Genomic DNA, 458284 nt, shown 5'->3' with positions numbered 1-458284 from the left:
CAGCCGGGAACGCCCACAACTGCTACCTAGTTGGGTTTTCAGGTCGTGGAGTTCGCGGCACGGGGTTCGGCGGCAGTGCTGAACACGGCACTAGGCTGGGCAGCATGAATCCCTCAGGCAGCCTGAACCCGAGCCCGCGGACCCTTGAGGTGGACAGCATCGCAAGGTTCGACCGGCTGGTGAGCGCGGGGGCCAAGGCCATGCACGGCTGGCACGCCCAGTCGCTGGACCTGCGCGGACGGGGCACCGCCCTGGCAGCCCTGGACGCCGAGGGTGCGGTTTTCCTGGGCTGCACCTTCGACCCTGGCGTGGAGGCTTCACTCCGCAGCCGGGGCGCACTGATCTTCCCGCGGCTCACCGGCCTCCCGTTCAATCCGTACCGTGCCGGGCTGTACACCCCGCAGGAGCTGTACGCCGGCATCGTCGATGAGCCGTACGAGAAAACCCCCGACGCCCTGGTCTACCAATGGAGCATGCGGCCGGGCCAGCGGAACCGCCTCGACTCCACGCTCGCGGCAGCCCTGCATGACCATGCCGTCGGCGACGCGCTGGAGGAATTCGTCCGCACGCTCAACAGCGGAGGGCGTTCCATCGTCGGCGTCATGGGAGGCCATGCCCTGCAGCGGGGGACCGGCGGCTTCACCGCGGCCGCCACGCTCGGCAGGCTCCTGGCCCGCCGCGGCCACCTGGTGGCCACCGGCGGCGGCCCCGGGGCCATGGAGGCTGCGAACTTTGGTGCCTACCTCAGCACGGCCGACGACGACGATTTCCACGGCGTGCTTCGGGAGCTTGCTGCCGTTCCCGGCTTCCGTCCCTCGGTGTCCGCGTGGGCACGTGCCGCGGCAGCCGCCGTCGGACGCTTTCCGGACGGGACCGCGTCCCTCGGCATTCCCACCTGGTTTTACGGCCACGAACCGCCCAACTACTTCGCCACCCACATCGCCAAGTACTTTGCCAATGCCGTCCGCGAGGCCATCCTCCTGGAGGTCTGCAACGGCGGGATCGTATTCCTGCCGGGAGCCGCGGGCACGGTGCAGGAGATCTTCCAGGATGCCTGCGAGAACTACTACGGTGCCCCGGAGGCCATGACCCCGATGGTGCTGGTGGGCAGGGAGCACTGGGAACAGCGGTTCCCCGCCTGGCCCATGCTGCAAAGCCTCGCGGCGGGCCGGGCCATGGAGGAGCGGATCTTCCTGGTGGACAGCGTGGACGAGGCGCTCGCGGTCCTCGGCGGGTGAGCTAGAGATCCTTGCGGCAGGGTGTCTTGCCCAGCTGGTACAGCCCGTTCAGGTCGCCGGCCGCGAGGCCGTCGGGCGCGCCGATCTCCGGATACATGAGCTGCACGGGGTCGTTGACATGCTCCAGCCCCATCACGTGTCCCAGTTCATGGAGGATGACGGCTGTGGCGTAGGCAGTGCCGTCGGGGCGCTCAAGCTCAATAGCCATCTGTGGGGCATCCAGTTCCAGGCTGCCGGTGACATAGCTCTTGGGACCGTTCCCGTAGCTGTAGTGGGTACTGCCGCCGGTGCCGACAACCTTGCCACCCAGCTTGGGAGCCGCATCCGGGGTGGTCCAGCTGATCAGCAGGGGTGCCCAGCGGTCGCCGTAGGCCCCGGGCTGGTAGGGGGCGCGCTGGTCCGAGGGCTGCTCGTCAGTGGCGCCGTCGTCGACAAACTGGATGCCGGTGGCGCGGGAAATTTCCCGGATCGCCAAGGGAACCAGGCCTGCCGCCCCCTCCGGTGCCAGGCTGGCATTCACCACATAGTGCAGCGGACGGCAAGGCGAGTAGCCCACGGGGGAGCCGTCGCTGTTGACGGCGAGGAACTTGTAGGAATCGCTGGGCTCGGGAGGCGGTGCCGGCGTGCCCAGCGGAGCGGCCGCCTCCTCGAGGCCCGGCGGTGGTGCGCCCGTTGAACTTCCCGGGCCTCCGGGCTCGCCCGCTTCGGCCCCGCCAGACTGCGAGCTGTGTCCGGGCTGCCCGGCTTGCCCGGCGGGATCGTGCCCGGCGGGACCGGCCCCGGCCGGATCTTGCCCGCCGGGATCCTGCCCAGCCCCCTCCTGCCGGGACGAGGACTGGTCCCCGGAGCCGATGCGGAAGTTCAGCACACCGGCGAAGCGGGGGTCACCGTAAGCCATTCCGGCGGCCAGGAACGCTGCACAACCGAGGGCAGCGAGCACGATCAGGCGGCGGATAAACCTCGCGGCCGCGGTGGCCGGACCCGAGTGGCGAGGCCGGTGCCGGTGCCGGCGCTGACTGGACTCCGGCTCCTGACCCTCCACTGCACCCCTTTCACGGCGTTCCTCTGCCGCGGCGCCCCCACAAGGGAAAACAGGCATCAGGCAAACAGACACACTTTACAGTTCCGCGAACCAGCGCAGGAAACTGGCCCAGCCGGCCAGCCAGGGCTCAGGCGATCACGGCGCCAAATGCCATGCCCAGGAGGTATGTCACGCCGGCCGCGCCGAGCCCGATGGCGAGCTGCCGCAGCCCGCGGGTCAGAGGCGACGTGCCGGACAGCAGGCCGACGGTGCCCCCGGTTGCCAGCAGCGCGATGCCCACCAGGACTGCGGCCACAATGAGGGCGCCGATCCCGGTCATGCCGAACAGGAACGGAATGATGGGCACGATCGCGCCCGAGGCGAAGAAACAGAAGCTGGAGAGCGCGGCGCCCCAGGCTGTGCCCACGGCTTCGTGCTCGTCCTCGGTCTCGGGGAGCTCGGGATGGAGCGAAAGGCTTGGATCGCAGTCGCACGTGAAGAGGCCCATGCGCTCGGCCACGCGGTGTTCGGCGGCCTCACGGGACATGCCGCGGGCCAGGTAGACCAGCAGGAGTTCGTTGTGTTCGATGTCCAGCTGGGGTGCCGCCACCAGCGTGACCTGGGTGGGACGGGTTGCGTCCAGCAGTTCGCGCTGGGAACGGACCGAAACGAATTCGCCGGCGCCCATGGAGAACGCACCAGCCAGGAGTCCGGAGATGCCGCTGAGCAGGACCACACCGCTGCCAACGCCCGTGGCGGCCATGCCCATAACCAGCGAGAGATTGCTGACTAGGCCGTCGTTGGCGCCGAAGACGGCGGCGCGGAACGTGCCGGCCAGCCGGTTGCGGCCGCGTGTTGCCAGGCCGCGGACCACTTCCTCGTGGATCTGCTCGTCGGCTGCCATTGCCGGGGTGGCGGACGGTTCCCTTGTGTAGGGGGAGCGGCCCTCGGCCCGCTGCGCCAGCGCCAGCACGAACACGGATCCAAAGTGCCGGGCGAGGAAGCCCAGAAAACGGCTGCGCAAGGAAGCGTGCCGGGCCTTGCCCGCGTGCTCGCCCAGCAACTTCAGCCAGTGCGCCTCGTGGCGGCCTTCGGCTTCGGCGAGGGCCAGAAGGATGGCGCGCTCTTCACCGGTGCGGTTCTGCGCGAGGTCGCGGTAGACGGCTGCCTCGGCACGCTCGTCGGCGAGGTATTGGCGCCAGCGCTTGATGTCCGCGGCGCTGGGTTCCGGCCGGGAGGCCGCGGGGTTGGAAGCCGCGGCGCCGTCAGCGGGCCCGTTGGTTGAGGCGGAAGAGGCGGACGCAGTGCCGCTGGCCTGGGGGTCAGATTTTGCGTGCTGAGACACGGGAACTCCTGGGTAGATGGGACGTGCTGCGGCCCCATTGCATCGCCCACTTTACCCCGTATTTCCGCGGGTTTTCGGCCGGTCACCCGTAGTCAAAAGTTTAGGGAAACCTCAATAACGCGGCCGCCGCAGCCAAAGCAGCCTGTCAGTGCAGATGCCCTTGACCGCCCGCACCCACGGTGATCTGATGAAAATGTGCCCCGCCGACGGCGGGTACGGAAGTCCAACCACACGGAGGTCTGCCTGATGAACACCAACGGATCGCGCCCCGAGCCGGACACCCGCAACACCATCGAATCCGATCCCGCCTACGACTTTGCCGAGGACGCGCCCGTGGACGAAGACTGGGATACGGAAGACGAATTCCTTGATTCTGAAGAGCGGGTTGTTCCCGCCAACTCCGAGGCAGTGGACGACGACGAACGCGTAGTTCCGCTGGACGGGGACGACGAGTTCCGTGCGGACGAAAGCTACGAAGCCTAGGGCGTGAACCGTTCCCTCCCGCTTTAGCCCAACTCTTTAAACCGCGACGGCGGTGCCTCCCTGCGCTGGGAGGCACCGCCGTCGTCGTACTTAAAGCCGCCGCATCAGCGGACGGGACATCAGAGTGCGGGTTACAGGACAGTTGCCGAAACCGGCACTTCCTCGGTGTCCTTGCCGGCCACCCGGCGGTACCAGCGGCTCATGACCGCGGGGTCCGTGGGCTTGGTCAGCAGCGACACTGCCACATACACCACTGCGGAGGCGAGCAGGCCGTAGTAGATCGGTTCGTTCGCGAAGACGCCTTCCAGCGGTTCCTTGGCGTTGATCTCGAGGATGATCATGGTGCCGAGTGTCACGACGGAACCGACTCCCATGGACGCCGCGGCCGCGATGCCGGTGCCGCGCTTCCAGACGAGACCGCCGAGGATGGCCACGAGGAGACCGCCCACCAGGATGTCGTACGCGATGGTGAGGGCCGCGACGACGTCCTTGGTGATGATGGCAATCAGGATGGCCACGATGCCCAGCCCGAGCACCCACATGCGGTTGGCCTTGACGTCGTGCTCGGGGTTGTCGGAATCGTCCGTGTTGATGGTCTTGCCGAACCAGCCGGCGACGAATGGCAGCACGTCCGCCCTCGCCACGGTGGCGGCGGCGATCAGGGCGCCGGACGCGGTGGACATCATGGCCGCGACGGCGGCGGCGAGCACCAGGCCGCCGATGCCGATGGGCAGCAGGTTCTGGGCCACCTCGGCGTACACAACGTCCTTGCCTTGGGTGGCGACGTCGATGTTGGGCAGTGCCACCCTCGCGCCGAGGCCGATCAGCGCGCCGGCCGCGCCGTAGAGGATGCAGTAGATGCCGGCCGTGGCGCCTCCCCAGCGGGCAACCCTTGGCGTCTTGGCGGTAAACACGCGCTGCCAGATGTCCTGGCCGATCAGCAGGCCCAGGGTGTAGACGACGAAGTAGGTGATGATCGTCTGAACGCCGATGCCGTCAATCTGGAAGAAGCTTGCCTCGACGCGGCTGCGGATGCCGTCCAGGCCCCCTGCTGCGTTGAGCGTGAAGGGCAGCATAAGGAAGAAGATTCCCACGGTCTTGATGACGAACTGCACCTGGTCGGCCAGGGTGATGGACCACATGCCGCCGATGGTGGAGTACACCAGCACGATGGCGCCGCCGATGGCGATGGCCAGAGCCCGGTCCCAGCCGAACAGCACGACGAAGATGGTGGCGTAGGCGCCGGTGGAGGTGGCGCAGAGCATCAGGGTGTAGGCGAGCATGACGATGCCGGAGGTCCGGGTGGCCTGGCTGCCGTAGCGCAGGGACAGCATCTGGGAGACGGTGTAGATCTTCAGCTTCTGGATGGTGCCCGCGAACAGCAGGCTCAGCAGCAGGACACCGGCGCCGATCGCCACCACGAGCCACATGCCCGAGATGCCGAACTTATAGCCGAGGCCGACGCCGCCGACGGTGGAGGCGCCGCCCAGCACGACGGCGGCCATGGTGCCGGTGTAGAGGAACGGGCCCAGGCGGCGGCCGGCCACGAGGAAGTCGCTGTTGTTCTTGGTGCGGGACTTGCCCCACCAGCCGAAGGCAAGCATGGCGGCCAGGTAGACCACCACGATGGCGATATTGACGAAACTTGCGTCCATGATTTGGGGATCCTTGGAGCTTTGGCAGTTTGCGGGCCGAGCCGGGAAACGGGCTGACCGGACAGCGCTGCACTGAATGGAAATCTGGGGGAACGCTGGGTTCCTTGCTGGGCGTCTCCTCGTGGGAGTTGTTTCACAAGCAACACTTGTTGCATCAAAGCGTAGGCTGTGATTCTAGTAACAGTCAAGACGCAAAGCTCCGCGGCGCGGTTTGCCCCGCGTCACAGAAGGGCCGGGCCGATAATATGACTCCAATAATGGGGCCGGGCGGCCGGCCGTGAAAGGTTCGTAAATGAAGGCACTACCAGTTGAGCCGAGCAATGTTCCGGTTGCCATCGGTTCAAGAATCCGTGCCGCGCGCCAGTCACAGCGGCTCACCATCGAACAGGTGGCCGATGCCACCGGATTGACCAAGGGCTTCCTGAGTCGCGTTGAGCGGGATCTCACCTCGCCGTCCGTGGCCTCCCTGGTCACCCTGTGCCAGGTTTTGTCGATCTCCATTGGCGACCTGTTCGCGGCGCCTGAAACCCATCTGACCAAGCGTGATTCCGGCCCCCGCATCTCCCTCGGCGGGGAGGGGATCGTGGAGCGGTTGCTGACTGCGCGGTCCGAGCGGCGCGTGCAGATCATCCAGGCCGTCATCGACCCGCGGGGCCGCGGCGAGTCGGAGCTCTATGCCGTTGACTGCGACGTCGACGTGCTGCACGTGATCAAGGGGACCATCAAGCTCATCCTCACGAACGAGGAGTATGAACTGACCACCGGCGATACTGTCACCTTCCCCGGCCGGGAACCCCACACCTGGGTCAACCCGACCGACGATCCCGTCGAAGTTCTGTGGGTGCTGGTGCCGGCTGCGAGCCGGTAGGGTCATCGCTTCAAGCGCCAGAAATGTACTGGAAACCTGAAATTAACAGCAGGGCATTTTTCGTTACCTGCTGGAAACATGAATCGGCGATAGGCGAAACATCCCCTCCTTAAGCTGAGTGCGCTGCAATCTCGATAGGTCTCGCTGACTGGCAACAGTCGTCCAAGTGACGCCCCGTGCCGCCTTGGCGGCGCCATCGAGGAAGGCTCCGGCCATGGATAATCTTCTCCTTTCAGTACCAGCGACGGCTGTGGATCCCTTGGCCCTAGATCCAGGCGCGACGGCCTGGATGCTGGCAGCCTCGGCCCTGGTCCTGCTCATGACCCCCGGCTTGGCCTTCTTCTACGGCGGCCTGGTCCGCATGAAGTCAGTGCTGAACATCATGATGATGAGCTTCGGGGCCATGGGCGTCGTCGTGGTCGTGTGGGCCTTGTGGGGCTACGGGCTCGCTTTTGGGCCGGACACGCTTGGCGGTTGGGTCGGCGACCCCTTCGCGAACTTCGGACTCGCTGGCCTGACGAACACCGTTGGAGGAAAAGCGCCGGGGTTGCCGGACATGGTGTTCATTGGTTTCCAAGCAACGTTCGCCATTATCACTGTGGCGCTGATCAGCGGCGCGGTGGCTGAACGTGTGCGGTTCGGGCCGTGGCTGATCTTCTCGGCCTTATGGGTGACCCTGGTCTATGCGCCGGTCGCCCACTGGGTATGGGGTGGCGGCATCTTCGGCCCGACTGGCTTCATCGGCAGCAAGGTTTCCGCCCTGGACTTTGCTGGCGGCACCGTAGTCCACATGAACGCCGGCATGGCGGGCCTGATGCTTGCGCTCCTCCTGGGCAAGCGGTTGGGGTTCATGAAGGATCCGAACATTCGCCCGCACAACATGCCGTTCGTCATGTTGGGGACGGGCCTGCTCTGGTTTGGCTGGTTCGGCTTCAACGCCGGTTCTGAGCTTGCCGCCGATGCGACGGCCGGGCTTGCCTGGACCAACACGCTGCTGGCAGCCAGTGCAGCGCTTCTGGGCTGGCTGCTGGTGGAGCGGCTGCGGGACGGCCACGCGACCTCGCTGGGGGCGGCCTCGGGAGCGGTGGCCGGGCTTGTCGCCGTGACGCCGGCTTGCGGCTTCGTTGATCCAGTGTGCGCCATCGCCATCGGCGCCATTGCCGGTTCCATCTGTGCCCTGGCAGTCTCCTTGAAGTTCCGCCTCGGCCTGGACGACTCGTTGGATGTGGTGGCGGTGCATTTCCTTGGCGGGCTGTGGGGCACGCTGTCCCTCGGGTTTTTCGCGGTTCCCTCTGCAAAGACGGCCGGTGGCCTTTTCTATGGCGGGGGCCTGGCGCAGTTCTGGCCCCAACTGCTGACTGCCGTGATCGTGACCGTCTGGACTGCCGTCATGACCACCATAATCGGCCTGCTCATCCATCGGACGATTGGCATGCGCGTAACGGAATCCGGCGAACGGGCGGGAATCGACCTCACGGAACATGCGGAGACCGCGTACGAGCTGGTCATGGTCGGCGGAGCCTTCCACCCCAACGGCCACCGGCACGTATCCGTGGTGGTATCGGAGGAGGCCATTGAAGCGGATGAGATATCCGAGAGGCTGTCTCTGCCTAGCTCCTAGGCCCCGCGCCAAGGGCCCGGCGCTTGGCGATCGCGTAAACATATGATGCACATAGGGCAACTTCGAGTGTATGATGGCTGTCACAATCCACCTTGACAATTCATCCTCGAAGGAGAGGCGTTCCTTTGGAAGAGCTGCGCATCGAAGCCAATGGCAACCTTGGCCCCATCGATTCATCCCGTATTCCCCGCTACGCCGGGGCCGCAACCTATGCCCGCCTGCCGCGCCTGGACCAGGTGGCCAAGTCTGACATCACCGTGGTGGGCGTGCCCTTTGATTCGGGCGTCTCCTACCGCCCCGGCGCCCGCTTCGGCGCCAACCACGTCCGCGAGGCCAGCCGGCTGCTCCGCCCGTACAACCCGGCGTGGGACGTCAGCCCGTTCGAGAACTGCCAGGTTGCCGACGCCGGCGACATGGCCGTGAACCCGTTCAACATTAACGAGGCGATCGAGACCATCCAGCAGAACGCCCTCGACCTGACGGCTGGAGGCAGCAAGCTGCTCACCCTGGGCGGCGACCACACCATCGCGCTGCCGCTCCTGCGCGCCGCCGCCGAGCGCGCCGGCGGCCCCATCGCCATGCTGCACTTCGACGCCCACCTGGACACCTGGGACACCTACTTCGGCGCCGAGTACACCCACGGCACGCCGTTCCGCCGTGCCGTGGAGGAGGGCATCCTGGACACGGAGGCCATCAGCCACATCGGCACCCGCGGCCCGCTGTATGGGAAGAAGGATCTCGATGACGACCACCGCTTCGGGTTCGGCATCGTCACCTCCGCTGACGTTTACTACCAGGGCGTCCTCGAGACTGTTGCCAAGGTCCGGGACCGGATCGGTGACCGTCCGCTGTACATTTCGGTGGACATCGATGTCCTGGATCCCGCCCACGCTCCCGGCACCGGCACACCGGAAGCCGGCGGCATCACCAGCCGTGAGCTGCTGGAGATCATCCGCGGCTTCCGCGGCATGAACCTCGTCGGCGCCGACGTCGTCGAAGTTGCCCCGGCCTACGACCATGCCGAGATCACCGGCGTTGCCGCCAGCCACGTGGCCTACGAGCTCGTCACCCTCATGGCGGACAACACGGTCGCCGGGGACCGCTTCGGTGCCGAGACCGGCTACGCCGCCCAGGCGCTGGGCCGGGAAGCCCGCCGTCCGGCAGGGTTCGCGGCAGCCTCGCCCGCACCGGCCGACAATGGCGCTGTCCGTGCCGCCGTGGGGGAGTACTCCCAGTGACAGCCGTCGAGTCCGGCGCGGCATCGGCTCCCGCTGGGGCGTCTGCTCCTGTTGGGGCAGACGCCGGGGCCGGTGTCCGCAACGGCGGGGATCTCGTCGTCGAAACCCTCGAAGCGCTCGGCGCCAAAACCGTGTTCGGCATCCCCGGCCAGCATGCGCTGGGCCTCTTCGACGCGATGGGCCGGGGCAACCTGAAGTTCGTGTCCTCCCGCGTGGAGAACAACAGCGCCTTCGCGGCGGACGGGTATTCGCGGGCCACGGGGGAGGTGGGCGTGCTGTTCCTGTCCACCGGACCGGGCGCGCTGACATCGCTCGCCGGACTGCAGGAAGCGTACGCCACCGGCGTGCCCATGGTGGTGGTGGCCAGCCAGATCCCGCTCGAGGGCCTGGGGGCCCGCCGGAAAGGCATGCTGCACCAGCTGGATGACCAGAAGGCATCGGCCGCGAATGTCACCAAGAGCCAGCGCCTGATCCAGCACGCCTCCGGCATTCCGTCCGCCATCCAGGACGCCTGGACCGAGGCAATCTCCTCGCCCCAGGGTCCCGTGTGGCTGGAAGTCCCGCAGAATGTGCTGCTGGACCCCATCATGGTGCCGCCCGTCGAGGATGCTCTGGCCGAAGCGGCGGACAACCCGCCGCGCGTCGAGCTTGTCCGCGAAGCCGTGAAATGGCTGTCGAGGGCGGAGCGTCCCGCCATCATTGCCGGCGGCGGTACCCGCCGGGGCCGGGCGGAAAAGTCGCTGCTCTCGATCGCGGAAAAACTGCGGGCACCGGTCATCTGCACGCCCGGCGGCAACGGGGCCTTCCCGTGGAACCACGAGCTGTCGCTGCAGTCGTGGATCGAGGACCGGCACATGACTGACGTCCTGGAGGACGCCGACGTCCTGGTGGTCATCGGCTCCTCGCTCGGCGAGGTCACGTCCAACTACTTCACGTTCGAGCCGCGCGGCCGGATCATCCAGATCGACGCCGAACCCCGGGTTTTGGAGTCCAACCGGCCCGGCCTGGGGATCCGCGCCGACGCCGGCCAGGCGCTCGCTGCCCTCGACGCTTCGCTGGTGGTCCCCGCTGATGTCCGTCCCGACTGGCACGGAACCTCGCCGGAGGACCTTGTCCGGGAGTCGCTGCGGAAGGTCAAGGAGCGGCTGGAATCGCAAGACCTCGCCAAGGAACTGAAGTTCATGGCTGATATCCGCGAGGCCGTTCCGGCGGACATGCAGACGTTCTGGGACATGACCATCTCGGCGTACTGGGGCTGGAGCTGCTGGGACGCCCGCGAGGGCCAGTTCCATTCCGCCCAAGGCGCCGGCGGCCTGGGCTACGGCTTCCCGGCGGCAATCGGCGGAGCCGTGGGCCTGGAGACCGTGGGCAAGTCCGCGGCGTCGGCCCGGGTGCTCGCTGTGTCCGGCGACGGCTCGGCCATGTACTCCATCGCCGAACTCGCCACGGCCAAGCAGCACAACGTGCCCGTCACCTGGCTGATCGTGGACGACGGCGGCTACGGCATCCTGCGCGAATACATGGTGGGCGCGTTCGGCAAGGCTACCGCCACCGAACTCGCCCGGCCGGACTTCGTCAAGCTGGCCGAATCCTTCGGTGTGCCGGCCACCCGGGTCGCACCCGAAAACGTGGGGGACGCACTCAAGGCGGGCTTCGCCGCGGACGGCCCGAACGTCGTCGTGGTGGAAACGCTGCTGAAGATGTTCGCCCCCACCCACCTGGACAACTAAGCGCGAACGCACACTTAAGCCCCATCCTTCCAGCGCGAACTGGCAGGAGATGACTTCAAATTTCGATTTTGAGGGCATCTGCTGCCAGTTCGCGCTGGACGTTTAACCCCGATGTCACTTTGCTTAGTTTCCTAAAGCAACCATTTCTTGCTATAGTTGCCTTAGGCAAGCAATAAGGGGCAACCATCATGGCAGTTGAGCCAAACACCGCGGCCGAGCTCGTGCGGCAGATCTTCGACCTCCAGCGCGCCGTCCGGTGCGTCGCCATCTCGAACTCGCGCGGCCTGGAAGCGGGGATCGCGCTGCAGGGTGTCCTCCGGTTTGTGGGGGAGAGGGAATCCCGCGCCACCCACCTCGCCGCGAGGCTGGGCGTCAGCGCTCCCGTCCTGAGCCGGCACATCGCGGAGCTTGAGGAGCTCGGGCTGGTCCACCGCCGGCCCGACCCCGACGACGGCAGGGCGCAGCTGGTGGCCCTCACCGACGCGGGCCGCGCCAAGCTCGTCGAGATTGAGGAGCACCGCGTGGCCACGCTGCAGGAATTTTTGCAGGACTGGAGCCAGCAGGACGCCGAGGAGACGGCGAAAGTACTCTCCAAACTCGCGGAATCCCTCCGGGAATCCGCCCGGGCAACGACGGCCGGCCCAATCGCAACCACCACCAAACGCAAGGAGCAGTTCATTGGCTAGCCACGCTGCCGTCTCCGGGACGGCCACGTCACGCCCTTCGGCCCACCAACCCCAAGCGCCGATGACGCACCGGCAGATCATGGAGGCCCTGACCGGGCTGCTCGCGGCCTTCTTCACCGCGATCCTCAGCAGCACCATCGTGGCCAACGCGCTGCCCACCATCATGTCCGAGCTCAAGGGCACGCAGACGGACTTCGCGTGGGTCATCACCGCGGCACTGCTCGCCAACGCGGCCACTACTCCGATCTGGGGCAAGCTCGCTGACCTGTTCGACAAGAAGGTCCTGGTCCAGCTCAGCATTGTGATCTTCGTGGCGGGCTCGGTGATGGCCGGCCTGTCCCAGACCATCCCCCTGCTGCTGACGGCCCGCGTTGTCCAGGGCATCGCCATGGGCGGCCTGACGGCGCTGGCCCAGGCGATCATCGGCTCCATGATCCCGCCCCGCGACCGCGGAAAGTACTCCGGCTACATGGGCGCCGTCATGGCCGTCGGCACGGCCGGCGGGCCGCTGCTTGGCGGTTTCATCGTTGACAGCCCGCTCGGCTGGCGCTGGACGTTCTTCGTCTGCGTGCCGCTCGCCGTCGTGGCCCTGATCCTGCTGCAGATCACCCTCAAGATCCAGCACGTCAAGCGGCCTGCCAAGATCGACTGGCTCGGCTCCATCCTCCTCACCACGGGTGTCAGCCTGCTCCTCATCTGGGTGTCATTCGCCGGCAACCCCGACTACTACGACTGGTGGTCCTGGCAGTCGGCACTGATGGTGGGCGGCGGCGTCGTTCTTTTGGCGCTGCTCGTGGTGGTGGAATCCAAGGTTGAACAGCCCATCATCCCGCTGAAGATCATCTCTGAGCGCACCACCGCCCTGGCCATCTGGGCCTCGGTCGCTGTGGGCGTGGCGATGTTCGGCTCCTCGACCTTCCTCGGCCAGTACTTCCAGGTGGCACGCGGCGCAACACCCACCGAGGCGGGACTCCTGACCCTGCCCATGATCGCCGGCAACCTGATCGGCTCTGTGCTTTCCGGCCAGCTCATCAGCCGCACCGGCAAGTGGAAGCGCTACCTGGTTGCCGGCTCGGTCCTGCTGATCGGCGGGCTGGGTCTCGCCGGCACCATGGACCACACCACCGAACTGTGGCAGTCCGGCGTCTTCACGGCGATCCTGGGCCTCGGGCTCGGCATGCTCATGCAGAACCTCGTCCTTGCTGTACAGAACACCGTCAGCGCCAGGGACATCGGCACGGCCAGCGCTTCCGTGGCATTCTTCCGCTCCGTGGGCGGCGCGATCGGCGTATCCGTACTGGGCGCGATCATGAGCAACCGGGTCAAGGAACTTGCCGTCCAAGGCCTCGCCGACGCCGGCATCAAGGCAGGTTCCGGCTCGGCCGGCGCGAGCCTCGACCTGGCCGACATGCCAGCCCCGATCCGCGACATCATGCGGGCCGCTTACGGTGATGCCACCGCAGAGATCTTCCTGATCGCCGGCGCCATCGCGGTTGTTGCCCTCATTGCGGTGCTCCTGATCAAGGAACAGCCGCTGCGCAGGACCGTTGACATCCGGCCCGACGCCGCTGCCGCAGCCGGCGCCGAGTCCGCACCAGGTTCCGGCCAGGCCGGCACGGACTATTCCGACGACGACTTCGAGCGTGAGTTCGCCGAAGTGCTGACCCGCCAGCTGGCCGACGACGCCAAGGCGCCGGCCTACCCCGGCCGGCAGCGGACGGCGGAACCGGTCATGCCGATGAACGAACCGCCGGCGCGGGCCCGGACCATGCTGGCTGAGATGCACAATAACAAGCCGGCCGACCTGGTGCCGCTCATCCAGGAAACCCAGGGGCTTCTCGCGGAGCAACAGCTTCAGCTGGCCGCGGCACTGACCGCCGTCGCCCGGCAGGCTGAGCAGCAGCGGATCCTCGCTGAGGAGCAGGCCCGGGTCAGCGCCGAACTGAAGGCACTGAGCCGGAGGCTGGCCAAGGAGCGCAAACTCCAGAGCGCCGCCGCGCACTACATCGCCTCCCACGGCAAGCACCGCGGCGAGTAGCCCTCGCTCCTTCGAGTTTTGTCCAGATAGTGGCCGCTAAATCCCTTCCGGAGGCCATTGTCTGGACAAAGCTTCAGTTAAGGAGCGGGGAGTACGACGGCGGAGGCCGGCTTGGGGGCATAACAGTACGTTCGCGCTTTGGGCGCGGGGCTTAACTGTACGTTTGCGCTTTGGGTGCGGGGGCCGGCGTCGTCCGTTGGGATGATCTTCGTCCGCGACGTTTCGCACGGGCAACAGATTTCGTAGAGTTGGAAGGCTTCGGCTGTCATACCCGTCTGCTACTACTTCTCTTAACCAATTGGCGCTCTCCCGAAGGATCCGTGAGTATGCTCGTCACCCTCATACGGCGTTATTCCAAACCGTATTTGCCGTACATCCTGGCTGTCATCGCATTCCAGCTGGCATCCACCATTGCGGCGCTCTATCTGCCCAGCCTCAACGCCCAGATCATTGACGAAGGCGTTTCCCGCGGCGACACCGATTTCATCTGGCGCACCGGCGCCGTCATGCTCCTCGTGGCCTTCCTCCAGGTGGGCACCGCCATCGCCGGCGTCTACTTCGGATCGAAGACCGCCATGGCCGTTGGCCGAGACCTCCGCCGCGGCGTTTTCCGCAAGGTGACCAGCTTCTCGGCCAAGGATGTCAACGCATTCGGTGCGCCCACTCTGATCACCCGCGGCACGAACGACGTCCAGCAGGTCCAGATGCTGGTGCTGATGGGCCTGAACTTCATGGTGTCCACGCCGATCATGTGCATCGGCGGCATCATCATGGCCCTGCGCGAGGACATCAACCTGTCCTGGCTGGTCTGGGTCGCGGTCCCCATCCTCATTGTGGTGGTGGGCTACATCGTGGTGCGCCTCATGCCGCTGTTCCGCTCCATGCAGAAGAAGATCGACCGCATCAACGAGGTCCTGCGCGAGCAGATCATCGGCATCCGCGTGGTCCGCGCCTTTGTGCGGGAACCGTACGAAACGGACCGCTTCGGCCAGGCCAACAAGGAACTGACGGACGTATCGCTCAGGATCGGCGCGCTTTTCGTCCTGATGTTCCCCGCCATCGGCATGATTCTGCACCTGTCCACCGCCGCCGTGCTCTGGTTCGGCGGCCAGCGCGTGGACTCCGGCGACATGCAGGTCGGCTCCCTGACAGCATTCCTGCAGTACCTGCTCCAGATCCTCATGGCGGTGATGATGGGCACGTTCATGGCCATGATGATCCCGCGCGCGTCCGTCTGCGCGGACCGCATTGGCGAGGTGCTCGACGTCGAACCGTCCATCCACGACCCCCAGCAGCCGGTCACGCCGGGGCAGCTGGAAGGCGTGGTGGAGTACCGCAACGTCACCTTCGCCTATCCCGGAGCCGAGGCCCCGGTCCTAAGCAACATCAGCTTCACCGCCCTGCCGGGGGAAACCGTGGCCATCATCGGCTCCACCGGTGCCGGCAAGACCTCCCTGCTGTCACTGCTGCCGCGGCTCTACGACGTGGCCAACGGCGAGGTCCTGCTGGACGGCGTCCCCGTCGGCCAGCTCGACCGGGAGGAAATCACCAAACGCGTTGCCCTGGTTCCGCAGCGGCCCTACCTGTTCTCCGGAACCATTGAGCACAACCTCCGCTTTGGAAAGCCGGAGGCTTCCGACGACGAGCTTTGGGATGCGCTGCATGTGGCCCAGGGCGACGGTTTCGTGAAGGAAAAGAAAAACGGGCTCGCGTCGCGCATCGCCCAGGGCGGCACCAACGTGTCCGGCGGCCAGCGCCAGCGCCTGTGCATCGCGCGGGCCCTGGTCACCAGGCCCAAGGTCTACCTGTTCGACGACTCCTTCTCCGCGTTGGACGTCGCCACCGACGCACGGCTGCGTGCCGCGCTCAAGCGCACCACCGCCGACGCCACTGTCATCATCGTCGCGCAGCGCATCTCCACCATCACGGAGGCGGACCAGATCCTGGTGCTGGACAACGGCAGGATCGTGGACCGCGGCACGCACGAGGAGCTCCTCGAAACATCGCCCACCTACCAGGAAATTGTTGAGTCCCAGCTGAGCGTGGAGGAAGTGGCATGAGCGCCGACAAAAAGGGCACCGGCCAGGACACCGGGACGCGCCAGGACGCCGGGAAGCTTCAGAGCCAGACCGCCGCAGAAGCTCCGGTTCTTGAGGACGACGACTTCGTCGAGGAAGAGTACAAGCCGGGCGAGGCCGACGGCGGCATGTTCGGCGCGATGCCGGCCAAGAAGGCCCAGAACTTCTGGCCCTCCGCCAAGCGACTCATGGGCCTGCTGAAACCTGAAGCCGCCGGCATCTACGTCGTGGTGGGGATGGTCATCGTGTCCGTGATCCTCAACGTCATTGCGCCCAAGGTGCTGGGCCAGGCCATGGACGTCATCTTCGGCGGCGTGGTGGGCAAGCAGCTGCCCGCCGGCGTCAGCAAGGACCAGTTCGTCGAGGGGCTCCGGGAACAGGGCCAGAACAACTTCGCGGACATGGTCTCCCGGATGGAGCTCGTGCCCGGAATCGGCATCGACTTCCAGAAGCTGACAGTCCTGATTTCCGCTGTGCTGCTGATGTACTTCGTGGCCAACATCTTCCTGTGGCTACAGGGCTACGTCCTCAACAGGATCGTCATGAAGGTGATCCGGCAGCTGCGCGACGATACGGAAAAGAAGCTCAACCGGCTGCCGCTGAACTACTTCGACACCCGGCAGCGCGGCGACGTGCTCTCCCGGGTGACGAACGACGTCGACAATGTCCAACAAGCCCTGCAGCAGGCGTTCGCCCAGCTCATCAGCTCGGTGCTGACCGTGGTCGGCATCGTCATCATGATGTTCATCGTCTCGTGGCAGCTGGCATTGATCGCCCTCATCGCGCTGCCTCTGTCCGGTGCTGCCGCCGGCGTGATCGGCGCGCGCAGCCAGAAGCTGTTCGCAGCGCAGTGGAAGAACACCGGCGACCTGAACGGCCAAATCGAGGAGTCCTTCTCCGGGCATGACCTGGTGCGGGTGTTCGGCCGCGAGGCCGACATGCTGGAACGCTTCGAGGAGCGCAACGAGGCACTTTACAAGGCCAGCTTCGGTGCGCAGTTCGTGTCCGGCATCATCTTCCCCGTGATGCAGTTCGTCTCCTACCTCAGCTACGTCGGCATCGCGGTGGTGGGCGGCCTGCGCGTCGCCTCGGGCAGCATGAGCCTGGGGGACGCCACGGCCTTCATCCAGTACTCGCGCGAGTTCACCCAGCCGCTGGGGCAGATGGGCGGGCATGGCCAACATGCTGCAGTCCGGTGTGGCATCCGCCGAGCGGGTCTTCGAGTTCCTGGACGCGGATGAGCAGGACGCCGAGACCGCCACGAAACACCTGCCGGCCAAGACCGACGGCCATGTGGAGTTCCAGGACGTCACGTTCAGCTACACGCCGGACAAGCCGCTGATCGAGAACCTGTCCTTCACTGCGGAGCCCGGGCACACGGTCGCCATCGTCGGACCGACCGGCGCGGGCAAGACCACCCTGGTGAACCTGGTCATGCGCTTCTATGAGCTCAATTCCGGCTCCATCACGCTCGACGGCGTGGACGTCACCCAGCTGAGCCGGGCCGAGCTGCGCTCCAAGGTGGGCATGGTGCTGCAGGACGCCTGGCTGTTCGGCGGCTCCATCTACGACAACATCAGGTACGGCAAGCTGGACGCCACCGAGGACCAGGTCATGGCGGCCGCCAAGGCCACGTTCGTGGACCGCTTCGTGCGGGCCCTGCCCGACGGGTACAGCACCGTCATCGATGAAGAGGGCAACAACGTCAGCGCCGGTGAAAAGCAGCTCATCACCATCGCCCGTGCCTTCGTGGCCAACCCGTCGCTGCTCATCCTGGACGAGGCAACCAGCTCGGTGGACACCCGCACGGAACTGCTGGTGCAGAAGGCCATGGCTGCGCTGCGGACGGACCGGACCAGCTTCGTTATCGCGCACCGCCTGTCGACGATCCGCGACGCCGACACCATCCTGGTCATGGAAAACGGCAAGATCGTGGAGCAGGGCAACCACCAGACCCTCCTCGCCGCCGAAGGCGCCTACTACCGGCTGTACATGTCCCAGTTCGCCGGCGCGGATGCCGAGGAAACTCCGGTGGATGATTCGACGGCGGTGCACAGCTGACCGCCGCGAACCCGGGAGGCCACCCCGACCCCCGGCGCATTGAGGTGCTCGTGCCCATGCGCTGGGGGGACATGGACGCCTACGGGCACATCAACAACGTCGAGATCGTCCGCATGCTGGAGGAGGCGCGCATCGCGGCCTTCGGCCCGCCCGCTGGTGCCGGGCTGCCCGGGATCGATCCCCACGTGTCGCTGTTCAACGACGTTCCCAAGGGCACCATGGCGCTCGTGGTGGACCACCGGATCCGGTACGTGAAGACCCTCGAATACCGCAACGTCCCCGCGGCGGTCCAGGTGTGGGTGGGCGCCGTCAAGGGCGCGAGCTTCGACATTCACTACCTTGTGCAGGACCCCGTTACTGGCGACGATTGTGTGAAGGCCTCAAGCCATTTGGCCTTCGTCGATGAAGCCACCGGAAGGGTGCTGAGGCTGACTCCGAAGCAGAAGCAGCTGCTGGAGCCCTTCAAAGAGCGCAAGGAGCATTGACCGTGGGAACGAAGCGCAGTGAAACGAGGAACCTGGGATCGAAACGAGCGGGCTGGAAGAAGAACAGGTCCTGGAAGGAACTTCCGCCCGCTGCGCGCATCGGCACCATAATGATCGGGGCTGCGCAGCTCGCCTTCCTCACCGCGGCCCAGCGCGACCTTTCGCGCCGTCCGGCAGAGCAGATCCGAGGCTCCAAGATGTTCTGGCGGGTGGCCACGCTCATCAATTTCATCGGCCCGGGCTGCTATTTCGCCTTCGGCCGGAAGCGGCTGCCGGGCGTTACCCGGAAGTAGTTGCCGCGCCGGGCATGGTGCTGGCGCTCAGGTTTACCCTGTAAATTTGAACGCATGACCCCCGCCCCAAAGCCTGCCATGCACCGCGCCCTCGGAGTCTCCAAAGAGATCGAGGACGCCGCATGGTTCGTGCTCGGCGCGGGGCTGCAGGGCAGACCGTCGGCGCTGGACGGCCGCACACAGACGTGGACGGCAGAGGCTGCGGCGGAACTGCTGGAACGGCTGGAGCGGGGAGTCGCGGATGCCAAGGCGCCCATGATGACCAACCTGCGGCACAACCTGGCGGACGCGTCTCCTTCGGCGAAGCAGTTGGCCGTGGAGCTCCTTTTCCTGCAGTCCTTGCCGCTGGCGCACGAGGTCAAGTCGCTCAAGGTCAAGCGTGCCCGCGTCGCCGAGGCGGCGTCCTGGCTGGAGCCGCCGCTGGAGCTCCCGGAGGAGCTCTACAAGGGCATGACCGACCACGGCGTCATCCGCGACCGGACTGCCGAGTTCAACTGGACCATCTGGGACCACTTGAAATGGCTGTGCCGGTTCGTCCAGAACGTCGACCGGCAGTCCACGGCCGAAATCGGCAAGGCCCTGAAGGATCCGCTGGCTTTCCACCTGCTCGCGGCGCGAACCCCCGACGACCAGCCGGCCATCCGCCGCAGCATTGAATACCTCGCGTGGCCCAGCTACTTCGAGCCGGTGGTGGCGGACATCGAACGCCAGGAGATCCGGGACGCCTTCGCGTCCCTGGTTGGCGGGGCGAAGGGGGACAGCGAGGAGGAAATCACCGCTGACATCCGGCGCATCCGCCTGCACCTGGATGAACAGGCCGGCCAGCGCATCGACTGGTACGCCCGGCAGCTGGTGAGCCAGTGGCGGAAGGTCGGGGACCCGGGCCGCCGCGCCTGGCTGCTGCGCACCCACCACGACAACGCCGAACTCCTGTCTGCCTGGCAGGCAGAGGAGAAGGTGACGCTCGACGTCGAACATCTCCGCCTGCTCGACGCCGGCGTTACCGCCGGGCTGGTCCAGCACGCCGTCGATGAGGACTACAAGCACCTCGGCTACGTGGAGCGGGAGGACACCAAGACCGCCGTGTTCGCCTTCCTCACCGTCATGAAGCCCGGGGACCTCGCGCTGTACCAGAACGCCGGAGCCGTTCGGATCGGCGTCGTGCTTGGGGAGCCCGACCACAACGGGGACAACCGGCGGATGCGCCGCAAGGTGCGCTGGTTCGACGAAGCCCACCCCGTGACCGACCTGCCGCGGCACATCCAGCGCCAGCTGGCCACCCCGGGCATCGTCGTCGACGTCACCCGGGTGGTGCAGGCCCTGCAGGCGCTGCTGCCCGCCGAGGCGGAAACCGAGCCCGACGCCGATACGTCACCGGCCACCGTCGCCCTCCCCGTGCTGGGCGGCTTCCGCCCGGTGACGCGGGAGTTCGCGGACTCCCTCCACATGGAGGTGGAGCCGCTGCAGGAGATCGCCGACTTGCTCGAGGAGAACCGGCAGCTGGTGCTGTACGGCCCGCCGGGAACCGGCAAGACCTACCTCGCCAAGCACCTCGCGGCTGAGCTGGCGCAGGACAGCACCGACGAGCGGGTGAAGCTCGTCCAATTCCACCCGTCCTATGCCTACGAGGATTTCTTCGAGGGATACCGGCCGGACAAGACAGACGAGGGCCAGGTCTCCTTCAAGCTCGTGGCCGGGCCGCTGCGCCGTCTCGCGGAGGAGGCGGCGAAGCCGGGCAACGAGTCGAAGCCGTACTTCCTGATCATCGACGAGATGAACCGCGCCAACCTGGCCAAGGTGTTCGGCGAGCTGTACTTCCTGCTGGAATACCGCGATGACCGGATCTACCTGCAGTACAGCCCCAACGAGCCGTTCACGCTCCCGGACAACCTGTACATCATCGGCACCATGAACACCGCGGACCGGTCCATCGCCATGATGGACGCGGCCATCCGCCGCCGCTTCGCCTTCATCGAACTGCACCCGCAGACGGAGCCGGTGAAGGGCTCGCTGCTGAGGTTCCTGGAGGCCCGGCAGCTGGACACCACGCCGGCGCTGCTGCTGGACGCGCTCAACCAGGCCATCGACGAATGGGACCGCGACCTCATGATCGGGCCGTCCTACTTCATGAAGAAGGCGGCGCAGACTCCCGCCGGCCTGCGCCGGATCTGGAAGTACGAGCTCATGCCGTTGCTTGAGGAGCACTACCACGGGCAGCTGAACCGGGCCCAGCTGGAAGAACGCTTCGGGCTGGACCAGCTGCTGGGACGCCTTGCGGCTCGCTAGCCCTGCGGCCCGGGCCGCCTTTTCGGCGACAACGGCTTCATTTGCGACGGCGGCCTCCGGCGCCGCTGGCACCGGAACCGGCGCCGCTGCCCGCGGCAGCCGCGGCCCCGCGCCGGGACTGCGGCACATCGTTCTGGACGAGCTGTCAGGCGGGACCGTGGAAAAGCTCGACGCCGAAAGCGCCGCCTTCCTGAACTCCAGCGGCCTGGCCAAGGCGACGCCCATGGGAATGGGGCTCTTCCGGATCGAACCCGTCGGCATGGTGGGATCCGTCCGCACCCCGCTGGTGCAGCTCGACGTGCGGCCCAAAGACCGGCTCGGGCTGAGTCGCCTGCTCTTCCTGCTGAGCTACGCCGGGGACCAGGGCTTCCGCGACGATATTGTGGCCGCCGACGAAGATGCCGAGCTGTGGAGCGCCCTCGCGGCGTCACTGGTGCAGCTCTCCGAACGCGCCCTGCAGCGCGGCGTATTGCAGGGCTACGTGACGGTTGACGACTCGCTCCGGACGGTCAAGGGCCGCATCCGCATTTCCGACCAGATCTCGCGCCGCCCCGGGATGCTCGTGCCGCTGGAGGTCTCCTACGACGAGTTCACCGAGGACATCCCGGAAAACCGCATCCTGCGCGCCGCCCTCGACCGCATGTCCCGCGTCCCGGGCGTCCGCCCGGAGGTGCTGGGCCGCCTGCGGCAGCTGAAGGGAAAGCTCGACGGCGTCACCCGCCTCCACGCCGGCGCTCCGCTTCCCCCGTGGCAGGCAAACCGGATGAACCTCCGCTACCACGCGGCGCTCCGGCTCGCCGAAGTGGTCCTGCGCAATGCCTCCGCCGAGGCGGGGGAGGGCAAACAGCGGACGGCTTCCTTCGTCGTCGACATGGGCAAGGTCTTCGAAGACTTCGTGGGCGCAGCCTTGCGCCGGGCCATGGGGGCCTATCCCGGCGAGATGCGGCTGCAGTACAACGCGCTGCTGAACGAAGCAGTCCGGGACTCGGACCGGCTAACCGTGCGCCCGGACGCCGTGCACCTGCTGGGCGGCCGGCCGGTGGTGGTGTACGACGCCCAGTACCGCGCCGGCACGGACCAGGGTGCGTCACTCTCGGCCGACCATTTCCAGATGCTGGCCTACTGCACAGCGTTGCGCGTGCCCACGGCCTGGCTGGTCTACGCCGGCGCGGGTGAGGTGAAGCTGAGGCGGATCCTCAACACCGACATCGACATCGTGGAGTTTCCGCTGGATCTGTCCCGCCCGCCGTCGGAAATCCTGGCAGCGGTGGCAGACCTGGCCGAGCAGTCCTGGGGAGAAGTGGTGCGCCAGGCAAGCCTCGGCCGTTAACCCTGCGTGTCCCGGTCCCGGGGGTTGAACTCTCTCAAGACAGACAGGTCTGTCTTGCATTGAGGGATAGACTGTTCCTAATGGCAGAGGTACCCAGCTCCGAGCCGTGGAGCGCCGGGAGAGAGCTTTCCGGAGGGCTTCAGACTGGACCGCAGCCGGCCGCCACCCCGGGTGTCCCGCTAGCAGCGGGAGGCCGGACGTATGGCGAGGAGATTGCAGCGTCCGGTGCTTCCAGAATGCGTGAACGGATCGTCAGTGCGGCCTACGACCTCTTTGCCCGCCGTGGCATCCGGGACGTTGGCATCAACGAACTTATCAGCAGCTCCGGCGTCGCGAAGGCCACGTTCTACCGCCACTTCGCCTCCAAGGACGAGGTCGTGCTGGCCTTCCTGGAGAAGCGCGACCAGGTGTGGACGGTCAGCGCCATCATGGGGGAGGCGCGGCGTCGGGCGGACACTCCCGAGCAGCAGCTGCTGGCCATCTTCGATGTCTTCTCCGACTGGTTCCACCGCACCGACTTTGAGGCCTGTTCCTTCATCAACGTGCTGCTGGAGATGGGCGCTTCGCATCCGCTGGGGCGGGCCAGCATCGATTACCTCGCCAGGATCCGCAGCCACGTGAAGCAACTCGCGGACGAGGCCGGTCTGCAGCGGACCGACGACTTCTCCCGCTCCTGGCACATCCTGATGAAGGGCTCCATCATCTCCGCAGCCGAGGGCGACCTGGACGCGGCCGGGCGGGCCCGGCGACTGGCCGGGTGGCTGATCGAGGACCACCGGGCGTAGTCGCAGCTCAGTTCTGCACCGGGACGGCAAACGTAAACGTGGTGCCCTTTCCCACTTCGCTGCGGAGAGAGACGCGGCCCCCGTGCGCTTCCACAATGGCCTTGCTGATGGACAGCCCCAGTCCGACGCCGGGAATGGTTGAGTTGCGGACCGCTGCCGACCGGAAGAACTTAGCGAAGACCTCCTCCTGGTCCTTCTGGCTCATTCCCATGCCCGTATCGCTCACGCTGCACACCATATGGCCGTCCTCAGAGCGCAGCGCCACCACCACGTCGCCGCCGTCGGGCGAGTATTTGATGGCGTTCGATACGAGGTTGTCCAGGACCTGGGAGATGCGCGCAGCGTCGATGTGCGCCTCCAGCCGCTCCGGGGCGTCGGCGCGCAGGTGGATGCCGGACTCTGCGGCGCGCGGCAGGGCGGCGGTGACGCTGGTGCGCACGAGCTCGGCGACGTTCACAGCTTCCGGGGTCACGAGCAGTTGGCCATTGCGGCTGGACAGCAGGTCCGAGACCAACGTGAGCAGACGTTCGGCGTTCCGCCGGATGATCTCCAGGGGGCCACGTTGGGAGTCGGTGAGGTCGTCGTCGTCCAACAAAAGCTCGACGTAACCAAGAATGGAGGTGAGCGGCGTACGGAACTCGTGCGAGACGTTCGAGACGAAGTCGTCCTTGGCGGCCAAAGCGTTCACGAGCTCGGTGACGTCGCTGAACACAATGACGGAGCCTGCGAAATTCCCGTCCTGGTCTTTCATGGGCCTGGCACTGGTGGATATGGCGCGCTGTTCGGCGCCAGCTCCGAGCCACACCAGATAATCGGTGAATTCCTCGCCGAGTACGGCGCGCCGGACGGGCCGCTCGTCGACGGGGACCAGGGTGGTCCGGTCGGCGGCGAACACCAGCAGCTGCGATTCATTGGGATCATCGATGGTTGGCGGCGTCGCCAGCCGGTGATGCTTGCGCTGCTTGCGGTTCATTAGGATGTCATGGCCCTGAGCATCGACGGCGAGGACGCCCAGGTGCACCGTTTCCAGGACCGTGTTCAGCAGCCGTTCCTGGCGCTTGCTTCCGGTCAGCACGCCACGGAGCTGGGAGTCCTTTTCTTCCAGGTCGTGCTGCTGCTCCTCGAGGTCCCGCTGCTGCCGGACCATGCTGAGCGTCATGACGGACACGGTAACGCCGATGCCCAGCATCATCACGGGCAGCAGGAAGGAGCGTGCCAGGTCCTGGCCGGAGACGGCGCCCCGGAGAAACAGCGGCACCCAGATGATCGCCAAGGGAGCGAAGAAGGACAGTGCCACCGCGGCTTTGGGGAACAGCCCGGAGGCACAGAGCCAGATGACCGGAAAAACGGCCATGAGGCTGAGCCCTGTCAGGCTGTCCTGGCCGCCTTCCCTGCCCAGGCTGATGGACACCAAATCCAGGAGGGGTATCACCAGGAAAGAGGGATACGGCAGCCGATGCCAGGGCACGGCATAGCAAAGGATCAGTATGACTGCCTGCGACAGCAGAAAGCTGATGAAAAGGGGGTTAAGCAGCGTCTCAGGGAAAAACGCCAGAATGAGGAATGCCGTGATTCCCGCCGTCACGGAAAGCGGCATCTGGCTCAGCATCACCCTGCCCCGCAGGGAATACTCATGGAAGGGCCGCCGGAAGAGCAGGATCCCGCCGGAGGAGTCTTTCCAGGCGATAGTGCTCATGGGCAAGGGGCCATCTGGGCGGGGCGTGAGAAACGCATAGGAGCAGGATATCCGCCGCGGGCTATACTGCAGACGGGATGTAGCGGGCTGAGGGGGCTGCGATGGGTGATACACGCGTGGGATTGGTCATCGAGGATGATCACGACATTCGCGAATTGGTACGCGTTGTTCTGACGCAGGCCGGTTTTGAGGTGCGCGCCGCAAGCAGCGGCGCCGAGGGCGTCCTTGCCGCCAAGGAACTGGATCCGGCGGTCATCACACTGGACCTCGGACTGCCGGACATCGACGGCTTCGAAGTGGCACGGCAGATCCGCCAGTTCTCCGACGCCTACATCGTCATGCTCACCGCCCGTGCGGAAGAGCTGGATACCCTGATCGGCCTTGAGTCGGGCGCCGACGACTACCTCACCAAACCGTTCCGTCCGCGAGAACTGCGAGCCCGCGTCGCGGCCATGATGCGCCGTCCGCGTTCGACGCCGGAACTCGGCGAAGAGGCCGGCTCACCTGCCGCCGCCGCGAACGAGGGGCGGAAGTTCACCCACAACGGGCTGGACCTGAGCTATGAGTCCCGCACCGTGGCCGTGGACGGCCAGGAGCTGAGCCTGACCCGCACCGAGTTCGACCTGCTGCACGCCCTGCTCGAGGCCGGCCGCATGGTCCGTACCAAAGCGGATCTGGTGCGCCGGCTGCGGGACGAACCCTACGACGTCGGCAGTTACATCAGCGAGGCGGGACGAGCGGTCCGTTGAGGTGCACATGGGCAACCTGCGCAAGAAACTGGGCGATTCGGCGCAGAACCCGCGCTGGCTGCAGACCGTCCGCGGCGTGGGCTACCGGCTGGCTCCGGCCGAGAACTGAGCCTCGCCCCGTTTTTGGTCAGCCCGTGAGGAACAGCTCCAGCTGTTCCTCGACGGCGGACAGGTCCCTGAGCTGGCACTCCCAGACCGTCAGTACTTCCCATCCGTCGTTTTCCAGCTGACGCCGCTGGCTGGCGTCGCGGTCCCGCGTTCGGGTGCGTTTCGTTTCCCAGAATTCGGCGTTGGCCTTAGGGGAGTGCTGGCCCACCCGGCAGTCGTGGAAGTGCCAGAAACAGCCGTTGACGAAGATGACCTTGCGCCGGCCGGCGAAGACGAGATCGGGGTTTCCGGGCAGCTTGATGCCGCGCGAGGCGCCATGCAGGCGGTAGCGGTAGCCCTTGGAGTGCAGGAGGCGGCGCACCAGCAGTTCGGGCTTGGTGTTCTTGCCCCGGATGCGGGACATGTTCCAGCTGCGCTGCTCAGGGGTCAGCCGGTCCGCCATATTTCCAGTCTAGGCCGGCGTCGGAGTTAGATCTCGCGCTCCGGCTGCTCGCCAAACTGGAAGTGCCGGCCGCTGACGGAACCGGGATCAATCTCCACGTAGAAGTCTTTCAACGTGGGGACCCAGGACGCGAGCCCGAGCTCTTCGGCTTCGGCGATCTCGGCTGACTTGCTCAGGACGCGGGCGGTGCCGCGGAGCACCACCGACCACGCTTGGTCCGACATGATGCCGTCCGTTTCGAACAGGACCCTGTCATTGATGGTCACCTGGGCGAGCTTGTTGCCCGGCGCGGTGCGGAAGTACAGCTTCCTCCGGCTGGTCACGTAGTTCACCGGGAAAATGTCCGGCTCGCCCGCCACGGTCACCACGAGGCGGCCGTGCGTCGTGCCCTCCAGAAGCTGCCAGCACTGCTCTTCGTCGAGGACCAGGATGGGATCGCCGTCGGCGTGGTTGAACATCATGGCTCCATTCTTCTACAGGCTGTAGAAAAACGATAGGGGTATGGACAGATTTTCCCAGCATGTGCGGCGCCGCGCCACAGGGCGGAGCGACAGTTTGACGGGTGCGTAGGACACTTTACACGGCTGTAATAGCGCCGGAACCGGGCTGTCGCACGGCGTGGCTAGCGTCGGCGAGGAAGACAAACCGGTGACGAAAGCGGATGCCTCATGACGAATGACCTGCAAGACAGCGAACTGTTGGACAGCCCGGGCGGGGGCACCGCCGTCGAGCGTACCGCCGTCGGCCATGCCGCCGGCACCCGTGCGGCCGGCACCCGTGCGGCCGGCAACGCGAACGCCTTGAGCGCCACGAAGGAGAGCCTGGAGGATTACACGCTCAGGTTCGCGCCGCGTTCCTACCGCAAGTGGAGCGCGGGCGTCGTTGCGACGAGTGCGCTCGGCGGGATTGCCTATCTGGCTGACTTCTCGATCGGCGCGAATATCGGAATTGCGTATGGAACGGCGAATGCGATCCTCGGAATTGTCGTGGCAGCCGTCATTATCTTCGCCACGGGTTTTCCGCTTGCCTATTATGCGGCCCGGTACAACATTGATTTGGACCTCATTACCCGTGGTTCCGGGTTCGGCTATTACGGTTCCGTGGTGACGAACGTGATCTTTGCGACCTTCACGTTCATCTTCTTCGCGCTGGAAGGGTCCATCATGGCGCAGGGCCTCGAACTGGGCCTCGGGATTCCGCAATGGCTGGGTTATGCGGCGTCCACGATCATCATCATTCCGCTCGTCATTTACGGGATGAACACGCTGGCCAAACTGCAGGTCTGGACAACGCCGCTGTGGCTGCTTCTCATGGTGGTTCCCGTCGGCTACCTGCTGGTGTCCCACCCCGGCAGCATCGATGACTTCTTCGCCTACACCGGGAATTCAGGGGCTGCGGGAACCAATCTGGCGTCGGTCATGCTGGCCGCCGGCGTCTGCCTGTCCCTGATGGCGCAGATCGCGGAGCAAATCGACTACTTGCGGTTCATGCCGCCCAAGACCGCCGACAACAAGGGTGCGTGGTGGCGGGCCGTGATCCTTGCCGGGCCTGGCTGGGTTATGTTCGGTGCGGTCAAGCAGATCGTGGGGATGTTCATCGCCGTCTACCTGATCGCCAAGTTGGATCCGGCGGCCTCGGCGACGGCGAATGAGCCGGTGCACCAGTTCCTCGGCGTCTACGAGGAGATGATGCCGGCGTGGCTGGCGATGAGCCTGGCCGTGGTGCTGGTGGTGATTTCGCAGATCAAGATCAATGTCACCAACGCCTACTCGGGTTCCTTGGCATGGACTAACAGCTTCACGCGGGTGACGAAGACCTACCCCGGGCGGATGGTGTTCGTGGCGGTGAATCTGCTGATTGCCCTGGTCCTCATGGAAGCCAACATGTTCGACTTCCTCAACACGATTCTGGGCTTCTATGCCAACTGCGCCATGGCCTGGGTAGTGACTGTGGCGTCGGACATCGCCATCAACAAGTACCTGCTGAAGATCTCGCCCAGGACCCCCGAGTTCCGACGCGGCATGCTGCACGCCGTCAACCCGGTGGGGTTTGTGTCCATGCTGGTTTCTGCCGGGGTGTCCATCGCGGTGTTCTTCGGCGCCTTCGGTTCCGGCATCCAGCCGTATTCACCGATTTTCGCGGTAGGGCTTGCACTTGTGCTGCCGCCGGTTCTGGCGGTCCTGACCAAGGGCAGGTACTACCTGCGGCGCACCGATGACGGCATCGATTTGCCGATGTTCGACGCCGACGGGAACCCCAGCGACGCAAAACTGCTCTGCCATGTGACCGGGATTGAGTTCGAACGCCCGGACATGGTGCGTTCCGCCCAGGACGGGCCCGACGGCGAACCCCAGTATGTTTCGTCGCTCGCCTTGTCGACGGACAAGGCAGGCGATTTGGTTCTCCCGGCGCAGTCCAAGGGGTAGGGCTTTGTAGTTCTTGAGTTGTGCCGTGATCCTGACGGCGTTGGCAGCTTCGTGAATGTGGCCGCGGGATCGGGATCAAAGCGGGCCCGGTGAGATTCTCTCACCGGGCCCGCTTTGTATTGCGCGTTGGCGCGTTTTTTGCCTGTTCCCCGGACCCTAAAGGGGCTGTGGATAACTTTGAGCCGACAGGTGTGATCTCAGTTACCCTTTAACCACTGTTCGGACACAGATGTCTTGAAACCTATCCGGGGGGATTAGCGCATGACTTCTCGTACCTGCATTTCTGAACGCCTCCGTCTTCCTGTCATTTCCGCCGTCGTTGTGTCTGTTATTTTGCTCAGCGGCTGCAGCGGCGGCGGTGATCCCCAAGCTGGTCCCACTGGCACCGCTGCAGCATCGCCGGGTCAGTCCGCTTCCGGTTCGGCATCTGCAACGCCGAGCGCCACTCCTACGCCCAAACCGACCCCGGTATACAAGCCTGCCGACGCCAAGGGAAGGGCTCAGAACGTTCCCGTGCCGGTGAAGCCAGCCCTGGCTGATAAGAATACGAAGGAGGGGCTGGAGGCGTTCACGAAGTACTGGTATGCCTTGCTGAATTACGGCTTCGAGACGGGTGACTTGTCATCTTGGGCAAAGCTAACTTCGACTTCTTGTGATTTTTGCAACCTGCTCAAAAATAGTGTCGCAGTCGGCTATAAGGAAGGACGTTGGCAGGCTGGCGGCCGCCTTTCCGCTCCGTCCGTCGAGGCGAGGTTCAAGCCGGGGACGGCAAGTCAGCAGGTCGTAGTGCAAGTAGTTCAGGAGAAAACGCACTTTTACAAGGCAGATACAAGCGTCGGAAGAAGTCCTGCTCCTGGCTCGAATACTGCTTCTGTGGTGGTAGCGAAATATGCCGATGGCCATTGGGGTGTTTCCGACCTCCACCTTATTCAGTAGCCGGTGACGAAATGAGCCTTAGGGCGACTATTTCCGTGACTCTTGCCGCAGCTCTAGCGTTTAGCCTGCAGCAGCAAGCTCATGCATTTGACGACGATTACGGCGGTTCCGTCGACTATGGTGAAGCAGGCATCATTGTAGGTGGTTGGGTACGTGACGAGGCGACAGATGAATTCCTTCCTGCCCCGCCTGGTTATGTCAGCACCGACCCGAACCAATACAACGCTTTTCCACAATGCCAGGTGGACGACGGAAACTTGGCAATTGATTGCTTGGCAAAGCAGCGCGATTGTCCTCCCAGGGCCGATGGGAAACCCGGCATTCCCGTGATCTGGAAGGTGGCCCCAAGGGAAATAGCCAATCCAACTTGGACGGACTGGCAAGGCAACGGCGGCGGCCCCACGTGCCTGTACGACAGGAACCCCGAAGATCTTCTGCCGAGAATCGCCGCTCTCATCCAGAGGGCATTCGATAGGCTTCCGGTCATCCCAGGAACCTTGACCGCACAACCTAGTCCGCACACTCTCCGTGGTGCCGAGACCAACTTCTACGCCAAAGCCACAGAGCAGCCATTCGATATCACCATCCTGGCCCAGAAAATTCACATCATCGCCAAGCCCGTCCAATACCGCTGGGACTACGGCGACGGTGCATCGCTGGGTCCCACGACCACCATGGGCGGCCCGCTCCGGCAGGACCGTTGGGGTGAGAAGACACGGACCAGCCATGCCTATGCAGCGACCGGTGACTTCAACGTCGTCCTCACTACATACTTCCAGGGAACATATTCCGTGAACGGCGGCCCGAACCTGCCCATACCCAACCAGGGGCAGTTCAGCTCCCCGCCCCAGACGGTGAGCGTGTGGCGTTCCGTCACGCGAAATTACGCCGACGATTGCAACACAAACCCGCGCGGTGACGGTTGTCCAGGCGCTGCGCCGGGGAACCGCTAGAAGAGTGCCGCCAAACCTACGCCCGCAGCTCTCGATCCATGCGTGTCATCTTGGCCCGCACCAGCTGGAAGCGGGGATCATCCGTCCCGGCCAATCGCTCAACCACTGCAGCAGCGGCGGAATCGGCCGCCCCCATGTCGGTCGCGCACCACTGCAGGACCAGATCGGCTTCACCGCTGGCGCGGACAGAGGCACCCACTGCCTCGTTGAGTTCATCACGCATAAGTTCGATGGCGAAGTTGGCCGAACGGGTCAGAAGCTTCGCTGGATACTCGGCAAGTGCGTCGCTCACCCGCCCCGCCCGCAGATGGGCCGCCACAGTCGACGCGTCAGTCTCAACTTTCACCCCGGCACTGAACCGATACGGATTGGGCTCCACAACATTCGCAAGAACTGCCTGGTGCGGCATCTGCGGAACCGACCTCCACGAATACCTCGAAGGCCCCATCTTCATCCCGCCGCCGGGCCACGGACACCCCCTCACCGGGGAAGAGGCGCCGGTGACCATGGGCCACGAATTTTCCGGGACCGTCGAGCAGCTTGGTGAAGGGGTCACCGGGCTCTCGGTGGGGGAGGGTGTGGTGGTCGAGCCGTACTTCGTCTGTGACGACTGCGAGCCCTGCCGGGCCGGCAACTATAACCTGTGCACCCGGATGGGCTTCATTGGCCTGGCAGGAGGCGGAGGAGGACTCAGCGAAAAGATCGTGGTCGATTCCCGCTGGGTTCACCCCGTCGGCTCCATCCCGTTGGACGAGGCTGCACTGATCGAGCCTTTGGCCGTGGCCTACCACGCGGTTGGCCGGAGCGGCCTGGCAGCCGGGGACGTAGCCGTCGTAGGCGGCGCCGGGCCAATCGGCCTGCTCACCGCTGCTGTTCTGAAGGGCCTCGGAATCACGACGGTCGTCACCGAGCTGTCCGCGGCCCGCAAGGAGAAGGCGGTCTCGTCCGGCGTCGCCGACCACGTCCTCGATCCCACCGAGCAGGACGTCAAGGCGGGCGTGCTGGAACTGACCAACCACCGCGGAGCAGAGGCCGCGTTCGAGTGCGCCGGCGTCAATGCGGTGCTGGACACGATGCTGGACGTTGTGAAGCCGGCGGGCGTGGTGGTGAACGTTTCCATCTGGGGCCGCCCGGCCACGGTGGACATGCAGAAGGTGGTGCTGAAGGAAATCGACCTTCGCGGCACCATCGCCTACAAGGGGAACCACGCCGCGGCCATCCAACTGGTCCAGGACGGAAAGGTGGACCTGAAACCCTTCATTACCGGACGCATCGCCCTGGAAGACCTTATCGACAAGGGGTTCGACACCCTGATCAACCACAACGACACAGCAGTCAAGATCATCGTGCACCCCTAGTGGCAGGCTGGAAGGCCACGACTGAATGTACGACGGCGGCACCCCACCCGGGTGCCGCCGTCGGCCATGCCCGGGGTGCTTTGCGAGGTGAACTGCGCCACAAGCGGAATAGTTGCACACGCTAGGCAGTTGCAGCGGGTGAACCTAATGCATTCTGAAAGGAACTCCGCATGCTGTTTTCCCCGCTGACACTCGGCGAGCACGAACTTTCCAACCGGCTCGTCATGGCGCCCCTTACCCGTCTCCGCACCGGCAAGGAGGGCGTTCCCGGCCCGCTCGTCGTGGAGCACTACCGCCAGCGCGCGTCGCTCGGCCTGATCGTCAGCGAGGGGACGTACCCCAGCCCGGCCGGCCGCTCCTATCCCGGACAGCCCGGACTGGTGACACCCGAGCAGATTGCCGGCTGGAAGAAGGTCACCGACGCTGTCCACGCCGAGGGCGGCCGTATCTTCGCTCAGGTCATGCACGGCGGCCGCGTCTCGCACGAGGACATCAACGGCGGCCACCGCGTTGTGGCTCCCAGCGCCATCGCCGTCGAAGCTGAAACGCGGACCTACAACGGCAAGCAGCCGCACCCCGTCCCGCACGAGCTCTCCATCGACCAGCTGCCTATTGTCCGCGAGGAAATCGTCACCGCGTCGCGCAACGCGATCGAGGCAGGGTTCGACGGCGTTGAGCTGCACTCCGCCAACGGTTACCTTCTCCACGAGTTCCTGGCGCCAAACACCAACGTCCGCACCGACAGCTACGGCGGCTCGCCCGAGAACCGCGCCCGCTTCGTCATCGAGACGGTGAACGCCGTCGTCGAGGCGCTGGGTGCCAAACGCGTGGGCATCCGGATTTCGCCCGAGCACAACGTCCAGGGCATCGAAGAGACCGATGCCGCCGATGTCCGGGCCACCTACGAGGTGCTGGTCGACTCCATCGCCCCGCTGAACCTTGCCTACCTGAGCATCCTGCACGCCGACCCCACGGGCGGGCTGGTGCAGGACTTGCGGTCACGCTTCAACGGCACCTTCCTGGTGAACACCGGCTTCGGCGTCATCACCACGCGCGAGGAAGCCCTGGCGCTCGTTGCCGACCGCCACGCCGACGCCGTCGTGGTGGGCCGGCCCGCCATCGCAAATCCCGACCTCGCACGCCGCTGGCGTGAAGGCCTGCCGCTGAACGAACCGGACCAGTCCACGTTCTACGGCGAAGGCGCGGAGGGCTACACGGACTACCCGGTGTACCAGCCGGCCTAGGCGTCGCGCCTTCCGTTTTGGGCCCGTAATGACTAAGGAGCCGCCCGCTCGCCCCGGGCGGTTCCTTGGCCTAACGTTGCGGGCTTTCCCGGCGCGTCCCTATAGGATCTGATCATGCAAAAAGCGTCCAACGGCACCCGCGCAGTCAGCCGACCCGAGGGGCAGACCGGGGGCAAGGGAGGCCGGACGGTCAGCCGCCAGGTTTTGGCCGACCACGTATACGAGGAGCTGCTGGCCTCGCTCATGGACGGCAGGCTGGAACCAGGGGCCGCCGTCAGCATCGACGGAACTGCCCGTGAGCTGGACGTTTCCCCGACCCCCGTCCGCGAAGCATTGGCCCGCCTGGAGCACACCGGCATGGTCCGCAGGGTGGCACTCAAGGGGTATCGCGTTGCGCCGGTCTTCACCCGGGAGGACTTTGCGGATCTGATGGAGGCCCGCCTCGCGATCGAGCCCGTCAACGCCCGGCTTGCCTGCGCCCGCCTGAATCCGCACCGCCTCGCCGAGCTCAAGCAAACAGTCTCCGACCTGAAGTCAGCGCCGCGTGGCCCGTCCTTTGCCGAGTACAAGGACTACCTCGAGGCCGACGAGCGCTTCCATCAGCTCATCGCCCAGCAGACGGACAACCAGTTCCTGGTCGGCGCCTATGCCGCACTCGGCGGACAGGTACAGCGCTTCCGGCTTTTCGGGGGAGTGGGAATCACCGACGCCGAGAATGCCATCGCCGAGCACCAGTCCGTTCTGGACGCTCTGTCCAGCGGCGATCCCGGCAAGGCCGAGGCCGCCATGGCGGCCCACATTCAGAAGGTCCGCGAACGTGCCATGGCGGACGCACCAGTGGAGTGAGCGGGTCCCAAAGTAAGTAGCAGCAGAGGGCGTTCCCAGACGTGGGAACGCCCTCTGCTGCTACTTAGTTGGGTGGCGGTGCAGCGCGGAAGATCACCGACTTGATACCTCGGGCGAGAGGCTCTTCACGCGCAAGCAGGATTCCTATAGGATCTTCGATGCGTACCGGCAGCTCTGCGGTAGGGGGATGTGACCTTGACAACTTCTACCGGATAGTAAATCCTATAGGAAACAGGATTCCATGAGGGAGTGAACACCATGGCTTACACCGCCGACAACTGGCCCATCACCGCGGCGCTGCTGCAGTTCCCGGGCGTCGACGCCCAGGGCACACACATCAACGACGCCGACGCCTCCGCCTGGGCGGAGGTCTTCACGGAGGTGAAGGAAGCAGGCTTCGCCAACGCCGACCTCACCGACAGCTGGGTCCGTCCCGGCGACCTCAGCAAGGAGCGCCTCGGCGAGTTCAAGCAGACCGCCGACACCGTGGGCATCGGCATCCCGGTCATCTCCGCCATCCGCCAGAGCGTGATCGAGGAGGGCAAATGGGAGGACAACCTGGCCTACAGCCACCGCACGATCGACGCCGCCGCTGAACTTGGCTGCGAGGTTGTCTCCTTCGGCCTGCACCAGGCCATCACCCCGGAGCAGCAGAAACAGCTCTGGTTCTGGACCGTCGAAGGCTACAAGGACCCCGTGGGGGACAAGGAAGCCTGGAATGACGCCGTCGCCCGTTTCCAGGAACTGGGCCGGCACGCCGCAGAGGTGGGCGTCCTGCTCTCGCTTGAGATGTACGAGGACACCTATATCGGCACCGCTGACTCGTCCGTGCAGTTCGTCCAGGACATCGGCCTGTCCAACGTCGGCCTCAACCCGGACCTCGGCAACCTGATTCGCCTGCACCGGCCAATCGAGGACTGGCGGGAAATGGTTGCCAAGACCCTGCCGTACTCCAACTATTGGCACATGAAGAACTACATCCGTGACGAGGATGTAGCCCGCGACATGTACGTTGCCATGCCTTCCACCATGGAAAGCGGCCTCATCAACTACCGCGAGGCGTTCAAGGTTGCCCTCTCCGTCGGCTTCCAGGGCATCCTGTGCACCGAGCACTACGGCGGCGACGGCCTCTCCGTGACTGCCAGCAACCAGGACTATTTGCGCCGCCACGTGCTGCCGAAGAAGGAAGGCTACGCCCTCGGCCAGAGCCAGGTGGCGCAGGGCCGTCAGCGGCCGGTGGCCGTAGCGCGCTAGAGGCGCCGCTGCACCAAAAATCCAGCAGAAACCGATTAACCAACCCCGGATTCAATGAGGAACCATGACCCAGATCTTCGATAATCCAGCTGATTTCGCAGACGAGGCGCTGGACGGCTTCGTGGCCGCCAACCGCGGGTACGTCGCCCGCGTGGATGGCGGTGTGGTCCGCTCCACCGAGATCCCCGCCGGCCAGGTGGCCCTCGTGGTGGGAGGCGGCTCCGGCCACTACCCTGCCTTCGCCGGCCTGGTCGGGCCGGGCCTGGCCGCCGGCTCCGCGTGCGGCAACATGTTCGCCTCCCCGGCCGCCGGGCAGGTCTACCGCGTGGCGAAGGCCGCCAACGCCGGCGGCGGCGTGCTGCTGAGCTACGGCAACTACGCCGGTGACGTGCTGCACTTCGGCCAGGCGCAGCTTCGGCTAAACGCCGAAGGCATCGAAACGCGCACCGTGCTGGTCACCGATGACATTGCCAGCGCCCCGCTGGACCAGATCGAGAAGCGCCGCGGCATCGCCGGAGACCTGACGGTCTTCAAGATCGCCGGCGCCGCGGCCGAAGCAGGATTGAGCCTGGACGAGGTGGAGCGACTCGCCATCAAGACCAACCGCCGCACGCGTTCGCTGGGCGTCGCCTTCGGGGGCTGCACCCTTCCCGGCGCCTCCGAGCCGCTGTTCCACGTTCCGGCCGGCCAGATGTCGCTGGGCCTGGGCATCCACGGCGAACCGGGCATCTCCGAGCACCCCATGCCCACGGCCTCGGAACTCGCCGAACTGCTGGTCTCCCGGCTTCTCGAGGACAAGCCCGACGACGCCGGCAGCCGCGTGGTTGCCATCGTCAACGGCCTGGGCACGGTCAAGTACGACGAGCTGTTCCTCCTCTTCGGCAAGGTCGAAAAGCTCCTCAGCGCCGCCAACCTGACGGTCGTCGAGCCGGAGTGCGGCGAACTCGTCACCAGCCTGGACATGTCCGGGTTGTCGCTCACCCTGCTGTGGCTCGACGACGAACTCGAGCAATTCTGGGCCGCGCCGGCCGACACCCCTGCCTTCCGCAAGGGCAACACCGCGCCGCGTGCCCGCCGTGAACTCTTTAGCGCCGAAGAGGCAGCCGACGAGGACACTGACAAAGCAACCGCCGCGTCCGCCAACTTGGGCAAAGTGGCAGCCGCCGTCCTCGCCCAGGTGCGGGACGTCGTCGTCGAATACGAAGCGGAACTTGGCGACCTGGACGCGATTGCCGGCGACGGCGACCACGGCATCGGCATGCGCCGCGGCGTTGATGCGGCTGCCGCGGCCGGTGAGCAGAAGGCCGAAGCAGGAGCCTCCGTCGAACGTGTGCTCACCGCGGCAGGCGAGGCGTGGAGCGAGCGCGCCGGCGGAACTTCGGGTGCGCTGTGGGGCACGGCCGTGATGGCCGCGGGCCTCGCGCTGGGCAACCGCGATTCGTACGCTCCCGGGGACGCGGCCGCCGCCGTCTCCGCCTTCACTAACGCCATCACCGAACTCGGCAAGGCGGAGCCCGGGGACAAGACCATGGTTGACGCCCTCCTGCCGTTCCGGGACGCCTTCAAAGAAGCGTTCGACGGCGGGACCACCCTGGGCGACGCACTCACCGCCGCCGCTGCCGCGGCGAACGCAGCAGCCCGCCGGACCGCGGACCTGCGCCCGCTCAAGGGCCGTGCCCGCCCCCTGGCGGAAAAGAGCCTCGGCCACCCGGACCCCGGCGCAGTCTCGTTCGGACTGATTGCCGAGCGCGTGGCCACCTACCTCTCATCTGATGCGGCCGACTCCACACCGGCCGCATCCCACATGGCCTCAACGGCCGGAAACGGAGCAACGGAATGAGCACCACAGAAGGCTGGCGCATTGTCATCGGCAACGATGAGGCCGGTGTTGAATACAAGGAAGCACTGAAGGCCCTGCTGGAGGCGGACCCCCGCGTTGCCTCCGTCGAGGACATCGGCGTCGCTGCGAACGACTCCACCGCGTACCCACACCTGGCCGTGGCGGCGGCCCGCAAGGTGGCCGACGGCGAAGCGGACCGCGCACTCCTGATCTGCGGCACCGGCCTTGGCGTGGCCATCGCCGCCAACAAGGTCCCCGGCATCCGCGCCGTCACCGCGCACGACAGCTACTCCGTGGAACGCTCCGTCCTCAGCAACAACGCCCAGGTCCTCACCATGGGCCAGCGCGTCATCGGGCTGGAACTCGCCAAGAAGCTCGTGGGCGAATGGCTGGGGCACCGCTTCGATGAAAACTCCTCCTCCGCCGCCAAGGTGGACGCCATCTGCTCGTACGAACCCGACTACACGAAGGCCGACTGAACATGACCGAAACACCCACCAGCTCACGCAAGTTCGCCCTCGTCGGATCCGGCTACATGGGCGGCGGCATCGCCCAGGTCCTCGCCCTCGGCGGTGCCCGCGTTGCCCTCGCCGACGTCTCCGCCGAGGTGGCGCAGAAGAACTACGAACGCCTGCTCACCGAATCCGACCAGTTCGTGGCCGACGGGCTGTTCCCGGAAGGATCCACAGAAATCCTGAAGCAGAACCTCTGGGCCGCGAAGGACATCGAGGAAGCCGTGGCAGACGCCGACTTCATTGAGGAAGCCGTGCCCGAGGTCATCGCCATCAAGCACGAGACCCTGGCCCGCATCAGCGCCGCGGCCCGTCCGGACGCCATCATCGGCTCCAACACCTCCACCATCTCGATCGCCGAGCTCTCCCAGCCGGTCGCCAACCCGGAGCGCTTCCTCGGCGTGCACTTCTCCAACCCGTCGCCGTTCATCCCCGGCGTCGAGATCATCCCGCACGAGGGCACGTCCACCGAGACAGTTGCCGCCGTCCGCGACCTGGTGCACTCCGCCAACAAGGAAACGGCCGTGGTCAAGGACGTCACCGGGTTCGTGCTGAACCGCCTGCAGTACGCCCTCTTCCACGAAGCCGCCCAGCTGGTGGAGCAGGGCATCGCGACGGCGGAGGACGTGGACACGCTGGTCCGCACCACGTTCGGCTTCCGGCTGCCGTTCTTCGGCCCCTTCGCCATCGCCGACATGGCCGGCCTGGACGTCTACAACTTCTGCTACAAATCGCTGCAGACCGACTTCCCGGAGCGCTTCGCCACGCCGAAGATCCTCACGGACCTTGTGGAGGCAGGCAAGCTCGGCACCAAGACCGGCGCGGGCTTCCTGAACGTTCCGGCCGAGCGCACCCCCGAGCTGATCGACTACCGCAACAAGGCCTATGTCGCCATGCAGAAGCTCATCGAGGAACTCGGCCCGGCACCGATTAACTAAGCACCGACCACTTAAGCACCGCAGCAGTTGGGCGCCGCCTCCGGGCAGCTGCCCTCCTGTTGTGCTGCCCATTTCACAAACGACTTAGGAGCACCTCCATGAGCACTTTTCCGTCCGAGCGCACGGCCATCGTCACCGGCGCTGTCTCGGAGCGCGGCATCGGCCGGGCGACCGCCAACTACCTCGCGGAGCAGGGCTGGAACATCGGAATCATCGACCTTGACGATGCCCTCTGCCAGGCCACGGCCAAGGAGATCGCCAACGAGTACGGCGTGAAGGCCCACGGCGTCGGCGCGAATGTTGCCGACGAGGCGTCGGTCCGCGCGGCCATCGACTCCATCGAGGCGGAGCTGCCCCAACTCGTGGCCCTCGCCAACGTGGCCGGCGTCAGCTCGCCCGTCCCGTACCTCGAACTCGACGCCGCCGAGTGGGACCGCGTGCTCAACATCAACCTCAACGGCGTCCACTACGCCACCCGCCGCGTGGCCGAATCCATGGTGAAGAACCGCGTGGGCCGCATCGTCAACATCTCCTCCGTCTCCGCGCAGCGAGGCGGCGGCACATTCTCCAAAACCCCGTACTCCGTGGCGAAGGCCGGTGTGATCGGCCTGACCCGCGCCACGGCCCGTGAACTGGGGGAGTACGACATCACCGTCAACGCCATCTCACCCGGCCCTATTGACACCGACATCATGGGCGGCACCCTGAGCCAGGAACGCAAGGACGAACTGGTGAAGGACCTCGTGGTCAACCGGGTCGGTTCCACCCGCGACATCGCCGCCGCCATCGCCTTCCTCATCAGCGAGGATGCCGGATACATCTCCGGCCAGACGCTGAATGTGGATGGCGGCCTCTACATGCACTAAGAAAGGACCGTTCATGCGTAGCTCCTGGACAAGGGAACGCAAGATCTACCTGGCCGTCGGCGTCCTCGCCAGCCTGGCGGGCGTGCTGCTCATCGCATTTTCGCTCTAAGTCTTTTTCACGCCCTGCCCTGATTTGCTCACTTTTACTCAAAGAGGAGTTTGAATGACTGTCGCCAACCCATCCACCACAAAGGAGCTGCTGGACTCGCCGATACTCAAATCGGCGATCTCCAAGGCGTCCTTCCGGCTCATGCCGATGCTCGTCATCCTGTACGTCGTGGCATTCCTGGACCGCACCAACGTGGGCTTTGCCGAGGCCGCACTCGAAGCGGACAAAGGCATCAGCGCCGGCGCCTACGCACTCGGCGCCGGCATCTTCTTCATCGGCTATGCCCTGTTCGAAATCCCCAGCAACCTGCTCCTGACCAGGTTCGGCGCCAAGATTTGGCTTGCACGCATCGCCGTCACATGGGGCATCGTCTCCGCCTGCTTCGCCTTCGTGCAGGACGAGACCTCCTTCGTGATCCTGCGCTTCCTGCTGGGCGTGACCGAGGCCGGGCTCTTCCCCGGCGTCATCATGTTCCTCGCCGCCTGGTTCCCCAACAAGGTCCGTGTCAAGATGTTCGCCATCTTCTACCTGGCCCAGCCGTTCTCCCAGATGATGGGCGCACCGCTGTCCGGCTGGCTGATCAACATCGGCGACCAGGTTCCCGGCGTCCAGGGCTGGCAGGTGATGTTCTTCGTCGAGGGCATGCTCGCCGTCCTCGCAGGTATCGCGTCCTTCTTCTTCCTGATCAACAGTCCGCAGGACGCCAAGTTCCTGAACAAGGACGAGAAGAAAGCCCTGCAGGACGTCATGGCCCTTGAGGACACTGTCAAGGAAGAATCCGGCCCGCGCGGCGTCCTGGCAGCGATGAGGAACGGCCGCGTCTGGTACTTCACCATCATCTACTTTTGCCTGCAGATCGCCGTGTACGGTGTGACCTTCTACCTGCCCCAGCAGGTGTCCCAGCTGACCGGACAGAAGGTGGGTCTCGCCGTCGGACTTCTGGCGGCCATCCCGTGGTTCTTCGGCATCTTCGCCTGCTACTTCATCGGCAAGGCCGCCAACACCGTGATCCGCCGCCGCGTCTGGGGAACGGGTCTGTTCATCTCCACCGGCCTGTGCATCTTCGGCTCCGCGTGGGCCGGCGCCAACCACCTCCCGGCGCTGGGCATCGTGTTCATCAGCCTCGCGGTGTGCAGCTTCCTCTCCATCGGCCCGATCGCCTGGTCATATCCGACGGCGTTCCTCACCGGAACTGCCGCCGCGGCGGGCATCGGGCTCATCAACTCGCTGGGCAACCTGGGCGGCTTCGTGGCCCCGATCCTGCGGACCACCGTCAACCAGGTGACCGCCTCGGACACCGGCACCATGGGCGTCTACGCACTCGGCGTGCTGCCGTTCCTCGCCGCGGCCATGATGATCGGCACGCGGAAGTTCAAGAACAAGGCCGACGACCTGCTCGAGACCAGTGCCGCCGCGAAGGCAGGCACTGCCGAGGACCAGGCACTGCTGGAAAAGTAGTCAGCAGCAAACCCAGCAGTTCAGCAACACCACCAAAGGCAGGAAATCCCGTGACCCAGCTCAGCCAGGCCATCAAAGACCCCGGCACGATTCTGGTCGGCGTCAGCACCAAGATGTACCTCGGCTACCGGGATACCCTGCGCTGGCTGGATGAACTGCGCCAGCAGGTGGATGCCCGCCCGGCCCTCGCGGCCGGGCGGGTGGTCCCGTTCGTGATTCCGTCTTTCCCGATGCTTCCGGCCGCAGGGGAGATCCTTGCCGGATCGCCGCTGGTCCTGGGCGCCCAGAACTGCGGCTGGGCCGACGGGCCGTGGACGGGCGAACTCTCACCGTCTCTGCTTGCCGAGCTGGGCGTCGGACTCGTGGAAATCGGGCACGCCGAACGGCGGCGGCACTTCGGCGAGGACGACGCCATGATCGCGCTTAAAGTCAGGGCGGCCGACGGCGCCGGCGTCACCCCACTGCTGTGCGTGGGGGAGGAGTCGCGCGGCACGCGGAACACCTCAACTGACGGAACGGCCGACGCCGGCAGTACGGTGGGTGCGGAAGGCGCCGCCCGCTTCGTCTCCGGTCAGATCGGGGCCGCCGTCGATGGCGACTGGGACCTGGCCTCCCGGCTGGTCATCGCGTATGAACCCGTCTGGGCCATCGGCGCAGCCGAGCCCGCCAGCGCGGAGTATGTGTCCGCCGTCGTCCGTTATTTGCGGGAGCAGCTCAGTGACCAGGGGCTACAGGATCTGCCTGTCATTTATGGCGGCTCCGCGAAACCCGGCCTGCTGCCCGCCCTGGACGGTGTGTCGGGGCTGTTCCTCGGCCGGTTCGCGCACGACGCCGCGAACCTCGGAAAAGTGCTGGACGAAGCACTGTCACTGCCGGGCTTGGCCAGCTCCTAGCCACCCGGCACCATAAAACGGCACTACAAAAAGGCCTCGCGGCCCGTCCCCTCGCTGAGCACGAGCTCGCCGTCCTCAATGGACACAAGGAGGCTGCGTGGCCGGCCATGGAGCTTCATTTCCGCGCTGAGGTTGCGGCTGGTGACTTCGACCCCCACGGTGGCGCCTTTTGCCGGCAGTTCCACGGAGACTTCCTCGGCCATGCCCAACAGTTCCCGGGTGGTGACATCGCGGTCGTACCGGGCCTCCTTGCCGTTGACCGTGATGGTGACTTCATCGTCGTTGAAGCCGTCCTGAAGAATGATGAGCAATTCCTGCATGATGCGCCGCCTAAGTCGATGACCCCCGCTGCATAAAGTCACTACACCACTTAAGGACCGATGTGGGTAGTGCGGTTTGCTCCGTTCCCTGGTCCCCTGACCGCCGCGGATCCGGGTGCGTAGGGCAAAATGTTCTGGTGACCCAACAGCCGCAGCACCCCGCCACGCCCACGCCCAGCCCTGCCTCCGCCGCCGGCACAAAGCCGAAGGACATCCCCGCTCCCACGCCGGCCGGCGGCCAAGGCACTGACGATGTTGCCGCCCGCATAGCGGAACAGATCGCCGCCGAGCTCGGCGTGAAGGCCTGGCAGGTGAAGGCGGCGGTGGACCTGCTCGACGGCGGGTCAACGGTTCCGTTCATCGCCCGCTACCGCAAGGAAGCCACCGGGACGCTCGACGACGGCCAGCTCCGCGAACTCGACGAGCGCCTGCGCTACCTCCGCGAACTGGAGGACCGCCGTCGGACTGTCCTGGAGGCGATTGCCGCGCAAGGCAAGCTGACCCCGGAACTGCAGGCCGCCGTCGTGGCCGCCGACACGAAGTCCCGGCTTGAGGACATCTACCTGCCCTTCAAGACGAAGCGGCGCACCAAGGCTCAGATCGCACGTGAGGCCGGGCTGGAACCGCTCGCCGATGCCCTGCTCCAGCGCCCCGACCTCGATCCCGAGCGCGAGGCTGCCAAGTACCTGAACGCGGAGCACGCCGTCGACGACGCTGCTGCGGCGCTCGCCGGCGCCCGGGCCATCCTCGTGGAGCGCGTGGCGCAGGACCCGGACCTTGCCGAGAACCTGCGCGAGCGGCTGTGGACGCAGGGCCGGATGGTGTCCAGGGTGAAGAAGGGCAAAGAAACCGAGGGGCAGAAGTTCGCGGACTACTTCGAGTTTTCGCAGGCGCCGTCCGGGATGCCGTCGCACCGGGTGCTGGCGCTGCTGCGCGGTGAGAAGGACGGCGTGCTCGAGCTGGACCTCACCGAAGCGGACCCGGCCGACGATGACGCCCTCGCCGCCGCGCGCACCCGTTACGAGTCCGCCGTGGCCCGGTTCCTCGGGGTTGCCGACCGCGGCCGGCCCGCCGATTCGTGGCTGCTCCAAACGGCGCAGGTGGCATGGCGCTCCCGGGTGCTGGCTCGGCTGACGGCCGACCTGCGGGGACGGATGTTCGCCGCCGCGGAGGACGAGGCCGTGCGCGTTTTCGCGGCCAACCTCCGCGACGTGCTGCTGGCTGCACCCGCCGGAAACCGCGCCACACTTGGCTTGGACCCGGGGCTGCGGACGGGCGTGAAGGTGGCCGTGGTCGACAAGACCGGCAAGGTGGTGGCCACGGACACCGTCTACCCGCACGCACCGGCGCGCAAATGGGACGAAGCCCTGGCGACGCTGACCCGTCTGGCGCGGCAGCACGCCGTCGAACTCGTGGCCATCGGCAACGGAACGGCGTCGCGCGAAACGGACAAGCTTGCAGCCGAACTGATCAAGCAGCTCCCTCTCCGCAGCCGCCGGATCCGGGACTGGTGCCGGCACTGGCGCGGCGCCGCAGAAGCTGGTGGTGTCCGAGGCCGGTGCGTCGGTGTACTCGGCCTCCGCCCTCGCCGCCGCCGAACTCCCCGGCATGGACGTGTCCCTGCGCGGCGCGGTGTCCATCGCCCGCCGCCTGCAGGATCCGCTGGCAGAGTTGGTGAAGATCGATCCGAAGTCGATCGGCGTGGGGCAGTACCAGCACGATGTCACCGCGGCGAAACTGGACCGCAGCCTGGATGCCGTGGTGGAGGATTGCGTGAACGCCGTGGGCGTCGACGTGAACACGGCGTCGCCGGCGCTGCTGAGCCGGGTGGCCGGCGTCGGGCCGCTGCTGAGCGAGAACATTGTGGCGTACCGGAACGAGCACGGGCCGTTCGCTAAGCGCAGCGAGCTGAAGAAGGTGCCGCGGCTGGGAGCGAAGGCGTTCGAACAGTGTGCCGGGTTCCTGCGGATCACCGGGGGAGCAGAGCCGCTTGATGCCTCCAGCGTGCACCCCGAGGCGTACTCGGTGGCCCGGAAAATCCTGACTGCGGCTGGCGCCACTCGCGGGTCCGGTGCATCCGGAGCTTCTGCAGGCACTGCTGGTCTTGCTCCGTTAGCTGATGCCGGACGGCTAAACCCGGCAGACTTCGTGGACGGCACCTTCGGCTTGCCGACCGTGCGCGACATCATCGCCGAGCTCGAGAAGCCGGGACGCGATCCCCGTCCGGCGTTCAAGGCGGCAGCGTTCTCCGAAGGCATCGAGAAGATCTCCGACCTCAAGCCCGGCATGGTCCTGGAGGGTACCGTCACCAACGTGGCCGCGTTCGGCGCCTTCGTTGATGTGGGCGTTCATCAGGACGGGCTGGTCCACGTGTCCGCACTGGCGAACCGGTTCGTCGCCGATCCGCGAGAGGTCGTGAAATCCGGGCAGGTGGTCCGGGTGAAGGTGCTTGAGGCTGATCCGGAGCGGAAGCGGATCTCGCTGACGCTAGGGCTCGACGACGAACCGGCCGCTGCCGGCGACCGCCCGGCTGGTGGACGTTCGGGTGGGGAACGCGGCGGCGACCGAAATCGGGAAGGCGGCCGCGGCGTCGAACGTTCGGCGGGCGGTAACAGGGATGGCGGCAACCGCGACGGCGGCCGGGAAGGCGCCCGCGGGGCCGGTGGCGGCAACCGCGACGGCGGCCGGAACCGGTCGGCCATGCCTGGCCAAGCTGGCGGAAAGCCCGGGGCGCGCCAGGGGAGCGATTCAGGTCAGCCGGCCGCAGAGCGCAACAACGCAAGGCGGCAGCCGAAGCAGTCTGGCCAGCGTCCAGCTCCAGCGGATACTGCCATGGCCGAGGCTCTGCGGCGGGCCGGTCTGGGGAAATAGGCTAAGCGAGGCAAGCAGGCTCCCGCCATAGGCGGAGCGTGTCGCGGGCGCCGTATCCCGGAACGGCCGGAAACCGGTGACTACAGTAGCCCGTATGAGTTTTACGAGGCCGGAGACTTTCACCACCCGTCCTACGCTGCAGGGCACGTTCGGCATGTCCGCTACGACCCATTGGCTCGCTACCGGCACCGCGCAGGCGGTGCTGGAGCGGGGCGGCAACGCCTTCGACGCGGCAACGGCGGCCGCGTTCGTGCTGCATGTGGTGGAACCGCACCTCAACGGGCCCGGCGGCGACATGACCGGCGTCTTCAGCACGGCGGAGGAGCCTGGGAAACCTGTGGTCCTGATGGGCCAAGGCCCGGCCCCGGCGGGCGCGACGGGTCAGCACTTCCGCGCCGAGGGCCTGGAACTGGTGCCCGGATCAGGGGCGCTCGCCGCGGCGGTTCCCGGCGCCGTCGACGCCTGGCTGTTGCTGCTGCGGGATCACGGAACATGGGAACTGGCGGAAGTCCTGGATTTCGCCATCCGGTATGCGCGCGACGGCCATCCGGTGCTGGCACGTGTCGGCAGCACGATCTCGGCGGTGGCGGGGCTGTTCCGCGAGCATTGGCCCACTTCGGCCGAACTGTGGATGCCGGAGGGACGCATCCCGAAGGAGGGCGAGCTGGTCCGGAATCCGGCGCTTGCCCGCACGCTGCAGAAACTGGTGCAGGCCGGTGCCGGCCTCGGCGAGGCATTCGCGGCGCAGCCGGCGCACACGCGCGAGGAGCGCATCGACGCCGCCCGCAGGGAGTGGAGCGAAGGCTTCGTGGCCCGTGCGGTGGCCGAAAGCGTCCGGACACCGCACCGGCACTCGTCCGGTACCGACCACCGTGGCGTGATGACGATGGCCGACATGGCGGGGTTCCGCGCGTCGTATGAGGACGCAGCCACCTTCGAGTTCCGCGGGCACACCATCGCCAAGACCGGCCCGTGGGGGCAGGGGCCGGCACTGCTTCAGACGCTTGCGATCCTGGCCGGCTTTGATGACGACCACCTCGACCCGTCCACCGAGCTGGGGGCGCACACCATTTTGGAGGCCCAGAAGCTCGCTCTGGCGGACCGGGAGGCGTACTACGGCGATGCGGACGTCCCCCTCGGCTACCTGTTGTCCGAAGAGTACGCGGCGTCGCGGCGGGATCTGATCACGGATGAGGCATCGCACGAGTTCCGTCCGGGTTCGGTTCCGGGGCGTGAGCCGTACGTCCCTGCGCTGCGGACGGAGTATGTCCCGCCTGCGCTGCCGAACGACGGCGGGTCACGCGCCTTGGGGGGTGGTGCCGCTTCCGGCGGCGCACATTCCGCGGCTGCCGTGGGTGTGGGCGAGCCTACGATCGGTGAACCCGCACCAGGCGGGCCCGCAGCTGGTGAACCCGCACGAGGCGAGCCCACTGTGGCGTCCAACGGGGAGACCCGCGGCGACACCTGCCACATTGATGTTGTGGACCGCTGGGGCAACATGGTTTCGGCCACGCCGTCCGGTGGCTGGCTGCAGTCGTCGCCGGCGATTCCTGAGCTTGGCTTCTGCCTGGGCACCCGGCTGCAAATGACGTGGCTGGAGCCCGGAACGCCGTCCACGCTGACGCCGGGCAAACGGCCCCGGACCACCCTGACGCCGACGCTGGTGCTGCGCGATGGCGTTGCTGTTTCCGCGCTCGGCTCGCCCGGCGGCGACCATCAGGACCAGTGGCAGTTGCTGTACCTGCTGCGGACGATCGTCGGCGGGTACTCGCCCCAACAGGCCATCGATGCGCCGGCGTTTCATACGACGTCGATGCCCGGGTCTTTCTGGCCGCGCACATGGCAGCCTGGCGGTGCCGTCGTCGAGGATCGGTTGGGCGATGACGTTATCGCCGGGCTCGAAGGGCGGGGACACCGGATCACCCGGGCAGGCGACTGGACGCTGGGGCGGCTGTCCGCCGTCGTACGCGATCCCAGGACCGGCGTGCTGCAGGCTGCCGCGAATCCGCGGGGAGCGCAGGGATACGCAGCAGGACGGTAGGAAGGACCGCTCTTGCGCTCGCGTTCCGGTTGAGCGGGCGGTGAGCTTTTGTGCCCGCGGGCGGCGAGCGGGGTTTCTGGCATGGCGGTTATCTGCAAGGCTGGGGGCATGAACTACTTCCTGGAGTACACGATTCCCGCTGCCCCCGACGACGCCGAATTCGAGTTCCCGCACGACGAGATTCGACCGGGAACCACCATCCCGCTCTCGGAGACCAATGCCGACGTAGTGCACACTCCCGAGCTTCCTGCCCGCACGGGCATCATCGGTGCCACCGTGCCGGAGGCGAAACTCGAAGCCGAGCAGCTCATCACCCACAGCCGTGCGACGGAGGCGTCCCTGTACGAGGACCCCTCGAACTCGCTGCAGGCCGGCGTGGGCACCCTGGTTGCCACGTTCACGCAAGGCAGCGGCTGGCAGGACGCATAGCAGCCTCTGGTTTTTGTTTCACCGAACCGCCTGGTCCCGAATTGGGGCTGGGCGGTTCTATTTTGAGGCCGAAGCCAGGAATCCTCGGCGCCGGCAGACCATGGCACGGCTGGATCTACCAACATCCTGGCAACTTCCGGCTGTCGGTCCGAGCCCGCGGGTCGGCTGCACGGACCGTGTTGGCTCGTCGACGCCGGGCGTGGCTTTCCCGCGCTGACGCTCCTCTTGTGTCCCGCCGACGCTGGCGTTCCTCGTGCGGCCGGCCCCGGCCCGCTTGCGGTCTCGGGTTCATGTTTTGTGGTGGTGGTTTTGTCGGGGTTGTTGGCGGGGGTCGATGTGGGGTGGGGGTATGAACCAGGGGATGCCGTTTTTGAGGTGGATTTTCCACTGTTCCTTGTGGATCAGGTGGTGGTGGTGGGTGCAGAGGAGGACGCCGTTGTCGGTGCTGGTGGGTCCGCCTCGGGACCAGTAGGTGATGTGGTGGGCTTCGCACCAGGGTGCGGGGATGGTGCAGTTGGGGAAGGCGCAGCCTTGGTCGCGGGTGTTGAGGGCTTTGCGGATGTGGGGCGGGAAGATCCGGGTGGTGCGGCCGATGTCGAGGATGCGTCCTTGGCTGCCGAGGAGGACGGGGATGATGTCGGCGTCGCAGGCGATTTTGCGGATGGTGGAGGCGGTGACGGGGCCGGTGTAGGTGAAGGTTCCGCTGCCGGTGGCCGTGCCGGCCGGCCCGCCGGGCAGGGGTGTGGTGAAGGGGTCGGTGCCGGACCGGTTGATGCCGGGCGGGTTGGTGCCGGGCGGGTTGATACTGGCGGCGTTGGTGCTGGTGATGTTGGTGCTGGGCAGGTTGCCTGTCTGGGTGTCGGGTTCGCTTGTCTGCGGGGCGTCTGTGCTGGTGTCCGGTTCGGGGCGCGGTTGGGTGGTCTGCCAGGTGCCTGGCAGGAGCTCGGGGCCGCTGGGTTGCCATCCGTTTGTGTCTGTTGGTTGGGGGCTGTCTGTTGGCTGGTTGGTGGTGTGGTTTCCTTTGGAGGCGTAGCGGGGGCCGCGGTTGGCGGTGGTTTGGATGCTGTTGAGGAGGTCCCGGTAGCCGACGGTGACCATGACTTGGGGGCGGAGTCCTCCGGTGGTGGGCAGGGTGCCGGCGGCGAGGGCTGCCTTGGATGCGCCGATGAGGCCGTCGAGGCGTTGCTGGGCGAGGGTGCGGCGGTCCAGGTCCGGTTCCGGGGTGGGGGCGTTGAAGGCCGCGTCGGGGTCGACAGCGGCGGCGATGGTACCGTCGGCGCTGCTGGTACCGCCGTCACCGCTGCTGCCGTTGCCCTGTTGGCTGGTGTCCTGTTGGCTGGTGCCGGCGGCCGTGCCGTCACCGTCGCCGCTGTCGTTGTTGTTGCCGTTGTCGGTTTTCGCGCTGGTGGTGGTGTTGGGTGTGGTGGTGCGGGGGTTGGTGGCGGTGTTCATGACGGTGGCGAGGACTTCGTATTGGTCGGCGGTGGCGCGGATTTCGAGGTGGTGCAGGCCGCCGCGTTTGTGGTGGAGGAAGACGCCTTGGCGGTGGCGGAGGTTTTCTTCGGAGGGTTCGGTGCCGTCCTGGTCGAGGGCGTCGATCCAGCGGTGGGCGATGCGGGTGAGGAAGTCGTGGTCGTTGTCGATCGCGGTTTGGGTGAGGTTGTGTTCCATTTCGGCGATCAGGGCGGGGTTGGGGATGTGGCGGACTTTGTCCAGGGCGGTGGTGATGGTGGTTCCGGCGCGGGAGGAGATGATTCCGGTGGTGAGGGCGGCTGCGGTTTCTTCGCGTTCGGGTGGCATGGGCCGGCCGGCGAGTCCGGTGCGGGGGAGGGTGGCGTTGGCCAGGGCGAGGCGGCGGCGTGCTTCGGGGGTGCTGATCCGGAGCCGGGTGCGGAGGAACTCGGCGGTGTTTCGGGCTCCGTCATCGGCCGGGGACCAGGCCACCGCAGAGGCAGGGGCAGAGGCAACCGCGGAGGCGGCCGGAGTTGGGCCAGGGGCGGCAGCAACGGCAAAGGAGGAACCGTCGGCTCCAGCCGTGGTGGCGGCAGCCTCGGAGTGCTGAGCGCCAGGATCCGGGCCTGGATCCGGGGCAGGATCCGGGACAGGCTCGGGTCCGGGTTCGGGGCCCCAGCCTGTGGTCCAGCCTGTGGTCCAGCCGGCGGCGCGGCTGGCGGTCGCGGCGGCGTTGATCGCCTCGGTCCGTGTCCGGTCCACCGCCGCGGCGGCGAGTACTTGCAGGTGTTCGACGCGGCGGGAGAGCTTCTCGGTCAGTTCAGCGAAATCGGCCGCCTGAAGGAAGTTGGCCGCCGCCAGCTCCTCCGGAGCCGAGCTGGTGGCGGAGTCCAGCAGCGCCAGGGACGCCTTCAGATCAGTCGTTGCCGGCGCTGGGGACGCCAGCTCAGTAGTTGCCGCGGCGACCGGTTCCGGGCCGTTCGTTTCCAAACGCCGAGTTGCAGGGCCAGCGCCAGCTGCAAAGCCGGCGGCAGCACCGCCGTCGGACACGTCCTTGACCGGTGCGTCAGCAAGGAGAGCCGCAGGAACGCTACGCAGCCGGCGGCCGCGCAGCAGGACAGCGGCACCCAGGCCAGAGACATTCGTCCCCGCCGAGCTGTCCGCTCCGTGCTCCCCAATCGCTTCCATACGAAAACTCTCTCAGCGGGGTCTGACATTTTCAGGCGTGAGGAGCGTCACTTCGGACTGAATGTGAAAAAACTTTTGAAAATTTTTTTGGCCCGGTCATTTGGGCCCTATCTCCACCTGGGCGGCGCGTCTACTCAAAGGTGGCGCACTCCGACGCCGGCTAAAACGTCGCGGTAACCCTCGCGGAAGGATGGGTACTTGCAGGAGAACCCTGTTCCCCGAAGCAGCGCGTTGCTGCACCGTTTGTTGCCGCCACGTGCGTCGCCCAGGGAACCCGTCGGCGGGACGTCCAACCCCAATTCAGCCGCCAAGAAACGCAGGACGTCGCCCAACTCGGCCGGCTCGTTGTCGACGCCGAGATAGAGGAGTGACGGCGCGTCAGGCATGTTGAGCAAATGCACGATGGCGCCGGCGGCGTCGTCGCGGTGGATGCGATTGGTGAAGCGCGGCTGGTCAGGAATGACGGCGGCGCCGGTCCGAACCTGGTCGATGAGCCGCGTCCGGCCCGGTCCGTAGATTCCGCCAAGCCTGAGCACGACAGGCGAGGTCCCCGTCCCGTCGAACCGCTTCAGCAGCAGCTCCTCTGCTTCAAGCATGACGCGGCCCGAGAATCCGGTGGGTTCCGGCGTCGTGTTTTCATCGATCCATCCTCCTCCGGCGTCGCCATACACTGCCGTGGACGAGACGAAGAGGACGCGTTCGGGTGCAACGTGGTCGCGCTCGAGGGCGTCGAGGACATTCGCAACCCCGTTCACGTACGCGGTCCGGTATGCCTCTTCTGTAGAAGCATCCGCAGCCACGGCGATGACGACGGCGTTAGTGTCCGCCGGGACACGCGGCAGTTCGGCGGTGCTTAAGTCCGTGGCGACGCCCTCGATCTCAGCCGGCAGTTTGTCCGGGGAACGGCGCCAACCCACCACCCGGTGCCCCGCTGCGGCGAAACGCAGACCCGTCTCGGTGCCGAGGTCGCCGCAACCGGCGAGAAGGATAGTCATAGCCGCCAGTCTGCCATCTCCGTGACCCGACCTTGGAATGCCTCTATTTCATCTGGATGGGACAGGCTGGGCGAGCGATGGCGAGGGGCGAGGAACGACAGGGGGCTGCCTTTGTGTGTGGGGCCATGCATTGAGCAGGAGGCCCACGACAAAAACAGCCAAGGCAAAGTAGAAAAGTGCCCCGAAGCAGCCTGAGGGCTTGGTCCGCTTTCGCCTGTTCCTGCCAGGAGTAGTGCGTCCCATGCGCTGCCGGGACCGCCGGCTCTCCAAAGCTACGGCCGGGCCTGAAGCAAGCCCGAGATCTGCAGGTCCTGCATTCCAGTCTTTCGTGGTCAGCAGGGGCGGGCTCGTCTCTCCGGAGAGAAGGCCCAGCAGGTAGCTGTGAATAACCTGCACAGCAGCCGGGTCGAGTACAGCGGGCAGTTCTTGTATGGAGCGCCTGAGTGTCGCTAGGCCCTGAATCCTGACACCAGTACCCGACCTTGCGTTCATATCCGGCTGGTCAACCAAGCACAACCACGCCTGAACAAGCCGCCGGTGCTGTGGTTCGAGGAGTGCAGCTACCGCGGCGCCTTGATCGGCCACGGAGGAAACCTCTCGGTCTCTGGAGTATCCGTTTTGACGGAGAACCCCGTTCCGCGTCTGGACGTCACCAGACCAGCTCTTTGCATCAATGACGATGACACCGCCGGGCCCAACGAGGATATGGTCCAGGTTCGCCTTAGGACGCCCGGGCCAGTGGACATCGTGCAGGGCGAGCCATCCCTGCGAGGCCAGCCCGTCCAGCACCAGCCCGACGCGTACCTCCCCCGCGGCGCCTTTGGTCCAAGCTTTCTCTGCCCGCTCGGCCTGTTCCAGTTGTTGCCTGAGCTTTGCTACCCGCTCGGCTGCCAGCCGTGCCTGCTCGGCCGCTCCTTCGCCTGCCAATTCTGAATCCCCCAATTCGCACTGTTCCCCGGTCCCGCGGGACTCAAAGCAACTGTATGCGACAGAAACCGGCCCTCATACCACGGCTGACTATAGGATCCCCGAGCAGCAAACTGAGCAGCTGCGGCCGACGCGAGGGGCGGCAATCCCTCCGGACTCAGAGCGCCGGGACGGGGAAGAAGACGCGGGGGTCCTGCAGCAGCGCCGGATAGTCGAACTCTGACCGGTCGATGATGTCGGTGAGCTGGAAGTTGCGGCCAAAGCGCCCGTCGTCGAGCGTGATGGGCCGGCCCACGACCATTCCGACGGCGAACCTGCTGCCGCCGTCGAACGGCACGGCGACCGGCGACTTGCCGGGAAGCGTTGAGAAGGCGGCCTCCTGGCGCTGCCGCTTCCGCGACGGCTTCTTGACCAGCGGCTTGGCCGGTGCCTTCTTGGCCACTTTGGCTGGGCGGCGTGAAGTTTCCTCCGCGTAGACGAACTGGTACTCGTCGTCGCCGGATTCCCCGGCAGCTGACCCGGAATCAGCGGCACCTCCGGCCGCCCGGCCCACCGGAGGCAGCCCGACCTTGTCCAGCTTCTCGGGGTCGCCGTGGCCGACGTGCTCGCGAAGAATCCAGAGCACCTCACCCTCGGGGTCTTCAGGCAGGAACTCGTGCCTGGGCTCCGGCCAGACGTACTCCAGCCCGTGCTCGGTGCCGGGGAAGACCTCTTCGTAAAAGTGCGGGTCCTTGCGGATCAGGTTGGACCGGTGGCTCAGGTGGAACTGGGGGTCGCCGAGCCACGGCGGAAGCAGGATCTTGGCTGCATAATCAGGATGCGCGGCCTGCGGAGCGAACTCACGGATGTTGTCGCGCGTGTTGTCGTCGAAGCCGCGCTTGACCCATTCGTCAACCATGGCCAGGCCGTACAGGGTGAGCGCCGGAACGTGCCCCATCCACATGCGGATGGCGGGGTGTGACTGCCACCCGTATTCCGGGATGACCAGCGCACGGAGTGTCTGCAACGCTTCGACGCGCTGCTTGCCGAGCCGGGGCGTGTCCAGCGCGGCCGCGCTTTGCCGGAAATCGGGATAAGGGAGGAAGGTTTGCATCCCTTCAGTCTGCCGTCCCCGGCGCGATGTGCCAATTGAAGTGCCGGACCCCACAGCCAAGCGCCAAAATGGACGGTCGGATGTTCACATAGTGGACCTATACATACGCAGGCTTGATTAATCCACTAAGATGTCGGAAACCTCAACAGCGTCTGGAAGCCTACTCATGACTCTTACCTCTCCCGCGCCCCTGTCATCCGCCCCCGCGGAGGCGAATTCACACGCGTCACAGGAGCCTCAACTGTTTGTTCCCAAGTACGGCCAAATGCTGGGTGCCGACGCGAACGGGATCCTCGTTCTCGACGAGTTTACTCTGGACCCGGCCGCCGCACGCAAGGACCAGCACCGTTTCCGCACTGCGCTTGCGGCCGTTGCGCTGACCCTGCGCAGGCTCGTTGCGCTTCGCGTTTTCATTGCCGTGGTGGCCGTCGCCAACCTGCCGCTCTTCCTGATGTCAACCGGCTGGTGGATCTACGCCGTTTCGCTGGCCCTGGTCATCGGCGTCCACGCCGCCGTGAACTGGCTGAACAAACATGAGCCGCGCGTCAAGCAGCGCCACGAACTTGAGCTGCACCTGCACCGCGAACGCAGCGACAACTACCGCAAGGTGCGCGATGCCGTGAAGTTCGTCGTCGACAGCCCTGCCCGCGTCAACGAGCACCTCTACCTCGAGCTGCTGCACGCCAAGCGCGTTGCCCTGCACCTCGCCTCCGGCACCGTCGCCCTCCTGGACACCAGCGACGACGCCGCCTGGAAGGTGCGCATCGTGCGGGAGCTACCCGCTGCGGCCTAAGGCCGAAATATTGACGGTTCCAGCCGTCACGCTGTAGGGAATTAAGAACGACGCCGGGCGTCCCCACTCAGGGGGCGCCCGGCGTCGTAGTTTCTGGAGACAGACACTAAAACGGCAAGACACAGCGACGCCGGGCGGCCCTGGAAAGGGACCGCCCGGCGTCGAGCTTCAAGGCAGTGCCGCTAAGCGGCCCGACCAAGCAGCCTAGGCAGGAAGCTGCAGAACCTGGCCCACGAACACGAGGTTCGGGTTGCTGATGGTGCCAGCGTTGGCGTCGGCGAGGTGCTGCCAGCCGCCCTGGATGCCGAGCTTGTCGGCGATCTTGCTGAGGGTGTCGCCGTCCTGGACGGTGTAGGTCTCGCCGCTCACCGCGATGGCGGCAGCGTGACGCGCCTGGACAGGAGCCTGGGCCACCGGAGCCTGGGCAACGGGGGCGGTCTGGACAGGAGCCTGGACGGGTGCGGCCTGGACCGGCGCGCTCTGCGGCAGGATCTGCGGTGCAGGAGCGCCACCGCCACCATTCAGGCCGAGCTTCGCGGAGCAGGCAGGCCATGCGCCCCAGCCCTGGCTGGCCTGGACCTTTTCGGCGACGGCGATCTGCTGGGCGCGGGAAGCGTTCTGCGGCGAGCCCGCTCCGCCGTAGGCGGCCCAGGTCTGTGGGGTGAACTGCAGGCCGCCGGAGAAGCCGTTACCGGTGTTGGTGGACCAGTTGCCGCCGCTCTCGCACTGGGCGAGGGCGTCCCAGGTGGAGGCGCTTGTTGCGGTGGGAGTTGCAGCGTTGGCGGCAGTGGCGGAGAGCGCCAGGGTTGCGGCGGAAACCGCGGCCAGGGTGACTCCACGGCGCGCGGCAGTGCTGAGAGTGGATTTCTTCATTTTGGGATGCTCCTGAGGCCACCCGCGCTCGGTCCGTCCCCGGACGTTGTCGCGCTACTGCCCGCCCCTGACGAACTAGAGGTCATTTCGGTGTCCGCCGGCCGGGCAGTAACTGGTGGAGGCGGCACCGGGCATTCATGGGCCCGCGTTGCGCGGGCATGTGCCCCAGCCTAGAGGTGTCGGCCGCCGTTATCAAATCGAGATAATCATTGACAGTCAAGCGGCTTTAGGCAGTCATCCGGGCAGGGGGACCGGGGTCCTGCTATTCGGAACTCCGGCCGAGCGCAGAAGAGCCGAGCGCGGAAGCCAGGTACGGCGCCGTCCGGCTGTCCGGTGAACCGGCGACGGCGTCGGGCGTGCCGGCAGCGACGATTTTTCCGCCGGCATCCCCGCCGGCCGGGCCGAGGTCGATCACCCAGTCCGCTTCCGCCACCACATCCATTTCGTGCTCCACCACGACCACTGTGTTTCCCGCGTCCACGAGGCGCTGCAGCTGGGCCATGAGGAGGCGGACGTCGGCCGGATGCAGGCCGGTGGTCGGCTCATCCAGCAGATACAGGGTGTGCCCGCGGCGTGCCCGCTGCAGCTCGGTGGCGAGCTTGATGCGCTGGGCTTCGCCGCCGGACAGTTCGGTGGCGGGCTGCCCCAGCCGCAGGTAGCCCAGCCCGACTTCCCGCAGTGTCTGCAGGCTCCGGGCCGCCGAGGGAACCTCCGCGAGGAATTCAGCGGCGGCATCCACGGTCAGGCCCAGGATCCCGGCCACGTTCTTGCCGCGGTAGGTGACTTCCAGGGTTTCCGGGTTATAGCGCGAACCGTCGCATTCCGGGCAGGGGCCGTAGCTGCCGGGCAGGAACAGCAGTTCGACGGCGACGAATCCCTCGCCCTGGCAGGTCTCGCAGCGCCCGCCGGCCACGTTGAAGGAGAAGCGCCCGGCACCGTATCCGCGGGCCCGGGCTTCGTCTGTGGCGGCGAATTCCTTGCGCACGGCGTCGAAGAGCCCTGTGTAGGTGGCCAGGTTGGACCGGGGCGTGCGGCCGATCGGCTTCTGGTCCACGGTCACCAGCCGGTCCACGTGGTGCAGGCCGGTCACGGTTCCGACGCTCAGCGGCGTGCCGGGATCTCCGGCGTCCAGGAGTTGGTCCCCGTTGGTTCCCGCAGACTCTGGGCGGCCCGCACCCGCATCACCGGCACCAATTCCCCCCGAGCCCGCGTCGCCGTGCAGGTCGGACCCGACCACCTCCGCCAAAACGTGGCTGACCAGCGTCGACTTGCCCGAGCCGGAGACACCGGTGACGGCGGCCAGGACCCGCAAGGGGAAGGACGCGTCGAGGCCGCGGAGGTTGTGGCGTGAGATGTCGTTCAGTTCCAGCCAGGCACCGGGCTCCCGACGGCGGCCGGTACGGACGCCGCTGCCCGGCTCGCTGCCCGGCTCGCTCACTTCGGGCGCCCTGCCGTTAGACGCACCGGTGCGGGAAGCGCCGGCAGTGCTGCCGCCGTCGTCGGTTTTGGCGCTGCCAAGACGTCCCTGGGGGCCGTCCTGCACGAGGAACGGGCGCGTGACGGAGGCCTCGACGTCGGCCAGGCCGGCCACGGGTCCGCTGTAGAGCACCTCACCGCCGCCCTCTCCAGCCCTCGGACCCACGTCCACGAGCCAGTCGGCGCGGCGCACGATGTCCATGTTGTGCTCCACCACGAACACCGAGTTGCCCGACGATTTCAGCTGTTCCAGGACAGCGAGCAGTGGCTCGGCATCGGCGGGGTGCAGCCCGGCGGAGGGCTCGTCCAGCACGTAGACCACGCCGAACAGACCCGAGCGGAGCTGCGTGGCGATCCGGAGCCGCTGCATTTCACCGGGGGAGAGGGTGGGCGTCGATCGGCCCAGTGCCAGGTAGCCGAGCCCCAGATCCAGCAGGACCGTGATCCGCTGCAGTAGGTCGCGCGTGATGGCCACGGCCACCTCGTTGCCTTCGCCGGAGGACAGCTTGCGGGAGGCGGTTCCGGCGTCCTTCAGTTCGGTTGTGGGGCGGATGATGTCGGCCAGTTCGGCCGTCGGCACGGCGTTGAGGTCGGCGATGGTCCTGCCTGCGAACGTGACGGCCAGGGCGTCCGGGGTGAGTCCGCTGCCGCTGCACCGCCAGCAGGGGCCGGTTTCCATGAAGCGGAGCACGCGTTCGCGCATCGTGTTGCTCTTGGAATCCGCCAGGGTGTGCAGCACGTGACTCTTGGCACTCCAGAACGTGCCCTTGTACGGCTTGGCCACCCGGTCACGCTGCGGGATGATCTCCACGACCGGCTGCTCCTCGGTGAACAGGATCCAGTCACGGTCCTCCCGGGGCAGCTCCCGCCAGGGGATGTCGACGTCGTAACCCAGATGGGTGAGGATGTCCCGCAGGTTCTTGCCCTGCCACGCGGTCGGCCACGCGGCGATAGCCCCGTCCCGGATGCTCAGCGACGGGTCCGGGACCAGCGAGGCTTCACTCACGGTGTGTGCGACGCCGAGGCCGTGGCACTCCGGGCATGCCCCGGCTGCCGTGTTGGGCGAGAAGGCGTCCGAGTCCAGCGGGCTCGCCCCGGCCGGGTAGCTGCCGGCGCGGGAGAACAGCATGCGGAGAGAGTTGGACAGCGTGGTCACCGTTCCCACGGTGGAACGGCTGCTCGGTGTGCCGCGGCGCTGCTGAAGCGCGACGGCGGGCGGCAGCCCGGTGATCATCTCCACCTTGGGATTGTGGCCCTGTTGGATGAGGCGCCGGGCGTACGGCGCGACGGATTCGAAGTACCGGCGCTGGGCTTCGGCGTAAATCGTGCCGAACGCCAGCGAGGACTTGCCAGATCCCGAGACACCGGTGAAGGCCACGATGGCGTCGCGCGGGACAGCCACGTCCACATTGCGAAGGTTGTTCTCACGGGCACCGCGCACCCGGACAAAACCGTCGGCAGAATGGTGGGCGCCGGTTTCCGGGCTCCAGTCCAGATCGGCCAAGGGATCAGCATACTCTTCAGTCCGCATCTGTTCGACTCTAGCGGTCATGGCCGGTCCGGGGACTATTCTGTCGGGGTGAACACTTACGACGCCGCCGCTGAACCGATCGGTCCCGCTGCTCTTTCAGATCAAACCGGGCCAACAGATCAGACTTTGCCTTCAGCTGAAGAGGAGCTGGTGGCGCCTCCGTCGCCGTCGCCCTTGGCGGAGCTCCACCTTCACATTGAGGGGACGCTGGAGCCGGAACTGATCTTTGCGCTCGCTGAACGGAACGGCATCGAGCTGCCGTACGCAAACCTGGACGAGCTACGGGGCCGGTACGAGTTTACGGACCTGCAGTCGTTTCTCGACCTGTACTACGCCAACATGGCCGTCCTCCGGACCGAGCAGGACTTCGCCGACATGACCCGGGCCTACCTGACGCGGGCTGCGGCGGCCGGGGTGCGGCACGCCGAAATCATGATGGATCCGCAGGCACACCTCTCGCGGGGAGTCGCCTTGGAGACCTGCGTGAACGGGGTCGCCTCTGTCCTCGCCACCTCTGAGGAGGAGTTCGGCATTTCCACGCTGCTGATCGCCGCTTTCCTCCGCGACCTGTCCGAGGACTCGGCGCTCGAGGTCCTGGAGGGGCTTCTGGCGATGGACGCCCCGATCGCCGGCATCGGCCTGGACTCGGCAGAGGTGGGCAACCCGCCGTCGAAATTCACTCGGCTGTTCGCCCGGGCCAGCGAAGCAGGCCTGCGGAAGATTGCGCACGCCGGGGAGGAGGGCCCGCCGTCGTACATTGTGGAGGCTCTGGACGTGCTGGGCGTGGAGCGGATCGACCACGGTATCCGGTGCATGGAGGACCCCGAGCTCGTGGAGCGGCTGGTCGATGACCATGTGCCGCTGACGGTCTGTCCGCTGTCGAACGTCCGGCTCCGGGCCGTGGACATGCTGGCAGCGCACCCGCTGCCGGCGATGCTGGCCGCCGGTCTCAACGTCAGCGTGAACTCGGACGACCCGGCGTACTTCGGCGGCTATTTGGATACCAACTTCGCCCAGCTGGAGTCGGTGCTGGGGCTGTCCGAGTTCGACCGGGTAAGGCTCGCTGCGAACTCCATCAGGTCCTCGTTCGCCAGCGAGGAGCGGAAGCACGAGTTGCTGGCCGAGCTGTCGGGCTGAAGCTGTGTAGTGGCCTTAAAATGCCTGTGAATACCGATAGTAGGATGGCTTCTCTACCCGGGCAACGGTAGCGTTCAGGGTACTCATTCCGCGTGGTAGAGGCAGACACTGATGCGCAGGACCTTCGCTCTAGTTGCAGCTCTCGTGGCCCTTGTTCTTGCCTCGTCGGCTTGCGAAGCGCTGGTCCCGGACTCGGCCACGGCCCCGGGAACCGCGGCACCTACGGCAGAACCTCCGGCGGCCCCGAGCACAGCCAACCCCGTGACGCCCTCGATCCCGGCCACGACTGCGACTCGGCCCTCGAAGCCGAAGCCGACGACCTCCGGCACGGCGGCCCCGACGACCTCCGGCACGGCGGCCCCGACGACCTCCGGCGAAAAAGTGGTTTCTGGCACCTACATCACCGCCTACACGTGGTTTGATAACACTCCTCCTGGTTCTCCGGACATCAGCAACCCCGCGCTGCACAGGCAGGCCGGGGGAGTCGGAACGTACGACGACCCCGTGACGGTTGCGGTGGGACACTCTTGGGAGACAGGCAAAGATGTACTCGATGTCCCTGCCGGAACACGGATCTATCTGCCCGACGTTCGCCGCTACTTCATCGTCGAGGACACCTGTGGAGACGGGCCGACGCCCGAGGACGGCCCATGCCATGCCGGTGCCAGCGAGCATGAGGGCGCCTCCATCTGGATCGATATGTGGATCGGCGGCGAGGGTGAGGAGGCATCCTTTACCCGGCGTTGCACACGTCGGCTCACCGGTGTTCACACTGCCGTTTTCAACCCGGCCAATAACTTCGTTGTGGCCTCCGGAGATGGCGTTATCCACGATGGTCAGTGCGACGGCGAATACGGCAGTGAGCTTGCACGGCGGTAGCCATGAAGGCGCCGGAATTATGCCGTACGGGGTGTCTGTCGGTTTGTGCGACGCGCCGTAAAGTTGGCGAGTTCCTAGCCCTCTGTGTAACGTTTAGGTCACTGGTCGGCTCACACGCTCCCTTGGGTGGCATAACCCCATCTTCGTGTGATAAATCCCCAGGCTGCCGCATGCGCTGCAGCAGACCAGAATCGATTCCGGGCAGGACTGGCCTTGCTTCAGCCTGCCTGATACCGCATCACAAAAGAGGCTAATACTCCAATGCGCAGGAAAAATCTGCTCGCCGCCGGCATGCTCTCCGTAGTGCTTGCCACAACGGCATGTGCCGCAGGAACCGGCACCAGTTCCACCATCCAGTCTGCGGGCTTCGCTAACTCCGGTGTAGAAGTGACAACCGACTCTACATCCACCCTGGGCTCCAGCGAGGTCGGCACGTCGCAGCAGGTCGCTGCGGCCAAGGCCCGCGCTGCGGCCAAGGCCCGCTCTGCTGCCAAGGCAAAAGCTGCTGCAGCTAAAGTCAAGGCTGAGGGAGCGCGAGCCGCCGCAGTGAAGGAAAAGACGGCCAAGGCAAATGCTGCGGCCAAGGCAGCAGCCCGCGAGGCCGCCTTGGCCAAAACCGTTGCCGACCGAGCAGCGGCAGCAAAGGAAGCAGCTGCGAAGGCGGCAGCCGCCGTCGCTGTCCCGAGCATCGCGGCGGAGACGCCCAAGCCCGTGAAACCCAAACCTGCCCCGGTACTGCCGGCGTCGTCGGAGAAGGTGGTCCATACCACGTACACCACTGCTTACACCTGGTATGACAACACTCCGGCTGGCTCAGCAACGATCAGCCACCCTGTGCTGCACAAGACTGCCGGTGGAACGGGAACCTACGCCGATCCGATCACTATCGCAGTGGGGCATTCCTTGGCATCAGGCCAGGACGTGCTGGACTTCCCCGCCGGCACGCGCATTTACCTCCCGGATGTTCGGCGCTACTTCGTCGTGGAAGACACCTGTGGGGACGGCGATGATCCGGAGAATAATGGTTGCCACCAGGGCTTGAACGCCCAGGGAACCAATTCCACCATATGGATCGATATGTGGATTGGGGGCCAAAGCATGGACGCCGACGGCGCTAATAACTGCGCCGGACAGGTGACAAGCGTGCGAACGGCGATCTTCAACCCTGCCAGCAACTACGTTGTGGCACCGGGCGCCGGCGTGATTCACGATGGCAAGTGCGACGCCGGATACGGCAACGCCCTGGTCAGAAGGTAACTGAAACTATCGCTGCAGCTTCGGCTCTGGCCAAGCACAGCGGAGGGGACTGGCAGATGATGCCAGTCCCCTTTTCACTTATCAGTCCGGATGATCCACCAGCCCAGCGCCGCCATGACCAGCCCGATCGGGATCCCGTACGGCGGCAGCCCGGCGTTGTAGCCGAGGAAACCCGCAACGACGAACGCCACGCAGGTCCACGCGGGGAACATCCCTGAGCGCCAGCCGGCGATGCCAAAAAACATCCAGCCCACGCTGAAGAGCACGTAGCTGGACAGGCCCCCGACTGCCAGCATTCCGGACCCGCCCGCGAGGATCGCGCCGGGGGCGGCCTCGGCGATCCAGGGGCCGGCGAAGCCGTCGAACCACATGTTGCCGGCCATGTCCAAGGTGCCCACAAGCGCGATGCAGAACCCGGCGGCGCCGAGTCTGCCCGCCCGGCCGCCGAGCCGGAAGTAAACGGACACCAGTGCGAGGGTGAGCCCGACGAAGACCACCCAGTAGAGGGCGTTCGTGACCTGGAAGGGCGTCTGCCGCATCATCTCGATGCGGTCGAGGCTCCGATCGGCAGCCAGCAGGCGGGCCAGGTCCACGGCAGCGAACAGTATGCCCGACACCACGGCGATGGGGCCGGCGGCTTTGACTAGCGGCGAGGACATTTGCTACCTCCTGACTGGGATGCAATTGTCGGGTCCTGAACGGAAGCGTCGGGTCCTGAACGGAAGCACCGGTGCTACGCGCCCGGCGCCGATCAACCGCCGTCGTTCACGTGCCCCGCATTCGGAGCGCGAAACGCCCGACGGCGGTGGCCGAGCGGGGTGCCTTGCGCCAGGCCCGGCGGTCCAGGACCACGGTGGCAAGCACCGCCAGGACGACGGCGAGGAAGTAGATCAGCTCCGCGCGGCCGGCGTCGGCGGCGGCGAAGCCGAAGGCCCCGACGGTGACGGTGCCCTGGCTGTTGTGGAACAGAAGCGTCAGCAGAACGCTGCCGCCGCTGCGGTTGAACAGCCAGACGTAGAGGAACGTGATGGCGAAAGTCGTCGGCAGGCCGATCACGCTCAGCCCGAGAAAGAAGACCAGCGGCAGGTGCCACGAAGAACGGCCAGGAGGCCCAGGAAATTGCGTAGGACACGACGAAGAAAGCCAGAAGCCTGTGGTGTTTCAGCCAGCCCCTAGAACGGCGCATTGCGGCTCCAAACGGTCTGCAGGTGCTCCCATTGTCCGCCCCTGCTGCACCGGTGCGCCAGCAGGCGTTGCGCCGCTGCATCCGCTGCGTGCCGGTTGCACCTGGCCTCCGGCGGACCTCTAACGGGGCCGAATGCTTGCAGGCACCTTGCATTACTGCTAGTCCTGTGAGGGAGGCAAAACTGCGGCGATGGTGCCGCGAACAGCAGTGCCCGGACGATGGCCGAGTCAAGGAGTGTGCAGCATGCCGCGCAAGAACCCAGACGTTGAAGAGGCGAACGAGAAGGACCTGGAGGTAGGCAAGCCCAAGGAATGGGCCGCCGGCATCCCGGGTGTCGTGCATTCGATGCAGCCGGCCATCAAACACATGGGCCTGGGCAGGGCAGAGAAGACGCTGTTGGCCCTGAACCAGAAGCACGGCTTCGACTGCATGAGCTGCGCCTGGCCAGACCCGGACCACCGGAAGGCGTTCGAGTTCTGCGAAAACGGGGCCAAGGCCGTCACTTGGGAAGCCACGCCCGTGGTCATCGAATCGGACTTCTGGGCGGAGCATTCCGTCAGTGGGCTGCGCCAGCGGACGGAGTACTGGCTCGGTATGCAGGGCCGCGTCACGGAGCCGGTCTACAAGCCGGCAGGGGAGGACCATTACCGGCCCGTGAGCTGGGATGAGGCTTTCGGGATCCTGGGGCGGAAGCTCAACGGACTGGCCAGCCCGGACGAGGCCGCCTTCTACACGAGCGGCCGGACATCGAACGAGGCCGCCTTCATCTATCAGCTGTTCGTGCGGGCCTTCGGCACCAACAACCTGCCGGACTGCTCCAACATGTGCCACGAATCCTCCGGCTGGGCGATGGGCCAGACCATCGGCATCGGCAAGGCCACCATCACCTACGACGACTTCGCCAAGGCGCAGCTGATCATCATCATGGGGCAGAACCCGGGCACCAACCACCCGCGCATGCTTACCGCGCTCGAGGAGGCCAAGGAGGCGGGCGCCGAGATTGTGGCCGTCAACCCGCTGCCGGAGGCGGGGCTGCTGCGCTACAAGAACCCGCAAAAGGTCAAGGGCGTCATCGGCCACGGCACCGATCTCGCGGACCAGTTCCTGCAGATCCGGGTGGGCGGCGACATGGCGCTGCTGCAGGCCATTTCGAAGCGGGTGCTCGACGCCGAGGCGAAGAATCCCGGGACGGTGCTGGACCACGAGTTCCTGGCGGAGCACTGCGAGGGCCTGGAGGAACTCAAAGCGCACCTTGACGGGCTTGACGACGAGACCGTGCTGGAAGCCACAGGGCTCCGCGCCGACGAAATCGACGAGCTGGCCGCCCGGTATCTGAAGGCGGACCGCGTCATCATCACGTGGGCCATGGGGATCACACAGCACAAGAAGGGTGTGGCCACCATCAAGGAGATCATCAACCTGCTCCTGCTGCGCGGTAACATCGGCAAGCCGGGTGCCGGCGCCTCGCCGATCCGCGGGCACAGCAACGTGCAGGGTGACCGGACCATGGGCATCTGGGAGCAGATGCCGCCGGCGTTCCTCGACGCACTCGGCAAGGAGTTCAGCTTCGACCCGCCGCGCGAGCACGGCGCTGACGCCGTGGAAACCATCCGCAGAATGCGCGACGGCGGGATCAAAGTTTTCGTGGCATTGGGCGGAAACCTGGTGGCCGCCATCTCGGACACGCACGCCGCCGAGGCGGCCATGGAGAATACCGACCTCACCGTTCAGATCTCCACCAAGCTGAACCGCTCGCACACGGTGACGGGCAAGGAAGCCCTCATCCTGCCCACCATGGGGCGCACGGAAATCGACCTCCAGGAATCCGGACCGCAGTTCGTCTCCGTCGAGGACACTGTTTGCGCCGTGCATCCCTCGGCGGGTCGGGTGGAGCCTGTTGCACCGAACCTGCTGTCAGAGGTGGCGATTGTCTGCCGGATGGCGCGGGAGACGGTGGCGGGGAAGTCCAGCGCGGACTGGGCGGGCTTCGAGAAGAACTACGACCTTATCCGCGAGCACATTTCCCATGTGGTGGCCGGCTGTGAGGACTACAATAGCAAGATCCGGCAGGAAGGCGGCTTCGTCCTGCCCAACGGACCGAGGGATTCGCGGACCTTCCCCACGCCCACCGGCAAGGCCATGCTGACGGTCAACCACCTGGAGAGCGTCGAGCGGCCGGCCGGCACGCTGATCCTGCAGTCCGTCCGCTCGCACGATCAGTTCAACACCACCATCTACGGGCACAACGACCGGTACCGCGGCATCAAGAAGGGCCGGGACGTGGTGTTCGTCAGCCCCGAGGACATCGCCGAGCTCGGCCTGAGTGATGGCCAGTTCGTGGATGTCCATGGCGTGTACGAGGACAACGTGGAGCGGGTGATGCGGAAGCTGCGCGTCGTTTCGTATCCCACGGCCAGCGGCTGCGCGGCCGCGTACTACCCGGAGGCCAACGTCCTGGTGCCCCTGGAGAGCGTCGCGGAGGGAAGCAACACGCCGGCGTCCAAGGCCGTGATTGTGCGCCTGGAGCCCAGCGCGGAGACGGTGTAGCGCGCGGCTCTTCCCTGGCCGCCGCGCCTTGCGCCGCCGTCCTCCCTAACGCCCTGTCCCCGCCCGGCATGGGCGGGGCAGAACGGGGCTGCCGGGCGGCTATTGGGCGGTACTGGACCAGCCCTTACTGTCCGGGCCGCCCTCGGTTCCGTGCTCGCAGAGCCGCAACGCGACGTCGGCCGCCGACTGCACTGCCTCCTGTGGCGAGGCGCTGCTGCCGTGCGCACGGAGCCCGGCCGCGTAGCCGACCAGCAGCGCGGTGACCGGACCGGCCTGTCCGTTCACGGCGCGCGAAGACTCCTCAGTGAGTCGGGCCACCAGCTGCTGGTCCACCTTGAGGTCCAGGATCTGCAGCGCCTGCGTGAGCCGCTGGCTCCAGTGGGCGAGGTTTGTGTCTGTGCCTTCGGTGGCGGCCCCAGCGGGGGCGGAGGTGCCGCCGTCGTCCTCGGTAATGCCCGTCATGGGAGTCCCTTTCTGTTGCTCATCTCTGCTGCTGGTTCGTGTCTGCTGCTGGCCCGGGCCGACGCTTCCGGCGGACGCGCCGGGGCGGGATTCTAGGTATCTATCGAGGTCATGTGCGGGTAGCGGGCCCCTGCGGCAGCGCCCGCCGGGGCCAGTTCGTCAAGGCGGGCAAGGTCCGCGGCAGAAAGCTCGACGTCGGCTGCGCCCAGGTTCTCGGCCAGGCGTTCGCGCTTCTTGGTACCGGGAATGGGGACGATGTGCTCGCCCTGCGCGAGCAGCCAAGCCAGGGCGAGCTGCGCCGGGCTGCACTGTTTCTCGTCTGCGAGTTCCCTGACCCGGTCCACCAGCTGCAGGTTGCGGGTGAAGTTTTCGCCCTGGAATCGGGGAGAGTGCCGCCGGAAATCGTCTTCAGCAAAGTCGTCGGGGCTGCGCAGCTGGCCGGTGAGGAAGCCCCGGCCGAGGGGGCTGTAGGGCACGAACCCGATTCCCAGTTCCGCCAGGACCGGGAAGACCTTCGTCTCCGGCTCCCGCTCCCAGAGTGAATACTCGGTCTGCAGCGCGGTGATCGGATGGACGGCGTGCGCCCGGCGGATGGTGTCGGCGCTGGCCTCCGACAGGCCCAGATAACGGACTTTGCCGGCCTCGACGAGCTCCGCCATGGCCCCGACGGTGTCCTCGATGGGGACGGTCTTGTCCACCCGGTGCTGGTAGTAGAGGTCGATGTGGTCCACGCCGAGGCGCTGCAGGCTTGCGTCGCAGGCGGAGCGGACGTATTCGGGGCGGCCGTTGATGCCCACCCAGGATCCGTCGTCGCGCCGTTCGTTGCCGAACTTCGTGGCCAGGACCACGTCGGAACGCCGCCCGGCGATGGCCCTGCCCACCAGCTGCTCGTTGGTGAACGGGCCGTACATGTCTGCGGTGTCCAGCAGGGTTCCGCCGGCGTCCAGGAAGGCGTGGATGGTGGCGATGGACTCGCTGTCGTCGACGGTTCCGTAGAACTCGCTCATGCCCATACAGCCGAGGCCGAGGCTGGAGACTGAAAGTGTGCCTAGCGTGCGGGATTCCATGGGGCTCTCCTCAGGGTGGATTGCGGGAGTGGCTCAGGGAGGTGCGTGTAGTCGCCACTATAAGTCGGTTCGCGGCATTTTTGCTCCACTTCCGTGGTGCGGAAACGCCGCCGGCCCCGGGTGCCCCGCGTGCTGGCGCGGTTTTCCCGGTGGCTGGCGGCGCTGCTGCTTCCTGAAGCGGTGCAGAAATGCGCGGGCTCCGGCCCCGACGGCCGACAGCAGCTACGGCGTGGGGCTGCCACCGTTGACATTCAGGGTCTCGCCAACCACGAAGCTCGATTCCGCCGAGGCCAGGAACACGTAGGCCGGGGCGAGCTCCGCGGGCTGCCCGGCGCGGCCCAGGGGCGTGTCCTTGCCGAACTCGGGGAGGGCTTCCTTGGGCTGGCCGCTGCTGACCTGCAGTGGCGTCCAGATCGGCCCGGGAGCCACGGCGTTCACCCGGATGCCCTTCGGTGCCAGCTGCTGGGCCAGCCCCTTGGTGAAGTTGTTGATGCTGGCCTTCGTGGTGGCGTAGTCAACGAGGGTCGGCGACGGGTTGTACGCCTGGATCGACGTGGTGTTGATGATCGTGGAACCGGCAGGAAGGTGCGGCACGGCGGCCCGGGTGAGCCAGAACATGGCGTACACGTTGGTCTTCTGCGTGTGGTCGAACTGCTCATCGGTGATGTCCCCGATGTCCTCCTGCGCCACCTGCTTGCCGGCGTTGTTCACGAGGAGGTCCAGGCCGCCCAGTTCCTGCAGTGCGGTGTCCACCAGTTTCTGGCAGGTTGCGGCGTCCTTGAGGTCGCCGGGAACCTTCACGGCCTTGCGGCCGGCCTTCTCGATCAGGTTCGCGATCTTCGCGGCGTCTTCCTCCTCCTCGGGAAGGTAGGAAAGCACGACGTCGGCCCCTTCCCGGGCGAAGGCAATCGCCGTCGCAGCGCCGATGCCTGAGTCGGCGCCCGTGACGATGGCCTTCCTGCCGTCGAGGCGGCCGGTGCCGCGGTAGCTGTCCTCGCCCAGATCGGCTTTGGGTTCAAGCTTGGCGTCCAGGCCGGGCTCGGGCTGGTGCTGCTTGGGCGGGGAGATGTGCCCGTAAGCAGTGACGGGATTCTTGAACGTGTACTGGTCGGTCATGGTTCTCCTCCGTGGTGGTGTTGGATGCGGACAGGGGTCATCTTGCTCCGGGCAGTGCTGGCATTGCGGTAATGCTAAGCATGCTTACCGTCTACCCTAACGAGACGACGGCGGGCCCGCCAGTGCCGCCGTCGTCAGGCCTTGCGAAGGGATGGGATCCGGGCTGCAAGCGGCGGGGAACTGCCCCTTTCCCGGGCTGCATTACGTGATTAGGCTGGCAGTCCAGCCCCCGCCGCGAATGGTTGTGGGTGGTGGTCCCAACAGTGAATCCGGCACGCGGTAACCAAGGAGTGAAGGCGATGGACAACCAGGACATTCTGCAGCGCATCCAGGCGCTGGTTGACGAAGAGCATCAGCTCCGCGAGCCGGCGGGTTCGGGGCAGGCCGGCGGTGCCGGCGGGGACAGCTCCGACGAGGACGACGACGGCCGGAGCGACCGCCGCGCCCGGCTGCGGCAGGTGGAAGAGGCGTTGGACCAATGCTGGGACTTGCTGCGCCAGCGCCGGGCGAAGGCCAAAGCAGGCGAAGATCCCAACGAGGCGGATGCCCGCCCCGTCAATGAGGTGGAAGGGTACGTCCAGTAGGGGGCGGATCAGTAGGAAGTCCAGCGCTGGCGCTAGCGCTGGGAAATGGGAGGGGCGGCCGCCGCCGGCAGCCGCCCCTCCGGGGTTGATTGGTTACCGCCGGCAGTTACTGTTCCTGGCCGCTGTGCAGTCCGTCGTCGCTGCTATCCGCGGCGGCCGCGTCACCGACGTCGTCGGAGAGATCCATGTTGCCGCGGGCTTCCTCCATTGTGGGGCCGCCAGAAGGAACGCTGTAGTGCTCCGGGCGGATGCCGTGCGACTGCTCCTCGATGAGGGCCTGCTCCTCACTGAAGCGGATGGCGTTGGCATCGTCACCCACGTCGCCGGGAACGTCGTCGCGGAGCTTCGAAGGGTCCGGAACGATAAAACCGTCTGCCTTGCTGCTGTGTTCACTCACTGAAATCATCCCTTCCGTTTGGGGCCTCGCTCTATACGGTAAGCCTACTTTCTACCTTCCCCGCCGGGAATTGGGCCGCGGAGGTGAGCAAGAACATGAAGTGCGGCCAAGGGGCAGCGCGGGCCGAAAAACCCGGATTTCCGGCTCAGTTCAGGTGTAATCCCCGTCATAGTCGGTCACGACACACAATGTTTACCCGGCAAAGTCGCCAGATTCGCCCAGAACTTGGCAAACTACTGGGGGAACAATCGCTCTGTAAGGGGAACCATGCGCAAGACTGCCGCCGAAAACACCAACATCCGCCTTAAGGCCGTGCTGGACGTTCTGGCAGAGGGGGTGTTGTCGGGTGAATCGCAGAACGCCGGTGCCGTGCTTGCTGAAGCGCTCGTCCGGGTTCCGCTGAACGCCTACGAAGCTGAACTCCTCAGCGGTGGCATTCCCCGCGGCCACAAATCGCTGACCACCGCTACGGCCAAGCTGGTCAAGGCCGGCTGGCTGGTCAAGGGACGCTCCGGCTGGACCATCACCGAGGACGGACAGCGCGCAACGGTCGCTTTCCCGGACGCGGCCAGCTTCTCGGCAGCGCTCGACGCCGGTACTCCGGTCCCGGCCGACACGCCCCTTCCGGAGGCCGCACCTGCCAAGCCGGCGGCCAAGAAGGCAGCCGCAGCAAAGGCCGAGAAGGCTCCGTCCAAGACAGCCAAGGTTGTCGACAAGGCGGCCAAGCTGATCGAGGACGCTGTTGCTCCCGTGGCCAAGGCTGTTCTGAAGAAGGCAGAAGCCGACGCCGAAGCGCAGGCTCCCGCAGAAACCGTCGACCAGCCGGCCGCCGTGGCCGTGGCCGGCGACTTCAACACCCTACTGGGAGCCCCGGAAAACTGGGCGCCGCAGTACGACGAAGCGCAGATGCAGCTGGACGAGCTGGACCAGCTGTGGAAGCTGTCGGCTGAGATCCCGGCCGGTTACTACACCTTCAAGATCGCTCTCAACCGTTCCTGGGAAGAGAACTACGGCGCGTTCGGCGCGTTCGATGGAGCCAACCACGAACTGCACCACTCCGGCGGCCAGCTCACCATCCGCTACGACCACCGGACCCGGGACATCACCGTCAACTGATCCGTCCGGCCGAAGCCCCGCTGCAGCACCCGTTGCAGCGGGGCTTCGCCGTTCCTGGCGTCAGTTGACCCGGCCTGTGCCCGGCTCCGGCCTGTGCCCGGCTCGGCCTGCGCCCGCTGGCCGGAGCCTGTCGAGACCAAGGCCGCCGGCGCTACATTGGTTCCATGACTGACTCGAAGGCAGCAGACCCGGACAGCGTCCGCCTCACCGCACGCGTCACGGGAATGGTCCAAGGCGTCGGATTCCGCTACTGGACCGCGCGCAAGGCCGACGAGCTGGGCCTGACAGGTTCGGTCAGGAACGACGACGACGGTTCGGTGGCCGTTGTCGCGGAGGGGCCGCAGCCGGACATTGTCGAATTCAGGCGCTGGCTCGGATCATCCCAGGCACCGGGCAGGGTGTCGCACGTCGACGAGAAAGTTTCCCCGGCTGAAGGCGGATTCAGGAGCTTCCAGGTCGTCGGCTGACTCAGTCCCGGGTGAATTCCCCCGGGCTGAGTCCCAGGAAGGCCCCGAGTTCCTCGAGCGCGAAGGGCCGCGCCGGCATGTAGTTGGTGAGTTCAGGGGAGCGGACGATGACGGCCCGCCATTGGCCCCGCGATACGGCTACGTTGATTCGATTACGGTTGAGCAGGAACTCGGCCCCGCGCGGTGCTTCCGCAATGGCTGAGCACGCCATCGACACCAGTACAACGGGAGCCTCCTGGCCCTGGAACTTATCCACTGTTCCCACCCGCACGTCGAAAAGCCCCTCCTGGTCCAGAGCGTGCCGGATTGTCTGCACCTGGGCGTTGTACGCAGCCACCACCAGGATGTCCTTGGCTTCCAGCCGCCGGATCGGCCCGTCCTTGCCCGGCGTCCATTTGAGCCCGATGTGCTGGCGCGCCAGTCCGACGACCGCGGCAGCCTCCTCCGCCGAACTTGTGGTGTTGCCGGCATGCGGCACCAGAACGGTGTCCACACCTGGCGGCACGCCGTCAAGGTGGCGCAGGGAAGCCGCCGGCGCAGATTCCAGCCTGCCCTCGTAGCTGAGCACCGACACCTTCCGGCACAGCTCGGGATGCATCCGCCAGGAATCGGCGAGGAAGTACCCGAGCTCGGCAGGCATCGTGGCGCGCCCGGCCGACAGCCAGCCCAGCGCCGACTCATCGACCGGTTCCGGATGGGAGCCCTGCGTGACCTGGGGAAGCTGCTGAGGGTCGCCGAGCAGCAGGAGACGCTTCGCGGAGCGTGCCACGGCCAGCGTGTTGGCCAGCGAATACTGGCCGGCCTCGTCGATGACCAGCAGATCCAGCGAACCGGCAGGCACGTGTCTGCCGGTCATGGTCCAGGCAGTTCCGCCAACCAGGCAACCGTCCGGCCCGTCGAGGAGCCGCGCAACGTCCTCGTCGGCGACGCAGGTCCACGGTACGTCGTGTGGTTGAGACAGTTTCTTCGCCACCACGGCGCGGTCCACCCCGGCTTTCTCGATCGCCGTGCAGAGCATGTTTTCGACGACGGCGTGGGACTGGGCGACCACGCCCACCTTCCACCCGGCCTCCACGAGCCGGGCGATGACGTGGGAGCCCACGAACGTCTTGCCGGTCCCCGGAGGCCCCTGCACCGCGAGGTAGGACCGGTCCAGGTGTTTCAGCGCGTGGGCAATGGCAGAGACGTAGTCGGCGTTTCCGTTGGAGTCGCTGCCAACTGCGGGCAGGCTCGGAAGGCCTGCCAGCCGGGGTGGTGTCCGGCGCAGGATGTCCACCCCGGCATGTTTGGGAAGTTCTGGCAGGGAGGAACCAACGCGCTGCGCGAGTTCTGCCAGCGCGGCCTCAATGCTGTCGGTGGCAATGGGACGGTCGTCCGTCAGCGCCATGGGCAGCTGGAAGTACGGCGGCACCTTCCCCGTGGACTTCTCCGTGATGGTGATGACCGTCCGGCCGGGCTGTTCGGGATGGTCTTCAACAGCCTCCACGAGCGTGCCGAAGATGCCGTCGCGGGAGGGCGGCATGGTGGCCTCGTGGGGTCCCGCAACCGTGCCCTCCATTGAGCCGGCTGTATCTGATGGCTCGGTTGCTGCCGCGCGCCTCGGGGTCCGCCCGCCGTCGACCTCCCCTAGACCATCGGGCAGGGGGTCCTCGAACATTCGGAACCATTTGGAACCCGGCTTGAATTCCGAGCCCTCGCTCATGATCCCGGTGAGCCGCAGGGTGCGGGACTCGGTCCTGGCTCTGGAAGTGGGCGGTGCCCAGTCCGAGAGCACCTCGGCCGCTTCCACGATGAACACGTTGCGCTGGTCCCGCCACCTGTCGACCTCGGACTCGAGCCGGTCGAAGTGCTCCCACCAGAACTGCTTGCGCTCCCGGCGGTGGTAGCCGGTGGCCGCCGCGACCATGGCGACGGCCTGCTCGTCCGCCGTCAGCTCGCCGTGTTCCGCAATGGCGTCCAGGAAGGATCGCAGGCCTGCCTCCTCCGGCGAAGGTTCCCCGTCCACAACGGCGTCCGGCGGCGTTTGGGGACCGGCCGCTGTCCCTGCGCCGGCAGTCGTGGTCCCCACACCGGCCGCCATCACGCCAGCCCCACCGGAACCACCGGGCGCGCCACCGCCGCGCAACTGCAGCAGCCAGTCGCGGAGGCGCAGCGTGGACAGGCAGTCGTACTGGTTGTAGTCGGAAATGGAGGCGAGGATGGCGGCCGCCTCCGCGTGGGTCTCGGGCCCGGCGTCGCGCGCCTCGCAGTAGGCTGCGTAGGCCACCACCGAAGCACCGGCGTCCTTGACGTCACCGGACCTCAGGTTGTCTCCCATGTACAGGGGCTCGAGCTTCTTGATGGAGTACGAGGCCTCGGAGATGCGCAGTGAGTGCCGGACCGTGGCGTAGAGGTCAATGAGGAGCCCGTCCCGCAGCCATGAATCCACCACATCCTCGCCGGCCACATGGTTCAGCGAGAGGTTGCGCAGGGCAGTCTTCTCGTAGGGGGCGTAGTGGTAGACGTGCATGTCCGGATACTGCGCGCGCCGTTCCTCCACGTAGGCGAGGAAGTCAAGGAACGCCTGCCGCTCACCCACACGCGAGTGGGCCCAGAACGGCCGGAAGACCGGGTCCTGGCCCGGCGGGTCAGTGGGCAGCGGGGCCTCAATCACGCCGAAGAGGTACTCCAGGCCCCATTTGCCTGCGGGATCCTGCCAGAGGGGGTCGCCTTCGAAGTCAAAGAAGATGTCGCCGTCGCTCGGGGCAGGAATGCCAGCCAACGCGTTGTCCGCCAGCACCTTGTAGGTGACGGTGTGCGGCTGGCCCTCCTTCACGAAGGTGCGTGAGCCGTCGGCTGCCTCCAGTCCGGTTTGCATCCTGGCCTGGTCCCGCAGGCGCTGCCGCGAACCCGTGGCCAGGTGCAGGGGGAGCTCGGCGAGGGCGTCGATGGTGGTGACGCCGTCCGCGACGAGCTTCTTCCGCTGGACGGAGGTCATGCCCGCCACCATGAGCAGGTCTCGGTGCCCGGCCACTTGCTCGGCGCAGTAGTCGCACCTGCCGCAGTAATTGACGCCGGGCTGTTGCCAGGCCACAGGAGCCTCACCGGCACGGTGCCCGGCGGTGAGCTCACGGAAGCGCGCCCGGCGCTCGCGGTACACCGGCAGCAGATCCGCCAGCGAGTGGGTGCTGCGCTCAAGGTTGCCCAACACCAGCAGGACCCGCGGGGCCGGCTCCAACCCGAGCTTGATCAGCTGGTCGCCGTAAGCGGCAAGCTGCAGCAGGGCTCCTACCTTGGCGTGCCGCGCCAGCTTGGTGTCCCAGACCTCATACCGGTCCGGAGCGGAACCCCTGGACAGTGGAGGTCCTGCCGCTGTAATGCCCACAGCCTCTTCGCTAGCCCCGGCCGCCTCCTCCCGCACCAGGAAGTCTGCATAGCCGAGGAATTCGCCGTCGAAGAACGTGGCCTGGAAGACGACGTCGGCGCCGCTGCGGAGGGCGGCGGCGGTCTCGCGGGCCTTGTCCGCCAAGCTGGCCCGGTCCGGGGTTCCGCGGTCGATGCAGTAGACCCCGGTGCCGCGCGAGGCGTCCCACGGGCCGTGGCGGTCGATGAGGGAGGCCAGCACCTTGTGCTCGTGGACGTCGCCGAGCTTGCCTGCCCGTGCCTGCATCTCGTCGGCGGCGAAATCGGCTTTGGCGGACCGGCCAAGTTTCTCGTCCAGGATCCGGAGCGTCCGGTATTCGCATTCGCTGGCGGCCACGAGGTCGGTGGCTGAGAACACCAGATCAGCCGGTTGGCCCGGTGTTGTTGGGTCGAGCAGGAACATGGGGCCTCCCCATTGGCAGCCTCGCTCCGGAATGGTTCCCGGTGCGCTGATTCGAATCTAGCAAGAGGCTGTGACAATCAAGCCGCACCGGCCGGGAGCCGGGTCAATGGGGGACCTATCCGCCTGCGCTGGTCAGTCGATGGGGAGTGGATCCCGGGTTAGTGGGTGGCCTGTCGTCCATTGTGGGAGTAGGTGAGGCAGTCGGCGTTGTCCGGGCCGGGGCCAACGTGGACTTCGGACGCCTTGCACATCAGGTGGTCGTTGTGGATGCATTCCGACCGCTGGCATGCCCCGACGCCGGCGAGGACCTTCGGCAGGCCGCCGTGCACACCCGTGTCGATGAACGTGGCGCAGGAGGCGTGGTCTGTGGTGCCGCCGACCGTGATGGCCTCGGCGTTACATTCGGAGTGGTCGTTGAAGGAGCAATTGGTGACGCTGCAATCGGCTACGTGCGTGCTCATGGATTCCTCCAAATTTCCGGACGCCCCGGCTGGGCGGCCCGCTGTTCCCAACGTAGGCCGGATGGGCGCGATCAAAAAGACCCAATTGTGTTGCGTAATTGACGTAATTGCAGGAGCGGTCCCGCAGACTTCCAGGCACCATGGACCCTTTGGGGGCACCGTTCTAGACTGGCAGGACCCTCCACCTTTAAGGCCCGACGGTGTCGTCCGGCCTTTCAGGGGAATGCCCTGGAGGGCGCATCACATCACTCATGAATTCACCGCCGACCCTTCCCGGGGAAGGGTCCGTGACGCCAGGAGGAAAGAGATGGAAGGGAACAAAGCCGTTGCCTACAAGGGACCCGGCAAGGTGGAAGTCATTGATATCGACTACCCCACTTTTGAACTTAAGGACGGGCCGGGCGTAAACCCGGCCAACGTGGGGCGCCAGGTTCCCCACGGTGCGATTCTCAAGACGGTGGCCACCAACATCTGCGGCTCTGACCAGCACATGGTCCGCGGCCGGACCACGGCGCCGCCGGACCTGGTACTGGGCCACGAAATCACCGGTGAAGTGGTGGAGGTGGGGCCGGGCGTCGAATTCATCAAGGTCGGGGACATCTGCTCGGTGCCGTTCAATATTTCGTGCGGCCGGTGCCGGAACTGCAAGGAGCGCAAGACCGGGATTTGCCTCAACGTGAACCCGGACCGGCCGGGCAGCGCGTACGGCTACGTGGACATGGGCGGCTGGGTGGGCGGCCAGGCGAATTATGTCCTGGTGCCGTACGCGGACTGGAACCTGCTCAAGTTCCCGGACAAGGACAAGGCCATGGAGAAGATCCTGGACCTCGCCATGCTCTCGGACATCTTCCCCACGGGCTTTCACGGCGCCGTGACGGCGGGGGTTGGGGTCGGCTCCACCGTATACGTCGCGGGTGCCGGTCCTGTTGGACTGGCAGCGGCGACCAGCGCGCATCTGCTGGGTGCCGCCGTCGTAATTGTTGGCGACATGAACAGTGACCGGCTGGCGCAGGCCCGCAGCTTCGGCTGCGAGACGGTGGACCTCACCAAGGGCGGGCCGGCGGAGCAGATCGAACAGATCCTGGGTGTGCCTGAGGTGGATTGCGCCGTGGATGCCGTGGGCTTTGAGGCGAAGGGCCATGGCCACGATGCGAAGGAGGCGCCGGCGACGGTGCTGAATTCGCTGATGGACATCACCGCAGCCGGTGGCGCGCTGGGCATTCCTGGGCTGTACGTGACGGGTGATCCGGGCGGCATCGACGAGGCCGCCAAGAAGGGGGCGCTGAGCCTGAGCCTGGGCACGGGCTGGGCGAAGTCGCTGAGCTTCACCACGGGCCAGTGTCCGGTGATGAAGTACAACCGGCAGCTGATGATGGCCATCCTCAGCGACCGCGTGCACATCGCCAAGAACGTCAACGCGAAGCCGATTCCGCTGGATGAAGCACCGAAGGGTTACGCCGAGTTCGACGCCGGCGCCGCCACGAAGTACGTGCTGAACCCGAACGGATACCTCAGCTGACGCAGAGACGGAGCTGACGCAGGGAATTGGTGGACACAGGGCAGCGGTGCGGGGCCGCATGCTGTTCCGGCCCACGGGCTGGGCAGCGTGCGGCCCCATTGCCGTTGTCGTGGAGTAGGGCCAGACTCATGGAAGGACGGACCCAGCCGCAGGAGGAGATCCATGAACAGCCAGCCTGACGAAACACCGCTCGAGGTCCCGGAGGTCGACGCGTTCGAACAGCGCCAGCCTGCGGGCGGGGAGCCCGGGGACGAGGAACAGCAGCCGTTGCCTGAGGACGTTCCCGAGGCGGATGCCTTGGAGCAGCGGACCCCGCTGCGCTCCAGCGGCCCAGCCGCCGCGCCGGACCTTTCCGCCGAGGAAGCGGCCGAGGCCGATGCCATCGAGCAGGCGGCCGGAACGCCCGGCAACGATGATGACGACTACCCGTTCGCAGGTGAGCTGCCGGAGGAGGGCTGAGCGTCCCGTCTGACGGCTACTTACCTCCGGCCACCGTGCCGCCGCACTGGGCCAGGACAGAGGCCATCGCGGTGCGTTCGGCCTGGGTCACCCACAGCTTGTACTTCGCCTTGACCGAAATCTGCCGCGCGACGTACGGGCAGCGGTAGGCGCGGCTGGCAGGCAGCCAGGTGGCGGCGTCGCCGTCGGACTTCTGCTGGTTGGCCGGGCCGGAAGCGGCGAGCAGGTTGAGGGGATCGTTGGCGAGGGCGGTCCGCTGAGCCTTGCTGAGGCGCTGGGCGCCCTTCTGCCATGCGTCGCTGAGTGCTACGACGTGGTCGATCTGGACTGCGCTGCTGGTTTTGCTGCCCCGGGTGAAGGCGATGGTGGTGGCCGTGTACGGATCGGCGAGGGTGCCGGTCAGGACGATGCAGTCCTTTGTTCCGGGCTTGAACGTTGCGGATTTGAGGTCCCGGGCGAGGATGTCGTTGCGGGTGTCGCAGCCGTTGTGGTCGGTGTCGGACCAGGCCGGGCCGAATTCTTCCCGGTCGTAGCCGGTTTTCGGTGCGCGGCCCTTGACGGGCAGGGTGGCGAGTAGGTCGGCTGCCTTGACCGCGTAGCCGGGCGCGGTGCCGGCTGATCCGCCGGGGACGGCGTCCGACGACGGCTGCCGGGTTGCGCTGATGACCCCGCCGCAGGCGGTGGTGGCCAGGATAACGGCGGCAAGGGCGCCGGCTGCAAACCAGTTCCTTTTGCGGGGTGGTGCTTGGTGCAAGGCGGTGTACTCCCGTGGCGCTGGCTGTCGATTCAACGATCGATCGTACTGGCCGGCGGGACGGAACTGGCGGTGCCACGCGGATGACGTCCTGAAACGCAGAGAGCCCCGCACTGCCTGACGGCTTAGCGGGGCTTCTCCTAGCGGCAGGACCACCCCGGATGGGGGATACGCGGTGGGCCTGTTTCAAGGCTAGAGAAGTTTCCTGAAAATTGGCTAGGAATGTGCGGGTTTTCCGATGGACGCCCTGGGGCACCTTTGAGCGTCTGCGCGGCAGCCGGAGAAGCTTCTCGTCCTTGACTTCACAGGCCGGCTAAACCAGTGTTGAAATCGCACTGACCAGCAGGTTTTTCCTTCAAAGGAGATGCGTCATGACTCTTCCCGCAGGCCTGACCCCCGGTATTTGGACACTCGACATGTCCCACAGTGAGATCGGCTTCAGCGTACGCCACGCCGGGATCAGCAAGGTCCGCGGGCGGTTCCGGGAAGCAACCGGCGAGGCCCATGTGCGCGACTCCCTGGCCGACTCGTCGCTGCATGCCACGGTGAGCACGGCCAGCTTCGATTCCGGTGACGCCAACCGCGACGCGCACGTGAAAGGGGAGGACTTCTTCGACGTCGCGCAGTTCCCGGAGATGACCTTCAAGGGCACGCACATCGACGGTGACGGCGAGGACTACACACTCACCGGCGACCTCACCATCAAGGGCATCACCAAACCCGTCGAACTGGAGGTCGAGTTCACCGGCGTGGCCGTCGACCCCTTCGGCGCCACCCGCGCGGGGTTCTCGGCGGAAGCCGAGATCAGCCGGAAGGAGTTCGGCCTGACCTGGAACGCCGCACTCGAAGCCGGCGGCCTCCTGGTCAGCGACAAGGTAAAGATCAACCTTGAGGCTGCGCTGGTCAAGCAGCAGTAGATCTTCGATCCGTCGGCGCTGATATCCTCCGCGTGCTCGGTCGCGTGGACGCCAGCTGAGCGGACATGACGCTCCCGGATCGGCCCACGCCGTCAGGGTTCCCTGGCCGAGCTTGCGCGGTTAGGGAGACGGGGGGATTAAGAGAGCCGGGCGATGCTGCGGCGGACCGGGCGTGATGCCGTCCCGTCCGAGAAGAGTTCGGGTGAGGACGCCTGAATGCGCTTGACGTCCTCGAAGACGCCGCGCAGGTGGACCCGCAGGGAGCTGTCGGCTTCGGAGCGGTTGTTGGCTTCGAGCGCGTCCACCACGGCGGTGTGCTGTTCGATCAGCGTGGACACAGGCCGGGTGTCGATGAGGCTGAGCCGGCGGGCGCGGTCGAGGTGGGCCTTGGCCGAGTTGACCGCGGTCCAGGCGGACTCGTGCCCAGCCAGGCGGAGGAGCTCGCGGTGGAAGTCCTCGTCGAGCCGGAAGAACTCCTCGACATCGCCGGCGGATTCCGCGTCCCGCTGCGCAGCCAGGATCTCGCGCAGCCCGGCCAGTCCCGAGGCGTCAACCACGGCATCCTTCAGGGAAGCGCACTCGATGGCCTCCCGGACGAACTGGGCCTCGGCCACACGGCCCAGATCCACGAGCGAGACGAACGAGCCGATCTGCGGGAAGACCTGCACCAGGCCTTCCTCGCGGAGCAGGATGAGGCTCTCCCGCACGGGCGTCCGGCTGACACCGAGTTCCTGGGCGAGTTCGTTCTCGGACAAGGGCTCGCCGGGAGGGAGCTGCAGGGAGATGATGCGACGCCGGAGCGTATCCAGTGTCTGGTCCCGCACGGAGAGCCGCGGAGACTGCCCTTTTTCGGGTTTGCCGGTTGCCATGCATCCAGTGTAGCCATCGTTGACAAACTAGAATGGTAGTGCTTGTATGGTAGTCAGCAAACGGCCGCAGGATGGCTTTCCTGTCCCCCAACCGGCCGCTAATCCAGGCAGAATCTCTCCAACTCCCCCTTCTTCATCGCCTGCAAAGGAGCAACTGATGACCGAGAGCATCGCACCGCCCACCGCCACGACCGAAACGAGGACTACCAGGGACCTCGCGAAGGTCGCAGTCTCCGGCTGGCTGGGTACGGCCATGGAATTCATGGATTTCCAGCTCTATTCGCTGGCCGCGGCCATCGTCTTCAACAAGATCTTCTTCCCCGACGTCAGCCCGGTGATCGGCCTCATCGCAGCAATGGCAACCTACGGCGTCGGCTACGTGGCCCGTCTGGTCGGCGCGGTGTACTTCGGCCGCATGGGCGACAGGATCGGCCGCAAGAAGGTCCTCTTCATCACCATCGCGCTGATGGGTGCCTCCACCACGCTCATCGGTGTCCTGCCCACCTACGCCATGGTCGGCATCTGGGCGCCCATCCTGCTCGTGGCGCTGCGCCTGATCCAGGGCTTCGGTGCTGGTGCTGAAATCGCCGGCGCCACCGTGATGCTGGCGGAGTACGCCCCGGCCCGCCGCCGCGGCCTGATCTCCTCGCTCGTCTGCCTCGGCACCAACTCCGGCACCCTCGCAGCCTCCGCGCTCTGGGCCATCCTGGTGGCGGTACTCTCCGAGGACCAGCTGCTGACCTGGGGCTGGCGCCTGCCGTTCCTGGCAAGCTTCCTGCTGATGATCTTCGCCGTCTGGGTCCGCCGCTCCCTCAAGGAAAGCCCGGTCTTCGAACAGCGTGAGGACGTCGTAGACGGCGTCGCACTCGCGAAGAGCGACCTCGCCGCCGAGGCAAACTCTGCAAACGAAGCAGACCAGCCCAAGCACAAGCCCCAGTCCACCAGCACGATCGAAGCCGCGCTGCACCAGCGCAAGGGAAAGTCCTTCCTGATTGCCCTCGGCCTCCGCTTCGGACAGGCCGGCAACTCGGGCCTCATCCAGACGTTCCTCATCGGCTACCTGGCCACGGTCCTGCTCATGGATAAGTCCGTCGGCACCACGGCGATCATGATCGGCTCGATCATCGGCTTCGCCACCATCCCGCTGATCGGCGTCCTGGGCGACCGCTTCGGCCGCCGGCCCCTGTACATCATCCTGAGCTCCGCCACCGCAGTCTTCGCGATTCCCATGATGCTGATGGTCACCAGCGGCAACCCGACCCTCGTCACCATCGCCGTCGTCGCCGGCCTGAACCTGGGCGTGCTGAGCCTCTTCTCGATGGAGAGCGTCACCATGGCCGAGTTCTTCGGAGCCCGCACCCGCTTCACCCAGCTCGCCCTGGCCAAGGAAATAGGCGGCATCCTCGCCACCGCCATCGGCCCGATCCTCGCCGCCACGCTGACCGCCGTCACCGGGCACTGGTGGCCGCTGGCCGCCATGCTCATCGGCTACTCACTGATCACGCTGATCTCCGCAGCTGTCGGCCCCGAGGTCCGCGGCCGCGACCTGGTCCGTCTGGAAGACGCCGCATGAAAGCCGTCGTCGTCCACGGCGCCAATGACCTCCGCATCGACGAACGCCCCGAGCCCGTTGCCGGGCCGGGGGAGGTTGTCCTCGACGTCGAATGGGGCGGAATCTGCGGCTCCGACCTTTCCTACTGGCGCCACGGGGCCTCCGGAACCGCGCAGCTGAAGTCCCCGCTCGTCCTCGGCCACGAGGTGGCCGGCCGGATCGCCCAGCTGGGCGACGGCGTCGAAAACCTCGACGTCGGCCAGCCGGTCACGGTGCACCCGGCGGAACTCGTGGGGGACGGGATCATGCCGGAGCGGCTCAGCGGCCGGACCAACCTGTACCCGCAGATCCGCTACTTCGGATCCGCGGCCTTCGATCCCCACACCGACGGCGGCTTCAGCGAACGGAAGCTGGTCCGCGCGTCGCAGATCCGTCCGCTTCCCGACGGCGTGGACACCCTCCGCGGGGCACTTGCTGAACCGCTCGCCGTCGCCCTTCACTCGGTGGGGCGGGCGGGTTCGCTTGCCGGCCGGGACGTGCTGGTAAATGGTGCCGGGCCGATCGGATCCCTGGTGATCGCGGCCGCCAAGTACGCCGGAGCACGGACCGTCATCGCTGCGGACATCAATGACGCCTCGCTCCGGATCGCGGAGGCCATGGGCGCGGACGAGGTCCGCAACCTCTCCGGCGCGGCAACGCTGCCGGAGGACGTGGAGCTCGTGTTCGAGGCGACCGGCATCCCCGCCGTGCTGGCCGGCGTCCTCCGGGCCACGGCCCGCGGCGGCACCATCGTCCAGGTGGGCAACCTGCCCGGCGCCCCCGCCCCGGCCGCCCTCGGGGACCTCGTGACCCGGGAAATCTCGTGGATCGGCTCCTACCGGTTCGCGGACGAGATCACCGACGCCCTCAAGGCGATGTCCGAAGGACTGGACGTCTCACCCGTCATCACCCACAAGTTCGGCATCGACCAGGCAGCGGACGCCATGCGGGTGTCCGCGGACCCGGCCGCCGGCAGCAGCAAGGTCATGCTCCGCCTCTCCTGACCCAACTGACCTGCAGTAGTTGTCGTTTTGACGGCTCAAAACGACAACTACTGCGATCTACTTGCAAAACTCGACACCCAAAAGGACCCCCCAGTGAAGATCACCGACGCACGAGTAGTGGTTTCGTCGCCAGGACGGAATTACGTCACGCTCGTTATCGAAACCGAGGACGGGATTACCGGCATCGGCGACGCCACCCTCAACGGACGTGAGCTTGCCGTGGCGTCCTACCTCTCCGAGCACCTCTGCCCGCTGCTGATCGGCCGCGATGCGCGCCGCATCGAGGACGCGTGGCAGTACTTCTACAAGGGTGCCTACTGGCGCCGCGGGCCGGTGACCATGACCGCGATCGCCGCGATCGACGTCGCACTTTGGGACATCAAGGGTAAGGCCGCCGGCATGCCGGTGTATGAGCTGCTGGGCGGCGCCGCCCGTGAGGGCGTCATGGTCTACGGCCACGCCAGCGGCTCCTCGCTGGATGACCTCAGCGCGGACTTCCAACACCACCTGGACCTCGGCTACAAGGCCATCCGCGCGCAGGCTGCCGTGCCGGGGCTGGAGAAGACCTACGGGATCGGGCCGGTGGACGGCAAGACCTACGAGCCCGCCAGCGGCAACATCCCGCAGGAGGATCTGTGGGAGACGACGGCGTACCTGGACTTCGCGCCGAAGATGATGGCCCATGTGCGGGAACAGTTCGGCTACGGCGTGCACGTCCTGCACGACGTGCACCACCGGCTGACCCCGATCGAGGCCGGCCGGCTGGGCGCCTCGCTGGAGCCGTTCCGGCCGTTCTGGATCGAGGACCCGACGCCGGCCGAGGACCAGTCCGCGTTCCGCCTGATCCGCCAGCACACCACCACGCCGATCGCCGTCGGCGAGGTCTTCAACTCGATCTGGGACTGCCAGCAGCTGATCACCGAACGGCTCATTGACTACATCCGCACCTCGGTTTCGCATGCCGGCGGCATCACGCACCTGCGCCGCATTTTCTCGCTGGCGGACCTGTACGGCGTCCGCTCCGGCTCGCACGGCGCGGGCGACCTCTCGCCGGTGTCCTTCGCCGCGGCGCTGCACGTGGACATGAGCATCCCCAACTTCGGCGTCCAGGAGTACATGGGCCACCGGGACCCCGCCAACGAGGTGTTCAAGACCTCCTACACCTTCACGGACGGCTACATGCACCCCGGCGACGCCCCGGGCATCGGCGTCGAGTTCGACGAGGAGGCTGCCGCCAGGTTCACGTTCGACCCCAAGTACCTGCCCATCAACCGCCGCCTCGACGGGTCGGTGCATGACTGGTGAGCAATTCGACTGAAGCACAGCCGTTCGACGTCGTCGCCATGGGGGAGATCCTCCTCGAGGTGGCCACCGACGTTCCGTTCGGGCACGGTGTGCCGGCGCAGCTCGGCATCTCCGGCGACGCGCTGAACGTCGCGGCGGCTGCCGCTGCGGCCGGCGCCCGTACCGCCCTGCTGGCAGTACTGCCCGACGACGACCTCGGCCGGGCGGTCGCCGCCCGTATCGCCGAACTCGGCATTTCCACCGAACTCCTCAAGTTCCGGCCCGGCCAGCAGGGCGTGTACCTGGTGCATTGCGACCCCGACGGGCAGCGCGAGTTCTCGTACGCCCGCAGCGGCAGCGTCGGCTCCACGCTGGGGCCCGACGACGTCGACCCGGACGTGTTTGCCGCAGCCGGCGCCGTGATCGCGGGCGGCATCGCCTGCGCCATCTCGGCCAGCTCGCGTGCCGCCGTATACCGGGCAGCCGAGGTTGCCAGCCGTTTCGTCTTCGATCCCAACTACCGGCCGCGGCTCACCTCCGTGGAGAATGCGACGGCCGCCGTGATTGAGCTGGCGCCTAGGGCATTCCTGGTCACGCCGTCTTTCCCGGGGGAGACCTCCGCCCTGCTGGGCGCTTCCTCACCTGCCGAGGCGGCCGGGAAGCTGCGCTCGCTGGGCACGGCCAATGTCGCGGTGACCTGCGGGGCAGAGGGAATCCAGCTGGAAAGCGACACCGAATCCGCGTGGATCGAAGCCATTCCTGCACCTGCCGTGGTGGACCAGACCGGGGCAGGCGACGCCTTCGTGGGCACGCTGACCGCACGGCTGGTCCTCGGGGACAGCTTTCCCGAGGCTGCCCGGTATGGCGCGGCCGCAGCATCGCTCGTGGTGGGCGGCAAGGGCGGCACCGGCTTCATTCCGGGCTTTGAGCAGACCCGCGCCCACTCGCTGGGTCTGCAGCCGCTGGGGACGCGGGGCCTGGAGACACCCGAAGGAGAGCTGTCATCGCACGCCTGAGCAGTGCCACCTTGAGCGGCAACTTGAGCGACGCAGCCGCGTTCCCGGGCGCAGCGCTCCGCGCCAACGGCCTGAAGCCCGGCATCGTGCACCTGGGCCTGGGTGCGTTCGCCCGCGCCCACACCGCCGTCTTCACGGAGAACGCCATGCTGGCCAGCGGAGAAACCGGCTGGGGGATCACGGGTGTCACGCAGCGCTCAGACACAGTGGCACGGCAGCTCGCGCCGCAGGACGGGCTGTTCACCGTGGCCGAAAGGGGTGATGGCGCGGCGCCGCTCCGCGTGGTCTCCAGCATCGTCGACGCCATCTCCGGGCGGGACAACCCGGCCACAGTGGTGGACCTGATAGCAGCGCCGGAGACCCTGGTGGTCACGCTGACCATCACCGAGAAGGGCTACCGGATCGATCCGCACACCGGATCGCTCAACCTCGCGGACGCGGATGTTCAGGCGGACCTCGAGGGGCGTGCGCCGCTCACGGCCATCGGCCAGATCGCCCGCGGGCTGCAGCAGCGTTCGCAGACCGGCGCAGGCCCGCTCACCGTGGTCTCGTGCGACAACCTTCCCGGCAACGGCGAACTCACCGGCACGCTGGTCCGTGCCTTCGCGGCAGCACTGCCGGCCGCCGAAGCCGGACCGCTCACGGCCTGGCTGGACGCGAACGTCACGTTCCCCAGCACCATGGTGGACCGGATGGTGCCGGCCACGACGGCGGGTGACCTGGACGCCGTCGAACGTGAACTTGGACTGCGGGACGAGGCCGCCGTGGTGGCCGAGCCGTTCATGCAGTGGGTCATTGAGGACAACTTCGCCGCGGGCCGGCCGCGGTGGGAGGCCGCGGGCGCGCTGTTCAGCCGCGACGTCGCGGCCTGGGAGGCGGCGAAGCTGCGGCTCCTGAATGCGAGCCACTCGCTGCTGGCGTACCTCGGCCTCGCCGCCGGCAAGGAGACCATCAGCGACGCCGTGGCCGAGGACGCGTTCTTTAGCGCCGCCCGCCGCATGATGGCCGAGGACGTCCTGCCCACCATCACGCTTCCGGAGGGACTGGACGCGGACGAGTACTGCGCCCAGGTACTGACGCGCTTCGCCAACCCCGCCCTCGGCCACACCACGGCCAAGGTCGGCAGCGACGGGTCACAGAAGATCGGACTGCGCCTGCTCAGCACCGTGCGCGGAAATCTCGACGCCGGCCGCGAACCCCGGTGGGCGGCGCTCGCCGTCGCTGCCTGGATGCGGCACGTGGCCACCACTCCTGTGGACCAGCTGAACGATCCGCTGGCCGCCGAACTGCACGCGGCGCTGCCTGCATCGCGGTCCGCCGGAGAGGTCGTCCCAGCACTGCTTGGCTGCCGCAGCGTTTTCGATTCCGGACTCGCGGAGCATGCCGGGTTCGCCGGGCTCCTCATCCACTGGTACAGCATCATCGACACCCACGGGCTCGACGGCCTGAGAAAAGAGATCAACCATGGCTGACGCCACCAGCGTTCTGAACGTATCCCCGGTCATCCCCGTGGTGACCATCGAGGACCCGCAGCACGCGGTTCCCGTTGCCCGGGCCCTGGCCGACGGCGGCGTCCGGGTCATCGAGCTCACCCTGCGGACCGACACGGCGCTCACATCGCTGAAGGCTATCGCCAACGAGGTGCCTGACATCCTGGTGGGCGCCGGGACCATCCTCACTCCTGGCCAGGCTGACGCCGCCGTGGCTGCGGGTGCACAGTTCCTGGTCAGCCCCGGAGTGACCCCGTCACTGCTGGACCACATGCTCTCCCTGGAGGTGCCGGTCCTTCCGGGCGTGGCCACGGTGGGCGAGGTGATGGCCGTGCTGGAGCGCGGGCTGGACACCATGAAGTTCTTCCCGGCCGGTCCTGCCGGTGGCCCGTCCTACCTGGCGGCCATCGGGGCACCAATCCCGCAGGTGACGTTCTGCCCCACCGGCGGCATCAGCCTGGCCACGGCACCCGACTACCTCAAGCTGCCCAACGTCAGCTGCGTCGGGGGAAGCTGGCTGACGCCACGCGCCGCCGTCGAAAGCGGGGACTGGCAGCAGATCACCGAACTGGCGCGGGAGGTAGCAGCCCTGGGCTGATGAAAAGGTGCCCGGATCTACTTGACCGTAGATCTGTCTTCGGGACGCGCGTAGAGTCGGGAAAGACCGGTCCTAAACCCGGTCGCAGCCTGAACAGACGCACAACCTAAGGAGTTCATCATGAACTTGGGCAACATGATCAGGAATGCCGCAGGACGTATCTCCGGACGGACCACGCACGGGACAACCGGTGGATACACGAGGGGATACACGCGGGGCACCAGGCCCTACACCGCGGGACGGACCTCTTCCATGGGTCGCGGCCGCACCGCCGGCGGACTCGGCGACAAGATCCGCCACATGCTTCACAGGCACTAATCCATTAGGCACCCACAGCAACGCGGGGTCACTTGGCGCCCAATCCGGAGGGTTTATTGGGCGCCAAGTGACCCCGCGTTGCTGTTTCGCTGACTACTTGCCGCCGGCACGCTCCAGTGCCTGGTCGTGCTCGGCGTGGGCCTGGCGGATGAGGTTCATGAACTCGGTCTCGTTCCGGATGAGCCGCTTGTACTTCTCCGGCAGCTTCTTCAGTTCCTGCTCCTCGTGGACCAGCTTGTCGAAGATCCGCTCGCGCTCGGCAATGTCCGTCTCGTAGTTCAGGTCCACATACGTGGTGGCGTGCCGCCTTGCACCTGAGACCATGGCCTTGGCCTTCCCCTTGGGGCTGAGGAGGGAGCCGACAATGGTGACGGCGAGGACGCCGAGGATCACGCTGAGCGACTGGCCGGTGCTGATTTCGAGGACGTTGACATGTTCGCCGTCGTTGATGATCGGCAGGTTGTTCTCGTGCAGGGCGTGCAGGATCAGCTTCACGCCGATGAAGCCGAGGATGGCGGCGAGGCCGTAGGAGAGGTAAATGAGCCGGTCGAGGAGCTCATCGATCAGGAAAAACAGCTGCCGCAGGCCCATGAGCGAGAACGCGGTGGCCGTGAAGACGATGAACACGTTCTGCGTGAGTCCGAAGATGGCCGGGATGGAGTCCAGCGCAAAGAGGATGTCCGTGGCGCCGATGGCCACCATCACCAGGAGCATCGGGGTGAGGACCCTCTTGCCGTCCACCTCGGTGAAGAGCCTGTCGCCGTCGAAATGCTCGGAGGCGGGCAGGAACTTCTTGGCGAGCCGGACCACGAGTGTTTCGCTGTCGTCGTCGTGGCTGTCCGGCTTGAGCAGGTTGCCGGCGGTGATGAGCAGGATCAGCCCGAAGATGTAGAACACCCAGGCGAAGCTGTTGATCAGGGCCGCGCCGAGGAAAATGAAACCTGTCCGGGCGATGAGCGAGAAGACGATGCCGAACAGGAGCACCTTCTGCTGGTCGGCGCGGGGCACCTTGAAGCTGGACATGATGATGAGGAAGACGAAGAGGTTGTCCACGGACAGTGCCTTCTCGGTCACGTAGCCGGCGAAGTACTCGGTGCCCATCTTGGAGCCGCCGAACCCCCAGACGCCGAGGCCGAACACCAGTGCCATGCCCACGTAGATGGCGGACCACGTGGCGGATTCCTTCAGGGACGGGGTGTGGGCCTTGCGGACGTGGAAGAAGAAGTCGAAGGCCAGGAGCGCGACGATTCCGGCGATCGTGAGGATCCAGACGATAGGGGGAACTTCCATGCTGCCTCTTTCCTGAGCGCTGCGTGCGGGCGGTGCGGGGCGGGGCTTGGAATCAACCCTACCCACTGCGCTCCTTCCCCTATACCCAAGTGACTCGCAGTAGTTGTCGTTTTCAGCCCTCAAAACGACAACTACTGCGAGTCACTTTGGTCCCGCGAACCTGCGCTCAGCCGTACATCAGGGAGCCCGGCGTGGTGAGCTTTTCCCCGGTCTCGAGCCACGTCTTCAGGCCGGAGAGGATCATGGGCCAGCCGCCGTAAAGCTGTTCGTTGGCGCCTTCGCGGAGCTGGTCGTGGGTGACGGTGAGGTGGCAGGAGTCGTCGCCGACCGGCTCGATTTCCCAGGTGACGCGGGACGTTCCCTCGGCTTTGACGTCCTCGCCCCACAGCGCGCGCATGGTCTGCACCAGCCGGCGCGGGGGATCGACCTCCAGGTTCTCGCCCTCGCCCAGCAGCGCCCCGGCCTTCGGGTTGCCCATCTCGAAGCGCGAACCCGGCGTCCAGTCCGACTTCAGCGTGTTCCCGAACTGGTACTTGCTGCGGATGTCGCTGTCCGTGATGGCTTCCCAGAGCCGCTCCGGTGTGGTCTTGATGTAGATTTCGAAGATCTTTTCCATGGGACTTTCCAATCGGGTCTTGAGGTCGCTAAGGGCAGCGGCCCATGGTTCTGCATATTTGCTCACCCACCGGTCGTGGACGAGCCTGATGGGCACCGGATTGAGGAAGTGCAGTTTCTCGCGGCCGCGGCGCCGGGTCACCACGAGGCCCGCCTCTTCCAGAATCTTCAGGTGCTTCATGACGCCGAAACGGGTGATCTCGAACCGCGCCTCCAAGGCGCTCAGGGTCTGGCCGTCCTCGAGGAAGAGTGCGTCCAGCAGGTCCCTGCGGATGGGGTCGGCGAGGGCCTTGAATACGGCGTCCACACCGTCAGGATAGGTGACCATTTGGTCACATGTCAAGGGTCTGCGGGGCCGGTCCCGGACCGGCCGCGGTGCTACATGCCTGACTGCGCTGCGTAGGCGAGTTTCTCGAAACTCTCTGTCCAGCCGTCCCGGTGCAGGGCAAGGCGTTCCTCCGTCGCAAACTCGCCCTGCGAGAGCGTGAGCTGCGTTGCGTCGCCCACGGTCTTAAGAGTCAGCGTGACAACGGTTTCGCGGTCGTCCGGAGTGGGTTCTTCCCAGCGGAAGGTGTAAACGAGCCGGTGCGGCGGATCGATCTCGAAGAACTCCCCGGCGAGGTGGAACAGGTCGCCGTCGGGCGGCTGCATCGACAGGCGGTAGGCGCCGCCCTCGCTGAGATTGAGTTCGGCTTCGGGGGTGGTGAAACCCCGAGGGCCCCACCATGTGACGAGTTCCGCCGGGTCGGTGAGCAGTCTGAAGACGCGCTCGGGCGGCGCTTCGATAGTGCATTCCAGATTCAGAACCAGTCCGCCTGGCTGTTCAGTCATGTTCCGACTCTGGCACCGGACGCACCTTGGCGGAAGCTTTCCCCGGTAACTCGCAGTTGTTGTCGTTTTGAGCCACCAAAACGACAACAACTGCGAGTCAGTTGGGCACGACGGCGTCAGTTTGCCAGCGTCAGCAGCTTTCCGTCGGTCACGGCCTGGCGGGAGAGGGTCTTGTAGCCTTCCTGCTCGAAGAGCACGGTGATCACGTCCTCCTCGTGCCGCATGACGATGCCCGCGCCCCATTCCTTGTGCACCACGGCGGCCTGGAGCGGGAAAGGTTCCCCGCCCGCGGCGGCCGCGGCGCCGTCGTCGTAATCCTCTTCGTACGCGGAACCGTCGGCGCAGTTGTCGCAGTTGCCGCACGGCTCGGGCAGGTCTTCGCCGAAGTAGCCCAGCAGGAACTGGCGCCGGCAGGCGTCCGTCTCCGCGTAGCCGCGCGCCATCTCGATCCGGGAGCGGTCGACGCGCTGGCGTGCTTCGGCGAGTTCGACGGCGAGTTCCACCACCTTGGGCAGTTTGGCGCCGGGTTCCAGCAGGACGCCGCGCTTGAGGGCCTTCACGGAACGGGTTTCGAGCAGTTCGTTCAGCAGCCCGGTGAGCCGGCGGCCGGGGATGCCGGTCTGCTCGGCCAGCGCCTTCTGGGTAACCGGGCCGTCGGCCGCGCGGAGGGCGGTGAGGACGGCGAGCAGGGCGTCCTCGTCCGGCTTGTGGGTGCCGAAGAACTTGCGGAGTCCGAGGTCCTCGGGGCGGTAGTGCAGGACGGCGGAGGCGGGCTGGCCGTCACGGCCGGAGCGCCCGATCTCCTGGTAGTAGGCGTCGAGGGACTCGGGGATGTCGGCGTGGATCACGAAGCGGACGTTGGGTTTGTCGATCCCCATCCCGAAGGCAGTGGTCGCCACCACGACGTCCAGCCCGTCGTCGAGGAACTGCTCGTGGACCTGGTCCCGCTCGCTCTGCTTCCGGCCGGCGTGGTACGCCGCGGCGCGCAGCCCGTGTTCAGCGAGTTCGGCGGCGTACGTTTCGGTGTCCTTGCGGGTGGCGGCGTAGAGCAGGCCGGGTCCCTTGAGCTCGGCCACCTGCTGCACGACGGCGCGCTCCTTGTCCCGGTCGCCGAGGTGGCGGACGACGTCGAGCCGGATGTTGGGGCGGTCGAAGCCGTGGACCAGCACCAGCGGATCCTTCATGCGCAGGCGCTGCTGGATCTCATCGCGCACCGGGGGAGAGGCGGTGGCAGTCAGGGCGGCGACCGGCGGGTTGCCCAGTTGCCCGCGCACCTCGCCCAGCCGCAGGTAGTCGGGGCGGAAGTCGTGTCCCCAGGATGAGACGCAGTGGGCCTCGTCCACCACGAACAGCGCCACGTCCATGGCCGCGAGCCGTTCCACCGTCTCAGTCTTGGCCAGCTGCTCGGGCGCGAGGAAGAGGAACGCTGCGTCGCCACGCTCGGCCGCCTCCCACGCGTCCTCCACCTCGGAATCCTTCCGGCCGGAGTTGATGGCGACGGCGGATTCCCCGCCCAGGTCCTCCAGCAGGCCGTCCAGCTGGTCCTCCTGCAGCGCAATCAACGGGGAAACGACGACGGCGGGACCGCGCCTTGCGCTGTCGGCCCCAGCTGCACCGGGGTGCCCCGCGCCTTCGTGGCCGCCATTGATGAGGCCGCCGTGGATGAACAGGGCAGCCACCTGGTAGATGGCCGACTTGCCGTAGCCGGTGGGCATCACCGCGAGCACATCCCGGCCGGACGCGAGGGCGTCCATCCCGGCGAGCTGGCCGTCGCGGAGATGGGGCAGGCCGAGTCTGTCGGCGGCGATGCGGCGGAGGGCGGCTTCGGCTGTACCGGTGCTTCCGGTTGCACTACTTCCGGTTGCAGTACTTTCGGCGTTGCGGCTTTCGGCACTGGGGGCGATGGCTTCGGTCATGGTGGCGGCTCCCTAGGGGCGTTCCAAGGCCGGGTGTCTTCAGCCGTGGAACCCACCCTAGTGCGAGGCCCGGCCCCAGGGCGAGCCCGGGCCCTAGTGCGAGGCCCGGCCCCAGGGCGAGCCCGGGCCCTAGTGCGAGGCCCGCCCGCCGTCATGTCCCATGTCCCGCCAGTCAGCCGGCAGGTCGGACTGTCAGCGGGAGTGGACCCCTCTGGCCGTATTGGTCTGGAACCGGGTGTGGGAGTGGATCCGCGTGGTCGCGTGGGCGACCCTGGACTTGGGGATGATGATCTCCCCGTGGCCGCCCCGGCTCATGTCGCGGATGAGGCCGGTCCCGGCCACCTCCCTGGTCCAGGAAATTCCGGCGACGGCGGCTTCCTTGGTGGGGTATTTCACCGAGACTGCCACCAGGCTTCCCGTCCCGTCCAGGAGCCTGACGCGGAATCCGCCATCCGGGGCATCGGTAATTTCAAAGTATCCGGCCATGACAAACCTCTTTGTTGCTGGTTCTTCCTTGGCGTGTCCCCTAAGCCTATTTTGGACCTTCCCGGCCCGGAAGGACCGTCCGGGTGGCTGCCGAATTCGGGAAGCAACTGACCATTGAAGGCGCAAATCGGCAGGAGGACAATGCAACTGCCATATACAGCCCAATCTCAAAGGAGACGGAGATGGCTGGCGGAAACGGACTGATCAAGCGTTTTTACGACGAGGTGCTGACGGGCGGAAACCTGGCGATCATCGACGAGATGGTGGCGGACGACGTCGTCGACCATGAGGAGGGATTCCCCGGCCAGCCCCCGGGCAAGGAGGGAGTAAAGTTCTACGTCAATGCGGTCCGGACCGCTTTTCCGGACCTCGCGGTGAAGACCAGCGAGCCGGCGCTTGCCGACGGGGACCTCGAGGCAGTGCACGTGATTCTGACCGGAACACACCAGGGCGACTTTGCGGGAGTCCCGGCCACCGGCAAGTCGGTGGAATTTTCGGGTATCGACATCATCCGTGTGCAGGACGGGAAGGTGGCCGAGCACTGGGGATCGACGGACACACTGAGCCTCATGCAGCAGATCGGGGCGGTGCCAAAATAGGCCGGCTTAGCTGACTGCACACGAAACAAAAGGACGACGACGGCGGGCGGCGGCCGCCGTCGTCGTACGTCTTTGCGGCGCGTCGTCCGGGACGCGCCGTGGCGTCCCCGGATGCCATCCGGAAGCCCTGTATCATCCCTTCAGGGGGCGGTGACGCCAAAGCGTCAAACTGGGGGACAGCAGCATATGTGCAAGCCATAAAGCCTTAAGCAAACGGGCTTTCTGAAGCCATGTGCCACCCCCTTTCCGCACCACCCCCTTTCCGCACCACCCCCTTTCCGCACTGCCCACCTCTTTCTTCCTCCGCCACCTCGGCGACCCCTGCCGTCGCCTGCCCTGAAAGGACTGCAATGAGCCACCCCGGCCCAACCCCGCCGCCGCCCTCCGACTACACCACCTACGGCGCGCCGCAGTATGCAAACGGGCAGTTGTTGGACGGGCAGAACGCTGGGCAGGCGTATCCGGGGCAGTACGGGGCCTTCCCGGGGCAGTATGGGGCGGAACCGCAGAAATCCTTCGTGGCCACCTGGCTGTTCTCGCTGCTCCTGGGCACCTTGGGCGTGGACCGCTTCTACCTCGGCAAAGTCGGCACGGGCATCGCCAAGCTGCTGACGCTGGGTGGCCTGGGCTGGTGGTCGCTCGTGGACCTGATCATCACGCTGGCAGGGAAACAGACGGACAAGAACCGCCGGCCGCTGGCAGGGTATGCGCAGCACAGGAAGGTGGCCGTTGTGGTCACGGTGGCTTATTTGGTGGTCAGCCTAGTGATCGGCGTCTTCGTTGGAATTGCCACTGCCGCTCTTGTCCGGCAGGCCGCCACCCCGCCGATCATCTCCGCGGCGCCCGTCACGCAGGAGGGCGCCGCTGGTTCCTCGGCGCCGGAAAGCACCGAGGAAGCAGCCGCCGGGGAGGACCGGCCGCACCTCGAGGCCAAGACGCTCACGGGCACGGGCGACGCCGTCAAGACGGTTGACCTCAAGGGTCTTCCGGCCGTGGTCACGTTCACGTGCAAGGCCTGCACGGGCAATACCGCCCTGGAAACCAACGGCGCCGAGATCCTGCTGGTCAACACCACCGGCGCCTACGCCGGTTCGCACCTGGTCGACACCAGCGCCGGCACCCCCACCACCGAATTCAACATCAGCGCCGACTCCGCCTGGACGCTCAAGATCGAGGACATCGACAGCGTGCCCTCGTCCACGGACAAGGTCAGCGGCCACGGCGACAAGGTCCTGTACTGGGACGTGGCCAGCAACAAGGCAGCCATCACCAACAAGGGCGAGAGCAACTTCGTGGTGCAGGGCTTCGCCAGCGAGGTTCCCCAGCTCGCCGTCAACAAGATCGGCGACTACAGCGGCACCGTGGCGCTCAACCCCGGCTTCGTCCAGGTGAACTCCGACGGCGACTGGACCATCGCGCCGAAGTAGCGTTCTCCTACGAAGTGAAGGCCCCGCGGGACCGGCACAACGTCCGGTCCGCGGGGCTTTTTGCATCTCGCCCACACCCAACTGACTCGCAGTTGTTGTCGTTATGGGCCCTCAAAACGACAACAACTGCGAGTCAGTTGGGGGACCCCGCCCACTGCTCTTCCGCAAACCACGTGTGTCTCCAGTCGATAAGAATTTCAGCTCAAATGAGAAATTATTCTTGTTTTAAGCGTGACAGGCACCTACGCTGGGAAGGAACCAATTGCGCCGCTGCGGAGACGCGCGGCGCATCATCATGCAGGGATGAAGGAAGCGCAGATGAACACCCCCACACCCTTTGATCTAACGGGGCGTCGTGCCTTGGTCACCGGCTCCTCGCGGGGCATCGGCCTGGCCTTGGCGGACGGTCTGGCCTCCGCCGGCGCAAGCGTGGTGCTGCACGGTTACGACCCGCACCGTTTGGAGCTGACCCGCAAGGTGTTCGCCGAACGATTCGGGGAGGACCGGGTGGAGGCCGTGGCTTTCGACGTGACGGACGAGGAATCCGTGGCGCAGGGTATCGCGCACATTGAGGAGAATCTGGGCGAGCTGGATATCCTGGTCAACAACGCCGGGATCCAGCACCGCGTCCCGCTGCTGGAGCTCGCCGTCGAAGACTGGAACCGGGTGATCTCGACCGACCTGACGAGCGCCTTCCTTGTGGGCCGGGAAGCCGCGCGGAGGATGCTGCCGCGTGCCCGGGGCAAGATCGTCAACATCGGCTCCGTGCAGTCCGACCTCGCTCGTCCCACCATCGGCGCATACACGGCGGCCAAGGGCGGCCTGCGAAATCTGACCCGCGCCATGACGGCCGAATGGGCTGCCGCCGGCCTCCAGATCAACGCCGTGGCACCCGGCTACATCCATACCGAGATGACCCAGGCCCTGGTGGACGACCCGGAGTTCAACTCCTGGATCTGCAAGCGCACGCCCGCCGGCCGGTGGGGGACAGTGCAGGACCTGATGGGGCCCGTGCAGTGGCTCGCCTCGGATGCTTCCGCATACGTCAACGGCCAGACCATCTTCATCGATGGCGGAATGACGGCGGTGGTCTGACGTGACTGAACTCAGCATTACGATGCCCGGCGGAGCCCGAGAAGCAGGCGCAGCCCCGGAGCAACACAGCGCAGCGCTGGTGGTTCACGGCGTGGAGGACCTGCGCCTGGATCCAATCAAGCCCGCGGAGCCGCGAAGCGAGGAGGCCGTGATCCGGATCGCCTACGGCGGCATTTGTGGTTCCGACCTTCACTACTGGCTCCACGGCGCCGCCGGCGAATCCGTCCTTCGCGAACCGCTCGTCCTCGGACATGAGGTCGTGGGCACCGTAACGCAGGCGGCGGCGGACGGCTCCGGCCCGGCCGTGGGTACCCGGGTGGCGGTCCACCCTGCGACACCGGGCGGCACCGGTGCCCGCTATCCGCAGGACCGACCCAACCTGTCCCCGGGATGCACCTATCTCGGCAGCGCGGCCCGGTATCCGCACACGCAGGGTGCCTTCAGCCAGTATGCCGCCCTGCCCACGCGGATGTTCCGGCCCCTGCCCGAAGGGCTCACGCTGCGTGCGGCCGCGTTGGCAGAGCCGGCCAGCGTCGCCTGGCACGCCGTGGCCCGTGCCGGGGACGTCCGCGGCAAACGCGCACTGGTGATCGGCAGCGGTCCGATCGGATGCCTGGCCGTCGCCGTACTCAAGCGTGCGGGCGCGTCGGAGATTATCGCCGTCGACGTCCATGAGGAACCGCTACAGCGCGCGCGCCTGGTGGGTGCCACCGGCACCATCCTGGCATCCGACGCCGATGCTATCGCCGCCGTTGAGGCCGATGTCACCGTGGAGTCGTCCGGGAACCACCGCGGGCTGGATTCGGCCATCCGGGGAACGATGCGCGGCGGCAAGGTGGTGATGGTGGGACTGCTTCCCAGCGGCGCGCAGCCGGTGGCCATCTCGCTCGCCATCACCCGCGAACTGGACCTCCTCGGCTCCTTCCGCTTCAACGCCGAAATGGATGAGGTCCTCGGTGCACTCGCCGACGGAAGCCTGTTCGTGGATCCGGTGATCACCCACGAGTACCCGTTCGGCGAGGCGCTCGAGGCCTTCAACACCGCCAAGGACGCACGCCGCTCCGGCAAGGTCCTGATCTCCTTCACCCCCGGCACCCCCACCTCTGGCCCGTCCACACCCGACACAGCCACAGGAGCAATCTGATGCTGCGCACCATCGGTCAGGTAATCAGCACGCACGTCCGCACCGTCACCGCCACGACGGGAACCCACTGCCCGGTCAGCGGCGAGTGGGCGCCCGTCGGTGCGCACGACACTGTCTGCCGTTTCCTCGAGGGAAGCATGATGCCGGCCTTCCGGAACCGGGCAGCGGAATGGGAACTGATTGGGGGCCTGCAGCGCCGTGACGTACATTCCTGATGCCCGGCCGCGGCGTCGCGTCGCTCAGCCACGCATCAACGCCTCACAGGTCCGGGCTGACTCAGCCCGGGCCGCGTCATCTGGTGACGACCGGGACCTGGAGCGCAGGCTGAGCCAGGAAAAGGCCGCCCGGGCACACCGCCAAAGTCTGATCCGCGCGCTGCTGAGCCGGCGGAACGAGGCTGTGGCGGCAGCCGTGGCCGGCGGAGTGCCCGCGGCCGCCGTTGCCGCCGCAACCGGCCTGAAGATCACCGAGGTAAAGAAGACGGGCAGGGCCTTCTCCGAGTCCTACATTCCCGGCCTCTCACGCGAGCAGCACGTTGCCGGTCTCGTCGCTCTCGCGGAGCAGCTGCAAAGGGTGATCGAGGAGAAGGAAAGTGCTGAGCGGCAGTTGCGTGCCGACGTCGTACAGGTCCTTCGCAGCGGGGAGATGGACATCTTCCGGATCGCCGCGCTGACGGCCGTCACCGCCGATCGGCTGCGTGAACTTACGCGCGGAACGGGCCTGCGGGCACAGGCGTTCCGGCTGGGATCCTAACTGGCGGCCTGGCCCGGATCGGCGGCAGGCGCGGCCTCCGCACCGGCAAGAGCCGCCGAGCCTTCCCCGCGCGACCGGTCCTCGTTCCACCCGGCCATGGCGCCCTTGAGCGCGGCGATGAGCCGGACGGTGGCCTGGTCCTTGGTCAGACCCACAGTCTGGATCAGGTCAAGTATTTCGCGGGGGTCGAAGAGGATGTTCCACAGGAACATGGCCTCGTCGCCGAGCGGTTCGAGGCCGAGCTCGTCGCATGCCTCCCGCAACGGCCGCTCCAGTGCGTCGGCCTGGACGGTGAGGTAGTAGGCGCCTTTGCGCAGGCGGGCCAGGTATCCCTCGCCTGAACGGGTGTAGAGCATTGCGCCGCCATGACGGGTGACGAGGTCCACCCACTTGCGGCTGACAGCTTCGAGAAGTTCGAGCCCGGTCGATTCCTGCTTGAGGCTGAAGTCGCGGAGCTTTTCGCCAACGCCAAAGCGGTACTCGGCCAAAACTTCCTCAACCGAGGCAAAGTGCCGGTATGCGGTCGCCGTGGAGATTTCGGCGTGCTTGGCGATGTCCGACATGTTGATCGGACCGCGCCGGGCTGCGAACAGCTGGCCGGCAGCCTTAACGAGCTGTCGGCGGTTGCGCTGTGTGTCACTACGCATGGATCGGCACCCTTTCGTTACTACCCACCTAGCTTAGGTCCTGGGCCGGCATCCATCCGCGCAGTGCGGCGGTGAAGGTCCGCACCAGGCGGCCGGAGGCCTGTTCGGGGGTCAGGTCCATGCTGTGGATGAGGTCGAAGATTTCGCGGGGGTCGAAGAAGACGTTCCACAGGAACAGGGCAGTCTCGTCCTGCTGGGGGGTGCCCAGCTCCCGGGTGACCTCGTCGAGGGGACGCCGCAGCGCCTCCGACTGCACCGTCAGGTAGTAGGCACCCTGGCGCACGCGTGCAAGATAGCCCTCGGCCGAGCGCGTGTGGATCATCGAGCCGCCGTGCTGGACCACCAGCTCGATCCATTTTCGGCAGACCGACTCCAGCAGCTCCTGGCCGCGCGTCTCCTGCGCCAGGCTGAACTCCAGCAGCTCGCGGCCCACCTCAAAGCGGTAGGCCGCGAGCACCTCGTCAACCGAGGCAAAGTGCCGGTAGGCGGTGGCGGTGGAAATGCCCGCGCAGGCAGCAACGTCGGCCATCGACGCCGCTGTCCCCGCCCCGAACAGTGTCCCCGCGGCGCTGATCAGGAGGGACCTGCTGCGCTGGGTGTCCGTGCGGAGGCCTGATGCCGGGTCTGTCAGCTGCATGGAATTGGAATCTACCGCAGTGCTGCCAGGCCGGCGGCCAGGCGTTCGACGCCGGCGGTGATGGCTTCGGCGCTGGCCGCATAGGAGAGGCGGAGGTGGAACTCACCGTTCCGGCCGAATTCGCTGCCGGGCCGGACCGCCACGCCGAAGTCGCGCAGGTGCGCCACCATCTGAGCCGCCGGCAGGTCGACGTCGTACTTGGGGAAGAGGTAAAAGGCGCCTTCGGGGGAGCTGACGGTGAGCCCGGGAATGCTGCCCAGGCCCGTGGCCATGAGCTCTCGGCGCAGGGCGTAGGAGGCGTGCATGCGCTCGATGTCCGGTCCGCAGGTCTTCAGAGCGGTCAGCGCGGCCAGCTGGACGGCGGTGTTCATGGAGCCGTTGAAGGTGTTGTGGACCCGGGCCGCGGAGGCGATGACCGACGGCGGACCCCACAGGTATCCGACGCGCCAGCCGGTCATGGCGTAGCTCTTGGAGAAGGTCTGGCAGTAGATGGTCCGGCCGCGGAGGCCTTCGATTTCCAAAGCGGAGACGAAGGGCTCGGGGGTGTAGACGAGGTCGCTGTAGGCCTCATCGGACAGCACCAGGGTGTCGGTTCCGGCCACCATGTCCGCCAGGGCCTCGAGCTCACGGCGGGTGTGGACGATGCCCGTGGGGTTGGAAGGGTTGCAGAAGACGAACAGCTTGGCGCCTTCCATCGCCGTGGCCAGTGCCTCGAGGTCCCAGTGCAGATCCTCCGCCAGCGGTACCGGCGCCACCGTGCCTCCGGCCATGCTCACGAGGTCCGCGTACAGCGAGTAGGTGGGGTCCGGGATGACCACCTTGTCTCCCGGATTGACGATTCCGAGGATCGCGGCCGAGAGGCCGGCGGTGCCGCCCTGGGTAATCAGCACGTCGCCCGAGCTGGCCACTTCGCCGAGGAGCCGGCCGATACGGGCAGCCAGCTCCTCGCGAAGCACCGGCTCGCCAAGCAACGGCGAGTAGTGGGTGTGGCCCTCCTCCAGGGCCTTGGCCGCCGCGGCGCGGACCTGGGCGGGGGTGTCGAAGTCGGGCTCGCCCATGGCCAGGGACACGAGGTCACCCTTGGACTGGGGCTGCTGGACCCTAAGGGAGGTGCGCTGCACGCGCAGCACGGCCTCCGAGGGCTGAAAGCTGTTGGCGAGGGTGGTGGCTGGTTCTAGGGTCATTGTGGTCCTGTTTCGGATCGGGGGATGGCTGGCTGGGGCGAGGCCGACGGCGGCCGGTGCCGCCGCCGGTACGGCACCGGCGGCGGTAGCTGCGTACGTGCGGCGGCGTTTCATGGCTGGGGGACTTCCTCTGCCGGGGCGCCGGTCCACCGGCTGATTTCGATGTCCCCGGAGGTGTCACGCTGCACGGTGGGCGCGATCACGAGCTCCTGGACCACAGTCCGCTGCGGCAGCGTGGCCACCAGGTGGATGGCCCGGGCCACGTCGTCTGGCTGGACCATGGTTTCGCGTTCCTCCTGCCGGGGCGGGCGTGCCCTGTTGTCCAGGATGGGGGTTGCGGTTTCGCCGGGCAGGATGGTGACGGCGCGCAGGCCTTCGTTCCGGAAGGTGTTGTGAAGGTAGGTCATGAAGTTCCGGACCGCGGCCTTCGCCGCACCGTAGGCGGCGCCGCCGAGCAGGTTCGGATTGACGGCAGCCAGGGAGGAGACAGTGATGATGGTGCCGGTCTTGCGGGCCAGCATGCCCGGCAGCACCGCCTGGGTGAGGAGGTAGACGGCGTTGAGGTTGACGTCCAGGACGTCGTTCCATTCCTCCTGGCTGATCCAGCGGACATTGAGCACCTTGCTGGCGCTGCCGGCGTTGTTCACCAGGATGTCCACCGGTCCCAGGGTCTCGCCGACCCACTCGACCAGGGCGTCGACGTCGTTCTTTGAACAGATGTCCGCGGCCCGGGTGACCGCTTTGCCCCCTTCGGCGGTAATGGCTGCGGCTACTTCATCCAGCACCTCGCCGCGGCGGCCCACCAGCACGACGCTGGCGCCTTCGGCGGCGAGTTGGGCAGCGGTGGAACGCCCCATACCGGTGCCTGCACCGGTGATGATGGCAACTTTGCCTTCAAGAAGTCCCAATGTACCGCTCCTAATCGCAGTGAGATTTGCATTGCATATGAGAAAAGTTTCTCATCTTTGTTCCGGCCGGGTCAAGCACCGGTCCGGAAAGTTCAGGCCGCCGCCGGATTGGGAGCCAGTGCGGAGGCGTGCGGCAGCCGGACCGCGGTGAACAGGCTGGCGACGCGTTCCTCGAGCACGGCGAGCAGCCGCTGCTCCTCGCGGTATTGGTCCACTGCCTGGCTGCTGCTGACCCAGTTGAAAGTCATCTTCTGGCCGGGGCGGGCCTGGCCGAGCAGGGGCAGGGATGCCTTGGTGGCGAAGGCGACGATGGGGTAGCCGGCGGTCAGGGTCCGGTAGCGGCCGAGGATGATGAGTTCGTCACCGTGCGGGATCTCGAAGGCGCCGATCGGAACGCCGTGGGACACGATTTCGCCGAGGCCCTCGGGGTGGACCACCGGGCCGTCAAGGCGCAGGCCCACGTGGTTGGACTTCGCGGTCACGGTGTAGGCGCGCGAGGACAGCAGCTCACGGATGCCGGGTGCGGCGTCGGTTTCCGGGCCCTCGACGATGTCGATGTGCCAGGTGCCCGGGCTGAAGGCCGTGACTGGCACCGGCAGCCGGAAGAGGGGCTGGGAGAGGTAGGGGTGTTCGAATCCGGCGTAGCTGGTGTGCAGCTGAAGGTCCTGTCCGACGCCGATCTGCTGCGGGAAGCCCATGCGCGCCTCCGGTGCGGCGCTGCCCATGAACAGGCTGGTCTCGAGGGCGCCGCTGAACGCGAGGTAGTTGCGCATACCGCCCCGCGCGTTGGCGATGACCACGCGTACGCCTGCCGGGATGCAGACCGGCTCCCACATGGCGGCGGCCTCGCCGTTGACCGTCACATCCGCGGGGGCTCCAGTGACGGCGATCAGCACCGGAGAATCAGGAATGAAGCTGAACCGGCCGCCCATGATCTCGATGCTCGTGGCCGTGCGGAGGTTGCCCACCAGGATGTTGGCGACCGAGGCAGAATGCTGGTCGGCTGCGCCGCCGCACGGAACGCCCATGTACTCTGAGCGCTCCCGTCCGAGGTCCTGGAAGGTGGAAAGCCAGCCGGCTTCACGGATCTTCAGTCCTACAGTCAGTTCAGCGGTCCGCATCGGTGGTCCCTCCGGAAGTTGAGGTTGCCGGCGCGGCCGACGCGGAAGACGCGGTGGCCGGCCGGAGGAACTGGCCTTCCAACGACTCCCATTCGCTCTCTGGGATGACCCGGAAACGCACCCGGTCGCCCGGGGTGTAGGACGTGGCGGGGTCCTCCCGGATGTCGCACACGGTCAGCGGCGTGCGGCCAATGACCTTCCAGCCGCTGGGGCCGGGAAAGGGCTGGATGATGGCGCTGGCGCCGGCCACCATCACCGAGCCGGGGTCCACATTGGTGCGGGGTTCCCGGCAGCGGCTGACCTGGCCGGGGAACGGGAGGGTGCCCATCATGGGTGCCATCGCGGACGCCAGCAGGTTGATGCTCAATTCGCAGGTCTCCAGGATGTCCAGCACAGCCTTGGGGCTGATGCCGAGCTCCGCCGCGACGTCGGGAAGGTCGGGGGAGAAGGCCTCGCTGACCACCACCGGGATCACGAACAGCTCGGCCGCGCGCCCGGCACCGGCAGCAGCGGGACCACCAGCCGGCCCGGAACCCGCCGCGGCCAGCCGGATGGTCTGGGCGAGTTGGGCGTGGCTGACGGCAAGGCAGTCGAACTCCACCAGCACCGAGTCCACGCCGGCCACCACATCGAGGAGCCCGTGCGGCTGGAGGCCGAACACCAGTTCGCGGAGCCGGCGGCTTCCGGCCTGGCGCTCCTCTGCGGTGGCAGCCAGCGCCTTCAGCATCAGGGCCGAGTCACCGAAGGGCGTCGCTTCGATCTCGAAGGGCTGGTGCGTCGGCGGTCCTGGCGCTGGCTGGATGCTCATGGTTCCTAGGTTCTAAAGGCGTGGTGGTCGGGCACCGAAAGGTCAGGCGGCAGTCCGGCGGGCCTTCTCGGCCAGGACGTCCTGCAGGCCGGTGGCCCTGATGCCGGCCTTGTCCAGGGCGGCACGGAGTGCGGTGCCGTTCTCCAGGACCTGCGGGTGGTCGCCGTGGAGAAGGACCACGTCTGCGTCGTGCCCGAGCGGGACCACCTTGCCGGTGACGGCGCGGACGGTGCCTTCGGTGACCACCTGGACCACGCGGCGGCCGATCTCCTCGGGGTCATGCAGGAGCGCGCCCTCGGTGTTGCGGGAGACGGGCATGCCGTCCTCGCCGTAACCGCGGTCTGCGAGGAAGACGTAGCCCACCTCGAGTCCGCGCTTGCGGGATTCGTCGGCCAGCAGCCCGTTCTGGCAGATCACGATACAGGAGGGGTCATACGCCTTGATGGCGTCAGTGATGGCGCGCGCGTGCTTGGCGTCCGTCTGGGCGATGCTGCCCATCCGGCCATGCGGGGCCACGTGGCTGATCTTGCCGCCATGGATGCGGGCGAAGGCGTCCAGCGCGCCGATCTGGTAGAGAACGTCCGTGCGGATTTCCTCTTCGCTGGCCTCAATCAGGCGGCGGCCGAAGCCCACCAGGTCCGGATAGCCGGGGTGTGCGCCCAGTTCGATGCCGCGCTCGACACAGGACTTCACCGTGGCGTCCATGACTCGCGGGTCGCCGGCATGGAAGCCGCACGCGATGTTCGAGGCGGTGACCAGGCCCAGGAGGGCGTCGTCGTCGCCGATGGTGTAGTTGCCGTAGCTTTCGCCGAGGTCTGCAACGACGGCGACTGAATTGATGCTCAAGGTGACTCTCCCAGTGGTTCTGTTGTGGTGCCTAATGGTCCAACGACGGCGGGTGGGGGGGCAATGGCGGCCGCCGCCCGCCGTCGTCGGGGTTTGGTTAGTGGGTCTGCAGCGGCTGGCCCTTGGTTTCCTTCAGGAAGAACACGGATACCAGGGTGATGATCGCGGTGCCGACGGAGGCATAGGCGGGGACCATGCTGTTGCCGGTGGCCTTGATGACCTCGGTCATGACCAGCGGGGCGCTGCCGCCGAAGATGATGGTGCTGATGCTGAACCCGATGCTGTAGGCGCTGTAGCGGACGGTGGTGGGGAACATCTCGGTCAGGACGGTGTGGACGACGGCGGCGTGGCCGGAGAAGGCGATGGCCATGACCACGGTGGCGATGCAGGCCAGGACCATGTTGCCGGTGGTAATCATCGCGAACATCGGGTAGGACACCACGGCCATCAGGACTGCGGAGACTGCGAGCACGGGCTTGCGGCCGATGCGGTCGGAGAGGCGGGCCATGAGCGGGATGGAGATGATGATGGCCACCAGGCTGAAGGCGGTGACGGTCAGGGCCTGGACCATGGAGAAGTTGTTGCCGGTGCCCAGCTGCGTCTTGAGGTAGGTGGGCATGTAGGCGAAGAGCAGGTAGTAGCCGGGGCCGTTGACGGCCGGGAGGAAGATGGTCAGCGCGATGGCCTTCAGGTGGCGCTTGGATGTCAGCGCTGCCCGCAGCGGGTTGCGCTCAACCTCGTTGCGCTTGCGGAGGGCGTCGAAGTGCGGGGTGTCCTCCATCTTGGAACGGATGTAATAGCCGATGTAGCCGAGGGGCAGGGCGACCAGGAACGGCACGCGCCAGGCCCAGGCCCCCATGGTGGCTTCGCCGAGGGTGGTGATGAGGGCGGCGGACAGGGCGCTCCCGAACAGGAGGGCGCAGAAGGATCCGACGGCGATGAAGCTCATACTGTAGTTCCGGTGCCGGTTGTGCGCGTACTCCCCAACAAAGGCCATGGCGCCGGCCACTTCACCGCCGGCCGAGAAGCCCTGCAGGATGCGGAACAGGATCAGCAGCGCCGGCGCGGCCCATCCGATGACGGACGACGACGGGATGAGGCCGATCGCCGCCGTGGCGCCCGAGATGAGGAGCAGGAGCACCGCGAGCAGGTTCTTGCGCCCCAGCTTGTCCCCGAGGTAGCCGCAGATCACGCTGCCGAACGGGCGGGCCAGGAAGCTCACCAGGAAGCCGACGTTGGTCAGCAGCAGGGAGCCCACGTCCTTCGAGCCCATGATGTTGACCGCCAGGTAGGTGGTCAGGAGGCCGTAAATGCCGTAGTCGTACCACTCCACGAAGGAGCCCATGGTGCCGGCGAAGGTTGCCTTCCGCACCATCTTGCCGTCGGCCGTGACGACCTGTACTTGAGCGGTGTTGAGGTCCACTGAATCCGTCGATGAATTAGTCATTGGAGTTCTCTCAGTCTAGGAGGGTCCCTGTTGCGGGAGAAGCTTGGATTAGCTGTATTCGCGCGTGATCTCGGCCGTCATTTCGGCCTCGTGCGCGGCGACTTCGATAACGCGTTCCAGGATTTCCGCCGCGCGGGCCTGGGGGATGATGACGACTCCGTCGTCGTCGGCGGCGACGATGTCACCGGGGGAGCAGACGATGCCGCCGATGGCGACCGGTTCGCCGATCACACCGGGGCCGTTCTTGAACGGGCCTGCAGGGGTGGTGCCGCGGGCGAAGACCGGGAACCTGATCTCCGTGATGGTGGCGCGATCGCGGATGTAGCCGTCGATGACGGCGCCGGTGGCTCCGGCGGCCTCGAAACGCTGGGACAGCTGTTCGCCCACCAGTGCGCGGTGCTCGTGCCCGAAGCCGTTGATGACGACGACGTCGCCCGGCTCGATGTAGTTCAGTGCCTCGATGACAGCCGCGTTGTCCCCGGCTGCGCCGAGGACCGTGAGTGCCGAGCCGACGCAGTGCGCGCCGGCCCAGATGGGGTTGATGTTGCCGTCAACCAGGCCCAGCCGCTCCATTGCGTCGCCGATGTTGGCCACCGGGAACTTCTCGAATGCCTTGACGAGGTCCCGGGACGGGCGGGTCCACTGTGCGGTGCGGACAGTGAGTTCGAGCGTTGTTGCCATGGTGTTTCACCTTCAGTTGGGAGGGTTGGATGCGGCGGCCGATCCTGAGACCACAATCACATATGAGAAAAGTTTCGCGTTTCTTTTTGGATCCGTCAACCCTTTTTCATTTCCGGGATGTAAAAGCTTGGGACCGGGCGAAGTGCCCGCGGTGCCGATCTTGCCAGGCATCGATGCCGATGCGATGATGATCGCATATGAGAAAACTTTCGCAGTTAAGCCGGGCTGGTTGGGCTTGTCGAAAGCCCATGTCTGCCCCTCTCACGAAAAGGATCCCCATGCCGCCAATCCGTACCGTCAGCTTTCCCGACCGGGATCTCCTCGGACGCCTGGAGCCGCTTCCGGGCGAGCTTCGGGGCGCCGTCTGGGATCTGCGCTCGAATCCGGAGGGCGTCGCCCTGGATGAAATCGACGCGGTGATCCTGCCGTACATTGACGCCTCTGCAGTCCTGGGTTCACTCGCCAAAGCGGGCAACCTTCAGCTGGTCCAGACGCAGTCCACAGGGTACGACGGCGTGCCGGAGGCGGCAGGTGCGTCGGCCGCCGTCGCCACTGCGGCGGGTGTGCACGCTGCCGCGACGGCGGAGCTCGCCGTCGGACTTATCCTCGCCAAGCTCCGCGGCATCGACGCGGCGGTCCGTGACCAGCAGGCGGGCAGCTGGCGTCCCCAGCGCCGGCCGTCACTGGCGGACCGGCGGGTGCTGTTGGTCGGCGTCGGCGGGATCGGGCGCGAGATCGCCAAGCGCCTGGAGCCATTCGAGGTGGAGCTGAACCGGGTGGGCAGCAGTGCCCGCACGGACGAGCAAGGCCAGGTCCATGCGGCCGCCGACCTCGTTTCGCTGGCAGCCACGCATGACGTCCTGGTGGCGGTAACCCCGTTGAACGAGGCTACGCACAAGCTGGTCAATGCCGAGGTCCTGGCCGCGTTGCCGGACGGCGCACTGGTGGTGAACGTCGGTCGGGGCCAGGTTGTGGACACTGAGGCGCTGACCGCGGAAGTGCTCGCGGGCCGGCTGCACTGCGCCCTCGACGTTGTCGACCCCGAGCCGCTGCCGAGCGACCACCCGCTGTGGGCGTCCGAGAACGCGCTGATTACGCCCCACATTGGCGGCAATGCATCGGCATTCGAACCGCGGATCGTAAAGCTCCTGGCCAAGCAGCTCGAGGCGCTGGCTTCCGGAAACCGGCCGGCCAACCTTGTGCAGGACGGCCCCTTCGCCGCCGGTTGAACCTGACCCCATCCCAACTGACTCGCAGTTGTTGTCGTTATGGGCCCTCAAAACGACAACAACTGCGAGTCAGTTGGAGGACCCGCCGGTTGAGTGAACGTATTGCTGCGGCGTGAGGGATCGAGGGACAGCGTCAGGGCCCAGCCGGCGCCGAGGAAACAAGTTCACGAAGGACGGCGCCAGGTACCGGCCGAGCTACAAGCTGTCCTGAGTCGCCCGGTGCGTTCAGTCGGCGGCGTTGGCCAGGGCGGCGGCGAGGTCCGGCAGTGAAGCGACCGTGTAGTCCGGTTTCGTGAAGTACGCCGGGTAGGTCGCGCCCGAGCGGTTGATCCACGCGGTCCCCAGCCCGGCCCGCGCGGCGCCGTGAATGTCCCAGGGGTGGACCGCAACCAGGAGCAGGTGCTCCGGATCCGCGCCGCAGGCCGTGGCGGCATGGTCGTAAGCTGCGCGGGCGGGCTTCCACGCCGGGGCGTCCTCCACTGACAGCAGGCGGTCGAAGCTGTCCCGGATTCCGGCGGCGGTGAAAAGCTTCTCCGCGACGCCGGTGGAGCCGTTGGTCAGCGTCACCAGCCGGTACCCTGCAGCCTTCAGGGCCGAGACTCCTTCCGGCACGTCCGGGTGGAGTCCCAGGCCGGCCATGCCCTGCATGATGTGGTCGACGGCGGCGTCGGTCTCCATGGTCAGGTCCAGACCGGCGAGCAGCCCACGCAGCACTTCGGCGCCGATTTCGGCGAAGGCCACATTGTCACCGGCCGCCGTGAGGGCGAAGCCGTCACGCAGCAGGGTGGCAAACCACAGCTTGGCGAGCGACGCCGGGGCGCCGGTTTCCGTGAACCGGTCTGCCATTGGGGACATGTCGGAGAGCGTTTCGTTGACGTCGAAGACGACGGCGGAGGGTTGGGTCGGCACGGAGCGGCTCCTTCTGCGGCGGCTGGATAACGCCCAGTCTTGCGCGCGGGAAGTCCGGGGGATAGGCCCTCACGGACCTGGATTTGGACTGCAAACAGCGATCTGCCCTGGAAGGGGACACCCCGCCATGCTGCTGCGGACCCGGTCACACCAGAGGCAGCCGCCGCAGCAGCGGTCCCCGGCCCGCTCCTGGACGGCCCGGCGGTGCGGGTCGAGTGCAAAAGGGTACCGTCCGGCCCCGGATTTTCCGTCTCTGCCGGGGCTTCTGTACCCCGGTATTTCCTTATTGACGCGGTCCAGACCCCGGAGCACACTGACAGCGTGGGGGCATGGGAAAGGAGCCCCAAAGATGGCATGGCAAATCGAAGGCACGTACTTCGAAAACTGCAACTGTGACATGGTCTGCCCGTGTTCCACCTCCGGTCTTACACTGCCTGGGGATCAGGACCGCTGCAAGGTTGCGCTGGCATTCCACGTCCAGAAGGGTGACGTCAACGGCGTCGACGTCGGCGGCCTGAACGTCTGCGTGGTGGCCGATGCGCCTGCCCTGATGAGCGAGGGCGGCTGGAAGGTAGGCGTCCTGATGGACGCGGCGGCCTCACCCGAGCAGGCCGAGGCGCTCGGGGCTGTGTTTGGCGGCCAGCTGGGCGGCCCGATGGAAGGCGTGGGCCCCCTGATCGGGGAAATGCTGGGCATGGAGTCCCGCGATTTCACCTATGCGGATGACGGGAGGGAGCACCGGGTCCGGATCGGCACGGCGGTCGACATGGCGGTGGAGGACTTCGTCTCGCCCATGGACCCGACCGGCGCCGGCGTCAAGGTCAGCGGCGTCGGTTTCCCTGCCGACACGTTGTCCGCCGGACGTGCCACCACGTCCACGGTGGATGTCTTCGGAATGTCGTGGGACAACGCCGGAAAGAACTCCTTCTCCGCGCCGTTCGCCTGGTCAGCCTGACTTGTCGGGCCAGGCATATGTGACGGTCCGCAACCACGCGGCACTGCTGGTGTTGCTTGGGTGCGCGGCTGTGGCTTGGTACTTCACTGTCCTGGGCTTCCGGGAGATGGCTCCTGGGCCCGGGACGATGGGGCTGGGGCTTGCCGGCTTCCTGGCGGTGTGGACACTGATGATGGCGGCGATGATGCTCCCGGCGTTGTCGCCCCTCACCACGGCCTACCTGCGGTTCATCCGGTCGACCCGGAGTGCCCCTGTCCGGGCCGCCCGAACCGCCGCACTCGTCGTCGGGTACCTGGCGGCGTGGGCAGTCTTCGGCGCCGTCGCCTTCGCGGCCGCGCTGCTTACGGCCCAGTTGGCAGCGTCAGCGCCGGACGTCGCACCGTGGGTGGGAACCGGGATGCTGGTGGCCGCGGGCCTTTATCAACTCACGCCGCTCAAGGACTTCTGCCTCCGTCATTGCCGCTCACCGGTGGCGTTCCTGCTCCATGTCGCAGGCTACAAGGGCCGGCTCCGTGACCTGCGGGTCGGGGTTTACCACGGCCTGTACTGCATCGGATGCTGCTGGGGCCTGATGGTGGTCCTTATCGCCGTGGGCGTGATGAATCTTGCCTGGATGCCCGTCGTCGCCGTGACCGTGCTGTTGGAGAAGTCGTGGAGCCATGGGCGGGCGCTGAGCAGGATTGTTGGAGTGGCGCTGATCGTCTTCGCCTTCTTCGCACTGGGCAATCCTGCCTTGCTGCCCGGCCTGTACATGTCATCGGGGATGTAGGCTACCCAGCCGCCGCGTAAGCCTTTGGCAGCTTCAATCCGCGCTCGTCCATGAGGGTGCGCAGGCGCGTGGGGTAGTCCGTGATGATGCCGTCCACGCCGAGGTCCATCAGGCTCGACATGTCGGCGGTGGTGTTCACGGTCCACGGGATGACGGGCAGGCCGTAGTCGTGTGCTTCGGCGATCATCTTCGGCGTGACCGACGCGAAGGCGGGGGAGATGACGTCGTAGCCGAGGGCCTTGGCGGCCTTGGCGAGGGAGCCGTCGTAGTCGTCGATGTCGATGCCGCCGAGCTCGGGCGCAGCGCCGGGCTTGCCCACCTGCAGCCAGGCGTCGCCGCTGGACAGCGCCACGACGGGCAGCTGCGGGGCGATCTTCCGGGTGTAGTTCAGTGTGGACCAGTCGAACGACTGCAGGGTGGTGCGCCCGGACATGCCGGCCTTATGGATCTCGATGACCACGGCCTTGGTGAGCGCCACGGAGGATTCGCCGCCGGCCTGGCCGTCCTCCACCTTGGTCTCCACATTGAAGCGGACCTTCCTGGCGCCGTACTCGTCGGCCAAGGCGAAGACGTCCTTGAGTTCGGCGATGCGGTTGCCCTCGATCACCTGCTGCTCCGGGTAGCCGGCAAGCTGCTGGTAGCCGCAGTTGAGGGTCTTGATCTGGGCCAGCGACAGGTCCGCCACCCGGTCGCCCGCGTAGGGGAACTCGGGGTCGTTCGGCGTCACCGGAGCGGTGTCCACGCACTTGTTGGCCTGCATCGTGTCGTCGTGCCAGACGATGACCTTCCCGTCCTCGGTCAGGTGGGTGTCCAGCTCGAGCGTGCCCACGCCCAGCTTCAGCGAGTTCGCGAACGCGGCCAGGGATTCCTCGGTCCACTCGCCGCGGCCGCCGCGGTGCGACTGCAGGTCGAAGGAGCCGTTGCGCTCGTTCGTCTTGATGGCGGAAGAGGCGGTGGAGTTCGACGACGGCGTGCCGGGGTCCGCTGCCGGCGCAGCAACGGCGGGTCCCGCCGTCGCTGTAATGGCTGCGGTGAAAAGTGCGACGGCGGCCGATGCGGTCAGGGCTTTGCGCATGGTTTTGGTTCCTCCCGGATGACGGTGGCCGGCGCTGAGCCGCCGACCCGTCCACCCTAGGGAGGGCAGGTGGCCTGCCGTCTGCGGGGAGGTGGAGCTGAGGTTAACGGCATGGTGGGAACTCTTGCACGTTGCAGCCGGGCCGGGTTCCATCAGAAGTGAGGAAGAAAAGCAGGAGGTCGCCGTGACTGTTCTTGTTGCCTATGCAAGTGCACTGGGTTCCACCCGGGAGATAGCTCAACGGGTAGCTGCCCGCATGGCGGCTGTGCTGGGCGAGGTCGAGTGCCGGTCCGTGGAGCAGACCGAGTCGGTCTCCGGTTACGAGGCTGTGGTTGTGGGCAGTGCCATCCACAACCAGACGTGGCTGGCCCCCGCATCAGATTTCCTCGCTCAGCATGCACCTGAGTTGGCCGAGCGACCCGTCTGGGCCTTCAGCGTGGGGATGTCCGACGGCCTGCCCAAGCTGTTCCGCGGGAGCGGTGCGGAACTGCAGAAGCAACGCCTGGAACAAACGCAGCTTAAGGATGTTCCGCTTCGCGGCCACACGGTATTTTCCGGTGTCTATGAGTCCAGCCAGTTGTCGGCTCCGCTCCGGGCACTGTTCCGCCTCACCGGCGGCCGGTTCGGAGACCTGCGCGACTGGGCGGCCATCGACGCCTGGGCGGATCAGATCACTGCTGAACTGGCTGAGCCTGCTCCGCCCCAGTCCTGAGCGGCCCAGTCCTGAGGGCGTGCCCTGTTGCCCGACCCAGGCCTACTCCAGCCAGGCGGTCACGAAGCCGCCCCGGGACTGGTCACTTGGCTGCTGCTCAGGCGCCGTCGCCTCCGGTCCCGCTTCAGTCGGGGCGGCCAACGACAGCACCCGGCCGTACGTCGAACACAGCTCCTCGACGGTGTGGCTGCTGCAGCGCCAGCCGGCCGGCTCGAGCAGCTCCACCGGGTTCGGCGGATCGGCCCGCGCCAGCACCTCGCTCATGGGAAGGCCCGTCTGCTCGCTGAACTCGCGCAGCTTGGCCTCGATGTCGTCCGTCTCGGGCAGCGCCACGGCACGTTCAATCACCGCACGGGACCCCGGCGCCGACAATGCCGCAACTTCGTTCAGCACGGCAGCCTGGGAGGCGGCATCGAGGTACGGCAGCAGGCCTTCGAGGACCCAGGTGGTGGGCTGCGCCGGGTCGAAGCCTGCGCCGAGGAGCGGCTCGCGCCAGGGCAGGGAAAGGTCCGCGGGCAGGGAAATCAGCTCGCAGCCGGGCTCGGCCGAGAGCCGGCTCAGCACGTGTGCCTTGAACTCCAGGACGTTGGCACTGTCGATCTCAATCACCCGGGCACCGTCCGGCCAGGTCAGCCGGAACGCCCGGGTGTCCAGTCCCGCGCCCAGAATCACCGTCTGCGTTGTCGATGGGCCGGACTGCAGGAAGTCGTCAATAAACCGCGTCCGCATGCCGATATAGATGGAGGCCAGCAGGAGCGGCTGCTGCAGCGGAGGGGCCTCGGCAGGTTCGGCAGGCCACACCGTCGGCAGGTCCAGGTGGGAGCGGGCCGCCACCACCAGAGCGGAGGCGAAGCGGTCCGCCACTAGCGGGTCGGCCCGTGAGGTTTCGACGGCGCGCCCCGCCGCCACGGCAAGTGCGGTGAGCGGCAGCCCCCTGGTCCTCAAGTTCGGTACTGCCTGTCGGTTCAGTCATGCCTGGCCCTCCCGTCGTCGTGGATCCCTGTTGGTGAGCCTACCCCCGGCGGCCACCGATCCACAGGCCCGTCACACCTGCGCGGCGCTGTCCCACCAGCCTTCCCAGGGGGCGGAGGTGAGGTGGCCCCGGGGAAAATCACTGTTCGGCCCCGTCTCCCCAAATGCTGAGTGCCCATCATTGCGCGCGGAGCTGAAAAACAGGTTCAAGGTATTCCAAAGCATGGCTAGTTCCTTTCAATTGACCTGTGGATTTCAGGTAGGAATCAGCGTAGCCACGCCATGTTTCAGGGCGTCGACCATGCGTTTCGTTCTTGTATCCATCTGCTCACACGGCAGGCCAGAACTGTTTCGCTAACTAACCCGGCGCTGCGTCCTGCTGCCTCAGCAGGCCGGCACCCCCGAGTCCACGGGTCCGTCGCTCGGCCGGATCCAGAGGTTGTTGATCACCTTGTACCAGACGTTGCCGGTGGTCCCGGTGGGCTTGCCGGTCGCTCCGTCATAGATGGTGTACGAGGCGCCGGTGGTCACGCACTGGACCTGGACCCGGGTGCCCTGCGCCACGAACGTTCCGCCGCCCGCGGCGCAGTTTGCCGCCGTGTCCGGCGCGGAAGTGCCGTTTGTGGGCCATTCGCAGGTACCGGGACTCGCCGAGCCGTTGTCCACCACAAGGTACTTCGCCGGTGCCGTCCGCCCTGCTGCCGAGACGGAGGTGCGCTGGCCGAGGTCATCCACGGTGGTGACGGTGATGGAGATGGATTGGTCGTAGCCGTTGCCGGTGGTGACCGATCCGCCGCCGGCGCCCAGCGTGCCCGACTTCCCGTCTGATGACTGGTACTCCAGGGACACTACGCGGCGCCCGTTGTTGACCACCGCTCCGACGTCGAACCTCACCGTGGTGGTGACAGTCACGGGGTTAATGCTCGCGGCATGCGGCTTGCCGTACGGCGCCACAGGGCGGGAGTTGGTGACCGGCCCCTCATAGGTGGCACCATCCATGCTGTTCACGGCGCGCACCCCAATCGTGTAGTTGCCGTTGTTAGGCACACCGGTCCGGATGACCCTGTCCGGCGGAACGGCCAGGAAGCTGCTTCCGTTGACCTGGTACTGGTAGCCCGGGGTCGCGCCGTTGCCCGCGGCCTCACCAAAGGACAGCTGTACCGCGTTGTCGAGCGGATCGGCGCGGACTCCGGGGACCGCCCCGGGCGTGCCGAAGGCCCGGCGAGGGTCCGAAGGCAGGCTGGCCGCCGAAGTACCTGCCTTGTTCTTGGCTATGACGGTAAAGGTGTAGTCGGTGGCGGAGTTGCCGACGGTGACGGGCATGCTCAGCTGGCTGCCGGACACGGTGTTGGTCGCTACTACGGATCCTCCCCGGACAGCATTGACGGTGTAGGTGTCGATGGAGGCGCCGTTCTCTGCAGCAGGAGCCCACGCCACCATCATGATCGTTTCCGACCCGCCGGAGGTGGAACGGGTGGTGGTTGGTTTGCCGGGGGCACCGGGCACGCCGGCCGGGATGCCGCTCGCTGAGTAGGCGCTCCATTCCGAGGGGTCGGGTGCCTTGTTGGAGGCCTGGACCCTGACCTGGTACGGCGTCCCGTTCTGCAGGCCCGTCCAGCGGTAGGACGTTCCGGTGACGCTGCTTGCCCGGACGTTTCCTGCCGGCGGCGCAGGGGAGATCTCCAGGTTGTAGCTCTGCACCGGCGAGCCGGGGCTCCGTGGAGGTACCCAGTTCACTGTGAGCGACTTGTCGCCGGAAACCACGGTGGGTGCCGCCGGGGGATCAGGTTTCGCATCCGGCCGGGCGGGTGCGGAAGCAGCTGACGGGGCCGAGTCTCCCACCTCGTTCGTGGCCACCACGGTGAAGGTGTATTCCACATCGTTGGTCAGGCCGGTGAGCGTGCATGTGGTGGAGGGGCACTGCTGCGAGAACCCTCCGCTGCCGCTGACCTTGTAGCCGGTGATGGCTGCTCCGTTGTTGGCGGGAGGCGCCCAGTTGAGGACAACGGTGCGGTCTCGCACCTCCCCGACCGTCGGGGTGGACGGTGCATCCGGCTTGTCCTTGACGGTGAGCCGGATGCGGCCGTCAATTTCGCGTTCCGCGTCCCGCGTCCTGTCCTGGACCCGGTAGCGGACCACCATGGTGCCCACGAACTTTTCGGCGGGCGTCACCACCACAGTGGCGCCTTCCACCGTTGCCGTGCCGGTTCCGGTTTCGACGGCGGCGCTCAGGATTTTCAGCGGTGTCTCCGGGAACGGGTTGATGTCATTGTCCAGCGCCTGGACCCGCTGGGACTGCCCGGCGCGGGCGTTGGCGATGACGTCATCGTTCGCTGCGGCGAGCGGACGCTTTGACGCGACCACGCGGACGTCCACGGCACCCTTAACAGGTGCGCTGCGCCCGTCCGAGACGGTCACTGGCACGGTCAGCCGGCTGCCCCTGGCCGCGCCGTCAACAGTGGCTTTGAAGACGCTGCCGTCAAGGGTGGCCTTGACCCCGGCCGGCGGTGCCCCTTGCAGCGCGAACGTGAGCTTGTCCTTGTCTGCCTCGTCGACGTCGGAAGCCACCTGGCGCAGGTCAAGCGTGGATTCCTCGCCCGCCGCGGCTTCTACGGTGCTCGACGGGAAAACCGGAGGATGGTTGCGGGCGGGGTCGGGCAGGACGGTGATGCCGATGGTCAGTACCGCCTTGCGCCCTTCGGCGTCGTCCACGGTCACGCCGTCGGTGACCTCGAGGGTGACGGCCGCCGGGCCCGTGTAGTCGTCGGCGGACGTGAACACGACGGTGGTCGCGTCCTTCACCAGCGGCGCTCCGTTGGACGCCACCGCCTGCACCTTGGAGTCCTGGGTGATGCGGGGGCTCTTGCCGGGACGGACCACCACCAGGTCGGGCAGGTTCAAGGTCAGTTGCTGGCCGCTGACAACTTCCAGCGGCGCGGTGCTCCGCAGCGCGGGCGCCTGCCCTTCGAGGCCGGGCACCAGGATGAAGGCCGTTGAGCTGAGCCTATCGATGTCCGTGACGGTGTAGGCAATGATCTGCGGCCGGCTTTCCAGCCGCACGGAGATCTTCCCGGGAGCGGAAATGCTGGCCGTCGGTGCGGCCTCCGGGAAGGTGATCTTCAGTTCGGCGGCCACTCCGTCGGGGTCGTCGTCGTTCTTGAGAACAGGAACTTCGACGACGGTCTTGCCCAGTGTCTCGGCAAACGTGACACGGTCGTCCCGTGCGATGGGGGCCAGGGTGGCGGCGTCGCTGCGCACCTGGACTTTGAGGGTTCCGACGGCGGTGCCGCCGCGGCCGTCGCTGACCCGGTACCGGACGACAGCCGTAGCGGATCCCGCGGAAGCCGGCGGGGCGATGAGCTGCACTCGCCCGTCAGTGACCCCTGCCTTCAGTTCCGGCGCAGCTTCCAGCCCGTTGGCTGCGAGGGTGACATTGTCGCCGTCGGGGTCGGAGTCATTGGCAAGCACGTCCACTGCCACGTGGCGGCCCGGGAGAACGGTGATGCTGTCCTCAACGGCCACGGGACTCTGGTTGGATCCGGGGGCGGGTGCGATGCCTACGGCCACCCGCGCGGTGGACCGCGCCCCGAACCTGTCCTCCACCACGTAGGAGAAAGTGTCCTGTCCCGAGGCGTTCGCCGGCGCCCTGTACTCCACATAGCTGGCACCCACCACGGCTGTTCCCTTGCGGGGTGCCTGCTCCAGACCCACCAGGGTGACGGAGTCGCCGTCGGGATCGATGCCCTCCAGGGGAATGGGGATCCTCGTGGTGTTCCCGGCAACCACCCGGCCGGTCACGTGCTGGGGGAGCGGCCGGGAGTTGGTGCCCGCTCCGCGGATGTGGATGGTTACCTGCGCCGAGTCTTCCTGCCCATCGGGGCCGGTGACGGCGTAGATTGCGTGCACCGTTCCTCCTGCTGCGCCTGCCTTGAAGCGCAGCACGTCCCCGGATACGGCAAGGAGGCCCTGTGCGGGATCGGTTCCCTGCACGAGGACCGGCTTGAGCTTCAGCTTTGCGCCATTGGGATGGGAGTCGTTGGCGAGGACAGCGATGGTGGCGACGTCGTTGGCCCTGACGGTGATTTCGTCCGGGGCCGCGACAGGCGGGAGCAGTTTTGCCGGCGCCGGAATGGGCAGGATGGTCACCTCGCCGGTTGCACTGGCCACGCCGTTGGACACGGTGTACGTCAGGGAAGTGGGCGCAGCGAGGCCACGCACATCGGTGATGCGGAGGATCTGATGGTTCACGACGGCGACGGCCACCGCTGAATTCCGGGGAAGGCCAAGGGATTGGATGACCAGGACGCCCCCGGCTGGATCCGAGTCGTTGGCGAGCGCATCCAGCAGCACTTCCCCGCCCACCGGAAGCAGCGCCAGATCAGCGACGGCGACCGGGTCGCCCCGTTCGGCGCCGGCGGCTTTGACGTCGATCCGTACGAGCCCCTCGGAGCTGTCCGGTCCGTTGGTCACCAGGTAGGTGGCGTAATACGTGCCGGGCCTGGCCGCGCGGAAGGTGAAGGTCCCCGTCTGGTAATCCGGGGTGGTTTCCTGCTCCGGAGGGCCTACCACGCGTGTCAGCCGGAGGCCTTCGCCGGTGGGGTCGCTGTCATTCTTCAAGGGCGAAACCAGGATGTCCTGGCCGGCGATTCCGGACACGTGGTCTGCGTTGGCTTTCGGTGGAAGGCCGCCCTTGGCGCGGACGTCCACCACCACGGTGCCCTCCACCTGGTCCCGTCCGTCCGAGACGGTGATGGCAACCTCCTTTTTGCCCAGGGTGGATCCCAGGTCCTGGAACGTCAAAAGGCCGTCTGCCCGGGTCCGCACCTGGTCGCCTTCGCGGGTGGGGCGGGCTCCCAGCAGCAGCAGGTTGTCGCCGTCAGGATCTGTCCAGTCGGTGAGGATGTTCTGGGAGATGCTTTTGCCCTGCTCCAGGATGATCGTGGGCACCCGTTTTTGCTTCGGCGGCTCGTTGCTGGCGGGGTCCTTCACGGTCAGGGTGGCGGCGGCCGTGGCGGTGCCGCCGCGGCCGTCACTGGCCTGGTACTGGAACCGTGACGTTCCGGTCGCATCGGCCGGCACCCTCACCTGCAGGCCAGTGCCGTCGTAGACGGCCTGCACGCTGCCGGCGGCGGGGCTGTCGCCCTGGAGCTGGACGGTGAGGACGTCCCCGTCGGGGTCCGAGTCGTTGTCCAGGACCGGCAGGAGGGTGGTCCGGCCGGGGCGCACGCCGAATTGGTCATCTTTGGCTGACGGCGGGCGGTTTTCCTTGGTACGGTCCGGGAGGGTGTCCACGGGGGTGTCATCTGCGGCGGGGTCGTCCTGGTCCTCAACCTTGTCCGGCGGGGGAATGATCTCGTCCCAGTTGGCTACGAGCCTCATGTTCTCGGTCACCAGCCAGACGTTGCCGGACGTGACGTCGTTAAGGACCACGATGTCCCGGTTCACCCGGAACACCAGATTGGACCGGGCGCTCGCGCCGGGAATGTCAGCGCTGCTGTTGTCTGCGGCGTTCGTGCATTCGCGGAGGTATTTTCCGGCCCCGGCCCAGGCGGCGTAGACACAGCCATTGAGAAAAACGGGAGTGGCAGGGGTTCCGGACGTTCCAAGGTCCACCACCGTCGCGGCCGAACCGTCCAGGGGCTGCTTGATCAGGGCCTTCTTGGTGGTCACGGCCACAAAGTCCGCGGCGGGCCCGCTTTGCTGCAGTTTGGCGTCCGCCGCGTCCGGCACCTGCGCCACCCGGCCGCCGGGAAGAAGAAGTATTCCGCCGTCGGCGTCGAACAGCACCGGTTTGTCCCCGACGGCGGCAAGCTGGACGTTGTCCTTGTTGCGGATCTGCCCGTATTGCACGGTGGTGCGGGAATCCACCCCGCCGGTCGCGTTGACGCGAAGTGAGGTCACCTCGCCGCGTGCCGGATCCGCGGCGTGAACGACGTCGTCAACTCCTACCGTCGCGACGATTCCTCGGGCGCCGCTCAGCACGGGTTCCTGTGCATCGAAGTCGAGGGAGCCCAGCATGCTGCCCTGCGTCACCCAGAGGCGCCCCGAGTTCGGATCGGCCAGGGCCACGGCTTTTTCCCCGAACGCCGGGACCGCGGTTCCGGGGAGCTGCTGGGGCGGTTCAAGAGTGACGGCCGAAACCTTGACCCGGCCCAGCGAGGCGTTGCCGCGGTCCGACACGAGCACACTGCTGCTGTGTTGGAGGATATCGAAGTCGGAACTGGCCGCCATGAGGCCGCCGTCGAGCGTTTTCGACTGGAAGTTCAGGTGACCCACCAGGTTCATGCCGGTATTGGTCACCCACACACCGCCGTCGTTGAGGTCCACGTGCGTCGTTTTGAACCCCGGGTGCACCACTGCCGCTACAAGAAGCAGCCCGACTGCCGAAAACGTTGTTGCCGAAGCCAGCACCCGTTGTTTTGCGCGCGCCCATGAACGAAGCCGCATGTGTCCCCCAGTTTCATCTTTAGCCCCAAGCTAATATACGCGGGGTGGGCGCAGCGTCCGCTTCCGTTTCAGGGTTTCAGGAACTAATCAGTGTCCGTCCCACGGGACCGGCGGTGCCTGTGGTGCGTGGAATAGTGCTCGAACACCTCGGACGACGTTGTCCCGGCATGCCCGAATCTGCCACGGAGAACCCCAGCGAGATCCTCCAAGGCCGCCTCCAGCATCCGCCCGGCAAACTGGAGATCGGGGTGATCGCTGGCCTTGGCTTCGGACGCGAGTTCCTGTGCGTATTTGACTGTAGCCGGCAGGGAGCCCCGCTGCTCGACTTCCTGGAAATAGTACGTTTCGTGGAAGGCCAGCAAATCTATGCTGACGGAGGCCACGCTGCCGGCCAGCGATTCGAGCAGACCGGCGGCATGGCTGGGACCCATTGAGAACGGGTCACCGGGACTTGCCGCCTCCCTGAACAGGTTCAGTTGATGGGCAAGGGCGCGACGGCGGTTCAGGGCTGGGTACATCTGAAGGATCCAGGAGACCGTGGCCGTCAGCAAACCGAAACCTGTGAGCGCCTGGGAGGCAGAGACCAACCTCAGCAGAGGGTGGCCTGCGACCACTTCCCCGAACCCTACGGTGGAAAGAGTGACCATGGAGATGTAGACCGCTTCGAGGAAATCTGCCTCCCGTGGGACCCTGTCACCGTAGATGAAACTTTCCGGCAGGTGCGGCAGGTAGAGCAGCGCCCAGCCCAGGATGGCCATGGCGGCCCAGGCGCCGATGACAGCGGCCATGGCCACGGGAGCCGCGATCGAAGAGGCCCCTCGCCTGGACAGCCTGGAGAGACGCCAGCATCCGTGCATTATTGTCCTGCACACCGGGCCGGAACCGTGCGGGTAAAGCAGTGTGTGGAAGACGTCGATGAGCATCAGCAGAATCAGCCCGGCCCCCAGCACAGTCCACAACACGTCCCAGAAGTCCATGCCTCATCTTAGGATCCGGCCACCTCCGCCGTCGTCGATCCGGAGGTGACTTCCAAGGCACGTCACGTTCGCGGGAGGTGGCCTGGCCGGACCGTCGTAGAAGCGTCAGCTCCGCGTCATTTCCTCCAGCAGCTCCAGCACGTGCCGGTAGTCCTTGCCGGTGGCCCGGGTCATGCCCAGTTCGCAGGTGCGGTTGCAGGAGGCGTGCGCTGAGGCACCCATCTCGGCCACCTCCCTGCCCTGCTTTTGGGTAGCGGAGGCAGTGAGCTCGGGATGGAGCATGCCGCGGTCCCCGGCGAAAGCGCAGCAGCCCCAGTTCTCCGGTACCTCTACCTTCTCGGCCACGGCCTGGGCAACGGCAGTCAGCGAACTGTTGATGCCCATGCGGGTGGAGGAGCAGGTGGGGTGCAGCGCCAGGGAATCCAGCTTCTCGTGATCGGGCAGCTTGGGCAGGATGTGCTCGGCGGCGAAGTCCACGGCATCCACGATCCGCAGCTCGCGCTGCCCGGGCAGCGGAGTGTCGGATTCCACCGCCTGACGCAACCCTTCGGTGCATGAGGACGCGTCGCAGATGATGGGGAGTTCCCCGTCGCGGGTGGCCTGCCGCAGCGCCGCCAGCGTTTTCTCCCGCATGGTGGCCTGGCCGGCGGCCATGCCCTTGGAGGACCAGGGCGTGCCGCAGCATAGCCCGTCGATGCCGTCCGGCACCAGCAGCGTCACCCCGGCCCGCTCGCAGAGCTGCTCAAAGCTGTACTGAACGCCCCGGCCCGCGGCCCCGCCGTCGGAACCTGCGGCACCAGAACCGGCGCCGCCGGCATCCGGGGAACCAGACCCGGCCGGCCCGAACATCGTCCCCACGCACGCCGGGAAGTAGACAGCGTCCGGCGCGCCATCCGGCGCCGGCCGTTGGCGGGCAAAACCGCCGCCTGGGAGTTCCGGCGAGTACAGCGGCACGGTGTCCGTCCCCAGGACTGCACGGGCTGCCTTGTTGGGCGGCACCACTGCCGCGGCCGGAAGCTTGTTTACCACGGTGAGCGCGAGCGAGGCCCCGCGCGTCACACCGCCCCAGTGCTTGGCCGCGGTGTTCCATAAACCGTTTTCCACCGGCCCCGCCTCGGCCCGGCGGATCCGTTTCACCAGCAGGCCGGTGTTGATTTCCACGGGACAGGCCGTCTGGCACATGCCGTCCACCGCGCATGTCTGCACCGATTCGTAGTCGTAGTCCTTCTCAAGCTGCCTGGCCAGCGGCTCATCTCCGTCCAGCCGTGCCTGCTCGATGGCACGCAGCGTGACAATGCGCTGCCGGGGCGTCAGGGTCAGGTCCTTGCTGGGGCACACCGGCTCGCAGTAGCCGCACGAGACGCAGCGGTCCACCTCCTCGGCCACAGGCGGCGCGGTCTTGATGTGCCGGAGGTGCGCCTGCGGGTCGTCGTCCATCAGCACGCCGGGATTGAGCATCCCCGACGGGTCGAACAGCTGCTTGATCCGGCGCATCACCCCATACAGTTCATCGCCGTACTGCCGCCGCACATACGGAGCCATGACCCGGCCGGTGCCGTGTTCGGCCTTGAGCGAGCCGCCTTCAGCCAGGACCAGATCCACCATGTCCTCGGTGAACGCGCTGTAGCGGTCCAGCTCCGGCGGCGTGGTGAAGCCGTCCGTGAGCATGAAGTGGACGTTGCCGTCCTTCGCATGGCCGAAGATGACGCTGTTCGCGTAGCTGTACTTCTCGAACAGCCCCACCAGTTCGCGGCAGGTGCGGCCCAGCACGGGGACCGGAACCACGATGTCCTCCAGCAGGGCGGTGGTGCCCTGCGGGCGGGCTCCGGCCACGGAGGCATAGAGGCCCTTGCGCAGGTGCCACAGCTGGGCGCGGGCGGAGGCGTCGCCGGTGAACTGGGCTGGGGCGGCCAGGCCCAGGCCAGTGAGCATGCGCTCGCCGCGCTGCTGCAGCGCAGCCAGCTCCTCGCCCTGTTCGGCCGAGTATTCCACCAGCAGAGCCGCGTGGTCCCGGACCGCCAGGTCCTGTACGACGGCGGGAGTCCCCTTGAGCGTCTGGCCCACCTTGAGTGACAGGGCGTCCATGAGCTCCACCGTGGCGGCTCCGGATTCCACCAACGCGGGCAGGGCTTCGTTGGCTGTCTGCAGGTCGGGGAACACCAGCAGCCCGGTGGCCGCATGGGTCAGGCGCGGGATGGTCCGGAAGACCGCCTCGGCCACGAAGCCCAGCGTGCCCTCGCTGCCGACAATCAGGTGGGCCATCATCTCCGCGGGGGAGTCGTAGTCCAGCAGGGAGTTCAGGCCGTAGCCCATGGTGTTCTTCATCGAGAACTGCTGCCGGATCCTCCTGACCGAATCGCTGTTGCCGCGCACCCGCCGGGCAAGGTCCGCCAGGCCCTCGTGCAGCTCCGGTTCCAGGGTGCGGAGTTTCTGGTCCGCGTCCGGCGCGCCGGTATCGATCACGGTGCCGGAGGGCAGCACCACGGTGAGGGACTCGAGCGTGCGGTAGGCATTGTCCACTGTGCCGCAGTTCATGCCGGACGAGTTGTTGGCCACCACGCCGCCCACTGTGCAGGCCGATTCACTGGCGGGATCAGGTCCGAACTTCCGGCCATAGGGTGCCAGCCGGGCGTTAAGCGCGCGCACCGTGACTCCGGGCTGGACGCGGACCCGGGCGCCGCCGTCGAGCACCTCAACATCCCGGAAGTTGCGGCGCACGTCCACCAGGACGCCGTCGGACACGGCCTGCCCGCTGAGGCTGGTGCCGCCGGAGCGGAAGGTCAGCGGAACGCCCTGGGCGGCGCTGGCTTGGAGCAGGCGGCCCACCTCGTCCGCGTTGCCCGCCGTCACCACAGCCTGCGGAATGAGCAGGAAATGGGAGGCGTCGTGGGCATTGGCGTGGAGGTCGATCGGCCGGGTTTTCACCTGGGCGGGATCGGCCACGGCTTCGCGGAGTCCGGCAAGTTGCAGTGTTGTCATCAGGGAACCATCCAGCCGAGTACGGGGGTGGACTGCAGGAGGATCAGGACGGTGATGAGGGCCAGCAGACCGACGCTCCATCCGATCAGTTTACGGAACAGTGTCCCTTCGGCGCCGTCCAGTCCGACGGCGGCGGCGGCCACCGCGAGGTTCTGCAGCGAGAGCATCTTGCCCATCACGCCGGCGGAGGAGTTGGAGGCCGCCATCAGGACAGGGGAGAGGCCGGCCTGCTGGGCCGCGGTGGCCTGCATCTGGCCGAACAGGGAGTTGGAGGAAGTGTCGGAACCTGTCAGCGCCACGCCGATCCAGCCGATCAGCGGGGAGAGCACGGCAAAGAAGCCGCCAGCGGATGCCAGTGCGAATCCCAGCGTGGTGGTCTGCCCGGACAGGTTCATCACGAAGGACAGGGCAAGCACGGACGTGACGGTGACGATGGTCCAGCGGAGCTGCACCAGCGTCTCGCGGTAGATCCGCCAGCCCTGGCCGGCCGTGATCCGGTAAAGCGCCATGGTGATCAGGCCGGAGAACAGCAGCAGCGTGCCGGTGGCCTTGAGATGGTCGAGCTTGAACTTGGTGGCGGCCACGGGCTTGCCGGTGGAATCGGTGATGTCGAGGCCCGGCCAGTGGAACGTCACGGTCCCCACCTGGTTCAGCCAGGACTTGACCGCCGGGATCTGGGCGATGGAGAACACCGTGATGATGATCAGGTACGGGGCAATGGCCATCCAGATGTGGCGCGGTTCGGGCCGGGTGTTGTCGGTTGGCGCGGTGCTGCCGTCACTCGCGTTGCCGACGGCGGCGGGAGCGGAAGCGGCGGCACCGGAAGTGCGGGAGACCGCCGTCGTGCTTGTCCGGACGGCTACGGCGCCTTGGCGAACATTCGCTGGAACTGCATCCTCAGCACCGGACTCCACGTCCCCGGCCATGCCGATGGTTTCCTTGGGCTTCCAGAACCGCAGCATCATCAGGACCGCGGCCACGGTGACGACCGCGGCCACCACATCCGTCAGCTCGACGGCGAGGTAGTTGGAGGTGACGAACTGGGACACGGCGAAGGCGGTGCCGGCCACCAGAGCCACGGGCCACGCCTGCTTCACGCCGCGGCGTCCGTCCACGATGAACACGAGGAGGAGCGGAACGATCAGCGCGACGAAGGGCGTCTGCCGCCCGGCCATGGAGGAGAGGTGGTGCAGCGGAAGGCCGGTGACGCCGTTGAGCGCGATGATGGGGGCGGCCATGGCGCCGAAGGCGACCGGCGCGGTGTTGGCCAGCAGCGACACCACCGCTGATTTCAGCGGTTTCATGCCGGCGGCCATCAACATGGCCGCGGAAATTGCCACCGGAGCGCCAAAGCCCGCCAGGGATTCCAGTAGGGCCCCAAAGCAGAAGGCGATCAGGATCGAGAGGATCCGCAGGTCGTCGGAGATGGAGCGGATCGTGCGGCCCAGGGCCTCGAACCACGGGGTGGCAACGGTCAGTTTGTAGATCCACAGGGCGTTGGCCAGGATCCAGAGGATCGGGAAGAGTCCGTAGAAAATTCCGGCCGCGGTGGCGCTCAGCGCCTGTCCGAGAGGCATCTGCCAGCCGATCACCGCCAGGAGGAGTGACACCAGCAGGCTGGCGACGGCCGCCTTGGTTGCTTTGACCCGGAAGACGCCCAGGAGAACAAAGAGCAGGACGAGCGGAAGCGCGGCGCAAAGGGCTGAGAGCAAGAGCGACCCGCCAATGGGGTCGAGGATCTGCTGAAACATGGGATCTCCAGAATGTGTGAGGCGTCACAGCTTCGTGGCGCCCTTCGATTGTCTAACAAGTACACAAGTCGGTCAAGATCAATTGTTGACTTGTCTGGCAAAATAGACACAGCCATCACAAGTGCGGCGTGTAGAAGCGGAGTGCCGTGAGTCGTGTTTCAGCTGTATCGATCGTGGAAGCGATCGCCTCGGACATCCGCGCGCGCGTGTTTTCGGGCGAGCTCCCGGCCCTGCACGCGCTGACCGAGACTGAGGTCGCCTCCTCGTATGAGGTTGCGCGGCCCACGGCGAAGGCCGCCATCGAGAAGCTCGTGGCCGAGGGGCTGCTGGTCCGGGGCGTGCACAAGACCGCCCGCGTGGCCGACCTGGGCCCCGAATCGGTGCGGGACATCTACCTGGCACGGGCCTACCTCGAGAGCGAAGTGCTCCGGCGGCTGGCGTCCGGAAAGATCGTGCCCGAGGAAGCGGTGCGGGCCAATAATGACATTGCTGCCCTGAAAACAGGCGCGCCCCTGGATGTGGTTGAGCCGGACATGCGGTTCCACACCAGCCTCGTGGACGCCCTGGGCAACCAGCGGATCAGCAAGATGTATCTGTCGCTGGTGGGGGAGGTGCGCCTGTGCATGTCCCGGGTCCAGTCGCTGCACCTGCTGGACACAAACCTCATCCAGGCGGAGCACCAGAGGCTCCTCCAACTGGTCGAGGAAGGGAGGGGCGATGACGCCGCGCAGCTCCTGGATGAACACCTGGGGCGGGCGAGGGAACGGCTGGTGGCAGCCATGGGCGGGGAAGCGGGTCCGGAGGCGGAGCTGACATCCAAACTCATGGACTAAGCTGACGGACTGCGTAGCGCCCGCCGCCGCGATGTCAGGCCGCCGGGATGTCTCTCCGTCAGGATCTTTCGACGGCGGGACCGCCGGCGTCCGGCACCGACCGCCCCGGCCCCCACGAGCTGAGCAGGGCAAGGCCGGCGGCCACCGCTGCGCTGAGCACCACCGCCCCGAGCCACAGCGAGACCGGCCAGCGGATCGCGTCCGTCACGGCCAACGCCACGAGTTGCCCGGTCCACAGCAGCGCCGCGATGCCGGCCGTCACCGCCGGCAGCCGCCGGCCCAGCCAGGCGTCCGGCACCCGGGCCAGGAGAAGGTCGACGACGACGGCGGCCACCGTCGCGCCCGCGGCACCGGCGATCGAGTAGGGGCGCAGCCCGATCATCACCACCGGCAGCCAGGCCGCCGCCACCACGAGCAGGGTGACGATCCCGCGGGCCGGACGCCGGGCGGCGGAGAGCGTGAAGAGGAACGGCGCGATGATCAGCGCGGTGGTCAGCAGATAGCTTGCCAGGGTGATGACCACCGGCAGCTCAGACTGGATGCGGCCGGGCGTGCCCACCGGCGCCGGGACGAAGACCGCCGTCGGCCCCGGCCGGACGAAGGCGGAGCAGTAGACCAGGAAGAACGCACCCAGCCCGGTCATGAGCACGACGGCGAACAGCGCCGCCGGGGTCCACGCCAAGTTCCCGCCGTGGCCGGCTAAACGGTGGTTCGCTAAGCCGTGACTGGCAGCAGGGCGGTGGTCAGCCGCGTGCCCGGCCGAAACGTGCCCGGCCGCGCGGGCGCTCCGCACCCCGGTCCCAAGGATGAGGAAGAGGCTGAAGCCGAGCAGTAGATGGGTGGGGCTCACCAGCGCATCCAGCGAGACCTCGATGCCCAGGATCTCGTGCCACAGCAGATCCAGCCCGCCGGCGACGGCGAACAGGACCACGCCCACCGCGGTTCCGCGGTAGCCGGGCGGGGCCGCCTGCAGCAGCGGCTGCCCGGGGGTCCGGTTCCGCAAGATCACGACGGCGGTCCACGCCGCCGTCGCCAGCATGCCGGAGTAGAGGGCTGCATGCCATGGCGTGAAGAAGGTCTCCAGGCTGGGCAGGTTGATGTGCGCCCAGCCGTCCAGGAACACGGCCAGCACCAGCCACAGGCCCAGGAGTTCGGTGATTAGGTCGCGGCGGCCATCGGTGATGGTGTTGCGCGCAGTCTCGAGCATCGTTGCCCACCTCCACGGAGCCTTCCCTGATGAGGAGCCATCAGGTGAGGGGATGGTACTGCCGCGTCCGGGCGGTCACAAGGGACTACGCGGTCACAAGGGACTGGGCGGCCACAAGGGACCGGGCGGTCACAAGGGACTGGGCGGTCACAAGGGACTGGGCGGTGACAAGGGAGCAGCCGTCAGGGCGACGGTAGCGCTACGGGGCGGTGACGGCGTCGAACGCGTTGACCCGGCCATGTGCCCAGTAAGTGCCGGTGCCAAGAACCTCGTCGTCGGCGCTGGATTCCACGATTGCGCGGATGGACGTGTTCGTGGCCCCCGGGTGCGAGCCAATGGCGAGGGCGGCCGTTGCCGCGACGATCGGCGAGGACATGGAGGTGCCGTTGCCGACGTCGTACCCGAAGGCGCGTTTGTTTTGCGTCCCGAGAACGAAGGTGTGGTTCGGAAACGTTGAGTAGACGTTGACTCCGGGTGCCGCGATGTCCACCCAGCTGGCCCCGTAGGTTGAGAAGTCTGCCTTCTTGTCATTGTTGTCGGTTGCGGCCACGGCGATCACGTTGGGGTACGCCGCCGGGTAGATCTTGGACTGGTTGCCGCCGTTGCCTGCTGCGGCAACCAGCACCACGCCCTTGGTCCAGGCGTTGTTGACGGCGGTCTCGAGGGTGCGCGACGCCCGTACTCCGATGCTCATGTTGATCACCCTGGCACCGTTGCTGACGGCCCAGTTGATGCCGTTCGCGAGGCTGGAGCTGGAACCAACCCCGCTGTCGTTGAGGACCTTGCCGGCCAGGATGGTGCAGCCCGGACAAACCCCGGCCACACCGGAGGTGTTGTGGGTGGCGGCAACGATGCCGGCCACATGGGTCCCGTGGCCGTAGTTGTCCTCATTGGTTGCCGTACCGCTGAAGTTGGCCCGCAGGACAACTTTCGGGTTGATGTCGGGGTTGTCGGTGGCGACACCCGAATCGAGCACGGCAACTTTGATGCCGCTGCCGGTGGTGACGTTCCAGGCTTCGACGGCGTCCACATCAGCGTCCGCTGTGCCCTTGGCCACCGTTATGGTGCCGTCGGTGTTGGTGAACGACTGGCCGGTGTTCTGCAGGGCGTACTGGCGGGGGAAGTACGGGTCGGCCGTCGTGGCGGTGACCTGCTCGTCCGGCTCAGCGTATTCGACTGCCGGGTTGTGGCCCAGCGCCTCAATGAGCCGGGCCTCCTCACCCGCCGGAACCTTGAGGAGACGGGCGCCCGTGCCCGCGATGTCAGTACCGTCGCTGAGGCCCTGCTGGCGCAGCACGCCGGCTGCCGCGCCATGGTCGCGGAATTTGACGATGATTTGGCCGGTGGTTGGCCCTGTGATTTGCCCCGTGACCTGCGGGGAAGCGGGGGCCGCCGCATTGCCCGTGGCCGCCACGTTGATTGCACCAAACCCCAGAATTGCCGCGGTGACACCGGCGATCATCACTTTTTTCATGGGGTTATCTTGCTGCAACCCGGCAGCGGCTGGATAGACCGGACTGCCAAATGACGCGGGTTTCGGCTTAGTGACGGCTCCCCGGCGGCTCTCTCCGGTGAGCCGCTGCACTGAGCGTTCCAGGACCCCCGGCCGCGGTCATCGCCTTACAGAACCGCCTTGCGTTCGCGGCTCCTGGTTCGCAGCGGCCCGGTTGCGTGGCAGCAGGAAACCGGCCCCGACCAGCCAGAGGAGCCCGCCGAAGCGGCCGGCCGGCAGGAGGAACTGGAGCGGCTCGACCGCCATTGACAGGAAGCTCAGTTCAGACAGGGCGGCGAGGACGAGGCCGGTCCAGGCCAGCCACCGCGGCATGAACCGCAGGATCAGCGACGGGACGGCCATTCCCGCCACGAGCAAACCGAGTCCGACGACGAAGCCGACGCCTCCCGTGATGAACGCGAGGAAGGACAGTGCGTGCGTGAGCGTGGTGTCAGTGGTGATCTCGGGCCGGCTCAGCAGCCAGGTCACGGAACCCGAGAACATGAGGAAGACGGCCGCGCTGATGCCGCCGAAGAAGCCGATCGCCGGCCCGGGAACGCGCACCCCGAGCCGAAGCTGCCTGGCGTAGACGGTGGCCGCGTAAATGCCCAACGGCACGGCGGAGCCGAATTGGAGCATGCCGCCCACCCTCGCCGCGGCAATGTTCTGCTGGAAGAACGCGGCCACCTGATCGGCGGGCGCGAACGGGGAAACGAACGTTTGGCCACCCGTGAGGACCGCGGAGGTGATGAGGCTGGCAAGGAAGATGGCAAGGCTGACAATCGCAAGAACCCCTGGGTGCGGGCCGCCCGAACCGGCCTGGTGCCGCTCGTTGGGAATTGAACGGTTGCTCATTGCTGCACCCTTCTGCTCTGGATCGTCTGCTCCGGTTCGGCCCTCCCGCACGGGCCGGATTGCATCATCACTAAAATGGTTCACCTACAGAATTATTCTGTCAAGGATGTATTCTGGATCCATGAACTCAGCCACGCCCGGCCGGTCGAAACGGACAGCATTCCTCCTGTCGCAGCTGGGCGCCGTGGCGTCGTCCCGTTTTGCCGAGCGCACGCGCGAGATCGGCCTCACGCCCAGTGACGCCGGTGTCATCCGACTGCTTGGCCGCGTGCCCGGACTGAGCCAGCGCTCGCTCGCGGACAGGCTGGGTGCCGTCCCCAGCCGCGTGGTGTCCCTCATCGACTCCCTCCAGGAACGCGGTCTGGTGGAACGGGTTCGCAGCAGCGCCGACCGGCGGAACTACGAACTCCACCTCACCGATGCTGGCCAGCGGGTGCTGCGTCAGCTGCGGGGGATCGCCGAACAGCATGAAGCGGAGCTTCTGGCGCCGCTTTCCGGTGAACAGGTAGCGCAGCTTGACCTTCTGCTCGCGCAGCTCGCCGACGGCCACGGGCTGGACCGCGACCTCCACCGCGACTCAGCGCGCGACGGCGGACGCGACGTCAGGCGCAAGGCCTGACCGTGCGCTCGGCGCCGGCCCGCTGTCGTGCTTCTAAGCTGTGTTCCTAGGCTGACGACGGCGGCAGCCGGCCTGGGCCGCCGCTTTCTGGCAAGCCAAAAGGCAGGGCGGCTGAGCCGCCCTGCCTTTTGGTGCGTACGGGGTCATTCCTGCGCCCGGCTTTCGGGCTACCTGTTGCGATGGAGTGCAGGGCCGTCCCGTCCGCTTGCCGGATGTGAATCCGGCAGTCCTGCCTGCCGGCGGTCACCGGCAGGCAGCAACCCTTGGGTGTTCCAACCGGGGTGGATCACATGATGCCGGTGGGTACCAGCAGGGCCCATGCCAGGGCCGGAGCCGCCAGGACCACGCCGCCGGCGTACATCATGAGCTGCTTGTACACGCGCTGGCGGTCGTTGTCGCGGGCGTTGGCGACGACCAGCGCGCCGTCGGTGGAGAAGGGGGAGACGTCCACCACGGTGGCCGCGATGGCGAGTGCCGCGACGGTTCCGGAGGCGCTCAGCGAACTGGTGGCCAGCAGCGGACCGGCCATCGGGATGAATGCGGTGAGCAGTGCGGTGGAGGAGGCGAAGGCGGACCCAACGCCGATGACGTAGCAGAGGACAAGGGCGATCAGGAGCGGGGCGCCCAGTGCGAGGGCCTGCTCGGCGAGGGTGTCGATGACGCCGACGTGCTGGAGCAGGGAGACGTAGGTGATCATGCCTGCCACCAGCAGGACGGTGGACCAGGAGATGCCGCTGATGAAGGTTTTGTGTTCCTTGATGTTCACGAAGGCCAGGAGCAGGCCGGCGGAGAGCGCGACGAACCCGATGGGCATGTGGAAGCCCAGGGTGCACACGAGGATCACGGCGATCAGTGCCAGCGTGAAGATCTGCTGGCCGTGAGGACGTCCGGTGCGGGGGGTGTCGAGGCCAGCGTATTCGTTGGCGTGCTTGTCGCGCAGCTTGCCGAGGAGGGCGAACAGCACGATGGTCAGGGCCGAAAGGATGAGGTTGAGGGCAAAGCTGGCGGTGAACAGCGCGCCCTGGGAGATGGGGAAGCCGTTTTTCAGTGAGATGTCGTGCACCAGCACGCCGGCGACGGACAGCGGGGAGAAACCGCCGGCATGGGCTCCGTTGATGACGAAGGCGCCCATGAGGACCGGGTGGATGCGTGACTCGTAGGCGAGTCCGAGGGCTGCCGGTGCCAGCAGTGCGACGGCGGCGGGGGAGAAGGTGCCCAGTGCCGTCAGTGCGGCGGCCAGGAGGAAGAACACCCACGGCAGGAGCATTGTCTTGCCCCTGACCAGGCGGACGCAGGTCTGGACGATGATGTCGATGGACCCGTTCCGCTGGGCCATGCTGAAGAAGTAGGTGACACCGATGATTGTCAGGACGATGCTGGCCGGGAACTCCTCAAGGATCTCCTTGTCGCTCATGCCGAGTATGAAATACCCGACGCCGAAGGAGGCAACCAGCCCCATCACCCCGATGTTCAGCGGCCATTTGGTGGCGACCACGAACATCACGACGAGGATGACGAGCGGGATGATCTGGGTGGCTGTCATGGTCGGCTCCGATTCCGAGGCGGCCGCGGGGTTGAACATGACACCCCCGAACAGGAGGGCGGCCAGACCCAGAATAGCGGTGGCGACTACCGTCATCAGCAGGATACGGCGGCGGCGGTTGGGACGCGGGGAGCGGTCCTCGCGGGTGTCGGTGTCCAGGAGTGCTGGTTGTTCTTCAGTCTTAGTCATGATGCTCTCTCCTCGTTGAGGGCGCTGGTCAGTTGGTGGCGCTGGCGAAGGAGGCGTCGACGGCGCTGCCGAGGGCCTCGGGGAGGTGGATGGTGGTGGTCGCGATGGTGCGGGCGGTCCGGTCGACGCCGACGAGCAGGGATCCGTCCCGTTCCTCACTCCAGGTTTCGATCACGCCGGCCGGTGTCCGCAGCCGCAGGGTGGGGCGGACGGTGCTGCCGGTGATGTCGTTAAGCACGGTGCCCGGGGTGCGGGCGGCGAGGGTCAGCGCGATGCTGCCGGTGATGGCGAGCGCCGGGTGGGGCTTGCCCATCGAGAGCATCATGACGCTGACGTCGCTTTCCGAGTCTGCGTGGGCCGGTGAAGCTGCGATGGCCACCTTGGGGACGGCACGGGCTGCCTCGGCGGTGGTGGCTGCGAGCCCCATCCGCACTGCGGCCTGGCGGCGGATGTGCTCCAGCGTCTCCAGCTGCAGCTCTACCCCGGCGAACCAGCTGTCGTAGCGCTCCGGGTCAAGGCCCAGGTCCCCGGCCCGGAGAATGACTACCGGTGCTCCGGCGTCGACCATGGAGACGGTCCAGCGGGTTCCGCCGGCGGTGATGGTGTCTGAGGCGGAACCTGTGGGAAGCAGCTGGCCGGTGGTTTTGCCGGCAGGGTCCTGGAAGCCGAGGCCCACCCGGTACCCGGGGAACGGGACGCCGGGCATCTGGGCCTGCGGCACGATCGGAAGGGCGCCGGACGGCGTGGACACCCGCTGGATGATGATCTGGCCGGTGTTGGTGTTGCGGGTCACGATCCGGGTGATGTCGCCGGTGGGCACCACCCAGCCTTTTTCGATGGCGTAGAGGCCGACCACTGCCGAGCAGTTGCCGCAGTTGCTGCCCCAGTCCACAGCGGCCTCTTCGATGCCTACCTGGGCGAAAGTGAATTCGACATCAACGTCATCGTCGCTGACCGGGCGGTGAAGGATCATCGCTTTGCTGGTGGTGGAGGTCGCCCCGCCCACGCCGTCGATCTGCCGGTGGTCCGGGCTGCCGAACAGCCGGGGAAGCAGGACATCCGGGCTGGTTCCTGTCTCGCCCAGGTGTCCGGTTTCGAAGACCCAGCACTTGCTGGTGCCTCCACGCATCCACTCCGCTTCGATCTTCATGATCCCGTTCCTCGCTTCTCTACCGCCCCGAGGTTCGGAGCCTTACTTCGAGATTGAGCCAGATCACAAATGAAGACAATGTTGGATTTCTGTTGGTCTATGTAGACTTCCTTCATTCACTGAGTTTCAGGGGCTGGAGAACCAATGAAAATGCCCTTTGGCGCACCGACTGGGCCGCGAGTTCCAGCGAGTCACATGCCGGCTGCATAGAATGAACCATTGGAGGAGAAGGGTGAAGAAGTGGTTAACGATGAAGCCCAAGATTTATTCGACATCCGGCGGCTGGCCCTGCTGGTGGAGGTCGTCGAGCAGGGATCGATCACTGCTGCGGCCGAACTGATGCTGTACACGCCCTCAGCGGTCTCCCAACAGCTGCGGAAGCTCGAGCAGGAAGTCGGGCAGCCTCTCCTCAACCGCCGTTCCCGCGGGGTGGTCCCCACGGAGGCCGGCCAGGTGCTCGCCGGCCACGCCCGCAAGATCGTCGGGCAGATGCGGGCCGCCCAGTCCGACCTGGACCAGATCGCGGGACTTAAACGCGGTTCCCTGACCGTAGGCACGTTTCCGACGCTCGCCGGCTCATTCATGCCGGTTGTCATCCGGGCCTTCAAGAAGAGGTACCCGGCGATTGGCCTCTCACTTCGGAGTGCGCGCTTCGAGGAGCTTGTTGAAGACCTCCAGTCGGGAGTCACCGGGCTGTGCCTGCTTTGGGACTACCCCTGGAACCGCTTTCATGACGATTCCATCCGGATCACCGAAGTCTTCCAGGAAAGCACCGTCCTTCTGGTGTCCCGCGGGCACCCGCTTGCGGACCGCGACGAGATCCGCATGGAAGAGCTCCGGAAGGAATCGTGGATCGTGCGGGCCGAGGCCCACCCTGTGGTGGAGGTGCTGCAGCGCTCAGCCCATGCCGCGGGGTTTGAGCCAACCATTGGCTTCCTGGCCAACGACTACCAGGAGGCCCAGGCGATGGTGAGCGTCGGGATGGGCGTGGCCATGGTGCCCAAGACTGCTGTGGCCCTGCAGCACCCGGACGTCCGGGTCATTAGCCTCGGTTCCGCCGCGCCTTTGCGGCGGGTATTGCTGGCCCAGCGCCAGGACAAGGTCTACGCCCCGGCGGAGGTGGCTTTCCACTCCACCCTGCTGGAAATCGCCCGCGAGCATGCCGGGGATTATCTGTAGCAAACGCGACGACGGCCGCCCCGAAAAGGGGACGGCCGCCGTCGTTGGTTAATTCAGGACCGTGGGTCCGCGCTATGGCGTGGCGGTTCCCCTCGTCCGGTCCATGGCATCCCTGCCGAGCCAGAGGCCCAAACCGACCATGGCGAGGCCGAGGATCAGGTGCAGCCAGTTGTCGGCAGAGTTGAACGGGACGAAGTTGGCGCCCGTGTTCATGTCGATGACCAGGCCGTACAGCCACAGAACGATGTACACGATGCCGCCGCCCAGCAAGAACCAGCGGGCCGCTGAGCCAGTCCTGGCCATTGCGATGCCGGCCGCGCCGAACAGCAGATGCACGATGTTGTGCAGTACGGACACCTGGAAGACGCCAAGCAGCATGGCCCCGGAGTCATGTCCGGCAAAGCTCATGGCGCCGTAGTTGGTGGTGATTCCCGGGATGAACCCGAGGACGCCCACCAGCAGGAAAACGACACCAAGACCCAAGGCGGTGTTGTGAAGGGACAGCCCCATAGCGTGGTGGTGTGCGGGGTGTGAAGCGGTTGTCATTAGTCTCCCTTTCACGGTGACTGCCGGCTCTTCGAATGGAGAACCGGCTCGCGGCAAGGAGTCGCAGGAATCCTGCCGACGTCCACAGCCTACTCCTGAAAACCGCGCGTGTGCAGGGAGTATGGCGGTTACCAGGGCATTCCGTTCAGCAGCGGATCAGGGTGTTTCGGCGGTGTCCTTCGCCAGGCCCATGAACATGGTCCGGTGCAGGATGTCCACGTGCTTGCGGGAGATTTCGACGGCGGTGCCCCCGTCCCCGGCGCGCAGCGCCGCCACCAGCTCAATGTGGTCGCCGTTGGATTTGTGCAGCAGCTCGATCGGGTAGGGGATGAAGTAGGCGTAGAGCTCGGCCAGCGTCTCGTGGTAAACCCCGACGGCGGTCCCCAGACAAGAGGCTGTGCCCACCAGTTGGTGGAACTGCTCGTCGGCCTGGTGGTACGCGGACCAGTCGGTGGACTCGGCCATGTCCCGGGTGAGCCGCTCGAGCTCGTCGAGCTGCTCGGCCGTGGCGTTGACCGCCGCATAGTGCGTCACCGCGCATTCGAAGAGCAGCCGCCGGTCCACCAGCCGGTTCACGGCCTGCGACTCCGCCGGCGATGCGGTGAGTTCGGCCAGCACCTGACGTGGCGGCTCGTCCGCCACGAAGGTCCCGCCGGCCCGGCCGCGCCGCCGGACCACCACGCCCTGGTCCGCCAGGCTCGCCAGTGCACGGCGGGCGGTGATCGGGCTGACGGACAGGCCGAGCGCCACATCCTCCTGGTCGGGCAGGCGCTCGCCGGGCTTCAGCAGCCCCAGCGAAATCGCCATGCCGATGCGCAGCCGCACGGCGTCGATGGCGCTTCTGCGGTCGATGCCGGCCAAGGCGCCGGAACCGATGGGGGAGGCGGTGTCCTCCAACTGACGGGTCATATCCGCTACTTTACGGCCCATCTCAGCCCCTTCCCATAATTGGATCATTCTGATCTAATATAGTGCAGATCACACCCCAACGCGGAGACAAACCCATGCAACGCATCCTTCCCCTCATTGCTGCCCAAGCCCGGCCCCGGCTGATCGGCGAACCCGTTACGGCCTTCGCAGACGAGGTCAAAGCTGCCCTCGAAACCAAGCCGGACAGCAACCTCGTGGTCTTTCCGGAGCTCCATCTCTTCGGCGACGGGAACCCGGACCGGCAGCGCACCGAAGCGCTGCAGGACTCGGCAGAACCGCTGGACGGACCGAGAGTCAAGGAACTGAAAGAGCTCGCCGCGGACCTCGGCATCTGGCTGGTGCCGGGCAGCGTGTGCGAGCGCGGCCCGGAAGGCCAGCTGTTCAATACCCAGCTGGTGCTGTCGCCGGAGGGGGAGCTGGCCGGCTACTACCGGAAGATCTTCCCGTGGCGTCCGTTCGAGCCATACGACCCGGGCGACCGGTTCACCACCGTGGAGCTCACCGGCATCGGCAGGGTGGGTCTGAACATCTGCTACGACGCCTGGTATCCGGAGGTGTCCCGCCAGCTGGCCTGGATGGGCGCCGAGGTGATCCTCAACGTCGTCAAGACCACCACCCCGGACCGGCGGCAGGAGCTGGTGCTGGCCAAGGCGAACGCCATCGTGAACCAGGTGTTCGTGGTCAGCGTCAACTGCGCCGGCCCTACCGGCCAGGGCAAGAGCATCATCGTCGACCCCGAGGGCAACACCATCGCCGAAGCCGGGGACGACGCCGCGGTGCTGCTCGCAGCGGACCTGGACCTGGCCGCCGTCGAGCACGTCAGAACGCACGGGACGGAGAACCTCAACCGTCCCTGGTCCCAGTTCCGGGACGGCGAGGCCGCCGTCGAACTTCCCGTCTACCAGGGCCGGATCAATCCGCTGACCTGGACGCCCCCCACTTTCAATGCCTAAGGAAAACCACGTGACCACTCCAACCCTGACCCGCACGCTGAAGCTGCCGTCGCTGGTGCTGTTCGGCCTGGCGTACCTGACCCCGCTGATCGTCCTGGCCATCTTCGGCCTCATCGCCGAGACCACGGGCGGGGCGGCGCCGTCGGCCTACCTCGTGGCGATGGTGGCCATGCTGTTCACGGCCCACAGCTACGGCCGGATGGCGGTCGCCTACCCGGTGGCCGGCTCCGCGTACACGTACGTGCGCCGGTCCATCGATCCCCGGGTGGGCTTCCTGGTGGGCTGGGCGATCCTGCTGGACTACCTCTTCCCTGCCCATGGTGATCTGGCTGATCGGCTCCTCGTATCTGAGCGCGCAGTTCCCGGGCGTGCCCATGTGGCTGTGGATTGTGGGCTTTATCCTCATCACCACGGTGCTGAATATCCTGGGCATCAAGGTGGCGGACAAGGCGAACTATGTGCTGATGGCGTTCCAGCTGCTGGTGATCGTGTTCTTCGTGGTGCTGGCCATCGGCAACGTGGTGTCCGCCTCCGGCGCCGGCGGACTGGCCAGCACGGAGCCGTTCTTCAACGGCACGTCCAGCTTCGCCACCATCTCCGCCGGTGCGGCCATCGCGGCGTACTCGTTCCTGGGGTTCGATGCCGTCACCACCCTCACCGAGGAAACCGTGGACCCGCGCCGGAACGTGCCCCGCGCCATCATGCTCATCGCGCTGATCGGCGGCGGCATCTTCGTGGCCGTCTCCTACGTCACCCAGCTGGTGCACCCGGGCGGCGTGTTCGAGGACTCGGCGTCCGCGGCCAGCGCCATCGCGCTGCAGATCGGCGGGCAGGTCTTCGGTGCGGTGTTCCTCGCCGGGCTGGTGGTGGCGCAGTTCGCCTCCGGCCTGGCCGCGCAGGCCAGCGCGTCCCGCCTGATCTACGCGATGGGCCGTGACTCGGTCCTGCCCAAGGCCATCTTCGGCCGGCTCAGCGCGAAGTACCACACGCCCGTGGTGAACCTGGTGGTCACCGGCATCGTGGGCCTGATCGCGATCTTCCTGGACGTGGCGACGTCGACGTCGTTCATCAACTTCGGCGCCTTCACCGCCTTCACGCTGGTCAACGTCTCCGCGGTGTTCCACTACGTGCGCCGGCGCCGCGCGGGGGAGCAGCTGAACGCCGTCTCGTACGTTGTGGTCCCGGCGGTCGGTGCGATCGTCTGTGCCTACCTGCTCTCCCAGCTGGACAGCAACGCCATTACGCTGGGACTGAGCTGGCTTGCCTTGGGGATTGTGGTGCTGGCGCTGATCACGCGCGGCTTCCGGGCGGCGCCGCCGGAAATGACGACGACGGAGAAGGCCACCGTGGAGGCCGCCGCCTAAGTTTTCTGTACTGGATGCTGACGAGACTGGAGGAACCGGCGTGAAGATAGCGCTCGGGCAGCTGGAGTCCGGCACGGACATCCAGGCGAACCTGGCCGCCATCGACCGGTTCGCCGCGTCCGCCGCCGGCGACGGCGCCACCCTGGTGGCCTTCCCGGAGTACGCCACGTACGAGAAGAAGATCGTGGACGCCTCGTTCCCGGCAGTGGCCGAGCCGCTGGACGGCCCGGTCTGCCGGGAACTCGCCGCCACCGCGGCCCGCAACGGCATCACGCTGGTGGCGGGCGTGGTGGAGGCGTCTGAGGAACCCGGCAAGGCGTACAACACGCTGGTGGCGTTCGGTCCTTCCGGTGCACGGTTGGCCGCATACCGGAAGATCCACCTGTTCGACGCGCAGGGCTTCGGGGAGTCGACGTTCATCAAGCCCGGGCCGTCCACCGAGCCCGTGGTGTTTGAGGCCGGCGGAGCGTGGTTCGGTCTGATGACCTGCTACGACCTGCGGTTCCCGGAGCTGGCCAGGTCCCTGGCCGACGCCGGCGCCCAGGTGCTGCTTGTCTGCTCGTCCTGGGTGCCGGGCACCCACAAGACGGAGCAATGGCTGGCGCTGAACGCGGCCCGGGCGATCGAAAACAGCGTCTATGTGGCAGGCGTGTGCCAGGCGCCGCCGGTCTCCGTTGGCCGCAGTATCCTGGTGGATCCGATGGGGTACGTCGAGGCGGACCTCGGACTGGAGCCTGGGGTGCGGGCGGTGGATTTGTCTCTGTCTACGGTGGCGCGGGTGAAGGAGCAGTTCCCCATGTTCCGGCAGCGGCGGCTGGGGTAGGGGCCGACGGCAGTTATGCCGCTTTCACGGGTGTCTTGCCGCCGGATGATGCCGCGGCCAGGTTTTCGCGGGCCAGGAACGCCGAGAGTTCGCCGATGGTGCTCATCAGAGGTGCGGGGAAGACGACTGTGGTGTTCTTGTCGACGCCGATTTCCACCAGGGACTGCAGGTTCCTCAACTGCAGGGCCAGCGGGTGGGCCATCATGGTGTCGGAGGCGTCGCCGAGGGCCGCTGCGGCGATGGCTTCACCTTCGGCGGCGATGATCTTCGCCCTCTTTTCGCGTTCGGCTTCAGCCTGGCGGGCCATGGCACGTTTCATGCTTTCGGGCAGCTGGATGTCCTTGAGCTCCACCAAGGTGACCTCGACGCCCCATTCGACGGTGAGCACGTCGAGGATTTCACGGATATCGACGTTGATCCGCTCGGTCTCGGACAGGGTCTGGTCAAGGGTGTGCCGGCCAACGACTTTCCGCAGGGTCGTCTGGGCGATCTGGTCGATGGCCGCGGCCACGTTTTCGATCGCGACGACGGACTTCACCGCGTCGACCACCCGGTAGTACGCGACCGCTGAGACATCGACGCTCACGTTGTCCTGGGTGATGATGCCCTGGGACTGGATGGGCATGGTCACGATCCGCAGGCTCACCAGCGGCAGCCGGTCGATGACAGGGATGATCAGCCGCAGGCCGGGATCCCTGACTCCGATGACCCTGCCGAGCCGGAAGAGCACGCCCTTCTCATACTGGCGCACGATCCGGATCGACATTTTCGCAACGATGAGCAGCAGTACGACGAGGACGACAATGACGATAGTGGTGGTGGGGTCCATCAGGATCCCCTCCTGGTCTTTCTGAGGGGGACGTGCCGGCGCCGGGTCCGGCGCCGTGACAGGTGTCCTTGCTCTATTTTCCCATCAAATGGTGAAAAAGAGCCTTTAGGTATATCTGCTGGACGATCGCGGGCTCTTAAGGCGGGCGGCCAGGAGGGCTGACGCCACTGCTGGTCGCGTGGTGCTTTCACAGCCTCTTCAAAGGGCCTTCTGTCGCTGCCTTTTTGTTCCTGCGAAACGATCAGTCAATGGGGCTTTGGAGCAGGGCACAGATGGCAAACGCCAAAATTCGCAGTCCGACATCTGTCACTGTGTCCCAGGTCGTGGCCGATGGTCAAACCTCGCTGCACCACTTGGTCCTGCGCGGTCTTGCCAAGGGAGCGCTTCCCGGTGGCTATCCCTACGATGAACCCCGAGACGAAAGGTCCGAGGACTATCAGGAGACCCTGCACCAGCACCGATCGTCGGTGCGCCCTGCGGAGTAGGAAATTTCCGGTTGAAGCAGGCTTCTCCGCCGCTCACATCCTCACTAACGCAAACTCACTAATGCAGAATGGCGCTGATCTCTGCCCTGACCAGGCGCTCGGCCAGTTGGCCAAGGTCCAGGTTCAGGACAGCGTTGAGGGCGCGTGCCATGTTGGGCGCTGCGGCAAGGAATTCGGCCAGGCCCGGATCGGATTCCAACTCCCGACCGAGGTTGTCCCTAACCTCATCAGCAGTCCAATGGCTGCCGGTGTGCTGACTGCTGAGTACCGTCTTAGCATTCATGGCCCTGTCCTTCCCCGCGCCCTGAGCCGTTTGGCTTTCATATAGGCGACTATGCCGGGAAGCGCTCAAGAACCGGTCAAGCATTCAGCTAAATTTGTGCAGGATTTGTTCAGGTTTTCGTGCGTGTGCCACGCCGTGCAGTGGAGCGGGTGCCGGAGCAATTTCCTGTGTTCCGGCAGCGGTGGCTGGGGTAGGGCGTTCTGAACCTCGACGAAAACATGTCCTGTGCAATCGCGCTGGTTAGTCGAGAATCAAGAAAAGCGCAAGAAAACAGCAGGTTTGGCCGAAGTAGGAAGCAGCGATATACGGCCCCGATTAGACTTTTTGATATTGGCGATGTTCTTCGCGATCCATGAGAAAGAGTCCCGAGAGTTGGAAGAGTTGTATCCGAACGGCAGTTGGGCGCCACCCCTATATCGTGCCCCCCGCCGCTGGCCCTTCATTGTTTCGATCGTCATCCTGGCGCTGGTTGCTGCAGGCTTGGGTGCTGCTTTCGCCTATTCCACGTACTCCGCCCAGCAATGGCGGAGCACCGCTAATAAGACATCCGATGATCTTGCAAAAAAGTCCGATGATCTTGCAGCGATGACGAAGCAACGGGATAGCTTCAAGAGCGACGCGCAGGACCTGCAAAGCCGCCTCGACGACGTGAACAGCCAACTGGCGGAGACGCAGAGCAAGCTCACCGGCGTTACAACAGACTACAACACAGCAACAGAGCGGGTCCGCTCCCTGGCTGACGAAAAGGCCCAGGCGGGGGATGACGCCGCTTACATGGCGACGTTAGTTGCGATGTCGCAGGGGGTGACTGAGGAAATGGACACTTGCATTAGTGACCTGCAAAAACTCCAAACCTATTTGGTGGATTTCTCGTCATATGATCCCGACGCTCTCATCACATACGCAAGGCAGATCAACGACGGCTGCAATAAGGCCCGGGCCGACAGCGACGCCCTCTCCAAGAAGTTGGCGGGTTGAGAACTCGCTCTCGTCCGGCTGTGAAGGTGCCCCTGCTAGTACTGCTCTTGTCTTCGGGACTGGTGGGCTGCGGGCTTGTTCCTACACCCCCGCCTGCCGCAACTTCCAGCTCTGCTCCCGCTGAGCCGGTGAGCGAGACGTCACCGGCACACAGCGCGCCGGTGACGCACACTGTGCCTCCGACCCACTCGGTCGATCAGGTGGAAGCGCACGGCTTTACGGATTACGAACGGGCTGCCCTGCGCGTGCGCAATGTCGGGTGCGGAGGTGTTGCGAGGGGCTCCGGCTTTGCAATTTCCGACCACGTATTCGTTACTAATCGCCACGTCATAGGTGGCGCCGCTGTCATCCAAGTCAGTACCTATGACGGGCATGACATTGAGGTCGCCACAGCCGGCGCCGCGGTCGTAGCCGACCTAGCCTTGGTCTGGACGAAGGAAGCGTTGCCCGCGACGATTGCTCTGGCCACCGCGAACCCTGATGAGGGGACGAACGTTACCGCAGTTGGCTATCCCCTGGGTGGCCCGCTGACCACGACTCACGGACGGGTTTTGGGGTATGCTCCCGACCCTGTCGGGTGGTCGTCTATTCCCATGCTCGTGAATGATGCCCCGATCGAGCATGGCAGTTCGGGAAGCCCACTCATCAACGATGCTGGGCAACTGGTTGGTGTCGTCTATGCGTCCGATGGCGACCGATATGCGGTGCCTGTAGAAACTCTGATACAAGTCCTGAACAACCCAGACAACTACGCCAGTTCCGCAAATTGCGATGGCGTTCTTGGGCAGTGAAGCGGAATTCGTTTCTCTGACGGGCTGCTGCTAACGAAAAACGGGCCCGCTGCATATAGCAGCGGGCCCTCTTCTCGGCCGATTCCGTCGAAGTCAGGTCGAATGGGCCGATTAGGCAACGAGTTTTGCGAAGACGACATAGTTGTCGTCGAACAGTCCTGTCGCTGGGTCGTAACCGTCACAGGTAATCAGCCGAAGTTCCGGCCCTTCGGTGTTCCCGTAGACGGTCTGTGTCGGGAAAGCGTCCTTGGAGTACGCCTCAGCGTGATCAAAAGTGAAAACGCTCGTCGTGCCGTCCTGTCGGGCAACCATGATCAGGTCACCCACTTTGAGCTGGCGGAGGTTTGCGAAGACGCCCGGCCCACCGTCGGTGGCATTGACGTGACCCAGAAGGACGGCGGGCCCAAGCTCGCCGGGCGTCGGAGAACCGTTGTACCACCCAGCCGGGGCGCCTGGACCATCCGGCGGCACTTCCACGGAACCGTCAGCCTTGAGCCCGAGGCTTAGCAGTTCGGACTCGATGCCGACGGACGGAACGCTGATGGAAACCGGGTCCGAAGCTGGCAGAACCTTCTGCGGCGTTGAGGTAGGCGATGCTGACGGCACCGCAGTGTGGGTGGAAGCCGCAGTCTGGACTGGAGATGCGGGAGTTGCAGTGGCTGCTGCAGGGGCAGCCACCGATTGCACCGAGGCGCTCGTTGCGCAGCCGGTTAGGAGTAGCAACGCGACCGCCGCAGATGCCAGGCGGCATCTGCGGCGGGCGCTGGTCGAGCTAGTCATACGACGCTTTGATTCCGGTCCGGGACTGTTATGCCCGGACGGACGCGCGGCGACGCACGATCATCGACCCGGCCAGAGCAGCTACGGCAAGACCGCCGATGGCAAGGAACTCCGTGCCGTTGTTCACCGGCTGAGCAACTCCGGTCTCAGCGCCGCCTACGGGCATCTGTACAACCTGGGCCGGAACCTGGTTGCCGACAGCCGGAGCCGGAGCGACCTGCGTGGTTCCGCTGCCAGCGGCGGCACGCTCACAGGCGATCCCGTCGTTGTCCCGGTCGAGCCGCGGCGCATACCCCGGTGCGCCCGCCGGGATGTTGACGAAGCCGGCCGCCGCTGCTGCGTCGCAGTTCGGGAAGGAAACGGTCGTGGCGTTGGCCGGTGCTGCTGTCATCGCTGACAGTCCGAGAACTGCTGCCACTGCCAAGAGAGATACGCTCTTTTTCATTCTTTGTCCCCATTCTTCTGGTGCGCGCCATACAGGGCGAGTGCAGACGATCAGTGAAGGGGGAAGTCCGCAGCACGCCCTGCTGGCGAGTGATATTGGCATTTACCTTGCAAGTTATATCAAGCGAAATGGTTGAAGTGTCAATGTGACGCGAACCGCAAAATCGTGCCGCCGTGCGGGTGTTACGCTGAGCGTTTCCCTGGCAAAGTTGGGGACTTAAGCTGGTGATGCGGAAGACTGTTGCCGTGAGCAACTCTCCCCGCACCGGCAACCAAACCCGCCAGCGCACCGGCCTCGCGGTGGCAGGCCTCAGCCTGGGCACGTCGCTGAACCCACTGAACTCGTCGATGATCGCCGTCGCACTGGTGGTGCTGCGCGAGGACTTCCGGCTCGACGTCGCCACGGTCACCTGGGTGATCACGGCCTTCTACATCACCTCGGCCGCGGGGCAGCCGCTGATGGGCAGGCTCGCGGACAGGTTCGGACCGCGGAAACTCTTCATGCTCGGCATGGCGCTGGTGGCGGTGTCCTGCGCGCTGGCGCCCTTCTCGCCCAACTTTGTGTTCGTCTGCGTCGCCCGCGCGCTCATGGCATTGGGGACGGCGACGGCGTACCCGAGCGCCGTCGTCATGGTCGGCACCCTGGCCAGGATGGCCGACACGACGTCAACCAGACCCCTCGGGCGGATCCAGATGGCCAACACCTCCGGGGCGGCGGTGGGACCGGTGGTCGGCGGGTTGCTGGTGAGTCTGGTCGGCTGGCAGGCGCTGTTCCTGATCAACGTGCCGCTGGCGCTGGCCGCGCTGCTGATCGTGCGGAAGGCGGCACCACCGGACGAGCGCAGGGAACAGGGAAAAATCGCCACCCTGCTGCGCGATTCCGACATCCCCGGCATCCTGGCGTTCACGGGCGGCATGGTGCTGTTGCTCATGGGCCTGCTGAATGCACTGCCCGGTTTCCGCTGGTGGCTGCTGGGCGGAGCCATGCTTCTGGCGGTGCTGTTCGCCTGGCGCGAGCTGCGCTTCGACCGTCCGTTCCTGGACCTGCGGCTGCTCGGCAGGAACCGGCCGCTGCTGCTGGTGTACTTGGGCTTCACGGTGTTCAGCGGCGTCTACTACTTCGCGTTCTTCGGGCTGCCCCAGCTGCTGCAGGAAGCCGCAGGCTACAACCCCGGCGTGGTGGGAGTGCTGATGCTGCCGCTGGCGGCGATGTCCGTCGTTGTTACGCCGCTCGCCGTCCGCGCGATCGACAGGTTTGGCGTGCGGCGGGTGCTGATTGCCGGCGTCGTGCTCCTGACCGTCGCGGCAGCGGCGCTCTGGCTCCTGACGGCGTCGTTCGCCATCCTGCTGGTGCTGGTGCTGACCGCCCTGATGGGTGTGCCGTACGGGTCGGTCAGCATCGCGTCCAACCAGGGGCTGTACCTCTCCGCAGCGCCGGAGGACAGGGGAGTGGCCGCCGGGATCTTCCAGACCTGCCGGTACGTCGGCGCCATCAGCGCCACGGTGATGATCGGCATCTTCTACGGCACCGGCGTCACCCAGGAGAACTGGGGCCGCATGGTGCTGGTGATGCTAGTCCTCTGCGTGGTGACGTTCGTGGTGTCGCTGCTGTGGCGGGAACGGAAAGCGGCGTAGGGCGGACGACGGCGGCAAGCGCCGTGAGTGCGGAGGTGGACCGAGGCGTTGGGGCCAATATTGGACCGGGATGTCCGCGCTTCCGGCCCAAGCGTTAAGCACTGAATTCCCATTGCGACGAGCAATCTCAAGATTGGCTCAAGACTGAATCAACGTTGGCCCAAGATCGCCGCAGTTTGCGTTCTCACGGCATGGCGAGAAATAGGCTTCTCATTAGCAAGATTTCGGCTTAGAAAAAGGCCCGGCGATTCGCCGGGCCTTTATACATGGGGACAACAATGTCGAGCTATGAGAGTCTTTTCGCGTCAGGGCCATCTGGTGCAGTGCCGAGCCCGAGACCGCCCAAAAAGCCGCGGGTTTCCACCCTGATTGTCGGGGCCATCACGGCCCTATTCATGATCATTGGGGCGTTCAGTGGCGGTCTCGGGGGAGCACTGGTCTTCCTCGCCCTGACGGCTGGCCTTACCGGTCTCTACGTCCTAGCGACCGGCCGCCGCTCGTGGGCGTGGCTCCCGGCAAAGCGGAAGGCGGGGGCCATCACCCTCGCTATCTCCTTTGCCCTGTTTATCGGCGGCGCGGCCACATTGCCCCAAACCTCCACGGCGAACCCTCAGGCCGCCTCATCGGAAAGGGTGGCCTCGCCAGCGTTATCTGAAGCGAGCGCAACTGACAAAGCGACACCGACGCCGTCCGCCGCCCCAACCGTGCAGGCGACGGGCGCTCCGCTGGATCCTGACAGCCCTAACCTTGTGGCGCAGGGCGCCAGAGTTGCGGCGCCGAAGTCGCAGCCTGCCTACGCCACCAAGGCGATCGAGCTGATGGCGACCCTTCCCGTCAAGGGCCGCGCTCCCAAGACGGGCTATAACCGGGCAATGTTCGGGCAGGCGTGGGCCGACGTTGACCGCAACGGCTGCGACACGCGCAATGACATCCTCAGGCGCGACCTCACGGGCATCAGCTACACCAACAGCGTGCCCTGCAAGGTGCAGTCGGGAACACTGGCGGACCCGTACACCGGCACCGCCATCAACTTTCTGCGGGGCAGTGCCACCAGCAGCGCCGTGCAGATCGACCATGTCGTTGCCCTCAGCGACGCCTGGCAGAAGGGCGCACAGCAGTTGACCACGGAACAGCGCACAGCCTTTGCCAACGACCCGCTGAACCTCCAGGCGACGGACGGTCCCACCAACATGAGGAAGGGCGACGGCGATGCAGCCACCTGGCTGCCGCCGAATAGGGCCTTCCGGTGCGACTACGTTGCACGGCAGATTTCGGTGAAGGCAACGTACACTCTCTGGGTTACCCAGGCGGAGCACGACGCGATGGCCAGGATCCTCGCCGATTGCCCGGGACAGCTCGCGCCAACTAACGAGAAAGCACCAGCCGTCACGGCGCCTTCTCCGGCGCCGGCCCCTAAACCCGCACCAGTTGTGGCACCTGCCCCGGCCCCGGTTGTGGCGCCCGCCCCCGCTGATGTGCCCCCCGCGCCGGCTGCGCCTGCCCCGGCACCTGTGGTGCCGGCACCGGTTCCCGTTGCTCCGGCACCGGCTGCCGCCTACTACGCCAACTGCACGGCCGCGAGGGCCGCCGGAGCCGCGCCGCTGTATGCAGGGTCCGCAGGCTACCGGCCGGCGCTGGACCGCGACTCCGACGGCATTGCGTGCGAAAGCTAGACCACTTCCATCACTCCACAGTTCAAACCTTCCAAGGGGGAAATATGAAAAAGACGCTGACATTGATTGTGCTAACCGGACTCATGCTGACCGGGTGCGGTGGCCAGCAGGCGGAGAAGCAGGCGGCACCGCAGCCAACAGAGACTGCATCGGCTGCTCCAGAGACGGTCACGGTTCCAGGCGTGATGAGCCTGACCCTGGATAAGGCCACGGATCAATTGGAAGGTCTCGGGTTCGAGGTTGAGTCCGTGGACATCCTGGACGGAAAGTCGATCATCCTGAAGAAGAACTGGCAGGTGATGTCTCAAGACGCCGCGGGAGGTGCACAAGTGGCAAAGGGGTCCACCGTCCACCTCGGCGTCAAGTCCCTGGAAAAACTGGCGGCGGAAAAGGCGGCCGCCGACAAGGCAGCGGCTGACAAAGCAGCGGCGGCGAAGGCCGCGGCGGCCAAGGTAGCAGCAGACAAGAAAGCTGCTGCGGACAAGGCAGCTGCAGACAAGAAGGCTGCGGCGGACAAGGCAGCGGCTGACAAAGCTGCGGCAGACAAGGCAGCAGCAGATGCGGCTGCTGCCAAACTGGCCGAACAGGCAGCTGCGGTGCCGGCGCCTGTACAGAATGTGCCTGCCGCTCCTGTTGCACCGGCCGCGCCGCCGGCGGCTGCTTACTACGCCAATTGCGCTGCCGCCCGGGCTGCAGGTGCCGCACCGCTGTATTCGGGCCAGGCAGGCTACAGGGCCGGCCTTGATCGCGATCACGATGGCGTGGCCTGCGAGTAGTAGTCGCTGGCTTGAAGCCGTGGATACCTCGTTTGCGGAGGTATCCACGGTTTTCACGTTTGTCCGGCAAGCCCACCAGCCGGGAGCGGACCTTGGTCGCGCGGCAGGCGGTCGAAACCTGCATAAAGGTCACGGAGGAACTCATCCATGTCAGGCCGGCCCTTCGTGTCCGGCTGCGATGACCTTTAGTTCCCTAGGCGCCGGATACGGGCCAGCCGGACCAGCCGGCGGAACGCAAGAATGAAGACCACCTCGATCAGCACCATCAGCCCGAGCATCAGCCAGTGCCCCTGGGTGATGAACACGATGGCGCCGGTGAGGACAAGCACGCTTCCCAGGATCAGGGCGTATACCGCGAATCCGAGGGCCACCTTTGCACTGCGCACGCCGGTGCGGAAGCCAAAGCCCTGCGGCAGTCCGCCAGGCAGTCCCTGCACGCGGTCGGACCCTGCGGGCGGGAGCCGGTCAAACTCCTGCCACAGATCCTCGTCGTGATCCCGATCGGTCATGCTTCCATTATCCCGCGCGCCGGGGCGCTTGGTCCCGCCCATGCCCGTATCGGCGACCATCCCGCAGCTGTCCTTCCTCAGGATTGCTCCGATGTGTTCTCGTAACCAACGGCGGATACAGCGCGTCGTCGCGGTCGTCCAGTCGAGTCGTCTCAGACCAAAAAGGGGTGAAGTGCACTCAGAGTGCACTATGATGCACTCATGGATAAGAGTACATCTGCCCTCGCGGTAGCGATTGGCGGCCGGGTGCGGCAGGAGCGGCAGTCGCGGGGGTGGACGCTTGATCAGTTGGCGGAGGCCGCAGGTGTGAGCCGCCGCATGGTGGTCAACGTCGAGCAGGGCGCAACGAATCCCAGCGTGGGGACGCTCCTGAGAATCAGTGACGCTCTGGGGATTGGACTGCCCGCGTTGGTTGAACTCCCGCGCCGCAGGCCAGTGACGGTCACCCGCCGCGGTGAGGGTGCAGCATTGTGGAGTTCGGACGCCGGTGGCCGCGGCGTGCTGGTGGCCGGGACAGAGACGCCCGATGTGGTTGAACTTTGGGACTGGACGATGGTCCCTGGGGATACGCACGGGAGCGAAGCGCATTCACCGGGGACCAAGGAGCTGCTGCAGGTCCAGGAGGGATCCATCTCCGTTGTGGTTGCCGGTGAGGTGTTCGTCCTCGAGGCCGGAGACGCTGTGTCCTTTCCCGGCGACGTGGAGCATTCGTACGGCGCAGTGGGCAAGGCACCGGCCCGTTTCTCCCTGGCGGTCTTTGAACCGGGCGTGGGATCCGGACACCGGCCGGAGGCGACCGATGCGTGATCTGGAAACGCTTCAGGAGTTTCTGAACGGCGCTGGGGTCGACGCCGAAGCGTTCTCGCTGCGGCCGGACTACCGCGCTGTCCTGCTGGCCGTCGACGGGATTGTCCCGGGGCCAAGCGATCGGGTAAGTGACACGCCGCTCCAAGCCGCAGAGGCGCCAACCCGCGGAGCACGGGGCGCCCGGCCTGTGGAGGATCTGCCGCACGTGGCTGCGTGGCGCGAGGCTCCGGACGTCAGGACAGCCCGCCGTTGGATAGCCGCGGCCCCTTCATTCCATGAAGGGAACTGAAATGCGCCTGCGTAGCGCTTTGAACGTCCCGGTCCCGCCGTGGGGACTGGCCGTAACGGCGATCCTGTCAGTTCAGTTGGGGTCTGCCCTGTCGGTGGATCTGATTGAGACCGTGGGCCCGGCCGGAACAGCCTGGCTCAGGCTCAGCATGGGAGCCGTCATCCTGGTGTTGATTGCCCGCCCGCCGCTGCGCTCCGTCCGCCGCGGCGACGTGCTCCCGCTGCTCGGTCTGGGCATCACCACGGGGCTGGTGACGATCGGGTTCCTCGCCGCAATCGAGCACATACCGCTCGGCACCGCCGTCGCGATCGAGTTCCTGGGACCCCTGACGGTGGCCGCGGTGCGCAGCCACAACAGGAAGGCCCTCATCTGGCCGGCTGTGGCACTGCTCGGCGTCGTTCTGCTCACCGAACCGTGGCAGGGCGACTTCAACCTGACCGGCGTCACCTTCGCCGCGCTGGCAGCAATCGGCTGGGCCGCCTACATCCTGCTCACCCAGCGAATCGGGGACCGTTTCACCGGAATCGGGGCGCTCTCAATGACTGTGCCGATCGCTGCGGCCACGGCGGCCGTCGTCGGCATTCCGCAAGCCGCCGGCCACCTCACCTTCGGGATCCTGGCCGCCGCGGCCGGGCTCGCTATCCTGTTGCCCGTGCTGCCGTTCGCGCTGGAAATGCTCGCCCTGCGCAGGATGACGCCCACAGCGTTCGGCACCCTGATGGCCCTCGAGCCAGCCCTCGGGGTCCTCCTCGGACTGCTCATCCTGCACCAGCAGCCTTCTCTCATCCAGGCCCTGGGAATCCTGCTCGTCGTCCTCGCCGGCGCCGCGGCGCAGAGGGGCGGACACCGCCGACCGGCACACCCGGAGCAGAACCCCAGCCCTGCGGATCTCGACTTCGTCGGCTAACTGCCCGCAGCTGAACGTGACTCACGTGAACCATCACAAATTCTCGACAATCCAGCCTCCCTCTTTCCCCAACTCGAGCGAACGGACTAAGAAGCAATGCCCCTGCCCACGACGGACACGACTGTCACGTACCCGGACGGTGCGACCACCTCGACCGGAACCGTGCTGCACGTTGAGCCTCTCTCCGATGGACGATCCGCGGTCCTCCTCGACACAACGGCATTCCATCCGGTCGACACGGCATGGCCTGACCAGCCCGCCGACCGAGGCACGATCACCACCACAGCAGGCACACAACCGGTCGTCGATGGCCTCACCGGTGGCATCCGGGACGGCGAACTCCACCTTGGCGCGGACTTGCCCGTGCGAACAGGAACCGAAGGATGGACCTTCGTGGTCGCCCACATCATCGCAGGCCCACCACCTGCGGTCGGCGAGTCCGCACAGATAGACGTCGACCAGAACTACCGCGCGGCCCTCTCCGCGGCACACACCGCCTGCCACCTCGCCGCGCTTGCCCTCGACTCCGCACTGTCAACAGCATGGAGCAAGCCCGCACCCACAGACGCCCTGGGAAACCCCGCCTTCGACGCACTGGCCATCCAGCGTTCGCGCATCGACGCCCACCGATCCACGGATATCTACCGCATCGGAAAATCTCTCCGCCGCAAGGGATTCGCTCCCACCTCACTCGATAACCTCTCCGCCGTCGCTGAACGCGTCAACGCCCAGCTCACGCAGTGGATCAAGGCCGGCGGAGCCGTGCGGATCGAACGAGACGATCCTGCTCTTTCTGCCCGCCGCACCTGGGTCTGCGAACTCGCCAACGGACGCACCAACATCCCCTGCGGCGGCACCCACATCCACGACCTGGCCGAACTCTCCGACATCAACACATCGCTTATCACAGCCGAAATCGACGGCGGACTCGAACTGACCATGGAAACGGTTTCCGCCACGTCCTGATAGATCCGTTGGAAACATTATTCTGGGGCTCTGGGAGTGACCTACGGAGACTTCCGATATGAATCAACAGGACAAGCAGCGACGCAGGGCGGTACGGCGCATCTTCGTTGTCATCCAGGGTCACGGCTTCATGTTGGTGGCCGGGGGATCGGTCCGCCTTGCACCGGAGGGATACCCAACCCACTCACCCCGCCCGTTCGGGAAGATGCTCGCGGCCCGGTCGATGCATTCGTACGCATCCCGCCGCGCATCTTGGTTCGGGCCGAGAAGCTCAGCCAGCAGCTCAAGTGTGGTGAACCGCCGATCATCCCCGAGCAGCTCATAAGTCGACTTGCGTCCCATGCCGAAGAGGCCGGACCGCTTCTGCTCGACGACCCTGAACCACTTCTCCTGATACCCCATGCTGGCCACAATAGCGGTGGCGACCGCCAACAGGACGGTCCCGCAGTTATCGGCAGCGTCACGAAGAAGGGCGCAGATAGCTATCCGGGGGAACGGACGACGGCGGCAGCCCGGGCAGTGTGCGCAGGCTGCGGTTTTCGTTGTTGTACCAGTTGGCCAGTGGGAAGATGATCGGAGAGTTGGGCCTCCACCGAACGGGGATGCCGACGAACCGGCGGCACGTGCCCACCTGAAACAGGCGGTGACCGAGCCATGACAGAGCGCAATCTGCAGCAGCGGCGGCTGCGTTTGTCCGACATCAACGTCGTCGACCACCGAACGCTGCGGAAAGCGCTGGGCGGCACCATCGTGGGCAACACCATGGAGTGGTACGACGTCGGCGTGTTCGGCTACCTGATCACCACCATGGGCCCGGTGTTCCTGCCCGAGGCGGACAGGGCAGTGCAGAACCTCTTCCTGCTGGGAACGTTCGGCGCCACGTTCATCGCCCGCCCTTTGGGGGGCATCTTCTTCGGCTGGCTCGGCGACAAGATCGGCCGCCAGAAGGTCCTGGCCATGACCCTGCTGCTGATGGCCGGGGCCACATTCGTCGTCGGCCTGCTACCCGGATACGCCGTGCTGGGCATCTGGGCCGCGGTACTGCTGGTGGTCACCAAGCTGATCCAGGGCTTCTCCACCGGCGGCGAGTACTCCGGCGCCACCACGTTCGTGTGCGAGCACGCGCCGGACCACCGGCGCGGCTTCTTTGTCAGTTTCCTGGACATGGGCAGCTACCTCGGCTTCGCGCTGGGGGCCGGGATGGTGTCCGCCCTCCAGCTGATCCTGGGCCAGGACCAGATGGAGGCCTGGGGCTGGCGCATTCCCTTCCTCGTCGCAGGTCCGCTCGGCGCCGTCGCCATCTACTTCCGGATGAAGATCGAGGAGTCGCCCGCCTTCAAGGCCACCCAGGAGGCGGAGGCCGTGGCCGTGAAACACCACGAGACCGGGGACGAGCTCCGACCCGTGGGCCCGGTGGGGATCTTCAAAGACCACTGGCGCCACATCGTGCTGGCCATGATCCTCGTGGCCGCCGGCAACACCGTCGGCTACGCGCTCACCTCCTACATGCCCACCTACCTGACCACCAACAAGGGATACGACGAGATCCACGGGACACTGCTAACCGTTCCGGTGCTGGTCGTCATGTCCCTATGCATCCCCTTGACCGGGCGCCTCTCGGACAGGATCGGCCGCCGCCCCGTGCTCTGGATCGGGGCCCTCAGCACGGTGGTGCTGGCACTTCCCGCGTTCCTGCTGATCTCGGTTGGCACCGTTCCCGCCACGCTCGCCGGCCTGGCCATGGTCGCGTTTCCGGTGGCGTTCTTCGTCGCCATTCTCGCGTCGGCGCTCCCGGCGCTGTTCCCCACGGCCCACCGCTACTCCGCCATGGGCATCGCCTACAACTTCGCCGTGGCGATCTTCGGCGGCACCGCCCCATTCATCATCGCCGCGCTCATCCAGGCAACAGGCAACGACCTGATGCCGGCGTTCTACCTCATGGCGACGTCGGCCATCGCCGCGGTTGCCATCTACTTCCTGCCCGAATCTGCAAAGCGGCACCTGCCGGGCTCCATGCCCAGCGTGGACTCGGACGAAGCCGCCCAGGAACTGGTTGCGACGCAGGACCGGAACCCGCTGCTGGAGATGGATACGCTCCCGTTCGACAGCAGCTACGAGGCCGCGCAGGCGGCGCATGGGGACCGTCCCAACAAGCCGACGGTGATGTGACGAGGCGCGTCGCAACGACGTCGGACACAGCTCCCGGGCGGTGCCTCCGGCTGTGGTGGACTCCCGTCCGCGGAGTTAGCAGAGAGCCGTTGTTAGCGCGGGGAAGTAGGCCTACGCTGTGCGCACGGCCCCACTCCGGGGACCGCTCCAGGACCCACCGCCACGGGTGTCAGGCACGCCCTCGGGTGCCCCCGTCCTGGACCACAACGGAACAGGAAAGACCATGACCAAGTATCTGTTTGAAGCCAATTATGTCGGTGAAGGAATCAAGGGGCTGATGCGGGAAGGCGGCTCCAAGCGGCGTGACACGGTGGTGGACGCCCTCAAATCCATTGGAGGATCGCTGGAGAGCTTCTACTTCGCTTTCGGGGACACCGACGTCCTGGGCGTCTTTGATATCCCGGATCAGGCCAACGCCGCGGCACTTTCGCTGACGATCAATTCGACGGGCGCCGTGAATCTGCGCCTGAAGCCGCTCATGACGCCGGAAGACATCGACGAGGCGGCCAAGAAGACACCGTCCTACCGCGCCCCCGGCCAGTAGGGCGCGGGAGAGAGCCATTCACCAGGTAACAAAAGCACAGGAGGAAATCATCATGCTCACCGATTCAGACATCATGGGTGTTCTTCCCGCGAAGGACATCAACCGGGCGAAGGACTTCTACCGGGACAAGCTGGGGCTGGAACCTGCCGAGTCCCCGGAGGACGGCAGCCTGGTGTACCGCGGCGGCCACGGAACGGGCTTCCTCATCTACCAGACAGAGAATGCGGGGACCGCGAAGAACACCCAGATGGGGTGGGTCACGGACAACCTGGAACGCGAGGTGGAGGAGCTGCGGGGCCGCGGCGTCGTCTTTGAAGAGTACGACCAGCCCGGGTTGAAGACGGAGAACGGCATTGCCACCAGCGACTGGGGGAAGGCCGCCTGGTTCCTGGACAGCGAAGGGAACATTCTCAACCTCTCCCAGCGCGCGTAACAGCTAACTCCCCAGCCGGGCAACGCGCCCGCTTTGGACCTCCGATTCGGGCTGCGGAACCCGCGTGGCCGCCAGCCGCTTCGCCAGGTACTTGGCGTCCCGGCACACGCCGGGGAGGGTTTCCGATGCTGCCGCGAAGAGGAGGTCCTGGCCCAGCAGGTACAGGCCCGGCAGCGCATCCACGATCCCGCGGTGCTGCTGCTCGCGCCAGCCTGCGGGCAGCGCAGGGATCTCCATCCAGGGGTAGGCCTCGGTAAAGCCGGTGCACCAGATGACGTTTGCCACCGGAAGGCTCCGGCCGTCGTCGAGCATCACCTCGCCGTGCCGGACCCCGGCGACCCGCGGCACCAGCTGGACGCCGGCGGCACGGAGGTCCGCAGTCTTGGTGCGGATCAGCGGCCTGCCCATGCCGGCCAGCTTGGGCAGCACCTTGCGCCCCACCGGCGTGCCGGTGTTCAGCACGTGCATCCCGGCAAAGCGGACCATCGGGATGAGGAACCGGGCCGCATTCCGGCCGTGCCGGAACGGGATCTCGCCGGTAGTCCTGCCGGCCAGCCAGGTTTCATGCGTGCGGCTGGTTTCCAGCGCGATCTCAGCCCCGGAGTTGCCCGCCCCCACCAGCAGGACCGGACCCGGCTTGAGCTGGGCCGGGTTCCTGTAAGGGCCCATCCGACTGCAGCAGTTACAAAAATTGCTTAGCCGCTAAGAGTTTTTTTTGTAACTGCCGTAGTTGTCGCTACCCGCGGATACATTGCATGCATGGCCAACGATGTGAAGTCCGCAAAGAAACGTGAAAGTGTCCGCAGATGCCCCGTTTGCGGCCATGAAGCCTGGCGGATCGCCTACGGCATGGTGATGCCAGAGGTCATGGCCGAGCACCCGAGAACTGAGTTTGCCGGCTGCTGCCTGACCGAGGAAGTACGGATCTATCCCGCCACGGGCAAGGTTGAATCCGGGGTACCGAAGTGGGCATGCCAGAACTCGGAGTGCCGGCACCGTTGGTGGTGACCGCTGGCGGAGCGTTTCCCATCATGCCGCCGGGGCTATCCAGAATCCGGCGACGCCAGTGAGGCCCGGCTCGGTGGTCGTACGGCGCTGTGCGATGAGGACGAGCGCGCACGACGCCAGCACTCCGGCGAGGGCGAAAACGAGCATGCCCGTGAATGAGCCCCCGCCTGACTGGATCAATGCTCCGCTGACAATCGGACCGATGGAGAAGCCCGTGCCGATCATCAGGTTTGTTGTGTTCATCAGGTGGGCGCCGCTGGAAAGAGAGGACAACGTGGACAGCAGGTACGGCAGGATGAAGGTCCAGGCGAACTTGAAGATCACCGCGGCGACGGCAAACTGGATCAGGGCCGGTGAGCCGAAGAGCAACGCGATGCTGGCCGCCATTCCTGCGTAACCTACCGCCAGGTACAGCTTTCGATGCGGCGTCTCACCAAGGGCGGTTGCAACGAGGGCCGACAGTATCCCGGCGACAGTGGCCAGGGAAAGCACAAGGCTGCTGGCGGACAGGTCGATTCCGGAGCCGGCCGCGATCTGGGCTATGAATGACCAGATACCGCTGAGCGCAATGTAGAAGAGCAGCACCGCGGCCATCCCCGCGGCTGCCTTGAGAACGGGGACCCGCTGTGCTGCCTCGGCAGCAACGGGGACAGCGGTCCGCAGCACTTCGCCGTCGATGCGGTTGACTACGAAAAGGCACAGTACCGCGAGCCCGGCAAGTGTCCAGTAAATCGCTGACACTCCCGCTCCCGCGAACAATGACGGGAAGACCGCCAGAATGAGTGCTCCCATGGCCAGTTGGAAAACGACGAATATTCCGAAGGCTCGGCTGGGGTTGGCAGTTTTACCGCTAAGGGTCAGGATGATCACCGTGATGGAGCCGGCCGCAAGGCTGGTCACCACCCTGGCGATCATCAACAGGCCAAAGTCGTCCACAAATCCCGAGACGACGTTGCCTGCAATGACGACGGAGGTGAAGATGTAGCTGGCCGTCCTCAGGTTCATCCGGCGGAGCCACAAGTACGCCGGCACCGTGGCAAGACTGAAGGCTCCAAGCTCCAACGAGAAGAGCGTCCCTACCTGGACCGGGGACAGCCCGAACTGCTCGATCAGTTTGCCTGCGATGACAGGGGCAATCAGCAGGACGGTGTATAGGACGGCACTGAAAACAGCGATATAGGTGTACGTCCCCTTGTCCGAGGAGACGGCTGCCGGAGCAGCTTGTGCGGTGGCGGTCATGGTCATTGCCTTTCGGGCAGGACGAAGCGGCGGGGGGCCGCCGTCGGCGTGAAATGGTGTGATGATCCCTGCGGATGTAAGCAGCAGGGGTGCTGCGGAACCGTCAGGCTCGCTGTGTTGCGCGTCCTTCGGCCGGGGTGGCAGCGGGTTCCGTCGACTCGGCATCGAAGACCTTGCGGCCTGCGAACCAGGTCTGCCGGGTTTTGATGTGCGGAATCTGTTCGATGTCGATCCCGTGCGGATTGTCAGTCAGGACGATGAAGTCTGCTGACTTTCCCGGGGCCAGGGAGCCGGTGACATCATCAATGCCCATCGCCTCCGCGGAGTTCGTGGTGTAGACCCTGATGGCTTCCGGAAGTGAAATGGCCTGTTCGGGCCAGAGCGTGCCCGGGAATTGTCCCGTTGGGTCCTGCCGGGTGACCAGGCCGTAAATCCCTTCCCAGGCGTTGGGCGACACGCTGACCGGCCAGTCCGAGCCGCCGGCGACCCGGGCGCCGGCGTCCATAAGGGCACGGTTGGGCTGCATCTTCGACGCCCTTTCCGCGGGGAGTACCGTAGCGATGGCCTCGGAGATGACGCCCGGGAACCACAACGAGGGGGAGATGTCCGCGGTGACATCGAGCTCGGCAAACCGGGGGATGTCCTGTTCCTGGACAAACTGGCCGTGGGCGATGTGGTACCTCGGTTTTGTGTATCCGGCTGAACGGACTTTGGCGACAGTGTCCAGCACCAGGCGGACCGACGCATCCCCCGTGCAGTGGATCTTTGCGGAAATACCTCTTTCGGCTGTGCCCATAAGCCAGCGCTCAAGTTCCGCTGCAGGCATGGTGGTGCCTCCGCAGTGGCACTCCGGAAAGCCGACGTCGGACAGATACGGTTCAATGAACGCCGCCGTACCAGCCGGGGGAACCCCGTCAAGGAAGATCTTGATGAAGTCGGGCCGGTGGTGTTCGGACCGTGTGTCCTCGCGGTGGGCGATGATGCCCTCTCCGAGTGGAGTGGTGCCGAAAATAAAGTCATTCGCCTGCATGGAGGTCACCACCCATGCAGAGAGTCCACCGGAGTCGTCGAGCTCTTTCAATGCCTGCAGCAGCTGGAGTGACGAGGCCGCGTCCTGGAACCCCGTGATCCCGTAGGAATGCAGAATTTCGATACCGCGTGCTGCGGCCCGGGCCAGGTCCTGCCTGGACCGGGGCTGCAGCCGCGCCACCGTCTGTTCGACCAGGACGCCTCCGGCCTCGATGAGGACACCAGTGGCACGCCCCGAAGCGTCCCGCATAATCTGGCCGCCCTCGGGATCCGGCGTGCACTCGTCGATTCCTGCCAGTGCCAGTCCTTTGGTATTCACCCACCTGTTGTGCTTGCTGTCGTCTTTCAGGATGGCGGGCCGTCCGCCGGTCGCGGCATCAAAGCGAGCCAGCGTTTCCACGGAGTTGAGTTCGGCAAGGAGACCGGAACCCCAGCTTCCGCCGATCAGCCACTCGTCCGGGCCAAGACTTTTTGCGTAATTCGCAACGGCGGTGAGGAGATCATCAAGCGATTTGTTGGGCACCTCGTTGAGCTCGAACAAATCCATTTGCCCCGCAAGCATGTGGTGGTTGTGGACGTCCAGCAGTCCGGGCATTACATAGGCGCCCTTGAGGTCGATGATGTCCGTGCCCGGTCCGGCTGCATCCTCGGCAGACGAACCGAGTGCGAGGACCTTCCCGGCCTTGACGGCGAGTGCCGTGACTCGAGGGTGTTCATCGTCCAGGGTGTCGATGAGACCGTTGATCAGAAGAAGGTCAGCTGTGTTGTTCATAACCTCAGTCCCTAAAGGTGTGTTGTGTCACAACGCTAAATTGCAGGGCTCTTGGTTACTTGACTCTCCGTGCACGGCTCTTGGAAATCCGGGCAGGCATGCGGTTCAGGACCGGAACGACTGCATCAACGAGAGGTGCCCGGCCCGGCGGCGTATTGACCGGGCCGGGGCACAAGGCACTCACGCGGATGCCCTCGCGGGCGAAGTGCACACCCAGCTCACGGCTCATCGACAGGACGCCGCCCTTTGAGGCGCTGTACGAGATCTGGGACGTGGCGGCGCCCATCAGTGCCAAGGTCGGACGCGCGCAGGGTCCAGTAGCTTTGCGGGCTCGGACCACACCTTTGCGTAATCCTGTGCAGAACCTTGCGTTCAGCATGGCCAAACCCACGCAGAGCTTGAGCCTGTCGCAAAAGAATGAATGCGGAATACATGGCTTGGGGGAAGCCGGCTTTCGATGGGAATTCCAGATGCCCTCAAGACGAGACGAATCGCACGACACCATCGAAGGGAACAGCATGCCCCAGTCCTATCCGGAACAGCCACCGACAGCTCGGGCGGCTTCCGCCCCCGGTCAGCCTGAGTGGCAGCCGGCCATGGCGCAGCAGCCGACGGCTTCGTACCCTGGACAGTCCGCCCAACCGCCGTACCCGGGGCACGTCCTGAACCAGCAGCCGTACCCTCAAATGCCTCAGCAGCCGCCGATGCGGGGAGCCGCGTACGGGTACCCGCACAAAGGACAGGCCCAGCAGGGCAATAAGTCTTTCCTCGTCACGTGGTTACTCTCCCTCCTCCTCGGCGTTTTAGGCGTGGATCGGTTCTATCTGGGCAAAGTCGGAACCGGCCTCCTCAAGCTGGTTACTTTCGGTGGCCTGGGTATATGGGCCCTGATTGACCTCATCCTCATACTTGTGAACAAGACCCGCGACAAGCAGGGGCTTCCGCTGGAGGGTTACGACAGGCATAAGAAAGTTGCCTTGATCGTCACGGGCGCTTTCATCCTGCTCGGCATCATCCTGAACGCGACCCGCAGCGAAGCTGCACCAACGTCCGCGCCGGCCGTTTCCACTGCCAATGACTCCTCGGTTGCTCCCCCTTCTGCTGCTCCGGTAGAGACCGCAACGCAGGATCCGGTAGTCGCCAAGGCTGAGGCTGACGCAAAGGCTAAGGCTGATGCGGAAGCTAAGGCCGCGGCTGATGCTGCTGCCAAGGAGGCGAAGGCTAAGGCTGACGCGGAGGCTAAGGCTAAAGCGGACGCTGCTGCCAAAGAGGCCAAGGCCGGCAAGGCGGACGCGGAGGCTAAGGCTAAAGCGGACGCTGCTGCCAAGGAGGCGAAGGCTAAGGCTGACGCAGAGGCTAAGGCCAAGGCGGACGCTGCCGCTGCTGCAAAGGCCGCAGCTGAAGCTGGGACGCTCAGTCAGCAGAACGCTCTGAGGGCGGCTGAAGATTACCTCGATTACACAGCTTTCTCGCGGCCGGGTCTGATCAAGCAGTTGGTCTTCGAAAAGTATTCGACGCCGGATGCGACGTGGGCTGTGGACCGGGTGACCGTCAACTGGAACGAGCAGGCAGCCAAAGCCGCCAAAGATTACTTGGAATACACGTCCTTTTCCCGCTCCGGGCTGATCGATCAACTGCTCTTTGAGGGATACACACCGGCGCAGGCCGAGTACGGTGTGAGCAAGACCGGTCTCTAGTGACTATGACGAACATGTGGCCCTGATTGGAGCGCTCAGCTTCAAGGCGCAAGGGATGCCCCGGCCGTTTGCGGCCGGGGCATCCCTCTTCGAAGTATTCCTTTGACTGCACTAGCAAAAGTGCGCGCTATAGAACTTCTCCGCTTTGAAGCGCAACCCGGTGGTGTGGCCACGACCCGGGTGTGGCGTCAGGACTGCAGCGACTGCATCACGGAGAGGTGGCCGGCGCGAGCATGGAGCCGGGCTGCAACAGGTTGTTGCGGATGGCTTCGGCGATCCGTGAGTAATCAGCCACCCGAACTGGTGCCCTCATCCCGCCTTCCGAGGCCTGATGACCAGCCCGACGACGGCTGCCAGCGCGAGGGCGGAGAGGATGGTCGCCGACCAGAACCCGGCCCGCCCGCCGGTCAGGAAGTCGCCAGGGGTGGCGAAGGCCGCGTAGGTCGAAGCCACGATGGCGAGTCCAACGGCCCCGCCAAGTTGCTGCATTGTCTGGAAAAGCCCTGAGGCGGACCCTGCGTGCTCGGGTTCGACGTTGCGAAGCGCGAGCGTCGTGAGCGGCATGAACGTCATGCCGGCTGAGATTCCCGTAAGCAGCAGGGCAACCATCACGATCGCGAAGGGCGTGTTGGCACTCAGCTGCGTCAGCGGCAGGAAGGCGACGACGCGAAGGGCGGCGCCAAGGATGACGAGGCGGACGGCCCCGAAGCGCTCGACCAGGCGCGGGACGATCCGCGACATCGCGAAGATGCTCAGGGGCATCGGCAGGAACACCAGCCCCGTCAACAGTGGCGTGAGGTGCAGATCGTTTTCGAGGTACTGGACCATGAGGAAGAACATCGCCAGCATCCCGCCATAGGTGGCCGCCATCGCCGCCAGCGCCGCCACCCGGCTCGGGCTGCGGAGCAACTGCGGGTGGAGCAGAGGGTGGGCCACTCTCCGCTCGGTGAAGGCGAGCACGGTGATCAGCGCTGCGCCGACCACGAACCCGCCGATCGTGCGGGGACTGGACCAGCCGTCGTCGCCCGCCTGGATGAGAGCCCACACAATGGCGACGGCGCCGCCCGTTGCGGTCACTGCTCCCAGAATGTCGAAGCGCCCGGGTCTGCGAGGAGTTTCGGCGACGAGGCGCGGCACGGCAATGAGGACCACGACGCCGATCGGCACGTTGATGAAGAGGGTCCACCGCCAGTTGGCCGTGTCGGTGAGCAGGCCGCCAAGAATGAGCCCGAGCGCGCCGCCCATCGAGGCGACAGCGGAGAACAGTGCAAGCGCACGGTTCCGTGCGCCGTCGTCCCGTGCGCTCGTAGTGATGAGCGCGAGCACGCTCGGGGCGGCGAACGCGGCACCGAGGCCTTGGAGTGCGCGTGCGATGACGAGGAGAAGGGGTGAGGTGGCCAGGCCGCCGAGCAGCGAGAAGACCGTGAAGACTGCGACGCCCACCAGGAACGTGCGGCGACGGCCGAAGACGTCTCCGATCCGTCCGCCGAGCAGCAGGAGGCCGCCGAAGGCTACGGCGTAGCCGTTCAAAACCCAGCTGAGCTGGGCGCGGGTGAAATGGAGGTCGGTGGCAATGTGGGGGAGCGCGACGTTGACGACGGTTGCGTCGAGGACAAGCATGAGTTGGGCAAGCATGACCAGCCAGAGGCCAATGCTGCCTACGCGGCGGCCGGATGGCGCGGTCCCGGCGGGCGCCCGTGTGGCAATTGTGGATGTCATGTGGTGGTGTCCTGTTCTAGCCGAAGGGCTGACGTACACTAAGAGGAGAGATGCTCCGCTTAGAACTGTACGGAGACACTCTCCGTTTTGGCAACACGTTTTGAAAGGTGTTTCTGTGCGCGCTGATGCTCAACGCAACCGCGACCGGATCGTGGAGGTTGCGCGTGCGTTCTTCCGCGCCAAAGGCTTCGACGCCGTCTCGATGGACGAGGTCGCCAAAGGGGCCGGGGTGGGCACCGGCACGCTGTATCGGCACTTTCCTACCAAAGAGTCCCTGTATGACGCGGTCCTTGAGGCCTGGGCAGAGAAGGTCAACGAGGCGGTCGACAGGGCGCTTTCGATCAACGCGCCGGCGCGGGAGCAGTTGTTGACTTGGCTGAGCGACTACGCAGCGATGCTGACCGAACACAAAGGTGCCGCCGCCCGGATCACTGCTGCGCTGGGCGACCCTGAGTCGCCATTCGCGGCGAAATGCACGACTTACATCAATGCGAATCAGCGCGTGATTGACGCGTTGGACTCGGCCCTGCGCCCCGGGGTGGAGGCAATGCAAATCAGCCGGCTTGTTGGCGGGGCGGCCGCGGTGGCAGACAACAGCGAGCTTCCTGCCGACGCAGTGGCATCGATGCTTGCGATCGTCGCTGACGGACTGCTCGCTCGCTGACAAAGCCGTCCGGTAGCTGGAGTCCTAGTGAAAGACTGCGCAGGCTCAGATAGCTGCCCCTGCTTTATTGGCGGCCGCAGGACTAGGACTGGAGCGACTGCATCACCGAGAGGTGGCCGGCGCGGTCGGCGATGAGGCACTTGGCCAGGTAGAAGGGCCGGTTTGCGTGCCGCACGTACTGTGTCAGCACGAGAACCGGGTCCGAGGCGCGCAGGTCCAGGAGCTTGGCGCGGCTTGGGCCTACCTGGCTCAGGCCGATCTGGCACTCACCCGGACCCAGTCCCCGGCCCGCCGCTTTGTTGAGGGCCGTGAGCAAGGTGGTGCCGCCGTCGTCCTTTATGTCCAGTGGTGCGGCGGCGCCGCCGGCAAAACTGACAGGCTGGGCGGAAATGTTTTCCTGCAGATGCGCGATGGGTTCGCCGTCGCGGATCAGGACGGACTCCCAGAGCCAGACCTCGCTGCCGGGGTCCACGCCGACGCCGGGAGCGACGAATTCGGAAGCCGGCTGCTTTTCAACTTGGATGCGCTTGATCTCGACCTGGTGTCCGGGGCCGCCGAGGACTTCCTCAAAGGGGCGGATGCGTTCGATGCCGATGCGGGGGAGGGTGTCGGAGACGAACCGGCCGACGCCGCGGCGGGCGCGGATGAGGCCGTCCTCCTCGAGCAGCATCAGGGCCTCACGGACGACGGTGCGGCTGACCTTCATATCGGTGCCGAGCTCGGTCTCGGTGGGGAGCATGGAGCCGGGCTGCAGCAGGTTGTTGCGGATGGCTTCGGCGATCCGTGAGTAGACGGCAACCCGGAGCGGCGCGCCGGGCTGGGCCTCCACCGGCTGGGACAGGAACCGGACGGCGTCCTCGTGCACGTTTGCCTCACTTGATGTTGTTTGGGGATGTCCAGCCTACTGCACTGTGTGACGCGCTTGTTGGACAAGGGGGACGTTGGAGCCAGCGGTGCAGATCTGGATGGGTGTGTTCACCGGAAGTCCCTCATCGTAGACGTGAGGCGTCGCGCTTATGCTGGCCTCTGTACAATGCCCGCAGAGGACGAGAGCCGTGCGACAACGCAACCTACAGAAAGCATGAATTGGTACTTTCCAAGGACAAGACCGTAGTCCTTCACTTGCATGATGAAGATTGGCGGCAACTCTCTTGGAGAGCTGATGAGTACGACGAATATGCCTTCACCGTTAACCTGCGGGACCCAGATTTCACAACACACGTCCAACGCATCGCCGTCATCGTTGTTGACGGAATCATTGTTGCGCTTGGCCTCGGACGCAGCCGGGGGAGGTCGGGTGACCTCGACACTCAGGTCAAATTCACCAATGTTTTTGCCTTAGAGCCAGCCACACTCGCCGCCGTCATCGAGAAAATGAGTCTCCACCCAGACAGTTATATTGTCCATTTCCTGGAAAGCGGAGGTATCCTTCCGCCGGCAACGGGGCAGAAGTTCTTTGCTGCACTTTCGGGGCTGAGTTCTGGATCGGCGAAAAAATTGGAGCGCCTTAGAGCACTCCAGCACCAACGCCGCGGTGGAACGACAAATCAGGCTCGGCTGTTGGCGGAGCAACGTGACGCGGTCGCCCTTAGCCTCGAGGTTGCTGGCATCGACAGTCAACGGGCCCTGCAAGGCTGGGAGGTTCCGTCGGACGGGGCACCATTCTTGTCCGGTCTAAAACTCGGCGGAACTTCGGAGGCTTCGCTCATACGCCATGACGCGACTCAATTCGAAGATTGGCTCCGCGTTGAAGGCCAAATTCATGACGTGGTTGAGTTTATCGACCCGCAGGACTCAAACCGCAAGATGACCATCGCCTATGCGGACAAGGAACCTTTGGAACGCATTACTGGCACGGACCTTGTCTACTTCCGACACGAAAACCCGGGCTACGTGTTGGTGCAGTACAAGCGAATGAAGCGACGGTCCGGAGATGGCGGGCCCTTGGAATGGATGTACAGGCCAGACCGTCAGCTTGCCGAGGAGATCAGGCGAATGCGCCAGATCTCGGTGAACGGCTCCGGACAGGGCGTCGATCAATGGCGACTGTCTCAGGAGCCGTTTTACCTGAAGTTGTGTGAGGATGACATGAAGCGGCCAGAGGGTGGAAAGCTGACGAAGGGCATGTACTTTCCTTTGGGGTTATTCGAAGAAATACTCGAATCACCAAGGATCCTTGGCCCGAAGGGCGGCAAAGGGATTGGCTGGCACAACGCTCAGCGCTGGCTTAGCAATACTAGCTTCATCGAGCTATTGCGAGAGGGCTGGATCGGTTCGGTTGGTGACGTCACCCAACAAGTCACTGCCCTTGTGCAGGCTGCGCTCGAGGGGGACCGAGGCGTAATCCTGGCACGTGACGATTCTCGAGCCCCGAATCCAAAGCGCCGTAGATTCAAACGGATGTAAGTGCCTCCGGCACATCTGAACAGGTGAGCTATCCCAAGTCCGGACTCACCGCCCGGACACCGTCGTCTCTGTCTGCCGGCCGCCGAGGGCCACTTTGAAGGGGCGACTGCCTTCGGATGTCGATGTCCGGGAGGGAGCGCGAAACGACTTATCTGCGCTCGAAGCGCGGCGTGCGTGCACGAGGACGTCCTCCTCGAGCAGCTCGAACCACGGCTGGGTGCCTATGGAACCCAGCCGTGGTCTAGAACTAGGCGTGTCGCCGTTCACTCGCGCTTGACGGCAATGTGGTCTCGTCTAGTCGACCTGAGTTAGAGCTCGGCGCGTATCAGTTCGCCTGTTGTTTCTGCTCCAAACGGCCTTTGCACTTTTGCCAGGTCAAAGACCTCATGTCCCGCCGCGCGATTCACGACCGACGCCAGGAATCGGGAAGGGAAGCCTTCCGCAGACAAGGTGGCGCTCCGGTAAGCATCGTGATTTTTCTTCAATGAAATACCTGCTTCGGCCTCGACGGCCTTGCAGGCCACTTCCCATTCTGGCCAATGCAGGCTGAGGTGCGCTTCGAGATGATCATCCAGAACAGCAACGAGCTCATGTTCCTGAGTGGCAGGGAAATCCTCGGGGGGTAGATTGAAATAGCTCATGACGGCCCTGTTGGCTGCCACATGTGCTTCCCGCTCCTTCGCTATAGCCTCGTCGGTCTTGCCATTCTTTCGAGCGCGGTCTTCGAAACCTCCATCGGCGTCGAAGATGGCATATACGGGAATGCCGAGTAGATCGAGGATCGCATGAGTGAGCGGTATGTTGCTTTTGCCTCCGGCGTCGACCACTGCAACACCAGTTGTCTCTAGGATCCCCTTCTGCTCACGATCACCCAGTCCATGAAAGACAGCCACCTCCGTGGTTCCCTCCGCGAGGAGTACGCGGTTGGCGAACAAAGCCACCGGAAGGCGGCTAGAAATTGTTCCGTTCAGTTGGCGGTCGACGGTAACGGCCTTTACCGATCCGTGAACCTTCGCCTTTACTTCATCCAGAGTGGAGCTGTGGATGCGAACGCCGCTTGCGAGATCCTCGCTGCGAGTGAGGCGGCGAATCTGGTGGAACTTGTTCGATTCAACGAAGTATGGGCTGTGGGTTGCGTAAGTAACCTGCAAGTTCTGCTTTGCATCTTCTGCCAATGACCTCAGGACTCCGGCAAATGCCTGTGCCTGAATGGGATGTTGAAAGAGCTCAGGCTCTTCTATGGCGAGACATATGACGCCTTTGGAGGCTGACGCGCCCGACTTCGCCAGAAGTTGAAGAGCGGCAATGAGTAGAGTTCGTTGAAAACCATGTCCCTGACGTTCAACAGCTGTTGCTGTTTCCCCGTCGACGATAGAGACGGCAAATGTCGTCTTGGGCGGTTTGAGTTCAACGGGTGATGGATTAACTCTTACTATCCGGCCGGGACTATAGGAAGCGACAACGTCGTTCAAGTTTGTTGAGATAAGCTCAAGCTGTTTTGCAAACTTCTCCTTGTACACATCATTTTGTTTCTGCAGGCTTTCTTTGACGATTCTGTCGATGTCCTCATCGGCAGCAGACCGGTCTATCCCGCGCTCGAGAATGCGCCCAATAATACTACCTCGGCCGTCTATCGATTCCTCACTAGCGCGAAGATCCGCGGTAACAAGGACAAAGTCAAAGATGCCACTCATGACTCCTTCGCCATTAAAGCCGAAGAAATTTGTCTGAAGGTTCTCTGGGTTGTCTTCGAGCATTTTGCTGTTCGCTGATTCCCATGTCTGAAGGGCTTGGTCTACCGCGGTTGCGGAAGTCGCTGGGGGAAGTTCGAGCTCAGAGTTCTCTGTTCTTAGTTCGTTGTACAGCTTCTTCTTATCGGTAGCGTTCCCTGCTGCCCTGATGTCGGCGAATGGCGGAAATCCTTTTGCGTTTGCCGACAGAAGCTCTGAGCCATCGGGCCGACGGATCTTCCATGCAGTGAACGTTTCGGCGCCTTCTGGCGCATATTTTCCCAGGGCATCGCGGTCGTTCTGTTCCAAGGCTGAGAAGGTGACCGCGACCTCGATGTCATCGGTGGTGCTTCCGAAGGAGCAGTCGTGGTCGGTCAATGCTGAGGTCTTACCGCCATTGAAGAACCAATCCAAGGCCCGCAGCACGCTCGATTTACCGGCTCCATTAGGGCCAATGAAAGTTGTGACGTCGTCAAAGTTGATCGACACATCAACAAGCGAGCGGAAATTCCTAATTCTTACGTGACTGATCCGCATCTAAACTACTGTTCCCCTTCAGTTTTTTATCTCATTCAGCAAAGTGCTCCGTTGCGGAAGAGGCGGTATCAAAAATACTCCACGACGCGATCGCCAATCCGGCCCACGGAAAGGCCGAATGCATCGTACGATGCAGCTTCCCAGCTTTTCGTTACCGACACCCCAGAAATTCCTTCCGATGAGGTAACGACAGCGGCACGAAGGATCCTCTATCCCTGTTTAGGGATTCCGTGTGAGATTTCTGTGGGCACCGCTGCGCTGTTCGCGACCCGAGATATGCATGCTCGGTCGACAGGCTCAGCCCGCGGCTCTCGATAGGCTCGATCACCGGAGACGGTCCAGCGCCCAGTCCCAGTTGATGAGTTCCTGTTCGAGGCGGATGGCTGAACCGTAGGTGTCATTGCCGAGCGCCACGTACATGCCGGTTTCCTCGGCCCTCAGTCTTGTCAGCGCAGCCCTCGACGGTGACGGCTCCGTTCCCCAGACATCACGGTGCGCGAGCAGGGTTTCCTCGTCCATCAGCACGCTCACCACATGAGGGTGCACCGCGCGTAGCTGGTCCAGAATGCGGAAGCCGTGAGTGTCGATGTCACCCCAGTACAGAACTTCGCAGTCGCGGAGCCAAGCCGCGTCGCGGAGGGACGAAAAGCCGTAGCCGGCCCCGTACAGGGCCAGAGTTCCCTGGCGCTCTGGCAGGGCAAGGAAATTGACTTGGTTTTCAGTCGCGATCACGGTGTGCACGGGCAGCCGAAGCGTGCTGAAGGCTTCAGCCGTGACGGTGATGTCACGGGCGCCGCCAAGGGCAGGGATTTCTGGGTCGAGGATGCGGAACCGGACGAGCTCGGGTGGATGCAGGAATCCATGGCGCCGGGCAAAGCGTGCCGCCGGCGTACGACCGGCGGCGTCGTCCAGGACCACATCCCTCCCAGCCATTTCCGGGAGAGTCTCCGCCGGAGCTTCGGCGTCGCCTTCTGCCTCCCCAACCTCGAAGCCGGGCGCAACGGCAACGAGCAGCTGATCGATGACCGGGCGGTGCCGTTCGATGAACTTCGTGTGCACACCGGGCAGCCCCAGCTGCCTGACGTAGATTCCCGGTTCAGGATTGTCCCGAAGCCACAGCGCCACTCGCGCTGCCGCCAAGGCGTCAGGTCCAAGCTCCAAAAGCTTCAACGGGCGACGCGCGGCCCAACCCGACAGCAAGGGATCCAGCTCACCCAGCTGAGATGCCAGCTCCCGGAATCGCGCCGCCTCCCGGGACTTCCCGACAAACCCGATCTCGTCCTCCACGGTCGCAAACACCGCCGCCGCCGGTATCCGGTTGGAGCCGACCGTGCGGCGGCCTACCTCCACCGTCTCCAAGACGTACGGGCCGGCCCCGGCGAACAGCTCAGCAGCCCACCGCTGGGCCGCAGCGTAATCGCTCAACAGGGCCGCCGCCGTCGGACGTTTCAGCGAACGGCGGCGCGGATACGCGCCTGACGGTTCCAGCAGCTCCCGCAGCAGGGCCCCGCTGTTCCACGCCTTCAGCGACAGCGCCCGCAGCCCCGAAACTGTGGTCCAGGAATCAGCCGGCACGCCGGTCCCGTTCGTCGCGGTACTCCTGGATGGTCATGTTGCGCAGCTGCGAGTCATCGCCGTTGGTGTTCGCCACGAATCCAACGTGCGAAACGAACGGCTCGATCACATGGATCTTCTGCAGCGGCGTGACGATCAGCAGCTGCAGCTTCATCCGCTGGAACAGCTGCAGTCCGTACCGTGCGGACTCGTCGGATCCTCGCCCGAACGCCTCGTCGATCACCACGAACCGGAAACTCCGGCCGGACTTCTTTCCGGCCGCAGCCGAAGTACCGGCCCCGGACCCCAGGCCGAATTGGAACGCCAGCGCCGCCGCGAGGATCGTGTACGCCAGCTTCTCCTTCTGGCCGCCGGACTTGCCGCCGGAATCCGTGAAGTGCTCGAACTCCTCGCCGGTCTCGGTCCACTTTTCGGACGCGGAGAAGGTGAACCAGTTCCGCACGTCCGTGACCTTCGCAGTCCACCGCTCATCCAGCGTGGTCAGACCCTCGCGGCCGCGGAAGCGCTCGATCAGCCGCTCCACCTGCAGGTACTTCTGCTCCGAGTACTGGTCCTCGTCCCCGATGGTCCCCTCCGAGCACGCCCGCAGATCCACGCCGAACTCCCGCACGTCCTGGTCCGACGTGTTCTGGTGCTCCAGCTGGATGTGCCGGCCCGGGTTGTACTCAATCCCCGCCAGCGACTGGTTGATCTCACCGATCCGGTTCACGATGTCCTGCCGCCGGCTGTCCAGGAACGCGTTGAACGCCACCACCTCGTGGATGGTGTTCTGGTTCAGCGACTCCTTGAAGTGCGCCTCGAACCGGGGAAGATCGTTGCTGACCAGCTGCTCCAGCAGCCGGTTGTAGTCCGGCGCGGCCTCGAGGGCGGCGTCGATGTCCGTGGTCTCGTTGGGGTACCTGTTGCGGAAATCGGCCATCAGCCGGACGGTGCCTTCCGCCGCCCGCGCGATCCGCTTGGACAGCGCGTCGATGGTGTCCGTCAGCCCGGCGCGGACCGAACTCTCCGCCGTGCCGGTGTTCTTGTACGTCAGCGTTTTGTCCCCAAGCGCCACGTTGGTGAGATGTTCGACGGCGGCCAGCACTCCGCCGTCGTCCGTCAGGGGAGTCTCCGCGAGAATACCGCGGCATTCCTCAATCGCTTCCGCGATGTCCCTGGCGTCCTTTTCGTTGGAACCGATCCGCTCGCGCAGCTTGCCGGCCTTTTCCTCCAGGCGCTCCAGCTCCTTCGTGACCGCCGACTCCTTGGCTGTCAGCTGCTTCAGCACGTCGCTGGCGGTCTCCAGCTCGAGCTTCTCCGCCTTCAGCTCCTCGATCCGCCGGGCCGTGAGCTGCCAACTGATCTCGCCGAAGTCAGCCACCGAGCGCACGGTGCCCAGCTGCTGATTCCGCCTGCCCAGGTCTCCGAGCGAGGCGTCGACCTTCTTCAGATGGGCCTGCGTGACGCCGAGCTGGCCCTTGACCTCGTCCTGCTCGGCGAGGAAGCGGCTGATCTTGTCGTGGTTGTCCCAGCCGAGCACATAGTTGCGCCGGTCCGTGAGCTCCCGCCGGTCGTCCTTTTCGTGCCTGCCGCGGCCGCCCTTGAGCTGCCCGTTGACGGTCAGCGCCTTGGGGTAGCGGCGGAAGTCCTCGAGGGTGTCGCAGCAGACATGGTCGAACCGGGTGGCGAGCTCATCCAGCAGGAAATTGCGGAACGGTGTGTGCGGCTTGATGGCGATCTTGGCGGCCAGCGTTCCCGGTTCCGCTGCCCTGGCCGCGGGGGATTCCCCGATCCTCAGGTAGACCAGCCGGCCGCGCAGGTTGTTGGCGTCCACCCAGCTGCTCACGGCTGGATAGTGTTCGGCCGGCACCAGCAGGGACAGCGCGAAGCCGTGCAGCGTGCGCTCAGCCGCGCCCTCCCACGCACCCTCGCCGTCGCGGACCCGCAGCAGTTCGCCGGCGTACGGGAGCGCCGCTTCGGCGATGCCCGTTCCGTCACACAGCCGACGGCGGAGCTCCAGCTGGGGGATTGGGATCAGGTTGGGGCGGGACTGCAGGCTGCGCAGTTCGGCGCCGATCTCCGTCAGCCGCGCGTTGAGTTCGGTGCGGGCGATGGTCAGCTCTGTCCGGCGCTCCTGCAGCTCATTGGACTCGTTGCCGAGCTGTTGCTCCACCTCGCCGAGCCTGGCCCGGTTGCCGTCGAAGAGCACCTTGTCCTCGGGCGGGCGAAGTCCCAGGTCCTTCGCGGCCTCCGCGTAGGCGTCGAAGCGCTGCCGCTGGGTCCGTGACTCGACGGCGAGCCGTGCGATGTCCGCGTCGATGGCAGCGAGCCGCCCGCCGCCGTTGGTTCTGATGTCCTCCTTGACTGCGGACAGCTCGTGCCGTTTCCCGCTGATCTCCGTGCGCAGCTTGGTACTGTCCTCCTGCAGCCGCTCGCCGGTGCGTTCCAGCTCCGTCTGGTGCTCCAGGCTCAGCTGCAGCTTCCGGTCCGTGAACCAGGGGTGCAGCTGGTCCCGCTGCTGGCGTGCCAGTTCGTCCTCGCGGCTTAGCTTGGCGTGCTGTGCGGCGCCCTCCTTGATCGGCATGAGCAGGGCGATCTGGTCCTTCGCCCGCAGCACGGCGTCGTGGGCCTTCTTCAGGTCGTCGAAGTGGTGGATGAGGTTGCCGATCCGCTCGCCGACATTGTCCTCCTCCAGCATGTTGGTCCGCACGAAGGAGGTGATGTTCTCCACCTGCTTCATGGACACCGTGCGATGGAACAGCTCCATGGCCTGGTTGCCGCTGATGCCGAACTGCCGCTTGAACGCCGCGGCGTAGGGCTCGAAGGAGTCGTGGACGGCAGCACCGGCCGCGCGGAGTTTCTTCTTCAGCTTCGCGGGGTCCTGGCCGAAGTTCGAGAAGTCCGCCGCGATGGACTGGTCCGCCTCGGCGATCGAGTAGAAGCGGCTGGGCTGGCCGGCCTCCTGCATGGCCCACAGCGTGATGGCCAGGGTGACCGACTTGCCCAGCACGGCATTGTGGAAGACGGCGAGCACCACGGTCAGCGCGCCGGTGCTGCGCAGCGCCACCGGCTTGGAGTACTCGCCGCCGGTGCTGCGCGTGCTCTTGTGGAAGCCGCGCACGTACGACATCAGTGAGCGTTCCTTCTTCTGCGCGCCGGCCGCCTTGTTGTATTCGATCCGGTTGGCGGGCAGGAGCAGGGTGGTGATCGCATCGACCACCGTCGACTTTCCCGACCCGATGTCGCCGGTGAGCAGGCTGTTCGCGCCGTCCAGCCGGAACGTCCGCACGCCCTGGTGGAACGTGCCCCAGTTGAGCAGCTCCAGACGGTGCAGGCGGAAGCCCGGGGGAGTCCCGCCGTCGTCCGTCTTTTCCTCCAGGCTGAACAGCGTGTCCTGCAGATCGGCAGTCACTTGCCATCCCCCTCTGCCGCATTGGTGGGGCCGGCTCCGGGGAGCCCAGAACTGGTGAGGGTCGCGCGGTAGTCCGCCAGCCGCGCGTCGAACTCCTCCAGCCACTGGGCGTCCACGAACGCCTTGAGGATGCGGGCCACCTCGTATGTGCCGGGCTGGCCGCGGAGTTTGCGCAGGAAGCCGAGGTCCACCACCTTCCTGATGTCCGTGGCGAGCCGGTCCATGACCCGAGCCTCGTTGCTGGATTCGGGCAGGAAGACGGCCACCATGTCCGCGATGTCCTGCTCGGTCATGATAAGCCGGAGCTCGCTGCTGTTGGTGTCGAACTCCAGCATGCGGCCGCGCAGGAGAGCCAGCAGCAGGCTGACATGGAAGGTCAGCTGCCGGCGCGGGATCAGCCGGGGGAGCGTGCCGTCCGGATCCTCGCGCGACTTCAGGAACGCATAGCCCTCCGACTCGTCCAGGATCAGGTCCAGCCCCAGCACGGACACGTAGTCGCGGACCTGGGAGGACAGGCCCAGCAGCGACTGCCACAGCTTCTCGTCCCCCTCGGCGTACAGCACCCCTTTGAAGAGCCGGGTTACGACGCCGGGAAGTTCCTCGGGCGTCCGGGTTTCCGTCTCCGCTGTGGCTGGGGAATTTACTACCGGGCTCATGCGGGCCTTCCGAAGATGATCTGTTCCAGGGTGGCTTCGCGGATGCTGCCGTCTTCCGCTTGCCACGCTATCCGTTGCTCGGCGTCCGGGTTGATGGTGGCCCAGTCCGACTCCGTGGCCAGCTGGTAGTAGGCCACGATCTCCGCCAGGCCCTGTTCGACGGGGTGTTCTTCTGTGATCTCCGCAAGGGTTGCCTGTTCGGCCCCTTTTGCCAGCACGGCGTCGATGTTGGCCTTGAGGCGCTCCTTGTCCACGTGGAACTGGCTGAACAAGGCGCCGGCGTCCACGTCGGCGTCGTCGGCGGTTTCGATTTGGTCCTCGACCATGACCCGCCGGCTCGGCTCGTACAGCGGGCGTTCGAACGGGAGGGTGATGTCAACGTGCGGGGCGCTTATTTCGATGAAGTCCCCTGGAGGCGGCTGCTCCCTGGTGGCGAGGGCGCCGGACTCGACGCTGCGGATGAGCTGCATGATGCGCTTGTTTTCCAGGAACACCTTGTCATCGAGCAGCCGGCGCATCTGCTGGGACAGCTGGCGGACGGTGCCCTGGGTCTGCTCGACGGCGGGCAGCCAGTCCTGGTGCAGGTTGGTGACTGCGTGCAGGTTGTCCATCTTGGCGAGGGCCTCGATCTGGGTGGCGCGTTGGAGGAGTTCCTGCAGTTTCCGTCTTGACTCCGGCGACATGAGGTAGTCCCAGAAGCCCTGGAAGGTCCGGCCCTGCAGGGAGCTGCTGATGTCCTGCTGGTTGGCGAAGATCGACTCCAGCAGCTCGCCCTGCGTGCCGTCCCAGGTGGCGATCTGCTCGCGGACCTGGCGGTCCAGCTTCCGGAAGTTCTGCTCGACTTCGCGGAAGTCCGAGAGGAGGTCCTTGGCCAGGGCGGTCAGCTGCTGGAAATGGTCGAGGGCCTCCGGGGCCGTCATGACGCGGATGTTGCCGTCGCGGATGCGCTGCATCTCGGCGTCGATGGCGTCCCGCTGGTTTTGCAGTTCTTCAAGGCGTTTTTCGGGGTCTGTCTCGGACTGCTGGACCAGCCGCTCGAGCACGGCGAATATGCTCGTGAGCCGGGACTGGGTGGCGACGAAGTCCCGGCCGCGCAGGCTCTCCACCCAGCGGACCACGTCCTCGGCGGCGGCGGTGAGGTCGTAACGCGGCTCGTCCTGGCCCTGGATGTAGTACTTCCGCAGCCATGCCCTTTCGGGCGCGGCCCAGTCATCGAGGTATTCAGATGCCTGGCGGGGGAACTTGTCCTCGCCGTAGGCATCGCGGAGGCCGAAGAGCACGTCATCGAGGCTGTCGATGAGCTGCTGCCGGCCGAGGTTGCGCTGGTTCGGCCCGGTGAACGCCGCAATGAAAAACGAGACTGCGAGCGGGGCGTTCTGGGCACGGAGCAGGGACCAGCCTGCATGGTTCTCACGCAGCGCGTTGATTGCGTAGTAGTCCATCCGGTCCTCGGTATGTCTGCGGTCCACTTGCCGTCAGTTCACTCTAAGGGGCACCCCCGACATCCGAAGAAGCAACGCGGGGTCACTTACCGCCCAATTAAGGCCCCTCATTGGGCGCCAAGTGACCCCGCGTTGCAGTCGTGGTGAGCCATTCCCGGCCGGGCCACAACTGCAGCCAACAAGACCTTTGCGGATCTTGCCTGAAACTTTCGGTGACCTTGCTCGAACTGCGTCACCATCAATCCGTAGTCTGAAAGGAGCGGACATCATGAACGACTTTGTTCCCCGTCCTCATGAACCGTATGACGCGCATTGGGCGATCAAACACGACCTGGTGAACATCATCGCCAAGTACACCGACAGAGGCGATTACGAAACGGCCGCCGTCTACATCGAGGCACTTGCCCGCTACAGCGACGACTGAACCAGCTTCGACCGGCCTAACCAGTGGTCCTAGGCGACGATGCTCCTGGCCGACCCCGGCGACTACCGCAACGAGGCGAACCGCATCACCGGCTACATCAACCAGGTGATGCGCGGCGAGCGGCAACTCCTGGTCGGGGCCAGCCCCCGACCGGAGCAGGGGCCCGCTGACGAGCCGCCAGGGGGCCTTGAAAGTTCCTGACCAGCACGACGGCGGCGGGCGCCTGGCCGGCGAGGCGTGTCGTGGCCGAAGGTCAAAACCAATAGTTGCACACGCTACCGTATCGAATGAGCGGATGGCTGGTAACGTTTCTCTATGGCCGCCGACGTTCCGCACCAGACCACCGCCTCGCGCGCGACCGACCGCCCGGGGGATACCTCGCCTTTCGCTCTCGGCTTGCTGCTGCGCCGGGCGCACTGGCAAGCGGCCGCGGTGATGGCGGAGGCGCTCGGGCCGCTCGGCATCGAGTTGCGGCATTTCGCCGTGCTGATCGTGCTGGTCAACCAAGGGGCCACGGTGCAGCGGGACCTGGCGACGGCGACGGGGTCGGACAAAGCGGGAATCATGCGGGTCGTGGACGACCTGGAGCGCATGGGGCTGGCCCTACGGAAGGCCGTTCCGGGGGACCGGCGGGTGCGGGCTGTGGAGATCACGCCTCGGGGTGTCGAGCTTTTCGATGCGGCACATGTGGCGGCGGAGCCGCTGGCTGAGCGACTGGTTGCACAGCTGCGGCCAGGCGAACCCGAGCAGCTGACGGATCTGCTGACCCGGTTCACCCAGCCTGCAGACAACGAGACATAGGCGCGCCGACAGCCGCGCCACCTATCTGATAGGCGCTGTGCGCTTCACGCCCGCCCCACATTTCCCGTCGTCTCGATGCGTGCCCCGCCGAAAGGCCGAACGCACGGCCGGCCAGTGCCGGCCGTCTGCCCCAGATACAGAGCGGTCGGCACCGTCGGGGAGAGCGCAGGCACCGAAGAAGCCGTGACATGCCGGAAGGCGGGGGTCCCGGCGTATGCCGTCACGGGGTTACGCGGCGAGGCGCTCCGCTAGTTCCGTGGCTTTGGTGATCGCGTCCTCGAAGGCGTTCCTGCGGGACGCTTCATAGAGCGGGACCAGTTCTGACATGGCCGGGTTGCGGGGTGCCATGGTCAGTTCCGGGACGATGAAATGGAGATCCAGGCCGAGAGTGCCGGTGAGGACGGCCTCCAGATAGTTCTGTACGAACTCGTAGCCCTCGCGCGGGGTGCCCGGAGCGTAGGAGCCGCCACGGCTGGCGACGACGACAGCCGGGACGCCCTGGGCGGAGGGCGTCGCGCCCGCGGTGCGTCCGAGCAGCAGCACGCTGTCCAGCCACGCCTTGAGCGTCGACGGGATCGAGAAGTTGTACATGGGGGCGCCGATCAGGACGGCGTCCGCCTTCTCCAACTCCTCGATTAGCTTTACGCGCGCGGCGAACGCGGCGGTCTGCTCCGGGGTGTGTTCATTGGGGGCGGCGTTACCGGCGGACCAGGCGTCGGCGGTGATGTGCGGGACAGGGTTGGCGGCGAGGTCGTGGTAGATCACCGTCCCTTCCGGGTGCCGCTCCTCCCAGGTCTTGCGGAAGGCGGCCGTGACCGATCGGGACGAGGACGCCTCGCCGTAGAACACGGACGAGTCGATGTGCAGCAGCGTAGCCAATGGACTTTCTCCTTTAGGTTCACTGCCCGAGGCAGGAGCCAGGGGCGCAGATTTAATGATTACATATGATACTGTATTGAATGATACTGTCTTGAATGTAACGAACCAAGACCGAGTTGAGCAGATGGAGGTGGGCGACAATGGACGTCTATGAGGCGGCCAGAAGCCGGCGGGCTGTGCGGGGGTTCACCGACCGGCCCGTCCCGAGAGAGACTCTGGAACGCGTGCTCTCCGCAGCGGCCTGGGCGCCGTCCGGATCAAACATCCAGCCGTGGCACGCCTACGTGCTGACCGGTGGGCCGCTGGCGGAGCTCAAGGAGCGCGCCGGCGAGCGGGTTGCCACGGGTGACGCCTGGGATGAGCCAGAGTACGAGATGTACCCGCCCGAACTGAAGTCCCGCTACCGGGAGCGCCGGTCCGCCTTCGGCGAGCAGCGTTACGGAGCACTCGGCATTCCGCGCGAGGACATAGAGGCGCGCCAGAGGGCCGCAGCGGCGAACTGGGACTGCTTCGGCGCACCCGCTGCCTTGTTCTGCTACCTCCACCGCGACATGGGTGGGCCTCAGTGGTCCGACGTCGGCATGTATCTGCAGACCGTCATGCTCGTGCTCCGCGCCGAAGGGCTGCATAGCTGCACACAGATGGCATGGGCGAAGTACCACAAGACCGTCGCGGAGGTCCTCTCGCCCCCGGACGAGCTCATCCTCTTCGCGGGCATGGCGATCGGGTTCGAAGACGTCGCCGTGGCTGATGCCCGCATAGGCCGGGCGCCGCTCGACGAGACGGTCACGTTCGTCGATGATGGTCTTTAACCTGGCCGTTCCCCCGCCGATCAAGGCCGCCGTTTCCCGCCGCACCCCAATAGCGGCTCATACGTCATATCCCCACGTAATCCCAACGAAAGGCATGTCATGAAGATCGCAGTCATCGGCGGTACCGGGCTGATCGGGTCCCAGGTCGTCAACAACTTGAACGCCGCCGGGCACCAGGCGGTACCGCACTCGCAGTCCACGGGCGTTGATGTCCTCAACGGCCAGGGACTGGACGAGGCGGTGGCGGAAGCCGACGTCGTCGTCAACCTGACAAACTCACCGACCTTCGACGAAGCCTCTCCAGCCTTCTTCCAGACCTCGATGGACAACCTTCTGGCCGCCGCCGGGAAGGGCGGCGTCGGCCACTTCGTCATCCTCTCTATCGTCGGCACGGACCAGGTGCCGGAACTGGACTACTACCGGGCCAAGGCACTGCAGGAGAACATCCTCGCGGCCGGGCCGATTCCTTACTCCATCGTCCGGGCGACGCAGTTCATGGAGTTCATCGACGCCGTCCTGTCCTGGACCGCCGACGGCGACACTGTCCGGTTGCCCGCCACACCGATCCAGCCGATCGCCTCCAAGGATGTGGCCAGTGCGGTGGCGGAGGTCGCCGCGGGCGCTCCACTCAATGGCATTCGCAACATTGCGGGCCCCGAGATCTTCACCTTGGATGAGCTGGGCCGGATCACCCTGTCCCACAAGGGCGATAATCGGACCATCGTCACCGACCCCACCGCCGGCATGTTCGCCGTCGTCAAGGGTGACGTCCTCACCGACAAGGACGCTCATCTCGCCGCCACCCGCTACAGCGACTGGCTTTCCTGACCCGCTGGTTCTCAGCCCGTCGGAGCCCGCCGGGCAACCGTCCGATTTAAGGAACACGCATTGCAGCTCAACAAGCAAACGCTAAAAGACGACGGGTTCAGTGGATTCAGATCATTTAATCAGCTGGATATTAACCGGGTTCCACGGGCCCCCGGAATCTATGTAGTGCTCAAACCCGAGGGCTTCGAACGGGTGTTCCTTGCGAAGAGCTCGGGCGCCCGCTTTAAGAAGCGGGATCCATCCTTGCCCCAACCCGCCTTGGAGGCGGAGTGGATCGAGAACGCGGATGTCCTGTACATCGGAAAAGCCGGCCCGGGAAGCACCGGCAACCGCGGACTGCGAAAGCAAATTCAAGAGTTCACTGACTTCGGCCGCGGGAAGCCTGTCGGCCATTGGGACGGGCGGCTCATTTGGCAACTCGCCGACTCCCAATCGCTGGTTATCGGGTGGAAGGAATTGGCGCCAGGGGAGGTGAATCAGGCCGAAGCCGCTTACCATGCGGAGTTTGTCAGGATTTACGGAAGGGTGCCCTTCGCCAACTTGGTCCAGGCCAGGACAAAGGAAGTGTAAGCCTTGGAGGTGATCGCCCGATCCCCAAGCCGCAGTGGTGCCGGGCACCTACAAACGAGGCACCTGCAAGCGAGGAGGCGCTATCCGGGACCGCGGGGCGCATACTGGGCTCAGCGCCAGAAGGCGTGGTCGTTTAGGAGTGGCCGTTTAGGCGTGGTGAGGGTGATGGTTGATTCAAACTTTGATGGCGTGGTCGAGCGTCTGGGTGCCGCGCTTGGCGAGATCGTGAAGGGTGATCCTGCGCCCTTTCAGGCGCTGTTCGCCAAGAATGACGAGGTGACTTTGGCCAATCCCTTTGGCGGCGTTTCCCGAGGGTGGGACAACGTCACGACCACTGTCGCCAAGGCAGCGGCGATTTACCGCGATGGAGAGGTCGTAGCCCTGGAAGACCAGGCCACCGCCGTCGTCGGGGACCTTGCCTACGTGGTGCTCATCGAGCGGTTCAGGGTTCGGGTTGCCGGACGGGCAAATCTGGACGACGTGGCCCTCCGCACAACGAACATCTATCGGCGGGAGGACGGCGAATGGCTCCTTGTCCATCGCCAAGCCGACCCCCGGGTTGGCGAACAGACGCCGGAGTCGGTAGTCCAGTAAGAGGCCCCGCGCGCGTTTTATTTTGTGGGTTCTGCTTCGGGTCAGACTGCTCTACCTTTTTGCTATGGCCATGGGCAGTGTTGCCCTGACCTTTATAGGAATTTCTACTCAGTGAGGAGTGGGAAAAGGTCATGCCTCTACGGACCAAAATCTTTCTGGGTGTCCTGGTCTTGTTGCTGGTTGTCGGCGGGGGAGTGTTTTTATACAACGACAACGTAAAAAGGAGCCGGGCCGGGGAGTACAACCCCGATATCAGTCCGGCAGATTTCACCACCAACATAACCAATAAATACTTCGCACTGCCCGTCGGCAAGAAAATGACCTATGAGACGGCCGACCAGGGAGGAGTCACCGAACGGATCGAGATTGAGATCCTGCCGGAGAAGAAGCAGATAGGCGGCTTTGAGACCGTCGTTTATCTGGACAAGGAATACAAAAACGGGCAGCTGGTGGAGGAAACCAGGGACTACCTTGCGCAACACAAGAACGGTGACGTGTGGTACTTCGGGGAAGATGTGAATAACTACTGGAACGGATTCCTGCTGCACCATGGGGGCAGCTTCCTCCATGGAAAAGACGGCGCAAAAGCCGGGATTTGGATGAAGGCCGACCAGCGCGTTGGCGATTCCTACCGGCAGGAATTCTATATCGGCAGCGCGGAGGACATGAGGGACACCGTCGCCACCGGCCAGACCGTCTCTACGAAAGCCGGCAAATACACCGACTGCGTCAAGGTCTTGGATTGGTCGCCGCTTGAGAACGCGCGGGAGCACAAATATTACTGCCCCGAGGTCAAGTCACTGGTCCTGACCGAGGATCTCCAGTCGGGCAGCCGGTCGGAGCTCGTGAACGTCGTCCAGCCGTAGGCTCAACCAGCGCGGGCTGGGTTTCGACTAGCTCAACCAGCGGCGGTGCGAAGGTGCTTGAGGACGCAGTCCCAGTTGATGAGCTAGCTAAGGGCAGAAATCCACTGCTCAGGGCCGTTTGCTGGGGGCCACCTTGTAGGAGCTGCTGATGGCGACGCGGTTAAAAGTGTTGATCGACATGGTCACCCAGGTGAGGGCGGACAGCTGTCCTGGAGTCAGGTGCTGCGCGGCGGACTCATACTCGCCCACGTTGGAGTGAGAGTCATTGATCCTGGTGACGTACTCGGCCAAGGCCAAGGCCGACCGCTCCTGCTCATTAAAGTATCCCGTCTCCCTCCAGGCCGGTAACACACTGAGCCGTTCCGGACGCTCTCCTTTGGCAATGGCGTCAGCTGTGTGCATCCGAAGGCAGTAGGCACACCCATTGATCTGGGACACCCGTATCTTTACCAGTTCAATGAGAAGAGGATGGAGGTTCTCGGCGAGTGCCGCCTGGTCTGACATCCCAGCCAGCCTGATGAGTGTTCCGTACAGCTCCTGATGCCTGCTGCCGATATTGGTGCGCACCGCCGTTGTTGTGCTGGTCATGGCCTGCGGTCCTTTCCTGTCGTTGGAGATTTTGCATTCCGCTGGTTCTTGGGCCAGTGCCCAAGAACCAGCGGAACGGGGGAGATTCAATGTCATTTCCGTGGTGCTCCTGATCTTGATGAAGCGCCGATCCTGCGACCGTCAGGCGGGGATGTTCTTCGGCGGCCGGTAGCAGGCTGCAAGGAGTCCCACTCCGGCAACACCGCCAACTCCCACGGAGACGAAAAGCCCAGGCAGTCCTTCGAGCAGGGGCGAACCGAATATCAGCCAGTCCAAACTCAAATGTCCTGGCCCCGTGACTGCTATGGAAATCGCCGCGACGGCCAGGACAAAGGTGTACTCCCACCCTCCGGAGGTTATGAGGAAGCCCTTTTTGCGATGGACGGTCCACGCTGCCACCAGCATGAGTGCCACAAATGCAGCTGAGGCGAGAGAGGTTAGGAGGCCGGCGGCAAGGGCAAGACCTGCCGCAATTTCAGTGCCCGCGGCCAACCACGCATGGAAGGCAGCTGGGCGCATGCCAAGGCTTGTGAACCATTTGCTTGTGCCGGATATCCTCCCGCCCAGGAAGAGTTTGGCGTATCCGTGAACCGCCATGGTGATGCCGATGCCGAGCCTGAGCACCAGGAGAGCTACGTCGAAACTGGTCATGGGTTCCTCAATGGGTTGTCGTGGACAAGGTCGCAACTCACATTGGTTAAGTTACGAGTATTGACTGTAACTTAACTCTGGCCTAGTTTGGTGTTGTCCGTATCACATGCGCTCGTCGTTGGCGCAGCGATGTACCCGCCGGATCTGCGGTGCGGATCCTACAGGGCGGACCCCGACTAGAAACCAAAGAAAGGCGTGCGATATCCGTGAATGTCCCGCCCCTGCATCCTCAGCTCCAGAACGAAGAAGTTCGCCTGACGGACGTAATCGACAACGGGCCCCTCGGCCGCTTCCACTACCTCATTCTCTTCTTGTCCGGTGCCGTCATGTTCCTGGACGGTTTTGATACCCAGTCGATCAGTTTTGCCGCTCCGGTAATCGCAAAAGAGTGGGGCCTGCCGGTCGCTGCACTGGGACCCATTCTTTCGGCCGCGATCGTCGGACTCATGATTGGGTATCTTGTGCTCTCGCCTTTGGCGAACAGGGTTGGCAACCGACGGGTTGTCATCGTGTGCACTGCCATGTTCGGCTCGCTGACGTTAGCGTCGGCCCTGGCAATGGAGCCGAACCATCTCATTGCCTTAAGGTTCCTGACCGGTGCCGGCCTTGGGGCGGTGATTCCGAGTGTTGTGTCCCTGACCAGCGAGTTCGCCCCTAAGCGGCGGCGTTCGAGCTTCGTGATGTTCATCTACTGCTGGCTTGCTTTGGGATTTGTGGCTGCCGGCATCTCGTCAGGCTTCATCATTCCGCTGCTGGGGTGGCGCATGATGTTCGTTATCGGGGGCCTTGTGCCACTTGTTCTGCTTGGATTCCTCATCCGGTACCTTCCGGAGTCGCCGCGGTTCCTCTTGAGGGAAGTGGACGGGCAGGCGAGGGTTCGCGCGATCCTGCAGCGGCTTCAGCCAGATCTTCCGGCGGCAGCGAACGTCGTCAACGATGGGGAAAGCCATGCGGTCCAAAAGGGCCAAAACGCAGGTTGCCGAGCTCTTCCGCCGCAAGTGGCTAATCAGCACAATCCTGTTGTGGCTGGCCTTCGTAGCAAATCTTGCCGCATTCTATTCAATTCAAAGCTGGCTGCCCACCATCGTCGGCTCCCTCGGCCGGGCTCCGGAAATCGTCATCGCCGCGACGGTGCTGACAACGATAGGGGGAATCGTCGCAGCCGCGGCCATCGGCCCCGCAATGGACCGCATCAGCCCCTTCGGCACACTCGGAACCGTGTACCTTCTCGGTGCCGTGTTTGTTGTAGCGCTAGGTGCCGTTCTGGGCGCGGGAACGGAAATGCTGCTCGTGACGGCGTTCCTCACAGGAGCCTGCGTCACGGGTGGACAAATGAGCGTGATAGCGCTCGCTACTGTTCTCTACCCGCCCCACATGCGATCGGCAGGAGTCGGATGGGCCTTGGGTGTGGGACGCCTCGGCGGAATTGCCGGCCCCCTGCTGGTGGGTGTTGCCCTCGGAGGTGGAATCGCCCCTCAGCAGGTCTTCCTGGTGATGGCGGGGGCCCTGATGATCGCAGCAGTCAGTGTCCTGATTCTGGGGCGCATGCACCGCTAAGCGCTGGCATGGGAGGGGCCGGTTCTCTGAGATAGGGAACCGGCCCAACTCATGTGTCGGCGGCGAGAAGGGGCGTTCGAGTGCTTTTGGTGCTGGCCATTCGGTTCTGTGTCAGCGCTAATGGCCCCTAGCCGGGGTTGGCAGCGATGGCTGGCCAAATGACCTGCACGACCTTCTCGGCCAGGCCGGCCTTATCCGTATCTGCGCGCAGAAACGCGGCAAAATAGCTGCCGAAGCACATTGAGGCAATGGTGCTCTTATCAATTCCCTGCTTGACCGCTCCCCGATCCTGAAGGCTGGCCAGCGTGCGCTCCAGGAGGTTCACCCGCGGCTCAACGGCGTGCTCGGTGAGAATTGACATCAGTCCGGGGGTGCGGTTGGTCTCGCCCATGAAGTTTCCCATGAGGATCATGGCATCGGGATTGAAATAGGCGGGATCCAGCCGGCGAACGGCCTCAGTCAAGGCCTCCAGGGGCGGAAGTTCATCCAGATTCAGGTTCGGGTAAGTGTTCCGTTGCTCGCGAAAGCCGTAGTCCAAGGCATCGACGACCAGCTCGAACTTCCCAGGCCACCGCCTGTACAGGGTAGGGCGGGTAACGCCGGCATCTGCCGCAACGTCGCCAAGGGTCATCTTGGTATATCCGTCCAGAATAAGGCGACGGCGGGTCGCCTTGATGATGACCTCATCAACGGCAGGATCTCTGGGCCTGCCGCCCTTAGAAACCTCAGTCTCGGCACTTTCGTCCGAGGTCCGGTCCGCCGGCTTCGTGGCCACCTACAACCTCCAAAACTAGGTTACGTTACGAACTCTCAACGTAACAGAAGACACTGCTGTCTGATAGTGACGACCAGAGATCAGGCAAGAGTGCGCAGGTTAAGTTACAGCTATTGACTGTAACTTAACTGCGGGTTAGCGTTATTGCATCGCAGCACAAAGCTCGCGATTACCAACCAGGAGACGAATCATGAACGCACTTCAGAAGCTCATCGATCGAAGCATCCCTTTCCTTGACGAAGTCAAGAACCGCACCGCCGGTGGTGAACTCGAAACCTGGCTGAACCAAAACTACGGTCCCGGCACCCCCTTATTTGAGGATCTCTCCCGGATGATCACTGAGGGCGTCCGCGACGGTTGGGCGGCCAACATCGAAGTTGATGGTCCTAACTACAGGCGGAGCCGCCTCGCTGATCCCAGCGACGTGCTCAACTACTTCAGCATCACGGCGGTGTACATGAACAGCGTCGAGCCCTACCGGGGCGATTACCACCAGCACCCTTACGGGGAACTGAACCTCGTGGTCCCCCTCGATCCCCAAGCCAAGCTGGCCGGACCCAACGGCTGGTCAGGACCGGGATGGACAGCTCCGGGGCCCGGCAGCCACCACTATCCGGAAGTTAAGGGCGGAGCATTGATCGCACTCTTCTTCCTGCCCGCCGGCCGCATCTCCTACGACATCACGCCCAGCTACTAGGCGGGGGGAACAATGTCCCAATCCAAGTGCGGGGGCGTGTGCAGCGCGGTGACCCGCCCCGCCCTACAGCGGATGAGTGTCGAGGAAGCCCTGCTTAGCAGGCGCAGCGTGCGTGCTTTCTTGCCGAGGCCGGTTTCTAGAAGCACTGTTGAGGGGATCTTGGAGCTTGCCTCTCGCTCAGCCAGCAATTCGAATGGGCAACCGTGGCAGGTCCACGTTCTTTCCGGTACCGCAAAGGATCGCCTAACAGCGGCTCTTCTGCAGGCCCACGACGCCGGAGAACGCGTCCAGAGGTGCGAGTTCGACTATCAGCCACGCCCGGACGAATGGGTGGAACCCTTCCAGTCTCGGCGGAGCGATTTCGGCCAGGGCCTCTACGGCGAAACGCTGGGAATAGACTTCACGGACCTTGCTGGCAGGGACGCCCACCACCGACGCAACTATGAGTTTTTTGGAGCTCCCATCGGCATCTTCCTCACGGTCAGCCGTCACCAGCTGGACAGTGCGCTCATCGACGCCGGTCTGTTCCTGCAGGCTACGATGCTTGCTGCTCGTGCGTCAGGACTCGACACATGCCCCCAAGCCTCGTTCCTGGATTACTACCCGGTCATAAGAAGCCACCTGGAAATCCCAGACGATCACAGGATCATCTGCGGACTGTCCCTGGGATATGCGGACACATCACACCGGTTGCACAGTTTCACCACCCCACGGCAACGCGTGACGGACTTTGCAACCTTTTACGAGGACAGGACTGAGGGCGCAATGACAACGGGCGGCCTCGACTCCGGCACAGCGTCATCATCGCAATGGCAGATGCACGAGTTCCGTGCTGGCGGCCAAACCCTCATTGCTCACGCGGCTTGGGCCGGCTGGATCCAGGATTCGCCGGTGCAACCCGTTGGAGAACCAGGCAGCTCAGTCTGACCGGCTGGGCATTTCACACCTACACCGAACGCATTCCCGAGGACAGCCATGCGGCAAATCAGGCAAGGGTACTTTGAGGGAAACTTCAGGCACTTTCTGGCCGACGAAGGCTTGGGCACGCTCCTCCTTGGAGAAGTCATCGAGGACTGGGCCGAAATCCCAGCCAACGTGACAGTCGTCCTGATCAGCCCGTTCCTACCTCCCAAAGTGGGGAGGACCGACGGCGTCATGGAGGACGGAGCGGCCATCTGGCTGATTAGTGACTGGACCAGACGGCTGATCCTCAGAGACGACGGATACAACATCCGTCCGGTCACCGCGCGTAGCGGCGGCGGAACGGCGCCGCTGTAACTCAATGATGACGCGGGAGAGACCGAGGACTGCCGGTCTCTCCCGCCATAAGAGTAGGAAATCAACTGTTCTGGAAGGCCCTCGTGGAAAACCAAATTGATTCACCAGTCCGAAAGTCTTTTGGCGGGGCTTTACGCAGTCCCTGCAATGCCCCGTTGTTGGCGCTCGGGCTCGCCGTCGGACCGGTCATTGCACTTGGATTTATGCGGTTCGCCTATGCGTTGTTACTTCCCGCCATGAAGTCTGATCTGGACTGGTCGTATGCGACTGCAGGAGGAATCAACACCGCCAACGCCGCAGGATACATTCTAGGGTCGGCAAGCGGTGCCTGGTGGGCCCGCAAGTTCGGCAGCCGGCGGACCTATATGTGGGGGATTGCCATCAGTGCGCTGACTCTTGTCGCATCAGCGATGAGTGGAGAATTCACTTACCTTGCCGTCGTTAGGTTTGTCGGAGGCGTGGCTACCGCCGTCCTCTTCGTCGTCGGAGCGGCCCTCGCGTCGCGAATTCCTACGTCTTCGCCAGGACAGTCCGTAAAGATGGTAGGAATCTTCATGTCGGGGGTAGGGATCGGCATCGTACTCTCCGGAATCCTGGTTCCGGTTGTGCTGACCTGGCTAGGGAGCCCGGGTTGGCGCGTAGGCTGGCTCGTCATGGGCGCATCAGCCGCATTGGCTCTGGTTCCAGCCGGCATCGCGTCGGGCCGAATTCAGCCGACCGGACAGCGAACGGGGCGGACGGTGTCTCTCGCTTTTCTAGTGCCGGCGTTCATGTGGAATCTGCTCTATGGTGCAGGCTACGTCTCCTACATGACCTTCATCATCGCGCTCCTTAATGCTCAGGGCCTTTCAGGGTGGCCGGTAACCATATTTTTCATCACCCTTGGCCTCGCCTCCGCCGCGTCCACTTTGTTCCTGTGGGCCAAAATCATCGACCGCCTTTCGTCTGCGCGGGCGCTGGCGCTGGTCTCGCTCGTTGTTCTTCTCGGAGTGCTGCCAGTCCTCGTCGGGTCGGGACTGACGGCAGCGCTGATCTCAGGGGTGATCTTCGGAGGCGCGTTCATGGCTGGCCCGACCGCTGCTGCCGTTCTCGCTAAACGGAGTTTGCCGCCAGAAGCACGTACATCCGGAATTGCTGCCCAGACCGTCGCGTTTAGCGTGGGCCAGGGCATTGGCCCCGTGATCTCGGGAGCCCTGTCCGATGGTTCATGGGGGATAGCAGGCGGCCTGTGGTTGTCGGTCGTCCTGATCCTCGGGGCGGGAACCGCTGCGCTGTTCCAAAGGCAATCACATGGTTAGGCAGGATGCCCATCACCTGCGTGGTTTGCCTTTTCCGCCAGGTCGGACGCCCAGGGGCGGATTCCATAGTGGAAGAGCATGCCTTTGGGCAGTCCCTGAACGTTCGCGACGGAACCGGAAATGTCGATGGTGATCCGGCCGCCGGCCATGGGGGCGTTGGTGATGTGCAGGTCGCCGTAGGATTCCGGGAGTACGGGATCCATCCAGAGGCCGCCCCGGGCAACATCGGCGTAGTAGCCCATCAGGCTCTTCACGAGCTGGATCGGCGTGGTGGCGGCCCAGGCCTGGGGCGAGCATGCCGTGGGGTAGGGGACGGGTTCGTCGAAGTGCTCCCGGCTGAAGCCGCAGAAAAGTTCCGGCAACCGACCTTCGGAGTATTCGGCCGCTTCAAAGAGGGCTGTGGAGATCCGCTGTGCCGGCTCGACGAGGCCGTAGCGCAGGAGGCCGGCCGCGATGATCGCGTTGTCGTGGGGCCAGACGGATCCGTTGTGGTAGCTGGCGGGGTTGTAGGCGCCCATGTTGGTGGCCAGGGTCCGCACGCCCCAGCCGCTGAACATCTCCGGGGACATGAGCCGTTCGGCCACCAGCGGGGCCTTGTCCGCATCGACGATGCCGAACAGCAGGCATTGCCCCATGTTGGACGCGCAGGCATCCACCGGCCGCTTGTGGCCGTCCAGGGCGATGGCATAGTAGCCGCGGTCGGGCAGCCAGAACTGCTCGTTGAACTGCTTCTTTAGCTGCGCCCCGCGCTCCCTGTACTCGGCCGACAAAGCCACGTCTCCGGCGTCGTAAGCTATCCAGGACCGGGCCATGTAGGCGCTGTAAACGTAGGCCTGCACCTCGCAGAGTGCGATCGGGGGCTGGGCCAGGGTCCCGTCGGCAAAGTTGATGCCGTCCCACGAATCCTTCCAGCCCTGGTTGATCAGACCGGTGTCGTTGAGCCGTTCGTACTCGACGAAGCCGTCGCCGTCCTTGTCCCCGTAGTCGCGGATCCAGTCCAGCGCGCGGTCCACGTGCGGCAGCAGGGCGGAGATGGTTTCTGCGGCGAATCCCCAGCGGCTGACTTCCCCGAACAGGGCCACGAACAGCGGTGTGGCGTCGACGCTGCCGTAGTAGGCGGACTTGCCGCCCAGGGCCAGGCCGCTGGAGACATCGAGCCGGACCTCGTGCAGGATCTTCCCCGGTTCCTCCTCGCTCATCACATCCACAACTGTGCCCTGGCGCTCGGCGAGGGTCTGGATGGTGCCGAAGGCCAGGGACGGATCCACCGGTAGCGCCATCAGGGATGCCCACAGCGAATCCCGGCCGAACAGTGCCATGAACCAGGGTGCGCCGGCGGCCACCACAATCCGGTCCGGGTGGTCGGGGTCCTCGATCCGAAGTGCCCCCAGATCGTCATAGCTGCGGCGAAGCGTCCGCTCGATGGAGCGGTTGCCCATGCGCAGGACCGGAATCCTTGACACCCACTCCTGCCGGCGGAGGTCGCGCGGAGACAGTTCGCCGTCGTCTGAACGAACAAAGGGCGCCGCGGAACCGGACATGTCTGCGGTGGGCACCGCGCTGACGGTGGCGCTCCATTCTCCATGCGGCGGGACAACGGCGTGGAACGTCAGGGCCTCCGGTGTGGCGTGGGCGCCCCTGGCTGACACAACCACGCCTTTCCGGATGTTCTGCCAGGCCGCCCGGATGGTCAGCGCGTCACCGTCCGCTTGGCGGGACTCGTCCCAGCGCCGCTGGATGCGGGCCTCCTTCACCTCGAAGAGGTCAGCGAAGTCCGCGTCTACTTTGAGGGAGACCACGCACTCGGCGGGGACCGCCGCGTAGTTCCTGACGGTGATCTGCTCCAGGATTCCGGTGCCCACCTCCCGGAGGCGTTCGACAATCAGCGGGCTGTCCGCGTGCCCGCCCGGGCGCGGGACGCGGCCGGCAAACAGGCCCCGGTACGGTTCCTTGGTCTTGGCCGCGAGGGGCTCCACTGGGGCCCCGTTTACGGTCAGATGCCAGGTGGACAGGATGCGGGTGTCCTCAAAGAAGACCCCATGCGGATAGTCCGGACTGATGTCGCCGTTCGCCCCGGAGATGCAGAACGATGAGCCCTCCACCAATGTGACCGCGCCCGGCCCCGCCGAACCTGCAGCAGTGTCAGCATTCCATCCAGCCATCCCGGCTCCTTCAAAGGACCGACTTCAATCCGACGCTACGCCTGCGCGCCGGTCGATGCCAGTGGCGGCCCGGGCCTCAGCCGGCGACCTTCTCCTTCTCAGCCTCTTTTGCCTGCATCCATTCGGTCAGCCACGGGGCGCGGACGCTCGAGGTGATGCGGCAGTCGGCCACGAAGGTGCCCTTGGCGCCAGCCTCGATCCAGTCCGTGAGCGCGGAGAGGTCCGACAGCTTGCGGATGATCGCGGATTCCGCCCCGATCGCGCGGGCAATCCCGCTGAAGTCCACCTCGGGGATCAGCATGGGCTTTTCGGTCAGGCCCTGGGAGCCGTACTGATGGATCTCGGCCCCGTAGGCGGCGTCGTTGTAAATCACGACGACGGCGCTGGCCGCCGCGCCCACGAGCGACTCCAGGTCGGACAGGCCCATCAGGAATCCGCCGTCGCCCGCGGCCAGCACCAGGGTGTTGCCCGCGTCCACGGCCCGGGAAACCCCCACTGCGCTGGCCAGGCCGAGCCCGATCGACTGGTACGCGGTGCCCACCATTACCAGGTCCTGGGGCCGCGGGATGCGCCAGTACATGGGTGCCCAGCCCAGGAAGTGCCCGCCGTCCTGGACCACGGTGCGGCGTTCCGGCAGGACGGCATCCAGTGCCGTGGCCAGCGCCCGCGGGTCAAGGCGGCCGTCCGGGGTCTCCGCGCTGCCGGGGTGGTGGCCGGGTCCCTCGGCCAGGCGCTTGAGTGCTTCCGCGCGCCAGGCTTTCGATGCATTGGCCCGGGCCGACTGAGACGGAGCGGCATGGTCCATCAGCCGGAGGAGCCGGCCCGCGGCAGCCTTCGCGTCCGCACTGACGAACATGTCCACCCGCGGGTTGGTCGGTTGCAGGGCGGCATCGATCTGGATCACGGTGGCGTCCGGGCTGATCAGGTGGCCGAAGCGCATGGTGAAGGGGCTCAGGCTTGCTCCCGCCACGAGCACCACGTCCGCCTCGCCCATGAGCCCGGCGGCAGTCTCCGTGCCGAAGCCGCCCGCGACGCCGAGGTAGCCCTCGCCCTGCAGCAGGTTCAGCGCCAATGCCGTCCCGGCCGTGAGCGCGCCGAGGCGGTCGGCGAGTTCCCGGAGTTCGGGGCCGGCGCCGGCGAGGTGCGCCCCGCGGCCGGCAAGGATGAGCGGCCGCTTCGCGCCGGCGAGCAGTTCGGCCGCCCGGCCGAGTCCGCCGTCGGCGTCGGCCCTCACGGCAGCCGCCGCCGGCGGCGCGGGAAGCTCTTCGTCCGCCGCCTCAACGGCGGCCAGGTCGTACGGAACGGCAATGACGACGGCGGTCCGCCGGGCAAGTGCGTACTCCACCGCTTCCTGCGTGATGGAGCCGGCGGCCTCACGGGTGACCGTGAAGGTTGCCGCGCCCAGACCGGCGGCGATCGCCGCCTGGTCCACGTCCCAGGGGCGGGCGCCGCTGCTCGGGGCGTCCCCGGTGACGAGCACCACGGGGATCTGCGCCTGCACCGCTTCCGCCAGGGCCGTCAGGGCGTTCGTGTAACCGGGGCCGTAGGTGGTGGTCCCCGCCGCGAGCCGCCCGGATGCCCGGTAGTAGGCGTCCGCCGCCGCGATGGCGGCACCTTCGTGGCGTACGGCGGTGAAGCGGAGGCCCTCCTTCTCGGCGGCGTCCAGGAAGTAGACGTTTCCGTTGCCCATCACACCGAACACATCACTGACATAGCTGCTGAGAACCTGCGCCACCCGGCCGGACACTGTAAGAGAAGTCATGCAGGAATCGTCGGATCTGGATCCGCTATTGGCAAGAGACCGGATATGAGTTGGTATTTTTGGCAGTTCGTTACTGGAGATACTGCAAATATGCCCAAGCGTGGTGCAGATCACCCATGCCCTAGCCGGGCTGGCGGTTCTCCTGCTGTGACAGCCGGGCCAGCAGGCCGTCATAGCGGGGCGGCATGAGCTCCACGACGGAGATGGCGGTGCTGGTCCGCTGGATCCCGTCGATTTCCAGGATCTGGTTGGTGATGCGGTAGAGATCGGCCGTATCCCGGGCCACCACCTTGGCCATGAGGTCCGCGTCTCCCGTGGTGGCATGCACCTCGATGACCTCCGGAATCGCTTCGAGTCCGCTTTCCACTGATTTGGCGCGGGCCTGGCTGATGGCCAGGGAGAGGAAGGCCAGCAGGCCGTAGCCCAGAGCCGCCGGGTCCAGCCTGCGGCTGAAGGACCTGAGGGCGCCGCCGCTCTCCAGCTTAGCCAGGCGCGCGTGCACGGTGTTCCGCGCGACGCCGAGCGTCCGGGAAAGAGCCAGGGCACTGGCTTCCGGGTCCTTGTCTAGGGCGAGGATGATCCTGGCGTCCAGGGAATCGAAGGTGCGGGGAGTGGGGATGGTCATATTTTCACCACAGACGATAGAAGTTGAGCAAAAGTCCCAAGGCATCCAGAGTATCTTGCAATGTGGCCCGGGTCACTTCCATGATCTAGACCCATGACCAGTGATCAGATACTGATGGCCACGGAGACCGCGCACCCCACCCTGCGTGCAGCGGTCTCCGGCCTCCCGTCCTATGTACCGGGCCGGCGCAGTGCCGGCGAGGACATCGCGGCCCTCGCCAGCAACGAAAGCCATTACGAACCCCTGCCCGCGGCAGCCGCCGCGGTGGCCGAAGCGGCCGGCAGGATGAACCGCTACCCGGACATGGCCGCCGTCGAACTCCGGGAACGGATCGCCGGCCACCTTGGTGTCACCGCCGAAGAGATCGCAGTGGGACCCGGCAGCGTCGGCGTTCTGCAGCAGATCATCACCGGCCTTTGCGACGCCGGGGATGAAGTGATCTTCGCGTGGCGGAGCTTCGAGGCCTACCCCATCCTGGTTGAACTGGCCGGCGCCCGGCCCGTCCGCATCCCGCTGGACGCCGCCGAGGGCCACGACCTCGACGCCATGGCCGCAGCCGTCACCGAACGGACCAGGATTGTCCTGCTCTGCACCCCCAACAACCCGACGGGCGTCCCGATCAGCCATGAACGCGTTGAGGCGTTCCTCCGCTCCGTCCGCTCCGACATCCTCGTGGTGATCGACGAGGCCTACGTGGAATACGCCGAGGCGGGCAGCGGGCCTGACTCGCTGGCGCTCTACCCTGAGTTCCCCAACGTGTGCATCCTCCGCACCTTCTCGAAGGCCTACGGACTCGCCGGCCTGCGCGTGGGCTACGCCGTGGCCGCGCCGGCGATCGCCGAGGGACTGCGCCGGACCGCCATCCCGTTCGCCGTGACGGCCCTGGCCCAGAAGGCTGCCATCGCCTCGCTGGACGCGACGGACGAGATGCAGGCAAGGGTCGCCGTCGTCAAGCAAGAGCGCTCGCGGTTGGCCGCACAGCTGGAGGCCCAGGGCTGGAAGCTGCAGCCGAGCCAGGGCAACTTCCTGTGGGTCCGGGCCGACGATGACCTCCGGGCGAGGCTCGTGGCCGCATTCGACCAGGCGGACATCATGGTGCGCGCCTACCAGGGCGACGGCGTCCGGATCACCGTTGCCGACCCCGCCTCCAACGACCGCGTGCTCCAAGTCATGACAGCCGTCCTGGCAGCCCAGGCGGCCTGAACCCCCTATCCGTTCCACCCTTACCCGTCCCACTCTTACCGTTCGATCTCTACCTGTTCGACAGACAACCCAGAGGACTCTTCATGGAACAACGGACAATGACGTCTGCCCCGGCGCTTGGCGCCGCCCTCAAACCCCGCCAGCTCACAATGATGGGACTCGGGAGCGCCATCGGCGCGGGACTCTTTATCGGTTCGGGCGCCGGCATCCAGGCCGCCGGCCCGGCCGTGCTGATCTCCTACCTGGTGGCCGGCACCCTCATCATCCTGGTGATGTGGGCCCTTGGTGAGATGGCCGCCGCCAACCCGGACAGCGGCGCCTTCTCCGTCTATACCGCCCGGGCCTTCGGGCCCGTGGCCGGTGCCACGGTGGGCTGGCTCTGGTGGCTGCAGCTGGTGGTGGTCATCGCGGCTGAAGCGCTCGGTGCGGCGGGCCTGCTTGCCACGATTTTCCCTGCCCTGCCGGTATGGCTGATGGCCTTCATATTCATCGCGGTGCTCACCGCCGTGAACCTCACCCAGGTGAAGAACTTCGGCGAATTCGAGTTCTGGTTCGCGCTGCTCAAGGTGGCCGCAATCATCGGCTTCCTGCTCATCGGCGCCGCCCTCCTCTTCGGCTGGCTGCCGGGCGTCGCGTCGCCGGGCCTGGCCACCTTCACCGGTGGCGACTTCGCTCCGCACGGTTTCGCCGGGATCGCCACGGCGCTCTTCGTGGTGGCTTTCGCCTTCGGCGGCACAGAGATTGTCTCCGTGGCCGCAGCCGAGACCAAGGATCCTGCCCGCAGCGTCGGCAAGGCCGTCCGCACCGTCCTGTGGCGCATCCTCATCTTCTACATCGGTGCGATCTTCATCATCGCGGCCGTGGTTCCCGTGGGATCGGCCGGCCTGAAGAGCCCCTTCGCTGCCGTCCTGGATGCCGCAGGCATGCCCGGCGCAGCCACCGCCATCACCTTCGTTGCCGTCGCGGCACTGCTCTCCGCCCTCAACGCCAACCTCTACGGGGCGTCCCGGATGGCGTTCTCCCTCGCAGAACGCGGTGAAGCGCCGCGCGTCCTCGCCTCCCTGTCCAAGGCCCGCGTCCCGGTGGTCGCCGTACTTGCCAGCGTCTCCTTCGGCGTCGTCACGGCCGTGCTTGAGGTGGCCTTTCCGGAGAAGGTGCTTCCCCTCCTGCTGAACATCGTGGGTTCGACGTCCCTGCTGGTGTGGACCTCCGCCCTGCTCGCCCAGCTGGCACTGCGCCTCCGCGCGGACCGGGACGGCATTGCCCTTCCGCTGCGGATGGCTGGCTTCCCCTGGCTGACGGGCCTTGGCCTGCTCATCCTCGCGGCCATTTTCACGGTGGGCTTCATTGGCGAGGACTCCCGTCCCCAGCTCCTGAGCACGTTCGGCCTCGTCGCCCTCCTGGCGGTGGCCAACTGGCTGCACCACCGTTCCGCCGGGGCTCCGGTGGGCGTCGTGTCCGCGGACCGCGCTCAGTCTCCGGAACGCGCCGAGCCACCGGTGCTCATCGACTGAGCTCTCCTTTTCCGTCCGCCCCCACATCAACACGGGGTCACTTAGCGCCCAATGAAGGCCCCACATTGGGCTCTAAGTGACCCCGCGTTGCGCGGGGGCGGGCCCTAGTCGAGGTGTTGCGGCCTACGGGGCGGCCGAATTGAAGCCGGGGTCCGTGGTCGCGGTGTCGAGGAGCCGGTCGAAGCTGCGGATGCCGTAGTCCGGTGGGGTGGCCGCGATGACGATCCGCGTCGTGGTGACCACGTCCGCCTTCGGCTTGCCGTTCTGCTTCGGCTTGGGGGCGGGCTGCCGGACCGCCTTCAGGTGCAGGCCGGACACCCCGTTCACCAGCAGCGGGAGGCCGCCGCCGTCCACGAGGAGTGAGCGGAGGCCATCAGGCGAGAGCTGGTTCGTCCGGTCCGCCGTCAGTTCAAGAATCACCTCATTGACAGCGCCGGTCAGCCGCTGCAGGTACGTCCGCTCGCTCGAGCTCCTGCCGATGATGGCCAGGACCGTGAACGCCGTGGCGAAGCCCGCAACGAACAGCATCGTGGCGCCGACATCCCTCAGGGCAGGTGTGAAGGTCATCAGCAGCAGACACATGACGAAGCCGATGACGGAAAACCCGCCGAACGTGGCGCCCGCGCCCTCGGCGGGCCTGCCGCTCCATTGCTTGGAGGTGAAGCTGCAGACTTCCCGGGATTGGATCCTTGGCATGATCAGTTCCCTTTCACTTCGAGCAGGGCTTCGGCCAGAATGATTGCCTGGCGCGCTTCCCGAAGGCTTTCCCGAAGGTCCGGATCGGGGAAACCGAGGCCGGTGCCCTCCGGAGAGAGGGACAGATCATCGGCCACCTTGCGGAGGTTTTCCCTCTCCAGCGCGAGCATCCGGGACGACGTCAGCTTGACCCTGCTTTTCTCCAGTTCGAACAGCGACGTGTTGATTTGGTCCCGGCGTTCCCTGATCGAATGGCAGACATCCTGGATTCGCTGTGTGCGGCTGGTGAACATCCGCTCCATCTTGGCTGCAACGTCATGGAGTTCCCGGAGGGTGCCGTATCTCCGCGCCTCATGTGCTCCGCTGTGCCGGGCCAGGAGCTGGCTGATGAGCGAGAGGCGCTGGCCCCACAGCTCGAGCCCGGTCTGGTTCTGGGCGAGGAGAAGTTCCGCAGCCCCGAGGGCAGTGGCCAGGGCATCCCGCCGCGGAGTGAGCCTGCCGGCCGCGGCGTCCAGCCGCGCGATGAACCCGGCATAGTTGTCGAGCGCCGGCGCGGGACTTTCCTCCCTGCTGGCCACCGCCATGGTGGGCGGGGCAGGCGGCCCGTTGGCCGCCGTCGTACTTTCCCTGCCTGACCCGACGCGTGGGGGACTGGACGGCTTACGCGGCGGGACGGCGTGGGGTTCCGGTCCGGAGTCAGGTGCGCCGTCGCTCATGATCAGTCATCCCCATTCATGATCCGTCCAGGCCGGGGTTGCACCGTCCACGAACGAAGCAGGAGCGCCCGCGCACCTGCCTGTGGATGCCCATTGTAAGGCGCGGGGGTGACGTTGTCTGCGGCTTTGTCCCAGCGCCACGGAGCCAGGTCACGTCCCCGGCGGGAACAGCGGCCGGTAGACCGGCGGGAAGGCGTTCGCCGGCAGGGTGTCGCGCTTGGGCGGGTCGGCGGTGATGGGGTCGTTGGTCCGCAGATTGGCCAGCGCGTACTGAACCATCATGTCGTGGTCCTCGTGCACCAGGTTGTGGCAGTGGATCATGTACCGCCCTCCCTCCTGCGCCGTCGCATCGAACTGCATCAGTGTGGTGATCGACTCGTTCTCCCCGGCGTAGAAGACGTCCTTGGGCCCGAGCTCCCACGCGAACGGTTTGCCGCCGTTGGTGTTGCGGGCGATGATTTTGGCGTCGATCAGGTGGATGTGCACCGGGTGGAACCATCCTCCGGACTGGTTGATGATGGTCCACTGCTCGATGGCGAAGGGCTGCGGATTGCCGAACAGCTTGGTGAACCCGGACCTCTCAATGTCGTCCCAGATGACCCCGTTGATGGTCCACTGGCCGTTCTGGCGCTCGAACCTGAGCTGCCTCTTCACCGTGGCCATCTGCGGGGTCAGGCTCATCGTGTCGAGCCCACCCCGGGACGCGGTGGGCGATCCCCCGTTGTCCAGCCTCGACGGTATGGCGGAGATGGACCCTGCCCCGGAGCCCGAATCGGCGACCACCTGGAAGCGCATGATCTTGTTCGTGTTGGCAAAGTCGATGTTGTTCTTGTTGCTGAGGTTCCGCAGGTCGACGGTCTGCCCGGGCTTGTACTTGCGGAAGTCGATCAGGATCTCGGTGCGCTCCGCGGTGCCCATCCGCCATGACGACACGGCCTGGACCACCGGCGTCAGCCCGGCGTCGGTGGCCACGATGTAGACGGGTTCACCGTTGGAGAGGGTGGGCCGGTAGGAGCGTGAGATCGAGGCGTCGAGCACGCGGAAGCGGTAGATACGCGGCTTGACCTTCATGGTGGGCCACGGCACCCCGTTGACCAGGATGATGTCGCCCCAGAGCCCCTTTTGGCCGTTGTCGTTGTAGCCGAGTGAGCCGTCCGACTGGAACAGCGCGTCGGAAAGCATCAGTGGGACGTCGAACTCGCCCTGTGGCAGCTGCGCCTTCTCAAACCGGTCGGACATCGGGTAGAACGCCGCCAGTCCCGAATACACATTCTGGGCGGTGATGTGGTGCTTGTGGTCGTGGTACCAAAGCGTCCGCGCCGTCTGCCTGTTGGGGTAGTGGTAATTCTTGAAGAAACCGGAAACGGTAATGTCATTGGCATATCCGTCGTATTGGGGCAGCGACGCCGAGCCGTGCAGGTGGGTGGACGTGCTGAACGGCCCGGGCTGGACCAGGCCCTGCTGCGGGAACGCGTTGCGGATCCGGACCTCGATCCTGGTGCCCTGCTTGGCCCGGATGGTGGGGCCCGGGAAGATGCCGTTGAATCCGGCCAGAGTGGTGGTGAGGCCCGGCAGGAAGTGGGCCTGTCCGAGTTTCTGGGTGAGGGCGTAGCGCTCGAAAGGCCGTTTCGGGTCACCGCCGTCGAAGCCCTTCTGAAAGGGCACGAGCTCCGGGGGCCGCCGGAAGACACCCCTGAATGGGACCGGGGTGTTCTGCGGTGCCAGCTGGCTCTGGCTTATGGGCTCTGTGGACGCCGCCTCGGCGCTTCCGGCCAACGCTCCCGTCATGGCAGCTCCGACCACACCCAGTTTCAGTACTTCCCTGCGAGACGCCATTGTCTCCTCCAGTCGTTGATATGGGTTGACATGCAACGCCACCCGCGACAAAGCGCCGCGAGTTCGTTCTCCCCCGTGGAGTTGCAGAGACCTGAGGTGTAACGGGCCCCAGTGTGGGCTGGAGTCACTGGAAAAACCTTGCAGGCTCTGCCCGGACCGGCTGCGTCTCACCCCAAATGGGGCGTTGACCCGCGCGGGGTGGCTGGTTTCAGAATGCTTTGGCTGGCTTTCGGAATGAATGTTCTGGCTCCCAGGTGGAGATTGGCCGGAAACGGCGTTCCACGCCTGAAAGCCGTGGATAGGGTGGCAGGCATGGAACCAGTAATGAAGTTTGCACGGCATTGGGGCGCCCCGGTGGCGGCCGTCATTTTCTTCTCCCTGTGGTGCGTGGCCGAAGCCGGCCGGATGGCACCGGCCGTGGGCTTCGGATCAGGCGGATTGGTCACGTGGCCTGGGACTCTGCCGCTCGTGCTGGTCACGCTGGCGATTGCGGTGGCCGCCTGGCGGCCGGCGGCGTCCCTGGCGCTCGTTGCCCTGCTGCTTGCCGGCCAGCTGGCATACCTGATCCCGCCGATGTACGACAACGACTGGGCGATTTACATCGGCTCCTTTGTGGCCCTGGTCTTCATCGCCTGGCTGCACCAGGGACGGGCGCGGCTGGTCGCGGCCGGGGCCAATGTGCTCTTCGCAGCTGCCATGTCGTTCCTCCTGCTTTCGTGGCGGTACGGCGCCGGCGTGGGGTGGTACTTCCACTTCGGCGGCGACTGGGCGATGCTTCGCCAGAACGGATGGCAGCTCTTTTCGCTCTTCGTTCTGATCGCAGCTGCATGCTTCGCCGTGGGACTCCTGCTGGCTCTCTACCAGGAGCGGGGATCCCTGTTCCGTGCGCGGGACCTTGCCCAGAGCACGCTTGAGGCGGCCGAGGTGGACCTGATCGTGGAACAGGAGAGGACACGCATCGCCCGGGACCTCCACGACGTCCTCGCCCACTCCCTCGCCGTCATAGCGGCGCAGGCCGACGGAACCCGGTACCTGAGCAAGGACCAGCCGAAAACTGTCCTCAGCGCACTGGAAAACATTGCGGGGTCGGCCCGGACAGCGCTGGTGGACGCCCAGCGCGTCATCGAAGGGGTGCGCGACGACGGCATGGCCGTCCCGCAGCCACGGCTCAGTGACATTGAGGTGCTGATCGAGGGTATGCGGCGGGGCAGCCTGAAAATCGAATCCAGTGAATCGGGCACACGCGTTGAACTGTCCGGCGGACAGCAGGTGGCGGTCTACCGCATCGTCCAGGAATGCCTGACCAACGCCCTTAAACACGGCGGGAGGGGAACGGCAGTCCGTCTGCACTTCGATTGGAGCGGTCCGGGCCTGACCTTGCACGCCGCATCGGCAACAGTGGCCGCCAGGGGACACTCTGTGGAGTCGGCGCCGCACCGGTCTGGCCGTGGCCTTCCCGGAATGCGCGAACGCGCCCACATGGCGGGCGGCTGGCTGACGGCCGGACCGGACGGCGAGCAATTCCGGGTGACGGTGTTCATTCCGTATACGGGAGGAAGTCCGAATACGACGGATGGAGGGGCAGGCGACCGGTCCAGCGAGCAGGCCGCTCTTGTTGCGGTGTCCGCCACGGCGGCAGCTGACAACCATGGGTGAGGCCGCAGCACGCATCAAGGTCGCGTTGGTCGATGACCAGCCACTGTTCCGGGCGGGCATCCGCATGCTCATCGAAAGCCAGGTGGACATGGAAGTCGCCGGGGAGGCCTCCGACGGGGAACAGGCCGTGGCCTTGGCGGCCGAGCGCCGGCCGGACGTGATGCTGATCGACCTGCGCATGCCGGTCCTGGACGGGGTCACAGCCACCGGCCGGATCATCAGCCAGGCCGACGCCGGGAACACAGACAAGCCAAAGATTATCGCGCTGACCACCTTCAACCGGGATCATGCTGTGGTGGAAGCCGTACAGGCCGGGGCCAGCGGGTACCTGCTCAAGAGCGCCGAGCCGGAGTTCCTGCTCGCCGCCATACGGACTGTCCACTCCGGATATTCCGTCATAGCTCCGGGGTCGGTGCACTCCCTGTTCGAACACGCGGCGAGACGGGCTCCCGTTGCGGGGCCGGATCTGTCCGTCCTGGATGTCCTCTCGGCCCGGGAGCGGGATGTGTTCCTCCTCGCCGCGAAGGGACTCACGAACGGGGAGATGGCCGAGGGCCTGTTCGTCTCCGAGGCCACCGTCAAGACACACCTGCGCAGCGTGCTGGACAAGCTTCAGCTCCGAACGCGACTGCAGCTGATCGCGTTTGCCCACGAACGCCGGCTCCTCGGCAACTGAAGCGCCCCGCCGTTGACGCCATACATGGGAAGTGCCACGCTGGCGGCAAAGCCCCGACGGGCACGGCGCGGCGCCTAGGCCGGCGAAGGAGACAGACATGAGCGAGCTCGACGATTTCCTGACCGCCATGCTGGACCGGCAGATAGCAGCGGAAACGGCGATCCACAGCGGCGAGGTGGAGCCCAGAATGGCCCTGTGGTCCCGCTCCGATCCGGTCACCTTGTTGGGTGCGATGGGCATGTCCAACGCGGGATGGGACAGCGTCAGTCAGACGTTCCGCTGGGTGGCCTCACGGTTCTCGAACTGCACCGCGTACAGCTTCGAGCTGCTGGCAGCCGGGGCCAGCGGGGACCTTGCCTACACCGTCGGGTTTGAGCGCGCTGACCTGTCGGTCGACGGCGGTCCGCCGCAGTCCACCAAGATCCGCGTCACCCACGTCTACCGCCGCGAAGGCGGAGAGTGGAAGATCGTCCACCGGCACGGCGACTACGTTCCTGTCGATGATGTCCCGCCCGGCAGGACGTGAACAACGACGGGCAACCCGGCTGCCGTCCCGTGCAGGCGTGGGGAAGCGCTGCCGTTCCTTAAAGCTGGCCGGCTCGCATCGCTGCGATGACCCCGCCGTCCATGAGGAGGTCGGAGCCGGTGATGAAGGCCCCTTCCGGGCCGAGGAGGAACGCTGCCGTGGCGGCGACTTCCGCCGGGGTGCCCATGCGACCGGCGGCCGAGGTTCGGATCATGGTGCGATAGCCTTCGGCGAACGGTCCGGACATCTCGTCCTGGGCGAGCGGGGTCGAGATGATGCCCGGGCTCAGGGAGTTGATGCGTGCCCCGCGCCCTCCCCAGGTGACGGCTGCCGCCTGAACGCGCAGGGCGTTGCCGCGCTTCGCGAGGGTGTAGGCGGCGCCGGAGTCACCCACCGTATCGGCGGCAAGGAAGGGCAGGTCCAGCAGTTCTCCCGTTGCGGTGTAGGCCAGTGCGTGTTCGACGTCGCGCGGGTAGCCTTCGCCCATGTGGCCAGCCATGCTGGAGATGACGATGCCGGAGCCGCCCGGCGCGATGACCCGCCCGAATTCCTCGAGGACGTAGGCGGTGCCGAGAAGGTCAACGTGCAGTACCCGTTCGGTGGTTGCCTGGACCGGGGAGACCCCGGCGGCGAGAACGACGCGGGTGACATCCCCCAAGGATGTGGCGGTGTCGGCCAGGGCGGCGACGGCGTCATGGTCGGAAATGTCGATCGCGTGGGTGGTGACCTCGTAGCCTTCGCCGCGGAGCTGCACTGCGGCGGCGTTCATGGTCTCCTCGCTGTAGTCAGCGAGCACGACCTTCCTGCCAACGCCGGCGGTGCGGCCGATCGCTACACCGATGCTGCCCGAGCCGATGATGACTGCTACTTCTGCTGCCATGGAGGTTCCTCATTACTATCGTTTGGTTTGCATTGGGATGGCGGTTTGCCGTCCCGCCGGCATCAAGTCAACCGCCGTCCCCGAACCCGAGGTAGTGGCTGGTGTTCCATGTAATAGCAGTACCTCCCACCGGCCAGATGTTCGCGCGTACCGTGGAAAGGGTGACGAACAACAGCGAAGTACGCGAGTTCCTGAAATCGCGTCGTGCCCGGATCACCCCTGAGATGGCCGGCCTTCCGGTCTACGGTGGGCTGCGCCGCGTGCCCGGTCTCCGCCGCGAGGAAGTCGCCGCTGTGTCCGGGATGAGCATCGATTACTACAACAGGCTCGAGCGCGGAAACCTCACCGGCGTCTCCGACAGCATCCTCGAGTCCCTTGCCCGTGCCCTCAAACTCGACGACGCCGAACGCACCTACCTCTTCGACCTCGCCCGCGCGGCAAACCAGAAACGGCCCCGGCAACGACGGCGCGGCCCGCAGACGCTCAACCCGGCCGTCCAGCATCTTCTCGACGGCATGACCGGCATCCCGGCCTTCGTTCAAAACGGCAGACTCGATGTCCTTGGCATGAACGACCTGGCCCGTGCGCTGTACCACCCCAACGGCGACGAGCCGCAGCAGCCCCGAAACTTCGCCCGCTTCGTCTTCCTGGACGCCGGCTCCCGGGAGCAGGTGCCCGGTTGGGAATCAACGGCCCAGGACGTCGTCGCGATCCTCCGGCAGGAAGCGGCCCGTGACCCGCACAACCGTGATCTCACCGACCTCATCGGAGAGCTCTCCACCAGAAGCGAGGACTTCCGGACCATGTGGGCCGCGCAAAACGTCCGGCTCCACCGCACCGGTGTGAAGCCCTTCCACCACCCCGTCGTCGGCGACTTCGAACTCACGTTCCAGGCAATGCAGCTTCCCGGTGACGACGGCCTGACCCTGATCGCCTACAGTGCCGAACCCGGCACCCGGGGGCACGATGCACTGAATCTGCTGGCCACCTGGGCAGCTACGGCCCGCAGCGAAGCGGGCCTCAAGACGCCCGACCCGGGCGCCCGCCGTCGCGCCTGAAAACGCTGGGCGGATCGCAAGAGGACCGCTCAGCGGTTGACGTATCCCAGGTGCTGGTCGTTGTAGCGGGCGCCCTGCACGCCAATCCGCTGAGCGAGTGCATCGAGGTCCGCGACCTCGTCCGCGGACAGGGCCACGGACGTGGCGCCGGTGTTCTCCTCGATCCTGGAGGTGCTCCGCGTGCCGGGAATGGGCACGATCCACGGCTGCTGGGTGAGCAGCCACGCCAACGCGATCTGCGCGGGGCTGGCGCCCTTGCTGCGGGCGAGGCCGGCGACGTGCTCGACGAGTGCGGCGTTTGCGGAGCGGTTCTCCTGGCTGAACCGGGGGATCGTGGCGCGGACGTCTCCCGCGGAGAAGGCGGTATCCGTGTTGACGGTGCCGGTGAGGAAGCCCTTGCCGAGAGGACTGAACGGCACAAACCCGATGCCCAGCTCAGCGAGCGTCGGAAGCACCTCCGCCTCGGGATCGCGGGTCCACAGGGAGTACTCGCTCTGGACCGCCGCCACCGGCTGGACCCCGTGCGCGCGACGGATGGTCCCTGCAGATGCTTCCGACAGACCGAAGTGCCGGACCTTGCCTTCCGCGATCAGCTCACCGACGGTGCCGGCGACGTCCTCGATGGGAACGCCGGGGTCGACGCGGTGCTGGTAGAACAGGTCGATCACGTCGGTCCGAAGACGCTTCAGTGAGGCGTCGGCGACGCGCCGGATCTGCTCGGGCCGGCTGTCCAGGCCGACGCTCTTTCCGTCCTCGATGCGCCACCCGAACTTGGTGGCCACCTGTACCTGGTGACGGATCGGCTCCAAGGCTTCGCCGACCAGTTCCTCGTTCACGTACGGCCCGTACACCTCGGCAGTGTCGAAGAAAGTCACCCCGAGGTCGTAGGCGGAGCGGATTACGGCGATCATGTCCTCACGGCTGCCGGGGTTGGGTCCGTAGCTTTGCGAAATGCCCATGCAGCCCAGCCCGACCGCCGAGACGTTCAGGCCCTGTCCGAGAGTACGTGTGTGCATTGTTCGGTCTCCGTTGTTTGTCGGTGCTCTGATCGTGATGCTTGCCGCGTCGGCCGATCCCGGGCGGCGGTATCAGGACCGGGTGCCGTTGTACTCGTCGTCGGTGATGTGCTCGCCCCAGATGGTGGTCTTGGCCGGGTCGTCACCGTTCTCCAGCATGGCGATGTGCTCCATGAAGCAGCCGGGTGCGGCAGCGTGCCAGTGCTCTTCGCCGGGTGGGGTGTACAGGGTCTGGCCGGGGTGGACCTCGATGATGATGCCGTCGCGCCCGCCGAACCGGGCGACGCCCTGGGTGACGCGGAGGTACTGGCCGCGGGCGTGGGAGTGCCAGGCGGTGCGGGCGCCGGGGGCGAACCGCACGGTCGCGACCACCATTCGCTGGTCGCCTTCGTGGGGAAGCGCGATGGGGTCCAGCCACACGTCACCGACGAACTGCTCGGGCGGGTTCTTGCCGGTGGGGTTGGTGGGTTCGATGTTCATGCGTTCTCCTTGCTGGTTGTGGAAGTTGATTCTGTCGCCGCCCAGCTGGCGAGCAGCCGGAGGCCGTCCTCCGACGGGGTGCCGGGGTCGGCGCTGTAGGCGGTGAGGGTGAGCCCGGGAGCGTTCGGGAGCATCAGGGCGTCGAACGCCAGGTGGAGATCTCCGACGGCGGGGTGGCGGAAGTCCTTGTAGCCTCCCCGGTGAAGGCGCACGTCATGCCGTGCCCAGCGGGTGCGGAAGTCCTCCGAGCAGGTGGACAGCTCCCCGATCAGTTCGGTCAGGGACTTGTTGAACGGGTCACGGCCCGCCTCGGTGTGCAGGATCGCGACCGAGGTGTCAGCCGCCTTCTCCCAGTCGGGGTACAGGACGTGTGAGCGGTGGTCGAGGAAGGCGAAACGTGCGAGGTTCACGGTTCCGGTGGTCTGGTTGTACGCCTCGGAGTACAACGCACGCCCGAGGCCGTTGATCGCCAGGATGTCCAGCCGGCCGTTGCGGACGAACGCGGGCACGCCGACCATGGAGTCCAGCAGCCTCTGGACGCTGGGCGTCACAGCCCCGCTGGGCTTGCGCCGCGGCCGCGCCGAAGGTGACGCGGCCCGGGCCAGATTGTAGAGGTGCTCGCGTTCGGCTTCGTTAAGCTGGAGCGCCCTGGCGAGCGACTCGAGCACGCTTTCGGAGACCCCGGCAAGCCGCGTTCGAGTTTGGTGTAGTACTCCACCGAGACGCCGGCCAGCAGCGCGACCTCTTCACGACGCAGCCCCGGGACGCGCCGCGTGCCACCGAACGAGGGCAGGCCAGCCTGCTCCGGGGTGAGCTTCGCGCGCCGGGTGCCGAGGAACTCACGGATCTCGCTGCGGTTGTCCATGCCGACCACGCTACGTCCACCGTCCGGTTCCGCGGGAGGCCCTGTCAGTACCATGCTTCGGCGGACCCCGTACCGGCCGGGGCTCCCGCGCTGTCCCAGGCGCGGGTTGACTGGGTCTCATGACCGGTCGACCCCCGGTGCCCGCTGAAAGGAAGAACCACCATGCCCGAAAACCCCCTCGCCGACTTCGCCCCCGCGCTTGTCGGCTACACAAACGACGTCCTGTTCGGCCAGGTGTGGGAACGCCCCGGGCTCTCCCCGCGTGACCGCAGCCTCATCACGGTCGCGGCGCTGGTGGCCGGCGGCAACACCGAGCAGCTGACCTTCCACCTCGACTACGCCAAGAAGAACGGCCTCACTGAGCAGGAGATGATCGAGGCCATCACGCACCTCGCCTTCTACGCCGGCTGGCCCAAGGCCATGTCGGCCATGACGGCCGCGAAGGACGTCTTCGCCGCCGGTCCGGGGCAGGGGAACTGACCTTTCCTGGTTTCGACAGGCTCAACCAGCGGCGCTCGGCGTGCCAGGCACGGCATCGATTTCACAGCCGGGCCTGATCATCAGGCATAGGCCTGCGGGGCTTCGCCTGGTCCGGGCCAGATCCGGTCGAGCCGTTCCATCCCCCTGCATCCAGCTGCACCGAGACTGCACCGAGGGCTCCGCGGAGCTCCTCGACTGTGCGTGGTCCGACGAGCGTGGCGGAGACTGCCGGGTTCCGGAGCAGCCAGGCCAGCGCCACCTCCGCCGGTCCCGCGCCCAGCTCCCGGCACAACTTTTCGTACCCGGCGAGCTGATTGCGGTGCCTTTCCAGCTGTGGATGGACCGGTTCGCGGCGGCCGGATTCTGCGGCGTCGAGGGCCTCGCGAGCAGCCCCGCGCTGAGGGGGCTGTAGCGGAGAAGCGCGATTCCGGTGTGGCGCAGTGCCGGGACCAGTTCCATCTCCACGGCCCGGTTGGTGAGGTTGCACAGGCTCTGCTCCGAGGGCAGTGGCCAGGGGATCCCCCCGCGGAGTGAGCCTGCCGGGCCCCGGCGTCCAGCCGTGCGATGAACCCGGCATAGTTGTCGAGCGCCGGTGCTGGACTTTCCTCCCTGCTGGCCGTCGCCATGGTGAGCGGGGCAGGCGGCTCGTTGGCCGCCGTCGTACTGCCCCTGCCTGACCGGACGCGTGGCGGATTGGGCGGCTTACGCGCCCTGACTCCGGACCGGGAACCCCACGCCGTCCCGCCGGGGACGTATTCCGGCGTCTTCCGGCTGACGGCGCTCTGGTTTGCGCCACCCGCCTGGCCTCGGAAGTGCCGATGACACGAGGCACAAGAACAGGAATGCGCCTGCGGGGCGAACTTTTGACGGCGGGTGTACCGAATCCTGGACATAGGGAACGGGCCGACGACGGTCTGGGGGAGTGCCTAATGTCGAAGGCACTCCGTCGCCGGCCCGTCCCGGAGGAGCATCGACACATCATGGGGTAATGCGTCGAGGCCGCCCCTCCTGCCCGAAGCCAAGCCCGCAGCTTCGTCTTCGGAGTTCACCCACCTTGGCAAGTGGGACGCGGGGATAGAACTGGTGTTGCTGTCATGAAGGTTGCCACAGCCTCACTGGACCACCACATGGGATTGCGGCGTGGGTTCTGTTTCTTGTGGGGTCGTGTTTGTGGCGGCTGGGGCGGTGACGGTGTTGGTTCGTTCTGGTTTGTACCAGCCCACGGCGTGTCCGCGGAGGGCCTGGACGAGGGAGCCGACGAGTACGTAGGCGCGGAGGGGTTCGTAGATGAGTCGGTAGATGGGGACGATGAGGAGGTGGCGCGGGTCTTCGTGGACCATGATGACGGCGACGAGGGAGATGATCATGTGGGTTGCGGCGACGAAGATTGCGAAGACGGCGATGGCTTGCCATTCGCCCTTGGACAGGCTGACCGCGGCGACGATGAGGGTCATGGGCATGAAGACCAGTGGTACCAGGACCGAGAGGAGGGCGTAGGGCATGGTGAGCAGGCCCAGGGCGCCGTAGCGGGGGTTCAGGAGCATGCCGCGGTGTTTGTAGAGGGTCTGGATGTTGCCGTAGGTCCAGCGGAGGCGTTGTTTGAAGAGGCCTTTGACGGTCATGGGTGCTTCGGTCCAGGCGACGGCTTCGTTTTCCTGGACGATGCTGTAGCCGAGGCGCTGCAGGGAGAGGGTGAGGTCGGCGTCTTCGGCGAGGGTGTCGTGGGAGTAACCTCCGGCCTGGACGAGCGCCTCCCGGCGCCAGGCGGCGCAGGCGCCGGGGCAGATGGAGATGGCGCCCATGAGGCCTTCGGCCATGCGGGTGACGCAGATGCCGGAGAGGTATTCCAGGCTTTGCCAGGCGGTAAGGATGTTGCGGCGGTTGCCGACTTTGACGTGGCCGGCAACAGCGCCGACTTCCTTGCCGTGGGCGGGTGCGAGGAAGTGCCGGGCGAAGGCTTTGATGGTCTGGGGTTCGAACAGGGTGTCCCCGTCAAGGGTGACGACGACGTCGCCGCGGGAGTTGTCGATGCCGTTGTTGCTGGCCACGGATTTGCCTCCGTTGACCTGGTGGATGACCCGCAGTTGTGGCCATTCTTTTGCGTACTCGTTCAGGACGGCGGCGGTGCCGTCGGTGGAGCCGTCGTTGACGGCGACGACTTCGAAGTTGGTGTAGTCGCTGGCTCTGAGGGCGTCCAGGGTCTTGGCGACCACGGGTTCTTCGTTGTAGACGGGCAGGACCACACTGACGAAGGGCCAGTCGGTGTCCGGGACAGTGTTCCAGGAGCGTTTTTTCATGCGGCGGTTGCTGATTAGGGCGAGGACCACGTACAGGAAGGTGAGCAGGGTCAGGGATCCGACGCCGAACCAGAACAGCCAGCCGATCAGGACGTTGGGCGTGACCAGGGTTGAGGTGTAGGTGGCCAGGGTCAGGTGATCATCGACGGTGGCGCCGACGCTGTGTTCAGGAACGTATTCCTTGGGCAGCAGCGGCTGGACGGTGGTGAATTTGTAGCCCAGTGCCTTGGCCTTGGGAATGAAGGCCTTCAGCATCTGAATGGTGGCCGAGCGGTTCCCGCCGCCGTCATGTACCAGGACGATGTGGCCCTTGCCGTCCAGGCTGGGAGGTGCGATCGCCTCGCCCGGAGCGTGGTCCCAGTCCCTGGTGTCCAGGTCCATGTTGATGTGGAGGTAGCCCAGTTGCTGGGCCTGCAGCAGGGCCAGGGCATTGTTCTCCGGGTCGCCGGTGGGAATGCGGAACAGCCTCGAACCGTACCCGTCCGTTGCGCGCATGACCCGGTCCGTGCCGATGATCTGTTCGCGGTTGAAGGAATTGTCATGGTCCCAGAAATTGATGTGCGACATGGTGTGGTTGCCCACCATGTGCCCCTCCCGGATGATCCGCTTAAAGACATCGGGGTTCTTGACGATGTTATCGCCAAGTGTGAAGAACGTGGCTGGGACGTGTTCGCGTGAGAGCAGGTCCAAAACTTCCGGTGTGTACGTGGGGTCAGGGCCGTCGTCGAAGGTCAGCATTAGCGTGTGGTCCGCAGGTTCCCCGTAGGAGTCCAGGACGTAGGGGCGGTTCCCGATCAGGTCCAGTTCATCCGGGTCGGTCACCTGCCTGAACACTGTGGTGCTGAACGGGTCCTTCAGGAAAACCTTGCCCCCCTTGCGTTCGACCACCGCCATCCGGTCAAAGGCGAAACCAGTGTCCTGCCCGAGCCAGGGGATGTCCTCGTCGTCGCCGGAAGCCAGAAGCTGGCGCGGATAATCCGCTGACTGGTTTATCTCGGCCTTCCACAGCGGAGCCGTGGCGCCGGGCAGAATCCACACCATGGAAAGGGTAGCCACGAGCACCAGGGTCAGGGAACTGTTCAAAATGCGGCGCCAGCGCCGGCCGCTCGGGTCGTAAAACACTGGTCCGGCGGATGATGGCAGCCTCGGTGTCCGGTGCTTCATTGGTCTCCTCGTGTTGAAAATACCGGCACATGCCGGTGCTGCAATGGCGGCGCGCCACCGGCGGGACGGTGGCCGACTGTCCGAAACGCCGAGACCAGTGCGTTCCGGGCCGAATGTGCTCGCGGAAAGGAGTTGGGCGGGCCGTACCACTGAGCACGGCCAGCCAGCTACCTGTCCCGCGAACGTCGGTGTCAGATCAACTTGCGGACAGACACAACTCTCCGCTCGAACCTTGGGAAAAGTATGGGAAACCCTCGAAGCGGGCCCGCAGTCGGCCACCAAAATAGGGGGACTGGTCCACCCCGGCAGGCAAAGCCCAGTTTTTTTACCACCCGATTGTAGGTTCTGTCCGGTATGCCTAGCCTCGAGTGGAGGTGCGCCGCCAGCGGGGCGGAAACCAAACGTGCGTCAGGAAGAACGCCATCACTAACCACCCGGCAAACAGCATTGGGTAATCGGGAATCCATGCCGAATAGTGTCTTCCTTCGGCCGTGCCTTCCTGCTGGTGGCCACGGACGTATGCAGCAGCTATGGCCAGGCATCCCATGATGATTCCCGCCACGGATATTTCCCCGTTGGCGATCCACCACCGCCGCAGCTTCGGCACCAGCCTCAGCGGCAATCCAAGGAGCACCATGACGGCCATGGAGGCCAGCGGTGCGACGACGACGATCGTTATCCCCAGCGTGATGGCCCGGTCAGGGTCAGGGCTAATCACCATGGTGGACGTGATGCGGGCGCACGTCATGGCCAGCACCACGTAGGCGACCGCCATTTGGGTCCGGAACGGGTAGCGTCTGCCGGTGTGAAGCGGATGGCCGCCCTCGAATGTGCCGGCCGGACGGCCGCGCCGCGGTTCCGGAGATTTGCCATCCAAGGGCGCAGCCGCGCCGTCAACGGGCTGACTGTCGGACGCGGGCTCACTGGGCACAACAGCCATGATGCCCTATGGAGTCCGGGCCGGAAAGTAACAATGCTGGGACTTCCCGAAACAAACAGTTGCCCCCACTGGAAGGCCGGCGGGGGCAACGTTGGTGATGATGCTCTGCAGCTGGTGCGGCGTGTCCGGGAACGGATCAGAGAATGTTCTTCATCGCATTCCAGCCCCAGCCGATCTTCTTCTTAGCCGACACATAGCCGTCGCCCTTGCCCGCGTAGAGCCACAAGTTGCCGGCCTTGTCGCGGGCCATCAGGTCGTTTTTGCGGTCTCCGCTGAAATCGCCAGGCCCGATCAGCAGGGACATGCCGCTCCAGCCCGAGCCGATCTTCGTCTTAGCCGACACAAAGCCGTTGCCCTTGCCGGCGTAGAGCCACAGGGTACCGGCCTGGTCACGGGCGACCAGATCAGACTTGCCGTCGCTGGTGATATCGCCGACGCCCACAATTGTCATGCCGTTCCAGCCCGAGCCGATCGTCTTCTTAGGGGCGTACTTGCCGCGGCCGTCACCGGCGTAGAGCCAGAGGGCTCCGGCCTTGTCGCGGGCCACCAGGTCGGGCTTGCGGTCACCATTGAAGTCACCGGGCGCAACGACGCTGGTCATGATGTTCCAGCCCCCGCTGATCGGCTTTTTCGCTTCGAACCGGCCGCTGCCTGTGCCGGGGTAGAGCCACAGCTTGCCGGCCGCATCGCGGGCCACCAGATCAGACTTGCCGTCACCGTTGGTGTCGCCGGGGCTGACCACGCTGGTCATGCTGTTCCAGCCCGCGCCGGCCTGCTTCTTGGGAGCAAAGCCGCCGTTTCCGTTGCCGGGGTACAGCCACAGCTTGCCGGACGTATCCGTCGAGACGAGGTCCGCCCTGGAGTCGCCATTGAAATCATGGCCCGCGGAGTCCTTCGTCACGGGTGCCTCGGTCGGCGGATCTACAGGTACGTCAGTGGGCGGATCAACTGGGGTTTCCCCACCCGTTCCAGCAGCCGCCGTCCAGCTGCCGATGCTGCTGGCATTTCCGGCCGCATCGACCGCAAGGGCCCGCAGGGTCTGGCCCCCGGTGAGCGTTACCGGCGCCGAGTACCGGGTGCTGTCCTTTGTGGGCTCGCTGCCGTCCAGGGTGAAGAAGATGGACGCGTCCTCATTGGCTGACAGTGTCACGGGAGTGCCTGCCGGGACCTGGCTCCCCTCGACATTGGCGCTGAGGGCCGGTGCTGTCTTGTCCACGGTGAACGTTTCCGTCACCACTGCAGAGGTGATTCCGAAGGCCACGGCGATGAACTTCAGCGTCGTGGTGCCCTCGGTGCTGATGGGAATCGGTTCCGTGTACGGCGTGCTGGCCGTCGTCGGGTCCGTCCCATCGGTAGTGAAGAAGATCTGTGCATTCTCCGGAGTGGCCTGCAGCGTGACGAGCTGGTCGGTGGCGAAGACGCCGCCTGCGGTGGTTGCCGTGGGTGTGGGCTCCGGTGCGGTCGCACCCGTCATGCGGCCCTGGACCACGAACTGGTCCGTCTCGCCAAGGACCTCCGCGTCCGCCAGTTCCTCGCCGTCGGCCGCCGTGATCTTCTCAACTTTGAAGACATTCGTGCCATACGGGCTACCGGTTACGGCGTGCGGGGTGGAGCCGTCGCCGAGGTAGCCTTCGGGTGCCCCCTCGGTCCAGCGCAGGAACGGCCCGATCCTCGCCTCCAGCAGCGCGGAGAAGTCGCCGGTGGCGTTCAGTGCGCCCAGGTCTTCGGTGTAGTTGATGTTGCCGTCGGCATTAGCGGTCAGATCCAGGACTCCGTAGGGGTGCGTGAACCGGTAGGTGGCGCCCGGCTCGAAAACGGCGTCGCCGCGGACCCGGACCCGGCCGAAAGCGACCTGGGCGTTGTCCTGGACGGCATCCGCCCCGAACGCTGCCTCCGAGCCCAGCGTCAGCCGGATGTCCTCGCCGCCGACAGTGATTGATGCGTCTGAGGCGAACCAGAAAGCCTCTCCCGGAAAGTTGTCCGGGAAGGAGGCCGGCTGCGCCGGGTCGGGCAGGACATCGACCACCGGGCAGAGCGGGTCATCCAGGCACAGGTCCAGCTGGACGGGCTCCTGTCCCTCCCAGCCGTTGTCCTTCAGCCACAGCGGGAAACCGTGCTCGCCCGCCGGACCGACTTCGGAGAGATTACGGACCTTGAACGGGAAGGAGCGGACCTCCCCGGCGGTGCCGGTGGCCGGGTCGACGGCGACAGCCCGGATGGTGGTGGACAGGCCGAGAAGGACCGGCCCTGTGTACTCACGGGTGGAGCCGGCCGGTTCCCCTTCCTCGGTCAGGCCCGGGGCCGAACCGTCGGTGGTGTAGTAGATGTCCGGTGCGACGGAGGGGTCGTTCGTGGTCCCCGTGAAGGTCACGGCCTGCGGCCCCGCCAGGGGACCTGCTGCCGTGTCCGGACTGGCCTCGAGCCAGGGCCGCGTGGCGTCGAGTTCGTATTCTTCGGTGTAGACGGCGGTGGTCTTCCCGTTGTCCTCCAGGTCGACAGCCATGTACTTCAGGGTTGTCACGCCGGGAGTGGCCATCTCCACGGTTGCGGCTGCAGACATGTCATCCGCCTCTGGAACGAACACCGTGCCGTTGACGGAGCCGTCTTCATTGAAGCCCGGATCGGTGCCGTCCGTGGTGTAAATGATCTTCGCCTTGTCCGGCAGGGAGGCCTGGATCCTGACGGTCTGGCGGGAATTGTAAAGGCCACCGGGCTTGTCCACCCCCGCTTTCAGCGTGGCGATCTTGCCCTGCACGGCGAATAGGTCCGTCCGGGCACTCTCGGGGGTGCCGGCCCCGCCCGCCGGGCCAGCGACCTCGAAGTAGTCCGTGTTGTGCGGGCTGCCGACCACCTTGTGCTGCACGTTGGGATCACCAATGAAGCCTTCCGGCGCTGCCGGGGCCACGGCCGGGTCCCAGCGCAGGAAGGGCCCCAAGCGTCCCTTCGATGGCTCGTCCCAGCTGCACGGCTGCTGCATGCAGCCGATGTCTTCGGTGTAGCGGACCCTGCCTCGGTCATCTGCGGTCAGGACGTCCACCCCGTAGGGGTGGGTGAAGGTGTAGCGCTGGCCGGGCACGCCGTCGTCGAGCCGGATCCGCAACCGGGCAAACCCGTTCTGCTGTCCTTGCACAACGTCCCCGAGTCCGGAAAAAGCCGCTTCCTGCGCCATGATCAGCCGCGCATCGGCCCCGCCGGGCAGGGTCAGCGATGTTTCTCCCGACCACCAGAAGGATTCCTCAGGAAAGTTTCCGGGGATGGACAGCGGCTGCGACGGATCGTAGTTGACGCCGACAACGGGGCAGCCCTGCGCATCAAGGCACAGTTCCAGCCGGACGGGTTCCAGGCCTTTTTCTGCATCTCCTCCGTCCGCGTACCAGTACGGGTAGCCGTTGGCCGGGTCAATCGGGCCCACGCCTCCGGAACCGGCAGGCAGGGCCGCGGGCACCATGCCTGCGACTGCGGACTGCGCCAGTCCGGGGCCTCCTGCCGGCAGCGATGCCACGGCTGGCGGGAGGGCGATCAGGCCTGACGCCAGCACCGCGCCCAGGCCGAGTATCGCCACAGTCCGACGGCGCCGTGCCAGCCGGACTTTCGATCGCGTTTTTTGGTCCTGTCTCTTTGCACTCATGTTGTCCCCCTGTTGGCAAAATGTCCTGTTTGGGGGCGCATGGTGCAACTGTGTAATTGTGCCCCCACCAGAAGCCTGCTGCGCGGAGGTTGGGATTTTCCTAGGAATTGAGAGGGCGCTACCCCAGCAGGGTCCCCCATCCCGGGCTTTGCCGGGTAACCGGGCAGGCGGCACCGCCACGTACAGCTACCGGCGAGTCAGGCTTCCTTCACGCGCCTGTTCTTCGGCACAGCTGTCACGTCCCGCGCAGCATCCCGAAGAGCCAAAGCTGCCTGGACCAGTGCTGCGTGCGTCATGGCCTGTGGGTAGTTTCCGAGCAGGGCGCCGGTGGCGGAATCGATCTCCTCGCTGAACAGACCAAGCGGGCCGGCGATTCCAAGGAGCGCCTCGAACATTTCCGTGGCCTCTGCTGCCCGTCCCGTGAAGGCGAGGGCCTGGGCCAGCCAGAAGGAGCACGGCAGGAAGGCCCCCTCGTCTCCGGGCAGCCCGTCCTGCCCCGGAGGATAGCGGTACAGGAACGGGTAGCCGGCCGACAGTTCCTGCCACACAGCATCCACCGTGCCGCGCAGCCGCTCCGAGCCATCCTCGAAACCGGTCACCGGCAGTATCAGCAGCGCCGAATCGAGATCGCCGGACCCGTACGAGCGGGTGTACGTGTTCCGGGCGGTATCGAACCCCTTGGAGCCGATGTCGGCCGCGAGCTCGCTTCGCGCCGTCTCCCACCGGCGTCGGCGCCGGGCGCTGATCCGGTGGCTCTCGGCGATGCGCAAGGCCCGGTCCAACGCGAGCCAGGCCATGATCTTGGAATGTACATGGTGTGCGGCGTCAGCACGGATTTCCCAGATGCCGGCGTCCGGCTCCGCCCAACGCCGGGCCACGAGATCCGTGAACCCGCGCATCGCCCGCCACGTCTCCGAATTGAGCCGGTGCCCCTGCCGGACTAGGTTCCATGCGGCGTCCAGGACCCAGCCGTAGCCGTCGAGCTGATGCTGGTGCGCGGCGCCGTTGCCCGTTCGCACGGGAGCGCTGCCCGCGTAGCCTGGCCAGCCCTCCAGGGTGCGCTCACGGGGGACATGGCCGCCGGTCAGGGTCAGCAGGGCCGGCAGCGTGGGCCGCTGCAGCCTGCTCGCGTGCAGGAGCCAGTTCAGGAAGTTCAGCGCCTCGCCGTCTTTGCCGAGGGCAAGGAACGCGGCGATGCCGATGCTGGCGTCCCGCGGCCACGCGTACCTGTAGTCCCAGTTGCGGATGCCGCCCGGATCCTCCGGCAGGGACGTGGTGGGGGCCGCGACGGGCGCACCCGAGGGGGAGTAGGTCAGCAGCTTCAGTGTCAGCAGGCTCCGCAGCACAGCTTCCCGGTACGGGACGTCCTCGCTGATGCCCAGCGACCACTCCCGCCAGCGGGCTTCGTCGTCCGCCACCAGGTCCCACGCGGTTTCGGGATCGACCCAGACCAGCGGCTCCGTGGATGCCAGGGCGAGCACCATCACAACGGGACGTCCGGGCTGAACGGTGATGGCCGTCGTCGTACCCGGCTCCACCCGCAGCCCGCCGGTGCAGCCGAGCGACATGGCCAGCGCGCCCCATTCGCAGACCAGGTGACGGTCCTGCCGGACGCGGGGGCGGAGGTGGCGCTCGCCGAAGCGCGGGTCAAAAACGACGGCGGCTTCCGCCGGTGCGCCGTCGGCCTCCAGCCGCCGGACGAGGAGAGTGGTGGGCAGCAGGCGGCCGGACACCTCCGCCACCATCGCTTCGGTGAGTTTAAGCGTGCCGCCGGCGGTGGCCCAGACCGTTTCGAGCGAGGCTGTGTGCGGCCGGTACCGGCGGGCCAGGCGTTCGGCAGGCCACGCGGGGCCCACGCGGAACGTACCCGCGTCCGGGCCGCCGAGCAGGGCGCCGAAGACGGGTTCGCCGTCGAAGGTGGGTGCGCAGAGCCAGTCGATGCCGCCGTCGGCCGAAACCAGCGCGGCCGTGCGCGTGTCACCCAGCAGCCCGTAATCCGCGAGGGCGGGCGAGTTTATGTTGGCCATGGTGCTCCACCTTTTCCTGGAGGGTCAGCCGGCCGTGAGGAGCAGCCCCAGTAGCGAGCCGTAGACCAGATGGGCCGCGACGGCCACCGCCGGGGTCTGGATTCCGTAGTTCAGGCCCAGCAGGCCGGGAGGTTCAAGTGCCGCGCGGCTTGCTGGACCTGCCCGGGTGCTGGCCATCCGGGGATGGATGCCGGGAAGCAAGGGAAGAATGACGGTCAGCGCCACGGCGACGTGCAGGAGTCCCAGCAGGGCGCCGATCCACCAGGTGGCCCGGCCCAGCAGCGCAAAGACCGCCGCGTAGCCGAGGGCGAAGACCTGCCCGGCGGCGAGATGGATGAAGAAGCCGGCAATCCGCGCCCTGTCCGGATCCGGGGTGACCAGGCTGCCCAGGACAAGCGGCAGGTCGAGCCGGGTCCAGCCGGCCATCTGGCAGGCGATCATGACGGCGGTCAGTGCTGTGGTGGCGAGCAGCCCGAACAGTGCCCAGCCCTGCCAGTCCATCTCAACCACCCGCACACTCTAAAAATAGGTTCTCTAATTTTAGAGCGCCCGATGAGCGGTGCACAAGAGAAACGCGGGGTCACTTCCCGCCCAATAAAGGCCCGAAATTGGGCGATAAGTGACCCCGCGTTGCAGTTCAGCGTCCCGCGAGATGGCCCGCCACGTACTCCGCATCCATCCCCACCGCAGCCACGGTCGACGACGCGTGCTTCGTAAGCCACGGCAGCCCCACCGCATACAGCCCTGGAACCTCGGTGACGCCGCGTGAATGGCGCGGGTAGTTCCACTCGTTCAGGACAGGGATGTCCAGGAACCCGAAGTCCAGCCCGTAGCCGGTGCTCCAGATGACGGACGTGATGCCCTCATCGTCGAGGTCCAGGCGCGCCCCGGACGAGGAAGGCTGCCAGTCGACCGCCGGCACAGGTTCAGCATCTGGTGCCTGGACCCCCGCCGCCAAAATGTACGCGTCCAGCATCACCTGCATCCGCTGCCCGAACGCCGATTCCGTGAGTGCGATGCGGGCGGCGAGGTCGTCGCTGAAGGTGATGGCGCCGTCGTCCGTTTCCTCATAATGGCCGTGCAGCCGGACGCCGCGGCGGCCGAGGTCCCGCAGACGGATGCCGTGCCCGCCGTCGTTGCCGGAGATCAGCGGATTGCACATGAACCGCGCGGCGGGCGACGGAAGCTGCGCCGCCTGGAGGCCGTTGATGCCGTAATCGGGCCCGTGCAGGTTGACCTCGAGGAGCCAGTAGAACGTGTCCTGCCCGCGGTAGCGCCGCGGCGCCTCGGGGCAGGCCGACACAGACAAGTGCACCTCCCGGCCGGCGGCGAGCAGGTCCTCGGTGATCTGCCCGCCCGACTGCCCGGTCCCCACCACCAGCACCGCGCCGTCAGGCAGCTGCGTCGGGTTGCGGTAGTCATGGCTGTGCAGCTGGGTAATGTGCCGGGGGAGTTTGGCGGCCGACGCCGGAACGCGCGGCACCTGATAGGCCCCGTTCGCGAGGACAACGTTCCGCACCAGCCAGCGCCCCCGGTTCGTATCGACGGCGAACCCGCCGTCCGCCGTTGCAACCCGGGTCACCCCGGTCCCCAGCTGCACCGGTGCCGCAATCCGCCGGGCGTACTCGCGGAAGAGCCCGATCACCTCGTCGCGGGGCAGGAACGCGTCCGGCTCCGGCCCGTCGTACGTCATCCCCGGCAGCAGGAACGCGAAGTTGGGCGTATTCAAATAGAACGAGTCCCAGCGGTCCTGCCAGGCGCCGCCCAGCTGGGGGCGCTGTTCCAGCAGCAGGTGTTCGACGCCGGCCCGGCTCAGCCAGTAGCTCGTGGCCAGGCCCGCCTGCCCGGCCCCGATGACCAGGGTGTCGATTTCATGCGCGGTGCCGGCAGGGGAGGGCATGGCTACTTCTTGGCGGCCTTGGGCTTGGGTTCCTTCGCGGCCTTCGGCGGCAGGCTGGCGACGTACGCGAACGCCTTCTCCGTCCAGGCCCGGGCCCGCGCGTCATCGCCGTCGCCCTCTTCGTTCCAGATCTCCGGCAGCCCGGTGTATCCGCCCATCGGACGTTCCGGCGGCCCAAAGGGGACAGTCCGCTCCGAGGATTCCAGCACCTCCCGGTCCTGGTCGGAGAGCTTGATGCCGATGGTCGGCCCGAACAGCCCGGCGAACATGTTGCCGTTGACGAACGCTCCCAGGTTCCCGAACATCGGCTTGATAACCACCCCGGGATGGTCAGGCACCACCGCCCGGAAGTGTTCCTTGTCAGCCTCGGTCGGTTTGGGCATTTCCATCAGTGCACCTCCGGGTTGCAGTGCTCAGGCAGGATGTCGTGGGCGCGACTATATGCCGCTCCATGCCCGGATCATACGCCCGCCGGCCGCCGCCGGCCACCGTTTCCGTGAGCCGGCAACTTGCCCCTTGCGGCGCTCTGCTGTTTACCGGTGCGCAGTGCTATACATAGCTCAAGGCAACTAATTGCAGCGGCGTTTCGGACCAACCGGGCCTGCCCGGAGGCTGGAGGGAAGGTGCAGACCAGGCCAGCCGGAGCCCGGACGGGCCGCCGGACACTCGCCGCCGTTGCCTGTCTCGGAGCCGTCCTCACCTCCTGCTCAGCCGGCAGCGCCGTCAGGGACACCGTGTCCACCGCCGCCCAGAACAGCTCCTCCGCCATCGCCACCGCCAAGCTCGCCGTCGGCCTCGACTCCGGCGGCAGGCTCACCAAGGCCGCCACCTCCACCGCGCTCGAGGACGCCCTCAAGGAAGTGCAGACCAGCCGCGACACCGTCCTGCGCCTCTCGCCCACCTCGCCCGGGGACCGGCAGGTGCGGGAGGAGGCGCTGAAGGTCCTGGACAGTTCGGCCGCAAGCCTCACCACCGCACGGAACGCCGTATCATCCGACGACGGCGGCCCGTCCCTTTCGGACGGAGACAAGGCGCTCGCCTCGGCTGAGGACGCGCTGGAGCAGCTCACGTCGAAGGTGGGCAAGAAATGAAACGCCTGCTCGGCGTCGCCCTCGGCATCCTGACCGCCATTGGCGGCTTCGTGGACATCGGCGACCTGGTGACCAACGCCGTCGTCGGGTCCCGGTTCGGGATGTCCCTGGTCTGGGTGGTGGCCGTCGGCGTCGTGGGCATCTGCGTGTTCGCCAACATGTCCGGGCGGGTGGCGGCCGCCTCCGGCCGGGCCACGTTCGAGGTGATCCGCGAACGCCTGGGGCCGCGCGCCGGGCTGGCGAACCTGTCCGCGTCCTTCCTCATCAACCTGATGACCGTGACCGCGGAGATCGGCGGCGTCGCACTGGCCCTGCAGCTGGCCAGCAGCGTCAACTACCTGCTCTGGATTCCGCTGGCGGCCGTGGCCGTGTGGCTGGTCATCTGGCGGGTCAAGTTCTCCATCATGGAAAACGTCACCGGGCTCCTCGGCCTGACGCTGATCGTCTTTGCGGTGGCGCTGTTCCTGCTCAAGCCGGACTGGGGCAACCTGGCCAGCCAGGCCATCCCCGCCGTCCCGGCCGAGGAAACCGGCGCCACCTACTGGTACTTCGCCATCGCGCTGTTCGGTGCCGCGATGACGCCGTACGAGGTGTTCTTCTTTTCCTCCGGCGCTGTGGAGGAGGGGTGGAAGATCAAGGACCTGATCCAGTCGCGGATCAACGTTCTGGTGGGGTTCCCGCTCGGCGGGCTACTGTCCGTCGCGATCGCCGGGTGCGCCGCCGTCGTGCTTCTTCCGGCCGGCATCGCCGTCACGTCCCTCTCCCAGGTGATCCTCCCGGTGGCGGCGGGCGCCGGGAAACTGGGGCTCGCCGTCGTCCTTCTTGGCATTATGGCCGCGACGTTCGGTGCCGCGCTGGAAACGACGCTCTCCAGCGGCTACACGCTGGCGCAGTTCTTCGGCTGGTCCTGGGGCAAGTTCCGGAAGCCTGCCGAGGCGGCCCGGTTCCATGTGTCGATGATCATCTGCCTGCTGGTGGGGCTGGCCGTGCTGGCCACGGGCGTGGATCCGGTGCTGGTGACCGAATACTCGGTGGTGTTCTCCGCCGTGGCGCTGCCGCTGACGTACCTGCCCATCCTGATCGTGGCCAACGACCCCCAATACATGGGCAAGCACGTCAACGGCCGCGGCGTGAATGTGGTGGCCATGATCTACCTCGTGGTGATCCTCGTGGCTTCGCTGGCGGCCATTCCGCTGATGATCGTGACAGGAGCCGGCGCATGAAAACACCCCGCCCGCTGCCCTCCGTTCCTCCCGTCGCCGGGCAGACCCTGGATGCGCAGCTGCACCTGCTGGACCGCCAGGTTCTGGACAGCGACGGCGTCCCGGTCACCACCGTGGACGACCTCGAGTTCGGCGTCCCCGAGGGCGCACCCGAGCTTCCCCTGGGCACGATGATTCCCGAGGGAACGCCGGCGCCGGTGCTCACCGCGCTGCTGACCGGCCCCGTCCTGGGGACGCGCATCTTCGGCGGTAGGCCGCCGTCGTCCCGGCTCATCCGGATCCCGTGGACGGACGTGGCCGACGTCGGCGTGGTGGTCCGGCTCGGCGTCTGCGGCCAGGGTCTGGACGCAGACTGGGTGGAGCGCTGGATCCGCGACAAGATCATCGCCCGGATCCCGGGGTCGGGAGCCCGCCGTGATCCTCGGTGATCTCTTGGGCACCCCGGTGCATGACGACGACGGCATACGGCTCGGGCGGGTGGCCGATGCCCGGTTTGTGGTGGACGGCGCCCCGCGCCGGCTGATGGCCGACGCCCGGCTGCTGGGGCTGGTGGTCAGCCCGCACAGCTGGTCGTCGTTCCTGGGCTACGAGCGGAACGAGCTGACGCAGCCGTGGCCGCTGCCCAAGCTGCTGCGGTGGCGGCACCGCGGATCGTTCTTCGTGATGTGGGAGGACATTGCTGTGCTGGGGGAGGGGGCCGTGCGGCTGCGGCCCGGATACACCGCGTACAGCCCGGCGCTGGACGGGAACGGGCAGGAGTAGGTTCCTCTTCAGCTTTGTGCCCCGAATGGTTGTGCCTGCAAGTTTGGTGTTTTTGCTGGTGGAAGTGCTGTAGAGTTGACCACGTTGTTGTGTTTGCATTGTGTAGTTCAGGCAGTACGCGCGGTCGAAAGTCCGCGTTCTTCTGAAGTAGCGGTTTTGAACACCCCACACCGGAGGACCCGAAAGTCGGGACTTTTCCTCCACCTTCACGAAGGACAAAAATAATGGCTACTGGCACCGTCAAATGGTTTAACGCTGAAAAGGGCTTCGGCTTCATCTCCCCGGACGACTCCTCGCAGGACGTTTTCGCGCACTACTCCGCGATCAACTCCTCCGGCTTCCGCTCCCTCGAAGAGAACCAGAAGGTTTCCTTCGAAACCGAGCAGGGCCCCAAGGGTCCCCAGGCCGTGAACATCCAGGCTATCTAATTTCCTTAGATAACCGGGACCGTTAGGTTTCGAGCAGGGCCCGCCAATTCGGCGGGCCCTGCTTGTGTTTAACCGCCGGTGCTGGAAAAGCCGGGTTAGCGGCCAAAATGTGTGTACAGGAGGGGCGTGTCACCTGCGTTGTCCGCCCATCCTTGTTGGATTCCGTTTCCGTCCTCGTGCTGAACGCTGGGTCGTAGCGGGCTGGGCCGATGGGGTCTTGGACCCGGGTGTGGTTCTTTCTTCGGGGGTTGTCAGTGGCGGCGTTGCACGAGCTGCCAGGGCCAGCAGTTCCTTGTCGGCTTCCAGTTTCGGGCGCAGCGTCAGATGCGTGCGATGTTCTGACAGATATGAAACAGGCACCGTGGGTGGATTCGATGGAACCGTCACTCCACATGCTTTCAAAGCATGTGCAAGCCCCTACAACCCGTGTGAACAGTGACAACCAAGCACGCCGCGTACACACATTTTGGCCGCTAGCCCGAAAAGCCTCCGGACGCGCAGCAGACCGCCGCAGTCAGAAGGTACGTGCCGTCTGCCGGCCCGCCGCGCTTGCTGTGGGCTGTCGGGACGATATCCGGTGCCCGTCGCTGCTGAAGCGGCGGCCGAGCGGGCCCAGAGACGCCTCGATGACGATGTTTTGGGTCACGCTCATGGCGAATCTTCGTGAGTTCAACGGCACCTTCGGGTCGAACATGCCTTTCAACCAGTCCACGGAGGCCATATTCAGGACCCCCGAACCCGAAGCGGTCGTGTAAAAAGTCGAGTCGGCCCAGCCGTGTGCGTCATGCTTGCCTGCCGCCGGCGAATGGGCAAATACGTGTAAATCCGGAGGATACACGAATGCCTGCCCTTTTCGCCGGGTGTACACACGGTCCGTTTCTCCGCCCGTCAGGCCTGGGAAGGTGGCTCCGAGAGGAGCGCCGATGCCCTCAAAGGCGAAAAAATGAGGGTCGCTGACAGTAAACGTCCCCTTGACCCGCAAATCGCCGTAAAGGGCGCCGGTGAATGATGATTCCGGGCTGGCGCGTGGTCCGTCGCGCCACCTTGTGGTCGCAGCGTCCGGATGCGCCCTGCGGACAGGATCCAGTGTCGCCTTACGGTAGCAAACCAGAATGCGGTCTGGACCCATCTTGGACGGTTCTGTCCGAGTGCGCCAGTACACGTTGTTGGCCCCGCAGAAGATGACGTTGGTGCCACGATTTCGAGCGGTTTCGATCGTGCGCCGCAGTGCCGGCGACCAGTACTCAGAGTGACCCGAAAAGATGACCGCTGTGGCTCCGCTTACCAGCGCCGGATGACCCGTGATGCGTGCCTCCGTCGTGTACGCGAGGTTCAGCCGGCTGTCCGCGATTGCCTCTGCCGCCCGGATGAGCGGTGCATTACTGTGCTCGAATTCCTGGTGGTTCTCGTAGGGCCTGTCGAAGCTGACCTTGTAGGAACGCCGGGCGCGGCTGTTTTTGGGCCCCGTGTAGAGGGAATACCTGCCCCACTTGTTGTAGGCCTGCATGGTGCAGTCGTTGAAGACCAGGACGCTCTTGCCCTTCATTGAGGCGGATTCGACCACCAGCGGGATGAGGTGGTCATGTCCGCCCCCTGCGGTGAGGATGAGGTAGTAGAAGCCCTCGGGCCACTCCGACGTGTCGATTGACGTGGTCACCTTCCAAGGACACGTGACCATCCGTGTTCCGTGTTGCACCGTGAAACGGGGTTGTGGACTGACTTTGACCGGATTGGACTTCCAGACCAGGCGTTGGCCGGCGCCACCGTAGTCACCGAGTCGGTACGCCAGGATGCGTATGGAGTGCAGGCTGGAGTTGACGTAGAGCGTGATGACTCGCCTGCCGGCAGTGGAGGCATGCTGGCCAAGATAGGCCTCCAACTTGGGAGTCGCAGACCAGTGCGTGGGAACGGAGGCCCGCGGTGTTCCCGGCTTGAGATTTTCCGTTGCCGCATTAAAACCCGCAACGGGCGCAGCCGCCAAGATGCTGCTTCTGCCGGACGTGCTCAGCTGCCTGGCCGGTGTTGCTACCCGGGGAGCTGTTGCTATTGCTGCGGGGTGATCATCTCCGGCGACAGCCAACGACAGCGCCGTTACGGCCGCGGCGAGGATACCCCTTCGGCTGGCCGTGGCTGCCAGTGGGCTTCCCGGCATAGGAAGCTGCCGTGATGACCCGGATCTGATACCCATTTGGCCCCCCATAACAGTTGGACAGAGCATGCGTCCGAAAGCTTGGAAAAACCTTGGGCCGATGAGGGTGCTGGCCACCAGCCACCACGTCCAGGCGGGGTTATGCCCATCTGCGCAACCGGGTAGCCGCATCGCGTCAGAATCGGGTAGCGGCTACTCGTGTGTGATCAGGGCATTCCGGATTGACTGGTCACTGGGCCGGCGGCGATGAGAGCCTCTGAGACCGGGCATCTCACCCCCAGCCGCCGCCGGTCCGCACAACGTTCGAGACCCCACCGCCGTTCAAGACCCCCACCGCCAGATGAGGGCGTTCCGACCGGTGGGAAAAGGAGCCTGACAGTCATGATCCAATACCGCTTGCCAGCGGCGTCTGACCCGCGGCGTTTCCTGCAGGGACCGCTCTGATGTTGGAGTGGTTGCGGGAACGCCTCGGCCAGCACGACGCGCGTGAGCTCGCCAGGGACGCGCGTGAGCTCGCCAGGGACGGCCCGGACATTTCGCATCCGGCCTACAAAGAGATGGCGCTCCAGTTCACTTCCACGGCGGAAAACTCCACCCAGGACTGGACCGAGTCCTTCGGCTACATCGAAGACATCGACGACGGCCGCGGCTACACCGGCGGGCTCGTGGGATGGTGCAGCGGCACCGGCGACATGCTGGACCTGGTGCAGTGCTATGCCAATGCCGCCCCAGATAATTTACTGCAGAAGTATCTCCCCTTGTTGCAGCCCATCATGGAGGCCCCCTACAAAAAGCGGCCCGCACTGAGCCACAAGCTGCTGGGCCCGGGCTTCGTCGCGGACTGGAAGGCAGCGGCCGGCGACCCGGCTTTCCAACGGGCCCAACAGGATGAACGGGACCGCGTTTACTGGGAACCGGCACTCGCCGAGGCGATCAAGGACGGCGTGGGGCCGCTTGGCCTGGCTATCTATTACGACGTGTCCGTCAACCACGGGCCGGGGGAGGACAGCGAGTCATTCGGGGGCATTTTGCGCGCGGCGCGGCGGGCGCACCGGCCCCCTGCGCAGGGGGGAAACGAAGCCGAGTACCTCACCGGGGTGGTGGACGCCAGAGTGTCGGTCCTCAAATCCTGGGGCGACTACCAGCATGATGGCCGGCAGGAGATCTACTATGGACTCCTCAAGGCAGGAAACCTGGAACTTGTCCCGCCGCTGACCTGGTCGGTTTACGGCGATCAATTCACAATCCGCGCTTACCCGGAGCCGGCCCCGGGGTAAGCGACCCAAGGCGCACGCCCACCGGCGGCGCCGGCAACCGGGGGCCCAGCCACCAGCGGCGCGTGGCACAATCGCCTGCACAGTTCCGGTACTTCACCCACCCTGGCGGCGCGCCAGGAACGCCGTAAGGGCGGGGCTGTTGATCTCATTCGCCAGCCACGACACCGTTTGAGCCGCGGTCTTGTCACCGAGCGCCGCCCGGTGGGACTTTGCCCGCACCACGAACTCGCGCATCCCGCTGCGGCCAGCCAGGCGGTCGAGTTTGCCGACCAGCTCCGAAGCACGCGGTGAGCCGGTTTCCAGGGCAACTTCAACGGCCACATCCAGCAGGCGTGCCGAGTACCAGAGGTACCAGGGCTTGGGCTCCAGTCCGCGCTGTACCCAGTGCTCTGCTGCCACCAGATCGCCGTGTGTCAGGAAAAGGCGGGCTTCGGCGCCGGCCGCCAGTGCCATGTAGCAATGGTCACCGGCGAGATCTGCCAGCACCCACGAGCGGTCAATCATTTCGGCAGCGTCCTCCAGTTGGCCGGCGGCCAGAAAGGTTTCGCCGCGAAGCCCGGCCACGAACGGCTCGAACGCCGTCCAGTGTTCGGCTGCCACCCAGTCCAGTGCGCGGTCCAGCGACAGCGCCGCCGCACCCACGTCCCCTTGGAGCAGCTGCACCCGTCCCAGCAGGGCCCGGCTGAAGGCCTGCTGCCGGCGGTTCTTGATGGCCTTCGCCAGTCTTCCGGATTCCTTCAGGGCAGTCACCGCGTCCTCATAGTAGGCGGTGTCCGAAGCGAGCATGCCCTGGATGCCGAAGATCCGCGCCTGTTCGTCGGGGAATCCCTCGGCCGCGAGCATAGCGCGGCCAAGCCAGCCGGCCGCCCGGTCAGGCACACCGCGCTGCACGGAAAGGTAGCCCAGCTCGCGGTACGCCGCGGCGACAGTCCGGGAGGCGCCGTCGGGCCCTTCTGCCGATAGCGCGCGGTGTAGGAAGTCCGCCACCTCGGCGCCGCGGCCACCCGCCTGGTGGATTAGCGCCCCGGACAGCATCACAAGGGACTCGGCGATCAGGTGCCGGTCAGTGCTGCGCTGGGCCATTACGACGGCGAGCCGCAACTGGTCGAGCCCCCTGTCGACGGCGCCGGCCAGGAGGGACGCGTTGCCGGCGTCGATGTACGACTGGACCGTGGCGGAGGTGGCCGGCATGCCCGGGTCGGCGGGAGCCGCGGTTGACAGCGCCCGCCGGACTTCCGCCGGCAACGGCAGGCCGAGCTCCTGGCGGTAGAGCTCCGAGCATTTGGCCACGTGTTCCTTGGCCCGCTGATGGTCGCCCAGTGCCACAAGGGCCTTAACCAGCACGGTGTTGCAGTCCGCGTGGAACGGGTCCCGGTGCAGCGCCAGCTGCGCGAGCTCCGCCGCTTCGTCCGGCGCCTCGGCAGAGAGCGCGGCCAATGCGGCGTCATAGAGCAGTGCCTGGACGCAGTTGTCCAGTCGGTAGCGCTGGTCCGCCAGCCAGGAATCGAACACGGGGCAATCGGCGAAGGACAGCCCTTCCAGCAGTTGGCCGTCGAGCCGGCGGGGATCGAGGCCGGGACCGCCGGGCGACCCGACCGCCTCGACGGCGTCGCAGCGCCATGCTGGCTGCATCTCCAGCTTTAGCGGATCGCCCGCCATCGTCACGCCAACAAGGGTCCGCCGCAGCTCGGACAGGTTCCACCGCAGCGCACCGAGTGGATCCGCGGCATCGGGAAAAAGCAGCGAGGCAGTTCTCGACCGTCCGGTGCCCACTGCTTGCAGCGCAAGGTAGGTCAGCACCGCCCAGGCCTTGCGGCCGCGGGGCTGCACAGGATTTGCGCCAGGGGACTCGATCCGCGGGGGACCGAGGAGCCGGATCCACGCCTCGGCCATAGGGCTCATGGTACCGCTGCGGCTTTTCGGTGTCTGCGGTTCTCACACGCTTGCTCACACGCCCGCCGAACACACTGAAATCACCCCCATCAATCACCATCACTCATCTGAGGAAACACCATGGAACTGTTCATCATCATTGGCCTTGCGGGACTCTGGGTTGCAGGCGCCACCGTTCGTGCCGTCCTGCATGACGGCCGGGGCCACACCCCGAGCGAGGGCTCCACCGAGGCGTGGCAGGCAGGTCGCCTGCCCAGCGTGCCGTTCTCCGAGGCGCGGCTATAGGGATTCCGCAACTACCGGGCAGTAGAAAAAGTGGTCACACGGAAGTGCGGCGGACGTGTCCGAAGCCCTGGAGCCACCGGGCAGACAACCTCCCAAACCGCACATCCCTCGGTAGTACCCCCTGTTCAACGCATCCTCTTTGAGGAAGCCGCGCCTCTTCGCTTGCACGCTGGCCCGATAGCCGCGCTCGGGCTGGGCATGGTCGCCGCACCGTTCGCCTTGTCGCCCCGGAACGTCCTACTTCAGCCGCCATCTGAACCAGCGCAGCGGCTCGGTGATGCCCCCGCGGGGCCCTGACCCGGCTGCCGAAACAACCCAAGGCCCGAACCCCTACGGGCCTTGGGTTGTTTAACGCGGGATGCGGGCGGCACGGTTCCGCTGCCGCCACGGAACCGTGCCGCCGGATTACCCGGCCTAGGGTGTGTTGCTAAAGCTCGCTTTTAGCCAGGCAAGTGATGCGGCGAGCTGAATGGCAGCCATATAGTTCCGTGCAGTCTTGTCGGATCTCATTGCCAGGCCCCGCCAGTTTTTGAGCTGGCTAAAACCCCGCTCAACGACGTTTCGGCCCTTGTACGCCTCGGCGTCAAACGCTGGCGGCCGCCCGCCGGAGGAGCCCTTCTTCTTCCGGTTGGCTGCCTGGTCAGACTTCTCCGGAATGGTGGCCTTGATGCCGCGTTCGGCCAACCAGATGCGGTTTGCCCTGGAGGTGTATCCCTTGTCGGCCAGGACCCGGTCCGGGCGCGTGCGCGGTCTCCCCTTACCGCTGCGTGGAACTCGGATCCCTTCCAAGGTGGCTGCCATCATGGTCGTGTCGTTGATGTTCCCGGCCGTTAGGACGCCTGAAAGCATCCTCCCTCTGCCGTCCGTGACCATGTGGAGCTTGGTAGTGAGCCCGCCGCGGGAGCGCCCGATCGCGTGATCTGCCGGTTCAGGCCCGAGTTTCATGTAATTCGACGGGGCCCCCCGCGGGGCGCGGAAGTGTCGCCCCGTGCTGGTGGACGCGCACGATCGTGGAATCAATGGACGCGATCCAGTCGAGGTCGCCAAGCGTTTCGGCGCGGGTCTGGACGCGCTCCAGCACCTTCGTCCAAGTACCATCCTTGGCCCAGCGGTCGAAGTTCTTGAAGACCGTGTTCCAGTTCCCAAAATGCTCAGGAAGGTCCCGCCAAGGCGCACCGGTCCGGAACTTCCATGCCGTCCCTTCCACAACGAGCCGGCGGTCCGCAACAGGACGCCCGTTGCCCTTCCACGTCGGAAACAACGGCCCGATCACGGACCACACTTCGTCAGAAACCAGAAAGCGATCGCCCATCACACCAGCCAACCGCATTTCATCCCCTACGGGGTTTAGCAACACACCCTAGTGCAGCCCCATCGCCTCACGCACTTCGTCCAGGATGTGGTGCATGGCGGTCTCCGCTGCCGTGGCGTCCCCGGCAGCCACCGCGGCGGCCGCTTCCTCATGCGCGTCCAGGGCCTCGGGCCGTGGCTTGAACGGCATGAGTCCCTGGTGCGTGCGGCTGGTAAGCACCTCGGCCACCATTCCTTCAAGGGACGAGAACATCTCGTTGCCGCAGCTCTTCAGCAGCAGCCGGTGGTACGCGATGTCGGCTGTAAGAAATCCCTCAAGCTCTCCCGCTTCGCCGAGCCGCCGCAGGTCCGCGGCCAAGGCCACCAGCTGGCTGCGTTCCGCTGCGCTGGCCCGGCGGGCGGCACCCGCCGCGGCAATGGGTTCGACGGCGATGCGCAGCTCCGTGAGGCTGGCGTACTGTTCGGCTCGGCGGTCAGACGCCAGACGCCACCGCACCAGTTTGGGGTCATAAACGTTCCAGAGGTCCGGGCTCTGCACCACGATGCCCACGCGCCGGCGTGAGTAGACCAGGTTCATCGATTCGAGGACCTTCATGGTGTCCCGCGCCACCGTCCGCGATATGCCGTACTCCTGCTGGAGGCCCTCGAGGGTCAGGCGGCTTCCCGGCGCCAGGGCGCCGGATGCGATGGCCACGCCCACAGCGTCAAGGACGCGTTGGTGCATGGCGGGTGACAACCCGCCGTCGTTCGCGTTATCCGCGCGGTCTTCTGTCGCCGTCGACATGGTCCTGCCTTTCCTCTGCGCTGAGGCGCTCCTCCAGCGTACCGGAAGAAGACGGCAAAGGTATGACCTGTGACACGCAAAGATAGTATCTTTGCGACGAATTGGTGATATCTTATCTCCAGCGCAGTTCGAGTCGGACTGCCGATTGAGCTTCTTCCACAAGCCAAAGACGTCTTCTTCGGAGGTAAACATGCAGTATCCAGCCACGCATCTGGTGGTGATGGGGGTTGCCGGTTCAGGCAAGTCCACGATCGCCGCGGCCCTGTCCAAGCACCTCGGCTGGGCAAGCGCGGAGGCGGACGAATTCCACCCGCAGTCCAACATCGACAAGATGAGCCAGGGCATTCCGCTGCAGGACCAGGACCGGTGGCCCTGGCTGCAGGAGATCCAGGACTGGATGACCGGCCAGGCCCGCGGCGGCCACAGCACCGTGCTCACCTGCTCGGCGCTCAAGCAGAGTTACCGCAAGCTTCTGTCCGAAGCCGAAGGCCGCGTAATCTTCATCCACCTGCACGGTGACGCCGAGCTGCTCAGCCAGCGCATGCAGGGGCGCGAGGGCCACTTCATGCCGCCCACGCTGCTGCCCAGCCAGCTTGCCACCCTGGAGCCGCTGACCGCTGGAGAACTCGAAAGCGGAAGCCTCCGCCTGGACATCACCCGTTCCCCGAAGGAACTCATCGCCGCCATCCTGGCCGCCCTGCAGCTCCCCGCCAATGAGCTCACGGCCAGCCCGCTCGCCCCGAACCCGGCGCCAAGCACCCACTAACTGCATCACCCGGGTGCCGCGCGTCCCAAGCGGCACCCACCCCCCCAGAAATCTGCTTCAAAGGAGAATCATGACCATCGAAGGATGGACTCAAACGCTGGGCGCAGGACCACTGCTGCTCATCGCGGCCGCAGCGATCGGCGTCCTGCTGTTCCTGATCATCAGGCTGCGCGTGCACGCGCTGCTTGCCCTGATCCTGGTCAGCCTCGCCACGGCCTTTGCCACCGGAATCCCCGCCAACCAGGTGGTCCCGGTGTTGATCAACGGCTTCGGGACGACCCTCGGAACCGTGGCGCTGCTCGTCGGCCTGGGCGCCATGCTGGGCCGGATCGTGGAAACCAGCGGCGGCGCGAAGGTGCTGGCCGACTACCTGATCGGCATCTTCGGAGAGAAGCGCGCCCCGTTCGCGCTTGGCCTCGCCTCGCTGATCTTCGGCTTTCCCATCTTCTTCGACGCCGGCCTCGTGGTCATGCTCCCCGTGGTCTTCGCCGTCGCCCACCGCCTGGGCGGGGGAGTGCTGCGCTACGGCCTCCCGGCCGCCGGCGCGTTCTCCGTGATGCACATCTTCATGCCGCCGCACCCGGGCCCCGTCTCGGCGTCGGCTTTCTTCGAGGCGAACATCGGCCTGGTGACCATCGCCGGCCTCCTCACTGCTGTCCCCACCTGGTACGTTACGGCGTACCTGTACGGCCTGTGGACCGGCAAGAAGCTGGAGCTCCCGGTTCCGGAACTTTTGGGTCACGCTACCGCCGAAGCGGAATCCCATCCGCCGCGCTTCCGCACCATCATAGGCCTGCTGCTCCTGCCGCTCGCGCTGATCTTCATTAACACGGGCCTGAACACCCTGGCCGCCTCCGGTGCGCTGCCGGGAACCGTAAAGAACGAACAGTGGTTCCAGGTGCTGCGCACGCTGGGTGAAACCCCCGTGGCCCTGCTCATCTCCGTCATCGTGGCGATGTTCGTCCTCGGTGCCCGTCGCGGCGTCCACAATGGGGCACTGGAGAAGCTGCTCGAATCCTCGCTGGGCCCGGTCTGCTCGGTCATCCTCATCACCGGCGCCGGCGGCATGTTCGGCGGCGTGCTGCGTACCTCCGGAATCGGTGGCGCCCTGGCCGATGTGCTGGGCAACATGGGCATCCCGCTGATCCTGGCCGGCTTCCTGATCGCCGCCATCCTGCGCATCGCCCAGGGCTCGGCCACCGTGGCCCTGACCACCACCGCGGGCCTGATCGCTCCCGGCGTGGCCACCGCCGGGCTGAACGGCATGCAGATCGCAGCCCTGGTGATCGCCGTGGCCGCGGGATCCGTCGTGGTCTCGCACGTGAATGACTCCGGCTTCTGGCTGGTGGGCCGCTTCTTCGGCATGGACGTCAAGACCACGCTGAAGACCTGGACGGTCATGGAAACCCTGATCGGCGTGATGGGGTTCGCCATTGCCGCAGCCATCTTCGCCGTGGCCGGGCTCGCGGCCTAGGTCCCTTTCTTGAATACTCTTAAGTACGATGCGGGAGGCCGGCAGATCTGCCGACCTCCCGCCGTCGTACTACTGTCCGACTTTGGCGGAAAGTACGGCAGACTGGAACTCCTCGACCAGAAGGCGGACCACATTGATCAATCTGCAGCAGGATGCTGAAGGCTTCATCCGAATGAACCGGCATTTCCCGGAGAGCATCCTCGTCTCCGTGACCTTTTCCGACGGCTCGGTGGAGGAGGTCTCCGGCAAGCGGCTCAACCAGGCGTACGACGAGGCCCTCGCGGAGTTCCGCGCACAGAACCACCTGGACGCGAAAGGCTTCTCGCGTTACCAGAAGAGCCGGACCAACCCCGGGAACAAGGTCGACTTCGTTCGCATCCAGCCCGGCATCGGTGACTGATTCCCTGCCGTTTAATGCAACGCGGGGTCAGATAACGCCCAATCCGCTGCCGGGATGGGGCGGGATCTGACCCCGCGTTGCTGTTTCAGCCGGCTGGTCCCTACTCCGCGAGGGCCTTGATGACCTCCTTGGCCACGTCCTCGCTGGACTGAGGGTTCTGGCCGCTGATCAGGTTGCCCTCGCGCACCACGTGGCTGGCCCAGTCCGGGCCGGTCTCCACGTTGGCGCCCTTCTCCCGCAGCGCCGTCTCCACAAACCACGGCGTGTTCTCCCCGGTGCCGCCGCCCAGCTCCTCCGAGTTGGCGAACACCGTGACTTTGCGGCCCGCGAAGGCGAACTCGCCGTCGTCAGCCGCGGCGCTGAGCAGGCCCGCGGGGCCGTGGCAGAAGGGCGCAATGATTTTGCCGGCGCCGTCAGCCTCCACCAGGATCCGGCCGAGGTCCTTGTCCTGGAAAAGGTCCGCCATGGGCCCGTGGCCGCCCGGCAGGACGACGGCGTCGTACCCGGACATGTCGACGTCGGCCAGCACCAGCGGGGCGAAAAGGTCGACGTCGATCATGTCCAGATACGTGCGAAAGTCCTCCGCCCGCTCCTCGCTGCCCACCGTCCCGGGCTCCAGGCTGAGCTTATCCACCGTGGGTTTGACGCCGCCGGGGGTGGCAAAGTCAACGTTGTGTCCGGCCTGCTGGAGGGTCCGGTGAGCCACCACCAGTTCCTCGGCCCAGAAGCCGGTGGGGTGCTGGTTGCCATCCTTCATGGTCAGCGAATCGGCGGCCGAAACGACCATCAGAATGTTAGCCATTGTCCTTGCTCCTTATGTGGTTTTTCCTGGTTTCGACGTGGTCAACCGGCGGGGCCCGCTGACCGGGCTTGTCGGGATCTCGCAGCGACGCAGCTGACGCGGCTCCGCCGCGTTCAGCCCGCCCAGGTCCTCATCCGCAACGGCGGCTCCTCGCCGCCGGCCTTCTGCAGCAGCACCTGGTTCACGCCGGTCAATCCATCCTCGAAGCCGAGGGCGCTGGCTGCCATGTACAGGCGCCAGACGCGGGCGCGCCCCTCGGAGGTAAGCCGCACTGCTTCGTCCCACTGTTCCTCGAGATTCTTGACCCAGGCGCGCAGCGTCAGCGCATAGTGCCGGCGGAGGGCCTCGACGTCGAGCACCTCGAAGCCGCCGCCCTCCAGCGCCACGATCATGTCGCCCAGGCCGAGCATCTCGCCGTCGGGGAAGACGTAGCGGGGGATGAAGGAATCGGGATCGTCCGCGGTGGGCCCGGCGTTCCACGAGATGGCGTGGTTGAGCAGCCGGCCGCCAGGCCGCAGCAGGCCATGAAGCTGCGACACATAGCGGCCCAGCTGTTCGCGGCCGACGTGCTCGGACATGCCGATGGAGCTGATCGCGTCGTAGGGGCCGTCGTTCACATCGCGATAGTCCTGGACGCGGATGTCCACGAGTTCCGTCAGCCCGGCCTCGGCCACCCGCTTGCGGGCCAGCTCCGCCTGCTCGGTGGAGAGAGTGATGCCGACGACGCTCACCCCGTACCGCCCGGCCGCATGCAGCGCGAAGCTTCCCCAGCCGCAGCCCACGTCCAGCACCCGCATGCCCGGGGCCAGGCCGAGCTTCCGGCAGACCAGGTCGAGCTTCTCCTCCTGTGCGGCCTCCAGGCCCGTGTCCTCGTCGGACCAGACAGCGCAGGAGTAGACCAGCGACGGGCCGAGGACCAGCCGGTAAAAGTCGTTGCCGACGTCGTAATGGTGGGAGATCGCGGCGGCGTCCCGTTTCTTGGAGTGCCGCCTGCCGTGCTTCTCCACCTTCGCTTCCTCCGGCGGGGGAGCGGGATTGGGGCCGAGTGCGCCGAGCCGGACGCCGGTCTTCACTAGAGTCCATACCTCCCCGGGCGTCGGCTTGCTGAACGGGCCGGGTTGGGCGAACTTGCCGGCGGAGCTGAGCGCAGCGAAGGCTGCGAAGATCTCGCCGTGTGCGGTGATCTCGCCCGCTACATACGCCCGGCTCAGCCCCAGTTGCCCGGGCGACCAGAGGATCCGCCGCAGCGCCCGGCGGGATGTGAACTCGATCAGCGGGGTATCTTCAGGGCCCGCTTCAGAGCCGTCCCAGGCCCGTATGCGGATGGGTATCTGTTCCGTGCCCGAGTCTCCCGTGCCCGGTTCCCCGGTGCCGAGGACGATGGCCAATGCCTTGGCCAGTTTGGGTGCTGCTCCGGTCTTCTTTGCCGTCCTCGTTCTTGCCAACCTCGTTGCCTCTCGTCCGCTGCCCAGCTCGCCCGACTGCGCCCTCGCAGTCCCGTGGGATTAACGTACACAAGCCTGCCTGCGCCTGACAGGGAGACAACCCTGTCTCGCTCGGATTCTCCCTGCTCTGACTGGGCTTCGCCCCAACCGCTCCTCGAATTCGCCGGAGACCATCCCAATCGCCGGAACGCTCCGGCGTCCCCGAAGCGTTCCCGCGAGTTCGGGAACGATCACGGGAACCGTGGGGGCTCCGACCACTCCACTCTGGACCGGATATGGGGGCGGTGGGATGCTGATCGCAAATACCGTCGGAGAGGGAGGCTGATACGCCATGGATGACTCGCCGGAGACGCGCCAGAGGCTGTCCGACCGCATCGAAGAAAAGCAGTCAGCACTCCGCTCCTACCTGGAACGGCTACGGCCGCGACGGCACAAGCTCACCGAATTCAGTGTGGTGGGCAGTGTGCTGGCCGCCCTGTTCACTGCTGGTCCGGCGTTCGGAGGCACCGGCTTCACGGCATCAATCCAGAGCATGTTCTCCCTGGACGATGCTTCGATGGTGTGGCGGGTCCTTTGCCTTGGGGCAGTAATTCTGTCCGTCGGAGCCGGGCTCGCCACCAACTTCGCGAATTCCCAGGCTTTGGCCGAGAAGGTCACCGCAGCAGAAACGGCCTCGCGCAGCTGGAAGGACTGCAATTGTCCCTGGGCTTCGGCCACATAGCGACTGATGAAGCAGCGATGCTTTACAAGCAATTTGTTTCCCACGTGGCGTTCGTGAATGAGGTGCCTACGCGCTGACGGGAACGGCTGCAGTCGTGCCGCAGGCGCCGTCGTGGATGAAACGCGACTTCACCTGCTCCGCTCCCTGCGGTGGCTGAGGCCCTGCCGTGGCTGCGGCGGACTCTGGCTGGAGCCTTGCTGTTCAGCGCCCGAGGGCGGCCCCTGAGCAGCCCAGTCTGGACCGGGAATCCGGGCGGTGGGATCCTGATCCAAACGTCGACCGGGGGGAGAAAGGCTGCACCTAACCATGGAAGAATCCGCCGATACGCGGCAACGGCTATCCGAGCGCATTGACCAAAAGCAGCAGGCCATCCGCTCCTACTTGGGACGGGAGCGCCCACGCCGGAACAGGCTATCCAACATCAGCATCGTGGGCAGTGCACTGGCGGCCGCGCTCACGGCCGGACCGGCAGTGGGCGGAACCGGATTCACGGAGGCGGTACGCGGGATCTTCTCACTGGACGACGACTCCATCGTGTGGCGGTTCCTTTGTCTGGCCGCCGTGATTTTCTCCGTGGCGGCCGCATTGGCCACCAACTTCGCCAACTCCCGCGCGCTGGGCGAAAAGGTCAGCGCGGCCGAGAGCGCCAACGCCCAACTGGAGGGCCTGCAGCTGTCACTGGACTTCGGCAACCTCGCCGTGCCCGATGCCCTCAAGCTCTACCAGCAAGCCGTGGCGCCGGTGGCCTTCGTGGACGAGGTGCCTTTGCGCTGAGCTGCTTTTCAGGAAAACGTACGACGGCGGGTGGCTGGCGGTGATGCCAGCCACCCGTTCTGACTCGTCAGATTGTTCTTTAGGCGAGCAGTGCGCAGATATCCGTCACCTGCCCGGTGCCTTCGAAGGGGCTGATTTGTCTCCCTCTTCCGTCAAGAACGTACGTGACGGAACCAACTGTTAGGTAGACACCCTTTCTGTCCCCCTCCGGAATTGTCAGTACGTTCCTGCCAGTCGCCGTTATTTCCACGCGGTTAGCGGACACTGTGTTGACGTGGCTCGCGCCTGTGATGCCGAAAGTGACGCTTTCGCCGGTCTTGACGTTAGTAAGCGTCACTTCCTGTCCTGGAGCGGTGAAGATTGTGGCTCCGTTTGCAAGTTCATTCACACCCGCCTTCCCCGTCACGACGGCTTCAATTCTGTATCCACACTCTCGAAGAGTCAGGGTCACTGTCCCGATGGGTTCCGGCGCCGCGGTAGCAACGGCTCCCGTGCCCGCCACGAGGCCGGTGAGCATTCCTGTCAGTAGTAGAAGCTTCTTCATGGCAAACTCCGTCCAAAGATTTCGTCGGGGAAATGTGCAGGCCAAACACGATGACGCATAATTGGCCCAAGGGCAGTAGATATTTCAATGATGAATATTTCTGTAAAAGCGGTTCCCTCATTAGGAGCCGCAGATGAGTTGCCGCGAGGAAAGGTGCAACGCACCAAATTCCCACCCATTTACCCTTGCTCAAAAGTAAGGGTCAGCTCTCGGCATATCTTCTTTGATTAATGCCTAGGTGCAGGATATTAGACCCTGCCTCTCTCTCATGGGAAGCCAATTTCATTTTTTGTCAAGGAATTCGATCTGGTTGTCACCCGGGTTCTTATTGCGGTTCATCTCGCCGTCGCCGCCCCTTAACCCGGCCGGTCAACGATGGCCCCATGACTGCTCTCTCCCGCCGTAACGTCCTCAAGGGTGCCATCGCCGCTGCCGGTGCTGCCGCCGTCGCGCCTTCCCTGGTTGTCCCCGCCCACGCAGCCCGGCCGTCCGCTGTTCCTCTGGTCCGCAACCGCCTGACCCTCCCGTCCGGCATCTCCACCGGAGATGTCACCACCAACTCGGGCGTCCTGTGGTCCCGCGCGTCGGGCGCGGGCCGGCTGGTTGCCAACCTGGTGGCGGTCGACGAGGACGGGTATGCGCTCCGCGGCAGCCGCGCCTTCAGCCGGGTCCTCCGCGGCACCACCGCCAGCGACGCCACCGACTTCACCTCGAAGATCGCCGCCCGCGACCTCCCGGCCGGAACCCGCTTCGCGCTCACCATGCACTTCGAGGACCCGGACGGCAACGCGGGGGAGACCGCCCGCGGCTCATTCAGCACCGCGCCCGGCTCGAGGGCCAACAGCCCCTGGTCCCGCAGCGCCGGCAGCAAACGCGGCCAGAGCTTCGTCTGGACCGGCGACACCGCCGGCCAGGGGTGGGGCATCAACGAGGAAATCGGCGGCATGCGCGGATACGCGGCCATGCTTGCCACTAAGCCGGACTTCTTCATCCACGCTGGGGACACCATCTACGCCGACGGCCCCATTTCCGCCCAAGTCACCGAGCCCGACGGCCAGATCTGGCGCAACCTCGTCACCGAGGAGGTTTCCAAGGTGGCGGAAACCCTCGAGGAATTTCGCGGCCGCCACCGCTACAACATGATGGACAAGAACATCCGCGCCCTTTACGCAGAGGTCCCGGTCATCGCCCAGTGGGACGACCACGAGACCCACAACAACTGGTACCCCGGGCAGATCCTCACGGACGCCCGCTACACCGAGCGCCGCGTGGACGTACTCGCCGCCCGCGGCCGCCAGGCGTGGCAGGAATACCAGCCCATTGCCCAGCTCAGCGACGGGAGCACCGGCTTCGAGCCGGCCCGGATCTACCGCAAGATCACCCGCGGCCCGCAGCTGGACGTCTTCTGCCTGGACATGCGCACCTTCAAGGACCCCAACACCGACGGCAAGGAAACGACGCTCACTCACATTCTTGGGCAGGAACAGGCCGACTGGCTCATCCGCGAGGTCAGCAAGTCCAAGGCCACGTGGAAGGTGATCTCCGCGGACCTGCCACTTGGCATCATCGTCCCCGACGGCCCCACCGCGCAGGAATCACTGTCCAACCGCGACGCCGGAGCCCCCTTGGGCAAGGAACTCGAGATCGCGCGCGTGCTGTCCGCGTTCAAGCGCAACCGGGTTAAAAACGTCGTCTGGCTCACCGCGGACGTGCACTACTGCGCCGCCCACCACTACTCGCCCGAGCGCGCCGCCTTCCAGGACTTCGACCCCTTCTGGGAATTCGTCGGCGGACCCATCAACGCCGGCAGCTTCGGGCCCAACCAGATGGACGGCACCTTCGGCCCGGAAGTGGTGTTCTCCAGGGCCGGCGCCTACGCCGGTGAGTCCCCGCGCAGCGGCGAAAGCCAGTACTTCGGCCACGTCGATCTCGGCGAGGACGACGTCTTCTCCGTCACCCTCCGCAACGCCAACGGCACCGTGATCTTCCGCAAGGACCTGAACCCGGAGCGTTGAGCGGTTGATCGGGCCTGCCGGGATCCCGAGGTTCCGGGGTTCGGCAGGCTCAACCGGCGACTCGAATTCGGCAGGCTCAGTCGACGGTGACCTCGGGCTGCTGTGCGGCGCCCGGCGGTTGGTACCTGATCCGCGCGGCCTGACGCATGGCTTCCATCGATTCCTCGACGCTCAGAAGCACCGTCGTTTCGAATGCGCTCAGCGCACCGCCCCCGCTGATGGCCAGTGCCACTGCGGCCATGGAGACGTTGTCGGGGGCTTCCCAGAGGTTGTAGCCATCGTGGGTGCCGAAGGCGTACCAGAATCCGTGGAGCTTCCCGCCCACCGATTCGATGTAGGCCTGCGCGGCCTTTCGTCGGTCCTCAGGGTTGTTGATCAGCCGGGCCCACGTTTCCGGTGTGTAGCTGAATTTGGATAGGTAGAGCGGCATCGTCTCGTCCTTTCGCTGTCGGAAGCGGGATGAACCCAGAATGGCAGGCTGCTGTGCGGCCAGCAACGGCTGGATTTCCCGGCCTGGCCCGCTCGCGGTTAGGGGAGGTAGCCACCCGTGCCGTCCGGTGGGACGATTCCAATATGAGCGAGAACTTTCCGGATCATGGACCGCGCCTGCACGCGCATGCGGCCCCCACCACCCAGCAGATGCGCACTGTCGGCCAGCGAAGGCGGGACGCGGAAGAGAAGCTGGAACAGCATCTGCAGGAAGCCCGTCATAAGGACGATCCGGCCCACGGTGAGCCCATAACACTGTCGGGGACTCCGACGGAGGACGGCCCGGACCTTGCCGAAAGCCAGTATGACCTCGGACTGCCCGATGGCGAGGGTGTGGATCCGAACCCGGGGCGGTGATCCCCACCGGCTCAATCACCGGAACGCTGGGTTTCGACAAGCTCAACCACCAGAGCGGTTGTATCCACGACGGCGGGTGGCCGGCAAACATTGCCGGCACCCGCCGTCGGGCTTTCCTGATTACTTCGGGAACCGGAACTACTCGAAGAACTCGATCCGCGGTTCGCCCTGGACACCGGCGCGCTGGACGGCTTCCTTCAGTTCTGTGCTGGCGAAGAATGCCTTGGCGGCGTCCACTGTGTCGAATTTATGGATGACCAGGACATTGTCCGGATCATCGGCCATCCGGTGGACCGACTGCTCAGTGACGCCGCCGTCCTTCTGCGCGTCGGCGAAGGCATCGTAGACCTTGCGCCATGCGTCGTAGTCGGCAACACGGTGGAGGACGAGTGAAAGGGCCATGGTACTTCTCCTTTGAAGCGAGGCTGCGGCTTACACCTTAGGGCCAGGTGGTCGGGGTCTCGTAGGCGGACGGCCCGGGATTGGACCGCCCAAGGCCGTGGTACTCCGGGCCTGGCCGGGTGTCAACGCCCTATTCATTGCTGAATGGCGCACGTCACATATTCAGCAGAGGCTGCAATCCGGCATTTCGTCTGCAAGAATTGCGAAGTCATGTGCGGGAGGTCACGAGCAACGGCGCTTGCGACCTCCCGTGCTATGCCCTGGGGGGAGGCAAGGATGTCAGGAATCAGTTTTACGGCCATCGATTTCGAAACGGCCAACAGCCATCGCGGCTCGGCGTGCGCCGTCGGCCTGGTCAAGGTCCGGGACGGACACATCGTGGACACGGCGTCGTGGCTCATCAAGCCACCGCCCGGCATCGACGACTTTGACCCCATCAACGTGGAGCTCCACCGGATCACCGAACAGGACGTCCGGAACGCCGCCGACTGGGAAATGTCCCTCGAAGGCATCCTGCAGTTCGTCTGCGAGGACCCGCTCGTGGCGTTCGACGCCGCCTACGACGCCTCCGTGATGCGCAAAGCCACCGAGCACCATCACCTGGACCTGCCCGCCACGGACTTCTACTGCGCTCTGCGCCTCGCCCAGAATCACCTGCCCCTGCCGCAGCACCGCCTCAGCGACGTGCTCGCCGCCTTGGACCTTCCGCCGGTTGAGCAGCACGAGCCGCGGGCGCACGCGCTTGCCTGCACCAGGATTGTGCTCGCCATCGCTGCCCAGCGCGGGTTGGCCACTCTGTCCGAGGTCTGGGAACAGCCAACGACGGCGGTCGGCAAGCGCCGCCGTGGCCGGCGGGTCCGCAACGACGCCGACCCGGAGGCCGAAACACCCGGCGCCGCCGGAGCCGGGGAATCCGGGGAATCCGGGGACGCATCCGAGCGGAGCGGTGAGCCCGGGGAATTTGGTGAGCCGGATGCCAACCTCAAGGTGGTGATGCCCGCTGAAACCCGCGGCACCGCGAGGCGCGCCTTCAGCGCCGCAGCGGCACTGGTCCTGTTCACGCTGGGTGTGGCGGCCGCCGTCGGACTCGCGTATCTCACGGGACTCACGCTCCGCTTCCTCGCCGCCGGGCAGACAATCAGCGCAGCGCTGACCGTCGCCGCAGCCGCGGCAGCCATAGGCGGGATCTGGATATGCATCACAACCGGCTGGCACCGGCTCCGGCGGGGTATCTGACCGCCGGGTATCTGACCGCCAGGTCGCCGGCGGCCTGAAGCTGACCTGCGCGCTTCCGGCCAGCCGCCCCGGATTCATCCTTGCTGTCTGCGAGAATGCTTATGGACCGGGGGAGGGCACAACTAACAGAGCCGTCCCCCAGCTCAGCAAAGCTCAACAAGGCCTCGCGGCCGGGGAAGGCGGATACCCATGCCCATGTGGGCCCAAGCGCTCTTTTGGGGAACTCTTGCCGGCGGAGCGCTGGTCCTCGGCTCGGGGCTGTCGTGGAAATGGAACATCCCCGCCAAGCTGGTCTCCTCGATCATGGCTTTCGGCGCCGGCGTCCTCATCTCCGCGCTGGCGTTCGAGCTCGTTGACGAGGCCGTGCAGGGCGGCGGACTCTGGCCGACGGTCCTCGGCTTCCTCGCCGGCGCGGTGGTTTACGTCGGCGCCAACGCACTCCTGGCCCGCTCAGGAGCCAAACACCGGAAGCGCTCAAGGGACCAGCAGCCCAGCGAAAAGGACGATCCGGGCAGCGGCACGGCCATCGCCGTCGGGGCACTCCTGGACGGCATTCCGGAGTCGGTGGTCCTCGGCCTGGGCCTGATCACGGGAGGCACTGTGAGCCCGGCGATGCTCGCCGCCGTCTTCATCTCGAACGTCCCGGAAGGCCTGTCCAGCACGGCGGGCATGAAGAAGGCCGGCCGCAGCGCCGGCTACGTTTTCGGCGTGTGGGGCGGCATCGCGCTGCTGAGCGGGATCGCGTCCCTGGTGGGCTACACCGCGCTTGAGACCGCGCCAGACGAGATGGTCGCGTTCATCACCGCCGTCGCCGCCGGAGGTATCCTCGCCATGCTCGCGGACACGATGATCCCCGAGGCCTTCGAGGAGCACCACAACCTCACTGGCCTGGTGGCTGCTGTCGGCTTCCTTTCCGCCTTCACCATCCACCACGTCGGCGGGTAGCGCTTTTAGGCGCAGGGTCCCTGGCCTGTGTCCCAGATTGACCCCGACGACGGGTGGGCGGCGACGCTGTCGCCCTCCCGCCGTCGAGCTCTCCGAGCGTTCCCTTGGGGGGCGCTCAAGCCGCGGTGACCGTTACGGCCCTCAGGCTTAGCGCCACTGCCGCCATCGCGACGAACGCGTCGTTGATGTGGATGTCCAAGACTGCCATTGCCGACCCCCTGTGTATTGGAGACCGGTAAATGCTGAGCACAGGTCCATGTCGCCCCCAATTGCGCTTACAGACAGCACCATGGTGGTCGCAGCAACCTAGGAAAAGCTTGCGGTCCCTCCGCGTGAGGGGCATGTCCTGACATACGCCGTTCAGGCGTCGGTGTTGGCTATGTTGAGGGCGGCTTCTGGCGCCCTAACTGACGACGGCGGAACCCTGGGCCGTGCCGGGCAGCCCGGCGGCTGCCTCGAGCCGCAGCTCGAGGTCGGTCATGACCATCGCGGCCAAATCGCGAAGGTTGGCATTGTCCTCCGGCGTCATGGTGCGCGGCTCAAAGTCCAGGATGCACAGGGTTCCGAGGTTGTAGCCGTCCCGGGTCTTAAGGGGGGCGCCGGCGTAGAACTTCAGTCCGAACTCGCCCGCGACCAGCGGATTGAGCAGGGTCCTCGGGTCCTCCGGGGCGTTCTCCACCACCCATAGGCCGTCCTGCAGGATGGCCGACGCGCACAGCCCCGGGTCCCTGCTGATCTGCTCCACGTCCACGCCGTGGTGGGACTTGAACCAGATCCGGTCATGGTCCACGATCGACACGATGGCCACCGGCACCGAGAAGAGCCTGGCGGCCAGCGCGGTGATCCTGTCGAAGGCACCGTCCGGGGGAGTGTCGAGGATGCCGTACCTGCGGACGGCCTCCATCCGGGCTTCCTCGTCCGCGGGAATGACAGTGGCGTCCACCCTGTGCTTTCCGCGGCTGCTGAGGGACAGCTCATAGAGAGCCTGGCTCACCTCGGTGGTCGACGGCCTGTCTTCCGGATTGCGTGCAGTCATGGCGGCCAGAAGCAGGCGCCACTCCGGCTCTACGTCATCCGGAATATGGGGGTCGTCCATCAGGCGCGCGAGGGCGCTCTGCAGCGGGTCACCCGGAAAGGCCTGCTGCCCGGTGAGACTCTCAAGCAGCACCAGGCCAAGGGAGTACACATCGCTGGGGGGCCCGATGGGCTCGGCCTTCGCCTGCTCCGGACTGAGGTAGCCCGCGGTGCCAAGGAATCCGCCGTCGTGCAGGTCCGGCGCATCAGCCATGAGAGCGATGCCGAAATCCGTCAGCTTGGCGTGCATGCGGGCGGTGTCGTGCTGGTAATCGAAGACCAGGATGTTGCCGGGCTTCACGTCCCGGTGAACCACGCCGCTTTCGTGGATGTAGGCCAGAGCGTCAGCCACGTCGTAGCCGACCTCGGCCGTGTGCCGGGAGGAGAGCGGGCCTCCTTCGGCAAGGCGGCGCTTGAGATCCGGCCCTTCCACGAGTTCCATCACCAGATAAATGCGGGTGCGGCCGGGCTCTTCCCGGTCGACGCCGGCGTCCAGGAGTGTGACGAGGCTGTGGTGGTTCAGGGCCGCCAGCACTTTGACTTCGGCATCGTCGTCACGCGCCGGCTGTGGAGCGGTGTCGCTTCTGTTGATGACCTTGAGCGCCACTTCGCGCTCGAGGGACTCGTCGACGGCGCGGTACACGTTGGCCATGGCACCGGAACCGATCTGTTCCACCACCCGGTACCTTCCGCCGATGACTGTGCCTTCTGCAATGCCGGGTTGTGCGGCCATTAGGTACCTTGAATTTCCCGCCCTGCCCTCGGGGGCCGGCGATATAAGTGCGTTGAAGCGTTGTGACAGCAGTGTGTGTCAAATGCCGGGTGCTGGGTACACAGAAAGAGCCGATTTTCATCGGCTCTTTCTGTGGTCCGGCTAGATGAGGCTCGGGGCGCTCGCCAGGATGTAGTCGGCGGCCGCCGGCCCGGTCATGGCCAGTTCGCAGTTGTGCGGATCGATGCCGCGTCCTTTAAGCGCTGTGAACAAGGAATCCGGGGCGGCCGGCTGCAACTTATGAATCAGGCACCAGCTGGTGTAGAGGCCGTAGAGCTCGTCGGGGCCGAGAACCGTGTCGGTCTCCCGTTCCGTGGTCAGTGCTTCGGCGATAAATTGTTCGAACTTGGTGGCGTCCATTTTGGGCTCCTCTAAGGACATGTACATTGATCCGCCGTTTCTGCTTCAGCGATAACGGATCTCCGCCCATAGGGGCCGTCGATCTACCTGAAATTTATGCGAGACAGACTGTTCTGTCTAGTTGAGCCGGTCACACGCAGACCTACGGCCGGGGTAACCGCTGCCGATAAGTATGTGTGGTGTACTGCTGGCTGCATCCGGTGGCCATTGAGCGCGGGCGAGGACCCGGCATTCTGGTGCTTGTGGGGTTGTGGAGTGGTCCGTCCGGGGTCGATTTGCGGTTGGGTCCGGGGCCGTGTAAAGTCATTCGAGTCGCCGCCGCTGAAGCGGAAAGATAGCGACCGACCCCCTTTCTAACGGCCCGAAAAACGGTGCACTTAGCGGTGTGCCGGACATGGGTGGGGGCCTTCCTGCAAGTGGAAATTCGCGGAAACGCTGATTTGCCAAGCTTCGCGGGGTCGGGTAACTTTGAAAAGTTGCTCCGGAGCGATCCTGAACGTTGGTTTGGGTGGTGCCGGGTGTGTCTGTTGTTTGAGAACTCAATAGTGTGCCAAGTTTGTTGATACCGATTTTTTATGAATTGGTTGATTGTGCCGGGCTGCCCACCCCCGTGGTGTGGCCTGGTGTTTTTGGCTGGTTTCAAATTTTGTGCAGCCGTTGTCCCTGTTATTTCCGGGGGTGGTGGTTGTGTCTGTTTTTCTTCAACGGAGAGTTTGATCCTGGCTCAGGATGAACGCTGGCGGCGTGCTTAACACATGCAAGTCGAACGATGATCCGGTGCTTGCACCGGGGATTAGTGGCGAACGGGTGAGTAACACGTGAGTAACCTGCCCTTGACTCTGGGATAAGCCTGGGAAACTGGGTCTAATACCGGATATGACTCCTCATCGCATGGTGGGGGGTGGAAAGCTTTTTTGTGGTTTTGGATGGACTCGCGGCCTATCAGCTTGTTGGTGAGGTAATGGCTCACCAAGGCGACGACGGGTAGCCGGCCTGAGAGGGTGACCGGCCACACTGGGACTGAGACACGGCCCAGACTCCTACGGGAGGCAGCAGTGGGGAATATTGCACAATGGGCGAAAGCCTGATGCAGCGACGCCGCGTGAGGGATGACGGCCTTCGGGTTGTAAACCTCTTTCAGTAGGGAAGAAGCGAAAGTGACGGTACCTGCAGAAGAAGCGCCGGCTAACTACGTGCCAGCAGCCGCGGTAATACGTAGGGCGCAAGCGTTATCCGGAATTATTGGGCGTAAAGAGCTCGTAGGCGGTTTGTCGCGTCTGCCGTGAAAGTCCGGGGCTCAACTCCGGATCTGCGGTGGGTACGGGCAGACTAGAGTGATGTAGGGGAGACTGGAATTCCTGGTGTAGCGGTGAAATGCGCAGATATCAGGAGGAACACCGATGGCGAAGGCAGGTCTCTGGGCATTAACTGACGCTGAGGAGCGAAAGCATGGGGAGCGAACAGGATTAGATACCCTGGTAGTCCATGCCGTAAACGTTGGGCACTAGGTGTGGGGGACATTCCACGTTTTCCGCGCCGTAGCTAACGCATTAAGTGCCCCGCCTGGGGAGTACGGCCGCAAGGCTAAAACTCAAAGGAATTGACGGGGGCCCGCACAAGCGGCGGAGCATGCGGATTAATTCGATGCAACGCGAAGAACCTTACCAAGGCTTGACATGGACCGGACCGCCGCAGAAATGTGGTTTCTCCTTTTGGGGCCGGTTCACAGGTGGTGCATGGTTGTCGTCAGCTCGTGTCGTGAGATGTTGGGTTAAGTCCCGCAACGAGCGCAACCCTCGTTCCATGTTGCCAGCACGTAGTGGTGGGGACTCATGGGAGACTGCCGGGGTCAACTCGGAGGAAGGTGGGGACGACGTCAAATCATCATGCCCCTTATGTCTTGGGCTTCACGCATGCTACAATGGCCGGTACAAAGGGTTGCGATACTGTGAGGTGGAGCTAATCCCAAAAAGCCGGTCTCAGTTCGGATTGGGGTCTGCAACTCGACCCCATGAAGTCGGAGTCGCTAGTAATCGCAGATCAGCAACGCTGCGGTGAATACGTTCCCGGGCCTTGTACACACCGCCCGTCAAGTCACGAAAGTTGGTAACACCCGAAGCCGGTGGCCTAACCCCTTGTGGGAGGGAGCCGTCGAAGGTGGGACTGGCGATTGGGACTAAGTCGTAACAAGGTAGCCGTACCGGAAGGTGCGGCTGGATCACCTCCTTTCTAAGGAGCACCTACAGTCTTTCCGGCCCGTGTATGCGGGTGTGGTGGGGTTGTCAGGAGTAAAGGCCCGTTGCGCAGACGGTTGTTCTGCGGCGGGTGCTCATGGGTGGAATATCAGCAAATAGGTGCCTGGTGGCACGGACCGGTGGTTAGTACGGATCCTTCGTTTTTTCTTCGGAAAGGGCGTGGTGGTCCTGGAACGCGGCCGGCACGGGTTGCCGGGTAGTGTTTGGCACACTGTTGGGTCCTGAGGCAACAGGGCCGGGGGAGGGGGTTTTTTCTTCTTGTTCCGGGGTTTGTTTGTTTCTGGTTTCCTGGCTGCACCGATCGCGCGTGGTTGGCTCCTTTGGGGGTTGTGTGTGGGGTGTGTGGTACGGGGTTGTTGTTTGAGAACTACATAGTGGACGCGAGCATCTTTTATAAGAAGCAATTTCCAAGAATATGAACCTGGATCTGGCTGCGCGTGATGATGGCTGACTTCTTTGTTGGGGTTGGTGGTTGTTGGGTGTGGTTGGTTTCGTGGTTCTCTCGAAAATTACTGATTGATCTTTGTGGTCAAGTTTTTAAGAGCACACGGTGGATGCCTTGGCATTAGGAGCCGAAGAAGGACGTAGGAATCTGCGATAAGCCTGGGGGAGTCGATAACCGGACTGTGATCCCAGGGTGTCCGAATGGGGAAACCCCGCCAGACGCGCGAGTTATCTGGTGACCCGCATCTGAACACATAGGGTGCGTGGAGGGAACGCGGGGAAGTGAAACATCTCAGTACCCGCAGGAAGAGAAAACAACAGTGATTCCGTTAGTAGTGGCGAGCGAACGCGGATCAGGCTAAACCGACTCATGTGTGATAGCCGGCGGGCGTTGCATGGGCGGGGTTGTGGGACTTGTTGTCCTGGTTCTGCCGGACCGGGGAGGTGTGAGTGCTGGTATAGGTGAACGGTCTTGAAAGGCCGGCCGTAGAGGGTGTGAGCCCCGTAACCGTAATGCTGTGCACCGCCTTTGATGAGTATCCCAAGTAGCACGGGGCCCGAGAAATCCCGTGTGAATCTGTCAGGACCACCTGATAAGCCTAAATACTCCCTAATGACCGATAGCGGACCAGTACCGTGAGGGAAAGGTGAAAAGTACCCCGGGAGGGGAGTGAAACAGTACCTGAAACCGTGTGCTTACAATCCGTCGGAGCAGCCTTGTAGTTGTGACGGCGTGCCTTTTGAAGAATGAGCCTGCGAGTTAGTGTTACGTCGCGAGGTTAACCCGTGTGGGGAAGCCGTAGCGAAAGCGAGTCTGAACAGGGCGTTGCAGTGGCGTGATCTAGACCCGAAGCGAAGTGATCTACCCATGGCCAGGTTGAAGCGACGGTAAGACGTCGTGGAGGACCGAACCCACTTCAGTTGAAAATGGAGGGGATGAGCTGTGGGTAGGGGTGAAAGGCCAATCAAACTTCGTGATAGCTGGTTCTCCCCGAAATGCATTTAGGTGCAGCGTTGCGTGTTTCTTACCGGAGGTAGAGCTACTGGATGGCTAATGGGCCCTACAAGGTTACTGACGTCAGCCAAACTCCGAATGCCGGTAAGTGAGAGCGCAGCAGTGAGACTGTGGGGGATAAGCTTCATAGTCGAGAGGGAAACAGCCCAGACCACCAACTAAGGCCCCTAAGCGTGTGCTAAGTGGGAAAGGATGTGGAGTTGCGAAGACAACCAGGAGGTTGGCTTAGAAGCAGCCATCCTTAAAAGAGTGCGTAATAGCTCACTGGTCAAGTGATTCCGCGCCGACAATGTAGCGGGGCTCAAGTACACCGCCGAAGTTGTGGCATTCACATATTTTCCAAGCCTTTGTGGTTCAGGAGTGTGGATGGGTAGGGGAGCGTCGTGTGGGCGGTGAAGTCGCGGTGTAAACCAGCGGTGGAGCCTACACGAGTGAGAATGCAGGCATGAGTAGCGAAAGACGGGTGAGAAACCCGTCCGCCGGATGATCAAGGGTTCCAGGGTCAAGCTAATCTGCCCTGGGTAAGTCGGGACCTAAGGCGAGGCCGACAGGCGTAGTCGATGGACAACGGGTTGATATTCCCGTACCGGCGAAAAACCGCCCATGTTGAACAGGGGATACTAACCGCCCGAGACCTGCCCGACACCCCTTGTGGGTGAAGGGTTTTGGTGGAGCGCGGGACCTGATCCTGGGAGGCAAGCGTATTAACAGGTGTGACGCAAGAAGGTAGCCGAGCCGGGCGATGGTTGTCCCGGTCCAAGGATGTAGGGCGAACGGTAGGCAAATCCGCTGTTCATGTGCCTGAGATCTGACGGGACTCCCGTAAAGGGGGGATTCGGTGATCCTATGCTGCCTAGAAAAGCATCGGCGCGAGGTTTTAGCCGCCCGTACCCCAAACCGACACAGGTGATCAGGTAGAGAATACTAAGGCGATCGAGAGAATTATGGTTAAGGAACTCGGCAAAATGCCCCCGTAACTTCGGGAGAAGGGGGGCCCCAACCTTGATGGACACGTGCTGTCCGGAGGGGATCGGGGCCGCAGAGACCAGGGGGAAGCGACTGTTTACTAAAAACACAGGTCCGTGCGAAGTCGCAAGACGATGTATACGGACTGACTCCTGCCCGGTGCTGGAAGGTTAAGAGGACCGGTTAGCCTCACGGCGAAGCTGAGAATTTAAGCCCCAGTAAACGGCGGTGGTAACTATAACCATCCTAAGGTAGCGAAATTCCTTGTCGGGTAAGTTCCGACCTGCACGAATGGAGTAACGACTTCCCCGCTGTCTCAACCATAAACTCGGCGAAATTGCAGTACGAGTAAAGATGCTCGTTACGCGCAGCAGGACGGAAAGACCCCGAGACCTTTACTATAGTTTGGTATTGGTGTTCGGAGTGGCTTGTGTAGGATAGGTGGGAGACGTTGAAGCCCGGACGCCAGTTCGGGTGGAGTCATCGTTGAAATACCACTCTGGTCACTTTGGACATCTAACTTCGGCCCGTAATCCGGGTCAGGGACAGTGCCTGATGGGTAGTTTAACTGGGGCGGTTGCCTCCTAAAAAGTAACGGAGGCGCCCAAAGGTTCCCTCAGCCTGGTTGGCAATCAGGTGTCGAGTGTAAGTGCACAAGGGAGCTTGACTGTGAGAGAGACATCTCGAGCAGGGACGAAAGTCGGGACTAGTGATCCGGCGGTACATTGTGGAATGGCCGTCGCTCAACGGATAAAAGGTACCTCGGGGATAACAGGCTGATCTTGCCCAAGAGTCCATATCGACGGCATGGTTTGGCACCTCGATGTCGGCTCGTCGCATCCTGGGGCTGGAGTAGGTCCCAAGGGTTGGGCTGTTCGCCCATTAAAGCGGTACGCGAGCTGGGTTTAGAACGTCGTGAGACAGTTCGGTCCCTATCCGCTGCGCGCGCAGGAAATTTGAGAAGGGCTGTCCTTAGTACGAGAGGACCGGGACGGACGAACCTCTGGTGTGTCAGTTGTACTGCCAAGTGCACCGCTGATTAGCTACGTTCGGATGGGATAACCGCTGAAAGCATCTAAGCGGGAAGCTCGCTTCGAGATGAGATTTCCATACACATTTTGTGTGAGAGGCCCCCAGCCAGACCACTGGGTTGATAGGCCGGATGTGGAAGCGAGGACTAACGACTCGTGAAGCTGACCGGTACTAATAGGCCGATAACTTACACCACACAAGAACAAAGCATGCTTGCGTCCACTATGTGGTTCCCAACCAACAAACCCGCCACGGGCTTGTCCGGTTGCAGGAACCGAGATAACTGAATACAACACCACAGTTGTAACACCACAGATTTCCCCCACACCCCCGCAAGGGTGTGTGCCGGGAGCAAGGGTTACGGCGGTCATAGCGTGGGGGAAACGCCCGGTTCCATTCCGAACCCGGAAGCTAAGACCCACAGCGCCGATGGTACTGCACCCGGGAGGGTGTGGGAGAGTAGGTCACCGCCGGACAACCATTAAAGAAACGGTCGAGAGCCCCAACCACACGGTCGGGGCTCTCCCGCATTTAAGCGGCCTCCGCCATCTAGCCGGTACCCTGCTCTCTGTTCCAATCCTCGCAGGGAATCAATCGGTGACTATTGGGGACTTTCCGGCGTTGTATCAAGGTTTTCACAGGCTAACTCCAGATTTTCCCACTCTTTCTCAACGGCTCCGGGCTACCGTGTACGAACGCGTCGACGGTGACGCGCCCATCGGACAAAGGAGTCCCTGATGCGTGCAAGATCAGACTTCCCGAATGCCCGGAAGAGTACTGGAAGGCACCGCCGTAGGCGCGGGGTTCCGCCGGCCAATTGGATATCAGCGGTTACAACTGTTCTTTTCCTCGCCGCTATTTCGTTGATTGGCGGCACTGCCCAGGCAGCGACCGTTGCAATTAGTCCCTCGGCCGACGCCGTGGTCAAACGGGACACACCAAATGCCAACTATGGAACCGCAATCGGACTCAAGGCAGATAATTCGCCAATTGAGATGTCATTTCTGAAGTTCACCGTGAGCGGCACCGGTAGCACAGTGACGGGTGCCAAACTGCGGCTGTTCGTGACTGATCCGTCGAACCTTGGCGGCCAGTTCAGGCGGGTACTGAACACGACGTGGACCGAAAACACCATCAACTGGTCCAATGCGCCGGCGGCTGAATCCACCGTTATTGCCTCGGTGGGGACCGCTTCGACCAACACGTTTGTGGAGGTCGACGTCTTTAGCGTCGTCAAGGGCGACGGTACGTTCTCCTTCCGCATCAACAACACATCTTCCGACGGCGTGATCTATGGCTCCAAGGAGCTGGCAGACACCACGCACCGGCCGCAGCTGATCCTGACGACGAACGGGACTCCGCCACCGCCGCCTCCACCCCCGCCGCCGCCACCACCGCCCGCGGCGAGCCCGTGCGGCACCACGGCAGCGCCTCCGCCGACCTACGACCACGTGATCTGGTTCATCTTCGAGAACAAGACGTACTCGCAGGTCATTGGGAGTGCCAACGCCCCGTACATGAGCCAGGTTGCCCGGCAGTGCGGTTCCGTGACGACATGGAGCGATGCCGGCCTGGGGCTGCCCTCGCTTCCCAGCTACCTGGCTCTGACCTCCGGCAGCACGCAGGGAGTCACCACCGATTCGAATCCAAGCAACCTGCCGCCGATTACCGCCGACAATATCTTCCGGCAAGTCAGGACGCGCGGACTCACCTACAAGAGCTACCAGGAATCCATGTCCACGAATTGCCAGCTCGGCAGTTCCGGCCAATACATGGTCCGCCACAATCCAGAGGTGTACTACCAGGGCACGGGGGACAGGGCAGCCTGCGCCGCGAACAATGTCCCGCTGGGCACTCCGGCTTCAGGAAACCTGCAGCGCGATCTGGCGAACAACACCTTGCCGAACTTCTCCCTGATCACCCCGAATATCTGCAACGACATGCACGACTGCAGCATCGCCACCGGCGATAGCTGGCTGTCCGGCTGGCTCCCGTCGATCCTGAACAGCGCGACGTACAAGGCCGGCAGGACTGCCATTGCGGTCGTCTTCGATGAGGATACTCCTGTACCGAACTTCATCGTGGCGCCTTCGGTCGTCCCGGGCACAACGGTGCAGGGTTCCTACAGCCACTATTCGCTCCTGCGTTCCACGGAAGAGATGCTCGGCATAGCTCCTATGTTGCTGAATGCAGGGAATGCCCTGAGTCTGCGGCCCGCGCTGAACTTGTAGGTGCAGTCTTTCAAATAGCCCACGACGGCGTCCGGCCGGGGAACATAACCCGGCCGGGGGCCGTTGTGTTTGAGGGGCCGACTCATGGGACAGCGGCTCAACCACAGCAAAGGAACGCTCATGCCTCAGCGCACCATCGTCATCACCGGCGCCAGCGACGGGATCGGTGCAGCAGCCGCGCGGAACCTGGCGCGGGCAGGCGAGCGGATTGTCGTCGTCGGGCGTTCCCCGGACAAAACCGCAGCGGTGGGCGCGGAACTGGGCGCTGACTATTTCGTCTGCGACTTCGCGGAGCTGGCGCAGGTGCGCGAGCTGGCCGCAGCGTTGCGTGCAAGGTACCCGCGGATAGACGTCCTGGTGAACAACGCCGGCGGGATCATGCGCGGCCATGAGCTGACCGGGGACGGCCACGAGAAGACGTTCCAGATCAACCATCTGGCGCCTTTCCTGCTCACCACCGAGCTGCTGGACCTTCTTACCGCCAGCCGTGCCACCATCATCAACACGTCCAGCGCTGCCAACGGATTCGGGCGGCTGGATCTGACCGATCTCAACTCAGAGCGGAGCTACTCGACAAACCGTGCCTACGGCACCGCCAAGCTGGCTAACATTCTGTTCACCGCGGAACTGCAGAACCGCTACGGGAAAGACGGCATCGCGGCGGCCGCCTTCCACCCGGGCGTGGTGGCCACCAACTTCGCGGCGGAGTCCACCAGCTGGTTCCGCCATGCCTACAAGACCGTGCTGAACAGATTCCTGCTCTCGGCCGAGCAGGGCGCCGACACGCTCGTCTGGCTCGCTACTTCCACGCCAGGACGGGACTGGGTGCCCGGAGCCTTCTACATCAAGCGTGCGCTGGCGAAGGCCAACAGCCAGGCGTACGACGCCGGGCTGGCGCGGGAATTGTGGGACCGCAGCCTGGAGCTCGTGAGAGCCGGCGAACCGAGCGAGGAGTCCGAGCTGGACAACGCCTGAGGTCAGGTTTAGCTGCCGCAGCTTCACGGGCTACGCCGTCGTGGTCTCTGTCCAAACCGCAAATGTCCGCAGGGCCCAATCATCACTTCACCTGCCTGACGAAATTTTGAGGTGTCAGCGTGAGGTCCCCCCAGGAAGGGCCCCGCGGGAGGGCGACGGGAGGTGATGGAGCGTTCGTCAAAACACGACGGGAACTGAGAGAGGGCTGGCCAAAACGCTGCGGGAGCTGAGAGAGGGTTTGGACGGGGTCAGCGGCGCAGGCGAAGGCCTTCAAGGGCCTCGAGCGCTGCGGCTGAGCGGCTGATGGCCTGCCCGAGGCCGGCCTCGGATTCGGGAACCGAGAACAGGTAGCCCTGCAGCGCGTCGCACTGCAGGTCGGTGAGGAAGGCGGCCTGCGCAGCGGTTTCTATGCCCTCCGCGGTGACGCTGAGCCCCAGGCTGTGGGCCATGTTGATCATGGAGCTGAGGATCGGCAGCTTCTCCGCCCCCGTGCGGACCATCGAGACGAAGGACTGGTCGATCTTCACCGCATCCACGGGCAGGTCCTGAAGCCTGCCCAGCGACGAGTAGCCGGTGCCGAAATCATCGAGCGCCACCCGCACTCCGGCACTTCGCAGGCTCGCGAGCTGGCCGATCACGTGGTCGTCGGCGTCGAAAAACACGCTCTCCGTCACCTCCAGCACCAGCCGCCGGGAATCCATGCCGTGCGACTCTGCCAAGCCCAGCACACTGCCGGCGAAACCGCCGTCCCGCAGCTGCACGCCGGACACGTTCACCGCGAGCGAGCGCTCCCTGCCGTCCGACAGCCAGGGTCCCAGCTGGATGAAACTCTCCCGCATCATCTGCAGGCCGATCGCCGAGATCAGCCCGCTGCGCTCCGCCGTCGGAATGAACTGCGACGGCGGGACATTCCTGCCGTCCCGTTCCCACCGCGCCAGTGCCTCAAACTGGATCACCTCACCCAGCCGCGGCGAGACAACCGGCTGGTAGCTCACTCTGATCTGGTCGTTGTCGACGGCCAGCCGCAGACCCGCCTCCATGTCCGTCCGCTGCACCAGGGCCGTCATCATCTCCGGCCTGAACCGCATAAACCGGTTCTTGCCGGCGGCTTTGGCGGCGTACATCGCCACATCGGCGCGCCGCAGCAGCTCCGAGGCGGCCACCGCGTCCTCGCTGAGCGATGCGATCCCCAAGCTCAGGCTGGGCCGCAGCATGGATCCCTCGATCCGTACCGGGACGTTGAGCGACTGCACGATCCGCTCGGCGACGGCCTCGGCATCCGCGGACCCGGTCAGGAGTACGACAAACTCGTCACCGCCCAGCCGGGCCACCGTGTCGTCGGGCCGCACGCACGCCCTCAGCCGGCGGGCCACCTCCACCAGCATCTGGTCGCCGGCGGCGTGGCCAAGGATGTCGTTGACCTCCTTGAAGTCGTCAAGGTCCAGGAGGAGGACGTCGACGGCGGCACCGCTGCTTCCGTGCAGCGCTTCGGACAGCTGGTCGTGGAACAGCTTACGGTTGGCCAGCCCCGTCAGCGGGTCCTGGAACGCCATGGCCTTCAGTTGCGCCGCCTGTTCGGCGAGGTCCGCCATCGCCTGCCGGGCCTGCTCCTGGGCACGGCGCCGCGGAGTCACGTCCCGGAAGCTCCAGACCCGGCCCACCACCACGTTTCCCACCCGCTGCGGCCGTGAATAGCGTTCGAAGGTACGGCCGTCGAGGAACTCCAGGGTGTCGTGGCTTTCCTCGGTGGGGTGCGCGTAGAGCTCGTTGACCTTGTCCACAAAGCTTTCGGGGTGCGAGAGCAGGCCAAGCACGTAATCCATCACCGCGGCGTCATCACCCGTGGCCAGCAGTTCGCGCGGGATGCCCCACATCCTGGTGAACTGCTCGTTGATGCCGGCGATCTTGCCGTCGACGCCCACCACCAGGATCCCGTCGGCCGTGGACTCCAGGGTGGCGCTGAGCAGAGACATCGCTTCCCGGAGCTCGGCATCAGCTTCCTGCCGGTGAAACGTGGGCCGGACAGCCGCGACCAGCCATGGGCCGCCGCCGGAATCAAGCAGGGAGCAGGCCACCTCGCCGTGGAACTCCGTGCCGTCGCTCCGCAGGCCGTATGACTCGAACGGGGTCTGGGCATCGGCGCCGTCTCCGGACTCGCTGCGCAGGCTCGCGAAAAGCCGGTCGAACCCGCTGCGGTAGCCTTCGGCGAGGAGCATCCGGTGGTCTTCGCCCACGAGCCGAAGCCTGTCGTAGCCGAAGAGCCGTTCCGCGGCGGCATTGACCTGCGTGATGACCCCGTCGCCGCCGATCACCAGAACCGCGTCCGGCAGCGCTTCGAACAGGGCGGAACTGCCGGCCGGATCACCGTCAGGGCGTGGGGAAGCCGCCGTCATGCCGCCGTTGCGTGAGACCGCGAGAAACTCATTGAGCGTCCACCCCCTCACCTCGATCATAGAGGGTGGTTAAGCCGGGCTCGATCCCCTGATGGTGATTGCGCGGACTCAGCCAGCGGAAACCTGCTCCACCAGCGGGGCCGCCTGGGTGCCGAGGCCGCGCACCGTCCAGCCTTCCGCCTGCCACGGCGCAGCGTCCAGCACGTTCCGCGCGTCCAGCACCGTCCGGCGTCGGACCAGCTGCCCGACCTTGGCCGGTGACAGTGCACGGTACTCGGCCCATTCGGTCAGCAGCAGCACCAGCTCGGCGCCCTCGAGCGCGCGGGTGGTGGAGGCCTCGAACCGCAGCTGCGGGTAGCGCATCCACGAGTTGTTGATGGCCTTGGGGTCCGTCACGGTGACGTGCGCGCCCGCCGAGGCGAGCCGGAGCGCCACATCGAGAGCGGGGGAGTCGCGGATGTCGTCAGTGTCCGGCTTGAACGCCGCGCCCAGCACGGTCACCGTGCGGCCGGCGATCGAGCCGCCGCAGAGTTCCCGGGCCACTTCCACGGTCCGGGCACGCTGGCCGACGTTGATGGAGTCCACCACGGCCATCCAGTCGTCGACGGACCGGACCTCCAGCGCCTGCGCCTGGGCACGGAAACTGCGGATGTCCTTGGGCAGGCAGCCGCCGCCAAAACCGAGCCCGGCGTGCAGGTACCGGTTGCCGATGCGCGGATCCATGCCCATCGCCTCGCTCAGTTCGGTGACGTCGGCGCCGGCGGCGTCGCACAGTTCCGACATCGCGTTGATGAAGCTGACCTTGGTTGCCAGGTACGCGTTCGACGCCGATTTGATCAGTTCCGCCGTCGCGAAATTGCAGACGAGCCGTGGGATGCCGGCGCGCAGCAACGGCTCGTAAACCGCGTCCAGCACTGCAGTCACACCGCGGGCAGCTCCCTGCGTGCCGTCGCTGCGGCGTCCGAACGCACCCTCCTTGCCGCCGGGAACCCCGTACACCAGCCGGTCCGGCACCAGCGTGTCCTTCACCGCCGTGCCCTGCCGCAGGAACTCCGGGTTCCAGCCCAGCAGCACATCCGGCCGCGCGGCGAGCATGCGCCCCAGCTTGGCAACGGTGCCCACGGGCACAGTTGATTTACCGACGACGGCGGCACCCCGGCCCAAGTGCGGAAGGAGACTCTTGGTGGCGGAGACGAGGTAGCTGAGGTCGGCGCCGTCGGAGGTCTTGGACTGCGGCGTTCCCACGCACAGGAAATGCATCTGCGCCCCGGCGGCGTCGGCGAAGTCCGTGGAGAAGCTGAGCCGGCCGGTGGTGCGGCTGTCGCGCAGGAGTTCGTCCAGCCCGGGTTCGAAGAAAGGGGCCCGGCCGCTGGCCAGCTGCTCAGCGCGTGCGGAGTCGACGTCGATCCCCACCACGTGGTGGCCCATCGACGCGAGTGTGGCAGCGTGCACGGCACCGAGGTAGCCGCAGCCGATCACGGAAATCTTCACAGGATGGCTCCTTGGATGGTCTTGGTTTCCGGTTCGAGGGGCGATGCTGGCTCCGGCCGCGCTCCGTTGAATGACTCTGGGCCCACGCCGACAGGGTTCCCTGCCCGGGCCTGCGAGGCTAGGGTGTCGCTGGGGAGCGAGATCCCGGCAATGACGTCCTTGTAATGGCGCACCAGCTCTGCGGACAGTGCGGGCCACGTCCGGCCCTGGACCGAGGCGTAAGCGGCCGCCGCGAACGCGCGGCGCTTGGCGTCGTCGCCCATCAGGTCCATCACATGCCGCCGCAGGCCGGCGAGGTCACCGGGTTCATAGAGCCAGCCGGTGCGGGAATTCTCCACCAGGTCCAGGGGCCCGCCGCGGCCCGTGGCCACCACCGGAACGCCCGATGCCATGGCCTCCTGGATGGTCTGGCAGAACGTCTCAAACTCACCGGGGTGGACGAACAGATCGAAGGACGCCACGGCCCGGGCCAGCTCCTCGCCGCCGAGGAAACCGGTGAATGCGGCGTTGGGAAGGGCTTCCTCCAGCGCCGCCCGCTGCGGACCGTCGCCGACGACGACCAGGCGGGTTCCGGGAACGTCTGCCAGCACGGCGAGGTCCTCCACCTGTTTCTCTACGGCCAGCCGGCCGACGTAACCGATGATCCGCTCACCGCCCGGCGCCACGGATGCCCGCCACCCGTCGTCGCGCTTTTCCGGTGCAAAACGCGCGGTATCGACACCGCGCCGCCACATGCCCACCCGCAGAATCCCGCGGCCGCGCAACTGGTTCAGCGCGAAAGTGGACGGCACCAGCGTCCGGGACGCGAGGAGATGAATGTTTTCCACCCGGTTCCAGGCCCAGTTCTCCAAAAACGGCACCCCGTACCGGGCGGCGTAACTGGGAACCTCGGTCTGGTAGATGGCCACAGTGGGGATCCCCAGCAGGTGCGCGGCCTGCGCGGCCCGCCAGCCGAGCACGAACGGCGACGCCAGGTGCACCACATCCGGTGCGTAGTCGGCAAGGATTCTCTTGACCCGGTACACACCTCCCAGCGCCACGCGCACATTCGTGTAACCCGCCAGCGGAACGGAGGGCAGCCGGTGCACGAACGCGCCGTGGACGACGTCCGGAACATCAGTGTCCGACGTCGACGGCGCAATCACCAGCACCTCATCGCCCCGCTCCTGCAGGTGCTCAAGCACTCGCAGGATGGAGTGCGTGACTCCGTTCATCAGCGGCAGGAATGATTCGGCAACGATAGCGATCCTCACCCCTCAACGGTGTTCCCGCCGTCTAACAGTGCGGGGGAGCGGGCGTGACCGGAAGGGGAAGGTTGGGTTAACAGGCGGGGACTACAGTTCCCCGTGGCGGAGGACGTCCGGCAGCTCGTCCACGAAGACTGTCTGCGGGGGTTCGAAGTAGATGACAAGCACCTCGTCACCCACCGGAAAGACGCTGACCTTGTCGAACGGATAGGCGTGGAAGGCGCTGGTGCCGCCGCGGTAGGCGAGCATTACCTCGCCCACGGTTCCGGGGCCAATCTTCCCGCTCACCCTGCCGATCTTCCCGGTCAGGCTCCGGTCAACGTTCTTGTGCGTCGCCATGTCCCTCGGCTTCCCCCGGGGCTTTCCTTGGTTTCCTCGGCTTCCTTGGGGCGCCGTTCCTAGGCCCCGGGCTGCTTCGGCGACTGCTTGACGTGGCCCTGCCCGTTCTTCAGGGCAGTCGACAGACGTGGCAGGAACGAGCCGGCCTGGGTGATGATCCCGCCGACCATGCTGTTGAGGCCGTCGGCGCCGTTAAGGACGGTGAGCTGGTCCACGTGGCCGAACGGTTCGGCCGCCGCCGCCACAATGGCAGGCATGTTCTCCGCCAGCTGCTGGGAGATGACGGCGTCCTGGTTGCTTTCGAGGGCCTCGCCGCGGGCCTTGATGCCCTCAGCCTCCGCCAGCGCTTTGGCCTTAATGGCGGACGCTGCTGCATCGCCGCGCGCCTTGGTGGCAGCCGCTTCCGCCTCGCCAGTCACGCGGGTGGCTCCTGCAGCCGCCGCGGCCGCGCTGGCATTGGCCTGCGCCTCCACCTCCACCCGGCGGGCGTTGGCCTGCGCCTCGAGTTCTGTCCGCTTGGCCCGCGCTTCGGCGGCACTGATGTCCGCGGCTTTCTGTGCCTCCGCCTCTGTCCGCTGCGCATAAGCCTTGGCGTCCGCGGGCTTGCGGATGGTGGTCTGCAGCTTCTGTTCCTCGCGGTCCGCCTCGAGCTTGGCTACCTCTGTTTCCTGGACCACCACCTGCTGGCGTGCGGTGGCATCGGCCAGCGGGCCGGCCTGCGCTGCATTGGCCCTGGCCCGTTCCGCGTTTGCCTGCGCCGCCGACTGTTTGATGGCAGAGGCGCTCTGGGCATCGGCAATTTGGGCAGCCGCCTCGGCTTCCCGCTCCGCAGCCTCCCGGTTCCGGGTGGCCTCGGCAATACGGGCCTCCATTTTGACCTGCGCGATGTGCGGCTTGGCGATGTTCTGGATGTAGCCGGTGGGGTCCTGGAGGTCCTTAATCTGCAGGGAATCCACCACCAGTCCAAGTTTTTCCATTTCCACGCCGCTTGCCCCGCGGACCTGGGACGCCAACTTGTCGCGCTCGCGGATAATTTCCTCAACGGTCATGCTGCCGATGATGGAGCGCAGGTGGCCCTCGAAGACGTTGTACACCTGGCTTTGCATTTTTGGCTGCTGTCCAAGAAACCTTCTGGCCGCATTGGCGATAAAGGCCGGGGCATCCCCGATTTTGTAAATGACCACGCCGTCAACGACCACCTGGATGCCCTGGGAGGTGACGCAGGAAACCTTTAGCTCCGTTTCGTTCAGCGTCAGGGACAGCGTCCGGACGGTCTGCAGTCCGGGCACCACCAGTGCGCCCTTGCCGGTCACAATCTTGAAGTCCATCCCGTCGGTGCTTTCCAGCGTGCCGCGCGTCAGACCCGAAATGATGAGGGCCTCATTCGGTTCGGCCACTTTCCACATCAGTTTGACGGCCAGCCAGATAATCAGAATGCCCAGCAGCACCGAGACAGCGATGACAATCAGGGGCAGGATTGCTGCCAGGTTCTCCATGGCGGTGTCCTCTCAGTGCTGCAATCAGAAAGCACGGGAACTGCGGTGCCGGAAATCCCTCAAGGCGCCGGATTGCCAGCTGTAATAGACAGTGTGGTGGTGCGCCGGGACATAGTCCAGCAATTCGGCCGACGGTAGCCTCGGCAGTGACGGATCCCGACTCAAGGAGCACCCGTGGCACTGACCAACGGCACCGAAGTGGAATGGAGTACGCCGCAGGGAAAGACCCACGGCAAGGAGAAGGGCTAATCGCCGACCGTAAATGCCCGACCGCAGACAAACGGCCGGCCCGCGCAGAGCGGGCCGGCCGTCGTCGTACTTTGACTCTTTAGTTGTTGTCGCCGCTATGTGTTTTGGACGTGGTCTTTGGCGTCGGTGGCTGTTGCTTTGACGTCCTGGGCGGCGGTTTGGCCTTCGTCTTTGACGTGTTGGGCGGCGTCGGTGGCGGTGGCCTTGACGTTTTCCATGGCTTCCTGGGCGGGTTCTTTCCAGCCTTGGGCCATGTCCTTGGCGGCTTCGGTGAGTTGGGTGGTGACCGGTTCGGCCGCGGTCTTGAGGGCGTCGGCGGCTTCGCGTTCCTTTTCGCTCGGGGGGATGAGGGAGGAGACGAGGAGCCCGGCGCCGAACGCGATCAGCCCGGCGGCGAGGGGGTTGCCCTGGGTTTTGGCGGCGACCTGGTGGGGTGCGTCGGCGATTTTCTCGCCGGCGTCGTGCAGGGCGTTGCCGGCGGCGTCGGTGGCCTGGTGCATTCCGCTGGTGGTGGAGTGGGCGGCGTGGTGCAGGCTGCCGGTGGCGCTGTGGGTGGTGTGCTCGGCGGTGCCCATGACTTTCTCCTTGACTCCGAAGACGGCGTCCCTGACTTTGCCGGTCTGGCGGTGGACGATGTTGGAGGGGGTGACTTTGTCGGCGACGGCGTCCACGTTGGTGCCGAGGCGGGCGCGGGTGGCTTCGATGTCGGCGCGGATGGCGTCCGGGTTCTCACTCATCGGTGGTCTCCGTTCGGTTTGAGGGTGGGTGGGATTTCCCGTGCTGTTTCGACGGTTTGGGGCATGCCTTTGATGGTTTTGAGTTCCTTGCGTCCCATGGAGGCGAGGATCGCGGCGATGATGCCCCAGAGGACGGCGACGACGACGGCGGACCAGCCCAGGCCCATGAGCTCGCCGAGGGCGTACCAGAGGGCGATGGAGAGGAACAGGAGCACGAAGTGCCCGGCGATGCCGGCGCCGGCGAGCATGCCGCCGCCCTTGCCGGCCCGGGTGCCGGACTGTTTGAGTTCGGCCTTGGCGAGTTCGATTTCCTGCCGGATCAGGGTGGACAGGTCCCGGGTGACCTCGCCCAGGAGGTCACCGAGGGAGGTGGTGTCGGCCTTGGCGTGCGCGGCCGTCGGTGGGGTATCGGGTATCTGGCTGCTCACAGGGGACGCCCCCCGCCCTCAGTATCGTCAGTATCCCGCCGCCTCGGTTCGCCATATCCCGGTTCGCCGGGTGCGGGCTCACCGACGCCCGGTTCGCCGACGCCCGGTTCACTGTATGCGGGCTGTTCCCCGTAGGTTTGTTCGCCGTAGGCGGGTTGGCCGGTGGCGGGTTCGCCGTATGCGGGCTGTTCCCCGTAGGTTTGTTCGCCGTAGGCGGGTTGGCCGGTGGCGGGTTCGCCGTAGGCGGGCTGTTCCCCGTAGGTTTGTTCGCCGTAGGCCTGCTGGGTGTAGGCGGGTTCGCCGAGTTCGGCGTGGTCATAAAGGGGTGCGCCGACTCCGGCATCCAGGCTGCCCTCCGTAGCAGGCGGCTGCATGGGATAGGGCGGGACGGTGCCGCCGGTGGATCCGTAGCCGGCTGCGGTCCCGGTTTCCGGGGCGCCGGCCTGCAGGCTGCGGCCGAGGCGTCCGGCGAGGAGACCGGCGCCTGCCGCGAGGAGCAGGAAGGTGCCGGGGCGCTGGCGGGCGAAGGACTTGACCTCGTTCAGCAGTGAGCCCGGATCCCGGTTGTCCAGCCACGATGCGACAGATTCGGAGCGATCGGCGACCTGGCGGACCAGGTCCGCGGCCACGCCCTGCTGGTCCGGCGCGTCGGCCATGGTGCGCAGCTGCGAGGAGACGTTGCGGATGCCTTCGGCTGCCTTGGCCTGCTGGGTGCCGGCCTGGTCGGTGAGGTCCGACTTCGCCTGGTGCAGCAGATCGCGGGCGCTGTTCTTGGCCTCATACGCCACGTTCTTCGCCTCGGTCTTGGCCGTCTCGGCCACATTCTGGGCGGCCCCTTTAGCCTCGCCGGCGACGTTCGCGGCCTCATCCTTCGCGACGTCCTTCTTCGAGGTAGCAGCATCCTGGTAGCCCGGGGTGCCGGTGTAGTCAGTGGTGCCCGTTCCACTTGCACTGTATCCGGTGGTGCCGGTGCCGTAACCCGTATTCTGTGTGGCCGGGGGAGAGGTGAGGTTTTCGTCCTGCGGCCATTGGTTCTCAGTCATCTTCGCTCTCTCTTTCCGAAAGGGTCAGCTGCTGTACAGGAACCAGCGTTGCTGGCATGCAATGGTAAGCATGTTTACTAATAAATAGTAAGCACCCTTGCCATTTTTTCCCACCCTTACTTGTGCGCCCCCGGGTGCGCCCTCCCGGTGCGACGCCGCAGAGGGGATTGACGGCTGGCGGCAGCGGCAAGGAGTGATCCCGAGAAAAAAGCTAAGCAGGCTTGCCAATCTGATAGTAAGCATGCTTAGGGTATAAGTGCGAGATCGACGTATCGATCTCGGCAGCGACGGCCGATTGCCCGGCTGGGTGCGCCAGCCGCCCCTTTAGGGCGGCGACGGTGTGCCCTGAACTGCCGGTTCGCCGTCGTCGGCCGCAGCGTGACCAGCCATTTGAACACGAAGTCAAACTCCAAGGAGACAGCATGCTCACCAAGGAACACATCGACGATCTGCTCAGCAAGAACGGCAACATACTCTCCGCAGACGGAGACAAAATTGGTTCCCTCGGCCAGGTTTACGCGGATGATGACAACGGACAGCCCACCTGGGTGACCGCAAGGACAGGCCTTTTCGGGACCTCGGAGTCCTTCATTCCCCTCGAAGGAGCGCGGCTTGAGGGATCCGACATCGTTGTCCCGTACAGCAAGGACCAGGTCAAGGATGCACCGCGCGTCGACGCTGAGGGCCACCTTGACCCCTCAGAAGAGGACCGGCTGTACGAGCACTACCAGCTCCACGGAACGGTGACTTACACCGAGGCGGCGAACGGGGACCGGGCCGGCTCCGGCCGGACGGCCGAGCAGTCCGCTGCCCGCCTTTCCGCCACCGAGCGGGATGCAGGATTCGCTGCTGCAGGCGGTGGTGGAACTTACAGCGCGGCAGATGACAGGCTCGCTCGTGATGCCTCCGGACTGTCGGATGGTGACGCCATGACCCGATCGGAGGAGCGCGTGAACGTTGGCACCGAAAGGCAGGCGTCCGGCCGGGCACGTCTGCGCAAATACGTGGTGACCGAAAACGTAACCCAGACAGTACCCGTACAGCGCGAGGAAGTACGGCTGGAGCGCGAACCGATCACAGAAGGAAACCGGGACGACGCGCTGAGGGGGCAGGACATCGGCGAGGAGGAACACGAAGTAGTGCTCCACGAGGAACGTCCCGTGGTGGCCAAGGAGGCCGTGCCGGTTGAGCGGGTAAGGCTGGACACCGAGACGGTCACCGATGAGGTGACGGTGGACGAACAGGTCCGCAAGGAGCGTATTGAGGCCGAGGGTGTGGAGGACACCCGCCGTTGACGTGCTGAACGCCGGGGCCGGGTTCCGGCCCCGGCGTTACCGGCATTTTCGGCTGGCGGTGTTGCCAGCACGGGCTCAAAGGGGAAAGAAGGTCTAAACCGATGGTCCCGAATCCTGACGCAGAGCAGTGGGGGCCTCACCAGCTGCTGTCCATGGCCGCCAGGCTCGTCCAGCGCCGGCAGGATCAGGCGCTGGCTGAACTCGGCCTCACGCATGCCGCAGTCATCGCCCTGCAGGGTCTCCTCGACGGTCCGTTGAACCAGGAAGAGTTGGCCGCCGATATCAAGGTCCGCAGCCAGTCCATCGGCCGGGTCCTGACGCGGCTCGAAGCGGCTGGGCTTGTTGCCCGTGAGTCGAGTTCACTGGACCGGAGGCACAACGAGGTATCCATAACGGAAGCAGGCCGCCAGGCATTGGAGGCGGCACGGAAAGCTGAGCAGGCCGCATTGCCCCCCGACGTGGTCCAGGGGACTGTCCTGGGCCGGGAGTTGGCGCGCGTCATCAGCTATTTTCCGGGCAGCGCCAAACCTGGCTCGGCCAAGAACCAGAATTCAGCAGCCGTCGTCGGCGAACCAGCCGCGGACGCCACCAGGGAACCAGGCTCCCCCGCAGCCGGTGTGCCCACGGGAGGTGCACCGACAGAAGGCGCCCCGCCAACAGAGGCTGGTTTCACACGAGGTGCGCCCAAGGAAGTTGCGCACGCGGCTCCGAGCGCGGACACGACTGCAGAACCTGCGTTGCGGGCACCGGCCCCTGAAGCAGAGGCCGCCGAGGCAGATCAGGCTAAAGGGGAGGGCGCCACGGGGGCGCCGCAGGACCGAGCCGAGACAGTGCAGAAGCCGGCCGGGAGCGGTGACAGCGGTACGAAGTAAACCTGTTGCGCGGCTGGGGGAGTTGTTTATGAGGACAAGTGTCGCCGCGCCGCGCGCGGCGACACTTTCCTGTTGGCGTCCCTGTTGGCGTAGGCCGGTCCGGGCTCAGGTCCGGACCGCGCTCTGGCTTCGCCGGGGCATCCCTAGCTTCGCTGCTGCATCGGGTCGGGCCAGTTGCCGATGACGCCGGACATGGGGTCGGGCCAGTTTCCGATCCGGCCGCGCATGGGGTCGGGCCAGTTTCCGATCCGGCCGGCAACGGCTCCGGACTGCGGGCGGGACGGGCGGGAGGCGGCAGACAGCGGGGCGTGCGTAGACATGACATATTCTCCTGACTGAACTGATGGTCCTTGCGCAGGGCTGCGCAGGTGGTCTTTTCTGCCCTGAAGGTGGGCAGAGCTGACCTGTTCAGTCGGGGGAACACCCCGGATCGAAGGCTGGGCCGGCGGGAAGGTTCTGGGCGGTATCGAGCACCCGGGCGCCGGCGAGCAGAGGCGTGCTGTCCCAGCTTCCCGCTGCATCGGCGGCCTGGGCTCCAGAGCCTTCAGCGCCCGAGGAGGAGTTCCCGGACGTTCCCTCGCTTACGGCGAAGGACAGAAGATGGCCGCCGCCGGGCAGCGCATCAAGGTTTGTGCTGTTGTGAATCGAATGGCTGGCGCCGGCCGGCTCTCGCCCCTCCGGTGTGGTCATCTGGAGCTCGGCCAGTGAGAGACCCGTGCCCGCGAGCGGAACACCGCCGGCAGCAGCGGGAGAGACAGTGGCTGCTGTCTCGGCCGGTGCTGCCGACCGGGCCCCGTCTGCCGCCTTGCGAGTGGTCGTCCCCGGCCGAACATCCGAGGAGGAATCATCACTCGTAGGTGCGGCAAGATCTGGCGAGCTGTGCCCGGTGCCAGGGGCCGGCGCCGGCGATGTGACACCCGGTACGGGAGCTGCGGGCAGTTCCGGCAGCGGCACTGCAGGCAGCGGCACTGCAGGCACCGGCACAGACGGCACGGGCACCGCGGGGACCGGCACAGCAGGAATCGGGAGAGAAGGAACAGCGGGCACCGCAGGAGACACCGGCAGTTGCGGTACCGACGAAACGATGTCTTCCGCGGCAGCAGCCAGGTTGTCCACTGTGTCCGCCACGGTGGTCACCGCAGTCGATGCCCCGTTGACCACGGCGCCGGCGGTGCCCGTAACGGATCCGACGACGGTCGTCACAGGCTTGCTGAATGCAGTCGGGAGGCTGGGTGCTGCCGGCAGTGCCGGAACCGCCGGCAGCAGCTTGGCGACGGGGGCAACCCGGGAGGTAGCGGAAGCCAGGGGAGCGGACAATGTCGACTGCGGGGTAGCAGCTGCCGGGGTTTTGACGAGGGATCCGGTCTCAAGCGAACCGGCCGTCACGGTGTCCCCGGGCGCTGCGTCGGCTGATGCCGCTCCCCAAATAATCCACGCCAGGGCCAGGAGAACGGGCAACAGCAGGGCGCGCAGGACGGTTGCGTCCAGTAAAAGCACCCTGTTGCCCATTCGAATCACCCCCCAGCGCAATGGGAGACCAGAATATGCCCGGCGCCCCGTTCCGTCCAGAGGAAAAATATTCGCGCATGAGCGGGCGCGTTGAATCGCAATAAAATTTAAGCAGAAGGTGCTTTAGAGATGTCCGGATCCATCGTCGTCGTCCTTGTGCTGCTGGCCGTAATCGCCGTCGTTGCCATTTCGGCAACGGTGCTGGCCGTCCTGCGTGACGGGCGCGGCGAAGTGCGGAGCGAACCGTCCGAGGAGCCCTGGACTGCGGGGAACCTGCCCAGCGAGCCCTATTCCCAGATCCGTTTCAAGACCGGCTTCTGAAGTGGCCGTCCGCGGTCAAGAATGCTCCCCAGTGTGCCCACACAAAGTTGGTGCAGCCGCCCACGAATTCGCGTGGCCGCCTGCACCAACCGGTAGTACGAATACTCAGATTAGATATCTATTCATTCGCGGCTCCTAGTTCCCGGCGTTCGCGTTCCGGGCTATTTCCTGTCCGCGACCGAATGCCGTGAAAACATCCAGCCAGCGGCAATCATCAATACACCAGCCACCATCATGGTCCAGCTGTCCAGCATGTTCAGCGACAGGAAGTTGGCCGCCGAATCCACTCCGACACTGAGCCCGTAGATGCTAATGACGAGATAAAGCGCACCGGCTCCCATGAGGAACCTCCGGGCGCCCATCTCTCCGCGGGACATGGCCCAGCCGGTTGCGCCAATGACCAGCTGCACGATGTTGAGCAGCATGGATACCTGGAACAGGCCGAGGAACATGGCGTGCGAATCAGGCCCAAGGAACATCAGTTCGCCATACCGTGCAGTGATGCCCGGGATGAACCCCAGCACACCGACCACCATCAAGACAATACCTACACCCATGCCAGCGTTCTGAACGTCAGTCCTGCCAAAGTGAACGCCGTGTGCATGTGGGGATGCGGTAGTCATTTTCTGCCTCCAACCACTGAATGCGGACAAGCTAATTTTACGACGGGCCTCCCGAAAAAGCGCCCGCAGACGGGCCGGCCATGTGCCGGTGCGGGCGCATGACCGTCCGACTTTCCCGCGCCGTTGAGCCTGTCGAAAACGGGTGAGCGAGGCCCCGCATGGCACGATGGGAGGCGATGAAACTGCGTGCTGACCAGACCGGAGACCGTGGCCTTCCCATGCCCCTGTGGCTGCAGGGCGGGCTCGAGTCCGCCCAGGCGGCCATCATCTCGGCGCTGGTGGTCATAGCCCCCATCGTTGCGGTGTGGGCGACCTCCGGTTTCGGCAGCACCGGCCTCGATGCACTGGCCCGGCTCGCCGGCCAGGCGTGGCTGGTCATCCACGGGGTGCCCCTGTATCTCACCACCGTGGGGGAGGGCGCTGCCGCGAGGCCCGAGACCGGCACGCTGTCGCTGCTACCGCTGGGCCTCACACTCATTCCCTTCCTGCTGGCCTGGCGGGCCGGCAGGCGCCTGGCCCGGGCGTCGTACACGGACCAGCTGTGGCAGGCGCTGCTCGGCTCGTGGCTGGTCTACGCGGGATTTGGCATCGCCACGGGGTTCATCTGCCGGACCGAGGACGTTGGGGTTTTCCTCTGGTGGGCCGGGCTCCTGCCGCTGGTTCCGTTCGGCCTCGGGATGGTGATCGGCGCCCGGCGGGAAGCCGGTTCATGGAGCCGGCTGATCGGCGTCGACGCCGTGGACTGGATCGCCCGCACCAGCCAGCATTCACGGTGGGCGGGGTCGTATCTGGCCTCGGCAGCCAAGGCGGGCTTTGTGGCCGTGATCGCGGCGCTCGCCATGTCCTCGGCGCTGCTGGCCGTGGACCTGTTCATCCACTGGAACCTTGTGGTGGCGGTTTATGAAGGACTCGACGCCGGACCCGTGGGAGGAGCGGCGCTCACCATTGCGCAGCTCGGCTTCCTCCCCAACCTCGCCGTCTTTGCGCTCGCCTGGCTGACCGGCTCCGGGTTCGCCCTGGGCGCCGGCTCTCAGGTGGGCCCGCTGGAAACCGCCGTCGGGCCTCTGCCCACAATCCCGGTTTTCGCGGCGATCCCTTCCGGCTCCCTCGATTTCGGTCCAGTGGCGCTGGTGGTTCCCGTGCTCGCCGGGGTCCTGGCCGGCTGGTGGTTCCTGCGCGAAGGTGAAAACCACTTCGATGAATGGCTGTCCATCAAGCTCCACGTCCGCTGGCTGACCGCCGCGGCGTCCACCCTCTTCCTGGCGCTGATCGTCGGGGCGGCAGCCGGCGTGCTGGCGGCCGCACTCGCCTGGCTGGCACGCGGCTCGGCCGGCATCGGCCGCCTCACGGACATTGGCCCGGACCCGTTGTGGACGGCAGTCTGGCTGGCAGCGGAAGTGGGCGTCGGCGTCGTAATTGGATACGCGGCGGGACCGTGGCTGGAACGCCGGCAGCTTCGGGACGCCGAGCTGGGGACTGCCCCGAGCAGCAAGTAGTCTTCGGGTTGTTGGGCCGGTTCTAGCGCACGGGCTGCTTCAGCGGTCCGGGCAGCGAGTTCTCCAGATTGGCCCGGCACTCCGTGCTTGCCTTGCTGGTCAGCGCCTGGCGGGAGCACTGCTGGAAGTCGCGGATCTGGTTGAAAAAGAGCACAGAGGTCAGGACCAGGAGAACCATGACCGCCGAAACCACAAGACCGGAAATGGTGCCGAACAGCACCAGTTTGGATTCCTTGAACCGGATGGCCCGGATGAGCACCATGATCCCCAGGACGATGCCCGCCGCCGTTAATATGGCCGTGAGCCAGAGGTAGGCGAGGTCCAGTTGGAAGACGAAGAACGCGCCCAGCACCGCAACAATGAACATGCGGAACAGCGTGTGCGTCTTCTGGAGCGAGGCCTTGGCCTCCTCGCTGAGCGGACGCGCAGTCCGCTGAGGCCCCTGCGGGCCCGGAGTGGGGTTCATGTTTTCCAGCCTACGCGAGCGTCCGCCTAAGCTTGAGCAATGCGCATAGTAGTCCTCGTCTCCGGAACCGGTTCCAATCTTCAGGCCGTCATCGACGCCGTTCAAGCCGGGGACCTGGATGTTGAGATCGCAGCGGTGGGCGCGGACCGTCCGGGAACTTACGGCGTGGAACGTTCGGCTGCAGCCGGGATCGACACGTTCGTGGTGGACTTCAAGGCCTACCCGGACCGTGCGGAGTGGAACGCCGCCCTGACGGATGCTGTGGCCGCGTACCAGCCGGATGTGGTGGTGTCCTCTGGCTTCATGCGGATCGTGAGCCCCGAGTTCATCGACGCTTTCGACGGAAAATACCTCAACACCCACCCCGCCCTGCTGCCCTCCTTCCCCGGCGCCCACGGAGTCCGCGACGCCATGGCCTACGGGGTCAAGGTCACCGGCTGCACCGTGCACTGGGCCGACGCGGGCGTGGACACGGGCCCCATCATCGCGCAGGAAGCCGTGCCCATCGAGGACGCCGACACCGAGGAAACCCTGCACGAGCGGATCAAGGTGGTGGAGCGCCGGCTCCTGGTCTCCACGCTCGCGTCGCTGGCTGCTGAGTACGCCGCCGCGAAAACTCCCAACTAGCTCGCATTTAATGTCGTTTTGAGCCCTCAAAACGACAACAATTGCCAGTCAGTTGCGTTGGCAGGACATTTGCCTGTGGATAACTGCCTGAGCAGGTTCCGGATTTGCAACCATGGTGCCGTGAAGACCCCTCGTCCCCTTCCCGAGCCACTGGCCTTGGCGCCCTTCACTTGCCAAGAAGCCACCGACGCCGGCGTCAGCTTGCGGCGGCTCCGGCACCAGGCGCTGCACTCACCCAGCCGGGGCATCAGGGTGCCCGATTACCGACCCGCACTTGGTCCCGCGGAGTCGTTTGCACCCGAGGCGATCCGCCCGTTCACCCGGGTGACCGAGTTTTCAGCCGCATCCCACGCCACCGCTTTCACCTTCTGGAAGTTCCCCGGGTTCCTGCCCGGTCAACGGGATCCGCGCGTCCATATCTCCCGGCCGGACACCATGGCCATTTCCCGGCGCACGGGCGTCATAGGCCATGTGGGGCAGTTCTTCGACGATGAAATCGTGAGTGTCGACGGACTGCTGGTGACGAGCAGGGTCCGGACGTGGCTGGACATATCTCGGAAGATGAGCGTTGAGGAGCTGACTGTGGTGGCCGACCATCTCCTGCGCATTCCCCGGCCCGAGTTTGAAACCAGGGACGAACCGCACGCAACTCTGGGGCACTTGGCCGACATGCTGGACAGGCACAAAGGAACACCGGGCATCCGAAAAGCCAGGCTCGCCCTCGACCTGGCACGTGTCGGTGCGGATTCGGCGCCGGAGACTCGGCTACGGCTGGCGCTGGAATTTGGGGGCCTGCCGGAACCGCAACTCAACGTGCGCACGGAACTCCGTTCCGGCGTCGTACGTCAGCCCGACATTGGCTATCCGGAACATCAGGTTGCCGTGGAGTACGAGGGTGAGGGCCACTCGGGGGCTGAGCAAATCGTCCGTGACATCGCCCGGGAGGAGGACTACGGCCGTGGAGGCTGGCTGCTGGTCAGGATCTCCAAGCGCCACATGCAGAAGGATGCCCGATCCGCAGTCGCGAAAGTCCGTGCTGCGCTGCTCAGTAGGGGCTGGTTGCCCAAGTAACTCGCAGTTGTTGTCGTTTTGAGGGCTCAAAACGGCAACAACTGCGAGTCAGTTGGGGGAGGGGGCGCTACTCGAGGCGGCGCTGGCGGGTCTCGGGGGAGAAAAATGCCATCCACAGCACGGACAGGACCACCAGGCCGCCGGCGAGAGCAAACGAGGTGGCGAGCCCCAACTGCGGCCAGAAGTAGTTGGCGAAGATGAGCGGGCCGAAGCCAGCCCCCAGCCGCGAGAACGTGGACGCCCAGCCGAAGCCGCTGCCGCGCAGCTCCGTCGGGTACAGCTCGGAAACGTACGCGTAGAGCACCGGGATGGCCACCTGCACCACGAACCCGAACACCAGCAGCCAGAACACCGCGGCCGTGGGCACGTCAACCACGAACGCCACCACCACGAGGATCAGCGCGGAGAGCGGTCCCGTGATGGCCAGCAGCCACTTGCGGCCCACGCGCTCCACGAGCAGCGCTGCCGCGATCACGCCCAGGAGCCCGACGGCGGCCATCCCCGCCGTCGTCAGGAACGCCTTGTATTCGGCGAACCCGGCGCCGATCAGGATCCGCGGCATCCACGTGAGGGAGAGGTAGTAGACCAGCAGGATGCTCATGAACAGTGCCCAGGCGGCGGCGGTGATCTTCCAGTTGAACTGCCAGACACCGCGCAGCTGCTGCCACGCGCTGCCGGCCGAGAGCCGCGCTACGGCCAGCGGCTCCGGCAGGCTGTAGGCCCGGGGCTCGGCTCCGGTGGCCTCGACCAGACCGTCAATCACCCGGGCGGCTTCGTCGCGGCGGCCCTTGCGGATCAGGAACAGCGGCGACTCCGGAACGCTGCGCCGCACCCAGAACACGAGCAGGGCGGGCAGCACCATGACGAGCATGGTCAGGCGCCAGTCGGCAAAGGCTGCCACCAGCCATGCGGACACGAACCCGCAGAGCGCTGCGCCCACGGGCCACCAGCCATCCATGGCGGTGAGGACCCGGCCGCGCTGCCTGCGCGGCGTGAACTCACCCACCAGCGCGTAGTCCACAGGAATGCAGCCGCCCAGGCCGAACCCTGCCATGAAGCGGAAGACGCAGAACCAGAGGAAGTCGGGGGAGAAGGCGCCAAGCACCGTGAAGACCGAGAAGATCAGCAGCGTGGCCGTGAAGGCCTTCCTGCGACCGATGGTGTCAGCAACGGTGCCCCAGATGAAGGCGCCCAGGGCCATGCCGATCAGGTTGGCCGTGCCGATCCATCCGGCCTCGCCCGGGGTGAGGCTCCAGTGTGTGGACAGCAGCGGAATGAGAATGCCGTTAAGGGTGACGTCCCACGCATCGAACATGAATCCCAGGCCGCCGATCACGAAGATCCTGCCCTGCACTTTCCAGCGCCACGGCAGTTCCTGGACTACCTGCTCGCCACTGGGCACAGCGGTATAAATATTCATCTCGGCCTCCTGCTTAAACCTTACGTTGCGGAACGCCGCCCAGGGCCGTACCGCTACGCCACGAACAGGCCGGTCTTCACACTGGGCCTGCCAGCAGGAAGGGGTCCGCCGACACGATAAACTGGGCCCTATCCCCACCAACCGCGGCACATCAACCGCGAGATAAAGACGGAGACTTTTGTGAGCTTGACGCAGCTTGACCGTGTTCCCATCCGCCGGGCCCTGATCTCGGTATACGACAAGACCGGTCTGGAGGAGCTCGCCAGGGGCCTGCACGCAGCAGGCGTCAAGATTGTTTCCACCGGCTCGACCGCCAAGAAGATCGCCGCGGCCGGCATCCCGGTCCAGGAAGTCGAGGAAGTCACCGGCTCCCCCGAGATGCTCGACGGCCGGGTCAAGACCCTGCACCCGCGCGTTCACGGCGGCATCCTCGCGGACCGCCGCGTCCCCGCCCACATGGAGACCCTCGCCAAGATGGAGATCGAGGCCTTCGACCTCGTCGTGGTGAACCTCTACCCGTTCGTGCAGACGGTCAAGTCGGGTGCCGCACAGGACGACGTCGTGGAGCAGATCGACATCGGAGGCCCCGCCATGGTGCGCTCCGCCGCGAAGAACCACGCCGCCGTCGCCATTGTGGTTGATCCTACGTTCTACGGCGACGTGGTCCGTGCCGCCGCCGAGGGTGGCTTCGACCTCAAGACCCGCCGCCGGCTCGCCGCCAAGGCGTTCGCGCACACCGCCAGCTATGACACGGCCGTGGCTACATGGACTGCCAGCCAGTTCCTCGACGAGGACGGCGACGGCGTCATCGACTGGCCTGCGTACGCCGGCCTGGCACTGGAACGCTCCGAGGTGCTGCGCTACGGTGAGAACCCGCACCAGCAAGCAGCACTGTACGTGGACAAGGCAGCACCTGCAGGCATCGCCCAGGCAGACCAGATCCATGGCAAGGCCATGAGCTACAACAACTTCGTGGACGCCGACGCAGCACTCCGGGCCGCCTACGACTTCGCCGAGCCCGCAGTCGCCATCATCAAGCACGCCAACCCCTGCGGTGTGGCCGTGGCTTCCGTGGACGCTGCGGACCCGATCGCCGACGCCCACGCCAAGGCCCACGCCTGCGACCCCGTCTCCGCGTTCGGCGGCGTCATCGCGGCAAACCGCACGGTCACCGCCGGCATGGCCCAGACCGTGGCGGGCATCTTCACCGAGGTGGTCATCGCCCCCGGCTTCGAACCCGAGGCCGTGGAGATCCTGTCCAAGAAGAAGAACATCCGCCTGCTGACACTGCCCGAAGGCTACGGCCGCTACCCGACCGAAATCCGCCAGGTTTCCGGCGGCGTACTGGTGCAGGTCACCGACAAGGTCAACGCCGACGGCGACAACCCCGCCAACTGGACGCTTGCCGCCGGCGAAGCGGCCGACGACGCCACGCTCGCCGACCTCGCCTTTGCCTGGACAGCCTGCCGTGCAGCCAAGTCCAACGCCATCCTGCTCGCCTCCAACGGCGCCGCAGTCGGCATCGGCATGGGCCAGGTCAACCGCCTGGACTCCTGCAAGCTCGCCGTTGAGCGGGCCAACACACTGGGTGTCGAGGTTGAGTCCGACGTCGACGGCGCCGGCGGCGCCACTAATGTCGGGACGACAGAAACAGGCGCAGCAGGGGCCCCCGCCCGTGCCCGCGGCGCGGTTGCTGCCTCGGACGCGTTCTTCCCGTTCGCCGACGGCCTGCAGATCCTGATCGACGCCGGTGTCCGGGCTGTGGTGCAGCCCGGCGGATCGGTCCGGGACGAGGAAGTCGTCGCCGCGGCCAACGCTGCCGGCATCACCATGTACTTCACCGGCGCCCGCCACTTCTTCCACTAATCCCCGCCGCCTCCCTAACCTCGCTGCGCTTCGGCCAGGGAACCCGGGCGGCGTGGGCCCACCACCGCCCGACGGCGGCTGCCCCCTTAAGGGGACGGCGCCGTCGGGCTTTAACTTGCTTTACTTTCCTTCGGACTTGGGGTCCGTGTCCTCCGGATCGGGCAACCGGATTTCCCGGGGAAAGGCTTCTGCCATCCGTTCCGGGGTCCAGTAAGCCAGGATCTCCTCGGGCGGCTTGCCGACGCTGTGGCTTACCGTGGCGCCTGAGGAGTCTGTTTCACCAGGGTCCGCGGTCAACTTGCGGCCGACGCGGTGTTATAGACCTTCTGAATTACCGATCCCCAATAGGGTCCGAACATCCGGGTGGAGTGTGTCCCATAGCCGTAGCTGTTAATGGAGTTCTGGAAGCCGTCCGCATCGCCGACAAACCAGGGGCCGCCTGACGAGCCTCCCGTCATGTCGCAGTCAATGCCTTGGGAGTTGAACTGGGGGTTGATGGAGTCATTGGATGCGGTGCCCGTGCAGCTGACCAGCGACTGGCCGTTGAATGGCGTGGCCGCCGGATATCCATAGGCTTTGTAGTCCATACCCCGGGGCTGATTGAACTGAACGCCCGAGGAACCGACCACGTCGGCCAGTAGTTCGCCGTCAACAGGACGGACGACGGCGAAGCCTGTGTCATACCGGATGTCGCCAGCGCCGCTCCACTGGGTCGGGGCGAACAAGGCTCGGGCCGGCCACTTTCCGTACGGGGCCTCACCGTCCACGTAGCCAGGTACAAAGATGAAATTGGTGGCGAAGGCACCCGGCCCCTCGTTCACACAATGGCCGGCCGTAGCTACTGTGCTCTGGTTCTCCGACACAACAGAGTTGCCGGAACAGACAAAATTTTGGCCGCTCATGGTGAAGAAGACTTTGCCGATATTTGATACAGGATCCTCGTTTTCGTGCAATGCGCGCAGCCGCGGGCTCTTTGACGTTCCTCGGATTTTGGTGCTGGAGGCTGTTTCCTGAGGGCCGGAAGCGCTGGCAACGGCATTTTCATTCTGCCGGGCCAGAGCCTTGTCCGCCAGAACATCGCCCGGCAGCGCCGCCCGCATGCGTTCGGGGGTCCAGAACGCCGAGGAGTCCTGGGCTATGAGGGTGGACGATGCCTTCCGGTCATGGACGTCGTGTGATGCGGGCGCCGAAGTGGCCGCTCCGGCCGAGGACAATGCCAGTATCAGGGCTGTTGAAAAGCTCATGAGGCCTTGGGCCAGAGTTCTTTTGCTCGTCATGGCGTTCTACCTATCGGGGGGGTGGGGGCAGGTGAAGCCTTAGTGCGCCTGCCGAGTGACGGATTGAACCTACCCGGGGCATGTGAGGAGTGAAGCATCAGTGTGCATGATGCGTGCTCAAGGTAGGTGTGGTGCTGATCTCTCCCCGCCGCGAGGGTTTTGACGACGACCAGCCGCCGAAGCGGTATTCGTTTATGAGAGAAAGATTAGGACTCCTTGGCTCCGGGGACAATGGATAGTGTGGCGCAAGCCACAGGAACGCGGTCATTCAAGGGCATCCGGCCGTCCGGGTAAGGTCCATCCGGTTCACCTCGGGTAAGTTAAAGATTGGTGAAATAGACCGGAATACCAGATACAAGCCGACCTTCAGGGAGACGCCCGAGCATGGCCAAAATTATCTATACCCACACCGACGAAGCGCCGATGCTGGCTACTTATTCGTTCCTGCCGATCATCGAGGCGTTCGCGTCCACGGCAGGTGTGCAGGTGGAGACCCGCGACATTTCGCTGGCCGGCCGCATCATCGCCGTCTTCGGCGACTACCTCACTGAAGAGCAGCAGATCGGTGACGCCCTGGCCGAACTGGGTGAACTGGCGAAGAAGCCGGAAGCCAACATCATCAAGCTGCCCAACATCAGCGCATCCGTGCCGCAGCTGAAGGCCGCCATCGCCGAGCTTCAGTCCCAGGGCTACAACCTGCCGGACTACCCGGACAACCCCACGTCCGACGAAGAGACCGCCGTCCGCTCCCGCTACGACAAAATCAAGGGATCCGCCGTGAACCCGGTCCTGCGTGAAGGCAACTCGGACCGCCGTGCGCCCCTGTCGGTCAAGAACTACGCGCGCAAGAACCCGCACTCCATGGGTGCATGGACCCCCGAGTCCAAGACCAACGTGGCACACATGGATGCCAACGACTTCCGCTCCAACGAGAAGTCCGTGGTGGTTCCGGCCGACGGCACCATCGAAATCCAGCTGGTCCGCGAGGACGGCACGGTCAAGGTCCTGAAGAAGGCCTTCCCGGTCCTCGCCGGTGAAGTCATCGACGGCACCGTGATGCGCGCAGCCGCCCTGGACGAATTCCTGGCAGCTCAGGTAGCCCGCGCCAAGGAAGAGGGCGTGCTCTTCTCCGCACACCTGAAGGCCACCATGATGAAGGTCTCCGATCCCATCATCTTCGGCCACGTGGTGAAGGCTTACTTCTCCGAGCTGTTCGACACCTACGGCAAGCAGCTCGCCGCCGCCGGCCTCAGCCCCAACAACGGCCTCGCCTCCATCCTCAACGGGCTGGACGAGCTGCCCGAGGACGTCCGCGAAGGCGTCCAGGCCGCCATCAAGAAGGGCCTCGAAGAGGGTCCCGCGATCGCCATGGTCGACTCCGACAAGGGCATCACCAACCTGCACGTCCCCAGCGACATCATCGTTGACGCCTCCATGCCCGCCATGATCCGCACCTCGGGCCACATGTGGGGCCCGGACGGCAAGGAAGCCGACACCCTGGCAGTTCTGCCGGACAGCTCCTACGCCGGCATCTACCAGGTTGTCATCGACGACTGCCGCGCGAACGGCGCCTTCGACCCCACCACCATGGGAACCGTCCCGAACGTCGGCCTCATGGCCCAGGCCGCCGAGGAATACGGCAGCCACGACAAGACCTTCGAGGCCCAGGCCCCCGGCAAGATCCAAGTGGTCGACGGCTCGGGGAACGTCCTGATCGAACACGAAGTTGCCCCTGGTGACATCTGGCGCGCCTGCCAGACCAAGGACCTGCCCATCCGCGACTGGGTGAAGCTGGCCGTGAACCGCGCCCGCGCCTCCCAGACCCCCGCTGTGTTCTGGCTCGACGAGACCCGCGCGCACGACGCCAAGCTCATCGAGAAGGTCCGCGCATACCTGCAGGAGCACGACACCGAGGGCCTGCAGATCGAGATCCTGTCCCCGGAGAAGGCCACCGCCTTCACCCTGGAGCGCCTCCGCAAGGGCGAGGACACCATCTCCGTCACCGGCAACGTGCTCCGCGACTACCTGACGGACCTCTTCCCGATCCTGGAACTGGGCACCAGCGCCAAGATGCTGTCCATCGTTCCGCTGATCAACGGCGGCGGCCTCTTCGAGACCGGTGCCGGCGGCTCCGCCCCGAAGCACGTCCAGCAGCTGCTGAAGGAAAACCACCTGCGCTGGGACAGCCTCGGTGAATTCCTGGCACTGGCCGTCAGCTTCGAGCACCTGGCCAACACCACGGACAACGCCCGCGCCCAGGTCCTGGCCGACACCCTGGACCGCGCCACCGGCACGTTCCTTTTGGAGAACAAGTCCCCGAGCCGCAAGGCCGGCGAGATCGACAACCGGGGCAGCCACTACTACCTGGCGCAGTACTGGGCACAGGAACTGGCCAAGCAGACGGAGGACGCCGAACTGGCAGCCTCCTTCGCCCCGGTTGCCGACGCGCTGACCTCCAACGAGGAAGCCATCGTCTCCGAACTGCTGGGCGTACAGGGCCAGCCGGTCGACGTCGGCGGCTACTACCGACCCGACGCCGAGAAGGCTGCCGCCGTCATGCGGCCGTCCGCAACGCTCAACAAGATCGTCGCCAGCCTGAGCTAAGTCTCCCGCCCGCGGCTGGGCTGCCGGGCTGAGCAAGTTCCGGCTGGGCAACAGAAGCGCCCCGCCACTCCTATGAGTGGCGGGGCGCTTCTGTGCGTTTCGCCCGGGCTGCCGGGAATCCGGCCGGGGTTGTGAGTTACCGGCCGGGACGGAGAACTAGCGGTCGGGGATGTCGTCGCGGCGGGTGTCCGTGTGCCGGGTCTCGTTCCGCGGCTCACCTGTTTCGTCGTCCCCGTAGGGGGCGTCGACCGCCATGTCCGGATCCGCGTCCACCGGCCGCTCCGTCGCGGCGGCGTCGTAGGCGTCGCCGGATTCATAGCTGCGGCCCGGGACCGCGTCCATCCCCGCGCCCTCGGAGTAGCCGGTGCTTGCGCCCGGGTCACCGTTGCCGCCCGCTGCTGTTGCTCCCATCCCGACGCCGGCAGCTCCGGATCCAGCGCCTGTACCGGCCGTTCCAACGCCCGCTGTTCCGACGCCAGCGCCAGCCCCCAGACCGGCGCCGGTGCCGGTTCCTGTACCGGCCGCCGTCGTTCCCGCATCACCTTCCACTTCGCCGCCGCTGACGCTTTCCCGCCAGGCGCCGGTTTCCGTGTCCCGGTGCTCGATGAACTTCTTGAACTTTCTCAGGTCCGCGGCGACCTGCCGGGAATCAAGGCCGGTGGCTGCGCCCAGCTTCTCCACCGCGGATTCGGGCTCCCAGGTCAGCTCGACGTTCACCTTGGTTTCGTTGTCGCCCACGGGTTCGAACCAGACGGTGCCCGAGTTCCGGGGCTCGTTCAGGCTCTCCCAGGTGACGCGCTGGTCCGGCTCCTGCACGGTGATCTGGGCGTCATACTCGCGCTTCACACCCGCGATGCTGGTTTCGAAATGAACAGTGGTGTCATCGAGCTGGCGGACGGCGTCCACGCCGCTCATGAAATTGGGGAAATCCTCAAACTGGGTCCATTGGTTGTAGGCCTGGCGTACGGGGACATCGACAGTGATCGATTCCTGAACAGTTGCCATGCTTGGTTCACTCCTTCAGCGTACGGGCGGATGGCCCGTGGTTCTGATTGCCCTTGTCCGGATGGAACACCTCCAACGTAGCGGGAAGCAGTCGGCAATTGAAGAGAGAAACTAAGGCTGCTGACTATGAAGCCCCGCAACGCCCAAATGACGGCCCGCGGTTGTGAGGGACCACTGGTTTTCGTAGGGTACTAAGCAGGCTTATCTTTTGGTCGGGCGCCCGGCGCCCACGGCCGAGTCCGGTTAGCCGCCGCTTCGGAAAGGATCATCTCAGTGCCTGAAGAATCAGCAATCAACATTCCGGGAGCCCCGGCAGGCGAGCAGCCCGCCGTCGTCGAACCCACCAACCCAAGGGAACCGCTGCCGCCCAAGCCGGACCAGCAGGGGCCGGAAGCGGTGTCCCCGACCGGCAGCCCCACGGGCGCGCCGGAACACTCCCGGGCGCAGTCCGGCCAGTACCTGACCACCCCGCAGGGCACGCGGCTGCCGGACACCGACCATTCGCTGAAGGCCGGGCCGCGGGGGCCGATCCTGCTGCAGGACCACCATCTCCGGGAGAAGATCACCCACTTCGACCACGAGAGAATTCCCGAGCGCGTGGTGCATGCCCGCGGCGCCGGTGCCCACGGCGTGTTCCGTTCCTACGGCACGGCCGCCAACATCACCCGTGCCGGCTTCCTCGCCAAAGACGTGGAAACGCCGGTGTTTGTCAGGTTCTCCACGGTCCTCGGCTCGCGTGGTTCCGCTGACACCGTCCGGGACACCCGCGGGTTCTCCACCAAGTTCTATACCGACGAGGGAACGTACGACCTGGTGGGCAACAACATCCCGGTGTTCTTCATCCAGGACGGGATCAAGTTCCCGGACATCGTGCACGCCGCGAAGCCACACCCGGACCGCGAAATTCCGCAGGCCCAGAGCGCCCACGACACCTTCTGGGACTTCGTGTCCCTGCACACCGAGGCGCAGGCGCACACCATGTGGAACATGTCCGACCGCGGCATCCCGCGTTCGTACCGAACCATGGAGGGCTTTGGCGTCCACACCTTCCGCCTGGTCGACACTGAGGGCGCCACCACACTGGTCAAGTTCCACTGGAAGCCTAAACAGGGCGTGCACTCCCTGGTCTGGGAGGAGGCCCAGATCATCAATGGCATGGATCCGGACTTCCACCGGCGGGACCTCGCCGACGCGATCGAGGCCGGCGCCTACCCGGAATGGGAGCTGGGCATCCAGACCTTCCCGGACACCGAGGACCAGATGTTCGAAGGGATCGATCTGCTGGATCCAACGAAGTTCGTGCCGGAGGAACTGGCTCCGGTCCAGCCGATCGGGCTGATGACGCTCAACGCCAACCCGGTCAACTACTTCGCGGAAACGGAACAGGTGGCCTTCCACCCCGGTCACCTCGTGCCGGGCATCGACGTCACCAACGATCCGCTGCTGCAGGTCAGGCTGTTCTCCTATCTGGACACACAGATCTCGCGGCTAGGCGGGCCGAACTTCGCGCAGATCCCCATCAACCGTCCGCAGGCTCCGGTGAACGACATGCTGCGCGACGGCATGCACCAGACCGCCGTCCACGCCGGCGTTGCCCCCTACCGGCCCAATTCCCTCGACGGCGGCTGCCCGTTCAAGGCCGGGGCTGACGTTGGGGCCTTCGTCGATGTTCCGGAGGAGGTGGCGGAGGCCATCAAGCAGCGGAAGAATCCGGCGTCCTTCGACGACCACTACAGCCAGCCCCGGCTGTTCTTCCGGAGCCTCACGCCGGTGGAGCAGGACCACCTGATCCAGGCCTACACGTTCGAGCTCGGCAAGTGCTACGAGAAGCCGGTCCGTGAGCGCCAGCTGCTCGCCCTGGCCAACATCGATGCCTCGCTGTGCGCCGCCGTGGCCCGCGGACTGGGGATGCCCGCACCCGAGGCCACCGAGGATGTGCCGGACGCCCAGCCCAGCCCCGCCCTGTCCCAGCTGGGGAAGACCTGGCCGGTCGCGGGCCGTGTGGTGGGCATTGTGGCGGATGAGTCCAGCGACCTCGAGGCCGTCCGGGACGCCCGCAAGGCGCTCGACGACGCCGGCATCGTGCCGCTGGTGATCGCCCCGTCCGGCGGGACGCTCGGGGGAGAGGACGACGGCGGGATCCCGGTTCAGCGGACCTACCTCACCGCCCGCTCCACCGAGTTCGACGCCGTCATCGTGGCAGGCTCCGCGGCGCCGGCTGACGACGCCGAACAGGGACTGGATGCGAAAGCCGGTGAACCCGGCGTTTCGTTGGATCCGCGTGTGGTGCTGCTTCTGTCGGAGGCTTTCCGTCACGCCAAGGCCATCGGGGCGTGGGGCTCTGGCTCCGCCGGTGTGGATGCAGCCAGCATCCCGAATGACGCGCCAGGCGTGGTGCTGGGGGACAGTGCCGGGCAGGTGGTTCCGCAGATTCAGGAACTGCTGGCAGCCCACCGTGCGTGGGAGCGTTTCCCGGCAGCAACTGCCTGACGGGCGGAATTGGGACGGGAGGCGTCCTGACGGTTTGTAGAACAAGGGCTGGTCCCCGGCGGGGGACTAGCCCTTTTTCTTGCCCGAACCCTTGTCCTTGTTTGCCTCCGGGCCGCCCTTGCCGGAGCTGCCCTGCTTTCCGACTTTGGCGGGCGCCGGCGCGGGGACGGGCGCCGGGACCGCCACTGTGGGCGCAGTCGTCGGTGAGGGCTTCGGGGCTGGTGTCGCCTTCACTGCGGCAGCCTGGGCAGCAGCGTTCTTGGCTGCCTGGGCTGCCGTGAGGTCGGCCCGCACGGAGTTGATGGCCGCTGCAATGCTTCGGTGGCGTTTGAAGGAAACCTGCCCGGCCGCGGCCGCGGCATCCAGCTCGGAGGACAGACTGGCGAGGGATTTCAGGGCGGCGCCCGGGTTGCTTCCCGCGGCCGACTTGGTGACCTCGAGGACCCGCTGCTGAAGCTTCGCAGCTGCCGCAGTCTCGAGCTCCGGGGCGGCGCCGGCGCAGCCGGCCAGCGCTGCCGCCAACACGCACCCGGTCAGGACGGTGGCCGCCCGGCGCCACATGGCCGGTACCTGGCCTGGGCTCATGGTTCGACGCTCCTTTGCAGCTCCACGAGATGGTCACCCAAGGTGCCGCTCACGCTGGGGTAAGGGACGACGTCGGGCTTTTCGGTTGAGTTCGCGGCGACGGTGACGGCGGCTGCTCCGCCCAGCAGGGCGGCCGTCGCAAGGGTGGCGGCAATCCGGAGGCGCCTGCGCCTCTTCGCCGCGGCGGGCCGGCCGTTTGGGCGTGCCGGTATGTGCCCCGGCGTTTTGGCTGTTGTCCTGGCGGTTGAATGCGTCTGAGACGGGTCGGCAGGAAGTAGCGACGGCGGCCGGGCCGGCAGCGCGGGAAGTACGCGGGTGTGTTCCTCGACCAGGTCTCCGGGAGCGGAATGCGGCGACACGAGGGCGTGCCGGAGAGCCGCTTCCAGGTCTGCGGCGGAAGGCCGCTCAAGGGGCTCGAGGGCGGTCATAGAGGCCAGCAGGTGCTGCCATTCCGATGACAGGTCGTCAGGGATTTCCGGGGCCCGGTGCAGCCGCGCCACCGCTGATTCCACAGCACTCCCCGGATACTCAACGGTGCCCTTGATGCATTCCAGCAGCACGAGGCCAAGCGAGTAGATGTCGGACGCGGGGGAAAGCGGCGAGCCCATGGCTTGCTCCGGGCTCAGGTACGCCGCCGTGCCCACCATGGTGCCGGTGGCGGTGAGCCGGGTGCCGTCCACGATCCGCGCAATGCCGAAGTCTGTCAGTTTGGGCCGCACAGGCTCGCCGGGACGAACCTGGACGAGGAGGATGTTGGCGGGCTTGATGTCGCGGTGAATGATGCCCAGCCCGTGAACATAGGCAAGGGCATCGGCGACCCCGGCGCCGATGACGGACAGTTCATCGAGCGGAACCCGGCTGTGCCGGATGCGGCTGCGCAAGTCCTGGCCCGCCACGAGTTCCATGGTCAGGAAAGGCCTGGGCTGGTCCGGCACTCGGGTATCCACTCCGGCGTCGAAAAGGGTTACGAGGCTGGGGTGGTTCAGGGTGGCCAAGAGCCGAATCTCGGCTTCCTGCCGTTTGAGTTCATCGGCATCTGCGGTCTGCGGGGCGAACAATTTCAGGGCCACGTCCCGGCCCAACTTCTGGTCTCTGGCCGTGTAGACGGACGACATGCCGCCGCGTCCGATCACCTCACCCAGCCGGTAGCGCCCGCCCAGTACATCCGTCGTCACCCCGCTGGGCGATTCTTCTAACACGTTGCCGTCCTTATCAGCTCGGGCTCGGTGTTAAGGATAATACGTGTGCTTAGTAATTGAGTTCGCCGGCTGATTCTTGGAAGCCTGACCGGCTGACGCCTGACCGACTGACGCCTGACCGACTTCGGTGCGGGCGGAGGGCGCCCTTGCGGGCACGCCTTCGCCGGCGGCCCGGCATCCGGAAGCCCCGAGGACTGCCGTGTTGCGGACCGCCGACGATCGGCGGTTATTACTGTCCGGATTCGATCCGGACTGTTAGGCCTTCTTCCTCCGAATCACAAGCAGTGCTCCGATGACGAGCAGGGCCAGGGCTAGGGGCAGCAGCCCAGCGTCGGCGCCGGTGTTGGCAAGCGTCTGCTGTGCGGTGGCCACGTTTCCGCTGGCCATGGTTGCCGTGCGCTCCACCGCGGAAACGCTGGTGGTAACCGAGCCGGCGGGCAGGATGGCGGCACCTGTCGTGGTGGTCTCGGTGCCAGCGCCCGCAGCGGCTCCGCCGGTGATGCCGGAGCCGGATCCGCTGCCGTCGGTTCCGGTGGTGCCGGCGCCGTCGGTGCCAGTTCCGTCAGTGCCCGTGCCGTCTGCTCCCGTTCCGGTACCGTCGGTACCCGTTCCGTCGCCCGGATCGGAGCCATTGCCGGTTCCATCACCCGGATCAGTTGCGGGGGGCGTCGTCACAGTTCCTGCGCCAAGGCCGATGCCCAAGTCAATACCCAGGTCCACCGAAGCATCGGTTCCCGTGCCGATCCCGAGGTCGACGGTGCCTTCAGCACCGGTTCCCAGGGAACCCGTGGTGTTTCCGAGGTTGACGTCGACGGCGGCTGCTACGTCGGTGGCGGGAACGGTGGTGTCTGTTCCGGTCACTGCGGTGTTGCCGAGGTTGAGGTCGACGGCGGCTGCTACGTCGGTGGCGGGAACGGTGGTGTCTGTTCCGGTCACTGCGGTGTTGCCGAGGTTGAGGTCGACGGCGGCTGCCACGGCGGCTGCGGGAGCAGCCGGGGCGGTACCCGTCGTCGCGTTGCCGAGGTTGACGTCCACCACGGCGGTTGCATCAGCGGCCGGAACGGTGGTGTCTGTTCCGGTCACTGCGGTGTTGCCGAGGTTGACGTCGACGGCGGCGGCCAGGTCGGCGGCGGGAACGGTGGTGTCTGTTCCCGTGACTGCGGTGTTGCCGAGGTTGACGTCCACCACGGCGGTTGCATCAGCGGCGGGAACGGTGGTGTCTGTTCCGGTCACTGCGGTGTTGCCGAGGTTGACGTCGACAGCGGCTGCAGCGTCCGCTGCAGGAGCAGCCGGGGCGGCAGCCGTCGCCGCATTGCCGAGGTTGACGTCCACCACGGCGGTTGCGTCAGCGGCGGGAACGGTGGTGTTGGTTCCCGTGACTGCGGTGTTGCCGAGGTTGACGTCGACAGCGGCTGCAGCGTCCGCTGCAGGAGCAGCCGGGGCGGCAGCCGTCGCCGCATTGCCGAGGTTTACGTCCACCACGGCGGTTGCGTCAGCCGCGGGGATTGCCGCTGCTGTCCCGGTTCCGGTGCCGCCGAGGTTTACGTCGACCAGGGCCGTCGCGGCGGGTGCCACGCCGGCAGTGCTGCCGTTCGAGGTGCCGCTGTTGAGGTTGAGGTCGGCACTAACGCTGACCGCGGAAGGATTCGACGGCGCTGGGCCACCCAGCAGACCCAGCGACGTCGAAGCATTGAGGTCCGCCGAGGCGGTTTCAGACGCGACGTTGACAGCGCCTGTAGCAGTGGTGTCCGCGGCGCTCGCCGCGGTCGCGCCGAGGGCAAGTAGCCCGCCGGCAAAGAGGGTGCCTAAGAGGCCCCTGCGAATTGTCTGGTGCATTGTGATGTCTCCTGAAAAGTTGTTGTCAGGTGCTCATGGCAACCTGATTGGCCGTGTGTCTGCCGCAGGGAGGCAGAAAAGGCCCAACTAGTCAGGAGAGGAGCCGGGGTCGATGGCCACCGGCGAAGGAACGTGCTGAAGGGGTCCGCTGACAGGGACAAAGCCCATGAGCGGCAGGTATTCAAAGGGGCTGTTCAGCCAGGCGGCAGAAACGGATGGGCCGGCAGAGGACGTGCCGCTGCCCGAGCCTGAAGCCGGCGATGGAAGAAGTGCCTGGGGCGACGGCGTGTTGTCTCCGCCCGTAGGTGAGTCTCCGCCGGCAGGAACCTTCCGAGCAGCTCCCGTGGGGTTAGCTGCGCCAGCTTTCGGCTCAAGGGCGCGGCTGAAATGGGCAGTCGAGCCGACGGCCGGCTGGACAGAAGCGGCGGACAACACCGGGCGTCCACCGACAACGCCCAGCGGCGCCGCTGGACTGGTGGAAAGTTGCCCGGTGTCGGCAAGGTCAACTGCGGGTAGCCGTTCCGGAACCGCGGCAGTGCCCGTCACGACGTCGGCGACGGGAGCGGTCAGAGGAGGTGTTTGCGTGAGTACATCGGTGGCCGGCCCAACGGGGAGCTCGACGGGCAGCGTCTCGGCCACCGGGCTCACGGCGTCGATAACTGGTTTTACGACGTCGGTAACTGGTTTCACGACGTCGGCCACCGGCGTAACGACAGCTTCGGCCGTGTCTGTCAGTACGCCATCAGCCACGGATGCTGCGGGGCCGGTAACCCCGGCCACGGTGTCGCCGGGAAGCGCCCCGCCGACGGGTAGTCCGCCAAGGGCCTCGTCAACGGGCTCCACAACGTCCGCTACAACCGGGGCAACGACGGCCACAGGCGTAGTCGCCGCTGGCGTGGAAGGGACAGCAGTCGCCGGTGGAGGCGCAACAACCGAAGGCTGTGGAGCCGGTGCGACTGTCGCCGGCAAGGCTGCCGGATCGACGGCTGGAAGAGGCACGCGTGCTACGGCGGGTACGGGCTGAGCATCGGCTTGGGCTTCATGTGTCTTGGAGGAGACCAGCGCACCAGCGCTCCCCGCCACGCTGTCAGCATTGCCCTCGACGGCCGAAACAATCGAGGCTATGCTCGCGCGCAGCGAGTCAGATTGATGGGAATCGGCGTCGGCGGCCGGGGCGGATACAGCCAGCCAGGCCACAGCGGCGGCGCCGGCCAACAGAACCGGGCGGAGAGGGCGCAGCGCAGACCACGACAGAGCCGCAATGGTCATGCTTAACACCCCCAAGCTCACCGAATGAATCGACGATCGACTACAGCGTAAGCCTGCCCCAAAGTGAGAGTCCAGACCCGGGGGAAAACAATTCTTCCGATTCGATGAAGCCCGGAAAAGGTGCTCAGTGCGCGTCGTTGGGGTACGCGACACCGAGCTGGGCACGCACGCCGTCGAACAGCCGCATCGTATTGAGGGAGTCCTCGAGGGGCATGACAGGACTCTCGGTGAGGCCTTGCTGGATGCACCGGGTTACCTCCCGAAGCTCGTACGTATAACCCCGTCCCGTCACTTCAAAGTGTTCCGTCCGCGGTATCTCCTGCCCGATCCCCACCACCAGCTTTTTGGGGTTGTTGATCGAGCCGAGTGTCTGCAGGTATCCCAAACTCCCTGCAACCGTTGCGGTGCGGGGCCCGTGGGCCAACAGGGACGAGGTGAGCTGTGCCTGCGCGCCGTGGTGGTAGCCCAGGGTGAGCGCATTCTGGGCGTCCACGCCGTCGTCGTTCAAAGTGCCCATGGCACTGACCGTCTGCGGGAAACCCAGGGTGCCGAGGGCCCAGAGCAGCGGGTAGACGGTGATGTCAAGAAGCGCGCCGCCGCCGTCCTGGACGGCCCAGAGCCTGGCTGTGGGGGAGTAGGGTGCCGGGAAGCCGAGGTCCGCCGTCACCCACTGAACGGTTCCAAGTTCGCCGGAATGTGCGATGTCGAAGGCCCGCTGCATACTGGGCAGGAAGCGGCTCCACACGGCCTCCATGAGGAACAGCTTCTTTTCGCGGGCTACCTCGATAAGCTCGGCAGCCTCACGGGCGTTGATGGTGAACGCCTTTTCGCAGAGCACGTGCTTGCCTGCCCGGAGCGCAGCCAGCACCACCCGGTGGTGCTGCGCGTGGGGCGTGGCCACGTAGACCACGTCCACCGAACCGTCGGCAAGGAGCCGCTCAAAGCCAAGCTGTCCGCCGTCGTCCCCGTACGCCACGGTAAAGCCGAACTCATCCGCAAACGCCTCCGCGGTGTGCTGCGCGCGGGAACTCACAGCGTATAGTTCGGCGTCTTCCAGAAGCACCAGGTCCTGCGCCACCAGGGAGGCGATCCGGCCGGTGGCAATGACGCCCCAGCGTAACCGGCGGCCCGTTGCAGCGAGAGGATCCTGGTTGGACTGGCTGAAGAGCCACGGCTTGGCGATCGGTGACGTCATGACGCCATCCTCTCACCCGGGTGAGGAAGCGTTCGCCCAAAACCTGCGGGAAGTGAGGAAGCGTTCGCCCAAAACCTGCGGGAAGTGATAGAGCGTCGGGTCAAAACGTGCGGGAGGGTTTACTCCCAGCCCGCACATTCCGTGCATGCTTCGCCGCCGCCGGCTTGCTAAACCGGCGCTGCCTGCACCGCCGCGGGGTCCGCGGCGCGGCCGCGGACGGGTTCCTCGGTGAGCTTGCCCTGCTGGAGCCGGAAGCGCCGGTCCGTCTTGTTGGCGAGCGAGCGGTCGTGCGTGACCACGAGGATGGTGGTGTTGTGGTCGCGGCTGAGGGAGCTGAGCAGTTCGATGATGTGCTCGCCCGTCTGCTCATCGAGGTTTCCCGTGGGCTCGTCGGCGAGGATCAGCTTGGGTTCGTTGGCGAGGGCGCGGGCGATGGCCACGCGCTGCTGCTCGCCGCCGGAGAGCCGGTTGATGCGGCGCCCGTGCTTGTCCGGATCGAGCTGCACCTGCTCCAGCAGTGCCCGTGCCCGGCCGGTGCGGACTGACTTCCGCACCCCGGCAAACTCCATGGGAAGCATGACGTTGTCCACCGCGGAGAGGTTGGGGACCAGGTTGAACTGCTGGAACACGAAGCCGATGTCCCGGCGCCGGTATTGGGTCAGTTTGGCGTCCGGCATGCCGGCCAGGCTCACGCCGTTGACGACGACGTCTCCGCTGGTGGGCTTGTCCAGCGCACCCAGGAGGGAGAGAAGCGTGCTTTTGCCGCTGCCGCTCTTGCCCACAATGGACGCCAGCGTGCCCTGCTCCAGTTCGAAGCTGACGCCGTTGACCGGCTTGATGGTGCGGTCGCCGGACTTGAACGTGCGGACCAGATCCTTGACTTCAATCATGGCTATTCTCCTCGGAGGACTTCGATGGGGCGGATACGGGCGGTGAGCAGGGCCGGAACCAGGGCGCCGATGATGGCAACGCCGAACACTGCCGCGATGCCCGCGGCAAGGATTTCGGGCGACACGCTGGCGGTGACGGAGGTCAGCAGCCGGGAGGCGCCGCCGAACGGCCCGCCCTGGCCTCCGGGGAATCCGCCCGCGCCGCCGGCGAACCCGCCGCCGGCGAACCCGCCGCCGCGCCCGGTGGGGGCCGCCGTCGTGCCTGTGCTGGAGCTGACCAGTGCGGAGGCGACGCCGCCGCTGGCGAAGGAGGCGATGACGGCGCCCACAGCGCTACCCAGGGCCACCAGGACCAGGGCCTCGAGCACAAACTGCAGGCCGATGGTGCGGTTCGGTGCGCCGATGGCTTTGAGGACACCGATTTCGCGGCGGCGCTCGCGGACCAGCATGACCATGATCAGCAGGATGATCAGGCCCGCGGTGCCCAGAGCCGCGATGAACGCCACCAGGGAGATGTTCTTGACGCTGTCCAGTGAGGTGACGGCGGTTTCGAGGTTGCGCTGGCCCTGGGTGACGTCGGCCTTGTCGCTGCCAAGCGCGTTCTGCAGCGCCGTCTTGACGGCGTCGACGTGCTCCATGCTGTCCGCCGTGACGATGATCGTGGACAGCTCCCCGGGCAGCCCGGCCAGGGTCTGGGCGGTGGGGAGCGTGACGTAGAGGGCGTTGTTGCCGAAGGTGGTGCCTGCGTCGAACAGGCCGGCCACGGTGAAGGTCTTGCTGTTAATGGTGAAGGTGGAGCCCACGTTGAGGTTGTTCTTTTCGGCGAGGGTGGTGCCCAGCAGCGCCTTGGCGGACTCGGCCGTGTAGTCACCCAGGCCGGTGCCCGAGGTCAGTTTCAGTGCTTTGCCGGTGCTGTCCACCTCCGCACCCGTTCCGGTGGCCGTGATGGGAAGGGAACGCGCAGGCTGGGTGGTTCCGGTGCTTCCGGTGCTTCCCGTGGTTCCGGTGCTGTCCTGGTTGCGCGCACCGAGCGTTCCGGCGTCGACGGCGGCGGTGAGGGTGGTGGTCAGCGGGGTGGTGGTCTGGCCGCCGGGTCCGCCCTGCCCGCCACCGGGGCCGGCCTGGGTGCCAGCCGCCGCCTGCGCGGCGGCTTCAGTCGCGTTGCGCAGCCGAAGTGCTTTGGTTCCGACGACGGAGGTCACGTTCGGGACGCCCGCTGCGGTCGCTGCCTGCCCGGCAGTGAGCGGCTCGCCGCCGCCTTCGAAGCCCTGGCTCCCGGCCGGGTTCACCGTCAGCACCGTCCCCACCGAAGCGTTCAGCTCCTGGACTTTGGCGCCGACGGCCTGGTTGGCCACCAGCATGGCCAGGGCCAGGCCAATGGCGACCGCCAGCACGGCCACAACCGCGGCTGTTCGGACCTTGTTTCTAAACGCATTGCCTACACTTCGGGCGAGGACGCTCACTGCACTCCTTGGGATCACATGCCGGGGGATTGGCCGGCTTCGGATCCCACACTGGTCCCCGCGGCTGTGCAGGAAACGGGCTGAACCTATGTTTCCGCTGTGAGGCCGGGAGCGCGAAAAAGAAGAGCCCCGGCCCTCCCTGGTGAACTGGTCACTTCCGGGAGGGCGGGGCCCCGTGGCGTCTGCGGTGTTACTTGGTGATCGGGCCGAGAACCGGATCGCCCTCGTAGGCCGTCTTGACGTTGTCCTTGGTCACAATGACCGGCTCCAGCAGGTAGGCGGGAACGGTCTTGACCTTGTTGTTGTAGGACTTGTCGTCGTTGATCTCGGGCGTCTTGCCTGCCTGGATGTCCTTGACCATGACGATCGCGTGCTCAACGAGCTTGCGGGTGTCCTTGTTGATGGTGGAGTACTGCTCGCCGGCCATGATGGACTTGACCGATTCAACCTCGGAGTCCTGCCCGGTAACCACCGGAAGCGGCTTGCCGGCACCCTTCACCGACGTCAGGATGGCGCGGGCCAGAGTGTCGTTAGGGGAAAGCACGCCATCGATCGCGGCGCTGGTGTACGTGCCGGCGAGAAGGGTGTCCATGCGCTTCTGGGCGTTCTCTGCCTTCCAGCCCTGGGTCACGGCCTGCCCGAAGGTCTTCTGGCCGGAAAGCACCTTGAGGGTGCCGTCGTCGATCTTCGGCTGCAGGACGCTCATGGCGCCGTCGAAGAAGACCTTGGCGTTGGCATCGTCAGGGGAACCGGCGAAGAGCTCAACGTTGTACGGGCCGTTCGGCTTCTTGGCCTTCATGCCGTCCAGCAGCGCCTTGCCTTGCAGCTCGCCCACCTTGAAGTTGTCGTAGGCCACGTAGTAGTCCACGTTCGGGGTGTTCAGCAGCAGCCGGTCGTAGGCGATGATGGTGGCGCCGGCGTCCTTGGCCTGCTTCAGCTGGGTGCCGAGCTGCGCGCCGTCGATCGCGCCGACGATGATGACCTTGTCACCCTTGGTAATCATGGCGCTGATCTGGTTCTGCTGCTCCGAGACGCCGCCATTGGCGAACTGGACGTCCGGCTTGAAGCCGGCCTGGCTGAGTCCGTCGTTGAACAGCTTCTCGGCAAGGACCCAGTTCTCGCTGGTCTTCTGCGGAAGCGCGACGCCGATGGCGGAGTCCTTGGGGAACGCCTCGCCGCCGGAGCTTCCGCCGCTCGTCGTACCGCTGTCTGAACGGCCGCAGGCTGTCAGCGCCAGTGCCGCAATGGCAGCGATTGCTGCCGCCTTTCCTGCCTTACCAATCATTCGCATTTGCTCGGTTCACTTTCTATAGGGGTGGGAAATGCATCCGGGAGCAGCGGTGCTCAGGCTTCCCGGGAGATGGTTTCCTTCGTGGAGGTCACTTCGTCCGGCTGGAGTGCGGCGCCCCCGCTCGGGCGGTTGAAGCTCTGGGTCAGCATGCCGATGATGGACCGCTTGCCCTGGCTCTTGTTGTAGACGTCGAAGGCGACGGCGACCAGCAGGACCAGGCCCTTGATGATCTGGGTCAGGTCGGCGCCAACGCCCAGGAGCTGCAGGCCGTTGTTGAGCACGGCCATGACCAGGCCACCGACGATCGACCCGATCACAGTTCCGACGCCGCCGGTCACCGCTGCGCCGCCGATGAACACGGCAGCGATGGCGTCGAGTTCCCAGCCCACGCCGTCGAACGGGCCGGACGCCGTGGAACGGCCGACGAAGATCATGCCGGCGAGCCCGGCCAATATGGACATGTTCATCATCACCAGGAAGTTGACCTTCTTGGACTGGACGCCGGAGAGCTCGGCCGCGTGGCGGTTGCCGCCCACGGCGTAAATGTGGCGGCCGACGACGGTCTTGGAGGAGATGAAGCCGTAGATGAGCACCAGGACGGCCAGGATCAGGCCCGGGATGGGGAAGGACGTGCCGGGCCGGCCGGTGGCGAACAGGTACGTCGCGTAAAGAATGGCACCGCAGACCAGGACCAGCTTGGTGACCATCACCCAGCCTTCGGGGACTTCGGCGCCGAGGGCCTTGGCGGTGCGGCGGGCGCGGAGTTCGCCGAAGATCACGAACGCGACGGCCAGGAGGCCGAGCAGCAGGGTCAGGTTGTTGTAGCCCGTGCTGGGCCCTACCTCGGGCAGGTAGCCCGATCCGATGTACTGGAAGTCCGCCGGGACGGGGATGGTGTTGGACTTGCCGACGAACTGGTTGAAGCCGCGGAACAGGAGCATGCCGGCCAGCGTCACGATGAACGCGGGGATGCCCACATACGCCGTCCAGAACCCTTGCCAGGCTCCGATCAGGGCACCCAGGACGAGGCCCAGCAGAATGCCGGCGTACCAGGGAACGTTCCAGTCCTGCATGATCAGGGCGACCGTGACGCCGACGAAAGCAGCCACGGATCCGACCGACAGGTCGATGTGGCCGGCGATGATCACGAGCACCATGCCGATGGCCAGGATCAGGATGTAGGAGTTGCCGTTGAAGAGGTTGATCACGTTTCCGGGCGTCAGCGTGCGGCCCGCCGTGGCGAATTGGAAGAAGATGATCAGGGCGACCAGGGCGAAGATCATGCCGAACTGGCGGGTGTTGCCGCCAAACAGCTTCTTGAGCGCGTTCATTTTGTCAGTCCTTGTTCTGGAAGGTTCTGGAGGGTTTCCAGAGGGTCAGGCGTTTTTCGGGCGGAGGTCATGAGTTTCATGAGGCTTTCCTGGCTGGCGTCGTCTTTGTCCAGGACTCCGGTGATGGCGCCCTCGAAGATGGTGTAGATCCGGTCGGAGAGGCCCAGCAGTTCAGGCAGCTCGGAGGAGATCACGATGACGCCTTTGCCCTGGTTGGCCAGCTGCTGGATGATCCCGTAGATCTCGTACTTGGCGCCGACGTCGATGCCGCGGGTGGGTTCGTCCAGGATCAGCAGGTCCGGGTCAGTGAACATCCACTTCGCCAGGACCACCTTCTGCTGGTTCCCGCCGGACAGCTTGGCCACGCCCTCCTCCACGGACGGCGTCTTGGTCCGCAGGGACTTGCGGTACTGCTCAGCCACGGTGAATTCCTTGTTCGCATCCACGACGAAGTGCTTGCTGATTTTGTGCAGCGCGGCCGAGACTGTGGTGGTTTTGATGTCATCCAGCAGGTTCAGGCCGAGGGATTTCCTGTCCTCCGTGACGTAGCCCAGGCCGGCATCAATGGCCTGCTTGACATTCTTCAGGTGGAGTTCCTTGCCGTCCTTGTAGATATGGCCGCTGATGAAGCGGCCATAGGAACGGCCGAACACCGACCGTGCCAGTTCAGTTCGGCCGGCGCCCATCAGCCCGGCGAAGCCGACGATCTCGCCGCGGCGGACAAAGAAGTTCGAGCCCTTGCAGACCAGCCGGTCCTGGACCTGCGGGTGCCCGACGGTCCAGCCCTTGACCTCGAACAGGACGTCGCCGATCTTGGGTTCGTGGTGCGGGAACCGTGATTCCAGGGTGCGGCCCACCATGCCCTTGATGATGCGGTCCTCGTCGACGCCGTCGGCCTTCACGTTGAGCGTCTCGATCGACTTGCCGTCGCGGATGATGGTGATGGAGTCCGCGATCTGTTCGATCTCATTGAGCTTGTGGGAAATGATGATGGACGTGATGCCGCGGCCTTTCAGGCCCAGGATCAGGTCCAGCAGGTGCTGGGAGTCGGACTCGTTCAGCGCGGCGGTGGGCTCGTCGAGGATGAGGAGCTTCACGGACTTGTTCAGCGCCTTGGCGATCTCCACCAGCTGCTGTTTGCCGACGCCGATTTCCTTGACGGGAGTGTCCGGGTCCTCCCGCAAACCCACCCGGGCAAGCAGCTCGCGGGTCCGGAGGCGGGCCTCGGCCCAGTCGATTACACCGCGCTTTACCGGTTCGTTGCCCAGGAAGATGTTCTCCGTGATAGAGAGCTCCGGGATGAGCGCCAGCTCCTGGTGGATAATCACGATGCCCGCGTGTTCGCTGGCCCGGATGTCCCTGAACTGCTGAACCTCGTTCTGGTACACGATGTCGCCGTCGTAGCTGCCGTAGGGGTACACGCCGGAGAGGACCTTCATGAGCGTGGACTTGCCGGCGCCGTTTTCCCCGCAGATCGCGTGGATCTCCCCGGCCTTCACCACCAGGCTCACATCGGACAAGGCTTTAACGCCGGGGAATTCCTTGGTGATGGAGCGCATCTCCAAGAGAACCGGCTCGCGCTGCGTGTTGAGGGACGTCATATGCCCTTACGCCTCCAATGCATTGACTTCGTTGTCTTCCCTGCAAACCACAGGGCCGTCTGATGAAAAAAGTAGATGGAGCATGCCATTGTCGTCAAGTCTTTAACGCAACGGCGGGGTAACGAATAAGTTACGTGCGCCGGATTCCGGCGTGCTGGAAGACCAGCGACGCGGCTCCCAGGGCCTCCGCGCGGTCGTTCAGGGAGGACATCGTCAGGGTGGTGGTTTCGCCGATGACGGGCACGGCGTGGCGCACCAGTCCGCGCCGGATGGGATCCAGCAGGATGTCGCCCAGCCCCGCCAGCGGACCGCCCACCACGATGACTTCGGGGTTGATCAGGTTGGCCACGTTCCCCAACGCCCTGCCCACTGCGAGGCCGGCGTCATCCACTACGCGCAAAGTGGCCGCATCCCTTGCCAGCGCCTTGCGGACGATGTCCTCGGGCGTGAGCGGACGTTCCTCGCCGCGGCTCAGCAGTTCGATCATGGTGGTGGTGGAGGCTATGGTTTCCAGGCACCCCCTGTTGCCGCAGCGGCAGATCAGGCCGTGTTCGTGGATGGTCGCGTGGCCGATTTCGCCGGTGATCCCGACGTTGCCGTAGTACGGGTTGCCGTTGAGGATCAGGCCCGCGCCAATGCCGGAGCCGATCTTCATAAACAGCAGGTTGCTGATGCCGCTGTGTGGTCCCCAGGTGACTTCGGACAGGGCGCCCAGATTCGAGTCATTGTCAATGAATATGGGGAATTGGAACGCCTCCTCCAGGCGTTCCTGGATGTCGATGCCCACCCACTCGGGGAGGATTGCACCCTGGGCCACGGTGCTGGTCCTGCGATCGATGGGGCCGGGGATTCCGACGCCGGCACCCACCACGGCGGTGCGCTCCACTCCGCTGTCTGCCAGCAGTTTGTCGAGCAGGGCGACGGCCGCCTGGATGCCCTGCTCGGCCTGGTGGCCGAGGGGCAGGAGCACCGATTCCTCCGCGATGATGTGGTAGCTGAGCGAGGCCAGAACCACCCGCAGGTGCCGTCGGCCGAAGTCGATGCCCACCGCCACGGCACCGTTGCTGTTGAGCCGGACGTTGAGTGCACGGCGCCCGGAACTGGTGGTTGGCTCGGTGGAGGCAAGGCCCGAATCCTGCATGATTTTGACGATGTTGGACACTGTCGCGGTGGACAGTCCTGTCTGCCGCGCCAGTTCCGCCTGGGTCGAAGGGCCGTTGAGCAGGCATTCGATGATCCGCTGCTGGTTCAGATGCCTCAGGGCGGATTGCGACCCGGGGTTTTTGGTTCGGCTCCTCGTTGAGCGCGATGGTGAGGGCATGAAATGAACATTGCACCATCGGTGGGCTTGTAGTCAAGAAGTTAACGCAAGACGCCGGCATGCGGAAGAGGGAAGGTGCCGGGCAATCTGTCCCACGGACGGTGCGGGGCGGTGCAAATGGGCCGGTTAAGACGCCCCCGGCGCGGATACGCTGAGTGAAACGGCGTCCGGTGTTGGGCGGGCGTCCACGAAGACTTGAGGTGATCACGGTGAAGCTGGCGCTGATGCAGGCGAACTCCAGTGTTTTGGACATTGAACGGAACTGCGCAGCCATCGACCGCGCGGCTCGGACGGCCGCGGAGGCAGGCGCGGCGGTGCTCCTGACCCCCGAGCTTTTCCCGGTGGGCTACGCCCCGCTCCGGGTCAGGGCGGAGCTGGACCCCCAGAAGCTGCCCGACATCCGGCGCGCCCTTGCCGGTATCGCTGCCACCCACCGGATCGCACTGGTCTACAGCCTGCCTGCCATGACGGCCGAGGGGCAGTGGCAGATCACCGCGACGGTTTTGGACCGTACCGGAGACGAAATCCTTACTTACGCCAAGGTCCACCTTTTTGGGCCGGAGGAGCGCAAGGCGTTCAGCCCCGCGGAAGCAGCCCCCGCCGTCGTGGATCTCGGCGGCGTCAAAACCTCGCTGGCCATTTGCTACGACGTAGAGTTTCCCGAAACCGTGCGTGCGGCCGCCACGGCCGGGGCCGACCTGCTCCTGGTTCCCACGGCGCTGGCCCACGGCTTCGAATCCGTGCCGCAGGTGCTGCTGAGGGCCCGGGCGCTGGAGAGCCAGCTGACCGTGGCCTATGCCAATCACTCCGGGGAGGAGGACGGCTGCGCTTTCCTGGGCGGAAGCGTTATTGCCGGCCCGGACGGCGAACTGCTCGCCGCCGCCGGCCCCGGCCCGGAACTGCTGTTCGCCGAGGTCAGCCCCGAGGCGGCCCGGCTGGCGCGGGATGCCGTGCCCTATCTGCGCGAACGCCGGCCGGATGTTTACCGCGCCTGGGGCGAGACCGGACGGCCGTAGTCGGGGACGGCCGGCAGCTCGTCGACGTACTGCAGTGCAATCCAGAGTTCGGCCCGGACCTGTGCCTGGTTCAGGTCGGTGTCCAGCAGTTCGGCCACAGCATTGATCTGCCGCCGGACGCTGTTGCGGTGCAGTCCCAGCGTCTTGGCGGTTGCATCCCAGTTCCCGTTCTCGCCGAGCCATGCCCTCAGTACGGACAAATGCGCGGTGCGGCGTTCGCTGTCCTGGTTGAGCAGCGGTTCCAACAGCCGGCCGGCCAGCATGGTTCCGGCCTCCTGGCCCAGCAGCCCCGCGACCGTCCACGCCACTTCACCCACGCGGGCGCTCTTGCCGGTGGTCTGGACTCTTTGGCGCAGAGCGGTCACCCGCTGGTAGGCGCTGCTCAGGTCGGTGAGCTCGCTGGCATCGCCGATGACCAGCCGCCAGCCGAGCTTCTCCACGTCGGCCAGCAGTGCGTCGTCCACCTTGAGCCGGGTGATGGCGGCGAAACCGTAGTCCGTGAGCTCCACGAGCTTGGTGTCGAACAGGCGGCGCCACTGCAGCAGCTCCCGCACCGGGCTTTCTGCGGTCCGTCCGGCAGCCTGCCCCACCCTGATTCCCTGCACCACGCGCAAGGGGCCGGAGCGCGTGGAGGAAGTGCTCTGGGCCAGCAGGTCCCGGAGCCCGTTGATGTGCCGCGCCCCGCCGGAGGCGAGGCTGTCCGGGTGAAGCAGCAGGGACGTCGCCAGCTGGCTCGGTGCCAGGGAGCCGCTGGTCCGTTGCCGGACCAGCAGCTCAAGGAGTCCGACGGCGGAGGACACCACGCTGTTTTGCGCCGGAGTCAGGGGCGCATCAGTGCCCAGCACCAGCGCGCCAAGGTTGGCGTCGCGGGTGCTGCGCAGCGGGTGGCCGAAGACGAGCGCTGATCCAGGGGCATTGAAGGTATCCATCTCCACCCGCGGCCCGCTGCCACCCAGCAGCCTCCCGAGCAGCGGCTGCAGGGTGGCGGCCTCAACGCCGGAACCGGCCCGGGCGCGCACCCGCCCGTCCGCGCCGACCAGCATGGCCCAGACCGGGACCCGCTGGACCAGCGCGGCCAGGAGCTCATGTTCGGGCCGGGCGGACAGGACGGCGCGCATCAGCTGCCGGTTCGTGTCCGCGAGGTGGCGGAATACTTTCGCGTTCTCCGACTCCAGCAACTGGGAGAACTCGAGCCCAATGGCAGCGAACGGGAGCGTGCTGGGCACCTTCACCAGGGTCAGGTTGTGCCGGACACAGGCGTCCACCACAGCGTCCGGCACGGCGCTGAAGTATGGCTCCAGGCCAAAGCCCAGGGCCCCCACCCTGGCCTTCACCAGGCGCCCCACGTAAGCGTCAACCCGGGCGGCGTCACCCGCGTCGCCAACGAAGGGCAAACCTGCCGTGAGGAGGAACTCGCCGTCGAGCAGGTACGGCGTGGGGTCCTCCAGCTCACTCGGCTCAACCCACCGCAGCAGTCCCGAACCGTTGCCGCCGTCGTGAAGAACCGTGAGCTCCGGCGGCAGCTTCGCCAGGAACTGTTCCAGGGTGACGACACTCAGCCGCTCCGCCGCCGCACTGGCTGCGGGCGCCGTCCGCGCCACTGCCTCAGGCGACATCCGGCGCACCGTCCCCTGGCTCCTCGTAATCCGGGCACTCGTGTGCCTGCGGCTGGCGGTAGGCGCGGGGAAGGCGCGGTGCGATCCTGTTGATGATCTCGTCGCCGTGGCTTCCGATGGCCGCGCCCCACTCATCGGCGCTCGCGGCCCCGCTCCGGGGATCGCCGAACAGGACGGCCGTGTCACCAACGCTGACACCGCCGGGCTCGGGACCCAGATCCACCATGAACTGGTCCATGCACACCTTGCCGATCACGGGAACCCGCCTGCCGCCCAGCTGCACGACGTTCCGGCCGGAAATGCCTTTCGGGATGCCGTCGGCGTAGCCCAGCGGGATCAGCGCCAGGGACCTCGGCTCATGGGTGATGGCCTGGTGCTCATAGCTGACGCCGGTGCCCGCCGGAACTTTCTTCACCAGCACCACGGGGGCGGTCACCGACAGGGCGGGCCGGAGTCCGTAATCGGCCGGATCAAGGTGGTCCGCCGGAGCGAGGCCGTAGATGGCCAGGCCCGCCCGCACCATGTCGAACGCAAATTCCGGCCGGTCCAGGATGTTCGCCGAACTCGAAACGTGGCGCAGCTTCGGGTCAAGTCCTGCCTCGCGCGCCTGGCCAACGGCCGTCTCGAAGGCGTCCACCGCCGCCGCGTTTCCCGGGTGGGCGGGAACGTCGGCCCATGCCAGGTGGGTCCAGATGCCGCGCACCACCAGGTGCCCTGCGAGCTCCGCCTGCCGCGCCGCCGCCACCAGGCCGGCCCAGTCCTCGGCACGCGCGCCGCCACGGCTCAGGCCGCTGTCCAGCTCAAGGTGGACGGCCGCGGGCTGCCCCAGGGAACGCGCGATGCCCGCCACGATATCCAGTTGCGTGACGCTGCCCAGGGAGATGTCGACGTCGTGGCTGACTGCCTCGCGGATCGTTTCGCTTGACGCGGTGGCGAGGTACAGCCACGACAGCACCGGTGCAGTGATGCCCGCCTGGCGCAGAGCCAGGGCCTCGGTGAGCTGCGCGGTTCCCAGCCAGTCGGCGCCGGCGGAGAGGGCCGCCCGGGCCACGTCCACCAGGCCGTGGCCGTAGCCGTTCCCCTTCACCACGGCCATGAAATGCGGCGCCGGCGTGAGTGCCCGGAGAGCCCGGACGTTGTCTGAAATGGCGGACAGATCAACGCTGACCTGCCCGGAAAGCACCGACTCAGGCGTGCCTGTCTGTTGTGCATTACGTCTCATGCCAGAACACTATAGGTCATTTTGCACACCCTTGAGATCCGGCTCACACGCCTAGGCTTGAGGCACGGAAAGCCCCCAACTACCCACGAACGGACGTCAACGATGACTGTGCCCACCCAAGCAGGAGAGCGGCCTCCGATGCAGGCCGGCCGCCCCGGACTGGCAGCCCAGCTGCTTCGCCGAAAGCCGATCGGACAGATGGTCCAGGAAGCCGAATCGGGCCATGGCGGAACCCGCCTGGTCCGCAGCTTCGGGGTCGTGCAACTGACGATGATCAGCGTTGGGGCCACCCTCGGCACCGGCATCCTGGTGATCCTGGGTGAGTCAGTGCCGCTGGCGGGGCCGGCCATCTGGATCTCGTTCGCCATCGCCGGCTTGGCCGCGCTGCTCTCCGCCGTGTCCTACGCCGAGATGGCCGGCCTGGTGCCTGCCGCAGGCTCCAGCTACTCATACACGTACGCCACCATGGGCGAGGGCATGGCCTGGATCTGCGGCTGGTGCCTGGTGCTCGAATACGCGGTTTCCGTCGCGGCGGTGGCCGTGGGCGCCGGCCAGTACGTCAACGAAACGCTGGGCGTTTTCGGACTGGCCCTGCCGGACGGGGTGTCGCTGCCCCCTGGTGACGGCGGCCTGGTCAACGTCCCGGCCATGGCGATCGTGGTGCTTGCCATGGTCCTGCTGGTCCGGGGCGCCAAGGAAAGCGCATGGATCAACACCGCGATCGTGCTGGTCAAGGTGGGCATCCTGGTCTTCTTCTGCGCCGTGGCCTTCACCGCGTTCAACGGCGGCCACTTCGAGCCGCTCCTGCCGATGGGCGCCGCCGGCGTCTCGGCAGCCGCCTCCCGGGTGTTCTTCTCCTACATTGGCTTCGACGCCGCCTCCACCGCGGGCGAGGAAGCCCGCAACCCCAAGCGCGACCTGCCCCGGGCCATCATGCTGTCCATGCTGATCGTCACCACCATCTATGTGCTGGTCGCCGTGGCAGCCATCGGCGCCCGTCCCTGGGGCTGGTTCGACGGCACCGAGGCCGCCCTGGTGAAGATCCTGGAGGAGATCACCGGACAGCCATGGATCGCGCTGGTGTTCGCCGTCGGCGCTGTCCTCGCCATTGCCAGCATCGTGCTGACCGTCCTCTACGGCCAGACCCGCATCCTGCTGTCCATGTCCCGCGACGGGCTGGTTCCCCGCATCTTTGGCCGCGTCTCCCACCGCACCGGCACACCAGTGGCCGGAACGCTGATCGTGGGGACCGCCGTCGCCCTCACCGCCGGGCTGGTCCCGCTGGGCGCGCTCGCGGACGCCACCAGCATCGGCACCCTGTTCGCCTTCGCCCTGGTGAACCTGGCGGTCATCCACCTCCGCCGCACCCGGCCGGAGCTCAGGCGGACCTTCCGGGTTCCGCTCTTCCCGCTGACACCGATCCTGGGCGCGCTGATGTGCGTCTACCTGATGGCCAACCTGAGTACTGAAACGTGGGTGACCTTCGGGATCTGGATGCTCGTGGGACTGGCCGCGTACTTCGGCTACGGCCGGCGGCACTCGCGGGTGGCCGCACTGGGGCAGGAGGAATACCGTGAACTATCCGGCCGGAACTATTCGCCAGCCCCCGCATCCGCTGAACAGACCATCTCCCACCAGTAAGACAACACACGAGACCACGGAGACAGACCTTCCATGACAACCGCTACCGAGCTGCCCGCATCCGACCCGTCCAGCGCCGTCACCACTGCGCCCGGCCTTGCCGGGGCGGGCGCGCCGGACCAGGCTCCGGTGACCATGCTGAACCCGGACTTCCCGTTCAGCTATGACCACTATCTGTCCCACCCGGACGGACTGGGTACGGTCCCGCCGGAACTGCACGGGACCGAAGTCGCCGTGGTGGGCGCCGGCCTGTCCGGGCTGGTGACGGCCTACGAACTGATGAGGCTCGGGCTGCGTCCGGTGCTCTACGAGGCTGACCAGCTCGGCGGGCGGCTGCGCACCGCCAGCTTCCCCGCGGCCCCGGACGTGGTGGCGGACCTGGGCGGCATGCGGTTCCCGGTTTCCGGCAAGGCGTTCTACCACTATGTGGACCTGCTGGGACTGGAGACGCAGGACTTCCCCAACCCGCTGGCCCCGTCCACCTCCAGCACCGTCATTGAGCTGGCGGGGCAGAAGCATTACGCCACCACCTCGGCGGACCTGCCGCCGTTCTTCCGCGAAGTGGCCGACGCCTGGAAAGCGGCCGTGAATGACGGCGCGCAGTTCACCCAGATGCAGGAAGCCATCCGGGCGCGGGACACGGCCCGAATTAAGGAGCTGTGGAACGAGCTTCTGCCCGAGCTCGACGAGGAGACGTTCTACGGCTTCATCGCCGGCAGCCAGGCGTTCCGCAAGGCCGGCTTCGCGCACCGCGAGGCGTTCGGCCAGGTCGGCTTCGGCACCGGCGGCTGGGACACCGACTTTCCCAACTCCATCCTGGAAATCCTCCGCGTCGTCTACACCGACGCCGACGACCAGCACCGGCTCATCGCCGGGGGAGCGCAAAGGCTCCCCGAGGCACTTTGGCGCCACGCGCCGTCGGGCATGGTGCACTGGCCGGCAGGGACGTCCCTGGCGTCCCTGCACTCCGGTTCCCCGCGCGGAGCCGTGGAACGGATCAGCCGGGACGGCGACGGCAACCTCCGGATCCGGGAACGCTGGGGGAGGGAAGCCTCCTACCCGGCCGTGGTCACCACCTGCCAGTCATGGCTGCTGTCCACCCGGATCCACACCGAGGAGGCGCTGTTCCCGGCTGAGCTGTGGACGGCGATCGAGCGCTCGCACTACATGCAGTCGTCCAAGACGTTCGTGATGGTGGACCGGCCGTTCTGGAAGGACATCGATCCGGAAACCGGCAGGGAAGTGCTGTCCATGACGCTCACAGACCGGCTCAACCGCGCCACCTACCTGCTGGACAACGGCCCCGACCAGCCCGCCGTGATCCTGCTGTCCTACACCTGGAACGACGACGCCCTGAAGTGGCTGGCGCTCGACGCCGACGAACGGGTGGAGCTGATGCTGCACTCGCTCGAGCAGATCTACCCCGGCGTGGACATCGCCAGCCACATCGTGGGCCAGCCGATCACCGTCTCCTGGGAGGCCGACCCCAACTTCATGGGCGCGTTCAAGGCGAACCTGCCCGGGCACTACCGCTACCAGCAGCGGCTCTTCACACACTTCAAGCAGGACAAGCTGCCGGCGAACCAGCGCGGCATCTTCCTCGCCGGCGACGACGTGTCCTTCACCGCCGGCTGGGCCGAGGGCGCCGTAACCACGGGCCTGAACGCGGTGTGGGGCGTGGTGAACCACCTCGGCGGCTCATCGGCACCCGGCAACCCGGGCCCGGGCGACCTGCTGGACGAGCTGGGACCGATCAGCCTGGACTAGCCCGATCAGCGTGGACTGGGGTGCCGGGCCAACCAGGTAGCACGTCAGGGCGTTCCCAGCCCCGGGAACGCCCTGTGCTGCGACCTACTTGCCGGCGTGGACTTCGCGGTGGGCCTGGGCGAGCTCGCGGTAGCGCGCAGCATTGCCCTTCACGCCGTCGAACTCCTCATCGGTAAGTTCGCGGCGAACCTTGGCCGGGACCCCGGCCACCAGCGAGCGGGGCGGGACTACCGTCCCCTCCAGCACGACGGCGCCGGCTGCCACGAGCGAGCCGGCGCCGATCACCGCTCCATTGAGGATGGTGGCGCCCATGCCGATGAGGCAGTCGTCCTCGACGGTGCAGCCATGGACGACGGCGCTGTGCCCGACGCTGACGCGCGCCCCGACGCTGCAGGGGAAGCCGGGGTCGGCGTGCAGGACCACGTTGTCCTGCAGGTTGCTGCCGGTGCCCACGGTGATGGCGGCGGTGTCGGCACGCACGGAGACGCCGTAGAACGCGCTGGCGTCCTCGGCGAGCGTGGCGCGGCCGATGACCGAGGCCGTCGGCGCAACGAAAACGGTGGGGTGGATGTCCGGCGTGTCACCGGCGAAGGGGTAAATGGGAGCCATGCCCCCAAGCCTAGGACACGGCGGCCCGATGCCCTCTCGTTTGGCGTTTTTGTCCATTTGTCGCGGAGGACGGGGCGTTTAGTTCGCGATATCTGGACGAAAACTCAACCGGCGGGGGTGAGGGTGCTTGCCAGTTGGATGAAGTCCGCTGCCGCGGCGTCCCAGTCTGAGGCCGGGGCCAGGTCCGTGGCCTGTCCGGGCCCGTGCTCGGTGGCCCGCGGGACAAACGCGGTGGCCAGTCCGGCGGCCCGGGCCGCGGCAAGGTCACCGTTGTGCGCCGCAACCAGCATGACTTCGCCCGGGTGGAGCCGGAGGACCGAGGCGGCCCCGAGATAGGCGGCGGGGTCGGGTTTGTAGACCCGGAGCAGGTCCAGGCCAACAACAACGTCCCAGGGCAGCCCGGCATTCTTGGCCATGTTGACCAGCAGGGCCGTATTCCCGTTGGACAGCGGCCCGATGACGTAACGGCTCTTCAGCCGGTGCAGTCCTTCGCGGACGTCCGGCCACGCGGGCAGCCGCTCCCAGGCAAGGTTGAGTTCCTCGAGGTCCGCGCTGGCAAATCGGGCAGGGGAGAGCCCGCTCCGCTCGAGGACGCGCTTCAGATTCTCCAGATGCAGTTGGTCCAACGGCACGTACCCCCGTTGGCCTGAGCGGACCGTTTCCATGGACGGCTGGTACTCAGCCCGCCATTTGTCCGCCAGATCGGACGGGTCCAACGTGAGCCCGTGCCTGTCCGCGAATCTGCCGAGCTCTGCGGCCACGCCGGACCGCCAGTCGACCACCGTCCCGAAGGTGTCGAACAGCACGGCCCTGAGCTGCCGACCTGTCGAAGGTGAAATGAATGCCGGAGGCGACGCTGTCATGGGATCTCCCGCACGGGCCCGTCAGTGAGCTCCGCCGACGTTCAGCACGACGACGCCGGCGACCACCAGTGCGATCCCGAGGACTTTCATCAGGTTCAGTTCTTCGCCAAGGAAGACGGCGCCGATGGCCACGATGGCCACCGTTCCGAGGCCCGACCACAGGGCGTACGCCACCCCGACCGGCACGCTCTTGATCACCTGAGACAGAAGTGCGAAGGCTACGCCGTAGGACGCCAGGCACCAGACGCTGGGCCAGAGCCGGCTGAATCCTTCTGTCGATTTCAGGAGGCTGGTGCCCAGGACCTCCACCGCGATCGCCAGTGCCAGATACACGTAGCCCAAGAAGCTGTCCTTTCCCATGGCGGTGGCCTTGGCCGGCGTGCTGCCGGCCCTGTGCATCAAAGACGCTGCACACCCAGACCACTCCCATCCTAGGTGCCGCAGAACGGTGAAATTACCCGGGGGTCCGGGACAGCTCCTGGCCGAGGATCCGGATGCCTTCGGCGAAGGCGCCCGGGTTCGGACCTGCGTAGTTGAGCCGGATGAACGGCCCCGCCGGTTCGGCCGGGAACCACTCCGTTCCGGCCGCAATGAGGACGCCGGCCCTTTCGCAGTTCCGGGCGAGCTGTTCGACGTCGGTCCCGTCGGGAAGGCGTGCCCAGAGGTTCAGCCCGCCCTTGGGGACATTCTCGATGTGCGCCTGCGGCGCATGCTGAAGCAGGCTCGTGAGCAGCAGATCGCGGCGGGACTGGAGCTGGTGCCGGAGGCTTCTCAGGTGGGTCTGCCAGGCCGGCTGTGTGACGACGTCGAGTGCCGCGGCCTGGAGGAGTCCGCTGACGTACATTGACTCTGCCGCCCGGTCGGCCAGGATGCGGTCGCGCGCGGGGCCGCGGGCGATGACGGCGGCCACGCGGACAGCGGGGGAGACACTCTTGGTTAATGAACGGATATACACAACGTGTCCGGAATCGTCGCGGGCCGCCACGGGCTGGGGTGTGGTGGTGATGCCGAAGTCGTGGGCCCAGTCGTCCTCGAGGAGGAAGGCGCCGTTCTTGCGGACGACGTCCAGCACCTCTTCCGCACGCCGGCCGTCCCACTGCGCGCCGGTGGGGTTCGCGTAGTTCGGCTGGGCATAGAACATTCGTGCCCCCGTCTCCTCGAAGGCGCGGGCCAGTTCGTCCGGCTCCGGCCCGGCGGCGCCGCTGGGCACGGGAACCACGCGGACGCCTGCTTGCGCCGCGGCCAGGATGGCTCCCCAGTAGGTCGGGGACTCCACGAGCAGCGGCTGCCCGTAGCCGACCAACGCCCTGAAGATGGAGCTCAGGCCGCTTTGGCTGCCGGGAAGGACGACGACGTCGCTCGGGGTTGGCGGGGTAACGCCGGCCGGGGTGGAGCTTCCGAGCTCGTGGGCGAACCAGGACTGCAGTTCTGGCAGCCCCGCCGCCGGGGGCCGGGACAGCGCTGCCTCGCCCCGGGCCGCCCGTGTAAGCGCCGCGCGCACCTGCCGCTCGGGCAGGAGCTCGCGGTCCGGATAGCCCGAATGGAACGCAATGACGTCGTTCGGTGCGGTCCGCATTGCAGCGGAGCCGGGCCGAAGCGGCGCCTGCGGTGACCGCAGGGCAGCCGTCTGCCAGCCGTAGTCCGACGGCCGCGCGGTCCGGACGGCGCGCACGAATGTCCCCACGCCTGGCCGGCTCTCGATGACACCCTCCCTCGTCAGGGTCTGCAAAGCCTTTTGTACGGTCACGGGGCTGGCCTGGTACTCCGCCACGAGCGACCGGGTCGACGGCAGCCTGGACCCGGGCGCCGCGGCGGCGACCCATTGCCTCAGTCGCGACGCAATGCGGGAACTGCTATCGTTGTTCATGAGAGACTATAGTAGCGCTACTGTTTCAGTTCGCCCAGTGATATCTTCCCCGGGATCGTCGCCCACAAGCTCATGGCACGCCGGAATCTGGTGGGGCCTGCTGGGCGTGGCAGCCTTCTCGTTCACCGTTCCCTTGACCCGCCTCGCGGTCGAGGGGCTGTCCCCGTTGTTTATCGGCTCGGCCCGGGCGGTGGTGGCGGCGGTCCTTGCCGCCGCGGCCCTGATGCTGACGCGGCAGCCCCTGCCCCACGGCGCGCAGTGGCTGCGTCTGGCCGTGGTGGCCGGAGGCGTCGTCGTCGGGTTCCCGATGCTGACGTCCTTCGCGCTCACCGCCGCGCCGGCCAGCCATGGGGCGGTGGTGATCGCCCTGCTCCCGGCCGCGACGGCGACAGTAGCGGTGCTCCGGGGGCGTGAGCGCCCGCAGACAGGGTTTTGGATCGCGACCGGAACGGGGGCGCTTGCTGCCGTTGCCTTCGCCCTTGCGCAGCCCGGTGGCTTTGGCCAGCTGCAGTGGACGGATCTGTTGTTCTTCGGTGCCGTCCTGGCCGCTGCCGTGGGGTACGCGGAGGGCGGTCTGCTGGCCCGCGCGCTTGGCGCGTGGCAGACCATATCCTGGGCCCTCGTCCTGGCCGCGCCCGTGATGCTGCTTCTTGTGGCTGTCTCCGTGTCCCAGGAGCAGCCGGCGGGCACGCCGGTACAGTGGGCCGCCTTCGCCTACCTCGGCGTCGTCAGCATGTTTCTGGGGTTCTTTGCCTGGTACCACGGCCTCGCCATCGGGCCGATGGCCCAGGTGAGCCAGGTGCAGCTCGCCCAGCCGGTGATGAGCATCTGCTGGGCGGCATTGCTGCTCGGCGAGCAGCTGACGTGGGTCACCGTCGTCGGCGGACTTGCGGTCATACTCTGCGCCGGCGCCGCCGTCCGTGTACGGCTCGTCCGCCTGCCGGCGTCCTAAGGGAACACAAGCTAGGGCAGGACGACGGCGATCGGCGCACCCGGTTCCGCCACCCGCTCAAGCTCGCGCACGACGTCGTCCGCCTCGTCTGCCGTCAACCCGTCCAGTGACTGGACCGCCCAGACCGCCGGGAACGTATTCGCGGCGAAGGGCAGGCGCGTGGGCACTGCCACGGACACGCTCAGGCGGCGGGCCATGGCGTACCGGACGTTGCCGTCAAAAGGATCAACGCCTGTGTAGTGGATGCCAGCCTGGACGAACCGGAGGCCGTCGTCACCCGGGCCGCAGCATACGTCAAGCACGGAGTGCCTGCCCTGGGCCTTGAGCAGGGCGATGAAAGGTTCCAGCGAGATTTCGGTCAGCAGCGCCATCGTGTTAACCAGTCTTGGTTAAAACCCGCCGCGTGTGAACCGGCCCCCGGAACCCGATCCGCCGCGGGCGCATTGCCCGCGGCGGCGATGGTAGCTGACCGTAAGTCAGCCAACAGCGGTCAGTTGAAGACGACAGTCCGGTTGCCGTCCAGCAGCACCCGGTGTTCGGCGTGCCACTGCACCGCCTGGGCGAGGGTGCGGCCCTCCACGTCCCGGCCCATCTGCACGAACTGCTCCGGCGTGCGCGCGTGGTCGACGCGGATGACTTCCTGCTCGATGATCGGGCCCTCATCCAGCGCGGCGGTGACGTAGTGCGCCGTGGCGCCGATCAGCTTCACGCCACGGGCATGGGCCTGGTGGTAGGGCTTGGCGCCCTTGAAGGACGGCAGGAAGGAGTGGTGGATGTTGATCGCCTTGCCGGTCAGCTCCGTGCACAGCTCATCCGAGATGATCTGCATGTAGCGGGCCAGGACGGTCAGTTCGACGCCTTCCTCCGCGATGATCTTGCGCAGCTGGTCCTCGGCCTGTTCCTTGGTGTCGGGCGTCACCGGGATGTAGTGGAACGGGATGCCGTAGAACTCGGCCAGGCCGGCAAGGTCCCGGTGGTTGGAGACGATTGCGGGGATCTCGATGGGCAGGGTGCCGGAGCGCTGCAGAAAGAGGAGGTCGTTCAGGCAGTGGGCGGACTTGCTGGCCATCAGCAGGGTGCGCACCTTCCGGCCGACAGGGTTCAGGTTCCACTGCATGCCGAAGGCTTCAGCCACCGGCTCCAGGGCAGCAACCACTTCGCTTTGCGATGCCGTGGTGGTGGCTTCCACGCGCATGAAGAAGGTGCCAGTGGACTCGCTGCCGTACTGCTGTGAGTCCGTAATATTGCAGCCCGCCACGAGCAGGGCGCCGGCAACGGCGTGCACGATTCCAGGGCGGTCGGGGCAGGACAGGGTTACTACGTACGATTTGGCGAGCTGGTCTTCATTCACGTAGAACAGCCTACCCGCGCGTTGGCCCCGGTTTTGATAGTGTGGTGGCGTCGCAACTGGCGTTTGGGTGGCTAACCACCAGGGAGCGGCACTCACGAAGACCACGGATCGTACGCCTGGGCCGAGGGTCATGTTTTGCCGGTAGCGCTGCGCTTCTCGAAGAGCAGCCACCCAGTGCGCTGCGGCGCCCTTAGAGACCTGTGCCCGGAAGGGTTTCCGGATGATGGTCATCGACGGGCGGAGCAACGTTCCAGCCGGTAGCCTGACCTTTAGCAGTGCCCATCCCTAGCCAGGAGTTCTTCGTGACTACTTCACCGACTTCCGTTAGCACCTCCTCCGTCAGCAACCAGCCGCTGGCTGAACTCGATCCCGAGATCGCCGCAGTACTGGACCAGGAACTCGGCCGCCAGCGCGGCACCCTGGAAATGATCGCCTCCGAAAACTTCGCGCCCCGCGCGGTTATGGAAGCCCAGGGCTCCGTTCTGACCAACAAGTACGCCGAGGGCTACCCGGGCCGCCGCTACTACGGCGGCTGCGAGTACGTGGACGTCGCCGAGCAGCTGGCGATCGACCGGGTCAAGGACCTCTTCGGCGCCGAATACGCAAACGTCCAGCCGCACTCGGGCGCACAGGCCAACGCTGCCGCGCTGCACGCCATGATCACCCCTGGCGACAAGATCCTGGGCCTCTCCCTGGCCCACGGCGGCCACCTCACCCACGGCATGAAGCTGAACTTCTCCGGCAAGCTCTACCAAGTTGCCGCCTACCAGGTCGAGGAAGACAACTTCCGCATCGACATGGACAAGCTGCGCGAGCAGGCCATCGCCGAAAAGCCCCAGGTCATCATCGCCGGCTGGTCCGCATACCCGCGCCACCTCGACTTCGCAGCCTTCCGCTCCATCGCCGATGAGGTCGGCGCACTGCTCTGGACCGACATGGCGCACTTCGCCGGCCTGGTGGCCGCCGGACTGCACCCGAGCCCGGTGCCGCACTCCGACGTCGTCACCTCCACCGTGCACAAGACGCTGTCCGGCCCCCGCTCCGGCGTCATCCTGGCCAAGCAGGAGTGGGCCAAGAAACTCAACTCTGCCGTCTTCCCGGGCCAGCAGGGCGGACCCCTCATGCACGTGATCGCCGCCAAGGCCGTGGCCTTCAAGATCGCCGGCACTGCCGAATTCAAGGAGCGCCAGGAGCGCGTCCTGGAAGGCGCCAAGATCATCGCCGACCGCCTCAACCAGTCCGATGTTGCCGAAGCCGGCGTCTCCGTCCTCACCGGCGGCACCGACGTCCACCTGGTGCTGGTGGACCTGCGCAACTCGCAGCTGGACGGCCAGCAGGCCGAGGACCTCCTGCACTCCGTGGGCATCACCGTCAACCGCAACGCCGTGCCGTTCGACCCGCGCCCCCCGATGGTCACCTCCGGCCTGCGCATCGGCACTCCGGCCCTGGCCACCCGCGGCTTCGGTGCCACCGAATTCACCGAGGTTGCCGAGATCATCGCCACCGCGCTGAAGTCCGGCTCCGCCACCGACATTGATGCCCTGCAGGCCCGCGTGGACAAGCTCGCAGCCGATTTCCCGCTGTACCCGCAGCACGAGCAGTGGTGATCCGTGACTGAAACCGCAAAAACCGCGCAGATCCTTGACGGCAAGGCTACCGCCGCTGCCATCAAGGCCGAGCTGACCGAACGCGTGGCCGCACTCAAGGCCAAGGGCGTCACTCCGGGACTGGGCACCATTCTGGTGGGGTCTGACCCCGGCAGTACCTGGTACGTGGCCGGCAAGCACAGGGACTGCGCCGAGGTGGGCATCAACTCCATCCGCCGCGACCTGCCCGAGGAAACCACCCAGGACGAGCTCCTGGCCGTGGTCCGCGAGCTGAACGAGAACCCGGCCTGCACCGGCTACATCGTCCAGCTGCCGCTGCCCAAGCACATCGACCAGGACGTCATCCTGGAGGCCATGGATCCGGACAAGGACGCCGACGGCCTGCACCCGATGAACCTGGGCCGGCTCGTGGCCAACATCAGCGGCCCCATGAAGTCCCCGCTGCCCTGCACCCCCAAGGGCTGCGTGGAACTGCTCAGCCGCCACGGCATTGACCTGAAGGGCAAGCGCGTCCTAGTGGTCGGCCGCGGCGTCACCATCGGCCGGCCCGTAGGCCTGCTGCTGACCCGCAAGGATGTCAACGCCACCGTCGTGCTGGCGCACACCGGCACCGCAGACCTGCCCGCAGAACTCCGGCAGGCCGACGTCGTGATCGCCGCGGCGGGCGTGCCGCACCTGGTCAAGGCGGAGGACCTGAAGCCGGGCGCCATTGTGCTCGACGTCGGCGTGAGCCGTGTTGACGACGGCACCGGCAAGGCGGTGGTCACCGGAGACGTGCACCCCGACGCCGCCGACGTCGCCGCCTGGCTGTCCCCGAACCCGGGCGGCGTCGGTCCGATGACCCGCGCCATGCTCCTGGCCAACGTGGTGGAAACCGCGGAGCGCCAGGCAGGTCTCCGCTAGGTCTCGACAGGCTGGACCCAAGTCTGGGCCCAGCCTGCGAGGGTAGGGAGCCTACTCCTGCGGGAGTAGGCTCCCTACGCCGTTAAGCCGACGACGGGCGGGGCCTTCCCGGCTAGGCTCGGACCTATGCAGCGCCGATTCCGGGGACCGCCCACAGCAGCCATCGTGCTTTCCGTGGGCATCTTCGAGGTGGTGGGCACCGTGTTCGCCTCCGCCCGGCAACCGGACCACCGGCCGCTGGATGCCCTCGCGTTCGTCCTGCTGCTGGCGGGACCGGCCGCCCTGTCGCTCCGGCGCCGCGCCCCGCTGGTGATGCTTCCGGCCGCCGCGGCGTCCGTCGGGGCGTACCTGACCCTTGGCTATGCGTGGGGCCCGGTGTTCCTGGCGCTGGCGCTGGCATTCGTGCTCTCCGCCGCGGCCGGGAAGCGTTGGCAGACCTGGGCCGTGGCCGGCGCATGTGCAGCCCTCCTGGTGGCCGGCGCGGCAGCCGACGGCGACGAGTTCGCCCTGATCCGGGCCTTCGCCGGCACGTCGTGGCTGGCCATTCTCGTGCTGATGGGGGAGGGCATCCGGCTGCGAACCGAACGCGTGGCGGAACGGCGCCGCCAGCGCGAGGCCCGCGAACAGGCCGCACGCGACGAGTACCGGCTGGCACTGGCCCGCGACATCCACGACGTCGTTGCGCATTCCCTGTCGCTCATCAACGTCCGTGCCTCCGTGGCGCTGCACCTCGGGGAGAAGGACCCTGACCAGTTCCGCCCCGCGCTGGAGGCCATCAAAGCAGCGAGCAAGGACTCGCTGCTCGAGATCCGCCAGCTGCTGGGCGTGCTCCGTGAGGATGCCCCGCTGAGCCCGGCGCCTCCGCCGCGGCTGGACCGGATTCCCGGGCTCGCCGACGATGCCCGCCGCGCGGGGCTCGAGGTCAGCCTGGCCCAGCCGGAGGCAACTGCCGCGCAGCAGCTTCCGGACGCCGTCCAGGAGGCGGCGTACCGGATCGTCCAGGAGGCGCTGACCAACGTCGTGCGGCATTCCGGTGCCCGGAAGGCCGCCGTCGTCCTTGCCCTGGAGGGCACGACGCCGACGGGGAACCCCGGAACGCAGCTCACCGTGACCGTTGACGACGACGGCGCCGGGGCCGCCGGAGTGCCGGAAGGCAACGGGGTGACAGGGATGCGGGAGAGGGCGGCCGCCGTGGGCGGCTCGCTGCACCTGGAGCCGCTGAACGTGGCGCCGCTGCATCCGGGCTGGCGGGTCCGGGCGGTCATTCCGGTGGCTGGACCGGAGCGGGAGGCGCCGTGATCCGCATCCTGCTGGCCGACGACCAGACCCTCATCCGCGCCGGCTTCCGGGCCCTCCTGAACGCCGAACCGGACATGGAGGTGGTGGCCGAGTGCGGCACCGGCCGCGACGCCGTCCGCCTCGCTGCCCGGGAGCGTCCCGACGTTGTGCTGATGGACATCCGGATGCCCGAGACGGACGGGCTGGAGGCCACCCGGAAAATCATGGCGGACCAGGGCCTGGCCCGCACCCGGATCATCATCCTCACCACCTTCGAACTGGACGAATACATCGCCGAGGCGGTGCGCGCCGGCGCGGCAGGGTTCCTGGTGAAGGACACCGAACCCGAGGAACTGCTCCGCGCCGTGCGTGTGGTGCACGACGGCGACGCCCTGCTCTCGCCGTCAGTCACCCGTCGCATCATGGCGCAGCTGGCCCTGCAGTCCCGGGCGACGGCGGCTCCGGTGCCGCTGGCGAACATCACGGAGCGCGAGCGCGAAGTCCTGCGGCTCGTCGGAGAGGGCCTGAACAACGCGGAGATCGCAGAGCGGCTGGTGATCACGCCGCTCACGGCCAAGACCCACGTCTCGCGCATCATGACCAAGCTGCTGGTCCGGGACCGCGCACAGCTGGTGGTGCTGGCCTACGAATCGGGCCTCGTCCGGCCCGGCTGGGCCGGCTAGGGCTGCAGGCCCGGCTGAGGCAGCAGGGGCAGGACTCCCGGCGGAGTACGCGGGGCACCCAAGGTGACTCCCGGCGTCGGACGACTCGCCGGCGTCGGACGGCCAGACTCGGATCAGAGCCGAAAGACGGCTCTTACCGAGATTTTGGGAGCATGACATGACTTCATCCCTAGCCACCACGTTCATGGTCCAGTCCGGGCAGCTGCTGGCCGACCCCGTCGCCCACGGCCCGTGGGCCGGCGGATTCTCGCCATGGTTCCTGCTGTTCCCGCTGTTCTGGATCCTGGTGATCGGACTGTTCATCTTTTTCGCCCGGCGCACCTGGCGACGGAACCACGAGTGGGCCACCGCCCGCGGCGGCGAAAGCGTCCTGCGTGAGCGCTACGCACGCGGCGAAATCGACGAGACCGAATACCGGCAGCGGCTGGAGGTCCTCCGCAGCGACTCGCGGGGAGAGTCCAGGGGGAACCGCCGGTAACGCCAACCGCAACGCGAGGTCAGATATCGCCCAATAATGCGTCCGCATTGGGCGGAAAGTGACCCCGCGTTGCTGTTCGGGTTTTTTGAGATTTAGCTATTCCTTTGGCCAACGCCGCGTACTAGCGTAATGGGGTGCCCGAACTCCATTCCGCCGAAGGAACATCCAAGAAGCCTGTGCCCCACCAAGACAAAGGGCCCGAAAACGAGACAGGGCCCGTCCAGGACCCACGGCCCGCCGCGCCGCGGTACGTGATCACCGCCGAGAACCTGACCAAGACCTACGGCGACGTCACCGCCGTCGACGGCATTTCCTTCAGCGTTCCGGCGGGGGAGTCCTTCGGGCTGCTTGGCCCCAACGGCGCGGGGAAGTCCACCACGATGAAGATGATCGGCGGGGTGTCCCAGCGGACCTCCGGAACCCTGACCATCATGGGCCTGGACCCAGAGCAGAACGGTCCCGAGGTGCGCGCCCACCTGGGCGTGGTGCCACAGCAGGACAACCTGGACGAGGAACTCAAGGTCCGGCACAACCTGCTGGTGTACGGCCGCTATTTCGGCCTGCCCATGAGCTACCTCAGGCCCAAGGCGGACGAGCTGCTGGAGTTCGCGCAGCTGACAGACAAGGCCAAGTCCAAGGTGGACGCCCTGTCCGGCGGCATGAAGCGCCGCCTCACCATCGCCCGCTCGCTCATCAACGAACCCCGCATCCTGCTGCTCGACGAGCCCACCACGGGCCTGGATCCGCAGGCCCGGCACATCCTCTGGGACCGGCTGTTCCGGCTCAAGGAGCAGGGCGTCACGCTGATCCTCACCACCCACTACATGGACGAGGCCGAGCAGCTGTGCGACCGGCTCATCGTGGTGGACAAGGGCCGGATCATGGCGGAGGGCTCGCCGGCGTCGCTCATCCGGGACTACTCCACCCGCGAGGTCCTGGAGCTGCGGTTCGGGTCGGAGCGCAACACCAGCATCGGCGCCGAGCTCGAAGGCATCGGCGAACGGCTGGAAACGCTCCCGGACCGTGTCCTGATTTACACCCACGACGGCGAGGCGGCGCTGGAGGAAGTCTCCGCGCGCGGGCTGCGCCCGCTGACGTCGCTGGTGCGCAGGTCCTCGCTGGAGGACGTGTTCCTCCGGCTTACCGGCAGGAGCCTCGTTGACTGAGCCGTCACCTGCGGTGCCGGCCAGCGGGCGTGGCGCCGGGGCAGCCCCGGGGCGCACCGCCGTCGGCAATTCACCGGAAGGCCCGACGGCGGGACGCGCCTTGCGTGCCCACCCACCGGGGGTGTCGGCCGCCAAGGCGCGCCGCTGGGGTGCCTTCTACTACGCCGAGCAGGTCCTGCGCGTGATGAAGGGCTACGGCTGGTCCATCTTCCTGTACAGCGTGGGCCAGCCCGCGGCGTACCTGTTCGCGATGGGCGTCGGCCTGGCCACGCTGGTGGACACCAACAGCGCCTCGGCGTTCGGCGGGGTCAGCTACATCGCCTTCATCGCCCCGGCACTGCTGGTCTCCGCCGCGGTCATGACGGCAGCCAACGAATTCACGTTCCCGGTGATGGACGGCTTCAAATGGCGCCGCGTCTACTACGGTCCGCACGCCTCCCCGCTGACCCCGGAACAGATCGCGGCCGGTCAGATCATCGCGGTGACCCTGCGGTTCCTGCTGCAGTCCGTCATCTACTTCGTCATCGTGGCCATGTTCGGCGCATCACCCAGCGGCTGGGGCTGGGGCTCGGTGCTGGTGGCAACCCTGGCCGGGCTCTCGTTCGGCCTGCCGCTCATGGCCTATGCGGCGTCCATCAAGGAGGACAAGGGCCAGTTCGCCATGGTGATGCGGTTCATCGTCATGCCCCTGTTCCTGTTCTCCGGCACGTTCTTCCCGCTGGACACCCTGCCGGTGCTGGTCCGGTGGGTCGGCTGGATCTCGCCCATCTGGCACGGCACGGAGCTGGGCCGGGTGATGACCTTCGGCTATGAGGAATCCCCGGTGCTGACCATCATCCACGTTGTGTTCCTGCTGGCCCTGGCCTGGTTCGGCTGGGTCCTCACCAAACGCCAATTCGCCAGGAGGATGGGGCAGTGACAATCCTGACCCAGGGCCACACCGTCACGGAGGAAGCCCGGAACCGGCGCTTCGGGCCGCTGTACTCACGCAACGCCCGCGCTGTCATCGGACGCGGGCTGATGGCCACAAAGAGCAGCAACTGGCTGGTCATGCTGTCCGGGTTCTTCGAGCCGGTGCTGTTCCTGATTTCCATGGGCGTCGGGATGGGTGCTGTAGTGGGCTCCGTTGCCGGGCCGGGCGGCCAGGAGATCAGCTACGCGGCATACATCGCACCGGCGCTGCTGGCCGTTTCGGCGATGAACGGGGCGGTGTACGACTCCACCTGGAACGTCTTCTTCAAGATGAATTTCGCCAGGCTCTACCAGGGGATGCTTTACACCTCGCTCGGACCGCTGGACGTGGCCATCGGCGAGATCTTCCTGGCCCTGCTGCGCGGCCTGCTCTACGCCACCGGGTTCACTGCGGTCATGGGGGTGATGGGCCTGATCACCACCCCGTGGGCGCTGCTGATGATTCCGGCCTCGGTGCTGATCGCGTTCGGGTTCGCCAGCTTCGGCATGGGGATCACCAGCTTCATGAAGACCTTCCAGCAGATGGACTGGGTGAACTTCATCATGCTGCCGATGTTCCTCTTCAGCGCCACGTTCTATCCGCTGAGCGTCTACCCCGAGTACATCCAGTGGCTGATCCAGGCCATGCCGCTGTGGCACGGGGTGGAGCTGCTGCGGCAGATCAGCGCCGCATCCTTCACTCCGGCCACCGCCATCCACGTGGGCTACTACCTGGTGATGATCGTGCTGGGCCTCATGCTCACCACCGGCAGGCTGCGGAGCCTGTTCCTGAAGTAGGCAGGTGTCCCGCCCGCGCCCGCTGAGCAGGTGTTCGCCGCCGGTGGAAGCGTCCTGGGGCGCTCCGGGGATTTGAGAGAATGGCTTCATGCAATCTCTGGGCAGCTCCAAGTCGTCATCCACCCCGGGCCGGGGCGGATTCTCCATGTTCCGCATCAGCGGTCCGGGCCTGCTGGTCCTGGTCACCGCCTTCCTGGTGGCTGTGATCTTCGCCGCCAACCAGAACGACGTCGTCGGCTGGGTTGTTGCGGTCATCGCGCTGTTCTGGCTGGCGCTTGCCTCCTTCGTGGTCTTCAGCATCCAGCGGGCGGCCAAGAAGGCCGGCGCCAAGATCAACGAGGCCCACAATGCGTTCAACGCCGCCACCGGCCGTGCGCCCTCCACTGTTTCGGCCGACCACGGCGGCACCCGTCTGGTGCGTGAGCGCGGCGAAGCGGAGGAACTCCGGGACATGAAGCTGGATCACTCCTTCAAGATCGTCCAGGTGCAGGTGCGCGTGGTGGAGCAGGAGCGGGCCAAGGGTGCGGCCGCGGACCAGGACACCATCCGCCGTGCCCTCGAGACCATCGAGATCACCGCCACCAACGCCCGTGACATGATCAAGTCGTCCGGCGGCTCCGGCGAGCCCGTGACCGGAACCATCATCGACTAGAGTGGAACGGGTGAGCTCGGCATTGAAGAAGGACCACCTTCGCATCGCAACAGTCAACGTCAACGGCCTCCGCGCTGCCTACAAAAAGGGCATGGCCGAATGGCTCGCGACCCGCGAAGTGGACATCCTGACCCTGCAGGAAGTGCGTGCACCTGACGCCATCGTCCGCCAGCTCATCGGTGAAGGCTGGCACATCCTGCACGCCGAAGCCGAAGCCAAGGGCCGCGCCGGCGTCGCCATCGCCTCCCGCGAGGAGCCCCTCGTGACCCGCGACCACATCGGGGACGACTACTTCGCCACGGCCGGCCGCTGGGTGGAGGCGGACTTCCGGGTCCGCGACGCCGAAGGCAATGCGTCCCAGCTGACCGTCGTGAGCGCCTACGTGCACTCCGGTGAGGCCGGCACCCCCAAACAGGAGGACAAGTACCGCTTCCTGGATGTCATGAGCACGCGGCTGCCTGAGCTCACCAAGCACAGCGACCATGCCCTGGTGACCGGTGACCTGAACGTGGGCCACACCGAGTTGGACATCAAAAACTGGAAGGGCAACGTCAAGCGTGCCGGCTTCCTGCCGGAGGAACGCGCCTACTTTGACCGCTTCTTCGGTGAGGAGATCGGCTGGAAGGATGTTCACAGGGGCCTGGCGGGTAACGTCAACGGCCCCTACACCTGGTGGTCGCAGCGCGGCCAGGCCTTCGACAACGACACCGGCTGGCGCATTGACTACCACCTGGCCACCCCCGACCTCGCGGCCGCAGCAGTGCAGGCCGTCGTGGACCGGGCACCCTCGTGGGACACCCGCTTCTCTGACCATGCCCCGCTGGTAGTGGACTACCGGCTCTAGTTCCAAAGGCCCCAACGAATGACCTCCACTTCCACCGTGACCGACGCCGCAGCCGTGCAGCCCGAAGCAGGCAACGGAACCCAGCCGGCAGCCGGCATCCGGCACCGCATCCTGTCCGGCATGCAGCCCTCGGCCGATTCCCTGCACCTTGGCAACTACCTCGGCGCACTCGTTAACTGGGTGCGGATGCAGGACGAGTACGACGCAATCTTCTTCATCCCGGACCTGCATGCCATCACCGTCCCGCAGGACCCGGCCGAGCTGGCCCGGCGCACACGGGTCACGGCCGCGCAGTACATCGCCGGCGGCGTGGACGTGGACAAGTGCACGCTGTTCGTCCAGTCCCAGGTGCCCGAACACGCCCAGCTGGCCTGGGTCCTGAACTGCATCACGGGCTTCGGCGAAGCGTCCCGCATGACGCAGTTCAAGGACAAGGCCCACAAGCAGGGCTCCGAGCACGCCAGCGTCGGCCTGTTCACCTACCCCATCCTGCAGGCCGCTGACATCCTGCTCTACCAGCCGCACGGCGTCCCCGTCGGCGAGGACCAGCGCCAGCACGTCGAGCTCAGCCGTGACCTCGCCACCCGGTTCAACTCCCGCTTCGGCGAGACCTTCACGGTGCCCAAGCCCTTCATCCAGCAGGAATCGGCGAAGATCTACGACCTGCAGAACCCCACCGCCAAGATGTCCAAGTCCGCCGAATCCCCGGCCGGGCTGATCAACCTGCTCGACGAGCCCAAGGTCACCGCCAAGCGGATCAAGTCGGCGGTCACGGACACGGAAACGGAGATCCGCTTCGACCGGGAAACCAAGCCCGGCGTTTCCAACCTGCTGACCATCTACTCGGCCATCACCGGCAAGTCCGTGGACGCCCTCGTCGGCGAATACCAAGGCAAGATGTACGGCCACCTCAAGGTGGACCTCGCCGAAGTCGTGACCGAGCGGCTGACGCCCATTCGCGACCGCGCCAACGAACTGCTGGCAGACCCGGCGGAGCTTGACCGGCTGCTGGCCCACGGCGCCGACAAGGCCCGCGCTATCGCCTCCGCCACCCTCCAGGATGTCTATGCCAAGACTGGCTTCCTGCCGTATGCCGGAGCCCGCTAGCGAGATGCCGGCCCCCAAGCCCGCCAACAGCGGAGTCAGCGACGGAATGAGCCTCGGGGTCATTCTGGGCTTCCCGCCTGAAATCGCCGAGGAACTGCAGCGGTGGCGGGCATCTTTCGGTGACCCCATGGCCACCGTCATTCCGGCGCACATCACCCTCGTCACCACCACACCCACAAATGACTGGGAAGCGGCCCGCGACCACGTGCGGAAGGTGGCCCGGACGCAGGCCCCGTTCATGGTGACCATCTCGGGAACGGGGTCCTTCCGGCCCGTCTCCCCGGTGGTCTTCATCAAAGTGGAGGACGGCTTCCAGGAGTGCGTCGACCTGCACGAAAAACTCCAGACCGGACCGCTCGCACGTGAGCTGCCCTTTGCCTACCACCCCCATGTGACCATTGCCCACGACGTCGCACCGGAAAGCCTTGATGAGGCCGAAACGGTGCTGAAAGACTACAGGGCGACCTTCCCCGTGGTTAGCATGGGACTTTACGAGCACGACACCGGCGGTATTTGGCAGCTACGGGAAGAGCTTGACTTTGGTACCGAACCAGACGATGAACGGGACGCCCTCCGAGCACCAAACGCCAACGGAGCCACCGCTCCCCACTGAGCGGGCGCAGCTGAAACTGGAGGTCATCCGCAAGCGGGTCGTATGGGGCAAAGCCCGGAGGTCCGGCCAGGGGACCTTCCCCCGGCTCTTGGCCCTGGCCCAGTTTCTGCAGGCCCGGCTGAACACCCTCCGTCCTGTGCGGGCGCTCCAGCACTACACCCGGCAGCACGGACCGCTGATGAGCGCGGGCATCGGCTTCAACATGTTCTTCTCCATCACCGGCCTCCTGGCCACGGGGTTCTCCATTGCGGGGCTGGCCTTGCGCGGCCAGCCGGCGCTCCTGGACCGGATCATCGCCAGCGTTGCCGAAAGTGCCCCCGGGCTGCTGAAGGTCAACGGCGGCGACGGGCTGGTGGATCCGAAGGATCTCCTGAACCCTGACGGTCTCGGGTGGACGGCAGTCATCGCCGCCGTCGTCACGGTCGTTACGTCACTGGGCTGGATCGCGGGCATCCGGGAGGGGCTCCGGGGAGTGATGATGCTGGGCCCGCTCAAGCTCAACCCCGTGGTCACGAAACTGCACGACGCCGGAACGCTGCTGCTGCTTGGCGTCGCCCTGGTCATCAGCTCGGGTGCGTCCCTGGTGTTCGGCACCGCCGCAGGCTGGGCGATGGAGCAGCTCCGCCTGGACCCGGCGGTGGCCGGGCCGTTGGCGGCGCTGATCAAGGTCGCCGTGCCGCTGCTTCTGAGCTGGATTACGGCGCTCATCATGTTCCGCCTGGCCGGCGGCCTGAAGCTGTCCCGGCAGGCGCTGCTGGAAGGGACCATCCTCGCCGGTGTGGGCACCACGGTCCTGCAGGTCTTCAGCACAGAGCTGCTCGCCGGCGCCGGACGGAACCCCATCCTGGCGCCGTTCGCCATCATCATCGGCCTGCTGATCTGGTTCAACCTGGTCAGCCGGGTCTATCTTGTTTCCGCGTCCTGGTCGGCCATCCGTGAGGAGGACCTGAAGGCCGCTCCGGCAGCCAAAACCACCGGCTGGGGGTCACGGCAGGTGCAGCCCGGAAAGACGCCGGTGGAACGGCATCAGCCGGCCGAGCATCCGCGCCCCGTGGGCGTCAGTGTCCGGCGTCGAGGTACTGGTCGGCCCACGCCGCGATAATCTTCGCGGCCCGCGCCGCCTGCCCCTTGCCGGTCAGCAGGTGGTCGCTGCCCTCCAGCGAGACGAAGTTCCGCGGATGGCGGGCGGTCTGGAAGATTGTGCTGGCGTTCTCGATGCCCACGGTGTTGTCCGTGGGGGAGTGCAGCACCATCAGGGGCTTGTGCAGCCGCCGGATGCAGTCCGTCAGGTCGGCGTTCTCCAGGTCCTCCACGAAGTGCCGGCGGATTTCCACGCGCTTGCCGCCGAGGTCCACTTCGGCGCTGCCCTCGCTCAGGATCCTGTCCAGGGCGGCATCGAAAACATGGGCGACGTGCTTGGGGGAGAAGGGTGCCCCGACGGTCGCGACGGCGTCGACTTCAGCGATTTCGGACGCGGCCGCGAGCACGGCGGCGCCGCCGAAGGAATGCCCCACCAGCAGCGAAATGGCCCGGCCTTCGGCCCTCATGTACTCCGCGGCCCGGACCGTGTCCGCCACCTTGTGGCTGAAGGACCCCGCAGACCACTGTCCCGCGGAGCCGCCGAGGCCCACGTTGTCGAAGCGGAGCATGCCGATCCCGTTGTCCGCCAGCGCCTTGCACATCCGCGATGCCGCGGGGCTGTCCTTGCCCAGGGTGAAGCCATGCGAAAAGACGCCCCAGCCCTTCACCGGGCCTTCCGGCACATCGAGGATCCCGGACAGCAGTTCGCCGGTGGTGCCTTCGAACGAGACTTTTTCGGAGCGGTGCATCTGTTCTTTCCTGCCGGTTGATTCCCAACCCGCACCCTAACCTCGCAAGCTCGGTCAGGGAACCCTGCGGGTGTGGGCCCTGTTCAATCAATGGAATACGACGACGGCGCCGCTCACCGTACGTTTCCCGTACGTGGTGAGCGACGCCGTCGTCCGTTACTAAACTGGCTCAGATCTTGCGGGCCAGGATGGCCTGCTTGACCTCCGCAATAGCCTGGGTGACCTGGATGCCGCGGGGGCATGCCTCCGAGCAGTTGAAGGTGGTGCGGCAGCGCCACACGCCTTCCTTGTCGTTGAGGATCTCCAGGCGCATGTCGCCGGCGTCGTCACGGGAGTCGAAGATGAACCGGTGGGCATTCACGATCGCTGCCGGGCCGAAGTATTGGCCGTCGGTCCAGAACACCGGGCAGGACGACGTGCACGCGGCGCACAGGATGCACTTGGTGGTGTCGTCAAAGCGCTCACGGTCCTCGGCGGACTGGAGGCGTTCCTTGGTGGGCTCGTGGCCCTTGTTGATGAGGAACGGCATGACCTCGCGGAAGGACTGGAAGAACGGCTCCATGTCCACGATCAGGTCCTTCTCCACCGGCAGGCCCTTGATGGGCTCGACCGTGATGGGCTTGGACGTGTCCAGGTCCTTCAGCAGGGTCTTGCAGGCAAGGCGGTTGCGGCCGTTGATGCGCATCGCATCTGAGCCGCAGACGCCATGGGCGCAGGAACGGCGGAAGGAAACACTGCCGTCAATGTCCCACTTGATCTTGTGCAGGGCGTCCAGCACGCGGTCCGTGCCGTACATGGTCAGCTTGAAGTCGTCCCAGCGGGCTTCGGCGGAAACCTCGGGGTCGTAGCGGCGGACGCGCAGCGTGATGTCGAACGTCGGGATTTCCCCGCCGCCGCCAACACCGGCGGGAAGTTCGATCTTGGAGGCTGGCTCAGCAAGTTCAGCGGACATATTAGTACTTCCTCACCATCGGCTCGTAGCGCGTAAAGACAACCGGCTTGGTGGCAAGCCGGACACCGGCGATTGCCTCCTCCGCGGAACCGTCGGCCGGTGCGTGGTCTTCTTTGTACGCCATGGAGTGCTTCATGAATTTTTCGTCGTCGCGGTCCGGGAAGTCCTCGCGGAAGTGGCCGCCGCGGGATTCCTCACGGTGCAGGGCAGCAACCGTCATGACCCGGGCCAGTTCCAGCAGGAATCCGAGCTCAACGGCCTCCAGCAGGTCAAGGTTGAAGCGCTTGCCCTTGTCCTGGACGTTGATGCGCGTGTACCGCTCCTCGAAGGACTCGATGTCCTTCAGGACCTGGTTCAGCGTCTCTGCCGTGCGGAACACCTGCATGTTGGCGTCCATGGTGTCCTGCAGTTCCTTGCGGATCGCGGAGACCTTCTCGGTGCCGTTCGCGTTGCGGGCCACATCCAGCAGTTGGATGGTGAACGCTTCCGGGTTCTCCGGCAGCTCCACGAAGTCAGCCGTCTTGGCGTACTCGGCGGCGGCAATGCCGGCGCGCTTGCCGAACACGTTGATGTCCAGCAGGGAGTTGGTGCCCAGGCGGTTGGAGCCGTGCACGGAAACGCAGGCCACCTCGCCGGCAGCGTAGAGGCCCGGAACCACGGTGTCGTTGTCCTGCAGGACCTCGGTGGTGATGTTCGTCGGGATGCCGCCCATGGCGTAGTGCGCCGTGGGGAAGACGGGGACCGGCTCCGTGTAGGGCTCAACGCCGAGGTAGGTGCGGGCGAACTCGGTGATGTCCGGCAGCTTGGCGTCAATGTGGGCCGGCTCGAGGTGCGTCAGGTCAAGGAGCACGTAGTCCTTGTTCGGTCCGCAGCCGCGGCCTTCGCGGACCTCGTTGGCCATGGAGCGGGCCACGATGTCACGCGGGGCGAGGTCCTTAATGGTGGGGGCGTAGCGCTCCATGAAGCGTTCACCCTCCGAGTTGCGCAGGATGGCGCCTTCACCGCGGGCTGCTTCGGACAGCAGGATGCCGAGGCCGGCGAGGCCGGTCGGGTGGAACTGGAAGAACTCCATGTCCTCCAGCGGGATGCCGCGGCGGAACGCGATGCCCATGCCGTCACCGGTCAGGGTGTGGGCGTTGGAGGTGGTCTTGAAGACCTTGCCGGCGCCGCCGGAGGCGAACACCACTGACTTGGCCTGGAAGACGTGCAGCTCGCCGGAGGCGAGGTCGTAGGACACGACGCCGGCGACGCGCTTCTGCTTGAACGGCGTGCCGTCCTCGCGCACGGCGTCTTCCTCGACGGTCAGGAGGTCCAGGACGTAGTACTCGTTGTAGAACTCAACGTTGTGCTTGACGCAGTTTTGGTACAGGGTCTGGAGGATCATGTGGCCCGTGCGGTCGGCGGCGTAGCAGGCGCGGCGCACCGGAGCCTTGCCGTGGTCACGGGTGTGGCCGCCGAAGCGGCGCTGGTCAATGCGGCCCTCGGGCGTGCGGTTGAACGGCAGGCCCATCTTCTCGAGGTCCAGCACCGCGTCGATGGCCTCCTTGGCCATGACCTCAGCGGCGTCCTGGTCAACCAGGTAGTCGCCGCCCTTGATGGTGTCGAAGGTGTGCCATTCCCAGTTGTCTTCCTCGACATTGGCCAGGGCTGCACACATGCCGCCCTGCGCCGCACCCGTGTGGGAGCGGGTGGGGTACAGCTTGGTCAGTACTGCTGTTCGCGCACGCTGACCGGACTCGATCGCGGCGCGCATCCCGGCGCCACCGGCACCGACGATGACGACGTCGTACTTATGGACCTGCATACCAGACGCTCTTTCTCTCAAAATTCGCAATAAAACAGCGGGCGGTCGAAGCCGTCTCCGCACAAAATTGCGGCCCGCCAATGGATGGCGGGCCGCCACGGGATGCTACGCGGGGCAGAAGCCACCGGGCAGCTGGACGCCGTCCACCACAGGGCACGGGTTGAAGGTGAAGATCACCAGGGTGCCGAGGATGATGATGACGGCGGAGGCTGCGTAGAGGACCATCTTGAGCCAGAAGCGGGTGGAGTCCTTCTCGGCGTAGTCGTTGATGATGGTGCGGACGCCGTTGGTGCCGTGCAGCATGGCGAGCCACAGCATGGCCAGGTCCCAGAACTGCCAGAACGGATCCGCCCACTTGCCGGCGACGAAGCCGAAGTCGATGGCGTGGATGCCTTCGCCCACCAGGAGGTTCACGATGAGGTGGCCGAAGATCAGCACAACCAGGACCACGCCGGAGAGGCGCATGAACAGCCAGGCCAGCATTTCGAAGTTGCCGCGCGAGTTGCCGTTGCGGCGGTACTTCGGGGCGATCTTGCCGGACTCGGGCTTGCCGGCGATCTGTCCGCTGCGCGGGGACTGGATCTCAGTTGCAGACATGGCTTAGTGACCTCCGAGCGCGAGGGACAGGTGGCGGATGGCGAAGGCGACCATGGTGACGACCCACAGGCCCAGCACCACCCACAGCATCTGGCGCTGGTACTTGGCGCCCTTCTTCCAGAAGTCGACAGCGATGATCCGCAGGCCGTTGAAGGCGTGGAACACGATCGCTGCGACGAGGCCCGTTTCACCCAGGGCCATCAGCGGGTTCTTGTAGGCACCGATTACCGCGGTGTAGGCCTCAGGCGACACCCTCACCAGCGAGGTGTCCAGCACATGGACCAACAAGAAGAAAAAGATCACTACACCAGTAATGCGGTGTCCAACCCAAGACCACATGCCTTCACGGCCGCGGTACAAGGTGCCAGCTGGTTTCGTCGGCACTGAATAAACCTCCCTGCGACACAGCGGCGCTGGCGTGGGATCCACGCGGGGGGAACGCCTACTGCGAGAGCACTCGTAGCTCAGGCCTAAATCTAGGCTTCGCTCACAGCTTATTCAATTCAGGCGTTCCTTGCCCGCCATCTACTGTACGGATTTTCGGTTATTTTGAGACGAAGACCACATCCGTTGCCACTGTATCGGCATGCCGACGGCCGGCGAAAGGGCGTCCTGGGGTGCGTCGGCTAAAGTAGGGCCTGATGAGTAACGACAAAGTGACAAGCCAGGATTCACCTCTCAGCCGTTTTATCGCTGTGATTCCTGCAGGCGGTGTGGGGACCCGCCTCTGGCCTCTGTCGCGCGCAGCAGCTCCCAAGTTCCTTCACGACCTGACCGGTTCGGGCAGCACGCTCCTGCGCGCCACCTACGACCGCCTCGAACCGCTGGCCGGAAACCGCGTCCTGGTGGTCACCGGCGTGGCGCACCGTAACGCCGTGTGCAGCCAGCTTCCCGAGGTTGAGGACGGCGACCTTGTGCTCGAGAGCGAGCCCAAGGACTCCGGCGCCGCCATCGGCCTGGCCGCAGCCATCCTGCACCAGCGCGATCCCGACGTCATTATGGGTTCCTTCGCCGCGGACCACGTGATCAGCCCCGACGGGCTCTTCCAGGACACCGTCCGCGAGGCCATCCACACGGCCGCGGCCGGCAAGATCGTGACCATCGGCATCAAGCCGACGCACCCCTCCACGGGGTTTGGCTACATCCGGTCCGGAGGTTCACTGCGCATTCCAGGAGCCCCCAACGCCCAGGCTGTGGTGGAGTTCGTGGAGAAGCCGGACGAGGACGTTGCCCAGCAGTATGTGGACAGCGGCGACTACGTCTGGAACGCCGGCATGTTCGTGGCGCCCGTTTCCCTCATGCTCAAGCACCTGGAAGCGAACCAGCCCGAGCTGTTCAACGGCCTGCAGGAAATCGCCCAGGCGTGGGACACCCCGCAGCGTGACGAAGTCACCGCCCGGATCTGGCCCACCCTGCCCAAGATCGCCATTGACTACGCGGTCGCCGAGCCTGCAGCGGCAGCGGGGGACGTCGCCGTCGTGCCTGGCTCGTTCCGCTGGGACGACGTTGGTGACTTCGCCTCCGTGGGCCGGCTGAACAGTGCCAAGGAAGTGGACGAGGTGACCGTCCTCGGCGAGGGCGCCCGCGTCTTCACCGAAAACGCCAGCGGCGTGGTGGTCTCGGACACCAAGCGCGTGATCGCGCTGATCGGGATCAAGGACGTCGTCATCGTGGACACCCCGGATGCGCTGCTGGTCACCACCAAGCAGCACTCGCAGCGGGTGAAGCAGGCGGTTGACGCCCTGAAGGCGAGCGGCGACACCGACGTCCTCTAGCACCCGCCTTCCAGCGCTGCGTAAACCGGAGACGGCGAACACGTAACGCGGAGAAGGAGATGCCGCTAATTTATCCGGTCTCGCTACAGTTGGGGTGTGCGCAATTACACTACTGAAGCTGAGCCCACCGCCTTGGTGGGGCCGTGGCTCGAGCCCCTGCTGCCGGAACTGATCGATTTTCGCCGTGACCTGCATGCGCACCCGGAACTGTCCTTCAGGGAATTCCGCACGACGGACAAGCTGGCCGAGCGGCTCGAGGCTGCCGGCCTCGAGCCCCGCCGGCTCGAGGGTACCGGCCTGACTGTCGACATTGGCGAAGGGCCGATCGCCACGGCGCTCCGCGGTGACATCGATGCCCTGCCGATCATCGAGGAAACCGGGCTGCCGTTCGCCTCGAAGAATCACGGCGTCACCCACGCCTGCGGCCACGACGTGCACACCACCACCATGCTGGGCATCGCCCTGGTGCTGCACCGGATGCACCAGGAGTCCCCGCTGGGCGGGACCGTGCGCATCATCTTCCAGCCCGCCGAGGAAACCATGCCCGGCGGGGCGCACTCCTGCATTGAGCAGGGCGTCCTGGAGGGCGTGCCCCGCATCCTGGCGCTGCACTGCGACCCGCGCATCGAAGTGGGCAAGATCGGCACGCGCATTGGCGCCATCACCTCCGCGTCGGACACCATCCGGATTGAACTCTCCGGCCGCGGTGGGCACACCTCGCGCCCGCACCTGACCGAGGATCTTGTTTTCGCGCTGGCGCAGATTGCCGTGAACGTGCCGGCCGTCCTGTCCCGCCGGGTGGATGTCCGCAGCGGCGTCTCGGTGGTGTGGGGGCACATCTCCGCCGGTTCGGCGCCCAATGCGATCCCCGGCACCGGATACATGGCAGGAACCATGCGCTGCCTGGACCGCGATGCCTGGCACAGCGCCGGTGAACTGCTGGACGAAGTGGTGCACCAGGTGGCTGCGCCGTACGGCGTCGACGTCCGGCTGGAGCACACCCGCGGGGTTCCTCCCGTGGTCAACTCCGAGCATGAGACGGCGCTGATCGAGGCTGCTGCCCGTGCTGAGATCGGCGAGAGTTCGGTGGTGCTGACGCCGCAGTCCATGGGCGGGGAAGACTTCGCCTGGTTCCTGGCCGAGCTGCCCGGGGCCATGATGCGCCTCGGCACCAAGACTCCGGGCGGCGAGGAATACGACCTGCACCGCGGTGACTACATCCTGGACGAGCGGGCTCTCGGCTACGGCATCCAGGTCCTCACCGCCGCCGCGCTCCGCACTATCCGCGACCTCTAGGCCCGCAACACCTTCCAGCGCGAACTGGCAGCTGATGCCCTCAAATTCCACGGTTGAGGGGACTAGCTGCCAGTTCGCGCTTTCCTTTGGACCGATAAGTTGTGCGCAATTGAATTGCGCGTTACTGTTGTAGCCATGCCCGATGCTCCCCGTCTTGACCGCCAAGTGTGCTTTGCCCTCTACTCAGCGTCGCGGGCTGCCACCGCCGTTTACCGCCCCCTCCTGGACGACCTCGGCCTCACGTACCCGCAGTACCTCGTCATGCTGGTGCTCTGGGAAAACGAGCCGCGCGGTGTCCGGGAACTGGGGGAGGAGCTTGGGCTGGACTCCGGCACCCTCTCGCCCCTCCTCAAGCGGCTCGAGGCGCTGGGGCTCGTCGAGCGGCGGCGCTCCGCCGAGGACGAGCGCCGCGTTGCCGTGCACCTGACCGGTGCCGGCAGCGCCCTGAGCCGCAAGGCCTCCGGCGTGCCGCAGCACCTCGCTGCCGCAGCGGGCCTGAGCCCCGCCGAACTTGACCAGCTGCGCGAGACCCTCGGCAAGCTCACCTCAGCCCTGCACGATTCGCTCTAGACCTCCAACCGGAAGGAAACACATTGAAGACTCTCTACACCGCCGAGGCCCTCGCGTCCGGTGAAGGCCGCGACGGTTCCGCACGGACCAAGGACGGCAAGCTCGACGTCAACCTCGCCAGCCCGGTGGAGCTGGGTGGCAGCGGCGAGGGCACCAACCCCGAACAGCTGTTCGCGGCAGGGTATGCGGCATGCTTCCACTCCGCCCTCCGCGTGGTGGGCCGGCAGGCCAAGGCCGACCTCACAGATTCCGCCGTCGCAGCCAAGATCCACTTCGGCGCCCTCGAGGACCGCGCCGGCTACGGCCTGGCCGCGGAGCTGGAAATCGCCCTCCCGGCACTGGACCGCGGCACCGCCGAGGCGCTCATGGCCAAGGCGCACACCATCTGCCCGTACTCCAACGTGACGCGCGGCAACATGGACGTCGCCCTCACGCTAGTGGAGTTCGCAGCGTGAGCGCCGGCGGAGCGGCCACGTTGCCGGTGACCACCCGGGAGATCCAGCTGGCCTCCCGGCCGCAAGGCCGGCCGGTCCCGGAAAACTTCCGGCTCGCCGAGACGGCCGTCCCGGCCCTCAACGAAGGCCAGGTCCTGGTCCGGAACCTGTTCATCTCGGTGGACCCCTACATGCGCGGCCGCATGAACGACGCCAAGTCCTATTCAGCGCCGTTTGCGCTGGACAAAGCGCTCGACGGCGGGGCGGTGGGTGAGGTGATCGCGTCCCGGTCGGATGCACGCAAGGTGGGGGACGTCGTCGTCCATCAGCTCGGCTGGCGGGAGCATGCGGTGGTGGACGCAGAGCGGACCACCCCCGCAGACACCAGCCTGGCCCCGGCCTCGGCGTTCCTGGGTGCCCTGGGCATGACCGGACTCACCGCGTACGCCGGCCTGCTTAAGGTCGCGGAGTTCAAGCCCGGGGACGCGGTGTTCGTCTCGGGCGCCGCCGGCGCGGTTGGCTCGCTCGTGGGGCAGATCGCCAAAGCGATGGGAGCCTCCAGGGTGATTGGCAGCGCAGGTACACCGGAGAAGGTTGCCCGGCTGCTGGAGCTGGGCTTCGACGCGGCCTTCAACTACCGTGAGGGCCCCGTCCTGGACCAGCTGAAGGCCGCCGCGGGCAGCAACGGCGTCGACGTGTACTTCGACAACGTCGGCGGGGACCACCTCGAAGCCGCGTTGTCCGTGCTGAACGTTGGCGGCCGGGTGGCCATGTGTGGCGCCATTGCCCAGTACAACAGCACCGAGCCGCCAGCTGCGCCGCGCAACCTGGCCGTGGCGATCGGCAAGCAGCTCACCCTGCGCGGGTTCCTGGTGGGCGGCCAGCGGCAGCATGCCGCCGAGTTCGCCGGTCGGATGGCCGGCTGGCTGGCCGACGGTACCGTCCGTTACGACGAGACGGTGGTCGACGGCCTGGAGAACGCTCCGCGGGCCTTCATGGACATGCTCGAGGGCGGCAACACCGGAAAGATGCTCGTCCGCCTCTAGCGGGTAGAACAGCCGCCCCTGTGGTTGTGTTGGCCGGACCGTGTTACCTGGATACGGGGCAGGACACTAAAGTGGGCTCAGAAGTGCGCTTCGGCGCACCCGGGTGCCGGCCCGCGGCATCCCGTACGCCAAGGGGTGACGGCCGTGCAGAATGACGCCAGCGAAGCGGGCGCCATCATCGACTGGGCGGCCCTCGAAGCCGCCGCGACCGGCGCCATGAAGAGCGCCTACGCGCCCTATTCGAACTTTCCGGTGGGGGCCGCCGCCTTCACCGCGGATGGCAGGATCGTTAGCGGCTGCAACGTGGAGAACGCCAGCTACGGCCTGACGCTGTGCGCCGAATGCGTCCTCGTGGGACACCTGCAGATGACGGGCGGCGGCCTGCTCCGCGCCTTCTACTGCGTGGACGGCGCCGGTAACGTGCTCATGCCCTGCGGACGCTGCCGGCAACTGCTGTACGAGTTCCGGGCACCGGGCATGGAGCTCATGACCACGGAGGGCATCAAGACCATGGACCAGGTGCTGCCCGACGCATTTGGCCCCGAACACCTGGAGGGAACCCGGTGACCCAGAAGAACGAGGCGTTCGACGCCGTCGAGATCATCAGGGCCAAGCGCGACAAGCATGCGCTGAGCCCTGAGCAGATTGCCTGGATCATCGACGCTTACACCCGCGGCGTCGTCGCGGAGGAGCAGATGGCCGCCCTGAACATGGCCATCCTGCTCAACGGCATGGACCGTGCCGAGATCTCGCAGTGGACCGCGGCGATGATCAACTCGGGGGAGCGGATGGACTTCTCCAGCCTCCGGCGGCCCGACGGCGGCGTGAAGGTCACCACCGACAAGCACTCCACGGGCGGGGTGGGGGACAAGATCACCCTGCCGCTGGCACCCCTCGTTGCGGTGTTCGGCGTGGCGGTACCGCAGCTGTCCGGGCGCGGGCTGGGGTACACGGGCGGAACGCTGGACAAACTCGAGTCGATTCCGGACTGGCGCGCCTCGCTGAGCAACGATGAAATGCTCGCCCAGCTTCAGGAGGTGGGCGCGGTGATCTGCGCCGCCGGGGCGGGGCTCGCCCCGGCGGACCGGAAGCTTTACGCGCTCCGCGACGTCACGGGCACCGTCGAATCCATCCCGCTGCTTGCCTCCTCAATCATGAGCAAGAAGATCGCCGAGGGCACGGGCTCACTGGTGCTGGACGTCAAGGTGGGCAGCGGGGCGTTCATGAAGGACGAAGCCGGCGCACGCGAACTGGCCGAGACCATGGTGGCCCTCGGCAAGGACGCCGGGGTGGAAACCGTGGCCCTGCTCACCAACATGGGCACCCCGCTGGGCCTCACCGCAGGCAACGCCATCGAGGTGGCCGAATCCGTTGAGGTCCTCGCCGGCGGCGGCCCGGAAGACGTCGTCGAGCTGACGGTCAGGCTCGCGGAGGAGATGCTGCACTGCGCCGGTGTTTCTGACGCCGACCCCGCCGGCGCACTCAGGGACGGCCGAGCGATGGACGTCTGGAACCGGATGATCGCGGCGCAGGGCGGCGACCCGCGCGCCAAGCTCCCGGTGGCTAAGGAATCGGAAACCATCTACGCGCCCGCCGACGGTGTCCTCGTGGAACTCGACGCCTTCGCCGTGGGCGTGGCAGCCTGGCGGCTCGGCGCCGGCCGGGCCCGGAAGGAAGACCCCGTGCAGGCAGGTGCGGGCGTCCGCCTGCACGCCAAGCCCGGAGCCACCGTGCGTGCCGGCGAGCCGCTGATGACCCTGCTGACGGACACCCCGGAGAAGTTTGCCCGGGCCAAGGAAGCGCTGGAGCACGCCGTCACCATCGCATCTGTTGGTTCCAGGCCCGCGCAGCAGCTCATCATCGACCGCATCGCCTGACCGTGCAGGCCATCAATGACTTCATCCTGGCGGCCGCCGGCCAGCCGTGGGTCCTGTTCATAGTCCTTGCCTGCTGCGTCATCGACGGCTTCTTCCCGCCCATCCCCAGCGAATCGGTGGTGGTGGGCCTGGCCGCCGTCGCCGCGACGGCGGACGTTCCCAACCCCTGGCTGCTCGCGGCCGTGGCGGGCCTGGGCGCCTTCACCGGCGACAACGCCGCCTACCTCATCGGGCGCGGCGTGGGCACGCAGCGCTGGGGCTGGATGCGCGGGCCGCGGATGCAGCGGGCCTTCCGGTGGGCCGGGCGCGAGCTGCGCAGGCGCCCGGCATCGTTGATCCTCGTGGCGCGGTTCGTCCCCATCGGCAGGGTGGCAGTCAACCTGACCGCGGGAGCCACGCATTATTCGCACGCGCGCTTCATCGGGCTGACTGTGCTTTCTGCCACTCTCTGGGCCTCATATTCCGTGGCCATCGGGCTGTTCTTCGGCCAGTGGTTCGAGCAGAACCACCTGCTGGGCGCCGTGATCGCGATTGTTTGCGCCATTGTGCTGGGCATCCTGGTGGACCTCGGCATCAACAGGCTCCGGGGCCGCGTTCAGGATCCGTTCGAGGAACGTTGACTTTCCAATCAAGGCGTAGCGGACTATCCTCCCGCCATGCGACACTAAAGAGCGATTTGCGTCACTTCCCGTCTTGTTATAGTCCCTAGGAGCAACCCCCGCGTGGAGTTTATTAATGAGGCCGTGCTCCATGCAGCGGGTCAGTGGTGGATTTACCCCGTTTTGCTCATGTTCTTCTTCGTTGACGGGTTCGCCATGGTGGTCCCCAGCGAGACGCTCATCGTGGCTCTCTCGGCCTTCTCCCGGCACAGCGGCGAGCCCAATCTCTGGATCCTCGGCCTGACTGCCCTGACCGGTGCCATGGCCGGTGACAACATGGCCTACATGCTGGGCCGGAAGATCGGCCTTGAGCGCTGGAAGTGGATGCGCCGGCCCAGGGTGCAGAAGGTCTTCGGCTGGGCGCGGTACGAACTGGAGAAGCGCGGCGCCGTGCTGATCTTCACGGCGCGCTACATCCCGTGGGGGCGCGTGGCGGTGAACTACGTCGCCGGCACCACCGGATACCCGCACCGCAGGTTCTTCCTGCTGGATGCCTTCGCCTGCTTCACGTGGGTGGGTTATTCGCTGGGCATCGGCCTGGTCGCCAGCTCCTTCCCGTGGCTCCACAGCAACCCGCTGCTGGGCGCCGGCATCGCCGTCGTGTTCGCCATCCTGCTGGGCGTCGTCATCGACCACGCCCTCCGCTGGTGGCATAAGCGGCTCGGCCGCAACGATGCGGACGCCGCGCAGGAGGGCAACGCGCCGGCAACTGACAATGTGCCGGAACCGGGCACCTTCCCGGAACAGAGCAGCCGCGTGGCCTAGCTGCGGTCCGGCGAGGGCACTGGCGGCTTCCGGACCGCCCGTCGCCATGCAGCACGCTCGTTGGCGTTGCCGCCGGTCCAACCCTAGAGTTGGTACGTGACTGAGCCAATCGTTGACGCCGCCCCTGCCCTTGACTTCGACCTGAAGAGCCTGCCCAAGGTATCCCTTCACGACCACCTGGACGGCGGCCTGCGCCCGGCCACCATCATCGAACTGGCGGAGGCGGTGGGACACACCCTCCCGTCGACCGATGCGACCGCGCTGGGCGAATGGTTCCGCGAATCCGCCGACTCCGGCTCGCTGGTCCGCTACCTTGAGACGTTCGACCACACGGTCGCGGTCATGCAGACCAAGGAAGGGCTGTTCCGCGTCGCCAAGGAGTTCGTGGAGGATCTGGCGGACGACGGCGTGGTGTACGGCGAAGTGCGATGGGCACCTGAGCAGCACCTCCAGAAGGGGCTGACGCTGGACGAGGTTGTCGGGGCAGTCCAGGAAGGCCTCGAAGCCGGTGTGGAGGCGGTGGCCGAGACCGGCCGCGAGATCCAGGTGGGCCAGCTGATCACGGCCATGCGCCACGCCGACCGTGGCCAGGAGATCGCCGAACTCGCCGTCCGGCACCGCGACAAGGGCGCCGTCGGGTTCGACATCGCAGGCGCCGAAGACGGTTTCCTGCCCTCGCGCTTCCGGGACGCCTTTACCTACCTGGCCGAAAACAACTTCCCCGCCACCGTGCACGCCGGCGAAGCCGCCGGACTGGACAGCATCCAGTCAGCCCTCGTTGACGGCCGCGCGCTGCGCCTGGGCCACGGTGTCCGGATCGCCGAGGACATCATGGTGGAGTTCGACGGTGACGACGCCGACGACGAGGACAGCGACAACATCGGCCTGGTCACCCTGGGCAACCTGTCCAGCTGGATCCGTGACCGCGGCATCGCCCTGGAAATCTGCCCGTCCTCGAACCTGCAGACCGGCGCCATTGCCGCCTTCGGCGAGGGCATCGAAAGCCACCCGCTGGACATGCTCTACCAGCTGGGCTTCAACGTCACCATCAACACGGACAACCGGCTCATGAGCGGAGTGACCCTCACCGATGAGTTCGAGCTCCTGGTGGAAACCTTCGACTACGACCTCGACGACCTGCTGGAGCTCACGCTCAACGCCGCCGAGGCGTCCTTCCTGCCGCTGGAGGAGAAGGAAGCCCTGGTGGAGTACATCAACGACGCATACGGCGACCTTGGCTGAAACCGTCCGCCAGCCAGAGCCTGCACCGGATCCGACGGACCCGGCGGGCGAGCTGCTGAGGGTGATTGCGGCCCTCCGCGAGCACTGCCCCTGGATGGGCGCCCTCACCCACGAGTCGCTCGTGGAGTACCTGCTGGAGGAGGCCTATGAAGTGGCCGAGACCATCGAGACGGGTGCAGACGAGGCGGAACTGAAAGGCGAGTTGGGCGATGTGCTGCTCCAGGTGGTGCTGCACGCCCGGCTCGCCGAGGAACGGGGTGTGTTCACTTTCGGTGACGTCGCGCGCGGGCTCACCGGGAAGATGATCCGCCGCAACCCCCACGTTTTCCGTCCGGACGGTTCGCTCCAGGACTCCTTTCCGGCCACGGTGGAGGAGATCGTGCTCAAGTGGGATGCCGTGAAGAAGGCCGAAAGCCCGGAGCGCAGCACGCCATTCGAGGGCATCCCGGTGGCTCTGCCTGCGCTGGCCCGGGCCCAGAAAACCCTGGACCGGGCAGGGCGTGCCGGGCTGCCGCTGATGGGGCCTACGGCCGCCGGGTTCCCTGGCCGAGCTTGCGAGGTTAGGGGAGCGGTTGGGGACCAAACCCCGGCGGTTGAACTCGCCGACACGATCAAAACCGAAGCCGAGTTCGGCGAGCTGCTGCTCGCCGTCGTCCGTTCTGCCCGGAACCGGGGGTTCGACGCCGAGCGCGCCCTCCGGGGGGCCGTCCGGCGGTACCAGAACAGCCACCCTTGAAACTTCTGCGCCCGGATCATGACGTCCGGGTTCTGGATAGGTTTCCGTAACGTGCACCACTCTCGACTACGCTAGTCCCTGACGAGGACGTCGAGATTTTTTCCCCTAAGTCCCCAGTAAATCGCCCACAAGGAGCACATCCATGGCGCTTATCGATGCCATCCACGCCCGCGAGATCCTCGATTCCCGTGGCAACCCCACCGTCGAAGTTGAAGTTCTCCTCTCCGACGGCCAGATCGGCCGCGCTGCCGTTCCGTCCGGTGCATCCACCGGCGAGCACGAAGCAGTTGAACTGCGCGACGGCGACAAGGGCCGCTACCTCGGCAAGGGTGTCCAGAAGGCCGTTGACGCCGTCATCGACCAGATCGCACCGGCCCTGACCGGCTTTGACGCCACCGACCAGCGCAGCATCGACCAGGCCATGATCGACCTGGACGGCACCGCCAACAAGGGCAAGCTGGGCGCCAACGCCATCCTCGGCGTCTCCCTGGCAGTTGCCAACGCCGCAGCAGCCTCCGCTGACCTGCCGCTGTACAAGTACCTGGGCGGCCCGAACGCCCACGTCCTGCCCGTTCCGCTGATGAACATCCTCAACGGCGGCTCGCACGCGGATTCCGACGTTGACATCCAGGAATTCATGATCGCCCCGATCGGCGCCGAGACCTTCTCCGAGGGCCTGCGCTGGGGCGTTGAGGTTTACCACAACCTCAAGTCCGTGCTGCAGCAGAAGGGCCTCTCCACCGGCCTGGGCGACGAGGGCGGCTTCGCCCCGAACCTGCCGTCCAACCGCGCTGCCCTGGACCTGATCCAGGAAGCCATCCAGAACGCCGGTTACACCCCGGGCACCGACATCGCCCTGGCCCTGGACGTCGCCTCCTCCGAGTTCTTCAAGGACGGTGCCTACCAGTTCGAAGGCAAGTCGCTGAGCGCTGCCGAGATGAGCGCCTATTACGCCGAACTCGTTGCCGACTACCCGCTGGTTTCCATCGAGGACCCGCTGGACGAGAACGACTGGGAAGGCTGGAAGATCCTCACCGACACCATCGGTGACAAGGTCCAGCTGGTGGGCGACGACCTGTTCGTCACCAACCCCGAGCGCCTGCAGCAGGGCATCGACGCCGCCACGGCCAACTCCCTTCTGGTCAAGGTCAACCAGATCGGTTCGCTGACCGAAACCCTGGACGCCGTTTCCCTGGCGCAGCGCTCCGGTTACACCACCATCACCTCGCACCGCTCCGGCGAAACCGAAGACACCACGATCGCCGACATTGCAGTTGCCACCAATGCCGGACAGATCAAGACCGGTGCTCCGGCCCGCTCCGAGCGCGTTGCCAAGTACAACCAGCTGCTGCGCATCGAAGAGGAACTCGACGACGCCGCACGCTACGCTGGCCGCAGCGCGTTCCCGCGTTTCAAGGCCTAGTAGCCAAGCAAACAGCTGACCGGTGGCTATGGTGGAAAGACCATAGCCACCGGTTTTGTTTTTGGCGCCACACGTTACAGGAGTGTCATGGCTACCCGCCGTCCCAAAGTTCCCAGGGTGACCCCACCAGCAGAGCAGTCCGCCGCCGGATCGGCCGGGGGAGACGTCATCCAGGCTGACTTTGGCGGCCCGCGTCCGGCGCCGGCAACCCATAACGCCGGAGCGGGCACGGCACACGGACTCGGCGGCGGTGCGAATGCAGCGGGCAGTGGCGCCGCTGCGAAGCCTGGCGCCGGGACCCAGCCCGGTACCGGCACCAAGGCCGCTGCGGGCACCAAAACCGGACCGGGTCCGAAAACCGGAACAGGTTCGAAGCCCGGGGCCGGCACCAGGACTGGCGCCGGAAAGGCAGGCAGCGGCCGCGGGAAATCCGGATCGTCGGCCCTCGCCGCCGAGGAAGGGAACCTCGACCCCGTTCCTGCCAAGGCGTTTTCCGGCCGCATGCTGGCGCTGGCCGTGGTGATGGTTGCCATCACCATCATGCTGGCCCCCACTGTGAAGATCTTCATCGACAAGCGGGCCGAAATCGCGGCCCTGCAGTCGGACATCGCAGACAGCAAAGCGGACCAGGACAACCTCAAGCGGCAGGTCTCGCGCTGGCAGGATCCCAACTACGTCAAGCAGCAGGCTCGGGACCGCATTAACATGGTTATGCCGGGAGAGACCGGCTACTGGGTATTCGGCAGCGACCTGCCGGCCGGCGCAGCAGGCAGCCAGCCCAGTGCAGCAGAAACACAAGACCCCGCCGACGTGCCCTGGGTGGATTCCCTCTGGGAGTCCATCAGGCGGTCGGCAACAGACTAGGAGCGGCGCCCGCCGCGGGACTGCCTACCGGATTTTCGGGGCAGCCAGATCCGGGCAGGAAGGACGGCCACGCCAGTGGACGACAACACGGCAACCGCCCCCGAATCCAGGCAGCCATCGGCGCAGGACCTCGATGTGCTCAGCCGCCAGTTGGGGAGGCCGGTGCGCGACGTTGTGGAAATCCCGGCGCGCTGCGTCTGCGGCAACCCGCTCGTGGCGGCAACATCACCGCGCCTCAGTAACGGGACTCCCTTCCCCACCACGTTCTACCTGACCCACCCCGTCATCACGTCGGCGGTCTCCCGCCTTGAGGCGGCCGGGCTCATGAACGAAATGAACGACCGGCTTGCGGCCGACGAGTCCCTGGCCGCCTCCTATCGGGCCGCCCATGAGGCCTACCTCGCTGCCCGCGCGGACATCGGGGCCCGCTCAGGGATTGGCGGCGTTCCGGAGATCGACGGCGTCTCTGCCGGCGGCATGCCCACCCGCGTCAAGTGCCTGCACGTCCTGGTGGGACACTCGCTGGCCGCCGGCCCGGGCGTGAACCCGCTGGGCGACGAAGCCATCGCAGCCATCAGCGAATGGTGGACTGCCGACCGCTGCTACTGCGAGGGGGCCTGGGACACGGCCGGTGCGGCACCGTCCCGGGATCTCAGCCGCCACGGCCCGCAGGGCCTGCCGGAGATCGTCGGCCGTCCCGCGCCGGTTCGTAAATCCAAGACCGATGCAGCAACAGACGCAACCGCCACGGAGGCAGGCGCATGACCCGGGTGGCCGCCATCGACTGCGGAACCAACTCCATCCGCCTGCTCATCGCCGACATTGACCGCAGCAACGGCGCAACGAAGCTCACCGACGTCGTGCGTGAAATGCGGGTTGTGCGGCTCGGCCAGGGCGTTGACGCCACCGGCGAACTGGCGCCCGAGGCACTGGAGCGCACCTTCGCGGCCACGGCGGACTACGCCGCGTTGATCCGCGAGTACCAGGCACAGAAAGTGCGCTTCGTGGCCACCTCGGCCAGCCGGGACGCCCGGAACCGCCAGGTCTTTGTTGACGGCATCCGGAACCTCATCGGCGTGGAGCCCGAGGTGATCACCGGCCACGAGGAAGCCTCGCTCTCCTTCGCCGGCGCCAGCAGCGTGCTGCCCATCTCCGCAGAGGACAAAGTCCTGGTGGTGGACCTGGGCGGCGGCAGCACCGAGTTCGTGCTCGGCAACGCCAACGGCGTGATCGCGGCGAAGTCCGTGGACATCGGCTGTGTCCGGCTGACCGAACGCCACCTCACCTCGGACCCGCCCACGGCCGAACAGATCGCCGCCGCGGAGGCCGACGTCGACGCCGCCATTGCCGAAGCGAACCTGGACGTTCCGCTGGAACGCAGCACCGCCGTCGTCGGGGTTGCCGGCTCAATCACCACCATCACGGCGCACGCGCTCAAGCTCCCCGAATACCTCCCGGCAGCCATCCATGGCGCCGAACTGTCCATCTCCGCAGTGCAGGCGGCGGCCACCGATCTGCTGCAGATGCCGCGGGCGCAGCGGGCCGAACTGCCGTACATGCACCCCGGACGGGTGGACGTCATCGGCGCCGGCGCCCTGGTGTGGCGGCGCATCCTTGACCGCATGGGCGAGCTCACCGGCGGACGCCTAATTACTGCCACGGCCAGCGAGCACGATATTCTGGACGGAATTGCCCTGAGTGCCGAGGCACCGAAGTAACCGAGTATTGGATCCTGAATGACCAGAGCAAGAGCCCGGCTTCGCCGGACGGTCTCGGCCCTTCTGTCCGCGGTGCTTGCCGGTGGCATCGCCGCGTCCGCCGTCGCCACCGCACCCGCCGCACAGGCTGACTCCTGGCGGGACAAGGAGTACTGGCTCAAGGAAGCCGGCATCACCAAGGCCTGGGAGGTCTCCAAGGGCGCCAACGTGAAAGTCGCTGTGATAGACAGCGGCGTGGACGGAAGCCATCCCGACCTCAGGGGCGTGGTGGCCGGCGGTCACGACGTCTCCGGCGCCGGCGCCCCCGACGGCGAGAAGAGCATCGGTGCCAAGCCCGAGCACGGCACGCTGGTGGCCACCATGCTCGCGGGCCGCGGACACCGGCCGGCAAAGAAGGCCACCGGCGGCGCCAAGGCTTCCCCGAGCGCGACTGCAACGCCGTCCAGCGCGAGACCGGACGGCATCATGGGCGTGGCACCGGAGGCGCAGGTCCTCTCGGTGTCCACCTGGCTGGGATCGGAAAACCCCGGCGGCAAGAGCGACCAGGACCAGATCCCTGAAGCCGTCCGGTGGGCAGTGGATAACGGTGCCAAGGTCATCAACATTTCGCTGGGCAGCACCTCGCCTGAGTGGCCGCAAACCTGGGACGCCGCCTTCCTGTACGCCGAGCAGAAGGACGTGGTCATCGTGGCCGCGGCCGGCAACCGGGTGGGCGGCAACGTCCAGGTCGGGGCGCCGGCCACCATCCCCGGCGTGCTCACAGTGGCGGGTCTGGACCGCAGCGGACAGGCGAGCACCGATTCCTCCTCCCAGGGCATCAGCATCGGCGTGGCAGCGCCGGCGGAGAAGCTCGCCGGCGGACTGCCCGGCGGCAGCTATGCGGAGTGGGCCGGCACATCCGGCGCCACCCCGATCGTCTCCGGCGTCGCGGCGCTGATCCGCTCCAAGTGGCCCGAGATGAGCGCCAAGCAGGTCATCAACAGGATCGTCTCCACCGCGAAGGACGAGGGCGCCCCGGGCAAGGACCCGCTGTACGGTTTCGGCGTCCTTAACGCGGAGGCGGCGCTCAAGGACGACGTGGCCGAAACGAAGACCAACCCGCTGGGGTCCATCGCGGACTGGATCCGCGTCCACCGGCGCGGGAACCTCGCAACGCCCGCCCCGGAGCCGATAACGGAGGCACCCACCGCACAGGCCACGCTGCCGAAGGCGACGGTGCCTGTCGCGGTGCCGCCGTCGCAGCTGGACAGCGCGCTGCCGGCGGCCGTGGTCATCGGGTTCGGCGCGCTCTTCATAGCCATCATTGCGGCGGGCGCGGTGCAGCTGCGGCGGGCCTACCGGGCGTCCGCAGGGGCCTCCGGCGGGGCAGCGGAGGAGCCCGAAACCAGTGCCGTCACGAGGGTGGATCCGGCAGACCGGCCAAGTTAGTGAAGATTTTCACAAAGTACTGTACTCTGGAGTTATGGCAACCACCCCACAGCTCCAGGATCGTCCGCGTGTGCTCGTCGTCGGCGGCGGGTACGTCGGCCTCTACGTAGCCCTCAAACTGCAGAAGAAGATCGCGAACGCAGGCGGCATCGTCACCGTCGTTGATCCGCTGCCCTACATGACCTACCAGCCCTTCCTGCCGGAAGTTGCCGGCGGCAACATCGAAGCCCGCCACGCAGTGGTCTCGCATCGCCAGCACCTCAAGCAGAGTGAGCTCATCCAGGGCCGCGTCGTCTCCATCGACCACGCCAACCGCACGGCCGTGGTTGCCCCGGCTGACGGCGGCGACAACTTCGAGATTCCGTACTTCGACGTCGTGCTTTCCGCCGGCGCCATCACCCGCACGTTCCCCATCAAGGGCCTGGCGGACAAGGGCATCGGCCTGAAGACCATCGAGGAAGCCGTTGCGCTGCGCAACAAGGTGCTCGACCGCATCGAGCGCGGTTCCACCATGACCGATCCCGCCGAGCGCGCCCGCGCCCTGACCTTCGTGGTGGTGGGTGGCGGCTTCGCCGGTATCGAGTGCATCACCGAAATGGAAGACCTCGCCCGCGCTGCCGTTCGGAACAACCCGCGGGTCAAGCAGGAGGAAGTCCGCTTCGTCCTCGTCGAGGCCATGGGCCGCATCATGCCCGAGGTCACCGCCCAGCAGGCCGAGTGGGTCGTGGAGCACCTCCGCAGCCGTGGCATCGAGGTCCTGCTGAACACCTCGCTGGACAACGCCGAAGGCGCCCTCAAGCTGATCAACCTGCCGGACAAGACGCTCGCCCAGGTATTCGAGTCCGACACCCTCGTGTGGACGGCCGGTGTCCAGGCCAACCCCATGGTCCGCTCCACCGACTTCCCGCTGGAACCCCGCGGCCGCGTCCGCGTGCTGCCGGACCTGCGCATCGCGGGCGACGAAGGCATCATCGACAACGCCTGGGCTGCCGGTGACGTTGCCGCGGTTCCCGACCTGTCGGGCGGGGGCCTGCCGGACGGCACCTGCGTTCCCAACGCCCAGCACGCACTGCGCCAGGCCAAGCGCCTCGCCAAGAACCTGTGGGCTTCCCGCTGGAACAAGCCGCTGGTGGATTACAAGCACAAGAACCTCGGTGCTGTGGCCGGCTTCGGCGAGTGGAAGGGTGTTGCCAACATCAACCTGCTCGGCCGCATCGGCCTCAAGGGCCCCCTCGCCTGGCTGGCACACCGCGGCTACCACGGCATGGCCATGCCGACGTTCGAGCGCAAGTTCCGCGTGGTCTTCAACTGGATCCTGAGCTTCTTCGCGGGCCGCGACACCACCCAGCTGCTGGACCTGGACAACCCGCGCGGCGCCTTCGTGGCCGCCGCCACCCCCGCGCCCAAGCCCGCCGCTCCGGCGGCTCCGGCTCCCGCCGCTCCGGCGGAGACGGCCGCGGCCCCTGCCCAGGCCGGCGCCAAGGATGCTGTGAAGGCTGAGGCCAAGTAACAGCTAAGCCCAAAACGACGACGGCGGCCGTTCCCTTCCCGGGGAACGGCCGCTTTCGCGTTTCCCCCGGGGAGGCAGTCCTCCGTGGTGCAGCGCAGTTTCCTGTGTGCACCCTCCCGGTCGGGGCAGGGTGCACACATAGACTGGCTCCATGACGGGTGAAAAGAACCTCCAGACTCTCCTTGCCTCGATGCGTCCGGTGCTCCGGGACGGGGAGTACGTCTACGTTCTCTGGCCGCACGGCAGGCCGCTGGCGGGGCACGTTGAAGCCGCCGTCCGGGAAGCCGAGGGGCTCACGGTAGTCCTGCCACGGACCGAAGCGGACGCGCTCGACCTGTCCTACGATTTCGTGGCCGCCTGGATCACCCTGGAGGTTCACTCGGCCCTGGAGGCGGTGGGCCTGACCGCGGCCGTCAGCAGGGCACTGACCCAGGCCCGGATCAGCTGCAACGTTCTGGCAGGGTTCCACCACGACCACCTGCTGGTGCCCGTGGCCGACTCGGCGCGGGCGCTGGAGGCGCTGGCCGAGCTCTCCGCCGCCAACGCCCCCGAACCGGAGCCGGTGCGGGAAGTTGTGCTGCGCAGCGAGCAGCCCGGGGACCGCGACGCCCTGCTTGCCCTGACTGCCCAAGCGTTCGCCGTTTCCCCGGTCACCGGCCTTCCTGTGGAAGGGGAGCCGGTTGAGGTCAGGGTGCTCCGCGAGCTGTTCGTCGCCGAGGAGTACCTGCCCGAGTTCAGCATCGTTGCGGAACTCGAAGGCGAAATTGTCGGCCATGTGATCAGCACCCGTGCCTGGGTGGAGGACCTCGAGCTGCTGGGCCTCGGGCCCATCGGCGTCACGCCGAGGCTCCAGCGCCACGGCATCGGCTCGGCGCTGATGCGCGAAACCGTCGTCCGTGCCAACGCCGCGGGAGAGAAGGGCATCGCGCTGCTCGGAAGCACCGAGTACTACCCGCGGTTGGGCTTCGTTCCGGCGTCATCCCTCGGCGTTGAGGCGCCGGACAAAAACTGGGGCGACCATTTCCAGCTGCTGCCCCTCGCCCTGTGGCCGGGCGGGGTCCATGGCACATTCCGGTATGCCGGGCCCCTGGCCGCCGTCTGAGGCGATACGATTGACCGGGCGCCCCAGTAGCCCAATTGGCAGAGGCAGCGGACTTAAAATCCGCGTGTTGTGGGTTCGAGTCCCACCTGGGGTACAACTTTTCTCCTCCGCGTCGCCGGTGTTCCAATATGCAACGAGTGTTATGAGGATGTGACCTTAGTCACTTATGTTCACGCTCGAATTGGATTAGCTTGAACTTAGCTCAGGAACCCCTGACCAAATCGCATCAAAGGCCGTTCGCACCTTTCGATCGAGGAGACTCTAAATGATTTCACTCCCCCAGACGGCGCCAAGGGTCGCTAAGCTCACCGCGCTTAGCATCGGCGTCGCCCTTCTGGCCACGGCTTGTGGTGGCGGTTCCACCCCAAGCGCGACCGAATCCTCCGCAGGGGCGTCAGGCGGCATATCCTGCCCCGCCCCGAGTGCCACGGCCGGGGCAACCAGCACCGCCACGGAGACCGGCAACGTGCCGGCAGCAACAACCACCACCCCCACACCGCTGAAAATCGGATCGCTCCTGCCGACGACGGGGTCGCTGGCGTTCCTCGGCCCGCCCGAAATCGCCGGTGTTAACCTCGGCATCAAGGAAGTCAACGACGCAGGCGGCGTGCTCGGCAAGCCGGTCCAGGTGGTCCACCGCGACTCCGGCGACACCAAGACGGACATCGCCACGCAGTCCACCACGGCGCTCCTCGGCCAGGGTGTCAGCGCCATCATCGGTGCCGCGTCCTCGGGTGTGTCCAAGACCGTGATCAACCAGATCACCGGCGCCGGCGTCATCCAGTTCTCCCCGGCAAACACTTCGCCGGACTTCACCACCTGGGATGACAAGGGGCTGTACTGGCGCACGGCTCCCTCGGACGTCCTGCAAGGCAAGGTCCTGGGCAACTACATGGCGACCTGTGGCGCCCAGACGGTGGGCATGATCGTCCTGAACGATGCCTACGGCACGGGCCTGGCGAAGAACGTTAAGGCCTCCTTTGAAGCAGCCGGCGGCCAGGTCGTGGCCGAGGAACTCTTCAACGAGGGCGACTCGCAGTTCAGCAGCCAGGTGGACAAGGTCATCGCCGCCAAGCCGGACGCCATTGCCCTGATCACTTTTGACCAGGCCAAGAGCATCGTCCCGCTGATCACGGGCAAGGGCGTCAAGCCGACGCAGCTGTTCATGGTGGACGGCAACACGTCCGACTACAGCAAGGACTTCAAGCCCGGCACGTTGAAGGGCGCACAGGGAACCATCCCCGGCACCTTCGCCAAGGAGGACTTCAAGAAGAAGCTCCTCGCCATCGACCCCGCCCTGAAGGACTACAGCTACGCCGGTGAGTCTTACGATGCCGTCAACCTGATCTCGCTGGCAGCAGAGGCCGCCAAGAGCACCAAGGGCACGGAGATCGCCAAGCAGCTCAAGGCAGTTTCCGAGGGCGGCGAGAAGTGCACGGACTTCCCGTCCTGTGTCACGCTGCTTCGTAACGGCAAGGACATCGACTACGACGGTGAGTCCGGCCCGGTGACCTTCTCCGATGCCGGTGACCCGACGGAAGCCTCCATTGGCATCTACGAGTACCAGGACGACAACAAGTACACGCCGGCCCGGGAAGAATTCGGCAAGCTGTAAGCCGCTTTCCCGCCGCATAACAGGAAGCCCCCGTCCAGCCGGACGGGGGCTTCCTGTTGGGCGGTGCCTAGTCCTCGTCGGCCAGCGTGCCGAGGTACAGCTGGATGACCTTCGGGTCCTTCATGAGCTCACGGCCCGTGCCGGTGTAGGCATCCTTGCCCTGGTCCAGGACGTAGCCGCGGTCGCAGATCTGCAGGCAGCGGCGGGCGTTCTGTTCCACCATGATGACGGACACGCCGGCACGGTTGATCTCGTGCACCCGCAGGAAGGTCTCGTCCTGCTTGACGGGGGAGAGGCCGGCCGAGGGTTCGTCCAGCAGCAGCACTGCCGGCTCCATCATCAGGGCCCGGCCCATCGCCACCATCTGCCGCTCGCCGCCGGACAGGGAACCGGCGCGCTGCGCCCTGCGCTTACCCAGTTCCGGGAACAGGCTGGTGACGAAGTCGAAGCGCTGCGCGAAGTCCTTGGGCCGCTGGAACATGCCCATCTGCATGTTTTCCTCGATGGTGAGGGTGGAAAAGACGTTGTTGGTCTGGGGAACGAAACCGACGCCCTGGGTGACCAGCTTGTTCGCCTTGAGTCCGGTCAGGTCCTGGCCCCTGACCACCACGGATCCGGAGTGCACCTTCACCAGGCCGAACATGGCCTTCAGCAACGTGGACTTGCCCGCCCCGTTCGGGCCGATGATGCCGATCAGTTCGCCCTTCCGGGCCTCGATGCTGCATCCGTTGAGGATGTTCACACCGGGGAGGTAGCCGGCCACCAGATCGGTGACCTTGACGACGGCGTCGTCCTCGGCTGCGCTGCTTGCGGCCGGGGCCGCGCTGGTGGCACTCATGCGTTGTCCTTGTCTGTGCGGCTGGCATCTGTGCGTCCGGCATCTGTGCTTCCGGTGTGGGGGCCGGCTTCGGTGATGGTGGGCGTCACGGCGTCCAGCGCGATGATGCCCGCGTCTTCGGTGCCGACGATCGATTCCTCATCCGCCGCGAGTTCCTGCTCCAGTTCCCGGATGCCCTCGGTGTCGCCGAGGTCGACGTCGTGGTGGGCGCCCAGGTAGGCGTCGATGACGGCGGGGTCCTTCATGACCTCACCCGGGGGTCCCTCGGCCACGATCTTGCCTTCGGCCATCACCACCACCCAGTCCGCGATGTGCCGGACCATGTGCATGTCGTGTTCCACGAAGAGGACAGTCATGCCCTCGGACTTGAGGTTCTTGATGTGGTCCAGCAGCGACTGCGTCAGCGCCGGGTTCACCCCAGCCATCGGTTCATCCAGCATCACCAGCTTGGGCCGGACCATCAGGGATCGGGCCATTTCCAGGAGCTTGCGCTGGCCGCCGGACAGCGACGCCGCGTAGTCGTCCTTCTTGGTGTCGAGCTTGAACTTCTCCAGCAGCACGTTGGCGTGCTCGGTGATTTCCTTCTCGCGGCCGCCCCAGATGTTCTTGAACAGTGCCTTGGACAGCCTCTCGCCGGGCTGGTTGGACGCGCCGAGCCGCATGTTTTCCATGACCGTCAGCTTGCCCATGACCTTGGTCAGCTGGAACGTGCGCACCATGCCCATCCGTGCCACCTTGTAGGAGGACACCCCGGCGATGCTCTGGCCCTCGAACTGCCACTTGCCGGAGTTCGGCGTGTCAAAGCCGGTGAGCAGGTTGAACAGGGTGGTCTTGCCGGCCCCGTTGGGGCCGATCAGTGCGGTGATCTTGTGCCGCGGGATTTCCAGGTAGTCGACGTCGACGGCGTTGATACCGCCGAAGCTGCGGGTGACGTTTTCGGCGACGACGATCGGGTCCCGCTTCTTGCAGCCGGGGGTGTTGTCCCCGACGGCGATCGGCCGGGCGTCCGTCATGTAGTCGACGCCCACTTCCATTGATTCTTCGCTGTGCTTGCTCATGCGAACGCCAGCTCCTTCTTGTTGCCGAAGACACCCTGCGGCCTGAATATCATCAGCAGCATCAGGGCGATGCCCACCAGAATGTAGCGCAGCTGGCCGGCCTGGACAGTGGTGAGCCAGGTCACCGCACCGGATTCGATCAGCCCGTACAGGACCCCCTGGGTGAGGGACAGGACCACCCAGAAGATCATGGCGCCGATGACCGGCCCCAGGACTGTGGCCATGCCGCCCAGCAGCAGGCAGGTCCACAGGAAGAACGTCAGTTCGGTGCCGTAGTTGGCGGGCTGCACGGCGCCGCGGGGGAGCGTGAAGATCATCCCGGCCAGCGCCCCAAAGATGCCGCCGATCACCAGCGACTGCATCTTGTGGGCGTAAACGTTCTTGCCGAGGGAGCGCACCGCGTTCTCGTCCTCGCGGATGCCCTTCAGCACCCGGCCCCAGGGGCTGCGCATCAGGAGCCAGACGAGGACGCAGCCCACGGCCACGAGGCCCCAGCCCACCACCCTGATGAAGAAGTCACGGTTGTTCATGCCGAAGTAGGAGCCCTCGGGGAACGGATTCATTGAATAGAACCCGCTTTCAAAGGCGGCGAGCCCGTTGGCGGAACCGGTCACCGACGTGAGCTGGTTTGTCGTGACGACGTAGCGGACAATTTCCGCTGCCGCAATGGTGACGATGGCCAGGTAGTCCGCCCGCAGGCGGAGGGTGGGAATGCCCAGCACCAGTGCAAAGAGCACGGAACAGATGACGGCGATCAGGAGGCCGATAAAGAACGGCACCCGGAAGGTGAGCGTCGAGATGGCGAAGCCGTAAGCCCCTACCGCCATGAAGCCGGCCTGGCCGAAGTTCAGCAGGCCCGAGTAGCCGAAGTGCACGGCGAGGCCGAGCGCGGCGAGGGCGTACGCCGCCGTCGTCGGACTAAAAATTTCGCTGGCTGCGCTGGAAAGGATGAATCCAAAGTCCATGGCTGTCTCCTAACCCACGCGCTCGCGACGGCCCAGGATGCCCTGGGGCCGGAACAAGAGGACAACGATCATGATGAAGAGTGCTCCCACGTATTTGAGGTCCGCCGCGAGGCCGAACACGGTGGTCAGTTCAACGAAGATGCCCACGATGATCGACCCGACGAGGGCGCCGAAAACCGTGCCGAGTCCGCCGAGGGTCACGCCAGCGAAGATGAGCAGCAGGATCTGCGAGCCCATGTCGAAGGTGACGCCCGGACGGTAATAAGCCCAGAGGATGCCTCCGAGCGAGGCCAGCATGCCGCCCGTGATCCAGACCAGTCGGATGACGCCGTCGACGTCGATCCCGGAGGCGGCGGCCAGCGCGGGGTTGTCGGCCACCGCACGGGTGGCCTTGCCCAACCGCGTCTTCAGCAGCACGATGCCGATGAGGGCGATCACGACGGCGCTGATAACCAGGGACCACAGGTTGTTGGGGGAGATGGAAACCGGGCCGAGCTGGACTTCCGCGCTCTGCGCGAACGGCAGCTGCTGTGTGGCCCCTCCAAAGTAGAACTGGATGATGTAGCGGACCGCAAGGGCCAGGCCGATACTGACGATCATCATGGGCACCAGGCCGGTGCCGCGGCGGCGCAGCGGGCGCCAGAGCCCGGCGTCCTGCGCATAGCCAAAGAGACCGCCGCCGAGCAGGGCCAGGATGATGGCCAGCCAGAAGGGCAGGTTCATGGCGCTGAATGCAAAGACCAGCACGGCGCCGAGGGTCACCATCTCGCCGTGCGCGAAGTTGGTGAGGCCGGTGGTGCCGAAGATCAGGGACAGGCCTACGGAGGCGAGGGCCAACAGAAGACCGAAGCTCAGCCCGGCCACGAGCCTGTTAAGCAGGTTCTGGCCGAAGTCCTGCTGCTGGACCACGATGCCTTTGCCGAAGGCGAAGATGACCGAGAGGTTTGACGTCTGGCTGAACGTGACTGTCCGGGGATTCGACTGGCCTTCGGCGAGCTTGATGCCCTCCGGAAGCGTGGATTCGTCCAGCTGGATCTCGTAGGTCCCCTGGCTGGGAACACCGATCCGCCAGGACCCGTTGGCGCCCGAGGTTGCTTCCCCGGTGAAGGTCCCGCTCTTGGCGGTGATCTTGACGCCTTCGATGGGTCGCCGTGTATCGTCGCGGAGGAAGCCGCTGATGGTGTCCTGGAATTGCTGGTTCGACGGGGGCGGCGTCGGAGCCGGAGTGCCTGCCTGCGATGCCGGTGCTGCGATCAGCAGAAGTGCCACGACGGCGGACGCTATGGCCCCCCATACCTTCAGCAGCCCGGCCGGCCGCCGGATAGGCAGCCCTCTCGGTGTGCGTCTCAAATTGAAAACCTCCACGTGGGGGTGGTTGCGGCTGCTTCATTGCAGCCGCTGCGAACGGAGGGCGGCGGATATCCGTGCTGGTGGAGCGGGTATTGACTAGCTGTGATATCCGTCACCCTGACCCGCTTATCGTACAGCGCAAGCAGTACAAACCGCGTGGGGGGAGCTGACCATCAGATAGCGATCCGGTAACAACTGACCTGCCCCGTCGCCAGCAGGAACTTTCCGTGCCGCTGGTCCGTGGAAATTGATAGCGTGACCAGTAGATTCATCACTTAACCCCATACATGGAGGACACCCGCAATGGCACTTGGCGGAAACCCGATCTTCAACGGAAAGAATTTCCGTGGAGCCACCCAGGCACCGCCTGTCCCGCAGGCGTACGGCCACAACAACTACGCTCAGAACCAGTTTGGCCAGCCCGGCTATGGGCAGCCCGGCTACGGCCAGGGCCGCGCCCCCGGCCAGGTCATGGACGGCCAGTCCGGCTGGATGTCGCAGCAGCAGAACATGACCAACGACCAGCTGCAGCAGATGTACAACCGGCCTGCGGCCGGACCGTCCGAGACCGGGCGGATGACCTTCGACGACGTCATCGTCAAGACCGGCATCTGCCTGGCGGCAGTGGTGGTTGGCGCTGCTGTCACGCTGACCGTGAGCCTGTCGCTCGCCGGCCTGCTCATGATTGTCGGCGCACTGGGCGGCTTTGTGCTGGCCCTCGTCAACACGTTCAAGAAGCAGCCCTCGCCGGCCCTCATCCTTGCCTACGCGGCCCTGGAGGGACTATTCCTCGGCGGCCTGACCCGCATCCTTGACGGGCTGTACCCGGGCGTCGGCCTGCAGGCGGTCATCGGCACGCTGTCGGTTTTCGCCGTCACTCTGGTGCTCTTCAAGAGCGGCAAGGTCCGCGCCACCCCGAAGGCGATGCGCTTCTTCATGATCGCCACCATCGGCTACGCGGTCTTCGCCCTGATCAACATGGTCATGATGTGGACCGGCGCCGTGGATTCCCCGTTCGGCCTGCGTACGAGCATGGAGATCGCCGGCATTCCGCTGGGCGTCTTCATCGGACTGCTCGCGATCGGCCTCGCCGCCTTCTCGCTGATCATGGACTTCACCAGCATCGAGGCCGGAGTCCGCGCCGGCGCACCGGAGCGCTTCTCCTGGACCGCGGCCTTCGGCCTCACCGTCACCCTCGTCTGGCTGTACGTGGAAATCATCCGCCTGCTGGCCATCCTCCGCGGCGACGACTAAACACGGCGACGACTAAACGCCGCAAACCAAGGCAACGCACCCGCCGTCGTAATTGGTAAGCAAACAGGGAGTGGGCCCCGCCAGCCGGCGGGGCCCACCCGCGCTTTAAGTCTGGAGTTTTTGTCCAGTGGATGAGGCTAGGTTAGGCGCTCCAGCACCACGGCCATGCCCTGCCCGCCGCCGACGCACAGGGTGGCCAGGCCCAGCGTTCCGTCCGTCTCGCGCAGGCCGTTGAGCAGCGTGGTGGTCATCCGGGCGCCGGTCATGCCGAACGGATGGCCCAGGGCGATGGCGCCGCCGTGCACGTTGAGCTTCGCGGGGTCGATCTTCAGCTCGCGGGCGCTGGCCACCACCTGCACGGCAAAAGCCTCGTTGAGCTCCACGAGGTCGATGTCGTTCATGTCCAGGCGGGCACGGGCCAGCGCCTGCCGGGAGGCTTCCACCGGACCCATCCCCATCAGTTCGGGGGACAGGGCGGTGGCCGCGGTGGAGACGATCTTGGCCAGCGGTTCCAACCCGAGGTCCCGGGCGAGGTCGTAGCTCATGACCACCAGGGCGGCCGCGCCATCGTTGAGCGGGCACGCATTGCCTGCCGTGATGGTGCCCTCCCGGCGGAAAACCGGCTGCAGCGCGCTGACGGCGTCCAGGGTCACGCCCGGCCGCGGCGAATCGTCCCGGTCCACCACCGTGCCGTCGCGGCGCTCGTAGGACGTGATTTCGCGCGCGTAGAAACCGGAGGCGATTGCGGCCTCGGCCCGGTTCTGGCTCAGCACGGCCCACTCGTCCTGGTCCGCGCGGCTGATCCCATAGGACGTCGCCACGTTCTCGGCCGTCTGGCCCATGGCGATGTAGATGTCCGGCATCCGGTCACCCAGCCGCGGATCCGTCCACGGCGTGTTCGACTCGGCGCGCGCGGCCGTGCGCTGCCGGGCCGGCTCGAACAGCGGGTTGTGGTTCTGGGCCCCGGTCTCGCCCGCGCCGGCCCAGTCCTGGTAGCGCGACACAGCTTCGACGCCGGCCGCCACGAACGCCTGCCCCTCACCGGCGCGGATGGCGTGGAAGGCCATCCGGAGGGTCTGCAGGCTGGAGGCGCAGAACCTGTTGACGGTGGCGGCGGGCACGTTGTCCAGCCCGGTGAGAATGGTGACCACCCGGGCCATGTTGGATCCCGCCTCGCCGCTGGGTTCGGCGCAGCCGAGGTACAGGTCGTCCAGGCCCGGCCCGGTGTCCCCGGTGGGGTCGAACGCCGGCAGTTTGGCCAGCGCCGCCCGGACCATTGCGGCCGCCAGATCGTCGGGCCGCTCGTCCTTCAGCGAACCCTTGAAGGCGCGGCCAATCGGGCTCCGGGCGGTTGAAACAATGACTGCTTCAGACATGCGACCAGCCTACGCCCGTGGCTGGTGTGTTAACAGCTACGCCAGCCGCATTGCCCCGGCCGCCGGGGTGACCGTGAAGATGTCCGGTGCCCTGTACCCGGCCTCCGCGAAGGCCCGTACGACGGCGGCACGCACCTGCTGCTCCTCACTCACCGGAGTCAGGGCGATGGCGGCGCCGCCAAAACCTCCGCCGGTCATCCGGGCGCCGACGGCGCCGTTCGCCCGGGACGTGTCGACGGCGAGGTCCAGTTCGGCGCAGGAGATCTCGAAGTCGTCGCGCATGGACGCATGGCTGGCGTCGAGCAGGGCGCCGATGGCCGAAGGGCCCTGCTGCCCCAGGACTTCGACGGTCTGCAGCACCCGGTCGTTCTCGGTCACAACGTGCCTGACGCGGCGGAACGTGACCTCGTCCAGCAGCCCGCTGGCCTCTTCCAGATCGCCCGGCGTGACGTCCCGGAGCGCCTTGACGCCCAGCACTTCGGCGCCGAGCTCGCAGGAGGTCCGGCGGGAGGCATAGCCGCCGCCGGCGTGGGAATGGGACACCTTGGTGTCGATGACCAGCAGGACCAGGCCCGCTGCCTCGGCCTCGAAGGGGACCAGCTGCACGCTTTGGTCGCGGCAGTCCAGGAACACGGCATGGCCCTTCGAACCGCGCAGCGAGGCGGACTGGTCCATGATGCCCGTGGGGGCGCCGACGAAGTCGTTCTCCGCGCGCTGGGTGGCCAGCACCATGTCCTCCGGGCCCAGGCCTGCTCCGGTGAGGTCGTTGAGTGCGGAGATCACGGCGCACTCGATGGCGTGCGAGGAGGACAGCCCGGCGCCGAGCGGCACATCGGAGTCCAGCAGCAGGTCCAGGCCGGGGACGTCGATGCCGCGCTGCTGCAGGGACCAGATGACGCCCAGCGGGTACTTGGTCCAGCCCTTGGCCGCCCCGGCCTTCAGTGATGCCGTGTCCGCCGTCGTGACCCCCTGGTCGCCGTAGGTCGAGAGGAGCCGGATGGTGGAGTCGGGACGGACCCCCAGGGCCACCCGGGCGGTCCTGTCGATGGCGAACGGCAACACGAAGCCCTCGTTGTAGTCCGTGTGTTCGCCGATCAGGTTAACCCGGCCGGGAGCCTGCCATACGCCGTCGGGCTGCCGGCCGAACGCAGCGCTGAACCGGGCCGCGAGGTCTGTGGTGGCGGGGGCGGTCATGCGTGGGCTCCTTCGATCAGGCCGGGCGCAGCCGGAGCGAGCGCCTCGGCGGGGGATGCCGGAACGGTGACCGAGCGGAGCCGCTCCGCCACCTGTTCCGGGGTGGTGTCGTTGATGAAGGCGCCCATGGCCGCCTCGGAGCCGGCCAGGAACTTGAGCTTGTCCGCAGCGCGGCGGGGGGAGGTCAGCTGCAGGTGCAGGTAGCTGGCGGGGCGCAGCAGGTCATCCACCGGGGCCTGGTGCCAGGCCGAAATGTAGGGCGTAGGAGTGGGGTAGAGGGCGTCGAGGCGCTTGAGCAGGCCGAGGTAGACGTGGGCCAGCTCGTCCTTCTCCTCCCCGGTGAGCCCGGCCAGGTCCGGGACCTGGCGGTGCGGAACGAGGTGGATCTCCAGCGGCCAGCGGGCGGCGAACGGAACGTACGCGCTGAAGCTGTCGCTCTCCAGCACCATCCGGCTGCCGTCCTCCCGTTCGGAGCGCAGCAGCGAGCCCGTCAGCGTCTGCTGCCCCCCGGCGTCGTCATAAAACCTGCGCGCGGCAGCCCCCATGACGGCGGCGCGCGGCGTGACGTAAGGGTAGGCGTAGATCTGGCCGTGCGGGTGGTGCAGGGTGACGCCGATGTCCGCGCCGCGGTTTTCGAACGGAAAAACCTGCTTGATACCGGGCAGCGCGCTGAGGGCCGCCGTCCGGTGCGCCCACGCCTCCACCACAGTGCGGGCGCGGGTCTCACTCAGGCCGCTGAAGGATCCTGTGTGCTCCGGGGTGAAGGTGACAACTTCGCACCGTCCGAAGGCCGGGCCCGTGGTCCCCCAGCCGGGGTTGGCGGGGACCGGGCCCAGGGCCGGTCCGAGGGAGGGGAAGCGGTTCTCGAACACCACGACGTCGTAGTCCGGCGCGGGAATCTCGGACGGGTTGGCGTCGGTGGTGGGGCAGATGGGGCACTGGTCCGCCGGTGGCAGGTGGGTGCGGGTCTGGCGGTGCGCGGCCACGGCCACCCATTCGCCGGTCAGCGCGTCGTACCGGACTTCGCCGGGCTCGCCGCGGGGCGGAAGGTCCCTGCGGTCCGGGACCCCTTCAACGGACCGCGCACGGGTTGAACCGGCGTCGTCGAAGTAGAGCAATTCGCGGCCGTCGGCGAGCTGGGTGCTGGTGATATGGGTCATGCGTCGTGTCCTTTGAACGCGGTGGCCGACGGCGGCTGGCCGTCCGGGAGGCTGGGAGGATGGGGATCAAATCGGGGTGGTGCCAAGGGATCCGGTGCTGTGCGGTCTTGTTTCATGGGTGCCAGCCGCAGCTCGCCGACGGACTGCCGGAGCAGCTCCTCGGCGTCATGGCCGGCCGGGCCCGTGCCGATCCGGTCGTCGGTGATGAGGACGCCGACAGCGGACAGTGGGGCAATCCCGGCAAGCGCCACAGTTCCGTATTTGGTGGCGTCGGCGAGCACAGCGAGCTTGTCCGACGCCGCGATCATGGCGGCGTTGACCTCGGACTCGAGGAGGTTCGGCGAGGTAATGCCGGCCTTCGGGTCGAAGCCGTGCACGCCCATGAAGCACAAGTCGGCGTGCAGGCTGTCCAGGGCGTGCACGGTCACCGGACCCACCAGGGCCTCGGACGGCGTGCGCTGGCCGCCGAGGACCACGGTGCGGATTCCGCCGTCCGGGTTGATGCCTCCCGCGCGGTCCGCCGCCAGCACGCCGGCCACCATGAGGGAGTTGGTGGCCACCGTGAGCCCAAGATCCCGGGGGAGCAGCCGCGCGAGCTCGTGGGTGGTGGTGCCACCGGAAACCAGCAGGGTCATGCCGGGGCGGAGCAGCGTCAGCGCTTCCGCAGCGATGGCGCGCTTCGCATCCGCTTCGCGGGCCGACTTAGCACCGAACCCCGGTTCGACGGCGCCGAAGGCTGCAGGGCGGGTGGCGCCGCCGTGGACCCGCAGCAGCAGGCCTTCGGCATCGAGCGCATCGATGTCGCGCCGGACTGTCATTTCGGACACGCGGAGCAGTTCCGCGAGTTCGGCCACCCGGACGGTGCCTTCGGCGTCGAGCTCCTGGAGGATGAGGTGCTGCCGCTGTGTTGCGAGCACGTGCTCCTCCTTTCCTGTTGGCTCTGCCGTCAAAGGCTCAGCCGTCAATGGGCCAGGTCGCCTGCGGGCTCAGTTGCCCGTGTGGGGCTGGTCACCATCTGTGCCTGTTCCCATTGTGGCACAAAACGATCAAAAACAAATAGTTTCTAACAAAACGCAACAAGCATCATCCCTGGCAGGCCACGCGTGCAGCGTGCTGCCTGCGTTGTACGGTAGGTCCATGACTTCCGGCGCGACTTCCGAAACCAGCGATTCCCCTCCGACCCGGCGGCGCTACGCCACGGGCAGGCAGTACGAGCTCAGGCGGGGAGACGCGCTCGCCGTGGTCACCGAGTTGGCCGCCGGGCTGCGGTGGTACAGCCGCGGGGATGTCCAGCTGACGGAGTCCTATGGGGATTCCGACATTCCGCCCGGCGCCGCGGGCATCACCCTGGCGCCCTGGGCGAACAGGGTGGAGGACGGCGTCTGGCAACTGAACGGCAAGAAGCAGCAGCTGGACATCACCGAGGTCTCCAAGAACAACGCAAGCCACGGGCTCCTGCGCAATGCGTCGTACTCCCTGGTGGCCGAGTCCGAATTTGCCGTGACCCTTGAGGCGCCGGTGTTCCCCCAGCACGGCTACCCGTTCCTGGTGCGGCACCGCGTGGAGTACTCCCTGGCCGGGGACCTGGGCCTGGAGGTGCGGCAAACGCTGGTTAACGATTCCGAGGCCGCGGCGCCGTTCGTGCTGGGTGCGCACCCATACCTCCGGATCGGCGACGTCCCCTCCGAGGAGCTCACGCTGACGGTGGACGCCGCGACACGGCTGGTGGCCGACGAACGGCTCATCCCGCGCAGCTCCGAGCCCGTGTCCGCCGACAGTGACCTGCGGCAGGGAAGGACGGTGGGGGACCTGGACCTCGACGCCGCACTGACCGATCTGGCGTTCGACGGCGGGATCGCCCGCCACACGCTGACCGCCCCGGATGGCCGCAGTGTCAGCCTGTGGCAGGACCAGACCTGCCCGTTCGTCCACGTGTTTGTCAGCCGCATCTACCCGGGCCGGCCCGCGGCTGTTGCGCTGGAACCGATGACGGGTCCGGCGAATGCCTTCAACTCCGGGGACAGCCTCCGCTGGCTGGCGCCCGGGGACTCCTTTACCATCGCATGGGGCATCCGCGCCGACCTGGCCGGTTCCTAGGCTGGCCGTGGCGCGTTTCCCATAGCCGGGCGGCTAGGGAAGTATTGGGCTATGACGCCAGCAAAGGACGCCACACCAGAGGACGCCGCCAACACGAGTGCCAGTGCGACGGGCAGCGCCGGCGCAGCGACGGCGAGTGCCGGCGGCACAGGCAGGGCGAGTACCACGAGCCCTCCCCGGCCCTTCGGCCGGCTGGAGCCGCGGCGCGCCCGGACCGACCGCGACCTGGAACAGGACATTCCCTACGGGGTACGCATTGCGGCCGCCTGGGCTTGGCGGGTCGGGCTGATCCTGCTGATCACCGGTGCCCTGGTCTGGCTGCTGGCCAAGATCAGCTTCCTCATCATTCCCGTCATGGTGGCGGCGCTGCTGGCCGGCCTGCTGAGCCCGGTGGTGCGGTGGCTGCGGAAGTCGCGCATCCCCAACGGGGCCGCCGTCGCCATCACGGTCCTGGGCTTCATCGGGCTCATCGCCGGCTCTCTGGCCCTCGTGGGCCGGCAGCTGGCCCTCGGTTTCCAGGAGCTGTGGAGCGAGGCGCTGACCGGCGTCCAGCAGGTCCAGGACTGGCTTTCCGAAGGTCCCCTTCACCTGACGGCCGCGCAGATCGACCAGTACATCCAGGAGGCCACGGCCGCGCTGCAGAACAACAGCAGCAGCATCCTCAGTGGCGCCCTGTCCTTCGGGAGCACGGCCGGACATTTCGCGGCGGGACTGGTCCTGGCGCTGTTCATCCTGATCTTCTTTCTCCTGGAAGGCAGCCGCATTTGGGCTTTCCTGGTCCGGCTCCTGCCACGGCAGGCGCGGATCCCCGCCGACGGTGCCGGCCGGCGCGGGTGGACGTCCATGGTCAGCTACGCGCGGATCCAAATGTTCGTGGCCTTCGTGGATGCCGTCGGCATCGGCGTGGGCGCGGCGATCATCGGTGTTCCGCTGGCGCTGCCGCTGGGGGTGCTGGTGTTCATCGGTTCCTTCATCCCCGTGGTGGGTGCGCTCGTGACGGGCGCCATAGCGGTGCTCCTCGCCCTGGTGGCGAACGGCCCGGTCAACGCCCTGATCATGCTGGGCATCGTGCTGCTGGTGCAGCAGCTGGAAAGCCACATCCTGCAGCCGCTGGTCATGGGCAAGGCCGTTGCCCTGCACCCGGTGGCCGTGATCCTGTCCGTTGCTGCCGGTTCCTACCTCGCCGGCATCCCCGGAGCGCTGTTCTCGGTGCCCATCCTGGCCGTAGCAAACTCGGCGATTCGGTATATTGCTGCCAGAACGTGGGAACATGAACTTGTGCCGGCTGCCGCGGGTACCGCAGACCTGGCCTCGGCCGATGAGGACACCACCTTCAAGGAAGTCCGGCTGCCGGGCCCGCAGTCCGGCCACGGCAACGCCGCCGGAACTGCTCACGGTGCCCGGGGCGGCAACGCCGCCACCGGTGCCGACGTCGAATCACCCAAAGGAGAATAGTTCGTGAACACCCCCGAAAGCCTTCCCGTCACGCTGGACGATGTCCTTGAGGCGCAGAAGCTGCTGGACGGGATTATTGCGCGGACCCCGGTGGAGTCATCCCGCGCCCTGGGCAGCATGGTGGGCGGCGAAGTCTTCTTCAAGTGCGAGAACCTGCAGCGCGCCGGCTCCTTTAAAGTGCGCGGCGCCTACGTACGGATGGCCCGCCTCTCCGAATCGGACAAGAAACGCGGCGTGGTGGCTGCCTCCGCCGGCAACCACGCGCAGGGCGTGGCCGTCGCCGCCAAGAGCCTGGGCATCAACGCTCGGATCTACATGCCGCTCGGCGTCGCGCTGCCCAAGCTTGCCGCTACCCGCAGCCACGGCGCCGAGGTGGTCCTGCACGGGCACAACGTGGATGAGGCCCTCGCCGAGGCCCAGCGTTACGCCGACGACACGGGCGCCGTCTTCGTCCACCCCTTCGACAACGTGGACGTCGTGGCCGGCCAGGGCACCCTGGGCCTGGAGATCCTCGAACAGGTGCCCAACGTCGACACCATCCTGATGGGTGTCGGCGGAGGCGGCCTGCTGGCCGGCGTCGCGGTGGCCGTCAAGGCCCGCGCCAAGGAACTCGGCCGTGAAATCCGGATCATCGGCGTGCAGGCCGAAAACGCGGCCGCCTACCCGCCGTCGCTGGCGGCTGACGCCCTGGTGCCGCTCAAGAAGGTGTCCACCATGGCCGACGGCATCGCCGTGGGCCGGCCGGGGCAGCTTCCCTTCAGCATCATCCGCGAACTGGTGGACGATGTGGTCACCGTCAGTGAGGACTCCCTGGCGCGGGCGCTGATCTTCCTGCTGGAACGCGCCAAGATGGTGGTGGAGCCGGCCGGCGCCGTGGGCGTGGCTGCCCTCATGGACGGCAAGATCGAGAACCCGGGGACCACCGCCGTCGTCCTCTCCGGCGGCAACATCGACCCCATGCTGATGCTCAAGGTGATCCAGCGCGGCCTCTCAGCCGCCGGCCGGTACATGACCGTGCGGATGATGCTCGATGACCGCCCGGGTTCGCTGGCCACCATCGCGCGCATCATCGCGGAGAATGACGCCAACGTGACCGGCCTCGACCACACCCGCGTCGGCGGCTCCATCAGCATGGGCGACGTCTCGATCACGGTGAACCTTGAAACCAAGGGCCACGAGCACGGCGAACAGGTCCTCGGCGCCCTGCGCGCGGAGGGCTTCCAGCCGATCGTGGTGCACTAGGAGCCGGGATGCTGGACAGCCCGGGGGAGGCGCCGGCCACCAGGGAAACGGCCGCCGCCCGCGCCAAGGCCGGACTGCTGGTGGTGGGATCCTTCGTGGCGCTGCTGTTCGCCATCGAGCTGGTCAACACGGTGCTGCTGCACTCGCTGAACGGCGTCTTCGGGCTCAGGCCCAGAAGCGCCGACGGCATCCTGGACGTATTCACGTTCCCGCTGCTGCACGCCAACCTCAACCATGTGCTGTCCAATGCGCTGCCCCTGATCATCTTCGGGTTCCTGGTGTTCCTGTCCGGGATCCGGGTGTTCCTCACGGCCGTGGCGTGCAGCTGGCTGGGCTCCGGGCTGGCCGTCTGGCTGTTTGGCGCCGGCGGGGTCACCGTGGGCTCGTCGGGCCTGGTCTTCGGCCTCTTCGCGTTTCTCCTGGTGCGCGGGTTCTTCAACCGCAGCTGGTGGCAGATCCTGCTCTCGGTGGTGCTGTTCCTGGCCTACGGCAGCATCCTTTTCGGGATCATTCCCAACATGGCAGGATATGTGTCCTGGCAGGCCCACCTCGGCGGCGCGGCTGGTGGCGTCCTGGCCGCCGTCGTGCTGCGGGCACGGGCCTCCCGCCGCTAAGCGTCGCGCGGCCGTGAAGGATAACTAAAGCGTGCTAAAGCACGACGCCGGCCGTCCCCGGAAGTGGGGAGGCCGGCGTCGTGCGTTTGCTGGGACCGCGGACGGAAGCGGTGTTAGCCCGAGTAGGGCTTGGCGGAGATGATCTCTACCGGGATGTCCTTGCCGTTGGGGGCGGTGTAGCTGAGCTTGTCGCCCTCCTTGTGGCCCATGATCGCGGCACCGAGCGGGGACTTCTCGCTGAAGACGTCCAGGTCGGAGTCGCCGGCGATTTCGCGGGAGCCGAGCAGGAAGGTCTCCTCGTCACCGGCGATGCGGGCGACGACGATCATGCCCGGTTCAACGATTCCGTCGTCGGCCGGTGCCTCGCCGACGTGGGCGTCGCGGAGCAGGACGGTCAGCTGGCGGATGCGGGCCTCGATTTTGCCCTGTTCTTCCTTCGCAGCGTGGTAACCGCCGTTCTCCTTGAGGTCTCCCTCCTGACGGGCAGCGTCGATCTTCTGGACGATTTCCGCACGGCCGGGGCCGGAAAGGTGGTCCAGCTCTGCCTTCAGGCGGTCAAAAGCTTCCTGGGTAAGCCAAGCTGCAGGCGCGCTGTTAGTGGTAGACACGGACTTCTCCTCTAGTGGGTGTACAAGCGGTCATACAAACAAAGACCCCGCCACGGTGGCCACCTGTGGAACTCAGTAACCATCTCAGCGGGGTAAAGGTATTGATCCATTGTAGTCAATCCTGTGGAGTAAACCCAATAACCAAGCGGCGTGGGTCACATGCCTTCTTCTGCTGCCCGTTTTGCTGCGGGAGTTGGGTAGGTACTACGAGGCCGATGGCTTCGGGATCCAGCAGTTGTCCACGACGCCCGAGACGGCCTGCGATTCGGTGCGCAGGACAACCCGCTGGGCGAGGGTGCGCCCGCCGTCGGCGCTCTGGCCCTGGTCCTCCTGCTCCACCGGCGGAATGTTGACGACTTTCCAGCCGACCACGGCGAACTTGGAATCCAGGGCCTTGATGGCGCACTGGACCGCCGTGCCTGGCTCCCTCGTCACTTGGAAGTCCACCTCGGCCTGGGTGGCATCAGTGGTCCGGTAGCCGATGTCCTTGTACGACACCGAAGTCATGGAGTTCGACGTGGAAACCCAGGCCAGGAAGCCCATCCCGATTGCCAGGGCCACGATGACCGCCCAGCGCTTGGCCTTTCGGGACAGCCCGCGCTTTGGACGGCCATAGCGATTGGCTAGGCTAATGTCTGCAGGCTGGGAAGTGCCCGACTTGTCCTCGGTAGTCACCATTCCAGTTTAGTGGCGATTACCCGGGGAATTATCCGGCGCCAGCACTGCAGTCCGTCCCAGGAGAAAGAGGAGCAGTCCCAGATGACAGCGTCCACCAGCCAGTCGTTCCCGCTTCGCCTGCTGGCAGTCCACGCCCACCCGGATGACGAATCCAGCAAGGGCGCAGCCACCATGGCCATGTATGCCGCGGCCGGTGTGGACGTTATGGTCGCGACCTGCACGGACGGCTCGCGCGGCGACATCCAGAACCCGGCCATGGAGTCCGCGCCCCATCCGAAGCGCGACATGGCAGGCGCCCGGCGGCTCGAGATGAACGAGGCCGCCCGGCTGCTGGGCATCCGGCAGCGCTGGCTGGGCTTCGTGGACTCGGGCCTGCCCGAGGGCGATCCGCTCCCGCCGCTGCCACCCGGGTGCTTCGCCCTGCAGCCGCTGGAACGGGCAGCGGCCCCCCTCGTCCGGCTGGTCCGGGACTTCAAGCCGCACGTCATGGTCAGCTATGACGAAAACGGCGGCTACCCGCACCCTGACCACATCATGGCCCACCGGGTGGCGGCGGAAGCCTTCGACGCCGCCGGCGACCCTGCGCGGTATCCGGGCACCGGGGAGGCCTGGGAGCCGAGCAAGCTCTACTACGACCGCGCCTTCAGCCCGGAACGCTTCCGCGCCCTGCACTTTGCGCTGGAGGAGGCGGGGCTCCAGTCGCCCTACGCCCAGCGCCTCGCGGCCTGGCTGGAGGCCGACGCCGAAGGGCACACCCCGCCGCCACCCACGCACGAAACCACCACCCAGGTGGACTGCGGTGCCTTTTTCGAAGCCCGCGACAATGCCCTCCGCGCCCACCGGACGCAGGTGGACCCGCTGGGCTTCTTCTTCGCCGTGTCGGCGGAGATGCAGGCGCGCGTCTGGCCCTGGGAGGACTACACGCTGATCCGGTCCAGGGTGTCCTCTGAACTGCCGGAGAAGGACCTGTTCGCGGGGCTAAGATAGAGACAGGAGACATTTTCTATCCCCTGTAGAAAAAGCCTTGGAGAATACCCTGCAGAAAACCCGCGCAGCAGGCCGGCGGCCGGAACGGCGGCGGCCGCGCGGACCAACGGACCGGACGTCAGCCCATGGGGCAGACGGCGGCCCCAGCCTTGAGAAGGTTTGAACAGTGCACCATTTGCTCATCGCCCTGGCAACGTCCCCGGCACCCTCGCCGTCGCTGCGCCCCGGCCTGTCCCAGGACCAGGTCACGCCGGGCCTGCTGGGCTTCCTGCTGACCGCCTTCATCGTGGTGCTGACCGCGCTGCTGATCGTGGACATGGTGCGCCGCATCCGCCGGGTGCGGTACCGCGCCCAGGTGGAGGAGGAACGCCAGGGTGCGGCCGAGGCAGCCGACATTGCCCGCGACGATGCCAACAACGGCAATGCAGGCCGCTCCGACACCTGATCCCGGAACGGGGCAGCCCCCAGCAGGGCAGCCGGGGCCGGGGGAGCGCAACGCCCTCGGCGCGGAGCCCTCTGCCTATCTGCGCCAGCACGCCGGCAACCCTGTGCACTGGCAGCCGTTCGGGGACGCCGCCTTTGCGGCGGCCGCGTCCAGGGACGTCCCCGTGTTCCTGTCTATCGGCTACGCTGCCTGCCACTGGTGCCACGTCATGGCCCGCGAATCCTTCGAGGACCAGGCCACCGCTGACTACCTGAACAATCATTTCGTCGCGGTCAAGGTGGACCGCGAGGAGCGCCCCGACGTCGATTCCGTCTACATGGCCGCCACGCAGGCCATCAGCGGCGAGGGCGGCTGGCCCATGTCCGTCTTCCTGACCCCCACCGGCCTGGCCTTCCACGCCGGCACCTACTTCCCGCCCCGCCCCCTGCCTGGCCGCCCCTCCTTCCGCCAGGTCCTCGAGGCCGTGCATGAGGCGTGGACCGAACGGCGCGATGCCGTGGAGGAGAATGCCCGCTCCCTGGCGCAGAACATGGGCCAGGTGCAGCTCGCCGCTGCCGTGGACGTGTCCCGTCCGCCGGACGTGCTCGACGCCGGGCTGTTGCCCGCCGCCGTCCGCTCGCTGGCCGGGTCGGAAGACCCCGACGACGGCGGGTTCGGCACCGCCCCCAAGTTCCCGCCGTCCGCCGTTTTGGAGTTCCTGGTCCGGCACGCGGCCGTGCCTTCGGACACCGCCGATGAGGCCAGGGACATGGCCGGACGAACGCTCGCGGCGATGGCACGCTCGGCGCTCTTCGACCAGCTCGACGGCGGCTTTGCCCGGTATTCGGTGACGCGCGACTGGTCCGTTCCGCACTTCGAGAAGATGCTCTACGACAATGCCCAGCTGCTGCGCGTCTATGTGCACTGGATCCGGCTGGGCGGAACTGCCGGGTTCCCCGCAGCCGAGGCGGCGGACATCGCGACCCGGACCGCTGAGTGGATGCTCGCCGCGCTGGAGCTCCCGGACGGTGGACTGGCATCTTCGCTGGATGCCGACTCCGTGGTGGACGGGGAGCACCATGAAGGGGCCAGCTACCTCTGGACGCCCGACGATCTCGAGCGGGTGCTCGGGGCGGAGGACGCCGCAGCCGTCGCCTCGATGATGAACGTCGGCGCCCGCGGTACCGTCTCGGAGTTCGGCTCGCCGCTGCACCCGGGCCGGGCGCTGGATGGCGACGAGGCGCGGCTCTGGCAGGAGGTGAGGTCCCGCCTTCAGGAAGCCCGGACACGCCGGCCGCAGCCCGAGCGGGACGAGAAGGTGGTGGCGGGCTGGAACGGGCTCGCCGTTGCCGCGCTCGCGGAGGCCGGGGCAGTCCTGGACCGGCCTGACCTGGTGGCGGCAGCCGGCCGGCTCGCCGGCTATTTGGAACAGGTCCACTGGCGGGCGGCGCCGGGGAAGCCGGCACCGGATGAACCGGCCTCAGGGGAACTGGCCCGGGTTTCGCATGGCGGCGCGGCGCGGGGAATCGGCGGCCTGCTCGAGGACTATGCGTTCTGCGCGGACGGCTTCCTGGCGCTGTACTCGGCCACCGGCGACGCCCGCTGGTACATGCTGGCCGAGGCGCTGATTCGGGCAGCCTGCACCCTGTTCGTGGACGGCGGAAGGCTCGCCGACTCCGCCGGCGAGTCGGAGCAGGTTGTCCGCGCCCAGGGCGGAAAGCCGGGCCTGGACCCCTTCGATAACGCCACACCCAGCGGCGCGGCCGCCTTTGCCGGTGTGCTGCTGGGCTACTCCGCCCTGTCCGGCTCCACAGACCACCGGATCATGGCCGGGAACATCCTGGCCCTGGTGCCCCCGCTCGCAACCCGGGCACCGCGCGTGGCGGGCTGGCTTCTCGCCACAGCGCAGGCCGCGCGGGCAGGCCCGCTGGAGGCCGCCGTCGTCGGACCCGCCGGTCCCGAACGGGACGCCCTGCACCGCGCGCTGCTGCAGTCCCCGAGTCCGGGGCTGGCAGTTGCGGTGGGTGAGGCAGAGGCGGACGACGGCGGGAAGCCGGCCGATGTGCCGCTGCTGCGGCAGAGGCCGGCAGGGCCGGGCGGTGCGCCGCTCGTGTACGTGTGCCGCGGCATGGTCTGCGACCGGCCCGCGGGAACCGTGGCGGAGGCGCTGGAACGCGTCAGCTCAGCACAGCGATGAGAATGGCCGCGAAATGCGCGGCAAACGCCAGCACCGTCAAAGCGTGGAAGAGTTCGTGGAAGCCGAAGTGCCGGAAGCTGAAGTTGGGTTTCTTGAGGGCGTAGAACACGGCCCCGGCGATGTACAGGGCGCCGCCGATGCAGATGAGCAGGGCCGCCGGGACGCTCGCCGCGAAGAAAGCCGGCAGGTAGAAGAGGGACCCGCAGCCGAGGCCGATATAGATGGGCACGTACAGCCAGCGTGGCGCGTCGGTCCAGAGCAGCCGGAAGAGGACACCCAGGATCGCGGCGGACCAGATCAGCCAGAGGAGGAACTCCGCCGTCGGCCTGTCCAGCAGGCTCCACGCAAGGGGAGTGTAACTGCCCGCGATCACCAGCATGATGTTGGTGTGGTCCAGCCGCTTGAGGACGCGTTTGACGCCGGGGGACCAGTTTCCGCGGTGGTACACCGCGCTGACACCGAACAGCAGCACCCCGGTCAGCGCGTAAATGGCGGACGTGATCTTGCGGTCCGCGGTGGGAGCCACCGCAACCAGAATGAGACCGGCAGCCAGGGCGAACGGAGCGGTGACCGTGTGGATCCAACCCCGCCATTTTGGCTTGATGGTCAGCAGTTCCGCGACGCGCGCCGCGGCGTCGTCCACGGCACTGGGTTCAGCCTTCGACTGCTCCGGTCCGCCTGGTGCACCGTCCGGGGTGTTGCTTTTCATGTCATCCAGAATAACTTACGGGTCAGTAAGTTACTGGACGGTAATGACTCTGGGTGTTGAGGCTGGGGCTCTGACGGCGGGGCGCCGGGCGATCGCCTGCACGCGGCCGCGGCCTCCGGGCGGTAGCCTAGGACTTGCACAAAAGTCGTACAGAGGAAGTCAGGTGAGTGTCCGGATGGAATGGCCCGGGTTCCTCTATGGCTTCTATGAGCGCAAGCTTCTGCGCTCCCTGGAGCCGGAACGGATCCCCCGGCACATCGGCGTCATGGTGGACGGCAACCGGCGCTGGGCGCGGCAGTTCAATGCCCCCACCAGCCAGGGCCACCAGGCCGGCGCAGACAAGATCCATGAATTCCTCGGCTGGTGCCAGGAGCTGGGCGTCCGTGTGGTCACCCTCTACATGCTCTCCACGGACAACATGAGCCGTTCCGGCGAGGAGCTTGACCTGCTCATGGGCATCATCGCCAACACGCTGGACCGGCTCGACGAGGACGCGGACATCTCGGTCCACGCCATGGGCGCCCCGGAGCTGCTGCCCGACTACCTGGCGGAGCGGCTGACCAAGCTCACGGCCCGGACACCGGTGCGCGAGAAACTCCACGTGAACGTGGCCGTCGGCTACGGCGGCCGGCGCGAGATCGTGGACGCTGTGCGCGAGCTGCTGCACGACGCCGTGGCGCACAAGGCGGACATCAGCGAACTGGCCGATTCCCTGAGCGTGGAGGACATCTCCCGCTTCCTTTACACCCGCGGCCAGCCCGATCCGGACCTGGTGATCCGGACCTCGGGCGAGCAGCGGCTCTCGGGCTTTCTGATGTGGCAAAGCGCCTACAGCGAGTTCTACTTCTGCGAGGCCCTCTGGCCTGCCTTCCGGAAGGTGGATTTCCTCCGCGCCCTGCGCGACTACGCCGGCCGGCAGCGCCGCTTCGGCTCCTAGCTTCCCGCCGTCCGCCCACCGCCCTTTGGGCCGCCGCCGTTCACGCCGAATTCACATGACGGCAACAGGAATCGCCGGAAGAAGACGTTGGAAATTAGTTCGGGGCGATTTACGTTAAATCCATCAGCAGGCAAACCGCCGGCTGATCGGGGAGGCCAGTACATGGAGCGATTCTTCGCACCGGTTGTATGGGAGGCCGGACCCGGCCTCGTGGCCGAGCCGCCTCACCAATAACAATTCCGGGCATGTGCCCCGGGGCTGGAGTCGATGTGGCTATTTCTGAACAACTGCCCGAAGTCATCACGGACAAGGGTGAGAAGGCTACCTCTCGCGCCAAGCGAGCCAATTCAAAGACCGGTGCGGACACGAAAGACGCCGCAGCCGGTCTTGCTGTTTCCGGCCCAATGACTGAAACCCAGCCGTCAGTCTCCACTTTCGTCATTGATACCTCCGTGCTGCTCTCCGACCCCCGCGCGCTGCTGCGCTTCGCGGAGCACGAGGTCATTGTGCCGATCGTGGTGATCACCGAACTTGAAGGGAAGCGGCACGACCCCGAACTCGGCTACTTCGCACGGAAGGCTCTCCGGCTCCTTGATGACCTTCGCATCCAGCACGGCGGGCTGAACCGGCCCGTTCCGCTGGGTGACGCGGGCGGTACGCTCATGATCGAGCTGAACCACATCTCGGCCGAGGTCCTGCCGGCCGGATTCCGCGCCGGGGACAACGACAGCCGCATCCTGGCCGTCGCCAAGAACCTCTCCAACGAGGGGCGCAACGTCACCGTGGTGTCCAAGGACCTCCCGATGCGGGTCAAGGCCTCGGCCATGGGCCTGCTGGCCGACGAATACCGCAACGAGCTCGTCAAGGATTCCGGGTGGACCGGCGTCGCCGAGATCGATGCCAGCGACGAGGAGATCTCCACGCTGTACGGCCACGAGCCGGTCTTCATCCCGGCGGCTGCCGAGATGCCGGTCAACACCGGCCTCGTGGTGCTCAGCAGCCGGGGTTCGGCCCTGGGCCGCGTCGGTGCCGACAAACAGGTCCGGCTGGTCAAGGGGGACCGCGACGTTTTCGGCCTCCACGGGCGCTCCGCGGAGCAGCGGCTCGCCATCGACCTGCTGATGGACCCGTCGGTGGGCATCGTGTCCATGGGCGGCCGCGCGGGCACCGGCAAGTCAGCCCTTGCCCTGTGCGCCGGCCTGGAGGCGGTATTGGAACGCCGCGAGCACCGCAAGGTGATCGTGTTCCGCCCGCTGTTCGCCGTCGGCGGCCAGGAGCTCGGCTACCTGCCGGGCTCGGAGCAGGAAAAGATGAACCCCTGGGCACAGGCGGTCTTCGACACCCTGGGTGCTCTGGTGAGCCAGGAAGTCGTGGAAGAGGTCATGGACCGCGGCATGCTGGAGGTCATGCCGCTGACCCACATCCGCGGACGCTCCCTGCACGACGCCTTCGTGATCGTGGACGAGGCCCAGTCGCTCGAAAAGAACGTCCTGCTCACCGTCATGAGCCGGATCGGGCAGAACTCGAAGATCGTCCTCACCCACGACGTTGCCCAGCGCGACAACCTCCGGGTCGGGCGGCACGACGGCATCGCAGCCGTCGTCGAAACCCTGAAGGGCCACCCGCTCTTCGGCCACATCACCCTCACCCGGTCCGAACGCTCGCCCATCGCGGCGCTCGTCACGGACCTCCTCGAAGGGGCGTAGTTTCGCACCATATTCCGAAGGGCCGTGGCCGGGTTCCCCGGACCGCGGCCCTTCGCCGTTGCCGCGGAACGGAACCGGACCTGGCTCAGCCCACCCCCAGGAGGAACTTCGCCGTCGGCTCGTGGCCTTCTACCTTTAGCTGCCAGTCGGGGCGGTTGAACGTTGCCGGGGTGAGGCGGACGCGCTGGACTGTTTCCTGCTTGCCGCCCCAGGACATGCGGGTAACGCCGTTCAGTTCGTAGCCGAGTGACCGGGAGACGCCCAGGGAGGCAACATTCCAGTCGGCGGCTTCGGATTCGCAGACTTCGGCACCCAGCCAGTCAAACGCGTAAAGCGCGACGGCGGCCCGCATCTCCCTGCCGAAGCCGCGGCCCTGGGCGCTCCTCCGCAGCCATGACCCGGTGGTGGCCGTGCGGAGAACCGAAAAGTCCCGCGCGGCGATGTCCTGGCAACCCAGGAAGCTGCCGTCATGCCAGATGCCCAGCGTCAGCGTCCAGGACTCCGGCGTGGTGGCGGCGCGGCACTGCCAGTACCAGCGGGCCATGTTGGGTCCCAGCTCGCCGGCAGGCACAGCGGTCCAGGGTGTGCTGAACGGGTTCCGGCCCTGGTCGTGGATGCCGCTGGCAGCGGCCTCAACTGCGGCGGGGATGTGGTCATCGCGCAGGGGCCGCAGCGTGAGCCGCGGAGTGGCCAGGGTGAGTGCGAACGGAGGCCACACGGAGGTCAGCTCGGTCATGCCGGAAGCCTAACGGATGGGCGCCACGGGGTGGGGGCCGAGGGCGGCACCTGCACTGGCGGCACCTGCACTGGGGGCACCTGCGCCGGGACCGCCCGGTCCGGCAGCGCGGGCGTCAGCCCGTGTGGTGCGACAAGCCGAGGGACAGCCGGGTGTTGCCGGGCCCTTCCAGCACCAGGGCGATCGCCTGGTTGGGCAGCTCGAAGACCATGGTGGCGTCCGCGGTATCGCCCGGCTTGAGCTGCGTCTTCCCGGGCGATGTCCACAGCGGATGAATGCTGTTGGCACCCAGGCCCGTCACCGAGAACTGCGACGTGTCCACCGCAGCGCCCTCACCTTCCAGTGCGGTGAACTGCACCAGGATCCGGACCCGGTGGGTCCCGGCTGACGGGCCCTCGTCCAGGACCTGGACGCGTTCCGGCGGAAGCCAGCCGTCCTTTTCCAGCGGGATGATGCCGTTGATCCGAGCCGTTCCGCCGGGAACGGCAGCGCTCGCGCCCAGCGGGGTGCTCGCCTCCGGCTTGGCCGTGAGGAAGAGGTATCCCAGCACGAGTCCCAAGGCGCAGAGCAGGCTGATCGGGATAAGCAGCAGTTTCCTTCGCCGCCGGGCACCGGTCCTGCCGGGGCCTGCCGTGTCAGGTGGTGTCGATACGTCTGGGGCCATGGTTGACATGGCACGAGTGTGAAGCCGTCAGGTTGGAAAAAACCTGCGCGGACCCCCGCATTCCGGGTGGCCTGTCAGACGAGGTTGTTCAGGGAGAGCCGGTCAGGCGGGGTTGGGCCGCAGCGGCCACTGGATGTGCTCCCGCACGTCGGTGAGGTTCATCGGCGCAGCCACGAAAAGATCGTCCAGCATATACTCGTCCACGGCCAGAATCCGGATGCGGTGCCCCGGAAGCTGCCCCTCGCCGTCGAGCGGTTCGGCGGAGACGCAGATGCCGGTTCCGGCATCGATGCGGATCCTGGTCCGGCCCGGGCCGCAGATCGGGGTGACCGGCTCCAGCGGCCGGTAGCCGGGGTTCGGGGAGACCACGGTTTCCAGCGCCGGACGGCCTTCGTACATCACTTCCTGAACGGGCTCCAGCACCTCGACGGCGTTGGCGTTGGGAAACTCCAGCGGCACCGGGGCATTGCCTGCCAGCTCCACCGGGTCCAGTGCGGCGGCGAAGCGGCCGTTTCCGAACGACGGTTCGCCGTACGCGGCCTCGGGGCGGCGCCGCACCAGCCCGCCGTCGTCGTAAACCGGGGTCACCAGGTGCGCGGGAAGGAGCCACGACTTCCGCTTGGCGCTGGTGTACAGGCCATCGCGGGAATCGTTGATGCCGGTGGTGCTGCTGAGCAGGGTGCCGTCGCCGGACTCGAGCCGGAGCGCGCCGGGACGGCGCAGCCAGGCACGGACCATGTCCCCGCCGGGAGTTTCGGTGTATTCGAAGCGCAGGGACTGCCACTTCCACGGGGACGAGCGGCAAAGGTTGCGAAAGGAGGCGGCCGACGTGGGCGTCGCACCGCCGCCGTGTTCCTGCCGGTGTTTGGCATCCCAGGTCCCCATATCCACAGTTTACGCGCGGCCCCCAGCGGCAGGCCGGGCAATCCAGTAGCATCCGAGTGTGATCCAACGACTGGGGGAACTGTGGGAAGCGGCACCGCCGGCGTTCTGGCTGCTGCTGGCCGCGTGCGCCTACTTCGCCGTGATCGCGGTGCGGCTCACGGTCATCGATGTCCGTCACCACCTCCTGCCGAACCGGATCATCTTCCCCTCCTACGGCGTGGCCGGGGTGCTGCTGCTGGGGGCCGTGCTCATTCTCGCCGTCGGGGATCCGTCGGGAGTGCCCGACGGCGCGGCCCGGCTTTTCGGCGTTCCTGCGCTGAGGATTGTGGCAGGGGGAGCGGTGCTGTGGCTCTTCTACTTCGTGCTGCGCCTCGTGTACCCGCCGGGCATGGGGTTCGGTGACGTGAAACTGGCCGGCGTCCTGGGTCTGTACCTGGGTTACCTCGGCTGGCCGCACGTTTTCGCGGGGACGTTCGCCGCGTTCCTGCTCGGCGGGATCTGGAGCATCGGCCTGCTGGCACTGCGGCGCGGGACGCTCAAGTCGGCCATTCCGTTCGGGCCGTTCATGCTGGCCGGTGCAGCCGCGGCGATGGTCCTCCTCCCCGCCTGAGTCCTGGCCACGCCCAGCGCGAACGTACACTTGAGGCCCCAACCCGCCGCGCGAACGTACACTTGAGGCCCCAACCCGCCGCGCGAACGGACAGTTGGGGCCCCAACCCGCCGCGCGAACGGACAGTTGGGGCCCCAACCCGCGCCAAGCGGCAGGTCAGCGGCGCTGGCCGGCCAGTTCGCCGTCGTCGTCTTTCACACCGTCAGCGTCAGGCATTGCCGGTTCGCGCTTTGCCGGCTCACGGACTGCAGCCTCGCGCAGGGCGGCTTCCAGAAGCTCGGCCTCCTCGCCGCCCACTGCCTCGCCGCGGGCCACCATCCCGGCGGTGTCCGAGAGCGGGATCTGCTTCAGGGTGACGGCCAGGACCAGTGCGACGGCGATGAACGGGACGAGGTACCAGAACACGGGCGCCAGCGAGTCCGCGTAGGCGTTGACGATCGCGTCCCGGAGCTGTTCAGGAAGCTGGCCGAGGGTCTGCGGATCCAGTGTCCTGGTGGACCGGGAAGCCTGGCTGGCCGATGCTCCGGCGCCGGTGAAGGCGTTCGTCAGGGACTCGGCCAACCGGTTGGTGAAGATGGAGCCGAACACCGCCACGCCCAGCGCGGCGCCCACCTCGCGGAAGTAGTTGTTGGTGCTGGTGGCCGTGCCGATCTGGTCCGCCGGCACGGAGTTCTGCACCACGAGGACGATGACCTGCATGATCAGGCCGAGGCCCGAGCCGAACAGGAACAGCTGGACGCAGATGACCCAGATGGGCGTCGAGGCCGACAGCGTGGTGAACCACAGCATGGCGGCGATGGTCAGGCTGGCGCCGAGGATGGGGAACATCTTGTACTTGCCGGTCTTGGAAATCCGGATGCCGGAGTAGATCGACGTTCCCATCAGGCCGGCCATCATCGGGAGCATCAGGAGCCCGGACTCGGCGGCGGACGTGCCCGAGGCCATCTGCAGGAACGTGGGCACGAAGGCGATGGCGGCGAACATGCCCAGGCCCAGGGTGAAGCCGATGGCCGTGGAGTTCACGAAGATACGGTTCCGGAACAGGCTCAGCGGAATGATGGGGTCTTCCGCGCGGCGCTCGACGGCCACGAAGGCCGCGGCTGCCAGGATCAGGCCGGCGCCGAAAGCCCAGGTGAGGGGCGAGTCCCAGCCCTCGTCCTTCTTGCCGCCAAAGTCCGTGAAGAAGATCAGGCAGGTGGTGGCGACGGAGAGGAACAGGACGCCCAGGATGTCGATCCGTTTTTCGGCCTTCTTGTTCGGCAGCGTCAGGGTGAACCAGGCGATGGTGAAGGCGGCGATGCCGATGGGGATGTTGATGTAGAAGGCCCATTCCCACGTGAGGTGGTCAACGAAGAAGCCGCCCAGCAGCGGCCCGGCCACGGCGGAGAGGCCGAAGATCGCGCCGAGGGGGCCCATGTACTTGCCGCGTTCCTTGGCGGGAACGATGTCCGCGATGATGGCCTGCGAGAGGATCATCAGGCCGCCGCCGCCCAGGCCCTGGACGGCGCGGAAGATCACGAAACCCCAGAAGTCCGTGGCGAAGGCGCAGCCCACCGAGGCAAGCGTGAAGAGCGCGATGGCCACGAGGAACAGGTTCCGGCGGCCCAGGATGTCGCCGAACTTGCCGTAGACCGGCATGACGATGGTGGTGGCGAGCAGGTAGGCGGTGGTGATCCAGGCCTGGTGCTCGACGCCGCCGAGCTTGCCGACGATGGTGGGCATGGCCGTGGAGACGATGGTCTGGTCTAGGCTGGAGAGCAGCATGCCGGCGATCAGCGCGGAGAAGATGATCCAGATGCGTTTCTGGGTCAGCAGCAGCGGTCCGGCTGCGGCTTTGGAACTGACGGCGGTGCTCACGGCTGTCCTTCTGCGGAGGGGGCTTCGGTGTGGGATGTCTCGGAGGCGGGGCGGGAATAGGGCTGGGAGAGCAGGAGCCTGGCGGCTTCGAAGTTTTCGAGCATCAGGTCGCGGTACGTGCGGGTGTTGCCTTCGGAGAAGTAGGCGAGGCTGGTGTGCCGGGCGATGTTGCCCATGACCACCACGGCCATCCGCACCACGGGGTGGTCGGCCGGAACGCCTTCCCGTTTGGCGAGGAGCTGGGCGAAGTGGGCTTCCCGCTCCTCCGTGGCGCCGATGATCTTGAGCATCAGCTGGGGTTCCTTCTTGATAACCCCGATCAGCTGGCGGGTTTCCTCCTCGGAGCTGCTCATCCTCTCGGACATGCTGAGCGAGAGCTGGAGGAGGTCCTGGAGCAGGGTGGCCGAGATCTGCCCCTGTGGGGAACCCTGTCCGCCGCGGAGGAATTCGTCGAAAACGTCCTCGGGCAGTTCGTCGTCCACGTGGCCCAGGATGGCATCTTCCTTGGTGGGGAAGTAGTTGAAGAACGTCCGCCGGGAGATGCCCGCCTGCTCGCAGACGTCCTCCACGGTGTAGCCGCTCAGGCCGCGCTCGGAGGTCAGGGAACGCGCGACGGCGGTAATCGCCGCCCGCGTCGCGGCCCGTTTGCGCTCGCGCAGCCCGCCGACAATAATTGCACTCTCATCCACAAAGTAAAGTTTTGCACTAAAGGCCGAGTAGTGCAACTTTAAGGAATGGCCGGCAGGTGGGCGGGGAGGGGAAGGGAGAAGTTAAACGCGAACGACGGCGGCCGCCCGCCTTCGCAACAGAAGGTGGGCGGCCGCCGTCGTACTTTTGAAAGCGGTGGAGACCTAGGCCTTGTGGGCCGGAGCTGTCATGGTGGTGACGTCCAGTGCCTTGTCCAGGTCGGCCTCGGAAACCTTGCCGTCGCCGTCGCCGACGAAGCCGAGTTTCACTGTGGCCTGGCGGACGGTGAGGCCCTCGGCAACAGCCGTCTTGGCGATCTTGGCGGCGTTTTCGTAGCCGATGAACTTGTTCAGCGGGGTAACGATGGACGGCGAAGCCTCGGCGAGGAAGCGGGCGCGCTCGACGTTGGCGGTGATGCCGTCGATCATCTTGTCGGCCATGACCCGGCTGGTGTTGGCCAGCAGGCGGACGGACTCGAGCAGGTTGGCGGCCATGACCGGGATGCCGACGTTCAGTTCGAAGGCGCCGTTGGTGCCGGACCAGGCGATCGCGGTGTCGTTGCCGATGACCTGGGCGCAGACCATGATGGACGCTTCGCAGATGACGGGGTTGACCTTGCCCGGCATGATGGAGGAGCCCGGCTGCAGGTCCGGAATGGCGATTTCGCCGAGGCCGGTGTTGGGGCCGGAGCCCATCCAGCGCAGGTCATTGTTGATCTTCATGAAGGAGATTGCGATGTTGCGCAGCTGGCTGGACGCTTCGATGAGGCCGTCGCGGTTTGCCTGGGCCTCGAAGTGGTCGCGGGCCTCGGTCAGCGGCAGGCCGGTGTCCGTGGCGAGCAGTTCGATGACGCGCTCCGGGAAGCCGGCCGGGGTGTTGATGCCGGTGCCCACGGCGGTGCCGCCGAGGGGAACTTCGGCAACGCGGGGGAGCGCGGCATTGATGCGCTCGATGCCGTAGCGCACCTGCGCAGCGTAGCCGCCGAATTCCTGGCCCAGGGTGACCGGGGTGGCGTCCATGAGGTGCGTGCGGCCGGACTTGACGACGTCCTTGAACTCAACGGCCTTGCGCTCCAGCGATTCGGCGAGGTAGCCGAGGGCCGGGATGAGGTCGTTGATCAGGGCCGAAGTGGCTGCCACGTGGACGGACGTCGGGAACACGTCGTTGGAGGACTGCGAGGCGTTGACGTGGTCGTTGGGGTGGACCACCTTGTCGCTGCCGGCAGCCTTGAGGGCGCGCGACGCCAGTTCGGCGAGGACCTCGTTGGTGTTCATGTTCGAGGACGTGCCCGAACCGGTCTGGAAGACGTCGATGGGGAAGTCGCCGTCGTACTTGCCCGTAGCCACCTCGTCGGCAGCGTCCGCGATCGCCTTGGCCAGCTCGCCGTCGAGCACACCCAGTTCAGCGTTGGCCTGGGCAGCGGCCTTCTTGACCCGGGCCAGCGCCTCAATGTGCGCACGTTCCAGGGTTTTTCCGGAGATCGGGAAGTTCTCGACTGCACGCTGCGTCTGTGCGCGGTACAGGGCGTTCACGGGGACGCGGACTTCGCCCATCGTGTCATGTTCAATGCGGAACTCTTCAGTGGAAGTCATGGGGCTAGCTTAGGACGCCCGGGCGCCGCATCGAAAACCGTGAACGGCTTGCTACAGGCGGCACGCCCGGGCGCTTTCGGACTTCTTTCAGAGGTCGCCGATTCCGGAAACAAGCTCCGCGTGGCCTTCGGCGAGGCTGTAGGAGAGGCCGACGACCGCTGCGCGGCCGGACTCGATTGCGTCCGAAATCACACGCGAGCTGTCCACAAGGCGCTGGGAGGTCTGCTTGACGTGCTCCACCACCATGTCGTTGACCTCCGTCTGCTCGTTCCGCAGGGAGGTGAGGACCGACGGCGTGATGCGCTCCACGAGGTCCCGGATGAAGCCGGCCGGCATCTGGCCGGTCTCAACGGCGGACTTCGTGGCCGTGACCGCGCCGCAGCTGTCGTGGCCGAGCACCACGATCAGCGGCACGCCGAGCACGCCGATGCTGTACTCGAGTGAGCCGAGGACGGCGTCGTCGATGACCTGGCCGGCGGTCCGGACGACGAAAACGTCACCGAGTCCGACGTCGAAAATGATTTCAGCGGCGAGCCGCGAGTCCGAGCAGCCGAAGATCACCGCGAAAGGGTGCTGGTTCTCCACGAGCGAGGACCGCCGCGAGGCATCCTGGTTCGGGTGCGAGGATTCACCGGTTACGAAGCGTTCGTTGCCTTCGCGCAGACGGCGCCAGGCCAGGGCAGGAGTCAGGTATGTCGTCACGGCCCCACCTTACGGTGTGGGGCCCGCCGAGGGGGAAACAATGACAGTAGGGTTACTTTCCAGGGATTTGACGACGGCGGCCGCCAGGACCGCGAACTCCTCCAGGTTGGCGTCTCCCGCCAGGACCACGGTGCTGCCGCGGTAGGCGAGGACCATGCTCTTCTCGCCCTTGCCGGTGTCATGGAGTTCCCAGTCCTTGCCGCCGGCGTTGCGCGTGCCGGTGACGGGGGCGTTCTTGGTCTGCTGCAGGAGCCAAGTGGGGTTGGCCTTGCTGGTCTGCGTCAGGCCGATGAATTTTTCCTTCGGGGTTACGTACCCCACCTCCCAGGCCGCGACGCCGGTGCCGGTCGCGGCCGTCCAGCGGGCGTAGTTCGGGTGGAATGTGTCTCCCGGCGCGGGGGCCACCGGTGTGAATCCGGCCACACCCGAGGCGTTCCTGGCGACGGCGCTGACGTCGATGTTGGGGCGGAAGCCATCCGACTTCGGGGAGGGGTTCATCAGGACGATCGGCAGGAACGCAGCGACGCTCACCAGCAGGGCAATGATCATTCCGATCACCGAGGCATTGGCCCGTTTCGCGGCGGCCGCGGGGATTACGGGCTTAACGGGCTGGCCTTCTGTTGCCGGGGAGGGGGCGGACGCCTGGAGGCGGCTCGAGGGGGCGGACTGGTCCTGCGTATCACTCACCCTTCTATAGTCGCGCATGCGGGGTCCGAACTCACATTCGAAGCAGGCAGCGGTGATGCCGTGCGTCCGTTACAAGGCCGGGTCATGCACCGCCCGCGGCCCTGCGCTGACGACTATGATCAGTTACAGAGGAATCACCGCGATGGTCGACTCAGGCCCCGCGGGTTCAATGATCGCCACTCGAAGAAGAGGTTCACGTGTCATCAGCGTCCATCACCCAGAAGTACTCAACGCTTTCCCCGTCGCTCGCCGTCGGAACCGACGAGCCGGACCGCAACCTCGCCCTTGAACTTGTCCGCGTCACCGAAGCCGCGGCAATCGCCGGCGGCCACTGGGTGGGCTTCGGCGACAAGAACAAAGCGGACGGCGCCGCCGTCGACGCGATGCGGTCCTTCCTTCACACCGTCCACTTCAACGGCGTCGTGGTCATCGGTGAAGGCGAGAAGGACGAAGCCCCGATGCTGTTCAACGGCGAACAGGTTGGTGACGGCACAGGCCCCGAGTGCGACGTCGCCGTCGACCCCATCGACGGAACCCGCCTGACCGCCCTGGGCATCAACAACGCCCTGGCCGTCCTGGCCGTCGCCGAGCGTGGCTCCATGTTCGACCCCTCCGCCGTGTTCTACATGGAGAAGCTGGTCACCGGCCCTGAAGCCGCCGACATGGTTGACCTGCGACTGCCGGTCAAGCAGAACCTGCACCTGATCGCCAAGGCCAAGGGCGTCAAGGTCAACCAGCTCAACGTCATGATCCTGGACCGTGACCGCCACCGCCCCCTGGTCGAGGAGATCCGCGAAGCCGGCGCGCGCACCAAGTTCATCATGGACGGCGACGTCGCAGGCGCCATCGCTGCTGCCCGCTCCGGTACCGGCGTGGACGCACTGATGGGCATCGGCGGCACGCCGGAAGGCATCGTTGCCGCCTGCGCCATCAAGTCCCTCGGCGGCGTGATCCAAGGCCGGCTGTGGCCGACCAGCGACGACGAGAAGCAGAAGGCGATCGACGCCGGCCACGACCTTGAGCGGGTCCTGTCCACCAACGACCTCGTCACCAGCGACAACTGCTACTTCGCCGCCACCGGCATCACGGACGGTGATCTCCTCCGTGGCGTCCGCTACAACAAGGAGAAGGTCCTGACGCAGTCGATCGTCATGCGCTCCAAGTCCGGCACCATCCGCTTCGTGGACGGCGAGCACCAGGCCAGCAAGTGGGAAGGCTACGCCCGCAAGAGCTAGCCCCTCGCGGCTCCGGCCTTCCCCGCGCCCGCCTGGCGCGAACGTACAGTTGTGGCCCCGAATCCCACCGGATTCGGGGCCACAACTGTACGCTCGTGCATTTCTTCAACAGGGGAGTCCTAGGCTCCCGATGCCTGGCGCCGGAGCTGCCCCTGTAATGTTGCCCGGACCTTCTCGAGAACGAACGGTTTGTCGCCGTCGAGGTCGTCCTTGAATAGTCTGAGCTCCGTCCACCCCAGTCGTTCCGTGATTTCCTTGCGCCTCTTGTCGCGAGCTGCCTGAACGGGATCCGAATGGTGCCCGCCGTCGTATTGCAGTGCGAGGCGGTGTTCCGGATAGGCGGCGTCCGGCCATACCGCCGGTTGCCCCCAGCTGTTGCGGATGACATGGTTCAGAACCGGTTCGCCGAGTTTTGTGCGGGCAAGAGCCAGACGCATCTTGGTCTCCTGGGGCGAGTCGGCCCCGGACGCGGATCTCGGGGAGTGCCAGTCGTGCCGTCTTGATTCCCCGCATGCCCGGGTGTGAAGCCACCATTCGGCGCAGGTCCTCGATTGCTGCCAGTGGAGCCCGCGGCAGCGGGAATTCGGGTCCGTGTGCAGCCACCACGGAATCACCCGCGGCTATCAGTTCGTTGACGGTGAGCAGGCCTGCGAGATCCAGCCACGTCCTTGCGGGTGAGGTGACCCTGACGCCGTCGTGAATCACCACCTCGCCGGGCTTGAATGTCAGGCGGTGCCCAACGACGTTCCGGCGGCGGGGTTTACTGCAGCCTCTCTCGCGCGTGACATGGATACGCCAGTCTTCCTGCATCCAGCCGGGAATTTCGAGATCCCAGATGCGGGCCCCGGAGTGGTGGGTGAGGGTAGACGCGTCGTCCAATGCGGTATAGGCGCGCAGGTTGGCGCCAGTGGTGGCATCTGCGCCGAGTGGGACGCGGATCCCGCGCGAGGGTATGGCCAGGTCCGGCTGCCGCTGGCGCTTCCGGGACACACCGCATGAGGCAGCGTCGGAGGAAGTGAAGGATCCCGCAGCCAGGTCCTGGGGCAGTGGTGTGAGACACATGCTCCAGTTTGCACCGGGGAAAGGGCCGTATGGAGGTTATCCACAGGCGCAAATCCCGAAGCTAGCGCGAACGTACACTTGGGGCCCCAAAACCGCAGGTATTTGGGGCCCCAAGTGTACGTTCGCGCTCAGGGGAGGGGGCTCAAGTGTACGTTCGCGCTCAGGAGGCGGAGCGCTTGAGGAGGGACTTGATGCCGTCGCGGAGTTTGCGGGCCAGCTGGTAGGCCGCGTAGCGGGGGCGGTTGACGGGCAGGTCCCAGGTTCCGGGGTACGCGATTTGACGCCCCCCGAAGGACTTCTTGAACGCGGTAAACCCTGCCCACTTGTGGTCGGGCTGGTCGGCCGGGGCCACACCCCACAGGTCCACGTGCTTCAGGCCCTTCTCCTGGGCGTCGGCCATGAGCGTCACCAGGAGGGGAATGCCCGCGCTGAGCTTGCGGTGGGTGTCATCCATGGCCGCGTGGGCGTAGGTCCGGGTGTCCGCGGAATCATAGGCCAGCGCTGCCGCCACCGGGCCGCCGTGGAGGTCGGCGATGAACAGCGTGGCAGCGCCCGCGGGCATGAGGGACTGGGCCACCTGCGTCAGGTACTCGTCACTCTGGGGTTTGAAGCCGTTCCGCCGCGCCGTCATGTGGAGGAAGTTCAGGAGCACCCGGATGTCCTCGGGATCATGTGTGGCGCGGAACGTGACGCCCTTCTTATGGATGTTCCGGTACAGGTTGCGGTTGGCCGGCTTCATCTCCGCCAGGACTTCCTTGAAATCCCGGTCCAGGTCCACGATCCAGCTGAGCTCGGGCTGCTGGTTCACCGGCGCGGGCTGCAGGCCACGGCTCCGCAGCGTCCCGGGAGCACTCTCAGGATCGAGGCCCACCGGCTCGATCCGGACAAACACGGCGCCGCAGGACTTGGCCAGCCCGCGGAGAGCGGCCAAGGCGGCGTCGAACGCCTCAATCGAGCCGGCCACCGGACCATAGGGCGCATACAGGACCTTGCCCGCAGGGTTCTTCTCCTCGATGGCCAGGAAACTCCAGCCGGGACCGGACTGCCGATGCACGTGGCGTCCCAGCGACTTCTGGAAATCCTCCCAGGCCTTCGTGTGCAGGAAATATTCCACAGCCGGTCAGGCCTTTGTTGAGGTGGTCACGGCAAAGGCCACGGCGTCCTCCGTGGCCCCGGACACGGGATGGACGTTGACGGGGGCTTCGGCTGCCGGCAGGAAAGCACTTGCGCCGTGGCCCAGCTGAAGGTCGCCCTTCGGCGAGTCAAGGATCACGGAACCGGCAACGACAATCACCACCGCGGCGCCCGACTGCGCCAGCGGCACCGGCTCACCGTCGGGCTGCAGTTCGATCCGCTGGAGCTGGAACTCGCGGAAGGGCGGGAAGTACAGTTCCTGGCCGAGTTCTGAGGTCTCCGGCCGGAGCATGGGCAGGCCCACCGATTCGAAGACGATGGTGTTCAGCAGCTCTGGAATGTCGATGAACTTGGGTGTCAGTCCGCCGCGGAGCACGTTGTCCGAGGACGCCATCACCTCGACGCCCAGTCCGTGCAGGTAGGCGTGGACTTTTCCTGCCGGAAGGTACACGGCGTCGCCGGGCTGCAGGGACAGCCGGTTGAGCAGCAGGGAGATCAGCACGCCGGGATCGCCCGGGTATTCGCCGTTGAGGCTCAGTACGGTGGACAGTTCCAGCTGGTAGGGAGCCATGGGCGCGCCGGAAGCCAGCACGTCGACCACCCGGGACGTGGCTTCGCTGACTGCCTCGCCGCCGGCGATCAGCCGTTCGAACGCAGACCTCAGCGCCTTCTCCTCCTCGGGCTGCGAAAGGTCGTCGATGACGTCCTTCAGAACCCGAGGGACGCCGTTCCCGGGAAGCTCCAGGCAACCCGCCAGGTGGAGGAAGATGTCGCGGGACTTCTCCGGTGCACGGAATCCGCACAGCGACTCGAACGGGGTCAGCGCGAAAATCATTTCCGGCTTGTGGTTGTCGTCGTGGTAATTCCGGTTCGCCGCGTCCGCCGGAATGCCGGCGCCGTTCTCGCGGGCATAGCCGGCCCTGGCCTGCTCAAGGCTCGGGTGTACCTGCAGCGACAGCGGCTTCGCAGCGGCCAGGATTTTAGCCAGGAACGGCAGCCGGGGGCCGAACTCGGCCACCGAATCCGCGCCCAGGAAATGTTCCGGGTCCTCACCGATCAGTGCGTCCAGCGGCGCTTTTGTGCCGTCCGGCCGGATGGCCACCGACGGCGAGTCAGGGTGCGCGCCGATCCACAGCTCGGCCTCCGGGCCGCCGGACTCCGGCCGGCCGAGCAGGCCGGCGATCGCCGTCGTCGATCCCCACGCATACCGCCGCAGGACGTTTTCTATCTGGTACACGGCTCGTGTCCCCCTCGTTTGGTGTAAATGCTCAAAGCGGTGCGCACTGGCCGTTGGTGGCCACCAGGTCGCGGATGGCCTGTTCGTTGCCCTCGCGCTTGAACTGGTTCAGCATCGCTTCAGTGATCGGTTCCCCCTCAGGGGTGGTGGTCACCGGGGTGAAGTCCGACGACGACGACGGTGCCGGTGAGGGCGTGGTGGCCGGAACTCCCGCCAGGGGGCCAGCGGCACCTGCGGCGGAGAGTCCGCTGCCGGGAACGGATCGCGGCTGCAGCAGAGCGTCCTCCGGTACGGCGGCTGGTGCGGCGGCCGGCGATCCGGAACTGGCGGATGCGAGCAGCTTCTTGACCCGGTCATGGATCTGATCGAAGTCGGGCACGGTGGAGAAGGACGCCGCGAAGTCCGGGGGTCCGATGGTGAGGCGCTTGACGTCCTGGCCCTTGGCCTTCATGGCGAGGTCCACGAAGCTGCCCAGCTGGCTGGAGGAGACGTTGGACTCCACCACCTTGGTGCCGGCGTTGGCGATGTCCTCGAACTTCGCCAGCAGGGTTGCCGGGTCAAGCTGTTTCAGCATGGCCTGCTGGACGCACTGCTGCCGCTGGATCCGGGCGTAGTCGTCCACGAACTCCCGGGACCGGCCGTACCAGAGGGCGTGGTAGCCGTCCAGCTTCTGCTCGCCGGCCGGAATCCAGCCCAGGGGCATGCCGTGGATGCCGTTGGCCTCGTCAACCATGTCGCCGCTGATGGGAACCCAGCCGCCGGCCTTGATCCGGATGCCGCCCATCGCGTCAATCAGCTTCGCAAAGCCGTCCATGTCCACCAGCACATACGCCTGCACTGTGATGCCAAGCGTGCCCGAAACAGCCTCCAACGTGGCCTGTGCTCCGGGATCGGCGACCCCGGGGTAAAGGTCCTTGTGCTCGTTGGTGACCTCGGTGTTGATGGCGTTGATGAGGCATTCGTCGCCGCAGTTGTAGCCGTCCGGATAGATCTTCCGCATCGGCGAACCCTCGCTGAACCGGGCGTTCTGCAGGTTGCGGGGCACCGAGATGATGGCGGTCTGGCCGGACTTGGCGTCAACGCTGAGCACGGACAGGCTGTCCGGCCGCCGGCCGGTGCGGTCGGCACCGGCGTCCCCGCCCATCATGAGGAAGTTGTAGCGGCCGTCCACAGGGTCAATGGCCGGGCCGTTGGCGTTGAAGATGCTGCCGATGGCATTGCGGCTGACGTTGAGCAGGTACGCGGCGTAGCCCAGCGATCCGCTGCTCACCACCATGGCGAGGACAAGGGCGACGACGACGGCGGGCCGCATCCTGGTGGGCAGCAGCACCGGCCGGATTAGCCGCAGCGTGTTGACGAACAGCACCAGCCAGCCCACCGCCAGCGCGGCAAGGACCAGGACGATGAGCAGCGAGGCGGCCGGATTGGTGATGATGTTGATCAGCAAGGGCCGGTTGGTGAACAGCAGTACCAGGGCCAGGGCCGCGAGCAGCCAGGCGCTGAGGGTAACGCGCAGGGCGATCCGGCCGAGCTTGCGGTCCCCTGCCACGATCTGGGCGCTTCCGGGCACCAGCAGCGTGAGCAGAATGAGCAGGAACGCGCGCTTGGTCCGGACAGGTTCAGCTGCGCTCGACGGGTTGCGGACGGGATCCGTCAGGGGGCCCATGGACGGCAGTTCGGTGTTGGACATGGCAGATCCCTATCGGCTGCTCCGGAGAGCCACGTTTGAGTCGGAGAAGACCTCGTTGACTTTCTGGCGGAGGCTCGCGCCCTTCCGGCTGGCCACGTCGTTGAGTTCCTGGGCGAAATCCAGGAGCTCGGTGCGGAGACGGTCGGCGAGCTCATCGGTTCCGGAAGCCAGGATGCGGACGGCGAGCAGGCCTGCGTTCCGGGCCCCGGCGATGGAGACAGTGGCCACCGGAACCCCGGCGGGCATCTGCACGATGGAGAGCAGGGAATCCATGCCGTCCAGGGTCTTGAGCGGAACCGGCACGCCGATCACGGGCAGGGGAGTGACTGACGCCAGCATGCCCGGAAGGTGTGCGGCACCGCCGGCGCCGGCAATGATCACGCGGAGGCCGCGCTCGTGCGCCGTCTGTCCGTAGCGGATCATCTCGGTGGGCATGCGGTGGGCGGAGACAACATCCGCTTCGAACGGAATGCCGAACTCGGCAAGGGCATCAGCCGCCGCCTCCATGACGGGCCAGTCCGAATCCGAGCCCATGACGAGGCCTACGAGGGGGGAGGGGGCGCCGCTTCCCGGGGCTGCTGCGGATTCGGGGCTCATGGGGTCTCCTCGGTGGTGCCTGTTGCCGCGGCCGGCAGCCGGCCGTCGCGGATGATGTTTGCCACGGTGGTGGCGCGCTGGCGGAGCGAGTCGACGTCCCCAGCGGACGCGCCCACCAGGTTGACGTGGCCGATTTTCCGGCCGGGCCGCACAGACTTGCCGTAGCAGTGGACCTTGGCGGCCGGTTCTGCCGCCAGTGCTGCCGGGAAGGCGGAGAAGAGGTCCTGGTTGTCGCCGCCCAGGAAGTTCTTCATCACGGCCACCTGGCCCAGCACGTCCGTGGCACCCAGCGGCAGGTTCAGGACCGCCCGCAGGTGCTGTTCGAACTGGCTGGTGACGGAGCCGTCCTGCGTCCAGTGTCCCGTGTTGTGGGGCCGCATCGCCAATTCGTTGATCAGGAAGCCGGCGCCGGAGCCGGGCGTCTCGAACATTTCCACGGCCATGACGCCGGTGACGCCGAGCTCGTTCGCGATCCGGAGGGCAGCCTCCTCGGCGGCCGCAGCCACCTCAAGGGAGATGTTCTGTGCCGGCGCGATGACTTCGTCACAGACGCCGTCCACCTGGATGGTGTGGACCACCGGCCAGGCCCGGGACGCCCCGTCGGGGGTGCGGGCAACGAGTGCCGAGAGTTCGCGGCTGAAGTCCACCTTGGCCTCGGCGAGGAGCGGGCTCATGGCCTCGAACCAGTCGGCGGTGTCTGCGGCTTCCTCGGGCGAGCCGACGATGCGCACACCCTTTCCGTCGTAGCCGCCGCGCGGGGTCTTGAGTACCACGGGCCAGCCGATCCGGTCCCCGAAGCTGACCAGGCCGGCGACGTCGTCCACTGCTGCCCACTCGGGGTTGGGCAGTTCGAGCCGGTCAATGGCGGCGCGCATGACCAGCTTGTCCTGGGCGTTGACCAGTGCTTCCGGGCCGGGCTGGACGTTGACCCCGGCTTCGATCAGGGCATAGAGGTGGTCGCCGGGGACGTGCTCGTGGTCAAAGGTCATCACGTCCAGGCCCTTGGAGAACTCCAACAGGGCATCGAGGTCCTTGTAGTCGCCCACGGGGGCGTTGGGGACAGCGGAGACCGCGGATACGTCTTCGCCTTCGGCCAAAACACGGAGTTCAAAGCCCAGGGCGGTGGCGGCAGGGGCCATCATGCGCGCAAGCTGGCCGCCGCCAACCACGCCGATTACTGGAAAAGTCACATCTTCCAGCCTACAGAAAAGGAGCGCGGTTGCCGTCTTTCATGGCTGTGAAGCTCCCCAAGTCGCTCGAATTTGGCCGCGGGACTGCCGATGGGGCGGTCCGGCGAAGGGTCCTCCGAGGATACTCCCGGGAAACGGCGCTAAAATGGGAGCTTGGCCCAACGGCCCCCAGTATTCAGACGGCCACGGAGGGTCATGATTAACACACTTGCAGAGCGCATCCGGGGACTCGCCTCGCTTTTCTGGCGCGAAGTGGCGAAATTCGGTGCCGTGGGCGGTGTGGCGTTTGTCATCGACAACGGGCTGACTTACTACCTGATGCACGGACCCATGACGGACAGCGAGGCCAAGGCCCGGTTTGTGGGCGCCACAGTCGCCACCATCTTCTCCTGGATCGCCAACCGGCTCTGGACGTTCCGGCACCGCCGCCAGGCCAACGTGGTCCGTGAGTTCCTGATGTTCATCCTCATCAACGGCATCGGCATCGGCATCTCCACCGGGTTTACGGCCCTGGCGAAGTATTCGCTGGGCGTCACGGACAAGAACCTGCTTTTCTCCGCCGGCGTCGTGGGCATTCTTGTCGCGACGGTGGTCCGCTTCTTTGCCTACCGGTTCCTCGTCTTCAACCAGGAACTGGACCAGGAGCCGGAGTTCTCACACGACCACGAGATCCTCGAGGTCCACCACCATTCCGTCCAGCCGGCGCAGCGCGTCATGGAGCCGGACGTGGAGGACCCCGAGCGGCCCGTCAGGCCGAGCTAGCGGTTCATTCGCCGTGGATGCGCTCCGCGGCGAGAAGCTTCTCCGTCAGCTCCACGTCGCCGTGGACCAGGACCACAGAACCGTCGCTCTTCCACGCGCCCAGCGCGTTGGCCAGCGCCGATTCAAGGCCGTCGGCCGCGCGCACCAGGAGCCGCGCATTCGGTTCGTGTCCGGCAGCGAACTCCGCCATGAGGGCCTCGTGGCGGACGGCTGCGCCCTCTGGGCTGCGGACCGCGGGAGCTCCCGGATCGGGGTCGTTATGGGCCATGAACACGTCGCCGTGTGAGCGGACCTCCGCGGCGTAGTCCAGAACCCCGGCGGGCAGGTCGCCGGGCCACCGCATCGCCAGCGCCGGCAGCGGAACCGCAACGACGGCGTCGAACCCGTCCTCTGCGGCGTCCGGTTCGGACGTGGCCAGCAGGTCCGCGTCGCCCGGGCCGAGCACCACCTCCATTCCCAGTTGCCAGGCGGCAAGGGCCCAGATGATGGATTTCCAGTGCGCGGGAAGGTCCAGCCGCAGCCGCATTCCGGGTTCGGCGTCGAGTTCGTCCTGCAGCAGGTTGCTGGTCTTGGCGACCCAGTTGTCCAGCACACGCCCGGAGAGCTCCACCCGCTCCGCGTCGGGGCCGTACCAGGTCAGGCGCGGCGAGGTGGAGTGGCCCGAGCGCAGGGCCGTCATGAGGTCAGTGGCCGGGATGTTCATGGCTTCATCTTGCCACGCCTGGGAGAGTGATCTCCGGCACACCAGTTTGTAACGTCGTTTGCCTTAAGCGCGCCGCGCGCGGAAGAATTGCCGGAATTGCGCCCGTGCCGGGCGGGATACTAAGCTTACTGTCCAATCCCGGGCGGCGCCGCGCGGCGCTGAAAAATAATTCCCGGGCGTGGCGCGCCCGCTGATCAGGCCGGGCATTGATTATTATTCCGTCCCGGCTTGACTCCCCTTACTTACACGCGTGTAATTAGATATCGAAAAGCCGCGGCGAACTCTCAGGAACTCCACGTAGTGTCCTGAACGTCGGGCCGGGGGCCGCACTACTCAGGAGGGGACGCCATGGGGCAAGCGGAGCGCATGCATGATGATGCTGTTATGGCCGGCCAGGCCACAGCAAAGTACAGGTCTCGGGGGGTACCCAGCGACTGGTACGTAGATCCGGCTGATCCGGATGCCGCAGAGCGGTACAACCAGGACGCGTCTGCCTCGTTGCAGGACCAGGCCACGGCCTTCCTGGCGGAGCACGACGCCCTCCAGAATGAATCCCTGCTGGGCGGTCAGCCGGAGCAGGACGAGGACGATCTCGATCCCCCCATGGAGATCCTGAACCCCGCAGTCTCCACCCTGGCCCAGCCGGTGTGGATCGGGTTGCCGCTGGGGCAGGATTTCGACGACGAAGGCGAGCTTGGGTGGCAGACCGATGCCCTGTGCGCGCAGACAGATCCGGAGGCCTTCTTCCCGGAAAAGGGTGGTTCCACGAGGGACGCCAAGAAAGTCTGCGGAGCGTGCAGCGTGCGGTCGCAGTGCCTGGAATACGCACTGGCGAATGACGAACGGTTCGGCATTTGGGGTGGCCTCTCCGAGCGTGAGCGCCGACGGCTGAGGAAGCGAGCGGTCTAATTCTTCAGGAAGTACACGTCACTGCCGTTGTGGTAGCCCACAACGGCAGTGACTATTTGCCCAGGACACTTTCAGCGCTGGCCGGACAGACCCGGCCGGCGGACACGGTGATCGGGGTGGATACCGGTTCACAGGACACTTCGGCTGCCCTTCTGCAGCGCGCCCTTGGCGACGCCAATGTCATCACCGTCAACGGGGCCAGGGCGGCCAGGACGGGGATGGGCGCCGCGGTGGGCGCCGGCCTGGCCGCCCTGGCCCCGTGGAAGCCCTCGGGAACCCATGACCGGTCCGAATGGATCTGGCTGCTGCACGACGATGCGGCACCCGCCCCCGAAGCGCTGGCCGAACTGCTGCACGCCGTCGAGCGTGCCCCCTCGGTCACGGTCGCGGGCTGCAAGCAGCTGGACTGGAACGCAGGACGCCGCCTGATCGACGTCGGGCTTTCCACCAGCCGCTGGGCCGAGCGGCTCACGCTGATCGAGGCGGACGAGCTCGACCAGGGGCAGTACGACGGACGTTCCGACACCTTCGCCGTCAACTCCGCCGGCATGCTGGTCCGCCGGGACATCTGGGAACACCTCAAAGGCTTTGACCCGGCCCTTCCCGGCACGGGCGACGACGTCGACTTCTGCTGGCGGAACCGGCTGGCCGGACACCGCGTGGTGGTGGTCCCCAGCGCGAGGATGTTCCACGTCTCCCACCGGCCGCACGCCCTCGGCACTGCCTCGGCCGCACGCCGGGCACAGGTGCACCTGCGGCTTAAGCACGCCCCCCTGTGGGCGCTGCCGCTGCACGCTGTCGGCGCCCTCCTGGGAAGCCTGCTGCGCCTGGTCTTCAGCATCGCCGTGAAGGATCCGGGCTACGGCTTTTCGCAGCTTCTGGGCACCGCCGCAGCCCTTGCCAGGCCGGCCGCCCTCGCGCGGGGACGGCGCAACGCCGCCCGCACCCGCCGGGTCCGCCGTTCCGTGGTGAAATCCCTGCAGACCGACCGGCGCGAAGTGTGGGGCCACCGCCGCTCCCTGATGGAAGCCTTGGGCGCCGACGACGCGCAGGCCTCCGAGGACAGCAATGATCCGCTGGAGGAACAGCCCAGCGGCGACGCGACCGATGACTTCGCGGCCCTGTCCACGAACGAGCGGGGTTGGGTGGGCAACGGTGCCGTTGCCGCCGTGAGCCTTGCCACCGCGGCGTCCTTCGCGGGCCTTGCAGCGCTTTTCCAAGCCGACGCCGCCGCCGGCGGGGCGCTCCTGCCGGTCTCCGCCCGGCTGGAGGACATCTGGCACCACGCCTCCAGCTGGTGGATCGGACTGGGCGCCGGACTGCCGGGGCACGGCGACCCCTTCGGCTACGTCCTCTGGATCCTCGGGCTGCTGGGCGGAGGCAACGCCAACGGCGCCGTCATCTGGCTGCTCCTGCTGGCTATGCCGCTTTCCGGCCTGACTGCCTGGTTCGCTTCCGGTGCCCTGACCTCCTACCGCCGCTTCCGGTTGGCAGCTGCCCTGGTCTGGGCCGCGGCGCCCGCCCTGCAGGTGGCCGTCAACCAGGGGCGCATCGGCGCCCTGCTGGCGCACCTTCTGATGCCGCTGCTGGTCCTGGCGCTGCTCCGGGCCACCGGCTCCGCCCTCGGCCGGGGCCGCTTCGCACCCGTTCCGGCCGGCGGCGCCGCGGACCAGCCGCCGGCCAAGCCCGGAGTTAACGGCACGCCGTCATGGACGGCAGCCGCAGCTGCCGGGCTGGCGCTGGGGGCCATCACCGCCGCGGCCCCGTCGCTCCTGCTGCCGGCCGCCGTCGTGATTATTCTCCTGAGCCTGCTGCTGGGGAAGCGCGGACGCACGCTCTGGTGGGCACTGCTGCCGAGCGCTGCGCTGTTTGTGCCGTTTGGGCTGTCCACCCTCGACCGGCCCAGGGCACTGCTGGCCGACCCCGGCCTGCCGCTTCCCTTCAACGGTGCTCCGGTGTGGCAGCAGATCCTGGGCCAGCCGCTCAGTTTCGACCCCGCCGGCGGTCTCGCCGGGCTGACGCTCTTTGCCGGCGGCTCCGTTCCCTGGGCGCTGCTGCTGGCCGTCCTGGTAGGTGCTCCGTTGCTGGCGTTGGCCGTTGCCGCACTCTTTGTTCCGCTCCGTGTCCACGCGGACCGCCGCGGCCGCATCGCCAGGGCCCTCTGGGTGGCGGCCCTGGCGGTCCTGGCCGGCGGGTGGCTGGCGGCGCACGCGGCCACCGGCGTCGGCACCCAATCACTCGTGGTGCCGTTCACCGGTCCGGCCGTTTCCGCTGCCGTGTTCGCGCTGCTTGGCGCGGCCATCATCGGCGGTGATGGCCTTCTGACGGTCGCCGGTGCCGGACCGGACGGCGTGACCCGAGGCGGGGGAGTGCGCCCCAAGGTCCTGCCACGCAGCACTGTGGCGCGCGTTGCCGCGGCGCTGGCGCTGGTGCTCCTGCTCGCCGGACCGCTGGCCGGACTGGCGGCCTGGACGGTGCAGAATGTGGTGCAGCCTGCCGATGCCCCGGTGCACGCCGACACGGCGGACCTCGGGACGCCCCGTCTCGTGGGTCCCACCGATCCGCGAATGCTGCCCGCCACCGCCGTGGACCGCGGCGAGGGGCCGGAGCAGACCCGGACGCTGCTGATCAGCACCGGGGAAGACGGAACGTACAGCGCCACGCTGATGCGCGGCGGCGGCACCACGCTGGACAGCCTCTCCACCATCGCGGCCGCCCGGAACATCCTGGGCAACCCCGGGCAGGAATCGGTCCGCGAGGACGATGAGGTCACCGCAGCGCTGCGCACCAGCGTGGCCACACTCGTGGCTGCGCGCGGCGTTGACCCGCGGCCAGAACTGGAGCGCCTCGGCGTCGGGTTCGTCGTCCTGCGCGCCGCGGACACGGCAGCCCAGCTGACCGCCAGCCGGATGGACGCGGTTCCCGGGCTGACCGCCGTCGGGCCCACCGACTCGGGCTGGCTCTGGCGTGTGTCGCCCCTGAATGACGCCGTCCTGCAGCCCGCCGACGTCGCCCACCGGGTGCGCATCGTGGACAGCAAGGGCGCCACGATCGGGCTGGTTCCCTCGGACCTTGGCGGCGCACAGGCCTCGGTGCCCAAGGGGCCCGAGGGCCGGTTGCTGGTGCTCGCCGAGCGGGCAGATCCCGGCTGGACCGCTTGGCTCGACGGCCGCAAACTGACCTCCACCACCTCCGGCTGGTCCCAGGCCTTCACGCTGCCACCGCAGGCAGGCCAGGTGACAGTCCGGTATGAAAGCCCCTGGGCCATCTGGTCCGGGATCCTGCAGGCCGCCGTCATTGGCCTGACCATCCTGCTGGCGCTGCCGATGCCGGCGCGGCGCCCCAACACCGGCCTGTCCAGGGACGAAGGCTCCCTGCGTAAGGAATACCAGAATGCATGAGGAAGTGAACGACGGCGGGACTCCCGCTAAGCGGGGCAGCGCACGGGTCGCCCGGGCTGGCACCGCTTCGGCGTCCAGGTCAGGAAACACGTCCGGTGGCGCCACCCGTATCGCCGGCCGCCGCGGGATCGTGGCCGGGGTGCTCTCCGGCGTGGTCATCCTCGCCGCCGGCGGCGGCGTTGTGGCGGCAACCACCCTGGCGCCCCAGCCGTCGGCGGCCAGGCCCCTCGACGCGGCGGCAGCGGCTGTGCCGGCCGGAAGCGTCCAGGACGTCTGCCCTGCTCCGGCGCGGCTCCTCGAAGGAACGCCGGTAGGAACCGACCCGCAGTTCAGTCCCGAGTCCGCCACGGCGAAGAGCTCCGTGTCCGCGGCGGTGGTCAGCCCGGCGGGCGGCAGCCTTCCCGGCAGTGCTCTCTCCGCGCTGAAGGGATCCGAGCTGCAGCGGATAGCCAAGGCGCCTGCCTCGGCGACGGCTCCGGCAGGCTCCTCCGGGGTGCTGGCCGGGGTGGTAGAAGGGCAGGCCGTGGACAATGTCAGCGTGCTGTCCGCCGACGCCCTTGCCAACCGGCAGCCTGCCGCCGCGGCCGTCATGGCCTACACGGCGACCGACGGGGACCTGCAGGGATCGGCGGCAGCCGCCTGCCAGACACCCTCGAACGACCTCTGGCTTGCCGGCGCCAACACCGCGGTGGGCCGCAGCAGCGTCATCCACCTCACCAACGCCTCCACCACCCCCGCAACGGTGAACCTTGAGCTTTATGGAAAGGCCGGCCAGATCAAGGCCTCGGGCAGCCGCGGCCTGCTGGTGGCCCCGAAATCGACGCGCTCCATCGTCCTGGCCGGTCTCGCTCCCGGTGAAGAACGGCTGAGCGTCCACGTCCGGAGCTCCGGCGGGCCTGTCAGCGCCTTCATCCAGCAGAGCGTGCTCCGCGGGCTGACCTCCGGCGGCGTGGATTTCATCGCGCCCGGAATATCTGCCGCGCCGTCCCAGGTGATGACGGGGATCGACATCCAGGACGCCGGGGACGTGAAGTCACTCACCGGCGAATCCGGTTTTGACGACGCCGGCCCGTCGCTGCAGATCACCGTTCCCGGCCCGTCGGACGCCGTGGTGGAGGTGAAGCTGTTTGGCCGCGCCGGGCAGCAGGCCCTTCCCGGAGGAGGCGTTGTGACCGCGAAGGCCGGCGCCGTCACCGAGGTGCCCCTGGCCGGCGTGCCCGCCGGCAAGTACACCGTTTCCGTTACGTCGGACGTCAGCATCGTGGCAGCGGCCCGGGTGAGCCGGGGCCTGAAGGCCAGCCAGAGCCTGGACTTCTCATGGTCGCCGGCCAGTGCCCAGCTGGGCAGCCAGCACGTCGTCCCGCTTCCCCAAGGCGGGGAGCGGCAGTTGGTCTTCGGCGCCTTGGATGACAGGGCCACCATTTCCTACACCCCGATTACGGCCGACGGGAAGCTCCGCGCGGCTGCGACCGCAGACATCGCCGCCGGCACCACCACGACCCTCAGGGCAGCCGACGAGATCGGGAACTCGGCCGTCGTCGGCTATCTCGTGTCCGCCTCCGGCGGAGCCGCGTACGGCGCTGTGCTGCTGGAACGGGACGGCCGGAACGATGTGTCCACCGTGGCCATTGCCCCGGGCGCGGAGGGACAGGAAAAAGTACCGGTGACGCTGGGCTACTAGGCGCCGGTGTGCGGCGGCCGAAGATCTCCGGCACGATGGCGCCGGCGGTGAAAATCCTGCTCAGTAGCGCCGGCGGTACACCGGGTCCAGGGTTTCCGGGGCCACGCCCAGCATCTCGGCGGTGTGCTCCACCACAACGTCGTGCACCAGGTCCTGGAGTTCCTCCTTGACGGGGCAGGCCTGTTCAACCACGCGGCGGTACAGCGTGATGATGGGGCCCTCGTCCTCGGTCGCAGGGGTGTAGCAGCCCAGGGGAGCCGGCGAACCCTCGGCCAGCAACTGTTCCAGATTCGGCGGGATCTCATCCACGGCGAACCGGACGCCGTCGAGCGGCTTGCCCCAGATGTCGTGGAGCCGCTGGGCGGAGTCCATGACGAGTTCATCAAACCGGTCCGAGCGGCTCCGGTAGCCGGGGAGCGTGGGCAGCAGCAGTTCGCCCCGGAGGCCGCGGCCGTGCCGATTGCGCCGGCGCTGTGTGAAGCTCCGGCCAACGGGGGTCCCGGCAGCGTCCCGGGGGGTTTCCGGGTCAGCCAACCGGACCGTGAAACCCGAAGCATGGTGCGATGACTGCATATACAGACTTTAGACCCGACGAATGATTTGCGCGACATAACCGGACCGGAGCGCGGCTGCCGTGGCGCGGGCCGTTCGTCAATGTCGGGAAAACTGCCGGAGGCGGAGTATTCTGTGTTTTCGTGGGTGCAATACGTCAGTGTTCCAGGTCAGCCTGCCGCCAGTCTGCGGTGGCAACTTTGACGTACGTTTACGCGGACTCCACCGCCGTCCTCGGCCCGCTGGCAACCTACGCGGAGCCGCACTGCTACGACCTCTGTGAGCAGCACGCCGGTTCGCTGACCGTCCCGCGCGGCTGGGAAGTGCTCCGTCTGGCCATGCCCTCGCAGCCCCCCCAGCCCGGTCCCGACGACCTTCTCGCCCTGGCCGACGCCGTCCGAGAGGCTGCATCCCGCCCGGCGGCCCCGGCCGCGGGCCAGCGCGCCGCCCACTCGGCGCTGGAAGCTCCCGCCGCCACCGAAGGCACCCGCCGCGGCCACCTGCGCATCCTGCGCGAACCGTCCTGACGCCGGCGCGAACCGTCCCGGCGCCGAACTGGCGGTAGGCTGGAAGCTGAAATCCGTCAGCCACAGCGCTTGTGCCCAGCAGGGAGCCTCCACCATGCCAAAGATCAGTCCTGAACTGCTGTCCGTTCTGCGGTGCCCGGTCACCGGATCGGCTCTGACCCAGGAGGGCGAGGAACTCGTCTCCACGTCGGCGGCGGAGGGCGGGGAACGGGTGCGCTACGCGATCGAAGACGGCATTCCGCTGCTGCTTCCCCCGGAACTGCGTGCCGCAGCCACGGCCGCCCGGTCGGACCAGCACGACGCCGGCCCGGCAGCGGCCGCCCCCACCGCCTAACACCCAGCCAGCACCACAGAAGGCTAGACGCCGGATACAGCAAAGGATTCCCATGACGTTCGATTACAAGGTTGCCGACATTTCCCTGGCCGAGGCCGGGCGCCACCAGATCCGCCTCGCCGAGCACGAGATGCCGGGACTCATGTCGCTGCGCCAGGAATTCGGCGCCAGCCAGCCCCTCAAGGGTGCCCGAATCGCCGGGTCGCTGCACATGACCGTGCAGACCGCAGTGCTCATCGAGACCCTCACGGCCCTCGGCGCCGAGGTCCGCTGGGCCTCCTGCAACATCTTCTCCACCCAGGATGAGGCCGCCGCCGCCGTCGTCGTCGGTACCGGCACCGTGGAGAACCCGCAGGGCGTTCCCGTGTTCGCCTGGAAGGGCGAAACGCTGGAGGAATACTGGTGGACCGCCGAGCAGATCCTCACCTGGCCCGGTGCTGACGCGAACCCTGAGCTGGGCCCGAACATGATTCTCGACGACGGCGGCGACGCCACGCTGCTGCTGCACCGCGGCGTGGAGTTTGAGGCGGCCGGCGCCGTTCCTGCCGCCGCGGCCAACGACCCCGAGGAATACGGGATCGTGCTGGACGTCCTGCGCCGGACGCTGGCCGAGGACCCGAAGAAGTGGACCCGGCTCGCCGCCGGCATCCACGGCGTCAGCGAGGAAACCACCACGGGCGTGCACCGCCTGTACCAGCTTGCCGAACAGGGCAAGCTGCTGTTCCCGGCCATCAACGTCAACGACTCCGTGACGAAGAGCAAGTTCGACAACAAGTACGGCATCCGGCACTCCCTGCCGGACGGCCTCAACCGGGCCACCGACGTCCTCATCGGCGGCAAGGTCGCCGTCGTCTGCGGTTACGGCGACGTCGGCAAGGGAGCCGCCGAGGCGCTCCGCGGCCAGGGTGCCCGCGTGATCGTCACGGAAATCGATCCCATCTGCGCACTGCAGGCCGCCATGGACGGCTACCAGGTGGCCAAGCTTGAGAGCGTGCTGGACCAGGGCGACATCTTCATCACCACCACGGGCAACAAGGACGTCATCATGGCCGAGCACATGGCCGGCATGAAGAACAAGGCCATCGTGGGCAACATCGGGCATTTCGACAACGAGATCGACATGGCCGGCCTCGCCCGGATCCCCGGCATCCGGAAGGTCGAGATCAAGCCCCAGGTGCACGAATGGGTCTTCGGCGGCGACTCCGCGGACAGCACCCGGTCCATCATCGTCCTGTCCGAAGGGCGCCTGCTGAACCTGGGCAACGCCACCGGCCACCCGTCGTTCGTCATGAGCAACTCCTTCGCCAACCAGACCATCGCCCAGATCGAGCTGTTCACCAAGAAGGACCAGCCCGAAGGCGAGCGGGAATACGAAAACCAGGTCTACGTGCTGCCCAAGATCCTGGACGAGAAGGTGGCGCGCCTGCACCTCGATGCCCTGGGTGTGGAGCTGACCGAACTCTCCAAGGACCAGGCCGATTACCTGGACGTGGACGTGGCCGGCCCGTTCAAGCCGGAGCACTACCGCTACTAACAGCGGCGTCTTACGCATCACCCCGGCGCGCCGTGGCAATCCACGGCGCCCGGGGCTAGCCCCGCCGTGCGATAAAATTGACTGGTCAGCGTTACCGCTGGGCACACGGACGGATGCCGATCGGCAGCCCGGTGGGTTACGGAGAAACCAGTCATGACGGAAAAGAACAACCGGAAAACCGGCAAGATCATCGCCGTCGTTGCCATTTGCGCTGCGGTTGCGGCCGGCGGTATCGGCGTCGCCACCGCTCCCGGCTGGGCCAACCCCGCGCCCCAATCCGAGGCCTCCAGCCCTGTCCGCAACGAGCCTGGCCTCGCCACTCCCGTGGTCAAGGCGGTGGAGCTCGGTGTGACACCGCTCGACGGCGCCAAGGGCGTCAACCCCGCCGTGGCGCCCTCTGTCAAGGCGGTCAACGGCCGCGTCCAGGACGTTGTGCTGGTGCCGGCCGCCGGGGGAGAGACCGTCAAGGGCACTGTCAGCGCCGACGGCAGCACGTGGACGGCCATGGACCCGCTGGCCTTCAACACGCCCTACAACTACAGCTACACCATCGTGGATGAGGCGGGCCGGGAAACCAAGAAGGTCCAGACCTTCACCACGGTGGAGCCCGCCAACGAGGCGGACGCCGCCGTATACCCGGAGAACGGCTCCACGGTCGGCGCAGGACAGCCCATCGACATCGTCTTCAGCGAACCCGTCACCAACAAGGCGGCGGTTGAAAAGGCCGTCAAGATCACCGTCTCCTCCAAGCAGCCCGTGGCCTGGCACTGGTACTCGGACCAGAAGGTCCGCATCCGCCCCGAGAAGTTCTGGGCCTCCAACAGCCAGGTGAGCGTGGATATGAAGCTGTTCGGGGTGGACTTCGGCAAGGGCATGATCGGCAACTTCAACGCCAAGGTGCAGTTTAAGGTGGGCCGGCAGCGCCTGGCGGTGGTGGACGACAACACCAAGACAATGAAGGTCTACTTCGACGGCAAGCTGGTCAGGACCGCGCCGGTCACCCTTGGCGGCACCGACTGGCTTTCCCCATCCGGCTATGCCGTGATCATGGAGCAGGAACGGCACTCCAAGTTCAACGCGGGAAGCATCGGCCTGAAGCCCGGCGACAAGGGCTACTACCCGCCGCTGACCGTGGAGTACGCCAACCGGCTCACGTCCTCGGGCGTCTACGTCCATCAGGCGCTTGAGTCCGCATGGAGCTATGTGGGCGTCGCCAACATCTCCCACGGCTGCGTGGGGCTGCTTCCCGTGGACGCTGCCTGGTTCTTCAACAACATGAAGTCCGGCGACGTGGTGCAGGTCCTGAATACGGGTGCCGCCCCAATCGAGCCGCTCGAGGGCTACGGCGACTGGAACATCCCCTGGGCACAGTACGCGAAGCGCTGACGCGCCACGCCAAACGGCAGGGACAAACGCTGGAGCGGTACTAGCTGTCCCCGGACGCCGTGAACGGCAGCCGGTGAAGCCGTGCCCCGATCCGATTGCTTTCCGTGCGCGCCGCGCCCAGTCGGCGGAGTTCGCGGGCGCGCCGTTCGGCCAGCACCGCGGCCAGGTAGTCATCCGGCGTGGTTCCGGGCGGCGGTGACGGTGCCACATAACCGGACATCTCGGTGGCGAGGGCCGCGGCCATGCCGCTGCGCGACAACGGCGACATCCGCGGCGCCTGGCGCATGAACTGGGCGGCACGGCGTCCGAGGGCGTCCGGAATCCGGCCGATGTCCGCGGCGTGTGCCCAGCCGGCCAGGTGCCGCGGCATGACGGGCACGATCGTGGGCTCCACCGGGACCCTGCTCCGGAGTGCATAGGTGCCCGCCACGATGTCACCCAGCCGGCGGGACCTGCCGTCGAAGAGGGCGACGGCGATCGCAACGCCGCCGAACGTCAGGTAGATCTCCAGGAAGCCGATCAGCGCCCTGATGACAGCGTGCCGGAAGCGGATGGCTCCGCCGTCATCACGGACTATCCTCAGACCGGCCGCCAGCTTCCCGAGCGAGAGGCCCCGGGTCAGCGTCTCCACGGTTGCCGGGACCATGACGAAGCACAGCACCACGCTGACCAGGGTGAGCGCCGTGGCGGCGGCCTCGTCCAGCTCATCCCGGGCGGCTGCCATGGCCATCAGGATTGCTATTAGTAGCGCGGTATGGAACACCACGTCCAGCAAAAGGCCCAGGGAACGGGCAGCGAAGGAAGCCGGACGGAGTTCAAGGACGACTGCCTCGCCTGTGATGAGTGGACTCAATTCCTGCCCCGTACGTCGTTCCGGCCACCGGTCGCCTAAGTCTAGTTCCCCGCAGGCTAGGGTAGGAGCGTGGACATGGACGCCTTCTCCGCCGTCAACTCGGACACATGGTCGCGGCTGCATCACCTTGCGAACAAACGGCGCCTGAGTGGTGCCGACGCCGACGAACTCCTGCGCCTGTACCAGGTCACCTCCGCGCACCTTTCCCTGCTGCGTTCCACCGGGCCGGAAAGCGGCCTGTCCGCGTCCCTGTCCGCCACGCTGGCGCAGGCCCGCACCCGCTTCACGGGTGCGCGGTCGAACTTCATGGAGGACCTGGCGCAGTTCTTCGTGCTCTCGCTCCCGGCCGCCCTGTACCGGATCCGCTGGCTGACCATGGCCTGCGGTGCCGCGTTCTGCCTTGTGGGCTGCGCCTTTGCCCTGTGGATTGGCACCTCGCCGGATGCCCTGCGGGCCGTGGCGTCGGAAGCGGAGGTCCAACGGTACGTCGAGCAGGATTTCATCGACTACTACTCGGAGAACCCTGCGGCGTCGTTCGCCGGCGCAGTCTGGACCAACAACGCCTGGATCAGTGCCCAGGCCGTGGCCCTGGGCATCACCGGTTTCTGGGTGCCCATGATCCTGTTCGCCAACGCACAGGGGGTGGGGGTGGCCGCAGGGATGTTTGCCGCGGTGGGAAAGACGGACGTGTTCTTCAGCTACATCCTGCCGCATGGACTGATGGAGCTGACGGCGGTGTTCGTGGCCTGCGCGGCCGGGCTGAGAATCTTTTGGGCCATGGTGTCGCCGGGCAACCGGACCCGGTCCCGCGCCGTCGCGGCGGAGGGCCGGTCCATGATCACGGTGGCGCTTGGCCTGGTCCTGGTGCTGTTTGTCTCCGGTCTCGTGGAGGGATTCGTGACCCCCAGCGCGTTGCCGGTGTGGGCGAAAATCAGTATCGGTGCGGCCGTGCTGGCGGCATACTGGTTATATGTGCTGGTGTGCGGCGGACGGGCCTACCGCTCCGGCGCCCGCGGCGACCTGGGCAGCCAGGACACCGGCTATACAGAACTTGCAGCCTGATTATGACTGCCGGCCGATTATTCGCGCGGGTGGCGGGGTGGCACATCGCGGTGCCGGAGCGGCTGACGGTAGGCTCTTGGGGAGATACAAAGCGCTGCGTGGCCCGGCATTCCGGTGACCATGGAGCGTGGACGCCTACGGAAGTGAAGCTGCAGTGAAAGACAATACTCCGACACCGTCCGGACGCCTTGATCCGCGGCTGGATCCGGCGGCAAGCCCCGCCCTGGATCCCGCGGAGGGCACTGACGAGCCGGCGTTTGAATGGATGAAGCCCGCGCCTGCAGCGCGCGCAGCCGAGCGGGAGGGTGCACCCGGTGCTGCCTCCGCCTCTGCAGCACGTCCCGCCGCCTCTGCAGCACGTCCCGCCGCCGGTGCTGCTGCAAATCCGGCGGCCGGTTCCGCTGCGGCCCAGCCGGAAAGCCGTGCCGACCGCAAGGCGGCGGAGGCGGCCGCCGCCGGGAACGCCGAAACTGACCCACACGCCGAAGCTGACCCGGACGGTGAGCCCGGCCGGAACGCGCCGTCAGGCCAGGAACACGGCTTGGGCCGGAAATCGGGCACCCGCCAGCCGGCCGGTTCCTCCGCGATGGGCACGCACTACAGCGAGCCGCTTCCCACCTCCGCCCTGCAGGTCCGTCCGCCGGAGGAGGAAGTGGAGCGCCGCAACGCCGAGCGGGAGCAGGCCGCCAGGGCCAAGCCGGTGCTGCCGCGGTTCCTCCAGGTCCTGCTGGCCATCTTCTACCCGGTGATCCTCATGGTCCTGGCTGTACGCGCAGTGACCAGCCCGCTCTTCCTTTGGGTGGAGTACCACCGGCCCGGCTTCCCCGGGGACGGCTACGGCTTCAACGCGGACGACCGCATGACCTACGGCTCCTACGCCGTGGACTACCTGAGCAACTGGTCCGGTCCGCGCTACCTCGGCGAACTGGTCAACCGCAGCGGCGAAAAGCTGTTCAAGGACGGCGAGGTCAGCCACATGGCCGACGTCAAGCTCGTCTTCCTGTCAGCCTTCGGAGCCGGGGTACTGCTGATCCTGATCAGCATCATCGCGATCATTTACCTGCGGCGCCGCACACCCGGCGGAGTCCGCCGCGGGCTGTTCGCCGGTTCCATCGTGACGCTGGTGCTCATCGTCGGCCTGGGCACGCTGGCCGCCCTCGGCTGGCAGCAGTTCTTCACCGAGTTCCACCACATCTTCTTCGCCGCCGGCTCCTGGACGTTTGCGCTGGAGGACACGCTCATCCGGCTCTTCCCCGGGCAGTTCTGGATCGACGCCGGCCTGGTCATCGCCGCGCTCGTCCTGATCACGGCCGTGGTGACGCTGATCCTGACCTGGCCCACCCGCAAGCGCCGCGGACTGGCCCCGGCCCGGAAGGGCCGCAAGGGCGACGTGGGGGATGGCGACGTAAAGGACGACGCCCACGACGCTCCGGAGACAGGCACAAGCACCGCACGGCCCGTCAACCTCTAGCGGCCGGAAGGCAGCGGTGGCGGGAAGGCAGCGGTGGCCGGATAGAACAGCAGGCGGGCGGGCCGGAGGGCCCGCTCAGCCGTACAGCTGCTCGATTTCCGCCGCAAAGTCCTTGACGACGGTGGCCCTCTTGAGTTTGAGGGAGGGCGTCAGGTGCCCGGAGTCCACGGTGAAGGCGGCATCCAGGACCTGGAACTTGCGGATGGATTCGGCCTGGGACACGAGGCTGTTGGCCTGGTCCACGGCCTCCTGGATGGCGCCGCGGACCGCGGGATCCGTCCGGGCTTCCGCGGGGCTGAGCAGCGGAACGCTGTTCGCCGTGCACCAGCGCTCAAGGCCCTCGGGATCGAGGTTGACCAGGGCAGCAACGAACGGCTTCCCGTCGCCCACCACCACGGCTTGGCCCACGAGCTGGTGTTCGCGGATCTTCTCTTCCAGCGGCCCGGGAGCAACGTTCTTTCCGGCGGCGGTGACCAGCAGGTCTTTTTTGCGGCCCGTGATGGTGAGGAACCCGTCGGCATCCAGCGAGCCCAGGTCCCCGGTGCGGAAGAATCCGTCCGTGAATGCCTCGGCGTTGGCCGCCTCGTTGGCGTGGTAGCCCCTGAACACGCCGATGCCCCGGACCAGGACTTCACCGTCTTCAGCGACGCGGACGGTGGTGCCGGGCGCCGGGATCCCAACCGTGCCCACCCGGGCGAGGTCAACGGTGTTCACCGTGCACGGCGCGGTGGTCTCCGTCAGGCCGTAGCCTTCAAGCACGGCGATCCCCGCACCCCGGAAGAAGTGCGCGTCGCTGGCGTTGAGCGGGCTGGCGCCGGAAACGGCGTACTTCATGCCGCCGCCGAACACCTGGCGCAGCCGCGGATACACGAAGCGGTCGAACAGCGCGTGCTGCGCCCGCAGCACGGCACCCGGCCCGCTGCCCTTCCCGCGCCGGGCGGCGTCCAGTGCCTCCGAGTAGCGTACTGCCACCTCCGAGGCGGCGCTGAACAGCCGTGACTTCCCGGCGTCCGTCGCTTTCTGTTCCGCTCCGGCCCGGACCTTCTCGAAAATGCGGGGGACAGCCAGCAGGAAGGTCGGCTTGAACGTTCCCAGGTCATCCAGCAGCTGCGCGGCGCCGGAGCTATGGCCAACAGTCACTCCGGCCGTAAGGCACACCACCTGGACCGCCCGGGCCAGCACGTGGGCCAGCGGCAGGAACATAAGGGTCCTGGCGTTCTCCTGCTGCAGCAGCTCGGGCAGGAACGCCACGATGTTCCTGGCCACGAGGGCGAAATTGCCGTGCGTGATCTCGCAGCCCTTGGGCCGGCCCGTGGTGCCGGAGGTGTAGACGAGCGAGGCGACGTCCGGCAGCGCGGCTGCAGTGCGGTGCCGCTCCAGTTCCGCGTCTGACACGCCGGCCCCTGCGGCGGCGAGGCTGGCAAGGTTGGGGGCTTCGCCGTCGTAATCCATCCGCACCACAGGCAGGAGGCGGCCGGCCAGCACACTGGAGGCGGACAGGACCTGGTCCAGCAGTGCCGCCTTCTGGCGGTCCTCAACGAAGACCCGCCCGGCGCCGGAGTCGGACAGGATCCACTCCACCTGGCTCGGCGAGGAGGTTTCGTAGATGGGCACGGTCACGCCGCCTGCAAACCAGATGGCGAAATCCGCCAGCGTCCACTCGTAGCGGGTGGCCGACAGGACTGCGACGGTGTCCCCGGGGGCCAGGCCGCCGGCAATGAGGCCTTTGGCCAGGGCGGTGACCTGGTCAAGGAAGTGCCCGATGGTGACGTTCTGCCAGCCGCCGGCGTCCCGGCGGGCGTAGACGGCGTGCGAAGGATTGTGCCGGTAGCAGTCCAGGAGCAGGTCGGTGACGTTGTTGCTTTCCTCCAGTGCAACCATCAGTTCCGTGCTTGCTTCCCTCACGGGCGGCTCTCCATTTCGTTGATGATCACGTCCGGGTTCCACCTGCCATCGTGCCTCAGATCCAGGAAGGCATCCACATCCTGAACCGCCAGTCCTGGTAGGTGATCATTTCGGCAGTCCAGACGGGGTAGAAGAACGACGAGACGAGGACCGCGGCCACGAGGAACAGGGCAACCCCGTACAGCCCGGAGCGCCGGCGCCACGGCGGGTCGGTGGATTTCCCCAGCACCAGTCCCAGGCAATACACGAGCGCCAGGACCAGGAAGGGCTCGAAGGACACCGCGTAAAAGAAGAACATGGTGCGCTCCGGGTACATGAACCACGGCAGGTAGCCGGATCCGACGGCAGCCAGTACCGCCCCGGCACGCCAGTCGCGCCTGCCCGCCCACCAGAACAGGAGGATGACGAGCGAGATGGCGGCGCTCCACCAGATCAGCGGGTTGCCGACGGACAGGATGGCCGTGGTGCAGTTGGCGAAATCGCAGCCGGGGGTGCCCTGCTTGGGGGACTCGTAGAAGAAGGAGGTGGGCCTGCCCATCACGAGCCAGCTCCAGGCGCTCGCCTCGTAGGGATGCTCGGAGCTGAGACCCTGATGGAACTTGTAGGCCTCAAGGTGGTAATGCGCCAGTGACCTGAGCGAGTCCGGCAGCCAGCCCCATTCCGCGCTGGGGTTGGTCTCCGCCCACCGCCGGTAGTACGCATCGGCCGACCGGAACCACCCGGTCCAGGTGGCTGCGTACGTTAGGGCAGCCACGGGAACGATGCTGACGAAGGCCAAAAGCCCGTCCTTGATGATTCCGGCGCTGATCCAGCCGCGGACGCCCGCGGTGCGGCGGGCACTCAGGTCCCAGAACACGGTCAGGAGCCCGAAACCGGCCAGGAAGAACAGCGCCGACCACTTGGTGCCGACGGCCAGGCCCAGACAGATGCCCGCCACAACCCGCCACCAGCGGACGCCCAGCCACGGGCCGGACAGCAGCTGGAGCGTTGATGGCCTGCCGGTGGTGGAGGCGGCCGCCTGCCTGGCGAGCCGGGCCGCGAGCCTGCGCCGGCCGTCGTCGCGGTCCAGTAACAGCGCCCCGAACGCGGCCAGGACCCAGAACATCAGGAAGATGTCCAGCAGCGACGTGCGGGACATGACCAGGTGGTGGCCGTCGACGGCGAGCAGCAGCCCGGCCGCCCCGCCCAGGATGAGGGAGCCGAAGAGTTTCTGGGCGATCAGCGCGAGGAGAGCGACGGAGAGCGTGCCTGTCAGTGCCGCGGCGAACCTCCAGCCGAAGGGGTTGTCTGCCCCGAACAGCCACATGCCTGCAGCGATCATCCACTTGCCCACGGGTGGATGCACCACGTATTCGGGGGTGTTCAGGAGCACGTTGGGGTTGCCGGCGACGAATGCGTCGTTGGCCTTTTCCGGCCAGCTCCGCTCGTAGCCGCTCACCAGCATTGAGTAGCCGTCCTTGACGTAGTACGTTTCGTCGAACACGAGGGCGCGGGGGACGTCCAGCCGGACGAACCTCAGGATCCCGGCCACGACGGCAGTCAGCGCGGGAACCAGCCAGAACCAGAGCCGGAGCGACGGCGGGTAGTCCCGCCAGGTGCGGATGCCGCCGATCAGACGCCGGGTGAGGGCGTCTGCCGTGAACGCCTCCGAGGGGCGGGCGATCCAGCGCTTACCGTCCAGGCCGCGGCCTTCCGCGGCGGGTGCGGAAGGCGGGGTACTTGCTGGTTCGGCCCCGTCAGGCCGCACGGAGGTCTGCGTCACGAGCCCATGCTACCGTTTGCGGCTGGTCCAAACCCGAAGGAAGGCGAGAAGGCCGGGCGGCAGTAGGCTGGATCCGTGGACCATGAAGCGAGCACCGACCCCGACAGCAGTTCGGACCCATCCAGCAGTGCTGCAGCACCGGCTGGCAGCGACGAATTGGCCGACAGCGCGGGCAGAACTGGGCAGGACCTCCGCAGCGGCGGTCCGGGACGGATCGTCCTGGCGGCAACACCCATCGGCAATGTGGGTGACGCGTCCGCCCGGCTGGTGGAGCTGCTGGCCACGGCGGACATCGTGGCGGCCGAGGACACCCGGCGCCTGCACCGGCTGGTGCAGAGCCTGGACGTCACCGTGGGCGGGCGGATCATCAGCTACCACGAGCACAACGAGGCCACGAAGACCGCGGAGCTCCTGGAGCAGGTCCGCTCCGGAAAGACACTCGTGATGGTCACCGATGCCGGCATGCCCGCGGTCTCCGACCCCGGGTTCAGGCTCGTCGAAGGCGCGGTGGCCGCCGGCCTCACGGTCACGGCCGTCCCCGGCCCTTCCGCCGTCCTCACCGCGCTGGCCCTGTCCGGCCTGCCCACGGACCGGTTCTGTTTCGAAGGGTTCCTGCCGCGGAAGGCCGGCGAACGCGCCTCGCGCCTGGCGGATCTCGACGCCGAACGCCGCACCATGGTCTTCTTCGAGGCGCCGCACCGGCTTGAGGCCATGCTCCGGGCGCTGCACGAACGCTTCGGCCCGGAGCGGCGCGCGGCGGTGTGCCGCGAACTCACAAAGACCTACGAGGAAGTCCTCCGTGGCTCGCTCCGGGAGATGCTGCAGTGGGCGGAAGCCAACGAGGTGCGCGGCGAGATCGCCGTGGTGGTGGGAGGTGCGCCGGAGCGTGCACCCGGCTCGCCGGAGGACGGCGTGGCCGCGGTCAACGAACTCGTGGCCAAGGGCGTCCGGCTCAAGGAAGCAGTGGCGGCCGTCGCCGAGGAAACCCGCGTGAGCAAGCGGGAACTGTACTCCGCGGTGCTTGCCTCGCGGTGACATTCCTGCCCGGGTGAGCCTGCTCCGCTGAGCCCGTCCCGGCGGCGCTGCTGACTCCCGCTGCAGCCGGCCGGCGACCGCTTTCAGCCGCCCCGTGACGCCGTCGGGGGCTGCTGTGCAGCTGCACAACAAATAGCGGGACTGGCAGTGCGCCGATGCGTAGACACTGCCGAGATCCCCGGCAGTACCGTGGCTTTAATCCAGCCAATCAAGCAGCGGGCGGCAGACGGCGGCAAGCCGTGTGCAGGAGCTGCATATAACCGGCAATCCGATTGCTGACGAGGGAGTCACCGTGTCTGTTACTACACAGTCCACTGCTACCGCAGAACGCGAAAGCGAATTGCTCGCGTCTGTTCCCACCGGCCTGCTCATCAACGGCGAGTGGGGTCCCGCGGCGTCGGGCAAGACGTTCGACGTCGAGGACCCGGCCACCGGGAAGACGCTGCTGAGCATTGCCGACGCCGGTCCTGAGGACGGCGCCGCTGCGCTGGACGCGGCCGCCGCCGCGCAGGAGTCCTGGGCCAAGGTGCCGGCGCGGGAGCGTGGCGAGATCCTGCGGCGCGCCTTTGATCTGGTCACCGAACGGGCCGAGGACTTTGCGCTGCTGATGACCCTGGAAATGGGCAAGCCCCTGGCCGAGGCCCGTGGTGAGGTCACCTACGGCGCCGAGTTCCTGCGTTGGTTCTCCGAGGAAGCCGTCCGCGCCTTCGGCCGCTATTCGGTCTCCCCGGACGGCAAGTCCCGGCTGCTGGTGACCAAGAAGCCGGTCGGCCCGTGCCTGCTGATCACGCCGTGGAACTTCCCGCTGGCCATGGCGACGCGAAAGATCGCCCCGGCCGTCGCGGCCGGCTGCACGATGGTGCTGAAGTCTGCGAACCTGACCCCCCTGACCTCGCAGCTGTTCGCGGCAGTCATGCAGGAGGCGGGTCTGCCTGCCGGCGTCCTGAACGTGATCCCGACCTCCACCGCGGGTGCCACGACCGGCCCGCTGATCAAGGACTCCCGGCTGCGGAAGCTCTCCTTCACCGGTTCCACCGAGGTGGGCCGCCGCCTGCTGTCCGACGCCTCCGAGACGGTCCTGCGGACCTCGATGGAACTGGGCGGCAACGCCCCGTTCGTGGTCTTCGAGGACGCCGACGTCGATGCCGCCGTCGCCGGCGCCATGCTGGCCAAGCTGCGGAACATGGGCGAGGCCTGCACCGCCGCGAACCGCTTCATCGTGCACGAGTCCGTCGCCGACGAATTCGCCGAGAAGTTCGCGGCGAAGATGAAGGAGATGACCACCGCCCGCGGAACCGAGCCTGAGTCCAAGGTCGGCCCGCTGATCGACGCCAAGAGCCGGGACAAGGTCCACGAACTGGTCACCGACGCCCTCTCCTCCGGTGCCACCGCCGTGGTGGGCGGCGCCCCCGTGGACGGTCCGGGCTACTTCTACCAGCCCACCATCCTCAAGGGCGTCAGCGAGGGAACGCGGATCCTGTCCGAGGAGATCTTCGGCCCCGTCGCCCCGATCACCACCTTCTCCTCCGAGGACGAAGCCGTACGCCTGGCCAACAGCACCGAATACGGGCTGGTGGCCTACGTCTTCACCAAAGACCTGAACCGCGGCATCCGGATGGGCGAGCGGCTCGAGACCGGCATGCTCGGCCTGAACGCCGGCGTCGTCTCCAACGCGGCAGCACCCTTCGGCGGCGTCAAGCAGTCCGGCCTGGGCCGTGAGGGCGGCCTCGAGGGCATCGAGGAATACCTCTACACCCAGTACATCGGCATCGCCGACCCCTACGCCGGCTAACCAGGCAAGGTCCGGACACACCCAGCGCAACAGCAAAACGGCACTGGCCTGCAGGAATCCTGCGGGCCAGTGCCGTTTTGTATGTCGGGAGGTTCTCCCAGCCTTTAGCGGGCCGCGGCCCGGGCCTGCTCGTACTCCTCGGGGGAGACCGGGGTGGCGTCCGGCGTCCCCAGCTGCTGGAGGGGGATGCGGTGCGTCTCCCTGGCGGACCAGGCCGCTATGGCGCCGATGACCGTGATGCCGAAGCAGATGGACCCGACGGTGAGCGGAACGTTGACTGAGCCCGGGGGAGCGACCACCGCGAAGAGGCTCGGAAGGAAGGACGTGATCAGGAGGCCGATGTTCTGGGAGATGGCAAACCCGGTGACCCGCGTGCGGGAGGGGAAGAGTTCCTGGAAGAAGCTCGCGAAGGTGGCGTTCCAGACCTGGTACAGCGTGCCCCACATCAGGATTGCGAGGACGATGGTGAGCGGCACGTTCTTCTGGCTGACCGCGTACAGGTACCCGTATGCCAGCGCGCCGGAGCCCAGCGAGCCGACTATCATCAGCGGCCGGCGGCCGAACCGATCCGAGAGATTGCCGAACCAGGGGATGAGGGCGAGAGCGATGACGTTGGCCAGCACCGGAATCCAAACGTAGACCGTGGTGCTCATGCCAATGCCGTACCCGGGCTGCGTGGCGTAGGCTGCGCCGAACACTGCGACGGTGACGCCCACAACGTTGACCAGCGTCATGCAGACCGCCCGCACCACGTTCAGCCCGCTTTCGCGCAGCACCTGGACCACCGGCATTTTGGGAACGTCCTTGTGCGCCTTCTCCTCAACAAAGACGGGCGTCTCCTCCACGCGGCGGCGGATCATGTAGCCGGCGAACACCACCAGGGCGCTAAGGATGAAGGGGACCCGCCAGCCCCACGCATGGAAGTCTTCGGAGGACAGGGCAGCCGAGAGCGGGAGGAAGACCGCAGCGGCGATAATCTGCCCGGCCTGGGTGCCCTGGAGGGCGAAGCTCGCGTAGAAGCCGCGGCGTCCGAACGGTGCGTGCTCCACGATCATGGCGCTGGCCCCGCTCAGTTCCCCGGCCACGGCAAAACCCTGGACGAGGCGAAGGACCAGCAGCAGTGCCGGGGCCAGGATTCCGACCTGGTCGTAGGTGGGCAGCAGGGCCACCGCGAAGGTTGAGGCGCCCATCAGCAGCATGGCCAGGACCAGGACGTTCTTGCGGCCGTGCTTGTCACCCCACTGGCCAAGGACAAAGGCCCCGATCGGGCGGGCGACGTATCCCACTGCGTAGGTGCCGAGCGACGCAATCAGCGCGACGGTCGGGTTGCCGGCGGGGAAGAAAACGGTGGGGAAGACCAGGGCGGCCGCCTGGGCGTAGATGAACCAGTCGTAGTACTCAAGGGCGCTGCCCACCCATCCGCTGGCGGCAGCCTTCCTGGTGCTGCTCGTCCGGTGCGTGCCGGCCTCTTGCGATTCAGCCGAAGTCCGCAGCTTGTGTGTGTCGCTCTTCATGTCGTCCTCCTTTGGACAATCGTCTGCCCCGCCGGATGCGCCCCGTCGCTGGGTGTCGGATCAGGTGGGAGGTTGCGCCCCGCGCCGCCACGGCTGCTGCGGTCCGCGGACATTTTTCCTTGGTTTCCCAAGTTCCCTTGGCTTTGGAATGCGCTTTCCCGTTCCTCAAAGATAAGGTGGCGACGGTCACATATCAAACGTCGGGAGTGGCGGCTGGATGGCGCGGCAGTGGGCGTCCGGGTGGGCGGCTGGCCTCCGTGCGGCCTAGCCTTCCCGGAGCCGGCGGAGGCCGCTGCGGGTCCTGCGCCACAGCACCGAGGCTGCGTGTCCCACCCCCAGCGCTGCCCGGCCCAGCACGCGGAAAGGCCATCCCGCCACGGCTCCCCAGTGGGAAAGGACCGACGGCGGCAGCCAGTCGGCGCGGAGACGGCCGGCTAAGCGGGCATTGCGGCGCAGCTCCTGCCGCACCTGGCCGATGTGCCCGACGGCGGCCTCCCCCGGCAGGCCGACGCGGGTGCCGTCCCGGCCGGCGGGCCGGCCGTACTGATGCCGCTCGTAGGCATCCGTCAGGACCGTCACGGCCTGGACGGCCCCGGCGTCGGGCCCGTGTCCAGGGCCGGGTGATGACCCGGCCCGCTGGCCCATGGCCGCGGACCCACGCAGCCGGGCCGAGAACGTCCGCGGCGTCTCGCTCGGTTCGGGACGCACGCCGTAGTCCGTGGCCAGGTCCTGCAGTTCGGACCAGACGAGCGGCGGCTCAGCCAGCCGGTCCCGGCCGGTGCCTGTTCCCCGGAGGCGCCTTGCCCTGATGCCTCCGCGCACCAGGCGGGGTGTGGCGGCCAGGAGGACCAGCAGCAGAACCCCGGCGGCGCTGTAGAGCACAGGCGCCAGCTGGTTCCCGGCGTCGGCCGTTCCGCTCCCCGGAAGGGGCAGTGGGACCGGAGCCGGTGCGGGGGTGGCGGTGGCACCGTTGCTCGGCACCAGGCCGTCATTGTTCTGGTCGTTGGTGCTGGCGCCGCCGGACGTCGAGGAGTCCTGCGCATAGGGCGGGACCACGCCTCGCGAGGGGGTGGGTTCAAACGGAACCCAGCCGAGGCCCTGGAAGTACAGCTCGGGCCAGGCATGGGCATCACGGGCGTCGACCTCGAACTCCGGCAGCGCTCCCTGGCCGGCGACGGACACCGTGGCGCCGGTCAGCCTGCCCGGCGCATAGCCCACTGCGATCCGGCTCGGGATGCCTTCGAGCCGGGCCATGACTGCCATGGCGGAGGCGAAGTGGATGCAATAACCGCTCTTCTGGGTCAGGAAGTCCGCCAGGACTGACAGTCCGTTTCCGTCATAGCCGCCCTGGACAGGCGACTCCAGCGAATACGTGAAGTCCGGGCCGCGCAGGAACCTCTGGATCGCCATCGCCTTGGCATAGGCTGTGCGGCCGCTGGCAGTGACGGACTCGGCGGTGATCTGGACGATCTCCGGAACGTTCGACGGCGGGCGGATGAACTCGTCGGGAACGCCCCGGACTGGGGCGGAGGACGTATCCAGCAGTTCCGTGGTCAGTTTCGGCACCGAGGACTGCACCAGGTATTGCTGGTCGCGGGAGTTGGTGTCGGTGCCTTTGATGCTCAGGGTGGCCGGGTCCCAGCTCCACCGCCCGGTCAGGCCGTTGACGGATTCGGGGGCATACGGGACGGGAAGGTACGGGCTGGTGAAGTCCCCGGTGTTGACCACCGTCACCTGCCGGATCTGTTCGGGTGCCAGGATCTCGTGGCCCACGTCCATCCGTCCGGTGCCTGCCCGGCGGCTGGAGTTGCGGTCGTCCGGGGACCAGGACTCGCCGTCGAACCTGTCAACTGTGACCGAGCGCAGGTAGAGCGGCGTCGTGGCGTTGGTTGCGTAGGTGATCCTGCCCTCGCCCGTCGGGGTCCGCAGGCTGTTGCCAAGGCTGATCATGGGGTTAAGTCCTGTGGCAGTACCCCAGGGGTTCAGCCGGGAGCCCTGCGGGAACGTGCCCTGGTCGAAGCCGGGCACCACGAGCTGCAGCAGCAGCGTAGCCACCAGAGCCACGGCTCCGGTCAGGGTGGCCCGCCGGATCTGGCCGGGGTTGCGGGCCGTGTCCGCCTGTGTCCGCGCATCGGGGGCAAACCACTGGCTGCACGCGAGGATCACCAGATAGCCGGCCGCCGTCACCGCGAAGCCCAGCCATCCGACGCTCTGCGGCTTGATCATGGCCGGAACCACCAGCACCGCGAGCAGGCCCAGGCCGCTGGTGGCGGGCATGCCCAGGGGGAGGGCCAGCGCGTCCACGAGGATGACGACGAGTCCCAGCGCCGCGCACGTCACCAGGACGATGCCGGCGTTGGGCGCTACCGGTGAGCTCTCGGCCAGTACCGTTTCGCTGGCCCGGCGAAGATACCTGCCCAGCGCGTCGAGGGTGGCCTGGGACGGGAGGAAACCCGCGATGCTGTCACGTCGGAAGAAGGTGAACGTCAGGATGAAGGCCAGGGACACCAGGCCTCCCGCAGCCACCAGCACGGGCGCCGCCCGGAAGGTGCGGAGCAGGGCCATGGTCAGCGAGACCACCACCACCGTGGTCAGGACAGGCAGGAACCACGCCCATCCCCGAAGGACGCCGTTGAGGGACAGTGATGCGCCGCAGACGGACACCGCCACTGCGCCGGCCATGACCCAGGGGTAGGGTCCGGCCCTGAACCGTCCGCTGCCGGGGGAGGCCGGCACGGGCTGCGGCTGGGCATCCGCTTCCGCCTGCCGCTGTGATGTCAGTGTCATCGCCCTACCTCCGCCCCGCGGCGGACGTCCGCCGCAGCCGTCCACATGGCGGCGTCGCCCTCGTCGAAGTACATCCAGGCGGCCGGCAGCGAAGTGGACGCCTCGACGGCGACGGCGCGCCAGCCGCCCAGCCGCAGGGCCTCCAGAACATCGTGGCAGTCAGCGGGTTTGTCCGTGATCACCACGGCAAACGCGTTGGCGGCGTAGCCGGCCGCGGGGGCGAGGGCGCGCGCCTCCGCGAGGGAGATGTTTCCGAGCAGCGCCAGGACCGGGCCGCGCATCCGGTGGGCCGCGAGTTTGTCCATGAGCCGGTCGTCGAAGACGGACTGGGCCGGATCGGCGCTGCCGGCATGTTCGCGGCGGCCGGCGTCGTGCTCCCTGCGCGCGTGGTGCGGCCCCGTCAGCTGGATCGCGGCAAGGCTTTCGGCGATCGACTGGAGGCCGGCTGCGCCGCTGTACTCCTCGTTGTCGGGCTCCGGGGCCGAGGACGAACGGTGGAAGGCGGGCTCGCCGGCCGCGTCCAGGAACCGCAAAGAGTAGTTGAGCTCGGCGAGGTGGGCGCCCACGGACATCGCCGCTGTGACGGCCCACTCGAAGGTGTCGCTGGTGACGAGGTCGCTGCCGTCATCGCCCGGGCTGCCGAACACCGAGCCGTAGCCCGAGGAATGGGCCACGAACCGGTGGTCCAGGATGACCGTGGCCTCGGGTGTGGTGACGGATTCCTCCTGCCGGACCATCAGGGCGCCGTGCCGGGCGGTGGCCGGCCAGTGCACCCGGCGCATCGGATCGCCGTGCCGGTACTCGCGCGTCATGACGTCGTCGTCGCTGGGGTTGGCCCGGGTCCGGGTGGCGGTGATGCCGTCGTTGCCGCGCGCGCCGGCAAGGCCCGTGGACGGAAGCTCGACGGGGGCCGGCGTCACGGTGAGCGTATCGCCGTCGTCGATTGAATGGCGGTGCAGCGACAGCCCGAATGGGTCTGTGAACTCGGCCGTGACGGGGCCGATGGTGAACTGTCCGCGCTTTCCCGAGCGCAGGTGGTATTCGTAGCGGCTGGTGCCGCCCGAGGCGGACCTGGCGGGAAAGCGGAACGCCGGCGATTCACCGAACCGTGGCGGCAACCGCTCCTCCATGATGACCCGCCCTGTGCCGAGCCCGGTCCGGGCGACGGCAAGCCGGACCATGGTGATGGAGTCCGTCTCGACCGTGGAAGGGCTGAACTCCCGGTATACCCGGAACCGCGGTTTGACCACCCTGATGCCGGCCAGCGAAACGAGCGGCAGCACCACCAGCAGGACTCCGAGGGCCAGGAGGTCGCGGCGGCCCATGACCTGGGCACAGAGCAGCGAGACCACGCCGGCCGCCAGGAGTCCCCAGCCCCGGGAGCTGAAGAGATGTCGGGGGAGGCTGTCCAGCAGTGCCACGGTGACGGTCCTGACTAGCGGCTATGGCGGAGTTCGGGCGATGTCCGCCCGGCGTTTGCCGTGTCCGTCATCTCCTGGCTGACGGGGATCCGGGCCAGGACGCCGCGGACCACGCCCTGCGGGGTCTCGCCCGTGCTGGCGGCTTTCCGGTCCAGGATGATCCGGTGCGCCAGCACGGCCTCGGCGACGGCAACGACGTCATCGGGCAGCACGAAGTCACGGCCGTCCAGCGCCGCCGTCGCCTTCGCGGCCCGGAGCAGCTGCAGCAGCGAGCGCGGGCTCGCGCCAAGGCGCAGCATGGCGCTGTCGCGGGTGGCCCGGCCGACGGCCACGGTGTACTCCTTCACGGCTTCGGAGACGAACACCTGCTGGACGGTGGCGATCATGGCGGCCACATCCGCCGCGGTGACCACGGCCTTGATCCCGGCCAGAGGCGACGTGGCCTGGTGGGTCTCGAGCATTTCGATCTCGGAGTCCTTGTCCGGATACCCCATGGAGATCCGGGCCATGAAGCGGTCCCGCTGGGCCTCCGGGAGAGGATACGTCCCCTCCATCTCGATGGGGTTCTGGGTGGCCACCACCATGAACGGTTCGCCCAGCTTGTAGGAGTGTCCGTCCACCGTGACCTGGTGCTCTTCCATGCATTCGAGCAGGGCGGACTGCGTCTTGGCGGAGGCCCGGTTGATCTCGTCGCCTATCACGATGTTCGCGAACACGGCACCCGGGCGGAACTCGAACTGGCGCGAGGACTGGTTGTAAATGGAGACGCCGGTGACATCGGAGGGGAGGAGGTCGGGGGTGAACTGGATCCGGCTGACGGAGCAGTCGATGGTGCGGGCCAGCGTTTTGGCCAGCAGCGTCTTGCCCACTCCGGGGACGTCCTCCAGGAGCAGGTGGCCCTGCGCGAGCAGGACCGTGAGCGCCAGCTTCGCGGCCTCGGCCTTGCCGTCGATGACCGTATTGATGGCGGTGAGGATGCGTTCGCTGGCGGCACGGAAAGCCGGGGCCTCAAGGGGAACGGGCTTGTGTCCGTTGAGGGGGTTGACGCCGCGCGCAGCACTTCCAGTGAAGCCCTGTCCGCCGGGGAGTGCTTCATCGATCGTGATGCGTCGGTTCGGTTCCATCGGCAACCTTTCAACCCAGAACGAAGCGGAACGAAGCGGCGGAGGTCTGCCGTTGCCCTCGTGGGCGCTCACATCCGTCCGTAACCAGCGTACTAACACAACTGCCATGGCTAACAGAGAGTTCCCCGTAAATCTCCGGGTAATGCCGAGCGTAATCTACGGGTAAAGCCGGGGGACGAGGCACAGCCCGCGGCGGTGGGAAAGACACGGCCGGGGCGGCCGCTAGGCTGGAGGAATGCGGCATTCCCTGACTCCCCGGCCCTACCGTGTTCCCGGCAGCGACGGCTCCGGCAAGCGCGGCTTCCCGCCGGCGCCCGAACCGTTGCCGGTTCCCGTGATGGACAACCACACGCACTTGGACTTCCCGACTGACGATGTCCGGGTGGACATTGCGGCTGCCCTCGATGCGGCCGAAGCCGTGGGTGTGTGCGGTGCGGTGCAGGTGGGCTGCGACCTCGAATCCTCGAGGTTTACCGTCCGCGCCGTCGACCTGGATCTACGCCTTTTGGGGGCCGTGGCCCTCCATCCGAATGATGCGCCGGACTATGCCGCCCGCGGTGAGCTTGAGGATGCCCTCGCGGAAATCGAGGAGCTCGCCGCCCACCCCCGTGTGCGCGCCATCGGCGAAACCGGCCTGGACTTCTTCCGCACGGAAGGCGAGGGGCTGGCCCATCAGCGTTACTCCTTCCGCCGGCACATCGATATCGCGAAGCGGCTGGACCGGACCCTGCAGATCCACGACCGGGACGCCCACGACGACGTGGTCCAGGTCCTGCGCGAGGAAGGCACTCCGGAACGGGTGGTGTTCCACTGCTTTTCGGGGGACGCCGAGCTCGCGCGGATCTGCAACAGCGAAGGATGGTTTATGTCCTTCGCAGGGACGCTGACCTTCAAGAACGCCACCAACCTCAGGGAGGCGCTCGCCGTCGCCGATCCGGAACTGGTGCTGGTTGAAACCGACTCGCCGTTCCTCACCCCGCACCCGCACCGCGGCCGCCCCAACGCCAGCTACATGGTCCCGTACACCGTGCGGGCGATGGCGGAATTGACAGAAAAGGACCTGTCCGGGCTGTGCGCCCAGGTGAGCGCAAATACCGTGCGGGCGTACGGATCCTGGGACTAGGCCCCTGCAGGCCGTCCGAGCGGAAATGCATACCTGGTAGGCAAATATTTTGGATGCTTTATAACGCTTCGGTTACAGTGAAAAACTATTAGCCGGGGTCGGGGAAGGCCTCCGGATGATGTAACTCACTTTCGTGACAGGCAGGGCGCCTACGGATGCCCTGCCATGTGAGTGTGGCGACGCACATGCCTGCGGCCTGCTCCGGCCTGCCCGGAGCCACCACTTCGGTGACCGCGCGGGTCCCCCATGTGCGTTTTTCCCCGTGCCCGGATGGCTCAAAAGTTACGGGCAATCGTGGTCAACTTCTTCACGTCAGACGGCAAGTTCAGTTTCATCAAGGTCGGCACGCAGCTGGTGGTGCTCTCGGCCCTCGTGCTGGGGCTCGTTGCCTTCGTGGGCAGCAACAAGACAGTCACCCTGAACGTCGACGGGAAAGTAAGCTCCGTGCAGACCTTCGGCGGCACCGTCGAGCAGGTGGTCAAGAGCGCGAACGTCGAGCTGCACCCGGCCGACCGCGTCTCTCCCGCGCTGGGCGCCAGTGTTGAGAACGGCTCCGTCATCAACGTGAACATGGCCAAGGCCGTGAAAGTCAGCCTGGACGGTGCAGAGAAAACCGTAAGCACCACGGCTCAGGACGTGGGCGGGCTCGTGACCCAGCTCGGTGTGGCCAGCTCTTCGGAGCTCTCCGTGCCGAAGGACGCGCAGCTGGCAGTGGACGGTTCGTTCGTGGCCATCTCGACGCCGAAGACCGTCAGCATCATCGCCGACGGCAAGGCCAGGAAGACCACCACCACAGCCGCCAACGTCGGCGAGGTCCTCAAGGACGCGGGCATTCGGCTGGCCTCCGCCGACCGGACATCGCAGCCGGCGCACGCCCCGGTGGTCAACAACATGGTGATCAAGGTGTCCCGCGTTTCGGGCAAGACCGCCACCATCACCGAAGATATCGCGTTCCAGACCCTGACAACGGACAGCGCCACCCTTCCCAAGGGCGAAGAAAAGGTCACCCAGGAAGGCGTTGCCGGCGAGACGACCCTGACCTACAAGCTGGTCCTGGTCGACGGCCGGGAGGCCTCCCGGACGCTCGTCTCCAAGACCACCACCCGCGAGCCGGTAACTGAGAAGATCACGGTCGGCACCAAGGAAGCGCCCAAGCCGGCAGCAGCCGCAGAGGCCGACGGCGGGAACACCAGAGCAGCAGCCCCGGCCATGATGAACGCGGGCATGTGGGACAAGATCGCCCAGTGTGAATCCGGCGGCAACTGGTCCATCAACAGCGGCAACGGCTACTACGGCGGCCTGCAGTTCGATATCCAGACCTGGATCGGCGCCGGCGGCGGCGCCTACGCCCCGAACGCCAGCCAGGCGTCCAAGGCGCAGCAGATCGACATCGCCAACCGCATCTACGCGGAGCGCGGCCTGCAGCCGTGGGGCTGCGGCTGGGCCGCCAGCAGCTAGTCCACCGGCGCCGGCAACCACTGGCACAAGCAGACCCCCGCCACCGCGGCAGCTGACCACAGCCGCGGCGGCCGCGAAGGCCGGGTCCGGAACTTCCGGGCCCGGCCTTTGCCGTGCCTGCCGACACCGAACCCCGTTCCATGTGGGACGCCGGGATAGGATACCTAGGTGACTGACCCGACCCCCTCCGCCTCCGGCACCGCGCCCGCGCCACTGTTCGGTGCCTCCGATATCCGCAGGCTGGCCGGGGAGATCGGCGTCCGCCCCACCAAGACGCTTGGCCAGAATTTCGTCATCGACGGCAACACCATCCGCAGGATCGTGGCCGCCGCCGGCATCGGCGCGGACGAGACGGTCCTCGAAATCGGGCCCGGGCTGGGGTCACTGACGCTGGGGCTCCTCGACGCCGCCAAGGCGGTGGTCGCCGTCGAAATTGACCCCGTCCTGGCTGCGAAGCTGCCGGAGACCATCCGGCAATGGCGGCCCGACTCCACCGGCGACTTCCACCTGGTCCTCGCCGACGCCATGAAGGTGACTGAACTGCCGGCCGAGCCCGCAGCGCTCGTCGCCAACCTGCCCTACAACGTCGCGGTGCCCGTGGTGCTCCACCTGCTGCAGCACTTCCCGTCCATCCGGCACGGCCTCGTGATGGTCCAGGACGAAGTGGCCGACCGGCTCGCCGCCGAACCCGGATCCAAGATCTACGGGGTGCCTTCGGTCAAGGCCGCGTGGTACAGCAGCATGCGCAAGGCCGGCGTCATCGGCATGAATGTGTTCTGGCCGGCCCCCAAGATCCAGTCCGGCCTCGTGGCCTTCACCCGCCGCGAGCCGCCGGCCACCACCGCCAGCCGCAAGGAGGTCTTCGCCGTTATTGATGCGGCGTTCGCGCAGCGCCGCAAGACGCTCCGCGCAGCCCTGGCCGGGTGGGCCGGCAGCGCCGCCGAAGCGGAACGCTGCCTGGTGGCGGCCGGGGTTGACCCCACGGCGCGCGGCGAAGTGATCGACATTGCCGCGTTCGCGCGGATTGCCGAAGCCCGCAACGCCTCGGAGGCCTGATGGCGCTCCACGGCCTGAAGGGGCGCTTTGCTGCGAGGACCGTCCGGGTCAAGGCCCCCGGCAAAGTAAACGTCTCGCTGGATGTGGGGCCGCTGCGGCCGGACGGTTACCACTCCGTGGCCAGCGTCTACCTGGCTGTGTCGCTGTACGAGGAAGTCGCGGCCACCAGCACGTCATCCGACGGCATCACCGTCAGCATCAGCCCGGACAGCACGCTGGACCTCGACGGCGTGGACATCCCGCTCGACGAGCGGAATCTCGCCTACAAGGCGGCCGCCATCATGGCCGATGTGTCCGAACACTCCACCGGCGTGCACCTTGAAATCACCAAGCGGGTGCCCGTGGCGGGCGGCATGGGCGGCGGTTCCGCGGATGCCGCCGCCACGCTCCTGGCGTGCGACGCGCTGTGGAACAGCGGCCTGTCCCGGGACGAGCTCGCCCAGCTTGCCGCGGAGCTCGGAGCGGACGTTCCCTTTGCACTGCTGGGCGGCACGGCCGTGGGGCTGGGCGTGGGGGATGACCTGTCGCCTGCACTGGCGAAGGCCCAGATGGACTGGGTGCTGGTGACGGCCGAGTTCGGGCTGTCCACCCCGGAGGTCTTCCGCACCCTGGACCGGCTCCGCGACGCCGAGGGCCTGGACGCCGAGGAGCCCACGGCGGTGGACCCCAAGATCCTGCAGGCCCTGCGCGGCGGCGACGCCGATGCCCTGGGCCGGGTGCTGGTCAACGACCTGCAGCGGGCGTCCATCGAACTCGCCCCCGGACTCCGGGATACCCTGGGCCTCGGCGAATCCTGCGGAGCCATCGCCGGGATCGTTTCCGGGTCCGGTCCCACCGTGGCGCTTCTGGCCCCCAATCCCGAAGCGGCGGAGGACCTCGCCGGGCAGCTGGAGCACAAGGGCCTCACCGCCCTGGCCGTCCACGGCCCGGTGCCCGGCGCCCGCATCATCTCCGATACGCTCCTTTAATACTTCCACCTTCACAGCAGAAAGCAGTTCCCCGTGGCACACCTGCTCGGCGGCGAGAACCTCAAGGTCTCGTACGCAACCCGCACCGTTTTGGACGGCATCACCCTTGGGCTCGAAGAGGGCGACCGGATCGGGATGGTGGGCAGGAACGGCGACGGCAAGTCCACACTGATGCGGCTGCTGGCACTGCGGTCCACACCGGATTCCGGCCGGGTCACCAAGCGCGGGGACGTCAACGTCGGCTACCTGGACCAGAGCGACGTGCTCGATGCCGACCTGACCGTGGGAACCGCGATCGTGGGGGACAAGGCAGACCACGAGTGGGCCGCCAACCCCCGGATCCGCGAGATCATGGGCGGCCTGGTGTCCGACGTCGACTGGCACGCCAACGTGCACGCCCTCTCCGGCGGCCAGAAGCGGCGCGTCGCATTGGCCAAGCTGCTCATCGAGGACCATGACGTCATCATGCTCGACGAGCCCACCAACCATCTCGACGTCGAGGGCGTGGCCTGGCTGTCGCGGCACCTGAAGACCCGGTGGCGGCCCAACCAGGGCGCTTTCCTCGTGGTCACCCACGACCGCTGGTTCCTGGACGAAGTCTGCAACAAGACCTGGGAAGTCCACGACGGGATCGTTGACCCCTTCGACGGCGGTTACGCCGCCTACGTGCTGGCCCGTGCCGAACGCGACCGCACGGCGGCCGTCGTCGAAAGTAAACGCCAGCAGCTGGTTAAGAAGGAACTCGCCTGGCTGCGCCGCGGCGCCCCCGCCCGGACCTCCAAGCCCAAGTTCCGGATCGAGGCGGCCAACGCCCTGATCGCCGACGTCCCCGAGCCCCGCGATACAACAGCCCTGAACAAGATGGCCACCGCGCGCCTGGGCAAGGACGTGCTGGACCTGGAGAACGTCTCGCTGGACTTCGAGGGCGGCGATCCGGAACAGGACGCCGGCCGGAAGCTGTTCAACAACATCACCCTGCGGCTCGCGCCGGGGGAACGGCTGGGCCTCGTCGGCGTCAACGGCGCCGGCAAGACCACCCTGCTCAAGCTCCTGAACGGCGAAATCCAGCCGTCGGCCGGAAAGGTCAAGAAGGGCAAGACGGTGGTCACCGCCGTGCTGACCCAGGAGGTCAAGGAGCTCGACGACGTCGCCGACCTGCGCGTCATCGAGGTCATCGAGCGCGAAAAGCGGTCCTTCAACGTGGGCGGCAGGGAGTTCACGGCCGGCCAGCTCGTCGAGCAGCTCGGCTTCACCAACCAGAAGCAGTGGACGCCCGTCCGGGACCTGTCCGGCGGTGAGCGGCGGCGCCTGCAGCTGCTCCGTCTGCTGGTGGGCGAGCCCAACGTGCTGATGCTGGACGAACCCACCAACGACCTCGACACCGACACCCTCGCCGCCGTCGAAGATGTCCTTGACGGCTGGCCGGGCACCCTCGTGGTGGTCAGCCACGACCGCTACCTGCTCGAACGCGTCACGGACCACCAGATGGCACTGCTGGGCGACGGCAAGATCCGCGGCCTTCCCGGCGGCGTCGACCAGTACCTCGAACTCCGCGAGAACGCCCTGGCCGGCTCCACCGTCACCGGCGGCGGAAACCCCGTCACCGGGCCCTCCGCCGCCGGGCAGGCAACCCCCGCCGGGCCGTCCGAAGCCGAGAAGCGCGAGGCCCGCAAGTCCCTCAACCGCGTGGAGCGCCAGCTGAACAAGCTCGCCCAGCAGGAAGAGAAGATCCACGTCCAGATGGCCGCCAGCACCAACGACGGCGACTTCGAACGCCTCGGCGACCTCAACAGGCAGCTCAAAGACCTGACCGACGAAAAGGACGCCCTTGAGCTCGAATGGCTGGAGGCGTCAGAAGTCCTCGGCGACTAATTGGTTGAGGGCTGGGTGCCCGTGCCCCGCCTCCGCCAGTTCCCGAGAGCACCCGGAAGGTGAGCAGGAAATCACGGCTCGCTGCGAAGCTCCGGGTCCTTTTTGAGGCCGGTCAGGCCGTTCCAGGCGAGGTTGACCAGGTGGGCGGCGACGGCGCGTTTGTCGGGCTGGCGGGCGTCCTGCCACCACTGGCCCGTCATCGCCACCATGCCCACGAGCATCTGCGCGTACATGGCGCCGTCCACCGCGCTGAACCCGCGGCGGGCGAATTCGTCGGACAGGATGTGTTCAACGCGGGCGGTCACGTGCGAGAGCAGGGTGGAAAAGGCGCCTTCAGGCTGGGACGGGGGAGCATCCCGCATGAGGATCCGGAAGCCGTCGGTGCGTTCCTCGATGTAAGTGAGCAGGGCAAGGGCGGCGCGTTCCACCAGGACGCGCGGCTTGGCTTCGTCGGCCAGGGCGTCGTTGATGGCGGCGAGCAGGATGCGGAACTCGTACTCGACGACCTGCGTGTACAGGCCCTCCTTTGAGGCGAAGTGCTCGTAGATCACCGGCTTGGAAACGCCGGCGGCGGCTGCGATCTCCTCGATGGTGGTGCCGTCCAGGCCCCGCATCGCGAATAGGGACCGGCCTACCTCAATGAGCTGGGACCGGCGCTGCGGTCCGGTCATCCGCGACCGGGGGATGCGCGCCGCCGCTGCTTCGGGCCGTGCTGGCTGGTTCCCCGGACCGTCAGTTGTCCCTGTGCTGTTGCTCACCGTCCCATCATGCCCTATGTCAAGCGGCGGGCAGGGGCGGTGCCGGGTCCCGGCGCGCTGCCCCGGCCGGCGCCGGCGCACCCGAAGCGCCGAGGTCGCACGAGCGTCAACGTTCGTGGCAGAATTGGTTCTCGTGCCCAGGCTTAGCCCCGGGCATGGTCCGCTCTGGTGTAATGGCAGCACCCCGGCCTTTGGAGCCGTGGAGTATAGGTTCGAATCCTATGGGCGGAACAGCTGCATCAGAGGTGTCCAGTAGGATGAACCCTGTTGCCGGTTCCGGGCACAGGCCAGGACACCGCCGCGCAGGCAGCCGCGGATGCAGTACAGCGCAACCGAGCAAGGAGAGCCCGTACGTGAGCCCCGAGAAGTCCGGCCCAGCCGCCGTTATCGTCCTAGCTGCAGGTGCCGGTACCCGGATGAAATCCCGTACCCCCAAAATCCTCCACGAAATCGGCGGCCGTTCCATGGTGGGCCACGCCCTCCTGGCCGCCCGCAGCATCAACCCCCAGCGCCTGGCCCTGGTGGTCCGGCACGAGCGGGACCGCGTCGCCGCCCACCTCACCGAACTCGATCCGGACGCCCTGATCGTGGACCAGGACGAGGTGCCCGGCACCGGCCGCGCCGTCGAAGTTGCCCTCGAGGCGCTGGACGCGAAGGAACCCGTCGCCGGAACGGTCGTGGTCACCTACGGCGATGTCCCGCTGCTCACGGGTGAAATGCTCTCCGAGCTGGTGTCCACGCACGAACGGGAGGGCAACGCGATTACCGTGCTCACCGCCATCCTGGACGACGCCACCGGCTACGGCCGCATTCTCCGCGGCGCCGACGGCACCGTGACCGGCATCCGCGAGCACAAGGACGCAACCGACGCCGAGCGCACGATCCGCGAGATCAACTCCGGCATCTACGCCTTTGACGCCGCTGTTCTCCGCGACGCCCTCGTCCACGTCACCACCGACAACTCCCAGGGCGAAAAGTACCTGACCGACGTCCTCGGGCTCGCCCGCGAGGCAGGCGGCCGTGTTGCCGCCGTCGTCACCTCCGACCGTTGGCAGGTCGAAGGCGCCAACGACCGCGTGCAGCTCGCCGCCCTCGGCGCCGAGCACAACCGCCGGATCGTGGAAGCCTGGATGCGCGCCGGCGTTACCGTCGTGGACCCTTCCACCACCTGGATCGACTCCACGGTGACCCTGGCGGAGGACGTCCGGGTCCTGCCCAACACCCAGCTGCACGGCGCCACCACGGTGGCGAGGGACGCCGTCGTCGGCCCCGACTCCACGCTGACCGACGTCAGCATCGGTGAGGGCGCCAAGGTGACCAGGACCCACGGGTCCGGTGCCGAGATCGGTGCCGGAGCCAGCGTTGGCCCCTTCACCTACCTGCGCCCGGGAACTGTCCTGGGGGACACGGGCAAGATCGGCGCCTTCTACGAAACCAAGAACGTCAGGATCGGCCGCGGCTCCAAGCTGTCACACCTGGGCTACGCCGGGGACGCCGAAATCGGCGAAGACACCAACATCGGCTGCGGCAACATCACCGCGAATTACGACGGCGAGAAGAAGCACCGCACGGTGATCGGCTCGGGCGTCCGCACCGGCTCCAACACAGTATTCGTCGCTCCGGTCACGGTGGGGGACGGTGCCTACAGCGGCGCCGGTGCCGTGATCCGGAAGGACGTGCCCGCCGGCGCCCTCGCGCTGTCCATGGCAGCACAGCGCAACGCCGAAGGCTGGGTTGCCGCCAACCGTCCCGGCACGCTGTCCGCGCAACTGGCAGAAGCCGCCGCGGCCCGCGAAGTCCGCACTGATTCCTCAAATTCCCCCGCATCTACAGAAGAGGGCTAGCAACCATGACCGAAATTACGGCTCACGGCGAGAAGAAACTGGTGCTCGCCGCAGGGCGTGCACACCCGGAGCTTGCCCGGGAGATCGCCAAGGAGCTGGGCACGGAACTGCTGCCTGTGGACGCCTACGACTTCGCCAACGGCGAGATCTACGTCCGCGCCGGGGAGAGCGTCCGCGGAACCGACGCCTTCGTCATCCAGGCTCACCCCGCACCGCTGAACAACTGGCTCATGGAACAGCTGATCATGATCGATTCGCTGAAGCGTGCCTCCGCCAAGCGGATCACCGTGGTCTCGCCGTTCTACCCGTACTCGCGCCAGGACAAGAAGGGCCGCGGCCGCGAGCCGATCTCCGCCCGCCTCGTGGCCGACATGTACAAGACGGCCGGCGCCGACCGCATCATGAGCGTGGACCTGCACACCGCGCAGATCCAGGGCTTCTTCGACGGCCCGGTGGACCACCTCATGGCCATCCCGCTGCTCGCCGACTACATCCGCACCCGCGTCAGCGCCGACAACATCACCGTCGTCTCGCCGGACACCGGCCGCGTGCGCGTGGCTGAACAGTGGGCCGAACGCCTCGGCGGCGCGCCGCTGGCATTCGTCCACAAGAGCCGCGACCTGACCGTGCCCAACCAGGCCGTGTCCAAGACCGTGGTGGGCCAGATCGAAGGCCGCACCTGCGTGCTGATCGATGACATGATCGACACCGGCGGAACCATCTCCGGCGCCGTGCAGGTGCTCAAGAACGCCGGTGCCAAGGACGTCATCATCGCCGCCACACACGCCATTTTTTCCGATCCCGCCGCCCGGCGGCTCTCCGAGTCCGGCGCCCGCGAAGTTGTGGTCACCAACACGCTGCCCATTACCGCGGAGAAGCAGTTCCCGGAACTCACCGTGCTGTCCATCGCCCCGCTCATCGCCCGGGCCATCCGGGAAGTGTTCGACGACGGATCGGTCACCAGCCTTTTCGACGGCAACGCCTAAGTCTCCTGGCCTCAGCCCCGGCGTTGGGGTCCGTTTTCAGTAACGGGACCCCACGCTGGTAGGCTGGTCCACGATACCTTGGCGAGGGAGAGCAGTCTCCGTTATCGACTGGGTCTGAACCACCCTTCTGGTGGGGCCGCCTTCGGGCCGCCCGGCGTTGAAGGTCACTCCAGACCTCCGCCCTTGCTGAACCAACACATCCACCAGGAGATTCACATGTCTGAGCAGAAGCTCGCAGCAGAAGCACGCACCGAATTCGGCAAGGGCTTCGCCCGCCGCGCCCGCGCCGCCGGCCAGATCCCCGCCGTGATCTACGGCCACGGCGCAGAGCCCATCCACATCACCCTGCCGGCCAAGGCCACCACCCTCGCGGTGCGCACCGCCAACGCCCTGCTGTCCCTGGACCTCAACGGTGAAGGCCACCTGGCCCTCGTCAAGGACGTCCAGCGCGACCCGATCAAGCAGATCATCGAGCACATCGACCTCCTGACCGTGCGCTCGGGCGAGAAGGTCACCGTGGACGTTCCCGTACACGTCGTGGGCGAAACCGCTCCCGGCACCGTACACAACCTCGAACTCACCGTCGTCTCCCTCGAGGCGGAGGCAACCCACCTGCCCGAGTCCGTCGAGGTGAACATCGAGGGCCGCGCCGCCGGCGAGCACATCCACGCCTCCGACCTCGTGCTCCCCAAGGGCGCCGTCCTGCTGGCCGACGCCGAGGCCCTGGTGGTCAACATCTCCGAGGCCACCGCACAGGCCGAAGAGGGCGAAGCAGAGGAAGCCGCAGCAGAAGCTGCTCCGGCCGAAGCAGCTGCTGCCGAGTAATTCGGGCACAAACCCTTTCCGCGTTGCACACAGCGCGGACCGGTGGCCGGGTCCCTTTTCGGGCCCGGCCACTGCCGTGCCTGCCCACTTGCGTGCAAAACCCGCCCTTAGGATTGATTCATGACTGACACCTGGCTGATCGTAGGCCTTGGCAACCCCGGACCCGAGTACAGCGGCAACCGCCACAACGTCGGCCAGATGGTGCTGGACGAGCTGGCCGCGCGGATCGGCGGGAAGTTCAAGGCGCACAAGGCCAGGGCCCTCGTCGTCGAAGGACGGCTGGGCATCGGCGGTCCCCGCGTGGTGCTGGCGAAGCCCGGCACGTACATGAACGTCTCCGGCGGTCCGGTGTCTGCGCTCGCCAGGTTTTACGACGTTGAACCGTCCCGCGTGGTGGCCGTCCATGACGAGATCGACATCCCCTTTAACACGGTGAAGCTGAAGATCGGCGGCGGCGAAGGCGGCCACAACGGCCTAAGGGATATCTCCAAGACCCTCGCCACCAAGGACTACCTCCGCGTCCGGGTGGGAGTCGGCCGTCCGCCGGGCCGGATGGACACCGCGGACTACGTCCTGCGGGACTTCGGCACCGCGGAAAAGAAGGAATTGCCCTTCCTGCTCGATGACGCAGCGGACGCCGTCGAGCTCCTGATCAGGGAGGGCCTGACCGCCGCGCAGCAGCAGTTCCACACCGCCAGGGTGTAGCGCCTTCCGCCACGGGTTTTCCTCCCCGCCGCACCAACCCTCAAGGTCGCATCAAGGTCTGCGAAATGTGAACGCAGTGCCCTATATCCCTGCAAAGTAACGGGGTAGTCTACTTTCTAAGCGGGGGAGGCGATGGAGCCTTTATCCTGCCGGGCGGGATGTAAGGAAAAGTTCATGTCAATTGAGCCACTGAGCTGGGGACGTGGGTCTACGGCGGGCGTGCTGGCGGGACCGGCAGGCGTTGCTGGCGGGACGGACCTCCAACGATGGTCGGTTCCGGCGCGCAGCGCAGACCTTGATGCCATCCGCACTGCGCTGACAGATCCCGAGTCCCTGGGCGTAGTTATCACCGGTGCCCGCGGTGTGGGGAAATCCTCGCTCGCCCGCACCGCGGTGGCCGAGCTGGGTCCAGACGTCTGGACGCTCCAGCTGCGCAGCCCGCTGACCGGCTCACAAACCTTGTACGGCTGCCTCGCGTTCCTCCTGGCCAGGCTCCCGCAGTCGGCATTGGCTTCCCCCACCGCCATCCTCCAGGGCATCACGTCCCTGATCCGGTCCGACGCCGCCGGCCGTGACTGCGTGATCACCCTGGACACCACAGGCCAGATCGACGACATGAGCGCCGGCGTCATCCTGAACATCATGCTGACGCACACCGCCCGCGTCATCGCCATCGCGCCCAGCACCAGCGACCTTCCCGCCGACTTCCACTGGCTGCTCACCGACCGCCGGCTCACGGAAGTCCGGCTGGACAACCTCAACGAACTTCAGACCCGGCAGGTGCTGCTGACGCTGCTGGGGCACCGCGTCTCGGCCTCGCTTGTAAGCACCTACCACGCCATTGTGGGCGGCAATCCGCTGCTGCTCAAGGCGCTCGTCACAGAGCAGCAGCAGTCCGGAAACCTCGTCCTGTCCGATTCCGTGTGGACGCTGCGGGACAGGGTAGTGCTCGACGGCGCCACCGGCCTGGATGACATCGTCCGGTCCCGCTGGTCCCGGGAAGATCCGGAAACCCGCGAGGTCATCGAGATGCTTGCCTGCGCGCGGCGGGTCCCGCTGGCCAGGCTGTCCGAAATCTACGGCACCGCCACCGTGGCCGACATGGAGGACGCCGGGTTGCTCACGGTGGCCGACACGGGGGACCGCTGGGTCTCCCTCCGCGAACAGTACCTTGGCGACGTCGTGCGCTCCTGGCTGAGCATCTCGCGCCGTCGTGAACTCCGGACCCTGCTGCTGAACGGCCACGAACCCGAGCTGGGTGCCCTGACCATGGAGGAGCGGATCGAGTTCGCCGCCTGGACCAGGGAATGCCAGGCCGAGCTCAGCCCTGCCATGGCGGTGGCGGCCGCGGAGGCGGCGGTGCAGCTGTTTGACCCGAGGTTCGCGATCTCCTGTGTCGAGGGCATCAAGAGGACGGACGACGTCTGGGTGGACGCGCAGCTGTACAAGGCAACCGCCTACCTGCTTCTCGACCTGCCGGTGCAGGCCATGGCCGCGCTGGAGGACATTTCCCAGGGTCAGCTGGATGCCCTTGATGTGGAGGCCTTCGCCCGTGTGGTGGCAGCCAAGAGCCGGGTCATGGCCTGGCTGCCTGAGCTGTGCGACAAGGTGCCGGACGAGCTTGCGGCCGCGCGGAAGCGACTTGGCGTTGGCGTGGGGGTGGCCTCCACCTGGCCGGATCCGTTGGGTACGGCCGCCGACGCCATCACCCTGGCCGAATTCGAATACAAGTCCTTCACCGGTGACTACGCCTCCATGATCGGGGAGCTGGAGGAGGCCATCGACCCTGCAGTCAGTAAGGACCCTGCCTTCAGGATCCAGGCAGCCCTGCTCCTGATGCAGGCCCTGTCGGCTGTCGGCCGGGAAATGGACGCCCTCCAGCTGATGCGCCGCGTCGGCGGGCAGCTCTCGGATGCCGGGCCGCTGACCGGGCTGCGGGAACGGTTCGCGATGACGGCATTCAACGTCCTGCTGCAGGCCGGCCAGTGGCGGCGGTGCCTCGAGCTCGTGGGGCCGCCCAAGGGGCAGGAGGAGCGCCGGCTGGCCTACCGGACGTCCGCCACGGAGCTGGCCGCAGGCATCGCCTACGTTTTCTCCGGCCGCGGTGCGGTGGCCCTGGATTCGCTGCTGTCCGCCGTCGCCCAGCTCGAACTCCGCCCAGTGCTCAACATGCTGCAGGCCGCGTACGCCGCCACGGCCTTCGCCTACGCCCAGATCGGCAACGCCGGACAGGCGCACAAGTACCTCGACAGGCTCCGCGGGGCGCGCGGCCACTGCAACTTCGGCACCCTCTTCGTCACCGAGTTCTGCGCGGGCATGGCGGGGCGGTGGCTGGGGGACACGGACGCCGTCAAGCACCTGCTCGAGGCGGCACACCGCGACATCGATGCCGGCCGCTACACGCTGGCGGGCATCAGCCTGCTCGGGGCGACAGTGAACGGGACCGATGAGGACTTCCGCCTGATGGAGGAGGTCGCGGGCCGCCGCCAGGGTACCCTCGCCGAGATCTCACGCCTCATCGCCGTGGGCACCCGAACCAAGGACGCCAAGGTTCTCTTGGAGGGCGCGCACCTGTGTGCCGAACTTGAACTCGACGCCGTTGAGGCCCGGTGCGTCGCGCTCGCCGTCGACTTTGCCCGCCACTCCGGCGATTCCGCCTCTGCCCGGGTTGCCCAGGCCCGGCTGGACAGCCTCACCGCCACAGTGCCCAGCCTGCCGATCGTTCCCAGCAGCGGAAGCCCGCTCCTGACCGCGCGTGAACGCCAGATCTCGCGGCTGGCCGGCAGGGGAGTGTCCAACCGGGACATCGCCCTGGAGATGGGCGTATCCGTTCGAACGGTGGAGGGCCACCTGTACCAGGTCTTCACCAAGCTCGGCGTGACATCAAGGGGTGATCTGCCTGGCCTTGTCTAACAGCTCCTCACCGAACAGCGCTTCGCCCAACTCTTCGTCCCACGGTGCCTCGTCCAATGGCCGCGGCGCCAAGGCGGAGTCGGAACTCCGCCAGCTGACCGGCCGCCGTGAAGCGATTGAGCATGTCTGCACCATCATCCGCAGCCGTGCCAGCCAGGCCGTCTACCTGATGGCCGGCCCGGGTGTCGGAAAGACATCGGTGACGGATGCCGTGCGCGAGAAGCTGGCGGGCGAGATGACTGTGCTCCGCATCCATGGCAGCTCTTCGTTGGCCAAGGTCCCTTACGGCGTGCTGGCTCCCTACACCTCCGGACTCGCCCCCGAGGAAGCAGACTCACCGGTCGCGGTGTTGCGGGCCGTCTGGGCCCACTTCCAGGAGCTGAAAGGAAGCAGCGGCGTCAAGGGCGGCGCCGACGCCCCCGTGCTCCTGGTGGTGGATGACGCGCACCACCTCGATGACGCCACCGCCAGCATGGTCGTGGACATGACCTCAGCCGGCTGGGCGACCGTACTGGCAGCCGGGCGGCCGCGGCCGGGCCTGCCCCAGCCCCTGAACCAGCTCTGGTACGACGGCCTGGCCGAACGCATCGATCTGCGGCCGCTCAGCGGCGAGCAGGTCAGGGAGGTCGTGGAACACGCCCTGCAGGGTATGGTTCCGGTCAGTACCGTCCAGTCGCTGTGGTCTTGTTCAGGCGGCAATCCGCTGCTCCTCGACTGCCTGCTGAGCGATGCAACAGCCGCCGGGATCCTCGTCCAGCGGAACGGGATCTGGGTGCTGCTCGGACCCTTGCCGGCCGACGGACCCAGGCTTTCGGAGCTCGTGGTCAAGGATCTGCTCCGGAGGACGCCGGAAGAGCAGGATGCGCTCAAGGTGATCGCCCTGGCCGAGCCGGTGCCCAGGGGCCTGATCGAGGACGTCTGCGGCGCCGGCGTCGTGCGTTCCCTGCTGGACAACCAGGTGGTGTCCGAATCAGCCGCGACGCACACCGAGCTGCGTCTCACGCACCCGATCCTGGGCGAATCGACGCGGCGCCAGGTGTCCGTCTCGCGGAGCCTGCAGTTGCGGCAGAAGCTTGAGGCCCATCTGGATCCCGCCGCTGCCAGCGCGGAGGGCAGGCTGCGGATGGTCGAATGGTCGCTGGAGTGCGGCCTCGACGTGCCGGACCGGGACCTGCTGGACGCCGGCCGGCTGGCTGCGACCACGTTCAACAACGCCGGCGCACGGCTCATGGCCAGCCACGTGCGGGCGCCGGAGCTGCAGGCCCATGCGCTCTCCATCACCGCGCGGGCCCACTTCAATGAAGGGAAGTACCGCGAGGCCGCCGAACTCCTTGACAGCTGCTGGCTTGACCTCGCGGGAGACCCGGAAGCACCGCAGGTCCTCATGCTCAGGGCGTCCTCCCACATGGCACTGGGAAAGTCAGTGCCGTCGCTGAGGGCTGAATCGCGCCACCAGCTGGAAGAGGCCGGGATCGCCCCGGACGGTGCCTGGCAGGACAGAATCCACAGCCTGCTGGAGATGGCCGCCGCCGGCGACCACGAAGGCATCAGCGCCGTCATCACGGCCCTGGGCACCGCCGATCCGGAAACGTCCTCGAGCGTCGAAGCAACGCAGCACGCCGTGGCGCAGGCCCTGCTTGCCCAGGCGCTGGTCGCCGCCGGAAGGTCACACCAGGCACATGCCGCAGCCGCGGCCGCAGGCCCCTTCCTGCCGGCGCTCAGCGGCGGCCTGTACTTCTTCAACGAGTTTGTCCTGACCCGGCTGGCCATCAGCACCCTCGCCGCCGGCAACTGGGAGTCCGCCGAGCACGAACTGTCCGGTTATCCCGCACAGCGCACCGAGGGCGCTTCGACCTTTGGTGGTGGAATCCAGGCACTGCGCGGCTTGGGACTGCTCCGGCAGGGGCAGCTGGAGCGCGCCTACCAGATCCTCCTTCCTGCTGTTGAGGCGCTACGTGTCAATGACCCGCTGCAGGAGTTCAGGTTCGGCTCGTCGCTTGCCTTTTACGCCGCAGCACGGTTGGGCGACACCACGCAGGCAAAGCGGCTCGAACAGGACTTCATTTCGGCCAGGCATGCCAGCGGTCCCGGCTGCGATGCCGTCGCGGAAGCCTATGCGGCGGCCGCGGCCGAGTACCTCGACAGGAAGGGCAGCGGACTGGACAGGCTCCGTGAGCTCGCGGATTCCGAGTCAGTGAAGGACCATCCCGGAACCAGGATGGAGTGCCTTATCCTTTGCTCGGATCTCGGCGAACGGTCGCTGGTGCCGGAACTCGCCGCCCTCGCCGCCACCGTTGAGGGCCGGTGGGCCGCCGGCTGGCGGCAGCTGGCCCAGGCCTGGGCCTCGGAGGACGCCGACACTCTCATGGACACCGCCGCCGCCCTGGAGGAAGCCGGCCTGCTGAACCTCGCGCGCGAGGCGTATGCCAGGGCCGGGGCCCTGCTGGACGCCGCGGGGGAGCGGCGCCGCGCCCGCCAGGCGATCGCCCACCGGGAGAAGTGCGATCAGGAGCTCGGTGAGCGGTTCCGGGAAAGCCCGTTCGTTGCCTCTGTCCCCAGTGTCCACCTGACCCGGCGCGAGCGGGACATCGTGGAGCTGGCCGTGCAGGGCCTCTCCGACCGCGAGATCGCCCAGCAGCTGATGGTGTCCGTGCGGACCGTCGAGGGGCATCTGTACCGCAGCTACGTCAAGCTCGGCGTCCGCCGGCGTGACGAGCTCGCGCTGGCCCTTCCGAAAAAGTAGCGCTTCTCCAAACCGATTTTTTCCGGTCCCCGGGGCAAATTCCGCGCGGTTGCAGGCCGGACCGCGCCACCTGCGGGAACCAGTAGTTAAGTACGCAGAAAAACGAGTACCCGGTACTGGTGCCGTGGGCGCCAGTACGCGATTAACTATTAGTGGCAGCGGAAGCAGGGCTGATCTCCCCCCGAAGCTGCCACCAGATTTTCCAGGTCTCGCACAAGATTTTCCGGCCCTTCGGGTCCGGGCAAAGGCGGGGCCGGCGACGTCAGAGCCTTCTGAGACCGAGGCTCTCCCCCCAGCCGTCGCCGGTCCTTACAAGTAGTCCGCAACAAGCGAATCCAACGGCGTGACAAGGGCGGCCCGCAGCGACGGGGGCCGCCTTTCGCATGCGCCCGGGTCAGCGGGCCCCCGTCAGTTGTGCCGGTCAGGCAGGCCCGGCCCCTGCCTCTGCTGGGCTCCAAGGTGCTGTGGGACAATTGAGGGGTACCTCAAGGCACCCAAGGAGTCCCATTGGCCGTAGTATCAACGCCAACCACGCTGACGCGTGCCCTTTCTGCGATGGACAACGCCGAGGTCCTGCGGATCCGCAACGACTTTCCCGTGCTGAACCAGACGGTCAACGGCCGCCCGCTCATCTATCTTGATTCCGGCGCCACCTCGCAGAACCCGCTGAGCGTGATCGAGGCGGAACAGGAGTTCTACGAGCAGCGGAACGCTGCCGTGCACCGCGGAGCCCACCACCTTGCCGTCGAGGCCACCGAGGTGTTCGAGGACGCCCGGCAGACCGTCGCCGACTTTGTCGGGGCGGACTATGAGGAGATCGTCTGGACCTCCAATGCCACCGAGGGCCTGAACGTCGTCAGTTATGCGCTGTCCAACGCCGCCCTGTGGGCAGCCCAGGGGCGCGGCGACTCGAAGCTGCGGGACCTCGCCCTGGGGCCGGGCGACGAGATTGTGGTCACCGAGATGGAACACCACGCCAACCTGATTCCCTGGCAGGAACTGGCCTACCGGACAGGTGCCACCCTGCGGCACATCCCGCTGGACGACGCCGGGGTGCTGCGGATGGATGCGGCGGCGGACATCGTCGGGGAGCGCACCCGGCTGCTGGCGTTCACCCACGCCTCGAACGTGCTGGGCACCATTAACCCGGTCAGCGAACTCGTCGCACTCGCCCGGCGGGCAGGCGCCCTCGTGGTGCTGGATGCCTGCCAGTCGGCGCCGCACCTTGCACTGGACGTGAAGCAGCTGGATGTCGACTTCGCCGTGTTTTCCGGCCACAAGATGCTGGGGCCCACCGGCGTCGGAGTGCTGTACGGCAAGCAGAAGCTCCTGGACGTGCTCCCGCCGGTCCTGACCGGCGGTTCCATGATCACCACGGTGACCATGGAACGCGCGGAGTACCTCCCCGCGCCGCAGCGGTTCGAGGCCGGGACCCAGAAGATTTCACAGGCAGTGGCCCTGGCCGCCGCCGTCAACTACCTGACCGAAACAGGCATCGACCGGGTGCACCGCTGGGAGTCGGAGCTCGGCCAGCGGATGGTGGCAGGCCTGGAAGCCATCGACGGCGTGCGCGTGCTGGGTCCGGCCGCCGGCCAGGACCGCATCGGCCTGGCGGCCTTTGACGTTGCCGGCGTCCACGCCCACGACGTCGGCCAGTTCCTTGACGCCCGTGGCATCGCCGTCCGCGTGGGCCACCACTGCGCGCAGCCGCTGCACAGACGCCTGGGCCTGACAGCCACCACCCGGGCAAGCGCCTACTTGTACAACACCACCGACGACGTGGATGAATTCCTGGACGCCGTGTCCGGGGTCCGCGCCTACTTCCGGGCCTAGCCCAAGCTGGCCCCGCAACCCGACGACAGGTACCTGAGCATGAGCCTCGACCAGCTTTACCAGCAGATCATCCTCGACCACTCCAAGGCCCGGCACGGCAGCGGACTGGCTGCAACGGCTGCCCCTGACGGTGCTTCCACCGGCCAGTCGCACCAGCTCAACCCCGTATGCGGCGACGAGGTCACCCTGCGCGTGGCCGTGGACCACGGCACGGTCACGCAGCTGGCATGGGACGGGGCAGGCTGCTCCATTTCCATGGCGTCCGCCTCCGTGCTGAGCGATCTCGCCGAGGGCATGACGGTGGACGAGCTCCGCGCGGTGATCGGGAACTTCCGCGAGGTGCTGCGCTCCCGCGGAAAAATCCCGGCCGACCCGGAAATCCTGGGCGACGCCGCCGCCTTCGAAGGCGTGGCCCGCTACGCCGCGAGGGTAAAGTGCGCCATGATCTCCTGGGTCGCGGCAGAGGACGCCCTGAACCAGGCGGCCTGAGCGCACCTGCTTGGCAGACCTGGCTTAGGGGTCCTGGCTTAGCGGTCCTGTTCGGACCGTTCGAAGACATCCGGGACGCCGTCGCCGTCGTCGTCCCTGGTCTCCTCCGCCTCCAGGAGCCGGTAGTGCCTGTTGCGGGCCTTAAGCACGACGGCGGCCAGCACCGCCGCTGTCAGCGAACCGGCGAGGATGGCCACCTTTGCGTGGTCGTCATGGGCCGAGCCCGACCCGAAACTCAGTTCGGCGATCAGCAGCGAGACGGTGAAGCCAACACCGGCCAGGAGGGACAGTCCGGCGACGTCGACCCACTTCAGTCCGTCGTCGAGCTGGGCGCGGGTGGTTTTCGTGACCAGGAACGTTGCCCCGAAGACGCCAACGGCCTTGCCCACGACCAGTGCTGTCACGATCCCCACCGCCACAGGATCGGCCAGGGCGGACGCCAGTCCCGAGGCTCCCCCGAACGCCACGCCCGCCGAGAAGAACGCGAACACGGGGACCGCGAACCCCGCAGACAGCGGACGGAGCCGGTGCTCCAGGCGCTCGGCCATGCCGGTGCTGCCGCTGTCGTGGGTGCCGCCGCCGGGGGTGATGCTGCGGTCGGCATTGCTGCCTGGGTGGCGGTCCCGCCGGGATGCGGCCACCGGGACGGTGAACCCGAGCAGGACGCCGGCCACTGTGGCGTGGATTCCGGACGCGTGCACCAGACCCCACGTGGCAGCAGCCAGCGGCAGGAGCAGGTACCAGCGGGTGACCCGTTTCTGCACCAGCCAGGCGAAAACGGCCAGCGGGACAAGGGCCGCGAGCAGCAGGGCCGGCTGGAGCCCGGAGGAGTAGAAGAACGCGATGATGCCGATGGCGATCAGGTCATCAACCACGGCCAGGGTGAGCAGGAACGTCCTTAGGGCCGATGGGAGGTGGGTGTTGATGACGGCGAGCACCGCCAGCGCGAAAGCAATGTCTGTGGCCGTCGGGATCGCCCACCCCCTCAGGGCCTCGGCCCCCTGGTTCCAGGCGATGACGGAGTAGATGACGGCCGGCAGGGCAACGCCGCCCACCGCGGCTGTTACCGGGACCACCGCCCGTGAGGGCCGGCGCAGGTCGCCGGAGACAAACTCGCGCTTGAGCTCCAGGCCGGCGATGAAGAAGAACAGTGAGAGCAGTCCGTCGGAAGCCCAGTGCCCGACGCTCAGCTGCAGGTGCCAGGGCTCATAGCCCAGTTTGAGGTCCCGCAACCCAAAGTAGGCATCCGCGGCGGGGGAGTTGGCCCAGATCAGCGCGGCCGCCGTGGCGACCAGGAGGAGTGCGCCGCCGACTGTTTCTGTCCGGAGGATCGCGGCAATGCGGAGGTACTCGGGATAGGTGGAGCGGCTGAAGACCGGGAATTTCCGGGAGGGAAATTTCCTGGAAGGGCGGGACGGCTTGGGCATTTGAGCTCCTCGCGAGGGATCGGCTAACGTCTTGCCGACCAGACTTCCCGGCGCACCTTGAATACCCAGCTTATCTGACTGCTACGGCTCCGCTGGTTGAGCTTGTCGAAACCGGGTTCCGGCAACTCACCCAGCGGAGCCGTCACACGCGCATCAGCTGACGAGCGCCGCGATTCCGATTGCGGCGGTGGCGGCGCCCAGCACCATGGATACCGTCACCAGGACCACGTGGACGGTGAGGAACTTCGTGGCCTTGCCGGCGGCGTCCCGTGCCCGCGGGTCCTTCATGACGCGGCGCAGGAACTGCGGCCACACGACCAGGGACCACACGCCCGAAACGATCAGGACCAGCGCAATGAAGGCAGGGACGTCCACGGGATCAGTGGCTTTCGAGCCAGGCCTGGGCCTGCTGGGACTGGATGTTCAGTGCCTTGCCCACCATGGGCTCGGCGGCGTCGGCGATCTTGCCGCCCAGGAACGGTACGGAGGACGTGACGTTGCCTTCGAGTTCAATCCGCGTGCTGCCGCCCTCGGCAACGAGACGCTGGACCGCGGACACGTCGATCGGCGCGCCGGCAATCTTCAGGGAGATGGTGCTTTGGCGCGAACCGTCGGCGGCCGGAGCCTCCCAGTTTTCGGTCTGGGTCACCTTGAGGCTCTCGCCGACAAACTTCCGGGCGATTTCCGGCAGGCGGGTCGTGGGAAGCGTGCGCACGGACGTGGTGCTGAACTCTCCGGCGATGTCGCCCGCCACCGTGAAGGACTCGAGGCTGCCGCCGACGTACTCGCTGGTGTGGCGCTGGAAGTCCTCGTTCGCGAAGACTGCGGTGACGCTGTCGACGCCGTGGGGAAGGGTGGTGGAAGCACTCAGTGCCATTGATCCTCCGTCGTTGTGGGGTCAGAACGCTTTTTGCTCACCACATCCTACGGGGTTGGCCGTGCTTCCCCGGCACCGGGACGTCCGGCACTGTGCTCTGCGACGCCGGATTTCTCCTCGGCGGACAGCCTCCGGGCCGCCGCGGTAATGTTGCGGGACATGGCCGGGAAGATGATGCTGTGGAACGGCAGAACGGCAAGCCAGTAGAGCCGCCCGCTGAGTCCTTTGGGGAAGAAAATCGCACGCTGGCGGTACCGGCTCCCTGTGCCGTCGGGCTCCACGCAGAGCTCCAGCCATGCGCGTCCCGGGGCGCGCATTTCGGCCCGCAGCCGGAGCAAACGGCCGCGTTCGATCCGCTCCACGCGCCACCAGTCCACCACCTCACCGGACACCAGATGGTGCGGATGCCGCCGGCCGCGGAGCAGGCCCGCTCCGCCCGAGAGCTTGTCCAGCCAGCCGCGGACGCTCCACGCCAGCGGGAGCGAGTACCAGCCGTTGCGGCCGCCGATACCCTCGATGATCGTCCACACGTGCGACGGGTCCACATCGCTGGCAAAAGTCCGCTCGTCGACGTACACCCGGTGCCCGGCCCAGCCGGGGTCGCTCGGCAGCGGGTCGGCATCGGCGCCGGCATTGGCCCAGGTGGTTTCGACCTGTCCGTCACGTTCCTTGCCGAGTGCCAGGGCGACGGCCCTGCGGTAGCCGGTCAGGCCGCCGTCGGGCTGTTTGATGTAGTTGTCGATCTCGTGTTCGGCGGAGACCGCGTCGTGCTGCAGGGACTGGACCAGCGGCACGGACATGGACAGCGGAATGGGGGTCACCAGGGCCACCCACAATCCGGCCAGCCGGGGTGCCGGCACCGGCAGTGCCAGGACCGGGCGCGGCGGCAGGCCCGCCTCTGCCGCGTACTCCTTCATCATGCCCGCGTACGTCAGGACATCCCGGGAGCCGATGTCGAAGGTGCGGTTGAGCGGTTCCGGCAGCGATGCCGCCCCGACGAGGTAATGGAGCACGTCGCGGACGGCGATGGCTTCGATCCGGTTGCGGACCCAGCTGGGCGCCGGCATGAGGGGCAGGGTTTCGGCCAGGTGGCGGATCATTTCGAAGGACGCCGAGCCGGAACCGATCACCACCCCGGCCTGGAACACGATGGCGTCCACCGGGCCGGAGAGGAATACCGCCCCCACCGCTTCACGGGAGCGCATGTGCGTTGAGAGCGCCGTGTTGCGCGGGTGCAGGCCGCCCAGATAGACGATCCGCCGGACCGCGGCTGCCGCGGCGGCACCGGTCACAAGCTCGACCATGGCCTTTTCTTTGGCCTCAAAACCGGAGCCTGCCGCCATGGAGTGGACCAGGTAGTACAGCACGTCCACGCCCTGCAGGGCTTTCTCCAGGGCCGCTGCGTCGTCGAGGCTGCTTTTGACCACCTCTACGTCGTCGAACCACGGCACGCCGGCGATTTTCTCGGGGGACCTGACCAGCACCTTGACGCGGTGCCCGGCGTCGAGCAGCCGGGGAACCAGCCGGCCGCCGATGTAGCCTGTGGCGCCCGTGACCAGCACCGTTCGGGCATCGGTGCTGCTGTCATTTCCGGTCTGGTCGCTCATGGGAGTCTCCTTGGGGCGGCGGCACGGCTGCGCTGGACATCGGGCTGTGCTGGATATCGGGCTCTGCCGAATTCACCTGCTCAGCAAGCTTAGCAATGCAGCATCCGGGACCCGGATGCCGCGTCCATGCCTGCAGGGGTAGGCTGGAAGCCCCGGCATTCGCGAGAATCTCGGCTTTTCGTGTTGCCTGCGTTCCGATGAGATTTCCAGGAGATCCTGCCCATGAGCTCCAAAGGCCAGAGCCCCAAAGGCCAGCCCTCCACTGGCCTGCCGTCCAATGGACTGCCACTCAACGGCCTGCGCCGCGTCCTTCACGCGGACAAGACGTTCGCCCGGGTGCAGGCCGAGGCCGGGCGTAGCTTCAGCATCCGCAGCGAGGACTACCAGATCAGCGCCCCGGCGGGCCTGCGGCCCGTGCTCCTCGCCGAGATGGCGGACGGCCTGCTGAACGCTGCGGGAGACGGTGATGCCAGCGCTGACCACGCCGCGCCGGGTGTTGTCCTGGCCGTGACCGCTACGGGCCGTGAGGCCGAGGACCTTGCCGCCGCGCTCCGCGCCTACCTGCCGGCCAACGCCGTGGCCGAGTTCCCCAGCTGGGAAACGCTCCCGCACGAGCGGCTGTCCCCGCGTTCGGACACCGTGGGCCGCCGCCTGTCGGTCCTGCGGCGCCTCGCGCATCCTGAAGACTCGGCCCATCCCGCAGACTCAGCGCACCCGGAAAACGCAGCGGGACCGCTCCGGGTGGTAGTGGCCCCTGTGCGCGCCGTGCTCCAGCCCATCGTGGCCGGCTTGGGGGACCTGGTTCCTGTGACGCTGAAGGTCGGCCAGGAAGCGCCCTTCAGCAGTGTCGTCAAGAACCTTGCAGACGCCGCCTACGCCCGCGTGGACATGGTGACCCGCCGTGGCGAGTTCGCTGTCCGCGGCGGCATGCTGGACGTCTTCCCGCCCACAGAGGACCACCCCATCCGGGTCGAGTTCTTCGGCGACGAGGTGGACCAGATGCGCTGGTTCGCCGTCGCCGACCAGCGCTCGCTCTCCGCCCCCGGCGTGCACCACCCCACCGAACTCCACGCCCCGCCCTGCCGCGAAATCCTCATCACCCCCTCGGTGATGTCCCGGGCTGCGACGCTGAAGTCCCAGCTGCCCGCCGCCGCCGACATGCTGGAGAAGATCGCCGGCGGCATTGCCGTGGAAGGCATGGAATCGCTGGCGCCTGTCCTCGTGGACGCCATGGTCCCGTTCATGGAACAGCTGCCCGCAGGGTCCATCTCGGTGGTCATCGAACCGGAGAAGGTCCGCACCCGCGCCCACGACCTCGCGGCCACCAACGAGGAATTCCTGGAAGCCGCGTGGTCCACGGCCTCCGACGGCGGAGTTGCGCCTTTGGCGCTGGACACAGTCCTGAGTTCGCAGGCGTCGGCGGCCCTGCATTCCGCCAGTTTCCGCTCGCTTGCCGAGACCCGCTCTGCGGCGCTCGGGAACGAGGTGTCCTGGTGGTCCATCACGTCGCTGGCCACGGACGAGGAACTCACACCGGACATCGACGTGCTCAACCTCCACGCCCGCGAACCGCGCGGTTACCAGGGCGACGTGGCGGAAATGATGGACTTCATCGGCTCGCACGTGCGGGACCAGTGGCGGCTCGTGGTGGCCACCGAAGGCCCGGGCCCGGCGCAGCGGCTGGCCGAACTGTTCCACGACGCCGACATCCCCTGCGCCCGGGTGGACACACTGGACCACGAACCCCAGGCGGGGATCATCGAGGTGACCACCGCCGCCGTCGGACGCGGTTTTGTCCTGGACGGACTGAAACTCGGTCTCCTGACCGAGGCCGACCTGCTCGGCCGCACCTCCGCAGGCTCCACGAAGGACATGCGCCGCATGCCGTCCAAGCGGCGGAACGCCGTGGATCCGCTGCAGCTGGTGGCCGGGGACCATGTGGTGCACGAGCAGCACGGCATCGGCCGGTTCGTGGAGCTCATCCAGCGAAAGGTCGCTGGCGGGGGAGACGGTGTCCGGGAATACCTGGTCCTCGAATACGCGCCGTCCAAACGCGGGGCGCCGGGGGACCGGCTGTTCGTCCCCACCGACCAGCTGGACCAGGTGACCCGCTACGTCGGCGGCGACACCCCCGTGCTGAGCAAGATGGGCGGCGCGGACTGGGCCAGCACCAAGTCCAAGGCGCGCCGGGCGGTCAAGGAAATCGCCGGCGAGCTCATCCGGCTCTACTCGGCGCGGATGGCCTCGCGCGGCCATGCCTTCGCGCCGGACACGCCGTGGCAGCGCGAGCTGGAGGAGGCCTTCCCGTACGTGGAAACCCCGGACCAGCTCACCACCATCAACGAGGTCAAGGCCGACATGGAGCGCGAGATCCCCATGGACCGGCTGGTCTCCGGCGACGTCGGCTACGGCAAGACCGAGATCGCCGTCCGCGCCGCCTTCAAGGCCGTGCAGGACGGCAAGCAGGTAGCAGTGCTGGTGCCCACCACCCTGCTCGCACAGCAGCACTACGAAACATTCACCGAGCGCTTCTCCGGGTTCCCGCTGCGCGTGAAGCCGCTGTCCAGGTTCCAGGCCGCCAAGGAAGCCAAGGAAACCGTCGAGGGCGTGAAGAACGGCTCCGTGGACGTGGTGATCGGCACGCACCGGCTGCTGTCCAAGGACTTCGAGTTCAAGGACCTCGGCCTGGTGATCGTGGACGAGGAGCAGCGCTTCGGCGTCGAACACAAGGAGGCGCTGAAGAAGATGCGCACCAACGTGGACGTCCTGGCCATGAGCGCCACGCCGATCCCGCGTACGCTCGAAATGTCGCTGACCGGCATCCGCGAAACGTCCACCCTGGCCACCCCGCCGGAGGAGCGCCACCCCGTGCTCACCTACGTAGGGCCGTACACGGACAAGCAGACCTCCGCCGCCATCCGCCGCGAGCTGATGCGCGAGGGCCAGGTGTTCTTCGTGCATAACCGCGTGTCCACCATCGAAAAGACCGCAGCCAAGATCCGCGAACTCGTTCCCGAAGCCAGGGTCGAGGTGGCGCACGGCAAGATGTCCGAGAGCCGGCTGGAGCAGATCATCGTGGACTTCTGGGAGAAGCGCTTCGATGTCCTGGTGTGCACCACCATCATCGAGACCGGGCTGGATATCTCAAATGCCAACACCCTGATCGTGGACGGCGCGGACAAGTACGGCCTGTCGCAGCTCCATCAGTTGCGCGGACGCGTGGGACGCGGACGCGAACGCGCCTACGCCTACTTCCTCTACCCCTCGGAGAAGCCCCTGGGCGAGGTGGCCCTGGAACGCCTGAAGGCCGTGGCCACCCACAACGAGCTCGGCGCGGGCATGCAGCTGGCCATGAAGGACCTGGAAATCCGCGGTGCCGGCAATCTGCTGGGCGGGGAGCAGTCAGGCCATATCCAGGGCGTGGGCTTCGACCTCTACATTCGGCTGGTGGGCGAGGCCGTAGCCGAGTACCGCGGTGAAGCGGAGGAGAAGGCGGCCGAGATGAAGATCGAGCTGCCCGTCAACGCACACCTGCCGCACGACTACGTGCCGGGGGAGCGGCTGCGGCTGGAGGCCTACCGGAAGCTGGCGTCTGCCGTGACCAACGAAGCCATCGACGAGGTCCTCGCAGAACTCGTGGACCGCTACGGCGAGCCGCCCCTGCCTGCGCAGAACCTGGTCGCCGTCGCGCGCTTCCGGGTGGGTGCACGCGAGGCCGGGCTGTCCGACGTCGCCCTGCAGGGCAACTTCATCCGGTTCTCCCCGGCGCAGCTGCCCGAATCGAAGACCATGCGCCTCAACCGCATGTACCCTGGCGCTCAGTCCAAGCCTGCCCTCGACGCCGTGCTCATCCCCAAGCCGAAGACGGCACGGATCGGCGGCCGCGACCTGCAGGACGCCGAAATCCTGGAATGGGCCGACGGCGTGATCCGCAACATCTTCTCGGACGCTCCGGTCCCGCTCGAAGCCACGAAGGGCTAGCCGTGATGGGAGGACACCACGCCGCGTCAGGAGCCGCGGCGTGGGTGGCTGTTGCCGCGACGGGGCCGTACACCCTGGGCTGGTATCCGCTGGATGCCGCCGGCGTGCTGATCGGCGGCATGGCGACGGCGGGCACCGCCCTGGTATGCGACTGGGACCACCGCTCCAGCACCGTGGCGCATTCGCTGCCGCCGCTGTCCAACATGATCGCCGTGGGCATCGAGAATGCCAGCGGCGGCCATCGGCAGGGCACGCACTCGGTGCTGGGGGCAGCCATGTTCGTGCTGCTCGCCGCGGCCGCGGCGCAGGTCCAGGTGGACACGCCGTGGGGTGTGCTGTCCGTCGGCGCCGGGCTGCTGTGCATGTTCATGATCAACATCGCCGCCAAGGCGCTGAAGCTGTTTCCGAAGTCCGGATGGATCACCAACTGGGTCTTCGCCCTTGCCATGGCCGGACTGGTGACATGGTTCGCGCCACACCAGTGGACCTGGCTGCCCATGTCGATGCTGATCGGCGTCGTGGTCCACATCGTGGGGGACATGGTGACCACTGGAGGTGTCCCGCTCCTCTGGCCACTGGTGATCAAGCCGCCAAAGTTCCTCCGCCGGCTCTGGGTGCTGAGGAACTTTTGGCGGCCCAACGGCGCCTTCTCCGTCCCGCTGCTGGGCCGGGCCGGCTCGCGGCGGGAGTGGCTGGTGCTGATTCCGGTGAGCGGCTACGCGATGGTGGGCATGTGCCTGGCGGCCTGGTCGCTGGCCGGTACGCATTTCCCGGCCGCGCTGGCCCTGGCCGGGCGGCTCGCCAGCAGCGTGTTGGGACTGCCGTAGGCCTGCGGGCTGACTGACGGTTAAACGGCCGAGGCCCCGGGGATTCCCGGGGCCTCGGCCGTTAATTCTTCGTGGTCTTTAGTACTCGCCGGCTGAGTCGGAGCGGCCGGTGATGGTCTGCGGGATCCAGAATGCGAGGGCGAAGAGGCCGAGGCACACGGCCATCGGCCACGGGTTGGCCAGCGACAGGAAGGACAGCGAGTAGATGGCACCCAGGAACAGGGCCATGATCACCACGAAAAGAACGATGCTGCCCGCCAGCGGGTTCTCGTTCTGGGGCGTCTTTACCTGCTGGTCAATCTTGCTGGACATTCATTCCTCCTCGGCCCCGCGGGGCTCAAACTGTGGCGGCCGCCGGTCAGTACGCAGACGAACCCTGTTCGCCTTTGACGATTGCAATACCGGAGCTGGCGCCAATACGTGTTGCACCTGCAGCAATCATAGCCTGTGCGTCCTCGAGGGACCGCACGCCGCCGGACGCCTTAACGCCCAGGTCCGGACCCACGGTGCGCCGCAGAAGGGCGATATCTTCGACGGTGGCGCCGCCGCCGTTGAAGCCCGTGGAGGTCTTGACGAAGTCGGCCCCGGCCTCCACGGCCGCTTCGCAGGCCAGGACTTTTTGGCCGTCGCTGAGCAGGCCGGTCTCGATGATGACCTTCAGGATCGCCCCTTCGGCGTGCACGGCCTCGGCCACGGCCTTAATGTCGTCCATCAGGGCGCCTCTGTCCGAGGCCCTGGCCGCGGCGATGTCGATGACCATGTCCACTTCGTCGGCACCATCCAGCACGGCCCCGCGCGCCTCAAACACCTTGACGTCGCTGGGCGTGGCGCCCAGCGGGAAACCCGCCACGGAGCAGGTGAGCACGCCGGTGCCCTTGAGTGCAGTCTTGACCGTCTTGACCCACAGCGGGTTCACGCATACCGACTTGAATTTGTATTCGGCGGCCTCGGCACACACCTTGAGGATGTCCGCCTCGCCGGCCTCCGGCTTCAGCAGCGTGTGGTCGATGTAGGACGCGATGCCCGGCGCCCCACTGCCCTCCCCGGCACGTGCGCCGGGCGATCCTGCTGGGCTGGTCGCGGTGCCCGTTCCGGGGCTGGCTTCATTGCTCATGCTGTCCTTTCCACGGGCCTTTGGCCGACGGCGCCCCGGGTATCGCGGCGTCCTTTCGAACCATCCTGCCACAGCGGGAAAGCTACGCAGCGGTGGCCAGTTGCCCCACGGAAGCCGCAGCCATGAGCTCCGCCGCGCAGGCGCCGGCAGCGGACCCGGACGCCACCAGCAAACCCAGCCGTACGCCGTCGAACGCTGCCGCATCCCCGATGGCCCAGATGCCCGGCACGGAGGAGCGGAAGTCCCGGCCGACGACGATCCCGCCCGACGCCGCCGTCTTCACCCCGGCGGCGGCTGCCAGACCGTCCCGGGGCATGCGGTCCTCGGCGAGGACTACGAGATCTCCGTTCATGCGGCTGCCGTCCTCGAACACGATGCCGGCGGCCGGCAGCACTGAGCCGGCAAGCGTTGGCACGACGGCGGCTGGCCGGGCAGTGGTGCGGACGGGACGGACGCCGCGGGCACGGAGCACGGCTTCGGCCTGTCCGGCGGCGGGACCGGTGCCCACCAGGATGCCCAGCGGCCTGCGGCCCAGGACCCGGGTGACTTCCTTGACGGCGTTGCCGATCTTCGCGGCGTCGTCGATGGTGGAGTAGCTGAGGCAGCGGCCGGAGCCGTCCACCGGCGAGTCCACCGGGGCCGAGCCAGTGGCGATGACCAGCTCGTCGTAACTGAATTCCATGCCGTCGGCTGTGGTGACCACCTTGGCCGCGGCGTCGATGTGGCTGGCGGGCTGGCCGAAGCGTACGGACACGAACGGCAGGGCCGCTAGCTCCAGCAGGTCGTCGGAGGCGTCGTCGCGGCTGCTCAGCACGGTGACTGTGCCGGAGAACTGGGCTGCGGCGAGCCGGGCCACGAGGGCCTGGGCGGCCGGGCCTGCCCCGGCGATGAGGATTTTCGATGAGGTGGCAGTGGACGGAAACTGTGCTGGAGCGGACATGTGCGGGCCCTTTCGAGTGCTGCACCAGGCGGGCCGACCTGGGGCCCTGTTGTGCTGATGGGACCCAGCCTAGGGGGAGCATTTTTCGCGGGTGTTTCCCGGCCATTGCGGAATTGTCCCGGGCTGTTCGCTGCTATTTACCACCCGGTAACAATCATCCCCAAGCACAAACCGACGCGGGGTCACTTAGCGCCCAATCCACCACGGAAATTGGGCGCTAAGTGACCCCGCGTTGCAGTAGAAGGGTTAGACGCGGATGCGGTAGCCGCGCTTCACCACGGTTTCCACGAGCTTGCCGTCCGGCAGGGAGGACCGCAGCCGGCTGACCGTCATGTCCAGCGCGTGCACCGAGCCGCGCAGTTCCAGGAGTTCGGAGAGGGACTCCCGGGACAGGACTGCGCCGCCGGCGCCCAGGAGCGCGCGCAACAGCAGCAGCGGCGCCGGGGCGATCTCCACCGCCTCGCCGTCGATCCGCAGCGAACGGCCGCGCAGTTCCACGTTCCCGGACCGCGTGTCCAGGCGGCGCACATGGTTCAGCGCGAGGTGCTCGCACACCAGCCTGATCAGTGCGCCCATCCGGAACCGCTCCGGCACCAGGGGGGTGATACCCGCGTCCAGCAGCGGCTGCGCGGTCACGGGACCAACGACGGCGGTCGTCACAGTGGTCTTGAGGCTCTCCACGAGCTGCTTGTACAGCCCCATCTCGTGGGCCGTGCTCCACATCGCATCCACGGCAGGGGCACTCGTGAACGTCAGGACGTCCAGGTTGCCGCTGCACGCAGCCTCGATGAGGCGGGGGAGGCGGTCGGCGCCGTCGGGCTTCACCCAGCGGTACGGGGTCACGGTCAGGACCGTGGCGCCGGACATGCGCAGCCGCTCCAGCTGGCGGACGTCCGTGTAGCCGTGCAGCTGCACAGCCACGGTCTTGCCGCGCACGCCCTCGGCCAGCAGCATGTCCACCAGCGTTGCGGTGGTCTCGTCACTGCTGATTCCGACGTCGGCCAGGCCGGCCGCGCGCACGGCGCCGCGGGCCTTGGGTCCGCGGACGAACATCCGGCAGGCGCCCAGGGTTTCCAGCAGCTCCTCGCCGATGCCCGACGCATCCGCTGCCTCGCACCAGCGGCGCATGCCGTAGGCCGTGGTGGCGATGCAGAGGTCGGGCTTGGCCGCGATGATCGCCTTGGTGTCCTCGATGAGGCTGATGTCCTCGTTCACCGGGGCGATCTTCAAGGCCGGGGCGTGCAGGACCTCGGCGCCGCGGCGTTCCAGGGCCTCGATGAGGTCCCGCGAACGGCGGTGGGAGGTCACGCCGATCCGGAAACCCTCCAGAGGGGCCTCGGCAGCCGCCTCCGGCGCGGTTTCGGTGGATGTTGTTTCGGTGGGGGCTGTTTCTGTGGGGGCGAGTGCATTCATTGCGTTCATGCCTATCACGAACCCAGCAGCGAGGCCGCCAGGCGGTCGAGGTCCGCCGCGGCCTCGGCATGCCCGCGGTTGGCCTCAGCCACCCGCACCACCTCGCCGATCACCAGGACGGCGGGGTTGCTGCAGCCGGCGGCGGCAGTGGTGATGTTTCCGAGTTCCGCGATGGTGGTCTTCTGGCCCGGCCGGTAGCCGCGCTCCACCACAGCCATGGGCATGTCGGTGCGCATCCCGGCACGGCGCAGGCCTGCGGCGAGGTGGTGCAGCGTGCCGATGCCCATCAGCACCACGATCGTTCCGCCCAGACCGGCCAGGTGCGTGAGTTCCTTCTCGCTGAGCGGCGCGTGGCCGGACACAACCGTGAACATGTGGCTGACTTCACGGTGCGTCACGGGGATCCCGGCGGCGGCCGGCACGGAGATGGCGCTGGTGACACCGGAAATGACGCGGACGGGGACGCCGGCGGCGACGCAGGACGCCACTTCCTCGCCGCCGCGGCCGAAGACGTACGGGTCGCCACCCTTGAGCCGGACCACGTTGTTGCCTTCCAGGGCCGAGGCGACCATGAGCTTCTCGATGTCGCCCTGGCTCACCTTGTGGTGTCCCGGGCGCTTTCCGACGTCGACCAGTTCGGCGGAGGTGAGGGACGCCAGCTCCTGGTACGGGGCCAGCCGGTCGTAGAACACGACGTCGGCATCACGCAGGGCCTTGACGGCCGCCACGGTCAGCAGCTCGCCGGTGCCCGGGCCGCCGCCAACCAGCGTGACGTGGCCGGCCCGGCCGGCGGCCGGTTCGGCAGCCACCGGAATGCCGGCGGCGCGGCAGCGGTCCAGCAGCGGTTCCCAGCCGGCCTGGCCGTCGTCGACGGCCGCGACCAGGAACGGGCGCTCGGGCAGCGGGCCGTCGTGCCCGGCACCCTGCGGGGTGCTGAGGCGGGAGACGACGGCGCCGGCTGACTCGTAGCGGCGGACGGCCTGGCGGGCGGCGAAATCGGAGCCGGTGACCAGGACGTCGCGGCCGGTGAGATCAATGCTGAGCTGCATGCCTATACCTCGTTCTCGTCAAGCAGTTCCGGTGTGGAGGGCCGCATAGGAATGGAGGCCCCGATCAGCACTGGCTGCTGAACGGCTAGCGCCTTCTCCTCTGCCGTTGCCGGGCGCATCTGGCCGCGCTCGTCCGGGACGAAGGTGATGGAGTCGTCCTTCTGGTCAGGGGCGTTGACGAAGGAGCGGAACCGGCGCAGGCGCTCGGGGTCCTTCAGGGTGTCTGCCCACTCGTCGACGTAGGTGTCGACGTGCTTGGCCATGGCCGCCTCGAGCTCCTCGGCGATGCCCAGGGTGTCCTTGACCACCACGTCCTCGACGTGCTTGATGCCGCCGTCGAGCTCCTCCTGCCAGCGCGCGGTGCGCTGCAGGCGGTCGGCGGTGCGGATGTAGTACATGAAGTAGCGGTCGATGTACTTGATCAGGGTCTCGTCATCCAGGTCCTTGGCGAGGAGCTGGGCGTGGGCCGGGGTGGCACCGCCGTTGCCGCCGACGTACAGGTTCCAGCCGTCGGCGGTGGCGATCACGCCGACGTCCTTGCCGCGGGCCTCGGCACACTCGCGGGCGCAGCCGGAGACGCCCATCTTGAGCTTGTGCGGGCTGCGGAGGCCGCGGTAGCGGAGCTCAAGCTGGATGGCCATGGCCACCGAGTCCTGGACACCGAAGCGGCACCAGGTTGACCCGACGCAGGACTTCACCGTGCGCAGGCTCTTGCCGTAGGCCTGGCCGGACTCAAAACCGGCGTCCACCAGTTCCTTCCAGATTTCGGGCAGCTGCTCCAGCCGGGCACCGAACATGTCGATGCGCTGGCCGCCGGTGATCTTGGTGTACAGGTTGTACTTTTCGGCGACGGCGGCGATGACGCCGAGCTTCTTCGGGGTGATCTCACCGCCGGCGATCCGGGGGACCACCGAGTAGGTGCCGTCCTTCTGCATGTTGGCCAGGGCGCGGTCGTTGGTGTCCTGCAGGGTGCCGCGGCCGGCGTCCAGGACGTAGTTGCTGTTCTGGCTGGCCAGGATGTTGGCGATGGTCGGCTTGCAGATGTCGCAGCCTGCGCCGGTGCCGTACTTGGCCATGATCTCTTCGAAGGAGGTCAGTTCCAGGACGCGGATGGCGTCGAACAGTTCCTGGCGGGACAGCTCGATGTGCTCGCACAGGGCCTTGGAAACCTCGACGCCGGACTTGGTCAGTTCGGTTTCCAGCAGCTTCTTCAGCATCGGCACGCAGGAACCGCACTGGGTTCCGGCTCGGGTGCAGCCCTTGAGTTCGCCGAGTTCCTGGACGGGGGCGTTGCCTTCGCAGGCGCCGCAGCCGTTGATGGCGTCGCGGATGGAGCCTGCGGTGACGTTGTTGCAGGAGCACAGGGTGGCGTCGTCCGGCAGTTCGGTTTCGGGGGCGTCGCCGCCGCCGGCAGCGCTGAGGAACGCACCGGGTTCGGCGGGAAGTTCGCGCCCCAGCAGCGGGCGAAGGCTCATGTACGGCGAGGCGTCGCCCACGAAGATGCCGCCCAGGAGGGTCTTGGCGTCGTCCGTGGTGACAATCTTCTGGTAGACGCCGCGGGCGGGGTCGGCGTAGACGATTTCGAGGGCGTGTTCGGTCTTTGCGAAGGCGTCGCCGAAGCTGGCTACATCCACGCCGGACAGCTTGAGCTTGGTGGCGGTGTCGAAGCCGGGGAAGGTAGCATCCCCGCCGTGCAGGCGGTCGGCCACGATCTCTGCCATGGTGTTGGCGGGCGCCACCAGGCCCAGGCACATGCCGCCGAAGTTGGCTACCTCACCAATGGCCCAGATGCCCGGCACTTCGGTGGCGCAGTAGTCGTTGATGACCACGCCGCCGCGCTGGCCGAGGCTGAACAACTGCTCCTCGCCCTCGGCAGCGCGGAAGAGTTCGTCGCGGGGCCGGACGCCGATGGCGACGATCACCATGTCGGCTTCGATGATGCGGCCGTCGGCCATGAGGACGCCCGTGACCTGGCCCTCGCCGTCGGAGAGGACTTCGGATGGGAAAACGCCGCCGTGGACTTCAAACCCCTTGGCCTTGATGAGCCGGCCCATTGCCTGGCCCGCTCCTTCGTCGAGCTGCGTGGCCATCAGCCACTGCGAACCGTCAATGACGATCGGGTTGGCTCCGAGCTGCTCCGTGCCGGCCGCGGACTCGAGGCCGAGGAGGCCGCCACCGATGGTGACGGCGTTGACCTTGCGGCCGAGCTTTTCCGTGAGCTCGGCGATGGCCTTGTTAATGGCCCAGACGTCTTCAAGCGTGCGGTACACGTGCGTTAGCTCGGCGCCGGGGATTGGCAGGCGGGCTGCATTCGAACCGGTCGCGACTACCAGTTCGTCGTATTCATAGGTGTTGCCGGCAGCGGTTTCCACCGTCTTGGCTCCGGCATTGATCTTGACTACGCGCTCGCCGGTCTTCAGCTCCACGTTGGCGTGGTCCCACATGGCGGCCTCACCCAGGGTGAGGTCGTAGTCCATGTCGGTGAGGGCCTTGGAGAGCGCGACGCGGTCGTAGGGGAGGTGGGCTTCCTCAGTGAGGACCGTGACATGCCAGCCATCGAGGCCACGGGCATGCATTGCGTCCGCAAAACGGTGGGCTGCAGGGCCGCCGCCGGCGACCACGATGCGGCGCGGAGTCGATGAGGTTGAAGTCTGTTCGGTCACTGTGGGCCTTTCGCTGGGCCGCAGACGGTGCTCTGCAGCTTGTCCATCCAGACTAGGGAGGCGCAGTTTCGCTTCAGTTTCCCGTTTGTTTCGTGAACTTAACTTCTGCATCACGGCATTGTTTCGGGCCGTGTGAGGTGTCTTTTACGTTCTTGACACATTGACTGCACCCCGTCGAAACACCTGAAGCCTAGCTTTGGTATACGGCCGCAGCGGCGGCAAAACAGGCGGAATTACTCGGCCTCACAGACCGGCCCGCCGCCGGAAAGCACGCAAAAGGGAGAGGAGCCGGACATGACGGCAACACTGGAACTTGAGGATCTCGCCACCGGATATGCAGCAGGCTGGCACCGCGTCTGCGCGGTGGAGGACCTGGAACTCGCCTGGGGCGAAGCGGCACTCGTGGCCGGCCGGCAGGTGGCCCTGTTCCGCACCGCACCCGGTGAGGTTTTCGCCGTAGCCCAGGAGGACCCGGCCACCGGCGCCTTCGTCATGGCACGCGGCATCCTCGGATCACGCGGCACGCGCCCCACCATCGCCTCGCCGCTGCACAAGGAGGTCTACGACCTCGAGACCGGCGAGTGCTTCGGCAACGCGGACCTGCGCCTGGCAGCGTACGCCACCCGCATCGTGGATGGCTTCATCGAGGTCGAGCTCTAGGGCTTTACAGCCCCAGCGCCTCGCGCACGTCGGTGAGCACCCGGTCCAGCGCGGCCCTGGCCGCCAGCCGGGCTTCGGGCAGTTCAGCGGCCGAGCCGACGCTTTGGATGACCTCGAGGTAGCACTTAAGCTTGGGCTCCGTGCCGCTCGGCCGGATAATCACGCGGCTGAGGTCGCGGGTCACGTAGAGGAGCCCGTCGGTCGGAGGCAGTTGCCCGCTGCCTTCGGCCAGGTCCACGAATGACTCCACGGCAGAGCCGCCAAATGATTCGGGCGGGTTCACGCGCAGCCGGTTCATCATGGCGTCCAGCAGGCCGAGGTCACCCACGCGGATGTTCAGCTGGTCACTCGCGTGGAGCCCGTGGACCAGGTACAGCTCGTCCAGGGTGTCGAAGATCGTCTTGCCCTCCGCCTTGGCGGCGGCCGCGAGTTCCGCGATCAGCACCGCGGCGGACAGCCCGTCCTTGTCACGGACCAGGTCCGGCGCAACGCAATAGCCCAGCGCCTCCTCATAGCCGTAGACGAGGCCCGGCACCCGGGAAATCCACTTGAACCCGGTGAGCGTCTCCTCATGCGCATACCCTGCCGCTGTGGCGATGCGGGCGAGCAGCCGCGACGAAACAATCGAGTTGGCGAACACGCCGCCGCCCGCAGAGGCTCCGGCGGCGTCCGCCCCGGCAGCCTGTACCCCCGAGAATTCCGCCCCGGAGGCCGCCAGCCGCGCCACGACGTGCGCTCCCAGCAGGGCGCCCACCTCATCGCCCCGTAGCATGCGCCACGCGCCCGTGTCCGGATCCTTCGCGGCCACCGCGGCACGGTCCGCGTCGGGGTCGTTGGCCAGGACAATGTCCGCGTCCGCCTGCATCGCCGTCCCGAGGGCAAGGTCCAGGGCGCCGGGTTCCTCGGGGTTGGGAAAACTGACGGTGGGGAAGTCCGGATCGGGCTCAGCCTGCTCGCTGACCAGCGTCACGTCGGTGAACCCGGCTGCCCGGAGGACGGAAACGGCAGTGCTGCCGCCCACGCCGTGTAGCGGCGTCAGGATGATCTTCAGCTCCCGGGCCGGGAAGAGCCCGCGGTCGGCCAACCCGGCCGTGGCGGCCTCGTAGTTCTGAACGATCCCGTCATCCAGGACCGTCCAGCCATCCTGGGCCAGGGGAATCGAGGCAAGGTCGCCCACGCTGCTGATTTCGGCGGCAATCCGCGCGTCGTAAGGCGCCACGATCTGCGCACCCCGTCCGCTTTCCTCCACGGCATGCCGGCCGAGGTACACCTTGTAACCGTTGTCCTGCGGAGGGTTGTGGCTCGCTGTGACCATCACGCCGCCGTCGCACTCCAAAGTCCGGACCGCGTAGGCGAGCAGGGGCGTCGGCAGGGCTGCCGGCATCACGAACGTCTCGATTCCGGCCGCGGTGAACACCGCAGCGGTCTCCGCGGCGAAGATGTCTGAGTTGTAGCGGGCGTCATAGCCGACGACGGCGCGTGGCCGGGTCCCGGGCGCAGCCTCCGCCACCGCCCGGATCAGGAATTTGGCGAAGCCCGCCGCTGCGCGGCGGACCACGACGCGGTTCATCCGGTTGGGTCCGGGTCCCAGGGCGGCACGCAGGCCCGCCGTTCCGAACTGCAGCGTTCCGCGGAAGCTGTCTTCAAGGTCCTGCCGGGCTGCGGGCGTGCCTGCCTCGGTGAGCTTCACGAGTTCGGTCAGCGTTGCTGCTGTGCGCGGATCCGGGTCCTGGGCGGCCCAGGCACGGGCGTCATTGAGCAGCTGAAGATCGGCTTCGGAAGACGTCATGGAAACCAAACTATCGTCAAAGTGCGGCGGAGCGGTGCCGGACGGGGCCGCGGACCTGTCATAACCCCGCCCGTTCAAAGCGGCCGGTACGCTCCTTGACAGTAAAAATTCTGGACACGTAGCGTCTGGGTTGTGAAGTTGAACCAGGGGGTGGAGTGGGCCCTCCACTGCTGCGTCAACTTGGCGTGGGCACCTGTCGGTGAGCCGATCAGCAGCGGCCGGCTTGCCGAGCTGTATAAGCTGCCGCCGGCGTACCTGAACAAACAGCTTCAGTGCCTGGTGCGGGCGGGCGTCCTGCAGTCCGTGTCCGGCCCCAAGGGAGGTTTCCAGCTGGCGCGCCGTGCCGACCGGATCTCGGTCCTGGACGTGGTGCTGGCCATCGAAGGCCGGGAACTGGCGTTCCGCTGCGACGGCATCCTGGCGAACTGCCCCGGCGGTGACGCGGACGAGGACTATCTCCGCAGCTGCATCATTTCGCAGTCCATGCGCCAGGCGGAGCTGGCATGGCGCACCGAACTCGCGCGGCAGACCGTGGCAGGCATCGCGCAGTCCCTCGAGCGGCGCTTTCCCCGGGCCCGTGCCGACGCGCTTGCCCAACTCCTCGCCGACGACAAACGCGGGGTCACATAGCGCCCACGAGGCCCCGCGTTGCGGTCAGAGCCGGCCGATGATTTCCGCCAGGAGCTTGGAGATGCGCGGGCCTGCAGCGTGTCCGGCTTCGAGCACTTCCTCGTGGCTCAGCGGAGTGGGGCTGATGCCTGCCGCCAGATTGGTGACCAGCGAGATGCCGAAGACCTCCAGGCCGGCGTGCCGGGCAGCGATGGCTTCCAGCGCCGTCGACATGCCCACCAGGTCGGCGCCGATCCGCTTGGCGTACTGCACCTCGGCCGGCGTCTCGTAGTGAGGGCCGGTGAACTGGGCGTAGACACCTTCGTCCAGGGACGGGTCCACCTCGCGGGCCAGGTTCCGGATCCGCGGTGAGTACAGATCAGTCAGGTCCACGAAGGTGGCACCCTCGAGCGGGGACGTCGCGGTGAGGTTGATGTGATCTTTGATGAGCACGGGGGTGCCTGGTGCCCAGTCTTCGTTGAGCCCGCCACAGCCGTTGGTGATCACCAGGGTCCTGCAGCCGGCGGCGGCCGCGGTGCGCACGCCGTGGGCAACGGCCCGGACCCCCTTGCCCTCGTAGTAGTGGGTGCGCGCCCCAAGGACCAGTGCGCGCTTGCCTTCGCGCGTCAGCACGGACCGGATGGTGCCCACGTGTCCTTCCACGGCAGGGGCCGAAAAGCCGGGGACCTCCGACGCCGCCAGCGTGGCAGTGGTCTCGCCGATGAGGTCGGCGGCCTCGGCCCAGCCTGAGCCCAGGACCAGGGCGATGTCGTGCGCTGCCACGCCGGTCTTCGCCGCGATGTAGCCAGCAGCTGTGCGCGCTGCCTCGAAGGGATCCGTGTCAAGGAATTCTGTTGTGCTCACCCGGTCCAAGCTACCGTGCCGGAGCCGGTGCGGTAAGCAGAAACGCGTCCCTTCCGGCCGCCCGGCCGGGCCTGGAAGGTTGGTGGTCGGGCGCGGGATGCGGGAGAATGATCGCTTGTGACTATGCATCCTGATTTCAGCGCCCCCCGAATCGCAATTCTCGGCGGAGGGCCGGGTGGCTATGAAGCTGCCATGGTGGCCGCCTCGCTGGGAGCCGTTGTCACTATCATCGAGCGGTCCGGCCTCGGCGGCTCCGCGGTGCTGACTGACGTCGTGCCGTCCAAAACGCTGATCGCAACGTCGGACCTGATGACCCGCGTCAGCGGTGCCGGCGAGCTGGGGGTCAAGTTCGACGTCGACGGCGGGGATTTCGTTCCGGTGATGCGCGCCGATCTCAAGCACATCAACGACCGCCTGCTCGGCCTCGCGCGCCAGCAGTCCCTCGACATCCAGACTGGCCTGGAGCACCAGAACGTGCGCATCCTGAACGGCTCCGGCAAGCTGGTGGACAACCACACCATCGAGGTCCTGACCGCCGACGGAACCGAAACGGTCGAGGCTGACGCCATTCTGCTGACCGTCGGGGCGCACCCGCGGGAGCTGCCTACGGCACGGCCGGACGGCGAACGGATCCTGAACTGGGCGCAGATCTATAACCTGGACGAACTGCCCGAGGAACTGATCGTGGTGGGCTCCGGCGTGACCGGCGCCGAGTTCGCCTCCGCCTACAACGGCCTGGGCTCGAAGGTCACGCTGATCTCCAGCCGGGACCGTGTGCTTCCGGGGTCCGACACCGACGCCGCCGAGGTGCTGGAGGACGTCTTCAAACGGCGCGGCGTGCGGGTGCTGTCCCGCTCACGGGCCGAAATGGTGGAACGGACCGACGACGGCGTGGTGGTCACCCTCGGTGACGGCTCCAAGGTCACCGGCAGCCACTGCCTGGTATGTGTGGGCTCCATTCCCAACACCGCAGGCATCGGGCTGGAGGAAGCGGGCGTGGCGCTGACCGAAAGCGGCCACATCAAGGTGGACGGCGTGTCCCGCACCACCGCCCCGAACATCTACGCTGCCGGCGACTGCACCGGCGTCCTGGCGCTCGCCTCCGTCGCCGCCATGCAGGGCCGGATCGCGATCGCGCACTTCCTGGGCGACCAGGTGACCCCCATCAAGCTGCACCAGGTGGCGTCCAACATCTTCACCTCACCCGAGATCGCATCGGTTGGCGTGTCCGAGGCCGAGATCGAATCCGGCAAGTACCAGGGCGACATCATCAAGCTGTCCCTGCAGAGCAACGCCCGCGCCAAGATGCGAAACGTCAAGGACGGCTTCGTCAAGATCTTCGCCCGGAAGGGATCAGGCACCGTGATCGGCGGCGTGGTGGTGGGCGCCAACGCCTCCGAGCTGATCTTCGCCATTTCCATCGCGGTGAAGCAGAAACTGCACGTCGACGACGTCGCCAGCACCTTCACCGTGTACCCGTCGCTGAGCGGCTCCATCTCCGAGGCTGCACGCCGCCTGCACGTGCACATGTAGGGCGCGTTCGCCCGGGCTTGTTCCCTTGGTCCGCCATGTCGAGACCCGTCGCCGCCGCGCAACCTGTGAATGGCACCATTCTCCTAGGCGCCACCGGCAGAGCTGAGTAAAATTCAGACTGTCGGTCCCCGGGATTGGCGGCGCCGGGCTCCGACAGACCGATCCACCAGCGGTCAGCTATGCGGAGATTTTCTTCCGAACGGTCGGACCGCGGAAGCCAGGAGCGTGCCATGATCACTGTTCAAAAAGCCGCAATAAACACCGCCCTCGTAGCCGCCCTCGTTGGCGGCGGTGCCTACCTCGCCATGGGCTATCCCGTTCTTGCCTCGTCCACAAACGGCACGGGAAGCCAGTCCAGCACGGACGGCAAGGGTGCCCACCAGGCCAACGGGATTACCGAGCAGCTGCTGACGGGGAGCACTGCCACACGGGTGCGGAATGCGGTGCTGGCCGCCGACCCCGGCGCGACGGTTCAGGGGGTTGAGACCGACGCCGAGGGTGCGGTCTACGAAGCCCACATCACGAAGGCTGACGGCTCGCGGGCAACAGTGAAGCTGGACGGTTCCTTCAACATCACGGCCACGGAAGCCGGACACGGACGGTAAAAATCCGGCGGCAACAAGCAGAGGGTCCGATGATGACATCGGACCCTCTGCTTGTGCCTACAACTCAGGAGCAGGCGTACGGGGGGACGGCGTCACCGGGCCCAAAGGGCTCGAACCAGTGCCGGATATCCAGGTTTCCAGGGTTGTGTTCGACGGCGGTGTCCGCTTGGGCGGCTCCGTCTGCGTACAGGATTTCGGAGTCGGCATCCTCCAGCAGGACCTCTTCCACGATGGCCCGCCACTCCTCGGGGAGGTCCAGTTCGTAAATGTCCTCCGTGATCCGGGCCTGGTCGAGCAGGCAATGGACCGCGAGTTCGCCCGCAAGGCAGCCGGGCGCGGTCCACCCGCGGACCAGGGACGCGGTGACGTCCGATGCCACCACGATGAACCGCTGGGTGAACTTCGCGTCGTAGCCGGAAGCGAACTGCGGGGGAAGCGAGGACAGCACGGAGGTTCCGGCGATGGCCTCGGGCGTGACCGTCTCCAGTTCGTGCAGCGTGCCAAGGTCACGGAACAGCTGGTCGATGAGGATGCTGGAGGAATTCCACAGCAGGCCCGCCAGCAGGCGGGTCTGGCGGACGGACCGCTCCCGCTCGTCGGGGCTGGCGGTGGCCATCTCGGCAAGATCCTCGGGGTCGAACTGGAGCCGCTGCTCGGCGGTCATGTCGTCGGGGTGCGGGTCCAGTCCCAGGAGCTCGAGGCTCAGCCCGGTGAGCTTTTCGGAGTCGGCCAGCAGTTCTTCGGTGATGTCGTCGTCTTCGTCGGCATTCATGATCCCGATGCTACCGGCCAGGGGCGGCATGCCTGATTTGTGTGACGCGGCAGGCCAGGGTCCTCCTGGCAGGGCCACCGCACGCCTCCGTCGAGGCAGTACGCCCCCACTTCAGCCTCCACGTGACTAACCCCGGTTACGGCAGCGGCGTTAGGCGGCAGCTCCCTGAAAGTACTTCTCGATCAATCCTTTGATGTCGTCGTGGCAGCCGCCGCAGCCGGTGCCGGCCCGGGTGGAAGCGGAGACCTCGGCCACGGTGGAGCAGCCGCCGGTGACGGCGTCGGCGATCTTGCTGCCACTGACGCCTGCGCAGCGGCAGACGGTGGCCTCGGGGTCGTTGGAGGCACCGGCCGGCGCGAGCTGGTCGGGTCCGTCGAGGCGCAGCAGCAGGGACCTGTCCGCGGGCAGCTCGGCGCCGCGTTCGAAGAGCTGCACCATCTCTCCCGCGGTGCGCGGCATCCCCACGCTGACCAGGCCTTCCAGCACTCCGCCGCGGGTGGTCATCTTGACGTAGCGGCCGTGCTCAGGGTCGGCCCACTGGGCGATTTGCAGGCGCGGCCTGCCGTTGATGGCCCCGGCGGTCAGGACTTCCTCATCCCACGGTTCTGCGGAGTTCTCTCCGGCCACGGCCATGTTCATGCCGCGGGCCTTGAGCACGATGACGCCGGGCTTTTCCTGGGGGAGCGGGGGCAGTGAGTCGGCGTCCTCAGCGGAACCCCCGGACAGCAGCAGGAGGTATTCGGCGAGCCATTCGGCCTGCCGCCAGCCGGGTCCCACCAGGCCGGACGGCCCCCGCGCGGTGCGGCACTCGACGCAGGCGGGATCCGGACAGCGGACCTCGGCGCAGTCGCCGATGGCGAAGATGTGCGGCTCGTGGTGCGCGCGCAGCCGGTGGTCCACCAGGATGCCCGTCCCGGTGGAGAGCCCGCAGCCCTCGGCAAGCTCAGTGCGCGGGCGCACGCCGCAGGAGAGAACCAGCAGGTCCCCGTCGATCGCCGATCCGTCGTCGAGCAGCAAAGCCGAGAAACCGCCGTCGGGAGCGTTGTGCTCAATGCCTGTGGAACGGGCGTTGCCGGCCACCCGGACACCGCAGTTGCGCAGGCTCGCCGCCAGCACGGCGCCGCCGCCGCGGTCGATGTTCCGGCCCAGGGGGTGGGGCCCGTTGTGCACCACCGTGACCGTGGCGCCTTCCTCCGCGGCCGCGAGGGCAGTCTCGAGACCCAGCACGCCGCCGCCCAGCACCACCACGCGCTGGCGGCCAGCCACCGCCTGGCGCAGAACTTCGGCGTCGCGGAGGTCGCGGAGCGCGGTGACACCCGGCGGGAGGACAGGCGCGGCAGGGTCCGGGTTCAGGCCCGTGAGGTTGGGGATCACGGGCCGCGAACCCGTGGCGAACACCAGGCGGTCATAGTGGGCGGAGGTGCCGTCGGAGAGGAGGACGGACTGCCGGGCGCGGTCCACGCGCCTGACCTTCACGCCCAGACGGACGTCCACGCCGTCGGACGCCAGGGCCGGGGCGTCGGCGAGGGCCAGCGCCTCGGGGGTGGTGCGGCCGACCCCGAGGTCGGCCACCAGCACGCGGTTGTAGGCGGCCTCGGTTTCCTGGCCGATGACCGTCAGCCCGATCTGCCCCGCACGCTGTGCCGGCAGCAGTTCATCGACCAGCCGCGCGGCCACCGGACCAAATCCGACAATTACAATCTGCTCGCTCATGAGGCCTCCGCTGTTTGAAGAAGACTGGTGGCGGGGGTGGCCGCTGCCAGCCGGACCCATACCTTGTTGAACTTGAACTCGGGCATCCCCGAGATGGGGTCCGTGGCCGCTTCCGTCAGCCGGTTCGCGCTCTCCAGTTCGGGAAAGTGGAACGGCAGGAAGACGGTTTCAGGCCGGATGGCGGTGCTGAGCTCGGCCCGGCAGACCACCTCGCCGCGTTCGTTGGCCACCGATACCTCCGCGCCGTCCGTGATGCCCATGGCCGCGGCGGCGGCCGGGTGGATCTGTACCCTGGCCTCAGGCTGCGAGGCCAGGAGTTCCGCCACCCGCCGCGTCTGGGCGCCCGACTGGTAGTGCTCCAGCAGGCGGCCGGTAATGAGGGTCATGGGCTTGGCCGCCGGAGCTGCGCTGTCCCGGCCGGGGTTTGCAATGGGAGCACGACGGCGGCGCGGCGCCACCGGGGTCATGACCGCCTTGCCGTCGGCGTGGGCAAAGCTGTCCAGGAACATGCGCGGGGTTCCGGTGCTGCCGGCGGGGTAGGGCCAGTACGCAGCCGCGCCGCTGTCCAGCATGGCGTAGTCGATGCCCGAGTAGTCGGCCGCGCCGCCGGCAGATGCCAGACGCAACTCCTCGAAGACCGTTTCCGGGTCGTCGCTGTAGGTGGACGGTGCCTCGAGTGCCTCGGCCAGCCGGGCCATGATCCACAGCTCGCTGCGGGCCCCGGCGGGCGGCTGGATCGCCTGGCGGCGGCGGAGGACGCGGCCTTCGAGGTTGGTCAGCGTGCCTTCCTCCTCGGCCCACTGCAGCACCGGCAGGACGAGGTCGGCCTCGGCCGCGGTCTCGGACATGAAGAAGTCGCAGACCACCAGGAAGTCCAGGCTGCGGAGCCCGCGGATGACAGCGTTGGCGTCCGGCGAGGCGACCGCGATGTTGGAGGCATGCACGAAAAGGCACCGGACGCCGTCGGGCTGTCCCAGTGACCTGAGCAGCTGCACGGCCGGCAGGCCGGGGCCCGGGATGAGCGACTCGGGGACGTTCCAGACCTTCGCCATGTGCGCGCGGGCGGCGGGGTCGGTGATCTTGCGGTAGCCGGGCAGCTGGTCGGCCTTCTGGCCGTGCTCGCGGCCGCCCTGGCCGTTGCCCTGGCCCGTGAGCGTGCCGTAGCCGCTGCGGGCGCTGCCGGGCAGGCCCAGCAGGAGGCTGAGGTTGATGGCCGCCGTAGCGGTGTCCGTGCCGTCCACGTGCTGTTCCACGCCGCGTCCGGTGAGGATGTAGCTGCCGCCCTGGCTGGCGCCGCTGGCCAGCCGCCGGGCCGTCTCGCGGATGAGCTCGGCGGGCACGCCGGTGATGGACTGGACCCGCTCCGGCCAGTAGGCGTTGACGGAGCGGACCACGGCGTCGAAGCCGGTGGTGCGCGCCTGGATGTAGTCGGCGTCGAGGAGGCCCTCGTGGATCACCACATGGGAGAGGCCCAGCAGGAGCGTGAGGTCAGTGCCCGGAAGGGGCTGCAGGTGCAGGCCGCCGTTGTTGGAGGTGAATGCGGCCGTGGCGGAACGCCGGGGGTCCACCACGATGAGGCCGCCGGCGTCGCGGACGCCCTGCAGGTGCTGGACGAACGGCGGCATCGTCTCGGCGACGTTGGAGCCGAGCATCAGGATGGTGCTGGCCGTGTCCAGTGCCTCAAGCGGGAAGGGCAGTCCGCGGTCCAGGCCGAAGGCCCGCATGCCCGCGGCAGCCGCGGACGACATGCAGAACCGGCCGTTGTAGTCGATCCTCGAGGTGCCCAGCGCGAGCCGGGCGAACTTGCCCAGCTGGTATGCCTTCTCGTTGGTGAGGCCACCGCCGCCGAAGACGCCCACGGAGTCCGCACCGTACCTGGCGCGGGCGTCCTTGACGGCGGCGGTGACGCGGCCCAGTGCCTCGTCCCAGGAGACGGGGCGGAAGACGCCATCGGGCCCCTTGAGCATGGGCTCGGTGACGCGTCCGGGGTGCTGCAGGAGCGAAGCGGACGTCCAGCCCTTGCGGCAGAGGCCGCCGCGGTTGGTGGGGAAGTCACGTCCGTTCACTTCGAGGGCCAGCCCCTCGAGTGCCGGCGCTGCCGGCACGGGGGCTGGCCCCGGCTGCGCAGCCGGGGCCAGGCCCGTTGCGGCCGAAGCCGCCGGGGACTTGAGCGTCATGGCGCACTGCAAGGCGCAGTAAGGGCAGTGCGTGTCGGCGCTTTTGGTCATGTTAGACGTGTCCCATCGCATTTCGGTTGGCGTTGCGGATGTAGCAGAACCAGCAGACGGTCAGCATCAGGGCGTACGCTCCGACGAACCCGTAGAAGGCCGGGACGTAGGAGCCGCTGGCGGTGTTGGAGGCATTGAGCACCTGCGGAATGACGAACCCGCCGTAGGCGCCGATCGCGGAGATCAGGCCGAGCGCCGAGGAAGCAAGGCGCTGGGTCTGCACCGAGCTGGCCCCGGAGCGGGCCGCGCGGCTGGAGGTCGCGAAGATCACCGGGATCATGCGGTACGTGGCGCCGTTTCCGAAGCCGCTGGCCGTGAACAGCATCAGGAAGAGAACCAGGAAGAGCCAGAAGTTCTTCAGCGGCAGCGTCCAGATCATCGTCAGGGTGATCGCGGCCATGGCGGCGAAGGCCGCCACGGTCATCCGGGCTCCGCCCATGCGGTCAGCCATGCGGCCGCCGTAGGGGCGGGTCAGCGAGCCGACCAGAGGGCCGAGGAAGGCCAGCGAGAGGGCCACGGCGCCGACGGAGATGGAGGAGAAGGCCGGGAAGTAGTCCTTGATGAGCTTGGGGAAGACGCCGGCGAAGCCGATGAACGAGCCGAACGTTCCGATGTAGAGCAGGGCCATGACCCACAGGTGGGGTTCCTTGATCGCCGCGAGGGATCCGGCAACGTCGCCCTTGGCGCTCGTGAGGTTGTTCATGTACTTGTAGGCGCCGAACGCTGCCAGGAGGATCAGCGGTACCCACATCAGGCCGGCAACGGGGAGGTTGGCGGTCCCGGCGGCGAGCAGCGTGATGGCGATCGGGACGGCAAGCTGCGCCACGGCTGCGCCGAGGTTGCCGCCGGCGGCGTTCAGGCCCAGGGCCCAGCCCTTTTCACGGGCCGGGTAGAAGAACGTGATGTTGGCCATGGAGCTGGCGAAGTTGCCGCCGCCGAAGCCGGCAAGGGCAGCGACGAGGAGCATGACGCCGAACGGTGTCTCTGGGTTTGAGACGCACAGTGCGAGCCCGATGGAGGGAATGAGGAGGAGCAGGGCGGAGACGATGGTCCAGTTCCGTCCGCCGAACCGCGGAACCATGAACGTGTAGGGGATTCGGAGCGTGGCCCCGACGAGGCTCGGCATGGAGATCAGCCAGAAGATCTCGGAGGTGCTGAACGTGAATCCGGCGGCGGGCAGCTGGACCACCACGATGGACCACAGCTGCCAGACGACGAAGCCAAGGAATTCGGCGAAGATCGACCAGTTGAGGTTGCGGCGCGCGATGGAGCGGCCCCGGGATTCCCACTGGTGCTTGTTCTCGGCGTCCCAGTTGGCGATCCAGCGTCCGGGACGCTCTTCAAGGGCCGGTGCCTCGGTGGTTGTGGCAGCGGCAAGATCGAGGGAATTGTGGGTTCCGGCGTCTGCGGTGCGGTCAGCAGTCACGGTATACCTCCTTGGGGAATGTTGTCCTTCCAAGGTAGGGATGGCGCGTTTCGCAGACGGTCGCTGTTTGTTAACGTGCTGTGACATTTGCCTATCAGCCCCCGGCGGGCGGCGTTAGGCTTGTCGGACGACCTCATGCTGAGACAACCCGAAACGTCCGTATGCTGAACTCACTTGTCCGTTCAATGGACTTCGGGAACTAAGATTGAACTCTGTTTTATCCCTGTTTGGAGGGGCTTCCGAGCGGGGTCCGTCCAGTTCTCATGAAAGCGTCCCCACATGTCATCCACTGCCACCTCGCACTCCGGCTCAGCCAAGCAGGTGAACTCGCGCGGCCGCGTGATCGTCGCAAGCCTTATCGGCACCACCGTCGAGTTCTACGACTTTTACGTGTATGCCACCGCCGCGGTGCTCGTCTTCCCGAAGCTGTTCTTCCCGGGCCAGAATGAAACCACCCAGTTGCTGAGCTCCTTTGCAGTCTTCGGCGTCGCGTTTATCGCCCGCCCGCTCGGGTCCGTGGTCTTTGGCCACTTCGGCGACAAGTTCGGCCGCAAGGGCACCCTGGTGGCTTCCCTGTTGACCATGGGTATTGCCACGTTCCTGATCGGCTGCCTGCCCACGGCCACAGTTCCCGGGTGGGAGTTCTGGGCTCCCGCGCTGCTGGTGGTCATGCGCTTTGCGCAGGGCCTGGCCCTTGGCGGCGAATGGAGCGGCGCCGCCCTCCTGGCCACCGAGAACGCCCCGGCCAACAAACGCGCCATCTACGGCACGTTCCCTCAGCTGGGCGCACCCATCGGCTTTGTCATTGCCAACGTGATCTTCCTGGTGGCCAGCTACACCCTGGCTCCGGCCGCCTTCGAAGCCTGGGGCTGGCGGGTGCCGTTCCTGCTGAGCGCCGTCATGGTGATCATCGGGCTCTACGTGCGGCTCAAGCTCATCGAAACACCGGCGTTCACCAAGGTCCTTGAATCCAACGAAGTGGCCAAGCTCCCCATCGGCCGGGTCTTCAAGACCAGTTGGTGGCCCCTCATTTTGGGCACGTTCATTATGTTGGCCACGTACGTGCTGTTCTATCTCATGACCACGTTCACGCTGACTTACGGCACACGCCCGGCCACCCTGGAAGCGGCCAAGGCAGCTGCGGAAAAGGCAGGCAAGCCGATGACCGAGGCCGCGGCCGCTGCCTTTGTCCCAGGCCTGGGCTACACCCGCAACGACTTCCTGTGGATGCTGATCGCGGGCGTGGTGTTCTTCGGCATCTTCACCCTGGTCTCCGGCCCGCTGGCCGAAAAATATGGCCGCCGCAAGATGCTGCTCGCCGTCACCGCGGGCATCTTCGTCTTCGGACTGCTGTTCGTCCCGCTGTTCAGCGGCGGCTTCGTGGGCGCCATGGCCGTGCTGATCCTCGGCTTCACCCTGATGGGCCTCACTTTCGGCCCCATGGGCGCGCTGCTGCCGGAGCTGTTCCCGACCAACG

Annotated in this window: 397 protein-coding genes, 2 tRNA genes, 3 rRNA genes, 8 pseudogenes and 1 riboswitch (1 of these 411 cut by a window edge); of the genes and pseudogenes, 215 read left to right on the top strand and 195 right to left on the bottom strand. The window is 66.4% G+C overall.

What is annotated here, in order from left to right; translation table 11 throughout:
* The first annotated feature begins 104 nt into the window (after positions 1-104).
* Entirely contained in the window at positions 105-1238 is a 1134-nt protein-coding gene (locus ABIE00_RS19050; RefSeq protein ID WP_354262267.1) for an LOG family protein, read from the top strand.
* Between the two features lies 1 nt (position 1239).
* On the opposite strand, the gene ABIE00_RS19045 is transcribed toward ABIE00_RS19050, so the two are convergent.
* Both ABIE00_RS19045 and ABIE00_RS19040 read right to left on the bottom strand, forming a co-directional pair.
* The gene (locus ABIE00_RS19045) at positions 1240-2280 is read right to left on the bottom strand and encodes a matrixin family metalloprotease (RefSeq protein ID WP_354262266.1); all 1041 of its coding nucleotides are present in this window, start codon (positions 2278-2280) and stop codon (positions 1240-1242) included.
* A 127-nt stretch (positions 2281-2407) separates the two neighbouring features.
* Positions 2408-3604, bottom strand: coding sequence for a VIT1/CCC1 transporter family protein (locus tag ABIE00_RS19040; protein WP_354262265.1), 1197 nt, complete (start codon positions 3602-3604; stop codon positions 2408-2410).
* A gap of 246 nt (positions 3605-3850) precedes the next feature.
* Between ABIE00_RS19040 and ABIE00_RS19035 the strand changes: the two genes are divergently transcribed.
* The gene (locus ABIE00_RS19035) at positions 3851-4087 is read left to right on the top strand and encodes a hypothetical protein (RefSeq protein ID WP_354262264.1); all 237 of its coding nucleotides are present in this window, start codon (positions 3851-3853) and stop codon (positions 4085-4087) included.
* A gap of 131 nt (positions 4088-4218) precedes the next feature.
* Here ABIE00_RS19035 and ABIE00_RS19030 read toward each other — a convergent pair whose 3' ends face one another.
* Positions 4219-5742 carry a sodium:solute symporter family protein gene (locus tag ABIE00_RS19030; protein ID WP_354262263.1) on the bottom strand — a complete coding sequence of 508 codons (1524 nt, stop codon included), beginning with the start codon at positions 5740-5742 and terminating at the stop codon, positions 4219-4221.
* 292 nt (positions 5743-6034) lie between these two features.
* On the opposite strand from ABIE00_RS19030, the gene ABIE00_RS19025 reads away from it, so the two are divergent.
* The 13 genes and pseudogenes from ABIE00_RS19025 to ABIE00_RS18965 all read left to right on the top strand — a co-directional run bounded on the left by ABIE00_RS19025 (position 6035) and on the right by ABIE00_RS18965 (position 23241).
* Positions 6035-6610: a helix-turn-helix domain-containing protein gene (locus ABIE00_RS19025; protein WP_354262262.1), complete on the top strand. Its 576-nt coding sequence runs from the start codon at positions 6035-6037 to the stop codon at positions 6608-6610.
* Between the two features lie 214 nt (positions 6611-6824).
* Entirely contained in the window at positions 6825-8231 is a 1407-nt protein-coding gene (locus tag ABIE00_RS19020) for an ammonium transporter (RefSeq protein WP_354262261.1), read from the top strand.
* 125 nt (positions 8232-8356) lie between these two features.
* Positions 8357-9469, top strand: a complete 1113-nt coding sequence (speB, locus tag ABIE00_RS19015) for an agmatinase (RefSeq protein WP_354262260.1) — start codon at positions 8357-8359, stop codon at positions 9467-9469.
* Positions 9466-11199, top strand: a complete 1734-nt coding sequence (locus ABIE00_RS19010) for a thiamine pyrophosphate-binding protein (RefSeq protein ID WP_354262259.1) — start codon at positions 9466-9468, stop codon at positions 11197-11199. Before speB ends, ABIE00_RS19010 begins: the two co-directional genes overlap by 4 nt.
* Before the next feature lie 188 nt (positions 11200-11387).
* A complete protein-coding gene (locus ABIE00_RS19005) occupies positions 11388-11885 on the top strand; it encodes a MarR family winged helix-turn-helix transcriptional regulator (protein ID WP_354262258.1) in 498 nt (165 codons plus the stop codon).
* A gap of 61 nt (positions 11886-11946) precedes the next feature.
* On the top strand, positions 11947-13923 hold the full coding sequence (locus ABIE00_RS19000; protein ID WP_354263432.1) for an MFS transporter: 1977 nt from the start codon (positions 11947-11949) through the stop codon (positions 13921-13923).
* Between the two features lie 326 nt (positions 13924-14249).
* Entirely contained in the window at positions 14250-15983 is a 1734-nt protein-coding gene (locus ABIE00_RS18995; RefSeq protein WP_354263429.1) for an ABC transporter ATP-binding protein, read from the top strand.
* A gap of 146 nt (positions 15984-16129) precedes the next feature.
* Positions 16130-18062 (top strand): annotated as a pseudogene (locus ABIE00_RS18990) (ABC transporter ATP-binding protein).
* A 56-nt stretch (positions 18063-18118) separates the two neighbouring features.
* Positions 18119-18547 carry an acyl-CoA thioesterase gene (locus tag ABIE00_RS18985; protein WP_331569149.1) on the top strand — a complete coding sequence of 143 codons (429 nt, stop codon included), beginning with the start codon at positions 18119-18121 and terminating at the stop codon, positions 18545-18547.
* 2 nt (positions 18548-18549) lie between these two features.
* Positions 18550-18840: a hypothetical protein gene (locus tag ABIE00_RS18980; RefSeq protein ID WP_354262257.1), complete on the top strand. Its 291-nt coding sequence runs from the start codon at positions 18550-18552 to the stop codon at positions 18838-18840.
* 54 nt (positions 18841-18894) lie between these two features.
* Positions 18895-21126, top strand: coding sequence for an McrB family protein (locus ABIE00_RS18975; RefSeq protein WP_354262256.1), 2232 nt, complete (start codon positions 18895-18897; stop codon positions 21124-21126).
* Between the two features lie 133 nt (positions 21127-21259).
* A complete protein-coding gene (locus tag ABIE00_RS18970; protein ID WP_502914294.1) occupies positions 21260-22456 on the top strand; it encodes a 5-methylcytosine restriction system specificity protein McrC in 1197 nt (398 codons plus the stop codon).
* 236 nt (positions 22457-22692) lie between these two features.
* Positions 22693-23241, top strand: coding sequence for a TetR/AcrR family transcriptional regulator (locus ABIE00_RS18965; RefSeq protein WP_354262255.1), 549 nt, complete (start codon positions 22693-22695; stop codon positions 23239-23241).
* Between the two features lie 7 nt (positions 23242-23248).
* On the opposite strand, the gene ABIE00_RS18960 is transcribed toward ABIE00_RS18965, so the two are convergent.
* Positions 23249-24937: a sensor histidine kinase gene (locus ABIE00_RS18960; protein ID WP_354262254.1), complete on the bottom strand. Its 1689-nt coding sequence runs from the start codon at positions 24935-24937 to the stop codon at positions 23249-23251.
* 101 nt (positions 24938-25038) lie between these two features.
* Here ABIE00_RS18960 and ABIE00_RS18955 point away from each other — a divergent pair.
* A pseudogene (locus tag ABIE00_RS18955) lies at positions 25039-25795 on the top strand (response regulator transcription factor).
* Positions 25796-25813: 18 nt separating this feature from the next.
* Here ABIE00_RS18955 and ABIE00_RS18950 read toward each other — a convergent pair.
* A complete protein-coding gene (locus ABIE00_RS18950) occupies positions 25814-26236 on the bottom strand; it encodes a very short patch repair endonuclease (RefSeq protein ID WP_354262253.1) in 423 nt (140 codons plus the stop codon).
* A gap of 26 nt (positions 26237-26262) precedes the next feature.
* Positions 26263-26697, bottom strand: a complete 435-nt coding sequence (locus tag ABIE00_RS18945) for a pyridoxamine 5'-phosphate oxidase family protein (protein WP_354262252.1) — start codon at positions 26695-26697, stop codon at positions 26263-26265.
* 207 nt (positions 26698-26904) lie between these two features.
* Between ABIE00_RS18945 and ABIE00_RS18940 the strand changes: the two genes are divergently transcribed.
* From ABIE00_RS18940 to ABIE00_RS18930, 3 genes are all read left to right on the top strand, one after another.
* Entirely contained in the window at positions 26905-28662 is a 1758-nt protein-coding gene (locus ABIE00_RS18940; protein WP_354262251.1) for a purine-cytosine permease family protein, read from the top strand.
* Positions 28663-28923: 261 nt separating this feature from the next.
* Complete coding sequence (locus tag ABIE00_RS18935; protein WP_354262250.1) at positions 28924-29598, top strand: DUF6318 family protein; 675 nt, start codon at positions 28924-28926, stop codon at positions 29596-29598.
* Positions 29599-29633: 35 nt separating this feature from the next.
* On the top strand, positions 29634-30551 hold the full coding sequence (locus ABIE00_RS18930) for a hypothetical protein (protein ID WP_354262249.1): 918 nt from the start codon (positions 29634-29636) through the stop codon (positions 30549-30551).
* A gap of 16 nt (positions 30552-30567) precedes the next feature.
* Here ABIE00_RS18930 and ABIE00_RS18925 read toward each other — a convergent pair whose 3' ends face one another.
* A complete protein-coding gene (locus tag ABIE00_RS18925) occupies positions 30568-30897 on the bottom strand; it encodes a hypothetical protein (protein WP_354262248.1) in 330 nt (109 codons plus the stop codon).
* A gap of 22 nt (positions 30898-30919) precedes the next feature.
* Between ABIE00_RS18925 and ABIE00_RS18920 the strand changes: the two genes are divergently transcribed.
* From ABIE00_RS18920 to ABIE00_RS18875, 10 genes are all read left to right on the top strand, one after another.
* Entirely contained in the window at positions 30920-31909 is a 990-nt protein-coding gene (locus ABIE00_RS18920; protein WP_502914233.1) for a 2,3-butanediol dehydrogenase, read from the top strand.
* A gap of 170 nt (positions 31910-32079) precedes the next feature.
* On the top strand, positions 32080-33153 hold the full coding sequence (locus tag ABIE00_RS18915) for an alkene reductase (protein WP_354262247.1): 1074 nt from the start codon (positions 32080-32082) through the stop codon (positions 33151-33153).
* 114 nt (positions 33154-33267) lie between these two features.
* Positions 33268-33999, top strand: coding sequence for a GntR family transcriptional regulator (locus tag ABIE00_RS18910; protein WP_354262246.1), 732 nt, complete (start codon positions 33268-33270; stop codon positions 33997-33999).
* A gap of 258 nt (positions 34000-34257) precedes the next feature.
* Positions 34258-35253, top strand: a complete 996-nt coding sequence (locus ABIE00_RS18905) for a sugar phosphate isomerase/epimerase family protein (protein WP_354262245.1) — start codon at positions 34258-34260, stop codon at positions 35251-35253.
* A gap of 64 nt (positions 35254-35317) precedes the next feature.
* Entirely contained in the window at positions 35318-37093 is a 1776-nt protein-coding gene (dhaL, locus tag ABIE00_RS18900; protein ID WP_354262244.1) for a dihydroxyacetone kinase subunit DhaL, read from the top strand.
* Entirely contained in the window at positions 37090-37572 is a 483-nt protein-coding gene (locus ABIE00_RS18895; RefSeq protein ID WP_354262243.1) for a ribose-5-phosphate isomerase, read from the top strand. Before dhaL ends, ABIE00_RS18895 begins: the two co-directional genes overlap by 4 nt.
* A 2-nt stretch (positions 37573-37574) precedes the next feature.
* Positions 37575-38543, top strand: coding sequence for a 3-hydroxyacyl-CoA dehydrogenase family protein (locus ABIE00_RS18890; protein ID WP_354262242.1), 969 nt, complete (start codon positions 37575-37577; stop codon positions 38541-38543).
* A gap of 98 nt (positions 38544-38641) precedes the next feature.
* Positions 38642-39409, top strand: coding sequence for an SDR family NAD(P)-dependent oxidoreductase (locus tag ABIE00_RS18885; protein WP_354262241.1), 768 nt, complete (start codon positions 38642-38644; stop codon positions 39407-39409).
* A gap of 163 nt (positions 39410-39572) precedes the next feature.
* Complete coding sequence (locus tag ABIE00_RS18880) at positions 39573-40976, top strand: MFS transporter (RefSeq protein WP_354262240.1); 1404 nt, start codon at positions 39573-39575, stop codon at positions 40974-40976.
* Positions 40977-41089: 113 nt separating this feature from the next.
* On the top strand, positions 41090-41869 hold the full coding sequence (locus tag ABIE00_RS18875; RefSeq protein ID WP_502914293.1) for a triose-phosphate isomerase family protein: 780 nt from the start codon (positions 41090-41092) through the stop codon (positions 41867-41869).
* A gap of 23 nt (positions 41870-41892) precedes the next feature.
* Here the strand turns inward: ABIE00_RS18875 and ABIE00_RS18870 are convergent, their stop codons facing one another.
* Positions 41893-42189 (bottom strand): hypothetical protein, encoded by a 297-nt coding sequence (locus tag ABIE00_RS18870; RefSeq protein ID WP_354262238.1) that lies wholly within the window; start codon positions 42187-42189, stop codon positions 41893-41895.
* Between the two features lie 266 nt (positions 42190-42455).
* Here ABIE00_RS18870 and ABIE00_RS18865 point away from each other — a divergent pair.
* From ABIE00_RS18865 to ABIE00_RS18855, 3 genes and pseudogenes are all read left to right on the top strand, one after another.
* Positions 42456-45060 (top strand): annotated as a pseudogene (locus ABIE00_RS18865) (Tex family protein).
* Positions 45061-45154: 94 nt separating this feature from the next.
* Complete coding sequence (locus ABIE00_RS18860; protein WP_354262237.1) at positions 45155-47101, top strand: gamma-glutamyltransferase family protein; 1947 nt, start codon at positions 45155-45157, stop codon at positions 47099-47101.
* 108 nt (positions 47102-47209) lie between these two features.
* Positions 47210-47530 (top strand): hypothetical protein, encoded by a 321-nt coding sequence (locus ABIE00_RS18855; RefSeq protein WP_331569300.1) that lies wholly within the window; start codon positions 47210-47212, stop codon positions 47528-47530.
* A 288-nt stretch (positions 47531-47818) separates the two neighbouring features.
* Here the strand turns inward: ABIE00_RS18855 and ABIE00_RS18850 are convergent, their stop codons facing one another.
* From ABIE00_RS18850 to ABIE00_RS18835, 4 genes are all read right to left on the bottom strand, one after another.
* Positions 47819-50170, bottom strand: coding sequence for an HNH endonuclease signature motif containing protein (locus ABIE00_RS18850; protein ID WP_354262236.1), 2352 nt, complete (start codon positions 50168-50170; stop codon positions 47819-47821).
* Positions 50171-50304: 134 nt separating this feature from the next.
* Positions 50305-51165, bottom strand: a complete 861-nt coding sequence (locus ABIE00_RS18845) for an SDR family oxidoreductase (RefSeq protein ID WP_354262235.1) — start codon at positions 51163-51165, stop codon at positions 50305-50307.
* A gap of 48 nt (positions 51166-51213) precedes the next feature.
* Positions 51214-51954 carry a nuclease-related domain-containing protein gene (locus ABIE00_RS18840; RefSeq protein WP_354263426.1) on the bottom strand — a complete coding sequence of 247 codons (741 nt, stop codon included), beginning with the start codon at positions 51952-51954 and terminating at the stop codon, positions 51214-51216.
* 295 nt (positions 51955-52249) lie between these two features.
* Complete coding sequence (locus ABIE00_RS18835; RefSeq protein WP_354262234.1) at positions 52250-53185, bottom strand: MSMEG_6728 family protein; 936 nt, start codon at positions 53183-53185, stop codon at positions 52250-52252.
* 166 nt (positions 53186-53351) lie between these two features.
* On the opposite strand from ABIE00_RS18835, the gene ABIE00_RS18830 reads away from it, so the two are divergent.
* The gene (locus tag ABIE00_RS18830; protein ID WP_354262233.1) at positions 53352-53978 is read left to right on the top strand and encodes a hypothetical protein; all 627 of its coding nucleotides are present in this window, start codon (positions 53352-53354) and stop codon (positions 53976-53978) included.
* A gap of 204 nt (positions 53979-54182) precedes the next feature.
* Here ABIE00_RS18830 and ABIE00_RS18825 read toward each other — a convergent pair whose 3' ends face one another.
* The gene (locus ABIE00_RS18825) at positions 54183-54851 is read right to left on the bottom strand and encodes a transglycosylase family protein (protein ID WP_354262232.1); all 669 of its coding nucleotides are present in this window, start codon (positions 54849-54851) and stop codon (positions 54183-54185) included.
* A 262-nt stretch (positions 54852-55113) separates the two neighbouring features.
* Positions 55114-57858, bottom strand: coding sequence for an excinuclease ABC subunit UvrA (locus tag ABIE00_RS18820; RefSeq protein WP_354262231.1), 2745 nt, complete (start codon positions 57856-57858; stop codon positions 55114-55116).
* A 126-nt stretch (positions 57859-57984) separates the two neighbouring features.
* On the opposite strand from ABIE00_RS18820, the gene ABIE00_RS18815 reads away from it, so the two are divergent.
* Positions 57985-58995, top strand: coding sequence for an adenosine deaminase (locus ABIE00_RS18815; RefSeq protein ID WP_354262230.1), 1011 nt, complete (start codon positions 57985-57987; stop codon positions 58993-58995).
* Positions 58996-59078: 83 nt separating this feature from the next.
* On the opposite strand, the gene ABIE00_RS18810 is transcribed toward ABIE00_RS18815, so the two are convergent.
* On the bottom strand, positions 59079-59390 hold the full coding sequence (locus ABIE00_RS18810; protein WP_354262229.1) for a hypothetical protein: 312 nt from the start codon (positions 59388-59390) through the stop codon (positions 59079-59081).
* Between ABIE00_RS18810 and ABIE00_RS18805 the strand changes: the two genes are divergently transcribed.
* Positions 59377-59874 carry a hypothetical protein gene (locus tag ABIE00_RS18805; RefSeq protein WP_354262228.1) on the top strand — a complete coding sequence of 166 codons (498 nt, stop codon included), beginning with the start codon at positions 59377-59379 and terminating at the stop codon, positions 59872-59874. The genes ABIE00_RS18810 and ABIE00_RS18805 overlap by 14 nt on opposite strands.
* Before the next feature lie 261 nt (positions 59875-60135).
* Entirely contained in the window at positions 60136-61131 is a 996-nt protein-coding gene (locus tag ABIE00_RS18800; RefSeq protein ID WP_354262227.1) for a hypothetical protein, read from the top strand.
* A 74-nt stretch (positions 61132-61205) separates the two neighbouring features.
* Here ABIE00_RS18800 and ABIE00_RS18795 read toward each other — a convergent pair whose 3' ends face one another.
* Positions 61206-61790 carry a hypothetical protein gene (locus ABIE00_RS18795; protein ID WP_354262226.1) on the bottom strand — a complete coding sequence of 195 codons (585 nt, stop codon included), beginning with the start codon at positions 61788-61790 and terminating at the stop codon, positions 61206-61208.
* Between the two features lie 106 nt (positions 61791-61896).
* Positions 61897-62187 carry a hypothetical protein gene (locus ABIE00_RS18790; protein ID WP_354262225.1) on the bottom strand — a complete coding sequence of 97 codons (291 nt, stop codon included), beginning with the start codon at positions 62185-62187 and terminating at the stop codon, positions 61897-61899.
* A gap of 373 nt (positions 62188-62560) precedes the next feature.
* Here ABIE00_RS18790 and ABIE00_RS18785 point away from each other — a divergent pair, with 373 nt between their 5' ends.
* On the top strand, positions 62561-64864 hold the full coding sequence (locus ABIE00_RS18785; protein ID WP_354262224.1) for an FdhF/YdeP family oxidoreductase: 2304 nt from the start codon (positions 62561-62563) through the stop codon (positions 64862-64864).
* Between the two features lie 99 nt (positions 64865-64963).
* Here the strand turns inward: ABIE00_RS18785 and ABIE00_RS18780 are convergent, their stop codons facing one another.
* The 3 genes from ABIE00_RS18780 to ABIE00_RS18770 all read right to left on the bottom strand — a co-directional run bounded on the left by ABIE00_RS18780 (position 64964) and on the right by ABIE00_RS18770 (position 67509).
* Positions 64964-65326, bottom strand: coding sequence for a DUF6457 domain-containing protein (locus ABIE00_RS18780; RefSeq protein ID WP_354262223.1), 363 nt, complete (start codon positions 65324-65326; stop codon positions 64964-64966).
* Between the two features lie 92 nt (positions 65327-65418).
* Complete coding sequence (locus ABIE00_RS18775; RefSeq protein ID WP_354262222.1) at positions 65419-66393, bottom strand: aldo/keto reductase; 975 nt, start codon at positions 66391-66393, stop codon at positions 65419-65421.
* Positions 66394-66615: 222 nt separating this feature from the next.
* On the bottom strand, positions 66616-67509 hold the full coding sequence (locus tag ABIE00_RS18770) for a glucose 1-dehydrogenase (protein WP_354262221.1): 894 nt from the start codon (positions 67507-67509) through the stop codon (positions 66616-66618).
* Between the two features lie 299 nt (positions 67510-67808).
* On the opposite strand from ABIE00_RS18770, the gene ABIE00_RS18765 reads away from it, so the two are divergent.
* Positions 67809-68093 (top strand): DUF2630 family protein, encoded by a 285-nt coding sequence (locus ABIE00_RS18765; RefSeq protein WP_354262220.1) that lies wholly within the window; start codon positions 67809-67811, stop codon positions 68091-68093.
* A 106-nt stretch (positions 68094-68199) separates the two neighbouring features.
* Here the strand turns inward: ABIE00_RS18765 and ABIE00_RS18760 are convergent, their stop codons facing one another.
* Positions 68200-68499 (bottom strand): hypothetical protein, encoded by a 300-nt coding sequence (locus ABIE00_RS18760; protein ID WP_354262219.1) that lies wholly within the window; start codon positions 68497-68499, stop codon positions 68200-68202.
* A 258-nt stretch (positions 68500-68757) separates the two neighbouring features.
* Here ABIE00_RS18760 and ABIE00_RS18755 point away from each other — a divergent pair, with 258 nt between their 5' ends.
* Positions 68758-69606, top strand: coding sequence for a pullulanase X25 domain-containing protein (locus ABIE00_RS18755; RefSeq protein WP_354262218.1), 849 nt, complete (start codon positions 68758-68760; stop codon positions 69604-69606).
* A gap of 164 nt (positions 69607-69770) precedes the next feature.
* Complete coding sequence (locus tag ABIE00_RS18750) at positions 69771-70073, top strand: acylphosphatase (protein WP_331572429.1); 303 nt, start codon at positions 69771-69773, stop codon at positions 70071-70073.
* A gap of 1 nt (position 70074) precedes the next feature.
* Here the strand turns inward: ABIE00_RS18750 and ABIE00_RS18745 are convergent, their stop codons facing one another.
* Together ABIE00_RS18745 and ABIE00_RS18740 are read right to left on the bottom strand one after the other, a co-directional pair.
* Positions 70075-73878, bottom strand: coding sequence for a TM0106 family RecB-like putative nuclease (locus ABIE00_RS18745; RefSeq protein WP_354262217.1), 3804 nt, complete (start codon positions 73876-73878; stop codon positions 70075-70077).
* Between the two features lie 158 nt (positions 73879-74036).
* Complete coding sequence (locus ABIE00_RS18740; protein ID WP_354262216.1) at positions 74037-74339, bottom strand: DUF1540 domain-containing protein; 303 nt, start codon at positions 74337-74339, stop codon at positions 74037-74039.
* A gap of 307 nt (positions 74340-74646) precedes the next feature.
* On the opposite strand from ABIE00_RS18740, the gene fdhA reads away from it, so the two are divergent.
* Positions 74647-75858, top strand: a complete 1212-nt coding sequence (fdhA, locus tag ABIE00_RS18735; protein ID WP_354262215.1) for a formaldehyde dehydrogenase, glutathione-independent — start codon at positions 74647-74649, stop codon at positions 75856-75858.
* A gap of 162 nt (positions 75859-76020) precedes the next feature.
* Positions 76021-76317, top strand: coding sequence for an Rv3202a family protein (locus ABIE00_RS18730; protein WP_354262214.1), 297 nt, complete (start codon positions 76021-76023; stop codon positions 76315-76317).
* Between the two features lie 16 nt (positions 76318-76333).
* On the opposite strand, the gene ABIE00_RS18725 is transcribed toward ABIE00_RS18730, so the two are convergent.
* Positions 76334-77071: an HNH endonuclease family protein gene (locus ABIE00_RS18725; protein ID WP_354262213.1), complete on the bottom strand. Its 738-nt coding sequence runs from the start codon at positions 77069-77071 to the stop codon at positions 76334-76336.
* 371 nt (positions 77072-77442) lie between these two features.
* Here ABIE00_RS18725 and ABIE00_RS18720 point away from each other — a divergent pair, with 371 nt between their 5' ends.
* On the top strand, positions 77443-77988 hold the full coding sequence (locus ABIE00_RS18720; RefSeq protein WP_354262211.1) for a YceI family protein: 546 nt from the start codon (positions 77443-77445) through the stop codon (positions 77986-77988).
* A 137-nt stretch (positions 77989-78125) separates the two neighbouring features.
* Here ABIE00_RS18720 and ABIE00_RS18715 read toward each other — a convergent pair whose 3' ends face one another.
* The gene (locus tag ABIE00_RS18715) at positions 78126-78857 is read right to left on the bottom strand and encodes a GntR family transcriptional regulator (RefSeq protein ID WP_354262210.1); all 732 of its coding nucleotides are present in this window, start codon (positions 78855-78857) and stop codon (positions 78126-78128) included.
* Positions 78858-79014: 157 nt separating this feature from the next.
* Here ABIE00_RS18715 and ABIE00_RS18710 point away from each other — a divergent pair, with 157 nt between their 5' ends.
* From ABIE00_RS18710 to ABIE00_RS18680, 7 genes are all read left to right on the top strand, one after another.
* Positions 79015-80430, top strand: coding sequence for an MFS transporter (locus tag ABIE00_RS18710; protein WP_354262209.1), 1416 nt, complete (start codon positions 79015-79017; stop codon positions 80428-80430).
* A complete protein-coding gene (locus tag ABIE00_RS18705) occupies positions 80427-81452 on the top strand; it encodes an L-idonate 5-dehydrogenase (RefSeq protein ID WP_354262208.1) in 1026 nt (341 codons plus the stop codon). The genes ABIE00_RS18710 and ABIE00_RS18705 overlap by 4 nt, the downstream gene beginning before the upstream one ends.
* 93 nt (positions 81453-81545) lie before the next feature.
* The gene (gene manD / locus ABIE00_RS18700; RefSeq protein WP_354262207.1) at positions 81546-82757 is read left to right on the top strand and encodes a D-mannonate dehydratase ManD; all 1212 of its coding nucleotides are present in this window, start codon (positions 81546-81548) and stop codon (positions 82755-82757) included.
* A 38-nt stretch (positions 82758-82795) separates the two neighbouring features.
* On the top strand, positions 82796-83752 hold the full coding sequence (locus ABIE00_RS18695) for a PfkB family carbohydrate kinase (RefSeq protein ID WP_354263424.1): 957 nt from the start codon (positions 82796-82798) through the stop codon (positions 83750-83752).
* 11 nt (positions 83753-83763) lie between these two features.
* A complete protein-coding gene (locus tag ABIE00_RS18690; protein WP_354262206.1) occupies positions 83764-85224 on the top strand; it encodes a mannitol dehydrogenase family protein in 1461 nt (486 codons plus the stop codon).
* Entirely contained in the window at positions 85217-85840 is a 624-nt protein-coding gene (eda, locus tag ABIE00_RS18685) for a bifunctional 4-hydroxy-2-oxoglutarate aldolase/2-dehydro-3-deoxy-phosphogluconate aldolase (protein WP_354262205.1), read from the top strand. The genes ABIE00_RS18690 and eda overlap by 8 nt, the downstream gene beginning before the upstream one ends.
* A gap of 120 nt (positions 85841-85960) precedes the next feature.
* Positions 85961-86158: a hypothetical protein gene (locus ABIE00_RS18680; protein ID WP_354262204.1), complete on the top strand. Its 198-nt coding sequence runs from the start codon at positions 85961-85963 to the stop codon at positions 86156-86158.
* Between the two features lie 93 nt (positions 86159-86251).
* Here the strand turns inward: ABIE00_RS18680 and ABIE00_RS18675 are convergent, their stop codons facing one another.
* From ABIE00_RS18675 to ABIE00_RS18655, 5 genes are all read right to left on the bottom strand, one after another.
* Positions 86252-87448 (bottom strand): TerC family protein, encoded by a 1197-nt coding sequence (locus tag ABIE00_RS18675; RefSeq protein WP_354262203.1) that lies wholly within the window; start codon positions 87446-87448, stop codon positions 86252-86254.
* Between the two features lie 166 nt (positions 87449-87614).
* Positions 87615-88370, bottom strand: a complete 756-nt coding sequence (locus ABIE00_RS18670) for an ArsR/SmtB family transcription factor (RefSeq protein ID WP_331572459.1) — start codon at positions 88368-88370, stop codon at positions 87615-87617.
* Positions 88371-88441: 71 nt separating this feature from the next.
* On the bottom strand, positions 88442-88894 hold the full coding sequence (locus tag ABIE00_RS18665) for an SRPBCC family protein (RefSeq protein ID WP_354262202.1): 453 nt from the start codon (positions 88892-88894) through the stop codon (positions 88442-88444).
* A 116-nt stretch (positions 88895-89010) separates the two neighbouring features.
* Positions 89011-90810, bottom strand: a complete 1800-nt coding sequence (locus ABIE00_RS18660) for a RecQ family ATP-dependent DNA helicase (protein ID WP_354262201.1) — start codon at positions 90808-90810, stop codon at positions 89011-89013.
* A gap of 192 nt (positions 90811-91002) precedes the next feature.
* Positions 91003-91296, bottom strand: a complete 294-nt coding sequence (locus ABIE00_RS18655) for a YegP family protein (protein WP_354262200.1) — start codon at positions 91294-91296, stop codon at positions 91003-91005.
* Positions 91297-91478: 182 nt separating this feature from the next.
* Between ABIE00_RS18655 and ABIE00_RS18650 the strand changes: the two genes are divergently transcribed.
* The 6 genes from ABIE00_RS18650 (at position 91479) to ABIE00_RS18625 (ending at position 96314) form a co-directional block, all read left to right on the top strand.
* Positions 91479-91895 carry an ester cyclase gene (locus ABIE00_RS18650; protein ID WP_354262199.1) on the top strand — a complete coding sequence of 139 codons (417 nt, stop codon included), beginning with the start codon at positions 91479-91481 and terminating at the stop codon, positions 91893-91895.
* Positions 91896-92245: 350 nt separating this feature from the next.
* Complete coding sequence (locus tag ABIE00_RS18645) at positions 92246-93322, top strand: TM2 domain-containing protein (RefSeq protein WP_354262198.1); 1077 nt, start codon at positions 92246-92248, stop codon at positions 93320-93322.
* A 318-nt stretch (positions 93323-93640) separates the two neighbouring features.
* The gene (locus tag ABIE00_RS18640) at positions 93641-94417 is read left to right on the top strand and encodes an SDR family oxidoreductase (protein ID WP_354262197.1); all 777 of its coding nucleotides are present in this window, start codon (positions 93641-93643) and stop codon (positions 94415-94417) included.
* 22 nt (positions 94418-94439) lie between these two features.
* Positions 94440-95561, top strand: a complete 1122-nt coding sequence (locus ABIE00_RS18635; RefSeq protein WP_354263423.1) for an L-idonate 5-dehydrogenase — start codon at positions 94440-94442, stop codon at positions 95559-95561.
* Positions 95561-95776 (top strand): hypothetical protein, encoded by a 216-nt coding sequence (locus tag ABIE00_RS18630; RefSeq protein ID WP_354262196.1) that lies wholly within the window; start codon positions 95561-95563, stop codon positions 95774-95776. The genes ABIE00_RS18635 and ABIE00_RS18630 overlap by 1 nt, the downstream gene beginning before the upstream one ends.
* Positions 95760-96314, top strand: coding sequence for a hypothetical protein (locus ABIE00_RS18625; protein ID WP_354262195.1), 555 nt, complete (start codon positions 95760-95762; stop codon positions 96312-96314). Before ABIE00_RS18630 ends, ABIE00_RS18625 begins: the two co-directional genes overlap by 17 nt.
* Here the strand turns inward: ABIE00_RS18625 and ABIE00_RS18620 are convergent.
* From ABIE00_RS18620 to ABIE00_RS18580, 9 genes are all read right to left on the bottom strand, one after another.
* Positions 96311-96961, bottom strand: coding sequence for a TetR/AcrR family transcriptional regulator (locus ABIE00_RS18620; RefSeq protein ID WP_354262194.1), 651 nt, complete (start codon positions 96959-96961; stop codon positions 96311-96313). The genes ABIE00_RS18625 and ABIE00_RS18620 overlap by 4 nt on opposite strands.
* A 28-nt stretch (positions 96962-96989) precedes the next feature.
* A complete protein-coding gene (locus ABIE00_RS18615) occupies positions 96990-97598 on the bottom strand; it encodes a TetR/AcrR family transcriptional regulator (RefSeq protein ID WP_354262193.1) in 609 nt (202 codons plus the stop codon).
* Positions 97599-97609: 11 nt separating this feature from the next.
* Positions 97610-98782, bottom strand: coding sequence for a pyridoxal phosphate-dependent aminotransferase (locus ABIE00_RS18610; RefSeq protein ID WP_354262192.1), 1173 nt, complete (start codon positions 98780-98782; stop codon positions 97610-97612).
* A 110-nt stretch (positions 98783-98892) separates the two neighbouring features.
* Positions 98893-99690: an SDR family oxidoreductase gene (locus tag ABIE00_RS18605; RefSeq protein ID WP_354262191.1), complete on the bottom strand. Its 798-nt coding sequence runs from the start codon at positions 99688-99690 to the stop codon at positions 98893-98895.
* A gap of 92 nt (positions 99691-99782) precedes the next feature.
* Positions 99783-100811: a 5-oxoprolinase subunit C family protein gene (locus ABIE00_RS18600; RefSeq protein WP_354262190.1), complete on the bottom strand. Its 1029-nt coding sequence runs from the start codon at positions 100809-100811 to the stop codon at positions 99783-99785.
* A complete protein-coding gene (locus ABIE00_RS18595; RefSeq protein WP_354262189.1) occupies positions 100798-101619 on the bottom strand; it encodes a carboxyltransferase domain-containing protein in 822 nt (273 codons plus the stop codon). Before ABIE00_RS18595 ends, ABIE00_RS18600 begins: the two co-directional genes overlap by 14 nt.
* Positions 101620-101661: 42 nt before the next feature.
* Positions 101662-102465 (bottom strand): LamB/YcsF family protein, encoded by an 804-nt coding sequence (locus tag ABIE00_RS18590; RefSeq protein ID WP_354262188.1) that lies wholly within the window; start codon positions 102463-102465, stop codon positions 101662-101664.
* A 97-nt stretch (positions 102466-102562) separates the two neighbouring features.
* The gene (locus ABIE00_RS18585; protein WP_354262187.1) at positions 102563-103912 is read right to left on the bottom strand and encodes an MFS transporter; all 1350 of its coding nucleotides are present in this window, start codon (positions 103910-103912) and stop codon (positions 102563-102565) included.
* A 48-nt stretch (positions 103913-103960) separates the two neighbouring features.
* Positions 103961-104593: an RraA family protein gene (locus tag ABIE00_RS18580; protein ID WP_354262186.1), complete on the bottom strand. Its 633-nt coding sequence runs from the start codon at positions 104591-104593 to the stop codon at positions 103961-103963.
* Positions 104594-104871: 278 nt separating this feature from the next.
* Between ABIE00_RS18580 and ABIE00_RS18575 the strand changes: the two genes are divergently transcribed.
* Positions 104872-105822 carry a 2-hydroxyacid dehydrogenase gene (locus tag ABIE00_RS18575; protein ID WP_354262185.1) on the top strand — a complete coding sequence of 317 codons (951 nt, stop codon included), beginning with the start codon at positions 104872-104874 and terminating at the stop codon, positions 105820-105822.
* A gap of 225 nt (positions 105823-106047) precedes the next feature.
* On the opposite strand, the gene ABIE00_RS18570 is transcribed toward ABIE00_RS18575, so the two are convergent.
* Positions 106048-106731, bottom strand: coding sequence for a haloacid dehalogenase type II (locus tag ABIE00_RS18570; RefSeq protein ID WP_354262183.1), 684 nt, complete (start codon positions 106729-106731; stop codon positions 106048-106050).
* 349 nt (positions 106732-107080) lie between these two features.
* On the opposite strand from ABIE00_RS18570, the gene ABIE00_RS18565 reads away from it, so the two are divergent.
* Together ABIE00_RS18565 and ABIE00_RS18560 are read left to right on the top strand one after the other, a co-directional pair.
* A complete protein-coding gene (locus ABIE00_RS18565; protein ID WP_354262182.1) occupies positions 107081-107686 on the top strand; it encodes a DUF1326 domain-containing protein in 606 nt (201 codons plus the stop codon).
* 1 nt (position 107687) lies between these two features.
* The gene (locus tag ABIE00_RS18560) at positions 107688-108455 is read left to right on the top strand and encodes a DUF2182 domain-containing protein (RefSeq protein ID WP_354262181.1); all 768 of its coding nucleotides are present in this window, start codon (positions 107688-107690) and stop codon (positions 108453-108455) included.
* Position 108456: 1 nt separating this feature from the next.
* On the opposite strand, the gene ABIE00_RS18555 is transcribed toward ABIE00_RS18560, so the two are convergent.
* Positions 108457-109530 (bottom strand): glycerophosphodiester phosphodiesterase family protein, encoded by a 1074-nt coding sequence (locus ABIE00_RS18555; RefSeq protein ID WP_354262180.1) that lies wholly within the window; start codon positions 109528-109530, stop codon positions 108457-108459.
* A gap of 184 nt (positions 109531-109714) precedes the next feature.
* On the opposite strand from ABIE00_RS18555, the gene ABIE00_RS18550 reads away from it, so the two are divergent.
* Entirely contained in the window at positions 109715-110242 is a 528-nt protein-coding gene (locus tag ABIE00_RS18550) for a flavodoxin domain-containing protein (RefSeq protein WP_354262179.1), read from the top strand.
* A gap of 42 nt (positions 110243-110284) precedes the next feature.
* Here ABIE00_RS18550 and ABIE00_RS18545 read toward each other — a convergent pair whose 3' ends face one another.
* The 5 genes from ABIE00_RS18545 to ABIE00_RS18525 all read right to left on the bottom strand — a co-directional run bounded on the left by ABIE00_RS18545 (position 110285) and on the right by ABIE00_RS18525 (position 123368).
* The gene (locus ABIE00_RS18545; RefSeq protein WP_354262178.1) at positions 110285-111187 is read right to left on the bottom strand and encodes an SAM-dependent methyltransferase; all 903 of its coding nucleotides are present in this window, start codon (positions 111185-111187) and stop codon (positions 110285-110287) included.
* 411 nt (positions 111188-111598) lie between these two features.
* Positions 111599-117541 carry an Ig-like domain-containing protein gene (locus tag ABIE00_RS18540; RefSeq protein WP_354262177.1) on the bottom strand — a complete coding sequence of 1981 codons (5943 nt, stop codon included), beginning with the start codon at positions 117539-117541 and terminating at the stop codon, positions 111599-111601.
* Between the two features lie 203 nt (positions 117542-117744).
* Positions 117745-118638 carry a potassium channel family protein gene (locus ABIE00_RS18535; protein WP_354262176.1) on the bottom strand — a complete coding sequence of 298 codons (894 nt, stop codon included), beginning with the start codon at positions 118636-118638 and terminating at the stop codon, positions 117745-117747.
* Positions 118639-118743: 105 nt separating this feature from the next.
* The gene (locus ABIE00_RS18530) at positions 118744-121617 is read right to left on the bottom strand and encodes an FAD-binding and (Fe-S)-binding domain-containing protein (RefSeq protein WP_354262175.1); all 2874 of its coding nucleotides are present in this window, start codon (positions 121615-121617) and stop codon (positions 118744-118746) included.
* Positions 121617-123368, bottom strand: coding sequence for an L-lactate permease (locus tag ABIE00_RS18525; RefSeq protein WP_354262174.1), 1752 nt, complete (start codon positions 123366-123368; stop codon positions 121617-121619). Before ABIE00_RS18525 ends, ABIE00_RS18530 begins: the two co-directional genes overlap by 1 nt.
* Positions 123369-123514: 146 nt before the next feature.
* Here ABIE00_RS18525 and ABIE00_RS18520 point away from each other — a divergent pair, with 146 nt between their 5' ends.
* Complete coding sequence (locus ABIE00_RS18520; protein WP_354262173.1) at positions 123515-124201, top strand: GntR family transcriptional regulator; 687 nt, start codon at positions 123515-123517, stop codon at positions 124199-124201.
* Positions 124202-124259: 58 nt separating this feature from the next.
* On the opposite strand, the gene ABIE00_RS18515 is transcribed toward ABIE00_RS18520, so the two are convergent.
* The 3 genes from ABIE00_RS18515 to ABIE00_RS18505 form a co-directional block, all read right to left on the bottom strand.
* On the bottom strand, positions 124260-125408 hold the full coding sequence (locus ABIE00_RS18515) for a hypothetical protein (RefSeq protein ID WP_354262171.1): 1149 nt from the start codon (positions 125406-125408) through the stop codon (positions 124260-124262).
* A gap of 199 nt (positions 125409-125607) precedes the next feature.
* Positions 125608-126882 (bottom strand): S8 family serine peptidase, encoded by a 1275-nt coding sequence (locus tag ABIE00_RS18510; RefSeq protein WP_354262170.1) that lies wholly within the window; start codon positions 126880-126882, stop codon positions 125608-125610.
* 138 nt (positions 126883-127020) lie between these two features.
* Positions 127021-127755, bottom strand: a complete 735-nt coding sequence (locus ABIE00_RS18505; RefSeq protein ID WP_354262169.1) for a hypothetical protein — start codon at positions 127753-127755, stop codon at positions 127021-127023.
* A 121-nt stretch (positions 127756-127876) separates the two neighbouring features.
* Between ABIE00_RS18505 and ABIE00_RS18500 the strand changes: the two genes are divergently transcribed.
* Positions 127877-128374: a MarR family winged helix-turn-helix transcriptional regulator gene (locus ABIE00_RS18500; protein ID WP_354262168.1), complete on the top strand. Its 498-nt coding sequence runs from the start codon at positions 127877-127879 to the stop codon at positions 128372-128374.
* Positions 128375-128660: 286 nt separating this feature from the next.
* Here ABIE00_RS18500 and ABIE00_RS18495 read toward each other — a convergent pair whose 3' ends face one another.
* Positions 128661-130106: an SLC13 family permease gene (locus ABIE00_RS18495; RefSeq protein ID WP_354262166.1), complete on the bottom strand. Its 1446-nt coding sequence runs from the start codon at positions 130104-130106 to the stop codon at positions 128661-128663.
* A gap of 28 nt (positions 130107-130134) precedes the next feature.
* A complete protein-coding gene (locus ABIE00_RS18490; protein ID WP_354262164.1) occupies positions 130135-131256 on the bottom strand; it encodes a PrpF domain-containing protein in 1122 nt (373 codons plus the stop codon).
* Between the two features lie 219 nt (positions 131257-131475).
* Here ABIE00_RS18490 and ABIE00_RS18485 point away from each other — a divergent pair, with 219 nt between their 5' ends.
* Entirely contained in the window at positions 131476-132435 is a 960-nt protein-coding gene (locus ABIE00_RS18485) for a LysR family transcriptional regulator (RefSeq protein ID WP_502914232.1), read from the top strand.
* A 72-nt stretch (positions 132436-132507) separates the two neighbouring features.
* Here ABIE00_RS18485 and ABIE00_RS18480 read toward each other — a convergent pair whose 3' ends face one another.
* A complete protein-coding gene (locus ABIE00_RS18480; RefSeq protein ID WP_354262163.1) occupies positions 132508-132981 on the bottom strand; it encodes a DUF4383 domain-containing protein in 474 nt (157 codons plus the stop codon).
* 156 nt (positions 132982-133137) lie between these two features.
* Positions 133138-133890: a FadR/GntR family transcriptional regulator gene (locus ABIE00_RS18475; protein ID WP_354262162.1), complete on the bottom strand. Its 753-nt coding sequence runs from the start codon at positions 133888-133890 to the stop codon at positions 133138-133140.
* A 95-nt stretch (positions 133891-133985) separates the two neighbouring features.
* Between ABIE00_RS18475 and ABIE00_RS18470 the strand changes: the two genes are divergently transcribed.
* From ABIE00_RS18470 to ABIE00_RS18455, 4 genes and pseudogenes are all read left to right on the top strand, one after another.
* Positions 133986-134864: a carbon-nitrogen hydrolase family protein gene (locus ABIE00_RS18470; RefSeq protein WP_354262161.1), complete on the top strand. Its 879-nt coding sequence runs from the start codon at positions 133986-133988 to the stop codon at positions 134862-134864.
* Positions 134857-135102: pseudogene (locus ABIE00_RS18465) on the top strand (Putrescine importer PuuP); the annotation flags it as partial. The gene ABIE00_RS18470 and the pseudogene ABIE00_RS18465, both read left to right, overlap by 8 nt.
* A gap of 79 nt (positions 135103-135181) precedes the next feature.
* Positions 135182-136228, top strand: a complete 1047-nt coding sequence (locus ABIE00_RS18460) for an APC family permease (protein WP_354262160.1) — start codon at positions 135182-135184, stop codon at positions 136226-136228.
* A 40-nt stretch (positions 136229-136268) separates the two neighbouring features.
* Entirely contained in the window at positions 136269-137051 is a 783-nt protein-coding gene (locus tag ABIE00_RS18455; RefSeq protein WP_354262159.1) for a carbon-nitrogen hydrolase family protein, read from the top strand.
* A gap of 13 nt (positions 137052-137064) precedes the next feature.
* Here the strand turns inward: ABIE00_RS18455 and ABIE00_RS18450 are convergent, their stop codons facing one another.
* Complete coding sequence (locus tag ABIE00_RS18450) at positions 137065-137880, bottom strand: slipin family protein (protein ID WP_354262158.1); 816 nt, start codon at positions 137878-137880, stop codon at positions 137065-137067.
* 543 nt (positions 137881-138423) lie between these two features.
* On the bottom strand, positions 138424-138648 hold the full coding sequence (locus tag ABIE00_RS18445; RefSeq protein WP_354262156.1) for a hypothetical protein: 225 nt from the start codon (positions 138646-138648) through the stop codon (positions 138424-138426).
* 225 nt (positions 138649-138873) lie between these two features.
* Here ABIE00_RS18445 and ABIE00_RS18440 point away from each other — a divergent pair, with 225 nt between their 5' ends.
* Together ABIE00_RS18440 and ABIE00_RS18435 are read left to right on the top strand one after the other, a co-directional pair.
* Entirely contained in the window at positions 138874-139626 is a 753-nt protein-coding gene (locus tag ABIE00_RS18440; protein WP_354262155.1) for a hypothetical protein, read from the top strand.
* 128 nt (positions 139627-139754) lie between these two features.
* Entirely contained in the window at positions 139755-140417 is a 663-nt protein-coding gene (locus ABIE00_RS18435) for a S1 family peptidase (protein ID WP_354262154.1), read from the top strand.
* Positions 140418-140528: 111 nt separating this feature from the next.
* Here the strand turns inward: ABIE00_RS18435 and ABIE00_RS18430 are convergent, their stop codons facing one another.
* Positions 140529-141023: a class F sortase gene (locus tag ABIE00_RS18430; protein ID WP_354262153.1), complete on the bottom strand. Its 495-nt coding sequence runs from the start codon at positions 141021-141023 to the stop codon at positions 140529-140531.
* Positions 141024-141225: 202 nt separating this feature from the next.
* A complete protein-coding gene (locus tag ABIE00_RS18425; RefSeq protein WP_354262151.1) occupies positions 141226-141588 on the bottom strand; it encodes an excalibur calcium-binding domain-containing protein in 363 nt (120 codons plus the stop codon).
* 281 nt (positions 141589-141869) lie between these two features.
* Between ABIE00_RS18425 and ABIE00_RS18420 the strand changes: the two genes are divergently transcribed.
* The 3 genes from ABIE00_RS18420 (at position 141870) to ABIE00_RS18410 (ending at position 145725) form a co-directional block, all read left to right on the top strand.
* Positions 141870-143276, top strand: a complete 1407-nt coding sequence (locus ABIE00_RS18420; RefSeq protein WP_354263421.1) for an MFS transporter — start codon at positions 141870-141872, stop codon at positions 143274-143276.
* Between the two features lie 395 nt (positions 143277-143671).
* Positions 143672-144949, top strand: a complete 1278-nt coding sequence (locus ABIE00_RS18415) for a GmrSD restriction endonuclease domain-containing protein (RefSeq protein WP_354262150.1) — start codon at positions 143672-143674, stop codon at positions 144947-144949.
* A 44-nt stretch (positions 144950-144993) separates the two neighbouring features.
* The gene (locus ABIE00_RS18410) at positions 144994-145725 is read left to right on the top strand and encodes an excalibur calcium-binding domain-containing protein (RefSeq protein WP_354262148.1); all 732 of its coding nucleotides are present in this window, start codon (positions 144994-144996) and stop codon (positions 145723-145725) included.
* A gap of 185 nt (positions 145726-145910) precedes the next feature.
* Here ABIE00_RS18410 and ABIE00_RS18405 read toward each other — a convergent pair whose 3' ends face one another.
* A complete protein-coding gene (locus tag ABIE00_RS18405) occupies positions 145911-146234 on the bottom strand; it encodes a hypothetical protein (RefSeq protein ID WP_354262147.1) in 324 nt (107 codons plus the stop codon).
* Between the two features lie 201 nt (positions 146235-146435).
* Here ABIE00_RS18405 and ABIE00_RS18400 point away from each other — a divergent pair, with 201 nt between their 5' ends.
* The 4 genes from ABIE00_RS18400 to ABIE00_RS18385 all read left to right on the top strand — a co-directional run bounded on the left by ABIE00_RS18400 (position 146436) and on the right by ABIE00_RS18385 (position 149203).
* Positions 146436-147041 carry a helix-turn-helix domain-containing protein gene (locus ABIE00_RS18400; RefSeq protein WP_354262146.1) on the top strand — a complete coding sequence of 202 codons (606 nt, stop codon included), beginning with the start codon at positions 146436-146438 and terminating at the stop codon, positions 147039-147041.
* On the top strand, positions 147034-147330 hold the full coding sequence (locus ABIE00_RS18395) for a hypothetical protein (RefSeq protein WP_354262144.1): 297 nt from the start codon (positions 147034-147036) through the stop codon (positions 147328-147330). The genes ABIE00_RS18400 and ABIE00_RS18395 overlap by 8 nt, the downstream gene beginning before the upstream one ends.
* 1 nt (position 147331) lies before the next feature.
* Positions 147332-148237 carry an EamA family transporter gene (locus ABIE00_RS18390; protein ID WP_354262143.1) on the top strand — a complete coding sequence of 302 codons (906 nt, stop codon included), beginning with the start codon at positions 147332-147334 and terminating at the stop codon, positions 148235-148237.
* Positions 148238-148333: 96 nt separating this feature from the next.
* Positions 148334-149203, top strand: a complete 870-nt coding sequence (locus tag ABIE00_RS18385; protein WP_354262142.1) for an alanyl-tRNA editing protein — start codon at positions 148334-148336, stop codon at positions 149201-149203.
* A gap of 120 nt (positions 149204-149323) precedes the next feature.
* Here the strand turns inward: ABIE00_RS18385 and ABIE00_RS18380 are convergent, their stop codons facing one another.
* Positions 149324-149605, bottom strand: coding sequence for a hypothetical protein (locus ABIE00_RS18380; protein ID WP_354262141.1), 282 nt, complete (start codon positions 149603-149605; stop codon positions 149324-149326).
* Between the two features lie 252 nt (positions 149606-149857).
* Here ABIE00_RS18380 and ABIE00_RS18375 point away from each other — a divergent pair, with 252 nt between their 5' ends.
* From ABIE00_RS18375 to ABIE00_RS18365, 3 genes are all read left to right on the top strand, one after another.
* Positions 149858-151372 carry an MFS transporter gene (locus ABIE00_RS18375; protein ID WP_354262140.1) on the top strand — a complete coding sequence of 505 codons (1515 nt, stop codon included), beginning with the start codon at positions 149858-149860 and terminating at the stop codon, positions 151370-151372.
* Between the two features lie 223 nt (positions 151373-151595).
* A complete protein-coding gene (locus ABIE00_RS18370; RefSeq protein WP_190607864.1) occupies positions 151596-151916 on the top strand; it encodes a GYD domain-containing protein in 321 nt (106 codons plus the stop codon).
* A gap of 52 nt (positions 151917-151968) precedes the next feature.
* A complete protein-coding gene (locus ABIE00_RS18365; RefSeq protein ID WP_190607867.1) occupies positions 151969-152349 on the top strand; it encodes a VOC family protein in 381 nt (126 codons plus the stop codon).
* A 3-nt stretch (positions 152350-152352) separates the two neighbouring features.
* On the opposite strand, the gene ABIE00_RS18360 is transcribed toward ABIE00_RS18365, so the two are convergent.
* The 4 genes and pseudogenes from ABIE00_RS18360 to ABIE00_RS25995 form a co-directional block, all read right to left on the bottom strand.
* Complete coding sequence (locus tag ABIE00_RS18360; RefSeq protein WP_354262139.1) at positions 152353-153018, bottom strand: NAD(P)/FAD-dependent oxidoreductase; 666 nt, start codon at positions 153016-153018, stop codon at positions 152353-152355.
* 360 nt (positions 153019-153378) lie between these two features.
* Positions 153379-154596, bottom strand: a complete 1218-nt coding sequence (locus tag ABIE00_RS18355) for an MFS transporter (RefSeq protein WP_354262138.1) — start codon at positions 154594-154596, stop codon at positions 153379-153381.
* Between the two features lie 103 nt (positions 154597-154699).
* On the bottom strand, positions 154700-156397 hold the full coding sequence (locus ABIE00_RS18350; RefSeq protein ID WP_354262137.1) for an amidohydrolase: 1698 nt from the start codon (positions 156395-156397) through the stop codon (positions 154700-154702).
* Between the two features lie 148 nt (positions 156398-156545).
* A pseudogene (locus ABIE00_RS25995) lies at positions 156546-156692 on the bottom strand (SDR family NAD(P)-dependent oxidoreductase); the annotation flags it as partial.
* Between the two features lie 409 nt (positions 156693-157101).
* On the opposite strand from ABIE00_RS25995, the gene ABIE00_RS18340 reads away from it, so the two are divergent.
* Positions 157102-158094 carry an Ltp family lipoprotein gene (locus ABIE00_RS18340; protein ID WP_354262136.1) on the top strand — a complete coding sequence of 331 codons (993 nt, stop codon included), beginning with the start codon at positions 157102-157104 and terminating at the stop codon, positions 158092-158094.
* A gap of 309 nt (positions 158095-158403) precedes the next feature.
* Here ABIE00_RS18340 and ABIE00_RS18335 read toward each other — a convergent pair whose 3' ends face one another.
* A complete protein-coding gene (locus ABIE00_RS18335) occupies positions 158404-159813 on the bottom strand; it encodes an MFS transporter (protein ID WP_354262135.1) in 1410 nt (469 codons plus the stop codon).
* Positions 159814-159928: 115 nt separating this feature from the next.
* Here ABIE00_RS18335 and ABIE00_RS18330 point away from each other — a divergent pair, with 115 nt between their 5' ends.
* Positions 159929-160477: a TetR/AcrR family transcriptional regulator gene (locus ABIE00_RS18330; RefSeq protein ID WP_354262134.1), complete on the top strand. Its 549-nt coding sequence runs from the start codon at positions 159929-159931 to the stop codon at positions 160475-160477.
* A gap of 82 nt (positions 160478-160559) precedes the next feature.
* On the opposite strand, the gene ABIE00_RS18325 is transcribed toward ABIE00_RS18330, so the two are convergent.
* Entirely contained in the window at positions 160560-161342 is a 783-nt protein-coding gene (locus ABIE00_RS18325) for a GntR family transcriptional regulator (RefSeq protein ID WP_354262133.1), read from the bottom strand.
* Between the two features lie 221 nt (positions 161343-161563).
* On the opposite strand from ABIE00_RS18325, the gene ABIE00_RS18320 reads away from it, so the two are divergent.
* Positions 161564-162883 carry a hypothetical protein gene (locus ABIE00_RS18320; RefSeq protein ID WP_354262132.1) on the top strand — a complete coding sequence of 440 codons (1320 nt, stop codon included), beginning with the start codon at positions 161564-161566 and terminating at the stop codon, positions 162881-162883.
* Positions 162884-163191: 308 nt separating this feature from the next.
* Here the strand turns inward: ABIE00_RS18320 and ABIE00_RS18315 are convergent, their stop codons facing one another.
* From ABIE00_RS18315 to ABIE00_RS18295, 5 genes are all read right to left on the bottom strand, one after another.
* Positions 163192-165150 carry an ATP-dependent nuclease gene (locus tag ABIE00_RS18315; protein WP_354262130.1) on the bottom strand — a complete coding sequence of 653 codons (1959 nt, stop codon included), beginning with the start codon at positions 165148-165150 and terminating at the stop codon, positions 163192-163194.
* Between the two features lie 324 nt (positions 165151-165474).
* Complete coding sequence (locus ABIE00_RS18310; RefSeq protein WP_354262129.1) at positions 165475-166725, bottom strand: Wadjet anti-phage system protein JetD domain-containing protein; 1251 nt, start codon at positions 166723-166725, stop codon at positions 165475-165477.
* A complete protein-coding gene (locus tag ABIE00_RS18305; RefSeq protein WP_354262128.1) occupies positions 166715-170116 on the bottom strand; it encodes an ATP-binding protein in 3402 nt (1133 codons plus the stop codon). The genes ABIE00_RS18310 and ABIE00_RS18305 overlap by 11 nt, the downstream gene beginning before the upstream one ends.
* Positions 170113-170772: a DUF4194 domain-containing protein gene (locus ABIE00_RS18300; RefSeq protein WP_354262127.1), complete on the bottom strand. Its 660-nt coding sequence runs from the start codon at positions 170770-170772 to the stop codon at positions 170113-170115. The genes ABIE00_RS18305 and ABIE00_RS18300 overlap by 4 nt, the downstream gene beginning before the upstream one ends.
* A complete protein-coding gene (locus tag ABIE00_RS18295; protein ID WP_354262126.1) occupies positions 170769-172214 on the bottom strand; it encodes a DUF3375 domain-containing protein in 1446 nt (481 codons plus the stop codon). The genes ABIE00_RS18300 and ABIE00_RS18295 overlap by 4 nt, the downstream gene beginning before the upstream one ends.
* 268 nt (positions 172215-172482) lie before the next feature.
* On the opposite strand from ABIE00_RS18295, the gene ABIE00_RS18290 reads away from it, so the two are divergent.
* From ABIE00_RS18290 to ABIE00_RS18280, 3 genes are all read left to right on the top strand, one after another.
* Positions 172483-172638: a hypothetical protein gene (locus ABIE00_RS18290; protein WP_354262125.1), complete on the top strand. Its 156-nt coding sequence runs from the start codon at positions 172483-172485 to the stop codon at positions 172636-172638.
* A gap of 39 nt (positions 172639-172677) precedes the next feature.
* On the top strand, positions 172678-172839 hold the full coding sequence (locus tag ABIE00_RS18285) for a hypothetical protein (protein WP_354262124.1): 162 nt from the start codon (positions 172678-172680) through the stop codon (positions 172837-172839).
* A 114-nt stretch (positions 172840-172953) separates the two neighbouring features.
* Complete coding sequence (locus tag ABIE00_RS18280) at positions 172954-173439, top strand: MarR family winged helix-turn-helix transcriptional regulator (protein WP_354262123.1); 486 nt, start codon at positions 172954-172956, stop codon at positions 173437-173439.
* A gap of 228 nt (positions 173440-173667) precedes the next feature.
* Here the strand turns inward: ABIE00_RS18280 and ABIE00_RS18275 are convergent, their stop codons facing one another.
* Positions 173668-174318: an FMN-dependent NADH-azoreductase gene (locus tag ABIE00_RS18275; protein WP_354262122.1), complete on the bottom strand. Its 651-nt coding sequence runs from the start codon at positions 174316-174318 to the stop codon at positions 173668-173670.
* Positions 174319-174458: 140 nt separating this feature from the next.
* Here ABIE00_RS18275 and ABIE00_RS18270 point away from each other — a divergent pair, with 140 nt between their 5' ends.
* The 5 genes from ABIE00_RS18270 (at position 174459) to ABIE00_RS18250 (ending at position 177988) form a co-directional block, all read left to right on the top strand.
* Positions 174459-175130: a nitroreductase gene (locus ABIE00_RS18270; RefSeq protein ID WP_354262121.1), complete on the top strand. Its 672-nt coding sequence runs from the start codon at positions 174459-174461 to the stop codon at positions 175128-175130.
* Positions 175131-175229: 99 nt separating this feature from the next.
* Positions 175230-175958: an SDR family oxidoreductase gene (locus ABIE00_RS18265; RefSeq protein ID WP_354262120.1), complete on the top strand. Its 729-nt coding sequence runs from the start codon at positions 175230-175232 to the stop codon at positions 175956-175958.
* Positions 175959-176018: 60 nt separating this feature from the next.
* Positions 176019-176528: a hypothetical protein gene (locus ABIE00_RS18260; protein ID WP_354262118.1), complete on the top strand. Its 510-nt coding sequence runs from the start codon at positions 176019-176021 to the stop codon at positions 176526-176528.
* Between the two features lie 165 nt (positions 176529-176693).
* Positions 176694-177122, top strand: coding sequence for a YybH family protein (locus tag ABIE00_RS18255; protein ID WP_354263420.1), 429 nt, complete (start codon positions 176694-176696; stop codon positions 177120-177122).
* A gap of 131 nt (positions 177123-177253) precedes the next feature.
* Positions 177254-177988 (top strand): hypothetical protein, encoded by a 735-nt coding sequence (locus tag ABIE00_RS18250; RefSeq protein ID WP_354262117.1) that lies wholly within the window; start codon positions 177254-177256, stop codon positions 177986-177988.
* A 108-nt stretch (positions 177989-178096) separates the two neighbouring features.
* Here ABIE00_RS18250 and ABIE00_RS18245 read toward each other — a convergent pair whose 3' ends face one another.
* Both ABIE00_RS18245 and ABIE00_RS18240 read right to left on the bottom strand, forming a co-directional pair.
* Positions 178097-178576 (bottom strand): carboxymuconolactone decarboxylase family protein, encoded by a 480-nt coding sequence (locus tag ABIE00_RS18245; RefSeq protein ID WP_354262116.1) that lies wholly within the window; start codon positions 178574-178576, stop codon positions 178097-178099.
* Between the two features lie 141 nt (positions 178577-178717).
* Entirely contained in the window at positions 178718-179227 is a 510-nt protein-coding gene (locus ABIE00_RS18240; protein ID WP_354262115.1) for a DoxX family protein, read from the bottom strand.
* A gap of 326 nt (positions 179228-179553) precedes the next feature.
* Between ABIE00_RS18240 and ABIE00_RS18235 the strand changes: the two are divergent.
* Positions 179554-180117, top strand: a pseudogene (locus ABIE00_RS18235) (MFS transporter); the annotation flags it as partial.
* Between the two features lie 58 nt (positions 180118-180175).
* The gene (locus ABIE00_RS18230; protein ID WP_354262114.1) at positions 180176-180784 is read left to right on the top strand and encodes an MFS transporter; all 609 of its coding nucleotides are present in this window, start codon (positions 180176-180178) and stop codon (positions 180782-180784) included.
* A 127-nt stretch (positions 180785-180911) separates the two neighbouring features.
* Here ABIE00_RS18230 and ABIE00_RS18225 read toward each other — a convergent pair whose 3' ends face one another.
* Positions 180912-181559: a TetR/AcrR family transcriptional regulator gene (locus ABIE00_RS18225; protein WP_354262112.1), complete on the bottom strand. Its 648-nt coding sequence runs from the start codon at positions 181557-181559 to the stop codon at positions 180912-180914.
* Positions 181560-181749: 190 nt separating this feature from the next.
* Between ABIE00_RS18225 and ABIE00_RS18220 the strand changes: the two genes are divergently transcribed.
* The 4 genes from ABIE00_RS18220 (at position 181750) to ABIE00_RS18205 (ending at position 184832) form a co-directional block, all read left to right on the top strand.
* A complete protein-coding gene (locus ABIE00_RS18220; RefSeq protein ID WP_354262111.1) occupies positions 181750-182256 on the top strand; it encodes a DUF4863 family protein in 507 nt (168 codons plus the stop codon).
* 72 nt (positions 182257-182328) lie between these two features.
* Positions 182329-183183 (top strand): nitroreductase, encoded by an 855-nt coding sequence (locus tag ABIE00_RS18215; RefSeq protein WP_354262110.1) that lies wholly within the window; start codon positions 182329-182331, stop codon positions 183181-183183.
* Between the two features lie 48 nt (positions 183184-183231).
* Positions 183232-183534, top strand: coding sequence for a hypothetical protein (locus ABIE00_RS18210; RefSeq protein ID WP_354262109.1), 303 nt, complete (start codon positions 183232-183234; stop codon positions 183532-183534).
* Between the two features lie 83 nt (positions 183535-183617).
* A complete protein-coding gene (locus ABIE00_RS18205) occupies positions 183618-184832 on the top strand; it encodes a YbfB/YjiJ family MFS transporter (protein ID WP_354262108.1) in 1215 nt (404 codons plus the stop codon).
* On the opposite strand, the gene ABIE00_RS18200 is transcribed toward ABIE00_RS18205, so the two are convergent.
* From ABIE00_RS18200 to ABIE00_RS18190, 3 genes are all read right to left on the bottom strand, one after another.
* The gene (locus ABIE00_RS18200) at positions 184829-186994 is read right to left on the bottom strand and encodes an amylo-alpha-1,6-glucosidase (RefSeq protein ID WP_354262106.1); all 2166 of its coding nucleotides are present in this window, start codon (positions 186992-186994) and stop codon (positions 184829-184831) included. The two genes, ABIE00_RS18205 and ABIE00_RS18200, sit on opposite strands and share 4 nt — an antisense overlap.
* 76 nt (positions 186995-187070) lie before the next feature.
* Positions 187071-188756: a thiamine pyrophosphate-binding protein gene (locus tag ABIE00_RS18195; protein WP_354262105.1), complete on the bottom strand. Its 1686-nt coding sequence runs from the start codon at positions 188754-188756 to the stop codon at positions 187071-187073.
* A 121-nt stretch (positions 188757-188877) separates the two neighbouring features.
* Positions 188878-189381, bottom strand: a complete 504-nt coding sequence (locus tag ABIE00_RS18190) for an Lrp/AsnC family transcriptional regulator (protein WP_354262104.1) — start codon at positions 189379-189381, stop codon at positions 188878-188880.
* Between the two features lie 93 nt (positions 189382-189474).
* Here ABIE00_RS18190 and hisC point away from each other — a divergent pair, with 93 nt between their 5' ends.
* A complete protein-coding gene (hisC, locus tag ABIE00_RS18185) occupies positions 189475-190584 on the top strand; it encodes a histidinol-phosphate transaminase (RefSeq protein WP_354262103.1) in 1110 nt (369 codons plus the stop codon).
* 83 nt (positions 190585-190667) lie between these two features.
* A complete protein-coding gene (locus tag ABIE00_RS18180) occupies positions 190668-192098 on the top strand; it encodes an amino acid permease (protein WP_354262102.1) in 1431 nt (476 codons plus the stop codon).
* A gap of 123 nt (positions 192099-192221) precedes the next feature.
* Here the strand turns inward: ABIE00_RS18180 and ABIE00_RS18175 are convergent, their stop codons facing one another.
* From ABIE00_RS18175 to ABIE00_RS18165, 3 genes are all read right to left on the bottom strand, one after another.
* On the bottom strand, positions 192222-192794 hold the full coding sequence (locus ABIE00_RS18175; protein WP_354262101.1) for a hypothetical protein: 573 nt from the start codon (positions 192792-192794) through the stop codon (positions 192222-192224).
* A gap of 2 nt (positions 192795-192796) precedes the next feature.
* Positions 192797-193510 (bottom strand): hypothetical protein, encoded by a 714-nt coding sequence (locus ABIE00_RS18170; protein ID WP_354262099.1) that lies wholly within the window; start codon positions 193508-193510, stop codon positions 192797-192799.
* A gap of 150 nt (positions 193511-193660) precedes the next feature.
* Complete coding sequence (locus ABIE00_RS18165) at positions 193661-195346, bottom strand: multicopper oxidase family protein (protein WP_354262098.1); 1686 nt, start codon at positions 195344-195346, stop codon at positions 193661-193663.
* A gap of 324 nt (positions 195347-195670) precedes the next feature.
* Here ABIE00_RS18165 and ABIE00_RS18160 point away from each other — a divergent pair, with 324 nt between their 5' ends.
* The 3 genes from ABIE00_RS18160 (at position 195671) to ABIE00_RS18150 (ending at position 198204) form a co-directional block, all read left to right on the top strand.
* Positions 195671-197002, top strand: coding sequence for a sensor histidine kinase (locus tag ABIE00_RS18160; protein WP_354262097.1), 1332 nt, complete (start codon positions 195671-195673; stop codon positions 197000-197002).
* Complete coding sequence (locus tag ABIE00_RS18155; RefSeq protein WP_354262096.1) at positions 196995-197678, top strand: response regulator; 684 nt, start codon at positions 196995-196997, stop codon at positions 197676-197678. The genes ABIE00_RS18160 and ABIE00_RS18155 overlap by 8 nt, the downstream gene beginning before the upstream one ends.
* A 97-nt stretch (positions 197679-197775) precedes the next feature.
* The gene (locus ABIE00_RS18150; protein ID WP_354262095.1) at positions 197776-198204 is read left to right on the top strand and encodes a YybH family protein; all 429 of its coding nucleotides are present in this window, start codon (positions 197776-197778) and stop codon (positions 198202-198204) included.
* A 58-nt stretch (positions 198205-198262) separates the two neighbouring features.
* On the opposite strand, the gene ABIE00_RS18145 is transcribed toward ABIE00_RS18150, so the two are convergent.
* Positions 198263-199084 (bottom strand): SDR family oxidoreductase, encoded by an 822-nt coding sequence (locus tag ABIE00_RS18145; protein WP_354262094.1) that lies wholly within the window; start codon positions 199082-199084, stop codon positions 198263-198265.
* Positions 199085-199245: 161 nt separating this feature from the next.
* On the opposite strand from ABIE00_RS18145, the gene ABIE00_RS18140 reads away from it, so the two are divergent.
* Positions 199246-200142, top strand: a complete 897-nt coding sequence (locus ABIE00_RS18140) for a helix-turn-helix transcriptional regulator (protein ID WP_354262093.1) — start codon at positions 199246-199248, stop codon at positions 200140-200142.
* A 29-nt stretch (positions 200143-200171) separates the two neighbouring features.
* Here ABIE00_RS18140 and ABIE00_RS18135 read toward each other — a convergent pair whose 3' ends face one another.
* The 3 genes and pseudogenes from ABIE00_RS18135 to ABIE00_RS18125 form a co-directional block, all read right to left on the bottom strand.
* A complete protein-coding gene (locus ABIE00_RS18135) occupies positions 200172-201158 on the bottom strand; it encodes an aldo/keto reductase (protein ID WP_354262092.1) in 987 nt (328 codons plus the stop codon).
* A gap of 72 nt (positions 201159-201230) precedes the next feature.
* Positions 201231-201638: a (R)-mandelonitrile lyase gene (locus ABIE00_RS18130; protein WP_354262091.1), complete on the bottom strand. Its 408-nt coding sequence runs from the start codon at positions 201636-201638 to the stop codon at positions 201231-201233.
* Positions 201635-202503 (bottom strand): annotated as a pseudogene (locus ABIE00_RS18125) (helix-turn-helix domain-containing protein). The gene ABIE00_RS18130 and the pseudogene ABIE00_RS18125 overlap by 4 nt, the downstream one beginning before the upstream one ends.
* A 162-nt stretch (positions 202504-202665) precedes the next feature.
* Between ABIE00_RS18125 and ABIE00_RS18120 the strand changes: the two are divergent.
* Complete coding sequence (locus tag ABIE00_RS18120) at positions 202666-202983, top strand: carboxymuconolactone decarboxylase family protein (RefSeq protein ID WP_354262090.1); 318 nt, start codon at positions 202666-202668, stop codon at positions 202981-202983.
* A gap of 61 nt (positions 202984-203044) precedes the next feature.
* On the opposite strand, the gene ABIE00_RS18115 is transcribed toward ABIE00_RS18120, so the two are convergent.
* The 9 genes and pseudogenes from ABIE00_RS18115 to ABIE00_RS18075 all read right to left on the bottom strand — a co-directional run bounded on the left by ABIE00_RS18115 (position 203045) and on the right by ABIE00_RS18075 (position 215328).
* A complete protein-coding gene (locus ABIE00_RS18115; protein WP_354262089.1) occupies positions 203045-203560 on the bottom strand; it encodes an aldo/keto reductase in 516 nt (171 codons plus the stop codon).
* A gap of 535 nt (positions 203561-204095) precedes the next feature.
* The gene (locus ABIE00_RS18110) at positions 204096-206444 is read right to left on the bottom strand and encodes a bifunctional polysaccharide deacetylase/glycosyltransferase family 2 protein (protein ID WP_354262088.1); all 2349 of its coding nucleotides are present in this window, start codon (positions 206442-206444) and stop codon (positions 204096-204098) included.
* Positions 206445-206802: 358 nt separating this feature from the next.
* A complete protein-coding gene (locus tag ABIE00_RS18105; protein WP_354262087.1) occupies positions 206803-207384 on the bottom strand; it encodes a hypothetical protein in 582 nt (193 codons plus the stop codon).
* Positions 207385-207520: 136 nt separating this feature from the next.
* The gene (locus ABIE00_RS18100; protein WP_354262085.1) at positions 207521-211012 is read right to left on the bottom strand and encodes a chitobiase/beta-hexosaminidase C-terminal domain-containing protein; all 3492 of its coding nucleotides are present in this window, start codon (positions 211010-211012) and stop codon (positions 207521-207523) included.
* A 197-nt stretch (positions 211013-211209) separates the two neighbouring features.
* Entirely contained in the window at positions 211210-212496 is a 1287-nt protein-coding gene (locus ABIE00_RS18095) for a glycoside hydrolase family 15 protein (protein ID WP_354263419.1), read from the bottom strand.
* Between the two features lie 141 nt (positions 212497-212637).
* Positions 212638-213045: pseudogene (locus tag ABIE00_RS18090) on the bottom strand (trehalase-like domain-containing protein); the annotation flags it as partial.
* An 18-nt stretch (positions 213046-213063) separates the two neighbouring features.
* Positions 213064-213540, bottom strand: coding sequence for a hypothetical protein (locus ABIE00_RS18085; RefSeq protein WP_354263417.1), 477 nt, complete (start codon positions 213538-213540; stop codon positions 213064-213066).
* Between the two features lie 136 nt (positions 213541-213676).
* Complete coding sequence (locus ABIE00_RS18080) at positions 213677-214939, bottom strand: flavin-containing monooxygenase (protein ID WP_354262084.1); 1263 nt, start codon at positions 214937-214939, stop codon at positions 213677-213679.
* 2 nt (positions 214940-214941) lie between these two features.
* Positions 214942-215328 (bottom strand): TfoX/Sxy family protein, encoded by a 387-nt coding sequence (locus tag ABIE00_RS18075; RefSeq protein ID WP_354262083.1) that lies wholly within the window; start codon positions 215326-215328, stop codon positions 214942-214944.
* 234 nt (positions 215329-215562) lie between these two features.
* Between ABIE00_RS18075 and ABIE00_RS18070 the strand changes: the two genes are divergently transcribed.
* The 5 genes from ABIE00_RS18070 (at position 215563) to ABIE00_RS18050 (ending at position 218443) form a co-directional block, all read left to right on the top strand.
* The gene (locus tag ABIE00_RS18070; RefSeq protein WP_354262082.1) at positions 215563-216030 is read left to right on the top strand and encodes a hypothetical protein; all 468 of its coding nucleotides are present in this window, start codon (positions 215563-215565) and stop codon (positions 216028-216030) included.
* The gene (locus ABIE00_RS18065) at positions 216027-217253 is read left to right on the top strand and encodes an Nramp family divalent metal transporter (RefSeq protein ID WP_354262081.1); all 1227 of its coding nucleotides are present in this window, start codon (positions 216027-216029) and stop codon (positions 217251-217253) included. The genes ABIE00_RS18070 and ABIE00_RS18065 overlap by 4 nt, the downstream gene beginning before the upstream one ends.
* Positions 217250-217681 carry a hypothetical protein gene (locus tag ABIE00_RS18060; RefSeq protein ID WP_354262080.1) on the top strand — a complete coding sequence of 144 codons (432 nt, stop codon included), beginning with the start codon at positions 217250-217252 and terminating at the stop codon, positions 217679-217681. The genes ABIE00_RS18065 and ABIE00_RS18060 overlap by 4 nt, the downstream gene beginning before the upstream one ends.
* A complete protein-coding gene (locus ABIE00_RS18055; RefSeq protein ID WP_354262079.1) occupies positions 217668-218015 on the top strand; it encodes a PRC-barrel domain-containing protein in 348 nt (115 codons plus the stop codon). The genes ABIE00_RS18060 and ABIE00_RS18055 overlap by 14 nt, the downstream gene beginning before the upstream one ends.
* Before the next feature lie 224 nt (positions 218016-218239).
* The gene (locus ABIE00_RS18050; RefSeq protein WP_003806113.1) at positions 218240-218443 is read left to right on the top strand and encodes a cold-shock protein; all 204 of its coding nucleotides are present in this window, start codon (positions 218240-218242) and stop codon (positions 218441-218443) included.
* Between the two features lie 514 nt (positions 218444-218957).
* Here the strand turns inward: ABIE00_RS18050 and ABIE00_RS18045 are convergent.
* On the bottom strand, positions 218958-220595 hold the full coding sequence (locus ABIE00_RS18045) for a N,N-dimethylformamidase beta subunit family domain-containing protein (RefSeq protein WP_354262078.1): 1638 nt from the start codon (positions 220593-220595) through the stop codon (positions 218958-218960).
* 440 nt (positions 220596-221035) lie between these two features.
* Here ABIE00_RS18045 and ABIE00_RS18040 point away from each other — a divergent pair, with 440 nt between their 5' ends.
* Positions 221036-221869: a chitosanase gene (locus ABIE00_RS18040; protein ID WP_354262077.1), complete on the top strand. Its 834-nt coding sequence runs from the start codon at positions 221036-221038 to the stop codon at positions 221867-221869.
* Between the two features lie 93 nt (positions 221870-221962).
* Here ABIE00_RS18040 and ABIE00_RS18035 read toward each other — a convergent pair whose 3' ends face one another.
* Positions 221963-223762: an AfsR/SARP family transcriptional regulator gene (locus tag ABIE00_RS18035; RefSeq protein ID WP_354262076.1), complete on the bottom strand. Its 1800-nt coding sequence runs from the start codon at positions 223760-223762 to the stop codon at positions 221963-221965.
* 120 nt (positions 223763-223882) lie between these two features.
* On the opposite strand from ABIE00_RS18035, the gene ABIE00_RS18030 reads away from it, so the two are divergent.
* On the top strand, positions 223883-224047 hold the full coding sequence (locus tag ABIE00_RS18030; RefSeq protein ID WP_354262075.1) for a hypothetical protein: 165 nt from the start codon (positions 223883-223885) through the stop codon (positions 224045-224047).
* Between the two features lie 414 nt (positions 224048-224461).
* Here the strand turns inward: ABIE00_RS18030 and ABIE00_RS18025 are convergent.
* Together ABIE00_RS18025 and ABIE00_RS18020 are read right to left on the bottom strand one after the other, a co-directional pair.
* Positions 224462-225359, bottom strand: a protein-coding gene (locus tag ABIE00_RS18025; protein ID WP_502914230.1) for an IS5 family transposase whose coding sequence is annotated in 2 segments (ribosomal slippage) — positions 224462-225010 and positions 225012-225359 — 897 coding nt in all. Because the reading frame shifts where the segments join, the coding sequence is not laid out codon by codon here.
* A gap of 48 nt (positions 225360-225407) precedes the next feature.
* A complete protein-coding gene (locus ABIE00_RS18020) occupies positions 225408-226142 on the bottom strand; it encodes a FadR/GntR family transcriptional regulator (RefSeq protein ID WP_354262073.1) in 735 nt (244 codons plus the stop codon).
* A 190-nt stretch (positions 226143-226332) separates the two neighbouring features.
* Between ABIE00_RS18020 and ABIE00_RS18015 the strand changes: the two genes are divergently transcribed.
* The 3 genes from ABIE00_RS18015 to ABIE00_RS18005 all read left to right on the top strand — a co-directional run bounded on the left by ABIE00_RS18015 (position 226333) and on the right by ABIE00_RS18005 (position 228782).
* Complete coding sequence (locus tag ABIE00_RS18015; protein ID WP_354262072.1) at positions 226333-226908, top strand: gluconokinase; 576 nt, start codon at positions 226333-226335, stop codon at positions 226906-226908.
* A 70-nt stretch (positions 226909-226978) separates the two neighbouring features.
* Positions 226979-228382 (top strand): GntP family permease, encoded by a 1404-nt coding sequence (locus tag ABIE00_RS18010; RefSeq protein WP_354262071.1) that lies wholly within the window; start codon positions 226979-226981, stop codon positions 228380-228382.
* Positions 228383-228515: 133 nt separating this feature from the next.
* Positions 228516-228782 carry a hypothetical protein gene (locus ABIE00_RS18005; RefSeq protein WP_354262070.1) on the top strand — a complete coding sequence of 89 codons (267 nt, stop codon included), beginning with the start codon at positions 228516-228518 and terminating at the stop codon, positions 228780-228782.
* A 100-nt stretch (positions 228783-228882) separates the two neighbouring features.
* Here the strand turns inward: ABIE00_RS18005 and ABIE00_RS18000 are convergent, their stop codons facing one another.
* Together ABIE00_RS18000 and ABIE00_RS17995 are read right to left on the bottom strand one after the other, a co-directional pair.
* On the bottom strand, positions 228883-229584 hold the full coding sequence (locus ABIE00_RS18000) for a type 1 glutamine amidotransferase domain-containing protein (protein WP_354262069.1): 702 nt from the start codon (positions 229582-229584) through the stop codon (positions 228883-228885).
* Between the two features lie 113 nt (positions 229585-229697).
* Complete coding sequence (locus tag ABIE00_RS17995; protein WP_354262068.1) at positions 229698-231029, bottom strand: class I SAM-dependent methyltransferase; 1332 nt, start codon at positions 231027-231029, stop codon at positions 229698-229700.
* A 331-nt stretch (positions 231030-231360) separates the two neighbouring features.
* Between ABIE00_RS17995 and ABIE00_RS17990 the strand changes: the two genes are divergently transcribed.
* Positions 231361-231750 (top strand): hypothetical protein, encoded by a 390-nt coding sequence (locus tag ABIE00_RS17990; RefSeq protein ID WP_354262067.1) that lies wholly within the window; start codon positions 231361-231363, stop codon positions 231748-231750.
* Between the two features lie 306 nt (positions 231751-232056).
* Positions 232057-232524 (top strand): hypothetical protein, encoded by a 468-nt coding sequence (locus ABIE00_RS17985; RefSeq protein ID WP_354262066.1) that lies wholly within the window; start codon positions 232057-232059, stop codon positions 232522-232524.
* A gap of 79 nt (positions 232525-232603) precedes the next feature.
* Here ABIE00_RS17985 and ABIE00_RS17980 read toward each other — a convergent pair whose 3' ends face one another.
* Positions 232604-233068 carry a hypothetical protein gene (locus tag ABIE00_RS17980; protein WP_354262065.1) on the bottom strand — a complete coding sequence of 155 codons (465 nt, stop codon included), beginning with the start codon at positions 233066-233068 and terminating at the stop codon, positions 232604-232606.
* Between the two features lie 383 nt (positions 233069-233451).
* Between ABIE00_RS17980 and ABIE00_RS17975 the strand changes: the two genes are divergently transcribed.
* Positions 233452-235083: an alkaline phosphatase D family protein gene (locus tag ABIE00_RS17975; protein WP_354262064.1), complete on the top strand. Its 1632-nt coding sequence runs from the start codon at positions 233452-233454 to the stop codon at positions 235081-235083.
* Positions 235084-235159: 76 nt separating this feature from the next.
* Here the strand turns inward: ABIE00_RS17975 and ABIE00_RS17970 are convergent, their stop codons facing one another.
* Positions 235160-235513 (bottom strand): GYD domain-containing protein, encoded by a 354-nt coding sequence (locus tag ABIE00_RS17970; RefSeq protein WP_354262063.1) that lies wholly within the window; start codon positions 235511-235513, stop codon positions 235160-235162.
* A 143-nt stretch (positions 235514-235656) separates the two neighbouring features.
* Between ABIE00_RS17970 and ABIE00_RS17965 the strand changes: the two genes are divergently transcribed.
* Complete coding sequence (locus ABIE00_RS17965) at positions 235657-235929, top strand: hypothetical protein (RefSeq protein WP_354262062.1); 273 nt, start codon at positions 235657-235659, stop codon at positions 235927-235929.
* A gap of 138 nt (positions 235930-236067) precedes the next feature.
* Here ABIE00_RS17965 and ABIE00_RS17960 read toward each other — a convergent pair whose 3' ends face one another.
* Entirely contained in the window at positions 236068-236331 is a 264-nt protein-coding gene (locus ABIE00_RS17960) for a hypothetical protein (protein ID WP_354262061.1), read from the bottom strand.
* A 276-nt stretch (positions 236332-236607) separates the two neighbouring features.
* On the opposite strand from ABIE00_RS17960, the gene ABIE00_RS17955 reads away from it, so the two are divergent.
* Positions 236608-237567 (top strand): 3'-5' exonuclease family protein, encoded by a 960-nt coding sequence (locus tag ABIE00_RS17955; RefSeq protein WP_354262060.1) that lies wholly within the window; start codon positions 236608-236610, stop codon positions 237565-237567.
* Between the two features lie 189 nt (positions 237568-237756).
* On the top strand, positions 237757-238512 hold the full coding sequence (locus ABIE00_RS17950; RefSeq protein ID WP_354262059.1) for a ZIP family metal transporter: 756 nt from the start codon (positions 237757-237759) through the stop codon (positions 238510-238512).
* 403 nt (positions 238513-238915) lie between these two features.
* Here the strand turns inward: ABIE00_RS17950 and ABIE00_RS17945 are convergent, their stop codons facing one another.
* Positions 238916-240319, bottom strand: coding sequence for a GAF domain-containing serine/threonine-protein kinase (locus ABIE00_RS17945; RefSeq protein ID WP_354262058.1), 1404 nt, complete (start codon positions 240317-240319; stop codon positions 238916-238918).
* Positions 240320-240460: 141 nt separating this feature from the next.
* Entirely contained in the window at positions 240461-240718 is a 258-nt protein-coding gene (locus ABIE00_RS17940; RefSeq protein ID WP_354262057.1) for a hypothetical protein, read from the bottom strand.
* Between the two features lie 701 nt (positions 240719-241419).
* On the opposite strand from ABIE00_RS17940, the gene ABIE00_RS17935 reads away from it, so the two are divergent.
* The 5 genes from ABIE00_RS17935 to ABIE00_RS17915 all read left to right on the top strand — a co-directional run bounded on the left by ABIE00_RS17935 (position 241420) and on the right by ABIE00_RS17915 (position 249636).
* Positions 241420-242947, top strand: a 16S ribosomal RNA gene (locus ABIE00_RS17935).
* 553 nt (positions 242948-243500) lie between these two features.
* Positions 243501-246626 (top strand): 23S ribosomal RNA (locus tag ABIE00_RS17930).
* Between the two features lie 163 nt (positions 246627-246789).
* Positions 246790-246906: ribosomal RNA gene (rrf, locus tag ABIE00_RS17925) — 5S ribosomal RNA — on the top strand.
* Together the 16S, 23S and 5S rRNA genes form the textbook arrangement of a ribosomal RNA operon.
* Before the next feature lie 261 nt (positions 246907-247167).
* Positions 247168-248661: a CBM96 family carbohydrate-binding protein gene (locus ABIE00_RS17920; RefSeq protein ID WP_354262056.1), complete on the top strand. Its 1494-nt coding sequence runs from the start codon at positions 247168-247170 to the stop codon at positions 248659-248661.
* Between the two features lie 120 nt (positions 248662-248781).
* A complete protein-coding gene (locus ABIE00_RS17915) occupies positions 248782-249636 on the top strand; it encodes an SDR family NAD(P)-dependent oxidoreductase (protein ID WP_354262055.1) in 855 nt (284 codons plus the stop codon).
* Between the two features lie 248 nt (positions 249637-249884).
* On the opposite strand, the gene ABIE00_RS17910 is transcribed toward ABIE00_RS17915, so the two are convergent.
* The 8 genes from ABIE00_RS17910 to ABIE00_RS17875 form a co-directional block, all read right to left on the bottom strand.
* Positions 249885-252029 (bottom strand): putative bifunctional diguanylate cyclase/phosphodiesterase, encoded by a 2145-nt coding sequence (locus ABIE00_RS17910; RefSeq protein ID WP_354263416.1) that lies wholly within the window; start codon positions 252027-252029, stop codon positions 249885-249887.
* Positions 252030-252137: 108 nt separating this feature from the next.
* Positions 252138-253520, bottom strand: coding sequence for a UDP-glucose dehydrogenase family protein (locus ABIE00_RS17905; protein ID WP_354262054.1), 1383 nt, complete (start codon positions 253518-253520; stop codon positions 252138-252140).
* Entirely contained in the window at positions 253517-254773 is a 1257-nt protein-coding gene (locus ABIE00_RS17900) for a glycosyltransferase family 4 protein (protein WP_354262053.1), read from the bottom strand. The genes ABIE00_RS17905 and ABIE00_RS17900 overlap by 4 nt, the downstream gene beginning before the upstream one ends.
* 81 nt (positions 254774-254854) lie before the next feature.
* Positions 254855-255106: an NfeD C-terminal domain-containing protein gene (locus ABIE00_RS17895; RefSeq protein ID WP_354262052.1), complete on the bottom strand. Its 252-nt coding sequence runs from the start codon at positions 255104-255106 to the stop codon at positions 254855-254857.
* A gap of 59 nt (positions 255107-255165) precedes the next feature.
* Positions 255166-256602 (bottom strand): flotillin family protein, encoded by a 1437-nt coding sequence (locus ABIE00_RS17890; RefSeq protein WP_354262051.1) that lies wholly within the window; start codon positions 256600-256602, stop codon positions 255166-255168.
* A gap of 344 nt (positions 256603-256946) precedes the next feature.
* A complete protein-coding gene (locus tag ABIE00_RS17885) occupies positions 256947-257588 on the bottom strand; it encodes a DUF3618 domain-containing protein (RefSeq protein ID WP_354262050.1) in 642 nt (213 codons plus the stop codon).
* Entirely contained in the window at positions 257585-258016 is a 432-nt protein-coding gene (locus ABIE00_RS17880; protein ID WP_354262049.1) for a phage holin family protein, read from the bottom strand. Before ABIE00_RS17880 ends, ABIE00_RS17885 begins: the two co-directional genes overlap by 4 nt.
* The gene (locus ABIE00_RS17875; protein WP_354262048.1) at positions 258013-259059 is read right to left on the bottom strand and encodes a hypothetical protein; all 1047 of its coding nucleotides are present in this window, start codon (positions 259057-259059) and stop codon (positions 258013-258015) included. Before ABIE00_RS17875 ends, ABIE00_RS17880 begins: the two co-directional genes overlap by 4 nt.
* Before the next feature lie 422 nt (positions 259060-259481).
* Here ABIE00_RS17875 and ABIE00_RS17870 point away from each other — a divergent pair, with 422 nt between their 5' ends.
* On the top strand, positions 259482-260354 hold the full coding sequence (locus tag ABIE00_RS17870) for a PRC and DUF2382 domain-containing protein (RefSeq protein ID WP_354262047.1): 873 nt from the start codon (positions 259482-259484) through the stop codon (positions 260352-260354).
* Positions 260355-260455: 101 nt separating this feature from the next.
* Complete coding sequence (locus ABIE00_RS17865) at positions 260456-261226, top strand: MarR family winged helix-turn-helix transcriptional regulator (protein ID WP_354262046.1); 771 nt, start codon at positions 260456-260458, stop codon at positions 261224-261226.
* Positions 261227-261369: 143 nt separating this feature from the next.
* Here ABIE00_RS17865 and ABIE00_RS17860 read toward each other — a convergent pair whose 3' ends face one another.
* Complete coding sequence (locus ABIE00_RS17860) at positions 261370-261546, bottom strand: hypothetical protein (protein WP_354262045.1); 177 nt, start codon at positions 261544-261546, stop codon at positions 261370-261372.
* Between the two features lie 88 nt (positions 261547-261634).
* A complete protein-coding gene (locus ABIE00_RS17855; protein ID WP_354262043.1) occupies positions 261635-262735 on the bottom strand; it encodes a hypothetical protein in 1101 nt (366 codons plus the stop codon).
* 129 nt (positions 262736-262864) lie between these two features.
* Between ABIE00_RS17855 and ABIE00_RS17850 the strand changes: the two genes are divergently transcribed.
* Positions 262865-263056: a hypothetical protein gene (locus tag ABIE00_RS17850; protein WP_354262042.1), complete on the top strand. Its 192-nt coding sequence runs from the start codon at positions 262865-262867 to the stop codon at positions 263054-263056.
* Positions 263057-263217: 161 nt separating this feature from the next.
* Here ABIE00_RS17850 and ABIE00_RS17845 read toward each other — a convergent pair whose 3' ends face one another.
* Positions 263218-263613 carry a DUF4383 domain-containing protein gene (locus ABIE00_RS17845; RefSeq protein WP_354262041.1) on the bottom strand — a complete coding sequence of 132 codons (396 nt, stop codon included), beginning with the start codon at positions 263611-263613 and terminating at the stop codon, positions 263218-263220.
* Between the two features lie 242 nt (positions 263614-263855).
* Between ABIE00_RS17845 and ABIE00_RS17840 the strand changes: the two genes are divergently transcribed.
* Positions 263856-265175 carry a cell division protein PerM gene (locus tag ABIE00_RS17840; RefSeq protein WP_354263414.1) on the top strand — a complete coding sequence of 440 codons (1320 nt, stop codon included), beginning with the start codon at positions 263856-263858 and terminating at the stop codon, positions 265173-265175.
* Positions 265176-265197: 22 nt separating this feature from the next.
* Here the strand turns inward: ABIE00_RS17840 and ABIE00_RS17835 are convergent, their stop codons facing one another.
* Complete coding sequence (locus ABIE00_RS17835) at positions 265198-265641, bottom strand: hypothetical protein (protein WP_354262040.1); 444 nt, start codon at positions 265639-265641, stop codon at positions 265198-265200.
* A 39-nt stretch (positions 265642-265680) separates the two neighbouring features.
* On the opposite strand from ABIE00_RS17835, the gene purN reads away from it, so the two are divergent.
* Together purN and ABIE00_RS17825 are read left to right on the top strand one after the other, a co-directional pair.
* On the top strand, positions 265681-266268 hold the full coding sequence (gene purN, locus ABIE00_RS17830) for a phosphoribosylglycinamide formyltransferase (protein ID WP_354262039.1): 588 nt from the start codon (positions 265681-265683) through the stop codon (positions 266266-266268).
* A gap of 120 nt (positions 266269-266388) precedes the next feature.
* Positions 266389-267339: a putative endonuclease domain-containing protein gene (locus ABIE00_RS17825; RefSeq protein WP_354262038.1), complete on the top strand. Its 951-nt coding sequence runs from the start codon at positions 266389-266391 to the stop codon at positions 267337-267339.
* Between the two features lie 67 nt (positions 267340-267406).
* On the opposite strand, the gene ABIE00_RS17820 is transcribed toward ABIE00_RS17825, so the two are convergent.
* The gene (locus ABIE00_RS17820; RefSeq protein ID WP_354262037.1) at positions 267407-268759 is read right to left on the bottom strand and encodes an MFS transporter; all 1353 of its coding nucleotides are present in this window, start codon (positions 268757-268759) and stop codon (positions 267407-267409) included.
* Between the two features lie 180 nt (positions 268760-268939).
* Between ABIE00_RS17820 and purH the strand changes: the two genes are divergently transcribed.
* Entirely contained in the window at positions 268940-270625 is a 1686-nt protein-coding gene (gene purH, locus ABIE00_RS17815; RefSeq protein WP_354262036.1) for a bifunctional phosphoribosylaminoimidazolecarboxamide formyltransferase/IMP cyclohydrolase, read from the top strand.
* Between the two features lie 120 nt (positions 270626-270745).
* Here purH and ABIE00_RS17810 read toward each other — a convergent pair whose 3' ends face one another.
* Positions 270746-270922: a hypothetical protein gene (locus tag ABIE00_RS17810; protein ID WP_354262035.1), complete on the bottom strand. Its 177-nt coding sequence runs from the start codon at positions 270920-270922 to the stop codon at positions 270746-270748.
* Positions 270919-271902 carry a trypsin-like serine peptidase gene (locus ABIE00_RS17805; RefSeq protein ID WP_354262034.1) on the bottom strand — a complete coding sequence of 328 codons (984 nt, stop codon included), beginning with the start codon at positions 271900-271902 and terminating at the stop codon, positions 270919-270921. The genes ABIE00_RS17810 and ABIE00_RS17805 overlap by 4 nt, the downstream gene beginning before the upstream one ends.
* Before the next feature lie 384 nt (positions 271903-272286).
* Between ABIE00_RS17805 and ABIE00_RS17800 the strand changes: the two genes are divergently transcribed.
* A complete protein-coding gene (locus ABIE00_RS17800) occupies positions 272287-274506 on the top strand; it encodes an NADP-dependent isocitrate dehydrogenase (RefSeq protein WP_354262032.1) in 2220 nt (739 codons plus the stop codon).
* 156 nt (positions 274507-274662) lie between these two features.
* On the opposite strand, the gene ABIE00_RS17795 is transcribed toward ABIE00_RS17800, so the two are convergent.
* Positions 274663-275511: an SRPBCC family protein gene (locus ABIE00_RS17795; protein ID WP_354262031.1), complete on the bottom strand. Its 849-nt coding sequence runs from the start codon at positions 275509-275511 to the stop codon at positions 274663-274665.
* Positions 275512-275784: 273 nt separating this feature from the next.
* Here ABIE00_RS17795 and ABIE00_RS17790 point away from each other — a divergent pair, with 273 nt between their 5' ends.
* Complete coding sequence (locus ABIE00_RS17790) at positions 275785-278001, top strand: catalase (RefSeq protein WP_354262030.1); 2217 nt, start codon at positions 275785-275787, stop codon at positions 277999-278001.
* A 66-nt stretch (positions 278002-278067) separates the two neighbouring features.
* Here ABIE00_RS17790 and ABIE00_RS17785 read toward each other — a convergent pair whose 3' ends face one another.
* The 11 genes from ABIE00_RS17785 to ABIE00_RS17735 all read right to left on the bottom strand — a co-directional run bounded on the left by ABIE00_RS17785 (position 278068) and on the right by ABIE00_RS17735 (position 291982).
* Positions 278068-278586 carry a mucin-associated surface protein gene (locus tag ABIE00_RS17785; RefSeq protein WP_354262029.1) on the bottom strand — a complete coding sequence of 173 codons (519 nt, stop codon included), beginning with the start codon at positions 278584-278586 and terminating at the stop codon, positions 278068-278070.
* Positions 278583-279785: a serine/threonine-protein kinase gene (locus ABIE00_RS17780; RefSeq protein ID WP_354262028.1), complete on the bottom strand. Its 1203-nt coding sequence runs from the start codon at positions 279783-279785 to the stop codon at positions 278583-278585. Before ABIE00_RS17780 ends, ABIE00_RS17785 begins: the two co-directional genes overlap by 4 nt.
* Positions 279786-280040: 255 nt before the next feature.
* Positions 280041-281621: a hypothetical protein gene (locus ABIE00_RS17775; protein WP_354262027.1), complete on the bottom strand. Its 1581-nt coding sequence runs from the start codon at positions 281619-281621 to the stop codon at positions 280041-280043.
* Between the two features lie 87 nt (positions 281622-281708).
* Positions 281709-282890 carry a hypothetical protein gene (locus ABIE00_RS17770; RefSeq protein WP_354262026.1) on the bottom strand — a complete coding sequence of 394 codons (1182 nt, stop codon included), beginning with the start codon at positions 282888-282890 and terminating at the stop codon, positions 281709-281711.
* Between the two features lie 124 nt (positions 282891-283014).
* Positions 283015-284085 (bottom strand): Gfo/Idh/MocA family protein, encoded by a 1071-nt coding sequence (locus ABIE00_RS17765; protein ID WP_354262025.1) that lies wholly within the window; start codon positions 284083-284085, stop codon positions 283015-283017.
* 167 nt (positions 284086-284252) lie between these two features.
* Positions 284253-284975 carry an ABC transporter ATP-binding protein gene (locus ABIE00_RS17760; protein WP_354262024.1) on the bottom strand — a complete coding sequence of 241 codons (723 nt, stop codon included), beginning with the start codon at positions 284973-284975 and terminating at the stop codon, positions 284253-284255.
* 2 nt (positions 284976-284977) lie between these two features.
* The gene (locus ABIE00_RS17755; protein ID WP_354262023.1) at positions 284978-286438 is read right to left on the bottom strand and encodes an ABC transporter permease; all 1461 of its coding nucleotides are present in this window, start codon (positions 286436-286438) and stop codon (positions 284978-284980) included.
* A 190-nt stretch (positions 286439-286628) separates the two neighbouring features.
* On the bottom strand, positions 286629-287729 hold the full coding sequence (locus ABIE00_RS17750) for a substrate-binding domain-containing protein (protein ID WP_354262022.1): 1101 nt from the start codon (positions 287727-287729) through the stop codon (positions 286629-286631).
* 53 nt (positions 287730-287782) lie between these two features.
* Positions 287783-289060: a multiple monosaccharide ABC transporter permease gene (mmsB, locus tag ABIE00_RS17745; protein ID WP_354262021.1), complete on the bottom strand. Its 1278-nt coding sequence runs from the start codon at positions 289058-289060 to the stop codon at positions 287783-287785.
* Entirely contained in the window at positions 289057-290661 is a 1605-nt protein-coding gene (gene mmsA, locus ABIE00_RS17740; protein WP_354262020.1) for a multiple monosaccharide ABC transporter ATP-binding protein, read from the bottom strand. The genes mmsB and mmsA overlap by 4 nt, the downstream gene beginning before the upstream one ends.
* A 130-nt stretch (positions 290662-290791) precedes the next feature.
* Positions 290792-291982 carry an ROK family transcriptional regulator gene (locus tag ABIE00_RS17735; protein WP_354262019.1) on the bottom strand — a complete coding sequence of 397 codons (1191 nt, stop codon included), beginning with the start codon at positions 291980-291982 and terminating at the stop codon, positions 290792-290794.
* Between the two features lie 209 nt (positions 291983-292191).
* On the opposite strand from ABIE00_RS17735, the gene ABIE00_RS17730 reads away from it, so the two are divergent.
* Positions 292192-292998 carry a carbon-nitrogen hydrolase family protein gene (locus ABIE00_RS17730; RefSeq protein ID WP_502914229.1) on the top strand — a complete coding sequence of 269 codons (807 nt, stop codon included), beginning with the start codon at positions 292192-292194 and terminating at the stop codon, positions 292996-292998.
* Here ABIE00_RS17730 and ABIE00_RS17725 read toward each other — a convergent pair.
* The gene (locus ABIE00_RS17725) at positions 292965-294614 is read right to left on the bottom strand and encodes a PucR family transcriptional regulator (protein ID WP_354262017.1); all 1650 of its coding nucleotides are present in this window, start codon (positions 294612-294614) and stop codon (positions 292965-292967) included. The genes ABIE00_RS17730 and ABIE00_RS17725 overlap by 34 nt on opposite strands.
* On the bottom strand, positions 294604-295836 hold the full coding sequence (gene alr, locus ABIE00_RS17720; RefSeq protein WP_354262016.1) for an alanine racemase: 1233 nt from the start codon (positions 295834-295836) through the stop codon (positions 294604-294606). The genes ABIE00_RS17725 and alr overlap by 11 nt, the downstream gene beginning before the upstream one ends.
* A 102-nt stretch (positions 295837-295938) precedes the next feature.
* Between alr and ABIE00_RS17715 the strand changes: the two genes are divergently transcribed.
* Complete coding sequence (locus tag ABIE00_RS17715) at positions 295939-297477, top strand: amino acid permease (RefSeq protein ID WP_354262015.1); 1539 nt, start codon at positions 295939-295941, stop codon at positions 297475-297477.
* A 33-nt stretch (positions 297478-297510) separates the two neighbouring features.
* Complete coding sequence (locus tag ABIE00_RS17710) at positions 297511-299244, top strand: flavin monoamine oxidase family protein (protein ID WP_354262013.1); 1734 nt, start codon at positions 297511-297513, stop codon at positions 299242-299244.
* A gap of 84 nt (positions 299245-299328) precedes the next feature.
* Here ABIE00_RS17710 and ABIE00_RS17705 read toward each other — a convergent pair whose 3' ends face one another.
* The 4 genes from ABIE00_RS17705 to ABIE00_RS17690 form a co-directional block, all read right to left on the bottom strand.
* Positions 299329-299853 (bottom strand): gamma carbonic anhydrase family protein, encoded by a 525-nt coding sequence (locus tag ABIE00_RS17705; protein WP_354262012.1) that lies wholly within the window; start codon positions 299851-299853, stop codon positions 299329-299331.
* A gap of 104 nt (positions 299854-299957) precedes the next feature.
* Entirely contained in the window at positions 299958-300716 is a 759-nt protein-coding gene (locus ABIE00_RS17700; RefSeq protein WP_354262011.1) for a haloacid dehalogenase type II, read from the bottom strand.
* A gap of 21 nt (positions 300717-300737) precedes the next feature.
* The gene (locus ABIE00_RS17695) at positions 300738-301076 is read right to left on the bottom strand and encodes a DMT family transporter (protein ID WP_354262010.1); all 339 of its coding nucleotides are present in this window, start codon (positions 301074-301076) and stop codon (positions 300738-300740) included.
* Between the two features lie 94 nt (positions 301077-301170).
* Positions 301171-302583 carry an aminotransferase-like domain-containing protein gene (locus tag ABIE00_RS17690; protein ID WP_354262009.1) on the bottom strand — a complete coding sequence of 471 codons (1413 nt, stop codon included), beginning with the start codon at positions 302581-302583 and terminating at the stop codon, positions 301171-301173.
* Here ABIE00_RS17690 and ABIE00_RS17685 point away from each other — a divergent pair.
* On the top strand, positions 302582-303535 hold the full coding sequence (locus ABIE00_RS17685; protein ID WP_354262008.1) for a DMT family transporter: 954 nt from the start codon (positions 302582-302584) through the stop codon (positions 303533-303535). The genes ABIE00_RS17690 and ABIE00_RS17685 overlap by 2 nt on opposite strands.
* A gap of 11 nt (positions 303536-303546) precedes the next feature.
* Here ABIE00_RS17685 and ABIE00_RS17680 read toward each other — a convergent pair whose 3' ends face one another.
* Both ABIE00_RS17680 and purU read right to left on the bottom strand, forming a co-directional pair.
* On the bottom strand, positions 303547-303906 hold the full coding sequence (locus ABIE00_RS17680; protein WP_354262007.1) for a class I SAM-dependent methyltransferase: 360 nt from the start codon (positions 303904-303906) through the stop codon (positions 303547-303549).
* A gap of 119 nt (positions 303907-304025) precedes the next feature.
* A complete protein-coding gene (gene purU, locus ABIE00_RS17675) occupies positions 304026-304886 on the bottom strand; it encodes a formyltetrahydrofolate deformylase (protein WP_354262005.1) in 861 nt (286 codons plus the stop codon).
* Between the two features lie 42 nt (positions 304887-304928).
* Positions 304929-305015, top strand: a riboswitch (ZMP/ZTP riboswitch).
* 173 nt (positions 305016-305188) lie between these two features.
* Here purU and glyA point away from each other — a divergent pair.
* The 13 genes from glyA (at position 305189) to ABIE00_RS17610 (ending at position 317068) form a co-directional block, all read left to right on the top strand.
* The gene (gene glyA, locus ABIE00_RS17670) at positions 305189-306493 is read left to right on the top strand and encodes a serine hydroxymethyltransferase (RefSeq protein ID WP_354262003.1); all 1305 of its coding nucleotides are present in this window, start codon (positions 305189-305191) and stop codon (positions 306491-306493) included.
* Between the two features lie 3 nt (positions 306494-306496).
* Positions 306497-307396 carry a bifunctional methylenetetrahydrofolate dehydrogenase/methenyltetrahydrofolate cyclohydrolase gene (locus ABIE00_RS17665; RefSeq protein WP_354262002.1) on the top strand — a complete coding sequence of 300 codons (900 nt, stop codon included), beginning with the start codon at positions 306497-306499 and terminating at the stop codon, positions 307394-307396.
* Between the two features lie 126 nt (positions 307397-307522).
* Complete coding sequence (locus tag ABIE00_RS17660) at positions 307523-308695, top strand: sensor histidine kinase (RefSeq protein WP_354262001.1); 1173 nt, start codon at positions 307523-307525, stop codon at positions 308693-308695.
* On the top strand, positions 308692-309357 hold the full coding sequence (locus tag ABIE00_RS17655) for a response regulator transcription factor (RefSeq protein WP_354262000.1): 666 nt from the start codon (positions 308692-308694) through the stop codon (positions 309355-309357). Before ABIE00_RS17660 ends, ABIE00_RS17655 begins: the two co-directional genes overlap by 4 nt.
* A 157-nt stretch (positions 309358-309514) precedes the next feature.
* Entirely contained in the window at positions 309515-309835 is a 321-nt protein-coding gene (locus tag ABIE00_RS17650) for an SHOCT domain-containing protein (RefSeq protein WP_354261999.1), read from the top strand.
* A 251-nt stretch (positions 309836-310086) separates the two neighbouring features.
* Positions 310087-311001 (top strand): ABC transporter ATP-binding protein, encoded by a 915-nt coding sequence (locus ABIE00_RS17645; RefSeq protein ID WP_354263413.1) that lies wholly within the window; start codon positions 310087-310089, stop codon positions 310999-311001.
* Positions 311002-311101: 100 nt separating this feature from the next.
* Entirely contained in the window at positions 311102-311920 is an 819-nt protein-coding gene (locus tag ABIE00_RS17640) for an ABC transporter permease (protein WP_354263411.1), read from the top strand.
* Positions 311917-312750 (top strand): ABC transporter permease, encoded by an 834-nt coding sequence (locus ABIE00_RS17635; protein WP_331571523.1) that lies wholly within the window; start codon positions 311917-311919, stop codon positions 312748-312750. The genes ABIE00_RS17640 and ABIE00_RS17635 overlap by 4 nt, the downstream gene beginning before the upstream one ends.
* Positions 312751-312838: 88 nt before the next feature.
* Positions 312839-313402, top strand: coding sequence for a hypothetical protein (locus ABIE00_RS17630; RefSeq protein ID WP_354261998.1), 564 nt, complete (start codon positions 312839-312841; stop codon positions 313400-313402).
* Positions 313403-313412: 10 nt separating this feature from the next.
* Positions 313413-314246: an exodeoxyribonuclease III gene (locus ABIE00_RS17625; protein WP_354261997.1), complete on the top strand. Its 834-nt coding sequence runs from the start codon at positions 313413-313415 to the stop codon at positions 314244-314246.
* An 18-nt stretch (positions 314247-314264) separates the two neighbouring features.
* Positions 314265-315353, top strand: a complete 1089-nt coding sequence (gene trpS, locus ABIE00_RS17620) for a tryptophan--tRNA ligase (RefSeq protein WP_354261996.1) — start codon at positions 314265-314267, stop codon at positions 315351-315353.
* Positions 315354-315357: 4 nt separating this feature from the next.
* Positions 315358-315966, top strand: coding sequence for a 2'-5' RNA ligase family protein (locus ABIE00_RS17615; RefSeq protein ID WP_354263410.1), 609 nt, complete (start codon positions 315358-315360; stop codon positions 315964-315966).
* The gene (locus ABIE00_RS17610) at positions 315911-317068 is read left to right on the top strand and encodes a YihY/virulence factor BrkB family protein (RefSeq protein WP_354261995.1); all 1158 of its coding nucleotides are present in this window, start codon (positions 315911-315913) and stop codon (positions 317066-317068) included. Before ABIE00_RS17615 ends, ABIE00_RS17610 begins: the two co-directional genes overlap by 56 nt.
* Here the strand turns inward: ABIE00_RS17610 and ABIE00_RS17605 are convergent.
* The 5 genes from ABIE00_RS17605 to sdhC form a co-directional block, all read right to left on the bottom strand.
* Complete coding sequence (locus ABIE00_RS17605) at positions 317025-317795, bottom strand: alpha/beta hydrolase family protein (protein WP_354261994.1); 771 nt, start codon at positions 317793-317795, stop codon at positions 317025-317027. The two genes, ABIE00_RS17610 and ABIE00_RS17605, sit on opposite strands and share 44 nt — an antisense overlap.
* 169 nt (positions 317796-317964) lie before the next feature.
* A complete protein-coding gene (locus tag ABIE00_RS17600; RefSeq protein WP_354261993.1) occupies positions 317965-318747 on the bottom strand; it encodes a succinate dehydrogenase iron-sulfur subunit in 783 nt (260 codons plus the stop codon).
* Position 318748: 1 nt separating this feature from the next.
* Positions 318749-320551: a succinate dehydrogenase flavoprotein subunit gene (sdhA, locus tag ABIE00_RS17595; RefSeq protein ID WP_314192674.1), complete on the bottom strand. Its 1803-nt coding sequence runs from the start codon at positions 320549-320551 to the stop codon at positions 318749-318751.
* A 105-nt stretch (positions 320552-320656) separates the two neighbouring features.
* Positions 320657-321148 carry a succinate dehydrogenase hydrophobic membrane anchor subunit gene (locus ABIE00_RS17590; protein ID WP_102970629.1) on the bottom strand — a complete coding sequence of 164 codons (492 nt, stop codon included), beginning with the start codon at positions 321146-321148 and terminating at the stop codon, positions 320657-320659.
* Between the two features lie 3 nt (positions 321149-321151).
* Entirely contained in the window at positions 321152-321532 is a 381-nt protein-coding gene (gene sdhC / locus ABIE00_RS17585; RefSeq protein WP_076798412.1) for a succinate dehydrogenase, cytochrome b556 subunit, read from the bottom strand.
* A 257-nt stretch (positions 321533-321789) separates the two neighbouring features.
* Here sdhC and ABIE00_RS17580 point away from each other — a divergent pair, with 257 nt between their 5' ends.
* From ABIE00_RS17580 to ABIE00_RS17485, 20 genes are all read left to right on the top strand, one after another.
* Entirely contained in the window at positions 321790-322923 is a 1134-nt protein-coding gene (locus ABIE00_RS17580; RefSeq protein ID WP_331571499.1) for a mannose-1-phosphate guanylyltransferase, read from the top strand.
* Between the two features lie 96 nt (positions 322924-323019).
* The gene (locus ABIE00_RS17575) at positions 323020-324219 is read left to right on the top strand and encodes an amidohydrolase (protein WP_354261992.1); all 1200 of its coding nucleotides are present in this window, start codon (positions 323020-323022) and stop codon (positions 324217-324219) included.
* Between the two features lie 135 nt (positions 324220-324354).
* Complete coding sequence (locus ABIE00_RS17570) at positions 324355-324789, top strand: MarR family winged helix-turn-helix transcriptional regulator (RefSeq protein WP_354261991.1); 435 nt, start codon at positions 324355-324357, stop codon at positions 324787-324789.
* Positions 324790-324812: 23 nt separating this feature from the next.
* The gene (locus ABIE00_RS17565) at positions 324813-325244 is read left to right on the top strand and encodes an organic hydroperoxide resistance protein (protein WP_354261990.1); all 432 of its coding nucleotides are present in this window, start codon (positions 324813-324815) and stop codon (positions 325242-325244) included.
* The gene (locus ABIE00_RS17560; RefSeq protein ID WP_354261989.1) at positions 325241-326269 is read left to right on the top strand and encodes an NADP-dependent oxidoreductase; all 1029 of its coding nucleotides are present in this window, start codon (positions 325241-325243) and stop codon (positions 326267-326269) included. Before ABIE00_RS17565 ends, ABIE00_RS17560 begins: the two co-directional genes overlap by 4 nt.
* Before the next feature lie 135 nt (positions 326270-326404).
* The gene (locus tag ABIE00_RS17555) at positions 326405-326836 is read left to right on the top strand and encodes a cytidine deaminase (protein ID WP_354261988.1); all 432 of its coding nucleotides are present in this window, start codon (positions 326405-326407) and stop codon (positions 326834-326836) included.
* On the top strand, positions 326833-328146 hold the full coding sequence (locus ABIE00_RS17550; protein WP_354261987.1) for a thymidine phosphorylase: 1314 nt from the start codon (positions 326833-326835) through the stop codon (positions 328144-328146). Before ABIE00_RS17555 ends, ABIE00_RS17550 begins: the two co-directional genes overlap by 4 nt.
* A gap of 2 nt (positions 328147-328148) precedes the next feature.
* Positions 328149-328766, top strand: a complete 618-nt coding sequence (locus ABIE00_RS17545) for a DedA family protein (RefSeq protein ID WP_331571486.1) — start codon at positions 328149-328151, stop codon at positions 328764-328766.
* Positions 328767-328868: 102 nt separating this feature from the next.
* Entirely contained in the window at positions 328869-329570 is a 702-nt protein-coding gene (locus ABIE00_RS17540; RefSeq protein WP_354261986.1) for a DedA family protein, read from the top strand.
* Positions 329571-329666: 96 nt separating this feature from the next.
* Positions 329667-330812 carry an adenosine deaminase gene (locus ABIE00_RS17535; RefSeq protein WP_354261985.1) on the top strand — a complete coding sequence of 382 codons (1146 nt, stop codon included), beginning with the start codon at positions 329667-329669 and terminating at the stop codon, positions 330810-330812.
* 94 nt (positions 330813-330906) lie between these two features.
* The gene (locus ABIE00_RS17530; protein ID WP_354263409.1) at positions 330907-331548 is read left to right on the top strand and encodes a MazG nucleotide pyrophosphohydrolase domain-containing protein; all 642 of its coding nucleotides are present in this window, start codon (positions 330907-330909) and stop codon (positions 331546-331548) included.
* 142 nt (positions 331549-331690) lie between these two features.
* Positions 331691-332971, top strand: a complete 1281-nt coding sequence (eno, locus tag ABIE00_RS17525; RefSeq protein WP_331571480.1) for a phosphopyruvate hydratase — start codon at positions 331691-331693, stop codon at positions 332969-332971.
* Positions 332972-333058: 87 nt separating this feature from the next.
* Positions 333059-333835, top strand: a complete 777-nt coding sequence (locus tag ABIE00_RS17520; protein WP_354261984.1) for an FtsB family cell division protein — start codon at positions 333059-333061, stop codon at positions 333833-333835.
* A gap of 75 nt (positions 333836-333910) precedes the next feature.
* Entirely contained in the window at positions 333911-334600 is a 690-nt protein-coding gene (locus ABIE00_RS17515; RefSeq protein ID WP_354261983.1) for a DUF501 domain-containing protein, read from the top strand.
* Positions 334597-335553 carry a Ppx/GppA phosphatase family protein gene (locus tag ABIE00_RS17510; protein ID WP_354261982.1) on the top strand — a complete coding sequence of 319 codons (957 nt, stop codon included), beginning with the start codon at positions 334597-334599 and terminating at the stop codon, positions 335551-335553. Before ABIE00_RS17515 ends, ABIE00_RS17510 begins: the two co-directional genes overlap by 4 nt.
* Before the next feature lie 18 nt (positions 335554-335571).
* Positions 335572-336981, top strand: coding sequence for a S8 family serine peptidase (locus ABIE00_RS17505; protein WP_354261981.1), 1410 nt, complete (start codon positions 335572-335574; stop codon positions 336979-336981).
* 34 nt (positions 336982-337015) lie between these two features.
* Positions 337016-338491, top strand: a complete 1476-nt coding sequence (locus tag ABIE00_RS17500) for an NAD(P)/FAD-dependent oxidoreductase (RefSeq protein ID WP_354261980.1) — start codon at positions 337016-337018, stop codon at positions 338489-338491.
* A 151-nt stretch (positions 338492-338642) separates the two neighbouring features.
* Positions 338643-339593 carry an N-acetyltransferase gene (locus tag ABIE00_RS17495; protein WP_354261979.1) on the top strand — a complete coding sequence of 317 codons (951 nt, stop codon included), beginning with the start codon at positions 338643-338645 and terminating at the stop codon, positions 339591-339593.
* 20 nt (positions 339594-339613) lie between these two features.
* A tRNA-Leu gene (locus ABIE00_RS17490) sits at positions 339614-339687 on the top strand.
* A 171-nt stretch (positions 339688-339858) separates the two neighbouring features.
* Entirely contained in the window at positions 339859-341208 is a 1350-nt protein-coding gene (locus tag ABIE00_RS17485) for an ABC transporter substrate-binding protein (RefSeq protein WP_354261978.1), read from the top strand.
* Between the two features lie 67 nt (positions 341209-341275).
* Here ABIE00_RS17485 and ABIE00_RS17480 read toward each other — a convergent pair whose 3' ends face one another.
* The 4 genes from ABIE00_RS17480 to ABIE00_RS17465 are packed head-to-tail and all read right to left on the bottom strand — an operon-like array spanning position 341276 to position 345374.
* Positions 341276-342046, bottom strand: a complete 771-nt coding sequence (locus tag ABIE00_RS17480) for an ABC transporter ATP-binding protein (RefSeq protein WP_354261977.1) — start codon at positions 342044-342046, stop codon at positions 341276-341278.
* Positions 342043-343104 (bottom strand): ABC transporter ATP-binding protein, encoded by a 1062-nt coding sequence (locus ABIE00_RS17475; RefSeq protein WP_354261976.1) that lies wholly within the window; start codon positions 343102-343104, stop codon positions 342043-342045. The genes ABIE00_RS17480 and ABIE00_RS17475 overlap by 4 nt, the downstream gene beginning before the upstream one ends.
* Entirely contained in the window at positions 343101-344069 is a 969-nt protein-coding gene (locus ABIE00_RS17470; RefSeq protein ID WP_354261975.1) for a branched-chain amino acid ABC transporter permease, read from the bottom strand. Before ABIE00_RS17470 ends, ABIE00_RS17475 begins: the two co-directional genes overlap by 4 nt.
* 9 nt (positions 344070-344078) lie before the next feature.
* A complete protein-coding gene (locus ABIE00_RS17465) occupies positions 344079-345374 on the bottom strand; it encodes a branched-chain amino acid ABC transporter permease (protein WP_354263407.1) in 1296 nt (431 codons plus the stop codon).
* A gap of 348 nt (positions 345375-345722) precedes the next feature.
* On the opposite strand from ABIE00_RS17465, the gene ABIE00_RS17460 reads away from it, so the two are divergent.
* Positions 345723-346673 carry a Bax inhibitor-1/YccA family protein gene (locus ABIE00_RS17460; RefSeq protein WP_354261974.1) on the top strand — a complete coding sequence of 317 codons (951 nt, stop codon included), beginning with the start codon at positions 345723-345725 and terminating at the stop codon, positions 346671-346673.
* 137 nt (positions 346674-346810) lie between these two features.
* On the opposite strand, the gene ABIE00_RS17455 is transcribed toward ABIE00_RS17460, so the two are convergent.
* Genes ABIE00_RS17455 through ABIE00_RS17440 form a run of 4 tightly spaced genes read right to left on the bottom strand, consistent with a single transcriptional unit; the run spans position 346811 to position 351320 of the window.
* Positions 346811-348049 (bottom strand): acetyl-CoA C-acetyltransferase, encoded by a 1239-nt coding sequence (locus ABIE00_RS17455; protein WP_354261973.1) that lies wholly within the window; start codon positions 348047-348049, stop codon positions 346811-346813.
* Positions 348050-348085: 36 nt separating this feature from the next.
* Entirely contained in the window at positions 348086-349243 is a 1158-nt protein-coding gene (gene galK, locus ABIE00_RS17450; protein ID WP_354261971.1) for a galactokinase, read from the bottom strand.
* Positions 349240-350403 (bottom strand): galactose-1-phosphate uridylyltransferase, encoded by a 1164-nt coding sequence (gene galT / locus ABIE00_RS17445; protein WP_354261970.1) that lies wholly within the window; start codon positions 350401-350403, stop codon positions 349240-349242. The genes galK and galT overlap by 4 nt, the downstream gene beginning before the upstream one ends.
* Entirely contained in the window at positions 350400-351320 is a 921-nt protein-coding gene (locus ABIE00_RS17440; RefSeq protein ID WP_354261969.1) for a DeoR/GlpR family DNA-binding transcription regulator, read from the bottom strand. Before ABIE00_RS17440 ends, galT begins: the two co-directional genes overlap by 4 nt.
* Positions 351321-351540: 220 nt before the next feature.
* Between ABIE00_RS17440 and ABIE00_RS17435 the strand changes: the two genes are divergently transcribed.
* Genes ABIE00_RS17435 through ABIE00_RS17420 form a run of 4 tightly spaced genes read left to right on the top strand, consistent with a single transcriptional unit; the run spans position 351541 to position 355811 of the window.
* A complete protein-coding gene (locus ABIE00_RS17435; RefSeq protein WP_354261968.1) occupies positions 351541-352500 on the top strand; it encodes an aldose 1-epimerase family protein in 960 nt (319 codons plus the stop codon).
* Positions 352501-352551: 51 nt separating this feature from the next.
* A complete protein-coding gene (locus ABIE00_RS17430) occupies positions 352552-353955 on the top strand; it encodes an AI-2E family transporter (RefSeq protein WP_354261967.1) in 1404 nt (467 codons plus the stop codon).
* Between the two features lie 3 nt (positions 353956-353958).
* Complete coding sequence (gene ilvA, locus ABIE00_RS17425) at positions 353959-355197, top strand: threonine ammonia-lyase (RefSeq protein WP_354261966.1); 1239 nt, start codon at positions 353959-353961, stop codon at positions 355195-355197.
* Positions 355198-355205: 8 nt separating this feature from the next.
* Positions 355206-355811, top strand: a complete 606-nt coding sequence (locus tag ABIE00_RS17420; RefSeq protein WP_354261965.1) for a rhomboid family intramembrane serine protease — start codon at positions 355206-355208, stop codon at positions 355809-355811.
* A 113-nt stretch (positions 355812-355924) separates the two neighbouring features.
* Here the strand turns inward: ABIE00_RS17420 and greA are convergent, their stop codons facing one another.
* Positions 355925-356419, bottom strand: a complete 495-nt coding sequence (gene greA / locus ABIE00_RS17415; protein ID WP_354261964.1) for a transcription elongation factor GreA — start codon at positions 356417-356419, stop codon at positions 355925-355927.
* Between the two features lie 204 nt (positions 356420-356623).
* On the bottom strand, positions 356624-357094 hold the full coding sequence (locus ABIE00_RS17410) for a DUF4307 domain-containing protein (RefSeq protein ID WP_354261963.1): 471 nt from the start codon (positions 357092-357094) through the stop codon (positions 356624-356626).
* 84 nt (positions 357095-357178) lie between these two features.
* Between ABIE00_RS17410 and mca the strand changes: the two genes are divergently transcribed.
* The 3 genes from mca (at position 357179) to ABIE00_RS17395 (ending at position 360705) form a co-directional block, all read left to right on the top strand.
* Complete coding sequence (gene mca / locus ABIE00_RS17405; RefSeq protein ID WP_354261962.1) at positions 357179-358084, top strand: mycothiol conjugate amidase Mca; 906 nt, start codon at positions 357179-357181, stop codon at positions 358082-358084.
* Positions 358085-358250: 166 nt separating this feature from the next.
* The gene (locus ABIE00_RS17400; RefSeq protein WP_354261961.1) at positions 358251-358529 is read left to right on the top strand and encodes a hypothetical protein; all 279 of its coding nucleotides are present in this window, start codon (positions 358251-358253) and stop codon (positions 358527-358529) included.
* A complete protein-coding gene (locus ABIE00_RS17395) occupies positions 358492-360705 on the top strand; it encodes a thioredoxin domain-containing protein (RefSeq protein ID WP_354261960.1) in 2214 nt (737 codons plus the stop codon). Before ABIE00_RS17400 ends, ABIE00_RS17395 begins: the two co-directional genes overlap by 38 nt.
* On the opposite strand, the gene trhA is transcribed toward ABIE00_RS17395, so the two are convergent.
* Positions 360686-361414, bottom strand: a complete 729-nt coding sequence (trhA, locus tag ABIE00_RS17390; RefSeq protein WP_354261959.1) for a PAQR family membrane homeostasis protein TrhA — start codon at positions 361412-361414, stop codon at positions 360686-360688. The genes ABIE00_RS17395 and trhA overlap by 20 nt on opposite strands.
* A 175-nt stretch (positions 361415-361589) precedes the next feature.
* Here trhA and ABIE00_RS17385 point away from each other — a divergent pair, with 175 nt between their 5' ends.
* On the top strand, positions 361590-362351 hold the full coding sequence (locus ABIE00_RS17385; protein ID WP_306926727.1) for an isoprenyl transferase: 762 nt from the start codon (positions 361590-361592) through the stop codon (positions 362349-362351).
* A gap of 269 nt (positions 362352-362620) precedes the next feature.
* Complete coding sequence (phoH2, locus tag ABIE00_RS17380; RefSeq protein WP_331574139.1) at positions 362621-364057, top strand: RNA 5'-3' helicase PhoH2; 1437 nt, start codon at positions 362621-362623, stop codon at positions 364055-364057.
* Positions 364058-364142: 85 nt separating this feature from the next.
* Here phoH2 and ABIE00_RS17375 read toward each other — a convergent pair whose 3' ends face one another.
* The 3 genes from ABIE00_RS17375 to ABIE00_RS17365 all read right to left on the bottom strand — a co-directional run bounded on the left by ABIE00_RS17375 (position 364143) and on the right by ABIE00_RS17365 (position 366342).
* Positions 364143-364793, bottom strand: coding sequence for a GNAT family N-acetyltransferase (locus ABIE00_RS17375; RefSeq protein ID WP_354261958.1), 651 nt, complete (start codon positions 364791-364793; stop codon positions 364143-364145).
* Between the two features lie 115 nt (positions 364794-364908).
* Complete coding sequence (locus tag ABIE00_RS17370) at positions 364909-365466, bottom strand: hypothetical protein (RefSeq protein WP_354261957.1); 558 nt, start codon at positions 365464-365466, stop codon at positions 364909-364911.
* 93 nt (positions 365467-365559) lie between these two features.
* Positions 365560-366342, bottom strand: coding sequence for a hypothetical protein (locus ABIE00_RS17365; RefSeq protein WP_354261956.1), 783 nt, complete (start codon positions 366340-366342; stop codon positions 365560-365562).
* A 58-nt stretch (positions 366343-366400) separates the two neighbouring features.
* On the opposite strand from ABIE00_RS17365, the gene ABIE00_RS17360 reads away from it, so the two are divergent.
* Positions 366401-366952 (top strand): prepilin peptidase, encoded by a 552-nt coding sequence (locus ABIE00_RS17360; RefSeq protein ID WP_354261955.1) that lies wholly within the window; start codon positions 366401-366403, stop codon positions 366950-366952.
* A gap of 156 nt (positions 366953-367108) precedes the next feature.
* On the opposite strand, the gene ABIE00_RS17355 is transcribed toward ABIE00_RS17360, so the two are convergent.
* The 5 genes from ABIE00_RS17355 to ABIE00_RS17335 form a co-directional block, all read right to left on the bottom strand.
* The gene (locus ABIE00_RS17355; RefSeq protein ID WP_354261954.1) at positions 367109-368809 is read right to left on the bottom strand and encodes an MDR family MFS transporter; all 1701 of its coding nucleotides are present in this window, start codon (positions 368807-368809) and stop codon (positions 367109-367111) included.
* Positions 368806-369498, bottom strand: coding sequence for a TetR/AcrR family transcriptional regulator (locus tag ABIE00_RS17350; protein ID WP_354261953.1), 693 nt, complete (start codon positions 369496-369498; stop codon positions 368806-368808). The genes ABIE00_RS17355 and ABIE00_RS17350 overlap by 4 nt, the downstream gene beginning before the upstream one ends.
* Positions 369499-369660: 162 nt before the next feature.
* On the bottom strand, positions 369661-371088 hold the full coding sequence (locus tag ABIE00_RS17345) for a class II fumarate hydratase (RefSeq protein ID WP_354261952.1): 1428 nt from the start codon (positions 371086-371088) through the stop codon (positions 369661-369663).
* Positions 371089-371175: 87 nt separating this feature from the next.
* On the bottom strand, positions 371176-371790 hold the full coding sequence (locus ABIE00_RS17340) for a carbonic anhydrase (RefSeq protein ID WP_354261951.1): 615 nt from the start codon (positions 371788-371790) through the stop codon (positions 371176-371178).
* 9 nt (positions 371791-371799) lie between these two features.
* Positions 371800-372495 (bottom strand): DUF4245 domain-containing protein, encoded by a 696-nt coding sequence (locus ABIE00_RS17335; protein WP_354261950.1) that lies wholly within the window; start codon positions 372493-372495, stop codon positions 371800-371802.
* 179 nt (positions 372496-372674) lie between these two features.
* Here ABIE00_RS17335 and glpX point away from each other — a divergent pair, with 179 nt between their 5' ends.
* Positions 372675-373712: a class II fructose-bisphosphatase gene (glpX, locus tag ABIE00_RS17330; RefSeq protein ID WP_354261948.1), complete on the top strand. Its 1038-nt coding sequence runs from the start codon at positions 372675-372677 to the stop codon at positions 373710-373712.
* Positions 373713-373831: 119 nt separating this feature from the next.
* Here glpX and ABIE00_RS17325 read toward each other — a convergent pair whose 3' ends face one another.
* The 6 genes from ABIE00_RS17325 to ABIE00_RS17300 form a co-directional block, all read right to left on the bottom strand.
* Positions 373832-374149: an endonuclease domain-containing protein gene (locus tag ABIE00_RS17325; protein WP_354261947.1), complete on the bottom strand. Its 318-nt coding sequence runs from the start codon at positions 374147-374149 to the stop codon at positions 373832-373834.
* 785 nt (positions 374150-374934) lie between these two features.
* Positions 374935-375888, bottom strand: a complete 954-nt coding sequence (locus ABIE00_RS17320; protein ID WP_354261946.1) for a lipid II:glycine glycyltransferase FemX — start codon at positions 375886-375888, stop codon at positions 374935-374937.
* A gap of 6 nt (positions 375889-375894) precedes the next feature.
* Complete coding sequence (gene manA / locus ABIE00_RS17315) at positions 375895-377145, bottom strand: mannose-6-phosphate isomerase, class I (protein WP_354261945.1); 1251 nt, start codon at positions 377143-377145, stop codon at positions 375895-375897.
* 31 nt (positions 377146-377176) lie between these two features.
* Positions 377177-378835, bottom strand: coding sequence for an LCP family protein (locus tag ABIE00_RS17310; RefSeq protein ID WP_354261944.1), 1659 nt, complete (start codon positions 378833-378835; stop codon positions 377177-377179).
* 9 nt (positions 378836-378844) lie between these two features.
* Complete coding sequence (gene purE / locus ABIE00_RS17305; RefSeq protein WP_354261943.1) at positions 378845-379432, bottom strand: 5-(carboxyamino)imidazole ribonucleotide mutase; 588 nt, start codon at positions 379430-379432, stop codon at positions 378845-378847.
* Complete coding sequence (locus ABIE00_RS17300; RefSeq protein WP_354263406.1) at positions 379429-380574, bottom strand: 5-(carboxyamino)imidazole ribonucleotide synthase; 1146 nt, start codon at positions 380572-380574, stop codon at positions 379429-379431. The genes purE and ABIE00_RS17300 overlap by 4 nt, the downstream gene beginning before the upstream one ends.
* Before the next feature lie 243 nt (positions 380575-380817).
* Between ABIE00_RS17300 and ABIE00_RS17295 the strand changes: the two genes are divergently transcribed.
* Positions 380818-381384: a GtrA family protein gene (locus ABIE00_RS17295; protein WP_331574099.1), complete on the top strand. Its 567-nt coding sequence runs from the start codon at positions 380818-380820 to the stop codon at positions 381382-381384.
* A gap of 4 nt (positions 381385-381388) precedes the next feature.
* Here ABIE00_RS17295 and ABIE00_RS17290 read toward each other — a convergent pair whose 3' ends face one another.
* Complete coding sequence (locus tag ABIE00_RS17290; RefSeq protein WP_354261942.1) at positions 381389-382087, bottom strand: TIGR03089 family protein; 699 nt, start codon at positions 382085-382087, stop codon at positions 381389-381391.
* Between the two features lie 348 nt (positions 382088-382435).
* Here ABIE00_RS17290 and ABIE00_RS17285 point away from each other — a divergent pair, with 348 nt between their 5' ends.
* From ABIE00_RS17285 to ABIE00_RS17275, 3 genes are read left to right on the top strand one after another with little or no spacing between them, the layout of a single operon-like run.
* Positions 382436-382996, top strand: a complete 561-nt coding sequence (locus tag ABIE00_RS17285) for a WhiB family transcriptional regulator (protein WP_354261941.1) — start codon at positions 382436-382438, stop codon at positions 382994-382996.
* 29 nt (positions 382997-383025) lie between these two features.
* A complete protein-coding gene (locus tag ABIE00_RS17280) occupies positions 383026-386397 on the top strand; it encodes a glycosyltransferase family 2 protein (protein ID WP_502914228.1) in 3372 nt (1123 codons plus the stop codon).
* Positions 386390-388078: a DUF5719 family protein gene (locus tag ABIE00_RS17275; protein ID WP_354261940.1), complete on the top strand. Its 1689-nt coding sequence runs from the start codon at positions 386390-386392 to the stop codon at positions 388076-388078. Before ABIE00_RS17280 ends, ABIE00_RS17275 begins: the two co-directional genes overlap by 8 nt.
* A gap of 60 nt (positions 388079-388138) precedes the next feature.
* Here the strand turns inward: ABIE00_RS17275 and ABIE00_RS17270 are convergent, their stop codons facing one another.
* The gene (locus ABIE00_RS17270) at positions 388139-388651 is read right to left on the bottom strand and encodes a metallopeptidase family protein (protein ID WP_354261939.1); all 513 of its coding nucleotides are present in this window, start codon (positions 388649-388651) and stop codon (positions 388139-388141) included.
* A gap of 122 nt (positions 388652-388773) precedes the next feature.
* Here ABIE00_RS17270 and ABIE00_RS17265 point away from each other — a divergent pair, with 122 nt between their 5' ends.
* The 4 genes from ABIE00_RS17265 (at position 388774) to ABIE00_RS17250 (ending at position 392411) form a co-directional block, all read left to right on the top strand.
* Complete coding sequence (locus ABIE00_RS17265; protein ID WP_354261938.1) at positions 388774-389157, top strand: DUF3499 domain-containing protein; 384 nt, start codon at positions 388774-388776, stop codon at positions 389155-389157.
* 94 nt (positions 389158-389251) lie between these two features.
* Positions 389252-389491: a Trm112 family protein gene (locus tag ABIE00_RS17260; RefSeq protein ID WP_331574087.1), complete on the top strand. Its 240-nt coding sequence runs from the start codon at positions 389252-389254 to the stop codon at positions 389489-389491.
* A 52-nt stretch (positions 389492-389543) separates the two neighbouring features.
* Entirely contained in the window at positions 389544-391025 is a 1482-nt protein-coding gene (gene ahcY, locus ABIE00_RS17255; protein WP_354261937.1) for an adenosylhomocysteinase, read from the top strand.
* A gap of 153 nt (positions 391026-391178) precedes the next feature.
* On the top strand, positions 391179-392411 hold the full coding sequence (locus ABIE00_RS17250; RefSeq protein ID WP_354261936.1) for a L,D-transpeptidase: 1233 nt from the start codon (positions 391179-391181) through the stop codon (positions 392409-392411).
* 40 nt (positions 392412-392451) lie between these two features.
* On the opposite strand, the gene ABIE00_RS17245 is transcribed toward ABIE00_RS17250, so the two are convergent.
* Entirely contained in the window at positions 392452-393264 is an 813-nt protein-coding gene (locus ABIE00_RS17245; protein WP_354261935.1) for an RDD family protein, read from the bottom strand.
* Between the two features lie 69 nt (positions 393265-393333).
* On the opposite strand from ABIE00_RS17245, the gene ABIE00_RS17240 reads away from it, so the two are divergent.
* Together ABIE00_RS17240 and ABIE00_RS17235 are read left to right on the top strand one after the other, a co-directional pair.
* Positions 393334-394326, top strand: a complete 993-nt coding sequence (locus ABIE00_RS17240) for a stage II sporulation protein M (RefSeq protein WP_354261934.1) — start codon at positions 393334-393336, stop codon at positions 394324-394326.
* A 154-nt stretch (positions 394327-394480) separates the two neighbouring features.
* A complete protein-coding gene (locus ABIE00_RS17235) occupies positions 394481-395797 on the top strand; it encodes a TIGR01906 family membrane protein (RefSeq protein WP_354261933.1) in 1317 nt (438 codons plus the stop codon).
* A gap of 75 nt (positions 395798-395872) precedes the next feature.
* Here ABIE00_RS17235 and ABIE00_RS17230 read toward each other — a convergent pair whose 3' ends face one another.
* Positions 395873-397702, bottom strand: coding sequence for an AMP-dependent synthetase/ligase (locus tag ABIE00_RS17230; protein WP_354261932.1), 1830 nt, complete (start codon positions 397700-397702; stop codon positions 395873-395875).
* 55 nt (positions 397703-397757) lie between these two features.
* A complete protein-coding gene (locus ABIE00_RS17225) occupies positions 397758-399464 on the bottom strand; it encodes a dolichyl-phosphate-mannose--protein mannosyltransferase (RefSeq protein ID WP_354261930.1) in 1707 nt (568 codons plus the stop codon).
* A 156-nt stretch (positions 399465-399620) separates the two neighbouring features.
* Between ABIE00_RS17225 and rsmI the strand changes: the two genes are divergently transcribed.
* Positions 399621-400499: a 16S rRNA (cytidine(1402)-2'-O)-methyltransferase gene (gene rsmI / locus ABIE00_RS17220; protein ID WP_354263403.1), complete on the top strand. Its 879-nt coding sequence runs from the start codon at positions 399621-399623 to the stop codon at positions 400497-400499.
* A gap of 292 nt (positions 400500-400791) precedes the next feature.
* Positions 400792-402291, top strand: coding sequence for an NAD-dependent succinate-semialdehyde dehydrogenase (locus ABIE00_RS17215; protein ID WP_354261929.1), 1500 nt, complete (start codon positions 400792-400794; stop codon positions 402289-402291).
* A 104-nt stretch (positions 402292-402395) separates the two neighbouring features.
* Here ABIE00_RS17215 and ABIE00_RS17210 read toward each other — a convergent pair whose 3' ends face one another.
* The 4 genes from ABIE00_RS17210 to ABIE00_RS17195 form a co-directional block, all read right to left on the bottom strand.
* Positions 402396-403805 (bottom strand): MFS transporter, encoded by a 1410-nt coding sequence (locus ABIE00_RS17210; protein WP_354261928.1) that lies wholly within the window; start codon positions 403803-403805, stop codon positions 402396-402398.
* Between the two features lie 264 nt (positions 403806-404069).
* Positions 404070-406592 (bottom strand): transglutaminase TgpA family protein, encoded by a 2523-nt coding sequence (locus ABIE00_RS17205; RefSeq protein WP_354261927.1) that lies wholly within the window; start codon positions 406590-406592, stop codon positions 404070-404072.
* On the bottom strand, positions 406589-408013 hold the full coding sequence (locus tag ABIE00_RS17200) for a DUF58 domain-containing protein (RefSeq protein ID WP_354261926.1): 1425 nt from the start codon (positions 408011-408013) through the stop codon (positions 406589-406591). Before ABIE00_RS17200 ends, ABIE00_RS17205 begins: the two co-directional genes overlap by 4 nt.
* Before the next feature lie 14 nt (positions 408014-408027).
* A complete protein-coding gene (locus ABIE00_RS17195) occupies positions 408028-409137 on the bottom strand; it encodes an AAA family ATPase (RefSeq protein ID WP_354261925.1) in 1110 nt (369 codons plus the stop codon).
* A 235-nt stretch (positions 409138-409372) separates the two neighbouring features.
* Here ABIE00_RS17195 and ABIE00_RS17190 point away from each other — a divergent pair, with 235 nt between their 5' ends.
* From ABIE00_RS17190 to ABIE00_RS17170, 5 genes are all read left to right on the top strand, one after another.
* Positions 409373-410260: a TatD family hydrolase gene (locus ABIE00_RS17190; RefSeq protein WP_354261924.1), complete on the top strand. Its 888-nt coding sequence runs from the start codon at positions 409373-409375 to the stop codon at positions 410258-410260.
* 270 nt (positions 410261-410530) lie between these two features.
* Positions 410531-411718, top strand: a complete 1188-nt coding sequence (locus ABIE00_RS17185) for a resuscitation-promoting factor (protein ID WP_354261923.1) — start codon at positions 410531-410533, stop codon at positions 411716-411718.
* 168 nt (positions 411719-411886) lie between these two features.
* Positions 411887-412774 (top strand): 16S rRNA (adenine(1518)-N(6)/adenine(1519)-N(6))-dimethyltransferase RsmA, encoded by an 888-nt coding sequence (gene rsmA, locus ABIE00_RS17180; protein ID WP_354261922.1) that lies wholly within the window; start codon positions 411887-411889, stop codon positions 412772-412774.
* A complete protein-coding gene (locus ABIE00_RS17175; RefSeq protein WP_354261921.1) occupies positions 412774-413742 on the top strand; it encodes a 4-(cytidine 5'-diphospho)-2-C-methyl-D-erythritol kinase in 969 nt (322 codons plus the stop codon). Before rsmA ends, ABIE00_RS17175 begins: the two co-directional genes overlap by 1 nt.
* Before the next feature lie 33 nt (positions 413743-413775).
* On the top strand, positions 413776-415614 hold the full coding sequence (locus ABIE00_RS17170) for an ABC-F family ATP-binding cassette domain-containing protein (protein WP_354261920.1): 1839 nt from the start codon (positions 413776-413778) through the stop codon (positions 415612-415614).
* 71 nt (positions 415615-415685) lie between these two features.
* Here ABIE00_RS17170 and ABIE00_RS17165 read toward each other — a convergent pair whose 3' ends face one another.
* Entirely contained in the window at positions 415686-416285 is a 600-nt protein-coding gene (locus ABIE00_RS17165; protein ID WP_354263402.1) for a TetR/AcrR family transcriptional regulator, read from the bottom strand.
* Between the two features lie 246 nt (positions 416286-416531).
* Between ABIE00_RS17165 and ABIE00_RS17160 the strand changes: the two genes are divergently transcribed.
* The 9 genes from ABIE00_RS17160 to sufU all read left to right on the top strand — a co-directional run bounded on the left by ABIE00_RS17160 (position 416532) and on the right by sufU (position 428710).
* Positions 416532-416603 (top strand) — tRNA-Gln (locus ABIE00_RS17160).
* A 122-nt stretch (positions 416604-416725) separates the two neighbouring features.
* Complete coding sequence (gene glmU, locus ABIE00_RS17155; protein ID WP_354261919.1) at positions 416726-418216, top strand: bifunctional UDP-N-acetylglucosamine diphosphorylase/glucosamine-1-phosphate N-acetyltransferase GlmU; 1491 nt, start codon at positions 416726-416728, stop codon at positions 418214-418216.
* Between the two features lie 5 nt (positions 418217-418221).
* Complete coding sequence (locus tag ABIE00_RS17150; protein ID WP_331574049.1) at positions 418222-419202, top strand: ribose-phosphate diphosphokinase; 981 nt, start codon at positions 418222-418224, stop codon at positions 419200-419202.
* A 216-nt stretch (positions 419203-419418) separates the two neighbouring features.
* On the top strand, positions 419419-420027 hold the full coding sequence (locus ABIE00_RS17145) for a 50S ribosomal protein L25/general stress protein Ctc (protein WP_354261918.1): 609 nt from the start codon (positions 419419-419421) through the stop codon (positions 420025-420027).
* Positions 420028-420147: 120 nt separating this feature from the next.
* Complete coding sequence (gene pth, locus ABIE00_RS17140) at positions 420148-420732, top strand: aminoacyl-tRNA hydrolase (protein WP_354261917.1); 585 nt, start codon at positions 420148-420150, stop codon at positions 420730-420732.
* A 174-nt stretch (positions 420733-420906) separates the two neighbouring features.
* Positions 420907-423645 carry a helix-turn-helix transcriptional regulator gene (locus ABIE00_RS17135; RefSeq protein ID WP_354261916.1) on the top strand — a complete coding sequence of 913 codons (2739 nt, stop codon included), beginning with the start codon at positions 420907-420909 and terminating at the stop codon, positions 423643-423645.
* Positions 423638-426388, top strand: a complete 2751-nt coding sequence (locus ABIE00_RS17130; protein WP_354261915.1) for a LuxR C-terminal-related transcriptional regulator — start codon at positions 423638-423640, stop codon at positions 426386-426388. Before ABIE00_RS17135 ends, ABIE00_RS17130 begins: the two co-directional genes overlap by 8 nt.
* A 507-nt stretch (positions 426389-426895) precedes the next feature.
* Entirely contained in the window at positions 426896-428221 is a 1326-nt protein-coding gene (locus ABIE00_RS17125; protein ID WP_354261914.1) for a SufS family cysteine desulfurase, read from the top strand.
* Between the two features lie 39 nt (positions 428222-428260).
* A complete protein-coding gene (sufU, locus tag ABIE00_RS17120; RefSeq protein ID WP_331574037.1) occupies positions 428261-428710 on the top strand; it encodes a Fe-S cluster assembly sulfur transfer protein SufU in 450 nt (149 codons plus the stop codon).
* A gap of 38 nt (positions 428711-428748) precedes the next feature.
* On the opposite strand, the gene nhaA is transcribed toward sufU, so the two are convergent.
* The 4 genes from nhaA to ABIE00_RS17100 all read right to left on the bottom strand — a co-directional run bounded on the left by nhaA (position 428749) and on the right by ABIE00_RS17100 (position 432621).
* On the bottom strand, positions 428749-430137 hold the full coding sequence (nhaA, locus tag ABIE00_RS17115; protein ID WP_354261913.1) for a Na+/H+ antiporter NhaA: 1389 nt from the start codon (positions 430135-430137) through the stop codon (positions 428749-428751).
* 153 nt (positions 430138-430290) lie between these two features.
* Positions 430291-430512 (bottom strand): SCO4848 family membrane protein, encoded by a 222-nt coding sequence (locus tag ABIE00_RS17110; protein ID WP_331574033.1) that lies wholly within the window; start codon positions 430510-430512, stop codon positions 430291-430293.
* Between the two features lie 4 nt (positions 430513-430516).
* Positions 430517-431014: a DUF2505 domain-containing protein gene (locus ABIE00_RS17105; protein ID WP_331574031.1), complete on the bottom strand. Its 498-nt coding sequence runs from the start codon at positions 431012-431014 to the stop codon at positions 430517-430519.
* A gap of 47 nt (positions 431015-431061) precedes the next feature.
* Entirely contained in the window at positions 431062-432621 is a 1560-nt protein-coding gene (locus ABIE00_RS17100) for an SDR family oxidoreductase (RefSeq protein ID WP_354261912.1), read from the bottom strand.
* A 222-nt stretch (positions 432622-432843) separates the two neighbouring features.
* Between ABIE00_RS17100 and mfd the strand changes: the two genes are divergently transcribed.
* The gene (gene mfd, locus ABIE00_RS17095) at positions 432844-436602 is read left to right on the top strand and encodes a transcription-repair coupling factor (RefSeq protein ID WP_354261910.1); all 3759 of its coding nucleotides are present in this window, start codon (positions 432844-432846) and stop codon (positions 436600-436602) included.
* 5 nt (positions 436603-436607) lie between these two features.
* Positions 436608-437429, top strand: a complete 822-nt coding sequence (locus tag ABIE00_RS17090) for a metal-dependent hydrolase (RefSeq protein WP_354261909.1) — start codon at positions 436608-436610, stop codon at positions 437427-437429.
* Between the two features lie 78 nt (positions 437430-437507).
* Here the strand turns inward: ABIE00_RS17090 and ABIE00_RS17085 are convergent, their stop codons facing one another.
* From ABIE00_RS17085 to nirB, 6 genes are all read right to left on the bottom strand, one after another.
* A complete protein-coding gene (locus ABIE00_RS17085) occupies positions 437508-437741 on the bottom strand; it encodes a hypothetical protein (RefSeq protein ID WP_331574023.1) in 234 nt (77 codons plus the stop codon).
* Positions 437742-437787: 46 nt separating this feature from the next.
* The gene (gene deoC / locus ABIE00_RS17080; RefSeq protein WP_354261907.1) at positions 437788-438543 is read right to left on the bottom strand and encodes a deoxyribose-phosphate aldolase; all 756 of its coding nucleotides are present in this window, start codon (positions 438541-438543) and stop codon (positions 437788-437790) included.
* Between the two features lie 82 nt (positions 438544-438625).
* Positions 438626-439483 (bottom strand): FAD-dependent oxidoreductase, encoded by an 858-nt coding sequence (locus tag ABIE00_RS17075; RefSeq protein ID WP_354261906.1) that lies wholly within the window; start codon positions 439481-439483, stop codon positions 438626-438628.
* A gap of 246 nt (positions 439484-439729) precedes the next feature.
* Positions 439730-440896 carry a uroporphyrinogen-III synthase gene (locus ABIE00_RS17070; RefSeq protein WP_354261905.1) on the bottom strand — a complete coding sequence of 389 codons (1167 nt, stop codon included), beginning with the start codon at positions 440894-440896 and terminating at the stop codon, positions 439730-439732.
* 14 nt (positions 440897-440910) lie between these two features.
* Entirely contained in the window at positions 440911-441945 is a 1035-nt protein-coding gene (gene cobA, locus ABIE00_RS17065) for a uroporphyrinogen-III C-methyltransferase (RefSeq protein ID WP_354261904.1), read from the bottom strand.
* A gap of 2 nt (positions 441946-441947) precedes the next feature.
* A complete protein-coding gene (gene nirB, locus ABIE00_RS17060) occupies positions 441948-444608 on the bottom strand; it encodes a nitrite reductase large subunit NirB (RefSeq protein WP_354261903.1) in 2661 nt (886 codons plus the stop codon).
* A 294-nt stretch (positions 444609-444902) separates the two neighbouring features.
* Between nirB and nirD the strand changes: the two genes are divergently transcribed.
* Positions 444903-445268: a nitrite reductase small subunit NirD gene (gene nirD / locus ABIE00_RS17055; RefSeq protein WP_331574013.1), complete on the top strand. Its 366-nt coding sequence runs from the start codon at positions 444903-444905 to the stop codon at positions 445266-445268.
* A 4-nt stretch (positions 445269-445272) separates the two neighbouring features.
* Here the strand turns inward: nirD and ABIE00_RS17050 are convergent, their stop codons facing one another.
* Entirely contained in the window at positions 445273-447057 is a 1785-nt protein-coding gene (locus ABIE00_RS17050) for a phospho-sugar mutase (protein WP_354261902.1), read from the bottom strand.
* Positions 447058-447189: 132 nt separating this feature from the next.
* Between ABIE00_RS17050 and ABIE00_RS17045 the strand changes: the two genes are divergently transcribed.
* Positions 447190-447687 carry an RrF2 family transcriptional regulator gene (locus ABIE00_RS17045; protein WP_331574009.1) on the top strand — a complete coding sequence of 166 codons (498 nt, stop codon included), beginning with the start codon at positions 447190-447192 and terminating at the stop codon, positions 447685-447687.
* 24 nt (positions 447688-447711) lie between these two features.
* Here ABIE00_RS17045 and ABIE00_RS17040 read toward each other — a convergent pair whose 3' ends face one another.
* Complete coding sequence (locus ABIE00_RS17040) at positions 447712-448530, bottom strand: purine-nucleoside phosphorylase (protein WP_354261901.1); 819 nt, start codon at positions 448528-448530, stop codon at positions 447712-447714.
* Positions 448531-448647: 117 nt separating this feature from the next.
* Between ABIE00_RS17040 and ABIE00_RS17035 the strand changes: the two genes are divergently transcribed.
* On the top strand, positions 448648-450063 hold the full coding sequence (locus tag ABIE00_RS17035) for an NAD(P)H-quinone dehydrogenase (protein ID WP_354261900.1): 1416 nt from the start codon (positions 448648-448650) through the stop codon (positions 450061-450063).
* A gap of 230 nt (positions 450064-450293) precedes the next feature.
* Positions 450294-450668: a hypothetical protein gene (locus ABIE00_RS17030; RefSeq protein ID WP_354261899.1), complete on the top strand. Its 375-nt coding sequence runs from the start codon at positions 450294-450296 to the stop codon at positions 450666-450668.
* Between the two features lie 64 nt (positions 450669-450732).
* Here ABIE00_RS17030 and ABIE00_RS17025 read toward each other — a convergent pair whose 3' ends face one another.
* From ABIE00_RS17025 to ABIE00_RS17010, 4 genes are all read right to left on the bottom strand, one after another.
* Positions 450733-451440 carry a hypothetical protein gene (locus tag ABIE00_RS17025; protein WP_354261898.1) on the bottom strand — a complete coding sequence of 236 codons (708 nt, stop codon included), beginning with the start codon at positions 451438-451440 and terminating at the stop codon, positions 450733-450735.
* A 150-nt stretch (positions 451441-451590) separates the two neighbouring features.
* Positions 451591-453153, bottom strand: a complete 1563-nt coding sequence (locus tag ABIE00_RS17020) for an FAD-dependent oxidoreductase (protein ID WP_354261897.1) — start codon at positions 453151-453153, stop codon at positions 451591-451593.
* A complete protein-coding gene (locus tag ABIE00_RS17015) occupies positions 453150-455381 on the bottom strand; it encodes a molybdopterin oxidoreductase family protein (RefSeq protein WP_354261896.1) in 2232 nt (743 codons plus the stop codon). Before ABIE00_RS17015 ends, ABIE00_RS17020 begins: the two co-directional genes overlap by 4 nt.
* 1 nt (position 455382) lies before the next feature.
* The gene (locus ABIE00_RS17010) at positions 455383-456807 is read right to left on the bottom strand and encodes an MFS transporter (RefSeq protein WP_354261895.1); all 1425 of its coding nucleotides are present in this window, start codon (positions 456805-456807) and stop codon (positions 455383-455385) included.
* A gap of 279 nt (positions 456808-457086) precedes the next feature.
* On the opposite strand from ABIE00_RS17010, the gene ABIE00_RS17005 reads away from it, so the two are divergent.
* Positions 457087-458284, top strand: the 5' portion of a protein-coding gene (locus tag ABIE00_RS17005; protein ID WP_354261894.1) for an MFS transporter. Its footprint extends 212 nt past the window's final position; the window shows 1198 of its 1410 coding nt (coding positions 1-1198); it begins with the start codon at positions 457087-457089; its stop codon lies off the right edge, out of view.

Origin of the sequence: Arthrobacter sp. OAP107 (assembly GCF_040546765.1) — a bacterium.
GTDB lineage: Bacteria > Actinomycetota > Actinomycetes > Actinomycetales > Micrococcaceae > Arthrobacter.
This window is presented reverse-complemented; position numbering and strand designations above follow the sequence as displayed.

What these genes read in the sequence shown, in the direction of transcription:
- ABIE00_RS17285 (WP_354261941.1), top strand. Translation starts at nt 382,436, where the DNA reads ATGGGGCAAGCGGAGCGCATGCATGATGATGCTGTTATGGCCGGCCAG.
- ABIE00_RS17325 (WP_354261947.1), bottom strand. Translation starts at nt 374,149, where the DNA reads ATGCGTCTGGCTCTTGCCCGCACAAAACTCGGCGAACCGGTTCTGAAC.
- pth (WP_354261917.1), top strand. Translation starts at nt 420,148, where the DNA reads ATGACTGACACCTGGCTGATCGTAGGCCTTGGCAACCCCGGACCCGAG.
- ABIE00_RS17945 (WP_354262058.1), bottom strand. Translation starts at nt 240,319, where the DNA reads ATGGCCGCACAACCCGGCATTGCAGAAGGCACAGTCATCGGCGGAAGG.
- ABIE00_RS17845 (WP_354262041.1), bottom strand. Translation starts at nt 263,613, where the DNA reads ATGGGTGTAGGTATTGTCTTGATGGTGGTCGGTGTGCTGGGGTTCATC.
- ABIE00_RS18075 (WP_354262083.1), bottom strand. Translation starts at nt 215,328, where the DNA reads ATGGAAATGCCCAAACCGACCGAGGCTGACAAGGAACACTTCCGGGCG.
- ABIE00_RS18565 (WP_354262182.1), top strand. Translation starts at nt 107,081, where the DNA reads ATGGCATGGCAAATCGAAGGCACGTACTTCGAAAACTGCAACTGTGAC.
- ABIE00_RS17950 (WP_354262059.1), top strand. Translation starts at nt 237,757, where the DNA reads ATGCCCATGTGGGCCCAAGCGCTCTTTTGGGGAACTCTTGCCGGCGGA.
- ABIE00_RS18000 (WP_354262069.1), bottom strand. Translation starts at nt 229,584, where the DNA reads ATGGCTAACATTCTGATGGTCGTTTCGGCCGCCGATTCGCTGACCATG.
- ABIE00_RS18940 (WP_354262251.1), top strand. Translation starts at nt 26,905, where the DNA reads ATGACGAATGACCTGCAAGACAGCGAACTGTTGGACAGCCCGGGCGGG.
- ABIE00_RS18170 (WP_354262099.1), bottom strand. Translation starts at nt 193,510, where the DNA reads ATGAGCGACGGCGCACCTGACTCCGGACCGGAACCCCACGCCGTCCCG.
- ABIE00_RS17965 (WP_354262062.1), top strand. Translation starts at nt 235,657, where the DNA reads ATGAGCGAGAACTTTCCGGATCATGGACCGCGCCTGCACGCGCATGCG.
- ABIE00_RS18220 (WP_354262111.1), top strand. Translation starts at nt 181,750, where the DNA reads ATGAACGCACTTCAGAAGCTCATCGATCGAAGCATCCCTTTCCTTGAC.
- ABIE00_RS18795 (WP_354262226.1), bottom strand. Translation starts at nt 61,790, where the DNA reads ATGTCCTCGCCGCTAGTCAAAGCCGCCGGCCCCATCGCCGTGGTGTCG.
- ABIE00_RS18615 (WP_354262193.1), bottom strand. Translation starts at nt 97,598, where the DNA reads ATGCAGCTGACAGACCCGGCATCAGGCCTCCGCACGGACACCCAGCGC.
- ABIE00_RS17920 (WP_354262056.1), top strand. Translation starts at nt 247,168, where the DNA reads ATGCGTGCAAGATCAGACTTCCCGAATGCCCGGAAGAGTACTGGAAGG.
- ABIE00_RS18130 (WP_354262091.1), bottom strand. Translation starts at nt 201,638, where the DNA reads ATGAACATCGAACCCACCAACCCCACCGGCAAGAACCCGCCCGAGCAG.
- ABIE00_RS18515 (WP_354262171.1), bottom strand. Translation starts at nt 125,408, where the DNA reads ATGCTCGAGACTGCGCGCAACACCATCACCGATGGCCGCCGCGACCTA.
- eda (WP_354262205.1), top strand. Translation starts at nt 85,217, where the DNA reads ATGGCTGACGCCACCAGCGTTCTGAACGTATCCCCGGTCATCCCCGTG.
- ABIE00_RS17495 (WP_354261979.1), top strand. Translation starts at nt 338,643, where the DNA reads ATGACGGGTGAAAAGAACCTCCAGACTCTCCTTGCCTCGATGCGTCCG.
- ABIE00_RS17840 (WP_354263414.1), top strand. Translation starts at nt 263,856, where the DNA reads ATGAAACTGCGTGCTGACCAGACCGGAGACCGTGGCCTTCCCATGCCC.
- ABIE00_RS18195 (WP_354262105.1), bottom strand. Translation starts at nt 188,756, where the DNA reads ATGACTTCTCTTACAGTGTCCGGCCGGGTGGCGCAGGTTCTCAGCAGC.
- ABIE00_RS18400 (WP_354262146.1), top strand. Translation starts at nt 146,436, where the DNA reads ATGGATAAGAGTACATCTGCCCTCGCGGTAGCGATTGGCGGCCGGGTG.
- ABIE00_RS18450 (WP_354262158.1), bottom strand. Translation starts at nt 137,880, where the DNA reads ATGGACCCCACCACCACTATCGTCATTGTCGTCCTCGTCGTACTGCTG.
- ABIE00_RS17175 (WP_354261921.1), top strand. Translation starts at nt 412,774, where the DNA reads ATGGCGCTCCACGGCCTGAAGGGGCGCTTTGCTGCGAGGACCGTCCGG.
- ABIE00_RS18695 (WP_354263424.1), top strand. Translation starts at nt 82,796, where the DNA reads ATGGGGGAGATCCTCCTCGAGGTGGCCACCGACGTTCCGTTCGGGCAC.
- ABIE00_RS18150 (WP_354262095.1), top strand. Translation starts at nt 197,776, where the DNA reads ATGAGCGAGCTCGACGATTTCCTGACCGCCATGCTGGACCGGCAGATA.
- ABIE00_RS18365 (WP_190607867.1), top strand. Translation starts at nt 151,969, where the DNA reads ATGCTCACCGATTCAGACATCATGGGTGTTCTTCCCGCGAAGGACATC.
- ABIE00_RS17770 (WP_354262026.1), bottom strand. Translation starts at nt 282,890, where the DNA reads ATGACCATTGCGGCTCTGTCGTGGTCTGCGCTGCGCCCTCTCCGCCCG.
- ABIE00_RS17420 (WP_354261965.1), top strand. Translation starts at nt 355,206, where the DNA reads ATGCTGGACAGCCCGGGGGAGGCGCCGGCCACCAGGGAAACGGCCGCC.
- ABIE00_RS18020 (WP_354262073.1), bottom strand. Translation starts at nt 226,142, where the DNA reads ATGTCGACGGCGACAGAAGACCGCGCGGATAACGCGAACGACGGCGGG.
- ABIE00_RS17985 (WP_354262066.1), top strand. Translation starts at nt 232,057, where the DNA reads ATGGAAGAATCCGCCGATACGCGGCAACGGCTATCCGAGCGCATTGAC.
- ABIE00_RS18975 (WP_354262256.1), top strand. Translation starts at nt 18,895, where the DNA reads ATGACCCCCGCCCCAAAGCCTGCCATGCACCGCGCCCTCGGAGTCTCC.
- ABIE00_RS18995 (WP_354263429.1), top strand. Translation starts at nt 14,250, where the DNA reads ATGCTCGTCACCCTCATACGGCGTTATTCCAAACCGTATTTGCCGTAC.
- ABIE00_RS17090 (WP_354261909.1), top strand. Translation starts at nt 436,608, where the DNA reads ATGGGAGGACACCACGCCGCGTCAGGAGCCGCGGCGTGGGTGGCTGTT.
- ABIE00_RS17960 (WP_354262061.1), bottom strand. Translation starts at nt 236,331, where the DNA reads ATGGCCCTTTCACTCGTCCTCCACCGTGTTGCCGACTACGACGCATGG.
- ABIE00_RS18095 (WP_354263419.1), bottom strand. Translation starts at nt 212,496, where the DNA reads ATGGTGCTCGCCCTGGCATCCACGGAGCCGCTGGTCTGGGTCGATCCC.
- nhaA (WP_354261913.1), bottom strand. Translation starts at nt 430,137, where the DNA reads ATGCCCAAGCCGTCCCGCCCTTCCAGGAAATTTCCCTCCCGGAAATTC.
- ABIE00_RS17530 (WP_354263409.1), top strand. Translation starts at nt 330,907, where the DNA reads ATGGGCGCCCTCACCCACGAGTCGCTCGTGGAGTACCTGCTGGAGGAG.
- ABIE00_RS18505 (WP_354262169.1), bottom strand. Translation starts at nt 127,755, where the DNA reads ATGAGCAACCGTTCAATTCCCAACGAGCGGCACCAGGCCGGTTCGGGC.
- ABIE00_RS18935 (WP_354262250.1), top strand. Translation starts at nt 28,924, where the DNA reads ATGACTTCTCGTACCTGCATTTCTGAACGCCTCCGTCTTCCTGTCATT.
- ABIE00_RS17700 (WP_354262011.1), bottom strand. Translation starts at nt 300,716, where the DNA reads ATGACAGCGTCGCCTCCGGCATTCATTTCACCTTCGACAGGTCGGCAG.
- ABIE00_RS17610 (WP_354261995.1), top strand. Translation starts at nt 315,911, where the DNA reads ATGAACGGGACGCCCTCCGAGCACCAAACGCCAACGGAGCCACCGCTC.
- ABIE00_RS18595 (WP_354262189.1), bottom strand. Translation starts at nt 101,619, where the DNA reads ATGAGCATCCAGCCAGCGCCAGGACCGCCGACGCACCAGCCCTTCGAG.
- ABIE00_RS17885 (WP_354262050.1), bottom strand. Translation starts at nt 257,588, where the DNA reads ATGAGTGAGAACCCGGACGCCATCCGCGCCGACATCGAAGCCACCCGC.
- ABIE00_RS17385 (WP_306926727.1), top strand. Translation starts at nt 361,590, where the DNA reads ATGGAATGGCCCGGGTTCCTCTATGGCTTCTATGAGCGCAAGCTTCTG.
- ABIE00_RS18355 (WP_354262138.1), bottom strand. Translation starts at nt 154,596, where the DNA reads ATGACCGCCACCGCACAAGCTGCTCCGGCAGCCGTCTCCTCGGACAAG.
- ABIE00_RS18480 (WP_354262163.1), bottom strand. Translation starts at nt 132,981, where the DNA reads ATGACAACCGCTTCACACCCCGCACACCACCACGCTATGGGGCTGTCC.
- ABIE00_RS18105 (WP_354262087.1), bottom strand. Translation starts at nt 207,384, where the DNA reads ATGGCTGTTGTGCCCAGTGAGCCCGCGTCCGACAGTCAGCCCGTTGAC.
- ABIE00_RS17100 (WP_354261912.1), bottom strand. Translation starts at nt 432,621, where the DNA reads ATGAGCGACCAGACCGGAAATGACAGCAGCACCGATGCCCGAACGGTG.
- ABIE00_RS18040 (WP_354262077.1), top strand. Translation starts at nt 221,036, where the DNA reads ATGTTGGAGTGGTTGCGGGAACGCCTCGGCCAGCACGACGCGCGTGAG.
- ABIE00_RS18100 (WP_354262085.1), bottom strand. Translation starts at nt 211,012, where the DNA reads ATGAGTGCAAAGAGACAGGACCAAAAAACGCGATCGAAAGTCCGGCTG.
- ABIE00_RS17185 (WP_354261923.1), top strand. Translation starts at nt 410,531, where the DNA reads ATGGCTCAAAAGTTACGGGCAATCGTGGTCAACTTCTTCACGTCAGAC.
- ABIE00_RS18860 (WP_354262237.1), top strand. Translation starts at nt 45,155, where the DNA reads ATGAGTTTTACGAGGCCGGAGACTTTCACCACCCGTCCTACGCTGCAG.
- ABIE00_RS17775 (WP_354262027.1), bottom strand. Translation starts at nt 281,621, where the DNA reads ATGCACCAGACAATTCGCAGGGGCCTCTTAGGCACCCTCTTTGCCGGC.
- ABIE00_RS18785 (WP_354262224.1), top strand. Translation starts at nt 62,561, where the DNA reads ATGCCGCGCAAGAACCCAGACGTTGAAGAGGCGAACGAGAAGGACCTG.
- ABIE00_RS18250 (WP_354262117.1), top strand. Translation starts at nt 177,254, where the DNA reads ATGCCTCTACGGACCAAAATCTTTCTGGGTGTCCTGGTCTTGTTGCTG.
- ABIE00_RS17510 (WP_354261982.1), top strand. Translation starts at nt 334,597, where the DNA reads ATGACCCGGGTGGCCGCCATCGACTGCGGAACCAACTCCATCCGCCTG.
- ABIE00_RS18350 (WP_354262137.1), bottom strand. Translation starts at nt 156,397, where the DNA reads ATGAACAACACAGCTGACCTTCTTCTGATCAACGGTCTCATCGACACC.
- ABIE00_RS18210 (WP_354262109.1), top strand. Translation starts at nt 183,232, where the DNA reads ATGCGGCAAATCAGGCAAGGGTACTTTGAGGGAAACTTCAGGCACTTT.
- ABIE00_RS18145 (WP_354262094.1), bottom strand. Translation starts at nt 199,084, where the DNA reads ATGGCAGCAGAAGTAGCAGTCATCATCGGCTCGGGCAGCATCGGTGTA.
- ABIE00_RS17600 (WP_354261993.1), bottom strand. Translation starts at nt 318,747, where the DNA reads ATGTCCGCTGAACTTGCTGAGCCAGCCTCCAAGATCGAACTTCCCGCC.
- ABIE00_RS18475 (WP_354262162.1), bottom strand. Translation starts at nt 133,890, where the DNA reads ATGACCCGTCAGTTGGAGGACACCGCCTCCCCCATCGGTTCCGGCGCC.
- ABIE00_RS17430 (WP_354261967.1), top strand. Translation starts at nt 352,552, where the DNA reads ATGACGCCAGCAAAGGACGCCACACCAGAGGACGCCGCCAACACGAGT.
- ABIE00_RS17165 (WP_354263402.1), bottom strand. Translation starts at nt 416,285, where the DNA reads ATGACCGGACCGCAGCGCCGGTCCCAGCTCATTGAGGTAGGCCGGTCC.
- ABIE00_RS18370 (WP_190607864.1), top strand. Translation starts at nt 151,596, where the DNA reads ATGACCAAGTATCTGTTTGAAGCCAATTATGTCGGTGAAGGAATCAAG.
- ABIE00_RS18765 (WP_354262220.1), top strand. Translation starts at nt 67,809, where the DNA reads ATGGACAACCAGGACATTCTGCAGCGCATCCAGGCGCTGGTTGACGAA.
- ABIE00_RS17460 (WP_354261974.1), top strand. Translation starts at nt 345,723, where the DNA reads ATGGCACTTGGCGGAAACCCGATCTTCAACGGAAAGAATTTCCGTGGA.
- ABIE00_RS18240 (WP_354262115.1), bottom strand. Translation starts at nt 179,227, where the DNA reads ATGACCAGTTTCGACGTAGCTCTCCTGGTGCTCAGGCTCGGCATCGGC.
- mmsA (WP_354262020.1), bottom strand. Translation starts at nt 290,661, where the DNA reads ATGACGTCCCTCAACACGCAGCGCGAGCCGGTTCTCTTGGAGATGCGC.
- cobA (WP_354261904.1), bottom strand. Translation starts at nt 441,945, where the DNA reads ATGCAGCTCAGCATTGATCTCACCGGCCGCGACGTCCTGGTCACCGGC.
- ABIE00_RS17860 (WP_354262045.1), bottom strand. Translation starts at nt 261,546, where the DNA reads ATGTCTACGCACGCCCCGCTGTCTGCCGCCTCCCGCCCGTCCCGCCCG.
- ABIE00_RS18390 (WP_354262143.1), top strand. Translation starts at nt 147,332, where the DNA reads ATGCGCCTGCGTAGCGCTTTGAACGTCCCGGTCCCGCCGTGGGGACTG.
- ABIE00_RS17150 (WP_331574049.1), top strand. Translation starts at nt 418,222, where the DNA reads ATGACCGAAATTACGGCTCACGGCGAGAAGAAACTGGTGCTCGCCGCA.
- ABIE00_RS17875 (WP_354262048.1), bottom strand. Translation starts at nt 259,059, where the DNA reads ATGACTGAGAACCAATGGCCGCAGGACGAAAACCTCACCTCTCCCCCG.
- ABIE00_RS17375 (WP_354261958.1), bottom strand. Translation starts at nt 364,793, where the DNA reads ATGACCGAGCTGACCTCCGTGTGGCCTCCGTTCGCACTCACCCTGGCC.
- ABIE00_RS17205 (WP_354261927.1), bottom strand. Translation starts at nt 406,592, where the DNA reads ATGACACTGACATCACAGCGGCAGGCGGAAGCGGATGCCCAGCCGCAG.
- ABIE00_RS18425 (WP_354262151.1), bottom strand. Translation starts at nt 141,588, where the DNA reads ATGACAGCAGCACCGGCCAACGCCACGACCGTTTCCTTCCCGAACTGC.
- ABIE00_RS18780 (WP_354262223.1), bottom strand. Translation starts at nt 65,326, where the DNA reads ATGACGGGCATTACCGAGGACGACGGCGGCACCTCCGCCCCCGCTGGG.
- ABIE00_RS18600 (WP_354262190.1), bottom strand. Translation starts at nt 100,811, where the DNA reads ATGCGGACCGCTGAACTGACTGTAGGACTGAAGATCCGTGAAGCCGGC.
- ABIE00_RS18965 (WP_354262255.1), top strand. Translation starts at nt 22,693, where the DNA reads ATGCGTGAACGGATCGTCAGTGCGGCCTACGACCTCTTTGCCCGCCGT.
- ABIE00_RS17910 (WP_354263416.1), bottom strand. Translation starts at nt 252,029, where the DNA reads ATGACGGCGGCTTCCCCACGCCCTGACGGTGATCCGGCCGGCAGTTCC.
- ABIE00_RS18495 (WP_354262166.1), bottom strand. Translation starts at nt 130,106, where the DNA reads ATGACTAAGACTGAAGAACAACCAGCACTCCTGGACACCGACACCCGC.
- ABIE00_RS18755 (WP_354262218.1), top strand. Translation starts at nt 68,758, where the DNA reads ATGCGCAAGACTGCCGCCGAAAACACCAACATCCGCCTTAAGGCCGTG.
- ABIE00_RS18575 (WP_354262185.1), top strand. Translation starts at nt 104,872, where the DNA reads ATGCCGCCAATCCGTACCGTCAGCTTTCCCGACCGGGATCTCCTCGGA.
- hisC (WP_354262103.1), top strand. Translation starts at nt 189,475, where the DNA reads ATGACCAGTGATCAGATACTGATGGCCACGGAGACCGCGCACCCCACC.
- ABIE00_RS17795 (WP_354262031.1), bottom strand. Translation starts at nt 275,511, where the DNA reads ATGGCAACTGTTCAGGAATCGATCACTGTCGATGTCCCCGTACGCCAG.
- ABIE00_RS18155 (WP_354262096.1), top strand. Translation starts at nt 196,995, where the DNA reads ATGGGTGAGGCCGCAGCACGCATCAAGGTCGCGTTGGTCGATGACCAG.
- ABIE00_RS18855 (WP_331569300.1), top strand. Translation starts at nt 47,210, where the DNA reads ATGAACTACTTCCTGGAGTACACGATTCCCGCTGCCCCCGACGACGCC.
- ABIE00_RS18180 (WP_354262102.1), top strand. Translation starts at nt 190,668, where the DNA reads ATGGAACAACGGACAATGACGTCTGCCCCGGCGCTTGGCGCCGCCCTC.
- ABIE00_RS17365 (WP_354261956.1), bottom strand. Translation starts at nt 366,342, where the DNA reads ATGGGGACCTGGGATGCCAAACACCGGCAGGAACACGGCGGCGGTGCG.
- ABIE00_RS18215 (WP_354262110.1), top strand. Translation starts at nt 182,329, where the DNA reads ATGAGTGTCGAGGAAGCCCTGCTTAGCAGGCGCAGCGTGCGTGCTTTC.
- ABIE00_RS17785 (WP_354262029.1), bottom strand. Translation starts at nt 278,586, where the DNA reads ATGAGCCCAGGCCAGGTACCGGCCATGTGGCGCCGGGCGGCCACCGTC.
- ABIE00_RS17850 (WP_354262042.1), top strand. Translation starts at nt 262,865, where the DNA reads ATGTCCGGATCCATCGTCGTCGTCCTTGTGCTGCTGGCCGTAATCGCC.
- ABIE00_RS17715 (WP_354262015.1), top strand. Translation starts at nt 295,939, where the DNA reads ATGACTGTGCCCACCCAAGCAGGAGAGCGGCCTCCGATGCAGGCCGGC.
- ABIE00_RS18230 (WP_354262114.1), top strand. Translation starts at nt 180,176, where the DNA reads ATGCGGTCCAAAAGGGCCAAAACGCAGGTTGCCGAGCTCTTCCGCCGC.
- ABIE00_RS17190 (WP_354261924.1), top strand. Translation starts at nt 409,373, where the DNA reads ATGCGGCATTCCCTGACTCCCCGGCCCTACCGTGTTCCCGGCAGCGAC.
- ABIE00_RS18680 (WP_354262204.1), top strand. Translation starts at nt 85,961, where the DNA reads ATGAACTTGGGCAACATGATCAGGAATGCCGCAGGACGTATCTCCGGA.
- purE (WP_354261943.1), bottom strand. Translation starts at nt 379,432, where the DNA reads ATGAGCCCCGAATCCGCAGCAGCCCCGGGAAGCGGCGCCCCCTCCCCC.
- ABIE00_RS18340 (WP_354262136.1), top strand. Translation starts at nt 157,102, where the DNA reads ATGCGGGGAGCCGCGTACGGGTACCCGCACAAAGGACAGGCCCAGCAG.
- ABIE00_RS17765 (WP_354262025.1), bottom strand. Translation starts at nt 284,085, where the DNA reads ATGACGTCACCGATCGCCAAGCCGTGGCTCTTCAGCCAGTCCAACCAG.
- ABIE00_RS17725 (WP_354262017.1), bottom strand. Translation starts at nt 294,614, where the DNA reads ATGTCGCCTGAGGCAGTGGCGCGGACGGCGCCCGCAGCCAGTGCGGCG.
- ABIE00_RS17480 (WP_354261977.1), bottom strand. Translation starts at nt 342,046, where the DNA reads ATGAGTGCCACCAGCGCGGCCCCGGCCGCAAGCAGCGCAGCCGAGGAC.
- ABIE00_RS18245 (WP_354262116.1), bottom strand. Translation starts at nt 178,576, where the DNA reads ATGACCAGCACAACAACGGCGGTGCGCACCAATATCGGCAGCAGGCAT.
- ABIE00_RS18395 (WP_354262144.1), top strand. Translation starts at nt 147,034, where the DNA reads ATGCGTGATCTGGAAACGCTTCAGGAGTTTCTGAACGGCGCTGGGGTC.
- ABIE00_RS19020 (WP_354262261.1), top strand. Translation starts at nt 6,825, where the DNA reads ATGGATAATCTTCTCCTTTCAGTACCAGCGACGGCTGTGGATCCCTTG.
- ABIE00_RS17015 (WP_354261896.1), bottom strand. Translation starts at nt 455,381, where the DNA reads ATGACCAAAAGCGCCGACACGCACTGCCCTTACTGCGCCTTGCAGTGC.
- ABIE00_RS18635 (WP_354263423.1), top strand. Translation starts at nt 94,440, where the DNA reads ATGCCCGGCGGAGCCCGAGAAGCAGGCGCAGCCCCGGAGCAACACAGC.
- ABIE00_RS18265 (WP_354262120.1), top strand. Translation starts at nt 175,230, where the DNA reads ATGAAGATCGCAGTCATCGGCGGTACCGGGCTGATCGGGTCCCAGGTC.
- ABIE00_RS18720 (WP_354262211.1), top strand. Translation starts at nt 77,443, where the DNA reads ATGACTCTTCCCGCAGGCCTGACCCCCGGTATTTGGACACTCGACATG.
- ABIE00_RS17455 (WP_354261973.1), bottom strand. Translation starts at nt 348,049, where the DNA reads ATGTCTGAAGCAGTCATTGTTTCAACCGCCCGGAGCCCGATTGGCCGC.
- nirD (WP_331574013.1), top strand. Translation starts at nt 444,903, where the DNA reads ATGACGGCAACACTGGAACTTGAGGATCTCGCCACCGGATATGCAGCA.
- ABIE00_RS18655 (WP_354262200.1), bottom strand. Translation starts at nt 91,296, where the DNA reads ATGGCCGGATACTTTGAAATTACCGATGCCCCGGATGGCGGATTCCGC.
- ABIE00_RS18315 (WP_354262130.1), bottom strand. Translation starts at nt 165,150, where the DNA reads ATGCGGATCAGTCACGTAAGAATTAGGAATTTCCGCTCGCTTGTTGAT.
- ABIE00_RS18620 (WP_354262194.1), bottom strand. Translation starts at nt 96,961, where the DNA reads ATGCGTAGTGACACACAGCGCAACCGCCGACAGCTCGTTAAGGCTGCC.
- ABIE00_RS17435 (WP_354261968.1), top strand. Translation starts at nt 351,541, where the DNA reads ATGACTTCCGGCGCGACTTCCGAAACCAGCGATTCCCCTCCGACCCGG.
- ABIE00_RS18015 (WP_354262072.1), top strand. Translation starts at nt 226,333, where the DNA reads ATGCAGTATCCAGCCACGCATCTGGTGGTGATGGGGGTTGCCGGTTCA.
- ABIE00_RS17915 (WP_354262055.1), top strand. Translation starts at nt 248,782, where the DNA reads ATGCCTCAGCGCACCATCGTCATCACCGGCGCCAGCGACGGGATCGGT.
- ABIE00_RS18490 (WP_354262164.1), bottom strand. Translation starts at nt 131,256, where the DNA reads ATGAAGATCGAAGCGGAGTGGATGCGTGGAGGCACCAGCAAGTGCTGG.
- ABIE00_RS17980 (WP_354262065.1), bottom strand. Translation starts at nt 233,068, where the DNA reads ATGAAGAAGCTTCTACTACTGACAGGAATGCTCACCGGCCTCGTGGCG.
- ABIE00_RS19000 (WP_354263432.1), top strand. Translation starts at nt 11,947, where the DNA reads ATGACGCACCGGCAGATCATGGAGGCCCTGACCGGGCTGCTCGCGGCC.
- ABIE00_RS17020 (WP_354261897.1), bottom strand. Translation starts at nt 453,153, where the DNA reads ATGAGCGAGCAGATTGTAATTGTCGGATTTGGTCCGGTGGCCGCGCGG.
- galK (WP_354261971.1), bottom strand. Translation starts at nt 349,243, where the DNA reads ATGACCGCCCCCGCCACCACAGACCTCGCGGCCCGGTTCAGCGCTGCG.
- ABIE00_RS18175 (WP_354262101.1), bottom strand. Translation starts at nt 192,794, where the DNA reads ATGCCAAGGATCCAATCCCGGGAAGTCTGCAGCTTCACCTCCAAGCAA.
- ABIE00_RS18360 (WP_354262139.1), bottom strand. Translation starts at nt 153,018, where the DNA reads ATGGGCCCTTACAGGAACCCGGCCCAGCTCAAGCCGGGTCCGGTCCTG.
- ABIE00_RS17145 (WP_354261918.1), top strand. Translation starts at nt 419,419, where the DNA reads ATGTCTGAGCAGAAGCTCGCAGCAGAAGCACGCACCGAATTCGGCAAG.
- ABIE00_RS18065 (WP_354262081.1), top strand. Translation starts at nt 216,027, where the DNA reads ATGAAACGCCTGCTCGGCGTCGCCCTCGGCATCCTGACCGCCATTGGC.
- ABIE00_RS18580 (WP_354262186.1), bottom strand. Translation starts at nt 104,593, where the DNA reads ATGGCAACAACGCTCGAACTCACTGTCCGCACCGCACAGTGGACCCGC.
- ABIE00_RS17050 (WP_354261902.1), bottom strand. Translation starts at nt 447,057, where the DNA reads ATGACGTCTTCCGAAGCCGATCTTCAGCTGCTCAATGACGCCCGTGCC.
- ABIE00_RS18165 (WP_354262098.1), bottom strand. Translation starts at nt 195,346, where the DNA reads ATGGCGTCTCGCAGGGAAGTACTGAAACTGGGTGTGGTCGGAGCTGCC.
- ahcY (WP_354261937.1), top strand. Translation starts at nt 389,544, where the DNA reads ATGACGTTCGATTACAAGGTTGCCGACATTTCCCTGGCCGAGGCCGGG.
- ABIE00_RS18675 (WP_354262203.1), bottom strand. Translation starts at nt 87,448, where the DNA reads ATGGAAGTTCCCCCTATCGTCTGGATCCTCACGATCGCCGGAATCGTC.
- ABIE00_RS19030 (WP_354262263.1), bottom strand. Translation starts at nt 5,742, where the DNA reads ATGGACGCAAGTTTCGTCAATATCGCCATCGTGGTGGTCTACCTGGCC.
- mmsB (WP_354262021.1), bottom strand. Translation starts at nt 289,060, where the DNA reads ATGAACGCGCTCAAGAAGCTGTTTGGCGGCAACACCCGCCAGTTCGGC.
- ABIE00_RS17030 (WP_354261899.1), top strand. Translation starts at nt 450,294, where the DNA reads ATGATCACTGTTCAAAAAGCCGCAATAAACACCGCCCTCGTAGCCGCC.
- ABIE00_RS18375 (WP_354262140.1), top strand. Translation starts at nt 149,858, where the DNA reads ATGACAGAGCGCAATCTGCAGCAGCGGCGGCTGCGTTTGTCCGACATC.
- ABIE00_RS18770 (WP_354262221.1), bottom strand. Translation starts at nt 67,509, where the DNA reads ATGACCGACCAGTACACGTTCAAGAATCCCGTCACTGCTTACGGGCAC.
- ABIE00_RS18850 (WP_354262236.1), bottom strand. Translation starts at nt 50,170, where the DNA reads ATGGAAGCGATTGGGGAGCACGGAGCGGACAGCTCGGCGGGGACGAAT.
- ABIE00_RS17800 (WP_354262032.1), top strand. Translation starts at nt 272,287, where the DNA reads ATGGCCAAAATTATCTATACCCACACCGACGAAGCGCCGATGCTGGCT.
- ABIE00_RS18110 (WP_354262088.1), bottom strand. Translation starts at nt 206,444, where the DNA reads ATGAAGCACCGGACACCGAGGCTGCCATCATCCGCCGGACCAGTGTTT.
- ABIE00_RS18555 (WP_354262180.1), bottom strand. Translation starts at nt 109,530, where the DNA reads ATGCGCAAAGCCCTGACCGCATCGGCCGCCGTCGCACTTTTCACCGCA.
- dhaL (WP_354262244.1), top strand. Translation starts at nt 35,318, where the DNA reads ATGACCCAGATCTTCGATAATCCAGCTGATTTCGCAGACGAGGCGCTG.
- ABIE00_RS17750 (WP_354262022.1), bottom strand. Translation starts at nt 287,729, where the DNA reads ATGCGAATGATTGGTAAGGCAGGAAAGGCGGCAGCAATCGCTGCCATT.
- ABIE00_RS17895 (WP_354262052.1), bottom strand. Translation starts at nt 255,106, where the DNA reads ATGGCGACGCACAAGAACGTTGACCGGAGCCTGACCGGGAAGATCGGC.
- ABIE00_RS17940 (WP_354262057.1), bottom strand. Translation starts at nt 240,718, where the DNA reads ATGGACGCCACCAAGTTCGAACAATTTATCGCCGAAGCACTGACCACG.
- ABIE00_RS18280 (WP_354262123.1), top strand. Translation starts at nt 172,954, where the DNA reads ATGGCCGCCGACGTTCCGCACCAGACCACCGCCTCGCGCGCGACCGAC.
- ABIE00_RS17955 (WP_354262060.1), top strand. Translation starts at nt 236,608, where the DNA reads ATGTCAGGAATCAGTTTTACGGCCATCGATTTCGAAACGGCCAACAGC.
- ABIE00_RS18380 (WP_354262141.1), bottom strand. Translation starts at nt 149,605, where the DNA reads ATGGGGTATCAGGAGAAGTGGTTCAGGGTCGTCGAGCAGAAGCGGTCC.
- ABIE00_RS17660 (WP_354262001.1), top strand. Translation starts at nt 307,523, where the DNA reads ATGCAGCGCCGATTCCGGGGACCGCCCACAGCAGCCATCGTGCTTTCC.
- ABIE00_RS18085 (WP_354263417.1), bottom strand. Translation starts at nt 213,540, where the DNA reads ATGGACTGGCAGGGCTGGGCACTGTTCGGGCTGCTCGCCACCACAGCA.
- ABIE00_RS17370 (WP_354261957.1), bottom strand. Translation starts at nt 365,466, where the DNA reads ATGTCAACCATGGCCCCAGACGTATCGACACCACCTGACACGGCAGGC.
- ABIE00_RS17590 (WP_102970629.1), bottom strand. Translation starts at nt 321,148, where the DNA reads ATGTCTGCAACTGAGATCCAGTCCCCGCGCAGCGGACAGATCGCCGGC.
- ABIE00_RS17865 (WP_354262046.1), top strand. Translation starts at nt 260,456, where the DNA reads ATGGTCCCGAATCCTGACGCAGAGCAGTGGGGGCCTCACCAGCTGCTG.
- ABIE00_RS18010 (WP_354262071.1), top strand. Translation starts at nt 226,979, where the DNA reads ATGACCATCGAAGGATGGACTCAAACGCTGGGCGCAGGACCACTGCTG.
- ABIE00_RS17085 (WP_331574023.1), bottom strand. Translation starts at nt 437,741, where the DNA reads ATGTCCAGCAAGATTGACCAGCAGGTAAAGACGCCCCAGAACGAGAAC.
- ABIE00_RS18300 (WP_354262127.1), bottom strand. Translation starts at nt 170,772, where the DNA reads ATGAGCCCGGTAGTAAATTCCCCAGCCACAGCGGAGACGGAAACCCGG.
- ABIE00_RS18535 (WP_354262176.1), bottom strand. Translation starts at nt 118,638, where the DNA reads ATGGACTTCTGGGACGTGTTGTGGACTGTGCTGGGGGCCGGGCTGATT.
- ABIE00_RS18050 (WP_003806113.1), top strand. Translation starts at nt 218,240, where the DNA reads ATGGCTACTGGCACCGTCAAATGGTTTAACGCTGAAAAGGGCTTCGGC.
- ABIE00_RS17505 (WP_354261981.1), top strand. Translation starts at nt 335,572, where the DNA reads ATGACCAGAGCAAGAGCCCGGCTTCGCCGGACGGTCTCGGCCCTTCTG.
- ABIE00_RS18405 (WP_354262147.1), bottom strand. Translation starts at nt 146,234, where the DNA reads ATGACCGATCGGGATCACGACGAGGATCTGTGGCAGGAGTTTGACCGG.
- eno (WP_331571480.1), top strand. Translation starts at nt 331,691, where the DNA reads ATGGCGCTTATCGATGCCATCCACGCCCGCGAGATCCTCGATTCCCGT.
- ABIE00_RS18420 (WP_354263421.1), top strand. Translation starts at nt 141,870, where the DNA reads ATGCGGAAGACTGTTGCCGTGAGCAACTCTCCCCGCACCGGCAACCAA.
- ABIE00_RS17270 (WP_354261939.1), bottom strand. Translation starts at nt 388,651, where the DNA reads ATGCAGTCATCGCACCATGCTTCGGGTTTCACGGTCCGGTTGGCTGAC.
- alr (WP_354262016.1), bottom strand. Translation starts at nt 295,836, where the DNA reads ATGAGACGTAATGCACAACAGACAGGCACGCCTGAGTCGGTGCTTTCC.
- ABIE00_RS17075 (WP_354261906.1), bottom strand. Translation starts at nt 439,483, where the DNA reads ATGTCCGCTCCAGCACAGTTTCCGTCCACTGCCACCTCATCGAAAATC.
- ABIE00_RS17300 (WP_354263406.1), bottom strand. Translation starts at nt 380,574, where the DNA reads ATGATGGCCCCTGCCGCCACCGCCCTGGGCTTTGAACTCCGTGTTTTG.
- ABIE00_RS17135 (WP_354261916.1), top strand. Translation starts at nt 420,907, where the DNA reads ATGTCAATTGAGCCACTGAGCTGGGGACGTGGGTCTACGGCGGGCGTG.
- ABIE00_RS17605 (WP_354261994.1), bottom strand. Translation starts at nt 317,795, where the DNA reads ATGCACCGCTCCGAAAAAGTCTCGTTCGAAGGCACCACCGGCGAACTG.
- ABIE00_RS18800 (WP_354262227.1), top strand. Translation starts at nt 60,136, where the DNA reads ATGCGCAGGAAAAATCTGCTCGCCGCCGGCATGCTCTCCGTAGTGCTT.
- ABIE00_RS18845 (WP_354262235.1), bottom strand. Translation starts at nt 51,165, where the DNA reads ATGACTATCCTTCTCGCCGGTTGCGGCGACCTCGGCACCGAGACGGGT.
- ABIE00_RS18270 (WP_354262121.1), top strand. Translation starts at nt 174,459, where the DNA reads ATGGACGTCTATGAGGCGGCCAGAAGCCGGCGGGCTGTGCGGGGGTTC.
- ABIE00_RS17580 (WP_331571499.1), top strand. Translation starts at nt 321,790, where the DNA reads ATGAGTAACGACAAAGTGACAAGCCAGGATTCACCTCTCAGCCGTTTT.
- ABIE00_RS17835 (WP_354262040.1), bottom strand. Translation starts at nt 265,641, where the DNA reads ATGAACCCCACTCCGGGCCCGCAGGGGCCTCAGCGGACTGCGCGTCCG.
- ABIE00_RS18745 (WP_354262217.1), bottom strand. Translation starts at nt 73,878, where the DNA reads ATGTTCCTGCTCGACCCAACAACACCGGGCCAACCGGCTGATCTGGTG.
- sdhA (WP_314192674.1), bottom strand. Translation starts at nt 320,551, where the DNA reads ATGCAGGTCCATAAGTACGACGTCGTCATCGTCGGTGCCGGTGGCGCC.
- ABIE00_RS17870 (WP_354262047.1), top strand. Translation starts at nt 259,482, where the DNA reads ATGCTCACCAAGGAACACATCGACGATCTGCTCAGCAAGAACGGCAAC.
- ABIE00_RS17345 (WP_354261952.1), bottom strand. Translation starts at nt 371,088, where the DNA reads ATGACTTCCACTGAAGAGTTCCGCATTGAACATGACACGATGGGCGAA.
- ABIE00_RS17295 (WP_331574099.1), top strand. Translation starts at nt 380,818, where the DNA reads ATGATTAACACACTTGCAGAGCGCATCCGGGGACTCGCCTCGCTTTTC.
- deoC (WP_354261907.1), bottom strand. Translation starts at nt 438,543, where the DNA reads ATGAGCAATGAAGCCAGCCCCGGAACGGGCACCGCGACCAGCCCAGCA.
- ABIE00_RS17760 (WP_354262024.1), bottom strand. Translation starts at nt 284,975, where the DNA reads ATGATTGAAGTCAAGGATCTGGTCCGCACGTTCAAGTCCGGCGACCGC.
- ABIE00_RS17025 (WP_354261898.1), bottom strand. Translation starts at nt 451,440, where the DNA reads ATGAATGCCGACGAAGACGACGACATCACCGAAGAACTGCTGGCCGAC.
- ABIE00_RS17105 (WP_331574031.1), bottom strand. Translation starts at nt 431,014, where the DNA reads ATGGCACTGAGTGCTTCCACCACCCTTCCCCACGGCGTCGACAGCGTC.
- ABIE00_RS18830 (WP_354262233.1), top strand. Translation starts at nt 53,352, where the DNA reads ATGACTCTTACCTCTCCCGCGCCCCTGTCATCCGCCCCCGCGGAGGCG.
- ABIE00_RS17260 (WP_331574087.1), top strand. Translation starts at nt 389,252, where the DNA reads ATGCCAAAGATCAGTCCTGAACTGCTGTCCGTTCTGCGGTGCCCGGTC.
- ABIE00_RS18960 (WP_354262254.1), bottom strand. Translation starts at nt 24,937, where the DNA reads ATGAGCACTATCGCCTGGAAAGACTCCTCCGGCGGGATCCTGCTCTTC.
- ABIE00_RS18645 (WP_354262198.1), top strand. Translation starts at nt 92,246, where the DNA reads ATGAGCCACCCCGGCCCAACCCCGCCGCCGCCCTCCGACTACACCACC.
- ABIE00_RS18760 (WP_354262219.1), bottom strand. Translation starts at nt 68,499, where the DNA reads ATGATTTCAGTGAGTGAACACAGCAGCAAGGCAGACGGTTTTATCGTT.
- ABIE00_RS18610 (WP_354262192.1), bottom strand. Translation starts at nt 98,782, where the DNA reads ATGACCCTAGAACCAGCCACCACCCTCGCCAACAGCTTTCAGCCCTCG.
- ABIE00_RS17310 (WP_354261944.1), bottom strand. Translation starts at nt 378,835, where the DNA reads ATGTCCAACACCGAACTGCCGTCCATGGGCCCCCTGACGGATCCCGTC.
- ABIE00_RS18035 (WP_354262076.1), bottom strand. Translation starts at nt 223,762, where the DNA reads ATGGCCGAGGCGTGGATCCGGCTCCTCGGTCCCCCGCGGATCGAGTCC.
- ABIE00_RS17695 (WP_354262010.1), bottom strand. Translation starts at nt 301,076, where the DNA reads ATGGGAAAGGACAGCTTCTTGGGCTACGTGTATCTGGCACTGGCGATC.
- ABIE00_RS17820 (WP_354262037.1), bottom strand. Translation starts at nt 268,759, where the DNA reads ATGAATATTTATACCGCTGTGCCCAGTGGCGAGCAGGTAGTCCAGGAA.
- sufU (WP_331574037.1), top strand. Translation starts at nt 428,261, where the DNA reads ATGAGCCTCGACCAGCTTTACCAGCAGATCATCCTCGACCACTCCAAG.
- ABIE00_RS17210 (WP_354261928.1), bottom strand. Translation starts at nt 403,805, where the DNA reads ATGAAGAGCGACACACACAAGCTGCGGACTTCGGCTGAATCGCAAGAG.
- ABIE00_RS18135 (WP_354262092.1), bottom strand. Translation starts at nt 201,158, where the DNA reads ATGCACACACGTACTCTCGGACAGGGCCTGAACGTCTCGGCGGTCGGG.
- ABIE00_RS19025 (WP_354262262.1), top strand. Translation starts at nt 6,035, where the DNA reads ATGAAGGCACTACCAGTTGAGCCGAGCAATGTTCCGGTTGCCATCGGT.
- ABIE00_RS19035 (WP_354262264.1), top strand. Translation starts at nt 3,851, where the DNA reads ATGAACACCAACGGATCGCGCCCCGAGCCGGACACCCGCAACACCATC.
- ABIE00_RS18915 (WP_354262247.1), top strand. Translation starts at nt 32,080, where the DNA reads ATGCTGTTTTCCCCGCTGACACTCGGCGAGCACGAACTTTCCAACCGG.
- ABIE00_RS17805 (WP_354262034.1), bottom strand. Translation starts at nt 271,902, where the DNA reads ATGACGAGCAAAAGAACTCTGGCCCAAGGCCTCATGAGCTTTTCAACA.
- ABIE00_RS18045 (WP_354262078.1), bottom strand. Translation starts at nt 220,595, where the DNA reads ATGCCGGGAAGCCCACTGGCAGCCACGGCCAGCCGAAGGGGTATCCTC.
- ABIE00_RS18385 (WP_354262142.1), top strand. Translation starts at nt 148,334, where the DNA reads ATGCCCCTGCCCACGACGGACACGACTGTCACGTACCCGGACGGTGCG.
- ABIE00_RS18255 (WP_354263420.1), top strand. Translation starts at nt 176,694, where the DNA reads ATGGTTGATTCAAACTTTGATGGCGTGGTCGAGCGTCTGGGTGCCGCG.
- ABIE00_RS18775 (WP_354262222.1), bottom strand. Translation starts at nt 66,393, where the DNA reads ATGGAATCCCGCACGCTAGGCACACTTTCAGTCTCCAGCCTCGGCCTC.
- ABIE00_RS17195 (WP_354261925.1), bottom strand. Translation starts at nt 409,137, where the DNA reads ATGGAACCGAACCGACGCATCACGATCGATGAAGCACTCCCCGGCGGA.
- ABIE00_RS17520 (WP_354261984.1), top strand. Translation starts at nt 333,059, where the DNA reads ATGGCTACCCGCCGTCCCAAAGTTCCCAGGGTGACCCCACCAGCAGAG.
- ABIE00_RS18820 (WP_354262231.1), bottom strand. Translation starts at nt 57,858, where the DNA reads ATGCGGACTGAAGAGTATGCTGATCCCTTGGCCGATCTGGACTGGAGC.
- trpS (WP_354261996.1), top strand. Translation starts at nt 314,265, where the DNA reads ATGACCTCCACTTCCACCGTGACCGACGCCGCAGCCGTGCAGCCCGAA.
- ABIE00_RS17630 (WP_354261998.1), top strand. Translation starts at nt 312,839, where the DNA reads ATGCAATCTCTGGGCAGCTCCAAGTCGTCATCCACCCCGGGCCGGGGC.
- ABIE00_RS18445 (WP_354262156.1), bottom strand. Translation starts at nt 138,648, where the DNA reads ATGAATGCTAAGACGGTACTCAGCAGTCAGCACACCGGCAGCCATTGG.
- ABIE00_RS17275 (WP_354261940.1), top strand. Translation starts at nt 386,390, where the DNA reads ATGCATGAGGAAGTGAACGACGGCGGGACTCCCGCTAAGCGGGGCAGC.
- ABIE00_RS18060 (WP_354262080.1), top strand. Translation starts at nt 217,250, where the DNA reads ATGAAAACACCCCGCCCGCTGCCCTCCGTTCCTCCCGTCGCCGGGCAG.
- fdhA (WP_354262215.1), top strand. Translation starts at nt 74,647, where the DNA reads ATGGAAGGGAACAAAGCCGTTGCCTACAAGGGACCCGGCAAGGTGGAA.
- ABIE00_RS18630 (WP_354262196.1), top strand. Translation starts at nt 95,561, where the DNA reads ATGCTGCGCACCATCGGTCAGGTAATCAGCACGCACGTCCGCACCGTC.
- ABIE00_RS18825 (WP_354262232.1), bottom strand. Translation starts at nt 54,851, where the DNA reads ATGAAGAAATCCACTCTCAGCACTGCCGCGCGCCGTGGAGTCACCCTG.
- ABIE00_RS18585 (WP_354262187.1), bottom strand. Translation starts at nt 103,912, where the DNA reads ATGACTAATTCATCGACGGATTCAGTGGACCTCAACACCGCTCAAGTA.
- ABIE00_RS17290 (WP_354261942.1), bottom strand. Translation starts at nt 382,087, where the DNA reads ATGAACATCCCGGCCACTGACCTCATGACGGCCCTGCGCTCGGGCCAC.
- ABIE00_RS17680 (WP_354262007.1), bottom strand. Translation starts at nt 303,906, where the DNA reads ATGGCGCTGCTGACCGAAATCTCGCTGGAACCTTTCATCGCCCTGCTC.
- ABIE00_RS18525 (WP_354262174.1), bottom strand. Translation starts at nt 123,368, where the DNA reads ATGTTTCAGCAGATCCTCGACCCCATTGGCGGGTCGCTCTTGCTCTCA.
- mfd (WP_354261910.1), top strand. Translation starts at nt 432,844, where the DNA reads ATGAGCTCCAAAGGCCAGAGCCCCAAAGGCCAGCCCTCCACTGGCCTG.
- ABIE00_RS18665 (WP_354262202.1), bottom strand. Translation starts at nt 88,894, where the DNA reads ATGACTGAACAGCCAGGCGGACTGGTTCTGAATCTGGAATGCACTATC.
- ABIE00_RS18160 (WP_354262097.1), top strand. Translation starts at nt 195,671, where the DNA reads ATGAAGTTTGCACGGCATTGGGGCGCCCCGGTGGCGGCCGTCATTTTC.
- ABIE00_RS18290 (WP_354262125.1), top strand. Translation starts at nt 172,483, where the DNA reads ATGAACGACTTTGTTCCCCGTCCTCATGAACCGTATGACGCGCATTGG.
- ABIE00_RS17615 (WP_354263410.1), top strand. Translation starts at nt 315,358, where the DNA reads ATGCCGGCCCCCAAGCCCGCCAACAGCGGAGTCAGCGACGGAATGAGC.
- ABIE00_RS18470 (WP_354262161.1), top strand. Translation starts at nt 133,986, where the DNA reads ATGCAACGCATCCTTCCCCTCATTGCTGCCCAAGCCCGGCCCCGGCTG.
- ABIE00_RS17395 (WP_354261960.1), top strand. Translation starts at nt 358,492, where the DNA reads ATGCCAACAACGGCAATGCAGGCCGCTCCGACACCTGATCCCGGAACG.
- ABIE00_RS17705 (WP_354262012.1), bottom strand. Translation starts at nt 299,853, where the DNA reads ATGGCTCCCATTTACCCCTTCGCCGGTGACACGCCGGACATCCACCCC.
- ABIE00_RS18885 (WP_354262241.1), top strand. Translation starts at nt 38,642, where the DNA reads ATGAGCACTTTTCCGTCCGAGCGCACGGCCATCGTCACCGGCGCTGTC.
- ABIE00_RS19005 (WP_354262258.1), top strand. Translation starts at nt 11,388, where the DNA reads ATGGCAGTTGAGCCAAACACCGCGGCCGAGCTCGTGCGGCAGATCTTC.
- ABIE00_RS17070 (WP_354261905.1), bottom strand. Translation starts at nt 440,896, where the DNA reads ATGAATGCACTCGCCCCCACAGAAACAGCCCCCACCGAAACAACATCC.
- ABIE00_RS18890 (WP_354262242.1), top strand. Translation starts at nt 37,575, where the DNA reads ATGACCGAAACACCCACCAGCTCACGCAAGTTCGCCCTCGTCGGATCC.
- galT (WP_354261970.1), bottom strand. Translation starts at nt 350,403, where the DNA reads ATGACCCATATCACCAGCACCCAGCTCGCCGACGGCCGCGAATTGCTC.
- ABIE00_RS18120 (WP_354262090.1), top strand. Translation starts at nt 202,666, where the DNA reads ATGCCCGAAAACCCCCTCGCCGACTTCGCCCCCGCGCTTGTCGGCTAC.
- ABIE00_RS18715 (WP_354262210.1), bottom strand. Translation starts at nt 78,857, where the DNA reads ATGGCAACCGGCAAACCCGAAAAAGGGCAGTCTCCGCGGCTCTCCGTG.
- ABIE00_RS18985 (WP_331569149.1), top strand. Translation starts at nt 18,119, where the DNA reads ATGCGCTGGGGGGACATGGACGCCTACGGGCACATCAACAACGTCGAG.
- ABIE00_RS17250 (WP_354261936.1), top strand. Translation starts at nt 391,179, where the DNA reads ATGACGGAAAAGAACAACCGGAAAACCGGCAAGATCATCGCCGTCGTT.
- ABIE00_RS17690 (WP_354262009.1), bottom strand. Translation starts at nt 302,583, where the DNA reads ATGAACAACGATAGCAGTTCCCGCATTGCGTCGCGACTGAGGCAATGG.
- ABIE00_RS18530 (WP_354262175.1), bottom strand. Translation starts at nt 121,617, where the DNA reads ATGACAACACTGCAACTTGCCGGACTCCGCGAAGCCGTGGCCGATCCC.
- ABIE00_RS18510 (WP_354262170.1), bottom strand. Translation starts at nt 126,882, where the DNA reads ATGAAAAAAGTGATGATCGCCGGTGTCACCGCGGCAATTCTGGGGTTT.
- ABIE00_RS17975 (WP_354262064.1), top strand. Translation starts at nt 233,452, where the DNA reads ATGACTGCTCTCTCCCGCCGTAACGTCCTCAAGGGTGCCATCGCCGCT.
- ABIE00_RS17685 (WP_354262008.1), top strand. Translation starts at nt 302,582, where the DNA reads ATGAGAGACTATAGTAGCGCTACTGTTTCAGTTCGCCCAGTGATATCT.
- ABIE00_RS18910 (WP_354262246.1), top strand. Translation starts at nt 33,268, where the DNA reads ATGCAAAAAGCGTCCAACGGCACCCGCGCAGTCAGCCGACCCGAGGGG.
- ABIE00_RS18750 (WP_331572429.1), top strand. Translation starts at nt 69,771, where the DNA reads ATGACTGACTCGAAGGCAGCAGACCCGGACAGCGTCCGCCTCACCGCA.
- ABIE00_RS17970 (WP_354262063.1), bottom strand. Translation starts at nt 235,513, where the DNA reads ATGCCGCTCTACCTATCCAAATTCAGCTACACACCGGAAACGTGGGCC.
- ABIE00_RS18730 (WP_354262214.1), top strand. Translation starts at nt 76,021, where the DNA reads ATGAACAGCCAGCCTGACGAAACACCGCTCGAGGTCCCGGAGGTCGAC.
- ABIE00_RS18500 (WP_354262168.1), top strand. Translation starts at nt 127,877, where the DNA reads ATGAACTCAGCCACGCCCGGCCGGTCGAAACGGACAGCATTCCTCCTG.
- ABIE00_RS18835 (WP_354262234.1), bottom strand. Translation starts at nt 53,185, where the DNA reads ATGCAAACCTTCCTCCCTTATCCCGATTTCCGGCAAAGCGCGGCCGCG.
- ABIE00_RS18710 (WP_354262209.1), top strand. Translation starts at nt 79,015, where the DNA reads ATGACCGAGAGCATCGCACCGCCCACCGCCACGACCGAAACGAGGACT.
- ABIE00_RS18905 (WP_354262245.1), top strand. Translation starts at nt 34,258, where the DNA reads ATGGCTTACACCGCCGACAACTGGCCCATCACCGCGGCGCTGCTGCAG.
- ABIE00_RS17990 (WP_354262067.1), top strand. Translation starts at nt 231,361, where the DNA reads ATGGATGACTCGCCGGAGACGCGCCAGAGGCTGTCCGACCGCATCGAA.
- ABIE00_RS18950 (WP_354262253.1), bottom strand. Translation starts at nt 26,236, where the DNA reads ATGGCGGACCGGCTGACCCCTGAGCAGCGCAGCTGGAACATGTCCCGC.
- ABIE00_RS18410 (WP_354262148.1), top strand. Translation starts at nt 144,994, where the DNA reads ATGAAAAAGACGCTGACATTGATTGTGCTAACCGGACTCATGCTGACC.
- ABIE00_RS17890 (WP_354262051.1), bottom strand. Translation starts at nt 256,602, where the DNA reads ATGGAGAACCTGGCAGCAATCCTGCCCCTGATTGTCATCGCTGTCTCG.
- ABIE00_RS18190 (WP_354262104.1), bottom strand. Translation starts at nt 189,381, where the DNA reads ATGACCATCCCCACTCCCCGCACCTTCGATTCCCTGGACGCCAGGATC.
- ABIE00_RS18285 (WP_354262124.1), top strand. Translation starts at nt 172,678, where the DNA reads ATGCTCCTGGCCGACCCCGGCGACTACCGCAACGAGGCGAACCGCATC.
- ABIE00_RS18895 (WP_354262243.1), top strand. Translation starts at nt 37,090, where the DNA reads ATGAGCACCACAGAAGGCTGGCGCATTGTCATCGGCAACGATGAGGCC.
- ABIE00_RS17470 (WP_354261975.1), bottom strand. Translation starts at nt 344,069, where the DNA reads ATGGACTTTGGATTCATCCTTTCCAGCGCAGCCAGCGAAATTTTTAGT.
- ABIE00_RS18080 (WP_354262084.1), bottom strand. Translation starts at nt 214,939, where the DNA reads ATGCCCTCCCCTGCCGGCACCGCGCATGAAATCGACACCCTGGTCATC.
- ABIE00_RS18640 (WP_354262197.1), top strand. Translation starts at nt 93,641, where the DNA reads ATGAACACCCCCACACCCTTTGATCTAACGGGGCGTCGTGCCTTGGTC.
- ABIE00_RS18335 (WP_354262135.1), bottom strand. Translation starts at nt 159,813, where the DNA reads ATGACATCCACAATTGCCACACGGGCGCCCGCCGGGACCGCGCCATCC.
- ABIE00_RS18945 (WP_354262252.1), bottom strand. Translation starts at nt 26,697, where the DNA reads ATGATGTTCAACCACGCCGACGGCGATCCCATCCTGGTCCTCGACGAA.
- ABIE00_RS18115 (WP_354262089.1), bottom strand. Translation starts at nt 203,560, where the DNA reads ATGCCGGGTTCATCGCACGGCTGGACGCCGGGGCCCGGCAGGCTCACT.
- ABIE00_RS17855 (WP_354262043.1), bottom strand. Translation starts at nt 262,735, where the DNA reads ATGGGCAACAGGGTGCTTTTACTGGACGCAACCGTCCTGCGCGCCCTG.
- ABIE00_RS17710 (WP_354262013.1), top strand. Translation starts at nt 297,511, where the DNA reads ATGACAACCGCTACCGAGCTGCCCGCATCCGACCCGTCCAGCGCCGTC.
- ABIE00_RS17500 (WP_354261980.1), top strand. Translation starts at nt 337,016, where the DNA reads ATGGCAACCACCCCACAGCTCCAGGATCGTCCGCGTGTGCTCGTCGTC.
- ABIE00_RS17485 (WP_354261978.1), top strand. Translation starts at nt 339,859, where the DNA reads ATGATTTCACTCCCCCAGACGGCGCCAAGGGTCGCTAAGCTCACCGCG.
- ABIE00_RS17570 (WP_354261991.1), top strand. Translation starts at nt 324,355, where the DNA reads ATGCCCGATGCTCCCCGTCTTGACCGCCAAGTGTGCTTTGCCCTCTAC.
- ABIE00_RS18295 (WP_354262126.1), bottom strand. Translation starts at nt 172,214, where the DNA reads ATGGACTACTACGCAATCAACGCGCTGCGTGAGAACCATGCAGGCTGG.
- ABIE00_RS17475 (WP_354261976.1), bottom strand. Translation starts at nt 343,104, where the DNA reads ATGAGCAAGCACAGCGAAGAATCAATGGAAGTGGGCGTCGACTACATG.
- ABIE00_RS18460 (WP_354262160.1), top strand. Translation starts at nt 135,182, where the DNA reads ATGGTGATCTGGCTGATCGGCTCCTCGTATCTGAGCGCGCAGTTCCCG.
- ABIE00_RS19050 (WP_354262267.1), top strand. Translation starts at nt 105, where the DNA reads ATGAATCCCTCAGGCAGCCTGAACCCGAGCCCGCGGACCCTTGAGGTG.
- ABIE00_RS18200 (WP_354262106.1), bottom strand. Translation starts at nt 186,994, where the DNA reads ATGGCTGGATGGAATGCTGACACTGCTGCAGGTTCGGCGGGGCCGGGC.
- ABIE00_RS18705 (WP_354262208.1), top strand. Translation starts at nt 80,427, where the DNA reads ATGAAAGCCGTCGTCGTCCACGGCGCCAATGACCTCCGCATCGACGAA.
- ABIE00_RS18030 (WP_354262075.1), top strand. Translation starts at nt 223,883, where the DNA reads ATGGAACTGTTCATCATCATTGGCCTTGCGGGACTCTGGGTTGCAGGC.
- trhA (WP_354261959.1), bottom strand. Translation starts at nt 361,414, where the DNA reads ATGAAAAGCAACACCCCGGACGGTGCACCAGGCGGACCGGAGCAGTCG.
- ABIE00_RS18415 (WP_354262150.1), top strand. Translation starts at nt 143,672, where the DNA reads ATGATCATTGGGGCGTTCAGTGGCGGTCTCGGGGGAGCACTGGTCTTC.
- purN (WP_354262039.1), top strand. Translation starts at nt 265,681, where the DNA reads ATGCGCATAGTAGTCCTCGTCTCCGGAACCGGTTCCAATCTTCAGGCC.
- ABIE00_RS17650 (WP_354261999.1), top strand. Translation starts at nt 309,515, where the DNA reads ATGACTTCATCCCTAGCCACCACGTTCATGGTCCAGTCCGGGCAGCTG.
- ABIE00_RS18880 (WP_354262240.1), top strand. Translation starts at nt 39,573, where the DNA reads ATGACTGTCGCCAACCCATCCACCACAAAGGAGCTGCTGGACTCGCCG.
- ABIE00_RS18870 (WP_354262238.1), bottom strand. Translation starts at nt 42,189, where the DNA reads ATGCAGGAATTGCTCATCATTCTTCAGGACGGCTTCAACGACGATGAA.
- ABIE00_RS18875 (WP_502914293.1), top strand. Translation starts at nt 41,090, where the DNA reads ATGTACCTCGGCTACCGGGATACCCTGCGCTGGCTGGATGAACTGCGC.
- ABIE00_RS17735 (WP_354262019.1), bottom strand. Translation starts at nt 291,982, where the DNA reads ATGCCCTCACCATCGCGCTCAACGAGGAGCCGAACCAAAAACCCCGGG.
- mca (WP_354261962.1), top strand. Translation starts at nt 357,179, where the DNA reads ATGACAGCGTCCACCAGCCAGTCGTTCCCGCTTCGCCTGCTGGCAGTC.
- ABIE00_RS18740 (WP_354262216.1), bottom strand. Translation starts at nt 74,339, where the DNA reads ATGAGCACGCACGTAGCCGATTGCAGCGTCACCAATTGCTCCTTCAAC.
- ABIE00_RS18650 (WP_354262199.1), top strand. Translation starts at nt 91,479, where the DNA reads ATGGCTGGCGGAAACGGACTGATCAAGCGTTTTTACGACGAGGTGCTG.
- ABIE00_RS18660 (WP_354262201.1), bottom strand. Translation starts at nt 90,810, where the DNA reads ATGACCGAAGCCATCGCCCCCAGTGCCGAAAGCCGCAACGCCGAAAGT.
- ABIE00_RS17335 (WP_354261950.1), bottom strand. Translation starts at nt 372,495, where the DNA reads ATGCGCGACTATAGAAGGGTGAGTGATACGCAGGACCAGTCCGCCCCC.